Annotated in this window: 414 protein-coding genes, 8 tRNA genes and 2 pseudogenes (1 of these 424 only partly in view); 255 read left to right on the forward strand and 169 right to left on the reverse strand. The window is 70.5% G+C overall.

The features are described from left to right. Window positions 1–109: 109 nt before the first annotated feature. From dnaA to FCL41_RS00065, 14 genes are all read left to right on the forward strand, one after another. Window positions 110–1,678, forward strand: coding sequence for a chromosomal replication initiator protein DnaA (gene dnaA, locus FCL41_RS00005; protein ID WP_420846581.1), 1,569 nt, complete (start codon window positions 110–112; stop codon window positions 1,676–1,678). A 461-nt stretch (window positions 1,679–2,139) separates the two neighbouring features. After that, window positions 2,140–3,264: a DNA polymerase III subunit beta gene (gene dnaN / locus FCL41_RS00010; RefSeq protein ID WP_137064559.1), complete on the forward strand. Its 1,125-nt coding sequence runs from the start codon at window positions 2,140–2,142 to the stop codon at window positions 3,262–3,264. A 39-nt stretch (window positions 3,265–3,303) separates the two neighbouring features. After that, entirely contained in the window at window positions 3,304–4,299 is a 996-nt protein-coding gene (gnd, locus tag FCL41_RS00015; protein ID WP_137064558.1) for a phosphogluconate dehydrogenase (NAD(+)-dependent, decarboxylating), read from the forward strand. An 8-nt stretch (window positions 4,300–4,307) separates the two neighbouring features. Further along, complete coding sequence (gene recF, locus FCL41_RS00020; RefSeq protein ID WP_137064557.1) at window positions 4,308–5,462, forward strand: DNA replication/repair protein RecF; 1,155 nt, start codon at window positions 4,308–4,310, stop codon at window positions 5,460–5,462. Beyond that, on the forward strand, window positions 5,452–6,102 hold the full coding sequence (locus tag FCL41_RS00025) for a DciA family protein (RefSeq protein WP_137064556.1): 651 nt from the start codon (window positions 5,452–5,454) through the stop codon (window positions 6,100–6,102). The genes recF and FCL41_RS00025 overlap by 11 nt, the downstream gene beginning before the upstream one ends. A 391-nt stretch (window positions 6,103–6,493) precedes the next feature. Next, complete coding sequence (gene gyrB, locus FCL41_RS00030) at window positions 6,494–8,542, forward strand: DNA topoisomerase (ATP-hydrolyzing) subunit B (protein WP_137065332.1); 2,049 nt, start codon at window positions 6,494–6,496, stop codon at window positions 8,540–8,542. 53 nt (window positions 8,543–8,595) lie between these two features. Next, the gene (gene gyrA, locus FCL41_RS00035; RefSeq protein WP_212723047.1) at window positions 8,596–11,271 is read left to right on the forward strand and encodes a DNA gyrase subunit A; all 2,676 of its coding nucleotides are present in this window, start codon (window positions 8,596–8,598) and stop codon (window positions 11,269–11,271) included. After that, window positions 11,271–11,789, forward strand: coding sequence for a DUF3566 domain-containing protein (locus FCL41_RS00040; protein WP_137064555.1), 519 nt, complete (start codon window positions 11,271–11,273; stop codon window positions 11,787–11,789). The genes gyrA and FCL41_RS00040 overlap by 1 nt, the downstream gene beginning before the upstream one ends. A gap of 87 nt (window positions 11,790–11,876) precedes the next feature. Further along, window positions 11,877–11,953: transfer RNA gene (locus FCL41_RS00045), tRNA-Ile, on the forward strand. A 32-nt stretch (window positions 11,954–11,985) separates the two neighbouring features. Then, window positions 11,986–12,111, forward strand: a complete 126-nt coding sequence (locus FCL41_RS17200) for a DLW-39 family protein (RefSeq protein ID WP_212723046.1) — start codon at window positions 11,986–11,988, stop codon at window positions 12,109–12,111. Window positions 12,112–12,132: 21 nt separating this feature from the next. Then, window positions 12,133–12,205: transfer RNA gene (locus FCL41_RS00050), tRNA-Ala, on the forward strand. A gap of 706 nt (window positions 12,206–12,911) precedes the next feature. Further along, window positions 12,912–14,903 (forward strand): AAA family ATPase, encoded by a 1,992-nt coding sequence (locus FCL41_RS00055; protein WP_170970151.1) that lies wholly within the window; start codon window positions 12,912–12,914, stop codon window positions 14,901–14,903. Window positions 14,904–15,175: 272 nt separating this feature from the next. After that, the gene (locus FCL41_RS00060) at window positions 15,176–15,568 is read left to right on the forward strand and encodes a hypothetical protein (RefSeq protein ID WP_137064553.1); all 393 of its coding nucleotides are present in this window, start codon (window positions 15,176–15,178) and stop codon (window positions 15,566–15,568) included. Continuing rightward, on the forward strand, window positions 15,561–16,643 hold the full coding sequence (locus tag FCL41_RS00065; protein WP_137064552.1) for a hypothetical protein: 1,083 nt from the start codon (window positions 15,561–15,563) through the stop codon (window positions 16,641–16,643). The genes FCL41_RS00060 and FCL41_RS00065 overlap by 8 nt, the downstream gene beginning before the upstream one ends. On the opposite strand, the gene FCL41_RS00070 is transcribed toward FCL41_RS00065, so the two are convergent. The 3 genes from FCL41_RS00070 to FCL41_RS00080 all read right to left on the reverse strand — a co-directional run bounded on the left by FCL41_RS00070 (window position 16,600) and on the right by FCL41_RS00080 (window position 20,054). Beyond that, the gene (locus tag FCL41_RS00070) at window positions 16,600–17,859 is read right to left on the reverse strand and encodes a class I SAM-dependent methyltransferase (protein WP_137064551.1); all 1,260 of its coding nucleotides are present in this window, start codon (window positions 17,857–17,859) and stop codon (window positions 16,600–16,602) included. The two genes, FCL41_RS00065 and FCL41_RS00070, sit on opposite strands and share 44 nt — an antisense overlap. A gap of 171 nt (window positions 17,860–18,030) precedes the next feature. After that, on the reverse strand, window positions 18,031–18,249 hold the full coding sequence (locus FCL41_RS00075; protein WP_137064550.1) for a hypothetical protein: 219 nt from the start codon (window positions 18,247–18,249) through the stop codon (window positions 18,031–18,033). Between the two features lie 510 nt (window positions 18,250–18,759). Further along, a protein-coding gene (locus FCL41_RS00080) for an IS3 family transposase (protein WP_420846561.1) occupies window positions 18,760–20,054 on the reverse strand; the annotation gives its coding sequence in 2 pieces (ribosomal slippage) (window positions 18,760–19,775 and window positions 19,775–20,054; 1,296 coding nt in all). A 280-nt stretch (window positions 20,055–20,334) separates the two neighbouring features. Here FCL41_RS00080 and FCL41_RS00085 point away from each other — a divergent pair. The 4 genes from FCL41_RS00085 (at window position 20,335) to FCL41_RS00100 (ending at window position 22,991) form a co-directional block, all read left to right on the forward strand. Then, complete coding sequence (locus FCL41_RS00085) at window positions 20,335–20,886, forward strand: hypothetical protein (RefSeq protein WP_137064549.1); 552 nt, start codon at window positions 20,335–20,337, stop codon at window positions 20,884–20,886. 66 nt (window positions 20,887–20,952) lie between these two features. Then, window positions 20,953–21,735, forward strand: coding sequence for an SURF1 family protein (locus FCL41_RS00090; RefSeq protein ID WP_170970150.1), 783 nt, complete (start codon window positions 20,953–20,955; stop codon window positions 21,733–21,735). A gap of 9 nt (window positions 21,736–21,744) precedes the next feature. Further along, window positions 21,745–22,167, forward strand: coding sequence for a DUF3817 domain-containing protein (locus FCL41_RS00095; RefSeq protein ID WP_137064547.1), 423 nt, complete (start codon window positions 21,745–21,747; stop codon window positions 22,165–22,167). After that, complete coding sequence (locus FCL41_RS00100; protein WP_137064546.1) at window positions 22,164–22,991, forward strand: patatin-like phospholipase family protein; 828 nt, start codon at window positions 22,164–22,166, stop codon at window positions 22,989–22,991. The genes FCL41_RS00095 and FCL41_RS00100 overlap by 4 nt, the downstream gene beginning before the upstream one ends. Window positions 22,992–23,071: 80 nt before the next feature. Here FCL41_RS00100 and FCL41_RS00105 read toward each other — a convergent pair whose 3' ends face one another. After that, on the reverse strand, window positions 23,072–23,656 hold the full coding sequence (locus tag FCL41_RS00105) for a hypothetical protein (RefSeq protein WP_137064545.1): 585 nt from the start codon (window positions 23,654–23,656) through the stop codon (window positions 23,072–23,074). Window positions 23,657–23,795: 139 nt separating this feature from the next. On the opposite strand from FCL41_RS00105, the gene FCL41_RS00110 reads away from it, so the two are divergent. Both FCL41_RS00110 and FCL41_RS00115 read left to right on the forward strand, forming a co-directional pair. Then, window positions 23,796–24,308: a peptidylprolyl isomerase gene (locus tag FCL41_RS00110; RefSeq protein ID WP_137064544.1), complete on the forward strand. Its 513-nt coding sequence runs from the start codon at window positions 23,796–23,798 to the stop codon at window positions 24,306–24,308. A 39-nt stretch (window positions 24,309–24,347) separates the two neighbouring features. Next, complete coding sequence (locus tag FCL41_RS00115) at window positions 24,348–25,310, forward strand: rhomboid family intramembrane serine protease (RefSeq protein WP_239021697.1); 963 nt, start codon at window positions 24,348–24,350, stop codon at window positions 25,308–25,310. A gap of 348 nt (window positions 25,311–25,658) precedes the next feature. Here FCL41_RS00115 and FCL41_RS00120 read toward each other — a convergent pair whose 3' ends face one another. Next, entirely contained in the window at window positions 25,659–26,123 is a 465-nt protein-coding gene (locus FCL41_RS00120; RefSeq protein WP_137064543.1) for a cell division protein CrgA, read from the reverse strand. A gap of 62 nt (window positions 26,124–26,185) precedes the next feature. On the opposite strand from FCL41_RS00120, the gene FCL41_RS00125 reads away from it, so the two are divergent. Beyond that, window positions 26,186–26,941 carry a DUF881 domain-containing protein gene (locus FCL41_RS00125; protein ID WP_137064542.1) on the forward strand — a complete coding sequence of 252 codons (756 nt, stop codon included), beginning with the start codon at window positions 26,186–26,188 and terminating at the stop codon, window positions 26,939–26,941. Between the two features lie 4 nt (window positions 26,942–26,945). Here FCL41_RS00125 and pknB read toward each other — a convergent pair whose 3' ends face one another. The 7 genes from pknB to FCL41_RS00160 are packed head-to-tail and all read right to left on the reverse strand — an operon-like array spanning window position 26,946 to window position 35,690. Further along, window positions 26,946–28,724 (reverse strand): Stk1 family PASTA domain-containing Ser/Thr kinase, encoded by a 1,779-nt coding sequence (gene pknB, locus FCL41_RS00130; RefSeq protein WP_137064541.1) that lies wholly within the window; start codon window positions 28,722–28,724, stop codon window positions 26,946–26,948. Between the two features lie 10 nt (window positions 28,725–28,734). Next, complete coding sequence (locus FCL41_RS00135) at window positions 28,735–30,270, reverse strand: protein kinase domain-containing protein (protein ID WP_137064540.1); 1,536 nt, start codon at window positions 30,268–30,270, stop codon at window positions 28,735–28,737. Beyond that, on the reverse strand, window positions 30,267–31,733 hold the full coding sequence (locus FCL41_RS00140; protein WP_137064539.1) for a peptidoglycan D,D-transpeptidase FtsI family protein: 1,467 nt from the start codon (window positions 31,731–31,733) through the stop codon (window positions 30,267–30,269). The genes FCL41_RS00135 and FCL41_RS00140 overlap by 4 nt, the downstream gene beginning before the upstream one ends. Then, window positions 31,730–33,145: an FtsW/RodA/SpoVE family cell cycle protein gene (locus tag FCL41_RS00145; protein ID WP_137064538.1), complete on the reverse strand. Its 1,416-nt coding sequence runs from the start codon at window positions 33,143–33,145 to the stop codon at window positions 31,730–31,732. The genes FCL41_RS00140 and FCL41_RS00145 overlap by 4 nt, the downstream gene beginning before the upstream one ends. Before the next feature lies 1 nt (window position 33,146). Next, a complete protein-coding gene (locus FCL41_RS00150; protein ID WP_239021698.1) occupies window positions 33,147–34,460 on the reverse strand; it encodes a PP2C family protein-serine/threonine phosphatase in 1,314 nt (437 codons plus the stop codon). A gap of 9 nt (window positions 34,461–34,469) precedes the next feature. Then, window positions 34,470–34,955 (reverse strand): FHA domain-containing protein FhaB/FipA, encoded by a 486-nt coding sequence (locus tag FCL41_RS00155; RefSeq protein WP_137064537.1) that lies wholly within the window; start codon window positions 34,953–34,955, stop codon window positions 34,470–34,472. A gap of 3 nt (window positions 34,956–34,958) precedes the next feature. After that, complete coding sequence (locus FCL41_RS00160) at window positions 34,959–35,690, reverse strand: FhaA domain-containing protein (RefSeq protein WP_137064536.1); 732 nt, start codon at window positions 35,688–35,690, stop codon at window positions 34,959–34,961. A gap of 222 nt (window positions 35,691–35,912) precedes the next feature. Between FCL41_RS00160 and FCL41_RS00165 the strand changes: the two genes are divergently transcribed. Beyond that, window positions 35,913–35,996 (forward strand) — tRNA-Leu (locus tag FCL41_RS00165). A 62-nt stretch (window positions 35,997–36,058) separates the two neighbouring features. On the opposite strand, the gene FCL41_RS00170 is transcribed toward FCL41_RS00165, so the two are convergent. The 4 genes from FCL41_RS00170 to FCL41_RS00185 all read right to left on the reverse strand — a co-directional run bounded on the left by FCL41_RS00170 (window position 36,059) and on the right by FCL41_RS00185 (window position 42,072). Next, the gene (locus FCL41_RS00170) at window positions 36,059–37,342 is read right to left on the reverse strand and encodes a hypothetical protein (RefSeq protein WP_137064535.1); all 1,284 of its coding nucleotides are present in this window, start codon (window positions 37,340–37,342) and stop codon (window positions 36,059–36,061) included. A gap of 20 nt (window positions 37,343–37,362) precedes the next feature. Beyond that, window positions 37,363–37,854: a SigE family RNA polymerase sigma factor gene (locus tag FCL41_RS00175; RefSeq protein ID WP_137064534.1), complete on the reverse strand. Its 492-nt coding sequence runs from the start codon at window positions 37,852–37,854 to the stop codon at window positions 37,363–37,365. Between the two features lie 268 nt (window positions 37,855–38,122). Next, window positions 38,123–40,558, reverse strand: coding sequence for a hypothetical protein (locus FCL41_RS00180; protein ID WP_137064533.1), 2,436 nt, complete (start codon window positions 40,556–40,558; stop codon window positions 38,123–38,125). Between the two features lie 167 nt (window positions 40,559–40,725). Beyond that, the gene (locus FCL41_RS00185) at window positions 40,726–42,072 is read right to left on the reverse strand and encodes a PAS domain-containing protein (protein ID WP_137064532.1); all 1,347 of its coding nucleotides are present in this window, start codon (window positions 42,070–42,072) and stop codon (window positions 40,726–40,728) included. A 150-nt stretch (window positions 42,073–42,222) separates the two neighbouring features. Between FCL41_RS00185 and FCL41_RS00190 the strand changes: the two genes are divergently transcribed. After that, window positions 42,223–43,299, forward strand: a complete 1,077-nt coding sequence (locus FCL41_RS00190) for a lipoate-protein ligase small subunit (protein ID WP_338088651.1) — start codon at window positions 42,223–42,225, stop codon at window positions 43,297–43,299. Window positions 43,300–43,372: 73 nt separating this feature from the next. Here FCL41_RS00190 and FCL41_RS00195 read toward each other — a convergent pair whose 3' ends face one another. The 4 genes from FCL41_RS00195 to FCL41_RS00210 form a co-directional block, all read right to left on the reverse strand. Next, window positions 43,373–44,401, reverse strand: a complete 1,029-nt coding sequence (locus tag FCL41_RS00195) for a DNA polymerase IV (protein WP_239021699.1) — start codon at window positions 44,399–44,401, stop codon at window positions 43,373–43,375. Between the two features lie 68 nt (window positions 44,402–44,469). Beyond that, window positions 44,470–44,649, reverse strand: a complete 180-nt coding sequence (locus FCL41_RS00200) for a hypothetical protein (protein WP_137064531.1) — start codon at window positions 44,647–44,649, stop codon at window positions 44,470–44,472. Window positions 44,650–44,690: 41 nt separating this feature from the next. After that, a complete protein-coding gene (locus tag FCL41_RS00205) occupies window positions 44,691–46,310 on the reverse strand; it encodes an ABC-F family ATP-binding cassette domain-containing protein (RefSeq protein ID WP_137064530.1) in 1,620 nt (539 codons plus the stop codon). A gap of 48 nt (window positions 46,311–46,358) precedes the next feature. Next, on the reverse strand, window positions 46,359–48,134 hold the full coding sequence (locus FCL41_RS00210) for a GNAT family N-acetyltransferase (protein WP_137064529.1): 1,776 nt from the start codon (window positions 48,132–48,134) through the stop codon (window positions 46,359–46,361). 42 nt (window positions 48,135–48,176) lie between these two features. Here FCL41_RS00210 and FCL41_RS00215 point away from each other — a divergent pair, with 42 nt between their 5' ends. From FCL41_RS00215 to FCL41_RS00225, 3 genes are all read left to right on the forward strand, one after another. Then, complete coding sequence (locus FCL41_RS00215) at window positions 48,177–48,959, forward strand: alpha/beta fold hydrolase (RefSeq protein WP_137064528.1); 783 nt, start codon at window positions 48,177–48,179, stop codon at window positions 48,957–48,959. Window positions 48,960–48,991: 32 nt separating this feature from the next. Continuing rightward, entirely contained in the window at window positions 48,992–49,645 is a 654-nt protein-coding gene (locus FCL41_RS00220; RefSeq protein ID WP_137064527.1) for a maleylpyruvate isomerase family mycothiol-dependent enzyme, read from the forward strand. Window positions 49,646–49,706: 61 nt separating this feature from the next. Continuing rightward, the gene (locus tag FCL41_RS00225) at window positions 49,707–50,201 is read left to right on the forward strand and encodes a glutathione peroxidase (RefSeq protein ID WP_137064526.1); all 495 of its coding nucleotides are present in this window, start codon (window positions 49,707–49,709) and stop codon (window positions 50,199–50,201) included. Between the two features lie 79 nt (window positions 50,202–50,280). On the opposite strand, the gene FCL41_RS00230 is transcribed toward FCL41_RS00225, so the two are convergent. Both FCL41_RS00230 and FCL41_RS00235 read right to left on the reverse strand, forming a co-directional pair. Beyond that, window positions 50,281–50,601 (reverse strand): GNAT family N-acetyltransferase, encoded by a 321-nt coding sequence (locus FCL41_RS00230; protein ID WP_137064525.1) that lies wholly within the window; start codon window positions 50,599–50,601, stop codon window positions 50,281–50,283. Next, on the reverse strand, window positions 50,598–52,685 hold the full coding sequence (locus FCL41_RS00235) for an MMPL family transporter (RefSeq protein WP_137064524.1): 2,088 nt from the start codon (window positions 52,683–52,685) through the stop codon (window positions 50,598–50,600). Before FCL41_RS00235 ends, FCL41_RS00230 begins: the two co-directional genes overlap by 4 nt. Window positions 52,686–52,839: 154 nt before the next feature. On the opposite strand from FCL41_RS00235, the gene FCL41_RS00240 reads away from it, so the two are divergent. Beyond that, window positions 52,840–53,310 carry a MarR family transcriptional regulator gene (locus FCL41_RS00240; RefSeq protein WP_137064523.1) on the forward strand — a complete coding sequence of 157 codons (471 nt, stop codon included), beginning with the start codon at window positions 52,840–52,842 and terminating at the stop codon, window positions 53,308–53,310. Here FCL41_RS00240 and FCL41_RS00245 read toward each other — a convergent pair. From FCL41_RS00245 to FCL41_RS00270, 6 genes are all read right to left on the reverse strand, one after another. Beyond that, complete coding sequence (locus FCL41_RS00245) at window positions 53,307–54,539, reverse strand: M15 family metallopeptidase (protein WP_175422332.1); 1,233 nt, start codon at window positions 54,537–54,539, stop codon at window positions 53,307–53,309. The two genes, FCL41_RS00240 and FCL41_RS00245, sit on opposite strands and share 4 nt — an antisense overlap. Continuing rightward, window positions 54,536–55,351 (reverse strand): GNAT family N-acetyltransferase, encoded by an 816-nt coding sequence (locus FCL41_RS00250; RefSeq protein ID WP_212723045.1) that lies wholly within the window; start codon window positions 55,349–55,351, stop codon window positions 54,536–54,538. Before FCL41_RS00250 ends, FCL41_RS00245 begins: the two co-directional genes overlap by 4 nt. 126 nt (window positions 55,352–55,477) lie before the next feature. Further along, on the reverse strand, window positions 55,478–56,227 hold the full coding sequence (gene ppgK, locus FCL41_RS00255) for a polyphosphate--glucose phosphotransferase (RefSeq protein ID WP_137064520.1): 750 nt from the start codon (window positions 56,225–56,227) through the stop codon (window positions 55,478–55,480). 42 nt (window positions 56,228–56,269) lie between these two features. Continuing rightward, window positions 56,270–56,434, reverse strand: coding sequence for a methionine/alanine import family NSS transporter small subunit (locus FCL41_RS00260; protein ID WP_137064519.1), 165 nt, complete (start codon window positions 56,432–56,434; stop codon window positions 56,270–56,272). Beyond that, window positions 56,431–58,044 carry a sodium-dependent transporter gene (locus FCL41_RS00265; RefSeq protein ID WP_137064518.1) on the reverse strand — a complete coding sequence of 538 codons (1,614 nt, stop codon included), beginning with the start codon at window positions 58,042–58,044 and terminating at the stop codon, window positions 56,431–56,433. Before FCL41_RS00265 ends, FCL41_RS00260 begins: the two co-directional genes overlap by 4 nt. Before the next feature lie 62 nt (window positions 58,045–58,106). Then, a complete protein-coding gene (locus tag FCL41_RS00270; RefSeq protein WP_212723044.1) occupies window positions 58,107–59,420 on the reverse strand; it encodes an MFS transporter in 1,314 nt (437 codons plus the stop codon). Window positions 59,421–59,570: 150 nt separating this feature from the next. Between FCL41_RS00270 and FCL41_RS00275 the strand changes: the two genes are divergently transcribed. Then, entirely contained in the window at window positions 59,571–60,977 is a 1,407-nt protein-coding gene (locus tag FCL41_RS00275; protein ID WP_137064516.1) for a cytochrome P450, read from the forward strand. A gap of 73 nt (window positions 60,978–61,050) precedes the next feature. Next, window positions 61,051–62,025, forward strand: a complete 975-nt coding sequence (locus FCL41_RS00280) for an NADPH:quinone oxidoreductase family protein (protein ID WP_137064515.1) — start codon at window positions 61,051–61,053, stop codon at window positions 62,023–62,025. A gap of 64 nt (window positions 62,026–62,089) precedes the next feature. On the opposite strand, the gene FCL41_RS00285 is transcribed toward FCL41_RS00280, so the two are convergent. Further along, a complete protein-coding gene (locus tag FCL41_RS00285; RefSeq protein WP_137064514.1) occupies window positions 62,090–63,763 on the reverse strand; it encodes a CotH kinase family protein in 1,674 nt (557 codons plus the stop codon). 171 nt (window positions 63,764–63,934) lie between these two features. Between FCL41_RS00285 and FCL41_RS00290 the strand changes: the two genes are divergently transcribed. The 6 genes from FCL41_RS00290 (at window position 63,935) to FCL41_RS00315 (ending at window position 72,493) form a co-directional block, all read left to right on the forward strand. Beyond that, window positions 63,935–64,651 carry a response regulator transcription factor gene (locus tag FCL41_RS00290; protein WP_137064513.1) on the forward strand — a complete coding sequence of 239 codons (717 nt, stop codon included), beginning with the start codon at window positions 63,935–63,937 and terminating at the stop codon, window positions 64,649–64,651. Further along, the gene (locus tag FCL41_RS00295) at window positions 64,651–66,093 is read left to right on the forward strand and encodes a sensor histidine kinase (protein WP_137064512.1); all 1,443 of its coding nucleotides are present in this window, start codon (window positions 64,651–64,653) and stop codon (window positions 66,091–66,093) included. Before FCL41_RS00290 ends, FCL41_RS00295 begins: the two co-directional genes overlap by 1 nt. After that, window positions 66,090–68,039: a M13 family metallopeptidase gene (locus FCL41_RS00300; protein ID WP_137064511.1), complete on the forward strand. Its 1,950-nt coding sequence runs from the start codon at window positions 66,090–66,092 to the stop codon at window positions 68,037–68,039. Before FCL41_RS00295 ends, FCL41_RS00300 begins: the two co-directional genes overlap by 4 nt. Before the next feature lie 82 nt (window positions 68,040–68,121). After that, window positions 68,122–70,014, forward strand: a complete 1,893-nt coding sequence (locus tag FCL41_RS00305) for a vWA domain-containing protein (RefSeq protein WP_137064510.1) — start codon at window positions 68,122–68,124, stop codon at window positions 70,012–70,014. A 10-nt stretch (window positions 70,015–70,024) separates the two neighbouring features. After that, entirely contained in the window at window positions 70,025–70,333 is a 309-nt protein-coding gene (locus tag FCL41_RS00310) for a DUF2470 domain-containing protein (RefSeq protein WP_137064509.1), read from the forward strand. Between the two features lie 42 nt (window positions 70,334–70,375). After that, window positions 70,376–72,493, forward strand: coding sequence for a RecQ family ATP-dependent DNA helicase (locus tag FCL41_RS00315; RefSeq protein ID WP_137064508.1), 2,118 nt, complete (start codon window positions 70,376–70,378; stop codon window positions 72,491–72,493). Between the two features lie 10 nt (window positions 72,494–72,503). Here FCL41_RS00315 and FCL41_RS16860 read toward each other — a convergent pair whose 3' ends face one another. Next, entirely contained in the window at window positions 72,504–72,653 is a 150-nt protein-coding gene (locus FCL41_RS16860; RefSeq protein WP_170970149.1) for a hypothetical protein, read from the reverse strand. Window positions 72,654–72,702: 49 nt separating this feature from the next. On the opposite strand from FCL41_RS16860, the gene FCL41_RS00320 reads away from it, so the two are divergent. Further along, on the forward strand, window positions 72,703–73,152 hold the full coding sequence (locus FCL41_RS00320; protein ID WP_137064507.1) for an SRPBCC family protein: 450 nt from the start codon (window positions 72,703–72,705) through the stop codon (window positions 73,150–73,152). Window positions 73,153–73,243: 91 nt separating this feature from the next. On the opposite strand, the gene FCL41_RS00325 is transcribed toward FCL41_RS00320, so the two are convergent. The 3 genes from FCL41_RS00325 to FCL41_RS00335 form a co-directional block, all read right to left on the reverse strand. After that, window positions 73,244–74,830 (reverse strand): DHA2 family efflux MFS transporter permease subunit, encoded by a 1,587-nt coding sequence (locus FCL41_RS00325; RefSeq protein ID WP_239021700.1) that lies wholly within the window; start codon window positions 74,828–74,830, stop codon window positions 73,244–73,246. A gap of 143 nt (window positions 74,831–74,973) precedes the next feature. Next, window positions 74,974–75,528: a glycosyl-4,4'-diaponeurosporenoate acyltransferase CrtO family protein gene (locus FCL41_RS00330; RefSeq protein WP_137064506.1), complete on the reverse strand. Its 555-nt coding sequence runs from the start codon at window positions 75,526–75,528 to the stop codon at window positions 74,974–74,976. A 65-nt stretch (window positions 75,529–75,593) separates the two neighbouring features. Further along, window positions 75,594–76,082, reverse strand: a complete 489-nt coding sequence (locus FCL41_RS00335; RefSeq protein ID WP_137064505.1) for a glutathione peroxidase — start codon at window positions 76,080–76,082, stop codon at window positions 75,594–75,596. Between the two features lie 280 nt (window positions 76,083–76,362). Between FCL41_RS00335 and FCL41_RS00340 the strand changes: the two genes are divergently transcribed. From FCL41_RS00340 to FCL41_RS00355, 4 genes are all read left to right on the forward strand, one after another. Next, entirely contained in the window at window positions 76,363–77,580 is a 1,218-nt protein-coding gene (locus tag FCL41_RS00340; protein WP_239021701.1) for a hypothetical protein, read from the forward strand. A gap of 239 nt (window positions 77,581–77,819) precedes the next feature. Next, window positions 77,820–80,534, forward strand: a complete 2,715-nt coding sequence (locus FCL41_RS00345) for a DEAD/DEAH box helicase (RefSeq protein WP_137064503.1) — start codon at window positions 77,820–77,822, stop codon at window positions 80,532–80,534. 22 nt (window positions 80,535–80,556) lie between these two features. After that, complete coding sequence (locus FCL41_RS00350) at window positions 80,557–81,249, forward strand: SWIM zinc finger family protein (RefSeq protein WP_137064502.1); 693 nt, start codon at window positions 80,557–80,559, stop codon at window positions 81,247–81,249. 59 nt (window positions 81,250–81,308) lie between these two features. Further along, window positions 81,309–82,400 (forward strand): PDR/VanB family oxidoreductase, encoded by a 1,092-nt coding sequence (locus tag FCL41_RS00355; protein ID WP_137064501.1) that lies wholly within the window; start codon window positions 81,309–81,311, stop codon window positions 82,398–82,400. 58 nt (window positions 82,401–82,458) lie between these two features. Here FCL41_RS00355 and FCL41_RS00360 read toward each other — a convergent pair whose 3' ends face one another. Continuing rightward, window positions 82,459–83,058, reverse strand: a complete 600-nt coding sequence (locus tag FCL41_RS00360; protein ID WP_239021702.1) for a TetR/AcrR family transcriptional regulator — start codon at window positions 83,056–83,058, stop codon at window positions 82,459–82,461. Window positions 83,059–83,166: 108 nt separating this feature from the next. Here FCL41_RS00360 and FCL41_RS00365 point away from each other — a divergent pair, with 108 nt between their 5' ends. The 6 genes from FCL41_RS00365 to FCL41_RS00390 are packed head-to-tail and all read left to right on the forward strand — an operon-like array spanning window position 83,167 to window position 91,271. Next, window positions 83,167–84,774: a carboxyl transferase domain-containing protein gene (locus tag FCL41_RS00365; protein WP_239021703.1), complete on the forward strand. Its 1,608-nt coding sequence runs from the start codon at window positions 83,167–83,169 to the stop codon at window positions 84,772–84,774. A 5-nt stretch (window positions 84,775–84,779) separates the two neighbouring features. Next, window positions 84,780–86,762 carry an acetyl/propionyl/methylcrotonyl-CoA carboxylase subunit alpha gene (locus FCL41_RS00370; RefSeq protein WP_239021704.1) on the forward strand — a complete coding sequence of 661 codons (1,983 nt, stop codon included), beginning with the start codon at window positions 84,780–84,782 and terminating at the stop codon, window positions 86,760–86,762. Further along, complete coding sequence (locus tag FCL41_RS00375) at window positions 86,759–87,721, forward strand: hydroxymethylglutaryl-CoA lyase (protein ID WP_137064498.1); 963 nt, start codon at window positions 86,759–86,761, stop codon at window positions 87,719–87,721. The genes FCL41_RS00370 and FCL41_RS00375 overlap by 4 nt, the downstream gene beginning before the upstream one ends. A 48-nt stretch (window positions 87,722–87,769) precedes the next feature. Beyond that, the gene (locus FCL41_RS00380) at window positions 87,770–88,852 is read left to right on the forward strand and encodes a hypothetical protein (RefSeq protein WP_137064497.1); all 1,083 of its coding nucleotides are present in this window, start codon (window positions 87,770–87,772) and stop codon (window positions 88,850–88,852) included. 2 nt (window positions 88,853–88,854) lie between these two features. Next, window positions 88,855–89,982: a hypothetical protein gene (locus FCL41_RS00385; protein WP_137064496.1), complete on the forward strand. Its 1,128-nt coding sequence runs from the start codon at window positions 88,855–88,857 to the stop codon at window positions 89,980–89,982. Then, complete coding sequence (locus tag FCL41_RS00390) at window positions 89,979–91,271, forward strand: hypothetical protein (protein ID WP_239021705.1); 1,293 nt, start codon at window positions 89,979–89,981, stop codon at window positions 91,269–91,271. The genes FCL41_RS00385 and FCL41_RS00390 overlap by 4 nt, the downstream gene beginning before the upstream one ends. Here the strand turns inward: FCL41_RS00390 and FCL41_RS00395 are convergent. Then, on the reverse strand, window positions 91,229–91,924 hold the full coding sequence (locus FCL41_RS00395) for an EcsC family protein (RefSeq protein WP_239021706.1): 696 nt from the start codon (window positions 91,922–91,924) through the stop codon (window positions 91,229–91,231). The genes FCL41_RS00390 and FCL41_RS00395 overlap by 43 nt on opposite strands. Before the next feature lie 70 nt (window positions 91,925–91,994). On the opposite strand from FCL41_RS00395, the gene aat reads away from it, so the two are divergent. Together aat and FCL41_RS00405 are read left to right on the forward strand one after the other, a co-directional pair. Further along, on the forward strand, window positions 91,995–92,723 hold the full coding sequence (gene aat / locus FCL41_RS00400; RefSeq protein WP_239021707.1) for a leucyl/phenylalanyl-tRNA--protein transferase: 729 nt from the start codon (window positions 91,995–91,997) through the stop codon (window positions 92,721–92,723). 101 nt (window positions 92,724–92,824) lie between these two features. Continuing rightward, on the forward strand, window positions 92,825–93,232 hold the full coding sequence (locus FCL41_RS00405) for a hypothetical protein (RefSeq protein ID WP_137064495.1): 408 nt from the start codon (window positions 92,825–92,827) through the stop codon (window positions 93,230–93,232). A gap of 127 nt (window positions 93,233–93,359) precedes the next feature. On the opposite strand, the gene FCL41_RS00410 is transcribed toward FCL41_RS00405, so the two are convergent. From FCL41_RS00410 to FCL41_RS00435, 6 genes are all read right to left on the reverse strand, one after another. Continuing rightward, window positions 93,360–94,862, reverse strand: coding sequence for a SulP family inorganic anion transporter (locus FCL41_RS00410; protein ID WP_137064494.1), 1,503 nt, complete (start codon window positions 94,860–94,862; stop codon window positions 93,360–93,362). 81 nt (window positions 94,863–94,943) lie between these two features. Further along, window positions 94,944–95,792 carry an NAD(P)/FAD-dependent oxidoreductase gene (locus FCL41_RS00415; RefSeq protein ID WP_137064493.1) on the reverse strand — a complete coding sequence of 283 codons (849 nt, stop codon included), beginning with the start codon at window positions 95,790–95,792 and terminating at the stop codon, window positions 94,944–94,946. Window positions 95,793–95,909: 117 nt separating this feature from the next. Continuing rightward, entirely contained in the window at window positions 95,910–96,797 is an 888-nt protein-coding gene (locus tag FCL41_RS00420) for an Fpg/Nei family DNA glycosylase (protein ID WP_137064492.1), read from the reverse strand. A 30-nt stretch (window positions 96,798–96,827) separates the two neighbouring features. Beyond that, window positions 96,828–97,127 (reverse strand): hypothetical protein, encoded by a 300-nt coding sequence (locus FCL41_RS00425; protein ID WP_137064491.1) that lies wholly within the window; start codon window positions 97,125–97,127, stop codon window positions 96,828–96,830. Beyond that, entirely contained in the window at window positions 97,124–97,663 is a 540-nt protein-coding gene (locus FCL41_RS00430; protein ID WP_137064490.1) for a hypothetical protein, read from the reverse strand. Before FCL41_RS00430 ends, FCL41_RS00425 begins: the two co-directional genes overlap by 4 nt. A gap of 61 nt (window positions 97,664–97,724) precedes the next feature. Further along, window positions 97,725–99,548 (reverse strand): WXG100 family type VII secretion target, encoded by a 1,824-nt coding sequence (locus tag FCL41_RS00435; RefSeq protein ID WP_137064489.1) that lies wholly within the window; start codon window positions 99,546–99,548, stop codon window positions 97,725–97,727. A gap of 188 nt (window positions 99,549–99,736) precedes the next feature. Here FCL41_RS00435 and FCL41_RS00440 point away from each other — a divergent pair, with 188 nt between their 5' ends. Together FCL41_RS00440 and FCL41_RS00445 are read left to right on the forward strand one after the other, a co-directional pair. Then, window positions 99,737–100,951, forward strand: coding sequence for an ATP-binding protein (locus FCL41_RS00440; RefSeq protein ID WP_137064488.1), 1,215 nt, complete (start codon window positions 99,737–99,739; stop codon window positions 100,949–100,951). Window positions 100,952–101,103: 152 nt separating this feature from the next. Continuing rightward, entirely contained in the window at window positions 101,104–102,435 is a 1,332-nt protein-coding gene (locus FCL41_RS00445; RefSeq protein WP_137064487.1) for an alpha/beta fold hydrolase, read from the forward strand. Between the two features lie 37 nt (window positions 102,436–102,472). On the opposite strand, the gene FCL41_RS16865 is transcribed toward FCL41_RS00445, so the two are convergent. Further along, entirely contained in the window at window positions 102,473–103,252 is a 780-nt protein-coding gene (locus tag FCL41_RS16865; RefSeq protein ID WP_170970148.1) for a hypothetical protein, read from the reverse strand. 86 nt (window positions 103,253–103,338) lie between these two features. Between FCL41_RS16865 and FCL41_RS00460 the strand changes: the two genes are divergently transcribed. From FCL41_RS00460 to FCL41_RS00490, 6 genes are all read left to right on the forward strand, one after another. Beyond that, window positions 103,339–103,785, forward strand: coding sequence for a hypothetical protein (locus tag FCL41_RS00460; protein ID WP_137064484.1), 447 nt, complete (start codon window positions 103,339–103,341; stop codon window positions 103,783–103,785). Window positions 103,786–103,825: 40 nt separating this feature from the next. Then, window positions 103,826–104,224, forward strand: a complete 399-nt coding sequence (locus tag FCL41_RS00465; RefSeq protein WP_137064483.1) for an ArsR/SmtB family transcription factor — start codon at window positions 103,826–103,828, stop codon at window positions 104,222–104,224. Continuing rightward, window positions 104,221–104,742, forward strand: coding sequence for an SRPBCC domain-containing protein (locus FCL41_RS00470; RefSeq protein WP_212723043.1), 522 nt, complete (start codon window positions 104,221–104,223; stop codon window positions 104,740–104,742). The genes FCL41_RS00465 and FCL41_RS00470 overlap by 4 nt, the downstream gene beginning before the upstream one ends. A gap of 332 nt (window positions 104,743–105,074) precedes the next feature. Continuing rightward, on the forward strand, window positions 105,075–105,500 hold the full coding sequence (locus FCL41_RS00475) for a hypothetical protein (RefSeq protein ID WP_137064482.1): 426 nt from the start codon (window positions 105,075–105,077) through the stop codon (window positions 105,498–105,500). A gap of 72 nt (window positions 105,501–105,572) precedes the next feature. Beyond that, window positions 105,573–107,315, forward strand: a complete 1,743-nt coding sequence (locus FCL41_RS17850) for a DUF5926 family protein (protein WP_239021708.1) — start codon at window positions 105,573–105,575, stop codon at window positions 107,313–107,315. 161 nt (window positions 107,316–107,476) lie between these two features. Next, entirely contained in the window at window positions 107,477–108,121 is a 645-nt protein-coding gene (locus FCL41_RS00490; protein WP_137064479.1) for a DUF305 domain-containing protein, read from the forward strand. A gap of 27 nt (window positions 108,122–108,148) precedes the next feature. Here FCL41_RS00490 and FCL41_RS00495 read toward each other — a convergent pair whose 3' ends face one another. Then, window positions 108,149–108,760, reverse strand: coding sequence for a TMEM165/GDT1 family protein (locus FCL41_RS00495; RefSeq protein ID WP_137064478.1), 612 nt, complete (start codon window positions 108,758–108,760; stop codon window positions 108,149–108,151). Window positions 108,761–108,844: 84 nt separating this feature from the next. On the opposite strand from FCL41_RS00495, the gene FCL41_RS00500 reads away from it, so the two are divergent. Further along, window positions 108,845–109,246 carry a hypothetical protein gene (locus FCL41_RS00500; RefSeq protein WP_137064477.1) on the forward strand — a complete coding sequence of 134 codons (402 nt, stop codon included), beginning with the start codon at window positions 108,845–108,847 and terminating at the stop codon, window positions 109,244–109,246. Window positions 109,247–109,370: 124 nt separating this feature from the next. Further along, complete coding sequence (locus FCL41_RS00505; RefSeq protein WP_137064476.1) at window positions 109,371–109,793, forward strand: VOC family protein; 423 nt, start codon at window positions 109,371–109,373, stop codon at window positions 109,791–109,793. A gap of 177 nt (window positions 109,794–109,970) precedes the next feature. On the opposite strand, the gene FCL41_RS00510 is transcribed toward FCL41_RS00505, so the two are convergent. From FCL41_RS00510 to FCL41_RS00535, 6 genes are all read right to left on the reverse strand, one after another. Next, window positions 109,971–110,561: a DinB family protein gene (locus tag FCL41_RS00510; protein WP_137064475.1), complete on the reverse strand. Its 591-nt coding sequence runs from the start codon at window positions 110,559–110,561 to the stop codon at window positions 109,971–109,973. 74 nt (window positions 110,562–110,635) lie between these two features. Next, window positions 110,636–111,292: a DUF2238 domain-containing protein gene (locus FCL41_RS00515; RefSeq protein ID WP_137064474.1), complete on the reverse strand. Its 657-nt coding sequence runs from the start codon at window positions 111,290–111,292 to the stop codon at window positions 110,636–110,638. Between the two features lie 129 nt (window positions 111,293–111,421). Then, window positions 111,422–112,300, reverse strand: a complete 879-nt coding sequence (locus FCL41_RS00520; RefSeq protein WP_137064473.1) for an alpha/beta hydrolase family protein — start codon at window positions 112,298–112,300, stop codon at window positions 111,422–111,424. A 233-nt stretch (window positions 112,301–112,533) separates the two neighbouring features. After that, window positions 112,534–113,106 (reverse strand): helix-turn-helix transcriptional regulator, encoded by a 573-nt coding sequence (locus FCL41_RS17205; RefSeq protein WP_212723042.1) that lies wholly within the window; start codon window positions 113,104–113,106, stop codon window positions 112,534–112,536. A 144-nt stretch (window positions 113,107–113,250) separates the two neighbouring features. Beyond that, window positions 113,251–114,774 carry an SDR family NAD(P)-dependent oxidoreductase gene (locus FCL41_RS00530; RefSeq protein ID WP_212723041.1) on the reverse strand — a complete coding sequence of 508 codons (1,524 nt, stop codon included), beginning with the start codon at window positions 114,772–114,774 and terminating at the stop codon, window positions 113,251–113,253. A gap of 72 nt (window positions 114,775–114,846) precedes the next feature. Then, window positions 114,847–115,632, reverse strand: a complete 786-nt coding sequence (locus FCL41_RS00535; protein WP_170970146.1) for a hypothetical protein — start codon at window positions 115,630–115,632, stop codon at window positions 114,847–114,849. Window positions 115,633–115,645: 13 nt separating this feature from the next. On the opposite strand from FCL41_RS00535, the gene FCL41_RS00540 reads away from it, so the two are divergent. From FCL41_RS00540 to FCL41_RS00555, 4 genes are all read left to right on the forward strand, one after another. Beyond that, window positions 115,646–116,824, forward strand: a complete 1,179-nt coding sequence (locus FCL41_RS00540) for a sensor histidine kinase (protein ID WP_175422333.1) — start codon at window positions 115,646–115,648, stop codon at window positions 116,822–116,824. Then, window positions 116,821–117,522 (forward strand): response regulator, encoded by a 702-nt coding sequence (locus FCL41_RS00545; RefSeq protein ID WP_275403748.1) that lies wholly within the window; start codon window positions 116,821–116,823, stop codon window positions 117,520–117,522. The genes FCL41_RS00540 and FCL41_RS00545 overlap by 4 nt, the downstream gene beginning before the upstream one ends. A gap of 160 nt (window positions 117,523–117,682) precedes the next feature. Further along, window positions 117,683–118,459: an ABC transporter ATP-binding protein gene (locus FCL41_RS00550; protein WP_137064469.1), complete on the forward strand. Its 777-nt coding sequence runs from the start codon at window positions 117,683–117,685 to the stop codon at window positions 118,457–118,459. Further along, window positions 118,459–120,888: an ABC transporter permease gene (locus FCL41_RS00555; RefSeq protein ID WP_137064468.1), complete on the forward strand. Its 2,430-nt coding sequence runs from the start codon at window positions 118,459–118,461 to the stop codon at window positions 120,886–120,888. Before FCL41_RS00550 ends, FCL41_RS00555 begins: the two co-directional genes overlap by 1 nt. On the opposite strand, the gene FCL41_RS00560 is transcribed toward FCL41_RS00555, so the two are convergent. After that, on the reverse strand, window positions 120,857–122,899 hold the full coding sequence (locus FCL41_RS00560; protein WP_212723040.1) for an MFS transporter: 2,043 nt from the start codon (window positions 122,897–122,899) through the stop codon (window positions 120,857–120,859). The two genes, FCL41_RS00555 and FCL41_RS00560, sit on opposite strands and share 32 nt — an antisense overlap. Window positions 122,900–122,953: 54 nt before the next feature. After that, the gene (locus FCL41_RS00565; RefSeq protein ID WP_137064467.1) at window positions 122,954–124,126 is read right to left on the reverse strand and encodes an aminotransferase class V-fold PLP-dependent enzyme; all 1,173 of its coding nucleotides are present in this window, start codon (window positions 124,124–124,126) and stop codon (window positions 122,954–122,956) included. 250 nt (window positions 124,127–124,376) lie between these two features. Between FCL41_RS00565 and FCL41_RS00570 the strand changes: the two genes are divergently transcribed. From FCL41_RS00570 to FCL41_RS00580, 3 genes are all read left to right on the forward strand, one after another. Beyond that, entirely contained in the window at window positions 124,377–125,396 is a 1,020-nt protein-coding gene (locus FCL41_RS00570; protein ID WP_137064466.1) for a hypothetical protein, read from the forward strand. Window positions 125,397–125,578: 182 nt separating this feature from the next. Continuing rightward, complete coding sequence (locus FCL41_RS00575) at window positions 125,579–127,369, forward strand: DEAD/DEAH box helicase (RefSeq protein ID WP_137064465.1); 1,791 nt, start codon at window positions 125,579–125,581, stop codon at window positions 127,367–127,369. A gap of 214 nt (window positions 127,370–127,583) precedes the next feature. Further along, window positions 127,584–128,198, forward strand: a complete 615-nt coding sequence (locus tag FCL41_RS00580) for a hypothetical protein (RefSeq protein WP_137064464.1) — start codon at window positions 127,584–127,586, stop codon at window positions 128,196–128,198. Between the two features lie 175 nt (window positions 128,199–128,373). Here the strand turns inward: FCL41_RS00580 and FCL41_RS00585 are convergent, their stop codons facing one another. Continuing rightward, a complete protein-coding gene (locus FCL41_RS00585) occupies window positions 128,374–128,970 on the reverse strand; it encodes a YceI family protein (RefSeq protein ID WP_137064463.1) in 597 nt (198 codons plus the stop codon). Between the two features lie 229 nt (window positions 128,971–129,199). Continuing rightward, window positions 129,200–129,910, reverse strand: a complete 711-nt coding sequence (locus FCL41_RS00590; RefSeq protein WP_137064462.1) for a pirin family protein — start codon at window positions 129,908–129,910, stop codon at window positions 129,200–129,202. 17 nt (window positions 129,911–129,927) lie between these two features. On the opposite strand from FCL41_RS00590, the gene FCL41_RS00595 reads away from it, so the two are divergent. The 3 genes from FCL41_RS00595 to FCL41_RS00605 are packed head-to-tail and all read left to right on the forward strand — an operon-like array spanning window position 129,928 to window position 134,923. Further along, entirely contained in the window at window positions 129,928–131,295 is a 1,368-nt protein-coding gene (locus FCL41_RS00595) for a glycoside hydrolase family 1 protein (protein WP_239021709.1), read from the forward strand. Between the two features lie 35 nt (window positions 131,296–131,330). Next, entirely contained in the window at window positions 131,331–133,202 is a 1,872-nt protein-coding gene (locus FCL41_RS00600; protein ID WP_137064461.1) for a hypothetical protein, read from the forward strand. Beyond that, window positions 133,199–134,923 (forward strand): glycosyltransferase family A protein, encoded by a 1,725-nt coding sequence (locus tag FCL41_RS00605; protein ID WP_137064460.1) that lies wholly within the window; start codon window positions 133,199–133,201, stop codon window positions 134,921–134,923. Before FCL41_RS00600 ends, FCL41_RS00605 begins: the two co-directional genes overlap by 4 nt. Before the next feature lie 4 nt (window positions 134,924–134,927). Here the strand turns inward: FCL41_RS00605 and FCL41_RS00610 are convergent, their stop codons facing one another. Next, a complete protein-coding gene (locus FCL41_RS00610; protein ID WP_420846582.1) occupies window positions 134,928–136,079 on the reverse strand; it encodes a nucleotide sugar dehydrogenase in 1,152 nt (383 codons plus the stop codon). Between the two features lie 115 nt (window positions 136,080–136,194). On the opposite strand from FCL41_RS00610, the gene FCL41_RS00615 reads away from it, so the two are divergent. Next, window positions 136,195–136,959 (forward strand): GNAT family N-acetyltransferase, encoded by a 765-nt coding sequence (locus FCL41_RS00615; protein WP_170970143.1) that lies wholly within the window; start codon window positions 136,195–136,197, stop codon window positions 136,957–136,959. Between the two features lie 16 nt (window positions 136,960–136,975). Next, window positions 136,976–137,149, forward strand: a complete 174-nt coding sequence (locus FCL41_RS16870) for a hypothetical protein (RefSeq protein WP_170970109.1) — start codon at window positions 136,976–136,978, stop codon at window positions 137,147–137,149. Between the two features lie 54 nt (window positions 137,150–137,203). On the opposite strand, the gene FCL41_RS00620 is transcribed toward FCL41_RS16870, so the two are convergent. Further along, window positions 137,204–139,837: an FAD-dependent oxidoreductase gene (locus FCL41_RS00620; protein ID WP_138868042.1), complete on the reverse strand. Its 2,634-nt coding sequence runs from the start codon at window positions 139,835–139,837 to the stop codon at window positions 137,204–137,206. 113 nt (window positions 139,838–139,950) lie between these two features. Between FCL41_RS00620 and FCL41_RS00625 the strand changes: the two genes are divergently transcribed. From FCL41_RS00625 to FCL41_RS00645, 7 genes and pseudogenes are all read left to right on the forward strand, one after another. Further along, window positions 139,951–141,126, forward strand: a complete 1,176-nt coding sequence (locus FCL41_RS00625) for a CaiB/BaiF CoA transferase family protein (RefSeq protein WP_137064455.1) — start codon at window positions 139,951–139,953, stop codon at window positions 141,124–141,126. A 41-nt stretch (window positions 141,127–141,167) separates the two neighbouring features. Continuing rightward, window positions 141,168–141,701: a hypothetical protein gene (locus FCL41_RS17210; protein WP_137064454.1), complete on the forward strand. Its 534-nt coding sequence runs from the start codon at window positions 141,168–141,170 to the stop codon at window positions 141,699–141,701. Window positions 141,702–141,954: 253 nt separating this feature from the next. Then, window positions 141,955–142,239, forward strand: a pseudogene (locus FCL41_RS17315) (DEAD/DEAH box helicase); the annotation flags it as partial. A 46-nt stretch (window positions 142,240–142,285) separates the two neighbouring features. Then, window positions 142,286–142,429 carry a hypothetical protein gene (locus tag FCL41_RS17320; RefSeq protein ID WP_239021907.1) on the forward strand — a complete coding sequence of 48 codons (144 nt, stop codon included), beginning with the start codon at window positions 142,286–142,288 and terminating at the stop codon, window positions 142,427–142,429. 4 nt (window positions 142,430–142,433) lie between these two features. Continuing rightward, window positions 142,434–143,426 carry a helicase-related protein gene (locus tag FCL41_RS00635; RefSeq protein ID WP_239021710.1) on the forward strand — a complete coding sequence of 331 codons (993 nt, stop codon included), beginning with the start codon at window positions 142,434–142,436 and terminating at the stop codon, window positions 143,424–143,426. Window positions 143,427–143,551: 125 nt separating this feature from the next. Beyond that, the gene (locus FCL41_RS00640; RefSeq protein WP_137064452.1) at window positions 143,552–144,217 is read left to right on the forward strand and encodes a DUF5701 family protein; all 666 of its coding nucleotides are present in this window, start codon (window positions 143,552–143,554) and stop codon (window positions 144,215–144,217) included. Window positions 144,218–144,226: 9 nt separating this feature from the next. After that, window positions 144,227–144,919 carry a CPBP family glutamic-type intramembrane protease gene (locus tag FCL41_RS00645; protein ID WP_137064451.1) on the forward strand — a complete coding sequence of 231 codons (693 nt, stop codon included), beginning with the start codon at window positions 144,227–144,229 and terminating at the stop codon, window positions 144,917–144,919. An 87-nt stretch (window positions 144,920–145,006) separates the two neighbouring features. Here the strand turns inward: FCL41_RS00645 and FCL41_RS00650 are convergent, their stop codons facing one another. Beyond that, window positions 145,007–145,900 (reverse strand): NAD(P)H-binding protein, encoded by an 894-nt coding sequence (locus FCL41_RS00650; protein ID WP_137064450.1) that lies wholly within the window; start codon window positions 145,898–145,900, stop codon window positions 145,007–145,009. A 109-nt stretch (window positions 145,901–146,009) separates the two neighbouring features. Between FCL41_RS00650 and FCL41_RS00655 the strand changes: the two genes are divergently transcribed. After that, on the forward strand, window positions 146,010–146,429 hold the full coding sequence (locus tag FCL41_RS00655; protein WP_137064449.1) for a pyridoxamine 5'-phosphate oxidase family protein: 420 nt from the start codon (window positions 146,010–146,012) through the stop codon (window positions 146,427–146,429). Here FCL41_RS00655 and FCL41_RS00660 read toward each other — a convergent pair. After that, complete coding sequence (locus tag FCL41_RS00660) at window positions 146,419–147,066, reverse strand: hypothetical protein (RefSeq protein ID WP_137064448.1); 648 nt, start codon at window positions 147,064–147,066, stop codon at window positions 146,419–146,421. The two genes, FCL41_RS00655 and FCL41_RS00660, sit on opposite strands and share 11 nt — an antisense overlap. A gap of 238 nt (window positions 147,067–147,304) precedes the next feature. On the opposite strand from FCL41_RS00660, the gene FCL41_RS00665 reads away from it, so the two are divergent. Genes FCL41_RS00665 through FCL41_RS00675 form a run of 3 tightly spaced genes read left to right on the forward strand, consistent with a single transcriptional unit; the run spans window position 147,305 to window position 151,265 of the window. Continuing rightward, a complete protein-coding gene (locus FCL41_RS00665) occupies window positions 147,305–147,907 on the forward strand; it encodes a PadR family transcriptional regulator (protein ID WP_137064447.1) in 603 nt (200 codons plus the stop codon). Beyond that, the gene (locus FCL41_RS00670; protein ID WP_137064446.1) at window positions 147,904–148,617 is read left to right on the forward strand and encodes an ABC transporter ATP-binding protein; all 714 of its coding nucleotides are present in this window, start codon (window positions 147,904–147,906) and stop codon (window positions 148,615–148,617) included. Before FCL41_RS00665 ends, FCL41_RS00670 begins: the two co-directional genes overlap by 4 nt. Further along, window positions 148,617–151,265 (forward strand): ABC transporter permease, encoded by a 2,649-nt coding sequence (locus FCL41_RS00675; RefSeq protein WP_137064445.1) that lies wholly within the window; start codon window positions 148,617–148,619, stop codon window positions 151,263–151,265. The genes FCL41_RS00670 and FCL41_RS00675 overlap by 1 nt, the downstream gene beginning before the upstream one ends. Before the next feature lie 36 nt (window positions 151,266–151,301). Here the strand turns inward: FCL41_RS00675 and FCL41_RS00680 are convergent, their stop codons facing one another. Next, window positions 151,302–152,051, reverse strand: a complete 750-nt coding sequence (locus tag FCL41_RS00680) for a MerR family transcriptional regulator (protein ID WP_137064444.1) — start codon at window positions 152,049–152,051, stop codon at window positions 151,302–151,304. A gap of 205 nt (window positions 152,052–152,256) precedes the next feature. Between FCL41_RS00680 and FCL41_RS00685 the strand changes: the two genes are divergently transcribed. The 3 genes from FCL41_RS00685 to FCL41_RS00690 are packed head-to-tail and all read left to right on the forward strand — an operon-like array spanning window position 152,257 to window position 155,719. Next, window positions 152,257–153,468, forward strand: a complete 1,212-nt coding sequence (locus FCL41_RS00685; RefSeq protein WP_137064443.1) for an acetyl-CoA C-acetyltransferase — start codon at window positions 152,257–152,259, stop codon at window positions 153,466–153,468. 29 nt (window positions 153,469–153,497) lie between these two features. After that, window positions 153,498–153,737 (forward strand): hypothetical protein, encoded by a 240-nt coding sequence (locus FCL41_RS17695; protein ID WP_338088654.1) that lies wholly within the window; start codon window positions 153,498–153,500, stop codon window positions 153,735–153,737. Further along, entirely contained in the window at window positions 153,734–155,719 is a 1,986-nt protein-coding gene (locus FCL41_RS00690) for a 3-hydroxyacyl-CoA dehydrogenase NAD-binding domain-containing protein (RefSeq protein ID WP_338088656.1), read from the forward strand. The genes FCL41_RS17695 and FCL41_RS00690 overlap by 4 nt, the downstream gene beginning before the upstream one ends. A gap of 54 nt (window positions 155,720–155,773) precedes the next feature. Here the strand turns inward: FCL41_RS00690 and FCL41_RS00695 are convergent, their stop codons facing one another. The 3 genes from FCL41_RS00695 to FCL41_RS00705 all read right to left on the reverse strand — a co-directional run bounded on the left by FCL41_RS00695 (window position 155,774) and on the right by FCL41_RS00705 (window position 159,632). Then, window positions 155,774–156,835: an alpha/beta hydrolase family protein gene (locus FCL41_RS00695; protein ID WP_137064441.1), complete on the reverse strand. Its 1,062-nt coding sequence runs from the start codon at window positions 156,833–156,835 to the stop codon at window positions 155,774–155,776. A 68-nt stretch (window positions 156,836–156,903) separates the two neighbouring features. After that, complete coding sequence (locus FCL41_RS00700) at window positions 156,904–158,688, reverse strand: DUF429 domain-containing protein (protein WP_239021895.1); 1,785 nt, start codon at window positions 158,686–158,688, stop codon at window positions 156,904–156,906. Continuing rightward, a complete protein-coding gene (locus FCL41_RS00705) occupies window positions 158,574–159,632 on the reverse strand; it encodes an EamA family transporter (protein ID WP_137064439.1) in 1,059 nt (352 codons plus the stop codon). The genes FCL41_RS00700 and FCL41_RS00705 overlap by 115 nt, the downstream gene beginning before the upstream one ends. A 90-nt stretch (window positions 159,633–159,722) precedes the next feature. Between FCL41_RS00705 and FCL41_RS00710 the strand changes: the two genes are divergently transcribed. From FCL41_RS00710 to FCL41_RS00720, 3 genes are all read left to right on the forward strand, one after another. Next, complete coding sequence (locus tag FCL41_RS00710) at window positions 159,723–160,220, forward strand: MarR family winged helix-turn-helix transcriptional regulator (RefSeq protein WP_137064438.1); 498 nt, start codon at window positions 159,723–159,725, stop codon at window positions 160,218–160,220. 71 nt (window positions 160,221–160,291) lie between these two features. Next, window positions 160,292–161,032, forward strand: a complete 741-nt coding sequence (locus tag FCL41_RS00715) for an ABC transporter ATP-binding protein (protein WP_239021711.1) — start codon at window positions 160,292–160,294, stop codon at window positions 161,030–161,032. After that, window positions 161,007–162,659: a hypothetical protein gene (locus FCL41_RS00720; RefSeq protein ID WP_137064437.1), complete on the forward strand. Its 1,653-nt coding sequence runs from the start codon at window positions 161,007–161,009 to the stop codon at window positions 162,657–162,659. The genes FCL41_RS00715 and FCL41_RS00720 overlap by 26 nt, the downstream gene beginning before the upstream one ends. Before the next feature lie 35 nt (window positions 162,660–162,694). Here the strand turns inward: FCL41_RS00720 and FCL41_RS00725 are convergent, their stop codons facing one another. The 4 genes from FCL41_RS00725 to FCL41_RS00740 all read right to left on the reverse strand — a co-directional run bounded on the left by FCL41_RS00725 (window position 162,695) and on the right by FCL41_RS00740 (window position 166,096). Then, window positions 162,695–163,423, reverse strand: coding sequence for a hypothetical protein (locus FCL41_RS00725; protein ID WP_137064436.1), 729 nt, complete (start codon window positions 163,421–163,423; stop codon window positions 162,695–162,697). Window positions 163,424–163,548: 125 nt separating this feature from the next. Further along, the gene (locus FCL41_RS00730) at window positions 163,549–164,226 is read right to left on the reverse strand and encodes a hypothetical protein (protein ID WP_137064435.1); all 678 of its coding nucleotides are present in this window, start codon (window positions 164,224–164,226) and stop codon (window positions 163,549–163,551) included. 84 nt (window positions 164,227–164,310) lie between these two features. Continuing rightward, complete coding sequence (locus tag FCL41_RS00735) at window positions 164,311–165,075, reverse strand: SDR family oxidoreductase (RefSeq protein ID WP_137064434.1); 765 nt, start codon at window positions 165,073–165,075, stop codon at window positions 164,311–164,313. Window positions 165,076–165,181: 106 nt separating this feature from the next. Next, window positions 165,182–166,096 (reverse strand): hypothetical protein, encoded by a 915-nt coding sequence (locus FCL41_RS00740; protein ID WP_137064433.1) that lies wholly within the window; start codon window positions 166,094–166,096, stop codon window positions 165,182–165,184. A 161-nt stretch (window positions 166,097–166,257) separates the two neighbouring features. Between FCL41_RS00740 and FCL41_RS00745 the strand changes: the two genes are divergently transcribed. From FCL41_RS00745 to FCL41_RS16885, 9 genes are all read left to right on the forward strand, one after another. Next, entirely contained in the window at window positions 166,258–166,893 is a 636-nt protein-coding gene (locus FCL41_RS00745) for a TetR/AcrR family transcriptional regulator (protein WP_137064432.1), read from the forward strand. Between the two features lie 2 nt (window positions 166,894–166,895). Further along, window positions 166,896–167,696 (forward strand): TIGR03084 family metal-binding protein, encoded by an 801-nt coding sequence (locus FCL41_RS00750; protein WP_137064431.1) that lies wholly within the window; start codon window positions 166,896–166,898, stop codon window positions 167,694–167,696. Then, the gene (locus tag FCL41_RS00755) at window positions 167,693–169,486 is read left to right on the forward strand and encodes an acyclic terpene utilization AtuA family protein (protein WP_137064430.1); all 1,794 of its coding nucleotides are present in this window, start codon (window positions 167,693–167,695) and stop codon (window positions 169,484–169,486) included. Before FCL41_RS00750 ends, FCL41_RS00755 begins: the two co-directional genes overlap by 4 nt. Further along, window positions 169,483–170,655 (forward strand): acyl-CoA dehydrogenase family protein, encoded by a 1,173-nt coding sequence (locus tag FCL41_RS00760; RefSeq protein WP_137064429.1) that lies wholly within the window; start codon window positions 169,483–169,485, stop codon window positions 170,653–170,655. The genes FCL41_RS00755 and FCL41_RS00760 overlap by 4 nt, the downstream gene beginning before the upstream one ends. After that, window positions 170,652–172,295, forward strand: a complete 1,644-nt coding sequence (locus FCL41_RS00765; protein WP_137064428.1) for an acyl-CoA carboxylase subunit beta — start codon at window positions 170,652–170,654, stop codon at window positions 172,293–172,295. Before FCL41_RS00760 ends, FCL41_RS00765 begins: the two co-directional genes overlap by 4 nt. A 10-nt stretch (window positions 172,296–172,305) precedes the next feature. After that, a complete protein-coding gene (locus tag FCL41_RS00770; protein ID WP_239021712.1) occupies window positions 172,306–174,354 on the forward strand; it encodes an ATP-binding protein in 2,049 nt (682 codons plus the stop codon). After that, window positions 174,351–175,517, forward strand: a complete 1,167-nt coding sequence (locus FCL41_RS00775; RefSeq protein ID WP_137064427.1) for an acyl-CoA dehydrogenase family protein — start codon at window positions 174,351–174,353, stop codon at window positions 175,515–175,517. Before FCL41_RS00770 ends, FCL41_RS00775 begins: the two co-directional genes overlap by 4 nt. Before the next feature lie 181 nt (window positions 175,518–175,698). After that, a complete protein-coding gene (locus tag FCL41_RS00780) occupies window positions 175,699–176,451 on the forward strand; it encodes a hypothetical protein (RefSeq protein ID WP_137064426.1) in 753 nt (250 codons plus the stop codon). A 183-nt stretch (window positions 176,452–176,634) separates the two neighbouring features. Next, on the forward strand, window positions 176,635–176,787 hold the full coding sequence (locus FCL41_RS16885) for a hypothetical protein (RefSeq protein ID WP_170970142.1): 153 nt from the start codon (window positions 176,635–176,637) through the stop codon (window positions 176,785–176,787). Window positions 176,788–176,805: 18 nt separating this feature from the next. Here FCL41_RS16885 and FCL41_RS00785 read toward each other — a convergent pair whose 3' ends face one another. The 3 genes from FCL41_RS00785 to FCL41_RS00795 are packed head-to-tail and all read right to left on the reverse strand — an operon-like array spanning window position 176,806 to window position 178,820. After that, window positions 176,806–177,531: an anti-sigma factor gene (locus tag FCL41_RS00785; protein WP_137064425.1), complete on the reverse strand. Its 726-nt coding sequence runs from the start codon at window positions 177,529–177,531 to the stop codon at window positions 176,806–176,808. Beyond that, window positions 177,528–178,136 carry an ECF RNA polymerase sigma factor SigK gene (gene sigK / locus FCL41_RS00790; protein ID WP_137064424.1) on the reverse strand — a complete coding sequence of 203 codons (609 nt, stop codon included), beginning with the start codon at window positions 178,134–178,136 and terminating at the stop codon, window positions 177,528–177,530. Before sigK (FCL41_RS00790) ends, FCL41_RS00785 begins: the two co-directional genes overlap by 4 nt. Window positions 178,137–178,169: 33 nt before the next feature. Beyond that, entirely contained in the window at window positions 178,170–178,820 is a 651-nt protein-coding gene (locus FCL41_RS00795) for a fasciclin domain-containing protein (RefSeq protein WP_137064423.1), read from the reverse strand. A 178-nt stretch (window positions 178,821–178,998) separates the two neighbouring features. Between FCL41_RS00795 and FCL41_RS00800 the strand changes: the two genes are divergently transcribed. Together FCL41_RS00800 and FCL41_RS00805 are read left to right on the forward strand one after the other, a co-directional pair. Beyond that, window positions 178,999–180,636: an ABC-F family ATP-binding cassette domain-containing protein gene (locus tag FCL41_RS00800; RefSeq protein ID WP_137064422.1), complete on the forward strand. Its 1,638-nt coding sequence runs from the start codon at window positions 178,999–179,001 to the stop codon at window positions 180,634–180,636. A 69-nt stretch (window positions 180,637–180,705) separates the two neighbouring features. Beyond that, window positions 180,706–181,359 (forward strand): hypothetical protein, encoded by a 654-nt coding sequence (locus tag FCL41_RS00805; RefSeq protein ID WP_137064421.1) that lies wholly within the window; start codon window positions 180,706–180,708, stop codon window positions 181,357–181,359. Window positions 181,360–181,372: 13 nt separating this feature from the next. On the opposite strand, the gene FCL41_RS00810 is transcribed toward FCL41_RS00805, so the two are convergent. The 5 genes from FCL41_RS00810 to FCL41_RS00830 form a co-directional block, all read right to left on the reverse strand. Continuing rightward, window positions 181,373–182,080 carry an anti-sigma factor gene (locus tag FCL41_RS00810; RefSeq protein ID WP_137064420.1) on the reverse strand — a complete coding sequence of 236 codons (708 nt, stop codon included), beginning with the start codon at window positions 182,078–182,080 and terminating at the stop codon, window positions 181,373–181,375. Then, a complete protein-coding gene (gene sigK / locus FCL41_RS00815) occupies window positions 182,077–182,688 on the reverse strand; it encodes an ECF RNA polymerase sigma factor SigK (protein WP_137064419.1) in 612 nt (203 codons plus the stop codon). The genes FCL41_RS00810 and sigK (FCL41_RS00815) overlap by 4 nt, the downstream gene beginning before the upstream one ends. 27 nt (window positions 182,689–182,715) lie before the next feature. Beyond that, window positions 182,716–183,354, reverse strand: coding sequence for a fasciclin domain-containing protein (locus FCL41_RS00820; protein WP_137064418.1), 639 nt, complete (start codon window positions 183,352–183,354; stop codon window positions 182,716–182,718). 145 nt (window positions 183,355–183,499) lie between these two features. Then, entirely contained in the window at window positions 183,500–185,032 is a 1,533-nt protein-coding gene (locus tag FCL41_RS00825; RefSeq protein WP_239021713.1) for a molybdopterin-dependent oxidoreductase, read from the reverse strand. A gap of 70 nt (window positions 185,033–185,102) precedes the next feature. Continuing rightward, window positions 185,103–185,474 (reverse strand): DUF3054 domain-containing protein, encoded by a 372-nt coding sequence (locus FCL41_RS00830; protein WP_137064417.1) that lies wholly within the window; start codon window positions 185,472–185,474, stop codon window positions 185,103–185,105. A gap of 68 nt (window positions 185,475–185,542) precedes the next feature. On the opposite strand from FCL41_RS00830, the gene FCL41_RS00835 reads away from it, so the two are divergent. Then, the gene (locus FCL41_RS00835; RefSeq protein ID WP_137064416.1) at window positions 185,543–186,097 is read left to right on the forward strand and encodes a hypothetical protein; all 555 of its coding nucleotides are present in this window, start codon (window positions 185,543–185,545) and stop codon (window positions 186,095–186,097) included. 65 nt (window positions 186,098–186,162) lie between these two features. Further along, on the forward strand, window positions 186,163–186,618 hold the full coding sequence (locus tag FCL41_RS00840; protein ID WP_137064415.1) for a pyridoxamine 5'-phosphate oxidase family protein: 456 nt from the start codon (window positions 186,163–186,165) through the stop codon (window positions 186,616–186,618). 33 nt (window positions 186,619–186,651) lie between these two features. Here the strand turns inward: FCL41_RS00840 and FCL41_RS00845 are convergent, their stop codons facing one another. The 5 genes from FCL41_RS00845 to FCL41_RS00865 form a co-directional block, all read right to left on the reverse strand. After that, complete coding sequence (locus FCL41_RS00845) at window positions 186,652–186,873, reverse strand: putative signal transducing protein (protein WP_137064414.1); 222 nt, start codon at window positions 186,871–186,873, stop codon at window positions 186,652–186,654. Between the two features lie 44 nt (window positions 186,874–186,917). Further along, complete coding sequence (locus tag FCL41_RS00850; RefSeq protein WP_137064413.1) at window positions 186,918–187,331, reverse strand: hypothetical protein; 414 nt, start codon at window positions 187,329–187,331, stop codon at window positions 186,918–186,920. Between the two features lie 46 nt (window positions 187,332–187,377). Next, window positions 187,378–189,546, reverse strand: a complete 2,169-nt coding sequence (locus tag FCL41_RS00855) for a HelD family protein (RefSeq protein ID WP_137064412.1) — start codon at window positions 189,544–189,546, stop codon at window positions 187,378–187,380. Between the two features lie 115 nt (window positions 189,547–189,661). Then, complete coding sequence (locus FCL41_RS00860) at window positions 189,662–191,065, reverse strand: hypothetical protein (protein WP_137064411.1); 1,404 nt, start codon at window positions 191,063–191,065, stop codon at window positions 189,662–189,664. Next, window positions 191,062–191,616, reverse strand: a complete 555-nt coding sequence (locus tag FCL41_RS00865) for a SigE family RNA polymerase sigma factor (RefSeq protein ID WP_137064410.1) — start codon at window positions 191,614–191,616, stop codon at window positions 191,062–191,064. Before FCL41_RS00865 ends, FCL41_RS00860 begins: the two co-directional genes overlap by 4 nt. Before the next feature lie 321 nt (window positions 191,617–191,937). On the opposite strand from FCL41_RS00865, the gene FCL41_RS00870 reads away from it, so the two are divergent. Continuing rightward, complete coding sequence (locus FCL41_RS00870) at window positions 191,938–192,204, forward strand: hypothetical protein (protein ID WP_137064409.1); 267 nt, start codon at window positions 191,938–191,940, stop codon at window positions 192,202–192,204. 10 nt (window positions 192,205–192,214) lie between these two features. After that, complete coding sequence (locus tag FCL41_RS00875; RefSeq protein ID WP_137064408.1) at window positions 192,215–192,886, forward strand: hypothetical protein; 672 nt, start codon at window positions 192,215–192,217, stop codon at window positions 192,884–192,886. 55 nt (window positions 192,887–192,941) lie between these two features. Here FCL41_RS00875 and FCL41_RS00880 read toward each other — a convergent pair whose 3' ends face one another. Next, window positions 192,942–193,703, reverse strand: coding sequence for an enoyl-CoA hydratase-related protein (locus FCL41_RS00880; protein ID WP_137064407.1), 762 nt, complete (start codon window positions 193,701–193,703; stop codon window positions 192,942–192,944). A gap of 208 nt (window positions 193,704–193,911) precedes the next feature. Between FCL41_RS00880 and FCL41_RS00885 the strand changes: the two genes are divergently transcribed. The 5 genes from FCL41_RS00885 (at window position 193,912) to FCL41_RS00905 (ending at window position 200,528) form a co-directional block, all read left to right on the forward strand. After that, window positions 193,912–194,820, forward strand: coding sequence for a type IV toxin-antitoxin system AbiEi family antitoxin domain-containing protein (locus FCL41_RS00885; RefSeq protein WP_137064406.1), 909 nt, complete (start codon window positions 193,912–193,914; stop codon window positions 194,818–194,820). A gap of 132 nt (window positions 194,821–194,952) precedes the next feature. Beyond that, window positions 194,953–196,878, forward strand: coding sequence for an anthranilate synthase family protein (locus tag FCL41_RS00890; RefSeq protein WP_137064405.1), 1,926 nt, complete (start codon window positions 194,953–194,955; stop codon window positions 196,876–196,878). Further along, the gene (locus FCL41_RS00895) at window positions 196,878–198,620 is read left to right on the forward strand and encodes a sulfatase-like hydrolase/transferase (protein ID WP_137064404.1); all 1,743 of its coding nucleotides are present in this window, start codon (window positions 196,878–196,880) and stop codon (window positions 198,618–198,620) included. The genes FCL41_RS00890 and FCL41_RS00895 overlap by 1 nt, the downstream gene beginning before the upstream one ends. 46 nt (window positions 198,621–198,666) lie before the next feature. Further along, on the forward strand, window positions 198,667–199,284 hold the full coding sequence (locus tag FCL41_RS00900; protein WP_239021714.1) for an anthranilate synthase component II: 618 nt from the start codon (window positions 198,667–198,669) through the stop codon (window positions 199,282–199,284). Beyond that, window positions 199,281–200,528, forward strand: a complete 1,248-nt coding sequence (locus tag FCL41_RS00905; RefSeq protein WP_137064403.1) for an anthranilate synthase component I family protein — start codon at window positions 199,281–199,283, stop codon at window positions 200,526–200,528. The genes FCL41_RS00900 and FCL41_RS00905 overlap by 4 nt, the downstream gene beginning before the upstream one ends. Window positions 200,529–200,807: 279 nt before the next feature. Here FCL41_RS00905 and FCL41_RS00910 read toward each other — a convergent pair whose 3' ends face one another. From FCL41_RS00910 to FCL41_RS00930, 5 genes are all read right to left on the reverse strand, one after another. Further along, window positions 200,808–202,205: a sensor histidine kinase gene (locus FCL41_RS00910; protein WP_137064402.1), complete on the reverse strand. Its 1,398-nt coding sequence runs from the start codon at window positions 202,203–202,205 to the stop codon at window positions 200,808–200,810. Next, window positions 202,202–202,912: a response regulator transcription factor gene (locus tag FCL41_RS00915; protein WP_137064401.1), complete on the reverse strand. Its 711-nt coding sequence runs from the start codon at window positions 202,910–202,912 to the stop codon at window positions 202,202–202,204. Before FCL41_RS00915 ends, FCL41_RS00910 begins: the two co-directional genes overlap by 4 nt. Before the next feature lie 99 nt (window positions 202,913–203,011). Continuing rightward, window positions 203,012–203,881: a fructosamine kinase family protein gene (locus tag FCL41_RS00920; RefSeq protein WP_137064400.1), complete on the reverse strand. Its 870-nt coding sequence runs from the start codon at window positions 203,879–203,881 to the stop codon at window positions 203,012–203,014. Further along, window positions 203,878–204,396 (reverse strand): low molecular weight protein-tyrosine-phosphatase, encoded by a 519-nt coding sequence (locus FCL41_RS00925; RefSeq protein WP_137064399.1) that lies wholly within the window; start codon window positions 204,394–204,396, stop codon window positions 203,878–203,880. Before FCL41_RS00925 ends, FCL41_RS00920 begins: the two co-directional genes overlap by 4 nt. After that, window positions 204,396–204,791, reverse strand: a complete 396-nt coding sequence (locus tag FCL41_RS00930) for a phage holin family protein (RefSeq protein ID WP_137064398.1) — start codon at window positions 204,789–204,791, stop codon at window positions 204,396–204,398. Before FCL41_RS00930 ends, FCL41_RS00925 begins: the two co-directional genes overlap by 1 nt. Before the next feature lie 167 nt (window positions 204,792–204,958). On the opposite strand from FCL41_RS00930, the gene FCL41_RS00935 reads away from it, so the two are divergent. After that, a complete protein-coding gene (locus tag FCL41_RS00935) occupies window positions 204,959–205,738 on the forward strand; it encodes a hypothetical protein (protein ID WP_137064397.1) in 780 nt (259 codons plus the stop codon). A 7-nt stretch (window positions 205,739–205,745) separates the two neighbouring features. Here FCL41_RS00935 and FCL41_RS16890 read toward each other — a convergent pair whose 3' ends face one another. Continuing rightward, window positions 205,746–206,690 (reverse strand): EamA family transporter, encoded by a 945-nt coding sequence (locus FCL41_RS16890; RefSeq protein WP_170970141.1) that lies wholly within the window; start codon window positions 206,688–206,690, stop codon window positions 205,746–205,748. Between the two features lie 69 nt (window positions 206,691–206,759). Between FCL41_RS16890 and FCL41_RS16895 the strand changes: the two genes are divergently transcribed. From FCL41_RS16895 to FCL41_RS00955, 4 genes are read left to right on the forward strand one after another with little or no spacing between them, the layout of a single operon-like run. After that, window positions 206,760–207,329, forward strand: coding sequence for a VanZ family protein (locus FCL41_RS16895; protein ID WP_170970140.1), 570 nt, complete (start codon window positions 206,760–206,762; stop codon window positions 207,327–207,329). A 29-nt stretch (window positions 207,330–207,358) separates the two neighbouring features. After that, a complete protein-coding gene (locus tag FCL41_RS00945) occupies window positions 207,359–208,438 on the forward strand; it encodes a histidinol-phosphate transaminase (RefSeq protein ID WP_137064395.1) in 1,080 nt (359 codons plus the stop codon). A gap of 15 nt (window positions 208,439–208,453) precedes the next feature. Beyond that, window positions 208,454–209,458: a glutathione S-transferase family protein gene (locus tag FCL41_RS00950; protein ID WP_137064394.1), complete on the forward strand. Its 1,005-nt coding sequence runs from the start codon at window positions 208,454–208,456 to the stop codon at window positions 209,456–209,458. A 3-nt stretch (window positions 209,459–209,461) separates the two neighbouring features. Continuing rightward, window positions 209,462–210,307 carry a DUF72 domain-containing protein gene (locus FCL41_RS00955; RefSeq protein ID WP_212723038.1) on the forward strand — a complete coding sequence of 282 codons (846 nt, stop codon included), beginning with the start codon at window positions 209,462–209,464 and terminating at the stop codon, window positions 210,305–210,307. A 24-nt stretch (window positions 210,308–210,331) separates the two neighbouring features. On the opposite strand, the gene FCL41_RS17590 is transcribed toward FCL41_RS00955, so the two are convergent. Next, window positions 210,332–210,868, reverse strand: coding sequence for a TetR/AcrR family transcriptional regulator (locus FCL41_RS17590; RefSeq protein ID WP_137064393.1), 537 nt, complete (start codon window positions 210,866–210,868; stop codon window positions 210,332–210,334). Window positions 210,869–210,938: 70 nt separating this feature from the next. Between FCL41_RS17590 and FCL41_RS00965 the strand changes: the two genes are divergently transcribed. Next, window positions 210,939–212,471: an MFS transporter gene (locus FCL41_RS00965; protein WP_239021715.1), complete on the forward strand. Its 1,533-nt coding sequence runs from the start codon at window positions 210,939–210,941 to the stop codon at window positions 212,469–212,471. Between the two features lie 42 nt (window positions 212,472–212,513). On the opposite strand, the gene FCL41_RS00970 is transcribed toward FCL41_RS00965, so the two are convergent. Next, complete coding sequence (locus tag FCL41_RS00970; RefSeq protein WP_137064392.1) at window positions 212,514–213,437, reverse strand: cation diffusion facilitator family transporter; 924 nt, start codon at window positions 213,435–213,437, stop codon at window positions 212,514–212,516. A 120-nt stretch (window positions 213,438–213,557) separates the two neighbouring features. On the opposite strand from FCL41_RS00970, the gene pdhA reads away from it, so the two are divergent. From pdhA to FCL41_RS01005, 7 genes are all read left to right on the forward strand, one after another. Next, on the forward strand, window positions 213,558–214,775 hold the full coding sequence (gene pdhA, locus FCL41_RS00975; RefSeq protein WP_137064391.1) for a pyruvate dehydrogenase (acetyl-transferring) E1 component subunit alpha: 1,218 nt from the start codon (window positions 213,558–213,560) through the stop codon (window positions 214,773–214,775). After that, window positions 214,772–215,797: an alpha-ketoacid dehydrogenase subunit beta gene (locus FCL41_RS00980; RefSeq protein ID WP_137064390.1), complete on the forward strand. Its 1,026-nt coding sequence runs from the start codon at window positions 214,772–214,774 to the stop codon at window positions 215,795–215,797. Before pdhA ends, FCL41_RS00980 begins: the two co-directional genes overlap by 4 nt. Then, window positions 215,797–217,287 (forward strand): dihydrolipoamide acetyltransferase family protein, encoded by a 1,491-nt coding sequence (locus FCL41_RS00985; protein ID WP_137064389.1) that lies wholly within the window; start codon window positions 215,797–215,799, stop codon window positions 217,285–217,287. Before FCL41_RS00980 ends, FCL41_RS00985 begins: the two co-directional genes overlap by 1 nt. 280 nt (window positions 217,288–217,567) lie before the next feature. After that, window positions 217,568–220,519, forward strand: a complete 2,952-nt coding sequence (locus tag FCL41_RS00990; RefSeq protein ID WP_137064388.1) for a LamG-like jellyroll fold domain-containing protein — start codon at window positions 217,568–217,570, stop codon at window positions 220,517–220,519. Window positions 220,520–220,564: 45 nt separating this feature from the next. Then, on the forward strand, window positions 220,565–226,861 hold the full coding sequence (locus FCL41_RS00995; RefSeq protein WP_138868043.1) for an RHS repeat domain-containing protein: 6,297 nt from the start codon (window positions 220,565–220,567) through the stop codon (window positions 226,859–226,861). Further along, entirely contained in the window at window positions 226,858–227,103 is a 246-nt protein-coding gene (locus FCL41_RS01000) for a hypothetical protein (RefSeq protein ID WP_137064386.1), read from the forward strand. The genes FCL41_RS00995 and FCL41_RS01000 overlap by 4 nt, the downstream gene beginning before the upstream one ends. 281 nt (window positions 227,104–227,384) lie before the next feature. Next, window positions 227,385–228,365, forward strand: a complete 981-nt coding sequence (locus FCL41_RS01005; protein WP_137064385.1) for a DUF2804 domain-containing protein — start codon at window positions 227,385–227,387, stop codon at window positions 228,363–228,365. A 30-nt stretch (window positions 228,366–228,395) separates the two neighbouring features. On the opposite strand, the gene FCL41_RS01010 is transcribed toward FCL41_RS01005, so the two are convergent. Next, entirely contained in the window at window positions 228,396–229,208 is an 813-nt protein-coding gene (locus FCL41_RS01010; protein ID WP_137064384.1) for a helix-turn-helix domain-containing protein, read from the reverse strand. 53 nt (window positions 229,209–229,261) lie between these two features. On the opposite strand from FCL41_RS01010, the gene FCL41_RS01015 reads away from it, so the two are divergent. From FCL41_RS01015 to FCL41_RS01040, 6 genes are read left to right on the forward strand one after another with little or no spacing between them, the layout of a single operon-like run. Beyond that, on the forward strand, window positions 229,262–230,281 hold the full coding sequence (locus FCL41_RS01015; RefSeq protein WP_137064383.1) for an ABC transporter substrate-binding protein: 1,020 nt from the start codon (window positions 229,262–229,264) through the stop codon (window positions 230,279–230,281). Then, the gene (locus FCL41_RS01020) at window positions 230,278–231,096 is read left to right on the forward strand and encodes a siderophore-interacting protein (RefSeq protein WP_137064382.1); all 819 of its coding nucleotides are present in this window, start codon (window positions 230,278–230,280) and stop codon (window positions 231,094–231,096) included. Before FCL41_RS01015 ends, FCL41_RS01020 begins: the two co-directional genes overlap by 4 nt. A gap of 5 nt (window positions 231,097–231,101) precedes the next feature. Continuing rightward, window positions 231,102–232,115: a FecCD family ABC transporter permease gene (locus tag FCL41_RS01025; RefSeq protein WP_137064381.1), complete on the forward strand. Its 1,014-nt coding sequence runs from the start codon at window positions 231,102–231,104 to the stop codon at window positions 232,113–232,115. Then, entirely contained in the window at window positions 232,112–233,158 is a 1,047-nt protein-coding gene (locus tag FCL41_RS01030; RefSeq protein ID WP_212723037.1) for a FecCD family ABC transporter permease, read from the forward strand. The genes FCL41_RS01025 and FCL41_RS01030 overlap by 4 nt, the downstream gene beginning before the upstream one ends. Then, entirely contained in the window at window positions 233,155–233,955 is an 801-nt protein-coding gene (locus tag FCL41_RS01035) for an ABC transporter ATP-binding protein (protein WP_137064380.1), read from the forward strand. The genes FCL41_RS01030 and FCL41_RS01035 overlap by 4 nt, the downstream gene beginning before the upstream one ends. Window positions 233,956–233,985: 30 nt before the next feature. Further along, entirely contained in the window at window positions 233,986–235,302 is a 1,317-nt protein-coding gene (locus FCL41_RS01040) for an AI-2E family transporter (protein WP_137064379.1), read from the forward strand. Between the two features lie 5 nt (window positions 235,303–235,307). Here the strand turns inward: FCL41_RS01040 and FCL41_RS01045 are convergent, their stop codons facing one another. Continuing rightward, window positions 235,308–236,576 carry an MFS transporter gene (locus FCL41_RS01045; protein ID WP_137064378.1) on the reverse strand — a complete coding sequence of 423 codons (1,269 nt, stop codon included), beginning with the start codon at window positions 236,574–236,576 and terminating at the stop codon, window positions 235,308–235,310. Window positions 236,577–236,714: 138 nt separating this feature from the next. After that, on the reverse strand, window positions 236,715–238,235 hold the full coding sequence (locus tag FCL41_RS01050; protein ID WP_137064377.1) for a carboxyl transferase domain-containing protein: 1,521 nt from the start codon (window positions 238,233–238,235) through the stop codon (window positions 236,715–236,717). A gap of 211 nt (window positions 238,236–238,446) precedes the next feature. Between FCL41_RS01050 and FCL41_RS01055 the strand changes: the two genes are divergently transcribed. The 7 genes from FCL41_RS01055 to FCL41_RS01085 all read left to right on the forward strand — a co-directional run bounded on the left by FCL41_RS01055 (window position 238,447) and on the right by FCL41_RS01085 (window position 246,856). Then, on the forward strand, window positions 238,447–239,568 hold the full coding sequence (locus FCL41_RS01055) for an ABC transporter substrate-binding protein (RefSeq protein ID WP_170970138.1): 1,122 nt from the start codon (window positions 238,447–238,449) through the stop codon (window positions 239,566–239,568). A gap of 143 nt (window positions 239,569–239,711) precedes the next feature. Next, window positions 239,712–240,746: an ABC transporter substrate-binding protein gene (locus FCL41_RS01060; RefSeq protein ID WP_137064375.1), complete on the forward strand. Its 1,035-nt coding sequence runs from the start codon at window positions 239,712–239,714 to the stop codon at window positions 240,744–240,746. Between the two features lies 1 nt (window position 240,747). Then, on the forward strand, window positions 240,748–241,575 hold the full coding sequence (locus FCL41_RS01065) for an ABC transporter ATP-binding protein (RefSeq protein WP_137064374.1): 828 nt from the start codon (window positions 240,748–240,750) through the stop codon (window positions 241,573–241,575). Then, window positions 241,568–242,407, forward strand: coding sequence for an ABC transporter permease (locus FCL41_RS01070; RefSeq protein ID WP_137064373.1), 840 nt, complete (start codon window positions 241,568–241,570; stop codon window positions 242,405–242,407). The genes FCL41_RS01065 and FCL41_RS01070 overlap by 8 nt, the downstream gene beginning before the upstream one ends. 54 nt (window positions 242,408–242,461) lie before the next feature. Continuing rightward, window positions 242,462–243,844: an LLM class flavin-dependent oxidoreductase gene (locus FCL41_RS01075; RefSeq protein ID WP_137064372.1), complete on the forward strand. Its 1,383-nt coding sequence runs from the start codon at window positions 242,462–242,464 to the stop codon at window positions 243,842–243,844. A gap of 1 nt (window position 243,845) precedes the next feature. Continuing rightward, window positions 243,846–245,183: an LLM class flavin-dependent oxidoreductase gene (locus tag FCL41_RS01080; protein ID WP_137064371.1), complete on the forward strand. Its 1,338-nt coding sequence runs from the start codon at window positions 243,846–243,848 to the stop codon at window positions 245,181–245,183. 224 nt (window positions 245,184–245,407) lie between these two features. Further along, window positions 245,408–246,856, forward strand: a complete 1,449-nt coding sequence (locus tag FCL41_RS01085) for an amidohydrolase (protein WP_137064370.1) — start codon at window positions 245,408–245,410, stop codon at window positions 246,854–246,856. Window positions 246,857–246,944: 88 nt separating this feature from the next. Here the strand turns inward: FCL41_RS01085 and FCL41_RS01090 are convergent, their stop codons facing one another. Next, the gene (locus FCL41_RS01090) at window positions 246,945–248,141 is read right to left on the reverse strand and encodes a PucR family transcriptional regulator (protein ID WP_239021716.1); all 1,197 of its coding nucleotides are present in this window, start codon (window positions 248,139–248,141) and stop codon (window positions 246,945–246,947) included. 197 nt (window positions 248,142–248,338) lie between these two features. On the opposite strand from FCL41_RS01090, the gene FCL41_RS01095 reads away from it, so the two are divergent. The 4 genes from FCL41_RS01095 (at window position 248,339) to FCL41_RS01110 (ending at window position 252,883) form a co-directional block, all read left to right on the forward strand. Then, a complete protein-coding gene (locus tag FCL41_RS01095; protein WP_137064369.1) occupies window positions 248,339–249,454 on the forward strand; it encodes a ferredoxin reductase in 1,116 nt (371 codons plus the stop codon). A gap of 19 nt (window positions 249,455–249,473) precedes the next feature. Next, the gene (locus FCL41_RS01100; RefSeq protein WP_137064368.1) at window positions 249,474–250,736 is read left to right on the forward strand and encodes a fatty acid desaturase family protein; all 1,263 of its coding nucleotides are present in this window, start codon (window positions 249,474–249,476) and stop codon (window positions 250,734–250,736) included. A 240-nt stretch (window positions 250,737–250,976) separates the two neighbouring features. Next, entirely contained in the window at window positions 250,977–251,204 is a 228-nt protein-coding gene (locus FCL41_RS01105; protein ID WP_137064367.1) for a hypothetical protein, read from the forward strand. A 113-nt stretch (window positions 251,205–251,317) separates the two neighbouring features. Beyond that, a complete protein-coding gene (locus tag FCL41_RS01110; RefSeq protein ID WP_137064366.1) occupies window positions 251,318–252,883 on the forward strand; it encodes a PQQ-binding-like beta-propeller repeat protein in 1,566 nt (521 codons plus the stop codon). A 33-nt stretch (window positions 252,884–252,916) separates the two neighbouring features. Here the strand turns inward: FCL41_RS01110 and FCL41_RS01115 are convergent, their stop codons facing one another. The 3 genes from FCL41_RS01115 to FCL41_RS01125 all read right to left on the reverse strand — a co-directional run bounded on the left by FCL41_RS01115 (window position 252,917) and on the right by FCL41_RS01125 (window position 256,239). Beyond that, window positions 252,917–254,419 carry a hypothetical protein gene (locus tag FCL41_RS01115; protein WP_137064365.1) on the reverse strand — a complete coding sequence of 501 codons (1,503 nt, stop codon included), beginning with the start codon at window positions 254,417–254,419 and terminating at the stop codon, window positions 252,917–252,919. Window positions 254,420–254,497: 78 nt separating this feature from the next. Next, a complete protein-coding gene (locus tag FCL41_RS01120) occupies window positions 254,498–255,436 on the reverse strand; it encodes an SDR family NAD(P)-dependent oxidoreductase (protein ID WP_137064364.1) in 939 nt (312 codons plus the stop codon). Further along, a complete protein-coding gene (locus tag FCL41_RS01125; protein ID WP_137064363.1) occupies window positions 255,433–256,239 on the reverse strand; it encodes a maleylpyruvate isomerase family mycothiol-dependent enzyme in 807 nt (268 codons plus the stop codon). Before FCL41_RS01125 ends, FCL41_RS01120 begins: the two co-directional genes overlap by 4 nt. Before the next feature lie 124 nt (window positions 256,240–256,363). Between FCL41_RS01125 and FCL41_RS01130 the strand changes: the two genes are divergently transcribed. The 5 genes from FCL41_RS01130 to FCL41_RS01150 all read left to right on the forward strand — a co-directional run bounded on the left by FCL41_RS01130 (window position 256,364) and on the right by FCL41_RS01150 (window position 260,835). Continuing rightward, window positions 256,364–257,986, forward strand: a complete 1,623-nt coding sequence (locus FCL41_RS01130) for a hypothetical protein (RefSeq protein WP_137064362.1) — start codon at window positions 256,364–256,366, stop codon at window positions 257,984–257,986. A gap of 55 nt (window positions 257,987–258,041) precedes the next feature. Next, on the forward strand, window positions 258,042–259,799 hold the full coding sequence (locus FCL41_RS01135; RefSeq protein WP_137064361.1) for an NHL domain-containing thioredoxin family protein: 1,758 nt from the start codon (window positions 258,042–258,044) through the stop codon (window positions 259,797–259,799). A 113-nt stretch (window positions 259,800–259,912) separates the two neighbouring features. Then, complete coding sequence (locus tag FCL41_RS01140) at window positions 259,913–260,140, forward strand: DUF6458 family protein (protein WP_137064360.1); 228 nt, start codon at window positions 259,913–259,915, stop codon at window positions 260,138–260,140. 20 nt (window positions 260,141–260,160) lie between these two features. Then, entirely contained in the window at window positions 260,161–260,538 is a 378-nt protein-coding gene (locus tag FCL41_RS01145; RefSeq protein ID WP_137064359.1) for an iron chaperone, read from the forward strand. Window positions 260,539–260,628: 90 nt separating this feature from the next. Continuing rightward, window positions 260,629–260,835 (forward strand): hypothetical protein, encoded by a 207-nt coding sequence (locus tag FCL41_RS01150; protein ID WP_137064358.1) that lies wholly within the window; start codon window positions 260,629–260,631, stop codon window positions 260,833–260,835. 49 nt (window positions 260,836–260,884) lie between these two features. On the opposite strand, the gene FCL41_RS01155 is transcribed toward FCL41_RS01150, so the two are convergent. Next, complete coding sequence (locus FCL41_RS01155) at window positions 260,885–262,498, reverse strand: flavin monoamine oxidase family protein (protein ID WP_137064357.1); 1,614 nt, start codon at window positions 262,496–262,498, stop codon at window positions 260,885–260,887. 365 nt (window positions 262,499–262,863) lie between these two features. Here FCL41_RS01155 and FCL41_RS01160 point away from each other — a divergent pair, with 365 nt between their 5' ends. Then, entirely contained in the window at window positions 262,864–263,526 is a 663-nt protein-coding gene (locus tag FCL41_RS01160) for a Rid family hydrolase (RefSeq protein ID WP_137064356.1), read from the forward strand. Window positions 263,527–263,612: 86 nt separating this feature from the next. Here FCL41_RS01160 and FCL41_RS17335 read toward each other — a convergent pair whose 3' ends face one another. From FCL41_RS17335 to FCL41_RS01175, 3 genes are all read right to left on the reverse strand, one after another. Then, window positions 263,613–263,906, reverse strand: coding sequence for a sigma factor-like helix-turn-helix DNA-binding protein (locus FCL41_RS17335; RefSeq protein WP_137064355.1), 294 nt, complete (start codon window positions 263,904–263,906; stop codon window positions 263,613–263,615). Between the two features lie 531 nt (window positions 263,907–264,437). Continuing rightward, window positions 264,438–267,407 carry an RNA 2'-phosphotransferase gene (locus tag FCL41_RS01170; RefSeq protein ID WP_170970137.1) on the reverse strand — a complete coding sequence of 990 codons (2,970 nt, stop codon included), beginning with the start codon at window positions 267,405–267,407 and terminating at the stop codon, window positions 264,438–264,440. 235 nt (window positions 267,408–267,642) lie between these two features. After that, window positions 267,643–269,523 carry an acyl-CoA dehydrogenase gene (locus tag FCL41_RS01175; RefSeq protein WP_137064353.1) on the reverse strand — a complete coding sequence of 627 codons (1,881 nt, stop codon included), beginning with the start codon at window positions 269,521–269,523 and terminating at the stop codon, window positions 267,643–267,645. Window positions 269,524–269,797: 274 nt separating this feature from the next. Here FCL41_RS01175 and FCL41_RS01180 point away from each other — a divergent pair, with 274 nt between their 5' ends. After that, entirely contained in the window at window positions 269,798–270,721 is a 924-nt protein-coding gene (locus tag FCL41_RS01180; RefSeq protein WP_137064352.1) for a sulfite exporter TauE/SafE family protein, read from the forward strand. A gap of 17 nt (window positions 270,722–270,738) precedes the next feature. Continuing rightward, window positions 270,739–271,197 (forward strand): RrF2 family transcriptional regulator, encoded by a 459-nt coding sequence (locus FCL41_RS01185; protein WP_137064351.1) that lies wholly within the window; start codon window positions 270,739–270,741, stop codon window positions 271,195–271,197. Window positions 271,198–271,201: 4 nt separating this feature from the next. Here the strand turns inward: FCL41_RS01185 and FCL41_RS01190 are convergent, their stop codons facing one another. Then, on the reverse strand, window positions 271,202–271,837 hold the full coding sequence (locus FCL41_RS01190; RefSeq protein ID WP_137064350.1) for a DUF2461 domain-containing protein: 636 nt from the start codon (window positions 271,835–271,837) through the stop codon (window positions 271,202–271,204). Between the two features lie 80 nt (window positions 271,838–271,917). Here FCL41_RS01190 and FCL41_RS01195 point away from each other — a divergent pair, with 80 nt between their 5' ends. Next, window positions 271,918–272,463: a SigE family RNA polymerase sigma factor gene (locus FCL41_RS01195; RefSeq protein ID WP_137064349.1), complete on the forward strand. Its 546-nt coding sequence runs from the start codon at window positions 271,918–271,920 to the stop codon at window positions 272,461–272,463. After that, window positions 272,460–273,749 carry a sialidase/neuraminidase family protein gene (locus FCL41_RS01200; protein ID WP_137064348.1) on the forward strand — a complete coding sequence of 430 codons (1,290 nt, stop codon included), beginning with the start codon at window positions 272,460–272,462 and terminating at the stop codon, window positions 273,747–273,749. Before FCL41_RS01195 ends, FCL41_RS01200 begins: the two co-directional genes overlap by 4 nt. 65 nt (window positions 273,750–273,814) lie before the next feature. Here FCL41_RS01200 and FCL41_RS01205 read toward each other — a convergent pair. Further along, window positions 273,815–273,890, reverse strand: a tRNA-Gly gene (locus FCL41_RS01205). Between the two features lie 31 nt (window positions 273,891–273,921). Beyond that, complete coding sequence (locus tag FCL41_RS01210; protein ID WP_137064347.1) at window positions 273,922–274,683, reverse strand: SGNH/GDSL hydrolase family protein; 762 nt, start codon at window positions 274,681–274,683, stop codon at window positions 273,922–273,924. A 64-nt stretch (window positions 274,684–274,747) separates the two neighbouring features. On the opposite strand from FCL41_RS01210, the gene dcd reads away from it, so the two are divergent. Beyond that, window positions 274,748–275,326, forward strand: coding sequence for a dCTP deaminase (gene dcd, locus FCL41_RS01215; protein ID WP_137064346.1), 579 nt, complete (start codon window positions 274,748–274,750; stop codon window positions 275,324–275,326). 145 nt (window positions 275,327–275,471) lie between these two features. Beyond that, complete coding sequence (locus FCL41_RS01220) at window positions 275,472–276,464, forward strand: siderophore-interacting protein (RefSeq protein ID WP_239021717.1); 993 nt, start codon at window positions 275,472–275,474, stop codon at window positions 276,462–276,464. 38 nt (window positions 276,465–276,502) lie between these two features. On the opposite strand, the gene FCL41_RS01225 is transcribed toward FCL41_RS01220, so the two are convergent. The 3 genes from FCL41_RS01225 to FCL41_RS01235 form a co-directional block, all read right to left on the reverse strand. Further along, on the reverse strand, window positions 276,503–276,793 hold the full coding sequence (locus FCL41_RS01225; RefSeq protein WP_137064345.1) for a YiaA/YiaB family inner membrane protein: 291 nt from the start codon (window positions 276,791–276,793) through the stop codon (window positions 276,503–276,505). A gap of 247 nt (window positions 276,794–277,040) precedes the next feature. Then, entirely contained in the window at window positions 277,041–278,627 is a 1,587-nt protein-coding gene (locus FCL41_RS01230; RefSeq protein ID WP_137064344.1) for an AMP-binding protein, read from the reverse strand. 255 nt (window positions 278,628–278,882) lie between these two features. Then, window positions 278,883–280,370: an MFS transporter gene (locus tag FCL41_RS01235; RefSeq protein WP_137064343.1), complete on the reverse strand. Its 1,488-nt coding sequence runs from the start codon at window positions 280,368–280,370 to the stop codon at window positions 278,883–278,885. Between the two features lie 88 nt (window positions 280,371–280,458). On the opposite strand from FCL41_RS01235, the gene FCL41_RS01240 reads away from it, so the two are divergent. Further along, window positions 280,459–280,932, forward strand: coding sequence for a MarR family winged helix-turn-helix transcriptional regulator (locus FCL41_RS01240; protein WP_137064342.1), 474 nt, complete (start codon window positions 280,459–280,461; stop codon window positions 280,930–280,932). 69 nt (window positions 280,933–281,001) lie between these two features. On the opposite strand, the gene FCL41_RS01245 is transcribed toward FCL41_RS01240, so the two are convergent. After that, window positions 281,002–281,583 (reverse strand): hypothetical protein, encoded by a 582-nt coding sequence (locus tag FCL41_RS01245; RefSeq protein WP_137064341.1) that lies wholly within the window; start codon window positions 281,581–281,583, stop codon window positions 281,002–281,004. A 230-nt stretch (window positions 281,584–281,813) separates the two neighbouring features. Beyond that, window positions 281,814–285,437, reverse strand: a complete 3,624-nt coding sequence (locus tag FCL41_RS01250; RefSeq protein ID WP_137064340.1) for a heterodisulfide reductase-related iron-sulfur binding cluster — start codon at window positions 285,435–285,437, stop codon at window positions 281,814–281,816. A 128-nt stretch (window positions 285,438–285,565) separates the two neighbouring features. On the opposite strand from FCL41_RS01250, the gene FCL41_RS01255 reads away from it, so the two are divergent. After that, entirely contained in the window at window positions 285,566–285,919 is a 354-nt protein-coding gene (locus tag FCL41_RS01255) for a hypothetical protein (protein ID WP_137064339.1), read from the forward strand. Window positions 285,920–285,928: 9 nt separating this feature from the next. Here the strand turns inward: FCL41_RS01255 and FCL41_RS01260 are convergent, their stop codons facing one another. Then, the gene (locus FCL41_RS01260) at window positions 285,929–286,684 is read right to left on the reverse strand and encodes an IclR family transcriptional regulator (RefSeq protein WP_137064338.1); all 756 of its coding nucleotides are present in this window, start codon (window positions 286,682–286,684) and stop codon (window positions 285,929–285,931) included. Window positions 286,685–286,761: 77 nt separating this feature from the next. Here FCL41_RS01260 and hutH point away from each other — a divergent pair, with 77 nt between their 5' ends. Further along, the gene (gene hutH / locus FCL41_RS01265) at window positions 286,762–288,315 is read left to right on the forward strand and encodes a histidine ammonia-lyase (RefSeq protein WP_137064337.1); all 1,554 of its coding nucleotides are present in this window, start codon (window positions 286,762–286,764) and stop codon (window positions 288,313–288,315) included. Here the strand turns inward: hutH and FCL41_RS01270 are convergent. Both FCL41_RS01270 and FCL41_RS01275 read right to left on the reverse strand, forming a co-directional pair. Continuing rightward, entirely contained in the window at window positions 288,225–288,965 is a 741-nt protein-coding gene (locus FCL41_RS01270) for a winged helix-turn-helix transcriptional regulator (protein WP_137064336.1), read from the reverse strand. The genes hutH and FCL41_RS01270 overlap by 91 nt on opposite strands. Before the next feature lie 58 nt (window positions 288,966–289,023). After that, on the reverse strand, window positions 289,024–289,530 hold the full coding sequence (locus FCL41_RS01275) for a hypothetical protein (RefSeq protein ID WP_137064335.1): 507 nt from the start codon (window positions 289,528–289,530) through the stop codon (window positions 289,024–289,026). A 145-nt stretch (window positions 289,531–289,675) separates the two neighbouring features. Here FCL41_RS01275 and FCL41_RS01280 point away from each other — a divergent pair, with 145 nt between their 5' ends. The 4 genes from FCL41_RS01280 to FCL41_RS01295 all read left to right on the forward strand — a co-directional run bounded on the left by FCL41_RS01280 (window position 289,676) and on the right by FCL41_RS01295 (window position 293,404). Further along, complete coding sequence (locus tag FCL41_RS01280; protein ID WP_137064334.1) at window positions 289,676–290,503, forward strand: class I SAM-dependent methyltransferase; 828 nt, start codon at window positions 289,676–289,678, stop codon at window positions 290,501–290,503. A 359-nt stretch (window positions 290,504–290,862) separates the two neighbouring features. Further along, a complete protein-coding gene (locus tag FCL41_RS01285) occupies window positions 290,863–291,588 on the forward strand; it encodes an ABC transporter ATP-binding protein (protein ID WP_137064333.1) in 726 nt (241 codons plus the stop codon). Between the two features lie 77 nt (window positions 291,589–291,665). Further along, complete coding sequence (locus tag FCL41_RS01290) at window positions 291,666–292,802, forward strand: DUF7224 domain-containing protein (protein WP_137064332.1); 1,137 nt, start codon at window positions 291,666–291,668, stop codon at window positions 292,800–292,802. Continuing rightward, window positions 292,799–293,404, forward strand: a complete 606-nt coding sequence (locus tag FCL41_RS01295; RefSeq protein WP_137064331.1) for a hypothetical protein — start codon at window positions 292,799–292,801, stop codon at window positions 293,402–293,404. Before FCL41_RS01290 ends, FCL41_RS01295 begins: the two co-directional genes overlap by 4 nt. Before the next feature lie 16 nt (window positions 293,405–293,420). Here the strand turns inward: FCL41_RS01295 and FCL41_RS01300 are convergent, their stop codons facing one another. From FCL41_RS01300 to FCL41_RS01310, 3 genes are read right to left on the reverse strand one after another with little or no spacing between them, the layout of a single operon-like run. Next, entirely contained in the window at window positions 293,421–294,044 is a 624-nt protein-coding gene (locus tag FCL41_RS01300; RefSeq protein WP_170970136.1) for a TetR/AcrR family transcriptional regulator, read from the reverse strand. Next, window positions 294,041–295,354 carry a methyltransferase family protein gene (locus FCL41_RS01305; protein ID WP_137064329.1) on the reverse strand — a complete coding sequence of 438 codons (1,314 nt, stop codon included), beginning with the start codon at window positions 295,352–295,354 and terminating at the stop codon, window positions 294,041–294,043. The genes FCL41_RS01300 and FCL41_RS01305 overlap by 4 nt, the downstream gene beginning before the upstream one ends. A 2-nt stretch (window positions 295,355–295,356) precedes the next feature. Next, a complete protein-coding gene (locus tag FCL41_RS01310) occupies window positions 295,357–296,268 on the reverse strand; it encodes a hypothetical protein (RefSeq protein WP_137064328.1) in 912 nt (303 codons plus the stop codon). A gap of 145 nt (window positions 296,269–296,413) precedes the next feature. Here FCL41_RS01310 and hutU point away from each other — a divergent pair, with 145 nt between their 5' ends. Further along, complete coding sequence (gene hutU, locus FCL41_RS01315; protein WP_137064327.1) at window positions 296,414–298,093, forward strand: urocanate hydratase; 1,680 nt, start codon at window positions 296,414–296,416, stop codon at window positions 298,091–298,093. Between the two features lie 85 nt (window positions 298,094–298,178). Here the strand turns inward: hutU and FCL41_RS16900 are convergent, their stop codons facing one another. Then, window positions 298,179–298,322 carry a hypothetical protein gene (locus FCL41_RS16900; RefSeq protein ID WP_170970135.1) on the reverse strand — a complete coding sequence of 48 codons (144 nt, stop codon included), beginning with the start codon at window positions 298,320–298,322 and terminating at the stop codon, window positions 298,179–298,181. Window positions 298,323–298,535: 213 nt separating this feature from the next. On the opposite strand from FCL41_RS16900, the gene FCL41_RS01320 reads away from it, so the two are divergent. Further along, complete coding sequence (locus FCL41_RS01320; RefSeq protein WP_137064326.1) at window positions 298,536–299,981, forward strand: hypothetical protein; 1,446 nt, start codon at window positions 298,536–298,538, stop codon at window positions 299,979–299,981. A gap of 85 nt (window positions 299,982–300,066) precedes the next feature. Here FCL41_RS01320 and FCL41_RS01325 read toward each other — a convergent pair whose 3' ends face one another. From FCL41_RS01325 to FCL41_RS01345, 5 genes are all read right to left on the reverse strand, one after another. Further along, the gene (locus tag FCL41_RS01325) at window positions 300,067–300,930 is read right to left on the reverse strand and encodes an HpcH/HpaI aldolase/citrate lyase family protein (protein ID WP_137064325.1); all 864 of its coding nucleotides are present in this window, start codon (window positions 300,928–300,930) and stop codon (window positions 300,067–300,069) included. A gap of 28 nt (window positions 300,931–300,958) precedes the next feature. Then, window positions 300,959–302,035, reverse strand: coding sequence for an HpcH/HpaI aldolase/citrate lyase family protein (locus FCL41_RS01330; RefSeq protein WP_137064324.1), 1,077 nt, complete (start codon window positions 302,033–302,035; stop codon window positions 300,959–300,961). Between the two features lie 128 nt (window positions 302,036–302,163). Further along, window positions 302,164–304,872 carry a cation-translocating P-type ATPase gene (locus FCL41_RS01335; RefSeq protein WP_138868045.1) on the reverse strand — a complete coding sequence of 903 codons (2,709 nt, stop codon included), beginning with the start codon at window positions 304,870–304,872 and terminating at the stop codon, window positions 302,164–302,166. 63 nt (window positions 304,873–304,935) lie between these two features. Then, window positions 304,936–306,384 carry an MFS transporter gene (locus FCL41_RS01340; protein WP_137064323.1) on the reverse strand — a complete coding sequence of 483 codons (1,449 nt, stop codon included), beginning with the start codon at window positions 306,382–306,384 and terminating at the stop codon, window positions 304,936–304,938. A gap of 21 nt (window positions 306,385–306,405) precedes the next feature. Then, window positions 306,406–307,743 carry a M20/M25/M40 family metallo-hydrolase gene (locus FCL41_RS01345; RefSeq protein WP_137064322.1) on the reverse strand — a complete coding sequence of 446 codons (1,338 nt, stop codon included), beginning with the start codon at window positions 307,741–307,743 and terminating at the stop codon, window positions 306,406–306,408. Between the two features lie 117 nt (window positions 307,744–307,860). Here FCL41_RS01345 and FCL41_RS01350 point away from each other — a divergent pair, with 117 nt between their 5' ends. From FCL41_RS01350 to mnhG, 6 genes are read left to right on the forward strand one after another with little or no spacing between them, the layout of a single operon-like run. Then, window positions 307,861–310,737: a Na+/H+ antiporter subunit A gene (locus FCL41_RS01350; RefSeq protein ID WP_239021898.1), complete on the forward strand. Its 2,877-nt coding sequence runs from the start codon at window positions 307,861–307,863 to the stop codon at window positions 310,735–310,737. After that, window positions 310,734–311,330, forward strand: a complete 597-nt coding sequence (locus FCL41_RS01355; protein WP_137064320.1) for a Na(+)/H(+) antiporter subunit C — start codon at window positions 310,734–310,736, stop codon at window positions 311,328–311,330. Before FCL41_RS01350 ends, FCL41_RS01355 begins: the two co-directional genes overlap by 4 nt. Further along, complete coding sequence (locus FCL41_RS01360; protein ID WP_137064319.1) at window positions 311,327–313,015, forward strand: Na+/H+ antiporter subunit D; 1,689 nt, start codon at window positions 311,327–311,329, stop codon at window positions 313,013–313,015. The genes FCL41_RS01355 and FCL41_RS01360 overlap by 4 nt, the downstream gene beginning before the upstream one ends. Then, complete coding sequence (locus FCL41_RS01365; RefSeq protein ID WP_137064318.1) at window positions 313,012–313,587, forward strand: Na+/H+ antiporter subunit E; 576 nt, start codon at window positions 313,012–313,014, stop codon at window positions 313,585–313,587. The genes FCL41_RS01360 and FCL41_RS01365 overlap by 4 nt, the downstream gene beginning before the upstream one ends. Next, entirely contained in the window at window positions 313,584–313,901 is a 318-nt protein-coding gene (locus tag FCL41_RS01370; RefSeq protein WP_212723035.1) for an MrpF/PhaF family protein, read from the forward strand. Before FCL41_RS01365 ends, FCL41_RS01370 begins: the two co-directional genes overlap by 4 nt. Then, complete coding sequence (gene mnhG, locus FCL41_RS01375) at window positions 313,901–314,290, forward strand: monovalent cation/H(+) antiporter subunit G (protein ID WP_170970134.1); 390 nt, start codon at window positions 313,901–313,903, stop codon at window positions 314,288–314,290. The genes FCL41_RS01370 and mnhG overlap by 1 nt, the downstream gene beginning before the upstream one ends. Window position 314,291: 1 nt before the next feature. On the opposite strand, the gene FCL41_RS01380 is transcribed toward mnhG, so the two are convergent. Then, entirely contained in the window at window positions 314,292–314,897 is a 606-nt protein-coding gene (locus FCL41_RS01380; protein WP_137064317.1) for a nitroreductase family protein, read from the reverse strand. 87 nt (window positions 314,898–314,984) lie between these two features. On the opposite strand from FCL41_RS01380, the gene FCL41_RS01385 reads away from it, so the two are divergent. Genes FCL41_RS01385 through hutI form a run of 3 tightly spaced genes read left to right on the forward strand, consistent with a single transcriptional unit; the run spans window position 314,985 to window position 318,708 of the window. Next, window positions 314,985–316,196 carry an allantoate amidohydrolase gene (locus tag FCL41_RS01385; RefSeq protein ID WP_137064316.1) on the forward strand — a complete coding sequence of 404 codons (1,212 nt, stop codon included), beginning with the start codon at window positions 314,985–314,987 and terminating at the stop codon, window positions 316,194–316,196. After that, window positions 316,193–317,557, forward strand: coding sequence for a formimidoylglutamate deiminase (locus FCL41_RS01390; RefSeq protein WP_239021718.1), 1,365 nt, complete (start codon window positions 316,193–316,195; stop codon window positions 317,555–317,557). The genes FCL41_RS01385 and FCL41_RS01390 overlap by 4 nt, the downstream gene beginning before the upstream one ends. After that, window positions 317,554–318,708: an imidazolonepropionase gene (hutI, locus tag FCL41_RS01395; protein ID WP_137064315.1), complete on the forward strand. Its 1,155-nt coding sequence runs from the start codon at window positions 317,554–317,556 to the stop codon at window positions 318,706–318,708. Before FCL41_RS01390 ends, hutI begins: the two co-directional genes overlap by 4 nt. Window positions 318,709–318,722: 14 nt before the next feature. Here the strand turns inward: hutI and FCL41_RS01400 are convergent, their stop codons facing one another. Next, on the reverse strand, window positions 318,723–319,187 hold the full coding sequence (locus tag FCL41_RS01400) for a hypothetical protein (RefSeq protein WP_137064314.1): 465 nt from the start codon (window positions 319,185–319,187) through the stop codon (window positions 318,723–318,725). 103 nt (window positions 319,188–319,290) lie between these two features. Next, window positions 319,291–320,637, reverse strand: coding sequence for an HNH endonuclease signature motif containing protein (locus FCL41_RS01405; RefSeq protein ID WP_170970133.1), 1,347 nt, complete (start codon window positions 320,635–320,637; stop codon window positions 319,291–319,293). Window positions 320,638–320,733: 96 nt separating this feature from the next. Between FCL41_RS01405 and FCL41_RS01410 the strand changes: the two genes are divergently transcribed. The 6 genes from FCL41_RS01410 (at window position 320,734) to FCL41_RS01430 (ending at window position 327,379) form a co-directional block, all read left to right on the forward strand. Continuing rightward, complete coding sequence (locus FCL41_RS01410; protein WP_137064312.1) at window positions 320,734–321,219, forward strand: HIT family protein; 486 nt, start codon at window positions 320,734–320,736, stop codon at window positions 321,217–321,219. An 89-nt stretch (window positions 321,220–321,308) separates the two neighbouring features. Next, on the forward strand, window positions 321,309–321,458 hold the full coding sequence (locus FCL41_RS16905; RefSeq protein WP_170970132.1) for a hypothetical protein: 150 nt from the start codon (window positions 321,309–321,311) through the stop codon (window positions 321,456–321,458). Between the two features lie 27 nt (window positions 321,459–321,485). Continuing rightward, the gene (locus FCL41_RS01415; protein WP_170970131.1) at window positions 321,486–324,419 is read left to right on the forward strand and encodes a helix-turn-helix transcriptional regulator; all 2,934 of its coding nucleotides are present in this window, start codon (window positions 321,486–321,488) and stop codon (window positions 324,417–324,419) included. A 51-nt stretch (window positions 324,420–324,470) separates the two neighbouring features. After that, complete coding sequence (locus FCL41_RS01420; protein WP_137064310.1) at window positions 324,471–325,343, forward strand: sucrase ferredoxin; 873 nt, start codon at window positions 324,471–324,473, stop codon at window positions 325,341–325,343. A gap of 31 nt (window positions 325,344–325,374) precedes the next feature. After that, complete coding sequence (locus FCL41_RS01425) at window positions 325,375–326,664, forward strand: MFS transporter (protein ID WP_239021719.1); 1,290 nt, start codon at window positions 325,375–325,377, stop codon at window positions 326,662–326,664. 103 nt (window positions 326,665–326,767) lie between these two features. Beyond that, window positions 326,768–327,379, forward strand: a complete 612-nt coding sequence (locus tag FCL41_RS01430) for a hypothetical protein (protein ID WP_137064309.1) — start codon at window positions 326,768–326,770, stop codon at window positions 327,377–327,379. Here the strand turns inward: FCL41_RS01430 and FCL41_RS01435 are convergent. Beyond that, a complete protein-coding gene (locus FCL41_RS01435; protein ID WP_137064308.1) occupies window positions 327,366–328,583 on the reverse strand; it encodes an MFS transporter in 1,218 nt (405 codons plus the stop codon). The two genes, FCL41_RS01430 and FCL41_RS01435, sit on opposite strands and share 14 nt — an antisense overlap. A gap of 228 nt (window positions 328,584–328,811) precedes the next feature. Between FCL41_RS01435 and dnaK the strand changes: the two genes are divergently transcribed. The 4 genes from dnaK to FCL41_RS01455 all read left to right on the forward strand — a co-directional run bounded on the left by dnaK (window position 328,812) and on the right by FCL41_RS01455 (window position 333,029). Next, window positions 328,812–330,659 carry a molecular chaperone DnaK gene (gene dnaK / locus FCL41_RS01440; RefSeq protein ID WP_137064307.1) on the forward strand — a complete coding sequence of 616 codons (1,848 nt, stop codon included), beginning with the start codon at window positions 328,812–328,814 and terminating at the stop codon, window positions 330,657–330,659. Beyond that, a complete protein-coding gene (grpE, locus tag FCL41_RS01445) occupies window positions 330,656–331,291 on the forward strand; it encodes a nucleotide exchange factor GrpE (protein ID WP_239021720.1) in 636 nt (211 codons plus the stop codon). Before dnaK ends, grpE begins: the two co-directional genes overlap by 4 nt. A gap of 107 nt (window positions 331,292–331,398) precedes the next feature. Next, window positions 331,399–332,565, forward strand: a complete 1,167-nt coding sequence (gene dnaJ / locus FCL41_RS01450) for a molecular chaperone DnaJ (protein ID WP_137064306.1) — start codon at window positions 331,399–331,401, stop codon at window positions 332,563–332,565. Further along, window positions 332,565–333,029, forward strand: a complete 465-nt coding sequence (locus FCL41_RS01455; protein WP_137064305.1) for a heat shock protein transcriptional repressor HspR — start codon at window positions 332,565–332,567, stop codon at window positions 333,027–333,029. The genes dnaJ and FCL41_RS01455 overlap by 1 nt, the downstream gene beginning before the upstream one ends. Before the next feature lie 31 nt (window positions 333,030–333,060). Here the strand turns inward: FCL41_RS01455 and FCL41_RS01460 are convergent, their stop codons facing one another. The 4 genes from FCL41_RS01460 to FCL41_RS01475 all read right to left on the reverse strand — a co-directional run bounded on the left by FCL41_RS01460 (window position 333,061) and on the right by FCL41_RS01475 (window position 338,032). After that, complete coding sequence (locus FCL41_RS01460) at window positions 333,061–333,594, reverse strand: response regulator (protein WP_137064304.1); 534 nt, start codon at window positions 333,592–333,594, stop codon at window positions 333,061–333,063. 100 nt (window positions 333,595–333,694) lie between these two features. Then, complete coding sequence (locus FCL41_RS01465; RefSeq protein WP_137064303.1) at window positions 333,695–335,743, reverse strand: bifunctional copper resistance protein CopD/cytochrome c oxidase assembly protein; 2,049 nt, start codon at window positions 335,741–335,743, stop codon at window positions 333,695–333,697. Then, window positions 335,740–336,339 carry a copper resistance CopC family protein gene (locus tag FCL41_RS01470; RefSeq protein ID WP_137064302.1) on the reverse strand — a complete coding sequence of 200 codons (600 nt, stop codon included), beginning with the start codon at window positions 336,337–336,339 and terminating at the stop codon, window positions 335,740–335,742. Before FCL41_RS01470 ends, FCL41_RS01465 begins: the two co-directional genes overlap by 4 nt. A gap of 139 nt (window positions 336,340–336,478) precedes the next feature. Next, a complete protein-coding gene (locus FCL41_RS01475) occupies window positions 336,479–338,032 on the reverse strand; it encodes a LamG domain-containing protein (protein ID WP_137064301.1) in 1,554 nt (517 codons plus the stop codon). 249 nt (window positions 338,033–338,281) lie between these two features. Between FCL41_RS01475 and clpB the strand changes: the two genes are divergently transcribed. Both clpB and FCL41_RS01485 read left to right on the forward strand, forming a co-directional pair. Continuing rightward, entirely contained in the window at window positions 338,282–340,879 is a 2,598-nt protein-coding gene (gene clpB / locus FCL41_RS01480) for an ATP-dependent chaperone ClpB (protein ID WP_137064300.1), read from the forward strand. Window positions 340,880–340,960: 81 nt separating this feature from the next. Then, a complete protein-coding gene (locus FCL41_RS01485; RefSeq protein WP_137064299.1) occupies window positions 340,961–342,178 on the forward strand; it encodes a hypothetical protein in 1,218 nt (405 codons plus the stop codon). Between the two features lie 184 nt (window positions 342,179–342,362). Here FCL41_RS01485 and FCL41_RS01490 read toward each other — a convergent pair whose 3' ends face one another. Then, window positions 342,363–343,529: a pyridoxal phosphate-dependent aminotransferase gene (locus FCL41_RS01490; RefSeq protein WP_137064298.1), complete on the reverse strand. Its 1,167-nt coding sequence runs from the start codon at window positions 343,527–343,529 to the stop codon at window positions 342,363–342,365. Window positions 343,530–343,613: 84 nt separating this feature from the next. Here FCL41_RS01490 and pyrE point away from each other — a divergent pair, with 84 nt between their 5' ends. After that, window positions 343,614–344,195, forward strand: a complete 582-nt coding sequence (pyrE, locus tag FCL41_RS01495) for an orotate phosphoribosyltransferase (protein ID WP_137064297.1) — start codon at window positions 343,614–343,616, stop codon at window positions 344,193–344,195. 63 nt (window positions 344,196–344,258) lie between these two features. Here pyrE and FCL41_RS01500 read toward each other — a convergent pair whose 3' ends face one another. After that, the gene (locus tag FCL41_RS01500; protein ID WP_239021721.1) at window positions 344,259–345,035 is read right to left on the reverse strand and encodes a DedA family protein; all 777 of its coding nucleotides are present in this window, start codon (window positions 345,033–345,035) and stop codon (window positions 344,259–344,261) included. 37 nt (window positions 345,036–345,072) lie between these two features. Here FCL41_RS01500 and FCL41_RS01505 point away from each other — a divergent pair, with 37 nt between their 5' ends. From FCL41_RS01505 to FCL41_RS01515, 3 genes are all read left to right on the forward strand, one after another. Next, window positions 345,073–345,768: a TrmH family RNA methyltransferase gene (locus FCL41_RS01505; protein ID WP_137064296.1), complete on the forward strand. Its 696-nt coding sequence runs from the start codon at window positions 345,073–345,075 to the stop codon at window positions 345,766–345,768. A gap of 83 nt (window positions 345,769–345,851) precedes the next feature. Continuing rightward, window positions 345,852–346,832, forward strand: a complete 981-nt coding sequence (locus FCL41_RS01510; RefSeq protein ID WP_137064295.1) for an NAD-dependent epimerase/dehydratase family protein — start codon at window positions 345,852–345,854, stop codon at window positions 346,830–346,832. A 9-nt stretch (window positions 346,833–346,841) separates the two neighbouring features. Beyond that, window positions 346,842–347,504 carry a YdeI/OmpD-associated family protein gene (locus FCL41_RS01515; RefSeq protein ID WP_170970130.1) on the forward strand — a complete coding sequence of 221 codons (663 nt, stop codon included), beginning with the start codon at window positions 346,842–346,844 and terminating at the stop codon, window positions 347,502–347,504. A 14-nt stretch (window positions 347,505–347,518) separates the two neighbouring features. Here FCL41_RS01515 and FCL41_RS01520 read toward each other — a convergent pair whose 3' ends face one another. Continuing rightward, on the reverse strand, window positions 347,519–347,743 hold the full coding sequence (locus tag FCL41_RS01520) for a hypothetical protein (protein WP_137064294.1): 225 nt from the start codon (window positions 347,741–347,743) through the stop codon (window positions 347,519–347,521). Window positions 347,744–347,868: 125 nt separating this feature from the next. Between FCL41_RS01520 and fbaA the strand changes: the two genes are divergently transcribed. After that, a complete protein-coding gene (gene fbaA, locus FCL41_RS01525; protein WP_137064293.1) occupies window positions 347,869–348,903 on the forward strand; it encodes a class II fructose-bisphosphate aldolase in 1,035 nt (344 codons plus the stop codon). A gap of 134 nt (window positions 348,904–349,037) precedes the next feature. Here fbaA and FCL41_RS01530 read toward each other — a convergent pair whose 3' ends face one another. From FCL41_RS01530 to lysS, 3 genes are read right to left on the reverse strand one after another with little or no spacing between them, the layout of a single operon-like run. After that, the gene (locus FCL41_RS01530) at window positions 349,038–350,537 is read right to left on the reverse strand and encodes an MFS transporter (protein ID WP_239021722.1); all 1,500 of its coding nucleotides are present in this window, start codon (window positions 350,535–350,537) and stop codon (window positions 349,038–349,040) included. A 3-nt stretch (window positions 350,538–350,540) separates the two neighbouring features. Beyond that, on the reverse strand, window positions 350,541–350,954 hold the full coding sequence (locus tag FCL41_RS01535) for a DUF3151 domain-containing protein (protein ID WP_137064292.1): 414 nt from the start codon (window positions 350,952–350,954) through the stop codon (window positions 350,541–350,543). A gap of 60 nt (window positions 350,955–351,014) precedes the next feature. After that, window positions 351,015–352,811 carry a lysine--tRNA ligase gene (gene lysS, locus FCL41_RS01540; protein WP_137064291.1) on the reverse strand — a complete coding sequence of 599 codons (1,797 nt, stop codon included), beginning with the start codon at window positions 352,809–352,811 and terminating at the stop codon, window positions 351,015–351,017. Window positions 352,812–353,129: 318 nt separating this feature from the next. Between lysS and FCL41_RS01545 the strand changes: the two genes are divergently transcribed. Then, window positions 353,130–354,101 carry a helix-turn-helix domain-containing protein gene (locus FCL41_RS01545; RefSeq protein ID WP_137064290.1) on the forward strand — a complete coding sequence of 324 codons (972 nt, stop codon included), beginning with the start codon at window positions 353,130–353,132 and terminating at the stop codon, window positions 354,099–354,101. Between the two features lie 10 nt (window positions 354,102–354,111). Here the strand turns inward: FCL41_RS01545 and FCL41_RS01550 are convergent, their stop codons facing one another. Then, the gene (locus FCL41_RS01550; protein WP_137064289.1) at window positions 354,112–355,014 is read right to left on the reverse strand and encodes a diacylglycerol/lipid kinase family protein; all 903 of its coding nucleotides are present in this window, start codon (window positions 355,012–355,014) and stop codon (window positions 354,112–354,114) included. Between the two features lie 97 nt (window positions 355,015–355,111). Between FCL41_RS01550 and FCL41_RS01555 the strand changes: the two genes are divergently transcribed. Then, window positions 355,112–356,401 (forward strand): adenylosuccinate synthase, encoded by a 1,290-nt coding sequence (locus FCL41_RS01555; RefSeq protein ID WP_137064288.1) that lies wholly within the window; start codon window positions 355,112–355,114, stop codon window positions 356,399–356,401. Window positions 356,402–356,440: 39 nt separating this feature from the next. Here the strand turns inward: FCL41_RS01555 and FCL41_RS01560 are convergent, their stop codons facing one another. Continuing rightward, entirely contained in the window at window positions 356,441–357,061 is a 621-nt protein-coding gene (locus FCL41_RS01560; RefSeq protein ID WP_170970129.1) for a TetR/AcrR family transcriptional regulator, read from the reverse strand. A 131-nt stretch (window positions 357,062–357,192) separates the two neighbouring features. On the opposite strand from FCL41_RS01560, the gene FCL41_RS01565 reads away from it, so the two are divergent. The 3 genes from FCL41_RS01565 to purB all read left to right on the forward strand — a co-directional run bounded on the left by FCL41_RS01565 (window position 357,193) and on the right by purB (window position 360,828). Beyond that, window positions 357,193–358,029, forward strand: coding sequence for an SDR family oxidoreductase (locus FCL41_RS01565; protein ID WP_137064286.1), 837 nt, complete (start codon window positions 357,193–357,195; stop codon window positions 358,027–358,029). A 97-nt stretch (window positions 358,030–358,126) separates the two neighbouring features. Then, complete coding sequence (purD, locus tag FCL41_RS01570) at window positions 358,127–359,407, forward strand: phosphoribosylamine--glycine ligase (protein ID WP_137064285.1); 1,281 nt, start codon at window positions 358,127–358,129, stop codon at window positions 359,405–359,407. After that, the gene (gene purB, locus FCL41_RS01575; RefSeq protein WP_137064284.1) at window positions 359,407–360,828 is read left to right on the forward strand and encodes an adenylosuccinate lyase; all 1,422 of its coding nucleotides are present in this window, start codon (window positions 359,407–359,409) and stop codon (window positions 360,826–360,828) included. Before purD ends, purB begins: the two co-directional genes overlap by 1 nt. 27 nt (window positions 360,829–360,855) lie before the next feature. On the opposite strand, the gene FCL41_RS01580 is transcribed toward purB, so the two are convergent. Then, a complete protein-coding gene (locus FCL41_RS01580; protein ID WP_137064283.1) occupies window positions 360,856–361,437 on the reverse strand; it encodes a carboxymuconolactone decarboxylase family protein in 582 nt (193 codons plus the stop codon). A gap of 163 nt (window positions 361,438–361,600) precedes the next feature. On the opposite strand from FCL41_RS01580, the gene FCL41_RS01585 reads away from it, so the two are divergent. Further along, on the forward strand, window positions 361,601–363,469 hold the full coding sequence (locus FCL41_RS01585; RefSeq protein ID WP_137064282.1) for a BCCT family transporter: 1,869 nt from the start codon (window positions 361,601–361,603) through the stop codon (window positions 363,467–363,469). A gap of 79 nt (window positions 363,470–363,548) precedes the next feature. Here the strand turns inward: FCL41_RS01585 and FCL41_RS01590 are convergent, their stop codons facing one another. Continuing rightward, window positions 363,549–364,298: an Ig-like domain-containing protein gene (locus tag FCL41_RS01590; RefSeq protein ID WP_137064281.1), complete on the reverse strand. Its 750-nt coding sequence runs from the start codon at window positions 364,296–364,298 to the stop codon at window positions 363,549–363,551. 41 nt (window positions 364,299–364,339) lie between these two features. Next, complete coding sequence (locus FCL41_RS01595; RefSeq protein ID WP_137064280.1) at window positions 364,340–364,651, reverse strand: antibiotic biosynthesis monooxygenase family protein; 312 nt, start codon at window positions 364,649–364,651, stop codon at window positions 364,340–364,342. Window positions 364,652–364,753: 102 nt separating this feature from the next. Between FCL41_RS01595 and FCL41_RS01600 the strand changes: the two genes are divergently transcribed. The 9 genes from FCL41_RS01600 (at window position 364,754) to FCL41_RS01640 (ending at window position 371,327) form a co-directional block, all read left to right on the forward strand. Further along, complete coding sequence (locus tag FCL41_RS01600; RefSeq protein ID WP_137064279.1) at window positions 364,754–365,650, forward strand: phosphoribosylaminoimidazolesuccinocarboxamide synthase; 897 nt, start codon at window positions 364,754–364,756, stop codon at window positions 365,648–365,650. Window positions 365,651–365,798: 148 nt separating this feature from the next. Continuing rightward, a complete protein-coding gene (locus FCL41_RS01605; protein ID WP_137064278.1) occupies window positions 365,799–366,437 on the forward strand; it encodes a fasciclin domain-containing protein in 639 nt (212 codons plus the stop codon). A gap of 37 nt (window positions 366,438–366,474) precedes the next feature. Then, window positions 366,475–367,170, forward strand: a complete 696-nt coding sequence (locus tag FCL41_RS01610; RefSeq protein WP_239021723.1) for an RNA polymerase sigma factor — start codon at window positions 366,475–366,477, stop codon at window positions 367,168–367,170. Further along, the gene (locus FCL41_RS01615) at window positions 367,157–367,891 is read left to right on the forward strand and encodes an anti-sigma factor (RefSeq protein WP_137064277.1); all 735 of its coding nucleotides are present in this window, start codon (window positions 367,157–367,159) and stop codon (window positions 367,889–367,891) included. Before FCL41_RS01610 ends, FCL41_RS01615 begins: the two co-directional genes overlap by 14 nt. A 67-nt stretch (window positions 367,892–367,958) precedes the next feature. Further along, a complete protein-coding gene (locus FCL41_RS01620; RefSeq protein ID WP_137064276.1) occupies window positions 367,959–369,515 on the forward strand; it encodes a long-chain-fatty-acid--CoA ligase in 1,557 nt (518 codons plus the stop codon). 23 nt (window positions 369,516–369,538) lie between these two features. Continuing rightward, window positions 369,539–369,730, forward strand: a complete 192-nt coding sequence (locus FCL41_RS01625) for a hypothetical protein (protein WP_137064275.1) — start codon at window positions 369,539–369,541, stop codon at window positions 369,728–369,730. 92 nt (window positions 369,731–369,822) lie between these two features. Beyond that, window positions 369,823–370,074, forward strand: coding sequence for a phosphoribosylformylglycinamidine synthase subunit PurS (purS, locus tag FCL41_RS01630; protein WP_137064274.1), 252 nt, complete (start codon window positions 369,823–369,825; stop codon window positions 370,072–370,074). Beyond that, entirely contained in the window at window positions 370,074–370,742 is a 669-nt protein-coding gene (gene purQ, locus FCL41_RS01635) for a phosphoribosylformylglycinamidine synthase subunit PurQ (protein WP_137064273.1), read from the forward strand. Before purS ends, purQ begins: the two co-directional genes overlap by 1 nt. Before the next feature lie 129 nt (window positions 370,743–370,871). Next, window positions 370,872–371,327 carry a DUF3817 domain-containing protein gene (locus tag FCL41_RS01640; RefSeq protein WP_137064272.1) on the forward strand — a complete coding sequence of 152 codons (456 nt, stop codon included), beginning with the start codon at window positions 370,872–370,874 and terminating at the stop codon, window positions 371,325–371,327. A gap of 64 nt (window positions 371,328–371,391) precedes the next feature. Here FCL41_RS01640 and FCL41_RS01645 read toward each other — a convergent pair whose 3' ends face one another. After that, the gene (locus FCL41_RS01645) at window positions 371,392–372,522 is read right to left on the reverse strand and encodes a hypothetical protein (protein ID WP_137064271.1); all 1,131 of its coding nucleotides are present in this window, start codon (window positions 372,520–372,522) and stop codon (window positions 371,392–371,394) included. A 119-nt stretch (window positions 372,523–372,641) separates the two neighbouring features. Between FCL41_RS01645 and FCL41_RS01650 the strand changes: the two genes are divergently transcribed. Continuing rightward, entirely contained in the window at window positions 372,642–374,435 is a 1,794-nt protein-coding gene (locus FCL41_RS01650) for a DUF6020 family protein (RefSeq protein WP_137064270.1), read from the forward strand. Here the strand turns inward: FCL41_RS01650 and FCL41_RS01655 are convergent. The 4 genes from FCL41_RS01655 to FCL41_RS01670 form a co-directional block, all read right to left on the reverse strand. Continuing rightward, window positions 374,374–374,832: a GtrA family protein gene (locus FCL41_RS01655; RefSeq protein WP_137064269.1), complete on the reverse strand. Its 459-nt coding sequence runs from the start codon at window positions 374,830–374,832 to the stop codon at window positions 374,374–374,376. The two genes, FCL41_RS01650 and FCL41_RS01655, sit on opposite strands and share 62 nt — an antisense overlap. Then, window positions 374,829–375,767 (reverse strand): glycosyltransferase, encoded by a 939-nt coding sequence (locus FCL41_RS01660; RefSeq protein ID WP_137064268.1) that lies wholly within the window; start codon window positions 375,765–375,767, stop codon window positions 374,829–374,831. The genes FCL41_RS01655 and FCL41_RS01660 overlap by 4 nt, the downstream gene beginning before the upstream one ends. 84 nt (window positions 375,768–375,851) lie before the next feature. Continuing rightward, window positions 375,852–377,237: a glycoside hydrolase domain-containing protein gene (locus FCL41_RS01665; RefSeq protein ID WP_137064267.1), complete on the reverse strand. Its 1,386-nt coding sequence runs from the start codon at window positions 377,235–377,237 to the stop codon at window positions 375,852–375,854. A 101-nt stretch (window positions 377,238–377,338) separates the two neighbouring features. After that, on the reverse strand, window positions 377,339–378,451 hold the full coding sequence (locus FCL41_RS01670; RefSeq protein WP_137064266.1) for a hypothetical protein: 1,113 nt from the start codon (window positions 378,449–378,451) through the stop codon (window positions 377,339–377,341). A 368-nt stretch (window positions 378,452–378,819) separates the two neighbouring features. Here FCL41_RS01670 and FCL41_RS01675 point away from each other — a divergent pair, with 368 nt between their 5' ends. From FCL41_RS01675 to FCL41_RS01690, 4 genes are all read left to right on the forward strand, one after another. Continuing rightward, a complete protein-coding gene (locus FCL41_RS01675; RefSeq protein ID WP_170970128.1) occupies window positions 378,820–379,128 on the forward strand; it encodes a Dabb family protein in 309 nt (102 codons plus the stop codon). A gap of 21 nt (window positions 379,129–379,149) precedes the next feature. Continuing rightward, window positions 379,150–381,432: a phosphoribosylformylglycinamidine synthase subunit PurL gene (gene purL, locus FCL41_RS01680; RefSeq protein WP_239021724.1), complete on the forward strand. Its 2,283-nt coding sequence runs from the start codon at window positions 379,150–379,152 to the stop codon at window positions 381,430–381,432. Between the two features lie 11 nt (window positions 381,433–381,443). Then, entirely contained in the window at window positions 381,444–382,361 is a 918-nt protein-coding gene (locus tag FCL41_RS01685; protein WP_212723034.1) for a 2-hydroxyacid dehydrogenase, read from the forward strand. A 108-nt stretch (window positions 382,362–382,469) separates the two neighbouring features. Next, the gene (locus FCL41_RS01690; RefSeq protein ID WP_137064263.1) at window positions 382,470–383,213 is read left to right on the forward strand and encodes a hypothetical protein; all 744 of its coding nucleotides are present in this window, start codon (window positions 382,470–382,472) and stop codon (window positions 383,211–383,213) included. Window positions 383,214–383,237: 24 nt separating this feature from the next. Here the strand turns inward: FCL41_RS01690 and FCL41_RS01695 are convergent, their stop codons facing one another. Next, window positions 383,238–384,041, reverse strand: coding sequence for an ABC transporter permease (locus FCL41_RS01695; protein ID WP_137064262.1), 804 nt, complete (start codon window positions 384,039–384,041; stop codon window positions 383,238–383,240). Further along, window positions 384,038–385,069: an ATP-binding cassette domain-containing protein gene (locus tag FCL41_RS01700; protein WP_137064261.1), complete on the reverse strand. Its 1,032-nt coding sequence runs from the start codon at window positions 385,067–385,069 to the stop codon at window positions 384,038–384,040. The genes FCL41_RS01695 and FCL41_RS01700 overlap by 4 nt, the downstream gene beginning before the upstream one ends. 63 nt (window positions 385,070–385,132) lie before the next feature. Between FCL41_RS01700 and FCL41_RS01705 the strand changes: the two genes are divergently transcribed. From FCL41_RS01705 to FCL41_RS01720, 4 genes are read left to right on the forward strand one after another with little or no spacing between them, the layout of a single operon-like run. After that, complete coding sequence (locus FCL41_RS01705) at window positions 385,133–386,089, forward strand: helix-turn-helix transcriptional regulator (protein ID WP_212723033.1); 957 nt, start codon at window positions 385,133–385,135, stop codon at window positions 386,087–386,089. Between the two features lie 9 nt (window positions 386,090–386,098). Continuing rightward, window positions 386,099–386,443 carry a sterol carrier family protein gene (locus FCL41_RS01710; protein ID WP_137064260.1) on the forward strand — a complete coding sequence of 115 codons (345 nt, stop codon included), beginning with the start codon at window positions 386,099–386,101 and terminating at the stop codon, window positions 386,441–386,443. A gap of 20 nt (window positions 386,444–386,463) precedes the next feature. Next, the gene (locus FCL41_RS01715; protein ID WP_137064259.1) at window positions 386,464–387,258 is read left to right on the forward strand and encodes a GNAT family N-acetyltransferase; all 795 of its coding nucleotides are present in this window, start codon (window positions 386,464–386,466) and stop codon (window positions 387,256–387,258) included. Between the two features lie 48 nt (window positions 387,259–387,306). Then, on the forward strand, window positions 387,307–388,647 hold the full coding sequence (locus FCL41_RS01720; protein WP_137064258.1) for a dipeptidase: 1,341 nt from the start codon (window positions 387,307–387,309) through the stop codon (window positions 388,645–388,647). A 91-nt stretch (window positions 388,648–388,738) separates the two neighbouring features. Here FCL41_RS01720 and FCL41_RS01725 read toward each other — a convergent pair whose 3' ends face one another. The 3 genes from FCL41_RS01725 to FCL41_RS01735 form a co-directional block, all read right to left on the reverse strand. After that, complete coding sequence (locus FCL41_RS01725) at window positions 388,739–389,275, reverse strand: hypothetical protein (RefSeq protein ID WP_137064257.1); 537 nt, start codon at window positions 389,273–389,275, stop codon at window positions 388,739–388,741. A 163-nt stretch (window positions 389,276–389,438) separates the two neighbouring features. Then, window positions 389,439–390,098 (reverse strand): DUF6801 domain-containing protein, encoded by a 660-nt coding sequence (locus FCL41_RS01730; RefSeq protein WP_137064256.1) that lies wholly within the window; start codon window positions 390,096–390,098, stop codon window positions 389,439–389,441. 185 nt (window positions 390,099–390,283) lie between these two features. Then, entirely contained in the window at window positions 390,284–392,029 is a 1,746-nt protein-coding gene (locus FCL41_RS01735) for a sensor histidine kinase (protein WP_137064255.1), read from the reverse strand. Window positions 392,030–392,312: 283 nt separating this feature from the next. Between FCL41_RS01735 and purF the strand changes: the two genes are divergently transcribed. The 3 genes from purF (at window position 392,313) to FCL41_RS01750 (ending at window position 395,505) form a co-directional block, all read left to right on the forward strand. Then, a complete protein-coding gene (purF, locus tag FCL41_RS01740) occupies window positions 392,313–393,884 on the forward strand; it encodes an amidophosphoribosyltransferase (RefSeq protein ID WP_239021725.1) in 1,572 nt (523 codons plus the stop codon). Window positions 393,885–393,946: 62 nt separating this feature from the next. Continuing rightward, entirely contained in the window at window positions 393,947–395,020 is a 1,074-nt protein-coding gene (purM, locus tag FCL41_RS01745) for a phosphoribosylformylglycinamidine cyclo-ligase (RefSeq protein ID WP_137064254.1), read from the forward strand. A 299-nt stretch (window positions 395,021–395,319) separates the two neighbouring features. Beyond that, complete coding sequence (locus FCL41_RS01750; RefSeq protein ID WP_137064253.1) at window positions 395,320–395,505, forward strand: DUF3073 domain-containing protein; 186 nt, start codon at window positions 395,320–395,322, stop codon at window positions 395,503–395,505. 106 nt (window positions 395,506–395,611) lie between these two features. Here the strand turns inward: FCL41_RS01750 and FCL41_RS01755 are convergent, their stop codons facing one another. Both FCL41_RS01755 and FCL41_RS01760 read right to left on the reverse strand, forming a co-directional pair. Continuing rightward, window positions 395,612–396,700: a Glu/Leu/Phe/Val family dehydrogenase gene (locus FCL41_RS01755; RefSeq protein WP_137064252.1), complete on the reverse strand. Its 1,089-nt coding sequence runs from the start codon at window positions 396,698–396,700 to the stop codon at window positions 395,612–395,614. Between the two features lie 83 nt (window positions 396,701–396,783). Continuing rightward, the gene (locus FCL41_RS01760; RefSeq protein WP_137064251.1) at window positions 396,784–398,151 is read right to left on the reverse strand and encodes a hypothetical protein; all 1,368 of its coding nucleotides are present in this window, start codon (window positions 398,149–398,151) and stop codon (window positions 396,784–396,786) included. Between the two features lie 92 nt (window positions 398,152–398,243). Between FCL41_RS01760 and FCL41_RS01765 the strand changes: the two genes are divergently transcribed. Beyond that, on the forward strand, window positions 398,244–398,993 hold the full coding sequence (locus FCL41_RS01765; RefSeq protein ID WP_137064250.1) for a lytic transglycosylase domain-containing protein: 750 nt from the start codon (window positions 398,244–398,246) through the stop codon (window positions 398,991–398,993). A 131-nt stretch (window positions 398,994–399,124) separates the two neighbouring features. Here FCL41_RS01765 and FCL41_RS01770 read toward each other — a convergent pair. Then, window positions 399,125–399,198: transfer RNA gene (locus FCL41_RS01770), tRNA-Phe, on the reverse strand. A 101-nt stretch (window positions 399,199–399,299) separates the two neighbouring features. Here FCL41_RS01770 and FCL41_RS01775 point away from each other — a divergent pair. From FCL41_RS01775 to FCL41_RS01785, 3 genes are all read left to right on the forward strand, one after another. Next, window positions 399,300–399,372, forward strand: a tRNA-Glu gene (locus tag FCL41_RS01775). 97 nt (window positions 399,373–399,469) lie between these two features. Continuing rightward, window positions 399,470–399,546, forward strand: a tRNA-Asp gene (locus FCL41_RS01780). Between the two features lie 148 nt (window positions 399,547–399,694). Then, window positions 399,695–400,051, forward strand: coding sequence for a metallopeptidase family protein (locus tag FCL41_RS01785; RefSeq protein ID WP_137064249.1), 357 nt, complete (start codon window positions 399,695–399,697; stop codon window positions 400,049–400,051). Between the two features lie 35 nt (window positions 400,052–400,086). On the opposite strand, the gene FCL41_RS01790 is transcribed toward FCL41_RS01785, so the two are convergent. Continuing rightward, on the reverse strand, window positions 400,087–401,028 hold the full coding sequence (locus tag FCL41_RS01790) for an ATP-binding protein (RefSeq protein WP_170970127.1): 942 nt from the start codon (window positions 401,026–401,028) through the stop codon (window positions 400,087–400,089). A gap of 226 nt (window positions 401,029–401,254) precedes the next feature. Here FCL41_RS01790 and FCL41_RS01795 point away from each other — a divergent pair, with 226 nt between their 5' ends. Beyond that, on the forward strand, window positions 401,255–402,724 hold the full coding sequence (locus tag FCL41_RS01795; RefSeq protein WP_137064247.1) for an NAD(P)/FAD-dependent oxidoreductase: 1,470 nt from the start codon (window positions 401,255–401,257) through the stop codon (window positions 402,722–402,724). A 38-nt stretch (window positions 402,725–402,762) separates the two neighbouring features. Next, window positions 402,763–403,107: a cupin domain-containing protein gene (locus FCL41_RS01800; RefSeq protein WP_137064246.1), complete on the forward strand. Its 345-nt coding sequence runs from the start codon at window positions 402,763–402,765 to the stop codon at window positions 403,105–403,107. A gap of 50 nt (window positions 403,108–403,157) precedes the next feature. Here the strand turns inward: FCL41_RS01800 and FCL41_RS01805 are convergent, their stop codons facing one another. Next, window positions 403,158–403,802 (reverse strand): PaaI family thioesterase, encoded by a 645-nt coding sequence (locus tag FCL41_RS01805; RefSeq protein ID WP_137064245.1) that lies wholly within the window; start codon window positions 403,800–403,802, stop codon window positions 403,158–403,160. 152 nt (window positions 403,803–403,954) lie between these two features. Between FCL41_RS01805 and FCL41_RS01810 the strand changes: the two genes are divergently transcribed. The 10 genes from FCL41_RS01810 (at window position 403,955) to FCL41_RS01860 (ending at window position 413,863) form a co-directional block, all read left to right on the forward strand. Continuing rightward, the gene (locus FCL41_RS01810; RefSeq protein ID WP_137064244.1) at window positions 403,955–404,482 is read left to right on the forward strand and encodes a GNAT family N-acetyltransferase; all 528 of its coding nucleotides are present in this window, start codon (window positions 403,955–403,957) and stop codon (window positions 404,480–404,482) included. An 84-nt stretch (window positions 404,483–404,566) separates the two neighbouring features. Further along, entirely contained in the window at window positions 404,567–407,392 is a 2,826-nt protein-coding gene (locus FCL41_RS01815) for an FAD/NAD(P)-binding protein (RefSeq protein WP_212723032.1), read from the forward strand. A 144-nt stretch (window positions 407,393–407,536) separates the two neighbouring features. Further along, window positions 407,537–408,058 carry a hypothetical protein gene (locus FCL41_RS01820; protein ID WP_137064243.1) on the forward strand — a complete coding sequence of 174 codons (522 nt, stop codon included), beginning with the start codon at window positions 407,537–407,539 and terminating at the stop codon, window positions 408,056–408,058. Between the two features lie 6 nt (window positions 408,059–408,064). After that, the gene (gene ppnP / locus FCL41_RS01825; RefSeq protein ID WP_137064242.1) at window positions 408,065–408,376 is read left to right on the forward strand and encodes a pyrimidine/purine nucleoside phosphorylase; all 312 of its coding nucleotides are present in this window, start codon (window positions 408,065–408,067) and stop codon (window positions 408,374–408,376) included. An 81-nt stretch (window positions 408,377–408,457) separates the two neighbouring features. Next, window positions 408,458–408,823, forward strand: coding sequence for a hypothetical protein (locus FCL41_RS01830; RefSeq protein WP_137064241.1), 366 nt, complete (start codon window positions 408,458–408,460; stop codon window positions 408,821–408,823). Between the two features lie 1,051 nt (window positions 408,824–409,874). Continuing rightward, on the forward strand, window positions 409,875–410,573 hold the full coding sequence (locus FCL41_RS01840; RefSeq protein ID WP_137064239.1) for a hypothetical protein: 699 nt from the start codon (window positions 409,875–409,877) through the stop codon (window positions 410,571–410,573). A 412-nt stretch (window positions 410,574–410,985) separates the two neighbouring features. After that, a complete protein-coding gene (locus tag FCL41_RS01845) occupies window positions 410,986–411,585 on the forward strand; it encodes a hypothetical protein (protein WP_137064238.1) in 600 nt (199 codons plus the stop codon). Between the two features lie 391 nt (window positions 411,586–411,976). Beyond that, entirely contained in the window at window positions 411,977–412,324 is a 348-nt protein-coding gene (locus tag FCL41_RS01850) for a hypothetical protein (protein WP_137064237.1), read from the forward strand. A gap of 3 nt (window positions 412,325–412,327) precedes the next feature. Beyond that, window positions 412,328–413,536: a tyrosine-type recombinase/integrase gene (locus FCL41_RS01855; protein ID WP_137064236.1), complete on the forward strand. Its 1,209-nt coding sequence runs from the start codon at window positions 412,328–412,330 to the stop codon at window positions 413,534–413,536. 159 nt (window positions 413,537–413,695) lie between these two features. Further along, the gene (locus tag FCL41_RS01860; protein WP_137064235.1) at window positions 413,696–413,863 is read left to right on the forward strand and encodes a DUF1508 domain-containing protein; all 168 of its coding nucleotides are present in this window, start codon (window positions 413,696–413,698) and stop codon (window positions 413,861–413,863) included. 199 nt (window positions 413,864–414,062) lie between these two features. Here the strand turns inward: FCL41_RS01860 and FCL41_RS01865 are convergent. Continuing rightward, a tRNA-Lys gene (locus FCL41_RS01865) sits at window positions 414,063–414,135 on the reverse strand. A 477-nt stretch (window positions 414,136–414,612) separates the two neighbouring features. Between FCL41_RS01865 and FCL41_RS01870 the strand changes: the two genes are divergently transcribed. Further along, a complete protein-coding gene (locus FCL41_RS01870) occupies window positions 414,613–415,311 on the forward strand; it encodes a hypothetical protein (RefSeq protein WP_137064234.1) in 699 nt (232 codons plus the stop codon). A gap of 465 nt (window positions 415,312–415,776) precedes the next feature. On the opposite strand, the gene FCL41_RS01875 is transcribed toward FCL41_RS01870, so the two are convergent. Beyond that, complete coding sequence (locus FCL41_RS01875; RefSeq protein ID WP_137064233.1) at window positions 415,777–416,547, reverse strand: MerR family transcriptional regulator; 771 nt, start codon at window positions 416,545–416,547, stop codon at window positions 415,777–415,779. Continuing rightward, window positions 416,540–417,796 carry an MFS transporter gene (locus tag FCL41_RS01880; protein WP_137064232.1) on the reverse strand — a complete coding sequence of 419 codons (1,257 nt, stop codon included), beginning with the start codon at window positions 417,794–417,796 and terminating at the stop codon, window positions 416,540–416,542. Before FCL41_RS01880 ends, FCL41_RS01875 begins: the two co-directional genes overlap by 8 nt. Window positions 417,797–418,295: 499 nt before the next feature. On the opposite strand from FCL41_RS01880, the gene FCL41_RS17595 reads away from it, so the two are divergent. Next, a complete protein-coding gene (locus tag FCL41_RS17595) occupies window positions 418,296–418,421 on the forward strand; it encodes a hypothetical protein (RefSeq protein WP_275403751.1) in 126 nt (41 codons plus the stop codon). A gap of 70 nt (window positions 418,422–418,491) precedes the next feature. On the opposite strand, the pseudogene ggt reads toward FCL41_RS17595, so the two are convergent. From ggt to FCL41_RS01895, 3 genes and pseudogenes are all read right to left on the reverse strand, one after another. Next, window positions 418,492–420,206, reverse strand: a pseudogene (gene ggt, locus FCL41_RS17340) (gamma-glutamyltransferase). A gap of 257 nt (window positions 420,207–420,463) precedes the next feature. Beyond that, a complete protein-coding gene (locus FCL41_RS01890; RefSeq protein WP_137064230.1) occupies window positions 420,464–422,605 on the reverse strand; it encodes a WXG100 family type VII secretion target in 2,142 nt (713 codons plus the stop codon). 4 nt (window positions 422,606–422,609) lie between these two features. Further along, window positions 422,610–422,900: a hypothetical protein gene (locus tag FCL41_RS01895; RefSeq protein WP_137064229.1), complete on the reverse strand. Its 291-nt coding sequence runs from the start codon at window positions 422,898–422,900 to the stop codon at window positions 422,610–422,612. A 165-nt stretch (window positions 422,901–423,065) separates the two neighbouring features. On the opposite strand from FCL41_RS01895, the gene FCL41_RS01900 reads away from it, so the two are divergent. Next, entirely contained in the window at window positions 423,066–423,986 is a 921-nt protein-coding gene (locus tag FCL41_RS01900; protein ID WP_137064228.1) for an SPFH domain-containing protein, read from the forward strand. Between the two features lie 76 nt (window positions 423,987–424,062). Here FCL41_RS01900 and FCL41_RS01905 read toward each other — a convergent pair whose 3' ends face one another. Beyond that, window positions 424,063–426,141 (reverse strand): hypothetical protein, encoded by a 2,079-nt coding sequence (locus tag FCL41_RS01905; protein ID WP_137064227.1) that lies wholly within the window; start codon window positions 426,139–426,141, stop codon window positions 424,063–424,065. Between the two features lie 363 nt (window positions 426,142–426,504). On the opposite strand from FCL41_RS01905, the gene FCL41_RS01910 reads away from it, so the two are divergent. The 13 genes from FCL41_RS01910 to pstB all read left to right on the forward strand — a co-directional run bounded on the left by FCL41_RS01910 (window position 426,505) and on the right by pstB (window position 437,997). Continuing rightward, window positions 426,505–426,708: a cold-shock protein gene (locus FCL41_RS01910; protein WP_137064226.1), complete on the forward strand. Its 204-nt coding sequence runs from the start codon at window positions 426,505–426,507 to the stop codon at window positions 426,706–426,708. A 298-nt stretch (window positions 426,709–427,006) separates the two neighbouring features. Beyond that, window positions 427,007–427,168, forward strand: a complete 162-nt coding sequence (locus FCL41_RS16915) for a hypothetical protein (protein WP_170970126.1) — start codon at window positions 427,007–427,009, stop codon at window positions 427,166–427,168. A gap of 124 nt (window positions 427,169–427,292) precedes the next feature. After that, window positions 427,293–427,574, forward strand: coding sequence for a metal-sensitive transcriptional regulator (locus FCL41_RS01915; RefSeq protein ID WP_137064225.1), 282 nt, complete (start codon window positions 427,293–427,295; stop codon window positions 427,572–427,574). 53 nt (window positions 427,575–427,627) lie between these two features. Continuing rightward, entirely contained in the window at window positions 427,628–427,840 is a 213-nt protein-coding gene (locus FCL41_RS01920) for a heavy-metal-associated domain-containing protein (RefSeq protein WP_137064224.1), read from the forward strand. A gap of 14 nt (window positions 427,841–427,854) precedes the next feature. Continuing rightward, the gene (locus FCL41_RS01925; RefSeq protein WP_137064223.1) at window positions 427,855–428,052 is read left to right on the forward strand and encodes a hypothetical protein; all 198 of its coding nucleotides are present in this window, start codon (window positions 427,855–427,857) and stop codon (window positions 428,050–428,052) included. After that, on the forward strand, window positions 428,042–430,285 hold the full coding sequence (locus FCL41_RS01930; protein WP_137064222.1) for a heavy metal translocating P-type ATPase: 2,244 nt from the start codon (window positions 428,042–428,044) through the stop codon (window positions 430,283–430,285). The genes FCL41_RS01925 and FCL41_RS01930 overlap by 11 nt, the downstream gene beginning before the upstream one ends. Window positions 430,286–430,327: 42 nt before the next feature. Continuing rightward, window positions 430,328–431,218: an ABC transporter ATP-binding protein gene (locus FCL41_RS01935; protein ID WP_137064221.1), complete on the forward strand. Its 891-nt coding sequence runs from the start codon at window positions 430,328–430,330 to the stop codon at window positions 431,216–431,218. Continuing rightward, complete coding sequence (locus FCL41_RS01940) at window positions 431,215–432,822, forward strand: ABC transporter permease (protein WP_137064220.1); 1,608 nt, start codon at window positions 431,215–431,217, stop codon at window positions 432,820–432,822. Before FCL41_RS01935 ends, FCL41_RS01940 begins: the two co-directional genes overlap by 4 nt. A 13-nt stretch (window positions 432,823–432,835) precedes the next feature. Continuing rightward, window positions 432,836–433,786: an NUDIX hydrolase gene (locus FCL41_RS01945; RefSeq protein ID WP_137064219.1), complete on the forward strand. Its 951-nt coding sequence runs from the start codon at window positions 432,836–432,838 to the stop codon at window positions 433,784–433,786. A 117-nt stretch (window positions 433,787–433,903) separates the two neighbouring features. Continuing rightward, window positions 433,904–434,995: a phosphate ABC transporter substrate-binding protein PstS gene (pstS, locus tag FCL41_RS01950; protein ID WP_137064218.1), complete on the forward strand. Its 1,092-nt coding sequence runs from the start codon at window positions 433,904–433,906 to the stop codon at window positions 434,993–434,995. 95 nt (window positions 434,996–435,090) lie between these two features. Next, window positions 435,091–436,041, forward strand: a complete 951-nt coding sequence (pstC, locus tag FCL41_RS01955) for a phosphate ABC transporter permease subunit PstC (RefSeq protein ID WP_239021727.1) — start codon at window positions 435,091–435,093, stop codon at window positions 436,039–436,041. Between the two features lies 1 nt (window position 436,042). Beyond that, window positions 436,043–437,194, forward strand: coding sequence for a phosphate ABC transporter permease PstA (gene pstA, locus FCL41_RS01960; RefSeq protein ID WP_137064217.1), 1,152 nt, complete (start codon window positions 436,043–436,045; stop codon window positions 437,192–437,194). Window positions 437,195–437,217: 23 nt separating this feature from the next. Next, a complete protein-coding gene (gene pstB, locus FCL41_RS01965; RefSeq protein ID WP_137064216.1) occupies window positions 437,218–437,997 on the forward strand; it encodes a phosphate ABC transporter ATP-binding protein PstB in 780 nt (259 codons plus the stop codon). A 74-nt stretch (window positions 437,998–438,071) separates the two neighbouring features. On the opposite strand, the gene FCL41_RS01970 is transcribed toward pstB, so the two are convergent. From FCL41_RS01970 to dtd, 4 genes are all read right to left on the reverse strand, one after another. After that, window positions 438,072–439,067, reverse strand: a complete 996-nt coding sequence (locus FCL41_RS01970; protein ID WP_137064215.1) for an inorganic phosphate transporter — start codon at window positions 439,065–439,067, stop codon at window positions 438,072–438,074. A 4-nt stretch (window positions 439,068–439,071) separates the two neighbouring features. After that, window positions 439,072–439,689, reverse strand: coding sequence for a DUF47 domain-containing protein (locus FCL41_RS01975; protein ID WP_137064214.1), 618 nt, complete (start codon window positions 439,687–439,689; stop codon window positions 439,072–439,074). A gap of 77 nt (window positions 439,690–439,766) precedes the next feature. Further along, window positions 439,767–441,938 carry an RNA degradosome polyphosphate kinase gene (locus tag FCL41_RS01980; RefSeq protein WP_137064213.1) on the reverse strand — a complete coding sequence of 724 codons (2,172 nt, stop codon included), beginning with the start codon at window positions 441,936–441,938 and terminating at the stop codon, window positions 439,767–439,769. Between the two features lie 60 nt (window positions 441,939–441,998). Further along, window positions 441,999–442,424 carry a D-aminoacyl-tRNA deacylase gene (gene dtd, locus FCL41_RS01985; RefSeq protein WP_137064212.1) on the reverse strand — a complete coding sequence of 142 codons (426 nt, stop codon included), beginning with the start codon at window positions 442,422–442,424 and terminating at the stop codon, window positions 441,999–442,001. Window positions 442,425–442,502: 78 nt separating this feature from the next. Between dtd and FCL41_RS01990 the strand changes: the two genes are divergently transcribed. Then, window positions 442,503–443,330, forward strand: a complete 828-nt coding sequence (locus FCL41_RS01990; protein ID WP_137064211.1) for a beta-keto acid cleavage family enzyme — start codon at window positions 442,503–442,505, stop codon at window positions 443,328–443,330. A 144-nt stretch (window positions 443,331–443,474) separates the two neighbouring features. Next, window positions 443,475–444,281, forward strand: a complete 807-nt coding sequence (locus FCL41_RS01995; RefSeq protein ID WP_137064210.1) for a glycosyltransferase family 87 protein — start codon at window positions 443,475–443,477, stop codon at window positions 444,279–444,281. Here FCL41_RS01995 and FCL41_RS02000 read toward each other — a convergent pair. After that, the gene (locus FCL41_RS02000) at window positions 444,275–444,637 is read right to left on the reverse strand and encodes a DsrE family protein (protein ID WP_137064209.1); all 363 of its coding nucleotides are present in this window, start codon (window positions 444,635–444,637) and stop codon (window positions 444,275–444,277) included. The genes FCL41_RS01995 and FCL41_RS02000 overlap by 7 nt on opposite strands. A gap of 23 nt (window positions 444,638–444,660) precedes the next feature. On the opposite strand from FCL41_RS02000, the gene FCL41_RS02005 reads away from it, so the two are divergent. From FCL41_RS02005 to ygfZ, 3 genes are read left to right on the forward strand one after another with little or no spacing between them, the layout of a single operon-like run. Further along, window positions 444,661–445,155 carry a heme-binding beta-barrel domain-containing protein gene (locus FCL41_RS02005; protein WP_137064208.1) on the forward strand — a complete coding sequence of 165 codons (495 nt, stop codon included), beginning with the start codon at window positions 444,661–444,663 and terminating at the stop codon, window positions 445,153–445,155. Window positions 445,156–445,164: 9 nt separating this feature from the next. After that, window positions 445,165–445,656: a Fur family transcriptional regulator gene (locus FCL41_RS02010; RefSeq protein ID WP_137064207.1), complete on the forward strand. Its 492-nt coding sequence runs from the start codon at window positions 445,165–445,167 to the stop codon at window positions 445,654–445,656. A gap of 9 nt (window positions 445,657–445,665) precedes the next feature. After that, window positions 445,666–446,619 carry a CAF17-like 4Fe-4S cluster assembly/insertion protein YgfZ gene (gene ygfZ, locus FCL41_RS02015; protein ID WP_137064206.1) on the forward strand — a complete coding sequence of 318 codons (954 nt, stop codon included), beginning with the start codon at window positions 445,666–445,668 and terminating at the stop codon, window positions 446,617–446,619. Window positions 446,620–446,673: 54 nt separating this feature from the next. Here ygfZ and mshD read toward each other — a convergent pair whose 3' ends face one another. Both mshD and FCL41_RS02025 read right to left on the reverse strand, forming a co-directional pair. Further along, complete coding sequence (mshD, locus tag FCL41_RS02020; RefSeq protein ID WP_137064205.1) at window positions 446,674–447,504, reverse strand: mycothiol synthase; 831 nt, start codon at window positions 447,502–447,504, stop codon at window positions 446,674–446,676. Between the two features lie 89 nt (window positions 447,505–447,593). Next, on the reverse strand, window positions 447,594–448,373 hold the full coding sequence (locus FCL41_RS02025) for a response regulator transcription factor (protein ID WP_137064204.1): 780 nt from the start codon (window positions 448,371–448,373) through the stop codon (window positions 447,594–447,596). A gap of 87 nt (window positions 448,374–448,460) precedes the next feature. On the opposite strand from FCL41_RS02025, the gene FCL41_RS02030 reads away from it, so the two are divergent. From FCL41_RS02030 to FCL41_RS02050, 5 genes are all read left to right on the forward strand, one after another. Beyond that, window positions 448,461–448,730: a ubiquitin family protein gene (locus FCL41_RS02030; RefSeq protein WP_137064203.1), complete on the forward strand. Its 270-nt coding sequence runs from the start codon at window positions 448,461–448,463 to the stop codon at window positions 448,728–448,730. A 157-nt stretch (window positions 448,731–448,887) separates the two neighbouring features. Next, window positions 448,888–449,367, forward strand: coding sequence for a thioredoxin family protein (locus FCL41_RS02035; RefSeq protein ID WP_137064202.1), 480 nt, complete (start codon window positions 448,888–448,890; stop codon window positions 449,365–449,367). Window positions 449,368–449,669: 302 nt separating this feature from the next. Continuing rightward, a complete protein-coding gene (locus tag FCL41_RS02040) occupies window positions 449,670–450,152 on the forward strand; it encodes a DUF4395 domain-containing protein (protein ID WP_137064201.1) in 483 nt (160 codons plus the stop codon). Between the two features lie 71 nt (window positions 450,153–450,223). Continuing rightward, window positions 450,224–451,072 (forward strand): sulfurtransferase, encoded by an 849-nt coding sequence (locus FCL41_RS02045; protein WP_137064200.1) that lies wholly within the window; start codon window positions 450,224–450,226, stop codon window positions 451,070–451,072. Next, window positions 451,072–451,368, forward strand: coding sequence for a DUF1416 domain-containing protein (locus FCL41_RS02050; RefSeq protein ID WP_137064199.1), 297 nt, complete (start codon window positions 451,072–451,074; stop codon window positions 451,366–451,368). Before FCL41_RS02045 ends, FCL41_RS02050 begins: the two co-directional genes overlap by 1 nt. A 61-nt stretch (window positions 451,369–451,429) precedes the next feature. Here the strand turns inward: FCL41_RS02050 and FCL41_RS02055 are convergent, their stop codons facing one another. Together FCL41_RS02055 and FCL41_RS02060 are read right to left on the reverse strand one after the other, a co-directional pair. Then, window positions 451,430–452,584, reverse strand: a complete 1,155-nt coding sequence (locus FCL41_RS02055) for an acyltransferase family protein (protein WP_170970124.1) — start codon at window positions 452,582–452,584, stop codon at window positions 451,430–451,432. Between the two features lie 144 nt (window positions 452,585–452,728). Next, window positions 452,729–454,042, reverse strand: coding sequence for an HNH endonuclease signature motif containing protein (locus FCL41_RS02060; protein WP_137064197.1), 1,314 nt, complete (start codon window positions 454,040–454,042; stop codon window positions 452,729–452,731). A 421-nt stretch (window positions 454,043–454,463) separates the two neighbouring features. Between FCL41_RS02060 and FCL41_RS02065 the strand changes: the two genes are divergently transcribed. Continuing rightward, window positions 454,464–454,652, forward strand: a complete 189-nt coding sequence (locus tag FCL41_RS02065; RefSeq protein WP_137064196.1) for a hypothetical protein — start codon at window positions 454,464–454,466, stop codon at window positions 454,650–454,652. Window positions 454,653–454,711: 59 nt separating this feature from the next. Beyond that, on the forward strand, window positions 454,712–455,998 hold the full coding sequence (locus FCL41_RS02070; RefSeq protein ID WP_137064195.1) for an O-acetylhomoserine aminocarboxypropyltransferase/cysteine synthase family protein: 1,287 nt from the start codon (window positions 454,712–454,714) through the stop codon (window positions 455,996–455,998). Between the two features lie 98 nt (window positions 455,999–456,096). Here FCL41_RS02070 and FCL41_RS02075 read toward each other — a convergent pair whose 3' ends face one another. Next, window positions 456,097–457,020, reverse strand: partial view of a sensor histidine kinase gene (locus tag FCL41_RS02075; protein WP_137064194.1) — the 3' portion only. It continues 732 nt past the right edge of the window; 924 of the gene's 1,656 nt are visible here — the last part of the coding sequence; its start codon lies off the right edge, out of view; its stop codon occupies window positions 456,097–456,099.

Raw genomic sequence — 457,020 nt, forward strand, 5'->3', positions numbered from 1 at the left:
GTCATAGCAAGGCGAAAACACGCTCTGACCAGCACGAATCGTGTTTCCTGGGCCGGACGGTTCCCGCGGAGGGACCACCGTTCCCGCCCCGAGGGGCAACATGCACAACCTGTGGATAAAGTTGTGGAACCAGTCCGTGAATCGTGGCGTCCACGCTTCGGCACCAGCTCAGTGGGGGGAAGAAGAAGTGGAGAACGATCCGGTGGATCTGAACACCGTCTGGACGAGCGTCGTCGACGCCCTCCAGCCCAACCAGCGGGCCTGGCTCCGGGCCAGCGAACCGGTCACCCTGCACGAGAACACCGCGATCATCGCGGTGGCCAACGACTTCACCCGTGGACAGCTCGAGGGACGTCTGCGCGCCCAGCTCGAAGAGACGCTGACCGAGCGCTTCGGGCGTGAGATCCGCATCGCCGTGACGGTCAACCCGGCGCTCGAGAAGGAGTCGGCCCCCCTGCCGACCATCGAGGAGTCGACGCACTTCACCGACGCCGCCCCGGAGACGTTCGCCAGTCCCCGCGCTCCTGAGCCGTCGACCGGTGACCCGGTGTGGATGCCGTCGCACAACGTCGTCTCGCTGCCGCAGCCACCGGCGTACGAGGAGCGTGAGCGCTACGCGGCTCCCGGCATGAACTCCTCGCTGGAGACGCGACTCAACCCCAAGTACACGTTCGAGACCTTCGTCATCGGGTCCTCGAACCGCTTCCCCCACGCGGCAGCGGTGGCCGTCGCCGAGGCGCCGGGCAAGGCGTACAACCCCTTGCTCGTCTACGGCGAGTCCGGTCTGGGCAAGACGCACCTGCTCCACGCGATCGGGCACTACGTGCGGTCGCTCTACTCCGGCGCGAAGGTGCGGTACGTCTCCTCGGAGGAGTTCACGAACGAGTTCATCAACGCGATCCGTGATGACCGCCAGGACCGCTTCAAGCGGAAGTACCGCGACGTCGACGTGCTGCTGATCGACGACATCCAGTTCCTCGAGGGCAAGACCCAGACGCAGGAAGAGTTCTTCCACACCTTCAACACGCTCCACAACGCCAACAAGCAGATCGTGCTGACGTCCGACCGTCCGCCCAAGCTGCTCGAAGCGCTCGAGGACCGACTGCGCAACCGCTTCGAGTGGGGGCTCATCACCGACGTCCAGGCACCCGACCTCGAGACCCGCATCGCGATCCTGCGCAAGAAGGCAGCGATGGACCGACTCACCGCTCCGCCGGACGTGCTCGAGTTCATCGCCTCGAAGATCCAGACCAACATCCGTGAGCTCGAGGGTGCGCTGATCCGCGTCACGGCGTTCGCCAACCTCAACCGCCAGGAGGTCGACATGACCCTGGCCGAGATCGTGCTCAAGGACCTGATCCCCGAGGGCGGCGAGCCGGAGATCACCTCCCCGCTGATCATCGCCCAGACCGCTGCGTACTTCGGTGTCTCCATCGACGACCTCTGCGGTCCCAGCCGTGGCCGCCACCTGGTCATGGCCCGACAGATCTCGATGTACCTCTGCCGTGAGCTCACGTCGATGTCCCTGCCGCAGATCGGCAAGGAGTTCGGCCGGGACCACACGACGGTCATGTACGCCGACCGCAAGATCAACCAGCTGCTCGCCGAGCGCCGGGCTGTCTTCAACCAGGTCTCCGAGCTGACGAACCGCATCAAGATGCAGGCTCGGAGCAGCTGAGTCCTCGCCCGAGCCACCCCACAGCCCGCCCCCGTGTCGGTCCCACGTCGTCCTGCGACGTCGAACGACAAGGTCGGCGGGCTGTGAAATTCTTGTGACTTGTTCCGGCGATTCGTCCACAGACCTGTGCACGGACCAGGAGCCCCGACGGAAGAACTCGGCACCCTCCACACGAGCCCTTGTGACTCCCACGCTCTCTCCACACGTCGTGCACCGGTCGAAATCGGTGCTGACCTGCAAAGACGAGGGTTATGCACAGTTTGCACAGGACCTACGACAACAACTCATCTATCCATTGACTCGACCCAGTGAATAACCACTCGGCCCACGATCTGGGGACAACGCCCTGAAGTGGTCCGTAACTACATCGATGTCATTCTGACCGTTGGGACATCTGTCCCCGCCGCATGGCAGGATTCACGTCCAGCCACTGCGAACTACAAGATCCGGAGGAACTAAGAGTGAAGTTCCGCGTCGAACGCGACGTCTTCGCCGACGCCGTCGCGTGGGCTGCCCGCAGCCTGCCCGTGCGTCCCAGTGCTCCTGTGCTCGCAGGCCTTCTCGTGGAGGCGAGCGAAGCGGGCCTGGTCCTCTCCGCGTTCGACTACGAGACCTCTGCCCGCGCCGAGCTCCGTGCCGACGTCAGCGCCGAGGGGCGTGTCCTGGTCAGCGGTCGCCTGCTGGCTGACATCTGCCGCAGCCTTCCTGACAAGCCCATCGACTTCGAGCTCAACGGCCCCAAGCTGGAGCTCAAGTGCGGTGCCGGTCGCTTCAGCCTCCAGACGATGCCGGTCGAGGAGTACCCCTCGCTGCCGACCGTCCCGCCGGCCAGCGGCGTCGTCGCCGGTGACGAGTTCGCCAGTGCCGTCTCCCAGGCCGTCACGGCCGCCGGTCGCGACGACATGCTCCCGGTCCTCACCGGTGTGCGGATCGAGATCGAGGGCGACCGCATGTCGCTGCTCGCCACCGACCGCTTCCGCCTCTCGCACCGCGAGCTGACCTGGCGTCCCGCCACGACCGACGCCTCGCTGGCCGCGCTGGTGCCGGCCAAGGTGCTCAGCGACACCGCGAAGACGCTCAGCGGCGACGTGACGATCTCCATCTCGTCGAGCGGCGGCGAAGGCATCATCGGCTTCGAGGGCAGCACCCCCGACGGCGTGCGGCGCACCACCACCCGCCTGCTCGACGGTGACTTCCCCAAGGTCCGCAGCCTCTTCCCCTCCGAGCACCTCACGGTGGCGACCGTCGACAAGGCCGAGCTGATCGACACGGTCAAGCGCGTGGCCCTGGTCGCCGAGCGCAACACCGCCGTGCAGATGAAGTTCTCCGACGGCGAGATCGTCCTCGACTCGCAGTCGGGTGACGAGGCTCAGGCCACCGAGGCTGTCAGCGCCGAGATCAACGGCGACGAGATCGTCACGGGCTTCAACCCGACGTACCTGCTCGACGGGCTGAGCGCCATCAACGGTGAGAAGATCGACCTGTCGTTCACCCAGGCCACCAAGCCAGTCGTCATCTCGGCGACCGACGGCGGCGGAGCGAGCACCTTCCGCTACCTGCTGATGCCGAGGCGCCTGCTGTCCTGAGTCGAGCGCCCACCGCCACACCCCACGGAGGAACCAATCATGGATCTCGGACTCGTTGGACTCGGCAAGATGGGCGGCAACATGCGCGAGCGGTTGCGCCGGGGCGGGCACACCGTCGTCGGATTCGACCGCAATCGCGACGTCAGCGACGTCGCGAGCCTGGCCGAGCTGGTCGAGGCGCTCCCCTCGCCGAAGGTCGTGTGGGTGATGGTCCCGGCCGGTGAGCCGACCCGGGCGACCGTCAAGGAGCTCGCTGAGCTCCTCAGCCCCGGTGACGTGGTGGTCGACGGCGGCAACTCACGGTGGACCGATGACCAGCTGCACGCGGCCTTCCTGGCCGAGAAGCAGATCGGCTACGTCGACTGCGGTGTCTCCGGCGGCGTGTGGGGTCTCGAGAACGGCTACGCCTTGATGTACGGCGGCGAGGCCTCCGACGTCGAGAAGGTCCAGCCGATCTTCGACACCCTCAAGCCCGAGGGCGACCACGGTGCCGTCCACGCCGGCAAGGTGGGCGCCGGTCACTTCTCCAAGATGGTCCACAACGGCATCGAGTACGCGATCATGCAGTCGTACGCCGAGGGCTGGGAGCTGCTCGAGAAGGTCGACATGGTCGACAACGTCACCGAGGTCTTCCGCTCCTGGCGTGAGGGCACGGTGATCCGCTCGTGGCTGCTCGACCTGATGGTCAATGCGCTCGAGGACGACCCGGGCCTGGAGTCGATCCGCGGCTACGCCGAGGACTCCGGCGAGGGACGATGGACCGTCGAGGCGGCGATCGACAACGCCGTGCCGGTCCCGGCCATCACTGCCGCCCTGTTTGCCCGCTTCGTCTCCCGTCAGGACGACTCCCCCGCCATGAAGGCGATCGCGGCGATGCGCAACCAGTTCGGTGGTCACGCCGTGCGCACCGGAGCCCCGGCCGGCGGCGACGTCGAAGGCAAGACCGGCGCCACCCAGGCCCCCGGGGCCGCTGAGGCAGGGGCTGGCCAGGAGAACCCCACCTCCGGCGCAGGCCCTGCCACCGGAGAGAGTTAAGCGAGCGCGTGCACGTCCAGCATCTCCTGCTCCACAACTTCCGCTCCTACGCCGACATCGACGTCCGCCTCGAGCCGGGAGTGACCGCCTTCATCGGGCGCAACGGCCAGGGCAAGACCAACCTCGTCGAGGCGATCGACTACCTCTCCCGACTGGGCTCCCACCGGGTCGCCACCGACGCCCCCCTGATCAAGGCCGGCACCGAGCAGGCGCTGGTGCGTGCGGTCGTGGTCAAGGACGGACGCGCCGCCACCCTCGAGGTCGAGCTCAACCCGGGCAAGGCCAACCGGGCGCGGATCAACCGCTCCCCGCTCCCCCGGCCCCGTGAGCTGCTGGGCCTGGTGCGCACCGTCGTCTTCTCCCCCGAGGACCTGACGCTTGTCAAGGGTGACCCCAGCGACCGCAGACGCTTCCTCGACGACCTGCTGGTGCTGCGTACGCCGCGGCTCGCGGGCGTGCGCTCCGACTTCGACCGCGTGCTCAAGCAGCGCAACTCCCTGCTCAAGTCGGCGGGGCGCCGGGGCGGCTCGGCGGCGGAGTCGGCGCTGTCGACGCTCGCCGTCTGGGACTCCCACCTCGTCGAGCTCGGCACCGAGATCCTCGTGCAGCGCCTCGACCTGGTCGACGCGCTGGGACCCTACGTCGGCAAGGCGTACGAGGCGGTCGCGCGCGGAGCCTCGCGTGACGACGCGCAGATCGAGTACCGCTCCTCCTTCGAGCTGACCGGTGGCCCCGGGCAGCGACCCGACCGGGAGACGGTGAGCCAGGTCTTCGCCCTCGAGCTGGAGGCCCGTCGCCGCGACGAGCTGGACCGGGGCATCACCCTGGTCGGTCCCCACCGCGACGACCTCCTGCTCACCCTCGGCAACTCCGAGCTCCGGCTCCCCGTGAAGGGGTACGCCTCGCACGGTGAGTCCTGGTCGTTCGCGCTGGCGCTGAAGATCGCGGCGTACGACCTGTTGCGTTCGGAGGGCGACGACCCGATCCTGATCCTGGACGACGTGTTCGCCGAGCTCGACTCGGGACGACGCCTGCAGCTGGCCGAGCTGGTGGCCGGCGCCGAGCAGGTGCTGATCACCGCGGCCGTGGCCGAGGACGTGCCGGAGTCGTTGGCCGGCGAGCGGTTCAGCGTGGCGGAGGGAGAGGTGACCCGTGTCGAGTGAGCAGCCCGCCCAGCAGGCAGGGGACGAGCCCCTGGAGGGCACCCCCTCCCCGGCTGCGCCCCTCCCCGACTCCCCCACCGCCGGCGCCACCGGGGCTGACGGCACTGACGGTCCCGCCCCGGCTGAGGACCTGCCGTCCGCCGACGGCCTCGACCTGGCACGATCCGCCGCCCGCGCGGCCAGCCGCGCCCCGGGCGCACCGGCGAAGAAGCAGCGCCGCGGTGGCGACGGCACCTTCACCCGTCGTCGCGGCCGCAGCCGCTTCTCCGGTGCCCACCCCGACGACCGTGACCCCCAGCCACTGGGCTCCACGCTCGACCGGCTCGTCGCGAACCGGGGGTGGGACACCGACCTGAAGGTGCAGGGGGTCTTCGGCCAGTGGCCGAGCCTGGTCGGTCGGGAGGTCGCCGACCACTGCACCCCCGAGACGCTGACCGACGGCAAGCTCGTCGTCCGCACCGACTCGACCGCGTGGGCCACCCAGCTGCGGCTGCTCGCCCCCTCGATCGTGCGACGGCTCAACCAGGAGCTCGGCCACGGGACCGTCCTGCTGATCGAGGTGCTCGGTCCGCACGGACCGAGCTGGAAGAAGGGTCCGCGCTCGGCCGGCGGGCGTGGGCCGCGCGACACGTACGGCTGAACCCGAGGGGCCGCACGAGGGGCGCCCGCGAATCGCCTCTCTGCCGATCTGACAGCCCGTCGACCATGTGGGGAGTCATTCCACCCCCTGTTCGGCGCGCAGAACAGCGATTGCAGGGCGCCTGAGACGGCTTCTGGTGAAATCGTGGCGTCCGGCGGGGGTTCCACTGTGGTTTTGGCCCCGTGAACCGCTAAACTGGTGGTCGGGTCGCCCGCCTGCCCCGCGTACGCGTGTTGGGCACTAGTCGCAGGCGACCTCTGCACGTGTGTCGACTGGCACCCGGACGAGTGGAAAAGGACCTGCGTTGAGCGCTGAGACCCCGGCCGAAGAAGTTCGCACGACCGAGGAGAGCACCTCCGCCCCCGCGGCCCAGGGCAACCCGGAGTCGAAGGTGAGCGGCGACTACGACGCCTCCGCGATCCAGGTGCTCGAAGGGCTGGAGGCAGTCCGCAAGCGCCCCGGCATGTACATCGGCTCGACCGGTGTCCGCGGCCTGCACCACCTGATCTGGGAGATCGTCGACAACTCGGTCGACGAGGCGCTCGCCGGCCACTGCGACCGGATCGTGATGACGCTCAACGCGGACAACTCCATCACCGTCACCGACAACGGTCGAGGCATCCCCACCGGCACCGCGCCCGGTCAGGACCTGCCCGCCGTGACGCTGGCGCTGACCGTCCTCCACGCGGGCGGCAAGTTCGGCGGTGGCGGCTACAAGGTCTCCGGCGGTCTGCACGGCGTCGGTGTCTCCGTCGTCAACGCCCTCTCCAGCCACCTCGTGGTCGAGGTCAAGAACCGTGGGCACCTGTGGCGCCAGTCGTTCAGCATCGGCGTGCCCGACGGCGAGCTCGAGCAGGTCCGCCCGCTCGAGGAGGGCGAGGAGACCGGCACCTCGGTGACGTGGTGGGCCTCCAAGGACATCTTCGAGACCACCGAGTACGACCTCGAGACCATCACCACGCGCATCCGCGAGATGGCCTTCCTCAACCGCGGCCTGGAGATCGTCGTCCGCGACCAGCGTGAGAGCGCCGCCGAGCTCGCCGAGGTCATCGAGGACGGCACGGGCGAGCTGCCCACGGACGGCAAGGACGCGATCCGCCCCGCCGCGGACTACGGCGTGGAGCAGGTCTTCAAGTACGACCGCGGCCTGGTGGACTACGTCGAGTACCTCAACCGCCGCAAGGACAAGGCCAACCCGAGCGTCATCTCCTTCGAGGCCGACTCGTCCGAGTTCGGCGCCAAGGGCGACGACCGGCACATGAGCCTCGAGGTGGCGATGCAGTGGAACTCCACCTTCGCGGAGTCGGTCCACACCTTCGCCAACACGATCAACACCCACGAGGGCGGCACCCACGAAGAGGGCTTCCGCGCCGCGCTCACCACCCTGGTCAACACCTGGGGCGAGGAGTGGGGCCTGATCAAGAAGAAGGAGGACCGGGTCTCGGGTGACGACATCCGTGAGGGCCTGACCGCCATCATCTCGATCAAGCTCGGCGAGCCGCAGTTCGAGGGCCAGACCAAGACCAAGCTCGGCAACACCGAGGCCAAGGGCTTCACCCAGCGCGTGGTCAACGACCAGCTCGGCGCCTGGCTGGAGCAGAACCCGGCCGAGGGCAAGGAGATCATCCGCAAGGCCCAGGCCGCTGCGTCGGCGCGCATCGCGGCCCGCAAGGCCCGCGACCTCGCCCGCAACCGCAAGGGCCTGCTGGGTGGAGGCGGCCTGCCGGGCAAGCTGGCCGACTGCCAGTCGACCAACGCCGCCGAGTGCGAGGTCTTCATCGTCGAGGGTGACTCCGCAGGCGGCTCCGCCAAGTCCGGTCGCGACCCGCGCATCCAGGCGATCCTCCCGATTCGCGGCAAGATCCTCAACGTCGAGAAGGCGCGCATCGACAAGGTCCTGGGCAACCAGGAGGTGCAGGCCATCATCTCGGCGCTCGGCACCGGCATCCACGAGGAGTTCGACCTCGAGAAGCTGCGCTACCACAAGGTCGTGCTGATGGCTGACGCCGACGTCGACGGCCACCACATCAACACCCTGCTGCTGACGCTGCTCTTCCGCTTCATGAAGCCGCTGATCGAGCACGGCTACGTCTACATGGCGCAGCCCCCGCTCTACCGCCTGCGCTGGAACAAGCCGCACGACCACCAGTTCGTCTACTCCGACGCGGAGCGCGACGCGATGCGCGCCGAGGGTGAGTCGAAGGGCTGGAAGCTCCCCAAGGACAACCCCGTCCAGCGCTACAAGGGTCTCGGTGAGATGAACGCCGACGAGCTGTGGGAGACCACCATGAACCCCGACCAGCGCCTGATGCTGCGCGTCACCCTCGAGGACGCGGCCCGGGCCGACGAGATCTTCTCGATCCTCATGGGCGAGGACGTGGAGCAGCGCCGCTCGTTCATCCAGCGCAACGCCAAGGACGTTCGATTCTTGGACATCTGAGTCTCTCTAGCCCAGAACTTAGATATCCATAGACGAATTCAGAAAGAGCAATCGTGACTGAGACCCCGAACGGCCAGAACCCCAACGGCGAGGACGGCCTCGGCCTGGGCGACGCCCGGATCCGCGACATCGACCTCCAGGAGTCGATGAAGGCCTCCTACATCGACTACGCCATGGCCGTCATCGTCGGGCGCGCGCTGCCCGACGTACGCGACGGACTCAAGCCGGTGCACCGCCGCGTCCTCTACGCCATGTACGACGGCGGCTACCGCCCCGACCGCGGCTTCTCGAAGTGCTCGCGCGTCGTCGGTGACGTGATGGGTCAGTACCACCCGCACGGCGACTCCGCGATCTACGACACCTTGGTGCGCCTCGCGCAGCCGTGGGTGATGCGCGCGCCCCTGGTCAACGGCCAGGGCAACTTCGGCTCGCCGGGCAACGACCCCGCGGCCGCCATGCGTTACACCGAGTGCCGGATGGCCCCGCTGGCGCTGGAGATGGTCCGCGACATCGACAAGGACACCGTCGACTTCCAGCCCAACTACGACGGCCGCTCCTCCGAGCCCACCATCCTGCCGGCCCGGTTCCCCAACCTGCTGGTCAACGGCTCCGCCGGCATCGCGGTCGGCATGGCGACCAACATCCCGCCGCACAACCTCCGTGAGGTCGCCGCGGGCGCCGTCTGGGCGCTGGAGCACCCCGACGCCACCCGCGAGGAGCTCCAGGACGCGCTCGTCGAGCGGATCAAGGGCCCTGACTTCCCCAACGCGGCGATGATCGTCGGCCGCAACGGCATCGAGCAGACCTACCGCACCGGTCGCGGCTCGATCCAGCAGCGTGCAGTGGTCGAGATCAGCGAGGACGCCAAGGGGCGTACGCAGCTGGTCATCACCGAGCTGCCCTACATGGTCAACCCCGACAACCTGGCGCTGAAGATCGCCGAGCTCGCCGACTCCGGTCGCGTGCAGGGCATCGCCGACGTCAAGGACAACACCTCCTCGCGCACCGGCCAGCAGCTCGTGGTCGTGCTCAAGCGCGACGCGGTGGCTCGCGTGGTGCTCAACAACCTCTTCAAGCACACCGAGCTGCAGACCAACTTCAGCGCCAACATGCTGGCGCTGGTCGACGGCGTGCCGCGCACCCTGACGATCGACCAGTTCATCTCCAACTGGGTCGCCCACCAGATCGAGGTCATCGTCCGCCGGACGAAGTTCCTCCTCGCCGACGCCGAGCGCCGCGCCCACATCTACCGAGGCCTGGTCAAGGCGCTCGACATGCTGGACGAGGTCATCGCACTCATCCGTCGCTCCCCCGACGTCGACGACGCCCGCCGCGGCCTCATCGAGCTGCTCGACATCGACGAGGTCCAGGCCAACGCCATCCTCGAGATGCAGCTGCGTCGTCTGGCCGCCCTGGAGCGTCAGAAGATCATCGACGAGCTCGCCAAGATCGAGATCGAGATCGCCGACCTGCTCGACATCCTGGGTGACGAGGTCCGCCAGCGGCGGATCGTCATCGAGGAGCTCGGCGAGATCGTCGAGAAGTTCGGCCAGGACCGGCGTACGCAGATCATCGCGGCCGACGGGGACCTCTCCATGGAGGACCTCATCCCCGACGAGGAGCTGGTCGTCACCATCACCCGCGGCGGCTACGCGAAGCGCACGCGCGCCGACCAGTACCGGACCCAGAAGCGCGGTGGCAAGGGCGTACGCGGTGCCACGCTGCGCGGCGACGACGTGGTCGACCACTTCATCGCGACCACGAACCACCACTGGTTGCTCTTCTTCACCTCGGCGGGACGCGTCTACCGCACCAAGGCCTACAACCTGCCGGAGGCCGGTCGTGACGCCAAGGGCGGTCACGTCGCCGGACTGCTCTCCTTCCAGCCGGACGAGAAGATCGCCCAGGTGCTGGCCATCCGCGACTACGAGCAGGCGCCCTACCTGGTGCTCGCCACGCGTCAGGGCCTGGTCAAGAAGACGCGCCTGGGTGACTACAACAGCCCGCGCCAGGCCGGCGTCATCGCGATCAACTTCCGACACGACGACGACGAGCTGATCGGCGCCGAGCTGGTGCACCCCGACGACCACATCCTGCTGGTCTCCCGCAAGGGCCAGTCGGTGCGCTTCGAGGCCTCCGACGACCAGCTGCGGCCCATGGGTCGCGCGACCGGAGGCGTCACCGGCATGAAGTTCCGCGACGGTGACTCCCTGCTGTCGATGTCGGTGATCCGTGCCAACCAGGTGGCGGCCGAGGTCATCGACGGCGAGGTCGTCCCGGGTGGGACGACGCAGGCGGAGGCCGAGGGCGCCGAGGTCGAGGAGCTGCGCGAGCAGTTCGTCTTCACCATCACCGACGGTGGCTTCGCCAAGCGCACCCCGATCCCGGAGTACCGCGTGCAGTCGCGTGGCGGCATCGGCATCAAGGCGATGAAGCTGGCCGACGAGGCGCGCGGCGTCCTGGTGGGTGCCTTCATCGTCGAGGAGGGCGACGAGATCCTCTCGATCACCGAGGGTGGTCAGGTCGTACGCAGCCCCATCGACGAGAACTTCCGGCCCACCGGCCGCTCCACGATGGGCGTCAAGTTCGTCTCCCCGAAGAAGGGGGACTCGGTCGCGGTGGTTGCCCGCTCGGTCGAGGCTCGCGATGATGCTGCGGACGAGGATGTTCCCGACGAGGCGGATGCCGACGCCGTGACCACCACCGAGACGACTGAGGACGAGTCCTGATGGCCGAGAGCAACGGACCCACCACCGAGGAGACGTCGGTCAACCCCGGTTTCTCGACGCGGGTGAAGGACACGATCGCCAAGGCGGCGCGCGAGCACAGTGACACCGCTTCCATGGCGAAGACCACTCCCTCGGGCAAGGTGGCGCGTCGCGCGCGGCTACGCCTGACCCGCATCGACCCGATGTCGGTGATGAAGACGTCGTTCCTGCTCTCGGTCGCCTTCGGCGTGGTCACCTTCGTGGCCGTGCTGATCGTGTGGACCATCCTGGGCGCCGCGGGGCTGTGGGACGCGGTCAACGACACCGTCGCCACCGTGATCACCAGCGGTGACCAGGCGAGCACGTTCGACATCCGCGACTACGTGGGCATGGGCCGGGTGCTCGGCTTCACGCTCATCGTGGCGGTGATCGACGTGATCCTCCTGACCGCGATCGCGACGCTGGGTGCCTTCCTCTACAACATGGCTGCGGCCCTGCTCGGAGGCGTCGAGCTCACGCTGTCGGAGGACGCCAGGTAACCCGTTTTGTCGCGGGGGCGAGGCGTCAGGTAACGTTTCCCCTCGGTTGCCACTCCGGTGGCAGCCTCGCTCGGTCTGACCGAGGGAGGGCCTATAGCTCAGACGGTTAGAGCGCTTCCCTGATAAGGAAGAGGTCACAGGTTCAAGTCCTGTTAGGCCCACCAGTTCTTGCACACATCGCCGGACAGGGGACGAGATGAAGAAGATCCTTCTGCTGGTCCTCGCCGCCGTCGCGGCACTCTTCGCGAAGAAGAGGATCGACCAGGGCAAGGCCGAACAGGCGCTCTGGTCGGAGGCCACCGACACCGTGGGCAAGGCCTGACAGACTCTTCCGGGAGTCACCGGGGCCTTGGCGCAATTGGTAGCGCACCTGCTTTGCAAGCAGGGGGTTGGGGGTTCGAGTCCCCCAGGCTCCACTGAAAGACCTGGGGGCTCCACCCCGGGTCTTTCTTCATTTTGGGGCGTCTCTGGGCCTCAACCCCCTGCTAAGTCGGATCGGGCTGTGGGGGACTGGTGGGGGAGAGCACTGTCGGCATCGTCTCCAGTGCCATGGACCTCGATCAGCGGATTGAAGCCTCGGCGAGGCTCACGGGACCGTGGGCGTCGCGCGACGCGGGCACCACAGTCCGGTGGGCGGTCGTGGCTCAGTGTCTAGGCGCGCTAGTCCCGTCCTGGGGGACTCGAGCATGCGGCCGGAGTCGTCGCCGCGTCGGTGTTGTGGCCTTCGCGAGCGAGTTCGTCTCCGAAGTCTGTCTCCGCGACCCAGCTCCTGTACATGGTGGATGGCATCACCTGTGGGTGCGAAGCCGGCGGGTTCCTCCGAGCCAACAGCGAGCCGCCCGCTTGGGGGCGCGACTGGGCCGCGTCAACTCTGACCTCAGGGCGACGCGATACCGATCCCAGCTCCCATCGGGCGGTGCACCCTCAAGCTTGGGGTACCGCCCAACCAGGCGATGCGGTAAGAAGGACGTCGAGCGAGCCCATGTGAGAGAAAACCAGCGCACGGGCCCCGACATCCAATACGGTAGCGCCCACCTGCCGAACCCCCGTCCGCGAAGGTTGACCAGCAACGGTGTCGAACCTGTCCAGCATCTCCCGACCAAGCACTTGCGGGGGGCCTGCGTGATCCAGCTGCCGGTGTTCCAGCACATCAGCATCGACGACTACCAGCTCTACCCCGGAACAGACGCGCGTCCGGGTATAGACCTTGAAATCGGTTCCGGCCTAACCCTAGTCCTCGGAGCGAACGGCCTAGGTAAGACCACCTTCGTCACCATGCTCTATCGGGTCCTCAGCGGCACCCAGGACATTCCGAGCTTCGGCAACGCCGCAGCCCTCGGCGGACGAAGCCTCGACGTTCGCACGCGAAGCAGGGCGGAGCAGAGGACGTTCGCCGACCGGGTTTCAGATGGTGCCGAATCTGCAACGGCCACACTGACATTCCTCATGGGAACGGACGAGGTCACAGTTCGCCGAAACCTCGCCGATCTCAGCCTGGAAGCCTTCTCTATATCGGGCCAGCAATACGAAGAGACAGAGCAAGTTTTCCAAGAGGAGATTATCCGCAGAAGCGGACTTGCTTCTTTTGGTGACTGGATTCTCACTCTTCGACACTTAATCTTCTACTTTGAAGACCGGCAGGCGCTGATATGGGATGCAACAGCACAGAGGCAGCTCCTGCGCCTCCTGTTCCTCCCACCCGATGTATCGGCTGAATGGACTCGCCGCGAGAGAGAAGTACTTGAGCTCGACTCGCTAGTTCGTAATCTTCAATATGGACTAAATAAAGAGACAAAGCGACTCAGTAAGGCAACGGCAGCCTTGTCGAACGCCGATGAGGTTCGCCAGAGCCTGACGCTTCTGGCTGGCATGCAGTCGAAAGAGCAGGAACAACTCGACACATTGACAGACCAGCTTGCCGAGCTGTCATCTCGCCGGTCCGCCGCACGCCTTGCTGCACTGACAGTGGATCAAGATCGCCAGTCCGCGTTTAAAGCGATCGAACGACTGGAGTTGCAAGCGATTGCAGCGAATTTCCCGGATACCTCCGCGACTGCCCGGTATCTCCTGAGTCAGATCATGTCCGAGTCGCGCTGCTTGACCTGTGGCAATGACGTTCCATCTTTCCGCGATAAGTTGGAGGCGCGTCTGAGGGATGATCACTGCATCGTGTGCGATTCACACGTCAGACGCAGCGACAATGAGCATGCTCATCACCCTCGTCTCTTATCACGTGCTAGGGACTCCGCCAAAAAATTGGAAGTGCAATCGAAGCAAGCTAGCGAGGCCCTTCGAACGGCCGAGCTCGAGCACGCCGACGCGCTTCAGATTGTCTCGAAGTTGACCGCAACTACGAGCGAGCGAGCTGTCTCAATCGACGAGCTGATTCAGCAGCTTCCGCCGAATGAGCGCGACGTTCATCAGCAGCGCGATGCGATGGCAAGTATGCGCGCTAATGTCGAGATGCGACGGGAGGAGCTGAATGCGAAGCGCCACCAATTCTCCAACTTCGTAGCTAATGTAAATGAACGCATCGCTCAGCAACGCGATGCAATTAAGACCGCATTCGATGCCTACGCCAAGGGATTTCTCGTCGAAGACTGTGAACTGGCGTGGCAGCCACGAAAGAGCCGAGTCGGCGAAACCGGAGAACTGGTGGAGTTCGCGGCCTTTGAACTCGCAATGTCGGGGGCCGGCTTCGAGTCCTCAACAAGGCGGACCGGTCCCACTCAGGTCTCTGAGAGCCAACGAGAGTTCATCGATCTGTCGTTCAGGATGTCGCTGATGGAAGTCGCCGCCACGTCCGGCGGCAGTCTGGTTATCGACGCTCCAGAATCTTCGCTCGACGCCGTGTTTGTGTCACGCGCAGCGAAGGTGTTGACGAACTACGCATCGCATGGGGAGAACCGCCTTGTGGTGACTTCGAACCTCGTCGACGGGGACCTCATTCCGTCACTTCTGCGCCAATCAAAGATCCGCAGCAGCCGCGACAGGCGGGTGGTTGACCTTCTAAGCATTGCGGCGCCGACGGCGGCCACCCGGCAGCTTGATAGTGAGTACCGGAAAGTCCGACGGCTTCTATTTGCCCGAGCGCGAACAGACCGCCAGTCATGACGAAGCCCTGGGGCGAGGCGTCGGGGGAAGAGGCTTCTGGAGATTCACGCAGAAGCGTCCGACTTCTGCTGATCCTCCGCTGCGCGCACGAGACTGGCTTTCGGCCCGTGCCTGGAACTGCGATACACACCATCGCCTACCTAGCGGACGCTTTGTCGCCCGTCTGGGGCTTACCGATTCTAGATTCGCAGGTTCTAAAGCAGCGAACCCGACCCAACTTTCCCGCCCTTCAGAGAGACCTAGACGTTCTGGTTGGCCGAGGGGTGGTGCAAGTGGAGAAACTTTCCATTTCGCAAACCTCCAGTGACGAATCGCCGATAAGTGCTAGTTTCAGCCTGACGCCATTAGCGACGCCGGCATTGGATGGAATTCTGACGAATGAATACTTCAGGCGACAATTCGAATTTGTGCGTGAAGTGACGTACGCGGCGGCCGCGCTCGGACCAGATGGGCTGGCCAGCATCGGAACGGTTGATGCCTCCTACGCCGACCCCTTCGCTGATGTGGGCAGCGTCATCGAACTTGACCAAGCGTCGGCAAGTGGTCGAACCACGTCTGAGGTAGCGCAAAAGTTCCGTGCTCTGGCGCCCGACGCAGACCTGACGGACGCTCAACTAGTTCACCTTTACCTTCGCCACCTCTACTCAAGGCTTCGAATTGCCTAATTCGCCCGACTTTGACGACGCCGTCCTTCTTGGAACCCTGGACTCGTTCCCGTTCGCCGGAGTTGACTCTGATCTTTCCGACGAAGAGCGTTTCGCGCGTGGCGTCGCGCAGGTCCTTCGCGCGTGGCTCCGGGCTCACCAGGACGAAACTGGCTCTCACGCCGTGTTTTTACTCCAAGCTTCGCCTCCCGACGAACTTGCGGACCTCCCAAGAGAGACCTTCTTTGCGCTAGATGACGGAGAGACGGATGTAACGTCCGGCATGTGGTTTGTCGGTCCGCCTGTGATTCGCGGGACGCGGTTTGAAACGCAGGCAAGCTTCGACGAAATGTTCCCGGCGGTCGTTTCTGCTGGCGTCGGCGACGTAGCAGCAGTCACGTACAGGAAGACAGCTCGCGGTCCGATGCTTCGTTTCTATCCGCACGGTCTCAGCGACCCAGAGCGGGCAATGTCCATGAGGCTCGCTGAAAGCGCCGTGGACCTGTCAAAGGTGTTCGAGTTGGTCGACATAGTTCACCGTTCGACGTTGGTGACGCCGTCCGGCCACCAGGGCGGAGCAAAGCTCTGGAAGAACCGGGAAAAGCACTATCCGGTACGGCACGTTGAAGTTGAGATCCAGGCCTACCTTCGGACGGGCCTCTCAGTAGGACTTCCCCTCTGCCGCATCAACCCCGAGCAGAATCTAGTGGCCGGCCGCCTCGATTTGGAGATCGAGGAGCTTGATCCAACGACTCGTCAGGTCTCGCGTCCCGCGATTCTCGAACTGAAAGTAATTCGGTCCTTCGGATCAACAGGGGCGTCTACTTCGAACTCCCAGACGGAGAAGTGGCTCAGCGAGGGTGTCGACCAAGCCCACGCATATCGGGAAGAGCGAAGTGCTCGCGCAGGGGCACTTTGCTGCTTCGACATGCGCGTAAATCCGACCGACGAGGCCTGCTTTAAGAAGGTCGAAAGCAAAGCGAGCGGGCTAAAAGTTGCCGTCAAGAGCTGGCCCCTGTACCCCGATGTGAAGCTTTTTCGTGCCGCTGGTGCTACAACCGCACTTTCAGCAGGCTCTCCGCAAGCGACGACTTGAAGCCCTGCTGCGCCGAGGTCTTCATATGTCTGATTGGCTCTGCGCTATATACGTCGTAGCCACGCGCCGACAGCAACTCCTTGATGACGTCCGCAACCGGAACATGGGTCTGCCCGTACCTGCTGTCACCGACAACCATCCAGCATTCGCCGCCCGCTCGTAGGGAGCGAAGGACGGTCTCCGTCACCTCTAGGAGATCCTGGAAGTATCCGCCGACCATCGCTGGGAGATGCTTACTCCATAGACTGTCCTTCTCTGCATCCAGACCGTGAAGCGTCGCGCTTAGGATGGTCGACCCGTCAGGCGCCGGCTTATAGGTACGAGACACCTGCACGTGTGACGCTAGGGTGTTTCGTCGCAAAGTAATGTTGCTTGTGGTATCCGTCAAATAGCCCAACATCCAGAGTTGAACATTGTATACGTCGGTGTAGTCGAAAGAATTCGGATAGGGAGGCGAAAATACTGACAGATCGAACAGGTTGGTGAATGTTTGGGTCCGAGCGTCGCCGTGCACGACCTTTGAATGCACGTTTGGGCGGCCAGCGAAAGTAATGATATCTGCGATAGCACTTTCGACGCGCAGCGCGAAGAGCGAAAGCACTTCATTCGCGGTTACTGAACGCTCCTGCCAATTCCGTCGGTAACGTCGCCCTTTTCCGCTCACGAGGACGTTGCTGACCTCTGTCAGCATCCCGCCAACGACGACCCGGAAGAACCGACGGCTGTGCTCGTCGTCAGCGGCGGCTAAGTCGATGGCTTCCAAGAGTGCAACCAGCGCAGATGCGACTTCGGTCCCGAAAATCCATCGTCCCCCCACGCCTGGCTCGATGAACGTCGGCGGTAGCACAGCTCGCGCCAGGTCAAGGTCGGGGACAATCCGTCGACTTACCCGACGGACGTCACGCAATCGCGCTACTAGTAGGTCCGAGTTGTACGTGTGAAGCTTCGCTCTTATTACATCAGCCAGATAGGGATTGACCTCTACGGTCGTCGATTCGATCCCTAGCATCTGACAGGTGAGGGCCGTAGTCCCACTTCCGCCGAAGGGGTCAAGACACGCGTTGACATCACCACCAACACTGTTTACGGCCTGATAGATAAGTTCGGGGGCGAAAGCTTCCTTGAAGTTATGCCACTTCTGGAAGGCCAGGGGCGTCGCTCCGTCATTTGTGCCCAGCGAAGCGATGTCCCTGCCCCTCGTCCAGGTCGAGTACATCGAATCAGTATCAGCGACACTCATCGCGCGAGTTGCCGGACGCAGGAAACCATGACCGGTGAGTCTAGCTACGCGAGGGTGGTCAGGCAGCGCCGCCTCGCCGCAGCGATCGACCAAGTCCCAACCGATTCGTCGGCTCCTCGGGAGCAACCGCTAGCAAGCGCGGCGCGGTCAGCGGTCAACATGCTCGTTTCTGTCTGCCCACGCCCTCCCCGCGACGGGGACGTTCAGCTCAACGCCCACCGACACCAGGAACGCCGCCGCCCGTGCACTCAGGATCCCGAACTCAATCCGGTCGCTGAAGCGCGTCGCGCCGAGCGCGAACTTATCGATGCTGAACGCCGAGATGCCGCGGGTAATCCCCTCCAGCGACGGGCCGCCGATGCCCATTAGGCGGCATCGCGTCCACGAACGGCCGCGAAGGGTCGATCGGCCGACCGCTCGACTGCAGCATCCGCTCGACCAGCTCCCCCTTGACATCAGGTTGGTCAACTCGTGCCGACCGTAGCGGCCACGGACGCCCGCGTCGGCTCCCGGACGACCGTGGAACGACCGTTGTCGAGTTGCACCCGGGCGACGTACCGGCCCTTCACCACCTGCGCCAGCCGTACTTCCAGAGGGTCGAGCCGGTCGCCTAGCGGTAGAGGGGACGGGCTGCGCTTCAAGTTGCTTCGAGTCGAGCTCGGCTTGGTATACGAGCAGGTGCTGCTGCAGCATCGGGAGGAACGGCGGGGGACGTTGACGGTCCGGACGCCACTCCGGTCTTGGGTGAGCTGATCGGGCGACCGCACTCCGCGCAGGCCCCCGGGATCGACCGGTCGGCCTCCTTGTCCACTTTGCAAGCAGGGGGTTGGGGGTTCGAGTCCCCCATGAATCGCCCCGGGTTTCGTAGAGGCTCGTTCAGTTGGAACCAGCGGTTGCCGGTGCCGGTGTTTCAACGTAGTCACTGACCATCTCAGATGCCCAGTGATTGACCTCGAACTCGGCTGGTGGGACCTGCTTCAACTCGCCGTGCAGACGCCGGTGGTTGAACCAGTCGACGTACTCCGCGACCGCGAGTTCGACGTCGGCGACGGACTTCCAGCCGCCCTTCGGGCGCATCATCGGGTTACGGATGCATTCGGCCTTGAACAGCGAGTTCAACGCCTCAGCCATCGCGTTGTCGTAGGAATCTCCCTTGGAACCCACCGACGCGACGGCCTCGGCTTCGGCCAGTCGCTCGGTGTAGCGAATCGCGCGATATTGGACTCCGCGGTCGCTGTGATGCACCAAACCGGTCACGTCCTGGCCGGCCCGCTGCCGCTCCCACAGACCCATGTCGAGGGCGTCCAGGGCCAGGTCGGTGCGCAAGGACGTGGACACCTGCCAGCCCACGATCTTCCTGCTGAACACATCCAGGACGAACGCCACGTAGGTCCACCCCGCGTGGGTTCGGACGTAGGTCAGGTCTGCCACCCACAACTGGTTCGGTGCCGACGCCACGAACTTTCGCGACACGAGATCCTCGGGGCGCTCGGTCTCTGCGCCGTCACCGATGGTGGTCCTGCGGCCCTTCTCCCGCCGGATCCCGCGCAGACCCTCGGCGCGCATCAGCCGCTCGACGGTGCACCTGGCCACCGTGACGCCGTCGCGGTTCAACGCCGCGTGGATCTTCCGCGCACCGTAGACACCCAGGTTCGCCCGGTGGACCACGTGGATGTCCTCGACCAACGCCGCATCTCGCTGCGATCGCGCGGACGGCTCGCGGGTCTTCGATGCGTAGTAGCCGCTCGGGGCGACCTGCACGCCGGCGCTCTTCAGCACCGCGCAGATCGGCTCGACCCCGACCTCGCGCCCCTCGACGACGTCGTGTCGGTGGGCGTCGATGTAGGCCACTACCTGGTGGTGGGGCGGTCGAGCTCCGCCGCGAAGAAAGCCGAAGCCGTCTTCAAGATGTGGTTCGCCCGTCGTAGCTCGCGGTTCTCCTGCTCGAGCTGGGCGATCCGCTGCGCCTCAGCCGTCGTGGTGCCCGGTCGGACACCGCCGTCGATCTCGGCCTGCCGCACCCAGTTCCGCAGAGCCTCCGGATGCATCCCGAGCTGCTCAGCCACTCGGCTGATCGCGCCCTGCTTCGTCGCCGGGTCTGCCCGCAACTCCACCGCCATCCGGGTGGCACGCTCACGCAACTCGTCGGGGTACTTCCTCGGTGCTGCCATGACTCTCATCCTCCATGGATTGAGAGCCTCCACCAGACCCGGGGCGATTCACCCAGGCTCCACTGAAAGACCTGGGGGTCCACCCCGGGTCTTTCTTCATTTCGGGGCGTCTCTGGATGACGGCTGGCCGGCCCGGTGCCCATCAACGCGGCCCCTTTGGGTCACCAGGTAACCTCAAAGGGCCGCGCAGATGGGTCAGGGGCCCGACGCACGCAGCAACCGGCCGGGGGAACCGCCTGGCGAGCGGCGGCGTCCAACCGGCGACGCCCAGGAGGACTCCATGCCCGTACGACTGTCCGCCGCGCTCGCGGCCCTCGCCCTGATGCCCCTGCTCGTGCTCGTGCTCGCAGGCCTCGCGCCCGCCTCCGCCGACTGCGTCGCGGCGGAGTTCCCGCCCGCCGGTTCGCCGGTCATCTTCTCCGGCACGGCCGTGGAGGAGCGGGGCACCTACACGAAGTTCGAGGTCGAGCGCGTCTGGGAGGGCCCCGACCTCGCCGAGGAGGTCTGGGTGCAGGGCGGTCAGGAGCAGGAGTCGTGGCCGTTCAGCCTCTTGGGCCAGGTGATGAGCAGCTTGGACGCGGAGTTCGACCTGGGCGAGCACTACGTCGTCGGCGCCGCCGACGACTTCTCCACCACCATCTGCTCGGTCACGGACGCTGAGGCGCACGAGGTGCCGGCGGACGCGCGTACGCCTGTCGAGGGCGGCGCGCAGGGCGCCGACGTGCCCCTCAGTCCCTGGATCGCCACGCTGCTCGTGGCGGGTGCAGCCGCAGGCGTCCTCACGGCCGCGGTGGTCCTGGTGCGCCGCCGTCGCGCCATCGCCCCCGGCTGAGCGTGCGCCGCACCCTCAGCCAGCCGCCGGTCGGCTGCCGACCAGGCCCCACCTAGAATCGCCAACGTGCGTGTCCCCGTCCTGCTCCGCCCGGTGGCGCTGGGAGCACACCTCTTCGGCCTCTTCTGCGTCGGTCTGGCGATCATCCTCGGCTTCTGGCAGCTCGGCTCGTGGCAGGACCAGCGCGACGAGGGCGCGACCGACCGGTCCGAGCTCGAGGCCGTCCCGCTCGCCGAGGCGCTGGGACCGGACGACCCCTTCCCGCAGGACGCCGTCTCGCGCCCGGTCACCATGGTCGGCACGTGGCTGCCCGACTCGACGCTGTACGTCGAGGGTCGCGACAGCGGCGACCGCACCGGCTACTGGGTGATGACGCCCCTGGCGGTGGGCGAGGAGGCCGACGCAGCCGAGTCACCGGCCCTCCTGGTCGTCCGCGGCTGGGTCGCCTCCATCGATCCCCGCCCCGCGACGCCCCGTGGTCAGGCTGAGCTCACCGCGTGGCTGCAGCCGCCGGAAGGCACGGCCGGCGTCACCGACTCCGACCGCTCCGACGACGTGATCCCGCAGGTGCGCCTGGGCGACGCGATCCAGCACGTCGACCAGGACCTCTACGGCGGGTTCGCGGTGGTCGACGTGGACGCCGACAACATCAACGCCGGCACCGAGGGACTCGAGCCGGTGGGTGTCGACGAGGTGCCCGAGGTGGCGGCGACCACGGGCTGGCGCAACCTGCTCTACGGCCTGGAGTGGTGGATCTTCGCCGGCTTCGCGGCCTTCATCTGGCTGCGCTGGTGCCGCGACGAGCTCGTGGCTGCCCGCACCCCCGACGCGGTTGCCTCGGACGGGTAACCTCGCGGTGTGAAGAAGGCTCTGACCCGCTACCGCGTGATGGCCTACGTGGTCGGCGTGCTGTTGATCGTGCTCTGCCTCATCGGCGTCCCGTTGTCGAACTTCGACGGCTCCCCCATGTGGGTGGGTGACAAGATCCCCACCCCGAACTGGTTCGACGAGGGCAGCCGCGCCAACAACCTCGGCGAGTTCATCACCAGCATCCTCGGCACCGCCCACGGCTGGCTCTACATGATCTTCCTCGTCTTCGCGTTCTCGCTCGCGCGCAAGGCCAAGTGGTCGATGGGCTACACCCTCGGCATCCTGGCCGCCGGCACGATCCCGATCGTGTCGTTCTGGGCCGAGCACAAGGCGACCCAGCGCATCAAGCGCGACCACCCTGAGGAGTTCGCCGGACGGACCACTGACCAGGTGGGACAGTTGCAGTCGTGAAGACCGCGTTCGTGCTGGGAGGTGGCGGCATCCTCGGTGCCGTCGAGGTTGGCATGCTGCGTGCGCTCCTCGAGCGCGGCATCACCCCCGACCTGGTGATCGGCACGAGCATCGGCGCCCTCAACGGCGCGATCGTCGCTCACGAGCCCAGCCTCGCCGCGGTCGAGCGCATGACCACGCTGTGGCGCGGCACCGAGCTGGCGCGTGAGCTCTACGGCGACTCGCCGCTGCGTACCGTCAAGAGGGCGGTCTCCAGCGGCACCCACCTCGCTGACCCCGGACCGATCCGCCGGATCCTGCACTCGGAGCTGGGCGACGCCGAGTTCTCCGACCTCGCGGTGGAGTTCCAGGTCTGCGCCTCGAGCATCGAGCGGGCCGCGGAGCACTGGTTCATCGACGGTCCCGTGATCGACGCCGTGCTGGCCAGCGCCGCCGTCCCAGGTCTGCTGCCTCCCGCCCGCGTCGGCGACGAACACTTCCTCGACGGCGGCATCGTCAACTCGATCCCGCTGGGTCGTGCGGCTGCGATGGGCGCCACCCGCATCTTCGTGCTCCAGGTCGGGCGCATCGACCGCCCGCTGACCGTGCCGAGCAAGCCGTGGGAGGTGGCCCGTGTCTCCTTCGAGATCGCGCGTCGCCACCGCTTCGTACGCGAGCTGGCCGAGCTCCCGGACCACGTCGAGGCCCACGTGCTCCCGGCGGCCGGGACGTCGGCGCGCGACGACTCGTTGCTCGCCTACCGCGACTTCTCCAGCGTCGAGGACAAGATCGAGGCCACCTACCTGGCCTCCATGCTCCACCTGGAGCGTCTGGGCATCAGCTGACGCCTTCGTACGCACTCGAGGCGGCACCCGCCGGTCTCCCGGTGGGTGCCGCCTCGAGGTGAGTCAGCGTCGAGTGTGAGTCAGTCCCGCGAGGGCTTCTCGCCGGAGGAGTAACCCTCGGTCGGGGGGACGTCGACCACGTCGGCCGGGTTGTCGGGCGTGGTGACCGGGTGCGGAGCCTCGGTCGCGTCGGCCAGGGCCTCGGCCGGGTCGGCACCCGCCGGGTCGTCAGCGACGTGGGCCCCGGAGTTGGAGGCGGGCGGAGGCGTCGGGGTCGCCGGCGTCGAGGCCGGCTGCCACTTCGCGGACTCCTTCTTGGCGCTCAACTTCTTGGCGACGACGCCGAGCACGGCGGCGAGACCCCCGAAGAGCAGCACCTTGCGCAGCTTGCCGCCCTTGGACTTCGGCGGCGCGGGGTTGAGCTCCGCGGCCTTGGCATCGACGAAGTGCTGGGCACTCTCGGTGGCGCTGCTGGCGACGTCGACCGCCTGGGCCAGCCCGGCCACGGTCGCTGCCTTGCCCTGCTCGATGAGGGGTGCGGCCTGCTTGAGGCCCTCCTGCGCCAGCTCGGACGCCTGCGCCAGCACTGCCTCCACCTGGGGCTTTGCCTGCTCGGCCACGTCCTGTGCCTTCTCGATCAACGACTTCTGCTTGCGCAAACCCATCTCGATCCCTTCCTTCGGTTGGTGCGTCCATCTCACCACGCCACGCAAACGACCACCAGTGGCCACGCGCGGGGTGGGCCTTCACCGGTGCGTGGCAGGATCAGGGGGCAAGTTCCCACCACTGATCGAGAGGCGCCTCATGGCTGACCTGCAGGCCACCCTGAAGACCAACAAGGGTGACATCGTCATCAACCTGTTCCCCAACCACGCTCCCGAGACCGTGGACAACTTCGTCGGTCTGGCCGAGGGCACCAAGGAGTACAAGGACGACGCCGGCCGCTCCGGCGTCCCGTACTACGACGGCCTGGGCTTCCACCGCGTCATCGACAACTTCATGATCCAGGGCGGCTGCCCCCTCGGCACCGGCACCGGTGGCCCGGGCTACACCTTCAAGGACGAGCCGCACCCCGAGCTCGTCTTCGACAAGCCCTACCTGCTCGCCATGGCCAACGCCGGCCCGGGCACCAACGGCTCGCAGTTCTTCATCACCGTGGCGCCGGCCCCGTGGCTGAACTTCAAGCACACCATCTTCGGTGAGGTGGCCGACCAGGCCTCGCGCGACGTGGTCGACGCCATCGCCAAGGCTCCGACCGGCCGCAACGACCGTCCGGTCGACGCCGTGGTCATCGAGCACGTCGAGATCACCCGCTGATCCACCCCGGGTGACGACGAGAAGGCATCGAGGAGACCTGTGAACGACCAGTCGGCCCAGCCTCCCGTCGACCCCACCCACTCCGCGTCCGGGGTGCCGCAGTGCTACCGGCACCCCGGACGGGAGACGTACATCCGCTGCCAGCGCTGCGACCGGCCGATCTGCCCCGACTGCATGCGCGACGCCGCCGTGGGCTTCCAGTGCCCCGACTGCGTCAGCGAGGGCGCCAAGGAGACCCGTCAGGGCCTCACGCCCTTCGGCGGCAAGCGGTCGGCCAACCCGCAGGCCACCTCCATCGGCCTGATCGCCATCAACGTGGCGATCTGGGTGGCCGTGGTGGCCACCGGCGGCGCCGGATCCTGGCTGGCCGACCAGCTGATGCTCTCCCCCCTGGGGTCCTGCCTGGCCAACGACCCCGGGACGTGGTTCCCCAACGCCACCACCGCGGAGCTCTGCTCGCAGGTCCCCGGCGCCTCGTGGCACCCAGGACTCGCGGACGGCGCGTTCTGGCAGGTGCTGACGCACGGGTTCGTCCACGTCGGCATCTGGCACATCGCGCTCAACGCGATGGGGCTGTGGATCCTCGGGCCGCCGGTGGAGCGCGTCCTGGGCCGCGCCCGCTTCCTTGCCGTCTACCTGCTCTCCACCCTCGGCGCCGGCGCCACGGTCTTCGCCTTCGCCGACGTCCACTCCTCCACGCTGGGCGCGTCAGGCGGCGTGTTCGGGCTGATGGGCGCGCTGCTCCTGATCTCCTGGCGCGTGGGCGGCGACGTACGCGGCCTGCTCATGCTGCTGGCCCTCAACGCGTTCATCACCGTGACGATCCCGGGCATCTCCTGGCAGGGCCACCTCGGCGGCTTCGTCGCCGGCGCCGTGGCCACGGCCGTCCTGGTGCTCGCCCCCAAGGGCCCGCACCGGGCCAGGTGGCAGTGGGCCGGTCTCGCCCTGATCGGCCTGGTCATCGCGGCCGCCTTCGTCGCCCGCGGACTGGCCCTGGCCTGAGTCGCGTACGCCCGTGGCCCGCGTCCGGCCACACACACGGAACCCGCCCTTCGAGGCGGGTTCTTGTGTTTCGGAGCTCTGGCAGGGCCCTTCCTGTGGAGAGAGACTCTTGGGATGGGCCTGACAGTCGTCAGCCTGTGGAGAACTTGGTCATTCCCGGCGGGAGACCGGGGAAAATCCTCCACAGATGGGGATGAACCTGTGCATAACTACAGGGATGTAATTCGTCCACAGGCTTCTCCCCAGATGTGGATGAGCAACGTCCCGGCGAATGACAGCGAGGGCCGCACCCGATCAACGGGTACGGCCCTCGCGGAGACCTGGTGGAAGAAGCAGGTGGAGGGGTGCTCACTCCCAGCGCGTGGCGAAGGAGAAGCCCGCCGCCATGAAGCCGATGCCCACCAGCAGGTTGTAGTTCTGCAGGTCGTTGAAGACCCACATGTCGTAGATCTTGTCGCCGCTGAAGATGTAGAACGTGCAGATCCACAGCAGGCCGATCAGGAAGCAGCCCAGCATCCCGACCACGACGCCGCGGCCGCGGCCCAACGGGGTGGAGGGGTGGGCGGAGACCATGAGTCCGACGATGATCGCGCCGAAGCCGATCAGGTAGTTCCACTTGCCGAGGTCGGCGATGAACGCCGGACCACCCGGCTTCTCCGCCGGGAAGACGGTGGGGTCGGGGCGCACGCCCGCGTAGTAGTACGCGATCCATGCGATCCCCGCCACGACCAGCAGCACCGCGATCAGCAGTCGGACGGAGACGAGCTTCTCCCGGGGTTCGACCGACTCGTTCTTGGCCTTGGGCTTGGACACCGCCGTGCTCCTAGTGGTGTGTGGTGGGACTCGGGTTGGTGGGCGCAGTTAGCGTAGTCGCCATGACGCACGGATCCCACGCTTCCCCCCCTCGCCGGGCATGGCGCTGGGGTACGCCCGTGGTCTTCCTGCTCAGCGGAACGCTCTTCATGGTCAGTGCGCAGAACAGTGACGGCACCGACCTGCGTCCCACCCGCTACACCGATCTTGCCTCCATCGTCGAGGCCGAGTCCGAGGAGCTGGAGCGCCTCAACGCCCAGGCGGCCGAGCTCGACGCCGAGGTGAAGGCGCTCAGCGCCTCGGTCGGCGACCGCAAGGCGCAGCGTACGAACGCCAGGGTCAAGGTCATGGAGGACCCGACCGGCTTCACGCCTCGCTCGGGCACCGGGGTGACCGTGACGCTCGACGACGCGCCGGAGTCGCTGATCGCCGGAGCGACCAGCAGTGAACGGATCAACGAGATGGTGGTCCACCAGCAGGACATCCAGGCCGTCGTCAACGCGATGTGGCGTGGTGGGGCCGAGGCGGTCACGATCATGGGACAGCGGATCATCTCCACCACGGGCATCAAGTGCAGCGGCAACACCGTGCAGCTGCAGGGTCAGCCCTTCTCGCCGCCCTACGTCATCACCGCCGTGGGCGACCAGCTCGCGATCTACAACGAGGTCCAGACCGACCCGGCGGTCGGACTCTTCCGTCAGGCCGTCGCCGACCCCGAGATCTCGCTGGGGTGGGACGTCGAGTTCCACGACTGGATCACCGCTCCCGCGTACGACGCGCCGGTCAACTTCTCCTACGCCGTGCCGCTGGAGTCCTGAGTCGTCAGTCCCGGTCGTCGCGCAGCTGTCCCGGCGGGGTCGGCGTGGGGGTGGGAGTGGTCGTGGGCGTGTCCGACGGCGACGGCGTCTCCTCGGGGGCCGGCTCCTCGTAGGTCGAGACAACGATCGTGACGGTGTCGCCGCTCGACCCTTCCTTGCCGGCCCGGGGGCTCTGCCGGATGACCGTGCCCTTCGGCTCGGTGGTGTCACTCGTCGTGAGGACGTCCGGCTCGAAGCCAGCGTCGCGCAGGGCCTTCTCGGCGGCCTCCTGCGTCATGCCGACGACGTTGGGGATCTCTTCGGGACCGTCGGAGACGAAGAGCGTCACCACGGTGCCCTCCGGGACCTCCTTGTAGGCCGCCGGGTCGGTGCGGACGACCTGGTTGAGCGGCTCGTCGGACTCGGTCACCTGGATGCGGACCTCGAGGTTGCGGTCCACGAGCACCTGGCGCGCCGCCTTGCGGTCCTGACCCACCAGGAACGGCACCTCGACCATGGGGGCACCGGTGGAGACCACCAGGTTGACCGAGGAGCCGGGGTCGACGTAGATCGCGCTCGGGTCCTGGCTGATCACCTCGTCGGCGGGGGCGTCTTCGTTGGCCTCGTAGTCGACGCGCCCCACCTTGAGCTCGGCGTCACCGATCGCCTCACGGGCCTCCGCCTCGGTCATGCCGATCAGGTTGGGGACCCGCACCTGGTCGTCGGCCGCCTCGAAGATCCGCGGCAGCACGAAGACCGCTGCGCTGATGAGCACGGCCAGGAGGCCGAGGATGAGCAGGACCAGACCACTGCGCTCGCGACGGTTGTCCTTGCCGGCGCCCCGGTCCCCGTTGCGGTCGTCGGTGGGGGCAGCGGGGATGGCCGGGGTGGCGACGGCCGTCTGGGAGGTGGCCGGCGGCTGCGGGGTCGGGGTAGCGAAGACTGCCTGGCCGGCGAGGTAGCGGTCGATGTCCTGGCGCATGGCGGCGGCGGACTGGTAACGGTCCTCCACCCGCTTGGCGAGCGCCTTGAGCACGATGGCGTCGATCTCCGGCGGCAGGTCGGCGTCGATCTCCGACGGAGGCGTGACGGGTTCACGGACGTGCTGGTAGGCCACCGAGACCGGGGACTCACCGACGAAGGGGGGACGGCCGGTGAGCAGCTCGTACAGCAGGCAGCCGGTGGAGTAGACGTCTGATCGTGAGTCCACGGTCTCGCCGCGGGCCTGCTCGGGGGAGAGGTACTGGGCCGTTCCGACCACGGCGGCGGTCTGCGTCATCGTCGAGGACGCGTCGGAGACGGCTCGGGCGATGCCGAAGTCCATCACCTTCACGTCACCCGAGGGGGTCAGCATGACGTTGGCCGGCTTGATGTCGCGGTGGATGATGCCCGCGCGGTGGCTGTAGTCGAGCGCCGCCAGCACACCGCTGGTGATCTCCAAGGCGCGCTCGGGGAGGATCTTGCGTCCCTCACGCAGGACTTCGCGCAGGGTGCGCCCCGCGACGTACTCCATGACGATGTAGGGCTGCGCGACGCCGCCCTGGGCCTCGTCGCTCCACTCCTCGCCGGTGTCGTAGACGGAGACGATCGCGGGGTGGTTCAGCGAGGCCGACGACTGCGCCTCGCGCCGGAAACGGGCCTGGAAGGTGGCGTCGGAGGCCAGGTCGGTCCGTAGGCGCTTGACCGCGACGGTGCGCCCCAAGCGGGTGTCGACACCCTTGCGGACCTCGGCCATGCCGCCTCGACCCAGCAGCTCGCCGAGTTCGTAGCGGCCGCCGACTGTCATCGGCTCGGACTTGCTCATCTCAGGCCTTTCACGACTCGAGCCTGGGGGTCAGGCTCTCGTCGGCGGGGGTCGTCTCGTCGTCGGTGGGAGTCGGGGTCGGCGTCGGCGTGGGGGTCGGCGTCGGCGTCGGGGTCGGGGTCGGCGTGGGCCGAGGGGTGGGGCTGGGCGTCGGGGTGGGTGTCGGAGTGGGGGTGGGCTCCGGCTCGGAGGCCTCCTCGCCCCAGAACGACACGGTGATCCTGTCACCCTTCTCGAGCGTGCCGGACGGGTTCACCTCGAACACCTCACCGGCCCGTTCGCCCCCGGGGTTCGTGCTCTCGTCGCGGGCCACTCGCAGGCCGAGGCGCTCGAGCTCGGCGACGACCTCGCGGACGTCGCGACCCACGTAGTCGGCCGCGTCGACCTCGACGCGATCGGGGTCCTCGGTCTCCTCGGACGTGGGGGACTGCGACGGGGTCTCTGGCGTGGTCGGCGGCTCGGAGTCGTCGTTGGAGCGCCACCACAGGAAGCCACCGATGAGCAGTGCGAGGAGCAGGAGGACCACGATGACGATGACGGCGGTACGTCCCGACTTCTGGTCGTCGTCCCTCGGCGGCGTGGTCACCGGCGCCGCACCGGTGGGCGTCGGCGTCATCGCCGTGACCGGCACCGCCTCGGTCGGCGCCAGCACGGCGGTCGGCTCGGTGGGGGGAGTCGCGGCCACGACGGTCTGGTCGCCCAGCGGTCCGGCGTACGCCGCGGGGTCGCGCAGGGCGGCAGCGAACTCCGAGCCGTCGGCGAAACGGTCCTCGGGCTTCTTCGACAGGGCGCGGCGTACGACCTGGGCCAGGTCGGCCGGGACGTAGTCGGGGAGCTCGGGCACGGGGTCGCGCAGGTGCTTGAGGGCGGTGGCGACCGGGGAGTCCGCCTGGAAGGGGCGTCGCCCGGTCAGGCACTCGAAGGCCACCACACCGAGCGAGTAGACGTCGGAGGCGGCGGTGGCCCGCCCACCCTCGGCCTGCTCGGGGGAGAGGTACTGCGGGGTGCCCATCACCTGGCCGGTCTGGGTCAACGCCACGGCCTCGGCGGCGCGGGCGATGCCGAAGTCGGTGACCTTGACCTGGCGCTGCGGCGTGACCAGCAGGTTGGCGGGCTTCACGTCGCGGTGCACGATCCCGGCGCGGTGCGCCGCGCCCAGCGCGTCGCCGACCTGGGCGAGGAGGTCGCGCACGGCGTCCGGCGCCATCGGCGCGTCGGGCCTGATCAGGTTCGACAAGGGCTGGCCGTCGACCAGCTCCATGACCAGGAAGGGTCGCGGCGGTCCGCCGTCGGGGTTGTTGGCCTCGCCGACGTCGTAGACCGCAGCGATCCCGGGGTGGGAGAGCTGCGCGGCGTGCTGGGCCTCGGACTCGAAGCGGTGGCGGAACATCGCGTCGTCGGCGTACTCGGCCTTCAACAGCTTGACCGCGACCTCGCGGCCCAGGGCAGTGTCGGTGGCGCGCCAGACCTCGCCCATGCCACCAGTGGCGATGCGGGACTCGAGGACGTAACGCCCACCCGGTCCGACACTCGTGGGGCTGCTCATCGGGAGATCACCGCTTCCATCACTGCCTTTGCGATCGGGCCGCCGAGTCGCCCACCGGCGACCTCGCCGCGGGGGATGTCGGCACTCTGGATCATCACGGCGACTGCCACCTCCGGGTCGTCGGCGGGGGCGAACGAGACGAACCACGCGTAGGGCGGGACGTCGTCGATGCCCGACTGGGCGGTGCCGGTCTTGCCGGCCACCTTCACGCCGGGAATGGCGGCGGGGCTCGCGGTGCCGCTGTCGACCGTGCCGACCAGGAGGTCGGTGAGCTCACGGGCCGTACGCGCGGAGATGGCGCGGTGCAGCTCCTCGGGCTCGATGGTGTCGAGCACCTGGAGCTGGGGAGTGCGGTACTCGTCCACGAGGTAGGGCTTCATCACCTTGCCGCCGTGGGCGATGCCGCCGGCGACCATGGCCATCTGCAGCGGGGTCGCGGCGACCTCGAACTGGCCGAGTCCGCTCTGGCCGGTCTGCGCGGCATCCATGTCGCGGGGGAAGACCGAGACCGCCTGGGGCAGGTCGTCCAGGTACTCCTCGTTGAAGCCGAAGCGCTCGGCGCGCTCCTGCATCGCCTCAGCGCCCACCTCGACGGCGAGCGCGGCGAAGGTGGTGTTGCAGGAGTTCTGCATCGCCTGGCGGAAGCTGACCGTCTTGGCGCCGCAGGACCGGCCCTCGTTGTCGATGCGTCCGGACTCGCCGGAGGTCAGCGGCAACTGGTAGGAGGGACCGCCGGGCACCTGCGAGTCGGCGTTGTACTTGCCCGACTCGAGCGCGGCGGCGGCGGTGACCAACTTGAAGGTGGAGCCCGGCGGCAGGCGCATCCCGGCGGCACGGTTGATCAGCGGCTCGGCCGGGTCCTTCTGGAGCCGCTCCTGCTCCTTGATGATCTCCCCGAAACGGTGGCTGGCGAGCTTGTTGGGGTCGTAGGTCGGCAGCGACACCGACGCCAGGATCTTGCCGGTCGAGGGCTCGATGGCGACGACCGCGCCCTTCACGTTGCCGGGGAGGGACGAGAGTCCGTCGTACGCCGCCTGCTGCGCCGCAGCGTTGATCGTGAGCTGCACGTTGCCGCCCTTGGGGGAGCGGTTGCTCAGCATGTCGATGACCCGGTTGACGAAGAGCCGCGAGTCCTGGCCCGAGAGCACGGGATTCTGCGTGCGCTCGAGGGCGGTGGTGCCGAACCAGTTGAAGCGGCCGGTGAGGTGGGCGTACAGCAGGGGGCGCGGGTACTCGCGCTGGAACTTGTACTGGTCGTCGGTGGGCACCGACTTCGCCACGGGCTGGCGGCCCACCAAGATCGCCCCGCGCTCGCGGGAGAAGTTGTCGGCGATGACGCGCTGGTTGTGGCCGTCCTCGGCGAGGGTCTCGGCGCGGAAGACCTGGAGCCAGGTCACGTTGACCAGGAGCAGCAGGAAGAGGCCCAGGCAGAAGATGGAGATCATCCGGATCGGCTTGTTCATCGCAGTCTCACCACCTGGGTGGTCTCGTTCAGGTCCTCGTCGGTGTCGGGGGTCAGCTCCGGTGGTGGCTTGCGGGCGTGGTCGGAGACCCGCGCCACGAGGGCGATGATCACCCAGTTGGCGATCAGCGACGAGCCGCCGTAGGAGACGAACGGGGTGGTGAGACCCGTCAGCGGGATCAGCGCGGTGACGCCGCCAATGACCACGAACGTCTGGAGCGCGATGACCGAGCCGAGGCCGACGGCCAGCAGCTTGCCGAAGCCGTCACGGCAGATCAGGGCGGTGCGCAGCGACCGCTCGACGATCAGGCCGTAGCAGAGGATGACGGCCATGACGGCGGTCAGACCCAGCTCCTCGCCGATCGCCGCCAGGATGAAGTCGGACTCCACGACGGGGATGCGCCACGGCATGCCCTCGCCGAAGCCGCGTCCGATCAGGCCACCCCACGCCATGCCGAAGAGACCCTCGACGAGCTGGCCGGAGCCGGGCTTCGCGTCGATGTAGGCCATCGGGTCCTGCCAGATCCGCACGCGGTTGCGCACGTGGCCGAAGGCGAAGTAGGCCAGCGTCGCGCCGGCGGCGAAGAGCACGGAGCCGACGACGATCCACCCGGGCCTCTCGGTGGCGACGTAGAGCAGCACCAGGAAGAGGCCGAAGAAGAGCAGGGCCGAGCCGAGGTCGCGCTGCACCGCGAGGATGCCCAGGCTGATCAGCCACATCAGCAGGATCGGGCCCAGGTCGCGGCCGCGCGGAAGGTCGATGAAGAGGATGCGCCGTCCGGCCAGCGCCAGCGCGTCGCGGTGACGCACGAGGTAACCGGCGAACGCGATGACCAGCAGGACCTTGGCGATCTCGCCCGGCTGGAAGGTCATGCCGGCGACCTTGATCCAGATCTTGGCGCCGTAGTTGCTGAAGCCCAGGCCGGGCACCATCGGCAGCAGCAGCAGGATCACCGCCGCCAGCGCCGAGGTGTAGGTGAACCGCTGCAGCAGGCGGTGGTCACGCACCACGAAGAGCGTGGCGACGAAGAGGGCGACCCCGAGGGTCATCCAGATCAGCTGCTGCTGGGCCAGGCCGCCGATCTCCTTGCCGCGCGCCAGGTCGATGCGGTAGATCACCGCGAGCCCGAGCCCGTTGAGGGCGGCCACGACCGGCAGGAGCACGGGGTCGGCGTACGGCGCCAGGAAGCGCAGCGCCACGTGGGCGGCGAGCAGCAGGGCGGTCAGCCAGCCGCCGTAGCCCACGATGTTGACGGGGATCTCGCCGTTGACGCCGACGCCGACCGCGGCGTACGCCCCCAGGCCGACGGCGAGGGCGAGGATGAGGAGGAAGAGCTCGGCACCGCGGCGGCTGCGGTGCACGAAGCCCATGAGCGAGCTGGGCGCGGAGCCGGAATGGGTCAGCTGGGCCATCTCACTCCCCGAACTGCTGGGCAGCAAGGTTGTCGACGGTGGTGCGCGCCGCCTCGAGGTCGGCGGCGGCGATGCCGTCCTGGACCAGCTGGGCGTCGTAGTCGGAGAGCCCGTCGACGACGACGTCGGTGGTCTCGTAGGGGTGGAAGAGCTCGAACCCGCCCGGCAGGGTCGTGTCGACGCCGCGGTAGATCGTCACGACGCCGTCGTCCTCGCCCACGAAGAACTGGTGCTGGGTCCACCACCAGGCGCCCACGCCGACCACCCAGGTGACGCCGGCGAGCGTGAGCACCACCAGGAGGGCGCGCAGCCACGCGAAGCGGTGCGGCGCACGCGGGGCGTAGCGGACCGCCTCCACGTCGAGTGGGTCGGTGGCGATCGCACCGCTGGCCCCGTCGGGGAGTGCGGTGCTGGAACGCGGCGTACGCGCCTTCACGGTCGCCTCGCCGAGCGGGGCACCTGCCGTACGCGGGAGGTCGGCCGCCGCGCCCACGAGGAGCGGGTCGGCGTCGACGGGGGCGTCGGAGGCGGGGACGACGTCGGCGACCACGCAGGTCACGTTGTCGGTGCTGCCGGCCTCCAGGCTGGCACGGACGAGCTCGACGGTGGCGAAGTCGGGTGTGCCCTGGCCGAGGATGGCGCCCAGTCGCTCGTCGTCGAGGACGCCCGAGGCGCCGTCGGAGCAGAAGAGGAGGCGGTCACCGGGGCTCAGCGCCACCGTGAAGAGGTCGGGTGCCGGGTCGCGGACGCCGTCGAGCGCCTTGAGGATCAGGTTGCGGTGGGGGTGGACCCGCGCCTCGTCGTCGGTGATCCGGCCCTCGTCGACGAGCCCTTGGACGAACGTGTGGTCGTGGGTGAGCTGGCTCAGCTCGCCGTCGCGCAGCAGGTAGGCCCGCGAGTCGCCGACGTGGCCCAGGCCGAGCGACTGGCCGTCGAAGAGGCCCACGGTGGCGGTGGTGCTGGTGCCGTCGAGGCTCTGGTCCTCCTCGGCGAGCTCGGCGATCCGGTCGTGGGCGCGGTGCAGGGCACCGGCGAGGCGCTCCAGCAGGTCCTCGGAGGACGGTTCGTCGAGGCGTCGCAGGACCTGCACGGCCGTGGAGGAGGCGACGTCGCCGCGGGCAGCACCGCCGACGCCGTCGCAGACGAGCAGCAGCCACGGTCCGGCGTAGCCGGAGTCCTGGTTGTCCTTGCGGACGCGGCCGACGTCGGAGAGGGCTGACCAGTGCAACCGGAGCGCGCCGTTGCCGCCCTCGGGTCCGTCGGCGTCGGGGCGCACGGCCGGCCTGATGGCGGTGTCGGTGTCGAGCTCGGTCACGGCGGTGCCCTACTTCCGGAGCTCGAGGAGGGTCTTGCCGATCCGGACCTGCGTGCCGACGCTGACGGCGAGCGGCTCGGTGATGCGGGAGGAGCCGACGTAGGTGCCGTTGGTGGAGCCGAGGTCCTCGACGTACCACTGGTCGCCCGACAGCGCGATGCGCGCGTGGCGGGTTGAGACGTAGTCGTCGTCGAGGCGGATGGCGGCGTCGGAGCCGCGGCCGATCAGGACCGGTTCACCGTTGAGGTCGGCCCGCTCGCCGGCGTTCGCACCCTCGACGACGAGCACGTGGGTGGGCGAGCCGCGGCGGCGCGGCGCCTTGCTGGGCTTGCCGGCCTTCCCGGGCTTGGCGCGCGGGGCTCCGCGCGCCGCACGGGGCTCCGGCACGCGCGCACCGAACATGTCGGAACGCACCACCGAGATGGCGGCCAGCACGAAGATCCACAGGACCGCCAGGTAGGCGAAGCGGATCAGGAAGAGCGTCAGCTCGGACACGGTTCAGTTCCTTCCCGCGCTCGGCCCCGCGTGATCGTCGGTGAAGAGTACGCGGATGTCGGTGCTGCCGATGCGGACGGTCGAGCCGTTGCCCAGGCGTGCGCGGTCGACTCGCTGGCCGTCGACGAGCATGCCGTTGGTGGAACCGAGGTCGGCCACGGTGACGTAGGGGCCGTCACCGCGCTCGACGCAGTCGAACTCGACGTGGCGCCGGCTGACGCCCGGGTCGTTGATGCGTACGTCGGACTCGGTGCCGCGCCCGACGACGACGCCGGGGGGCAGGAGCGGGTGCTTGGTGCCGTTGATCTCGAGCACGGCGTGCGGCTTGCGGGCGCGCGAGCGGTGGTCGTCACCGCCCGTGACGCTGGCGCGGGCCGAGCTGCGTACGCGCATCTGCCCGGTGGGCAGGTCGGGCGCGTGCTCGAAGGTGATCTCGATCGGGCCGGGGAAGACGTAGCCCTGGGCCTCGGCGTGCTCCTCGAGCTGCTCGGCCAGGTCGCGCGCCATCGCGTTGTCGTAGGGAGCGAGGCGGTCGAGGTCGCCGTCGGCCAGCTCGACCTGGAACTGGTTGGGGACCAGGCGTCGGTCGCGGCTCAGGATCTGCGAGTTGTTGTCGACCTCGCGCTGGAGCGCGGCCGAGATCTCGACCGGCTGCACGGCGCTGCGGAAGGCGCGGGCGAAGGCACCGGAGATGAGGTTCTCCAGGCGCTGCTCGAATCGTTGCAGGGCGCCCACGCGACCTCCTTCTCATCCGGGGTGGTGGTCGGACAGGGCAGTGCGACCTGTGGCGATGCTATCGGGGCAGGGTGACGAACAACCGTTCCCACTGCGGGGACAAGGTGAAACCTGTGTGCAGGAGCGGTGTGGCGTACGCCGCTGTGCACGCGCCGCGGTTGCCGCGGTCGTGCCCCGGTTTGGGCTGGAGCGGCCGTGTGGGATATGTTCTCAACGCTTCAAGCGCGAGTGGCGGAATAGGCAGACGCGCACGGTTCAGGTCCGTGTGTCCGAAAGGACGTGGGGGTTCAACTCCCCCCTCGCGCACGTGAAGAAGGCCCCGATCTAACGATCGGGGCCTTCTGTCATTCTCGTCGTGGTGCTGGGCGTCAGTTCACCCAGACGTCCGAGGTCGCGATGGCGCTGAGCTGCTCGACGGAGAGCAGTGGGGCGTCACGAGTGGGGGTGGAGCCGGGAGTCTCGGGCCCCGCGGCGGTGGTCGACCTCACCGTCACCCCCACACCATCGGCCCGCTGGTAGGAGGCACGGTTGTAGGTGATGACCGAGCCATCCTTGTCGGAAGCGAGTTCCTGGGTGTCCAGGCGTCCGCCTTCGTCCTGCCTGCAGGAGCTGGCCGGGCACGCGGGCGGATTCTCGACCGTGAAGTTGTAGGGAGCCGACTCCAGCAGCACCTCCACGTAGGAGACGCCTCCGCCGTCGTCGACCAGGAGGCCCTTGCGCGTGTACGAGGTGAAGTAGACGTCGTGGGAATAGGCGGCGGCGAAGGTCGCCGCGTCCAGCTCGGTGATGGTCACTCCCGGCACTGCCTCCTCGATCATCGTGGCGAGCTCGGCGCCAGCGCCGGCGGCATCGAAGGCGAGGGTGCCCAGCGGGTACTCCTCGAGGAACGCCGCGGCGTCCCCCTGGGTGATCCAGGCGTCGGCGGTGACGAGGGCGGACAGCTGCTCCACGTCGAGCGGTGGCGTCGGCCGGGTGGCCCGCCGGTGGTTGTAGTTGTGCGAGTGAGCGATGACGACCAGGCCCTCGCGGGTGACCAGCATGGCTTCGGCCGTGGTCGCTGACCGCGGCAATTCGTGCGACCGGGTCCGAGTGGCCAGGGTGCCCTCGGCCACCTCCGTGCAGGTGTAGGTGACCATGCCCGGCAGGAGGTCGGAGCAGACGTTCGCGACGGTGCGCTCGTGCGATGCCGCCGGCTGGGCAGGTGAGATCCGGAGCGTCACGTAGCCCGATCCCTGGCTGTCCGAGGTTGTCAGAGTGCCCATGCGTACGCCCGGCACCGGGATCTCGTGGATCTCGCTGTCGTTCGACGGCGAGGTCTCCAGGTCGGGAGCGATCTCCTCGACCAGGCCGGCGAGGGTGGGGATGACCTCGCTGGCGGCCACCGCAGGAATCTGGTCGGTGCCCGCCGCGACCCGGTCGGCCGGCGTCGTGGCTGTGGGGGCATCGGTGCCCTGGTTGCTCAGCGCCAGCCAGCCCAGCGGGGCGACCACGGCCACGGCGGCGACGCTCCCCACGATGCGGACGGCGGCCGAGCGCCGGCGCAGGCGGCGCCCGCGCGCCGTTCCTGCGGCGACGACGTTCCCCGTCTCGAATCCGAGGTCGTCGGTGGCGGACCGGAAGAGGTCGTTGAGGTCGGTGTCGGTGGTGTTCATGTCATCTCCCTGGTGGTGATTCATGTCAAGGACGCTTCCGGCGTCTCGGTCATGCGCAGGCGCAGCTTCTGCAGGGCGCGCATGGTGCGCGACCGGACGAGGTCCTCGCTGATCCCGAGGATCTCGGCGGTCTCGCGGACCGACGTGTCCTCCAGGTGGCGCAGCACGAGGACCGCCCGGTCGAGCGGGGGCAGCTGTGCGAGCTGCGCGACGAGGTCGACCCGCAGGTCGGCGTCGGCGCCGGGAGCCTGGACGTCCGGCAGGAACTCCGTGGGTCGTTCGGTGCTGCTTCGCCGCCGGCGGCTGCTGATGAACGTCCGCGTGAGCGTCGTACGGGCGTAGGCGACCGGACTGTCGAGTTGCCGGCGCCCCCAGACGACGTACAGCTTCGCCAGCGTCTCCTGGACCAGGTCCTCGGCCTCGTGGTGGTTGCCGCAGAGCAGGTAGGCGGCCCGGAGCAGCGTCGGCGTGCGAGCCTCCGCGAACTCCAGGAACGAGTCTTCGCCCTTCAATGGTGCCTCCTCGGGGTTGGCGCGAGGACGCTTCCTCGTCAACCCACTGACGCGGTGGCTGAAGGGCTACGTGACGCGCGGCCGGAGTTTTGTTGCCGAATCTCGTCGAGGGGGCACGCTGCTGTCAGTCAATTGGGTGACTTGCCTTGTAGACAGCACGGAACGCATCGACAAAGCGGGAGGCCGCGGCTGGGTTGCCGTGGATCCCAACGGGCGCTCCGTCGTCCTGGCCGTCACCCGCGCGGAAACCCTGTCCGGGCTCACCACCTCACTGCGTCAGCGGCCGGAAGCACAGCGTGGCGTCCCCACGTCCCTTCGAGTACCAGAGCCTGCCGTCGGTGACCGTGACGGCGGAGGCGTTGCCCAGCTCGGCGACAGCCTTCGAGGAGAGCGTGTAGGTGGTCAGCGGGGGACGCCCGGCGGTGGCCTTCGCTGCTGCCAGGCGCTCACGCGCGACCGCCAGTCCCGCCTCGGCGGACCTGACCTTCTCTGCGGCCTCGTCCGCGCGCGCCCGGGCGGAGGCAGCTGCCTCGGTGGCGTCGCGGAGGGCGACCGCCGCCTGCTCGACGGCCGCGCTGGCCGCCGCGGCAGCGGACGTGCGCTCGACCAGGTCGGCCTCGGCCCGGGTGGCGGCAGCGGTGGAAGAGGACAGCTCCTTCTCGGCCGTCGAGAGTGCGGTGCCCGCGGCGGTGGCCACCGTGCGTACGGCGGTGGACCGGGCAACCGCGTCGTGCAGCACGCGCCTGCCCGCCGCCAATGCCACCTCGACGGCGTGCTCCTCGTCCTGAGCGACTCTGTGCGCAGCGGCCGCAGCGAGGGAGGCCTCTGTCGCCGCACGAGCTGCACCCTGGGCGGCCGTGAGGTCGGTGGTCGCCTCGGAGACCGCGCGCTGACGCTCCGACAGGTGGTGCACCGCCGCCTGCTCCTGGGAGCGGGCCTCGCGAGCGTCGGCCCGGGCGACCGTCAAGAACCTGGTCGTGGAGGCGCGAGCGGCGGTGGTGCGGGCGAGGTGCCTGCGCTGAGTGGCGACACGCTTCCGGAGGGACAGCCGGCGGGCCCGGCTCTTCGCCGTGGCGACGGACTTCCTGAGCCAGGAGATCCTCGCCCGCACCCGCTTCGCCTTCGCGGCCTGCGCGCTCGACTTCCGCTGCAGCGACGTGACCCTGTCCTGTGTGGCGGCCCTGGCAGCCCGAGCGTCCAGCAGCGCCACCGAGGCTGCTTCCCGCTGCGAGGTGGCGGAGCGAAGTCGCTCGGTGCGGTCGCCTTCGACCTCGTCGGCCTCCACGGCAGCAGCACTGGCAGCGACGAGCGCAGACAGCGCCGACTCCACCGTCGCCCGCGCCCCGGAGTGGGCCCGCTCGAGCACGGACACCTTCTCCTCGGCGCTCGACACGGCAGCCTCGGCCTCCACGGCGCGGGTGTCGGCAACGTCCAGCGCCGTGCGCGCCTCCGTCCGCGCGCCGCGCTGCGCAGCGAGTGCCTCGTGGGCTGCTTCGAGCGCGTCCCGCGCCTCGGCCAGCGCGCTGCTCGCCCGGACCTCCGCCTCGAGGCTGGACTCGTGGTGGTCTGCCGACGCCCCGAGCGCCAGACGCGCGGCCTCGTCGACCGCCTCGGCCGAGGCGATGGCACTCCCCGTCTCCTGGAGGAGCGTCTCAGCGGCGGCGGCCGCCTCCCGGAAGGGGACCGGGTCGATCTCCTGCGACACCGACGTGTGGGTCATGCGCCAGACCCGGGAAGCGGTGTCGAGGACGTAGAGGTGGCCGTCCGTCCCGACCGCGGCGTTGCGCGGCAGCGCCGTACGCGGCAGCGCGACGCGGCCGGTCGTCGTGCCGTCGTACCACCGCAGGCCCGACGACCCGGCGGTCCAGATGCGGCCCTTCCACGTGAGGACGTCGTGCCCGTCGTAGATCCAACGACCGAAGTCGGGCTCCGTCACCCCGGGAGCCGCCTCCCACCCGCCGGCAGCGGGATCGAAACGCATCATCGGCGAGCTGTTGTTCGTGTCTGCGCGGGCGTAGACCTTCCCGTCGAGGACGGCCAGCCAGTAGAAGCGTTCGAAGCCGTCGCGCATCGTGACGTCGGCGTGGGTGTCGACGAGGGACTCGGTGAACGTCCTGCCGCCGTCGGCGCTGCGCCACACGACGGCTCGGTACTGCTCCCGGGCATCCCCGCCTGCCACCGGCTGGTGGGCTCCGGCGACGAAGACCTCCTGGCCGACGCGGGCCACGTCGAAGACGTGGACGCTGTTGATGCCCTCCCCGATGTCGGCCCACTGTCCGTCGGCGTCGGTCGCGTAGCCGTTGGTGGCCCGGGCGCCGAGTGAGGGGTCGATGTTGGGCACGTAGAGCTTGCCGTCGCTCAACGTTCGGAAGGTGTTGACCTCCTCGGACTTGAAGTGCGGGAAGGCGACCGTGAACTCGTTCGTCCCGGGGTCGAAGTAGGAGACGTTCGTGCCCTGCGGGGTGGACGACGAGCCCGTGTTGGCGTCGTAGTCGCCGTATCCGTAGAACACCTTCCCGTCGTGGTGGTGGAGGGTCGAGAGGGTGCGCCCACGTGCGGTCCCGAGGGCCGACGCGTCTGGGGCCGCGAAGCACGAGCTCGCCGCGCCGGTAGCGGCGGCGGCAGCGTCGGCGTGGACCGTGGACACGGTGGAGACGACGGTCGCCAGGCACAGCAGGGAGGCGGCGTTCTTCAGGATGGACAAGGCGAGCTCCAGGGGGACGGCGGAAACCGTCCGGCGCAAGGCGCGGGCGTGCCGGGTCACCCACGGCAGGGGGACGGCGCCAAGGCGGACGGTTCAGTCGATCTCCCCATCGGCCGTGGCGGTGCCGTCCTTCGGGAACTGCCGAATCTGCTACCTGCGCGACACGCTCACTCCACCCGCATCGTGACCAAGTGCGATCGCAAGGCCGCCGGGTCGAACGCCACGATGGCGCCCGAGGCTCGCTGGGCCAGCTGCTGGAGCTGCTCGGCGTAGCGCCAGGACGCGCTGATCTGCTCGTCCACCGGACGCACCTGCTCGCCCAGCTCGACGCGGGCGTGGCGGAAGACCAGGTGGCGCCACTGACCGATGAAGCGACGGAAGTCCTCCAGCAGACCGGCTGCCTCGGTGACCACGCCGGCGACCTCCTCCAGGTCGGCGTTGACCTGCTGCACCTGCTGCGACATCTCCACCACGCACGCCTCGACGGCGTCGCAGAGCAACGGGACCGCTGACAGCGACTCGTGCGGGGCGACCCCGTCGTGCACCTCGGCGGCGAACGCGGCGGCCATCTCGTTGTAGAGCGTCGCGAGCGCGATCTGGAAGCGCATCCGGGCGATGTCGGTGTGCAGGTGGGCGAAGGCGGGGGAGAGCTTCTCGAGGTCGGCGATCGCCTCGTTCATCGGTTGGGCCATCACCCGCGCGACGTTGGCCAGCACCGGTGACTTGTCGGCGACCAGTGCCGAGGCCTCCTGCGCAGCGACCACGGATCCCTGGAGTCCGGCGGTCATCGCCAGCACGTGCAGGGACGTGTCGGTGAGCTCGTCGCCCAGCGCCTGGTAGTCGTCGAGGCGCCCGACCAGCTCGCCCAGCAGGGCGTCGACGGCGCGGGTGCCGGTGAGCACCTGCGCGATCTCGCCCGTGGCCGCGGGCCGCTGGTGGGCCTCCGCGGCCCGGCTGCGCGCAGAGATCTCCGCCGGCAGTGCGTCGTGCATGAACTCCTCGTACGAGTCGAACCCGTGCTCGCGCAGCGCCTGGAGCAACGCCTCCTCACCGACCTCGGCGACCTCGCGCCGGGTCGCGCCACGGTCCTCCGCCACCGCCTCGGCGGCGCGAGCGACGGCGTACACCTCGCGGACGGTCTCCAGGGTGCCCTCGCGCGGAGCCATCCGCACGGACAGGAAGCCGTCGGCGACGGGGCTGACGACCGCGTGGACCCAGTAGTGGTCACCGTCCTTGGTCCGGTTGCACACGTAGGTGCCGATCGGGCGGCCCGACGCCAGCCACGACCACATCAACCGGAATGCGCCGGCCGGCATCTCCGGGTGTCGGACGAGGTTGTGGGGGGCGCCGAGCAGCTCGTCGAGCGCGTAGCCGGAGATCCGTACGAAGACCGAGTTGGCCTGCTGGATCACGCCGCGGGAGTCGGTGGTGGAGAAGAAGAGCTCGTCGACGCCGAGCAGGCGCTCGGTGTCGGTGTCGGTGTCGGGCAGGGTCTGGGGGGCTTGCAGGGGCATGACGCATCCTTCTCCCGGGTCCCATGAGGGTGGGGGGACCTACGAACCCGGGACGACGAGGCTAAGTCGCGCCGTGGCCGTCGCAGGCCGCGGGGTCGGAGGCACCCGGGCGTGACGCCTGCCACCTCGTCGTCGGGCGGGAATGACCTCGTGACGGGGGACGCTTACGTCCACATGAAGGTCAGCGGTGCACGCAAGGTCCCCGGCGGCAAGCTCGTACGCGTCGACGCCCGGGTCGACGACGACCGACTGGTCGACGTCGTCGTCTCCGGAGACTTCTTCCTCGAGCCGGACGAAGCCCTCGACGACATCCGCGCCGCCCTCGAGGGCGTGTCGGTGGACGCCTCCTTCGAGGCCCTGACCGCTCGGGTCGAGGAGGCCCGTGGCGACGCGGTCATGCTCGGCTTCGCGCCCCGCGACGTGGCGCTGACCGTCATGCGCGCGCTGGGCCGCGCGACCACCTGGGAGGACCACGACTTCGAGCTGGTCGACGCCGGCCCGCTGGAGCCGCTCATGCAGATGGCGGTCGACGAGGTGCTCGCCCGCCAGGTCGCCGAAGGCCGCCGCCGGCCGGCGTTGCGCATCTGGGACTGGGCCTCGAGCGCGGTGATCATCGGCTCCTACCAGTCCGTGCGCAACGAGGTCGACCTCGACGCCGCGGCCGAGCACGACATCGCCGTCGTACGCCGTGTCTCCGGTGGCGGGGCCATGTTCGTCGAGCCCGGCAACACGATCACGTACTCGCTCTACGTCCCGGCCACGCTCGTCGCCGGGCAGAGCTTCGCCGAGTCCTACAAGTTCCTCGACGCCTGGGTGCTCCGCGCGCTGCGGGGTCTCGGGGTCGACGCGTCGTACGCCTCGCTCAACGACATCGCCTCACCGCAGGGCAAGATCGGCGGCGCCGCGCAGAAGCGGTTCGCCACCGGCGGCGTCCTGCACCACGTGACGATGGCCTACGACATCGACGCGCAGAAGATGACGCAGGTGCTGCGGATCGGGCGCGAGAAGCTCTCCGACAAGGGCACGAAGTCGGCCGCCAAGCGGGTCGACCCGATGCGCTCGCAGACCGGGCTGGAGCGCGAGCAGGTCATCGAGGCGCTGGTGGGCGAGTTCGCCGAGAGCTATGGCCTGACGCCGGTGGCGCTGGACGAGGAGACGCTGGCCGAGGCCGAGGCCCTGGTGGCGTCGAAGTTCGCCACCGACGAGTGGCTGCACCGCATCCCCTGAGGGTGAGTGTGCAGATGATGCCGCTGCGGTGGCCCCGCCCTGCATCATCTGCACACCCGGCAGGAGCGTCTGATCAGTAGCCGCCCTGGGGCGGCACCATCTCCGCCCGCACCCCGAGCAGGCGGATCGGACGCTCGTCCTCCAGGCGGCGCAGCAGGTCGAGCGCGGTGGCGGCGACGACGGCCGGCTCCCACGTCGGCTCGGCCAGCTTGCGGGAGCGGTGGACGGTGAAGAAGGGCGCGAACCGCACCTTCAGGTGCACCCGCTGGCACGGCCGGCCCTCGGCACGGATGTCGGCGACCACCTGTTCGGCGAGCGACTGCACGGCCGCCTCGACCTCGTCGGCGGTCACCAGGTCCTGCTGGTAGGTCGTCTCACGACCGTGCGCCCGCGGCACCCACGGGGTGTCGTCCACGGCCGCGCTGCCGGCGCCGCGCCCCAGCTCGCCCAGCCACGGCCCGGTGCGTGGCCCGAACGCCGCGGCCAGTTGGGTGTCGTCGCTCGTGGCCAGGTCGTGCACGGTGGCGATGCCGAGGTCGGCGAGGCGCTGGGAGATCCGGCTCCCGACGCCCCACAGGTCGCGGACGGGCCGCTCGCCCATCACCTCGAACCAGTTCTCCTCGGTGAGCCGGAAGGTGCCTCGCGGCTTGCCGAACTCGGTGGCGATCTTGGCCCGCACCCGGGTGTCGCCGATGCCGACGCTGCAGTGCAGGTCGGTGGCGGCGAGCACCCGCTCCTGGATCGTGCGGGCCACCGCCTCGGGGTCGTCGGTCTCGATCCCGACGAACGCCTCGTCCCACCCGAGCACCTCGACGACCGTGCCGGGCACCGCGCGCACGCCTGCCATCACGACGGCCGACGCCGCGTCGTACGCCGCCTTGTCGACCGGCAGCACGACCGCGTCGGGGCAGCGCTTCACCGCCGTACGCAGCGGCATCCCCGAGCGCACCCCGAAGGCGCGGGCCTCGTACGACGCCGTGGAGACGACGCCGCGCTCGGTCGGGTCACCGCGTCCGCCGACGATGACCGGCAGGCCAGCCAGCTCGGGGCGGCGCAGGACTTCCACCGCGGCGATGAACTGGTCCATGTCGACGTGCAGCACCCAGTGCGCCCTGCCGGACGTCGGGCCGGACGTCCTGTCGGACGGCTCCTTCGGTGGCGGCGCAGGCCTCACGCGTTGAGCGCTGCGAAGGCCTCGAAGACCATGTAGGCAGGCCAGAAGATGCCCTGGAAGACCGCGTATGCGTATTCAGCGAAGCGGTCGGCGTCCTGCCAGAAGTAGACCCACGCCCCGAAGACGCCGAGGCCGTAGATCGCTCCCCCTCCTGCGGCACTGGCAGTGTCTGCCATGGTGGCCACCTCCTTCGCCTCGACCCTACCCGAATCGAGGCTCAGCGAGGCCGCTCGACGCGGCCCTCGTCCCACACCGGGCCGTCGGTCTCACGCACGACACCGTCGGACCCGAAGACCAGGAACCGGTCGAAGGTCTTGGCGAACCAGCGGTCGTGGGTGACCGCCAGCACCGTGCCCTCGTAGGCCTCCAACGCGGACTGCAGCGCCTCGGCGCTCTCCAGGTCGAGGTTGTCCGTCGGCTCGTCGAGCAGCAGCGAGGTCGCCCCGCCCAGCTCCAGGCGCAGGATCTGCACGCGCGCCTTCTGGCCGCCCGAGAGCCGGTCGAAGGTGATCTCGGCCTGCTGCTCCAGCTCGTAGCGCCGCAGCGACGACATCGCCGGACCGCGCTGCAGCGAGTGCTCCGACCAGAGGATGTCGAGCAGCGTGCGGCCGTTGAGCTCGGGGTAGGCGTGGGTCTGGGCGAAGTGTCCGGGCACGACGCGGGCGCCGAGCTTCCAGGTGCCCGCGTGGTCGACCTCGCCGCCGGCGAGCAGTCGCAGGAAGTGGGACTTGCCGGAACCGTTGGAGCCGAGCACCGCGACCCGCTCACCCTGGAAAACCTCCAGGCTGAAGGGCTTCATCAGCCCGGTCAGCTCCAGGTCGGTGACGGTGATCGCGCGCACGCCCGTACGTCCGCCCTTGAGGCGCATGGTGATGTCCTGCTCGCGCGGCGGCTCCGGCGGCGGTCCGATCTCCTCGAACTTCTTCAGCCGGGTCTGGGCCGCGGCGTAGCGCGAGGCCATCGCGTGGCTGACCGAGGCGGCCTGCTGCAGGTTGACGACGAGCTTCTTGAGGCGAGCGTGCTGCTCGTCCCACCGCCGACGCAGCTCCTCGAAGCGGGCGAAGCGGTGCTGGCGGGCCTCGTGGAAGCTGGCGAACCCCTCGCCGTGCACCCACACGTCGGCGCCGGCGGGCGAGGGCTCGACCGCGACGATCTTCTCCGCGGCCTCGGAGAGCAGCTCGCGGTCGTGGGAGATCAGCAGCACCGTCTTGCGGGTCTGGCGCAGCTGCTCCTCCAGCCACCGCTTGCCGGGCACGTCGAGGTAGTTGTCGGGCTCGTCGAGCAGGAGCACCTCGGCGGGGCTGCGGAAGAGCGCCTCCAGCACCACGCGCTTCTGCTCACCGCCCGACAGGGTGCTGGCCTCGCGGTGCTGCGCGGCGTGGAACGGGATGCCCAGGGCGGCCATCGTGCACATGTCCCAGGTGTTCTCGTAGTCGTAGCCGTCGGCCTCCGCCCAGTCCGACAACGCCTGGGCGTAGGCCATCTGGGTGGCCTCGTCGTCGCTGTGCAGCAGCGCCTCCTCCGCCGCGTCCACCGCGCGAGCGGCCTCGCGGATGCGGTCGGGCGCCACGGCCACGAGCAGGTCGCGCACGGTCGAGCCGTCGCGGACGCTGCCCACGAACTGCGGCATCACGGCCAGGCCGCCGGAGACCGAGACCGTGCCGGAGTCAGGCGTCAGGACACCCTCGATCAGCTTCATCAGGGTCGTCTTGCCGGCGCCGTTGGGCCCGACCAGCGCCACCACCGACCCCTCGCCGACCCGGAAGGAGACGTCACCGAGCAGCAGCCTCCCATCGGGGAGGACGTATTCGAGGTGTGCGACGTCGACGTGACCCATGCGCTGAGCCTGTCATCCGGCGCGCTCGGGCGACGAATCGTTTTCGCCCTACAGCGCCCGCTTCAAGCCGGCGTGCGACTCCTCGTAGCCCAGCCGCGTGTAGAAGGCGCGCGCCTCGGTGCGGGCGAGGTCGGTGGTGAGCTGCGCCAACGTCGCGCCGTGGGCGGCGCCGTGGTCGTGGGCCCAGCCGAGCATGGCCGTGCCGAGCCCGCGGCCGCGGTGGGCGGCAGCCACGCGTACGCCCTCGACCTGGAGCCGCGTGGCGCCTCCGCGGGACAGCCCCGGGACGATCGTCAGCTGCATCGTGCCGGCGACCTCGTCATGGGCGTCGCGCACCACCGCCAAGTAGTGGGAGGAGTCGCGGGTGATGGCGTCGTACGCCGCCTCGTAGCGCGGCAGCTCGGCTCCCTCGCGCGTCGCTCCGATCGGGTCGTCGGCGAGCAGGGCGACCAGCGTCCCCACCTCCGTACGCCGGGCTCGCTGCACCCGGAACACCTCGCCGTCGACGACGAGGCGGCGACCCGCCGACTCGCGCGCGTGGGCGCCGACGTGCGCGACGAGCGCGTCGAGCCAGGCGCCGACGTTGCGGCGGGCCTCGTCGGTGTCGGGGTAGCGGCACCGCAGGTGCAGTCCGGCCTCGTCGAGGATGAACCAGAGCATCACGCCGTCGGTGAGGATCTCGGCGCCGACGTACTGGGCCTCCAGACCGGCCGCGTCGACCCGCACCGGGAGCCGCCGCAGGTCGAGCCAGGAGATGGCGAACATGCCCGGCGCCATCGGCATGCCACCCCAGGGCGCGAGCACGTCGGCCAGGGGCGATGAGCCCAGGTGCACGGCCTCCTTGACGGCGGCGGCGCAGGCGCGCGGCTCGGGGTCGTGGCTCTCCAGCACCGAGTTGGTGATGAACCACCCGACCGAGTCGTGCCAGGTGGGCTCGTAGCGGCTGTGCACCGGGAAGACGGCGCGCAACGGCTGCGCGGCCAGCTCCTGCGTCACCTCGGTCATCGAGGAGACGACCAACGCGAGCGTGGAGACGCCCCGGTCGCGGGCCTCGGCGCTGAAGGCGGCGCAGTCGTCGACGTCGAGCACGTCGCGCACCTCCACACGCTCGCGCTGCAGCGTCGTCACCTCACCCAGCGGCATCGGGAAGCACGGCATCACCCCGCCGCCGTCGGTGATGATCTCGGCCCAGCGACGACGGACCTCCTCGGGCGCCGCGGGCCGGTCGCGCAGTGACTGGGTGTGCTCGGCGAAGGTCGGGGTCGGCGGGAGCGCCGGCTTCGCGCCCGACTCCACGGCCGCCAGCGAGGTGAGCAGGTCACGGGCGATGACGAGCATCGACCACATGTCGGTGTGGGCGTGGTCGGCGCCGACCACGACGGTGGGGCCGGCGGCGGTCTCGAGCACGCAGATGCGGTGCGAGGGGCGGGCGTGCGGGGTGCACGCCGCGTCGAGCACGTCGCGCAGGGCCGCGTTGACCGCTTGGCCGGGCGCGATCGGGTGCTCCACCCAGGCGCCGGGACCCACCTCGACCTCGTGCAGCGCCGGGCCGTCCGCGCCGTCCTCGCCGGGGGAGAAGACGGTGCGCAGCGTCCCGTGCCGCGCGACGACGGCGAGCCAGGCGGTCGCCAGGTCATCGAGCGCGACCGCCTCGGGCAGCTTGAACGACAGCGCCATCCACGACCCGGGCCGGTCACCGGCACCCACGTGGAGCGCCTGGTCGAAGGAGACGGGCAGGGCGCGGCCGGGCTCGCTGACGGTGACGTCGTAGCCGAGGAGCCGACCGAACGGCAGGCGAAGGTGCGCAACGTTGGTCAGCCGCATGGCGTTAGCCTAGGCCCGCGGTCCACGGGGAGGAGCGAACCGATGACGACGTTCAGCGTGCCCGGTGCCGAGCTGGACACCGAGTTCAGCGACGAGCGTGGACACCCGGTCGTGCAGCTCCACGGCCTCACCTCCAGCCGCCGGCGCGACCGGCTGCTCGACCTCGACCTCGGCCGCGGTCTCAGCGGCACCCGTCTGCTCCGCTACGACGCCCGTGGCCACGGACGCTCCACCGGCCGTCGGGTCCCCGAGGACTACCGCTGGCCGGTCCTGGCGCGTGACCTCCTCGCCCTGCTGGAGCACTGGTTCCCCGGTGAGCGGGTGCATGGCGTCGGCCCGTCGATGGGCTGCGCGACGCTGCTCCACGCGGCGGTCGTCGACCCCGAGCGGTTCAGCAGCCTGACGCTCCTGGTCCCCCCGACCGCGTGGGAGTCGCGACGCGCCAAGTCGGCTGACTACCTGCGGGCGGCCGACGTCGTCGAGCAGCGCGGCCTCGACACCTTCCTCGCGGCGGGGCGGTTGGTCCCACGCCCGCCGGCGACCGTCGACGCCCCGGAGACCGTGCCGGACGTCTCGCCCGAGCTGCTGCCGACCCTCTTCCGTGGCGCTGCGCTGACCGACCTGCCCGATCCCGAGCAGGTCAGGCGGATCCGGGTACCGGTGACGATCCTGGCGTGGATCGACGACCCCGCCCACCCGGTCTCCACCGCCGAGCGCCTCGCCGAGCTGCTGCCGTGCGCGCGGCTCGAGGTGGCGCGTACGCCCGCCGACGTGGCGCGCTGGCCCCAGGTGCTGGCCGACGACGTCGCGCGTCACGGGGGCTGACGCAGCACCCGGTTCCTCCCTACGGTGGTGCCATGTCCTCCCATGCGCCTGACGAGGTGTACGAGATCGCCACGGCCAACCGCCTGCTGGCCGCGGACATGTTCGCCGACCTGTCGCCCGAGCAGTGGCGTACGCCGTCACTCTGCGCCGGCTGGACCGTGCGAGAGGTCGCTGCACACCTCGTGCCGCCGGAGGGTGGCTTCACCGTCGGGTTCCTGGTGAAGGCGCTGGTGAAGTACCGCTTCGACCTCGGCCGGATGGTCGACGAGACCGCCAAGCGGGACGCTGAGCAGCCGACCGAGGTGCTGGTCGAGCAGCTGCGGTCACGGGCGGACCGGCGCCTCGACCCGCCCGTGACCGGTGCGCTCGGACCGATGACCGACACCTGCATCCACCTGCGCGACGCCGCCCGGCCGTTGGGCCTGGACGTCAACCCGCCGCCGTCCTCGTGGCGCCCGGCCCTGGACTTCCTGGTGTCCGAGCCGGCGAGCAAGGGCTTCGTCCCTCGCGCGCGACTGTCAGGGCTGCGGTTCGAGACCACTGACCAGGAGTGGAGCCATGGCGAGGGGGCGGTCGTACGAGGCTCCAGCGAGGCGGTCGCCCTGGTGGTCGCCGGTCGCAGCGCGGCGCTGCGCGACGTCTCCGGTGACGGGGTCGACGTGCTCGCCGGGCGGCTGCGTCGGTGACACGGCCGCTCGGCGCGGGGATTGGCAGGCGCTCGCTGGTGTGGCCTGATTCACTTGCCGCATGACCTCCCTCTTCGACTTCTCTGCCACGGCGATCAACGGCACGCCGACCGAGTTCACGTCGTACGAGGGCCAGGTGCTCCTCGTCGTCAACACCGCCTCGCAGTGCGGGTTCACCCCGCAGTTCACGGGTCTCCAGGAGCTCCAGGACACCTACGCCGACCAGGGCTTCTCGGTGCTCGGCTTCCCGTGCGACCAGTTCCGCCACCAGGACCCGGGCACCGACGAGGAGATCGCCTCCTTCTGCACCGGTCACTTCGGCGTGACCTTCCCGATGTTCTCCAAGGTCGACGTCAACGGCGACAACACCCACCCGATCTACCAGTGGCTTCGCCAGCAGAAGTCGGGCCTGCTGGGCGACAAGATCAAGTGGAACTTCACCAAGTTCCTCGTCGGCCGCGACGGTCAGGTGATCAAGCGCTACGCGCCGACGACCAAGCCCGAGCAGATCGCCGACGACATCGAGGCGGCGCTGAAGGTCCCGCAGCCCAGCTGACGCAGTCCCACCGATCACAGCGCAAGCAGGGCTCCGGAGATGTCTCCGGGGCCCTGCTTGCGCTGTCGTGGGGAGGCGCTCAGGCCAGCCCGAACTCCGCACGCGACTCCTCGGGGACGAGGTCGACGTACTCGGGGTTCTTCTGGATGAAGCCGCGGTAGAACGCGCAGTGCGGCAGCGCACCCATGCCCTGCTGGCGTACGTGGTTGAGCGACGCGGTGGCGAGCTCCTTCGCCAGGCCACGGCCCTCGTACGCGTCGAAGACCTCGGTGTGGAGGAAGTCGATCACGCCGTCGAGCCGCCGGTAGTCGGCGAACCCGGCGAGCTCGCCCGCCACGTGGATCTCGTAGCGGTCGGCCTCGAGGGCGTCGTTGACGCTCACGGCGTTGTTGTCGGTCATCCAGCCACCGTAGTGGTGCCGGCCAGGGGGGTCGAGCCGTCCCGGTCGCCCTCACCGGCCGCCGGCGTCGGCAGCTTGCGCGGCCACCAGAACTTGTCGCCCAGGGAGATCGCCAGGGCCGGGACCAGGACCGTGCGCACCAGCAGGGTGTCGAGCAGGACGCCGAAGAAGATGATGATGCCGAGCTGTGCGAGCACCACCAGCGGGAGCACGCCGAGGACGGCGAAGACCGCCGCCAGCAGGATGCCTGCGCTGGTGATCACGCCTCCGGTGGCGGTGAGCGCGCGGAGCATGCCGACTCGGTTGCCGAACTTGAGCGCCTCCTCGCGGGCCCGGGTGATGAGGAAGATGTTGTAGTCGACACCCAGTGCGACGAGGAAGAGGAAGGCCATGAGTGGCACGCTCTGGTCGATCGCCGGGAAGCCGAAGACGAACGTGAAGACCCACCACGAGATGCCCATCGCGGCGGCGTAGGTCGCCACCACCGTGATGACCAGCAGGACCGGGGTGATCAGCGAGCGGAGCAGCAGGATCAACGCGCCGAGCACCAGCAGCACGATCACCGGCAGGATCAGCATCCGGTCACGGTTCGACGCGTCCGCCACGTCGATCAGCTCGGCGTCGCCACCGCCGACGTAGGTCTTGTCGAACCCGTCGACCGCGGAGCGGATCCGCTCGACGGTCGCCTTCGCCTCGTCGGTGCCGGGCGCGGCGGCCGTCACGGCGTCGATCATCGCGACGCCGTCACCCTCGTCGGAGATCATGGCCGAGGTGACGCCTTCGACCTTCTTGACCGCGGCGAGGACCTCGCCGGGGTTGGCCTCCGTCAGCACCTGGGCAGGGTCGCTGGTGCCGGCCGGGTAGGACTCGCCCAGGCGCTCGGCGGCGACCAGCGCCGGCGGGGTGTCGAGGAACTGCTCGGACTCCTCGAGCCCGACCTTGACCTGGGAGAAGCCGACCATCAGCACGGCCAGCAGGGCCAGCGTGCCGATCACGAAGGTGCGCGGACGGCTGTCGACGCGGCGGCCGACCTTGTGCCAGAAACCCTTGCCGTCGACCAGCTGGGTGTCGCCGACCTTCGGGGTCATCGGCCAGAAGAGCCAGCGGCCGAAGACCACGAGCGCGGCGGGGAGGACGACGACGGCGAAGGTGGCGGCGATCAGGACGCCGATGGCACAGGCCAGGCCGAGCCCGCGGGTGTTCGGGAAGACCGAGAGGAGCAGGGTGAGCACGCCGAGCACGACCGTGGACGCCGAGAAGGCGACCGACTCGAACGTACGCCGCAGCGCGCGCGCCATGGCGACGTGGCGCGACTCCTCGCGCTTGAGCTCGTCGCGGTAGCGGGAGATCAGCAGCAGGGCGTAGTCGGTGCCTGCTCCGAAGACGAGCACCGACAGGATGCCGACCGTCGACTGGTCCCAGGCGACGAAGTCGACGTTCTGCATGATCTGGGTCGCGCTGATCGCGGCGAGGCGGTCAGCCACCGCCACGACCACCAGCGGGACGATCCAGAGCACCGGGCTGCGGTAGGTGATGATCAGCAGGATGGCCACGATGCTCGCGGTGGCCAGGAGCAGGCGCACGTCGGCGCCGGCGAAGACCTCGCTGAAGTCGGACTGGATGGCGGCCGGTCCGGTGACGGAACCGCTCACGCCGTCGGGGGCGTCGGCCTTGACCTCGGCCCGCAGGTCCTTGACCTGCTCACGGATCTCGCTGGAGTCCTGCGCGTCCACCGGCACGACCGTGTAGACGGCCGAGCGGTCCTCGGCGACCACGAAGGGGCCCTTGCCGACGGCCTTGCGCAGCTCGCCCAGCTGCTGCTCGCTGAGCTCACCCGAGTCGGCGGTCCACAGCAGGATGGCAGCCGAGGACTCCTCGGTGGTGAGGCGCTCCTCGAGGTCGGTGGCCTGGGTGATGCCGTAGCCGTCGGGGAGGGAGAGGCTGGGGTCGGTGGGCGCCTCGGCTTCCCCCAGGCTGATGACCCAGCCCGCGAAGAGGAGCGGAAGCAGGGCGACGATCCATGCCGTACGTCGACCGGCGATGAAGCGAGTCACCCGGTTGGTTCCGGGGGCGGGGGTGGACATGGCGCGGGCTCCTGGGGGAGTGGTGAGGGTGGGTTATATTTTTGCTGGCTTGATTGCCAACAAACTTAGCAACCAAGTCTCTGGGCTCACTTGTTCCCGGTGTCAGCGAAATGACCGAGATTGTCCGGTGGTCCAGTCCTGATGAGGGGGAGAGATGCCCGCACGGTGGAAGGACAGCGGCGCGCTGAGGGCGCTCCGCGAGATCACCCGGATCGGCGCACGCCTGCACCACGTCCTGTCGCGTCGCACCGGGCTGGGCCCGACCGACCTCACGGCTCTTGAGCTGCTCTCGATCGAGATGATGGGGCCGGCCGAGCTGGCCCGCCACCTCGACATCACGACGGCAGCCGCCACCGGCGTCGTCGACCGTCTCGAGGCGCGGGGACACGTCGTACGCCGCCCGATCCCGGGTGACCGTCGTCGTACGGGCGTGCACATCACCGACGCCGGACGACGCGAGGCGTGGTTGCACCTGACGCCGATGTTCGCGGCTCTCCAGGCCAACGACGCGCAGTTCACCGAGGAGGAGCGAGCGGTCGTGGAGCGATACCTCACCGGTGCCGCGAACGCGATCAACACGGTGGTGGAGGGTGACCCGCGCGACCTAGTCGATGGGGCGGGCTAGCGAGCCGCCACGAGGCGATCCATCTCGAAGTGCATCGGATCGGTCCATGCCCAGCGGCCGCCCCAGGCGAAGCCCCACCTCTCGAAGATGCTCACCACCTGCCGGTCAATCGTGCCGACGGTGCCCCGCTGGTTGCCGGGCACGTTGAGGTCCAGCGCGATGCCGAAGGCGTGCAGCGAGAGGCTCTGAGCGTCGGCCATGAACCGCGGGTTGAAGCAGCCCCCGTACTGGGCCACGTTGATCTTGGCCGCCAGACCGGCCCGCCGGATCTCGGCGAGGGCAGCACGCAGCTGCGGCATCACCACGCGATGGCAGGTCACCTGTCCGAGGATCGGCACCTCATCGGTCACGATGCTCTCCGCCACCCACGCCGGGTCGGGAGAGATCCGGCCATCCTCGAGCACCCGGTAGGTGAAGGAGCCGAGGGCGACCGAGCCTCCGGTCAGGTAGGCGCTCTGGACGGCCGTGAGGTCCCGGTCCTGGCCGAGCACCTGCACCTGTACCGACGGCTTCTCGCCGAGCAGCCGCCGCAGCACGCGCTCCACCCGTGGGCGCACCACCCGCGGCTCGGTCGTGCTGGTGGAGATCAGCAGCGCGTTGTCGGCCGGCATGCCCAGCTCCTGGCCCCACGCCGGGTTGAGCACGGCGTCGACCTGGGGGACCTGGGAGACGGTGGCCCCGATGTGCACCCGGGGCGCTTGCCGGTCGTTGCCGAGGCGAAGGTGGTCGTCGGCCTCCCAGAGACGACGGGGCACGCTCGGGTCCACCGCCAGCTCGCCGCCGGCGACTCGATCCCACGCCGCCTGGTACCGGGCGGTCCGGCGCTGGGTGAAGCGCCGGTACTGACTGACGTCCACCGCAGCCAGCGTCAGCACCCGGTTCTGGACGCTGACCTGGGCCAGGGAGAGCGGGGTCACGTGGTCGATCCCGGCCACTCGCCTCACCCGAGCGATCTCGTCGGCGGTGAGGGTTCGCTCCACCTGGACGAGGAGGTCGGCGGGGAGCAGGCGCTCGGTCAGCCGCGGGGGAGGCTCCACGGCGGGGGCGGCGGGCGATCCGGTGGTCGCCGGGTCCTTTCCGCCCGGTCCGCCTGCTGCGGGTTCGCTGGTTCGGACCTCGCCAATTTCGGGGGTGATGGTCAGGTCCTGGCCGGCGCACCCGGCGAGCATCGCGCCGATCAGCACGATGCCTCCAAGCCGCACGGCCGGCGTGACCTCTCGGCGTCTCACCCGTCTCGCACGGTCCCGGCTCTGGTCCACACGTACGGCGTGGTCGTGGTGATCGGCCGCAGACCGGCCCGCTCCAGGATCGGCCGGGACATGTCGCTGCAGTCGCTGTGCAGATAGCGCGCCCCCGCGCGTGCGGCCGCCTTCGCCCGCCCGGACGCGAGCGCCCGGTAGAGCCCGCGTCCCCGCCAGGCGGGGTCGACCGCGCCGCCCCACAGGCTGGCGAACTCGGTCCCGGCGACCCGCTGGACCCGTCCGGCGCCGACCACGTCGGTGCCGACCCGAGCGACCCAGAACTCCTCGCCCTCGGCGCGGGCGTCCTGACCGGCCAGCGCCTCGTCCGGCTCGGGACCGCTGCCGAACACGGCGTGCTGCATGCGGGCTGCAGCCAGCACCCAGCGCTCCGCATCCGGCCTCTGGTCGACCCTCAGCACCTCGACCTCGTCGGGCAGGGAGTCGTGCGCCAGGGCGGCGACTCCCTCCGCCTCACCCACCATGACCGTCTCTCGCGGCTCGGGGACGAACCCGGCGGCGACCAGCACCTCCGGCAGGTCGCTGGGCAGGTCGTGACCGCGGGTCTTCCACTCACCTTGGCTCAGGCGCGGGTCATCGAGGAAGCCCTGGACGGTGCGTGCCACCAGCGACTCGAGCTCGTCGCCACTGAGGCCCTGCAGGTCGCGGTAGCTGACGTGCCCCCGGTCGCCGTACCGGCCGATCCACAGCGGTCCATCGCGGCGTACGGCGGTGGCCGTCGAGAACTCCGACGCCTCGCGCAGCTGGCTGTCGTACGCCCTGAGCAGCTCCTGATCTTCCACCCGGACCAGCCTAGTTGGCCGCGAGCAACGCCGCGCTCTCTAGCTTTCCGCGAGCAGTGCCGCGCTCTTCAGCTTTCCGCGAGCAGTGCCGCGCTCTCTAGTTTTCCGCGAGCAGTGCCGCGCTCTCTAGTTTTCCGCGAGCAGTGCCGCGCCGACGATCCCCGCACGGTTCTGCAGCGTCGCAGGCACGATCTCGGTGTCGATGTCGATGAGGTGCAGGAACTTGTGGTGCGAGGCGCTCACTCCGCCACCCACCACGAAGAGGTCGGGGGAGAAGAGCCGCTCCACGGTGCGGTAGTAGACGGTCAACCGCTTCGCCCAGGCCTCGTACGTCAGTCCCTCCGACTTGCGCACCTTGGTCGAGGCCCACTTCTCCGCCACCCGACCGTCGATCTCGAGGTGGCCAAGCTCGACGTTGGGCACGAGGACTCCGTCGTGCAGCAGGGCGGTTCCGATGCCCGTGCCGAGCGTCGTCACCAGGACCACGCCGCTGCGACCCTTCGCCGCACCGACGGCCGCCTCCGCCAACCCTGCGGCGTCGGCGTCGTTGACCACGTGGACGTCCCGGTCGAGCCCGCGGGTGAGGAACTCGTCCGCGTCCAGCCCCTGCCATGCGGGATGGATGTTGGGGGCGAGGCCCACGACGCCATGGCGCACGATGCCCGGAACAGTCACGCCGACCGGTCCGGTGATGTCGGGGTGGTCGGCGAGCATCGTACGGAAGATGTCGAGGACTGCCTCGGGCGTCGACTCCTCGGGGGTGTCCACCTTGACGCGCTCACTCGCGAAGTCGCCCGCGGTGAGGTCGACCGCCGCGCCCTTGATGCCCGTGCCGCCGAAGTCGATGCCGAAACGCAGCTGCGTCGTGTCGCTCATGGACCCCATCTCAGCACGCAGGTCCGGGTCGCTGCCCGAGGCTCACAGGTCACGCGTGAAGTGCTGCCCGCCGGGGCGTACGTCCGGCCCCGCGTCAGCCCTGCCGCGTCGGCCGTCGGCGCGCACCAGGAGCACGATCGCCAGCACCAGACCTCCCCAGAGGACCAGCATCGAGAAGATCATCATCACGATCGCGGTGGCACTCATCGCTCATCGGTTCCTTCCGCGGGTCGGACCGGGTCGTGGACGTGGACGTGGGGGAACGGGTCGGGGTCGACGTGCGGTGGCGCTTCCTCGCCCGGGTCGGCGAGCGAGGTGTCCTCGCGCCACGGGATCGGCGAGATGACGTAGCCGAGCACCATGACGGCGGCAGCGGCACCCCACCCGAAGAGCGCGATCATCCAGGTCGGGTAGCCGCCGTACGGCGTCTCGACCACGGCTTGGAAGGAGTCGAAGACCATGTAGGCCAGCGCGATCGGGACCACGCCGCCGACCAGGACGCGCCACCACAGCAGCAGCGGGATGGAGCCGTGCACGTTGAGGTGGTCGGCCAGCAGGGGAAGCGCCCGGAGCGACCAGGCGACCACGACCATCGACACCGTGGCGACCAGGAGGATGCCGAACTGGTTGATGAAGTGGTCGAGGATGTCGAGCACGTAGATGCCGCTCGCGGTGGAGAAGAAGACCAGGCTGATCACCGCGCAGGGCACGGCCACCACGGAGGCGGCCAGGCGGCGTGACAGGTCGAACTTGTCGCGGATCGCCGAGACCACGACCTCCAGCACCGAGACGAGCGAGGTCAGGCCGGCGATCACCAGGGAGCCGAAGAAGAGCACACCGATCAGGGCCCCCAAGGGTGCCTCGCTGATGATCGTCGGGAAGACGATGAACGCCAGCCCCACGCCGCCCTCCACGACATCACCGACCTCCGCGCCCTTGGCCTGCGCCAGGAAGCCCAGCGCCGCGAAGACGCCGATGCCGGCGAGCAGCTCGAAGCTCGAGTTGGCCAGTCCGACCACTGCTCCCGAGCCGGTCATGTCGGTGTCGCGGTCGACGTAGGAGGAGTAGGTGATCATGATGCCGAAGCCGATCGACAGCGAGAAGAAGATCTGGCCGAAGGCTGCCGCCCACACGCCGGCATGGGTCAGGGTCTCCCAGTTGGGCGTGAAGAAGGCCTCCAGGCCCTCGGCCGCTCCCGGCAGGAAGAGGGCCCGCACCACCAGCGCCAGGAAGGCGACGACGAGGACCGGGATGCCGACCACCGACGTGAGGCCGATGCCCTTCTCCACCCCGGCCACCATGATCACGATGACCGCGAGCCAGACCAGGACCATCGGCACCAGCACGCCCGCGACCACGGTCAGGTCGACGCCGACCTCGCCGGCCTTCAGGAACTCCCCGTAGAAGAAGTCCTCGGCGTTGTCGCCCCACGACTGGTTGAACGAGAAGAACGTGTAGCGCAGCGCCCATGCGAGCACGGCGGCGTAGTACACCGCGATCATGAAGCAGATGCCGACCTGCCACCAGCCCAGTCCCTCCGCGGGACGGCTCAGGCGGGCGAACGAGAGCGGCGCCGACCCGCGGAAGCGGTGGCCCAGTGCGTAGTCGAGGTAGAGGAACGGGATGCCCGCGCAGAAGAGCGCCACCAGGTAGGGGATCAGGAAGGCCCCGCCACCGTTCTCGTAGGCGACGTAGGGGAAGCGCCAGATGTTGCCGAGCCCGACGGCCGAACCGATGGCCGCGAAGATGAACACCTTGCGGGACGAGAACGCTCCCCGCTTGACCTTCTCGTCCGCTGCCGCGTCCTGTGTCGCCATGGATCCCTCCTGCGCCTCGGTGCCCTTGACCCTGCCACGTCAGGGCGCGCGGGAGAAGTGTCTCAGTCCAGGGGGTTCGAAACCTCGTCGGCCGGCATCCTCGCCCACAGCCACGCCACGACGCAGACCACGAGAGGGGCCAGCGCAGCGATCCAGAAGGTCGCGCGCACACCGATCAGTTCGGAGACCGGGCCGACCAGGGCCATCGACACGGGCATGAGCGAGATGGAGACGAAGAAGTCCAGCGAGGAGACGCGCCCCAGCAGGTCCGGCGGGACGCGTCGCTGCAGCAACGTGCCCCAGATGACCGTCGGTGCGGAGAAGGTGATGCCCACGACGAAGCACGCCAGGATGATCATCCAGAGAGCTGTGGCCTCGGCGATGAGGACGAAGGGCAGTGAGCCCAGCCCCCAGCAGGCCATCATGACCGTGAGGTAGCGCCGCGGCATCCGGATCGAGGCCATCGCCAGCGACCCCACCGCGCCACCGACTCCGAAGGCCGCCAGGACCCACGAGTGGTCGCTCGCGTCGCCCTCGAGGGTCGACTTGATGAAGACCGGGACGAGCACCTCCAGGGGCCCCATCATCGCCAGCACGCTCAGGCACGCGAAGAGCAGGGAGGCGAGGAGCCACGGCGTACGCACCATGTAGCGCACGCCCTCGCCCATGTCGGTGAAGGCCGAGCGGACGGGGTGGGTGGCGTGCCGCTCGTCCAACGTCCGACGCAGCGGCGTACGCGGGACCGTGGTCAGCGCGACGATCGCCAGCACCATCGCCGCGGCGGCGATCGCGAAGGCCGACGAGGGAGCTGCCACGCCGATCACCGCGCCAGCCGCCGCAGGGCCGATCGCCTGGCCGATGGTCGGTCGCACCATCCCCTCGAAGCCGTTGACCGCCATCAGGTCCTCGGCCGGGACGATCGAGGGCAGCAACGCCGAGTAGGCCGGGTAGTAGAACGCCATCGCCATGCCCGTCACGAAGGCGGTGCCGGCGAGCAGGCCCACGCTGCTGAAGCCTGCGTACGCCGCCGCGGCCGCGAACGCCATGCCGGTGAGCTCGACGCCGGCGACCGCGAGCAGGATCAGCTTCTGGGGCACCCGGTCGGCCACGACCCCGGCCAGCAGCGCCGGGATGATGACGCCGACCGCCGCCATGGTCGAGACGAAGGAGAGCTGGGGTGCGCTGCCGCCGAGGCGGAACACCTCCCAGACCAGCGCGACCAGCCAGACGCCACCGGCGAAGGACGAGAAGACCAGGGCGGCGGCGAGCTTGCGGTAGGCCGGGATCTTGAACGGGGTCAACGCGCGGGGGACGGCCCGCCCCACCGCCTGATCACCGACGGTGTCCAACACGTTGTCGATGATCGGATCACTCACGGCGGTCATTCTGCCGGGAGGGGGCGACAAGTTCGAACCGTCGACGTCGGTGCCTGCATCCGTCTCGGTGGACGTTGACGGTGCCTCGCCGCCTCCCTACGGTGGCGTGAGTGCCCGTCTCCGGTCCGGGTGCCTCGTCTGGAGGGGTCCATGGCAGTGACTGAGGTGAGCAGCCGCCTGCGATCGGGGTTGCGGACGGTCACCCTGCCGCCTCCGGTGCCGCGTGAGCTGAGGCGCCTGGTGACCGGCGTGCCCGGCGTGGTCCGCGAGACGGTGCACTGGGGCGTCATCCACGGACTGCCCGGCCTCGTGCTCCGCCGGGCCGCCAAGCAGGGCGACCTGCAGGCACGCATGGTGATGGCGGGAGGTGACGTCGCAGGTCCGATCGAGGAGATCCGCGCCGTCGGCCCGGTGGTGCGGGCGAAGTTCAGCAACGTCGTCACGAGCCATGCCGGCGTGCGCGAGGTGCTCACCCGCGACGACTTCGTGACCGGCTTCCCCGGCAAGGACGGGCCACTCAGCTCGATCGCCGAGGCGACCGCACCGCGCAGCATCCACCCGCTCGAGCCGCCGTCGCTGCTGGCGACCGACCCGCCCGACCACACGCGCTACCGCAGGCTGGTGACCGGGGTCTTCACCAAGCGGGCGGTCGAGCGGCTGCGCGGGCGCACCGAGGAGCTGGCCACCGAGCTCCTCGACGCCCTGGAGGAGAAGGCCCGTCGTGGCGAGACCGTCGACGTCGTGGCCGACTACTGCGCGCCGCTGCCGGTGGCCGTGATCGCCGAGATCCTCGGCGTGCCCGAGGACCAGCACGAACGCGTCCTGGGCTTCGGAGCCGCCGCGGCACCGAGCCTCGACCTGGGTCTGGGCCTGGGTCAGTACCGCCGCGTGCACCGCGCGCTGGCGCAGTTCGACGACTGGCTGGGTGACCACCTCGCCGAGCTGCGCCGCAACCCGGGTGACAACCTGCTCAGCCAGCTCGTGCACGCCGAGGTGGACGGGGCCGGCCTGGACGAGACCGAGCTGCGCGCCACCGCCGGGCTGGTCCTGGCGGCCGGCTTCGAGACGACCGTCAACCTGCTCTCCAACGGCATCGCCCTCCTGGCCGCCCACCCCGACCAGCTGGCGAAGCTGCGCGCCCAGGAGGCGTCCTGGCCCAACACGGTCGAGGAGGTGCTGCGTTACGACCCGCCCGTGCTCCTGACCGCGCGCCAGGCAACGGTCGACACCGACCTGCTCGGCCACCAGGTCAGGGCAGGAACGCTGGTGGCGGCCGTCCTGTGGGGGGCCAACCGCGACCCGGAGGTCTTCGCCGACCCCAACGCCTTCGACGTCACCCGCGCCAACGCCCGCGAGCACATCTCGTTCTCGTCAGGTCGCCACCACTGCCTCGGCGCGTCGTTGGCGCGGATGGAGGGAGAGGTCGGGCTGCGCGCCTTCTTCGAGCGCTTCGGTGACGTCGACCTGGTGGTCGGGGCACGACGGCGTACGACGCGCATCCTGCGCGGCTACGAGACGTTGCCGGTGGTCCTGGGCCCGCCCGCTGGCCTGCCGTGACCGAGGCGTCGAAGCGACACATTTGGGCTGTGTGCCCCTCGCGCAAGCGGGCGAGAGGTCCTAACGTGTCGCCATGCGCGCAGCCCAGGTGATCCAGACGACCGGCCCCGACGGCGTGGAGGTCCGCGACGTCCCCGACGTGTCCCCCGGTCCCCACGAGGTCCTCATCCGTGTCCACAGCGTCGGCGTCTCCTTTCCCGACCTGCTCCTCTCCCAGGGCCAGTACCAGCTGCGGCCCGAGCCGCCCTTCACCCTCGGCGTCGACGTGGCCGGCACGGTCGAGGCGCTCGGCTCCGGAGTCGAGCAGTTCCAGGTCGGCCAGCGAGTCGCCGCGGTCGCGCCCTACGGCGGCGCCGCACAGCTCGCCGCGATCTCCGAGGACGCCGTCTTCCCGCTCCCCGACGTGCTGTCGTACGACGAGGGCGCGGCGCTGCCGATGAACTTCCTGACCGCGCAGTTCGCCCTGGTCGAGCGGGCCGGGCTGCGTCCCGGTGAGATCGTGCTCGTCCACGGCGCGGCGGGGGGAGTCGGCACGGCCACGATCCAGGTCGCCAAGGGCCTCGGCGCCTCCGTCATCGCGGTGGTCTCGACGCCCGAGAAGGCCGAGGTCGCCCGCGCCGCCGGCGCTGACGAGACCGTCCTGGTCGACGGTTTCCGTGAGCGGGTCGGCGCGCTGACCGGCGGGCACGGCGTGGACGTGGTCGTCGACGTGGTCGGCGGCGACCTCTTCACCGACTCGCTGCGCGCGCTCGCGCCGCTGGGTCGGCTGCTCGTCGTCGGCTTCGCCGCGGGCCAGGGGATCCCCGAGGTCAAGGTCAACCGGCTGCTGCTCAACAACATCGACGTGCGCGGCGTGGGCTGGGGCGCCTTCGCCATGGTGCGTCCCGGCTACATGCACCAGCAGTGGCGCACGCTCGTCCCGATGATCGAGTCCGGGCTGGTCAAGCCGCCGATCGGCGGGACGTACAAGCTCGACGAGATGGCGCAGGCGCTGCGCGACCTCGACCAGCGCCGCGCCACGGGCAAGCTGGTCGTCCGGATCGCGTGACTGCAGCGCAGTGCGGCCTCCGCGAGTCAGTGGGTGACTCCCGAAGGCCGCACGGGGGGTGAGCTCAGGACTCCCGTGAGTCAGGGCTCCTCGCCGGGTCCCTGTCACGCGCCTGGTCACGCGAGTGGTCCCGCGAGTGGTCGCGTGACTTGTCCTCGCGCTGGTCCTTGCGCGCCTCCTCGCGCTGGTCCTTCGCGGAGCCCTGCTCAGGACCCGACTCGGGGCGTCGGTCCTGCTCGAGGCGCTGGCGCTGCCCCGGCCCCTTCTCCGACTCCCGCTCCGACCCCATCTGCGCGCCCGGGCCGAAGCCCTGAGCGTCGTGGTCGCCGGCGTCGTGGTCGCCCTTGATCGAGGAGCGGACCTCCTCGGCCTCGGCGCTCAGCGTCTCCTCGTCGACGAGGTCTCCCGCGTCCTCGGCCAGCAGGTCGACCCACCGCTGCAGGACGTCCTCGGCCAGGCCCGAGTCGAAGAGGTCGGTCTGGATCTGCTCACGCGCCTCGGTCAGCAGCTGCTGGAACTGGGGGACCTCCTTGAAGCGCTCGACGAGCGGGTTGTCGCCACCACCGGGCATGCCGGGTCCTGGCTGCGGGTCGGCATGCTCGGGGCCGCCGCCCGGAGGCATGACCTTCGGCGCGTCCTTGCCGTCGCCGTCCTGCGGGCCGTCCTGGCCGTCGTTCTTGGCGTCCTGCGGTCCGTCCTGCGGTCCGTCCTGCGGGCCCTGCGGGCCCTGCGGGGCGTCGTCCTTGTTGTCCTTGCCGTCCTGGCCGTCGCGGCCACCGTCACCCGGCTCGCGTCCAGGGCCCTCCGGCCGCGCCCCGAAGGCGAGGTCGTGGTCCCAGGCCACCACGGTGAACTGCTTCTTCGCCGCGTCCCAGCGCAGGAAGGCGTTGTTGCCGGGGCCATCGATGTCGTCGAAGTTGTCGATGGCCTCCTCGAAGGCGAGGTAGGTGGCGAAGGCCTTCACGTCGAGCCACTCGGGGAGCTTCTCGGCGAACTCTTCCTCGTCGGAGTTGTTGACGAAGTCGAGGAACTCGATCAGCGGGGTCATGTCGTCCTCGCCGGTCTCCTGGTCGAAGACGTCCTCGTAGTCGTCCGGGTCGTCGCCGCGGTAGGACCAGTCACCTTCGGACTCCGCCTTGTAGAGGGCTCCGTCGCCCTCGAAGTTCTCCTTCTCCCAGTTCTCGTCCAGGTTCTCGATCACCAGGCGCAACTCAGGGTCCTCGTCGTTCACGGAGAAGGACGTCGCCATCGAGCGCTCCGTGGCCAGCCCCGCTTCCTCGAGGAGATCGAGCGCGACCGCCTCGTTCAGGGAGGTGGCGGAGCGGTTCGGCCGCACGACGAACTCGGTGGTGCCTTCGTGCTCCTGGCCGTCGACGAACTCGTCGAGGCGCAGCAGCCAGGGCATCTCGCTCGGGCTGGTGTCCTCGGTGAGGTTGCGCAGCGACGAGTTGCCCTTGAGCCGCAGGCCGACGTCCTTGAACGCGTGGCCGTCGATCGTGACGTCGCCCTTGATCCACTCCTTCTCGTCGGACTCGAGGTAGGTGGAGACCATCTCCTGCAGCTCGTCGGGGTCGACGTCGACCTTGATGGAGTGCAGGGCCGACTCGTCGAAGGCGGCGGGCGAGTCGGAGTTGCTCGAGCCCGACTGGGCCTCGGTCGCGGAGCATCCGGAGAGGACCAGGGCAGTCGCCAGCGCGGGGGCGATGGCCATCATGGGCCAGCGGGCGTGGGGTTTCATCGTTCCTCCTTCGGGGCGTACGTTTCGACATCACCCACGGTGGAGGGCTTCGCTGGAACGACGCTGGGTCGTGCCTGTGACCCACCTGTGAACGCCCCCGCGGGTGCGGTTCACAGGTTCCTCACAGCCGCCTCCCAGCCACGGGGTGGTGACCAGGCGCATGATCGAGTCATGACCACGGCGCCACTGACCCGTCCCGACGGCTCGCCGTTGCGCGTGCTCGCCGTGGACGACGAGGTCAACCTGACCGAGCTGCTGGCCATGGCGATGCGCTACGAGGGGTGGGAGGTGAGCGTGGCCCACGCCGGTCGTGAGGCGGTCGAGACCGCGAAGAAGTTCCGCCCCGACGCGATCGTGCTCGACATGATGCTGCCCGACTTCGACGGGCTCGAGGTCATGCGGCGCGTGCGCCTGGACCAGCCTGAGGTGCCCGTCCTCTTCCTGACCGCCCGTGACGGGGTGCAGGACCGGATCACGGGTCTCACCGCGGGCGGCGACGACTACGTGACCAAGCCGTTCAGCCTGGAGGAGGTGGTCGCGCGTGTGCGCGCCTTGCTGAGGCGCTCCGGTGCGACCAGCCGTGAGCAGGGTTCGCTGCTCGTCGTGGGTGACCTCGAGCTCGACGAGGAGAGCCATGAGGTGCGTCGCGGCGGCGAGGAGATCCACCTGACGGCGACGGAGTTCGAGCTGTTGCGCTACCTGATGCGCAACCCTCGTCGGGTGCTGAGCAAGCCCCAGATCCTCGATCGGGTCTGGGACTACGACTTCGGCGGTCAGGCCAACATCGTCGAGCTCTACATCTCCTACCTGCGCAAGAAGGTGGATGCGGGCCGGGCCCCGATGATCCACACCATGCGGGGTGCCGGCTACGTCCTCAAGCCGGCCTGATGCGCTTCGTCGGGCGCTCGCTCACCGCACGGTTGACCGCTGCCGTGGTGGCACTCATCGCCCTCGTCTCCGTCGTCGTGGTCTCGTCGACGGCCTGGGTCGTGGGCGCCTACGTCACCGACCAGCTCGACGCCGACCTGACGGCCGCCGGCGCGCGTGCGCAGCGGGCCCTGCTCGTCGGGCCCCACACGTCCTCGCCCGACGGTGGTCCGCCCCCCGCGATCCGCGAGGCGCGAGGGCAGGGGACCGGGACGTTGACGGCCTACCTCGCAGGGGGCGAAGGGCGGGGACAGCGCATCGACTCCTCCGGCGTCCTGCGGACGCTCGACGACGACGTGCTCGATGCGCTCGCCGGGCTCCCCGTGGGTGGAGGGCCGGTCACCGTCGACCTGACGGGACTGGGCGAATACCGGGTGCAGGTCGAGGAGGTGGACGGCATCACAGTCGTCACTGGCCTGCCGACGGCACCCGTCGAGGAAGCCCGCAACACCGTGACGCTCTGGGGTCTGGGGCTCGGCACGGTCGCGACCCTGCTGGGCGGCACCCTGGCCGCGCTGGTCGTACGCCGTCAGCTGCGGCCCCTGCGTGAGGTCGCGGTCACTGCGCAGGACGTCGCGGCCACCGACCTGACCACGGGCGAGATCGGGGTGGCGCGCGTGCCGCAGCACCTGGAGGACCCCCGGACCGAGGTGGGCCGGATGGCCCTCGCGCTCAACGCGGCGCTCGACCACGTCGAGTCGGCCCTGGACCAGCGACGGCGCAGCGAGGCCCAGGCGCGACAGCTGCTTGCCGACGTCTCCCACGAGCTGCGTACTCCCCTGGCCACCGTCTCCGGCTACGCCGAGCTGGGCCTGCGTGGACAGGATCCCGACGGCGTCACCCATGCACTGGGCAAGGTGCAGGAGGAGGCCCGTCGGATGACGGCGATGGTGGAGGACCTTCTGCTGCTCGCCCGCCTCGACGCCGGTCGGGCGCTCGCGGTGGAGGAGGTCGACCTGACCCGGATGGTCGTGGAGTCCGTCGCGGACGCCCGGGTGACCGGTCCCGACCACCGTTGGCGGCTGGAGCTGCCCGAGGAGGTGGTCACCGTCCAGGGCGACGCACTCAGGCTGCACCAGGTGCTCAGCAACCTGCTCGCCAACGCCCGGCAACACACGCCACCCGGCACCACGGTGACGACCGGGCTGGTCGTCGAGGACGACCGGGTGCTGCTCGGAGTCACCGACGACGGTCCGGGCATCTCCCCGGAGTTCGTGGGGGAGGTCTTCACGCGGTTCGCGCGCGGTGACGCCGCCCGCTCGCGCTCGACGTCGGGCGCCGGTCTGGGGCTGCCGCTGGCACGCTCCATCGTGCGGGCGCACGGCGGCGACCTGACGGTGGCGTCGGAGCCCGGACGAACTCGGTTCGAAGTGTCGTTGCCGCGGGCTAGGGTGACGACGTGACGATTCTCGATGACGCCCGCGACGGCATGAACCTCGACATCCGCCCCCAGGACGACCTCTTCGGTCACGTCAACGGCACCTGGCTGGAGACCGCCGAGATTCCCAGCGACCGCAGCAGCTGGGGGCCGTTCGTGACGCTGGCCGACCAGGCCGAGCAGCACGTGCGCGAGATCATCACCGAGCTCTCCCAGGGCAACGCCGACGACGTCGCCAACCCCGAGGACGCGCGCAAGATCGCCGTCCTCTACTCGACGTTCATGGACACCGAGGCGATCAACGCCGCCGGTGCCGACCCGATCCGTCCGCTCCTGGCCGACGTCGACGCCCTCGAGACGCGTGAGCAGCTGTGGGCCTTCCTCGGGGCCTACGAGCGCCACGGTGGCGGGGGCCTCTTCGGGTCCTACGTCGACACCGACGCGAAGCAGTCCGACCGCTACGTGGTCAACCTGACCCAGGGCGGCCTGGGTCTGCCCGACGAGTCCTACTACGCGGGGGAGAAGTTCGCCGACGTGCGTGAGAAGTACGTCGCCTACCTCACCGAGCTCTTCCGTCTCGCCGGCATCGACGACGGCGCCGAGCAGGCGCAGGCCGTGCTCGCGTTCGAGACGCGTCTGGCCGAGGGCCACTGGGAGCGCGCCGAGACGCGTGACGTGCAGAAGACCTACAACCTCCTGACCCGCGAGGAGCTCGACAAGCTCGCCCCGTCGGTCGACTGGAGCGGCTACGTCGCGGCGCTGGGCGGCAGCGACGCCACCATCGCCGAGGTGTGCGTGCGCCAGCCCTCCTACTTCGAGCACCTCTCCGCGGTGCTGACCGCGGTGCCGGTGGAGGAGCTGAAGCCCTACCTGCGCGCGAAGGTGGTGCGCAACCTCGCGTCGTACCTGACTGATGACTTCGTCGAGACCAACTTCGACTTCTACGGACGCACCCTCTCGGGCACGCCCGAGCTGCGCGAGCGCTGGAAGCGTGGCGTCGCCTTCGTCGAGGGCGCGATCGGTGAGGCGGTGGGCCGCGAGTACGTCGCCCGTCACTTCCCGCCGCGGTCGAAGGAGATGATGGACGAGCTCGTCGACAACCTGCTCGAGGCCTATCGCCAGTCCATCGAGGCGCTCGACTGGATGGGCGAGGAGACCAAGCGGCAGGCCTACGTGAAGCTGGAGAAGTTCCGGCCGAAGATCGGCTACCCGACGAAGTTCCGCGACTACTCCGGGCTGGACGTCGTGGAGGGCGACCTGGTCGCGTGCGTGCGCGCAGCGTCCGCCTTCGAGACCGACCGCGAGCTCGGCAAGATCGGCAGCCCCGTCGACCGCGACGAGTGGTTCATGCTCCCGCAGACGGTCAACGCCTACTACAACCCCGGCACCAACGAGATCTGCTTCCCGGCCGGCATCCTGCAGAAGCCGTTCTTCAGCCCTGACGCCGACCCGGCCGAGAACTACGGCGGCATCGGCGCGGTCATCGGCCACGAGATCGGTCACGGCTTCGACGACCAGGGCGCCCAGTACGACGGCGAGGGCAACATGCAGGACTGGTGGACCGCCGACGACAAGACGGCCTTCGAGGCCAAGTCCAAGGCCCTCGTGGAGCAGTACGACGCCTTCGAGCCTCGGGCCCTGCCCGGCGAGCGCGTCAACGGCCAGCTCACCGTCGGTGAGAACATCGGCGACCTGGGTGGCCTGACGATCGGCTACAAGGCATTCCTGATCGCGGTGGGCGACTCCGCGACGGATGAGCAGAAGCGCAAGGTCTTCCTCAACTGGGCCTACTGCTGGCGCACGAAGCGCCGCAAGGAGCTCGACCTCCAGTACCTCACGATCGACCCGCACTCCCCGCCGGAGTTCCGCGCCAACATCGTCCGCAACCTCGACGAGTTCCACGAGGTCTTCGGTACGCAGCCCGGTGACGGTCTCTGGCTGGAGCCGGAGGACCGGGTCCGGATCTGGTGATCGCGGTGGGTCGCTGCCCAGCCGGCGGGGGTTGACCTCTACGGTGGGCCGCGACGTTCACCGATCTGATCCCGGGGGGGACATGAGGAAGACCGGTACGAGCTGGCGCACGCGCCTCGTGGCGCTGGCCGTCCTGCTCACTGCGACGGGGACCAGCCTGCACGGCTCGGCAGCAGCCCAGCCGCTGGCGATGGCCGACGGAGAGGGTCAGGGGCGCACCATGCTCGTCCTGGACGCCTCCGGTTCGATGGCGGATCCGGCCAAGGGCGGGAAGACCAAGATCGAGGCGGCCAGGTCGGCGCTGCGGACGGTGGTCGAAGGGCTGCCCGACGACGCCGAGGTCGGCCTACGGGTCTTCGGCGCCAAGGTCTTCTCGCGGACCGATCCCGGCAGCTGTGAGGACAGCCAGCTGGTCGTGCCGGCGGGCGTCGACAACCGCAGCGCGATGCTGGCCGAGATCAAGAAGTACAAGCCCTACGGCGAGACGCCGATCCCGTACGCCCTGCGTGAGGCCGCGAAGGACCTCGGCAGCGAGGGCGCGCGGTCGCTCATCCTGGTCTCCGACGGCGAGTCGACGTGCGACCCCGACCCCTGCAAGGTCGCCAAGGACCTGGCCAAGGACGGCATCGACCTGCGCATCGACGTGGTCGGGCTGTCGGTCTCGGGCAAGGCCCGCGAGCACCTCAGGTGCATCGCCGAGGCGGGCAACGGTGACTACTTCGACGCCGACGACGCAGCGGACATCGAGGCCACGTTGACCCGGGTGGCCAGCCGCGCGGCGCAGCCCTTCACCCTGTTCGGAGAACCGATCAGCGGCGGCACCGAGCAGGACCCGACACCGATCACCGTGGGCAGCTGGATCGACACCATCGGCACGGTCAAGGGCTATGACGCCAAGTACTACTCCTTCGAGCGGAAGGAGGCCGGCAGCACCCTGCGGGTCGCGGCGGTGACCCAGGGCGGCACGGGCTTCAACGACGTCACCCGGATGGAGATCACCAACCCCGAAGGCGACAGGTGCGACTACGCCTACACGGTGCGGTCCTCCATGCACGCCCTGTTGCTCAAGGGGGTCCAGGTGACGGCCGGGGCGGAGAGCAACTGCGACCTCCCCGGGACCTACAGGGTCATGGTCGAGCGCAGCCATGGCACCCCTGACGTCAAGATCGGGCTGCGGGTCACCGAGGAGCCGCCGGTCGAGGACGACGGCTTCGTCGCGCCGGAGGGTGACGTCCCGATCGAGAAGCCGGCCTTCGGTGGGACGGCCCAGGAGGTGGCCGGAGCGGCCTCGCTCGAGGAGGCGCCCGAGCTCACCAGCGGCCTCTGGTCCAGCGACATCGTGCCCGGTGAGGCCCTGATCTACCGGTTCCGCCTGGACTACGGCCAGTCCGCCAGGGTCGGCATGCGTTTCGCAGCCGGGACGACCGACCATCGCGAGGCGTTCGGACTGGCGCCGCCGATGGCCCAGATGTCCCTGCACAGTCCGCTCGGCGCCAACGTGGACTTTCCGAAGGGCGCGGAGTTCCTCGGCTACGTGGGCACGAGGGCGCCGGTCGAGTTCCGGACCGCGACGCCGCAGGTCAGTCGGACGGGTGCCTTCGACGGTGGAGGTTTCGGTGGTGGCGGCGACTTCACCGTGGCTGGCGACTACTACCTGATGGTCGCCGTCGGGCGCAACGACACCCTCGAGCTGCCCTTCGAGATCGACCTCCAGATCGACGGCGAGCCCGCCGACGGCCCGACGTACGTCGACGGTGCGAGCTGGACGATCACCGACGGGCTCGACATGGGCGAGGCAGCGACCTCCGACAACGACACCGACGCCGAGACCGAGACCGAGACCGACAGCCCGGCAGCGGCGGAGCAGAGCAGCAGCGTCTCCCTCCCGGTGGTCCTGGGCGGTGCTGCCGGGCTCCTCGTCGTCGGTGTCCTCGTGGGCGTGCTCCTGAGCCGTCGCCGTGCGCGACGTGTGTGAGGATCTGGGCATGAGTGCATCGCGATTCGACGACAGCATCGTCGCCGGCGTCCTGAACCACATGAACGGGGACCACCTCGACGACTCGCTCGACATCGTCCGTGCGTTCGGAGCGCTGGAGGCGACCGCGGCCGTGATGACCGACCTCGACACCGAGGCCGGTGTCTGGACGGCGACGGTCGACGGCGCCCCGATCGAGGTCCGGGTGCCGTGGCCCGGTGGCCCCCTCACCGAGCGTCCTCAGCTGCGGGTGGCGGTGGTCGAGCTCCACCAGCAGGCGCGCGAGCGTCTCGGTTTGCCTCCGGCCGCCCCGCACTGACGTACGTCTCCCATTGTCGGAGCCGCCTGTTAGACAGGGGCCATGACTTCCAGCCCCGCGACCTTCGACCGCACCGCCGCTCGCGAGTCCGCCGAGCGTCACCTGCGCGCCCTGGTCGGCCGCGACGACGCGACGCTGCGCGAGGACCAGTGGTCCGCGATCGAGGCGCTGGCGGTCGACCGGCGCCGTGCCCTCGTCGTGCAGCGCACCGGGTGGGGCAAGTCGGCCGTCTACTTCGTCGCCACCCTGCTGCTGCGCGAGATGGGCGCCGGGCCGACGGTGATCGTCTCGCCGTTGCTCGCGCTGATGCGCAACCAGATCGCCGCCGCCGAGCGGGCCGGCATTCGCGCCGTCACCATCAACTCGACCAACAACGACCAGTGGGAGCCGATCCACGCCGCGATCAACAACGGCGAGGTCGACGTGCTGCTGGTGAGCCCGGAGCGGCTCAACAACCCCGGCTTCCGCGACGAGGTGCTGCCACGTCTCGCGGCCACCTGCGGGCTGCTGGTGGTCGACGAGGCGCACTGCATCTCCGACTGGGGCCACGACTTCCGTCCCGACTACCGCCGCATCCGTACGCTCCTCGACGAGCTGCCGAGCGGCATCCCGGTCCTCGCGACCACGGCCACCGCCAACGCCCGCGTCACCGGTGACGTCGCCGAGCAGCTGAGCGGTTCTCGCCAGCTCGACGACGTGCTCGTGCTGCGCGGCACTCTCGACCGCGAGTCGCTGCGCCTCGGCGTGCTGAAGATGCGGACCACCGAGCAGCGGCTCGCCTGGCTCGCCGACTTCGTCGCGGCCCAGCCGGGCAACGGCATCATCTACTGCCTCACGGTCGCTGCGACCCAGGAGGTGTCCGCCTACCTGCGCGACCGTGGCCTGGAGGTGCGCGCCTACTCCGGCCAGACCGAGGCCGAGGAACGAGGGCGCCTGGAGGCTGACCTGGTCGAGGGCCGGGTCAAGGCGCTGGTCGCCACCTCGGCGCTCGGCATGGGCTTCGACGCGACGCTCTCGTTCGTGGTCAACCTCGGTGCTCCCAGCTCGCCGGTGGCCTACTACCAGCAGGTGGGCCGTGCCGGCCGTGGCACCGACGACGCCACCGTCGTGCTGCTGCCGCAGCTGGAGGACCGTGACATCTGGGCCTACTTCGCCTCACTCGCCTTCCCGCCCGAGCACCAGGTGCGCCAGACGCTCGCCGTGCTCTCGGAGCAGGGCACGCTGAGCACGGCGGCGCTGGAGACCTACGTCGACCTCAGCCGCAACCGGCTCGAGACCATGCTCAAGGTGCTCGACGTCGACGGTGCCGTCCGTCGCGTGCGCGGCGGCTGGGAGGCCACGGGGCAGGAGTGGGCGTACGACGCCGAGCGCTACGCCCGAGTGACGGCTGCGCGCGAGCGCGAGCAGGCGGCGATGCTCGCCTACCTCGACACCGACCGCTGCCGGATGCGCTACCTGCGTGAGCAGCTCGACGACCCGGAGGCCGTCGACTGCGGGCGGTGTGACAACTGCGGCGGGCTCACCCTCTCCACGGACGTGTCCGAGGCGGCGGTCGAGGCCGCCCACGAGCGCCTGAGCCGCCCGGGCGTGGCGGTCGAGCCGCGCAAGATGTGGCCCACTGCGCTCGCCACTCTCGGCATCGACCTCAAGGGCAAGATCAAGGGGCAGGCCGAGGAAGGTCGGGCCGTCGCCCGGATGACCGACCTCGGCTACGGCCAGCAGGTGCGCGAGCTCTTCCGCGACTCCACCCCGGACGGGCCTGTCCCGGTGCCGCTGGTGCAGGCAGTCGTCCAGGTGCTCAACGACTGGCGGCCGCGTGTTGACGCCATCGTGGTGGTCGAGTCGACCCGCCGCGGGGTGCTCACCCAGGACCTGGCCGACGGCCTGTCGCGCTACCTGCGAGTGCCGGTCATCGGCAGCTTCGCCCTCGTCGACGTGGACGTCCCGCCGGGTGCCGGCGCGACCAACTCCGCCCAGCGTGTCTCCGCCGTCGGCCGCCGCTCACGCCTCCTGCTGGACGACGACTCCGTGTCGGGTCGCCGGGTCCTGCTGGTCGACGACCAGGTCAACACCGGATGGACGCTGACCCTGGCTGCGCAGCAGCTGCGCGACGCTGGCGCCGAGGCGGTCCTGCCGCTCGTCCTGGCGGTCCAGGCCTGAGGGCGACCCCTCACCGCCCGTCGAGCAGGTCGTCGACGAGGGTCGTGAAGTCGTTGCGACTCCTCTCGTCCAGCGGCCACGGCCGTTCGGCGACCTCACGCTGCAGGTGGCGTGCCAGTGGCGCCGGATGGGCGCGAGCGCCCGAGTGGGCCACCATCATGGCCGCACGTCAGTGCGCGGGTCAGGCGCCGGGGACTACTCTTCGGCACATGGACGACCTCACCGCCTCTGCCAGCATCCTCGTCGACGCGCCGGCCTCGGTGATCTTCGACATCCTCGCCGACCCGCGCCAGCACACCCGGATCGACGGTTCCGGGTCCGTGCAGGAGATCGTGGACGGCCCCGAGCGGCTCAGCGAGGGGGCGCAGTTCACCGTGCAGATGAAGCGCGGCCTGGGCTACCGGACCAACAACACCGTGGTCGAGTACGAGCAGGACGCCCTGATCGCGTGGAAGCACCGCGGTGCCCACGTGTGGCGCTACGAGCTCACCCCCGAGGCCGGCAAGGTCCGGGTCACCGAGACGTGGGACGGCAGCGGCTACTCGGGCCTGCCGCGACTCATCTTCAAGATCACCGGCCTCAAGGGCACCCAGCGCTCGATCGAGGAGACGCTGGTGCGGCTGAAGGCCGTGGCCGAGGCAGACGCCGCGCGCGCCTGAGCAGGCCGACCGCGACTGCTCACGACGTACGGATGCGACGAAGGCCCCCGCAGGAGCGGGGGCCTTCGTCGCGTGCGTGCGTACGACGCGGTCAGTGACCGATCATGACGTCCTTCGGTGCGTGCACCTTCTCGCGCGGCAGGAAGAACGCCGGCACGAGGCAGAGACCCACCAGGGCGGTGGCCACCACGAAGACCGAGGCGAACGACGCCGCCTGGTCGCCCGGCACCTTGTCCACGAGTGACTGGAACGACTCCGGGGTGAGCCCCAGCCGGGCGAACAGCTCACCCACGGCGGCGTCGCCTCCCCGGGCTTCGGCCTCCGCCACCTCGCCGGCCACCTGGATCGACTTCTTCTCCTGCATGAAGTTGGTCAGCAGGGTCGCGAAGATCGCGGTGCCGATCGAGGCAGCGACCTGCTGCTGGATGTTCAGCAGGGTCGAACCGCGAGCGACCGTGTGGTCGGTGAGGGTCGCCAGGGCGGCGGTCATGATCGGCATCATCGCGCCGCCGAGGCCCAGGCCCATGATGAAGAGGGCGCTGAGCAGGTAGACGTACGAGGTGTCCGCGTCGATCTGCGTGAACATCCCGACCGACACGGTGATGACGGCCAGCGCCGTCATCACGATCTTGCCGGGGCCGATCTTGTCGGCGAGCAGGCCAGCCAGCGGCATCGTCAGGATGGCGCCGACACCCTGGGGGGCCAGCAGGAGGCCGGCGTGCAGGGCGTCCTCGCCGCGGACCATCTGGAAGTACAGCGGGAAGAGGAGCGAGGCGCCGAAGAAGGCGATCGCGAAGAACGACATCGTGATCAGCGCGACCGAGAGGTTCTTGTTCTTCAGCAGGCGCAGGTCCATCAGCGGGTGGATGTTGGACTTGCGCAGCGCCCACGGGATGAAGAGGCTGGTCAGGATCGCTCCGATCACCATGGTCGCGACGACCTCGGTGGTCCAGGCAGTGCCGGACTCCTCCTTGGCGCCGGGGATCGAGGAGACGCCGTACAGGAACGACGCGAGGCCAGGGGAGAGGAGCAGCATGCCGACGAAGTCGAAGGTCTCGGACGGCTGCACGTCGTCCTTCTCGAGGACCTTCGCCGCGTAGACGAGGCCGATGATGCCGATCGGCAGGTTGATCAGGAAGATCCAGTGCCACGAGGCGACGTCGATCAGCCAGCCGCCGAGGATGGGGCCGAAGATCGGCCCGAGCAGCATCGGGATGCCCATGACGGCCATGACTCGGCCCAGGCGCTCGGGGCCGGCGGCGCGGGTCAGGATCGTCATGCCGAGCGGCATGAGCATGCCGCCGCCGAGGCCCTGGACGACGCGGAAGATGATCAGCCACGTCAGGTCGGGCGCGATCGCGCAGAGCACCGAGCCGAGCGTGAAGAGGGCGACGGCGATGAGGTAGAGCCGCTTCGTGCCGAACCGGTCGGCGGCCCAGCCCGTCAGCGGGATGACGGTGGCCAGCGCCAGCGTGTAGGCGGTCATCGTCCACGCGACGTCAGCGGTGGTGGCGTCGAACTCGCGGGCGAAGGTCTCCAGCGCGACGGACACGACGGTGACGTCGAGGATGGACATGATGCCGCCGAGGACGACGACGCCGGCGATGAGGAGAAGCTTGCGGTCGAGCTTCTCGACCTGCTCCGGCTCCTGGCCGGGAAGAGTTTCTGTACTTGTCACTGGCCGAGACTAGTGGCCGAGGCAACAATCGGCGCTCCCATTGAACGTGCCGTCGGACACACCCCGTTCTCGCGGGGTTGCGTGGCGTCCCGCTTTCACAGTCGTTGCCGTCGGCAGAATTGCCAGTTCCGCCGCTGGGCTGGCTAGGTCCTCCTTGAGAGCCTGGCGAATATGGCTTGGAGGCGGGCACGCACGAGCCGCTGCAGTAGCGCTGGGTACAGATGGAAGAGGAGTCCGAGGGCCACCAGCCAAAGAGCGCCTTGCCATGCCTCTCCCGACACCACGCCGAAAGACAGGGCCGCAGTGACGACAAGGCAGATGCTGTGGCCGAGTTCGGAGCGCAGTGTGTGCTGGTCGAGTTCTTTCAGGCCCTCCCGCGTGCCGCCGAACCCACGTTCGTTTGCTATGACCCGGTTCCATCCGATGACGTGGAGCAACTTCCCGAACAACCGGACCCCCAGGACCGGGTAGAGCCGCGCTTCCCAGGGCCTGACCCGGAACCAACCGTGATTGGGAATCCGCGCCCGCGGACCCGCGATCCAAGACACCCACGCCATGAGAATGAAGTGAGTGACCCAGGCGAAGGAGAACCCCGTCGGGCCGATGAACACCCATGCCGCTGCAATGGCCCCGGCGGCGAGTGCCGTCGACAACGCCGCGACCACCATGACGCGTGCTGACTTGAGGGATTGAGGCACGCGCCGAGGTGAGAGGCTCGGCGCAGGTGACGGTGTAGCGGTCGGTTCGGGGGCCGGGCTGCCGCTCAACCCAGCAGCTTCTCGATGCCCTCGACGACGTGCGGGGCGTCGGGCTCCGTACGCGGCCCGAAGCGCGCGACCGGGGTGCCGTCGGCGGTGATGAGGAACTTCTCGAAGTTCCACTGGATGTCGCCGGTCTTGCCCTCCTCGTCGGAGAGCTCGGTGAGGGCGTCATAGATCTCGTGACGGCCCTCGCCGTTGACCTCGATCTTCTCGGTCAGCGGGAAGGTCACCCCGTAGGTTGCCGAGCAGAACTCCGCGATCTCGTCGGGCGAGCCGGGCTCCTGGCCCATGAACTGGTTGCACGGGAAGCCGACCACGGTGAAGCCGCGCTCGCCGTAGGTGGCCTGCAGCTCTTCGAGCTTGGAGTACTGCGGCGTGAGGCCGCACTTGCTGGCCACGTTGACCAGGAGGGCGGGCTTGCCGCCGGTGAGGTCGCGCAGGGTGCCGGTCGTGCCGTCGAGGCGGCCGATGGAGGAGTCGAGGATGCTCATGGCTCGAGGTTAGTGCGGTTCTCAACAATCCGTGGTGGTGATCCATCAGGGAACGTGCCGTGGCTCGTGCTCGTGCACGGTCCGAAGGAGCGGATTGCTCCTGCGCCTCCAAATCCCCCCCGTCGGGAGCCGATCTTCCCTACCCTGCTGGACAAGCGAAGGGGAGATTGTGGCTGAAGAGTCATGGCACGCAGCACGACTGATTCCGACCTCGGGGATTTCGGGTGCGGAGGAGCAGGAACGACGCGCGACTTCTGCGCTGCTGGCTGTTCTTTCATCCGTGAAGGAGTTCGGCCGAGCGCTTCTCGGGACGGTGGCTGCCCCGGCAGGAAACGTCGAGACCTACATCGAGGTTCCCTTCAAACTGGGAGGGAAGGACCTGCGTCCCGATGGGCTCATTCGAGTTCGTCGCGGTTCGAGGGAATGGACCGCCCTCGTCGAGGTGAAGACTGGGAAGAACGCTCTCGCCACGGAGCAGTTGGAGAACTACCTCGACATCTGCCGTGATCAAGGCTTCGACGCGCTGATCACGATCAGCAACGAGATTCCACCCAGTCCTGACGTCCACCCGACGCAGGTTGACCGCCGAAAACTGCGAAAGGTGGCACTCCACCACTGGTCGTGGGCAGATGTGCTCGCCTCCGCGGTTCTTCAGAAGGAACATCGCGGTGTCTCCGACCCCGATCAGGCATGGGTCTTGGGTGAACTCATCCGCTACCTCGAACACCCGAAGTCGGGGGCACTCGAGTTCGACGACATGGGCGCCGACTGGGTTCCGCTCCGAGAAGCGGTCACGAGCGGGACGTTGCGTGCGGGTGATCCCACCATCACCGACGTCGTGGCGCGCTTCGACGCACTCATCCGGTATGCCTCACTGCAATTGGGCCGGAGGCTGGGGGCGGACGTAGTTGTCCAGATGAGCCGCAAGGAGCGCAGTGACCCAACACTGCGCGCGCAGATTCTGCGGACTGGTCTTGTCGACCACGGTGTCCTTCGCGGCGCTCTACGCATTCCCGGAACGGTGGGCGACATCTCCGTGACGGCCAACTTGCGCACGAACACCGTTACGTGTCACGTCGACGTGGATGCGCCCAAGACCGGACGGGCCACCACTCGTGTGAACTGGTTGGTGCGTCAACTGAAGACCGCCCCTGACGGACTGCGTCTGGAGGCATTCGTGGTGAACCAGCGGGGTGCAGGTGCATCAGACCTCTTGGCCGTGGTGCGCGAGGACCCTGCGGTGTTGGTGCTGGACGCCACTCGGGAGCTCAAGGCCTTCCGGTTGGAGATGAGCGTTCCCATGGGCACGAAACGAGGTCGGGGCCGTGGGTCCTTCATCGACTCCGTGATGAACGCGGTGGACACCTTCTACGAGGACGTCGTCCAGCACCTCAAGGCATGGTCCGCTGCACCCCCCAAGATGCGGCCCGAGGTTGCGACTCCACCGGGCGAGCCAGCCGAACTCACGTCCACGGCGCTCTCGTCCCAGGACGACTGAGCCGCCTCGACGTCGGCTGGATGACGGCTCCACGGCATCGCATTAACGCCTGAGGGCCACGTACGCCCACGGTTCAGCAGGCAGTTCGGGTACGTGAGTGCCGGCGTCGCGCTCGTCGGGCCGCGCCAGCGCAGGAGTTTCCTTCCGGGGTGGTGGCCTCCCGCCAGCGCAGGAGTTTCCTTCCCAGCCGAGGCCCACTGCCCCCAGCGCTGTCGGACTCAGCGGCTACCGTCGTCGGCGTGAGTCTCGTCCCCACCTCCGGTCCTGCGACCCTGCGCTCGGCGGAGCCGCCGCGGGAGGCGACGATCGAGTTCACCGGTCCGGGTCAGCGCACGGTCACCCTGCCGGTCACCGCCGCGATGCCCGTCCTGGCTCGCGCCCAGCGCGGAGGCGGCGAGCTGCACCCCACCGTCGTCCTGCTCGCGGGAGCCGCCCACCTCGGGCTGCGCCTGGTCGCCGACGGCCGCTTCGGACCGCACCCTGAGCAGCCGTGGTGGGTGCCGGTGCTGCTGCCGGCCGACGACGACCGCATCGCGCAGCTCGCCGCCGCCCGGGCCGACGACGGGCTCGACCCGGCAGCGGCGGAGGGCGTCGTACGCCGCATGGTCGACGCCGTCGTCGACGCCAGCCCGCGCAAGGCACCGAGCCGCACGCAGGTGCGTCAGCCCGCCTCGCCGGTCGACTACTCCTCGCGCCTGCAGTCGCGCCTGCAGCGGATCCGCCGCACCCACGGCGTCGACGACCGCCCGCAGACCGTCACGCTCTCGCTGCGGGTCGAGGCCGCCGACGAGCAGCTGTACGCCGGTGAGCTGCGCCTGGTGCCGCAGGTGCACGCCGAGGAGAACCCGCTGCACCTCGCCGACGCCTCGGCGCTCTGGTTGGAGACCGGGCCCGACGCCTCGCACGGCTTCGGCGACCGGGCGCGTACGCACGCCAGCATCGCGATCCGTCGCGCTGCCGACGCCTGGGACGTGCTCGACCGGCTGCTCGACCAGCGGGTGCCCGACGAGCTCGTCCTCGACTCCGACGAGATCACCTCCCTGCTCGACCGCGGCCTCGACGCGCTGGCCGAGGTCGGGGTCGACGTGCTGTGGCCGCGCAGCATCGGCCGCGACCTGAGCAGCCGGGCCGTGGTGGAGTCGACCTCGTCGCGCGGCTTCGACGACGATCCCCTGCAGTCCTCCACCCTCTCGGCCGAGAACCTCTTCGCCTTCAAGTGGCAGGTCTCGTTGCGGGGCGAGGAGCTGTCCGAGGCCGAGATGGAACAGCTCGCCAAGGCGGCCACACCGGTCATCAAGCTCCGCGACAACTGGGTGGTCGTCGACCCGACCACGGCCCGTCGCGCCCGCAAGCGCCTGATCCGCAACGCCCGCCCAGCCGAGGCGGTCGCCGCCGCGCTCAGTGGCGTGGTGGAGGTCGACAAGACCGAGGTGCAGGTGCACCCCGGTGCCTCGATCGAGGTGGTGCGCAAGCGCCTGCTCGAGGCCCACCAGGCGACGGTCGAGGTGCCGAAGAAGTTGGCGGCCACCCTGCGCGACTACCAGCACCAGGGCCTCAGCTGGCTCGCCCACGTCACGGGCCTGGGGCTGGGTGCCGTGCTGGCCGACGACATGGGGCTGGGCAAGACGATCACGCTCATCGCGCTGCACCTGCACCGCCGCGAGGCCGGCTTCGACGGCCCGACCCTGGTGGTCTGCCCGGCCTCCCTGCTCGGCAACTGGCAGGCCGAGATCGAGCGGTTCGCGCCCGGCACGCCCGTACGCCGCTTCCACGGCGGAGGCCGCTCGCTCGAGGGGCTGGCCGGGGAGAGGCCGACGGGCGAGGGCGACGCCGGGTTCGTGCTGACGACGTACGGCACGATGCGCAACGACGCGGAGACCCTGGCGTCGGTGCGGTGGGACCTCGTCGTCGCCGACGAGGCGCAGCACGTGAAGAACGCCGCCTCCTCGACCGCCCGCGCCCTGCGCAGCATCGACTCCCGGGCGCGGGTCGCGCTGACCGGAACCCCGGTGGAGAACAACCTCACCGAGCTCTGGGCGATCCTCGACTGGGTGGTGCCGGGACTGCTCGGCAGCCGCCTGGCGTTCCGCCGGGTCTGGGCCTCGCCCATCGAGGCCGGGGTCGACAGCAAGGTCACGCAGCGCTTCGCCGACCTGATCGGGCCGTTCCTGCTGCGGCGGCGCAAGTCCGACCCGGGCATCGCGCCGGAGCTGCCGCCCAAGACCGAGACCGACCACCTCCTGGGGCTGACCACCGAGCAGGCGGTGCTCTACGAGTCGTTCGTGAAGGACCGGATGGAGCGCATCGAGCGCTCCGAGCCCGAGGAGCGCCGCGGCCTGGTGCTGGCGATGCTCACCGGCCTCAAGCAGATCTGCAACCACCCGGCCCAGTTCCTCAAGCAGGCCAACCCCAAGCTCAACGGGCGCTCGGAGAAGCTCGACCTGCTCGACGAACTGATCGGCACGGTGCTCGCCGAGGACGGCGCGGTCCTGGTCTTCACGCAGTACGTCGCCATGGGCAACCTGATCTCCACCCACCTGCGCCGCGCGGGGGTGCCGCACCAGTTCCTGCACGGCAGTGTCCCGGTGGCCGAGCGCGAGCAGATGGTGCGTCGTTTCCAGGCCGACGACGCCGACGACCGGGTGCCGGTCTTCCTGCTCTCCCTCAAGGCCGGCGGCACCGGCCTCAACCTGACCCGGGCCGACCACGTCGTGCACGTCGACCGCTGGTGGAACCCGGCCGTCGAGGAGCAGGCCACCGACCGCGCCTACCGGATCGGTCAGACCAAGCCCGTCCAGGTGCACCGGATGGTCACCCAGGGCACGGTGGAGGAGCGGATCGCGGCGCTGCTGGAACGCAAGCGCGGCCTCGCCGACGCGGTGCTGGGCCAGGGCGAGGCGGCGCTGACCGAGCTCAGCGACGACGAGCTGCGCGACCTGGTGGCGCTGCGATGACCGAGACGTCGGGAGCGGGGCGATGAGCCGCACGTTCCCGCGCATCGAGCCGCGCCGCTCGGCAGCCGTACGCACGTGGTGGGCGCGCGCGGTCGCCTCGGCGCTGGAGGAGGCGGCGTACGACCCGGACGACCTGAAGAAGGGCGCCGGCCTGGCCCGTCGCGGGGAGGTCGGCCAGATCGAGCTCGAGGCCGGGCGGGTGGTGGCCGCGGTGATGGAGCGCGGCGACGCCTTCACGGTCACGGTCACGGTGCCCGTCATGGACGCCGAGGAGGCGCAGGCCTTCGCCGAGGTGGTCGGCGCGGGCGCCGGCTGGGTCGGGTCGCTGCTGCGCGGTGACGTGCCGGCGAGCCTGGACGAGGCGCTGGAGGAGGCCGGGGTCGAGCTGCTGCCCTACGGGGGGCTGACTGCCACCTGCGGCTGCGACGCGTGGGTCGACCCCTGCCGCCACGCGCTGGCGGTGCTCACCCAGGTGGCCTGGCTGGTCGAGGCGGACCCACTGGTGCTCCTGCACCTGCGCGGACTCGAACGGGCCGACCTCGTCGCCCGGTTGGCCGGCCCGCCGGAGGAGTCAGCCAGTGACTCGGCAGACTGGGAGGGCGACCTCCCTGACGTGGAGGTCGCCGTCGAGGCGGCCGAGCAGGCCGCCGCGTTGCTGGTGGACATCGTCGAGCCCGTCGACGGAGCCACCGAGTCGCTGCACGGAGAGGAGTGAGGAAAAGTCGTCTGCGGGAAGTCCCCGTGTAAAGGTGTAGACGATATATCCTCTGCAACATGGCATTCCGGTTCTTGAAGAAGTCGAAGTCGGCCTGGCCCCAGACGGTGGCGACGCAGTCGGCGTACGACCCCACGGCAGACGCCCAGCGCAAGCTCGAGGCGGAGAAGCTGGCGGCCGGGACGCTCAAGATCGACCTCGAGGTCGACCGCGTCACCCAGGAGGCGGAGGGCGTCATCGCCATCACCTTCGTCGACCCGCACGGTGACGAGCTGCCCGCGTGGGAGCCCGGTGCGCACCTCGAGGTCCACACTCCCTCCGGGCTGATCCGTCAGTACTCGCTGTGCGGCGACCCGGCCAACCGCTTCGAGTACCGCGTCTCGGTGCTCCGCGAGGAGGACGGTCGCGGAGGCTCGAAGGAGCTCCACGACACCAAGCTGGTCGGCAAGCTGATCACCTCGACCTCGCCGCGCAACCACTTCGAGCTGAAGCCGAGCCCGAAGTACCTCTTCATCGCCGGCGGCATCGGCGTCACCCCGATCCGCGCGATGGTGGCCGCCGCCGCGCAGTCCGGCGCCGACTACCGCGTCCTCTACGGCGGTCGCAGCCGCGCGTCGATGGCCTTCGTCGACGAGCTCACCGAGATCGCCGGTGACCGCCTGACCGTCGTCCCCCAGGACACCGAGGGCCTGCTCGACCTCAAGACCGCCCTCGAGGCGATCGACGCCGACACGGCCGTCTACTGCTGCGGCCCGTCGCCGCTGATCACCGCGGTCGAGCAGTGCGTCGAGAAGTACGCCCCCGCCTCCGAGCTGCACTTCGAGCGCTTCACCGCCTCCGAGGAGGCGGCTGCCGAGCGCGCCGAGAAGGACAAGGGCAACGTCGCCTTCGAGCTGGAGCTGAGCCGTTCGGGCGTCACCGCCATCGTCGGCCCGGACGAGCGCGTCCTCGACGTGGTGCTCAAGAACGTGCCGAACTTCGACTACTCCTGCGAGGAGGGCCACTGCGGCTCCTGCCTGGCGAAGGTCATCTCCGGCGACGTCGACCACCGCGACGACGACCTGCTGACCGCCGAGGAGCGTGCGGCCAACACTGAGATGTACGTCTGCGTCTCGCGCTCCAAGGGCGGCAAGCTCGTCCTCGACGTCTGAGTCGGCCCGTCGGCTCCTGACCCCGGTCGGGTGCCGACAGCCGTTCAGGCGCGCACGTTCAGGCGGCGTCGAGCGCGCGCATCGCCATCTCGGCGAGCAGGTCCCGCATCTCCTCGTCGGGCACGCGCGCGCTGCGCGGCGTCGAGTTGATCAGCCCGAAGGTCGCGTGCACGGTCGCTCGCGCCCGGTCCAGCGTCAGCTCGGGCTGGAGCTCCTGGAGCGTGGTGGCCCACAGGTCGACGTAGTCGCGCTGGAGACCCCGCACCTTCTCGCGCGCCTCGTCCGGAAGTGAGCTCCAGTCGCGGTCCTGCACGATGATCAGCGCCTTGTGCGCGAGGGCGAAGTCGACGTGCCAGCCGACCAGGGCGGCGAGCGCGGAGCGTACGTCGCCGGTCTCGGCAGCGCTCGCCGCGCGGGCGCGCCCCACCGAGAGCAGCTCCTCGGAGATGGAGACCAGCATCTCGGCGAGGATCGCGTCCTTGCTCGGGAAGTGCTTGTAGAGCGCCGGCCCGGAGATGCCGGCGGCCGCACCGAGGTCGGTGACCGAGACGCCGTGGAACCCGCGGCGGGCGAACATCTCGGCCGCCAGGTCGAGCAGCTGCTGGCGCCTGCTGGTGGCGGGCCGGGGCGGGCGCGCGCTGCTGGTGGACTCGGTCACCGGCTCAGGTTAGCGGGCATTCACCTCGGCCCACCGCTCGAACGGCCCGTAGACGCAGGCGTCACGGAGTGGTGGCGCAACAGGTTAATGAGCGTTAACCTTGGCCGCATGAGTCTCCACGACCTCACCGCTGAACTGCGCGAGCGCCTCGCCCTGGTCCGCCAGGGCGGGTCGGAGGCGGCCCGCGCCAAGCACACCGGACGAGGCAAGCTGCTGGCCCGCGAGCGCGTCGACCGCCTGCTCGACCCCGGCAGCCCCTTCCTCGAGGTGGCGCCGCTGGCGGCGTGGGGCATGTACGGCAAGGACGAGACCGACGTCAACGCCGTGCCCTCGGCCTCCGTCGTCGCCGGCATCGGCCGGATCAACGGCCGCAACGTCATGGTCGTCGCCAACGACGCGACCGTGAAGGGCGGCACCTACTACCCGATCACGGTCAAGAAGCACCTGCGCGCCCAGACCATCGCCGCGGAGAACAACCTGCCCTGCGTCTACCTCGTCGACTCCGGTGGCGCCTTCCTGCCGATGCAGGACGAGGTCTTCCCCGACCGCGAGCACTTCGGTCGGATCTTCTACAACCAGGCCAACCTCTCGGCCCGCGGCCTGGCGCAGATCAGCGCGGTCATGGGCTCCTGCACCGCGGGTGGGGCGTACGTCCCGGCGATGAGCGACGAGACCGTCATCGTGCGCCACCAGGGCACGATCTTCCTCGGCGGCCCGCCGCTCGTGAAGGCCGCGACGGGTGAGGTCGTGACGGCCGAGGACCTGGGCGGCGGCGACGTGCACGCGCGTACGTCGGGCGTCGTCGACCACCTCGCCGAGGACGACGACCACGCGCTGCAGATCGTGCGCTCCATCGTCGACACCCTGCCGCCGGTCTCGGGCTTCGACGGCGACGGCCTCCGGGGCGCTGGCAGCGGCCGTGCGTCCTACGACAAGCGTGAGCCCGAGGAGCCGTTGGAGGACCCGCAGGGTCTCTACGACGTCGTCCCGACCGACACCCGCCAGCCCTATGACGTGCGCGAGGTCATCCGCCGCATCGTCGACGGCAGCCGCTTCCACGAGTTCAAGAAGCTCTACGGCGAGACCCTGGTGACCGGCTTCGCGCACATCTGGGGCCACCCGGTCGGCATCGTCGCCAACAACGGCATCCTCTTCAGCGAGTCATCGCTCAAGGGCGCCCACTTCATCGAGCTGTGCAACTCCCGCGGCATCCCGATCGTCTTCCTGCAGAACATCACCGGCTTCATGGTCGGGCGCGAGTACGAGAATCGCGGCATCGCCCGTGACGGCGCCAAGCTGGTCACCGCGGTCGCGACCAGCGTGGTTCCGAAGTTCACCGTCGTCATCGGCGGCTCGTTCGGCGCCGGCAACTACGGCATGGCGGGCCGGGCGTACGACCCCCGCTTCCTGTGGATGTGGCCCAACGCGCGCATCTCCGTGATGGGCGGAGAGCAGGCCGCGAGCGTGCTCTCCACCGTCAAGCGCGACGGGATCGAATCCAGGGGTGGCGAGTGGTCGGCCGAGGACGAGGAGTCGTTCAAGGCGCCGATCCGCGACCAGTACGAGACCCAGGGCTCGCCCTACTACTCCACCGCCCGGCTGTGGGACGACGGGATCATCGACCCCGTCGACACCCGCCGCGTCCTCGGCATGGGCCTCGACCTGGCCGCCCAGGCCCCGACCCCGGCGCCGTCCTACGGCGTCTTCCGGATGTGATGACTGTGGCTGACCAGAACCCCACCCAGATCAAGACCCTGCTCGTCGCCAACCGCGGCGAGATCGCCCTGCGCGTCTTCGAGACCTGCGAGAAGCTGCGCATCCGTCGCGTCGCCATCCACACGGCCGCCGACGCGGACGCTCCGCACGTACGCGACGCCGACCACGCCGTCGAGGTGCCCAGCTACCTCGACGTCGACGCGGTCGTCGCGGCCGCCGTCGAGGCCGGTGCCGACGCGGTCCACCCCGGCTACGGCTTCCTCTCCGAGCGCTCGGTCTTCGCCCGCGCCCTGGAGAAGGCCGGCATCACGCTGGTCGGTCCCTCGGCCGACGTCATGGACGCCATGGGCCGCAAGGACGCCGCCCGCGAGATCGCCGTGGCCGCAGGCGTCCCGGTGATCCCGGCGTACGACATCGAGAGCGACCCGGCGACCTTCGCCTACCCGGTGCTGGTCAAGGCCGCCGCCGGCGGTGGCGGCAAGGGCATGCGCGTCGTACGCAGCCCCGACGACTTCGCCGAGGCGCGCGCCGCCGCGGCCCGCGAGGGGCTCAGCTCCTTCGGCGACGACACCTTGCTGGTGGAGAAGTACGTCGAGTCCGGCCGCCACGTCGAGGTGCAGGTGATGGGCGACGCGCACGGCACCGTCCGCCACCTCTTCGAGCGCGACTGCTCCACGCAGCGCCGCCACCAGAAGGTGCTGGAGGAGGCTCCGGCGCCGACCATCAGCGACGAGGAGCGGGCCGCGATCACCGCCTCGGCCGTCGCTCTCGCCACCGAGGTGGGGTACACCAACGCCGGAACCGTCGAGTTCCTCCTCGACAACGCCACCGGCGAGTTCTACTTCCTCGAGATGAACACCCGCCTCCAGGTGGAGCACCCGGTCACCGAGGAGGTCGTCCGGATCCGCGGTGAGAAGCCCGACCTGGTCGCCCTGCAGCTCGCGGTCGCCTCCGGGCAGGCGCTCGACTTCGCCCAGGAGGACGTCACCCTGGAGGGCCACGCCATCGAGGCCCGGGTCTACGCCGAGGACTCGTTCAACGGGTTCCTGCCGCAGGCCGGCACCGCCAGCTTCGTGCAGTGGGGCATGTGGACCGACGTGCTGGGAGCCGACGTACGCGTCGACCACGCACTCGAGTCGGGCCAGGTCGTCTCCACCCACTTCGACCCGATGCTCGGCAAGGTCATTGCGTACGGGGAGGACCGCGAGGCCGCCCGCGCCGCGCTGCTCGACGCCCTCGACGACACCGTGGTGCTCGGCCTGACCACCAACACCGGTTTCCTGCGCACCCTCGCCGCCCGTGACGAGTTCCGCGACGCGACGATCGACACCGCGTGGCTCGACCGGAACGCGGTGCCCGCCCCCGACCCGGCGACGGCACGGGGCCTGGCGGCGGCGCTGACCGTACGGCACGACGAGGACAGCCCGTTCCGCACGGACGGCTGGCGCACCGGCGCCGAGCCCGCACCCGTACGCGTGCACCTCGACGAGTGGGTCGAGGTGCCGGCCGGCGTGACCACGCGCGAGCCCCTGCGCCCGCAGGTCAAGGGGCTGACCCGCGTCCAGCTCGGTGACGAACGGGCCCTCGCCGTCGCCCGGCGCCACGAGGTCGAGCTCGTCCACCGCGGCCAACGCTTCGTCTTCGCCTTCGCGGACCCGTTCGCCGACACCGCCGCGGCAGCGGGCGACGGCACCCTGACCGCGCCCATGCCCGGCACCGTCCTGGAGGTCACGGTCGCGGTCGGTGACCGCGTCGTGCCCGATCAGACGCTGGGCATGATGGAGGCCATGAAGATGGAGCTCTCGCTCAAGGCGCCCTTCGCCGGCACCGTCACCGAGGTCGGGGCAGCCGTGGGTGACCTCGTCACCCTGGGCGCGCGACTCTTCGTCGTCGAGCCCAGCGTTGTCGAGCCCAGCGTCGTCGAGCCCAGCGTCGTCGAGCCCAGCGTTGGCGAGCCCAGCGTCGTCGGGCCGGGGGAGCAGTCATGAGCCACCCGGACCTGCCGATGACGGTGCCCACGACGCCGATCACCACTCATGCGCTGCCCGAGGCGGTGACGATCTACGAGGTCGGCCCGCGCGACGGCCTCCAGAACGAGAAGGCGGTCGTCCCCGTCGAGGTGAAGGCCGAGATGGTCACCCGCCTGCTCGACGCCGGCCTCCCGATCATCGAGGCGACCAGCTTCGTCCACCCCAAGTGGGTGCCGCAGCTGGCCGACGCGGCCGAGCTGATGGGCCTGCTCATCGACCGGATCGGTGACGCGGCCCGTCGGATGCCCGTGCTGGTGCCCAACGAGAAGGGGCTCGACCGGGCCCTCGACCTCGGCCTGGAGCACATCGCCGTCTTCGGCTCCGCGACGGAGACCTTCGCGACCAAGAACCTCAACCGCTCCTACGACGAGCAGTTCGCGATGTTCGAGCCGACCTTCGCCCGCGCCAAGGCGGCTGGCATGACCGTGCGCGGCTACCTGTCGATGTGCTTCGGCGACCCCTGGGAGGGCGGCGTCGAGATCGACGCAGTCGTCCGCGCGGGCGTACGCCTGCTCGACCTGGGCGCCGACGAGCTCAGCCTCGGCGACACGATCGGTGTCGCCACCGCCGGCCACGTGCAGGCCATGGTCGCGGCGTTCGCCGACGCAGGCGTGGGGCCGGAGCGGCTGGCCATGCACTTCCACGACACCTACGGCCAGGCGCTCGCCAACACGCTCGCGGCGATGCAGGTGGGCATCACCACCTTCGACGCGTCCGCGGGCGGGTTGGGCGGCTGCCCCTACGCCAAGTCGGCGACCGGGAACCTCGCCACCGAGGACCTGCTGTGGATGCTGAAGGGTCTCGGAGTCGGCACCGGCGTCGACCTCGACAAGGTCGTCGAGACCTCGGTCTTCATGGCCGACGCGCTCGGCAAGACCCCTGCGTCGGCGGTCGCCCGCGCATTGGCCGGGCAGTGACGGCCCGGCGCTGACCGTGGTGCGCGAGACGCTGGCACAATCGGACCCATGAGCCGGGTCGTCTACCTCCACATCGGTGCGCCCAAGACGGGCACCACCTATCTCCAGGACCGCCTGGCACGCAACGCCGAGCTCCTGGCGAGCCACGGAGTCACCGTGCCGACCAAGGGCCGTGGGGTCCCCGCCGACCTCTTCCACTTCCGCGCCGCCCTCGACCTGCTCGGGGAGGACTGGGGCGGCCCGCCCGGTCACGCCGTCGGTGCGTGGGACGCGTTGGTGCACAAGATCAACCGGTCCTCGGGCACCGTGGTCGTCAGCCACGAGATCCTCGCCCCGGCCCGGCCGGAGAAGATCATCAAGGCCATGAACGACCTCTCCGGGTCCGAGGTGCACATCGTCTACTCGGCCCGCGACCTCGGCCGCCAGATCCCTGCCGCCTGGCAGGAGTCGATCAAGCAGGGGCGGCGCTGGACCTTCGCCAAGTTCCTCGAGAAGGTCGACGCCGGGGACAACTGGTTCCACCGGGCTCTCGACCTGCCCCACGTGCTCAACAACTGGAGCTCCAAGCTGCCGCCGGAGAACATCCACGTGGTGACGGTGCCCCACGAACGCGGCGGCGAGGTGCTCTGGCGGCGCTTCTGCACGGCCTTCGGCATCGACCCGGCGTGGGCTCCGCTGGAGAGCGAGCGCACCAACCGCTCCCTGGGCATCGCGGAGACCCAGCTGATCCGTGAGCTGAACCGGCGCCTCGAGATGGGCGTACGACGCCAGGCCACCTACGACAACCTCATCCGCGAGATGCTCGCCGAGGGCGAGCTGGTCAACCGCGAGAGCCTGCCGGTGACGCTGCCGCCGGAACGCTTCGACGGCATCGCCGAGCAGGCCCAGATCTGGATCGACTGGATCACCGGCAGTGGCGTCGACGTCGTCGGCGACGTCGAGGAGCTGCGGCCCCGCCCTCCGGCCCCGGAGACGGTCTGGCACGACCCCGACCTCCCGCGGCCCGACCAGCAGCTCGACGCCGCCATGGACGCACTGGCCGCGATGACTCGCGAGGCCGCCCACCGCACCGAGGCCCCTTCGGTCAGCCAGGCGCTGCGCAACCGCGCCCGTCAGCTGCGGGGGAAGTGAGCGTGGCCGAGCCCGCAGGTCACGAGCGGTCCGAGGGCGTGGCCCGGGCCTGGGGATGGGTGGCCCACCTCCGTGCCGGAGGCACCACCGAGTGGGCGCAGTGGAGCGGCACCGCCGACCCGTCCGGACGCGCCCTTCCCGGCGCCCAGCAGCTCGAGCTCCTGCGACGCGTCAACCTCGCTGCCGAGGGGCGCCTCCCCCACGGACTGGCCGACCGGGTGCTGGGAGCCACCGCTCCCGGCCGCGGCCGTCCCGAGCTCGAGCTCGTCGGGGCGGAGTACGACCCCCGCTTCGGCGCCCCGCCCGTCGATCCCACCGCCCTCGCCGCCGAAGAGGTCGTGCGCGCCGCCGCCCACCTCCTCGCCCAGGACCTGGTCAGCCTCGGTCCGGTGCCGCGTCCGAGCGTGCGCCAGCGGCCCTGGCGCGGCCGCGTGGTCCTGCAGGGCGACCCGTGGCTGCGCTCCGAGGTCACCCGCCAGCTGACCGACCGCGGCCACGCCCCTCGCCCCGGTGGCCGGGTCGTGGTGCTCGGCGCCGAGCTGCCGCGGATGCTGGCCGACGCCTGGACCAACGCCTGCTTCGACCGCCCCGTGGCCAGCTGGGACGAGTGGCTCACCCACTGGAGCCACCGCCGCGGCCTGCCGCCCGGCCTGCAGCTCGCCCAGCTGGTGGAGCACTGGCGCGAGGTCGTCGGTGACGACGCCGTCGAGCTCGTCCTCGACGAACGGCGCCTTCCCCGGGCGCTGGGCCGGTCCCGCGTGACGCGGGTGCGGCGCCCCGGGCGTACGGCGGCCGGGCTGGCCCGACGCGTGGCCTTCTCGCTGAGCCTGATGATCCCGGTCTCCGAGCGCCGGACCCTGCTGCGGGACGGCCTGATGCCCAGGCTCCCCGACGAGTTCTTCGACGTCGGGCTGCCGCAGCTGCCGAGCGAGCACGAGGGCTGGGTCGCCGAGCGTGGCGACCGCCTCGCCGAGCAGTTGCGGGAGGCTGGATACCCTGTCCGTGACCGCCAGTGGTCCGGTGGCGGAGACGGGGAGATCCCCGGAGCCCACCCGGCTGCGGGCGGTGATCGAGCCGCTCTCGACCTGGCCGTGAGGCTGTTGCTGGGCGGCTGGAAGGTGCAGCAGTGAGCCAGCAGGACACGCAGTCAGTCAGTCAGCAGGAGAAGGAGCGGGAGAGGTCGATGGACGTGACCGGGCGACGCCGGAAGGTGCTCGTGCACGTCGGCACCCCCAAGACGGGCACCTCTCACCTGCAGGACGTGCTGTTCCGCAACCAGGCGGTGCTCGCCGAGCAGGGCGTGAACTATCCCGCGGAGCGCTTCGACGCCCACTTCCTCGCCGCCCTCGACCTGATGCAGCTGCCGTGGGCCGGGCTCGAGCAGGAGGCGGTCGGCGCCTGGGACCGCCTCGCCGAGCAGGTCCGCGACTTCGACGGCACCTCGATCGTGAGCCACGAGATCCTCGCCAAGGCCTCGCGTACGCAGGTCGACCGCGCGCTGTCGTCGTTCGGCGACGCCGAGGTCCACGTGCTGCTCTCGGTGCGTGACCTCGTACGCCAGATCCCGGCGGAGTGGCAGGAGAACGTCAAGCACCGGGCCCAGCTCAGCTACGCCGACTTCCTCGCCACCATCCAGGACCCCGAGCGCAAGGGCCGCATCGGCTCCTGGTTCTGGAGCGTCCAGGAGATCCCCGACATCATCAACCGTTGGGGGGCGTCGCTGCCGCCCGAGCGGATCCACCTCATCACCGTGCCGCCGCCCGGTGCCCCCCGCGACGAGCTGTGGAACCGGTTCAGCCGGGCGTTCGGGCTCGACGGCCTGGAGGGGCTCGACCTGACGCCTGAGCGGGTGAACCCGTCGATGGGCGTCCCGGAGACGACCCTCGTACGCCGCATCAACCGCCAGGTGCACCGGGTGCTGCCGCCGGAGCACTACCGCCCGCTGGTGCGCGAGCTGCTGGCCCACCAGACCCTGTCGCAGAACAGCCGCTCGCCGCGCCTGTCACTGCCCCCGTCGCTGGAGCCGTGGACGATGGACCTCTCCCGCACCTGGGTGGAGGAGATCAAGGCCCGCGGCTACGACGTGGTCGGAGACGTCGACGACCTGCTGGGGGTGCCGAGCGGGCTCTCCCAGGAGGAGTGGGTCGACCCCGACCGTCCGGGAGCCGCCTCGGTCAACCGGGCCTCGCTCGACGCCATCGAGGCGTTGCTGCTCGAGGCGGCGCGGCTGCGTGACCTCAACGCCGACCTGGAGCGACAGCTCCACGACACGCGTGAGGCCCTCGACCGGTCCTACCTGCGTCCGAGCTACAAGGCCCGCGAGAAGGCGGTCAACAAGCTGCAGGGCTCCCGTCCGGGGCGCGCCAGCCTGGAGGTCTACCGGCGCTTGCGCGGCGGAGTGAACTCCTTGTCGGCGTAGCGTCCGGCGCGCCAGGTCGAGTAGCCGTCGGCGCTCGCCCCGACGACTCCGCCCACGACGGGGATCCGGCGCCCTGCGACGCTGACCAGCCGCTTGCCGGCAACCTTCGAGACCATGAAGGCGCCCACCTCGGTGGCCAGGAACGTCCGCAGGTCGGGGTCGTGGACCCGGGCGGTCGCCAGCGCGAGGGGGGAGCCGGGCAGCTTCTTCCTCTTGATGAGCTCGTCCACGCCCTCGTTGCCGAGGAGGGCGGCGAGCACGCCGTTGCGTACGCGCGGGTCGGAGAGGTCGTGGCCGCGCAGGTGCGCGATGCCCGCGATCATCCGGCACTGGATCACGGCGAGGCCGACCACGTTGGCCGGCATCGCGACGGCGGCGGTGGCGAGGCCGCCGAGGTTGGTCACGAAGCCCTGGCCGCCGGAGAGGGCGACGTTGTTCTCGATGACCTCGCGGATCGCCTTGACCACGTCGCCGCCCTGCTCCTCGAGCTGCTTCTCAGCGGCCACGGCAGCGGGCTTGAGGGGACCGACCCCGTCGATCGCCCGGTCGAGCGCCTCGAGCACGGCGCGTGAGGTCACACCGGGAGCGGCGTGCGCGAACTGCGGGGCGACCTTCGTCGCCATCCCTCCGACCATCTTCTTCCCTATGCCCATGGGCCCAGCCTAGGTGGCACGTCCAGATGCGGCCGGCCGTCTGGTCGGCCTGCGCAAGTAGGGTCGTTCCGTGCCTTTCGAGCCCCCGCCGTCGACCTGGAGCCTCACCGAGGTGACGCGTGACCTCGCGCGCCTCGACGCCGACGACGACCTCGTGGCGATGGGCGCCGACCTGACCCCGGGCACGCTCCTCCAGGCCTACCGCTGCGGCCTCTTCCCGATGCCGAGCGGCCGACCGGGTGATCCTCCGATGTGGTTCCTGCCGGTCCGGCGCGGGGTGCTGCCGCTCGACGGGCTCCGGGTCTCGCGGTCGTTGCGGCGCTCGGCCCGCACGATGGAGATCCGGGTCAACACCGCCTTCTCGGAGGTGATCGCCGCCTGCGGCGACCCGGAGCGACCGCACGCCTGGATCGACGACGACATCGTCGACGCCTACACCGAGCTGCACGAGATGGGGTGGGCCCACTCGGTCGAGGCGTGGCGTCACGGTGAGCTCGTCGGTGGGCTCTACGGCGTCGCGACCGGAGGCCTCTTCGCGGGCGAGTCGATGTTCCACCGGGTCACCGACGCCTCCAAGGTGGCGCTGCTGGGGCTGGTCGAGCTGATGCGCGACGACCACGCCGACAGTCGGCTGCTCGACGTGCAGTGGAGCACCGACCACCTCGCCTCCCTGGGCGTCGTCGAGGTCACCCGCGAGGAGTACGCGGTCCGCCTCGCCGCAGCCCTGCGGCTGCCGCTTCCGGCCGCGTTCGACGACGGTCGGAGTGACGGTCCGGTCCTCCGTCCGGTCGTCGGCTGAGCGGCCGCAAGGGTAGGGGTTGGGGGCAGGTTCGAGCCGATGTGTCCACGATCACTCACGGGAAGTTCACGCAACCGCGTGCCATGCGGCACCCTGTGCCCATGAGGTTCGTACGGCTGGCTGCCGCCCTGGTGATCGCGGGCGCTTTCGTCGTCGGCTGCGGCAACGACGACAAGGAGCCGGAGGCGTCGCCCGAGGAGAAGTTCTGCTCGGCCTTCCGTGACTACTACGAGCGCTCGGAGAAGAACGCCGGCGAGGCGGACTCCGTGATCGTCGCCTCCATGAAGTCGTTCGCCGACGAGGCCTCCGAGCTCACGTTGCCCGACTCGATGTCGGCCGACGCCAAGGCGGGCCTGAAGACGTGGATCGCACTGATCGCCGACGTGCCCGACGACGCCTCCCAGGCTGAGGTTGCTGCGCTCGGCCAGGACCTGTCGCGCAAGCAGGTCGACCAGCTGGACGAGTACTACCTCTACGCCAACGCCAAGTGCCTCAGCGCCACCCCGTAGTACTGCTCTAGTACTGCTCCGGCCCGACTGCCAGAGTGGGGCCCGCGGGCGTCTCGTCACGGCGTCCCAGGATCCCGGCACGGTGTCACAGGATCCCGGCACGGTGTCACAGGATCCCGGCACGGCGTCACAGGGTGCCGGTGAGGCGTCCGTGCCGTTCGGCGCTGGCCTCGTCGAGGCCGGTGATCAGCGTGTGCTTGCCGCGGCGGGCGTACTTCGTCTCGATCGAGTCCAGCGCTGCCACCGTCGAGGCGTCCCAGACGACGGCGTCCGAGAGGTCGATCACGACCCGCTCGGGGTCGTCGGCGTAGTCGAACTGCGTGTAGAGGTCGTTGCTGGAGGCGAAGAAGAGCTGGCCGGTCACGCGGTAGTGCGCGTAGTCGCCGGCCTCGTCGCGGCGCAGCTCGCGGTGGGTCTCGGTCAGGTGGGCGACCCGGCGTGCGAAGAGCACCATCGCCACCAGGGTGCCTCCGCCGACGCCGATGGCCAGGTTCTGGGTGCCCAGGGTCAGCGCCACGGTCGTCGCCATCACGAAGGTCTCCGACCTCGGCATGCGGCGCAGGGTCGCGGGCGTGATCGAGTGCCACTCGAAGGCGGTCACCGCCACGATCACCATCACGGCGACGAGGGCGGCCATCGGGATCGCCGCGACCACGTCGGTCAGGCCGAGCACGAGGAGCAGCAACCAGAGGCCGGTGAGGAAGGTCGAGACGCGCGTCCGGGCACCGGAGTTCTTGACGTTCATCATCGTCTGGCCCACCACGGCGCACCCGCCCTGGCCGCCGAAGAAGCCCGCGATCGCGTTGCTGACGCCCTGGCCCCAGGCCTCGCGGGTCTTGTTGGAGGGGGTGTCGGTGATGTCGTCGACCAGCTTGGCCGTGAGCAGTGACTCCAGCAGGCCCACGATCGCCATCGCGAAGGCGTAGGGGGCGATGGTGGCGAGCGTGTCCCAGGTCAGGGGCACGTCGGGGAGGAAGAGGGTCGGCAGCGACTTCGGCATCTCGCCCTGGTCACCCACCGTGGGCACGTCGAGGCCCAGGGCGACCGCCACCACCGTCACGACCACCACGCCCACCAGGGGCGCCGGGACGCTCGAGGTGAGCCGGGGGAAGCCCACGATCACCACGAGTCCGAGCAGCACCAGCGGATAGACCTGCCACGGCACGTCGACGACGTGCTCCACCTGGGAGAGCAGCACGAGCGTGGCCAGCGCGTTGAGGAAGCCGACCATCACCGAGCGGGGCACGAAGCGCATCAGCCTGGCGACGCCGGCGAGCGCCATCAGCACCTGGAAGAGGCCGCCGAGGATCACGGTGGCGACCAGGAAGTCGTAGCCGTGCTCCTTCATGACCGGCGCGACCACCACGGCCACGGCCGCCGTGGACGCCGAGATCATTGCCGGCCGCCCGCCCAGGAAGGCGATCGAGATCGCCATGATGACCGAGGTGAAGAGCCCCACCCGGGGATCGACGCCGGTGATGACGCTGAACGCGATCGCCTCGGGGATGAGGGCGAGCGCGACGACCAGGCCGGCCAGCGCCTCCGTACGCAGCCGGCGCGGCGACCGCAGCACCGCGCGGACGGTGTCAGGGGAGCGGGTCGCGCTGGAGGTGGGGGCCGGTGCTGTCACTGGTCCATTCTCGCGCCCCGGGGCGACGTCTGGTCAGCCGATGGCGCGGTGACGACGGCCACGCAGCGACCGGGAGTCCGGTCAGTCGGCGAGAAGGCTGCTCAGGCAGGCGCTCCCGGCGACCTGTCCGGCGGCTGCCGCGGCGAGCACGCTGCCCGATGGCATCGGGAGGTCGCGGTGGTGGGCGAGGTCGCCGGCGGCGAAGACCTGCGGGTCGCTGGTGCGCCCGAGCAGGTCGACCTCGACCGCCCCGCTCTCCAGCGTCGTCAGGCCCAGCTGTTCGGCGTGAGGGGCGGCCGGGTGGAGGTTCGTGGCGACGAAGAGTCCGTCGAGCTCCGTGGTCGAACCGTCGCCGAGGCGAACCTCCAGGCGTCCGTCGAGCTCCTTGACCCCCACGACGTCCTCGAGCACGACCACCTCGGAGGCGAACGGCCCGATGATCCCGGTCAGGTGGGCCGCGCTGGGGCTCGCGAGGAGGCCGACCCGGCCACCGGCCAGCTCGTGGCCGTGGCAGAAGGGGCAGTGGTGCACGAGCGTGCCCCACAGCTCCTCGAGGCCGTCGATCTCGGGCAGCTCGTCACGGACCCCGGTGGCGAGGACGACCCTGCGGGCACGCAGCTCCTGGCCACTCTCGGTGTGCGCCACGAAACCGTCACCGGTGCGCCGCACCTCGCGTACGGAGTCGTCGAGCAGCGTCACGGTGTCGTACGCCGCCAGGTCGCGGCGCCCGTGCTCGCGGAAGACCGACGGCGGGGTGCCGTCGTGGGTGATGAAGTTGTACATGCGGCTGGCGGCCGCGTTGCGGGGCCGGTTGTCGTCGACGAGGACGACGTGGCGGTGCACCCGCGCCAGGGTCAGCGCGGCCTGCAACCCAGCGGGCCCGCCGCCGATGACGAGAGCGTCCGACGTGGTCTCGTTGTGGTGGTCCATGCAGCCATCCTGTGTGTCGGTGCTGAGAGGTCAAGCGCTGCCGAGAACAATCTGCCGCACGACGGTCGATCGGAAACGTCGCCGCGACGATGGTGCGGGCCGAGGTGGGCTGGGCTCCTACTTCAGGAGCTTGCTCATCCGCCGGTCGGCCAACGGCTTGCCGCCGGTCTGGCAGGTCGGGCAGTACTGCAACGACGAGTCGGCGAAGGAGACCTCGCGCACGGTGTCGCCGCAGACCGGGCACTTCTGCCCGGTGCGCCCGTGCACCGCGAGGTGCGACTTCTTCTCGCCCTTGAGCTCGCTGGCGGCCAGGCCGGTGCTGCGGGTGACGGCGTCGTCGAGCGTCGTACGCAGGGCTGCGTACAGTGTCGCGACCTCACCCTCGTCGAGGCTGCTGGCCGGCTTGAAGGGCGACATCTTGGCGGCGTGCAGGATCTCGTCGGAGTAGGCGTTGCCGATGCCGGCGATCGTGCCCTGCTGGCGCAGCACGCCCTTGAGCTGGGCGCGGCCCGCGTCGGCGAGGATGCCGGCGAGCACCTCGACGGTGAACTCCTCGCTCATCGGGTCGGGGCCGAGCCGGGCGATGCCCGGAACCGTCGCCGGGTCGTGGGTGACGTGGATGGCCAGGCTCTTCTTGGTGCCCGCCTCGGTGATGTCCAGGCCGGGGGTGAAGCCGGAGCCGTCGGAGTCCTCGTCGAGCACGATCCGCGCGGCGAGCGGGCTCTTGCCGCCCGGCTTCGGGGGGAGCTTCGGGACGTCCTCGCGCCACCGGATCCAGCCGGCGCGGGCGAGGTGGATGACCAGGTGCACCCCGGAGGCGTTGATGTCGAGGAACTTGCCGTGCCGGGTGACGCCCTCGACCAGCGTGCCGTGCAGCGCGCTCAGCGGCGGGTCGAAGGTCTTGAGCGCCTGGAAGGAGGCCAGGTCGACGCGGGTGATCGCGCGGTCACGCAGACGCTGGTCGAGGTCGTGGGCCAGCGCGTGCACCTCGGGCAACTCGGGCATGCGTCGAGGGTAGCGCCGCTCGGGGAGCGCTCAGATGAACTTGGCGTCCATCTCGGAGAGGTCCAGGGTCAGCGAACCCATGTTGGTCGCGATGGTGTCGGCGGAGGTGCGGGCCACGTCGGTGACGATCATCCACGACGCTTCGTAGACCTGGGTGCCCTCGCGCACGACGTCGGCGAACTGGCCGGCGCCTTCGCGGAGGAGGGAGGCGTCCTTGGTGACGCCGGTCCGCACGGCGTCGAAGTCGTCGGCGGCGTCTGCACACTCCTTGCGAGCCCGGGCGACGACCTGGGGGTCGACCTGGATGACGGGTCCGCCCGGGCCGCTCACGAGGCCGCCCTCGGCTCGAAGGAGATGCGGTAGTTGATGAGGTTGTTCTGCTGGTCCTCGTTGACCGTCGGCTCGATCTCGAGGGTCTCCGGCGCCGCGATGCCGGTGGTCGGCAAGGTGGCGGTGACGATGCGCCCGAGGTCGGGCGCCGACTCGGCGGAGGAGAGAAAGCTGCGTACGTCGCCGGGGTCGACCCCGAAGTCGCCCACGGCGGTCTCGAGTCGCTGGGCGACGTCGTCGAGCGAGAGCTGGTGCACGCCGACGAGGAGACGGTCGACCTCTCCGGAGGCGGCGGTGCGCACGCCCAGGACGTTGACGTGGTCGGTCGAGAGCACGTGGCCGTCGGAGAAGGTCACGGTCACCCGGAAGGAGCTCAGGTCCTTGTTCTCGAGGTAGGCGTCGTCGGCGTCGCCGACCAGTCCGAGCTCCTCGCGGGTGGGCGGGTCGGCGAGGTCGATCTCGACGTGGCCGTCGGCCAGCACCTCCGCAATGGCGGTGTCCTTGGCGGCGCGGGCGTCGTCCTGGCGGGTGTTCACGGCACATCCTCCTGTGGTCAGCAGCATGACGGTGGCGGCGGTCGCGGCGGCGATCGCGCTCCTACTGTTCAATGCGATCGATCTCCCAGCCGTCGCGCAGGTGCTCGAGGATGTCGTCGAGCGTGTTCTTGAGACGGTACTGCTCCACGCGTTCGGGCACGTCGGCCGCGATCAGCGCCCGCGCCAGCTCGGGGTCCTCGCTCAACAGCTTCTGGTAGGCGGGCAGGGTGTCCTCCTTGATGAGTCGCCACCGGTCCTCGAAGAGCGCCACGTTGCCGTCGGCGAAGGGGGTGTCGACGTACACCGTGACCACGAGCGGGTTGTCCAGCGTGATCGGCGTGCCGGGGATCCTCACCTTGTTGAACGGCCCCGTGTCCACCGCCATCTGCACCGGGTAGAGCTCGGCGAACGACTTGGCGCCGGGGATGGACGGCTTGCCGATCTGGGTCATCACCCAGGTCATCGCCTCTCCGGTGAGCGGACGGTTGTACATCCGGAGGTAGTCCTCCTTGATGACGACCTCCTGCTCGCGCCGGAGGAACTCGACGTTGGCGTCGGAGACCCGCTGCGTGTCGCCCGAGTCCAGGCCGACCCAGGCGTCGTACACGTCCTTGGGGATCGCGCCCGCCTCGTACATCTCGAGGATCGCTGCGATCCCGCCCTCGTTGTAGGCCTGGTGGGTGCGGCCCTGGTCGAAGAAGATGTTCTTCTGCATGCCGAGCAGGGTGGTCTCGTAGAACGTCAGCTCCTCGTCGGTCATCCCGGCGAGCACGTCAATCGTGGCGCTCGGGGTGACCGGCCCGAAGGGGGAGGAGCCCATCGAGTCGACCTTCTGCGCCCAGGAGCGGACCATCCCGAGGTCGAGGAAGCCGCCGGCGAAGGAGGGGCCGATCATGTTGGCCATCCCGGCCCACTGGAGGTCGGAGTTCTCGAGGTAGAGGTCGCCGTAGTAGCGGTAGACCTTCATGATCGTCTCGCGGTTGAACTCCGCGCCCTTGCTGGGGTCCCACGTGCTCATGTCGATCCCGGCGTCAGCCGCGGCGTCGAGGAACCAGTACTGGTCGAGGGTCTCCTTGAACTGCCGCGGGTGCAGCCCCAGGCCGCGCGCCCGCTCGAGCATCTCGGTGACCTCGGCGAGGTCGTTCGACGGCTTCGTCAGCTCGAGAAGCAGGTCGTGCGCCGGGCCGCCGTACTCCTTCTCGGCCTGGTCGCGCAACCGGCGCAGGAGGTCGTCGCTGGGCAGCCTGCCCATCGGGTGCTGCGCCAGGCCCCGGGCGGTGAACGGACCCGCCTCGCCGGCCTTGATCGGTAGCGGCACGGACTCCTGCAGCCGCCGCGACATCGTCCGCGCAGCGCGGGTCAGGTCGTTGACGAGGTCGTCGTACTCGCCCTCGAGCTTCTCCTTCGCTGCCGAGTGCACCCCAGAGGCCACGCTGACGGCGGAGGAGCGGATCTCGTCGGTCTCGCGCCTCGCCTGCTGGCGCTCCTGGCCGGTGGTGCCCTCGGGCAGGTTGCCCATGGACCTCGCACGTTGCCGGTCGGCCGCCTTCACCGCGGCGTCGTGGACCCGGGCTGCCTCCTCCCACCGGCGGTTGAGGTCAGGGAGCTCGTGGTCGACCGCCTCGTCGAGCCGGTCGGCGAAGGCCTTGACCGCGCCCTCCGCGGCCTCGAGACGGCGTACGAAGCCGCGGGTGTCGCTCGCGAGCTCGCGGGCCTGACCTGCCATGAAGTCGGACGCGTCGCCGGTCCAGCCCTGCCTCCAGCGGTCAGGCGCGCGACGCAGGACCCGCTCACCGGCACCCAGGGCCTCGGCGTGCCGGACCATCTGCCGCTGCGCCCGTCGCAGCGCGCTGACGTCGACGTCGAGCCTGAAGTGCTCCCCCATGCGCCCCGACCCTAGTGGCGCCGGCGGGACGGCTCAACGGCCTTCACCGGGGGAACGTACGTGGATCCGGGTCGATCACCGAGTCTCGGGCCGTCTAGTGATGACGCGATACGCAGCGATAGATCCGATACAGGCGACACTCTCGCCAAATCTAGGGTCTGCGCTAGAACCGCCGATACCTTCTGATCGTGGACCCGATCAGGAACCCGTACGCCCCCGGTGCCGGCCAACGACCCCCCGAGCTCGCCGGCCGCGACGCCCAGCTGGCCGCCTTCGACGTGGTGCTGGAGCGCGTCGCCAAGGGGCGCCCGGAGCGCTCCATCGTGCTGACCGGGCTGCGCGGCGTCGGCAAGACCGTGCTGCTGAACGCGCTGCGCTCGGCCGCCGTGCGCAAGCGCTGGGGGACCGGCAAGCTGGAGGCCCGTCCCGACCAGGGCCTGCGCCGTCCCCTGTCGAGCGCACTGCACCAGGCCGTCCGCGAGCTCGGCCACCCGCAGGCGGAGGAGGCCGACCACGTGCTCGGCGTGATCCGCTCCTTCGCCCAGCGCGAGGCGGGGTCGGGTGCCAAGCTGCGCGACCAGTGGAGCCCGGGCATCGACGCCCCCGCCGTGCGCGGACGCGCCGACTCGGGCGACATCGAGATCGACCTCGTCGAGCTCTTCACCGACGTGGGCGGGCTCGCCCAGGACGTCGGCAAGGGCGTGGCGATCTTCATCGACGAGATGCAGGACCTCGGCCCCGACGACGTCTCCGCGCTCTGCGCGGCGTGCCACGAGATGAGCCAGTCCCGACTGCCGGTGATCGTGGTCGGCGCCGGCCTGCCCCACCTGCCAGCCGTGCTGTCGGCGTCGAAGTCCTACTCCGAGCGCCTCTTCTCCTACCAGCGGATCGACCGGCTCACCCGCGAGGGCACCGACGCCGCGCTCTCGCTGCCCGCCGAGGACGAGGACGCCTGCTACACCGTCGAGGCGCTCGACGCCCTGCACCTGGCGACCGGCGGCTACCCCTACTTCATCCAGGCGTACGGCAAGGCGGTCTGGGACCGCGCCCCGCGTTCGCCGATCACCCTGGACGACGTCACGGTCGCCTCGCCCGAGGCGGAGGCGGAGCTGGCGGTCGGCTTCTTCGGCTCCCGCTACGAGCGCGCGACGCCGGGGGAGCGCGACTACCTGCGCGCCATGTCGGACGCAGCGGTGGCGATGGCCGAGAGGGGCGAGGAGGAGGTCGACGACATCGGTTCGGTGCCGACGGCCGACGTGGCGGCGATCCTCGGCAAGAAGCCGCAGTCGCTCTCCCCGGCGCGCGACGCCCTGCTGAAGAAGGGGCTGATCTACTCGGGCGAGCGAGGCAAGATCGCCTTCACCGTGCCGCACTTCGGCAAGTACCTGCGTACGCAGGCGTGAGCGCGCCTGTCCGCAGGGTGCACATCTGACACATGGGTTGTCAGCACAACCCCACCTGTGCGCACAGCCCGACGCCCGAGACGTCCGTTGCCCCCCTGCGCGACCACGCATAGCGTCGTCGCGAACCCCTGCTCGGACCCCATGGAGCCCCCATGCTGCGAACGCTCGCCACCGCCCTCACCGCCGCTGTGCTGCTGCTCGCCGGCCTCACGGCGCCCGTCTCAGCCCACGACCACCCCGGGAAGGGGCCGAAGGCGCCCCGGCCCATCGTGTTCGTGCACGGGTCCTCGGGCTCCGGGTCGCAGTTCGAGAGCCAGGCCCAGCGGTACGCGTCGAACGGCTATCCGGTGGAGTGGATCGAGGCGCACGAGTACGACTCGACCTTCGCCACCAACTCGCTGGCCGACGTCCACGCCGCGCTCGACGCCCGGATCGACGCGCTGCGCGAGCGTACCGGCGCCGCGCAGGTCGACGTGCTGGCCCACTCGCTGGGGACCTACGTGGTGCAGCGGTACCTGGCCAGCTCACCCGAACGGGCCGCCGAGGTCGCGCACTACGTCAACCTCGACGGCGCCCCGGCTGCCGCGCCGCCGGGTGGCGTGGACACCTTGGCTGTCTGGGGGGAGAACAACGCCGCGGCGGAGGTGACCGGAGCCCGCAACGTGCACCTCGACGACCAGGGCCACACCGAGACCGTCACCTCGCCCGAGTCGTTCACGGAGGCCTACGCCTTCTTCACCGGCCGCGCGCCGAGGACGACGGAGGTGGTCCGCGCCCGCGGCCGCGTCGACGTCTCGGGCCGCGCGGTCCTGTTCCCCAGCAACGTCGGCGTCGACGGGGCGACGCTCGAGGTGCACCGGGTCAGAGCGCTCACTGGACGGCGGACCGGCCACCGCCCGGTGGCGACCTACAGCCTCTCCGGGGACGGCGCCTTCGGCCCGTTCAAGGCAGACCCGAAGGCCTCGTACGAGTTCGCGCTCCTCTGGCCGGACGGCCCGACCCACCACTTCTACCGCCAGCCGTTCCGGCGCTCCAACTCCCTCGTCCGCCTGCTGACCAGCGTCCCGGGCACGGGTCTCGACGCCGTCACCGAGAAGAGCGACGCCCACGTCAACCTGACGGTGAACCGCAACAAGGAGTGGTGGGGGGACCAGGGCGCGGCGGGGGACGCCCTGAGCATCGGCGGCCAGGACGTGCTGGCGCCCGCGGTCGCGCCCCGGAAGCGCCGGATCATCGGCGTCTTCGGCTACGACGCGGGCAGCGACGGGGTGAGCACCCTCGGCACGGTGCTGCCGGCCTTCGCCGCCCTCCCCTTCATCACCGGCACGGACGTCCACCTGGCGGCGTCGAAGCGCGGGACCGTGCGGCTGGTGGCGAAGGCCCGCGGGGAGCGCCGCCCCCAGGTGATCTCCGTCCCGGCCCTGCCGTCGAGCGAGCACCGCATCAGCGTCCAGTTCGACGACTACGTGCCGCGCCTTCCGTGAGCGGGGCGGCCGTCGGCTGGCCGGCCCGCTCGGCGTCCTACCGCTGGAGGCGGGACAGGAGCGGGATGAGCGCGGCGTTGTCCCGGTCCAAGGTGGTGACGGCGTCGCCGGCCGACTCCGCCGTCCAGGCGCCGTACTGATTGCTGCCGTAGAGGACGTTGTCGACGACCGCGAACTGGTACAGCACGCCGAACGGGTCCGAGGCGCCGCTCCAGGTGTAGGCGAAGGTGAACGTCCGGGTCCCGGCGCGGGCGTTCGCCTCGTCGATCGACTCGAAGACTTCCGCGGTGTAGTAGTCCTCGCCGCCGTACGGGTTGTCGTAGACGGGGCAGCTCGCGACCGCGTCACGCAGTGCTCGGAAGGTCGCCCGAGCGGCGTCGGCGCTCTCGTAGCCCGCGATCGCGCGATGGAGACTGACCTCGTCGGTGCTGACGCCGGCGGACAGCGTGTTCGTGTACCCGGACCTGAACAGCACCCCTTCACGGCAGTGGCCCTCCGGCATCTGGATGCCGGCGCCGCGGAGACTGGGGCCGTCGATGAAGGCCTGGCCGTAGGTCTTCGCCCACCCCCGGTCGAGCGGGAACAGCCCGAACGGGATCGGGTCAGCGGCCCCGGACGGCTCCGTCGAGGGCGGCTCCTCGACCGTCGAGGACGGCTCCGCGACCGGCGTGGGCTCACCAACGGGCTGCGTGGCCCGCGTGCTGGCGGCCGAGGTGGGGGCGGCGTCCTCCTCGTCCCACGCCTGCATCGCCAGCGGGATCGCGATCGCGGCGATCACACCCAGTGCGGCGAGGAGCAGGAGCAGCGTGCGCTTCATGGGGGTCTCATTCCCTCGGGGGCACGGTCGTTGCGCCACCATGTCATGCTCCGCGGGCGAACGGCGCGCGCGTAGAGTCGGGCAGCGTGTCTCCCGCTCTTCTCCACCGCGTCCAGGGCATCGCAGGTCTCCTGCTGCTGCCCACCCTCCTGCTGCCGTGGCTGCGCCGCACCGGAGGTGGCGAGACGGAATGGGTCCCCGGCTACGCCCTGGCCCGCGAGCCGCGGGTCGTCGGGGTCGACGCGGTGCCGACCTTCCTCGCGGTGATCGCGGTGCTCGCGCTGGTCGTGGTCGCCGTCAGCGCGGCGTGGGGCTGGTGGCGTCGTTCCCTGGGGGCCAGCATGCTGGCCGGGCTGGCCGCCCTCTTCGCCGTCTTCGACGTGGTCGCGGTCTCTGCCGGCCGCCACCGCCTCGACGTGGCTGACGCGGGGCAGTCGGCCGGCCCCGGACTCATGGTGACGGTCTTCCTGCTGGCCGTGGTCGTGCTGACGGTGCTTGCCCTCCTGGTGCGGTTGAAGCCCGCTCCGGAGTAGTCCCTAGACACGTGACCAAATGGTCACCTATGTTGGGTGCATGGACGACGACCTGGTGTTCAAGGCGATGGCGGACCCCGTCCGCCGGATGCTGCTGGACGCCCTCTTCGAGCGCGACGGACGCACGCTCGGAGAGCTCGAGACACTGGTCAATGCCCATGTCGAGATGACTCGTTTCGGAGTCGCCAAGCACCTGCGCCTGTTGGAGCAGGCCACCCTGGTCACGACGGTCAAGCAGGGTCGCGAGAAGCGCCACTTCCTCAACGTGGTGCCGATCCAGCGCATCCACGAGCGGTGGATCGGCAAGTACGCCGAACGCGCTGGGATCGCCTCGGTCCTGCTCGACCTCAAGAGTCGTCTCGAGTCCCCGTCCGGTCAGCACGACACCCCGCCCGACCGCGAGGGTGACCAACCGCGCACCACGGAGGAACCACCATGAGCAACGGCATGAGCAACGACAACCTGATCCAGGTCTACACCGTCTACATCAACGCACCGGCCTCCAAGGTCTGGGCCGCGATCACGACGTCCGAGGGCACCAACCAGTGGGGCTACGGCGGCGACATCGAGGTCGACCTGACCGAGGGTGGCGCCTATCGCAACCTCACCACCCCTGCGATGCGAGCGATCGGGATGGGCGACCTCGCCGTCTCCGGCGTCGTGGAGAAGGTCGATCCCGAGCGGCTGCTGGTGCTCTCCTGGCAGCCTGCCTGGCACCCCGAGTCTGCGCCGTCGCGCCTGACCTGGGAGCTCAGCGAGTTCGACGGTCCGTTGACCAAGGTCGTCCTGACCCATGACGCCACGGCGGCGCCGGAGTATGCCGACGAGCTCGCCGGTGGCGACGACCCGAACCAGGGTGGCGGCGGCTGGCCGTGGTCGCTGTCGGGGCTCAAGACGTACTGCGAGACCGGGGGGCGCCTCGTGGGCTCGGGCTCCGACGGCCACGACTTCGAGTGAGTGCTGACTGATCCTCGTCGGCCGTGGGCGGGTTGCCTCACGATGAACTGAAGTAATCTCATCCAGTTGCGTGACCACGCCACGTCCGCGGTACGACGCCCTCGCGGGCGTACGCCTGCCGCCTCGCCGCGTCGAGGAGCCCGGGAGGCACGCCCTCCCCCCGGCGCCCGTGATGACCAGTAATGACCAGGTGCGATGGTCAGGGTGACGGCACGGAGATGGGTCGCCTTGAACGGGCGCGGATGGCCCGGAAGGGCTATGTCAATCGGGCGATCGTCCACTCTGGAAGCAGTCCGGATCGTGCCCTGCCTTCGTCGCCTACCGTGGGAGGTATGAGCGACTCTCACCTCCTCGGGCGTCTCACCGGTGGTCCCTTCTGGCAGCTGGTGCGACCCGTGATGGGCCCGGACGAGGAGGCGGTCCACTTCGCGCAGCTGCGGTGCGCCCAGGGGACCGAGGAGATGTCCGGGGTGCTCTTCCTCACCACCACCCAGCTGATCTGGCGCACCATCGACCCCCGCAAGCCCGAGGGCGCGGCCTACGAGGTGGCGCTCGGCGACGTCCTGGGCGTGGAGCAACCGGCCAGGACGGCGGCCTTCCACGCCTTCAGGATCGTCACCGAGGACGACGGTCTCCCCGTCGACACCTACTTCTTCCCCCAGCACCGCACCGACGTCGACAAGCTGCTCTGCCGCGAGATGTACGACGCCGTCCACGGTGGCTGGACCGAGCACCGCACCATGCGTTTCAGCGCCTGACGCGACCCGCGCCGACCTGTCGAACCGGTAGGACCCTGGGACCTTGCTGCCCGCGTGCGTCACAATCGAGGCATGAGACCGCAGGTCGTCGCGCACCGCGGCGCCAGCCACGAGAAGGCCGAGCACACGCTCGGTGCCTATGTGACCGCCCTCGACATGGGAGCCGAGGCGCTCGAGTGCGACGTACGCCTGACCGCCGACGGACACCTCGTGTGCGTGCACGACCGCGACGTGCGGCGTACGACCGAGAGTCGCGGCCGGGTCTCGACCATGAAGCTCGATGAGCTGAGCCAGCTCGACTTCGCGTCGTGGAAGAACCCGTGGGGCGACCTCGACGACGAGGCGCCCGACCTCGCCGACGACCACCGCCGGGTGCTGACCCTGCGCCGACTCTTCGAGACCGTGCGCGACTACGACCGGCCGGTCGAGATCGCCGTCGAGACCAAGCACCCGGTGCGCTACGGAGGACTGGTCGAACGCCGTCTCGTGTCGCTGCTCCGCGACTTCGGCTGGGACACCAAGGGCACGCCGGTCCGGGTGATGTCGTTCTCGTGGACCGCCCTGCAGCGTGTGGAGCGGGCCGCCCCCGACGTGCCCCTGGTCCAGCTCATCGACAAGGCGCCGCTGTGGCCGATGCTGCGTCGCGTCATCGGCCCCGACTGGATCGTGGGACCGGGCATCGACGAGCTGCGTGCACACCCCGGCCTGGCCCGGCGTCTGGTCGAGCGGACGCGACATCCACGTGTGGACCGTCAACTCCCGGGCCGACCTCGAGTTCTGCCAGAGCCTGGGCGTCAAGGCCGTGATCTCCGACCGGCCGGGATACATGCTGGAGCTCCTCGACGGGTAGGTTCTGCGCCATGGCGAAAGAAGTCCCGCAAGAACCAGTCCGCCCCCGTCGAGGGCGAGGTCGGCCCTCGCCAGCCCTGCCCCTGTGGCTCGGGCAAGCGCTACAAGGCCTGCCACGGAGCGGCCGGTGGCGCGGCGACGCCGTTCGTCGCACGCCCCTTCGAGGGCCTGGCCGGCGAGTGCGACCTCATCGCCCTGCGTGAGCTCGTGCCCGCGGCGACCGCCCCGCTGACGCTGGCCGAGGGCGTGCCCGGCGCCGGCTCGCGCGTCGTACGCCTCAACACCCTGCTCCCGGTGGCCGCGCCCGCGATGGTGCGTGACTCCGGTGAGGTGTGGCTGGGGCTGCAGGTGCAGCACAACTACGGCGACCCCGCCCGTGACCTCGGTGCTGTGCTCCTGGCCGCGCTGGAGCAGGCGGAGCGAGGCGAGTCCGGCATCGTCGGGCTCACCTCCGACCCGGGCGAGGGCCCGCGGCTCCAGGACCTCGTCGCCAACACCGAGCTCGACGTGACGGTCCACGACACCTTCGAGTTCTGGGTCTCCGACGTGGCCGACGCGGGGGAGGACTTCGCCGCCGCGCTGTCCCAGGCCAACGACACGATCCGCCCCACCGCGCGCCTCGAGGGCGTGGAGGCGGCCTACTGGACCAACGTCGGCACCAAGGAGCACCTGCGCTGGGTGATGCCGCACGACGAGGACGCGCTGCTCACGGCCCTCGCGCGCCTGCACGCCGCCGGCAAGGACGTGCTGGTGGAAGGCGCGCGGTTCGTCGGGATGTTCCGTGCCCACGGCCTGCTGACGCCGGTCTGGGACCTCCCCGTCGGGACGGGTGCGGCAGCGCTCGAGGAGCCGGCGAAGAAGTTCGCCGCCGACCTCAAGACCGCTCTTGCCGACGACTCCGACCTCACCCAGGAGGAGCGCTCGGCACGGGCCGGGCTCGCCAACCGACAGGTCACGATCCGCTGACCGGAAACACGTCTCTCCAATTGGTGAGACTCGCGGCCAGAGGTTGTGCTCGGAACCTCCGGTGACGTAAGTTTCTTCAAGCCCGGTCGTTGTTGTATCCCCCGTCAACAACGGCCGGGTCTTCCATTTGTCCATGCTTCGGACGACGACTGGAGGATCCCGTGCCATTTCCTGTGGTTGCCGCTCGCCGAGTCGCGCGCCTCGTCTCAGGAGCCGGGATCGCCCTCCTGCTCGCCGTGTCGTCCGCGTGCAGCGAGGACGACGACCCCGCGACGACGCGGAGCGACACCCAGCACAACGCTGCCGACGTGGCCTTCGCCCAGACGATGATCCCGCACCACGCCCAGGCGATGACGATGGTCGACCTGCTCCAGGGCCGCCGCGTCGACCCCGCGGTGGAGACGCTCGGTGAGAAGATCCGCGACGCCCAGGGCCAGGAGATCGAGACCCTGTCGGACTGGCTCGTGGAGTGGGACGAGGAGGTCCCCGAGACGATGCGCGACCACTCCCACGCCGGTCACGACGGAGCCGACCCGTCCGAGGTGATGGAGCAGATGGGCGCCGACCACGACGACATGCCGGGGATGATGTCGGCACAGGACTTCAAGAGCCTGGAGGAGGCCGACGACGCGGCCTTCCAGGACAGGTGGCTCGCCCTGATGATCGAGCACCACGAGGGTGCTCTGGAGATGGCCGAGACCGAGAGGGAGGAGGGCCGTTTCACGCCGGCCGTCGAGCTCGCAGGTCAGGTCGTCGCGAGCCAGAACGAGGAGATCGAGACGATGCAGGAGCTGATCGACCCCTGACCCGCCGCCGACCAGTCGCTGGGCCAATCAGGCCAGGAAGACCTCGTACGCGGTGAAGAGCGCCAGGCCGAAGCAGACCGTCGCGCCGACGTAGTGCAGCACCGACAGCTTGACCTTGGCGAGCAGCACGCGGCCGACGATCACGGCGAGGCCGGAGACGGTGAGCAGGGCGGCCCAGGCGCCGAGGAAGACCGAGACCGGGTCGTCGTACTTGGCCACCAGCGAGAGGGTCAGGAGCTGCGACAGGTCGCCCCACTCGGCGGCGAAGAGCACCAGGAACGACGTCAGGATCACCTTGGCGCCGTGCACCTCACCCCGGGCGGCAGCCTTCTCGGCGAACTCGTCCTCGGTCTCCGTCTCCGCCGCGTCGGCACCACGCGCCTCGCGCAGCAGCAGCAGTGCGCCGATGAGGAACATCAGCGCGGCCGCACCCTGGACGAGGTCGGCGGGCAGGAACGCGGCCGCCTTGCCCAGCGCCACCGCGATGCCGGTCTGCACCGCGAAGGCGAGGCCCACGCCGATCCAGACCAAGAGCGGACGGAAGCGGGTGCTCAGGACGAGCGTCGCGATGAACGTCTTGTCGGGCAGCTCCACGACGAAGATCGCCGCGAAGGCGAGGGCGATGATGGCGATGTCCACCGCCCAACGCTCTCACGGCTGCGCTCGTGTGCCTCAGGTGCCTAGGCTGGGGGAATTCCCATTCGGCTCGAGTCAGGAGTACGCATGTCGTTCGCGGAGAACATCAAGGCGAAGATCAAGGACGTCGATGTCGAGAAGCAGCTCACCGAGCTCGTCGACGAGGGAGAGAAGCTGGTCGGTGACGCCGTCACCAAGGCCGGCGGGATCGCCCACGACAAGCGTGGCGACGTCGAGGGATGGCTCAACAAGGCCTCCGGGGCGATCAACGAGAAGACCGAGGCCAAGTACGCCGACAAGGTGAGCAAGGTCCGCGACACCCTGCTGGGCGGCCTCGACAAGCTGGCGTCCAAGCGGGTCATGAACCCGGTCGCCGAGATCGAGACGCCCGCCAAGCCCGGGACCACCGGCGCGAACGGAGCCACGGGGGCGGCGGGGCAGGCGGAGTCCGGTGCGGGCGACGGGCCCGAGGGCTCGCCGCTCTCCTGACCTACCCGGTTGAGGGACTCGTCACTGTCGGAGCCAGCGCGTAGCGTCGGTGGCGCCGGAGCGGAGGAGGGATCCGCCCGGTGTCACCGCGCATCGACAGCGCATCAACACAGGGAGGGACATCATGGCGAGCAAGCTCAACCCCTACATCAACGTCCTCGACGGCCGCGCGCGCCAGGCCGTGGAGTTCTACCAGTCCGTGCTCGGCGGCGAGCTGGAGCTGAGCACCTTCGGCGAGAGCGGCATGGAGGGGCCCTTCGCCGACCAGGTCATGCACTCCCGGCTGGAGACGCCGGCCGGATACACGTTGATGGTGGCCGACACCCCCGCGGAGATGATGAAGCTCGACGTCGGCAACAACATCTCCGTCTCCATCGCCGGCGACGCCACCCAGGCCGAGGAGCTCCGCGGCTACTTCACCGGCCTGGCCGAGGGCGGCACGGTCACCGAGCCGATGACCATCGCGCCGTGGGGAGACGAGTTCGGCATGCTGACCGACAAGTTCGGCATCAACTGGATGGTCAACATCGCCGGGGTCACGGGCTGAGGGAGGGGCCGCATCCTCCGACGCGACGATCCCCTGTCAGGAGGATGTACGCCCCGGTGCGGCGGACGTAGCGTGGAGGAAGGATCTCGGGTCGATCCTGCGCGCCCAGCGGTCACTCGGTCCCCCCGCCGGGTGGCCGCGCCACGTGGTGAAGTGCCGGTTTCACTGTGCCGGTGCTCACGAGCCGACCCTGCCGTCGAGGGCCTCTCGCAGAAGATCGACGTGGCCGCAGTGCCGGGCGTACTCGGTGATCATTCGCAGCATCAGCCAGCGCAGGTTGACGTCCTCGTCCGAGTCGAGGGGGCGGGCGACGTCGTCGAGGTCGTGCGCGGCGACGATCTGCCGCGAGACCGCGCACTCGGCGCGCCAGAGATCGAGGTCGGCGGCGAAGTCGGCGTCCGGGGGTGGGTTGAAGTCCGGCTCCCGATCCGTCTCGTCGGCGAACAGGAGGGGGACGTCGCGGCGCTCGAAGTTCTGCTGGAACCACCACCGCTCGACCTGGGCCAGGTGTCGCACCAGGCCGTGCAGTGACATGGTCGACGGCGGCACCGACCGGAGCCTGCTCTCCCCGTTTCCGATGCCTCGGCACTTCATCTCGACCGTGGCGCGGTAGTGCTCCAGGTAGGCGGTGAGCGCCTCACGCTCGCCCGCCATCCGCGGGATCCGGGGCCGGTCGTCGTCGGCCCAGATCGGCGCGAAGTCGTCGTCCGTCAGTCCTGACTCCGGCCGGACCGTGTCCTCGTCGCCCTCATCGCGGGGTGTGCTCATCCCTTTACTGTGGCCGAGCGTCGCCCACCTGTCGAGGGTCACCGCGGCCTGGGCACTGCGTCCTGCTGCGGTCGTCAGCCCGGTGGAGGTGTCGCGGCCTCCAAGGGCTGGGGCCCCGACTTCAGGAGGTGCTGGTGCTTCCACGCCAGGTGCACGAGCAGCCCGGCGGCCACCGACCCGATCCCCCCGAGCGCGATGTCGCCCAGCGTGTCGGCGTAGCGGTCGACGTTGCCGGAGGTGCTGAGGAAGGCGTAGTACTCGGCGACCTCCCAGAAGACTGCTGCGGTGACGCCGAAGGCGAGGGAGCGCTCGATCACCTGTCCACGGGTCGCCGTCGGGGGCAGGGTGAGGAGGATGAACGCCGCGGTCAGCACACCGGTGTTGACGAAGTGCATCACGTCGTCGAAGCGCCGGACGGTGTCGTAGAGGTCCATCCGGTTGCCGAGCGTGTCGGTGAAGCAGGTACTGGTCACCATCAGGTCCACGAGCCAGGGGAACGTCACCCGGTGGCGCCCGTACACCAACCACGCGGCCGGGATCGCGAAGGCCGTCAGCGGGTAGCCGACCGCCCGGGCGCCGGCGCCCTTGCCCTCGAGGTGGCCGAGCTCGGGGTAGTGGATCGCGGTGATCAGCAGGACCAGCAGCATCACCTTGGCCGCCACGTTGAGGGCGATCACGATGACGGTCCCCGGGGTGGGGGTCGGGACCGAGGCGGTGGTGATGTGGCTCACCCGACCCACGCTAGCGGGAAGCACGTAGGGCGTTCCTTCGCCTGGTCGCCGCGGAGCGCCCGACGACGACCGGGGCGCCGGATGCTCACGCACCCGACGCCCCGGTCGTACGGCCGGTCGATGCCGGAGTCAGCTGCTGCAGGTGTTGCGGTAGTCAGACACGTCGCCCAGCGTGGAGGGCGAGGGGCCGGGGCAGAGGAACTGCCGGTAGCGGGTGTCGTCGTCCACGTGGAGCTTGAGCCAGCTGATCGTGGACCAGGCGATCGTGGTGTTCGCGCTGTTGGGCGCGAAGTGGCTGGCGTTGTTGAGCTCCAGGTATGCCTTGCTCGTCGAGGCCGGGATCGACTGGTAGAACGGGATCGCGTGTGAGCCGGTCGGTGCCACGGAGTCGTTCTCCGCTCCGATGACGAGACTGGGCGTACGGATCTCGGGCCACGTCTTGTCGAGGTTCCACGGGGTCAGCCCGATGGTGGCCTTGAGCGACGGCCGGTCCTTGGCCGCCTCGAGCGTGCCGCCGCCACCCATCGAGTGGCCGATGACGGCGAGCCGGTTGGGATCGATCCGCGAGCGGATCGCCGTGGATGCCCGCTGGGTCAGGTAGTCCAGCGCCGCCAGGAGCTGGTCGCCGCGCGAGCCGGGCTGATCGAACCGCGACTGCGTGTTGAAGGTGATCACCACGAACCCCTGCGAGGCCAGGCGCGGGCCGAGCCAGGCGATCGTCGACTCCGAGGCGGTGTAACCGGGCGAGATCGCGACGGCGCCGTACGTGCCCTCACTGGTCGAGGTGGGGTAGGTGACGGTCGCCGAGCCGAAGCCGGGGGTCGAGAGGTCAGAGACCGACGTCGACGTCACGGCGAACGGGCCGCGGGTGGCCTCGATGCTCGAGCGTGTCGGGTCCGGGCCCCGTTCGTACGGGCTGTCGGCGGACGCGGCAGGTGCCAGCGTGAGCGCGAGGACGAGGCCCAGCGAGGAGGCCAGGGCGCTCAGGAGGTGGGACGGTCTTTTCATGGGCTTGTCTCCGAGAAGGACGTGGGCCTCGGGCGGCAAGGGCTCCCACCGCTGGCCCGTCAATGTGACGTGATTCACGCTAAGAGGGCCTCAGGTGTCACACCATGTGCGCAGTGCCCACATTCGCTGTGCGCTCCGCCTCCCGAGCGCAGGCACGCCAAAACTGGCGCGTTGATGGGGCGCCGTCGCGGGGTGTTGGCCCATCAACCCGACAGTTACGGGGGTCGCCGACCTCAGAGGCGGTAGGGCGCCCGGCGCAGGACGTCATCACCCAGCACAAGCCGACGTCCGGTGAACGTCTCGTCCGGCGGTCGGCGGGTGAGCGTGGTGTCGGTGACCCGGACCAGCAGCTGCTGACCCCGCTGTTCGACGAGGAAGAACCCGGCGAAGTCGGAGAGTTGCTCGTGGGCCCCGACGACGCCCGGCTGGACGAGCAGGTCGAGCCAGAACCGCCAGCCCCGCAGCCGCTTGCTGCGGACCAGCGGCTGCACCACGTCGGCGTCCGGGAACGCGGCGCGCACGGCCGCGTCGAAGCGGTGCCGTGCCGGCTTCTCGACCCGGTACGACCGGGCGTCGATCTCCTCGGTCACCGCGCCCGGTCCGCTGACCAGGTCGTCGCGCAGGAGGTCGTCGACGGTGATGCCGAACAATGCGGCGAGCGCCTGGAGGTTCACCACGTCGGGGATGCCGCGGTCGGCCTCCCACTTGGTCACCGCCTGGCGCGAGACACTCAACTTCTCCGCCATCTCCTGCTGCGTCAGACCGGCTGCGGTCCGTCCTGCCCGGATCTTCTGCCCGAGGGTCATGTCACTCCTGTCGTGGTGTCGGCAGGCCTTCCCCCGAGGCCGTTCCGACGCTAACCCGCGGTATCCCTCGATGTGGCCCACAGGCGCCGAACGGGCGCGCTACTCCTCGTAGCGCGCCTGTTTCCGCAGGTCAGCGGCCGTGTCTCACCAAGGACTGGGCTTGTAGTCCTTCACGAAGCAGCCGTAGATGTCCTCGCCCTGCTCGCCCATGACGATCGGGTCGTAGACGCGCGCGGCACCGTCGACCAGGTCGAGCGGCGCGTGCCAGCCCTCCGCGGCGATCCGCAGCTTCTCCTGGTGCGGACGCTCGTCGGTGATCCAGCCGGTGTCGACGGCGGTCATCAGGATGTTGTCGGTCTCGAACATCTCGCCCGAGCTGGTGCGCGTCATCATGTTGAGCGCGGCCTTCGCCATGTTGGTGTGCGGGTGGCCCGGCCCCTTGTAGCGACGGGAGAACTGGCCCTCCATCGCCGAGACGTTGACGACGTACGCCCGCTTCGACTTCGCCCGGCGCGCGGCCTCGGCGAGCGAGGGGCGCAGGCGGCTGACGAGCAGGAACGGGGCGATCGAGTTGCACAGCTGCACCTCGAGGAGCTCCAGCGGGTCGACCTCGCCGACGGTCTGGGTCCACGAGTTGTTGGTCTGCACGTCGGGCAGCAGGCCGCCGGCGTCGAGCGCGGTCCCGGCGACGTGCGCCTCCAGGGAGGCCGAGCCAGCCTTCAGTGCGAGCGCCGTCAGCGAGGCCGCGTTGTGCGCGGCCAGGGCGGACTCCGCCGACTCGCCGTCGTGGTGAGCCACCGCGACGTCGGCCAGGGCGCCGGCGATCGCCGCCGGGTGCGCCTCGGAGATCCGGTCGAAGGCGACCATCTCCGGCAGCTCGATGTTCGTGGGCAGCGGCGCGAGCTCGCCCTCCTGCAGCGGGGCGTACGAGCCGGGGGAGCGGCGTACGGTCTGGCAGGCGTTGTTGATCAGGATGTCGAGCGGGCCCGAGGCGGCGACGTCGTCGGCCAGCGAGATCACCTGCGTGGGGTCACGCAGGTCGATGCCGACGACCTTGAGCCGGTGGATCCAGTCGCCCGAGTCCTCCATCGCGGAGAAGCGGCGCACCGCGTCCTTCGGGAAGCGGGTGGTGATGGTGGTGTGGGCGCCGTCGCGCAGCAGCCGCAACGCGATGTACATGCCGATCTTGGCGCGGCCACCGGTGAGCAGCGCGCGCTTGCCGGTGAGGTCGGTGCCCTGGTCGCGCTTGGCGTGGCTCATGGCCGCGCACTTGGGGCAGAGCCAGTGGTAGAACGCGTCGACGAGGGTGAAGTCCTCCTTGCAGATGTAGCAGCCGCGCGCCGTGATCAGCTCACCCGCGAAGGCGCCCTTCGCCGTCGAGACCAGCGCGATGCCCGCGGTCTCGTCGTCGATCCGCATCGGCGAGCCGGTGGCGGTCTTCTCGATGATGTCCTGGTCGTGCTTGATGCGCTCCTGGCGGATCTCGGCGCGACGCGACTTCTTCACGAGCTTGTACATGTAGGACGCCTCGCGCTTCATGAGGCGTACGTCCGGGTGCTCGGGGCCCAGCGCCGGCAGCGCGCGGAGCACCTTGATCGCCGTGGCCAGCTCGTCGGGGTCGATGCCTTCGACGACGGTGGTCTGATCGGGGTCGTGCTGTTCACTCACGCGGGGATTCTCCCACCGGTCGGGGCGAGAACCGATTCCTCGACGGGATGGTGTAGCGCTCGGCCGCGAGTGTCAGGGCACGCGTACGTGCGCCCGCTCGATCCCGGCGCGCACCAGCTCCTCGACCAGGATCTCCTTGAACCTGGCCGCCATCGGATCCTCGATGGCGCCGTTGCAGTCGATGTAGAAGCCGGCGTCACCGCGCTCGTCGACCTTCACCTCGGAAAACCAGTCGGGGGTGTAGACGTCCTCCATCTCCGCGTCCACCACGTCCTCGTACACCCGCCCGTTGTCACCCACGAACGTCATCCGATAGGCGGCCTTCTCCAGGGCTGCGACCAGCACTTCACGCGGAGCGTCGGCCGTCACCACGATGCGCTCGTGGGAGCTCCACTCGGCGTCGCCGTAGACGTCGGCGTCGATGACGATCCCGGGGTGTGGGTTCGGCGCCGGCTCAGCAGGCGGGGCGCCTCCGCCCATCGTCACCTGGTCGACCACCAGGCCGGGGAGCGTCCGGCGGAACGCCTCCGCGACCAGGTCCCGGCGCTCGGGGTCCTCGAACGACCTGTCGGTGACCAGCACGTTGCGTCCGTCGAGGAGGGTCCTGACCACCGCCCCGAACCGCCGGCTCGCGAAGGGGTCGGGGTCGTCGTCGAGGGGGTCCTGGTGGAAGCGGTCGACGAGCTGGCCCGGGCCGGGCTCCCCTCCCTCGAAGATCCCCTCGACGAAGGCCCTGATCTGCTCCGGAGATCCGGCGACCGGACCCCACGCGATGACGAGAGTCCCAGCTGAGTCATGGCGGAATCCTGCCAGCGCCGATCTCCTCCCGCAGGAGGACGCGTCAGGTGCCCTCGGCACCTACGATCACCGCGTGGAACCCCTGCAGCCCTGGACCCTCGGCCCGCGCGGTCGGCGATGGTTCGACGCGTTGCTCGTGCTGTCGTTGTCGGGGCTGGCCCTGTTCCACTGGGCGGTGGGCGAGCCGCTCAACGCGGTCGTGTCGCTGAGCCAGATCCTGCCCTTGTGGTGGCGCCGCACGCACGCCTCCCTGGTCTTCGGCGTGGTCGCCACCCTGAGCGCCGCCCAGGTGCTCGTCCTCGGCCTCCACGACCCGATCATCGGGCAGGTCGCCTTCCCGATCGCGGCCTACTCGGTCGGCCGCTGGGGCGGCCGGTGGGCTCGGCCCGTCAGCCTCGTGGTCACCCTGTGTGCCTGCCTGGTCGCGGGATGGGCGTGGAGCAGCTGGGCCGTGCCCGACGAGCGGCTGTCGTCGATGGTCGCTCCCGCCCTCAGCTGCGCGGGCATGGCGGTCTCCGCCTGGGCCCTCGGTGTCGCGGGTGGCCAGCGGGACCGCTTCGTACGCAGCCTCGTCGACCGCGCCGAGCAGGCCCGGGCCATGGCCGAGCGCGATGTTGCCCTGGCCGCCCAGGACGAGCGGGCACGGATCGCGCGCGAGATGCACGACGTGGTCGCCCACGGACTCTCGGTCATCGTGGTCCAGGCCGACGGCGCCCGGTACGCCGCCGCGCAGGATCCCGCCGTCGCCGTCCGCACACTCGGCACCATCGCCGACACCGGCCGGGCGTCCCTGACCGAGATGCGACGCCTGCTCGGACTGCTGCGCACGGAGGAGTCGGGCGTACGCCCGCAGCCGCGCCTCGACGACGTGCCGCACCTCGTCGAGGAGGCAGAGGCCGCCGGCATGACGATCGAGGTGTCCCTTCCGCAGGAGTGGCCACTGGTGCCCGACGGCGTCGGGCTGGCGGCCTACCGGGTGGTGCAGGAGGCGCTCACCAACGTCCGCAAGCACGCCGGCCCGCAGGCCCGGGTGACGTTGGGCGTCACCGTCGACGACGCCGTGCGGATCCGGGTCACCGACGACGGCCGGGGAGCGGCCGGGGGAGGCCACGGCGCCCACGGATCCACCGGTGCCGGCACCGGCCACGGCCTGGTCGGGATGCGCGAGCGGGTCGCCGTGCACGACGGCTCCATGAGCGCGGGACCCGCCGTCGGTGGTGGCTGGACCGTGAGTGCGAGGATCCCGCTGTGAGTGAGCAGCACAGTGACCAGCACAGCGAGCAGATCAGGGTCTTCCTCGTCGACGACCAGCAGATGGTGCGCGCCGGCTTCCGGATGCTCGTCGACTCCCAGCCCGACATGGTCGTCGTCGGTGAGGCCGGCGACGGTGGCGAGGCCCTGGCCCAGCTCGCGGTGACCGGCACCGACGTGGTCCTGATGGACGTCCGCATGCCCCGGATGGACGGGGTGGAGGCGACCCGGCGGCTCCTCGCCGCCCCGGACGCTCCCCGCGTCATCGTGCTCACCACCTTCGACCTCGACGAGTACGCCTTCGCCGCGATCCGCGCGGGCGCCTCGGCGTTCCTGCTCAAGGACGCGACCCCGCCCGAGCTGCTCGGAGCCATCCGCTCGGTGCAGGCCGGCGATGCAGTGGTCGCGCCCAGCACCACGCGGCGCCTCCTGGACCACTTCGCCACCCTGCCCGAGGCGGGAGACGCCGCCGGGCCCGGCGCCGCGGACCACGAGCGGCTCGCCGACCTCACCGAGCGCGAGGTCGAGGTGCTCGGCCTGATCGCCCGCGGTCTCTCCAACCAGGAGATCGCCGCCCACCTGGTCGTGGCCGAGACCACGGTCAAGACCCACGTCGGTCGCCTGCTCGCCAAGACGGCCTCGCGCGACCGCGTCCAGCTGGTCGTGCTCGCCTACGAGACCGGGCTCGTCACTCCCTGAGCTCGCGCCGCCCTGGGCCGTGGCGGCGTGAGGAGTCGCGGCCTCCTCCCACGGGAGGACGAGCCGCCGCGCGTGAGCCGTGGCGTACGACCGTGGGAGGACCCGCAGATCGGCCCGCGGTCCGACGCGGTGGGGCACCCGTGGCGACGAGGCTGGTGCCATGAGCACAACCACCACTTCTTCCCCTTCCCTGCCCGCCTCGGGCGACGGCGTCCGCCTCGCGGCGCGCGCCACCGGCCTGACCAAGACCTACGGCCGGGGCGACAACGTCGTGCACGCCCTGCGCGGCGTCGACCTGGAGGTCCCGCGCGGACGCTTCACCGCGATCATGGGCCCGTCCGGCTCCGGCAAGTCGACGCTGATGCACTGCCTGGCCGGCCTCGACGCCGTCACCTCCGGTGACGTCGAGGTCGCGGGTCGTCGGCTCACCGGCCTCGACGACACCGCGCTGACGCTCTTCCGCCGCGAGCACATCGGCTTCGTCTTCCAGGCGTTCAACCTGTTGCCGATGCTCACTGCCGGGCAGAACATCCTGCTCCCGCTCGAGCTGGCCGGCCGTGCCGTCGACCGTGAGCGCTACGAGGCGGTCGTGGAGCTCCTCGGCCTCGGCGAGCGGATCGGTCACCGACCCAGCGAGCTCTCCGGCGGTCAGCAGCAGCGTGTGGCGATCGCCCGCGCCCTGGTGGCCGACCCGGCGATCGTCTTCGCCGACGAGCCCACGGGCAACCTCGACTCCGACGCCAGCGCCGAGGTGCTCGGCCACCTGCGTCGCAGCGTCCACGAGGGCGGGATGACGGTCGTGATGGTCACCCACGACCTCGAGGCGGCGGCCTACGCCGACGACGTCGTCGTGCTCCACGACGGGGCGATCTCGGCCCACCTGGTCGAGCCGGACGTCGACCAGCTCACCGCCGCGCTGCGCCGACGGGTCGCCTGATGCGCACCGTCCTGCTCGCCTCGCTGAGGCACAACAGTCGTCGCTACGTCGCCAGCGCGCTCGCCGTGATCATCGGCGTCGCCTTCATCGTCACCACCGAGGGGCTCGCCGGGGCGCTGCGCAGCGGCATGACTGCCGACCTCGGTCAGCCCTACGCTGCCACCGACCACGTCGTCCAGGTCAGCTCCACCGCGGAGGTGGAGGCGCTGCTCGCGGCTGCGGAGAAGGGCGGGTTCGCGGCCCGGCCGGACGCCATGAGCTGGGGAGAGGCGACCTACGGCGAGAGCCGTCGTGAGGCGAGCCTCGGCGTCGCCCCCACCGACCCGCAGCTGCAGTGGCAGCCGCTCGTCGACGGCACCTTCCCGACCCGCGCCGGCGAGGCCCTGGTCGACGAACGGGTCGCCGCAGCCACGGGCGTCTCCGTGGGCGACGACGTGGTCGTCCGCAGCGGCGGCGCCCCTGTCACCGTCTCGGTCATCGGCGTCGCCGAGGCGGCGGTCGGGGTCGGCAGCGACCTCTACCTGACGTGGGAGGACCTGCGCGCCTTCGACCCGTACGTCCCTGTCGTGCTGTGGGACGGCCCGGTCGCGGTGGCCGAGCGTACGGTCGACGACCCGTTCGTCCGCTCCTCCCAGGAGTACGTCGCCGAGCTCCAGTCCGACGTCACCAAGGGCGTCGACGTGATCGCCCTCCTGGTCGCCTTCTTCGCCGCCATCGCCCTGGGGGTGGCCGTGCTGGTCATCGCCAACACCTTTGCGATCCTCTTCGCCCAGCGCGCCCGCGACTTCGCGCTGCTGCGCTGCGTCGGGGTCACCCGGGCCCAGCTGCGACGCTCGATCCGGGTCGAGGCGCTCACCCTCGGCGTCGTCTCCTCCGCGCTCGGCCTGGCCATCGGCGTCGGCCTCTCCTTCGCCATCGCGGCCCTGGTGGGCAGCCGCTGGGCCGAGTTCGGCGCCCCCGGCTTCCGCTGGTGGTGGGTCGTCGGCGCGGCCGTCTTCGGCGTGCTGGTGAGCGTGGTGGCGGCCTGGCTGCCGACCCGGGCCGCGACCCGCGTCGCGCCGCTGGCCGCCCTGCGCCCCGCGGAGATGTGGGACGCCCGCAGCAACGCGGGCCGCGTACGCCTCGGCTCGGGGGCGCTGCTCATCGTCATCGGCAGCGTGCTCCTGGCCCGTGCCGTGCAGCTCAGCGAGGAGAGCGTCCAGCTCGTCCGGATGGTCGCCGGAGGCGGCGCCTTCTTCGTCGGCGTCCTGCTCCTCGGTCCGGTGGTCGTGCCGGCCCTGGTCCGCCTCGCGGGCTGGCTCACCGCCCGCGGCTCCGGCGCCCTGGTCGCCGGGCTGGCTGCCTCCAACGCGGCGCGCAACCCGCGGCGTACGGCCACGACCACCGCCTCGTTGATGGTGGGCGTGACACTGACCGTCGCCATGGTGACCGGTCTGGGGGTCATCTCGGAGGCGATGGATGTCGAGAACGACCTCGCCTACCCGATCGACGCGATCGCCGTGGTCGAGGGCGCCGCTCCCCTGGACGAGGCGGGCGTCGAGGCGGTGCGCGACCTCGACGAGGTCGACGCCGTGCTCGAGCTGCCCGGCGTCATGGGCTCGGTGGCCGGCATCGAGGTGCCGGTGGTCGGCCTCGGCACCGACCGGTCGGTGATGCGGAGCACCGAGCGTGACCCGCACGCCACCAACGAGGCAGTCGTCCCGTGGTCGGTGGCCCTGGAGCTGCCCGACGCCGAGAACGACCGGCTGAACTCCGAGGGAGTCGTCGACGTCCGCGTCGGCGGACGCACCCACCGGGTGAGCGCCACGGTGAGCAGCCAGTACGGCGACGCGATCCTGGTCAAGGAGTCGACGCTGCGCGACTGGGGCGTCGACGAGGACGCCGAGACCCGCGCCCTGTGGGTCCGCGCCACCGAGGGTGCCGACGCCGGCGACCTGGAGACGGGACTGGCCCGGGCCACGTCGGCCGTGCCGACCGCGATCGGTGTCGAGTACTCCGACCGGCAGTGGGTGGAGAAGCAGCTGGTCGTCATCACCGCAGCCGTGATCGGCCTGCTCTCGATCGGGATCGTCATCGCACTGATCGGCATCGTCAACACGCTGGGACTGTCGGTGCTGGAGCGCACCCGCGAGAACGCGCTGCTCCGGGCGATGGGTCTGACCCGGCGCCAGCTGCGGCGGGTGCTCGCCGTCGAGGGAGCGCTGCTCGCCGGGGTGGCGTCGTTGCTCGGGAGCGCGGTGGGGCTCTTCTTCGCCTGGGTGGGCGTGAAGGTGGTCGTGGCCGGGATGATCGACCACACCTTCTCGGTGGCGGTGCTGCCGGTCGTGGGGGTGCTCGTCGCGGCGCTCGCCTTCGGTGCGCTGGCCAGCGTGCTGCCGGCCCGCAAGGCGGCGCGGATCAGCCCTGCGGAGGGCCTGACCGCTCAGTGACCGGTGGCGGGGTGACCGGCTGAGCCGCCGCCTCGACCAGGACCGGGCCGGCCTCGCGCTCCAGCGCGAGGTCGGCCACCACCGACTCCGCCATGACCTGCACCTTCTCCGCGTGGGCGGCTCCGGTCTCCGGCAGTGCCGCGGCCACCAGGTAGAGGCCGGAGGGGGGCAGCGGGAAGGCGTAGCGCCCGTCCTCGTCGGTGGTGGTGTGGCCGGTGTGCTCACCCGAGCCGAGGAACATCGTCACCGTCGCGCCGGCCACCGGGTCACCGTCGCAGGTGACGACGCCGCCGACGGTCAACCGGTCGTCGAGCGGCACCCGCAGCGTGGCGCAGTCGGCCGTGAGGTCGGTGACCGCCACGCGGGGCGCCCACCCTCGGGCGGTGGCCACCAGCAGGTAGCGACCGTCGCGCGGGAAGGCCAGGGAGAAGTGGCCGTCGAAGTCGGGACGGGCCCAGTCGACCTGCTGGCCGTCGGGGCGCGTGAGCACGACCGTGCCGAGCACCTGCTCGGACTGTGCGGACCCGAGCACGACCTGGCCGCGTACGACCTTCTCGGCGCCGCTGCCGGGCTGCGGCACGGCGCCGCTGCGGGTGGGGATGAAGGCGGCCACCACGGCGCCCACCGCGGCGAAGACGCCACAGACCATGAAGCCGACGGTGAAGGCGGTCGAGGTCGGTGCCGTCACGGTGGTGCCGTCGACGGTCGTGGCGGTGGCCAGCGAGGCGAAGATGGCGGCCGTGCCGGCGCTCGCGGCGGCCATGCCGACCGCGCGCATGAGCGAGTTGATGCCGTTGGCGGAGGCCGTCTCGGTGATCGGCACCGCCGACATGATCAGGGCGGGCATCGCCGCGAACGCGATGGCGGCACCCAGGCCGCAGAGCGTGGAGACCACGACGATCGCGGTCAGGGACCCGTCCGCCGCCGGGCGCAGGAAGTAGGAGAGCGCCACCACGACGGCGCCCAGGATCAGGGTGCGCCGCCCGCCGACGCGGTTCAGCATGCATCCCGAGACCGGGGCGAAGGCGACCATCGCCAGGCCCGACGGTGCCATCAGCAGACCCGCGGTCATCACCGAGACGCCGAATCCGTGGCCGCTCGAGAGGGGCGCCTCGACCATCGGGATGGTGAGCAGGCCGTTGGCCATCATGCCGACGGTGACCAGCACCGACGCCACGTTGGTGAGCAGGACCGGACGGCTGGCCGCGGTGCGCAGGTCGACCATCGGTTCGCTGCGGCGCAGCTGCATCGGCACCCAGGCCGCGAAGGTCAGGGCGCTCAGCGCGAGCAGTCCCAGCGTGGTGCCCGAGAGCCAGCCCCAGACCGAGCCCTTGGAGATCACGAGCATCAGGGCGGTCAGTGCGGCCGAGAGCACCACGGCGCCGACCAGGTCGAAGCTGCCGGGGCTGCGCACCGGCGACTCGGGCACGACCAGGAAGATCCCGACCAGGATCGTGGCGGTGACGCCCGCCGAGACCCAGAAGATCGACGCCCACCCGCTCTGCTCGTAGAGGAAGCCCGACAACGGCAGGCCGAGCGCGCCGCCGATGCCGAGGGTGGCGCTCATCAGCGCGATGCCGAAGCCGACCCGCTCCGGTGGCAGCTCGTCGCGCAGCACCGAGATGCCGATCGGGATGACGGCGGCCGCCAGGCCCTGCAGGGCGCGACCCACCATCGCCGCGACCAGGCTCGTGGTGAGCGCCAGGAGCAAGGAGCCGACCACCATGATCGAGAGCGCCAGCACGATCATCCGGCGCTTGCCGTGCATGTCGGCGAGCTTGGTCACGATGGGAGTGGCCACCGCGCCGGTGAGCAGGGTGATGGTCAGCAGCCAGGAGGCCGTGTCGGCGGTGGTGCCGAAGATGAGCGGGAGGTCGGGGACCAGCGGCACCACGAGCGTCTGCTGGAGCGAGACCGCCATGCCGGCCGCGGCCAGCACGGCGATGACCAGGCCGCCTGAGGCGCGCTGCGGAGCAGTCGTGGGGGCGGTCGGGGGGATGGTCTGGCTCACTTCAGGGTTTGTACCAGACCTGACCGACCGTGGCCGAACGGTCGATGCGTCACCTCAGCGGGTGAGGGCGCGGTCCAACCCGGTGAGCAGCTGGTCGACCTCGCTCCACTCCATCGCCCAGGGCGAGAGCCGCAGGACGTCGCCGCGCAGGATCACGTGGAAGTGCTCCTGCCGCAGGCCGTCCACGATCGCCGGCAGCTCCTCGGGCCCGGGCCGCAGCGCGATGATCGGGCTGACCGGGTCGACGACCGTCGCCACGGGGTGCAGGTCGTGGCTGTCGAGCAACGACACGATCTCGGCACGGACGCCCAGGGCCGCGCGCTGCACCCGCTCGACACCCACCGCGCTCATCGCCCGGGCCGCGGCGCCCGTGCTGACCGCGCCGAGCAGTGGAGGCGTCCCGGCCTCCAGCAGGCCGACGTCGGAGCGCAGCGGCACCGACGGGTCGAACCAGACCGCGGCCTGGGCGGCGGCCGCGATGTCGATGCTGCTGGCGCCGTACGCGGGGGGCGTGAGGCTGCTGACGAGATCGGGGGTGAAGGTGGCGACCGCGACCCCGACCGGGCCGAGCAGCCACTTGTGGGCGCAGGCGTACGCCGCGTCGGCCAGCGCCACGGCCGGGGTGACGTCGGCGATGCCGAGGTGCTGGCTGAGGTCGACGAGCAGGAGCGCCCCGACCGCGTCGCAGGCCTCACGCAGGGCGTACAGGTCGGTGGCCGAACCGTCGAAGCTCTGGATCGACGAGACGGTGAGGACCTTGGTGCGTTCGTCGACCTGCTCCAGCAGCAGCCTCGTGTCCCACGGCTCGTCGAGGGGAGGCTGCACCCGCACCAGCTCGGCCCCCGTCTCCAGGGCGCGGACGTGCCAGGCGCGGATGGTCGAGCCGTGCTCCACGTCCCAGGTGAGCACCTGGTCGCCCGGCTCGAGCGTGATCGAGCGCGACAGGGTCGTGACGATGCTGGAGACGCTCGGCTGGAAGGAGAGCAGCGAGGGGATGGTGCCCATCAGCTCGGCGACCTGGGCGCGGGCCTCCGCATACATCTCGAGCAGCCGGTCGCGGCCGGAGTAGCCGCCGGCGTGGTGCGCCGCGAGCAGCTGGGTCATGGTCTCGTACGCCGCGGTGCCCAGCGGCCCGGCGCCCGCCACGTTGAGCTGGCGGGGGAGGTTGGTCGCGCCGATCAGGGCGCGGACGGTGCGCAGGTCGTTCGCGGGGGTGGAGAGCGTCACGGAGTTCCTCGAGGGGGCGGGGACGTGCCTGCGCGGGAACGCTAGTCACACGGTCGGCCGCGCGGCATCCCCGCTTTCGGTGACGTCGTGACGGTGCTCCCGTCCGGCCGGGGCGGAGGGGCCTCGCCTTCTCCGACGAGGCCCCCTAAGGTGACGAGGGCCGCAGTCAGGACGGGTGCTGCTGCGGACACGGGGGACGGCTCGGTCCCTCCCGCACGGTCGAACGGCGGGAGTGACGGAGGGGGGAGCGATGGACCACACCACCAGCGGCGCGCCTGCGCCCGACGGGCCTGCGCCCGACGCGCCGACAGCCGCGTGGCGGGCACGTGTCCCGGCTCGCCGTCAGGCCACCCCCGTCGCCGACGAGGGCCCGGACTTCGCCCGCGAGTTCCGCCTCGCCCTGGCTGAGCGCCGCTCCTCGCTGCGTGGCCTCTCGCTCTCGTTGCAGCACCGTGACGTCCACGTCAGTACGCCGGCGCTGGCGGCCTGGCGCGCGGGCAGGTCCGCGCCGGCCGGCCCCGAGGGCCTGCGCGCCGCACGGGCGCTGGAGGACGTGCTGGAGCTGCCCCGGGGCCAGCTGTCGCGGTGGGTCGACCCGAGCGGTGACGCCCGGCGTACGCCCGCGCCCCGCCCCGGGGTGACCGCCCGGACGCGGGGGACCAGCTCGTCAGCCCGGGGCGGCCAGACCCTGCTCACCGCCTCCGAGCAGCGAGCCCGCACGGCCCTGGGCTTCCAGCGCAGCTCGCTGCTCACCGAGCGCACCGTCGAGGTCGAGGTCGAGATCGACGGGCTCGGCCGCCAGCGCCACGTCACCCAGCGCACCGAGTGGGTGGCCAGGGAGGACGGCGTCGACGCCTTCCCCTCCGTGCTGGTCGTGCCCACGCCGGTGCGGGGCCGCAGCCGGGTGGAGCCGGTGAGCGGTTGTCGCCTCGGCCCGTCGTACGTCGACCTCGCCGAGGGCGTCTTCGCCACGGCCCTGGTGCTCGCCGCGCCGTTGCGGGTCGGCGAGACCGTCACGACCGTCCACCGCACCCACCTGCCGGAGGACGCCGCTCCTGACGGCGTCCACGAGCACCGCGTGCTGCACCCGGTCGAACGGGTCGCGGTCCGGGTGCGGTTCGACCCTGCCTGCGCGCCGTCGACGTGGCAGGGGCACAGCCGCACCGACGAGCAGGAGCGCGCTGGCGAGGTCGTACCGGTCGACGGGGTGGCCCAGGTCGCGCGTGACGACTTCGGCCCCGGTGCCGTGGGGCTGCGCTGGTCCTGGTGACGCCCGCGGAGCAGCCCGGCACTCTGTCGCTTCGCTGTCCACAACCCTGTGCAAACCCTGTGCAAAGCCCGGTGGAGACACCGTGCGAATCCGCCTGTGACGCCCCTCGGGAGACGGTCGTGATGGATGTCGCGTAGGCGAGAAATGTTGTGGTGGGAGCGTGGACGACTACCGTTGGCCCCATGAGTGACTCTGCGCCGGACCCTGCCCTCGACGACAAGGGAGGCGAGAAGGGCCTCACCTTCTCCGAGCTTGACCTGGACCCGAAGGTCCTGAAGGCCATCACGGAGGTGGGTTACGAGACCCCGTCGCCGATCCAGGCTGCGACGATTCCGTCGCTGCTCGCGGGACGTGACGTCGTCGGCCTCGCCCAGACCGGTACGGGCAAGACGGCGGCCTTCGCGCTGCCGATCCTGTCCAACCTCGACCTGTCGCAGAAGACCCCGCAGGCCCTCGTGCTCGCGCCCACCCGTGAGCTCGCGCTCCAGGTTGCCGAGGCGTTCGAGCGCTACTCCTCCAAGATGCCGGGCGTCCGCGTGCTCCCCGTCTACGGCGGGCAGGGCTACGGCGTCCAGCTCTCCGCGCTGCGTCGCGGCGTGCACGTCGTCGTCGGTACTCCCGGCCGCATCATGGACCACCTGGAGAAGGGCACGCTCGACCTGACCGAGCTCAAGTTCCTGGTGCTCGACGAGGCCGACGAGATGCTGAAGATGGGCTTCGCCGAGGACGTCGAGACGATCCTCGCCGACACCCCGGACAGCAAGCAGGTCGCGCTCTTCTCGGCCACGATGCCGAGCCAGATCCGCCGCATCTCGAAGAAGCACCTCAACGACCCGGTCGAGGTGACGGTCAAGAACAAGACCACGACCTCGGCCAACATCACCCAGCGCTACCTGATGGTGTCGTACCCGCAGAAGGTCGACGCCCTGACGCGCATCCTCGAGACTGAGAACTTCGAGGGCATGATCGTCTTCGTCCGCACGAAGCAGGTCACCGAGGCGCTCGCCGAGAAGCTGCGCGCGCGGGGCTTCTCCGCTGCCGCGATCAACGGTGACGTCGCCCAGAACCAGCGCGAGCGCACGATCAACCAGCTGCGCGACGCCAAGCTCGACATCCTCGTCGCCACCGACGTCGCCGCCCGAGGCCTCGACGTCGAGCGCATCAGCCACGTCGTCAACTTCGACATCCCGACCGACACCGAGTCCTACGTCCACCGCATCGGCCGCACCGGCCGCGCTGGCCGCAAGGGCGACTCGATCGCCTTCGTCACCCCGCGCGAGCGCCACCTGCTCCGCGCGATCGAGAAGGCCACCCGCCAGCCGCTCACCCAGATGCAGCTGCCGAGCGTCGACGACGTCAACAAGAAGCGCCTCTCGGCCTTCGACGACGCGATCACGGCCGCCCTGAGCGACGCCGAGAAGATCGAGTTCTTCCGCGACGTCGTCAAGCACTACGTCAACGAGTACGACGTGCCCGAGGTCGACGTGGCTGCCGCCATCGCCGCGGTGATGCACGGTGAGAACCCGCTGACGCTGCAGCCCGAGCAGGAGCTGCTGCACACGCCGCGCAACGACCGGGACGACCGCGGTCGCGACGACCGTGGCCGTGGCCGCAATGACCGCCCCGACCGCGAGCGCCGTGCGCCCCGCCGTGCCGGTGCGGACTCCCACCTCGCCACCTACCGGATCTCGGTGGGCAAGCGTCACAAGGTCGAGCCCCGCCAGATCGTCGGCGCGCTCGCCAACGAGGGCGGCCTGGGCCGTGACGACTTCGGCAAGATCGACATCCGGATGGACCACTCGCTGGTCGACCTCCCGGCCGACCTTCCCCCGGGCGCCTGGGACAAGCTGAAGGAGACCCGCATCTCCGGCAAGCTCATCGAGCTGGCCAAGGACAACGGTCCGCGTCGCTCCGCCTCCTCGAGCAAGTCCTACACCGACAAGCCGTTCAAGAAGGCGCGTCACAAGGACTGATCCCTGAGATGAGTGCCGGCGCTCGGGTGCCGGGACTCCGCCCTGTGGTTCTCTGGGCCCGGTCGCCGTCGCGGCGGCTGGGGAGGGGAACCACATGCGTAGGACGACGGGTCGAATCGTGAGGGCGGTCGCAGTCGCGACCGTGGGGGCGGGCTTGCTGGGCGCATGCGGCGAGGCCGCGCCGTCCGCCCGTACGTCCGGTGAACCCGCTTGCGTGAGTCCGGGGGCCCGGGAGTTCGTCCACGAACCGACCGTTGTGGCGCTGGAGTCCGACGGCCACGACGGTGCCCCGGGCGTGCTGGCGGAGCGGGTCGACCTCGACCTCCTGACCGACCACGCTCGCTCCGGCCCCTCACGTGAGGAGGGGGAGCAGTTCGCGCTGCTCTTCGCCCAGGCCGTGATCGACTCCCGCGAGGACGTCGATGAGCAGCGGCTGGTCGACGACCTGACGGCCGACGAGATGCCGGAGAAGGCGTGCCAGCACGTGCTGAGCCGGCTCCCGTGGATGCGTGAGCTCGGCTGGGGGCAGTACGTCGTCCCCGGCACGACCGCTTGGATCCGCAGCCGGGCCGATGGCGACGCCGCTGCGCCGAGCCGCGTGGAGGCACAGCTCGTCATGACCGCCGACTTTGAGAACGACCCCGAGCTCTTCTCGGTGGAGGGCGAGCCCATGGTCGTGTCGGTCCGGGTGGACGTGGTGCGTGCCGGCGACGTGTGGTTGGTGGCCGACTGGGGCGGCCCGGACGCCGCAGGGCTCGACCCCGGGGAACGGCCGACGAAGAAGTGGTACGGCGTCGGCTGGCGTTCCTGGGAGCCGGTCGTCGGCTGAGCGTCGACGACCTCGCCGGACGACGTGAACCCGGCCGCGTCGCGCGGGCCGGGTTCTGTCGTGTCGTGTCCGTCCTCCGCGAACCGTCGAGGTGACGAGGCCGGCACTGGCGTGTGGCCCCGTCACCTCGACGGCTGCGAGGGAGACAGGTGGGCGCTGGCGCGCCCGGTGAACGTCAGGCGTTCTTGATCGCCGAGATGTCGAAGTCGAGCTTGATCTTCTCGGAGACGAGGACGCCGCCGGTCTCGAGCGCGGCGTTCCAGGTGAGGCCCCAGTCCTTGCGGTTGATCGAGGTGGAGCCCTCGAAGCCGATGCGGGTGTTGCCGAACGGGTCCTGCGCGGAACCGGTCTCCTCGAAGGGGATGGTCACGGACTTGGTGACGCCCTTGATGGTGAGGTCACCAGTGATCTCCCAGTCGCTGCCCTCGCGCTTCACGTCGGTGGAGGTGAAGGTGATGGTCGGGTAGGTCTCGGAGTCGAAGAAGTCGGCCGAGCGGAGGTGACCGTCGCGGTCCTCGCTGCTGGTGTCGATGCTGGCCGTCTGGATGGTGATGGTGACCGAGGAGTTGGCCGGGGTGGTGGTGTCGACCACGGCGGTGCCCTCGTAGGCGCCGAACTGGCCGCGGACCGTGGTGACCATCGCGTGGCGGGCCGAGAAGCCGAGGTGCGAGTGCGACGCGTCGATCGTGTAGGTGCCGGAGAGGTCGTCGACCACGTGGGTCGGGGCGTCGAAGGTGGACTCGTCGGACTTGCTGCGCTTGAAGAAGTTCATGAAGTGCTCCTGGTCGTGGTGGGCGTACCTTTGTTCAAAGTTCAACTAGGTAACAACGCGACAGGCGCCGGAGATTCCCGAGGCATCTGTGAGGTGGGTCACATCCCCGCATGGAGGGCCCGCAAACGTGGTGCGGACATGAAGCAGGCCCTTGCTGCATGGGGTCAACAAGGGCCTGCGACGCAGACACGTGGAATGCGCCAACCCGCACGGCGGGTCACCGATCCGCTTACCCGCGGGGTCGGGGCCTAAACGTCCAGAGCAGGATTTCCGTGGTCTGGGTCACGTCCAGCGCCATCTCCACGTCATCGGCGTCGGTGATCCGCACGGCGTCGCCGGCCTCGAGCTCGACGTCGCCCTCAGGCGTACGCAGGACTGCCGCGCCCGAGGCGACGAAGAGGTGGTGCATGCCGCAGACCGGCACGTCGTGGTTGCCGGGTGTCAAAGTGCCCGCCCACAGCGTCGCGCCGCTGGTGCCGATCGGCACCTGGGCACCCTCGCCCGCCACCGGGACCAGGCGGTCCTGGCGCATGCCCGAGGCGACGAAGTGGGCCGGGGGGCCGTCGAACTCGTCGGGCACGAGCCAGGTCTGCACGAACCGGGTCGGTTCGGGCGAGGTGTCGGCCAGCTCCGAGTGGCGGATGCCGCTGCCGGCGGACTGCACCTGCACGGTACCGGCGGGCAGCTGCGAACGGTGGCCCAGTGAGTCGGTGTGCACGAGCTGGCCGTGCACGACCCAGGTCACGAGCTCGACGTCGGAGTGTGCGTGCTCGTCGAAGCCGGCGCCCCAGGAGAGTCGGTGGTCGTCGTGGGCACGCATCGGTCCGAACGCCAGATTGTCCGGGTCGTAGTGGTCCCCGAACGAGAACGAATGAAGGGTCACCCGTTCCGCTGAGGACGTCGTGTTCCTTTCGGAACCCCGGTACACGCTCATGTGCATGGGGCTATGGTCGCCGCGTGACGGAGGCAGGATCAACCCGGGGTGGCGGTGACTTCCCCCTGTTCCCGGCGGGCTTCCGTCTGGGCACGGGGCTGTCGGCCTACCCCTCCGAAGGATCTGCCGCCGCGGACGGGCGTGGCCCGAGCATCTGGGACACGTTCGTACGGGTCCCCGGAGCCACCGCAGACGGGTCCACCGGTGACGTCGCCGCCGACGCCTACCGCCGGATCGAGGGCGACGTCGAGCTGCTGCGTACGTTGGGCGTGCGCGCGCACCGCTTCTCGCTGTCGTGGTCGCGAGTCCTCCCGCAGGGCCGCGGCGAGGTCAACGTCGCCGGGCTCGACCACTACGACCGCCTCGTCGACCTCCTCCTGGACGCCGGCATCGAGCCGATGGTGACGCTGCACCACTTCGATCTCCCCCAGGCGCTCTCCGACGACGGCGGGTGGCTCAACCGGGCCACCGCCGACGCCTTCGGGGAGTACGCGGGCGTGGTCGCCGATCGGCTCGCCGACCGGGTCGCCCACTGGGTGCCGATCAACGACCCCAACGTGGCCACGGTGCTCGGCTACGGGCTCGGTGCGCACGCCCCCGGCCTGAGCCTCGGCCTCGACTGCATCTTCGCCGCCCACCACATGCTGCTGGCCCACGGGCTGGGGGCGACGGCCCTGCGCCGGGCGGGCGCCCGCAGCGTCGGGTGCGCGACCAACCACGCACCGATCTGGCCGGCCAGCGACGAGCCCGAGGACACCGGCGCCTCGAAGCTCTTCGACATGCTCTGGAACGCCTGCTTCACCGAGCCGATGCTGCTGGGGCGCTACCCGGTCGGGATCGACCAGGTGCTCGGCGACGTGCTGCGTGACGGCGACCTCTCCACCATCCGCCAGCCCCTCGACTTCTACGGCGTCAACTTCTACAACCCGATCCGGATCGGCATCGCGCCCGAGGACCGCGAGATGCCCTTCCAGGCCCGCGAGGTCGTCGGTTACCCCCAGACCGACGTGGGTTGGCCGATCGTGCCCGACTCCCTGCGAGAGTGGCTGATCACCTTCCGGGCCCGCTACCGCGCCGCGCTGCCGCCCCTGGTGGTGACCGAGTCGGGCATGGCCGACAACACGGGTCCCGACGAGCACGGCGTCGTCGACGACCAGCGTCGGATCGACTACCTCGCCTCCTACCTGCAGGCGCTCTCCCAGGCGGTCAACCGTGGGGTCGACGTGAAGGCCTACTACCACCAGTCGTTCCTCGACCAGTTCAACTGGGCCGACGGCTTCTCGCAGCGCTACGGGCTGGTCCACGTCGACCGCGAGACCCTTGAGCGCACCCCGAAGCGCTCGTTCGAGTGGTACTCGGGGGCGATCGCCTCGCAGCCCGACGACCGCTGACGCCCTGGGGCGGTGGGGACGGATATCGTTCCCCCATGGCTTGGACTCTGCGCCCCGGCGGTCGCGACCGGCAGCAAGGGACGCCCGGCTCCACCGCTGCCGCAGCGCCCGCCGCTGCTGCGCCGCGCCGCCCGGTCATCGACCTCTTCCGCGGGCTCTCCGGCACCACCCTGGTGCTCGTCACCGACCCCGACGTCCTGCCGTTGCTGCCCAAGGACACCGCGGCGCTCGACGCGCGGGTCGTCCACCTGTGGGAGCACGACCTTCCTGACGAGTGGGAGGCCGACGTCGTCCCGGAGTGGGAGTCGGTCCTGCTGGTGACGATGGACCGTTCCACGCTGCGGCGCGCCGCCGCCGAGCTGCCGGACACCGGTCCGGTCACCGAGGTCGGGGTCTGGCTGGTCGGTGCCCGCGACGTCGCCGTCGTGGTGCCCCGCCCGGAGTGGACGCCCGTACGCCGCCTCGAGGTCCAGCAGCTCGAGCGCCCCGGTCGCGGTGTCTCGATGGTCCTCGGCTTCGTCCGCACGGTCCGCTCGCGCCGGGTGCTGCAGGAGGTCGCGGTGCAGGCGGTGCAGAGCTCGCGCCGTGAACGCTCGGGCCTGGTGACCGCGTACGCCGGTCGTCGCCCCGCACCGGGCCTGGACCTCCGTGCGCCGGTGCTCACCGACCTGACCGACGCCGTCGACCCGGAGCGCGTCGTGCCGCCGGACGTGATCGTCGCCGACCCTGCCCTGATTGAGTCGAGGGCCGACGCCGCGCTCGCCGAGCACCACGTCCTGGGTCGCGCGCCCGTCGTGGTCACCGACCCGGGGCTGGACCCGGTGGACGAGCTCGTCTTCACGCCGCGCGGCTGGCGCCGCGAGCCGGCCCACCCGGTGGTCGACCTCTCCGAGCTGGCCGGACCCGGCGGGGTCACCGAGCAGACGGTGAAGCGCGCGCGGGGCCACCGCGGCGTACGCCTCGACCTCGCCACCACGCCCACCGCCGACCTGCTCAAGCTCACCATGGCCGGCATCCCGACCCTGGTCACCGGCAGCGACCCGCGGCTCGCACCGGAGCTCTCCGAGCTCCTGGCCACCGTTCCCGACCTCGACGACTCGCTGGTGCGCGACGCCTGGTCGGTGAAGCTGCGCCGCGCCACCTTCGACCACCACTCGACGCTGGCGTGGCGCGACGGGCTCGCCCGACGGGCGGGCGCCACCCGGCTGCTCACCGGTCCGGTCGGCCTGCCCGGCCTCAGCGTCCTGCTCGCCACCAAGCGCGCGCACGAGCTCGAGGGAGCCGTCGCCCGGGTGGCGGCCCAGGTCGGCGCCGAGATCGAGCTCGTCGTCGCGACCCACGGCTTCACCGCCGACAAGGCCCGCCTCACCGAGATCCTCGGGCGGGAGCCGGTGCTGCTCTCCTGCGGCGACGACGTGCTCTTCGGCGACGTGCTGACGCGGGCCGCGCAGGCGGCCTCCTTCGACGTCGTCATGAAGATGGACGACGACGACTGGTACTCCACGCACGCCGTGCACGACCTGCTGATGGCACGGCGCTTCTCGGGGGCCGACGTGGTCGGCTTCCCGGCCGAGTTCGTGCACCTGGCCGAGTTCGACGAGACCATCCGGCGCAACCACGCCTCGGAGTGCTGGACGACCTTCGTGGCGGGCGGCAGCCTCACGCTCTCGCGCGACCTGCTGCGAGAGGTGGGGTGGTTCCGCCCCGTACGCCGCTGGGTCGACGGACAGCTGCTGTCGATGGTCATCGCCTCGGGCGGCACGGTCTACCGCACGCACGGTCTCGACTACGTGCTGATGCGCAACACCCACGGACACACCTGGGACGGCGACCCCGACGGCTTCCGCGCCGAGGGCACCGTCGACCGCACGTGGCAGGGCTTCCGCCCGCCGGAGGAGGGCCTGTGACGGGCGCAGCCGACCGACCGATCACTCCGGGCAACGACTGGCGTCCGGTCGTCCCGCCCGCGCTGGGTGAGTGGACCCCGACCCGGTCGCTCTGCGTGGTCATGCCGGCGCACAACCCCAAGCACCTGGCCACGGTGCTGGCCTCCCTGGCCGCGCAGACCTATCCCGCCGAGCTCACCGAGGTCGTCGTCGTCGACGACGGGAGCGAGCCTGCGGTCGTGCTCCCCGACGTACGCCCCGAGCGCACCCGCGTCGTGCGGGTCACCGAGGGCTGGGGCCGCGCCAACGCGCTGGCGTGCGGTGCCGCGGCCAGCGACTCGGAGATCCTGATGTGGCTCGACGACGACATGCTCGTCCTGCGCCACCACCTCGAGGCCCACGCCCGCTGGCACCACCTGGTCGAGCACTTCGTCGTGCTCGGCGACAAGCGTTTCGTGGAGCCGGCCGAGGTCGGCATCCACCCGTGGGGCACGGCGCCGCAGAGGGCCGCCTCGCTCACCCCGGAGCAGGTGCGGGCAGCGGTCGCCAACAACGCCGCCGCTGACCTGTGGGACTGGGAGACTTCTGACCCGCACACCTGGGTCGAGGACATCTGGGCGGTCACCGACGACCTCGCCACCGCCGGCACGGGCGCGTTCGTCTCGTTGGTCGGGGCGACCGTCTCGATGACCCGCGCGCTCCACGACGCCGCCGGTGGCCCGGTGCGCGACCTGCGGCTGGGCGAGGACACGGTCTTCGGCCACCAGGTCGCCGAGGCCGGCGCGGTGCTGCTGCCCGACCACGAGGCCCGCTCGTGGCACCTGGGCCTCTCCCACGCGATGCGGCACGCCGAGCAGGTCAAGGCGCACAACCAGCCTCTGTTCGCCCACCTCGTCCCGAGCCTTCGCCCACGTCGCGTGCAGCACGGCCGCGCGTGGGCGGTGCCGTTCGTCGAGGTGGTGGTCCCCGCCGAGGGGTCGCACCTGCCGGTGCAGGCGTGCGTCGACTCGCTGCTCGACCAGGACATGGACGACCACGTCGTGGTGCTGGTCGGCGAGTGGTCACAGCTCGACGAGGGTCGCGTACGCCCGCTCGCCGACGAGCACTTCGAGCTGCGCTGGCTCCAGCGGATGTATCGCGACGAGCCGCGCGTGCAGCTCCTCGAGCCCGATGACCCGCGGGTCACCGGCTTCAGCCGCTCCCCCCTGCGGCTGCGCCTCTCGGGCACTGACCTGGCGCCCGCCCGGGCGACGCTGCGCCTGCTGGTCACCGACCTGGACCGCACGCAGCACGGCCTGAGGGTGCTCACCGACGACGACGGCGAGGTGGTGGCACGGCTCGAGCGGACCGCCGCCTTCGCCCGGACGCAGTGGTACGACGGCGTGTCCAGTGACGCCGAGCGCGACGCGATGGTCACCGCCTCGCACGGGAGCTCCACGCGCCCGGCCTCCGACGCCGGCTTCGTGCCGTCGGAGAGGCGGCTGCGCCCGCGCTTCGGGGTGTGGCGCGACCCCGCGATGGACGCCGACGCGTCGTGGCGCAAGCTGCAGCGCCAGATGGCGCGCAACGCTCCGGTGCTGACGCCGGAGGATGTCGAGGAGACCACCGCGCCTGCCGCCGACGACGCGCCGATCGTCGACGCGCCCGTCGACGCGCCACCGGCCCGACGGTCCGAGCCGGTGGAGGAGCCCGCGGTCGGGCGTGGCCGGTGGGGCCGCGTGGTCAGGCGCCTGCGCGACTGAGCCGTCAGTCGTTGCCGAAGAGGTCGCGCGTGTAGACCCGGTCGGCGACGTCCGTGAGGTCGTCGGTGAGCCGGTTGGCGACGATCAGGTCGGCGCTGGCCTTGAACTCGGCGAGGTCACGCACGACCCGGGATCCGTAGAAGGTGTCGTCGGTCAGCTCGGGCTCGTAGACGACGACCTCGACGCCGGTGGCCTTGACCCGCTTCATGATCCCCTGCACCGAGGAGGAACGGAAGTTGTCCGATCCGGCCTTCATGATCAGCCGGTGGATGCCGACCACCCGGGGGGAGCGGGCCAGGATCTCGGATGCGATGAAGTCCTTGCGGGTGCGGTTGGCCGCGACGATGGCGGAGATCAGGGTCTGCGGGACCTCGGAGTAGTTGGCGAGCAGCTGCTTGGTGTCCTTGGGCAGGCAGTAGCCGCCGTAGCCGAAGCTCGGGTTGTTGTAGTGGCTGCCGATGCGGGGGTCCAGGCCGACCCCGTCGATGATCGCGCGGGTGTCGAGGCCGTGGGTGACGGCGAAGGAGTCGAGCTCGTTGAAGTAGGCCACCCGCATGGCCAGGTAGGTGTTGGCGAAGAGCTTGATCGCCTCGGCCTCGGTGGGGTCGGTCAGCAGGACCGGGACGTCGTCGACCTCCGCGCCGGCGAGCAGCAGGTCGGCGAACCGCTGGGCCCGCTCGGACCGCTCGCCGACGATGATCCGCGAGGGACGCAGGTTGTCGAGCAGCGCCTTGCCCTCGCGCAGGAACTCGGGGGAGAAGACCAGGTTGTCGGTGCCGAGCCGGGCCCGGGTCTCGGCGACGTAGCCGACCGGGATGGTCGACTTGATCACCATGACCGCGTCGGGGTTCACCGCCATGACCTGGGCAATCACCGCCTCGACGCTGGAGGTGTTGAAGTAGTTGGTGGCCGGGTCGTAGTCGGTGGGGGTGGCGATCACGACGTAGTCGGCCTCGGCGTAGGCCGCCGCGCCGTCGAGGGTGAAGTCCAGGCGCAGGTCGCGGGTGGCAAGGAAGTCGGAGATCTCGACGTCGTGGATCGGTGAGCGTCCCGCGCGCAGGGTCTCGACCTTGGCGGGGTCGACCTCGACGCCGGTGACCCGGCAGTGCTGGGAGAGCAGCACGGCGATGGAGAGGCCGACGTACCCCAGGCCCACCACCACGATGCGGGGGGTGTCCTCGACGGGCTGCGGCGTGGTCGCGCTCGGCTCTTCGGTCACGTGCGGGAGTCTAGGGCGAGCAGGCAGGCACGAAGAGACGAGGATGGTGGGCATGAGCACGCAAGGCACGCCGGACGGCCGCGAGATCGCCCAGATCGTCACCCTGGCCGAGCGGCCCGATCTCATGGACGTCTTCTGGGACATGGAGAGCCCGTGGCCCGAGTTCATGAAGCACGACCCGATCGGCAACATGTACTACGACAGCCTCGAGCGGTTCACGGAGCACGTGCTGGTCTGCCTCGACGAGGACGGCACGATGGTCGCCAAGGCGCACTCGGTGCCGTTTCCCCTGGCCGGCGGCACGCTGCCGGACGACGGCTGGGACGGAGTGATCCGCCGGGCGATGCAGGCCGAGGCCACCGGCGAGCCGGCCACCCACGTCTCCGCGATCGAGATCTCCGTCCGGCCCGACCTGCAGGGCCGCGGGCTGTCGGGGCGCATCCTGCACGCGCTGCGCGACAACGCCGCCCGGCTCGGGTTCCGCGAGCTGCTGGCGCCGGTCCGCCCCAACGGCAAGGAGGACCCCGACGAGCCGATGGCACGGTACGCCTTCCGCACCCGCGACGACGGGCTGCCGGTCGACCCGTGGCTCCGGGTGCACGTGCGGGCCGGTGCTCGGATCGACCGCGTCGCACCGCGATCGATGGTCATCCCCGGGACGCTCGAGGAGTGGCGGGGGTGGACCGGTCTGCCGTTCGACCGCACCGGAACGGTCGCGGTGCCCGGAGCGCTGGCCCCCGTGCTCTGCGACGCCGAGCACGGAACCGCGGTCTACGTCGAGCCGAACGTCTGGGTGCGGCACCGGACCGGCGCATGAGATCCCCGGTCGGTGCATGGAACTGCCCCTGGGGTGGTACGAACCAGAGATGAAGAAGATCATGAGGAACATCGCCCTCGCCGGAGCCGCCAAGAAGGTCTACGACGAGGCGCGCAAGCCCCACAACCAGGCCAAGATCAAGTCAGTCATCGATCAGGTGAAGAACCGCCGGAACCAGAAGCGCCGCTGAGCGCCACCGGGCAGGGCGTCACAGCGCGGTCGGGTGTCACAGCGCAGCCGGGCATCACAGCGCGGCGGCGACCTCGGTGCCCTGCCTGATCGCCCGCTTGGCGTCGAGCTCGGCGGCCACGTCGGCCCCACCGACGAGGTGCAGCCAGCCCTCGGTCGTACGCGAGCCCTGCAGCTCCTCGTACAGGCCGCGCACCGACTCCTGTCCGGCACAGACCACCACGTGGTCGACCTCGACCACGCGCTGCTCGCCCGCCACGGTGAGGTGGAGGCCGGCGTCGTCGATCCGGTCGTACGTCGCCCCCGAGACCTGGGTGACGCCCGACTGCTTCAGCACGGCGCGGTGCGCCCAGCCCGAGGTCTTGCCCAGGCCGATGCCGATCGGGGTCTCCTTGCGCTGGACGAGGGTGACCTCGCGGGCCACCGCGCGCGGCTTGCGCTCGGTGAGTCCACCGCGGTGCAGCGCCGGGTCGCCGACGCCCCATTGCGCCTTCCAGCCGTCGAGGTCGGTCTCGACGTGGGTGAGGAAGTGGGAGACGTCGACGCCGATGCCACCGGCGCCGATGACGGCCACGCGCTTCCCGACGGTGACCGAGCCGTTGAGCACGTCGGCGTACGAGACCACGCTGGGGTGGTCGATGTCCTCGATCGCGGGCAGCCGCGGGGTCACGCCGGTGGCGACGACGACGTGGTCGAACTCCGCCAGGTCAGCAGGGGTCGCGCGGGTGCCCAGACGCACCTCGACGCCGAGGACCTCCATGCGGCGCGTGTAGTAGCGCAGGGTGTCGGCGAAGTCCTCCTTGCCGGGCACCTGCATGGCCAGGCGGAACTGGCCGCCGAGCTCGTGACCGGCCTCGAAGAGGGTGACGTGGTGGCCGCGCTCGGCCGCGCTGACCGCGGTGGCGAGCCCCGCCGGACCGGCTCCCACGACGGCGACGCGCGCAGCCGTCCGCACGGGGCCGAGCACCAGCTCGGTCTCGTGGCAGGCGCGCGGGTTGACCAGGCAGGAGGCCGTCCTGTTGACGAAGATGTGGTCGAGGCAGGCCTGGTTGCAGGCGATGCAGGTGTTGATCTCGTCGGCGCGACCCTCGGCGGTCTTCTTGGCGAACTCGGGGTCGGCGAGCAGCGGCCGGGCCATCGAGACCAGGTCGGCCTCGCCTCCTGCCAGGATCTCCTCGGCCAGGTCGGGGGTGTTGATCCGGTTGGAGGCGCAGACCGGCACCGACACCTCGGCCTTGAGGCGGGCGGTGACGTCGCGCCAGGCGCCGCGCGGCACCTGCGTGATGATCGTGGGGATGCGCGCCTCGTGCCAGCCGATCCCGGTGTTGAAGACCGTCACGCCGGCCTCCTCGAGCTGGTGGGCCAGCGCGACCGTCTCGTCCCAGGTCTGACCTTCCTCGACGAGGTCGAGCAGCGAGATGCGGTACATGATCGGGAAGTCGCCCACGAGCTCGCGGGCGCGGCGTACGACCTCGACGGGGAAGCGCATCCGCTTCTCGGCGGTGCCGCCCCAGGCGTCGGTGCGGTCGTTGGTGCGCGCCGCGAGGAACTGGTTGATCAGGTAGCCCTCCGAGCCCATGATCTCCACGGCGTCGTAGCCGGCCCGCTGGGCCAGGGCGACGGACTTCGCGAACGCCGTCGCGGTGCGGTCGACACCCTTGCTCGACAGCGCCGACGGCGTGAACGGGGTGATCGGGGACTTGCGCGTCGAGGCGCCGACCTGGAGCGGGTGGTAGCCGTAACGACCGGCGTGCAGGACCTGCAGCGCGATCGCGCCGCCCTCGGCGTGCACGGCGTCGGTGATCCGGCGGTGGCGGCGGGCCTGGACGCGGTTGGTCATCTCGGAGCCGAACGGCTTGAGCCAGCCGCGCTTGGTGGGGGCGTAGCCGCCGGTGACGATCAGTCCGGTGCCGCCGCGCGCCCGCTCCGCGAGGTAGGCCGTGAAGCGGTCGATGTGCCAGGGAGCATCCTCCAGCCCGGTGTGCATGGAGCCCATGACGATGCGGTTGCGCAGCGTGAGCGGACCCAGCGTGATCGGGCTGAGGAGGAGGTCGTGGGTCATCGGGGGTCTCCCCTGGTGGTGGGTGCCTGGGTGGCTGTCGGTGGGGGTGTCGGCCTGCGGGTCGGATGCCGCCGGGTCGGCGTCGTGGGCGGCGAGGTAGTCGCCGATCCAGCCGATCCAGAACTCCTCGAGCCGGATGCCGCCGCGCAGCACGAGGTACTGGTCGCGCACCGGGTCGGGAAGCGCGCCGCCGGTGGCTCGCTCGGCCTCGGCGAGGTCGTACTCCTCGGCGAGCTGGAGGTAGTGCTGCAGGCGGGTGTGGTGGTCGGCCAGGTTGGCGCGCAGGGCGGCGACCACCTCGTCGCGGTCGCCGTAGGAGGCGCCGCGCATCTTGACCGCGAGGTCGCTGCGCAGGGGCTCCATCGGCGTGGGGCTCGCCAGCCAGGCGGAGAGCGTGCGTCGGCCGGCCTCGGTGACGCGGTAGACCTTCTTGTCCGGGCGGCCGCTCTGCGCGACGACCTCCACGTCGAGGTCGCCGTCGTCGACCATGCGGGCCAGTACGCGGTAGATCTGCTGGTGGGTGGCGTGCCAGAAGAACCCGAAGGAGCGCTCGAAGCGCCGGGTCAGCTCCAGGCCGGATCCGGGCTTCTCGCTCAGGGCGACGAGGAGTGCATGTTCGAGGGCCACGCGCCGAGGATGGCACGGCTATGCAACAAGTTGCAAGAGTCCTGGCGCAATTCGTGACACCAGAATTGTCACGGTCCTTCCGTTGCCCCGCCGCCGCTGTCAGGATGACCGGCATGACGCAGACCCATGACGGCAGTGAGACCTCGTACGCCCTCGGTCGCGGCACCGGTCCGCTGCGCGGCGTCAAGGTCGTCGAGATCGCCGGCATCGGCCCCGGACCCCACGCGTGCATGATCCTGGCCGACCTCGGCGCCGACGTGATCCGCATCGAGCGAGCCGGCGGCGGCACCTTCAACTTCGGCGCGGCCGACCTCCTCACCCGTGGCCGGCCCAGCGTCGCGCTCGACCTGAAGAACCCGGCCGCCGTCGAGACCGTGCTGCGCCTCGTCGAGGAGGCCGACGTGCTCGTCGAGGGCATGCGTCCCGGCGTCACCGAGCGTCTCGGCCTCGGCCCCGACGACTGCCTGGCCCGTAACCCGCGCCTGGTCTACGGCCGGATGACCGGCTGGGGGCAGGACGGCCCGTGGGCCCGGGCGGCGGGCCACGACATGAACTACATCGCCCTGGCCGGCGCCCTCCACGGACTCGGCCAGGACCCGGCGCGCCCGCACTTCCCGGCCAACCTCGTCGGCGACTTCGGCGGTGGTTCGACCTACCTGGTCATCGGCGTGCTCGCGGCGCTGCTGGAGGCCCGCCTCTCCGGTGAGGGCCAGGTCGTCGACGCCGCGATCGTCGACGGCACGGCCCACCTGCAGACCATGACCGTGGCCTTCGCCGCGATGGGGATGGCCGGTGGTCGCGGCAGCGGCATGCTCGACGGTGGCCTGCCCTGGTACGACGTCTACGAGACCTCGGACGGGGGCCACGTGACCCTCGGCGCGCTCGAGCCGCAGTTCTGGGACGAGTTCGTGCGCCTCGTCGGGATCGACCTGCCCGACCGCAACGACGGCCGCCACATCCCGGCCATCCGCACTGCGCTCACGGCGCGGTTCGCGGAGCGTACGCGGGACGAGTGGGCGGCGGTCTTCGACGGCACGGACGCCTGCGTCGCGCCCGTGCTGACTGTCGCCGAGGCGGCCGCGCACCCCCACGTCGCCGCGCGAGGGACGTACGTCGAGCACGGCGGCGTGCTCCAGCCCGCGCCTGCGCCGCGCTTCTCGCGGACCGAGGCGACGCTGACCTCGACGCCCGCCGAGCTCGGGGCCGACACCCGCGCCGCGCTCAGGGCGTGGGGGATCGAGGACGTCGACGCGCTCATCGAGGGGGGCGCCGCGGTCCAACGGGACTGACTCGGGGCTGCCTGCTGGTCCAATCCGGTGGGCGGACGCGCATGACAGCCAGCCGCGGTGCGGGCTACCTTGCCGTCATCGCAGCCCCGGGAGGGTGGCTGGGGGCGCGAGGGGAGACGTACGTGCGCGGGATCCACACGATCGTGGGGGCGGTGGCCGTGGCGTTGCTGGCAACGGGACTGCTGACCGGTTGCGCCGACCAGGAGGCCGACGCCTCCACGACCCCACAGAGCGTGGCCGTCGGCGTGCTGCTCCACGACGACGAGCCGGCCGAGGGCATCGAGCTCGAGCTGCTGGTCCGGCCCTCGCCCCAGGCGGGCAGCGGGGGGCCGGACGCGGAAGCAGAGCTGCTGCGTGTCGCGACCGACACCACCGACGCTGAGGGCGCCTTCGACCTGAGAGTGCCGGCCGGCGACCTGAGCCCGCACGCGAGCGGCGACGGGATCGTGGGCCTGGAGATCCGTCGGGTCGGAGGAGAGCCCTGGAGCGTGACCACCACGGTGCGCCTGGTCCGTTCCCCCGAGACCGGGGTGACCCGCGTGGAGGCGGCCGATCGGATGCGCCTGAACCTGTGACCACCCCCGCGACTGAGGGCCCGTCCCGACGTCGGTGGGACTCGTGTGACGCAATCGGCCGGTGCGGCGATTGCCCGTCGTGGGCATCCGGCACGTAGGCTGGGGAAACAGACAGGTCGTCAAGTCTTGCCTCGACCGTCCCGCAGCCCCTCATCGAGAGGCTCGGCCTCGCTTCGCGAGGTACGCGGCAGTTCGCTGCCAACTCCGCCACCGGTGGAGGCGTTGGTGAGACGCCAACCAGAAACGATCACACATGAACTTCGCCGAACTTGGCGTTCCTTCCGTCCTGTCCGCCATCCTCGCGGAGCAGGGCATCACGTCCCCCACCCCGATCCAGGCGGCGACGCTGCCCGACTCCCTGGCCGGACGCGACGTCCTCGGCCGCGGTCGCACGGGCTCGGGCAAGACGTACGCCTTCCTTCTCCCGCTCGTGGCGCGGCTCGACGCCGCCAAGCTTCCGGCCATGCCGAACAAGCCGCGCGCGATCATCCTCGCTCCCACGCGTGAGCTCGTCACCCAGATCAAGGACGCGCTGGAGCCGATGGCCACGGCCACCGGCCTCCGGGTGCAGACGGTCTTCGGCGGTGTCGGGCCAGAACCCGCAGGTCAACGCGCTGCGCAAGGGTGTCGACGTCATCGTCGCCGCCCCGGGTCGCCTCGAGGACCTCATGGGTCAGGGCCACTGCGACCTCTCCGCCGTCGAGGGTCACGATCCTCGACGAGGCTGACCACATGGCCGACCTGGGCTTCCTGCCCGGCGTGAAGCGCATCCTCGACAAGACGCCCCAGTCGGGCCAGCGCCTGCTCTTCTCGGCCACGCTCGACGGCGCGATCAACGTGCTGGTCAAGCGCTACCTGAGCAACCCGGTCACCCACGAGGCCGACTCGGCGCAGTCGCCGGTCTCGAAGATGTCGCACCACGTGCTGCACATCGGCCGCGAGTCGCGCGTCCCCGTCCTGGTCGACCTGACCAGCGCCCCGGGCCGCACGGTCATCTTCACCCGCACCAAGTACGGAGCGAAGGCCCTCGCCCGCCAGCTCAACAAGAGCGGCGTCCCCGCGGTCGACCTGCACGGCAACCTGTCGCAGAACGCCCGCACCCGCAACATGGAGGCGTTCCACTCCGGCAAGGCGATGACCCTGGTCGCGACCGACGTCGCCGCCCGCGGCATCCACGTCGACGACGTCAACCTCGTCATCCACGCCGACCCGCCGGCCGAGCACAAGGCCTACCTGCACCGCTCGGGTCGTACGGCCCGCGCTGGCGCCGAGGGCACCGTCATCACGCTGATGACCGACGACCAGGTGCGCGACGTGCGTGACCTGACCCGTCAGGCCGGCATCAAGCCGACCACCACCAGGGTGGCCAGCGCCAGCGACCCGATCCTGGTGAAGCTCGCTCCCGGCGAGCGCGCGTTGGTCAAGGGTGGCTACGAGCCCCCGGCCCCGACGTCGACGCGTTCGTCGGACGGGGAGCCCAAGACCGGCGGCCGCAACCGTCAGCGCCGCAAGACCGGCACGAGCCCCAACACCCGCTCCGGCCAGCCGAAGCAGGGCGGCGGTCAGCGTTCGGGTGCTCCCAAGGCCGGCGGCCAGAGCTCCGGCGGCCAGCGCTCGGGTGCCCCCACGTCGGGTGGCCAGCGTTCCGGCGGACAGCGTTCCGGCGGAGCCCGCACGGGTGGCTCGTCCACCCACAGCGCTGCCTCCTTCAGCGGACGCCGCTGACGCACACCACGACTCCGGTCCACGACGCCGGCGCAACGATCTCGTTGCGCCGGCGTCGGCGTGTCCGGGAACGTGTGCCGGTGCCGGTGCGTTGGACATGTTCCGAGCATCCGGAGGAGCCCCCCATGGTCAACGATCTCCGCGCCACCGTCCATGCCCAGGTCGAACGCCTGGTCGAGCTGGGCTACCCCGCGCTGGCGGGCCTGGAGCCCGAGCAGTTCCGAGCGTTGCTGAGTCCGCTCGCCGAGATCGACGACGTCGACCTCGCGGAGTACGACGGCGGACCCGGAACGGTCCCGTGCGTGCTCGTGGTGCCCCCCGGGCTGGTGCCTGCGGACCTCACCGTCCCCCTGCTCCGGCTCGCCGGCAGCGACCGTCCGGGCTTCGTCGACCGTCACCACGGTGAGGACGGTCTGGCTCCCTTCCGCCCCGTCAACGGGCTCGCGGTGCCGCCCGATCCCTACCTGCTGCTGGGCTTCGACCGGGGCGAGGAGTTCCGCGACGTCGCGCCCCAGGACGCGCTGCCCGTGATCACCGGCCGGGGGCGTACGCCCGTGACCGTCGAGGAGGGGATCGCGGCCGCCACCCACGTGCCCGGCGTGCTGGAGAAGAACCGGTGCTTCATGCTCTCGGGGTCACGGCGCGTGGAGCGCACGGGTGACCGTCGGGTGCCGGCCCTGTGGATCAGCGAGCGTGCGCCCAAGCTGGGGTGGTGCTGGGACGGCAACCCGCACAGCTGGCTCGGGGTGGCCTCGGCCGCGCGCCGGATGGGGGCCCCGCCCGCTCCGTAGGGTGGAGCCGTGCAGCTCCAGCGATGGCTACGACGCGCCCTGTGGGACGTCGTACCGCGCAACCAGCGCGAGAGTGACGCCCAGCTGCGCCGACGCCAGTGGATCACCGCCCTGGTGGTCCTGGTGGGCGCGGCGGTGCTGGGCTGGTCGGTGAGGCTGGAGCCGGGCAACGCCCTCTTCTACGTCGGCACCCTGGGCCTGGCCGTGGTCTGGGCCGTCGGTGCCTTCGCGGCGGGGCCGTTGCACCTGGGCCGCATCGCGCTGCGCGACACGCTCGTACGCCCGGTGCTGACCCCGCTCGCGCTGGGGTTCTCGCTCGCCGCGGTCTTCATCGCCGGCGCACTGCTCGTACGCGAGGTCCCGGTGCTCGAGGACCAGGTCGTCAACGTGCTCGACTTCGCTGACCAGGGCTCGGTGCCGCTGCTCGTGGTGATCACGCTGGTGAGCGGGGTCGCCGAGGAGCTCTTCTTCCGTGGGGCTCTCTACGCCGCGGTGCCGCGCCATCCGGTGCTGTGGAGCACCGCCGCCTACGTCGTCGCGACTGCCGCCACGGGCAACGTGATGCTCTCCTTCGCGGCCGCGTTGCTCGGCACGCTGTGTGGCCTGCAGCGGCGCGCCTCCGGCGGCGTCCTCGGACCGATGCTCACGCACGTGAGCTGGTCGCTGACGATGCTGCTGGTGCTGCCTCTGGTGATCGGCTGACGCCGGCATCGCCCGGTCTCGGGACGTCATCGGGAGTGGGAGCCCCACGTCGCGTTCGTGATGAAGTCCCGGGGTCCTGGGTCCGCCTCAGCCCTCGCGGTCGGCGAGCGCGCGGCGTACGGCCTCGCGATAGTCGAGGGGATCGAGCGGCACGATGTCGCGGATCGAGTGGTCGGTGACGACCACCTCGGTGTCCATGGAGTCGATGAGGTTGCGCCCCGTGGTGACGTCGACGTCGGTGACGAACGCGAGCCAGTACGACGACAGTCGAGGCGTCATCACCGGGACCGGCACGATCGGCACGGCCACCCCGGACATCTCCTGGCTGGCGACGCGCATCATGTCGCGGTAGGTCATCACGTCGGGCCCGCCGATCTCGAAGACCCGGTCGAGGGCTCGCGGCTCGTCGATGACGCCGACCAGGTAGGAGACGACGTCGTCGAGGGCGACCGGCTGGGTGCGGGTGGCGGTCCACCTCGGCACCACCATCGCGGGCAGGTTCTTGACCAGCTGCCGGGTCAGCTCCCACGAGATGCCCCCGTGGCCGACCACGATCGCGGCCCGCAGCACCGTCACCGGCACGCCGGCCTCCCCGAGCACCGACTCGACCTCGCGCCTGCTGCGCAGGTGGGCCGACAGTGCGTCGTCGTTGCCCAGGCCGCCGAGGTAGACGATCTGGCGTACGCCGGCCCTCGCTGCCGCCTGCCCGAAGGCGCGGGCGGCGGCGCGGTCGCGTGACTCGAAGTCCCGGTGGTCCAGGGAGTGCACCAGGTAGACGGCGACCTCGACCTCGCGCAGCGCCTCGCCCAGGCTCTCGGGGTCGCTGACGTCGGCGCCGACCGCGGTCCCGGGGCCGTCGTACGACTCGGGTCGCCGCGTCATCGCGCGTACGTCGTGGCCGCGCTCGACGAGCTCGGGGACGAGCCGACGCCCGACGAAGCCGGTGGCGCCGGCCACCAGGACGTCGGCGGGCGGGGTCATGCTCCGAGCGTAGGGGCGTTGCGGTGAGCACGCGAGGGGTCGCGAGGGGCCGTGAGGACGCTCGCCGGACGGCATCCCACGAACCCATGGACGGGAGTACCGTGTCCCCATGACTGAGGCGACGCACGTTCTCGACGACGACCAGTGCTGGGAGCTCCTCCGCGGCGAGGAGTTCGGACGCCTCGCCTTCCACCTGGCCGAAGAGGTGCACATCGCCCCGGTCAACTACGCCGTCGACCACCAGAGCCTGCTCTTCCGCACGGCCGAGGGCAGCAAGCTGCTCGCCGTGGTGATGAACCCGGACGTCGCCTTCGAGATCGACACCTACGACGACGAGACCGCCCGCAGCGTGATCGTGCGGGGCACCGCCCGGCTGCTGGAGGAGGACGAGGCGCACCGCGCCGAGAACGTCCCGCTGCGGCCGTGGGTCGACGCCGACGTGAAGTACAACGTCGTGGAGATCATCCCGACGAAGATGACAGGTCGTCTGTTCGACCTCTCCAAGCCCTGGACCCACCTCAGGCCGTAGGCGCGGCCTCGCCCGACCACTGCTCACGCTTGCCCTCCAGCGCTTGGTCGGTCAGCAGCAGGGTGACCGCGAAGGCGACGGCGAGGAAGCGCGGGGCTCCGAAGAACAGGGCCATGGCGAACATGAAGCCCACGAAGACGAGCAGTCGCCAGTACTCGTGGTTCATCTGGACGGTCGGGTCCGCCGTCGCTCCGTGTCCGGCGCTGACCCAGGACGTGTGCCGGCGGTGCTCCGCGACCACCATCTGCGTGGCCAGGGCTGCCAGGACCAGGAGCTGGACGCCCGTGAAGAACGAGGGGTCGGCCATCACCCCGGCGAAGATCGCCATGGCGCCACCGCCGCCCAGCACGATGGCGTTGTTGTCGGCCAGCCAGTGCCGGTCCTCGGTGGACAAGGGCTCGCCCTGGACGGGCCGGAAGACCCGCTCCACCTCCTGACCGCCGACCTTGACGGTGTGGGCCTGCTCCTTGGCGTGGGGATTGGTCACCGGACCCCGTGACTCACGGGTGCGCAGGCGTGCGAACCACAGCGAGGCGAGGATCTCGACTCCCAGGAGCGCAGCCAGGTGGCCGAAGCTGACCCACCCCAGGATGGCGCTCGCAACGGTGGCGAGGCCACCGATGGTCCCCCACGTCATTCGTCCCCCCGGGTCTGGTGCTGTGGCTGTGCCGTGCCTCCCGCGCCGGCGCGCCAGCGCGTCCACTCTGGCAGCGCCCGTCATGGCTCGCCCTCGGATTGCCGGAGAACGGGCGCGGCTCGCCGAAAGAGACGGTGGATACCGAGTATGCATACCTGATATACATACCAAGTATCCACGCATCGCGTGAGCCTGGCGACCACGCCGGCGCCCGTGGGGAGACGGAGAGGGGACGCGCATGTCGGTCAAGCAGGCCATGCTGGCGCTGCTCCAGCAGGGGCCGATGTACGGCTACCAGCTGCGCCAGGAGTTCGAGGAACGCACGGGCTCGACCTGGCCGCTGAACATCGGGCAGGTCTACACGACCCTGACCCGGCTCGAGCGCGACGGCCTGGTGGAGATCGTCGAGCACGGGGGTGTCGACGACGAGGGTGAGCAGACCGACGGCGCGGGGGAGCGTCAGGTCAGCTACCGGCTCACCGAGTCGGGTCGCCGCGAGGCGGACGGCTGGTTCACCACCCCGGTCCCGCGCACCCAGCCACCCCGTGACGAGCTCGCCATCAAGCTGGCGTTGGCCGTGACGCTGCCAGGCGTCGACATCGGCCAGCTCATCCAGCAGCAACGGACGGCCACCATGGCCGCCCTGCAGGAGCACACCCGCGCCAAGCGGGCCCAGCAGACCGATCCGACCAGCGTCGAGGGCCTCGCCCTCGGGCTGGTGCTCGACTCACTCGTCTTCGACGCGGAGGCCGAGATCCGGTGGCTCGACCACTGCGAGTCCCGGCTTCGCCGTGCCGCCGCCGACCGCGCGGCCACCCCGACCCAGGAGGAAACCCGATGAACCAGTCCGTGCTCCACCTCGCCGACGTCACCCGCGTGCACGGCGAGGGTGCCGTCCAGGTCAACGCCCTGCGTGGCATCACCTTCTCCGTGGAACCCGGCGAGCTCGTCGCGGTCATGGGTCCGTCGGGGTCGGGCAAGTCGACCCTGCTCAACCTGGCCGGCGGTCTCGACACCCCCACCAGCGGCCGCGTCGTCGTCGAGGGCGTCGACCTCGGCGCCGCGACCGCGACCGAGCGCGCCAAGGTACGGCGTACGTCGGTGGGCTACGTCTTCCAGGACTACAACCTCATCCCGGCCCTCACCGCGGCGGAGAACGTCGCCCTCCCGCTCGAGCTCGACGGCGTCGCGCGAGGGAAGGCTCGCGAGCTGACCCTCGCGGCGCTGGAGAAGGTGGGCATCGCCGACCTCGCCGACCGCTTCCCCGACGAGATGTCGGGCGGGCAGCAGCAGCGCGTCGCGATCGCGCGTGCGGTGGTCGGCGAGCGTCGCCTGATCCTGGCCGACGAGCCCACCGGAGCCCTCGACACCGAGACCGGCGAGGAGGTGCTGCGCGTCCTGCGCGACTTCTGTGACGCCGGAGCAGCGGGCGTCCTGGTCACCCACGAGGCCCGCCACGCCGCCTGGGCCGACCGCGTCGTCTTCCTGCGCGACGGCCTGGTCGTCGACGAGTCCGGCGCCACCGTCGGCCTCGGCGCCGGGGTGCTGTGATGGGTGGCCGGGGGATGGGTGGCTGGGGGATGGCGCTGCGGATCGCGTGGCGCGACGCGGTGCGCCACAAGGTGCGCAGTGTGCTGGTCCTGGTGCTGGTCGCGCTGCCGGTCCTGGCGGTCTCGACGGGGGCGATCATCGGGTTCACCGCTGAGGTGCGGGGCGTGGAGGCCCTCGACCGGAGACTGGGTGCCGCGCAGGCGTCGTTGTCGGCCGGCGAGGGGGCGCAGCCCGTGGTGCAGATGCCCGACCCCGACGAGGGCTACTCCACCCAGGGCGAGTACGACGACGGCAAGGCCGCCGAGCAACCCGATGTCGCCGGGATCCTGGAGGTCCTGGGGGAGGAACCGGTCTCCGTCAGGACTGGATCGGGCGACCTGTGGCAGGAGAACGGGGACCGGGTCCACCTGGAGCTGCGTGAGGGCGACTTCGCCGACCCGCTGCTCGCGGAGTTCGTCGACCTGGTCGACGGCCGCCTGCCCGCCAGCTCCGACGAGGTCGTCGTGACTGAGGCCCTGCGTGCGCTGGGCCACGGGATCGGTGACGAGCTCCCGCTGACCGACCTGGGGGTGGCCCCCACCGTGGTCGGCGTGGTCGAGGACGCGGAACAGATCGACCTGGAGATCGCCTACGGGCCGGAGGGGTCGTTGTCGCTGACGTCCGAACCGTCGAGCGTGGAATGGTTCGTCGGAGGGGAGCCGGTCGACTGGGACGCCGTCCTCGCGCTCAACGAGCGTGGTTTCGTCGTCACCTCCCGAGCGGTGATCACCGATCCACCGCCCGACCACCTGGTCGAGTACGAGGCCCACGAGGCCACCTTCGAGGAGAACGCCGAGGCCCTCGCGGTCACGGCGATGATCGTCGCGATGGTGCTCATCGAGATCGTCCTGCTGGCCGGACCCGCCTTCGCGGTCACGGCGCGCAACCACACCCGTACGCTCGCCCTGGTCGCGGCCTCCGGTGGCACGCCCCGCCAGGCGCGCCGGGTGATCCTGGCAGGGGCGCTGGTGCTCGGCCTCACCGCCACCGCGGTGGGCACCCTGCTGAGCCTGCCGCTGGCGGCGGCGCTCCTGCCCTTCCTCCAGCGGTTCAGCTCGACGCGGTTCGGGCCGTTCGACGTGCCGTGGGAGTGGCTCGCGGTGGTGGCCGCCTTCGGCCTGCTCTCGGCCTTCCTGGCCGCCGTCGTACCTGCCTGGCTCACCTCGCGCCAGGACGTCGTGGCGGCGCTCGCCGGTCGTCGCTCCGACGGTGCGCCGCGGCTGCGTACGCCCCTGGCCGGGGTCGTGGTGCTGGGCATCGGCGTCGCCTGCACGACGTTCGGCGGCCTCTCCTACCACGACCTGGGCCCGTTGCTCATGTCCGGCGGCGCGGTGATCTCCATGCTCGGCATGATCCTCGTGGTGCCGGGGCTGGTCGCCGTGGTGGCCCGCACGGCCGGGCGGCTCCCGTTGCCCCTGCGGTACGCCGCCCGGGACGCGGCGCGGCACCGGACCCGCACCGTGCCGGCCGTCGCCGCGGTGGCAGCCACGGTGGCCGGTGTGGTGGCCCTGGGCATCGCGAACGCGAGCGACGAGAAGGAGAGCCGGGAGACCCACTACTACATGGCACCCGTCGGGACCGGCGTGGTGACCCTGGGCTACGACTCCTGGGCCGACGGCCGGCCTGACTGGGGCGAGGTCCGCGACGCGGCGCTGCGGGAAGCGCCGGAGGCCGACCTGGTGGAGGTTCGAGGGCTCCTCAGCGCCATGGACGGGACCATCGAGAGCTTCTGGGCGGTGGCGCCTCCTCGTGGTGAAGATGGTGAAGAGATGCCGCTGCTCTCCGAATCGGGCGGCCTCTATCCCAGCAACGTCCTGGTCGGCGACGAGCCCGCCCTCGACCTGACCGACTCCGAACGGATCGCGATGGAGGAGGTGCTCGCCGAGGGGAAGGTGGCGCTCTTCACCGACCAAGGCGTGCAGGTCGACTCCGTGGAGCTGGTGCGGCGCTCGTACGACGTCGAGGGCGTCGGCGAGGAGACGAGCAGCGACCCGATCACCCTGCCCGCCGCGACCGTGCCGATCGCCGACAGTGCCCAGGTCGCCGCGGTGGTGCCGGAGTCCCTGGCGGGCGAGCTCGGCGATGCGGTGGAGACGCTGGGCCTGGCCGTCACCAGCCCGGTGGACCGGGAGACACAGACAGCCATGGAACGGGCCGTCCGGGGCATCAACCCGGCGTTGACGGTCGAGATCGAGCGCGGCTACCAGCGCCACCCGTTCGCCGCGGTGGTGCTGTGGGTGCTGGGCGCGGTCGGGGGTCTGCTGATGCTGGCCGGGACGCTGACCGCGACGTTCCTGTCGCTGTCGGACGCGCGGCCCGACCTGGCCACCGTCTCGGCCGTCGGTGGGTCGCCGCGCACCCGGCGGGCGGTCGCGGCGTCGTACGCCCTCGTCATCGCCATGGTCGGGGCGGTCCTGGGAGCGGTGGTCGGCTTCGTCCCGGGCATCGCGGTGAGCCGTCCGCTGACGTCGGGCTACGGCCCTGGCCCCTTCCTCGAGATCCCGTGGGCACTCATCGGCGCGGTCGTGGTCCTGCTGCCGCTGCTGTCGGCAGCGATCGTCTGGCTGACCTCACGCTCGCGGCTGCCGATGGTGGCGCGGATCGACTGAGTCGCCGGTGCCGCTGGGCGCCTCCACCAGAGGCGCTCAGCGGTTGCGCTTCACCACGTCGGCGCGGGTGGCCTCGTCCATCGCGGCCTCGTAGGCAGCGACCAGGGAGATGATCGAGAGCGGCTTGATCCGCTCGACGACCTCGGTGAGGCGTTCGCGGGTCATGCCCGCTTCCTTGTACGTCGGCCACACCTGCGTACGGAAGACGGCCAGCAGCTCCTCGGCGAGCTGCTGCCCGTGCCGCTGGTAGAGCTCTCGGCCGGCCTTGGCCGCCTCCACCGGGTAGCCGATCTCGAGCAGCCCGAGGCCGACGGAGAACTGGGTGAGGGCGACCTCGAAGCGACCGTCGTCGGTGGGGTCGATGATCTGCATCTCGACGAGGGTCGTCACCTCGTCGTCGGTGAGCGGGCGGCCGGCGCGGGCGTCGAGGTCGCTGCGGCTGAGCTCGACGGGACGGTCCGACATCCACGGCGCGCTCATGGTGCGCTGGAGCGCGATCTGCTCGGCGGAGGCGTCGTCGGGGATCGTGGCGACGTACTTCTCGATCGCGGCGAGCGTGAAGCCGTGGGCCTGGAGCTCCTGGACGAGCTCGAGGCGGGCGACGTGCTCGGGGGTGTAGTAGCCGGAGCGGCCGCGGCGGATCGGCGGCGGTACGAGGCCCTTGGTCGTGTAGAAGCGCACGTTGCGCACGCTCATCCCGACCCGAGCGGTGAGCTCGTCGAGGGTCAGCAGGTCGCGCACGGCCTCGCGCGCCTCAGGGGTCGGGTCGATGTCCTGGTCGGTCATCGCACCTCCTCGTGGCGTCGGCCGAACCTGTCGGCGGGTGGGTGGAGCTGGGTGGGAAACAGCGTGGGCTGGAGACAGTCTGGTGGTCGAGCGGGAGTGCGCCGCATCACACCCCGACCCAGATGATTGTGCGCCGGGTACCTTGACGACTGTGACAGCAATAGTGTCACAATCGGTGGACACTCACGATCCAACAAGGACGGTCATGGCAGAAGCATTCGTGTACGACCACATCCGGACGCCGCGTGGGCGGGGCAAGGCCAACGGCACCCTCCACGAGGTCAAGCCGATCGACCTCGCAGTCACCCTCCTGGACGCGGTCAAGGACCGCAACCCCGGCTTCGACCCGGCGCGCGTCGACGACGTCGTGCTCGGCGTCGTCTCGCCCGTGGGCGAGCAGGGTGCCGACATCGCCAAGACCGCCGCGCTCGCGGCCGGCTACCCCGACACCGTCGCGGGCGTGCAGCTCAACCGCTTCTGCGCCTCCGGGCTCGAGGCCGTCAACCAGGCCGCCCAGCGCGTCCGCTCCGGCTTCGAGGACCTGATCCTCGCCGGCGGCGTCGAGTCGATGAGCCGCGTGCCCATGGGCTCCGACGGCGGCCCGTGGGCCCAGGACCCGGCCACCTCCTTCAAGTCGGCCTTCGTCCCGCAGGGCATCGGCGCCGACCTGATCGCGACCGTCGAGGGCTTCAGCCGCTCCGACGTCGACGCGTACGCCGCGCAGTCGCACGCGCGCGCCGCCCTCGCGTGGGAGAAGGAGTACTTCGCCAACGCGATCGTCCCGGTGACCGACGTCAACGGCATGGTCGTGCTCGACCGTGACGAGACGATCCGTCCCGGCACCACCGCCGAGAGCCTCGCGCGGCTCAAGCCCTCCTTCGCCCAGATGGGCCGCGACGCCGGCTTCGACGACGTCGCCCTGGAGAAGTACCACTGGCTCGAGAAGATCGACCACGTGCACCACGCCGGCAACTCGTCGGGCATCGTCGACGGTGCGGCCCTGATGGCGATCGGCACCGAGCAGGTCGGCAAGGACCTCGGCCTGACCCCGCGCGCCCGCATCATCTCCACCGCCGTCTCCGGCGCCGACCCGGTCATCATGCTCACCGGCCCCGCCCCGGCGGCGCGCAAGGCGCTCGACCGGGCCGGCCTGACCGTCGACGACATCGACCTCTTCGAGATCAACGAGGCGTTCGCCGCCGTCGCCATGCGCTTCATGCGCGACATGGGCATCGACGACTCCATCACCAACGTCAACGGCGGCGCCATCGCCATGGGCCACCCGCTCGGCGCCACCGGCGCCATGATCCTGGGCACCCTGATCGACGAGCTCGAGCGCCAGGGCAAGCGCCGCGGCCTCGCCACGCTCTGCGTCGGCGGCGGCATGGGCATCGCGACCATCGTCGAGCTGGTCTGAGACCGGGACCAGAGAGGAACTCCGCACACATGAGCACCCAGACCGAGTCCGCCGTCCGCTACGAGAAGGACGCCGACGGCATCGTCACCCTGACGATGGATGACCCCAACGCCAGCGCCAACACCATGAACGAGGCGTACGCCCGCGCCATGGAGGCCGCCGTCGACCGCCTCGCCGAGGAGGTCGGCGCCGAGGGCTCCGACGTCAAGGGCGTCGATCGCCAGCGCGAAGAAGACCTTCTTCGCCGGGTGGTGACCTCAAGGGCATGATGCAGGTGACCAAGGCCGACAGCGAGCGCATCTTCGCCGAGGTCGAGGGCATGAAGGCCACCCTCCGCAAGCTCGAGACCCTGCCCGTCCCGGTCGTCGCCGCGATCAACGGCGCCGCCCTGGGCGGTGGCCTCGAGATCGCGCTGGCCACCAACCACCGCATCGCCGTCGACGCCCCGAGCGTCCAGATCGGCCTGCCCGAGGCGTCCCTCGGCCTGCTGCCCGGCGGCGGTGGCGTCACCCGCACCGTCCGCATGTTCGGCCTGCAGACCGCGCTGATGGAGATCCTGCTCCAGGGCCCGCGCTTCAAGGCGTCGGCCGCCAAGGAGAAGGGCCTGGTCGACGAGCTGGTCGCCACCCAGGAGGAGCTGCTCCCCGCCGCCAAGGCGTGGATCCAGGCCAACGCCGACATCGAGGACGCCGCCAAGCAGCCGTGGGACCGCCCCGGCTACAAGATGCCCGGCGGCAAGCCCTCCTCGCCCGCCATGGCCGCCTTCCTGCCGGCCTTCCCGGCGCTGCTGCGCAAGCAGCTCAAGGGTGCCGACTACCCGGCCCAGAAGGCGATCCTCCAGGCCGCCGTCGAAGGTGCCTCGACCGACTTCGACACCGCCTCGCGCGTCGAGTCGCGCTACTTCGTCTCGCTGGTCACCGGCCAGAACGCCAAGAACATGATCCAGGCGTTCTTCCTCGACCTGTCGGCCATCAACTCCGGCTCGCTGCGGCCCGAGGGCGTCGAGAAGTACGTCGCCAAGAAGGTCGTCGTGCTCGGCGCCGGCATGATGGGCGCCGGCATCGCCTACGTCTGCGCCCGCGCCGGCATGGAGGTCGTGCTCAAGGACGTCACGATCGAGAACGCCGAGAAGGGCAAGAACTACTCGGCCAAGATCAACGAGAAGGCCATCTCGCGCGGCAAGCTCACGCAGGAGAAGTCCGACGAGCTCCTCGGCCGGATCACCCCGACCGCCGACCCGGCCGACGCCGCTGGCGCCGACATGGTCATCGAGGCCGTCTTCGAGGACCCGGCGCTGAAGGCCAAGGTCTTCGCCGAGGTCATGCCGCACCTGTCGCCCGACGCGCTGCTGTGCTCCAACACCTCGACCCTGCCGATCACCGAGCTGGCGACGGGCATCGAGGACGCGGACGCCCGCGACCGCTTCATCGGCCTGCACTTCTTCTCACCGGTCGACAAGATGCCGCTGGTCGAGATCATCCGCGGCAAGGAGACCTCCGACGAGGCGCTCGCCAAGGCGTACGACGTGGTGCTCGCGATCAAGAAGACCCCGATCGTCGTCAACGACAGCCGCGGCTTCTACACCTCGCGCGTCATCGGCGTGCAGATCAACGAGGGCCTGGCCATGCTGGGCGAGGGCGTCCACCCGGTCTCGCTGGAGCGTGCCGCGACCCAGGCCGGTTTCCCGGTCGGGCCGCTGCAGATCTCCGACGAGCTCAACCTCGAGCTCATGGTCAAGATCCGCAAGCAGACCCTGGCTGCCTACGAGGCCGCCGGCGTCGAGGCTCCGAAGGACGGCGCCTACCCGGTCGTCGACAAGATGATCGAGCTGGGTCGTTCCTCGCGCCTGGTCGGCAAGGGCTTCTACGACTACGACGAGTCGGGCAAGCGCGCCGGCATCTGGGAGGGCCTGACCGAGGTCTTCCCGCCGGCGGAGCAGCAGATCCCGTTCGTCGACATCCAGGAGCGGATGCTCTTCATCGAGGCGCTCGAGACCGCCAAGTGCTTCGAGGAGGGCGTGCTGACGTCGGCCGCCGCGGCCAACATCGGCTCGATCTTCGGCATCGGCTTCCCGGCCCGCCTCGGCGGTGCGGCGCAGTTCATCACCGGCTACGAGGCTGCTGACGGCTCGATCGGCATCGAGGCGTTCCTCAAGCGGGCCAACGAGCTGGCGGAGGCCTATGGCGACCGGTTCACGCCGAGCGCCTACCTGGAGGAGCTCGCCGCCAAGGGCGAGGGCTTCCCCGCCTGACCCACGCAGCAACCCGACGACGGGGAGGAGGCCGCCAGGTTTCCTCCCCGTTCGTCATGGTGCCGACTGCTCCAGGAAGCGCACGGTCCGCTCCATCGCCTCCACGAAGGCCGGCCCGAAGGCGTGGCCGTCGTCGTACCAGACCAGGTCGGAGTCGACACCCGCCCGCTGCATCGCCCGCTGGGTGGCGCGCGCCCAGCGCGGCGGGCAGGTGTCGTCGAAGCGCCCGTGCACCGCGAGCACCGGCACGGTGATCCGGTCGAGGTACGGGCGCGAGGAGGCGGCGCGCCAGAACTCCGGCGCCTGCTCGGGGAGCCCCCGCCGTTCCCGGATGGCAGTGGCCCGCGCGTCACCGTCGCCGCGGATGAAGTGGTTGAAGTTCTCCGCCTCCAGCGAGGAGACCGAGGCCCACGCGACGACCGCGTGGGCGGCGTCCGGGGCGATCTGGGCGACCTTCTGCACGACGCCGCCGCCCATCGACCGACCGAAGACGGCGATCCGGTCGTCGTCGACCGCCACCTCGGAGCGCCGCAGCGCGTCGATCGCCGCGATGACGTCGACGGCGTAGCCCAGGCGCAGGTCGGTGCCGTCCGAGGGGTCGGCGCCCGAGCCGGCGTGGCCGCGGTAGTCGACGTGCAGGGCCACGAAGCCGCGCTCGGCCAGGAAGCCGCGCTCGCGGGTCATGCCCTGTCCGCTCTCGTAGACCGCCGGGTCGATGTAGCCGTGCGCCAGGACCACCGCCGGGAACGGCCCGTCGCCGGAGGGCACGTTGAGCACGCCGCTGAGTTGCAGCGGCCGGGTGTCGGCGCCGGGCCCGCTGCTGCGCACGCGCCAGGTGACGTCGTACGACGTGAAGGCCGCCGTCCGCTCACGCACGTCTCCGAGCCGCAACCTGTCGCCGACGTGGGTCTGGGCGGCGACGCCGGGCACCGAGACGGGGTCGGCGGCCGGGGAGGAGTCCTGGGTCGGGTTCGGTGTAGCTGTCGGCGCGCTGGGCGAGCTGGTGCTGGGCGAGCCGGTGGACTCGGCCGCGGAGGGGTCCTCCGAGCCGGGGTCGCCGGTGCATCCGGACGCCAGGACGAGGAGCAGGAGCGCCGCCGCGGTTCGTCGAGCCATGCTCCAGTGTGCCTGCCGGAGGGTGGGGTGGGACAGGTGCTCAGCGGGCCGGACGGCCCACTCCCGCCTCAGGACTCCTGACGCATCTTCGCCAGACGGGTGCGCAGGGCCTCGACGCGGTGGGCGTTGGCGCTGAGCGCGACGTAGTCGTCACCGTGCGCCCACAGCAGTGCGTCGTCGAGACGACGTACGGCGGTGGGCGGGTGGCGGTAGCCCATGCGTTCCACGATCGTGTCGGAGTCGATCGAGCGCAGGAGCTCGCCGAGCTCGACCAGCGAGGTGATCCCGAGCTCGAGCAGCAGCCCGCCGATCCACTCGTAGTGGTCGGTGCGCGACCAGCCGGCGTCGGCGTACTGCCCGGCGAGGAAGGCGGCGAGCTCGCGAGCGGTGATCCGCGGGTCGGCGCTGGTGTCCAGCGAGGGCTCGGGCTCGGCCATCGACTCGGTCAGCCGCTCACGGATCGTCGAGAACTCGCGGTCGGCGAGCTCCAGCAGGCCGGCGGCCAGGGTGAAGCGACGGTCGAAGTCCGGCACGTGCTCGTCGGGGATGGTGCCCTTGTAGCGGATGTCGTGCTCGAACTCGGCCCAGGCGTGCTGCAGCACGGTGCGCACCTGCACCTGGGCCACCCGGCCCGCCAGGTGCGGGTGGGTCTGCTCGTCGTCGGTCTCGAGCTCCACGTGGAGGTGGCGGCTGGCGTAGCCGAAGCGGCCCTCGCTGGCGGTTTCCTCGCCCATGTCGCGGTCGTCGTGCACGACCAGCTGCTCGTTGAGCACGTCGACCACGGCCTGCACGTCGCTGTGCACGTAGGTGATGACCCGCAGGCCGATCTGGTCGAGGATCTCGCTCAGCGGATCGGTGTGCACCGGACGCCCGTCGACGGTGCGGGCAGCCTTCGCGGCGAAGGAGGTGAGTGTCTTCGCCCGACCGGTCACGGTCAGGTAGTTGATGCCGGCGTCGTCGAGCATCGACCGGACGATCTCGACGTAGTCGGCAGTCGCACGCCGCACCTCAGGCAGCTGCTCGGCGTAGCGGCGTACGGCGGTGCCGGGGTCCGCGGAGCGGAGGTCGAGCTCGGCATCGTCCGCCAGCTCCGGCTCGCTGCCCTGGCTGCGCCGGGTCGGTACCAGGTCGGCGGGCAGCGTCGGGGTGACGATGTAGCCCTGCTCGAAGGTGCCGTACGTCGTGGTCCGCTCGGGGTGACTGGTGGCGAAGAGGGCGATGTAGGCGCACAGGACGGCGTCGACCTGGTCCTCCGCGAGCCGCAGCTCGCTCTTGCGCTGGGCCACCTCGACGGCCGTACGCAGTCGGCGCCACGCCCCGTCGGACGCCTCGCTGTCGAGCTGCAGGCGCGGGTCGGCGCTCTGGAGCGACTCGATCAGGCCGAGCAGGACGAGGAGCTCGGCGCGCAGTTGCTCGAGGCTGCGCCCAGACTTGGACTTGTACTTCAGGGTCCGGCCGAGGCGGAAGAGCGCCACGGTGGCGGGGTGTGGGTAGACCTCGATGGCACGGCGGGCCCGGCCGGAGCGTGGGTTCATGTCGAGGCCGAGCTGACTCGCGATGCGGGCGCCGCGCGGACGACCGGTGAACTCGGCACGCGCCGTGTTGGTGGGGTGGGCCCCGGCGTCGAAGGGGGCGAAGTCCTTGTTGAGCGCCGCCTCGGCCGCGCGGTTGCCGGTGGCGTTGGTGACGACCAGGGGAGCGTCGATGGCGACCAGGCAGTCGCCCTCGGTGTAGGGCTTCAGGGCCTCGACGACCTCGTCGTCGGTGATGACGGTGGAGACGGCCAGCAGCCGGCCGTCACCGTCCAGGACGGCAAGGCCGGTGGGATTGCGTTCTCCCCAGGCGAGGTCGATTCCGACGAAGTACATCGCCCAGAGTCTCCCACGTGGGTGGCGGCGTGGGAGTACGCAGCGGGTGTGTGACGCGAGTCGGGTGCCGGCCGGAGCGTTCTCGGGGCGACCTGGCTGGCGACCACCGCGGTCAACGCCACGCCGAATCCGACCAGCTGGACGGTGCTGAGGGCCTGGCTCAGCAGGAGCGCTCCCAGCGCTGCCGCGACCAAGGGCGAGAGGAGTCCCAGGGCGGCAACCGACGCGACCGGGAGGCGGGCGATGCCGCTGAACCACAGTGTGTAGGTCGCGAGTCCGCCGATGAGGCCGAGCCAGAGACAGCCGGCCGCTCCTGCGGTGTCGATGGTCGTGGGCAGGCCCTCGTGCAGCAGCGTGACCGGGAGGACGAACAGCCCTCCAGCGGTGAGCTGCCACCCGGCCAGGGCCATCGCCGGGACCCCGGCGGGCCGCCCCCACTTCTTGGTGAAGGTGACGCCGAACCCCATCGACACCGCGCTCAGCAGCCCGGCGGCCACGCCCATCCCGTCAAGGGTCGCGGTGGAGCGCAGCACCACCAGGGCCACCCCGACGATCCCCACGATCCCCCAGGAGAGGCGCCACGTGGAGAGCGGCTCCCGCAGGACGATCACGACGAGGATCGCCACGACCAGCGGCTGTGCCGCCCCGAGGGTTGCAGCGACACCCCCGGGCAGGCGGTAGGCCGCGACGAACAGCAGTGGGAAGAAGACGCCGATGTTGAGCACTCCCAGCACCGCCGACCTCCACCACCAGGCCCCTGTCGGCAACGCACGCGTCAACGCGATGGCGAGCACGCCGGCAGGCAGTGCCCGCACCAGCGAGGCGAAGAGGGGGTGTCCGGGCGGCAGCAGCTCGGTCGTGACGACGTACGTCGTTCCCCACACCAGTGGCGCACTCGCGGTGACCAAGGTGGTCCGCAGCGGGTCCACGGCAACTCCTTAACGTTAAACTGTTCAACATTGAGGAGAGTACGGTGATACTTTGGCGTCCGTCAAACAGTTCAACGTCAAGAGGTCGTGGTGAAGGACAGCGTCGATGCCATCGTGGCCCAGTGGGCGCAGGTGCACCCGGGCATGGACGTCAGTCCGATGGCCGTCATCGGGAGGCTCTCCCGGCTCACGCGACACGTCGAGCGTGAGCTGCAGGCGGTCTTCGCCCAGCACGGCCTTCAGCCCGGAGAGTTCGACCTCCTCGCGACCCTGCGGCGAGCGGACACCGACGGGGCCGGCCTGACCGCGGGCCAGCTCGCCGAGAGCGCCATGGTCACGTCCGGGGCGATCACCAACCGGCTCGACCGGCTCCTGGCCAAGGACCTCATCACCCGCGACACCGACCCAAGCAGTCGCCGGACCATCCGCGTCGGCCTCACCCCGCGCGGACGGGAGGTCGTCGACGCGGCCCTGCGCGACCACGTCGACAACGAGCAACGGCTGCTCTCCGCGCTGACGACCGATCAACGCGACGAGCTCGAGGGACTGCTCCGGGTCCTCCTCCATGACCGCGAGGGCGCTGGCTGACGCCGGGACCGCGGCGTACGAGGTCTGCCAAACGCCTCACGTACCGCGGAAACTCCGACGACACTTGAGGGGTGACGCCCCCCACCCCTCCTGCTGACGTGATCGCCCCTCCTGCTGCCGTGCTCGCCGACGACCTCCACGTCCGTTTCGGCGACGTCCACGCCGTCGCCGGGGTGAGTCTGGTCGCGCCCGCCGGCTCGTCCACCGCCCTGCTGGGGCGCAACGGCGCAGGCAAGTCGACGACGATGCGGGTGCTCGCCGGCGTGGTGCCCCCGACCGAGGGCACCGTGCACGTCGCCGGCCTGGACGTCGCGCAGGACCCGCTCGGCGTGAAGCGCGCCGTCGGCTACTGCCCGGACGTCGGTGGCCTGGTGCCGCGCGCCACCCCGTGGGAGCACATCCAGCTCGCGGCGACGCTGCGCCGCATGACCGGCTGGGAGGACCGGGCCAACCACCTGCTGGAGCTCTTCGAGCTCGCGGGCGTGGCCCACCGACTCACCACCGGCTTCTCGCACGGCATGGGACGTCGACTGTCCGTGCTGCTGGCCGCCTTCCACGAGCCGGACGTCCTGCTCCTCGACGAGCCCTTCGACGGGGTCGACCCGACCGGTGTCGAGGCCACCTTCGAAGTCGTCCGGGAGGCATCGGAACGAGGCGCGGCGGTCCTCCTCTCCACCCACCTGCGCGAGCTCGCGGTCGAGGCCTGCACGACCGCACTCGTGCTCCGGGGCGGCGCTCGCGTGGCCGACATGGAGACGTACGACCTCAAGGGCGAGGAGGGCGCACGTGCCTACCGTGCCCTCCTCGACTGAGACCGCCCCGTCGGTGACCCCCCTCGCTGGCGCGTCGATCCCGTCGGTCCGTGCTCACGGTGGGCTGGCGACACCCGGCCCCTCGCGCTCGCCGTTCTCCGCGTACGAGCTGCGGCGCGCCCTCGACGACACCGGCCACCTGGTCAGGTTCTGGTCGGGCACGATCCGCCAGCGCAAGGCGCTGCGCGTCGCCCTCACCGTGGTCGCCCTCATCACCCTCGCTGCCGTCGTCGGGCCGCTGCTGGCGCCCGGGGCGGGCGACGAGACGTCGACCTTCGCGACCACGGTGCTGCCCGGCCTCTTCACCGGCTTCCTCGCTCTGTGCGTCACCACCGGCATCGGGTCCGGAGGTGGGCGTGAGCTCCTCTCCGGCGAGAGCGGCGCCGCGTTCCCGGTCTCGCCGACCACCGACCACTTCGGGGCCCTGCTGCTGGCGCCGCTCAGCACGGCCTGGATGCTGCCGGCCTGGTTCCTGCTCGGCGGCTCCGCCTTTGTCGGTGGGCTCTCGGGAGCCGCGACGATGCTGCTGCTGGCGGCCCTGTGGATCGTCGCGGCGACGGCCACCGGTCAGGCCGTGGCGTGGCTCGTCGAGCTCGTACGGCGTGGCCCCGCAGGCGTGTGGATCGTCCGCGGAGCCGGACTCCTCCTCGCCGCGGCGGTCGGCGCCGCGTACCTCACCGGTCGGACCGTCGACGTGCTGCGCGCCGTCTCGCTCGACGGCGTCGTACGCACCGGCCTCGACCCGCTGTCGTGGCAGTACCCGCTGCTCCTGCTCGCCCTGCTCGCGTGGACGGCACTCGCCGTCGTCGTCGGGGCGTGGGGATGCATCATCACCTCGGCGCGACCTCCGCGCACCGAGCTCGACATCGAGACCCGTCGCTACCGCGCGAAGTCGGCTCCCGGCGCCACCAGCGCAGGGGTGGGGGCGATGCTGCGTCGCATCGACCGTGCCTCGGTGTGGCGCTCGGCCGGGATGCGTCGCGGCATCCTGGTGCTGTCCGTCGGCCCCGGCCTGGTCGCCCTGGCCGGCGGCATGACGTGGGAGAACGTGGTCATCCTGCCCGGTCTGGTCGTCAGCGGCGGGGTGCTGCTCTTCGGTGTCAACGCCTTCGCGCTCGACGGACGGGGCGGTCTGTGGCGCGAGTCGCTGCCGGTCGACCCGGAACGGATCTTCGACTCCCGGGCCCGGGTGATGGCCGAGTGGCTGCTGATGGCCTGCGCGCTCACCCTGCTGCTCGCCTCGGTCCGGGCCGGCACGCCGACCCCCGGCGAGGTCGTCGCCCTCGTCTGCACGGTCGTGGTGGTCGTGCTCCAGGTCGTCGCGGTTGCCATGACGTGGTCGGTCCGCAAGCCGTTCGCGGTCAATCTGCGCTCCATCCGCGCCACCCCGGCACCGCCCGCGACGATGGTGTCGTACTCGGCGAAGCTGTCGCTCTCGACGACGATGACCGCCATGGTCTTCTCGATGGCCTCGTGGATCGTCCCTGGCCTCGGCGGGGGACTGTGGATCATCGCGGCGCTCGCCGTGCCGTTCGTGGTGTGGTCGTGCCTGCGACTGCGCCGTGCCCGCCGCGCCTGGGTCGATCCGGTGGTGCGGGCGACGGTCGTCACCACGGTCGCGGCCTGACGGCTGCGTGCAAGGGACAGGGGCGGCCTCAGCGGCTACTGCGGGACGCCGGCACCCGACGTCGTCGGAGCCTCCGACTGGTCGGGCTCGACGTCCGCCGTGGTCGTCGGGACCCCGGTCTGGGGGGTGACCGTGCCCATCGGGGTGGTCGGGTCCGTCGGACGCGCCTGGAGCTGGATGGTCATGGTCGAGGCCGACTCGGCGGCAGCGAGCTGTGCCCGGGTCGAGCCGTCCCCGCTGAACCTGAGCAGGTAGAGGGTGTCGGCCTCGACGGCGACGAAGAAGTTGGCCAGGCCGTCGGCGTAGTCGTGGCTGATGTGGAGCACGGGGCGGTCGCCGGGGGCGGTGAGCGGGTCGTTGAGCGTGAGGGCGTCACCCTGCTGCACCAGGTCGGTCTCACCGGCGACGATGGCTTCGGCCCACTGCTCGGCCGTGTTGCCCTCGGCGGGGAGCGCGCTGACCTGGAGGGAGCCCTGCACGTCGGCGTCAGCACCGGCGGTGGCGAGGGGCTGACCCTCGTACGCCGTCCACCCGAGCGGCAGGTGGAGGGTCACGTCACCGAGCACGGAGGGCTGGGGGTCCAGGTACTCGGACAGGGTCGGGGAGGCCGAGGGGGCGGAGGTCAGGATCGGGCCCGTGTTGTTGGTGCGCGCGTCACCGATCTCGACGTTGCCGTTGCTGCAGGCGGCCAGGAGGGCCACCAGCCCCAAGCTGGCAGCGGCGGCTCCGGTGCGGGCGACAGCGCTGCGGTTCGGGCTGGACATGCGTGGCCTCCTGGGCGAGCGAACGTGGCGGGACCAGTCTCCCCGGTGAGGACGGCCAGCCACGGTAGTTTCGCGCCTATGGTCTGACATTTCAAACGGGCGGTCCATGCACGCCCGGCGGGGGGTCAGGGCGTGGGGGTGGCGAGGGGAAGCGGGGTCGTCGCCGGAGCGTCGGTGGTGGTGCTGCTGCTGCCGGGGGTGGCCTCGTCGGCCACCGCGACGCCGATCGTCAGCGTCGCCGCCGACTCGACTGCGACGGTCTGGGCCTCGGTGGAGCCGTCGCCGCCGAAGCGGACCAGGTAGAGGGTGTCCCCTTCGACGGTGACGAAGAAGTTGGCACGACCGTCGGCGTAGTCGTGGCTGACGTGGACGAGTTCCCGTCCGCCGGTGGCCTCGACGGTGCCCTTGATCGTCAGGCCGGTGCTCGCGTCCACCAGGTCGGACTCGCCCGCGACGATCGCCTCGGCCCACTGGCTGGCCGTCTTCCCCTCGGAGAGGGCGGTGGTGAGCATGGTGGCGCCCCCGATGGGCGCGTCCGTGCCCGCGGCCGCGAACGGTTGGCCGGCGACGGCGACCCATCCCAGCGGCAGGTGCAGCGTGACGTCGCCGACCGTGGATGCCTCCGGGTTGAGGCGCTCAGTCAGCGTGGGCGTCGCGCTGGCGGTGGTCTCGGCGGGGGAGGCGCCGCTGGTGCGGGCGTCCCCGATCTCGACCTCACCGCACGCGGTCAGTGTCGCGGTCAGCAGCAGTCCTGCGGCGAGGGCCCCCGTGCGGAAGGTGGCGGTGCGGAACGGGCGGAGCATGGGGGACCTCCTGAAGACGGATTGCAGGAGGATTGTCGCAGGGGACGCCGTTCGGCGTTCCCGAATCGGGACGCTCGCGTCGCCTCAGACCATTTTCTTGACCACGCCGAGCGGAGCGACCTTCAGCACGGTCGAGAGCGGCGTCCACGGCCACCCCGGCACGGCTGCCTGCTTCTTCTCCTTCTCGACGGCGTCGACGATGGCGCGCACACCCTTCTCGGTCGAGGCCATCAGCAGGCCCGGCTTGCGCGAGGGGTCGCTCATCTCGGAGAGGATGAAGCCGGGGTAGATCACCGACACCTTGAACTGCGGTTTCCCGTGGAGCTCCGTACGCACGCCCTCGGCGAGGTGGGCGACGCCAGCCTTCGTGGCGGCGTACGCCGTCATCGCCTTCGGCATGCCGCGCTTCGCGGACACGCTGGAGATCATCACCAGGTGGCCACCGTCCTGGGCCCGGAAGAGCTCCATCGCGGCCTCCGTCTGGGCGAGGCCGGCGACGAAGTTGGTCATCGCCGTCTCCTTGTTGGCGTGGAACTTGCCCGTGCCGAGCGGAGCTCCCTTGCCGATGCCGGCGTTGACGACGACGCGGTCGATGCGGCGCCCGTCGGCGGCCGCCTCGTCGCGGAACGAGCGGAAGACCTCGAAGACCGCGTCGTGATCGTTGACGTCGAGGGCGCGGACGGCGACCCGGCACCCCGGGATCGCTGCGGTGATCTCGTCACGCAGCTCCTCCAGCCGCTCCGTACGCCGGGCGCACAGGGCCAGGTGGTGGCCGCGGGCGGCGAACTGGCGGGCCATCTCCGCGCCGAGTCCGCTGGAGGCGCCGGTGATGAGGATCGTCTGCGTCATGCCGGTGAGTGTGGCAAACGCGGGGACCGTACGGAAGGTCGTGGTCCAGAAGTGACGAACCCGCCCGGATGGCTCCGGGCGGGTTCGTCGCGTGAGGGGTGGCGGATCAGGGAGCGACCGGCTCACCCTGGAGCGTGCGGAACGTGTACGACTGCGCGACGGCGGCCACCGGGAAGGCGACCAGCAGGCCCACGCAGCAGGCGATGAAGCCGAGCAGGTAGACGCCGAAGCAGGCCAGGGCGAAGACGAACATCGTCCCGGCGTTCTTCGAGACGAAGCTGAAGCTCGACCCGATCGCCTCGAAGGCGTTCTGGTCCCTGTCGATGATGAAGAAGAGCGTGAAGAACGTGAAGAACATGACGGCGAGACCGGGCAGGAGGCAGAGCACGAGGCCGATCGTGGTGAGGACCGACAGCACGACGCTGGCGATGATCACGTGGAGCCAGTTGATGCCGCCGAAGAGGTCACCGATGGTGCCGGTGCGGGTGATCGAGAGGCCGGCCTTGATCAGCAGGGCCTGCATGACCATGCTGGCGATGGACGCGAGCATGGAGAAGAGCGTGCCCATCCCGGAGAAGCCGACGGCCGCCGTCACGTCGGCGGCGTCGTTCAGGTCGGTGTTCGCCCCGGAGAACGAGCTGCCGATGCTGCTCAGCACGCCGGTCAGCACCAGGCCGACGGCCGTGATGGCGATCAAGGCACCCGCATTGGCCTTGAACTTCGCCCAGGCGTAGGAGAACGCCGCGCCGACGCTGAACTCGCCACCGCCGGTGCCCCCGCTGTAGCCGTAGCCACCGGGCGGCACCTGGCCGTAGGCGGGCTCGCCGTAGGGGGAGCCGTACTGCTGCTGGCCGTACTGGGGCTCGCCGTACGAGGGCTGCCCGTACTGCGGCTCGCCGTAGGGCGACTGCCCCGGCTGCTGCGGCTGGTCGCCGTACGGCGGCTGGCCCGGCTGGTCACCGTAGGGCGGTTGGCCACCAGGGTTCTGCGGGTCGTTGGGTTCGTTGCCGTGGGTCGACACGGATTCCTCCTCGTTCGTCCGGGTCCAAGACCCGGTTCTCCTGCCGCACACCTTAGGGGAACGAGGACTCCGCCTCTGGTCCGCCAGCCCTCGGGGAGACACGAAGAAACAGATACAGACAGGCTTGACTGTTTGTAGCTTCCCGAGGCACGATTCTCGACATGAGCACGAATCCGACCCGCGTCCCGCAGGAGGAGCGCACCCGCGCCATGCGGGCGCGCCTCATGGAGGCCACCGTCGAGTGCCTGGTCGAGTACGGCTTCTCGGGCACCTCCACCACGCTGGTGAGCCAGCGCGCCGGGGTCTCGCGTGGAGCGCAGCTGCACCACTTCCCGACCAAGAACGACCTGGTCGTCGCCGCCGTCGAGCACATCTCCACCACGCGTGGCGCCGAGCTCGCAGCGGCGTTCGCGCACGCCCCCACGGGGGTGGGGCGTACGCGTGCGGTGCTGGAGCTGCTCGCCGAGCACTTCACCTCGCCGATCTTCTCCGCCGCCCTCGAGCTCTGGGTCGCGGCGCGTACCGACCCGGCCCTGGCTGAGGCCGTCGGACCGCTCGAGCAGCGCGTCGGGCGCGAGACCCACCAGCTGACCGCCGCTGCCCTCGGCGTCGACGGCAACGCCCGCGGTGCCCGCGAGCTGGTGCAGGCCACGCTCGACCTCGTACGCGGTCTGGGTCTGGCCAACACGATCTCCGACGACACCCGTCGTCGCGCTCGCATCCTCGACGCGTGGGCCGTCGCCCTCGACGCCCAACTTCTGAGCAGCCCTGACCAGAGCACCACCGAAGGAGCCTGAGCATGTCCGATCCCGTCCTCGACGGCATCCTGACCGACCTGGCCGCGGAGGGCGACGCCCTCGAGGCGCTCGTCGCGCCCCTCGACGAGGCTGGTTGGCGCACCCCCACCCCCGCCGAGGGCTGGGACGTCGCCACCACCATCGCCCACCTCGCCTGGACCGACGAGGTCGCCGTCAAGGCGGCCACCGACAAGGAGGCGTGGGACGCCGAGGTGATGGGCGCCATCATGAACCCCACCGGCTACGTCGACGAGTGCGCCGTCGCCGGAGCGGCCGTCGCGCCCGCCGAGCTGCTCGCTCGCTGGCAGGCCGCCCGCCCGGCCCTGGCCAAGACGCTGGCGGAGTTTCCTTCCGGGGAGAAGCTGATGTGGTTCGGGCCGCCGATGTCGCCCGCCTCCATGGCGAGCGCCCGCTTCATGGAGACCTGGGCCCACGCCCTCGACGTCGCCGACGCCCTCGGTGTCGCGCCGGAGCCGACCGACCGGATCCGCCACGTCGCCCACATCGGCGTGCGCACCCGCAACTACTCCTTCAAGAACAACGAGCTCGAGGCCCCGGCCGAGGAGTTCCGCGTCGAGCTCACCGCACCGTCGGGCGAGGTGTGGACGTACGGACCTGCCGACGCCGCGCAGACGGTCACCGGGTCGGCCCTCGACTTCTGCCGCTTGGTCACCCAGCGCGTGCACCGCGACGACACCGACCTGGTCGCCGTGGGCGACGACGCCGAGAAGTGGCTGACGATCGCCCAGGCCTTCGCCGGTCCGGCCGGTGGCGGCCGCCCTGCCCGGGGAGCCGTCGCATGAGTGACCACTCCGTGACCAGCCCTGTCCTGATCGGCAACTGCTCCGGCTTCTACGGCGACCGGCTCTCGGCCTTCCGCGAGATGCTCGAGGGCGGCCCGCTCGACTACCTCACCGGTGACTACCTGGCTGAGCTGACGATGCTCATCCTGGGTCGCGACACCTTCAAGGACCCCAACCTCGGCTACGCCCGCACCTTCGTACGCCAGTGCGAGGACGCCCTGGGCACCGCGCTCGAGAAGGGTGTCAAGGTCGTCACCAACGCCGGCGGCCTCAACCCCGCCGGCCTGGCCGAGAAGCTCCGCGAGGTCGCAGGCGGACTCGGGCTGGACGTGAAGATCGCCCACGTAGAGGGTGACGACCTGCGCGGTCGGGCCGCCGACCTGGGCTTCGCAGGTGCGCTCACGGCCAACGCCTACCTCGGCGGCTTCGGCATCACCGCCGCGCTCAAGGCAGGCGCCGACGTGGTGGTCACCGGCCGCGTCACCGACGCCTCCGTCATCGTCGGCCCCGCCGCGGCCCACCACGGTTGGACGCTGGAGGACCACGACGCCATCGCCGGCGCCATGGTCGCCGGCCACGTCATCGAGTGCGGCACCCACGCGACCGGCGGCAACTTCTCCGGCTTCCTGACCCTGCCGAAGGGGGCGCGCCAGCAGAAGATGGGTTTCCCGATCGCCGAGATCGCCGCCGACGGCTCCTCGGTCATCACCAAGCACGCCGGCACCGGCGGCGCGGTCACGGTCGACACCGTCACCGCCCAGCTGGTCTACGAGATCCAGTCCGGCCTCTACCTCGGCCCCGACGCCACCGCCGACCTCACCAGCATCGAGGTCACCCAGGCGGGCGACGACCGGGTCGCGATCGCGAAGGTCGCCGGCCAGGCGCCCCCGGAGACCCTGAAGGTCTGCGTCAACGAGCTCGGCGGCTTCCGCAACACCATGGAGTTCCTGATCACCGGACTCGACACCGACGAGAAGGTCGCCTGGATCAAGGAGCAGGTCACCGAGGCGTGGGGCGACAAGGCGCCCGCCACGGTCGTCTGGTCCGAGGGTCCGCCGCCGGTCGACGACCCGGCCACGATGGCCGAGGCCGCGACGATCCTGCGGGTCATGGCCCTGGACGCCGACGCCAAGGTCGCCGGCAAGGGCTTCACCGCTCCCGCCGTCGAGATCGCGCTGGCCTCCTACCCCGGCTGCACGCTCGTCGGTCCGCCGGCGCCCGCCTCGCCCTACGGCATCTACCGCCCGGAGTACGTCGCGCGCGACACGGTCGAGCACACCGTCGTGCACGCCGACGGCACCCGTGAGGTGATCGCCGACCCGACGACGTACGCACCCCTCGACGCCGCAGCCGTCGCGGACGCCGGGCGTACGACCGCCGCCGGTGTCGCCGTGACCGAGGGCGAGACCGTCCCGCTCGGCCGCCTGGTCCACGCCCGCTCGGGTGACAAGGGCGGCAACGCCAACCTGGGCCTGTGGGTCCCTCGCGACGGAGTCGCGCATGGGCAGGGCGACGAGTCCGTTGATCCCGAGGAGCAGGAGAAGTACGCCGCCCGCGTCGCCTGGCTGCTCGACTTCGTCACCCCTGAGAAGGTGCGCGAGCTCGTGCCCGAGGCCGCCGACCTCGACGTCGACGTCTACGCCCTGCCGAAGCTGGGCGCCGTCAACGTCGTCATCCACCGACTCCTCGGAGCCGGTGTCGCAGCATCCACCCGCGTCGACCCCCAGGCCAAGGCGCTGGGCGAGTGGGTCCGTTCCCGCCATGTCACTGTCGAAGGAGGCCTGCTGTGACGGCAGCAGCCGAAGGACTCTCCACGGCCGAGGACCGCGAAGCCCTCAAGGCCGCGGCCGCGGAGTTCACCCGGCGCGAGATCGCGCCGCACATCCAGGAGTGGGAGGACGCCGGTGCGCTCCCGCGCGAGCTGCACAAGAAGGCGGCTGCGGCCGGCCTGATGGGCATCTCGATCCCCGAGTCAGCAGGAGGCGCCGGCGGCGGCCTGCTCGACACGGTCGCCATGCAGGAGGGCATGTTCTCCGAAGGCGCCACGTCGGGCCTGATGTCCGCGCTCTTCACCCACGGCATCGCGTTGCCGCACATCATCGCCCACGGCTCCGACGAGCTGATCGACACGTACGTCCGCCCCACGGTGGCCGGCGACATGATCGGCTCGCTCGGCATCACCGAGCCCGGCGGCGGCTCCGACGTCGGCAACATCCGCACCACCGCCGTGCGCGACGGGGACGAGTGGGTGATCAACGGGTCGAAGACCTTCATCACCTCGGGCACCCGCGCCGACTTCGTGACCACTGCCGTCCGCACGGGTGGCCCCGGCGCCGGCGGGATCTCGCTGATCGTCGTGCCGACGAGCACGCCCGGCTTCGCCGTCGACCGCAAGCTCGCCAAGATGGGCTGGCACTCCTCCGACACCGCCGAGCTGAGCTACGTCGACGTGCGGGTGCCGGTGGGCAACCTCGTCGGCGACGAGAACGCCGGCTTCTGGTACATCGCCGAGCAGTTCGTGGTCGAGCGGATGGCGCTGGCCATCCACGGTTACGCGATTGCCGAGCGTTCGCTCGCGCTGACGGCTGACTACTGCCGCCAGCGCGACACCTTCGGCAAGCCGCTCATCACCCGCCAGGTGGTGCGCCACAAGCTCGTCGAGATGCGCCGCCAGGTCGAGGCCGCGAAGGCCTACACCCACCTGGTGGCCGAGCAGTACGTCGCCGCCGGAGGACCGAACGAGCAGATCATCGCGTCGGCCTGCCTCGCGAAGGAGACGGCGTGCAACGCCGCCACGTACGTCTGCGACCAGGCCGTGCAGCTGCACGGCGGGAGCGGATACATGCACGGCACCGAGGTGGAGCGGCACTACCGCGACGCCCGGCTCCTGCCCATCGGGGGAGGCGCCACCGAAGTGCTCACTGACCTTGCCGCCAAGTTGTTGGGATACGCCTCATGACCGAGACCACTGTTGACCCTGCCGCCGAGGCGGCCGACGAGCTTTCCACGGAGGAGCTGACCACCGAGGAGAAGCGCCGCGCGCACCTGCTCGGCAAGCTGGCCGACCTCGACGAGCAGCACGCCAAGGCCATCGCCGGCGGCGGCGAGAAGTACATCGACCGCCACCACAAGCGCGGCAAGCTGCTGCCGCGTGAGCGCATCGAGCTGCTCATCGACGAGGGCACCGCGTTCCTCGAGCTGAGCCCGCTGGCCGGCTGGGGCTCCGACTTCACCGTCGGCGCCTCCACCGTCTGCGGCATCGGCGTCGTCGAGGGCGTGGAGTGCATGATCTCCGCCAACGACCCCACCGTGAAGGGTGGCGCGTCGAACCCGTGGACGCTGAAGAAGACCTTCCGTGCCGCGCAGATCGCCGAGGAGAACAACCTCCCGCAGATCTCCCTGGTGGAGTCGGCCGGTGCCGACCTGCCGACGCAGAAGGAGATCTTCATTCCGGGCGGCAAGATCTTCCGTGACCTCGCCCGCGCCTCGGGCCGTCGCCAGCCGACCATCGCGCTGGTCTTCGGCAACTCGACCGCCGGTGGCGCCTACGTCCCCGGCCTGAGCGACTACACCGTCATGGTCAAGGAGCAGGCGAAGGTCTTCCTGGCCGGCCCGCCCCTGGTCAAGATGGCCACCGGTGAGGAGACCGACGACGAGGAGCTGGGCGGCGCCGAGATGCACGCCCGCATCTCTGGCCTGGCCGACTACCTGGCCGAGGACGAGCGTGACGCGATCCGCCTGGGCCGCCGCATCGTCGCGCGCCTCAACTGGAAGAAGGCGCGTCCCGAGGGCGAGCGGACCTACGCCGAGCCGGCGTACGACCCCGAGACCCTGCTCGACCTGATCCCGACCGACCTCAAGGAGCCCTTCGACCCGCGCGACGTCATCGTCCGCATCGTCGACGGAGTTTCCGCCGGAAACGAGGTGCCCTTCGACGAGTTCAAGCCGCTCTACGGCTCTTCGCTGGTCACCGGCTGGGCGCGCCTGCACGGCCGCGAGATCGGCATCCTGGCCAACGCCCAGGGCGTGCTCTTCTCCGAGGAGGCGCAGAAGGCGACCCAGTTCATCCAGCTGGCCAACTCGAAGAACACGCCGTTGCTCTTCCTGCACAACACCACCGGCTACATGGTCGGCAAGGAGTACGAGCAGGGCGGCATCATCAAGCACGGCGCCGCGATGATCAACGCGGTCTCCAACTCGACCGTCCCGCACATCTCCGTGCTGATCGGCTCCTCCTACGGCGCCGGCAACTACGGCATGAACGGACGGGCGTACGACCCGCGCTTCCTCTTCACCTGGCCCAACGCGAAGTCGGCGGTCATGGGCCCGGCCCAGCTCGCCGGCGTGCTCTCGATCGTCTCCCGCGCCGCGGCCGAGGCGAAGGGCAAGCCGTACGACGAGGAGGCCGACGCCGGCATGCGTGCCTTCGTCGAGCAGATGGTCGAGGAGCAGTCCCTGCCCTACGTCCTGAGCGGAATGCTCTACGACGACGGCGTCATCGACCCGCGCGACACCCGCACCGTGCTGGGCATCGCCTTCTCCGCCATCGACACCGTCCCCACCGAGGGCACCGACCGCTTCGGCGTCTTCAGGATGTGAGTGAAAACCAATGACTGACACCACCACCAGCAGCGTCACCGCACCGCGCGTGATCAGCCGGATCCTCGTCGCCAACCGCGGCGAGATCGCCCGCCGCGTCTTCACCACCGCGCGCCGCCTCGGCATCGAGACCGTCGCGGTCCACTCCGACGCCGACGCCGGCCTGCCCTTCGTGGCCGAGGCTGACCAGGCGGTCCGCCTGCCGGGCAACACCCCGGCCGAGACCTACCTGCGCGCCGACCTCGTCATCGAGGCCGCCCGCAAGACCGGCGCCGACGCCATCCACCCCGGCTACGGCTTCCTGTCGGAGAACGCCGACTTCGCCCGCCAGGTCATCGAGGCCGGCATCGCCTGGATCGGCCCCGCGCCCGAGTCGATCGTCTCGATGGGCTCCAAGATCGAGTCGAAGAAGCTCATGGAGGCCGCCGGCGTGCCGGTGCTCGCCGACCTGGGCACCACGGCCACCGAGGCTGACCTGCCGCTGCTGGTCAAGGCCAGCGCCGGCGGCGGTGGCCGAGGCATGCGCATCGTCCGCGACCTCTCCGCACTGTCCAAGGAGGTCGAGCTCGCCTCGGCCGAGGCTGCCTCGGCCTTCGGCGACGGCACCGTCTTCGTCGAGCCGTACGTCGAGCACGGCCGCCACGTCGAGGTGCAGGTCGTGGGTGACCACGACGGCACCGTCGCGGTCTTCGGTGAGCGCGACTGCTCCATCCAGCGCCGCCACCAGAAGGTCATCGAGGAGGCCCCGGCCCCCGGCCTGAGCGAGGAGACCCGCGCCGCGCTGCACGAGGCGGCCCGCAACGCCGCCGCCGCGATCGACTACGTCGGCGCCGGCACGGTCGAGTTCCTGGTCGACGCGTCCGACCCCACCCGCTTCTGGTTCCTGGAGATGAACACGCGCCTCCAGGTGGAGCACCCGGTCTCCGAGGCGATCTTCGGCGTCGACCTGGTCGAGGCGCAGATCGCCGTGGCCGAGGGCCGTCCGCTGGGCCACTTCGCCGAGGCCGCGTCGGCCCAGCCGCACGGCCACGCCGTCGAGGTCCGCCTCTACGCCGAGGACCCGGCCGCCGACTGGCAGCCGCAGTCCGGCACCCTGGGCGCCTTCGAGATCCCCGGTGTGATCGCCGAGTTCGCCAACCCGACCGGCGGTGCTGGCCTGGGCGGCCTGCGCCTCGACACCGGCTTCGTCTCCGGCTCCGAGGTCGGCACGCACTACGACGCCATGCTGGCCAAGGTGATCGTGCACGCCGCCACCCGCGAGCAGGCCCTGCGCCAGCTCGCCGGCGCGCTGGCCAAGGCCAAGCTCCACGGCCTGACCACCAACCGCGACCTGCTCGTCGAGGTGCTGCGTCACCCGGTCTTCATGGCCGGCGACGTCTCCACCGACTTCTTCGAGACCCAGGAACTCGTCACCCGCACGAGCCACGTCGACGAGACCCTCGTCGAGCGTTCGGCCTTCGCGGCCACCGTCGCGCTGATGGAGGCGGCCCGTGAGGTGCGCACCGTGCAGCGTGGCATCCCGGTCGGCTGGCGCAACATCGTCTCGGCGCCGCAGGTCACCGAGTTCACCCTCGACGGTTCCGAGGAGCCGGTGCGGGTGGAGTGGTACGGCGGTCGTGGCGGCTACACCGGTGACAGCGGCACGGTGCTCTCCGCCTCGTCGACGTCGGTGACGCTCGAGCACGACGGCGTCGCGGTGACGTACGCCGTCGCGATCGACGCCGCCGACCTCGCCGCCCCGGTCGTGCACGTGGACTCCCCGGCCGGCTACGTGGAGCTGACCAAGGTGCCCCGCTTCGTGGACCCCTCGGAGCAGGTGGCCACCGGCTCGCTGCTCGCCCCGATGCCCGGAAGCGTCATCTCCGTGGCCGTCGAGGAGGGCCAGCAGGTCACAGCCGGCCAGACCGTCCTGGTCATGGAGGCGATGAAGATGCAGCACACCATCGCGGCGCCCACCGACGGCGTGGTCGCGAGCATCAGCGTGAAGCCCGGCAGCCAGGTCGGCGCCGGCGACGTCCTCGCGGTCGTCGAAGGCGACGAAGAAGGAGCACAGGCATGACCCAGGTTGCGTTCACCGAGCCCGAGGAGCGCCTGGCGCTGCGCGAGGCCGTCGCCAAGCTGGCCGGCAAGTACGGTCGCGAGTACGTCGAGAAGCAGGCCGCCGAGGGCGGCAAGACCACCGAGCTGTGGCAGGAGATGGGCCGCAACGGCTTCCTGGGCGTCAACATCGATGAGGAGTACGGCGGCGGCGGGGGCGGCATGTCCGACCTGGCCGCGGTGCTCGAGGAGGCGGCCGGCCAGGGCGCCCCGCTGCTGATGATGGTCGTCAGCCAGGCCATCTGCGGCTCGATCATCGGTCGCTACGGCACGCCAGCGCAGAAGCAGGGGTGGCTGCCCGGCATCGCGGAGGGCTCCATCACGATGGCCTTCGGCATCACCGAGGCCGACGCCGGCTCCAACTCCCACCAGATCACCACCACTGCGCGCCGCGACGGCGACGAGTGGGTGCTCAAGGGTCAGAAGACGTTCATCTCGGGTGTCGACGAGGCGCAGCTGGTGCTCATCGTCGCGCGCACCGAGGACGCGAAGACCGGCAAGCTCAAGCCGGCGCTCTTCGTGGTGCCCACCGACGCCGAGGGCTTCTCCAAGCAGGTCATCCCGATGGCCTGGTCGGCGCCGGAGAAGCAGTTCACGCTCTTCCTCGACGACGTCCGGCTCCCCGCCGACGCGCTCGTCGGTGACGAGGACGCCGGTCTGGTGCAGCTGTTCGCCGGTCTCAACCCCGAGCGGATCATGGGTGCCGCGTTCTCCTGCGGCATGGCGAAGTTCGCCATCGACCGGGCGGTCGAGTACGCCAAGACCCGCACCGTGTGGAAGGCGCCGATCGGCTCCCACCAGGGCATCGCGCACCCGCTCGCCAAGGCCAAGATCGAGCTGGAGCAGGCCCGGCTGCTCTGGCAGAAGGCGGCCGCGCTCTACGACGCCGGCGACGACTTCGGTGCCGGTGAGTACGCCAACATGGCCAAGTACGCCGGTGGCGAGATCGCCTGCAACGCCACCGACGTCGCGGTGCACACCCACGGCGGCAACGGCCTCACCGTGGAGTACGGCCTGGCCAACATGATGGTCGCCGCGCGCTTGGGCCGGATCGCTCCGGTCAGCCGCGAGATGATCCTCAACTTCGTGGCGATGCACTCGCTGGGGCTGCCCAAGTCGTACTGATTGCGTCTCTGACTGCTCACGACGTCCACGATCTGCTCCGGCAGATCGTGGACGTCGTGTAACTTTCTCGCGCGGGCTGAATCCACCGGGGGATTACGAGCTGGCTTGCACCGGTCAAAGGGCTGGGCAACGTGGCGACCGGGGTCGTCGGGGCTGCGGCCCTCGGTGGATGGAGCATCTGATGACGCTGGACGATTCAATGAGCGAACTCGCTGGATCCGTTGCACCCGGCCGCCGCTCGCTGCTGCGGGCGGGCGCGTGGGGTGTGCCTGCAGTGGTGCTGGCGGGCGCGACCCCGGCCTATGCCGGGTCGCCGCCGGCTGGTCCGGACGTGGGCGTCTTCTCGGTGGCGCGGGGCGCGGCCGATGTGGCGAGGACGTCTTTTGTCGTGTCCACGACCACTGCCCAGGGGCTGCTGGTGACGATGGGCATTACGACCATCGACTATGAGGATGCGGGGATGGGTCCCCATCCCACGTACGGCACGGGAGCCAACCGTCACCTCGACCTTGAGGTGATCGGAATGGGCTCTGATGACGTCCCGGTGAACGGTGTGACGGTGCACCAATATGTGATCGGAGGAAACTCCAGGGGACGTTACGCCCTGACGTTCAGTCGCCCCGTCACGGATGTGACCTTCACCATGACTGGAATCTCTGGGCGCGGTGAGGATGCGGTGTCGTTCAGTGCGCCCGGGTACGTGGCGCTAGGGCCAGGGGTAAGCGGTTATGGCAACACGACCGGCGTCTTCATCTATGGTCGCGATGGCAACCCGGCGGACCCGGCGGACCCGAAGGGCAGGGCGATGGTGGTGATCTCTGGGCCCACCAGCAGCATTCCCTTTCAGTTCTACTTCGGCGGCCTGCCGCCGGTGGCGGAGCGGGACACCTCCCAATCGGTCTACATCGGCGACGTCTCCTTCACGCTCGCCTGATTCCTCTTCCTCAGCCTCGACGCCGTCCGTCCCTCTGGGGCGGGCGGCGTCGTGCGTCCGCCCGGTCTCGGAGGCGGCTGTCGGCATCCATCCGTCTGATGATTCTTCGCAGGGGCGTTTGAGGCGTCTGGTGTCCGGGCAGTCAGGAGGGGCCAACACCCCCGAGCGAAACGAGGCAACGACGTGCGACGCAGGTCCACGAGCGCCGCGACCACCCTGCTGCTGATGACGCTGGCCGCGAGCAGCGGCAGTGACGACGAAGGCTGGGCGACGACGCCCGCGGTCAGGGAAGGCGCCAGCGAGGACCCTTGGGAGGACCTCCCGGCGGCGTCCTGATCGTCCCTTCGGGCGCGGTCAGCCCTCGGCGAGGTCGAAGAGGGCGATCGGATCGGAGGTGGGGGCCTTCGAGCCGCCGATCGGCTCGACCGTGATGCCGACGCCGGTGGCGTCGGCGGCGGGGCCGTCGAGGAGCAGTGTCTGGTTGGGTACCGGTTCCATCACTCCGGCCGGGACCATGTCGTCGTCGGAGGTCTGGAACCAGACCTGGTAGACCTTGCCCTTCGGCGGGGCCACCATGTCCTCGGTCATCAGCACGGCACCCTCCTCGCTCACCGAGCGTACGACCGTGGCGCGCCCGGCCTCGCCGAGGTCGACGACCTCGCGTTCGGCGTCCTCGGCGGCGATCACCTGCTCGGCGGCGCTCAGCGACGGTGAGTTGGCCTCCCACGGGCTCCACACCCCGATCCCCGCGCCGGCTCCCACGATCACGAGGGCGGCCGCGGCGGCGATCAGGGGCAGGCGGCGCCGCCGCCGGCGGGTGGAGAGCTCGACGGGTGCGTCGTGCGGCACCTCGGGAGGTAGTGGGCGGACCTGGGCGACCAGGTCCAGGATGCCGGTGCGCAGCTCGGCCGGCGGGGCAACAGGTTCCAGCTCGCTGAGCATGGTGGCGGTCTCACGGAGCTCCGCGACCTCCTCGGCGCACTCGGGGCAGTCGACGACGTGGGCCTCGAACCGGGCGCGCTCGTCCGGGTCGAGGGCGTCGAGGGCGTACGCACCGGTGAGCAGGTGGATGTCGTTCATCGTGCCACCCCCAGGGCGTCGCGCAGGCGGATGAGCCCGTCTCGGATACGTGTCTTGGCGGTGCCGAGTGGGACCTCGAGCATGCTCGCGACCTCAGTGTGCGTGTAACCGCCGAAGTAGGCCAGCTCGACGGCCTGACGCTGCACCGGCGTCAGCTCGGCGACGGCGCGGCGTACGCGTCGTCCCTCGATGGAGGCCTGGGCGGTCTCGGCCGTCTGGTCGTGGTCGATGGTGCGGGAGCTCTGCTCCCAGGTGCGGTCGCGGCGGGTGGCGCTCTCGCTCGCCCGCACCCGGTCCACGGCCCTGCGGTGCACGATGGTCAGGAGCCAGGCGACCGCTGAACCACGTTTCGGGTCGAACCGGGCGCTGTGGCGCCAGATCAGGAGGTAGGCCTCCTGGGTCACTTCCTGGGCGTGGGCGGGGTTGCGCACCACCCGCAGGGCCAGGCCGTACGCCTGGGGGCTGGTGGCGTCGTAGAACTGGGTGAACGCCGTCTGGTCACCGCGAGCGGACTGTCGGAGCAGCCCGGCGAGGTCGACGGACGGATTCCCTTCCGAGGACCCCGGGGTGGGGTCCTCGGAAGGGATGGGCCGGAGCTGGTCCACGTCAGTCCTTAGGAGGTGGGGTCAGGACGAGGCTCAGGGCATGAGCACGGCGTCGATGACGTACACCTTGGCATTGGCGGTGTCGACGTTGCCACACAGCACCGCCGCGCCGTCGACCGTCCACTCCTCGCCGGAGCCCTCGACGGTCACGTCGTCACCGTTCAGGGTCTTGTGCTTGCCCGCGAGGTTGGCCACCTCGATCTCCTGGTCCACCACGTGGTGGGTCAGCACCTTGGTCAGGGCCTTCTTGTCGGCCAGGAGGGCGTCGAGGTCCTTCTTGGGGATCGCGGCGAAGGCCTCGTTGGTGGGCGCGAAGACGGTGAGCGACTCGGCGTTGTTGAGGGTGTCGACCAGCCCGGCCGCCTTGATGGCGCTGGCGAGGGTGGTCAGCAGGGGGTTCTCGGAGGCGGCCTTGACGACCGTCTGGTTGGCCATGGACTTGACCGATCCGGGGCCCTTGGAGGGCACGGCCGAGCAACCGGGGCCGAAGGGAGCGTCGGCGGCGGGGGCAGCCATGGACTCCTCCGTCGGCGACGGCGACGGCGTGGGGGTGGGGGTGGCCGAGGAGCTGGAGTCCGATGAGCTGTTGTCGGAGGAGGAGGAGTCGTCGCCGCAGGCCGCCAGGCCGAGCGAGACGGTGAGGGCGATCGCTGCCAGGCCGATGGAACGGTTCTTGAGCTTCATGGGGGTTGCCTTTCGTGGATTCACTTCAGGGCGGCGACGGCGTACGGCGCTGCCGTCACTGCTGGTTCGGAGCGGCGGGGGCATCCGGATTGGTCGCCCCACGTCTTTTTCCTGTGCCCACGCGGTGCCCGCACATGGCGTCTTCGATGCGCGCCGACCCTCCGCCTAGGCTGAGGCGGTGAGTGGAACCCTCGTCGCGAAGAACCTGGCCGGGGGCCACGGGCACCGCATCCTCTTCGAAGGCCTCGACCTGACGGTCGCCCCCGGTGACGTCGTCGGCGTGCTGGGAGCCAACGGCGCGGGCAAGTCGACCCTGCTGCGCCTCCTCGCGGGGCTCGACGAGCCGCTCGACGGCACCGTCTCCCTGGCGCCCGCGGACGCCTTCGTCGGCTGGCTGCCCCAGGAGCACGAGCGCATCGAGGGGGAGAGCGTCGCGGCGTACGTGGCCCGGCGCACCGGCGCCGCGGAGGCGACCGCCGAGATGGAGCGCACCGCAGCGCTCCTCGGCAGCGACACCCCCGGCATCGACGACGCCTACGCCGTCGCGTTCGACCGGTGGATGGCCTCGGGCGCCGCCGACCTCGACGACCGGCTCCCGGCGCAGCTCGCCGAGCTCGGGCTGGAGGTCGGACCCGACGCGATGATGACCGCGCTCTCCGGCGGGCAGGCGGCCCGCGTCGCCCTGGCGGCCCTGCTGCTCAGCCGCTTCGACGTGGTGCTGCTCGACGAGCCCACCAACGACCTTGACCTGGCCGGGCTCGAGGTGCTGGAGACCTTCGTACGCGGCCTGCGCGCCGGCGTCGTGCTGGTTTCGCACGACCGCGAGTTCCTCGCCCGCTGCGCCACCCGGATCGTCGAGCTTGACCTCGCCCAGCACGAGGTCACCGTGCACGACGGCGGCTACGAGTCCTTCCTCAGCGAGCGCGCGGTCGCCAAGCGGCACGCGCGCGAGGCCTACGAGGAGTTCGCCGACAAGAAGTCCGACCTCGTCTCCCGCGCGCGCACGCAGCGTGAGTGGAGCTCCCAGGGCGTGCGCAACGCGATGAAGAAGAGCCCGGACAACGACAAGATCCGTCGCCGGGCCCAGAGTGAGTCGAGCGAGAAGCAGGCCCAGAAGGTCCGCCAGATGGAGTCGCGGATCGCGCGCCTCGACGAGGTCGAGGAGCCCCGCAAGGAGTGGGTGCTCCAGTTCGAGATCGCCACCGCCCCCCGCGGCTCCACGGTGGCCGCGACGCTCGACGGCGCGGTGGTGACCCGGGGCGACTTCACCCTCGGTCCGGTCTCGCTGCAGGTCAACGCCGGCGACCGGATCGGCATCACCGGACCCAACGGTGCCGGCAAGACGACGCTGCTCTCGCTCCTGCTCGGGGAGGTCGAGCCCGACCAGGGCCGCTCGTCGTTGGGGGCGACGGTCGCCGTCGGCCGGATCGACCAGGCCCGGACCGGGCTCGACGACGCGCTGCCGCTGGGCGACGCCTTCGAGGCGGTGGTGCCGGAGATGCCGCCGGCCGACGTACGCACCCTGCTGGCGAAGTTCGGGCTCAAGGCCGACCAGGTCGCCAGCCCGGTGGGCCGTCTCTCCGGCGGTGAGCGCACCCGCGCGGCGATGGCGCTGCTCCAGGCACGCGGGGTCAACCTGCTGGTGCTCGACGAGCCGACCAACCACCTGGACCTGCCTGCCATCGAGCAGCTGGAGCAGGCGCTGGAGTCCTACACCGGCACCCTGCTGCTGGTCTCCCACGACCGTCGGCTCCTGGAGAACGTCAGCGTCGACCAGCGCTGGCACGTGGAGGCCGGGCAGGTCACCCGCCTCTGACGTCGGGCCCGCGCTACTCCTTATTGGGGATCCTTTTCTCAGGCGCCCTCGGGGCCAGGCGGTCGTGCCATGCTCGGCTCCACGTGGCACCGTCGCACCTTCCTGGCCTCGGTCCCGCTCGGGCAGGAGGTCGCCGTGCGCGGTCAGCAAGGACTCGTCGTACGCGGGTGGCGCGCAGGCGCTGCGGCAGCGCTGCTGCTCGCCGCCCTGTCGGCCTGCTCGTCGGGGGACGACGGGTCAGGCGCGGCCCGGACCGAGCGCGCGGAGCGGGGGGCACAGAAGGTGACGCCTTCCCCGGCAGACGTCGCTGAGTCGTCCGAGCCCACCGCGCTGACGCTCCCCGCCTGGTTGCCGACCACACTCCCCGTGCCGGAGAAGGCGTCGGTCGTCGCCGTCCGCGAGCAGGCGTGCAGCGTCACCTTCATGGACTGGGGCAGCGACGCGCAGCTCGAGGGGGCGACCTTGGGTGAGCGCGCTGAGGCGAACGGACTGCAGACTGACCTGGTCTCCTCCGTCTCCCAGGAGGACCCCGTTGTCCCGCCGGTGGAGGGCGACTTCCCGGAGGAGATCGAGGCTGCGCCGGTGGTCAGCCAGGTGGTGGTGCTCCGGATGCGTGGTGCCGCTGCCACTGGGCAGGACGCAGTCGACGCCACCCTGACCCTCACCAGCCGTGGTGACGGCGGCGTCACCGGCGAGTACGCGTTGGCGCCCGACGCCTGCTGACGCCTCCGCCGGGTCACGCCAGGTCGAAGAGGGCGATCGGCTCAGTCGTCGGGGAGGGTGACCCGCCCTCGGGCTCCAGGGTGATCCCGGCGCCCACCGCCTCGGCCGCGTCGCCGTCGAGCAGCACCGTCTGGTCGGGCACCGGCGCCATCACGGCGGCCGGGACCATGTCGTCGTCGGGGGTCTGGAGCCAGACCTGGAAGACCTTCCCCTCGGGAGGTGCGGCCATCCGCTCGGTCACGATGACCGCACGGTTCTCGCTGGCGGAGCGGACCACGGTGGCCCGGCCGGCCTCGCCGAGGTCGACCACCGCGCGGACGGCGTCGTCGGCCTGCAGGACCCGCTCGGCGGCGGTGGGCACCGCCGTGGGCGCCATGTCCTGCGAGCTCCACGGACGCCAGGCGAGGACGCCGGTCCCGACCACCAGCACCGCCGCGGCCACCAGGAGCGGCAGGAGTCGGGCCATGGCGCGACGCCGCAGCTGCGGCACCACCGGCGGGAGGGGACGTACCCGCGAGATCTCGTCCAGCACGGCACCGCGCAGCTCGGGAGGAGGTGTGGTGGCGAGGTCCTCGGCCAGGAGTGCAGCGGTCTCCCGCAACGACCGGACCTCCTCGGTGCACTCCGGGCACTGCACCAGGTGTCCCTCGAGGCGAGCCTCCTCGAGGTCGCCGAGCGCGCCCAGGGCGTACGCGCCCGAGAGCAGATGGATGTCGTTCATGATCCCACCCCCAGGGTGTCGCGCAGCCTGATCAGGCCGTCTCGGATTCGGGTCTTCGCCGTGCCCAGGGGCACGTCCAGCAGGGTGGCCACCTCCGCGTGGGTGTATCCACCGAAGTAGGCCAGCTCGATCGCCTGGCGCTGCACCGTCGTCAGCTCGGCGAGCGCTCCGCGGACGCGGTGCCCCTCGAGCGAGGCGTGCACGGTCTCGACCGTCGCGTCGTGGTCGACGGGCCGGGCCTCACGCTCCCAGGCGGACTCCCGCTGGGTGGAGCTCTCGACCGAGCGGACCCGGTCGACGGCCTTGCGGTGCACGATAGTCAGCAGCAGTGCCGGCACCGATCCCCGTGCCTCGTCGTAGCGGGCGCTGTGGCGCCAGACGTCGAGGTAGGCCTCCTGCGTGACCTCCTGCGCGTGGCTCGGGTTGCGCACCACGCGCAGGGCCAGGCCGTACGCCCGGGCGCAGGTGAGGTCGTACAGCCGGGCGAAGGCCGCCTCGTCGCCCCGCGCCGAGCGTCGGAGCAGGTCAGCGAGGTCGGTCTGGCCGCCCGCCCCGGGGGAGCCCGCGGGTGCGGGCTCCTCCGGGGGCACGGGCCTCAGGTGGTCCACGTCGGTCCTCGGCTGCTGGTCGATCGATCAGGGCATGAGGACCGTGTCGATGACGTAGACCTTGGCGTTGGCGGTGGAGACGTTGCCGCAGAGGACGGCCGCGCCGTCGACGGTCCACTCCTCGCCGGAGCCCTTGACGGTCACGTTGTCGCCGTTGAGCGTCTCGTGCTTGCCGCCGACCTTGTCGGGACCGACGGCCGCGCCGACCACGTGGTGGGTCAGGACCTTGGTGAGGGCGGCCTTGTCGGCGAGCAGGGCGTTGAGGTCCTTCTCGGGGATCTTGGCGAACGCCTCGTCGGTGGGGGCGAAGACGGTGAGCGACTCGGCGTTGTTGAGGGTGTCGACCAGGTCAGCCTGCTTGATCGCGGCGACCAGGGTCTTCAGGAGGGGGTTGCCCGCGGCTGCGGTGGCGACGGGCTGCTCGGCCATCGTGGTGACCGATCCGTCTCCCTCGGTGGGCAGGGAGGCGCAGGCGGGACCGAAGGCGGTGTCGGCCGAGGCGGACATGGAGTCGTCCTCGGAGGGCGAGGGGGTCGGCGTGGCCGACGACGAGGTCTCGGAGCTGTTGGCGTTGGTGTCGGAGTCGTCGTCGCCACAGGCGGCGAGGCCCAGCGACAGGGTGAGCGCGAGTGCGGCCAGTCCGGCGGTGCGGTTCTTGAGCTTCATGGTGGTGCCTTTCGAGATGAGGACGGAGTCCGTGGGCCGGACGCCGGTGCCCTGTCTTCGGGCCTGATACCTGCTCTTCGGAGCGGGGGAGGGCGCTGGATGGCTCGTTCGATGAAGTTTCTTCATCCGGCCGCCGGGGCGCGCTTCAGGTGACGGTGACGGCGATCTCCTGGATGCCGCTGGAACCGCTCGGGAAGGGCTCGCGTCGTACCGACTCCTGCACCGTGCCGTCCTTGGCGCGGGCCCGGCAGGCGAGGTAGTGCGTGCCCTCCTCCGCCCGCCACGGCAGGTACCACTGGCGCCAGTGGTCGTCGCCCACCTCGGGGCCGAGCGTGGCGCGGCGCCACGCCCGGCCGTCGATGCGCACCTCCACGCCCTCGATCCCCACGTGCTGGGCCCAGGCGATCCCGCCGATCACCAGGTCGCCCGCCTTCTCCCTGGAGAGCCCTCGGGGGGTGTCGATCCGGCTCGAGATGCGGATCGGGGCGTCGGTCGCCCAGTCACGTTCGGTCCAGTAGGCCTGCTGGTCGTCGTAGGTGGTCAGCGTCATCCGGGTGATCCACTTGCAGGCGGAGACGAAGCCGTAGAGCCCCGGCACCACCATCCGCGCCGGGAAGCCGTGCTCCAGGGGCAGGGCGGAACCGTTCATGCCGATGGCGATCATTGAGTCGCGCCCGTCCAGCGCCACCGGGAGCGGAGTGGAGATGGTCATCCCGTCGACGTCGGTGGAGAGGATCTGGTCAGCGCCGGTGCGCCGGGTCCCGGCGCGGTCCATCAGGTCGCGCAGCGGTACGCCGAGCCAGCGTGCGCTGCCGACGTAGGGGCCCCCGACCTCGTTGGAGACGCAGGTGAGAGTGATGTCGCGCTCCGTCAGTGGCATCGCGGCGAGCTCGTCGAAGGTGAAGGTGACCTTGCGCTCGACGTCGCCGTCGACCGTCAGTGACCAGCCGTCGACGCCGACGCGCGGCAGCATCAGGCGGGTGTCGATCCGGTAGAAGTCGCCGGTCGGGGTGCGCAGCGGCGTGACGCCCGGGACGGTCTCCTCCAGACCCCGTGGGAAGGGCCCGGCGGGGTCGGCCGCCGCCGGGAGCACGATGTTGCCGATCTGCCGGGCGCTGCGCATGAACCACTCGCCGCCGGCCGCGAGCCCGGCGGCGACGGCGGTGAGCCCGGCACCCGCCAGGAGGACCCCGCGGCGACTCGGGGCGTTGCCCGCTGGGTCTTCGGCGGCCGGTGCCGTACGCGCGTCCCTTCGCACCAGCCAGAGCAGGACGACGGCGCCACTCACCGCGGCCGCGACGCTCGGAAGGACGTCGGCTGGGCCGGCTCCCGGGCGGCCCACCGCGGCCCCGGCGGCCAGGCTGGCGAGGACGACCAGCGTGGCCACCCCCAGCGCCGGATCGCGGCGGGCCAGCACGCCAGCCAGCGCCGCGAGGAGCAGGACTGCCATGAGCACGGTGCCCAGCAGGACCGCCTTGTCGGCCGTCCCGAACTCACGGATCGCCCACTCCTTGAGCGGGGTGGGGGTCAGGTCGACCACCGTCGCGCCCACCGCGTAGACCGGGGAGGCGTCGGGGAGGGTCAGCGCCGCCACCAGGTGGGCCAGGGCCATGCCGACGCAGGTCGCGACGACTCCGTGGAAGGCATGGCGCGCGGTGGCTCTCGTGGGTCTCGGCACACCCGGTGTTCGTCGCCGAGGGGCCTCACGGATGGGTCGCCCGGATGAGCCGCCCTGGTCAGCTGGCCTGTCAGCTGGGCGTGCGGCGCCGGGTGACGAGCAGGGCCAGCAGGCGCCACCCGACCAGGGTGAGGAGGTTGAAGCCGGTGGCGACCAGCACGAAGGCGAGCGCGGTGCCGTCGCCCGTCGCGATCCTCAGCGCCATCCCGACCGCCACGGTGCTGATCCACACCACCACTCCGGAGACCGGGGTCCACGGCACCTGGCGCAGCGCGTGCGCCAGCCCGAGTCCCACCAGGAAGGGCCACGCCACGTCCGCGACCTCGGAGACGCCCACGGCGCCGTCGTGGTGCGTACGAGCGCCCAGGGTCGCGAAGACCACGACGAGGACGGCGTCGAGCGCCAGCGTGCCGAGGCGGCGTACGTAGGGGGAGTCGCTCATGCCTTGATCCTCCCAGTCCATGGCCCTCCTGTCGTGCGAGGGTGAAGGAGGAGACGGAGGAGGGACCCGTGCGACGAAGAGTGGTGGCCTGCGTGGCGGTCGTGGGCGTGGTCGTGGGCGGCGTGCTGCTCGGCGGCTGCGGAGCAGCCGACAAGGCCGAGAAGGCAGGCGAGGACGCGGTCGAGAAGTCGATCGCCGACGCGGCCAAGAAGCAGTCCGACGACGTCGAGGACGTGGAGGTCGACTCCGAGGCCGGCACGATCACCATCGAGGGCAAGGACGGCACGCTCGTCCTCGGCGAGGACCTGCCCCTGCCCGAGGGGTTCCCGACCACGCTCCCGTTGCCCGAGGGCGGTCACACCGTCAACGCGGTGGCGGGTGAGGACGGGGCCTTCGAGGTGAGCATGTTCGTCACCGACCCCGATCTCCGGGCCCACGAGCAACGGATCCGCGCCGGTCTCGACGCCGACGGCTACGCGGTCGGCGCCACCCGCGACGAGGTGCTCGACGGCGTCCCGCAACGGGTGGTCCCGGCGACCGGTCACCGCACGACCGTGGAGGTACGCCTGGGCGTCGCCGTCGGGCGCGCCACCGTGCACTACTCGGTCACGCCGCGCGGCTGACTCGGCCGCGTGGCCGAGCGGGAGCGTCGCGTCGTGCTGGCCCACCGGGGTGAGAAGGTGACGCCATGAGCATCTTCCGCCCGGGCTGGGACGCGTTCCCCAGCAAGCTGTGGGACTTCTACTCGGAGTACCACCTCAACACCCTCACCACGATCCGTCCCGACGGCCGCCCGCACGTCGTGCCGGTGGGCGTCACCCTCGACCCCCAGCAGCAGTGCGCCTGGATCATCACCCGCGCCGGGTCGCGCAAGGTGAAGAACGTGGAGGAGGCCTCCGCGACCCCCGAGGGCGCCCGTGTCGCGGTCTGTCAGGTCGACGGCCCCCAGTGGTCGACGATCGAGGGCGTGGCCACCGTGGTGACCGATCGCCCGTCGATCGATCGCGCGGTCGAGCTCTACACCCCTCGCTACCGTCGTCCTGCGGACACCGACTCGACGCGCGTGGCGATCCGCATCGAGGTCGACCGCATCGTCTTCGGCCCCATGCTGCTCGACAACCCGCCGGAGCGTCCCGGGCACTGACGCCAGGGTGCCCCAGGCCGGCCGACGCATCGGTCAGGGGCGCAGCCAGGTGCCGAGGTCGGCGTCGGTCAGCAGTTGACGCGCCTCCACCTCGCGCTCCTCGGGCACCATGACCCGCATCGGGATCGCCATCACCGAGCCCTCGATGGCGCTCATGTTGCGGTCGGTGACCTGGTGGGGGATGTCGGCGTCCTGCAGCAGGGCCTCGATCATCCCCACGAGTGCCACGTCGTTGCTCCGGACCAGCTCAACCATGTCGTCTCCTCACGGGCGGGTCGCTCAGCGTACGCCCCGGGGCCTCACTCGGCGATCGTCGCGGAGTCGGGCATCCGGTCGTCCGGACCCACCCGGACCGGGTCACGACGCCGCGCCAGCATCCGCCGCTTGACCTCGCGCTGGGCGGCGTCGGGGTAGGAGTCGTTGGCGTCCATGCCGACCACCCACAGCAGTCCCCGCTCGTCGCCGGGGAACCGGTGGGGTCGGTCCAGGACCAGCGCCACGGAGTAGACCAGCTCGTCGCCGGCCCGGCGCTGGGCCCAGTCGACGACCTGCAGCACGTCGGCGCCGGTGACGTCGTACGTCGCGGTCCACATCCCGGCCATCGAGTCGACGCTCGGCTGCTCGCCCGGGTACTGGAAGTAGACCCGGAAGCGGGGCTGCTCGTCCTCCCACGCCGAGTCCCGCTCGTCAACGCCCATGATCCTGATCGTCATGCGGGTCACCCTCGCACGCGACCGCCGGTCACGTCACCGGGTTTCGTCAGGCCTCGACGACCGTCAGCAGCTGCGTCGCGCGGGTGAGCACGACGTACAGCGTCGCTCGGCCGGTGCTCGACTCGGTCTCGATCTCGTCAGGTCGCACCACGACGATGCCGTCGAACTCGAGACCCTTGGTGTCGAGGCCGGTGAGCACGACCACCCGGTCGTCGCCGGACGGCGCGACCGAGTCGTCGATCGCGGCCCGGGCGCCCTTGGCGTCGGCGGAGAACTCCTCCCACGAGGCGAGCCAACTGTTGACCTGGGAGCGGCGTGCCATCGGCACCACGATGCCGACGGTGCCGGCCACGCGGCCGGCGATGTCGGTGACGGCCTTTCGCACGGCCGCCTCCGGGTCGCCACCGGCCTGCACGACGACCGGGTGCTCGCCGGTCGAGCGCACCGCCTCGGGCAGGTCGGCGTCGAGGCCGACGCGCTTGGCGTACGCCTCCGCGTGGGCGTAGATCTCGGAGGAGTTCCGGTAGTTCTTCGACAGGTGGAAGGAGTGGATCTCCTTGCCGCGCAGCGCCTCGTCGCGGGCCGCCTCGGCCTCCGCACGCACCGGCCAGGACGATTGGGCGGGGTCGCCGACGATGGTCCACGACGCGGCGCGCCCGCGGCGTCCGACCATGCGCCACTGCATGGGGGTGAGGTCCTGCGCCTCGTCGATGAGGACGTGGGCGAAGGGATCGTCGTCGATCCGGTAGGTCGGCGGGCGCCACGAGCGGCCGCCGGCGAAGTCGCGGTCGGAGACCGTGGTGAGCTCCTGCAGGTCGCCGCCCACGTGGTCGTCGAGGCTGTGGTCGTCGTCGGTGCGCTGCGGGACGTCACCGATGAGGTAGCGCAGCTCGTCGAGCAGCGGCACGTCCTCCACGCTCAACGACGGGTCGCCGGCCCACGACTCGAGCAGCAGCTTCTGCTCCGTGGCGTCGAGGACGCCGTCGGAGACGCGAGCGAGGAGCTCGGGGTCGCGCAGCCAGGTGAGGACGTCGGCGGCGTCGAGCGGCGGCCACCACTCGACGGCGAAGTCGAGGAAGCGGCGGTCGTCGAGCATGTCCTCGTTGAAGAGCTCGCGCCCCCGCTCGCGGCCACGGTCGCTGCGCACCTGGCGCCACATCGCGTCGAGCAGCGTCGAGGCGACGCGGGAGATCTGGCGGTTGCGCTCACCGTTGGACATCAGCTGGCGGCGCAGCTTGCTGAGCACCGGGGGGTCAAGGCGGATCTTGGTGTCACGCCAGAAGATCTCGAACTCGCGGGGGCTGCCGGGCGCCTGCTGGCGGGCGGTGCGACGCAGCAGCTCGGTCATCCGCGCGCTGCCCTTGACGTCGGCCACGGCCGGAGTGTCGTGGCGCGTCGCCCGCACCCCGTCGACGACCTCACCGAGGGAGCGCAGCGCCACGGCCGTCTCGCCCAAGGAGGGCAGCACGCGCTCGATGTAGCGCATGAAGACGCCGGAAGGTCCGACGACCAGCACGCCGCCCGACTCGTAGCGGCGACGGTCGGAGTAGAGGAGGTAGGCGGCGCGGTGCAGCGCCACGACCGTCTTGCCGGTGCCGGGGCCACCGGAGATGGAGACGACACCCTTGCCGGGCGCGCGGATCGCCTTGTCCTGCTCGGCCTGGATGGTGGCGACGATGGAGTGCATCGACCGGTCGCGGGCCCGGGAGAGCTGCGCCATCAGGGCGCCCTCACCGATGATCGGCAGGTCCGTCTCGACGGAGTCGTCGAGCAGCTCGTCCTCGACGCCGACGACCGTACGGTGGTCCGAGCGCAGCACGCGACGGCGTACGACGCCGGACGGCTCCGCGGCCGTGGCCTGGTAGAAGACGGCGGCCGCAGGGGCGCGCCAGTCGATCAGCAGCGAGTCGCGGTCGTCGTCGCGCAGGCCGATGCGACCGACGTAGCGGGGAGCGGCGTCGAGCTCGGGACGCAGGTCGAGGCGCCCGAAGACGAGCCCCTCGTGGGCAGCGTCGAGCTGGGCGATGCGCTTGGCGGCCTGGAAGACCATGGCATCGCGTTCGACGAGGCCGCCCTCGTGCCCGAGCTTGCCTCGGCCGTGGCCTTCCGCGGCGAGCTGCTGGGCGGCGGTGGCGGACTTCTCCAGCTGGACGTAGACCCGGTCGACGAACGCCTGCTCGGCGGCGACCTCACGCTCCACGATTTCCTCGGGCAACTCGACTCTCTCCACTTCCCCCGACACGTTCAGGCAAGTGGACAAGACTACCCCCGCCCGCTCGGCCGTGAGGACGGACGAGCGGACGGGGGACGGGTGGAACCGGTCACGTCGCTCAGTCGGCCAACCGGTAGAGGCCCAGGTACTGGCTCCCGACCGGGCCCCTTCCGGAGGTGGCCATCCTGACTTGGACCGTGGAGGCGCCACGGGGGAGGACGGCGGCGTTTCTCCCGCCGGTGTCGGCGCGGAGCTGCACGTTGGTGACGGGGCCCTGCGGTGTCCCGTCGACCAGCAGGGTCGTGCTGATCGGGTCGGTGTCGCGCGACGAAGTGACGGAGACGACTGCCAAGGCCGGGGTCTTCGCGGTCAAGGCGCCCAGCTGCTGGGCGGTGCCGTCGCTGGGGACGACGTCGTCGAGGCGCCACAGGTGGCCGGAGTCCCACAGGGTCCGGTCGAAGGTGAGGCTGGTTCCGGGCACCTGCTCGGTGTCCCCGGTGGGGACGTAGACCGCTCCTGCGAGGCGGGCCTCGGGGTGGTCGGCGGGATCAACGGGGGTCTCGTCCGACATCGAGCGAGAGACCCAGACCCGGGCCTCGCCGCTGGCGGGGGCTTCGTCCGGGGTGCTCCACCCCAGGTAGAGACCGAGGTCGGCGTTGGGGTCCAGTTCCATGAACTTCCTGTCGCTGCTGTCGCTGCTGTCGCTGCAGGCGTCGGCCGCCTCCGCCATGGTCTGACTGCCGGCCACCTCCGCGCGGATCACGGCGCCGTCAGGCAGGCCCTGACAGGAGTACGCCATCGCGATGGTGCGGTGCGTGCCGTCGAAGGGGATGCGCAGATCGACCTGACCCGCCTCCCCGACGGCGGTGTTGAGGCGCTCGCTGGTCGGGCCGGAGGCGCGGAAGTAGTCACCGCCAAATCCGTCGACCCGGTCCGGCAGGGCGGAGGGGTCGACCTCGTACAACGCGGCGCCGAGGCCGACGGCCCCCGTGTTGCTCGAGATCTCGATCGTGCCCTCGGCGAACGGGGGGATCTCCACCCAGTCGGTGAAGTCAGCGCGGGTCGAGTCCCACACCACCTGGTCGCCGCTGGTGTCCTCCCACACGGTGCCGTTGGGCACGCGGACCTGGACGTCCTGGTCGTCGGTGGCGGTGGCCCAGGTGAGGATCCGACGCGTGCCCAGCCCCTTCACCTTCACCCTCAGCACCCGCGACGAGGGGCCCTCGAAGCCCTCGACGAAGCGGTAGGAGTGGTCGGGGGCGTCCAGTGCGCTGGGCGCCTGGAGGCCGAGGATCATTCCCTCGGCGGGGCCGGGCTCCTTGCCCCCGAGCTGCGGGATGACGATCGCCGCGGCCACGGCTGCCACGGTGAGGGCTGCGAGGCCCCGCAGGCCGTTGCGACGCCTCGTCGAGCGGTCGATGCGGTCGTGCAGCTGGCGGTGGCGGTTGACGTCGTCGAGAGTGCCGCCGAGCGCGGCGCTGTGGCCCTCGAGGGCGCGGCGGATGACGTTGATGTCGTTCATCGCAGGTCTCCTTCGGCGGAGAGGGTCTCGTCGGCCAGGGCCGGGTCGATGCGGAGGTGGGCGAGGGCCTTGCTGAGCTGGCTCTTCACCGTGCCGGGGGTGACGTGGAGGGCGTCGGCGGTCTCCTGGACCGACAGGTCCTCGAAGAAGCGGAGCACCACGACGGCGCGCTGCTTGCGGGGCAGGCGGCCCAGGGCGATCCACACGTCGTGGGCGGCGTCGCTGTCGCCGTCACGGTGCGGCTCCGGTTCCGGCATCTCCCCGGTCGGGTGCTCGCCGTTCCACTTGCGTCGCCACCACGACGCGTACGTCGTCGCGAGGATGCGGCGCACGTAGGCCTCGTGGTGACCGTCGATCTTCTTCCACGAGAACCACGCCTTGGTCAGCGAGGTCTGGAGCAGGTCCTCGGCGAGCGCGTGGTCGCGGGTGAGCAGGTAGGCAGTGCGCAGGAGCGCCGTCGAGCGGGCGGCCACGAAGTCGTCGAAGTCGACGCTCGGCTCCCTGCTCCCTCCCGAGGAGCGTGCCGCCTTCGCGGCCAGTGTGGCTGTCATGTCTGTCGAGACCGCCTGGGGTCGACGATCGGTTGCCTCGTGGTTCGACAGTTCTTGCGCACGTGCTCTCCCCCGGCACTGAGTTTCGGTCGCTTCCCTAACGTGACGCCCCCCGCTTTCTGTGGACTGAACCAGTCGACGCCGGATAGGAGGTCGCGCGGACAGAATGCCCATCCGCCGCAATTTTGTCCGCAGGGCGACGGAAGGTCGGCCGTTACTGGGAACCGTTCCGCCACGGTAGGAGTCAGACCGGGGACGGTGGAGTGGAAAACGATGAGAGTGAAGAGAAGGCGGTGACTCCGGCCTGCAAGGGGTGGCTGCGTGTTACTCGACGAATTCTGGGGGCCGCTGCCACAGCAGGTCGTCAGGGTGAGCAACTTCTACTTCGATGCCCACGGCGACGTGGCTGACCGGTGGATCGTCTGCCACGAGGTGGGGCATGCCCTCGGTCTCGTCCACCGCACTGCCGCGGAGGGATGCATGTGGAACGGGAGCGGCATCAGGAGCTCGGTCGACTACACGCCGCACGATCGCGCCCACCTGGGTGCCAACTGGGACCAAGAAGCTCGCCACATCGGCGCAGGCTGAGGAGAATGACATGAAGATCTCACGTTGTTTTGCCGGCGGTGTCGCCCTCCTTGCGTTCCTCACGTTGACGGGATGCTCGGCATCGAACCCCGAAGCCGAAGGCGATCCCGCCTTCTTCTTCGACAGGGTGGCGCAGCTGCGCGCGTCCCATGTCGCGATCCAGGGCGAGCCTGACGACTTGGCGGAGGCGGTGGCGGACGACGTCTGGGCCGACCTCGTGCTGGAGGGGACGGTCGTCAGCGTGGAGCCGAAGCACGCCGTGCACTACCCGGACGCGGACCCGGGCCACCCGGGCGACGAGGAGGCCGGGGCGCAGGTCGTCGACTTCGACGATCCGCGTGCCCACGAGCGGGTGCTCGACGTGACGATCGATCCGGAGTGGTCGACCGGCGGCGGCCAGGACGTCACCCTCACGCTCGGTGCGTCCGGCGACGCCGACCCGGAGCAGTTCCTGGCCAGTCTGCGGGGACTCAACCACGTGGTGGCGGTGCTCGGGCAGCGGACGGGTGGCCGCTCGGCCGGGGAGTACTACCCGCTGCTCAACGGCGCCCTGCTCGGGCGCGTGGACTCACAGGGCCGCCTGCACTTCGACGGGCTCGGCGAGCAGGAGAAGGAGTTCGTCGACGGGGTCGACACCGTGGGGGAGCTCAAGGAGACGGTCGAGGCGTCGACCCAGCCGTAGGACGACGAAAGGTCCGCGGCGCCCTTCGGCGCCGCGGACCCGTGTCGTGGGTGCGTCAGCCCTTCGGGCGCGAGAGGAACGCCATCATCGCCTCGCGTGCCTCGTCGGAGGCGAAGAGGCGGGCGCTGAGCCCGGCCATGTCGTCGCCGTCGGCGTCGATGCGGGCCACGAGCTCGCGGTTGAGCACCTTCTTGGTCTCGCGGATGCCCTGCGCGGCGCCGGTGGCGACCTTGGCGACCAGGCCGTCGACGTACGCGTCGAGCTCGTCGGCCGGCACGGCCTTGGTGATCAGGCCGTACGCCGCGGCGTCCGCCCCGCTGAAGACCTCGCCGCCGAGCGCGGCCAGGGAGGCCGAGCGGGGGTCCATGCGGTGGAAGACCGAAAGGCTGATGATGGCCGGCGCCAGGCCGAGCTTGACCTCGGTGAGGGCGAACGTGGCCTCCGCGGCGCTGATGGCGATGTCGGCGGCGGCGACGATGCCGATGCCGCCGGCGCGCACGGCGCCGAGGTTCTTGGTGATCACGACCTTGTCCATGGTCGCCACCAGGCGCTGCAGGGCAATGATCTTGCGGGTGCCGTCCTCCATGCCTTCGGTGCTGGCCTCCGACAGGTCGGCGCCGGAGCAGAAGACCTTGCCGCTGCTCTGGATCAGCACGACCCGCACCGCCGGGTCGGCCTGGGCGGTCTCCAGGTGGCCGAAGAGCTCGGTGACCAGCTGGCGCGACAACGCGTTGCGGTTGTGCGGCGAGTCGAGGGTGATGGTCGCGACCGCGTCGTCGACCGCGTACTGCACGAGTGTGGTGGGCGTCTCAGACATGGCGACGAGTCTGCCGTGTCCGCAGGCGAAAGTGGTGAATGATCGTTAACTGATTCTGTGGTGCGGGTCACACTTTGCGGCCCCTGCCCCGTTTGCGCGGCCACTTTGAGTCACCAGGTGACCTCAACAGGCCGCGTACATGGGGCGGAGCCCACAGGTCCGGCCGCCGGCCCTTCGGCGACCGCCCGGCAGGCGGCACGCTCGCGCCATGCAGGAACTCCTCGCCAGGCAGTCGGGCGTGGTCGCCCGCCGTCAGCTGATCCACCTTGGTTGGGTGCACCACGACGTACGCCGTCTCGTGCGGCGCCGCGAGCTCGTCCCGCTGGCCCGTGGTGTCTACGTCACCCACACCGGGCGGCCGACCTGGGAGCAACGGGCATGGGCCGGCGTGCTGCGTTACTGGCCCGCGGCTCTCAGCCACGCATCCGCGCTCCACGCCGAGGATCCCTCGGGACATGCGCCAGACGTCGTCGACGTGGCCGTCGACCGCAACCGGTCCTTGACGCCCACCCGTGGCATCAGGTTGCGGCGCGTGGTCAGTCTGGACGGGCGCGTCAACTGGCAGGGACAGCCACCCCGCGTACGCCTTGAGGAAGCGCTGGTGGACGTCGCGACGTCAGCCCGGAGCGATTTGGACGCGGTCGGGGTGCTCGCGGACGCGGTGCGGGCGCGTCGTACGACCGCCCGCCGCCTCATCGCCACCGTGGAGGGGCGGCAACGGGCCGCGCGGCGGGAGTTCCTGGCCGCCGTACTCCTCGATATCGACCAGGGCACGGAGTCGGTGCTCGAGCATTCCTACCTGGACCGTGTGGAGCGACCCCACGGTTTGCCGGTGAGCAGGCGACAGGTGCGGGTGGGGAGTGCCTGCCACGACGTCCTGTACGAGGAGTTCGGCCAGGTCGTGGAGCTCGACGGGCGGGCCTTCCACGACGGAGCTGCTCGCCGGGAGCAGGACCTCGGTCGGGACCTCGCTGCCGCGGTGCGCGGATTGGCGACCGTACGTCTGGGGTGGGCCCAGGTGATGGAGCAGCCGTGCCACACGGCTCAGCAGGTCGGGGCACTGCTGAACGCACGAGGTTGGGATGGCTGGGTGAGGCCGTGTGATCGGTGTGGATGAGGGGGTTGGGAGCCCTCCGCGCCATCTACGCGGCCACTTTGAGTCACCAGGTGACCCAAAGTGGCCGCGCAAATGGTGTGCGGGGGGTGGACCGCGCCCCGCGCGCCCGCCCCCGCGAATTAGCCTTGCGCCATGACTACCCCCACGCAGACGACGCCCGAGGAGGTGCGAGCCGCGCTCGCCGAGCTCCAGGGACACGAGGCGTGGGCCGTGGTCCGACTGGCGCGCAAGGAGCCGGGCGACCCCGACGTGGTCACCTACATCGGTGGCCCGCGCAGCACGGTCGACTCCCTCCTGGACGTCCCGCTCACCGAGGGCGTCCCGCCGGAGGGCCGTCGCTTCGACCGCCTCGTCGCGGTCCCCTTCCACCAGGTCAGCGAGCGGGGATTCGAGGCCCACGACGACGGCACCCCGCTGGTCGTGGTCGACATCGAGACCGAGCAGCGCTTCGCGGTCGAGACCGTGCTCGAGGCCATCGCCGACGACGGCATCGACTTCGTCGACCGCGGCGGCTTCCAGACCTCCGACGACGACTACGCGAAGGTCGTCGAGGCGATCATCCGCGACGAGATCGGCCAGGGTGAGGGCGCCAACCTCGTGGTCGGGCGTCAGTACACCGCCGTCGTCGCCGACTGGAGCGCCGACAAGGCGCTGACCGTCTTCCGTCGCCTGCTGGAGCGCGAGCGCGGCGCCTACTGGACGTACTGCTTCTTCACAGGCGACCGCTTCCTGATCGGCGCCTCGCCCGAGCGCCACGTCTCGGTGCACGGCGGCGACGTGCGGATGAACCCGATCTCCGGCACCTTCCGTGTCGGTGGCCGCTCGGTGGCCGAGCTCAAGCCGGCGCTGCTCGACTTCCTCGCCGACGAGAAGGAGATCTACGAGCTCTTCATGGTCGTCGACGAAGAGCTCAAGATGATGTGCGACATCTGCGACCAGGGCGGCATGGTGCTCGGCCCGTTCCTCAAGCCGATGACCCACCTCATCCACACCGAGTACCTCCTCGCCGGCCGCTCCAGCCGCGACGTCCGCGAGATCCTGCGCGACACGATGTATGCCGCCACCGTCACCGGCAGCCCCGTGGAGAACGCCTGCAAGCTGATCAAGAAGTACGAGGACGGCGGCCGCGGCTACTACGCCGCCGCGCTCGCGCTGCTCGGCCGTGACGCCTCGGGCCAGCCGACCGCCGACTCGCCGATCGTGATCCGCACCGCGGACGTACGCCCCGACGGCGCGCTGACGGTGACCGCCGGTGCGACGCTGGTGCGCGACTCAGACCCGCACTACGAGGTCGCGGAGACCCACGCGAAGGCGGGCGGCATCCTGTCGGCCTTCGGGCTCGTGCCCTCCGCGGGCGCTCCCTCGGCCGGGCTCGCCGAGCTGGCGCGCGACGAGGACGTGCTGATCGCGCTCCAGTCGCGCAACCGCCGCCTGTCGACCTTCTGGCTGACCGACCAGGCCGGCGCCACGCCCGACCCGGCGCTGGCCGGCAAGCGGGTCGGGATCCTCGACGGCGAGGACGACTTCGTCAACATGATCCGCCACGTGCTCCGCGTCCTGGGCCTGACCAGCGAGGTCGTGCGCCACGAGGCGTGGACCGAGACGGCCCTCGACGACTACGACCTGGTCATCGTCGGCCCCGGCCCGGGCGACCCGCGCGACGGCACCGACGCCAAGATCGCGACCTTCCGCGCCGCCACCCAGCGCCTGCTGGAGCGGGAGCAGAAGTTCCTCTCCGTCTGCCTGGGTCACCAGACGCTCTGCCACGCCCTCGGCCTCGAGCTCGGCTTCAAGGACATCGTCTTCCAGGGCACGCAGGCCAGCGTCGAGATCGGTGACCGGGTGGAGCGCGTCGGCTTCTACAACACGTTCGTGGGTCGCGTCGGCGCCGCTGTCCTGCCCGACGGGGTGACGGTGGAGGCTGACGCCGAGAGCGGTGACATCCACCTCGTGGCCGGGCCGCACTACCGGGGCATCCAGTTCCACGCCGAGTCGATCCTCACCGAGCGTGGATTCGACCTGATCAACGACCTCGTCACCGACCTGCTCGTCGACTGATGGCCGCCGCACGCCGCCCGCTCGCCGCCCTCGTGGCGGCGCTGTGCGTCTCGGTCGTGGCGCTCGCGGGCTGCACCGGCGGGGAGCCGGAGGCCGAGCGTACGGTCGGACCCGCGCCGACCCCGACGGGCACCTTGACGCCCGAGCCGCCCCAGGAGGGAGCCAAAGGCGGACCGGTCCTGAAGGGCACCCGACCCAACGTCGTCATGGTGCTGATGGACGACGCCTCGATGGACCTGGTGCCCACGATGGCGACGGCGGCCGAGCTGGCGGAGCGCGGCGCCACCCTGGACCACTTCGCGGTCGACTCGCTCTGCTGCGTCTCGCGCGCGAGCCTGATGACGGGTCAGTTCCCGCACCAGACCGGCGTCCTCACCAACAGCGCCAAGTCGGCCTCGGGCGAAGGCCCGGCCGGCGGCTGGGCCGCCTACCGCGACTACGGCAACGACGCCCGCACGGTCAGCCTGCGGCTGCAGGAGTCGGGCTACACCACCGGATTCGTCGGCAAGTACCTCAACGAGTACGAGTACGACCCCGGCGACGAGCTGCCGCCGGTGCCGCCGGGCTGGGACCAGTTCAACGTGCTCTTCGGCTCGGCCTACGACGGCTGGGGCTTCGACAGCGTCGACATCGTCGACGGCCAGGTGGTCGTGCGCCACCACCCCACCCCGGCCGCCAGCGCCAGCGTCCGGGAGAAGGACGCCGTCTACGCGGGACAGGTGATCGAGGACTACGCGATCGACTTCATCGAGGACCACGCCGACGCTGACGACCCCTACTTCCTCCAGGTGAACCCCTACGCCCCGCACAACCGCACCAATCCCCAGGGGGCGTGGGCCGACGAGCCGCTCTTCCCGGCCGCCTTCCGCGACCGTCCCGGCGTCGCTGGTCGCGGTGGCAACTGCGGAGCCGTGAGCTGTGGCCAGCTGAGCGCCAAGGACCTCCCCGGCATCGACGACGACGCGGCCGACAACGTGCCGCTCAAGGCCGACGGCAGCCCCGCCCGGGGCTGGAACGACCGACCCCCGCTGCGCCGCAAGGTCGCCACCGAGCGCCTGCGCGAGCGGGCCCGCATGGTGCAGTCGGTCGACCGCACGCTGAAGCGGATCATGGAGACCGTCGACGACGACACCGTCGTGATCCTGACCTCCGACAACGGCTTCCACCTCGGCCAGAACGGCCTGCGGATGGGCAAGGGCACGGCGTACGACACCGACGTGCGCGTGCCGCTCATCGTCGCCGGCCCGGGCATCGCGCCCGGTCAGCGCGCCGACCTGACCTCCAACATCGACCTCGCTCCGACCCTCGAGGAGTGGGCGGGTCTGCGGCCCGCTCCCTACCGCGCCGGGACGTCGCTGCTCCCGACGCTGCGTGACCCCCAGCGGGACCGCCTTGACCTCGTCTTCTTCGACCACACCACCGACACCGTCGGCGACGACCCCGACCTGGCCTTCACCGGCGGCGAGCTCCAGCGCATCCCCACCTACTTGGCGGTGCGCAGCCGCACCGGCCTGCTCATCCGCGACGACCTCGACCCCCGCGCGCCGGGCCAGGAGATCGGCTGGGAGTTCTACTCCTACGCCGACGTGCCGTGGGAGCGCCGCAACGCCTATGCCGACCCCGAGCACGCAGCGGAGGTCGCCGACCTGACGGCGGCGCTGGAGGCGTTCGACGACTGTCGCCGGATCACCCGAGGCGAGCGTTGGCCGCAGGAGTGCCGCACGCTGCGGTCGACCCGGTGACCCACCCGTGAGCCCTCAGTGTTGAGCCCCCAGTGATGAGCCCCAGGTGAGCCCTCGAGTGCCCCCCAGCGTCGTCGTGGTCGACCACCACGACTCCTACACCTGGAACCTGGTCCACCTCGTCGGCGGCGTGACCGGTGAGCTGCCGCGGGTCGTGCAGCACGACGAGGTGTCGGTGGGCGAGGTGCTCTCCCACGACGTCGTGGTGCTCTCGCCCGGCCCCGGCCACCCCGACGAGCTGAGGGACTTCGCCGTCGGACGCGAGGTGCTGCGCGCGGCGACCCGTCCGGTGCTCGGCGTCTGCCTGGGCATGCAGGGCATCGTCACCGCCTTCGGCGGCCGGGTCGAGCGCAGCGCCCCGGCCCACGGCGAGGTGGCCCGGATCAGCCATGACGGGGCGGGGCTCTTCGCCGGGCTGCCGCAGGGCTTCGACGCCGTCCGCTACCACTCGCTGGCCGTCGTCACCCTGCCCGACGTGCTCGTCGCGAGCGCGCACAGCGAGGACGGCGTCGTCATGGGCGTACGCCACCGGTCGCTGCCGATCGAGGGCGTGCAGTTCCACCCCGAGTCGGTGCTCTCGGAGCACGGCGCAGCGATGGTCGCCAACTTCCTCGCCTCCCTCCCCTCGGTCGCCGTCCCCTCGACCGCCAGGGCGGCGCGGTGACCGGGCCCGAGGAGTGGTTCGAGTCGGTCGCTTCCGAGCACCCGCGCTGCTTCTGGCTCGACGGCGGAGGGGCCCGGGAGTGGTCGGGGCGGCGCTCCGTCATCGGCCACCTCGCCGACGACGACGTCTCGATCACCTTCCACGCCGCCGCCGGCGAGGTTCGCCGCCACGTCGGCGGGCGGTCGACGGTGGTGGGCGACGACGTCTTCGAGGTCCTCGCCCGGGAGCTGGCCGACGGGCCGAGCGATGCCCAGTGGTTCGGGCACCTCGGCTACGCCAGCCGCCGCGACCTGCCGGCCCGCCCGGATCCACGCCTGCCCGACGCTGTCTGGATGCGCCCGAGCGTCGTGCGCTCCTTCACCCACGACGTCGCGCCCGGACCCGACTCTTCGCCGCGCCCTGCCGAGGCCACCGCCACGCCTCCGCCCGTGCCTGACGACTACGCCGCTGCCTTCGCCCGCGTCCAGGCAGAGCTGCACGCCGGCAACACCTACGAGGTCAACCTGACCCACCGCGTCACCACGCGCTCACCGATCCGGCCCGCCCTGGCCTACCGCCGGCTCCGGGCGCTCAACCCCGCCCCGTACGCCGGTTTCCTCCAGCACGACGTCGACGAGGCGCGGGCGTGGCTCCTCAGCTCCTCGCCGGAGCGCTACGCCCTGGTCACGGCCGACCGGACCTGCGAGACCAAGCCGATCAAGGGCACGACCCCACGCGGTGCGACGCCGGAGGCAGACGAGGAGTCGCGCAGGCGGTTGGCGAGCGACCCGAAGTTCCGCGCCGAGAACCTGATGATCGTCGACCTCCTGCGCAACGACCTGGCGACGGTCTGCGCGCCGGGCAGCGTCGAGGTGCCCGCCCTCATGCAGGTCGAGTCGTACGCCTCGGTCCACCAGCTCGTCTCGACGGTCCGGGGCCGGCTGCGCGACGACGTCTCCACCCTCCAGGCGCTGCGGGCGCTCTTCCCCGCCGGGTCGATGACCGGGGCGCCCAAGCTGCGCACGATGCAGGTCATCGACGCCGTCGAGGCGACCCCGCGGGGGGCGTACGCCGGTGCCTTCGGGTGGTTGTCGGCCGACGGCCGGGCCGACCTCGGGGTGGTGATCCGGTCGCTGATGACCGCCGGTGACGGTGAGTGGACGCTCGGCACCGGTGGCGGCATCACCGTGCACTCCGACGTGACGGACGAGTGGGCCGAGGCGGCGTGGAAGGCCGAGCGGCTCCTGCGGGTCTTCGACGCCTGAGGTGGTCTGGACCGCTGGTCCCCACTTCTGGTGAGGCGTCGACGTATCCGCCTACCGGTGCGTAACTTTGGGGTGAACTGGTTCCCAGGGAGGGAACCGGGGGACAACCACACAGAGCGACACCACCCACGGGTGGTCGTCCGGAGCATGCACCGCTGGGGGGCGGATCTCGTGCTGGGGCCGGACACGTCGCGTGGTGAGCAGCGCGGGGCCAAGGGAGAAGGCCCCGCGCTGCTGTCGTTCTCGCAGAAGGCCAGGACGCTCGGTCTTCGGGTCGGCTCAGTCCTGGGAGGCCATGGCGCCCGCCACGCCCGGCACCCACATGACCAGCCGGGCCCCGCCGCCGGGCGCCCGGTCGGCGCGCACCGCACCGGCGTGCCGCTGGGCGGCCTGCTGCACGATCGCCAGCCCGAGTCCGGAGCCGGGCATCGAGCGGGAGTCGTCGGAGCGGTAGAACCGGTCGAAGACGTGGGGGCGGTCGGCCTCGTCGATCCCCGGCCCCTCGTCGTCGACGGTCAGCACGCCGTCGCGCAGCGTCACCGTGACGGTGCCGTCCTCGGGGCTCCACTTCACCGCGTTGTCGAGCAGGTTGGTGACGGCCCGCTCCAACGTGCTGGCCTCCCCGCGCACGGTCCAGGGCTCGAGCGAGACGTCGAAGGTCGCCGTCAGCGCCCGGCGTCGCACCCGGGCCAGCGCCCGCTCGACGACCTCGGCCAGGTCGACCTCGGTGATCACGTGGGTCAGCTGCTCGTCGCGGGCGAGCTCGACGAGGTCGCCGACGAGCGTCGAGAGCTCCTCGAGCTGGCCGCGTACGTCGTCGAGCAGCTCCGCGCGCGCCTCCGACGGGAGTCCGTCGCCGGCCTGGGTGAGCAGGTCGATGTTGGTGCGCAGGCTGGTCAGGGGCGTACGCAGCTCGTGCCCCGCGTCGGCGATGAGGCGTCGCTCGCGGTCGCGCGAGACCGACAGCGCGGTGAGCATCTGGTTGAAGGCCGTGGTGAGGCGGGCGATCTCGTCGGCTCCCTCGACCGGCATGGGCCGCAGGTCCTGGGTGCGGGCCACCTGCTCGACCGACTGGGTCAGGCGTCGGACGGGGCGCAGGCCGTTGCGGGCCACCGCCCAGCCACCGATCGCGGCGATCACGACACCCGCGCCGCTGAAGAGCAGCAGGACGACGCCGAGCTTGCGCAGCGTGCGGTCGGTGTCGGCCATCGGCTGCATCAGGACCAGGGCACCGTGGTTGCCCCACGGCACGGCCGCCACCCGGTAGCGCACCCCGCCATCGGCGGTGACGGTCCGGATGGACTGCTCGGAGCGCCCGTCGACGACGCGCCGCTCGGGAGCCCCGAGGTGTACGTCGGGGCCGGAGTCGGCGCTGAGCACGTTGCCGGAGGTGTCGATGAAGGCGACGCGGACGTCGGCCGCGCCGAGCATCCACCCGGGCACCTTCTGCGCGGTGATCTCCGCCAAAGCCGGGTAGGAGGCGGCCTTGGTGGCCCGGTTGAGCAGCGACTGGTCGAGCGACGACTGGATCTGCATCCGCATGACCACGAAGGCGGTGGCGGCGATGAACGCCACCGAGACCCCCAGCGTCAGGGTGGTCAGCAGCGCCACGCGACTGGCCAGGGAGCGGCGGTAGTGGAAGCCCTTCCGCTCCCACCAGCGCTGGAGGGGGCTCATGCGTCCTTCAGCACGTAGCCGACCCCGCGCACCGTGTGGATCAGCCGCGGCTCACCCTCGGCCTCGGTCTTGCGGCGCAGGTAGCCCACGTAGACCTCGAGCGAGTTGGCGGTGGTGCCGAAGTCGTAGCCCCAGACCTCGTCGAGGATGAACGAGCGCTCGAGCACGCGGCGCGGGCGGCGCAGGAACATCTCCAGCAGGGCGAACTCGGTGCGGGTCAGCTCGATCAGGCGCTCGCCGCGGTGCACCTCGCGGCTGGCGAGGTCCATGGAGAGGTCCTCGAAGACCAGCACCTCCCCGGCCTCGTCCTCGTCGCTGGGGGTGATGCGGCGCAGCAGCGCTCGCAGCCGGGCGAGCAGCTCCTCGAGGGCGAACGGCTTGGTCAGGTAGTCGTCCGCGCCGGCGTCCAGCCCCTCGACCCGGTCACCGACCGCGTCGCGGGCGGTGAGCACGAGGATCGGCACGTCGTTGCCGGCCTGCCGCAGCGCTCGCGTGGCCTCGAGGCCGTCGAGCCGCGGCATCATCACGTCCATCACCACGACGTCGGGCTGCACGCCGCCGATCGTGGCCAGGGCCTCCGCCCCGTCGCCCGCGAGCGCCACCTCGTAGCCGTTGAAGTCCAAGGAGCGACGCAGGGACTCGCGCACCGCCTTGTCATCGTCGACGACGAGGACCTTGGGGCGCGGGGTGGGGGCGGCGGAATTCACGGCTCCACTGTGCCATCGACCCCTGAGACATCGCTGAAAACCAGGAGTGAACGCCCCAACAGAAAGGCGGACGCCGTGACCCCCGCGACTGGGTGGCGGTCAGAAGCGGGCTGCGATGGCACCGGCGCGCGCGCCGTAGCTGCCGCCGAACATGCACGCGTGCACGAGCAGGGGGAAGAGCTGGTGGATGCCCTGGCGCTCCTCCCAGCCGTCGGCCAGCGGCGCGACCTCCGTGTAGCCCGCCACCGCTCGCGCCAGGTGGGGGAGGCCGAAGAGGGCGAGCATCGCCAGGTCGGTCTCGCGGTGACCGCCGTGGGCGGCGGGGTCGATGAGGTGGACCTGTCCGTCCATGCCCCACAGGCAGTTGCCGTTCCACAGGTCGCCGTGCAGGCGGGCCGGGCCCTCCTCGGGGACGAGGTCGGGCAGGCGTCCCACGAGCGACTCGATCGCGGTGGCGTCGTTCTCGAGGATCGCCCCGCGGTCGCGGGCCAGCTTGAGGTAGGGGAGCACCCGTCGGGTCGCGTAGAACTCCGCCCACGTGGCTGCCGTGCGGTTGGGCATCGGCAGGCGGCCGATGAAGCCGTCGACGTTCGTGTCGCCCACCGCGCCGTACGCGGTCGCCCCGGCTGCGTGCGTACGCGCGAGCCGGGCGCCGAAGTCGGCCGCCGCTTCCTGGGTGGCGCGTCCCGGCTCGATCCAGCGGACGATCAGGCAGTCGGTGTCGACCGCGAGGAGCTCGGCCACCGGTGCGCCGTCGACGACCTCACGCAGCCACGCCAGACCGCGCGCCTCCGCCTCGAAGAACCCCTCCGGAGGTCGCGGCAGGGTCTTCATGAGCGCCGTGGTGCCGTCGTTGAGGCGCAGCCGGTGGGCGGTGGCGATGTCGCCTCCGGCGACCGGGGCGGTGCTCACCACCGCACGGCCCAGCAGGCCTTCGGCACGCTTGGCGACGAGCGGGGCGCGGGTCATCGTCCGACGACGTCCGCCACGAGCTCGACCAGGTGTGCACTCGTCCGCTCCACCATGTCCAGCACCTCCGTGAATCCGTCGTCTCCACCGTAGTACGGGTCCGGGACCTCCTCACCGGGAAAGTCAGGATCGAAGTCGCGGAAGAGGCGTACGCGGCTCCGCTCGACCCCACCGGTCACGTCGGCCAGGTTGGCGCGGTCCATGACGAGGATCAGGTCGACCTCGTCGTGCCAGGAGTCCTGGAACTGCTGCGCGCGATGGCGGGTGGCGTCGTAGCCGGCGTCGGTCAGGGTCCTCGCGGAGCGCGGATCCATCCCCTTGCCGATGTGGTAGTCGGCGGTGCCCGCGGAGAAGACCTCCACCACGTCGTCGAGCCCGGCCTCGGCCATCCGCGCCGACAGCACCACCTCGGCCACCGGGGAGCGGCAGATGTTGCCGAGGCAGACCATGGCGATGCGGTAGCGACCCGGGTGCAGCGGTGCCGGGAGCTCGGTCGCCGCGCTCGTCAGTCGCATCAGTCGCGGTCCTCGACCAGGATCCCCGAGACGATGCGCTCGACGATGGTGATCACCAGCGAGCCGCCCACCGCGACCCAGAAGCCGCTGACGTGGAAGCCCAGCCCGAACTGGTCGGCGATCCATCCGGCCAGCATCAGCATGAGGGCGTTGACGACGAGGAGGAAGAGGCCGAGCGTCAGCACGATCAGGGGCAGGGAGAGGAGCTTCACGACCGGGGCGACCACCTGGTCGACGACCCAGATGATCAGGGCGACCAGGGCCACCGGGACGATCTTCTCGCGGAACTCCGTGCTCAACGGCGAGCTGGCGCCGTCGAACGAGATGCCGTCGAAGATCCACGCGGCGACGGCGACGGCGGCCATCGTGGCGATGAGGGAACCGAGGAAGCGCATGACCTCACCCTAGGCCTCCCGGGGTGAGCGCGGGGGAGGAGCGGACGCGGGCCAGCTCCGCGCACCCGTCCATTACCCTCGGACACTTCATCGCAGGTCTGACACGGGGGAACGTCGTCATGGGTGGGGTCAAGAGAGCTGTCAGCGTCTGGTGCGCGGTTGCGGCGATGCTGGTGCTCGCAGGGTGCGGCGGGTCGGAGGCGGAGCCGAAGGCCGAGAAGAAGGACGCCGAGCCAACGTCCGTCACGCTCGCCGACCTCACCGACGAACCGTCGGTGGAGATCGTCTATCCGACCATCAAGATCCCTGAGGGCGCGGACATCCAGCGCATGGACTGGTTGATCGAGCAGCTCCTTGAGCTCACCCGTCGCTCCCTCGACGTCGAACGGCTGTCGCGGGGCAGCGAGCGTGACGCGGTCACGTGGGCGACGGCGCCGATCGAGGGGATGGGCGACTTCGACATCGCCTCCGCCTTCAAGAAGGACGTCGGCACCGGCTACTCCTTCACCGTGGGCAACCGCTTCGCCCAGGACGCCCTCCCGACCGGGCCGGTGCACGTGCTGGGTCAGAAGTGGGAGTCCAGGGTGCGGGAAGGGCGGGTCATGGTCAGGCTGGTCGTCGAGGCGGCGATCCCCTTCGAGGACGGTGTGGCCGTGGTGCGACGGTGGATGGCGCTCAGCACGGGTCTGACGTCCGACATCGCGACCTCCCGGCCCGGGGTCCAGGCCTACTTCAGGCTGCTCGGGATCGACCACTGCGCCCTCAAGGAGGAGGGCGCGGCGCGACCCGGCGACTTGAGCGAGGTCTCCGACGCCTTGGAGATGCTCACTGAGCGCAAGGAGGAGGGCGGCCTCAGCGCCTGGGCGCTCGAAGATCTCTCCGATGACTCCTCGAGCGCTCCCGACGAGCCCGAAGAGCCCGAGGAGGAGTGCGGCGGCAAGGAGTGACCCCGCCTCAGGTCAGCGCCACCGGGTCCGCCGGATGCTCCGCGCGCGAGCTCTCGGCGAGCAGGATGCCGGCGACGACGGTCACGCACCCGATGATCGCGACCACGCCGAGGGCCTCCTGGTGCCAGGCCCATCCCAGGGCGGCGGCGCCGACCGGCTCCAGCATGGCGATCGCGGTCACCGTGGTCGGCGGGATGTAGCGCAGCGCCGCGAGCTCGAGGCCGAAGGGCAGCAGTGTGCCGAGCACGATCACCGAGGCGACCACGCACCACAGCGGCACGTGCAGGTGCGAGAGGTTGCCGAGCAGGGAGACCCGCTCGGTGAAGGGGGCGTCGACGAGCCAGAAGGGTTGGGCGACGTTGACCGCGACCGCCGCGACCAGGAACGACCAGAACATGGTGCCGACCGACGACATCGTCTGCTGCGCTGCCTCCCCGAGCAGGAAGTACGCAGCGAACGCGGCCGCCGCGAGCAGGGCGGCGAGGATGCCGATCGTGTCGAAGTCGGCGCCCTTCCACACCTCGGTGGCCGCCGCCAGGCCGATGATCGCCATCCCCAGGCCCCACCACAGGCGCGCGGTCACCAGGTTGCGCTGGACGAACTTGGCCCAGAGCGCCACCAGGAAGGGGGCCTGGAACTCCAGCAGGAGAGCCAGGCCGATGGTGAGCCGGTCGATCGCAACGAAGTAGAGGAACTGCAGCGCGGCGACACCGAAGAGGCCGAGCGCGACGACGAGCGCGATCTCCCGGCCCCGCGGCAGGCGCAGGTCGCTGCGTCGGAAGAGCAGCGCCACGACGAGCAGCACCGCACAGGAACCGGTGATCCTCAGCGAGGTGAGCTCGAGCGAGCTGATCCCTGATCGCAGGGCCACCCGGGAGACGCCCGAGTTCAGGATGAAGAGGAGGGCGCCGGTCACCACGAGGCCGACGCCGACACCGCGATGGGTCGACACGGCAGCATTGTGACCCACGCCGCGGTCGGATCCCGGCTGCGGTGGGGCCAGCCGGGTAGGTTTCCCGCCGTGGACGGACTGTGGACCGGCGGCATCTCCACGATGCTCGTCGAGATCGGGGGGGTCGCAGTGGCGAGCCTCCTGCTCGCCCTGGTCCTGCGGCGCTTCCTCCCGCCCTTCACGGCCTGGTCGTTGGCTGCCTTCGTGGCGGCCGTGGCCTGCATCGGCGTGCTGACGCTGACCCCGGCGTACGAGGTCCCGTCGGTGATCGCTGCGGAGGACCGTCCGACGAGCTGCTCGTTCGACTACGCCGGACCCTCGCCCGAGGGGTTCTGGATCGTTGGCGGTGACCAGCGCCTGCTCAACCTGGTCGTCTTCGTGCCGGCCGGGGCGTTGCTGGTGATGGGCCTCGCCCGGTGGCGGGCCGCCCGGGTGTTCGTCCCGCTGGGGCTGCTGGGCCTGGTCGCCTACTCCGTCGCGATCGAGTGGCTCCAGCTGGAGGTCGCCCGCATCGACCGCGCCTGCGACGTCACCGACATGGTCGACAACTCGCTCGGAGCCCTCGTCGGCGTCGGGCTGGGGCTGCTGGCGGTCGGCGTGGTCCGGCCCTGGCGACACACCCGCCCCAGCCGCTCCTGACCTCCGCCCGCCGGGCTTAGGGTGAGCCGATGGCCACCCGTCCCAGCCCTCGTCCCGACGTCGCGGCGATCCCGCGCTACGTCCCCGGACGCCGCCCGACACCTCGGCCAGGGGTGACGACGTACAAGCTCTCCTCCAACGAGAACCCGTTCCCGCCGCTGCCCGGCGTGGTCGAGGCGGTCGCCGAGGCGACCGTCCGCTCCGCGTCCTACCCGGACCCGACCTGCCCCGACCTCTACGAGGCCCTCGAGCACCGTCACCCGGGCCGCGACCTGCTCGCCGCGACCGGCAGCGTGGCGCTGATCTTCCACGCGCTCCTGGCCTACTGCCGCCCCGGCGACGAGGTCGTCTTCGCCTGGCGCAGCTTCGAGGCCTACCCGATCGCGGTCGCCGCCGCAGGGGCCACCGCTGTGCGGGTGCCGCTCACCGCCGACGGGCGCCACGACCTCGACGCGATGCTGGCCGCCGTGACCGACCGGACGCGCGTCGTCATGATCTGCACCCCCAACAACCCCACCGGCACGACGGTGTCGCACAGCGAGCTCACCGCCTTCCTGCGGGAGCTGCGCGACGACGTCCTGGTGCTCCTCGACGAGGCGTACGTCGAGTTCGTGCGTGACGACGACGCGGTCGACGCCGCGGCGGTGCTCGAGGAGTTCGAGCAGGTCGTGGTGCTGCGGACCTTCTCGAAGGCCTACGGACTGGCCGGTTTCCGGGTCGGTTACGCCGTCGGGGCCACCGAGGTGCTCGACCCGGTCCGCGCCGTGGCCCTGCCCTTCGGCGTCACCGAGGTCGCCCAGGCCGCAGCGGTCGCCGCGCTCGCTGCGGAGGACGTGGCCCGCGTGCGGATCGACGCCTTGGTCAGCGAGCGCGAACGGGTGCTGGCCGGCGTCCGGGCGGAGGGGTGGGAGCTGCCCGTGAGCCAGGGCAACTTCGTCTGGTTCCCCGGAGCGGGCACCGTCGAGGCGCTGGCCGCGGCTGCGGAGGATCTCGGGATCGTCGTGCGTGCCTACCCGCCCGACGGGGTACGGGTCAGCATCGGCGTCCCGGAGGCGAACGACCGGATCATCGGTCTGGCCCGCACGGTCCGCCAAGTTGTTGATCATTGAACTAAGGTGGCCAGCATGAGCGACGACCTGAAGCCGACGTACACCGAGAAGGGCAAGGCGTTCGAGCGGGACATGGACTACATCCCGGACCGAATCCTGGCCGGGGAGCACTCGGCGGACCCCGACGACGCGACGTACGGCGGCCGGGACCCCGAGCGCGACGGCATCCAGGTCTGGCCCGTGGAGCCCGGGCGCTACCGGCTCGTCGCTGCGCCGGCCTGCCCGTGGGCCAACCGCTCGCTGATCGTGCGCAAGCTGCTCGGCCTGGAGGACGTCATCAGCGTCGGCCTGCCCGGCCCCACCCACGACAAGCGCTCGTGGACCTTCGACCGCGACCCCGGCGGCGTCGACCCGGTGCTCGGCATCGAGCGGCTGCAGCAGGCCTACTTCAACCGCTTCCCCGACTATCCGAAGGGGATCACCGTGCCGGCGATGGTCGACGCCGAGTCGGTCGCCGTGGTCACCAACGACTTCCCGTGGATCACCCACGACTTCTTCTTCGAGTGGAAGGACCACCACCGCGAGGGTGCCCCGGACCTGTGGCCCGCCGCCCAGCGCGAGGAGATGGAAGAGGTGATGAAGCGGGTCTTCACCGAGGTCAACAACGGCGTCTACCGCTGCGGCTTCGCCGGCTCGCAGGAGGCGTACGAGGCCGCGTACGAGCGCCTGTGGACCGCGATGGACTGGCTCGAGGAGCGCCTGGCGACCCGTCGCTACCTGATGGGCGACGCGATCACCGAGGCCGACGTGCGGCTCTTCACCACGCTGGTGCGCTTCGACCCCGTCTACCACGGCCACTTCAAGTGCAACCGCAACAAGCTGACCGAGATGCCGAACCTCTGGGGCTACGCGCGCGACCTCTTCCAGACGCCAGGCTTCGGCGAGACGGTCGACTTCGAGCAGATCAAGGCGCACTACTACGTGGTGCACACCGACATCAATCCGACCGGGATCATCCCGGCCGGGCCCGACCCGGCCGTCTGGGAGACGCCGCACGGGCGCGAGTCGCTCCAGGGGTGACCCGTGCCCGGGGAGTTGGGGGCCGGGGAGCTGCGCATCGGCATCAGCGGCTGGCGCTACGCCGGGTGGCGCGGCGACTTCTACCCGAAGGGCCTGCCCCAGCGTCGTGAGCTGGAGCATGCGGCGTCGCAGCTCACCTCGATCGAGATCAACGGCTCCTTCTACTCGCTGCAGCGTCCCACGTCGTACGCAGCGTGGCGCGCCGCCGTGCCCGACGACTTCGTCTTCTCGGTCAAGGGTGGCCGTTTCATCACCCACCTGAAGCGGCTGCGCGACGTCGACACCGCCCTGGCGAACTTCTTCGCCTCGGGCGTGCTCGCGCTCGGCCCGACGCTGGGCCCGGTGCTGTGGCAGCTGCCGGCGACGCTGCGCTTCGAGGCCGAGGTGCTCGACGACTTCCTGGGCTGGCTGCCGCGCAGCACGGGGGCGGCCGCCGATCTTGCCCGGCGCCACGACGACAAGCTCGCGGACGACCGGGCGCTCACCACCACCGAGGTCGATCGGCCCCTGCGCCACGCGCTGGAGTTCCGCTCCGAGACCTTCGTCGACCCGGCGGCCTACGAGGTCCTGCGTCGCCACGGTGTCGCCTGCGTGCTCGCCGACACCGCGGGCCGCTGGCCGAAGGTCGAGCAGGACACCGCCGACTTCCGCTACGTACGCCTGCACGGCGACGCCGAGCTCTACGCGAGCGGCTACTCGGCGCAGGCGCTCGACGCGTGGGCCGAGAAGTGCGGTGGCTGGGCGGCAACCGGGCAGGACGTCTTCGTCTACTTCGACAACGACGCCAAGGGTTTTGCGCCGCACGACGCGATGGCGTTGATGGAGCGGCTGGGCGTCGCGTCCGGCTGAGTCCGCGCGGTCAGGTGGAGGGGGTCAGCGCCCGCACAGCCGGTCGACCTGCGCGAGCAGGTCGGGGAGCGCGGCCGCGAAGGTGTCGTGCGACCAGGTGCCGGGCATCGACGTCTGGTGGTAGAGCCCGTCGCCGATGAGCATGATCGTGCGGGCCACGCCGGGGTCGCCCACCTCGGCCTCGATCGCGGCGAGCCACTGCTGGTGCAGGTCGTCGATCGCCGCCAGCGCGCCGGCGTGGCCGGCCTGCGCCAGGCGCAGGGCCGCGCGGTAGATCGGGTCGAGCTCGTGGTCGACCTGCCACGAGGTGCGCACGAAGTGCTTGGCGGCGCCCTCCGGCGCGGAACGCATCGCGACGAGGTCGTCACCGGAGACCTGGGCGAAGAGCTCGAGGACGGCTTCGGCGAGCGCGTCCTTGCTCGGGAAGTGGTAGAGCAGGCCGCCCTTGGAGACGCCTGCCCGGGCGGCGACCGCGTCCATGGTGGCGCCGCGCTCGCCCTCGACGAGGAGACCGACGTACGCAGCGAGCACCTTGTCGCGTGCGTGCGGGGGACGAGGCATGCGTGGAGGGTAGCCGGACGGAGCACCGGGGATTCAATTACTGAACCGTCCAGACGGTACAGTTTGGCCAGTGAGTGTCTCCACCCCCGCTGCCCCGAGCCCGATCCCAGTCGTCGCCCAGCCCGTGCCGTCGGCCCGTCGTCGTTGGGCCGCCCTGGCGGTGCTGATGCTCCCCGTCCTGCTGGTCTCGGTCGACAACACCGCGCTCTCCTTCGCGGTGCCCTCGCTCGCCCGCGACCTGCGGCCGAGTGGCACCCAGCTGCTCTGGATCGTCGACGCCTACCCGTTGGTGCTGGCCGGGCTCCTCGTCGCCATGGGCTCCGTCGGTGACCGGATCGGCCGTCGTCGACTCCTGCTGATCGGTGCCGTCGGCTTCGCGGCGGTCTCGGGCGCTGCCGCCTTCGCGCCGTCGGCCGAGTGGCTCATCGCGGCCCGCGCGGCCCTCGGGTTCTTCGGCGCCATGCTCATGCCGGCCACCCTCTCGCTGCTGCGCAACATCTTCGTCGACGCCGACGAGCGTCGGAAGGCGATCGCCATCTGGGCCTCCGGCTTCTCCGGTGGCGCCGCGCTCGGCCCGATCGTCGGCGGCTGGCTGCTGGAGCACTACGAGTGGGGCTCCATCTTCCTGATGGCGGTGCCCGTGCTGGTGCCGTTGCTGGTGCTCGGCCCGCTGCTGCTGCCCGAGTCGAAGGACCCCGACCCGGGGCCCGTCGACCCCGTCGGGATCGCCCTGGCCGTGCTGGCCCTGGGAGGCTTGGTCTTCGCGGTGAAGGCGGCCGGCGCGGGCGACTCCGTCGGTGTCGTCGCGGTCGCAGCCCTGGTCGGCCTCGGCTCCGGCGTGGCGTTCGTGAAGCGCATGCTGGCCCGCCCGCAGCCCATGCTCGACGTCCGGCTCTTCTCCAACCGGGTCTTCTCCGGCGCGCTGGCGACCAACCTGGTCGCGGTCTTCGCGTTCGTCGGCTTCATCTACTTCCTCAGCCAGCACCTCCAGCTCGTCGCCGGCTACTCGCCGATGACCGCCGGCTGGCTGATGGTGCCCGGCCTGGTGGTCACGATCGTCTGCGGGTTGCTCGCCGTGCGTCTGGTCCGGCGACTGACCGCTGCCCAGGTGGTGGTGATCGGCCTGCTGCTCAACAGCGCCGGCTACGCCGTGGTCGCCCTGCTCGGCTCCGAGGGCTCCTTGGTGGCGCTGCTCGTCGGCTTCGTGATCCTCTCCGCGGGCGTGGGGCTGGCCGAGACCATCTCCAACGACCTCGCGCTCTCCGCCGTGCCGGTGGAGAAGGCCGGGGCGGCGTCGGCGGTCTCCGAGACCGCGTACGAGGTGGGGGCGGTGCTGGGCGTGGCCGTGCTCGGCTCGCTGCTCAACATGGCGTTCCGCACGGGCGTCGAGGTACCGGCGCAGCTGCCGGCCGACCAGGCAAGCCTGGCGGGGGAGACCCTGGCCGGGGCGGTCGAGGTCGCGGAGTCGTGGCCGGGCGCCGTCGGCGAGGCGCTGCTGCACTCCGCGTCGACCGCCTTCGACCACGGCGTCCTGCTGACGTCGGGCCTGGGAGTGCTGCTCACCGCCGCGATGGCGCTGGTGGCGCGGCGCGCGCTGCGCTGATCCGACGACTGGCCTGACGGCTGGCCCGTGGGGCCCGCCTGGTCACCAGTCGGTGGTGTGGCACTCGTGACTGGTGCTCTCCACCTGCAGGGTGGCGTGCTCCATCTGGAAGCGCTCGCGCAGCACCTGCGCGGCGGCGGACAGCACGGCGTCCGTCTCGCCGGGCGCGGCGACCAGGTGGGCGGTGGCGACGTTCATGCCCGAGGTCAGGCACCACACGTGCAGGTCGTGCACCTCGCTGACGCCGGGGACCTCCGCCAGCGCGGCCTCGACCTCGGCGGGCACGATCCCGGCCGGCGCGTGCTGGCCGAGCACCTGGACGACCTCGCGGCCCAGCAGCACCGCGCGGACGACGACGAAGGCGGCGATGGCCAGCGCGACGACGGTGTCCCAGACGGGGTTGCCGGTCCACATGACGAGGAGTCCGGCGGCGATGACGCCGACCGAGCCGAGGGTGTCGGCCAGCACCTCGAGGTAGGCGCCCTTGACGTTGATCGACTCGCCGGCGCCGCCGCGCAGCAGGAACAGCGCCACCAGGTTGGCGACCAGGCCGAGGGCGCCGACCGCCAGCATGGGCCCGCTCGCCACCTCGACGTCCTCGCCGATGCGCAGCCGCGCCTCGTTGAGGATGAAGACCGCCACGCTCACCATCAGCAGCACCGTCAGGCCGGCGGCGAAGACCTCGGCGCGGTAGGAGCCGAACGTCCGGCGGCCGGTGGAGTCGGGCCGCGTCGCGATCCGGGTGGCCGCCAGGGCGGCGCCGAGCGCGAGCACGTCGGCCGCCATGTGGCCCGCGTCGGAGAGCAGGGCCAGAGAGTCGGCGACCAGGCCCGCGACCAGCTCGACGACGAAGAAGGTGCCGATCACCCCGAGCGCGACCGCCAGCCGCCACCGGTGCCGCGCACCGGCGTGCGCGCCGATCCCGTGGCCGTGCCCTCCGCCCCCGTGGTCATGTGCACCTGCCATGCGAACAGGGTAGGTTCCATTCATCGTGTGTCGCGGCTCACACCCTCGATCCGGACGCACGAACGACCACGACAGTGGAGTGCGGCAACCCCGACTCCACGCCACGGCGAAGGGAGCCACATGTCCCAGCACGACCCCGTAGTCGGCGCAGACCGTACGACGGATCCGGACCCCGCAGGGGAGGGTCCGGAGCGCGTCGCCACGACGCAGGCGTTCGAGGAGGTCTTCGGGCCGGCCCGCGACAGCGAGCCCGAGCTGGTCCAGCTCCTCACGCCCGAGGGCGAGCGCCAGCACCACCCGCTCTTCGACCAGGACTTCGACGCCGACACCCTGCGCGGCTTCTACCGCGACATGGTGCTCGTACGACGCCTCGACACCGAGGCCACGGCCCTGCAGCGCCACGGTGAGCTCGGCCTGTGGGCCCAGCTGCTCGGCCAGGAGGCGGCGCAGATCGGCGCGGGACGCGCGCTGCGCGCCCAGGACCACGTCTTCCCGACCTACCGCGAGCACGGCGTCGCCTGGTGCAAGGGCGTCGACCCGCTGCGGCTGCTCGCGATCTTCCGTGGCGTCGACCAGGGCGCGTGGGACCCCGAGGCCCACCACTTCGGCCTCTACACGATCGTCATCGGCGCTCAGACGCTGCACGCGGTGGGCTACGGCATGGGCATGCAGCGCGACGGCGTCGTCGGCACCGGCGACCCCGACCGCGACGCGGCGGTGATCGCCCACTTCGGCGACGGCGCCTCCAGCCAGGGCGACGTCAACGAGGCCTTCATCTTCGCCGCCTCCTACAACGCCCCCGTGGTCTTCTTCTGCCAGAACAACCAGTGGGCGATCTCCGAGCCCATCGAGCGCCAGTCGCGGATCCCGCTCTACCAGCGCGCCAACGGCTTCGGCTTCCCCGGCGTCCGAGTCGACGGCAACGACGTGCTCGCGACGTACGCCGTCACCCGCGCCGCCCTGCAGCGGGCGCGCGAGGGGCAGGGCCCGACGTTCGTGGAGGCGTACACGTATCGGATGGGGGCCCACACCACCACCGACGACCCGACCCGCTACCGGCTCAACGACGACGTGGAGCGGTGGAAGCTGCGCGACCCGATCAAGCGTCTCGAGGTCTACCTGCGCCGCAACGGCCTCGTCGACGACGCCTGGCTGGCCGACCTCACCGCGGAGGCCGACGAGTTCGGCCGCACCCTGCGCGAGGGCTGCAAGTCGATGCCCGACCCGGCTCCCGCGTCGATGTTCGACCACGTCTACGCCGAGGAGACCGACGAGCTGCGCGCCGAGCGCGAGGGCTTCGCGGCCTACCACGCGTCCTTCGAGGCAGGTGTGTCATGAGCGCGCCCGCGATCGAGCCCGTGGCGCCGGCGGCGGAGCGTACGACCGAACGGGTCACGCTGGCGAAGGCGCTCAACGCCGGCCTGCGCCGCGCGATGGAGGACGACGACACGGTCCTGGTGATGGGGGAGGACGTCGGCAAGCTCGGTGGCGTCTTCCGGATCACCGACGGCCTGCAGAAGGACTTCGGTGAGGACCGGGTGATCGACTCGCCGCTCGCCGAGTCTGGCATCGTCGGCACCGCCGTCGGCCTGGCGCTGCGCGGCTACCGCCCGGTGGTGGAGATCCAGTTCGACGGGTTCGTCTACCCCGCCTACGACCAGATCGTCTGCCAGGTCGCCAAGATGCGCTACCGCTCGGGCGGCAACCTGCGGATGCCGATGGTCATCCGTATCCCCTACGGCGGGGGCATCGGCGCGGTCGAGCACCACTCGGAGTCGCCGGAGGCGCAGTTCGCCCACACCCCCGGTCTCAAGGTCGTCACCTGCTCCAACCCGGTCGACGGCTACTGGATGCTCCAGCAGGCGATCGCCAGCGACGACCCGGTGATCTTCCTCGAGCCGAAGCGGCAGTACCACGCCGACAAGGTCGACCTCGACGTCACTGCGACGCCCGACCAGCTCTTCGCCTCCCGCGTGGTGCGCGCCGGCACCGATGCCACGCTGGTGGCCTACGGGCCGCAGGTGAAGGTGGCGATGGCGGCCGCCGAGGCCGCGGCCAACGAGGGCCGCTCGCTGGAGGTCATCGACCTGCGTACGCTCTCGCCGCTCGACCTGGGGCCGGTCTTCGACTCCGTACGCCGCACCGGCCGCGCCGTCGTCACCCACGAGGCGCACGTCAACCTTGGTATGGGCGCGGAGGTCGCCGCCCGGATCTCCGAGGAGTGCTTCTACTCGCTGGAGGCGCCGGTGCTGCGCGTCGGCGGCTACGACACCCCCTACCCGGCCTCGCGGATCGAGGAGGAGTTCCTGCCCGACCTCGACCGGGTGCTGGACGCCGTCGACAGGAGTTGTGCTTTCTGATGCCTGAGTTCTTGCTGCCCGACGTGGGCGAGGGCCTCACCGAGGCCGAGATCGTGGAGTGGAAGGTCGCCGTCGGCGACGTCGTCGAGATCAACCAGCTCATCGTCGACATCGAGACCGCGAAGTCGATCGTGGAGCTGCCGTCGCCCTTCGAGGGCACGGTGCTGGCGCTGCTCGTCCAGGTGGGCGACACCGTGCCGGTGGGGGAGCCGATCATCTCGATCGGAGACCCGGCTGCGCTGGCGGAGGCGCCTGCGGGTGCGCCGGTGGAGTCCCCGCTGGCGAAGGAAACTCCTTCGGAGATGGAGATCGACCTCTCCAACCCCGCCGCGAGCGGTGGGTCGGAGGGCGAGTCGCTGGTCGGTCGCAACAAGGCCGAGCGTGGCCCCGTACGCCGCCCGCGCACCGGCTCTGCCTCCCCGTCGACGCTGGCCGGGGCTGCGACGCAGATGCAGGTGCAAGGTGCCTTCGCGCCGGGTGGCGCGCAGAGCCAGGAGGTGGTCAGCGCCGACGAGCCCGTCGTACCGGCGCCTCCGACCTCGGAGCCGCCGACTGCGGAGCCTTCGACCTCGCCTCGGAAGGAGTTTCCTGCCCGGCCGTCGGGCGCGCCCCGGAAGGAGTTTCCTTCCCGGCCGTTGGCAGCCCCCGCCACCCGCCACCTCGCCCGTGAGCACGGCGTCGACCTGGCCTCGGTGACGGCGACCGGTCGTGACGGCGTGGTGACCCGCGACGACGTCCTCGGTGCGGTGGGTGCGCCGTCGACGCCGAGCCGCGTCAGTACCGACCCGCGCGAGCGCCGTGAGCCGGTCAAGGGCGTGCGCAAGATGATGGCGCAGGCCATGAGCGCCTCCGCCTTCACGGCGCCCCACGTGACGGAGTGGATCACTGTCGACGTCACGCGGAGCCTGCGCTACGTCGATCGGCTGCGGCAGCGCCCGGAGTACGCGGACGTCAAGGTGACGCCGCTGCTGCTCCTGGCTCGGGCCTGCATGCTCGCGATGAAGCGGACGCCGGAGATCAACTCGACCTTCGACGACGCGGCCGGTGAGGTGGTCTTCAAGGACTACGTCCACCTCGGCGTCGCCGCCGCCACCCCGCGCGGACTGGTCGTGCCCAACGTCAAGGACGCCCACCAGATGCGGATGCTCGACCTGGCCCGCGCACTCAACCAGCTGACCGCGACGGCGAGGGACGGGCGTACGCAGCCTGCCGAGATGGCCGGGGGCACGTTCACCATCACCAACGTCGGCGTCTTCGGCGTCGACGCGGGCACGCCGATCATCAACCCCGGTGAGTCGGCGATCCTCTGCTTCGGCGCGATCAACAAGCGGCCGTGGGTCGACGAGGAGACCGAGGAGCTGGTGGTGCGCGACGTGACCACGTTGGCCTTGTCCTTCGACCACCGTCACGTCGACGGGGCAGCGGGATCGCAATTCCTGGCCGACGTGGCCTCGATCATGCGGGACCCGGCCAACGCGCTGCAGTTCTGACGAGGGCGCCGTGACTCCCGAACATGGGGTGCCCTGGAGTCTCTCGCGTCTCTGCTCACGTCGGACCTGACCAGACCAGCGCCGCTCCAACGGGCGGCTTTTCCGGGACAAGCGGGTGCTCGTTGGGGGTATATGCGGGGAAGCGGGAGCCGCATTTTCCAAAACTCGGGCCTCCCCGGGTTGTCAATGTGAGATTGATCACATTTGCTGGCGATGGCGCCTGGCCCTCATCAGTCGCGAGGCTCGGTCCACTAACGGTGACTACCGCAAGGGACGGGCATTGTCTTCCATCAAACGTGCGCTCACGCTCGCGATCGCAGCATCCATGGTCGGGACCGCCTCCTCGTGGGTTCTTGTCACCGGCGCCGAGGCGCTGGAGGTGGCGCCGGGCCTCCATCGAGCAGAACGCTCCGCAGTGGACAAGGCAGCGGCCGAGGCGCGCCTTTCCGGACGACCCGTCGAATTGACGTCGGAGCACACCGAGACGGACACAGTCCGCGTCAATCCCGACGGGACGTTGACCCGGTCGATGGCGGCGGAGCCTGTTCGGGCCCGCACGGTGGAAGGTTGGAAGGACATCGACCTCGACCTCGTGGTTCGCGACGGTCGTCTGGAGTCCAAGGTCAGCGCGGCGCCGGTGTCATTCTCGTCAGGCGGCCGCGGCGCCCTCGTGGAACTTGTCGCCGGAAGCAATGACGCTTTGGTGGTGGACTGGCCGGACGCTTTGCCCTCACCGGTTGTGGACGGGGCTACCGCGCGCTACATCGACGTTTTCGCGGGTGTCGACCTTCTCATGACGGCCACGCCGTCGGGCTACAGCCACGTGCTTGAGGTGAAGACGCCCGAGGCGGCTCGCCAGCGTGAGCTGAAGGAGATCCCGATGGGGGTTACTTCCGAGGGCTCCGGGAGCCTCAAGGTCCGCCAAGGTGGCTTCACCCTCAGCGACAAGTTCGGTCGCGAAGTTCTCAGCTCTCCGGACTCGCTGATGTGGGATTCCAGCGGCACTGATGAGTCCAGGGCCACGCCCGCGCTCCAGACGCAGGCAGTGGAGCAGCAGCCCGCTGAGGCAGCCAAACAGGCTCCTGTCGAGGTGAAGGCCACGGGTCCCGACGAGATCACACTGGTCCCTGACCAGGAGATGCTGCGCTCGCCGGACACCGAGTTTCCCGTCTACATCGACCCTCCAGTGTCGATGGCGTTCAACCAAGCCGGCAGGGCCATGACGTTCAGGCAGCACCCCTCGTTGACCTCTTGGAACTGGAGCAGCGAGACCAGTCAGGGTGGCCAGGGAGTCGGGTACCAGAACTTCGACGGCGTAAGCACCAAGCGCCTCTTCTGGCAGTTCAACCTCGGCACCAAGCTTGCCGGCGCGACGGTGTCATCTGCGACCTTCATGGCCAAGGAGGTCTGGGCGGCTTCGTGCGCCAAGAAGGAGATCAACCTCTACCGCACCCACGCGATCAGCTCGAAAACGAACTGGAACAACCAGCCCTCGGCGATCTCCCTGCAGGACTCCAAGACCGTGTCGTTTGGCCGTGAGGACTGCCCTGCGGACCAAGCAGGAGACCGCGTTCTCAACTTCAATGTCAAGACTGCCATGCAGACTGTGGCCGACAAGGGCACGACGACCGTGACCTTCCAGCTACGTGCCGACGAGAACGACCCGGTTGCGTGGAAGCGATTCGCCCCGAGGCCCAACGACGACGGCGAGGTGCTGAGCGTCTCGTATTCGTTCCCGCCCGGTCCCCCCGCCAACCTCAAGCTCCAGAACCCCACCAAGACCTGCAGCACCGGCGCCCAGCGCCCTGTGATCGGGAACGACGCGCCCGACCTGGTGGCCACCACATCCGACCGCGACGCGGGCCAGGGCCAGAAGGTGAAGATGTCCTTCGAGCTGCGCAAGGGCCTTGGTGGCGCGGGCGGGACTTTGCTCGGAAGCTTCACCACGACCTTGGTTGACCCGAGGAATGGCAAGACGTACATGTACCCGCAGGCAGACGTCGCGGCGAGGCTGCCCTACAGCGGCGGCAAGATTGTCTCGGGTACCTACAGCTGGCGTCCCAAGGCGATCGACGACACTGGGTTGGCGACCTTGGGGCCGTGGTGTGAGTTCACGGTCGACTCCACCCATCCCGGCACACCTGAGGTCAGCTGGTCCAGCGAAGCCACGTGGATCTATCAAGGAGCGGCTGTTCCCGTGACGTTTGGCCCGGGATCCTCCAACGACGTGGTGAAGTACGCCTACTCGTGGAACGCACCCGCCATGCCGACCAGCTCTGGGCAGCAGCTCGTCATCGCCAACGACCTCAAGTGCTCCACGACAACGAAGAAGTGCACGCTGCCTTTGGCCCTGCCCAAGGCCGGGTTCTCCGTGTTGCGGGTGTGGTCGGTGGACGCGGCGGGGAACCCGACGACGGCCCCAGCCACGATTCCGCTTGAGAGCGCGGGTCTGGTGGCCACAGCTGCGTACACCTTCAACGACGTCTCCGAACCAGCGGCAGCGGGTAACAACTCGGTCGTCGATGGTCAGGACCTGTACCTCTGGGGTCCGGTCCCCCGCTTCCGTGGTGTGTTCCAGCCGGAGCCCCAGGATGAGCAGGCGCAAGAACCCAGGCTCGAGTACGCCCTTGAATTCGCCCAAGGCGGAGTGGGCTGGACGGACAATCCGATGGTCGGGACGGCTGATAGCTTCACTGTGGCCGCCGAGGTGGATCCGGTCAACCCCGTGGGCGCTCCGGACGCCGAGCTCGTGTCTTCGTCGACGATGATCAGCCAAGTTGCTGGAGCCGGTTATTCCTACAGGCTCGGTGTCGACACAGGCTGTGTCCGGCCCGACGCCACGACCCATCCGTGCTACGTGTTCGCCGTCCGCAACACCGCGGGTCAGACGTTCACGGCGAGGTCCGTGCTCACCGCAACGGACGAGCCCGGCATGGTGCACCTGGCCGGCGTCTATCGCGCGGCTGACAATGACATCGCTCTGTTCGTGGACGGTGAGCTGGCCGCGGAGGTTGAGCTCTCCGGGACGCTGGTACAGCCCACAAGCACGAGCGATGACTTGACGCTCGTTGGGACCGTCGAGACTGGGGCCGGGATCTATCAGTACTTCGCGGGCTACCTCGACGAGGTTGAGGCCTGGACGGGTGCGGCAGGCGAGGCGCAGGCCTTCTTGATCGCTGGCCGTCTTCGGGACTTCCGCAGCTACTCGCGTCCGGAAGTCGCCACGCCGTGAGCACCGCCATGCCTACGTCCCCATCATCCACTGAGGAGCAGTTCGGTGCCTGAGAATGCACGGTTCGTCACCTTCCGCCGCGAGGCAGCCCGCACCGGACTGTCGTTCGTGAGCCTGGTAGCTCTCGTCACGACGTCCTTCCTGGTCGCAGTACCGGAGTCGGTGGCGGCTCCGGGCAGCGGCGGGAAAGTCCCCGAGGCCCGACCAGCCAAGTCCGTCAAGGTGACCCCGGTGACGCCGCGTCAGCGGACGCGCGCACCGTCCGTGAACGCGGGCGTGCTGGAGCACCCGAGGTGGCCCGAGGTGGCACGCGCCCGGGTGGGATCCGCGTCGAGCGCCACCCGTGTGGGGAGCACGCCGGTGTGGGTGGCGCCCACCCGGACGGGCCAGACCACGCGCCCCCTGGACGTCAGCGTGACTCCGCGCAAGGGCGTCTCGCCGGGACTCGACATCGCGATCACGACGCAGCCCGAGCCCAGCGGGCTGGAGTCCGCTCGGACCACGCAGGCACCGGTCCCAGTGGGGGGCCAGATGAAGGTCAGCGTCGACTACTCGGACTTCGCGGCGGCCTCCGGTGGTGATTGGGCGAGTCGCCTCCGGTTCGTGGACGTGACCGACGAGCGCAACACAGTGCTCGAGACGGACGTGTCGCTGGCGGATCGGACGGCGGAGGTGACGGTTCCGGCCAAGAGCCTGCAGACGGGCACCGTCCAGCTCGCTCTGGTCGCTGGAGCCTCTGGTTCCACCGGCGACTACTCAGCCACATCGTTGTCGGCGTCGGCCTCTTGGATGGTTGGTCGCCAGACCGGTGACTTCACATGGTCCTACCCGTTCGACCTGCCTTCAGCCGTCAACGGGCCGATGCCGCAATTCGGCCTCAACTACTCGTCAGGATCCGTGGACGGACGTACGGCGGCGTCGAACAACCAGACGTCGTACATCGGCGAAGGCTTCAGTGGCGAGGTCGGCTACGTCGAGCGCAAGTTCGTCTCTTGTGCTGATGACATGGGCGGCAGCAATGCGTCGCAGAAGACGTCCGACCAGTGCTGGCGCGACGACAATGCGAGCCTCGTCCTGGGGGGCCGTTCCACCGAGCTGGTCAAGGACTCCTCCGGCAACTGGCACCTCAAGGACGCCGACGGTTCGACGATCGAGCGGCGCACCACTGGCCACAACGCGGACAACAACAACGAGTACTGGGTGCTCACCACCCCGGACGGAACCCGCTATCACTTCGGGCGGGAGAAGTGGGCTGCCGGCGACGAGAAGGACACTGACTCCACGTTGGTGGCGCCTGTCTTCGGTAACCAGGCCGGCGAGCCGTGCCATGCCTCCGCCTTCACCGATTCGGACTGCACCCAGGCGTACCGGTGGAACGTCGACTTCGTCGTCGACGCGCACGACAACCTCTTGACGTACTTCTACGCTCGCGAAGGCAACCGGTACGGATCGCGCAAGGGTGCCGAGGCGCTCGACTACGACCGCGCCGGTCGTCTCGTGAGCATCGAGTACGGAGGACGCCTCAGCACACGAGCCGATAAGTCACCGTCGCGGGTCTTGCTCAGCTACGCGCAGCGGTGCCTGTCGACCTCGTCCTTCAACTGCGAGTCCGAGCCGCTCAACAGCGCCAACGCCCAGCACTGGCCGGACGTGCCGTTCGACCAGGTCTGCACGTCGGGCACCTGCGGTGACGGCAACCACGCGCCGTCGTTCTTCAGCCGTCTGCGCCTGTCGCGGATCACGAGTCAGGTCTTGAAAGGCACGACGCACACGGACGTCGACCGCTACGACCTGACCCACACCTTCCCGCCGGCGACCGATGGGACCGGTGCCAGCCTCACCCTGCAGAAGATCGTTCACACCGGGTTGGGTGAAAAGAACATCGTGCTGGATCCTGTGGTGCTGACGTATGCCTTGATGCCCAACCGCGTCTCGGGTTTCCCCGACAACCAGGACGCTCCGCCGCTGATGAAGTCGCGGCTCTCCTCCGTCGACTCTGAGTCAGGCAGTCGCATCTCCGTGGAGTACACGGCGGCGGAGTGCTCGGCGAGCAACGTGCCGACCCAAGCCAACCTCGACTCGAACGCGAAGCGTTGCTTTCCGGTCTGGTGGATGGAGCCCGGCTCGTTCGCACAGAACCTCCACTTCTTCCACAAGTACCTGGCCAAGACCGTCACGCAGTCGGACCTCGGCGGTGGCCAGCCAGACGTCGCCACGCGGTACGAGTACGTTGGCAACCCCGCCTGGCACTACGACGACGCCGAGTTGACGCGCGAGAAATACCGCACTTGGTCTGACTGGCGTGGCTATGCCCACGTGAGGGAGACGACCGGAGCAGGGGTGTCCACTCTGTTCAAGGAGTTCCGCTACATGCGGGGCATGCACGGCGACCGGACTTCGACTCCGGGCACGACGAAGTCGGTCAGTCTGACCGGACTGAGGGCCCCGGCACTGACGGACCACAACCGTTTCAACGGCGTGGTGCGGGAGGAGACGGTGCGTTTGGCCAGCGCTTCGGGAGCCGAGGTGACCACGACGGTCAACACGCCGTGGCTCGGGCCAGTCATCGCGACCGGTGGCGGTGACGTCGCACGACTGGTCAAGAACCAGAGCACGCAGGTCTTCACCCCCATCGCGGCCGGGGGGGTGCGTCAGACCAAGAGCGTCACGACCTACGACGCCGACGGTTTGCCCACGCGGCTCGACGACCTGGGCGACGTGGCCACGGCGACCGACGACCTCTGTACGAAGACTGAGTACGTCAAGGGCAATGGCATCCTCGACAAGCTGTCAAAGGTGACGGTGACGAGCAAGACCTGCTCGGCGGCCGTGACGGCTTCCGATCTGGTGAGTGAGACCACCCACGCCTACGACGGTCAGGCCATGGGCGTGGCCCCCACGAAGGGCGATGTGACTCGCACGGCGGTCCGGGCGGAGAACGGGGTCGTCACCAAGTCGGTCATGACGTACGACGCCCTGGGGCGCGTGCTGACGACGACGGACGCCGGCGGCAACGTGGAGAGCGTCGAGTATTCCCCTGCCACGGGTCATCCCGACGTCGTCACGACGTACGAGCCGGCACCCAACGGCAGCACCGCCCCAGCTGATCGCTGGAAGAGCATCCAGTACCTCAACCGTGAGCGAGGGCTGCCGGACGCCGAGGTTGATCTCAACGGCAAGCGCATCGACTATGCCTACAACGCGCTGGGTCAGGTCACGAGCGTCTGGTCGACGGCCGGCTCGAAGGCGTCGGACGCTCCGGCCTCGGTGAAGTTCGACTACCGGGTCAAGGCGGACGGCCGCAACGTGGTCACGACGCAGCAGTTGCGCAACGACAACACGTACCTGACCAGCTACATGTTCTACGACGGTCTACTGCGACCGCGCCAGTACCAGGCACCGGCAACCGGCACCCAGGGCGGACGCCTCATCACCGACACGGAGTACAACAGCGCTGGGCTCGAGACCGCCATCAAGGGACCGTACTTCAACTCGGCGGCTGCCTCGGCGACGCTGGTTTCGGCCCCCGGCGACAACACGATCCCGCGGGTCGAGGCCACGCAGTACGACGGAGCTGGCCGCGTCGTGCGCAACGACTTCAAGTCCTACAGCACCGTGCAGTGGTACACGAGCACCACCTACGGTGGCGACCGGATCACGGTGAACCCGCCCGGCAAGGAGCCTCTGACGGTCTCAGTGCTGGACGGGCGTGACCGGGTCAAGGAGAAGATCGAGTATCTCGTCGACTCTCCCACCGGCGCGGCAAGCGAGATCGGCGCCCGGACGCTCTACGACTACCACCCCGACGGCAAGGTGAAGCGAGTCCGCGACGGCGCGGATCTGACCTCCACGCCGAACATCGACGAGTCGAACGAGTGGGTCTACACCTACGACCTCCGGGGTCGTCTGATCGCCTCGAGTGACCCTGACTCGGGGGAGACCCGGAACACGTACGACGACCAGGACCGTTTGGTGAGCAGCACCCGCGCCGGACGCACCGTGAGCTCTGAGTACGACCGCGCCGGTCGCCGGACGAAGATGTCCGAGGGCAGCACCACTATGGCCACCTGGACCTACGACACCCTCGCCGGCGCCAAAGGTCAGCTCGCAAGTGCGACGCGGTACGCCAAGGATCCCAGTGGAACCATGGCGCCGTACACGACAGCGGTCACCGGCTACGACGCCGCCTACCGGCCGCTTGGCTCGAGCGTGATTATCCCTGCTGGCGAGACGGGTCTGGCCGGCACTTACACGACGTCGATGACCTACAACCGTGACGGCACGGTCGCCACGACCTCGCTCCCTCGCATCGGTCCTGCGACGTCGCCCGCGATGGCAGCCGAGACTCTCATCTACAAGTACGACGGCTTCGGGCAGCTCGACACGCTCGTCGGTCGTAGCCCGTACGTGGTGGACACCGAGTACTCGGAGTTCGGCGAGGTGTCCGTCCGAACCCTGGGTACAACTCTCAGCAAAGCGGTTTTCGACTGGCGCGTGTACGCCGCGGACACGGGTCGACTCTCCATGAACTGGGTGCAGCGCGAGGGAGCGAACAACGCCGATCGGCTCACCGGGTACACGTACGACCCGGCCGGCAACGTCACGAAGATCAGCGACGACGCCCTAGGGGAGTCGCAGTGCTTTGACTACGACCAGATGGGTCAGATGACGCGAGCGTGGACGCAGGCCTCGACGTCTGACGCGTGCGCTTGGAACGCTACGGCCGGTACGGGGCCCTCGCCTTACCGTGTGGCGTGGACGTACGACAACCCAACTGGCAACCGGCTGACGGAGACACGCTACGACGGGAATGTCATCTCAGCCACGGACGCCTACACCTACCCGGCGCCGGTGGAGAACACCGTACAGCCGCACACTCCGACCACCATCTCGACCGACAGCGCCTCAGGGGAGCACACCGAGCGCTACCTGGAGTACTCCGCAGGGTCGCGTGTCGTCGACTTCGACTGGTTCGGCGGCCGGATCCAGGGCAACGTGTGGACGGCCGACGGGCTCCTGGAGAGCTACGACGGGTGGGGCGAGATGGACGGGTCGTTCGTCTATGACGCTGCAGGTAACCGTCTCATCAAGCGGGAGTCCGGCAACAGCACCTTGGAACTCGGGCACACCGAGGTTCTTGTGCCTGCTGCGGGAGCTGCCTCCGCCACGCGCTTCTACAGCGCCGGCGGTGAGAACGTGGCGCTGCGCACGGCCAGCACGATCCGTTTCGTGGTGGCGGACCCGCAGGGAACGTCCCAGCTGCAGATCGAGCACTCCAACCAGACTGTGAGCACACGCCGCACCTTGCCGTTCGGTCAGACTCGGCCGGTCAACGCGACCGGCGGCAACTGGACGGGGAACCGTGGTTTCGTCGGCGGGACAATCGACTCCAGCACCACGCACCTCGGTGCGCGGGAGTACGACTCGCGCCTGGGAATGTTCATCTCCGACGACCCGCTGGTCGATCATGGCGACAGTCGGCAGATGCAGGGGTTCGCCTACGCCCGCAGCAACCCGCTGGCATTCAGTGACGCGAGTGGCCTGTTCCCCACGAAGCACGACGGGCCCGGCAACCATCCCACCAACCTGCCGATCCCGGACTCCCCCGGTGGTGGGACCAGGCAGTCGCCGAGCGAACCGAAGCCGCCCGTGCCTGCGCCGGTCCAGCAGGCTGCTCAGGAAGTCGTTGCCGCCCAGACTGCCGAGAAGGCGGTCAGGGCCAAGCTGATCGCGACAGCCAAAGAGCTTGGCAAGATCGTCCTCGACGAACTGGGTGTGACGGCCGGCCTCGACTGCATCCAGAACGGATCGGCGGGCTCGTGCGCCAGCACTGCCCTCAATGTGCTGACCACCGTGGGGGCCGGCTTCGCAGTCAAGATCATCGCCAAGTACGGGGCGCCCTGGAAGTGGAAGAAGGCGGCTGACCTAGCGGGCCGAGTCACGAACCTGGTCGGAGAGCTGATCTCCGGCGTGGGCGAGTGGCGCAAAGCCGGGAAGAGGGTGGAAGCTGTCACGGACAATCTCGGTGTTGGCGCAGGAACAATCGACGACGCTGGTCAGTTGGTGTACCGGATCCACGGTAACGATGCTAGAAAGTGGGGACACTCGTGGACGACCGAGAATCCGCTCAAGATGGCCAACCCGCGTTCGAGGCTCGGATTGCCAAAGGTCAACTCGGGAGAGCACGTCACGTGCGCGAGAGTGTGCGACATGGGTGGTGTCAAGAAGCGTGACGCGCTGCCGCTCGACGGAAATCCGGGTGGCGGACCCGAGTGGTTGTTCCCCAACCCGCAGCAGCAACTGAACGAGATTTGGACTCTACGCATGGACCCGCCGTTGTGACGGGCAACGAAATGGGCCCCTTGGTCCGCGAGGACATACGGGCAGTCCTTGCCAGTTTCGGCGTTTCCTCAGCGTTTCGCGCGATCGATGTCGACCCATCCGAAGAGGTGTTCCTTCTGGCGAGTCCCGATTTTGAGCGTCTCGATCCCGACAGGGTTGCGCTAGCCATCATGCGGGTGCTTCCGAACACGAAAGTCTGGGTGACCGAAGTCCATCCTGCTTGGGAAACGGAACCGCTGTGACGGCCTCAGGCAGTTCCCCTCCGTGCGAGTTGGCCAGATGATGAGGCCGCCTGAGATCTGCGGCGAAAGAATCGCACGCGCGTCGTCAGCGAAGGTGAGTAGTGGGATCGTGAACCCAGCGTCCTCTCAGGCGAGTTCGGTACGAGGTGGGGTACCGCCCCATCGGCCAGGGTGTCCGATGGGGCAAGGTCAATGGATGGGTCTCGTCGCGGGCCCGTCGACGAGCTGCCCGTCGACGGCTAATGGCCTTCGGGCGCGCGCCGGTCTGACAGGCTGCGCCCGTGACCGAACGCGAGATCACCAGCCCCGTCGACCTCTGCCTGCCCGACGGCAGGCTCAACCCCGCCGCAGTGGGGTGGACGCGTACGCCGTTGCACCGCGCCAACCTGCGCGGCTGGGGCCGGGCGAAGCGCTGGGAGTACTGGGGCGTCGTCACGCCGACCCACGTCATCGGGATCGTCGCCTCCACCCTCGACTACGCGGGTGTCCCGAGCCTGTACGTCCTCGAACGCGCCACCGGCCGCGAGTGGGCCGAGGACGGCATCGTCCCGCTCGCGCGCGGTGTCGTGATGCCTGAGGTCAGTGGCACCGGCGCCGTGCTGACCTCGGGTGGCGGCGTCGAGATCACCATCGACCAAGGTGCGACCGGCACCGCGATCAGCGCCTCCGCGGGCGCGATCACGGTGCACCTCGACGTGCCGCTCGATCCCGGCCACGAGTCGCTGGGCGTCGTGGTCCCGTGGAGCGCGAAACGCTTTCAGTACACCGTCAAGGACGTCGCGCGCCGGGTCTCGGGCACGCTCACGCTGGACGGGGAGACGTACGAGGTGGGCGAGGGCTCCTTCGCCGTGCTCGACCACGGGCGCGGCAAGTGGCCCTACTCGATGACCTGGAACTGGGCGGCGGCCTACGACCCCGCCCGCCGCGTCGGCATCCAGCTCGGCGGCAAGTGGACCGACGGCACCGGCTCCACCGAGAACGCGCTCTTCGTCGACGGCCGGCTGCACAAGATCTCGGACGACCTGCAGTGGAGCTACGACCGCAGCGACTGGTTGAAGCCGTGGCACGTGCTCGGACCGCGGATCGACGCCACCTTCGTGCCGTTCCACGAGCGGGTGGCGACGACCAACCTGTGGGTGCTGGCCGGTGAGACCCACCAGTGCTTCGGCCACTTCGCCGGCTGGGCGACGACTGACGAGGGCGAGAAGGTGTCACTCGACGGGCTGGTCGGGTGGGCCGAGGAGGCGCACAACCGCTGGTGACGCCACGCGGTCCGCGGCGTCACTGACTCCTCACGCAGCCTCGGCGCGCAGCGCGTTCCTCCGCACCCACGCGCCCGGCGTCAGGCCGTAGTGCCTGCGGAAGGCCTGGACGTACGCCGACGGGCTCGCCCATCCGACGCGGTGGGCGACGTCGGTGACGCCGTACTGCCCCAGCAGGGCGGTGGAGGCCTGCAGGCGCATCGTCGTACGCCACTGGGTCCACGACATGTCGTACTCGCGCAGGAAGTCGCGCTGAAGAGTCTTCAGGCTGGTGTGCAGCCGCACGGCCCACTCGGCGAGCTCGGTGGGGTCGGCGGGATCGCTCATCATCGCGGCGGCCACCCGCCGGGCCGGGCCGGTCCCGCGTCCGGCTGACTCGAGGAGCGAGGGAGCGGTGATCCCGGCGAACAGGGTCTCCTTGAGCTCCATGGCCTCGTCCTCGTCGACGCCCGGCAGGCACAGGCGCTCGAGCGCGGCGCGGCCCGTGGGGGTCAGGTCGACCGTGGCCGCCGGTAGGTCCCTCAGGTGGCCGGGGGCCTCGCGTACGCAGGCGACGTGCACGGCCTGGGAGCCGCAGGTCGTGACCTCCAGCGTGGTTCCACGCCGAGCCCAGAACGCCTGTGCGGGACCCAGGTGGGTGGTGGCGCCACCGTGGCGCACCGCGAGGGCGCCGGTCGGCGACCAGAAGACCTGGTGGCGGTGGTCGTCGCGGGTCTCGGGAAAGTGGGTCGGTCCCTCGCCCGCCGGGTAGCGCAGCACCAGGATCCCGGTCGGAGGCCCGAGCCGGTAGGCGTGCTCCTCCACCAGCACGTCCTGGTGCGTGAACTGTCCTGTGAGCGACACGAGGTGTCCTCCCTGCGATACGTGCGCGAAAAGGTAAGGCTTACCTTACTCACATGTCTCCTCGTCCGTCTTCCCGTCCGTCCCCGCGCCGCCGTCCGTTCCGCGCCCTCGCTGCCGTCGCCTGCGTGGCGAGCCTGGCCCTCACCGCCTGCGGCGCCGACGACTCGGGTTCGGACTCCGGCGACGAGAAGACACGCACCTTCGCCGCCGACAACGGCGACATCACGATCCCCGAGGACCCCGAGCGCGTCATCGCCACCGGCTACGCCGTGCCCGTGCTCATCGAGTCCGACGCCGACCTGGTCGGCGTCTCGGAGTGGTCGCGCGGGGTGCCGCTGATGACCGACGAGGACCGTGAGACCTACGAGGAGCTGCCCAAGGTCGCCGGTGAGACCGCCGCCTCCACCAACTACGAGGCCATCGCCGAGGCCGAGCCCGACCTGATCGTCATCGGCGTGCCCAAGCCCGCCCTGGTCGACCTCGACATCGAGAAGCTCGAGGGCATCGCGCCCGTCGTCGTCCTCGGCCCGAGCCTGCCCGACTCCTGGAAGACGATCAGCGAGAAGCAGGCCGACGCGGCCGGTGCCTCCGAGGGCTTCGAGAAGACCCGCGATGCCTACCTCGCTGAGGCCGAGGAGCTGAAGGAGAAGCACGCCGAGGTGCTCGACGGAGTCGACTTCGGCCACGTCGGCGCCTACGGCGACATCTCCGCCGGGACCTTCCAGCGTGAGTTCGCCGGCAGCTGGGGCACCAACATCGCCACCGACGTGGGCGTCACCTACGCCGGCGAGGTCAAGAAGAAGGGCGGCGGCGCTGCGGACGTCGCCGAGTACCCCGCCATCGAGGAGCTGCCGGCCAGCTTCGCCGACGTCGACGTCATCACCTACACCGTCGGCCCCGACGGCAAGCCGGAGGAGGCCGTCCAGTACGTCCTCGACTCCGGCCTCTGGAAGAACCTCCCCGCCGTCAAGGCCGGGAAGACCGTGGGGCTGCGCTACACCGAGGCCACCACCTACACCTCGGCGCTCCAGACCCTCAAGGCCCTCGACGAGGCGCTCGGCAGCCTCCAGTGACCGACGAGTTCACCCGCGCCGACCCGGGCCCCCGGGTGGCGCAGTTCCACGCCAGCGGCCGCGGGGTGAGGCGGATCGGCTACCCGATCCTGCTCACCCGCGGCGTGCTGGTGGCGCGCACCGAGGTCACTCCGTCCATGCTCCGGCTCACCGTGGGTGGGCCGGAGCTGGCCGGCTTCCACAGCTACCAGGCCGATGACCACGTCAAGGTCGTGCTGCCCTTCCCGGACGGCACCCGCAACGACCCGGTGCCCAACGACCACCAGACGCTCGACTGGCCGCGTCCTTCCTCGCCGGCCCGCAAGTACACCGTCCGCCGCTTCGACCGCGACGCCTGCGAGCTCGACCTCGACGTCGTCTTCCACGAGGGTGGCGTGGCCTCGGAATGGGCCAGCTCCGTCGCCGTCGGCGAGGAGGTCGTGCTGGCCGGCCCGCCCGGAGCCAAGGCCTTCCCGCGCACCTACGCCCACTACGTGCTGGTCGCCGACCCCACCGGCCTGCCGGCCGTGGCGCGGTGGCTGGAGGAGTCGCCGGGCGACGTCAGCGCGGACGTCGTGATCGACGTCGACCACGCGCACGAGTGCGACTACCCGCTGCGGGAGCTCGACGGCGTACGCGTGCAGTGGCTGGACCGCTCCCAGGGCTCCCGGGCCGCAGAGGTGGTCGCCGGGCTCGACCTGCCCGACGACACGTTCCTCTTCGCCGCGGGCGAGGCCGGCGACGTCAAGCCGCTGCGCGCGTGGAGCCGCGAGCACGGCATTGAGGCCCTGGTGACCGGTTACTGGAAGCGCGGGGTCGCCGACCTCGATGACTGAGCTCGATGACTGAAGCTGCTCGTCCCTCCTCCCCGGCGTCGCGACGACGAGTGCTGGGGCTGGTGGGCGCGACGACGGCGCTGGTCGTCGTCGCCGCCCTCAGCCTCGCCGTCGGCGCCCGCCAGGTGCCGCTGGCCGAGGTCGTGCGTGCCTTCACCGACTTCGTCCCGACCAGCGACGACCACGTCGTGGTGCGCGAGCTCCGGCTGCCGCGGCTCTGGCTGGCCTGCGCGGTCGGCGCCGCGCTGGCCGTCTCCGGCGCCCTGGTGCAGACGCTGACGCGCAACCCGCTCGCCGAGCCCGGCATCCTCGGCGTCACCGCCGGAGCCTCCTTCGCGATCGTCGTCGCCACCGCTGCCTGGGGCGTGGACTCCCAGGTCAGCCAGCTTCTGGCCGCGGGCATCGGCGCGGTCGTGGCCACGGTCGCGGTCTATGCCGTGGGCCGCGACAACCCCCTGCGGCTGCTGCTCGCCGGAGTGGCGCTGAGTGCCGTGCTCGCCGGCCTCGGGCTCGGGGTCCGGTTGATGATGCCGGACGTCTTCGACAACTACCGCTTCTGGTCGGTGGGCTCGCTGGCCGGGCGTGAGCAGGTGGCGCTCGGGCTGCCGCTCTCCGTGATCGTCGTGGCCCTGGTGGCGGTGGTCCTGCTGGTGCCCTCGCTCAGCGCGATGGCGCTCGGCGAGCACGTCGCCACCACGCTCGGAGCGCGGGTGCGCACCACGCGCGTGCTGACCGTCGTCGTCCTCACCGTGCTGGCGGCGGCCGCCACCGCCGTGGCCGGGCCGATCGGCTTCGTCGGCCTGATCGTGCCCCACCTCGTACGCCGCCTGGCCTCGGGCTCGATCGGCTGGCTGATGGTGCTCTGCGTGCTCGGGGGCCCGGTGCTGGTGCTCACCGCCGACGTGCTGGCTCGCGTGCTCCTGCCGACTGGCGAGGTGCCGGTCGCGGTGGTCACCGCCTTCCTCGGAGGGCCGGTGCTGATCTGGGTCGTGCGCCGCTACGGGACAGTGGGCCTGTGAGCACGATCGACCAGACCGCCGGGCGCCTGCCCGCCTCACCGGTCGCGCCCACCCGCGGCGTCGCGGCCCATCGACGTCGCTACGTGCTCGCCTGCGGCGCCATCTCCGTGGTCGCCCTGGCCGTCGCCTTCGCCGCGCTCTGCCACGGCACCACCTGGAGCTCGCCGGGGGAGACCTTCGCCGGGATCCTCGGACGGGGCGACAAGGCGTTCGTCATCTCCGAGTGGCGCGCGCCCCGGGTGCTGGCCGCCCTCGTCTTCGGCGCCGCGCTCGGCCTGGCCGGTGCGGTCTTCCAGAACCTCACCCGCAACCCGCTCGGCAGCCCGGACATCATCGGCCTCGACGCGGGTGCCTGGACCGGCGCGCTGCTGGTCATCACGCTGGCGTCGGCCACCCCCGCGCTGCTGGCGGTCGGGTCGGTGACCACAGGCGTGGCGACCGCGCTGGTCGTCTACGCGCTGTCGCGCCAGCAGGGCTTCAGCGGGCTGCGGCTCGTCGTCATCGGCATCGCCGTCAACGCGATGATCGTGGCGCTCAACCAGTGGATCATCCTGCGCTCCGACCTCGACGTGGCGATCGCCGCGACCGCGTGGAGCGCCGGTTCCCTCAACGGGCTCGACTGGAGCGAGGTCCTGCTGCCCTTCGGCGTCGTCGCGGTGCTCGCGGTGGGGCTGGCGCTCTGCTCGCGCACCATGCACCAGGCGGCGCTGGGCGACGAGGTCGCGGTGACCACGGGCGTACGCCTGGGCCGCCACCGCCTCGTGATGGTGCTGCTCGGCGTCGGCTGCACAGCCACCGTGACCGCGGTGGCCGGACCGATCGTCTTCGTGGCCCTGGCGGCGCCGCAGATCGGGCGCCGACTGACCCGCAGCGCGGGGGTCCCGCTGGCCGCCGCCGCCGTGACCGGGGCGCTGGTGCTGGTCGCGTCCGACCTGCTCGCCCAGACCCTGGCCAAGCCCATCGTGCTGCCGGTCGGCGTGATCACCACCGCCCTGGGTGGGCTCTACCTCATCTGGCTGCTCGTGAAGGAAGTGAAGCGATGACTGCCGCCCTGACCCCGACCCCGACCGCGGCCCGGCTCGCGGCCCGCGGCGTGACGCTGGCCTACGGCGAGCGGGTGATCTCCACCGACCTCACCGTCGAGGTGCCCGACGGCGCCTTCACCGCCGTCGTCGGGGCCAACGCCTGCGGCAAGTCGACGCTGCTGCGCTCGATGGTGCGACTGCTGGAGCCCCGCACCGGGGCGGTCGAGCTCGACGGGGTCGACGTACGCCGCCTGCGTCCCCGCGAGGTCGCGCGCCAGATCGGCTTCCTCCCGCAACGCCTCACCCCGCCCGAAGGCATCGCGGTGGAGCCACTCGTACGCCGTGGGCGTCACCCGCACCGCACCTTGCTGTCGACGTGGACTCCCGCCGACCAGGCGGCGGTCGACCTGGCGATGGCTGCCGCGGGCGTCACCGACCTCGCGGACCGTCGCGTGGAGGAGCTCTCCGGCGGTCAGGCGCAGCGGGCCTGGATCGCCATGGTGCTGGCGCAGGAGACGCCCTACCTGCTGCTCGACGAGCCGACGACGTTCCTCGACATCGCCCACCAGTACGAGCTGCTCCGGCTGCTGGCCCACCTGCGCGACGAGGGACGCACGGTCGTGGCGGTGCTGCACGACGTCAACCAGGCGTGCCGCTTCGCCGACCACCTCGTGGCGATGAAGGCCGGTGCCGTGGTCGCCGCCGGGCCACCGGCCGAGGTGATGACGCCGGGCCTGGTGCGCGAGGTCTTCGGGATGGAGTGCGACGTGGTGGCCGACCCGGTCGCCGGAACTCCCATGGTCGTGCCGCACTGATCTGACGTCGAGTTCTGACACACTGCCACCATGTCGGAGAGCACCCCCCGTGATGACGCCGGTGTCGAGCCCGGGACCCGCTCGGCCGAAGCCGCTGCTGCCGAGACGGTGAGCGAGCTTGGCGCAGGCCCCCGCAAGGAGGCCGTGATCGGCCGGGGCATTGCCTGGTCGGCCACGTGGAGCGCCCGCTGGATCCTGATCGCGATCGCCCTGGTGATCCTCGGCGAGATCGTCGGCAAGGCCTGGAGCATCTTGATGCCGGTCGCGCTGGCACTGCTGGTCACGGCCGTGCTCTCCCCGATCGCCGGCTTCTTCGAGCACCGCGCCAAGTTCCCGCCGGCGCTGGCGGCGGCCGCCACCCTGCTCGGTGGCGTGGGTCTGGTGACCTACGGGATCTACCTCATGGCCCCCTCGGTGGCCAACGGCAGCACCACGATCGCCGACGACGCGATCAAGGGCATCGACGAGCTGCAGAAGTGGGTCCGCGACTCCAACCTCTTCAACAAGGAGCAGATCGACGACTTCCTGGCGGCTGCCCAGGACAGGCTGGAGAAGTCGGCCTCGGTGATCGCCGGAGGCGTCCTGACCGGCGTCAGCGCGCTCACCTCCGCCGTGATCAACATGGTCGTCGTCGCCTTCCTGGTCTTCTTCTTCCTCAAGGACGGCCGCCACTTCCGCCCGTGGCTGCGCAAGGTCGCTGGCCCCGGCGTCGGCGCGCACCTCATGGAGGTCTCGAGCCGGGCCTGGGACACCTTGGGCGGCTTCATCCGGACCCAGGCGATGGTCAGTGGCATCGACGCCGTGCTGATCGGCAGCGGCCTGCTCATCATCGGAGTGCCGCTCGCCATCCCGCTGGCGGTGCTCACCTTCTTCGGCGGCTTCGTCCCGATCATCGGAGCCATCACCGCCGGCGCCATCGCCGTCCTGGTGGCCCTCGTCTCCAACGGGCTCACCGGAGCGCTGTGGGTGCTGCTGCTGATCGTGGTCGTGCAGCAGATCGAGGGCAACGTGCTCTCGCCGATGCTCCAGTCCAAGTCGATGAACCTGCACCCCGTCGTCGTGCTCCTCTCGGTCACGCTCGGCAGCTCGCTCTTCGGCATCGCCGGTGCGTTTCTGGCGGTGCCGACGACCGCGGTGGCCGCCGTCTTCTTCCGCTACCTGCTCGAACAGGTCGACCGCACGGTCGCGCTCGGAGGCATCGCACCACCACCGCGGCCGGACGAGGAGGACGAGGAGAAGCACGTCCCGCTGGCGGGCGTCGCGCACAAGGTCGGCTCGATGGTCACGGCCGTACGCTCCCGGCGGGCCGCCCGTCGCCACGGATCCGGCGGAGGCGACGGGGCCTGAGTCCGTCAGGCCGCGCTGGACGCGCCGACCGGGGCGGGTGCCGGGGCGGGGTCGAACTCGTACTCGCCCGTCGTCCGTGACCTCAGGGCGATCGGCAGCAGCAGGGCCGCAGCCACCAGCGAGAGCGCGCCCGAGACCACGACCATTCGCCAGTCGCTGAGCAGTGAGCCCACGAGCGGAGAGCCGGAGCGCGCCAGGCTGACGAGGACGGTCAGGACGGCCATGATCGAGGCGAACTGGAGCGCCCCGAAGCTGCTCGCCACCAGCGACGGCCGCGAGACCATCGTCAGCCCGAAGCCCAGGCCGACCCCGGTCAGGCAGAGCAACGTCAACGGTACGGACACCCCGGCCAGCGGCATGGCCAGCATCCCCACCCCCTGCAGGGCGCAGGCGACCATCGCCAGGACCGGCATCCCGACCCGGGGTGCGAGTGGCATCAGCACCAGGCGTGAGACGACCTGCAGCAGGCCCAGCGCCACCGGCAGGGTGGCGGCCACTCGCAGGCTGTGCCCGACGTCGTGGAAGTAGGCGACCATCAGCAGCGCGAAGGCGGAGTTGGAGCTCGCCTGGGCCAGGAAGGCGGCGGCCAGGATCCAGAAGGTGCCCGAGCGCAGGGCGGGCCCGAGCGTGAGGCCGCGCCGGGTGGTCTGGCGTTGCCGGTGCTCGACGCGCCCCGGCACGACCCACAGGTGGCCGGGCACGGCCACGACGGCGAGGACGCCTGCATACACCAGCAGCGTGGCCCGCCAGCCGAGCTCGACCTCGAGCCAGCCGGTGAGCGGGTAGTAGACGGCCGTGCCGAGGCCGGTGATGGTGCTGGAGACGAGGATCGCGGTGTCACGCTGGCGCGGGGTGGTCGCCATCACGAGCACCGCGGTGCCAGCCTCGGCGGCGGAGAAGGCCATGCAGAGGCCCAGCAGCACGAAGGCGGCGTAGAGCTGGGCCACCGACTGGGCGCTCGCCCACGTCGCGATGCCGATGACGCCGCAGGCCGCGCCCACGACCATCAGGAGCCTTCCGCCGTGACGATCCATGAAGCGGCCGACGGGCACGGCTGCCACCGCGGCGATGAGGGTGGCCAGGGTCAGCGCGCCGATCAACCGGGGTCGGCCGATCCCGAGCTCCGCGGTGACCGGTAGCACCAGGACCGAGAAGGCGGGGAAGGTGACGCCCATGGCGAGGGTCTGGCAGATCGCGCTGACCACCACCAGACGTCTCCAACCGGAGGTGGCGGGCGGTCCGGCGGGAGCGACGGCGGGCACGGAGGCTTCCATGCGCGGAGTCTAGTTAGTTTACCTAAATACTTATGTATAGGTCCGCAGGGTGGTCCGGCTCGGCCTGGGCGGGATCGACAGAGCTCCCGGGCCGCGCAGAGCTCCCGGGCCGCGCAGGTCTCCCGGGCCGCGCAGCGCTCAGCCGAGTCCGCCGTAGCGCGCGGCGCGTACGTCCGAGGCGCCCGGGCCGCGGGCGATGAGGGTCGCCAGCTCCTGCTCGAGCACCGCCCCGACGCGGCGGCAGAACGCCTCCGCCTCGTCGGCCGCGTCGGGTCGCTCGGCCACGATCCGGTCGACCGTGCCGCGGGCGTGCAGGTCCTGGGCGCGTACGTGCTGTGCCCTGGCCATCTCGGGCGCGTGCTCGGTGGTGCGGTGCACGATGGCGCTCGCGCCCTCGGGTGGCAACGGCGAGAGCCAGGCGTGCTCGGCAGCGACCACGCGGTCGGCCGGCAGCAGTGCCAGCGCCCCGCCGCCCGTGCCCTCGCCCAGCATCAGGCAGAGCGTGGGCGCGTCGAGGGTGACCAGCTCGGCCAGGCAGCGGGCGATCTCGCCGGCGAGGCCGCCGTTCTCCGCGTCGGCGCTGAGCGCGGCTCCCTGGGTGTCGATCGCGGTGACCAGTGGCAGCCCCAGCTCGGAGGCGAGCCGCATGCCGCGTCGGGCCTCGCGCAGCGCACCCGGACCCATCGGGTGGTCGGGGGTCTGGCCGCGACGGTCCTGGCCGAGGAAGACGCACGGGGAGTCGCCGAAGCGCACCAGGGCGATGAGCAGGCCGGGGTCGGACTCCCCCTGGCCGGTGCCGTTGAGCGGCACGACGTCGGTGGCGGCGTACTTCAGCAACCGACGTACGCCGGGGCGGTCGGGCCGTCGGGAACGGGTCACCGACTCCCAGGCGTCGATGTCGGCGGCCGGGTCGGCGTCGAGCTCGGGGCTCGTCGTCGGCCGGGTCGCGGGCGCGTCTCCGCCCGCGCCGTCGGTGCCGTCCGGGCCGCGCCGGTCGATGATCTCGAGGGCACGGTGGACGATGTCGCTGATCTGCTCGGGCGGGACCACGGCGTCGACGATGCCGCGGGCGAAGAGGTTCTCCGCGGTCTGCACGCCCTCGGGGAAGGGCTCGCCGTAGAGCGCCTCGTAGACGCGGGGGCCGAGGAAGCCCAGCAGGGCGCCGGGCTCGGCCACGGTGATGTGGCCCAACGAGCCCCACGAGGCCATCACGCCGCCGGTGGTGGGGTGGCGCAGGTAGACGAAGTAGGGGAGTCCGGCCGCCTTGTGGGCGGCGATCGCCTCCGCGATGCGCACCATCTGCACGAAGGCGACGGTGCCCTCCTGCATGCGGGTGCCGCCGGAGACCGGGGCGCCCAGGAGCGGCAGTCCAGCGGCGGTGGCGCGGCGGATCGAACGTACGAGCCGCTCCGACGACGCGGTGCCGAGCGAGCCGGCGAGGAAGGCGAACTCGCTGGCCAGCACGGCGACGCGACGCCCGCGCAGCGTGCCTTCGCCGGTGATCACGGACTCGTCGACGCCGGACTTCTCGGCTGCGGCGGCGAGCTGCTCGGCGTACGCCCCGGTCGCCGCGGAGTGGTCGGGGGCCTCGTCCCACGACTGCCAGGAGTCGTCGTCGAGGACCAGGTCGATCAGGTCGCGGGCCGAGAGGCGAGTCATGCGGTTCAGCGTAGGCGCGGGCGCCGGGGCAGGCCGGTCACGCGGGGCGGGTCGAGGCGAGATGGTGATCACCCTCTCGGGTCGCGGACCGGTGTCTCACCATGCGACCCGGGCTGGCGGAGGTCGCCCCTCACTGTCATTGTCGAGTAAGTCAAGCGACATTGAACAGAAAGCGAGTCCGCCCAGGTCTCGTCGTCCGGAAGGAAGTCCCATGCTCCTGCACTCGCTGCCTCCTCGCCACCCGTCCGTGCGTACGCGGCCCCGCCTCGCCGTCCGCCTCGCTGCGGCCATCGGCGCGCTCGCGCTGGGTGCCACCCTCGCGGCCTGCGGCTCCAGCGGCGCGGAGACCACGGAGGACGGGAAGACCGTGATTCGCTACCAGTCCTCGGCCGGGGCGGTGACGGTTCCCGAGATCGCGGCCGCGCTCGGCTACCTCGACGACATCGAGCTGAAGCTCGTCGGGGAGACCACGGGCGGGCCGGAGAGCCTGCGGGCCCTGGCCACCGACCAGATCGACATTGCCAGCGCCTTCCAGGGGGCCATCGCCAAGGTTGTCTCCACCGGGGCGCCGGTCAAGGCCGTGGCCGCCTCGTACGGCTCCGTCGGCGAGGTGCGGCAGTCCGTGGTCGTCCGCGACGACGGCAGTGTCAAGAAGGCCAAGGACCTCATTGGCAAGAAGGTCGCGCTCAACACCCTCGGGGCCAACTGGGAGGCCGTGCTCGACACTTACCTGGCCGACTCCGGGCTCACTCCGGCGGAGATCGACCGGGTGACCCTGGTGCCGCTGCCCGCCAACGTGCTCGAGGCGTCCCTGCGCGAGAAGCAGATCGACGCTGCCTTCGTGAGCGGCCCTGCGCTGGAGATCGCCCGGGAGCGCCCGGGGTTGAAGGTGCTGACGACCGACCTCGATGTCGTGGGCCCCTACACGGGTGGTTCCTTCGCGCTGCACGAGAAGTTCATCGCCGAGAACCCGGAGGCGGCCAAGGAGCTCGTCGCCGGGATCACCAGGGCGATCGAGTGGACGCAGACGCACACGGTCGAGGAGGTGCGTGAGTTCGTCATCGACTTCCTGACCGAGCAGGGCCGCGACGACGCGGTGCAGACGATCCAGTTCTGGCACGGCACCGGCATCCCGACGGCCGGCGGGTGGCTGCGCGACGAGGACTTCTCGATCTGGCTCGACTGGCTCGAGGCGTCAGGCGAGGTGGACAAGGGGTCCGTGAAGGTCGAGGACGTCTACACCAACGACCTCAACCCGTACGCCGACGATGCGGCGTTCATCGACGGCTACCGGTCGGACCCGGCCGAGGCAGAGGGCGCCGCCGACGAGTGAGGTCTGGGACGGGGGGACGACACGCTGTCTGGATGCTGAACTTAAGTCCAGTAATCCAATTAAGTTAAGTAACGTCATGCACTACAGGACCCGTGCCCCCGTCCTGGCCGCCCGTCGCGGTCTGCCCTGTCGAAAGGATCTCCATGCCTTCCCTCTCCCTGCACAGCCGCGTGGTTGCCGTCGCCACCTCCCTGCTCCTCGGCGCCGCCCTGAGCGCCTGCGGTGGAGCCGGCGGCGCCGCGACCAACGCTGACGGTGACACCGTCATCCGCTACCAGTCCTACGTCGGCATGCTCAACGTGATGGAGCTGGCCGACGCGCTCGGCTACCTCGACGAGGCCGACATCGAGCTCGATCGGGTCGGCGACGTGCAGGGCGGGCCAGAGGGCCTGCGGGCGCTGACCACCGACCAGGTGGACGTGGCCGGCGCGTTCCAGGGAGCCATCGCCAAGGTGGTCTCCACCGGCGCCCCGATCACCGCGGTGCTCGCCTACTACGGCTCCCACGATGACGTGAACTTCTCCTTCGTCGTCCGCCAGGGCGACGACATCGAGGGCCCGCGTGACCTCATCGGCAAGAAGGTCGCCGTCAACACCCTCGGTGCGAACGCCGAGGCCGTGCTCGACACCTACCTGGCCGAAGGAGGGCTCACCGAGAAGGAGATCGCCCAGGTGACCCTCGTCCCGCTGCCCGGCACCGTCTCGGAGGCCTCGCTGCGCAAGAAGCAGGTCGACGCGGCGTTCATGTCCGGCAGCGCGAGGGACTACGCCCTCCAGCGCCCGGGCCTGGACGTCCTCTTCAGCGACGTCGAGGTGGTCGGCCCCTACAACGGCGGTGGCCTCGCCCTGCACGACCGCTTCATCCAGGAGAACCCGGGGGCCGTCGGCGACCTGGTGGGCGCTCTCGCCAAGGCCGTGGTCTGGAGCCAGGACCACTCGGTCGAGGAGGTCCGCGACCTGATCGGCGACTACCTCGAGGAGGACGGTCGCGGCGACCAGAAGGAGGCCCTGGGCCTGTGGCGCGGCACCGGAGTCTCCACCGAGGGCGGCGTGCTGCGCGACGAGGACTTCTCGCTCTGGCTCGACTGGCTCGTCGCGGCGGGCGAGATCAAGAAGGGCTCCGTCGAGGTCGACGACATCTACACCAACGAGTTCAACCCCTACGCCAAGGAGAAGTGAGATGAGCAGCAGGATCGAGCTGTCCGGCGTCCGGCAGACCTTCCAGGTCCGCAGCGACACCGACAAGCAGCTGCACGAGTTCGTCGCCCTCGAGGACGTCGACCTGACCATCGAGGCGGGGGAGTTCATCACCCTCGTCGGGCCCTCGGGGTGCGGCAAGTCGACCGTGCTCGACCTGGTCGCGGGCCTCACCCGCCCGACTGCCGGACGGCTGACCGCGGACGGCGTGGAGATCACCAAGCCCGGCCTCGACCGCAGCGTGGTCTTCCAGCAGTACACGTTGCTGCCGTGGCGCACCGCCGTCGGCAACGTCGAGTTCGCGCTGGAGGCCAAGGGCGGGCTCTCGCGCTCCGAGCGTCGGGAGCGGGCCCTGGAGGTCCTCGACCTGGTCGGGCTCACCGACTTCGCCGACCGGCACCCGCACGAGCTCTCGGGCGGCATGAAGCAGCGTGTCGCCATCGCGCGCTCACTCTCGTACGACCCCCAGGTCCTGCTCATGGACGAGCCCTTCGGTGCGCTCGACGCCCAGACCCGCGAGCGCCTCCAGGAGGAGCTGATCGGCATCTGGAAGCGCCTCGGCACCACCATCGTCTTCATCACCCACGACATCGACGAGGCCGTCTTCCTCGGCCAGCGCGTCGCCGTGATGAGTGCGCGACCCGGCCGCATCAAGGCGCTGGTCGACATCCAGCTCGACCGCTCCGGCGGCGCCGACGTCGACATCCGCTCGACGCCGCAGTTCGCCCACTACCGCCACGAGATCTGGACGTTGCTGCGTCAGGCCAACCGTCGCAGCAGCACCCCCGAGGGAGTGACCCAAGTTGCCTAGCCTGCTCAAGGAACGCGCCGAGCCGAAGCTCAATCCGCGTCAGGAGGCCTCCGCGGGGGTCACGCACGTCTCGCGATATCGCCGCAACGCCGCCCGTGGGGGACGCGGTGTCGTCGGGGTGCTGCTGCTCGCCGTCGTGTGGGAGGTGGCGCCGCGTCTGGAGATCGTGCCGTCGTACGTCGTCTTCCCGCTCTCCGACGTCCTCGTGGCGTGGTGGGAGCTCTTCACGAGCGGCCGCATCTGGGGGCACCTCGAGGCGAGCCTCGTACGCTCGGTCATCGGCTTCGGCCTGGCGGTCGCCACCGCGATCCCGCTGGGCACGGCCATCGCCTGGTACCCGCCGGTCCGCGAGCTGCTCTCACCCGTGCTCGAGATCTTCCGCAACACCGCGGCGCTGGCGATCCTGCCGGTCTTCGTCCTGGTCTTCGGCATCGGTGAGACGTCGAAGGTCGCCATCGTGCTCTTCGCCTGCTTCTTCCCGATCCTGCTCTCCACGATCAGCGGTGTCGCCACCGTCGACCCGCAGCTGCTGCGCTCGGCCAGGGTGCTCGGCCTCTCCCCGGTCACGACCTTCCGCAAGGTGGTCTTCCCGGCAGCGGTGCCCCAGATCTTCACCGGCATCCGGATGGCCGGCGCCGCAGCGATCCTCGTGCTCATCGCCGCCGAGATGATCGGCGCCACCGCCGGGGTCGGCTTCCTCATCACCTACAGCCAGAACAACTTCCTCTACCCGCAGATGTACGCGGCGATCCTCACCACGACGGCGCTGGGCCTGATCGTCAACGGCTCGCTGGTGGCGCTGGAGAAGCGCCTCTCCCGCTGGCGCGTCTGAGCGTCGTCACGCCACCCCCGCCACCCCGCCCTGCCACCGCACAGGAGTTCCCGCATGCCACGACAGCTCGTCCTCAACGCCTTCATCCACGACGTCGGCCACCACGAGGTGGCCTGGCGCCTGCCCGAGACCCGCACCGACGTGCAGCGCGACGTCACCTACTTCCAGGACATCGCGCGGACCGCGGAGCGCGGCAAGCTCGACTCGGTCTTCTTCGCCGACAGCCCCTCGACCTTCGGCAGCACGGTCGCCCGCCGTCCGTCGGAGATCCTCGAGCCGGCCCTCCTGCTCAGCGCGATGGCCGTGGTCACCGAGCGCATCGGACTCATCGCGACCTCGTCGACGACCTACGAGGAGCCCTACAACCTGGCGCGCACCTTCGCCTCGCTCGACGCGATCAGCAAGGGCCGCGCGGGGTGGAACGTGGTCACCTCCGCCGACCTCACCGCCGGCGCCAACTTCGGCTACACCGAGCCGCTGGGTCACGCCGAGCGCTACGCCCGCGCCGAGGAGTTCCTCGAGGTGGTCCTGGGGCTGTGGGGCGGCTGGGAGGACGGCCACCGCATCGCCGACAAGGCCAACGGCGTCTTCCACGACCCCGCCAAGGTCCACGCGCTGGACCACGTGGGCGAGCACTTCCGGGTCAAGGGGCCGCTCAACGTCGGACGCAGCGAGCAGGGGCACCCGGTGGTCGTGCAGGCGGGCTCGTCGGTGCCCGGCATCGCCCTCGCGGCGAAGTACGCCGAGGCCGTCTTCACCGCGCAGCCGACGCTGGAGGAGGGGCAGGCCTTCTACGCCGAGCTCAAGGCGGCCACCCGCAAGGCGGGCCGCAACCCGGACCACGTCAAGATCCTGCCCGGCCTGGTACCGATCGTCGGCTCCACGGTCGAGGAGGCGCGTGCGATCGAGAAGAGCCTCGACGACCTGGTCGTGCTGGAGCGCCCCCTGGCCGCCCTCGCCGAGCAGATCGGGGTCCCCGCGGACCAGATCGACCTCGACGCGCCGCTCCCGACCGACATCCGACCGGCGTCGGAGATCGAGGGCAACCGCACCCGCTACGAGCTCATCGTGGCGCTGGCCCGTCGCGAGGACCTGACCGTGCGCCAGCTCCTGCTGCGCCTCGGCGGCGGTCGCGGCCACCGGACGTACGTCGGCACCCCCGAGCAGGTCGCCGACACGATCCAGGAGTGGTTCACCTCCGGCGCGGCCGACGGCTTCAACATCATGCCGGCGATCTACCCCTCGGGGTTGGAGACCTTCGTCGACCACGTGGTCCCGGTCCTGCAGGACCGCGGCCTCTTCCGCCGGGACTACGCCGGCACCACGCTGCGCGACCACTACGGCCTGCCCGTGCCCGCCCCGCTGGGGGCTGCGTCCGGGGCCGGGGTGGGCGCGTCGTCCGGCGGCGCTGCCGCCACCACCGAGAGGACCGCCTGACATGCCGAAGCCCACCCGCCACCTCGCCCTCAACGCGTTCCTGATGAGCGCCGGCCACCACGAGGCCGCGTGGCGCTCCAACGCCACCGAGCCCGACGACTACCTCTCCCTCGAGCACGTCGTCGAGCTCGCCCGGACCGCCGAGCGGGGCCTGCTCGACTCCATCTTCTTCGCCGACGTCCCGGTGCTCGGCCACCCCGACCGTCGCCCCTCGGAGTCGCTCGACCCGACGGTGAAGCTGGCCGCCATCGCGGCCGCGACGTCGCGCATCGGCCTGATCGGCACCGCCTCCACCACCGTCGAGGAGCCCTACAACCTGGCTCGTCGCTTCGCCTCGCTCGACCGGCTGAGCAAGGGCCGGGCGGGGTGGAACGTGGTCACCACCGCCACCGACGCGGTCGGCGCCAACTACGGCATCACCGAGTGGCCGGGCCACGAGGAGCGCTACCGCCGCGCCGACGAGTTCGTCGACGTCACCCTGAAGCTGTGGAACTCCTGGCGTCCCGACGCGGTCGTCGGCGACCGCGCCGAGGGAGTCTGGGCAGACCCGTCGCGGGTGCAGCCGATCCACCACCGCGGAGAGTTCTTCGACGTCGCCGGCCCGCTCACGGTCGGTCGGAGCCCGCAGGGCCACCCGGTGGTCGTGCAGGCCGGGTCCTCCGGCCCCGGCATTGCGCTCGCTGCGAAGTACGCCGAGGCCATCTTCACCGCGCAGCGCACGATCGAGGACGGCCGGTCCTTCTACGCCGAGCTCAAGGCCGCCACCCGCAGGGCCGGGCGCAACCCCGACCACATCAAGATCCTCCCGGGCATCGTGACCGTCCTGGGCGGCACCGAGGCGGAGGCGACGGCCAGGGCCGACGCGCTCGACGACCTGATCGTGCTGCGCCACCCGCACGAGCAGCTGGCCCACCAGACCGGGCTGGCGGTCGACCAGCTGCCGCTCGACGAGCCGCTGCCGGCAGCGGTGCGGGCGCCCGACGACAACACCGGCAGCCGCTACGCGCTCACCCTGGAGCTGGCGCGCCGGGAGGACCTCACCGTGCGCCAGCTGCTGCGCCGCCTCGGCGGCGGCCGCGGCCACCGGGTCTTCGCGGGCACGCCGGAGCAGGTCGCCGACACCATCGAGCTGTGGTTCACCACCGGTGCCTCCGACGGCTTCAACGTCATGCCGGCCACGCTGCCCGACACGCTGGAGGACTTCGTCGACCACGTCGTGCCGATCCTCCAGCAGCGCGGGCTCTTCCGCACCGCGTACGAGGGCTCCACGCTGCGCGAGCACTACGGACTCCCGGTGCCGGGGGAGGGCGCCCTGGCCGGCGTCTCCCGCGCGGGCTGAGCCCGCCTGACGTGGTCCGGGCGGGCCGTCCCACTCCCGTCGGTCGGCCCGACCGCGGCCCGGTCCGTTCCAGCGCGACCGGGCAGTCTCCGTGGCCGTGGTGCCGCCCCACCTGAGGCGGCACCACGGTTGGTGACAGCCCGGGGGCCGGTGGGGCCGGAATCACGCCCGGCATCGGGGCCGCGAAGGCGTGCCGTGCCGTCGGTGCGGACTAGCCTGAGCAGGTGCTGCTCCGCAACGTCCGCCCCGTCCCGCTCCTGCCGGGCAGGCAGCCGGTCGCCGACCCCGTCGACCTCGATCTTCCCGGCGTCGGGGAGCCCGCTCAGGTCCTCGACGCCGACGGCGCCTGGGCGGTGCCGGGCCTGTGGGACGCCCACGTCCACCTCGGTCAGTGGACTCTCGTGCAGTCGCGGCTCGACACCTCCGCCGCCGACTCCGTGGAGGACGTCCTGGCCGCCGTGCGCAGTCGGCTCACCCAGCGGCTCGGGCACCCCGTGATCGGCTTCGGCCACCGCCCGACTGCCTGGCCGACGGGGCCCACCACCGCCGCCCTCGACGCGGTCACCGACACCCCCGTGGTCCTGGTCGCGGGCGACGCCCACCACGGGTGGCTCAACTCCTCGGCCCAGCGCATCCTGGGCCTGCCGCTGCGCGACGAGGTGGTCTCCGAGGACGAGTGGTTCGCCGTCTACGCCCGCCTCGGTGACGTCTTCGGTTCCGAGCGAGTCGCGCCGGGTGACTACGCCGCCACGCTGGGCCGGGCCGCCGCGCTCGGTGTCACCGGCGTCGTCGACTTCGAGTTCGGCGAGGGCCCGGGTGCCTGGATCGATCGCTGGTCGGCGGGCGCCGACCTGCTGCGGGTGCGCACCGCGACCTACGCCAGTGGCCTCGCCGACGTGCTGGCCGAGGGGTGGAGGACGGGCGACGTGCTCGACCGCGGCGGCCGGCTCATGGTCGGGCCGCTGAAGATCATCAGCGACGGCTCCCTCAACACCGGCACCGCCTGGTGCTGCGAGCCCTACGCCGGCGCCCCCGCGCTCCCCTACGGCGAGCCCAACCTGGAGGCCGACGAGCTGCAGGACCTCCTGGCGAGGGCCCATGCCGGAGGGTTGGAGGCCGCGGTGCACGCGATCGGCGACCGGGCGGTCGAGGCCGCGCTGGACGCCTTCGCCGCCACCGGCGCGCGGGGCTCCGTCGAGCACGCCCAGCTGGTGCGCCGCGACGACGTACGACGCATGCGTGCCCTCGGCGTGCGCGCCAGCGTCCAGCCCGCGCACCTGCTCGACGACCGGGACCCGACCGAGCAGCAGTGGCCGGGTCGCGGCGGGCGCTGCTTCGCGCTGCGGTGGATGCGCGACGCCGGGGTGCAGCTGGCCTTCGGCTCCGACGCCCCGGTCTCCCCCCTCGACCCCTGGCTGGCGATGGCGGCTGCGGTGCACCGCAGCGCCGACGAGCGCGAGGGGTGGCACCCCGAGCAGTCGCTCACGGCGACCGAGGCGCTGGCGGCGAGCGTCGACGGCGTAGGCGACCTGGCGACCGCCCGCGACGTGGTCCTGCTGGGCGACGACCCGCTGCGCTTCGACACCGGCCCCGAGGCAGCGGCCCACCTGCGGTCGATGCGCGGCCAGGTGCTCGCGACGTACGTGGATGGTCGGGGCGTGTACGTGGCCTAGCGCCCTCGGCAGGAAATTCCTTCCGAGGCGAGGGCGGCCCACGCTCACCCCACTCGATCGGGCGGGGAGTTTCCTTCCGGGGCGCGGCTCAGCCCAGCGCGATCGTCGCGCGGCGTACGAAGTCGGGCTCGTCGAGCAGGTCGCCGTAGGCCTCGCGCAGCTGGCCCATCCGGTAGCGGACGGTCTGGGGGTGCACGAAGAGGGTCGCCGCCACCGCGTCGCGCCGGCCTTGGTGCAGCAGCCAGGCGCGCAGGGTCTCGACCAGCTTGTCGCGGGTCGACTCGCTCATCTCGGCGAGCGGGGCGAGCACCTGCTCGCGCAGGTCGCCCAACGCCTCGGGGTCGGCCGTGACCACGAGGTCGGCGAGGTGCGCCTCGGTGTCCAGCGTCGCCGAGCGCGACTCCCGCTCCAGCTCGAGCGCCCGCCGGGTTCTTTCGTAGGAGGAGCGCACCTCCAGCCACGGTCGGGTCGACCCCACCACGGCGGCATGACCCTGCACGGCGCGCAGCAGCACGCTCCGGTGGGCGTCGGGCACCAGGAGCACCGAGTGCACGGACCGGCCCGCCGGGTCGTCGACCAGCAGTGAGCTGGGGGCGATCAGGCCGAGCAGCACCGAGCCCTGCGCCTCGGGGACGAGCACGGCGGTCAGCGTCTCGGGGGGCTCCCACTGCGCGCGGGCGGCGAGCGCCTCCACCGCCTCGGGCGACCGGCCCTCGAGCAGGGCGCGGCCGAGCTGGTCGAGCAACCGCTGGCGCGCGCGGCCCGACTCGTTGGTCTCGTCGCGGTGGCCGGTCGCCGACTGGTCGGAGAGCTGGTCCATGTAGGCGAAGACGAGCTCGGCGTAGGCGGCCACCGTCGCCGAGTCGACGCCCGCCCTGACCAGGCCCACGGCCATCTGGCGCCACGACACCCGCGAGCCCACACGGTAGGCAGCCAGCAGCGCCTCCATCGAGCGTCCGGAGCGCGCCTCGCCGCGCCCCAGCTGGTAGGCGCCCTCCATCGAGGCCGCTGCTGGCCGGTCGCTGCGGCGGTCGCCGCGGGCACCCAGCTGGACGAAGCCGCCGAGGGCGAGCACGACCGCGTCGCGGATCACCTGGCCCATCGGCCCGCTGAGGGCGTTGGCGTAGGTGGGCACCTCGGCGATGATCGCCGCGACCGCCGCGTCGGCGACCTGGGGGAGCTGCGAGGTCAGCTGCTCGACCAACCCGGGCGGCAGCGACAGCCGGGGCTCCTCGGGGTAGCGAGCCATCGGGTCGGGGGTGCCCGCGGCGGACGTCTCGTTCACGGGCGCACCCTCGTGCGGGACGGGGCTCCGTGGAAGGCGATGAGCATCGTCGCGGCTCTCCTTGGTCGTCGGTGGCTCGTTCCACCGTGCTGCTGGGGCTGAATCTGGGCCATTTTGTTCGATAGGGACAATTATCGCCAGTAGGTTCACTAGTTGTGGTCAGGAATCTAGTCCCTTGGGCGGTGCAGCATAGGGGCATGACCTCGACGATGGATCGCCCCGGCCGCTTGCGCGACCGTGCCATCCGCCTGGTGGAGGCCGCGACCACGCCGTTGCTGCCTGCTGACTACCTGGACCTCTTCGCCCCCCTGCGCTCCGGCGCCGAGCTCCGCGGCCGCATCGTCGGCGTGGAGCCGGAGACCGCCGACGCCGCGACCATCCTGATCAAGCCCGGTGCCGACTGGGCCGGTCACCAGCCGGGCCAGTACACGCGCATCGGCATCGACGTCGACGGCGTACGCCAGTGGCGCGCCTACTCGCTGACCCACGGTCCGCGCAACGACGGCCTGATCTCGATCACCGTCAAGGCGGTGCCCGACGGCGTCGTGAGCCACCACCTGGTGCACCACTGCCCGGTCGGCAGCATCGTCCACCTCGAGCAGGCGGCCGGCGAGTTCGTGCTGCCCGACCCCAACGGCGGCAAGTTCTTGATGGTGACGGCCGGTTCCGGCGTCACCCCGGTGATCGGGATGCTGCGCAACCTCTTCCCGGTGGCCGACTCGGGTGCGGTGCACCTGGAGCGCAGCAAGGGCTTCGACATCGTGGTCGTGCACGTCGCGCCCAGCGAGCCCGACTCGATCTTCCTGCGCGACCTCAAGGCGCTCGACGCGGCTGGCCTGATCCAGCTCGTCGCCCGCTACGACGACGTGCACGGTGTGCTCGACGTCAACGCGCTCGGCGAGCTCGTCCCTGACCTGCACGCGCGTACGACGCTCGCCTGCGGCCCCGCCGGTCTGCTCGACGCGCTCACCGAGCACCACGAGCGCGCCGGCGTGCCCCTGGTGATCGAGCAGTTCCGCACCAGCCGCGTGGAGCCCGGTGAGGGCGGCACGCTCCACTTCGCGAAGAGCGAGAAGGAGCTCGTCGTCGACGGCGCCACGCCCATCCTCGACGCGGCCGAGGAGGCCGGGATGCTGATGCGTTCCGGCTGCCGCATGGGGCTGTGCATGGGCTGCCTCATCCCGATGACCGAGGGCACCGTGCGCGACCTGCGCAACGGCGAGCTCACCACTGCCATCCCCGGCGAGTCCGGGACCGTCAAGGTCCAGACCTGCATCAAGGCCGCCGCCGGGCCCTGCCACTTCGATCACTGATCGCCGAAGGAGAGACACGATGACCACCATCCAGAAGAAGGCCAACAACCCGATCGCGCACCTGAGCAAGGAGCAGATCGCGGAGCTGGGTCGTGAGCTCGACGCGATCCGTCAGGAGATCGTCGACTCCCGCGGCGCCGACGACGCGGCGTACATCCGCAAGGTCATCAAGACGCAGCGCTACCTCGAGATGGGGTCGCGCGGCGTGCTGCTCTTCTCCATCTTCCCGCCTGCCTGGGTGCTCGGCACCGTGGGCCTGAGCGTCTCCAAGATCCTCGAGAACATGGAGATCGGCCACAACATCCTCCACGGCCAGTGGGACTGGATGCGCGACCCGAAGATCCACTCCTCGACCTGGGAGTGGGACAACGTCACCCCGTCGGACGCGTGGAAGCACAGCCACAACGAGGTGCACCACACCTACACGAACATCGTGGGCAAGGACAACGACCTCGGCTACGGCATCATGCGCGTCGACGAGGACCAGAAGTGGTACCCGATGTACATCGCGCAGCCGGCGTGGAACTTCATCAACGCCTGCTTCTTCCAGTACGGCATCGCTGCCTACGACCTCGAGCTCGGCAAGAACCTCTCCCGCCCGAAGGAGAAGCGTCCCGCCGACTTCGACGACCAGGTGAAGAAGGTCCTGGTCAAGATCCGCAAGCACATGACGCGTGACTACGTGATCCACCCGGTGCTGTCGATCCCCACGGGTTCCTTCGTGCCGACGATCGCTGCCAACCTGGTCGCCAACTGGGCCCGCAACATGTGGAGCCACTCGGTCATCATGTGCGGCCACTTCCCCGAGGGCGTCGAGACCTTCGAGCGCGAGATGCTCGACGAGGACGAGACCCGGGGCGACTGGTACATCCGCCAGATGCTCGGCTCGGCCAACATCTCCGGCTCGAAGCTGATGCACATCATGACCGGCAACCTGTCGCACCAGATCGAGCACCACCTCTTCCCGGACCTGCCCTCCAACCGCTACGCCGAGGCTGCGGTCAAGGTGAAGGCGGTCTTCGACAAGTACGAGCTCAACTACCTCGAGCGCCCGCTGGTCCCGCAGATCTACTCGGCGTGGCACAAGGTCGTCCGCCTGAGCTTCCCCAACGGCTGGCTCGAGACCACCACCGTCAAGAACCTGCCCAAGCAGGTCGGCGTGCTGGCCAAGATGGTGACCGGTGGCCGCAAGACCCGCCGCGCCCTCCAGCGCCAGCTGGACGACCAGGCCCGCCGCAGGGCCGTCAAGGTCGAGAAGGCCGAGGTCGTCGAGGCGGCCTGACGCAGGCGCGTACGTACGCAGCACGGAAGGTTCGAGTCACCGGGTGGCTCGGACCTTCCGTCGTTCCTGGGTGCTGTTCTGGTCGTTGTGCCACCGTGGGGCGCCGGCCACGCGTCGTACTCGCACACCAGCGTGTGGTCGAAGAAGGTCGCACGCCGGTAGCCGACCCGGCGACGCGTCACTCCCGCGACCCCGTGAGTATGGTCTGCAGCACAGTCAGCACGAGGAGTGAGGAACGCGATGAGCGAGACCAACCAGCGGGACGCCGAGGGCACGGGGCGTACGCCGCGACGTGCGAGCCCGGTGGCCAGCATCGCGATGCTGCTGGTCGCTGGCATCGTCTGGTTCTTCCTGCACAACCTGACCGATCTGCACGTCGTCGTGGAGCTGCTCGTCGCGGCCGTCGCCGGTGGCATCGCGGGCTTCGTGGTGCAGGAGATCGCCGGCCGGCGTCGCGGCCAGGTCTGACGGGGTTGCCACACCTCGCTCGAGGACGACCTATCCTCGACGCATGCGTACAGCCCCCAGCTCCGTCCTTCTCCTCCACGTGACCATCGGGTCGCACGGCGGAGCGCACTGACGTGGGTTGGGTGCTCGTCGCCCTCGCGGCGCTGCTGTGGGGCGCGATCGGTCCGGTCACGATCGTGGTGGTGGCCGCGTTGCTGCTCATCCCCCGGGTGAGGAACCGCGTCCCGCGACCCCGCTTCTCCTGGCGTGGCGCCGGCATCGGTGTCCTCGTGGCCAGCGTCGCCACGGCCGTGCTGGTCGCGCTGCCCGACGGCCTGCTGCCGGTCCCGGGCAACGGCGGCCTGCTGGTGACCCCGGGGTACGACGGGCGACAGGTCTCCGCGAAGCCGCTCGACGTCGACGAGCCGTCGCAGCACCCGTGGTTGGCCGACTCGCAGACCGACCGTCCCGGCCCGCTCGGTGACGACCCCGAGACCGACACGGCCTGGTACGGCCTCGAGAGCTGCCGCAGCATGCAGTTCGCCTCCAACGGCCGACTCGTCGCGATCTGCCACGACCGCCGTGGTCCGCAGCTCCACGTGCTCGACGCCGACTCGATGCGGCCCCTCGCCACCAAGCGGCTGCCCGGCACGGCGGCGACCGACGACGCGGTGCGCGCGGACGCCTGCTCCGGTGCCCGCTTCTACCTCGACAACGGCGACCGCGCCGTGCTGGCGACCACCGACGGCCGCATCCAGGCGATCGGCACCGCCGATGCCGACGGCCAGCCCGACCTCACCGTCGACCAGACGTGGAACCTCGTCAAGCTCATCGGCAAGGACGACTGCCTGGTGCGAGCGATGGCCGACTGGTCGGGCCGCATCTGGTGGGTCAGCTACCAGGGCCGAGTCGGCATGCTCGACACGGTCGCCGGTGGCGCCAAGGTGCTCGACCTCGAGGAGCAGATCACCCAGCCCTTCAGCGTCGACGAGTCGGGCGTCTTCGTCACCACCGACCACGCCCTCTACCGCGTCGTCGTCGACGAGCGCGGCGAGGCCAAGGTGTCGTGGCGCACGGCGTACGACCGTGGCGTGGAGGTGAAGTCCGGCCAGATCACCCAGGGCACCGGCTCCGGGCCGGCGCTCGTCGACGACAACCTCGTCGCGATCGCCGACAACGCCGAACCCCGCATGCACGTCGCCTTCCACGACCGCTCCACCGGCGCGGAGGTGTGCAAGTCCGCGGTCTTCGACGGCGGTGAGAGCGCGACCGAGACCTCCTTGGTCTCCGTGGGCTCGGGCGTCATCGTGACCAACGACCACGACCGCCGCTCGGTCGCCTCGACCCTCATGGGCTTCACCCCGACCGGCGGTGTCGCCCGCGTCGACCACCAGGAGGCCAAGTGCCGCGTGGTGTGGAGCCACCCCGTGGCCGCGGTCAGCACCCGGCCGGTGGTCTCGTGGGCGACCGGCCTCGTCTACGCGATGACGAAGCGGCCCTCGGCCTGGGGCGTCTCGGCGTGGTACCTCACTGCGCTCGACGTGCGCGACGGCGAGCACGCCTTCTCCGTACGTACGGGCACCGGGGTGCTGCACACCCCTCGGCTCAGTTTCGTGGCCCTGGGGCCTGACGGTGCGGCGTACGTCGGACACCGGAGCGGCCTGGTACGGGTGCGCGACGCGGAGCGCGCCAAGACGTGACGCGCTCCGCCGCCGCAGCGTGGCCGGTGGTGCTCAGAACTTCTTCGTGTGGAGCGTCAGGGTCCGGCCCTTGTGCCGGGAGACCGAGAGCAGACTGACGCGCGACTTGCTGTCGCTGGCGAACTTGAAGGTGCCGTTGTTGTTGAGGCCGACGCGCACCCAGGTGCCGTTCTTCAGCCAGGCGACGCCGTTGCGACCGGCCCGGTAGGAGACCACAGGATTGCCGTTGGCCGTCATGTGCACGCTGGGGGTGAAGACCGAGAAGTAGTTGCCCGCCCTGGGGTGCACGCCGCGCACGTCCCAGGCAGCGCCGGGCTTCGCCTGGATGCCGGCGGTCACCGTGACCCACTCGGGCTTGGCCTCGGGGGAGTAGCCGAGCCCGATCATCGCGACCTTGCCGGAGTTGTTGCCGTCGATGTCCCAGGTGTTGCCCCTGCGGCTCTGCTTCGGCGTCACGGTGCGGGCACCCCACACCCCGTTGAGGCGACGCACCGTGTACCAGGTCTCGGACCACCCCGAGTCGTATCGCGAGTCCATGAACGAGACGGTGATGTTGCCGTTGTCCGTGGCGGTGTGCGACGAGTTCATGATCAAGTTGTTGGCGGTGGCGACGACCTTCTGCGTCCTCGCTCCCTTGCTGTTCATCGTCACGGCGCGCAGGCGACCGCCGAGAGTGGTGCCTCCCCGCTCCACCCACGTGGCGGTGACCAGGCCGCCGGTGCTCACGGAGGCGTCGCCACCCTCGTCGGGCGTCCACGCCGCGTCACGGGTGTAGGGCAGCCGGGTCCAGCCCTTGCGGCCCTTCCAGTTGACGAAGTGCACCGGATGTCCCCACGCGTTGGGGTCTGACCCGTTCCACCACACGACAGTGTGGCCGTTGGGGGAGGTGTGGAGCTCCACGTTCGACGGCGTGGGCGCGGTGGCGGTGATCCACCGCTTCGAGACCTTGCCGCGCGGCGTGACCTTGGCGACCATCACCCCGGTGCGCCACGTCTTCTTGACCCGCTTCGCCGCCGTCCACGCGATGACCGCCTGACCACTGCGATCCATCGAGACAGCGACCTGGCCGGAGACGCCTCCGCCGCCGACCTGCTTGCTCCAGCCGTGGAGGCGCACGGGCTTGCTCCACTTGCCGCGCGCGGTGACGCGGCGGAACCACGGTCGTACGCCCTTGCTCCCGATCTCGCTCCAGGCCACGACGCCGGCGCCCTTGCCGTTGCGGGCGATGTCGTAGGACTGGAAGCCGTTCTTGGCGCTCACCACGGCCTTGGGCCGTGACCAGCCCTTCACCTTGGGCAACGCGGTGGCGCGGGGGTCCTCGATCCGGACCGCGTCACGCTGCTCCTGGAGCTGGGCCACCGGAGGAACGGTGTCCTTCCAGCCGGGACGCGAGCTGCGGTCGAAGGAGTCGTCGGCGGAGGCGGGAGCCAGCGGCACCAGCAGCGCGAGCGCCACGGCGGCCACGCCGGTGGCGGCCCGAGGTCGCCGGTGGGCGATGGGACGTGGGTGGGCAGAGCCCGAGAGTGTGGTCGGCATGGCAGGCATTGTGTCGTACCGGAGGCATGAGCAAGGGCCGATCAGGACGGTTCATGCGCCATCTCGTCGTCCGACGGGTCAGTGTGGATACCGGAGCCCGACGGTGCGCTCGCTCAGCTCCCAGAGCTCGTGCTGCGCGGCCTCGTCGCGGGCGAGGTCGGAGGGGCGTACGACCGTGGGCAGCCCCCGGGTTTCGCCGCGGCCGCTGGGGCCGCAGTAGGTCGATCCGGGCAGGTCGGCGACGCAGGCCATCAGGAGGGGCCAGGCGCCGTGGGCGGCCGGCTGGGCCACCGCCTTGTGCACGGCGTCGACGATCGAGGCGGCCCCGCCGGAGGGTCGTCCGAATCGGCCGTTGGCGAAGAGCGGGGTCGCGGAGTAGCCCGGGTGGGCAGCCAGGGCCTTCACCGGCAGCCCCGCACTCCGGAGCCGCCGGTCGAGCTCGTAGGTGAAGAGCAGGTTGGCCAGCTTCGACTGCCCGTAGGCCTGGAGTCGGTTCCGTGGCGGCGGGGTCGTGCGGGGTTCCCCGAGCGGAGCGGTGCGGGCGGCGCGGTGGGCCTGGGAGCTCACGGTGACGACGCGGCCGTCCCCCGAGGCGACCAGCTGGGGAAGCAGGAGGCCGGTCAGCAGGAACGGCCCGAAGTGGTTGGTCGCCATCTGCAGGTCGAGACCTTCAACGGTGCGGTGGGGCTGCGACGCCATGACCCCGGCGTTGTTGACCAGCCCGTGCAGTGGCCCGAAGTGTTCGGCCTCGTGGGCGGCGCGGCGTACGGCCTCGAGCGAGGCCAGGTCGAGCAGCAGCTCGTCGAGGTCGGCGTCGGGCACCTCGGCGCGTACGAGGTCGACCGTGGCGGAGAGGCGTCGGGCGTTGCGGCCCGCCATGACGACCCGGGCGCCGGCCGCGGCGAGGTCGCGCACGACGTACTGCCCGATGCCGCCGGGGCTGGTGCCCGTGACCAGGTAGGTGCGACCTGTCAGGTCGGGGATCGCCGCCGGGTGCCAGGTCGTCGCACCGCTCACGGCGTCACGGCCATGGTGGCGAGGACGCGCTGCGCCACCTCCTCGTCGCCTCCCACGCCGACCGTCACCTGGTCGACGGGACGACGTCCACCGGCCAGTAGCGCGAACGACTCACGGCTGAAGGTCAGGGTCACGTCGGCGTCGTCGGGCACCTCGGTGAGCCCCTCGCCGCGCCCCGCGTCGGTGACCTGCCAGGCGCGCGGTGCGTGGCCGTCGATCTCGACGCGCAGCGTGGTGCCGGGCGTGGCCTGGGCGCGCTTGCCGAGGACGAGGCCGAGGGTGTCGGAGAGGTGGTCGACGGTGTGCTGGGCGCCCGGGGAGTCGAAGGTGCCCGGACGGCCGGTCGCGCGGCGGATGTCCTGCTCGTGCATCCACAGGTCGATGGGCCGGTTGGTCCACAACGTGCGGTTGGTCCAGCCGACCGCCCCGAACGGTCCGAGAGCCGGGGCGTCCGCGACCGGCGTGGTGTCGGCGAGGATCGCGGTGTGGGTCGCGGTCGCCGACTCGCGGATCTCGTTGACCAGGTCGTCGGTCGAGTGGCCCCGCCGGGAGACGATGCCCTGCTCGGTGAACTGCCCCATCGGGTTGCGGACGTGGGGGACCTCGCCCAGCTCGACGTGCTCGTGGCGACCGCCGGAGAGGACGTGCTCCAGGTGGGCGGTGTGTGCGGCGACGTCGCGCACGCTCCAGCCGGGAAGGTCGGTCGGGGCCGACCACTCCTCCTCGGTCAGCTCCTCCAACAGGTGGGTGAAGTCGTCGATCGAGCTCCACCACAGGTCGACGTACGGCGTCAGGTCGGTCATGCGGACACCCTAGGGGTGGGCGCCGACGCGGGACAGGTCCGCGGCCCGGAAGCGGCGACGGCCGTCGGTCAAACCCGTTAGCCTCGCCCCGTCGCGCTGGACGGCGTGGATCGAGGGGGAGTCGATGACCGTTCGTCATCTGTACGTCGCAGTGGTGCTGTCCGTGGTCGCGTTGCTGGCGCCGGTGGGCGCCGGTGCGGTCGTGGCTGCCGAGCCCGCGACCGCGAGCGTCGCCGGAAAGGTCGTGCTCCCGGAGGGCGTGGACGCCACGACGGTCACGATCTCCATCGCACGGCGCGACGAGGCGACGGGCATGCTGCTGCGCCACGCGCTGGCGTCCCTGACCGCCGAAGGGACCTACGCGTTCCCCGGGCTCACCGCAGGTGAGTACAGGCTCTTCGTGAGGCAGCCAGCCGGCACCATCGCCAACGGCGCCACACGTGTCGTCACGCTGGTCGATGGCGAGGAACGGACGGGCGTGGACTTCGACGTCCCCCTGGGAGCGGCGTTGTCGGGCACGGTGGCGGCCCCCGCGGGGATCGACCTCCGTCACCTCTCGGTGTCGATCCATGTCGTGGGTCCCGGTGGTGCGGTCGGTGACGCGAGAGCCACCGCGGACGTGACGTCCGACGGCACCTGGTCGCTGACGCAGCAGTTCCCCGGCACGTACCGCATCTCCGTCGCGCACCGTGACGATGCCACCTGGCCTGCCTTCCTCGGCGGCTCGGGGCTGGCCAACGCCCGCAACATGGTCGTGACCGCCGGCGGTGCGGTGGCCGGTCTGGACCTGACGGTGAAGCGCTCCGGTGCGCTGGTCGGTCGCGTCGACCTCTCCTCGATCCCTGAGGAGGAGTCGCGTCGCTGCGTCACCGTGACGGTGTACGCCCCGGGCGTGAAGGGGGGCTGGGTCAGGGCCAAGGAGGCCAAGGTCGCGGAGGACGGGTCCTACGCCGTGCGCGGTCTCCACACCGGCTCCTACCGCCTCGGCTTTGCGGACTCGTGCGTTGTCTTCGGTCCGCGCGTGACGGCTGCGACTCAGTTCTATCCCGACGCCCTGGCGGTTGACGTGGCGGCCAGCCTCAAGGTCTCCGACGGCGCCGATCGTGTGGTGCCCTCGTTCAAGCTGGCTCCAGCCGGTCATCTCGCGGGGAGCCTGTACGTCTCCGAGCTCGGTGCGAAGAGCCCTGCCTCGGGGCGCCTCGTCACCCTTTACCGCAAGGACAGCCAAGGGGCTCTGCATCTCGCCGAGACCCGCACCGACAAGACCGGCAGCTACCGCTTCGACTTCATCCCCGCTGGTGAGTACGTCGTCGGTTTCGCCCGAGGTGACAAGCGGCTTCGTGAGGTCTACCACCCGTCCGCGCTGACGTTGGCGAAGGCTCGCACCGTCACCGTGCCCGTCGGCCCGCGTTACGACCCGCTCTCGCTCGGGACCACCGTCACCTGGCGCCGCGACGCCAAGGTGGTCATGACCTACGCGCCATACGTCTACGGAAAGGCTCGCGTCGGTCGTGCCCTGCGGATCGACCACGCGAGCTACGCCCAGGGCGCCGAGGTCACCGTCCGTCACCAGTGGCAGCTGCGCCGCCACGGCAAGGTCCGCAACATCACCGGCGCCACCGCGAAGCGGCTCGCGTTGAAGCCTCGGCACGCCGGCGCGCGAGTACGGCTCCGCATCATCGCGACTGCGCGCGGGCACGAGCGTCACGTGCACCGGACGAAGTGGTCGGCGCCGGTGCGTCGCTGAGTCCCCTGAGTCACGTGGGGAGGCACGACCACCACCCGCACGGCAGAATCGTCGGGTGAAGGTACGCGCCCCCGAACTCACCGGCCGAGGCTGGCTCAACACCGACCGTGACCTGACGATCGGCGAACTGCGAGGTCGTTTCGTCCTGCTCGACTTCTGGACCTTCTGCTGCATCAACTGCCTGCACGTCATCGACGAGCTGCGCCCGGTCGAGGCGAGGTGGGCCGATGAGCTGGTGGTGATCGGCGTCCACTCACCCAAGTTCGTCCACGAGGCCGACCCGGACGCGCTCGCCGCCGCCGTCGAGCGCTACGGCGTGCACCACCCCGTGCTCGACGACCCCGAGCTCACCACCTGGTCGGCCTACACCGCGCGGGCCTGGCCCACGCTGGTGCTGATCGACCCGGAGGGCTACGTCGTCGCGCAGTACGCCGGTGAGGGGCACGCGCACGCCATCGACGCGCTGCTGGCCGACCTCGTCCCGCAGCACCGCGAGCGCGGCACGCTCCAGCCGGGCGACTCGCCCTACGTCGCCCCCGAGGTGCCCCCGAGCGACCTGCGCTTCCCCGCCTCGGTGGTGGAGCTCTTCGACGACCGGCTGGTGGTGGCCGACGCCGGTCACGACGAGGTGGTCGTGCTCGACGCCGCCACCCACGAGGTGCTGCAGCGCGTCGAGGGGTTCTCCGAGCCCAACGGCGTGGCGGTCGTCCCCGAGGAGCTGCGCGAGCGCCTGGGCTACGACCTGGTCGTCGCCGACACCGCCAACCACCGGATCGCCTCGGTCCACCTCGCCTCCGGAGAGGTGCTCACGCTGGCCGGCGACGGCGAGCAGTGGATGGCCGGCGACGGCACTGCCCGGCTCTCGAGCCCGTGGGACGTCGTCTTCTGGCGCGACAAGGTGTGGATCGCGATGGCCGGCATCCACACGGTGTGGACCTTCGACCCGCTGACCAGTGCGGTAGAGGCGGTCGCCGGCACCACCAACGAGGGCCTGCTCGACGGTCCGGTGGCGCAGGCGTGGTTCGCCCAGCCGTCACGGTTGGCGGTCGACGTCGAACGCGACCGGCTCTGGGTGGCCGACTCCGAGACCTCTGCCCTGCGCTGGATCGGCGAGGAGCAGGGCGCCCTCGTGGTGCGGACAGCGGTCGGCACCGGCCTCTTCGACTTCGGCTTCCGCGACGGCCCGGCCGACCAGGCGCTGCTCCAGCACCCCCTCGGTGTGGCCGTGCTGCCCGACGGCTCGGTCGCGGTGGCCGACACCTACAACGGCGCCGTACGCCGCTACTCGCCCACCACGGGCGAGGTCACGACCGTGGCCACCGGGCTGTCGGAGCCGAGCTCGCTGCTGCTCACCGACGACGGCCAGGCGCTCGACGTGGTCGAGTCGACCGCCCACCGGGTCACCCGCGTCCCGCTCGGCGGTGTCGTCGAGGTCGACGCGTTCGCGCACCGGACCCAGCGCCCGGTCACCGACGTCGGCGCCGAGGTCGAGCTCGTCGTCGACTTCACCCCGCCGCCCGGCCAGAAGGTGGACGACCGCTTCGGCCCGCCGTCGCAGCTCCTGGTCTCCTCGACGCCGGAGGCGCTGCTGCGCGAGGGCGGTGGCCGTGGCACCGACCTGACCCGCCGACTCGTCCTCGACCCGCAGGTGGGGGAGGGCGTGCTCCACGTCGCGGCGCGCGCCGCCTCGTGTGACGCAGACGGTGGCGAGGGGGCGGCCTGCCGGATGCACCAACAGGACTGGGGCGTGCCGGTGCAGGTGGTCGCGGGGGCCGACGGCGTACTGCGGCTGCCGTTGGGTGGCACGGCCTGAGACGTCGCGGTCCAGACCTGCCGTGAGGGCCAGTGTTTCGTGCTCCACGGCAGGGGGCACCACTCCCGGCAGAGCGCGCGGCACGGGCCGCGCCACACCCGGGAGGAAAACCAATGGGACTCGGACTCGGAATCGTGCTGATCGTCCTCGGACTGATCTTCGGCCTCGGGGTCGTGAACATCCCCGGACTCGACCAGTACGTCGCCACGGAGACGCTGGGCTGGATCCTCGTCGCGGCCGGTGTGCTGTCGATCGTCCTCGGCCTCGTCATGAACAAGCAGCGCGGCGAGACCCGCCACGTCGAGGAGCGCCACGTCGACAGCCGTCGCGACGTCGTCTGAGAAGTCGTACGCTCGAAGGCATGCCCTCACCGAAGCGCATCGACGTCGACGACTTCTACGCACAGCTCCCGGAGATCGCCCGTCCACACCTGGGCCAGCTCCGGGAGCTGTGTCGCGCTTCCCTGCCTGACGCCGAGGAGGTTCTGCACTGGAACCAGCCCGCGTTCGTGCAGGACGGCACCCGCCTGGTCGCGCTCCAGGCCTTCGGCAAGCACTGCTCGCTGCGCTTCCCGACGCGCTTGTTCGCCGAGCACCGCTCCCGCGTGGAGGGTGTGGGCTACGAGGCCGGGGAGGGCTTCGTGAAGCTGCCGTACGACCGTGGCCTCCCCGTCGACGTGCTGCGCTCGCTCGTGGAGGCGCGCCGGCAGGAGTACGCCGCCACCGGCGCCGGCTGGTGAGTCCCTCACGGCAGTGAGCAGGCGCTGCCCGGGCTCTATGCTCCTCGGGCTGAGTTCACGACGCTGAGCTCATGTCGACAGGAGAAGACGATGACGTACACGTCATGGGGCGAGCTGCAGGATGTCTACAACGAGACGCTGGACGCGCAGGGCGAGGTGTCGATCGGCTCCGTGACGTTCGCGCCGTCGGAGGTCCTGAAGCAGATGAACCCTCTGGCCTACCGGGTGGGGCTCCACGACTTCGCCGAGGCCCGGGGCATCGACACCGACGCCTTCGACGACTGGTTCATGTCGTGAACGAAGGGCCGCACCCGGTGGGTGCGGCCCTTCGTCGCGTTGCCTCAGGTCAGGCGCTCATCACCCGGGCGTGCAGCGCCTGGACCGCGTACCGCGCGGACCAGAACGCACCGTGCTGCCAGGCCGAGATCTCCGACATCCAGTCGCCGGCGAAGTAGACGTTGCCCTGACCTTCCTGCAGCTTCTTGAAGAGTGGGGACGTGGTCTTGGGATAGGCCCACGCGCCCTCGACGTAGGGCACCTTGTGCCACGCGATGGAGAAGGAGGAGTCCAGCTCGGTGCGGTACTTGGGTCCGAAGATCTTCTCTCCCTGCGCGACGGCGCGCGCCTCGCGCTGCCGCGGGGAGAGATCGGCGTACGTACGCGCGTTGGCCCCGGTGTTGTAGTAGCCGATCATGAGCCCCTTGCGCCCGCCGTAGCCGTACGACGGGTGCCACACGTGGGCAAGATCCATGTCGGTCTCGGTGATGCCGCCGTAGATGCGGTGGTCGTCCTCCCACCAGCGCGACTTGTACTGGAGCCCGATCTTGCCGGCGGGCGAACCCGTCGCGAACTCGCCCAGCGCCGCGTCGATCTCGGTGCCCCAGTTGGTGTCCCACGTGCGCATCAGGCCGGCGGGGGCCGAGACGACCGCGAAGTCTGCCTCGATCTGCCGCTCCGGGCCGCGCTTCGGCTTGTAGGTGACCTTGACGCCTCGCGAGGTGTTCTTCACCGCCGTGACCGGCGAGTTGAGCAGCACGTTCTGCTGTCCGATGGCCCTGACGAAGTAGCTGTACGTGGTGTCCATGCCCCCGACGGGCTGGAACATCAGCATGGCCTGTTCCCAGTTGTTCTCGAACGCGAAGTACTGCCCCACCTTGCTGGCGAGCACCTCCGACGCGGTGCCGGGGCCGGGCAGCGGCGTGCCGTGCTCGTTCCAGGCCGTCGGGTACTCCGAGAAGCCGCGGTTGTTGCCGCCCGCGTAGGTGCCGTCGGACTTCAGCGCGCCGAACGAGCGCAGGAAGGCGCGCAGGTTCTCCTTGTCCTCCGCGGTCAGCTTCGCGTCGAGGGCGCCCTGGTCGGTCGCGTAGTTCAGCAGCTCGGAGGTGTAGCCGAAGACGTCCGCCTTCGCCGTGCGGTAGCGGATGGGGTTGCCCGGGGTGGCGCCGCTCTTCTCGTTGTAGAGGTAGGCGTCGGCGTTGGCGTTGGTGAAGACCTCGTACGGCACCCCGAGCTCGCGCATGTAGTCCATCGTCACCATCCACTGGGCGATGCGTCCTGCGCCGGCGTTCATGTAGACGTCGCGGTCGAAGCGCGCCGTCTGCTTGATGCCGTCGATGTCGGTCTCGGAGTCCCCGTCGCGGATGGTCAGGGTGCGGCCACCCACGCGGTGGCGGGCCTCGAGGACCGTGACGCGGTAGCCGGCCTTCTTGAGCTCGTACGCCGTGGCGAGGCCCGCGGGGCCGCCACCGACGACGACCACCTTCTTGGACGACCGCCCCGACAGGGCGAAGTCGCTGCGTCCGGGGGGATTCCATGACTTGCTCGGGGGCTGGGCCGCGGCCGTGGGGGCGAGGCCCACCGCTCCCATCGCCGCGAACATGACTCCCGCGCTGGAGCCGGCACCGACCGCCTGGAGGAGGCTGCGCCGCGAGACGCCCGACAAGACTTCTTCTTCGACCATGGGAGGTCCTCTCGTCACACGGGCCCGACGCCGGCCGTGCTCCCGGAACCCGTACCGGAGGCCAGCGTCAGCGCCCGGCATGAACGTAGGGAGACGACGTCACGGCGGTGGGTCTCGCGGGTTTCCGACGGGTCACAAAAGTGCGGTGGGCCGACCGCAGGAGGGCGCGTTCTTCTCCTCTATATGCGTCAGAGGTCAGCCGCGTCCCAGAGCGCGTCAGGAGCTGAAACAAACGTTCGTTGCAGACGTCCAGATGACATCGCCGCGTTACGCGGGTGTGACCTGGCCTCCCTAGCGTCCACCCATGGCCGACCCCTCGGCCATGCCCTCGCGAGTCGAGGGCCGCACTGTTCTCGGAGGCATGGATGAAGACTGCAAGCAAGATGGCCACCGCCGTCGTCGCCACGGTGGCGCTGGCCGTGCCCAGCACCGTCTGGGCGCACGACCGGCTGTTCCGCCCAGACCCGAAGGAAGCCTTCTCGTTCATCACGGGTGACACCGCGAGCATCGCCGATGGAGTGGCCTTCGGGAAGGACGTGGCCTGGTACAAGTCCTCCGGGCTGGGGCCCTCGGCGATGAACACCGCGGGCGCCACGGCTGAGCAGCGCTACATCCCCACCGACGTCTTCCCCGGCGGCGTCCTGCCGCCCGGCGTGACGATCACCGAGGCGCAGGGCATCAACGTCCTCATGCGCATCGGCGAGAACCTGGCCAAGGCGGGACTCTCGTACGACGACGTGGTCTCGATGCGGGTCTTCCTGCAGAACCCCGAGGGCGAGGAGAAGATGGACTTCGCCGGCTGGAACCGTGCCTACCGCCAGTACTTCGCCAACACGAACCTCAAGACGGGCGACACGATGCAGGTGCCCCTGGGCAACGTGACGGGCCCTCCCCGCGTCGTGAACCCCGCGCGTCCCTCCCGGTTTGCCCTGGAGATCGAGAACCTGCCCGTCAACGGGTGGCTCGTCGAGGTCGAGGTCGACGCGGTCTACCCGGAGAAGTCGAAGCACAAGCCGAAGAAGAAGTAGCGCGACAGGGTCGATCCGCGCCGTTGGGTCTCTCGCGCAGCCCGGCACAAGAACGCGGTGACTTCAGGTCACCTGGTGACCTCAAGTCACCGCGTTCTTGTCCGCGCTCGCCACCGCCGACGCCCGCCCGCGGCTGTCAGGGCACGGCTACTGAGCTGAGCAACGCCTCCCGCAGCCGCTGCGGAGTAGCGACTGCGCGCCGTCGAGGCGTTGAGCCCCAGCAGCTCGGCCGCCTCGGTGACGGTGAAGCCGTCCCAGTGGATCAGCATCACGAGCTCGCGGTGGGCGGCGTGCAGCCGCAGCACGGCGTCGCGTACGGCGGTGGCCTCCGTGTGGTCCTCGACCGCCGGCGCGATGTGGGCCCGGAGACGATCACTCAGGGCGTTGGGCGTCCGGTGGGCACGCTGGCCGCGTCCACGCGGGCGCTGAGGTCGATCCCCACGATCTTGCCGAGGGCGCTGGTCTCGAGCTCGTCACCAGCCAGTCGCCGCTACTGCTCAACTGGAGGCATGGCCGGCCCTCCGTCCTCCGTCCCCCGGGAGTCGGCAATGGCTCGTCGGGTGCCGATCGCGGCGTAGCCGTAGGTTGCTCAGGAAGGCGGATCGCCACGTCGGGCGCCGGCTCCTGCTCGGCCATCAAGTTCGCACGCGACAGCGGCGCGCCGCTGGCCTGCTTCCCGTCTGCGAGTACCGGTGTCACCGAGAACTCCATCTCGCACGCGCTGCCAGGCTCTGCTGCCCACGGCACCCAGGACGGTGTCGGCAACAGTCCGCTGGGAGGGGATATGGGGAGCTCGACAGGGTGGAGAGGTGTCACGTGCTGGCCCTAGCGATCGCACGAAGACTGCGGCAAATCCTCTCCGCTCCCTGTCTGAGACTGGGCACTGCATGGAATCGCTCGACTGAAGTTGCTCATCGCCCCCGGTCGGACATGAAGAAGATCTCGGTCGGCGACACGATGCGAAGGGAGCCTGCAGGAACTGCCTTTGCCAGGTAGACGCTTCCACCTGCCTGAAACACGGGTTCGCAGAACGCCTCTGGCTCGAGAGCTAGAAGAATGACAGGTCCATGGCGCTGCGCAGTCCTAATCGCGAGGTGTGGGTCGCTTGAAAGGTGAACCCACTGACGTCCCATGCTCTTGAGTCCCGCCCCGCTAGTGAAAATGCTACTGAGGTTGCGGGACGAGGTTCCGTGGTACAACGTTGGTCTGCTACTGGCCTCTTGGTACGAGATCTCAACAGGGCGCGTGTGACCGTAACGAGCGCGGATCTTCTTTCCCCGCAATTCGAACCTGGGCTCGTCAATTGCCGCAGCAACGGTCCAAATCTCGCTGCTGTCGGTGCGTAGTCCGCTGGCATATAGGGAGTCTGAAACGGCGGCTATGTAGGCCCAGCCTCCACGATCAAGAGTCACGGATGAACCGTGTCTGAGTTCGTAAGCCATTGCCCGAGAAAGGTGCCTCCGCCGGGCATCGCTAATATTCTTTAGGCCGTCATCTTCGTTTATGGCGGTACCGCGGCGCACAGACCACGTATGTAAAAGGTGGGAAGCCATGTCTCGTATGGCTCGTTCTTTGGAATCCCGCGAAAGCCACTCGAGCAGTCCCTCGCCGTGCGAGCGTAATGCTTGGTCGCTACTTGGGGCAGTGAGCAGGCCTACTGCCCGTGAGAGGGTGGCAGCTTCCCACGCGCGCACAAGGCTTCCGTGGTCGACTGCTACTCCGCGTCTGCCCAATTCGTGCCTGTATTGATGAACGAGATGAAGGCGAGTCTTCCAGCCATGTTCATCAATTGGTAAGAGCGGTCTATCGTCAAGCAACTGCGCCAACTCTAGGCCGACGGGTCGCCAGCCACAGGCTTCAAAGTCTACGGCCACCACCGAGTTGTCGGCGCCGACGATCCAGTTGAGCGGATGAGCGTCTCGTCGCGGCAGCAATAGCGGGTCGGGTCCGAAGGTTTTCCACCATTCTTCAAAGACTTCCCCTGCATTGCCAACCTGCAAGCCATTCTTCAACCATCGACCAAAGTCCTTCTTCCATAAGTCTCGCCGCACTGAAACCGGATTAGATCTTTGCGAAAGTAGTTCTGAGGCGTGGATAATAGCAAGATATTGCACGACGGCGTTGAGGATGCTTGAGCGAGTTCCGAGAGGTTGATCCCGCATTGCTTCAACAAGGATCTCGCCTTTGTGGAACCGCCTAGCTACCAGAATCTCACAACCCTTCGCACGCAAGGAGTCGTCCGCCGGAAGCTGACTCTTCGCCAATGTGGTGGGGACTGAGAACCTTGATTCGAGACCGAGCTGTTTCAAATGCCGTTCGAGTCTTGAGACTCGTTCGGTCTCGCGGTCCGCCAGATCATTGAGTGTAGGTTTGAAGATGAACGTCTCTGAAATAATTCCAGACGGATCTTCGGCAAGATAAACTCCGCTGCGCCCACCCAGATGTTTGCGATCTACCTCTCTGCTTTCAAGGGCGCGCTGCGCCGCCAATTCATAGAGGCCGGCGAGGTTCCCCACTGAAGCGTGCCGCAAGGCTTCCGCAGCGCCGCTGTCCCAACCCTTCTTGCGAAGTTCATAAATAATGGGCTTTGGTAGATCTGAACCCAGCGCCTCAAGTTCGCGCGCGAGCACCAACAAAGGCGTTGGCCACGCTTGGTCGAAGTTTGCAAGTCTTAGAATATCTTCGATCGCGGCTAGAAGATGGGACCGGAGCGAGGTCGAGCGAAACAGTTGGAATCTGTCGACCGCGTTTTGGAGGCGACTCTCGGGATCGGTTAGCGGGCCCTGGTCACTCGTCCCTTCGCGAATCTGGACGGCATCTTTCAAGTGGCCTACCTTTTCGGAACTCCATGCACGCCCAACGAGCCGAGCTGCTATTTCGCTTTTCGTGGAAGCGGAAATACGACGAATTAGGGCCGAGGAACGCAAGCGTGGCGATAGAGAGTCCAACTGGTGGTCAATGGCCTCCAACAGCTCCTTGGTTGCCACGCGATCTTGACGCGCCCATTCCTGGGTTTGAGAGCCGACCCCAAACGGCGTCCGAAACCCACGCACCTTTAGGGCATTTGATGGCGGCAGGGACAAGAAGGCTCGGATTGTGGCGACACGGGCTGCAATCACGGGGTCAGAAACGGCTTTTAGGTTTTCGCACTGAGCTGCAGATCGCGCACGAAACTGTTGGCGTCCTGCCTCAGTTTGTGCCGCCTGTGACAACCGCAGCCATGCTTCCGCAATGTGGGAGGACAGCGCTGCAGTGTCGTGTGCGTCCGATCGGCTCTGCAAACCGACTAGTTCTCGCAACGAATCCGGGTCTCCAGATGCGTCATGAACTCTCAATAAGGCTTCAGCAAGATAGTTGTAGGCATCTGCGTTTTGATTTCCGCCGTCCAGTGAGGCCCGAATTCGTTCCACCATCTCGACGGCTTGAGCGGCAGAGAATGCGCCGTGCCGTGATTGCAGCACCAGTGCGACGCCCAAACGCCCTTGGAACTGGCGCAACTGGCGATGGCGAATCAGGTGTCGATTCTCAATTACTGAGCGCATGTATAGCTCGGACACTCGAAGCCCTCGGAGGAATGTCAAGGGCTCTTGCCAGTTCACGCTTTTTGCCCGGCTGTAGAGGGCAAGTGCGATGGCTTCGCGAAGGCGTAGAAGGCGTTTGTCTAAACCCTTGCGTCGGTCTAGCGTCTCAGCAATTTGTGAGGGGTGCGAACTAATCCAGTGTTCAAGGAGGAGGAGTTCTAGAATCTCCCAGTACGTACGCCGTGTTGCGCTATCCATCAGGCGAGGGAAGGCGCGGATTGCAAACCGGTCATCGGTTAGATAGGCCAACCATTCTGTCCCGTAACGGGTGGAGAAGGCCTCGAGATATGCAGAGTCCACAGGCTCGCCTAGCAGGCTTAAGAGGTGCGTCGCCTGTGGGCAAAGATGCTGAACGTGACGACCGGTGGCTGCGGCTACCGTCTGATGAGTCCCCATGGGCTCAGGCTATTGGACCGGCAGCGTTAAGGGTTCGAACACACGTAGACAGGATCCAAGGCGATGTCCTGTAGCCACCGCGTACGAACGCAGAAGGGCCGCACCCACCGGGTGCGGCCCTTCGTTGCGTTGCGTCAGATCAGAACGCAGCCTCGTCGATCTCCATGATCGAGTTGTCGGTCGCCTGGGCGATCGCGAGCTCGGAGGAGATCTTGGGGAGGTTCTGCGTGGCGAACCAGGACGCCGCGGCGACCTTGCCCTCGTAGAACGCCTTGTCCTTGGCGGAGACGTCGCCGCCCAGCTTGGCCAGCGCGACCTCGGCACCCTTGAGCAGGAGCCAGCCGCAGATGACGTCGCCGAGCACCATCAGCACGCGGGTGGTGTTGAGGCCGACCTTGTAGATGTTCTTGATGTCCTCCTGGGCGGACATCAGGTCGTTGATCATGTGACCGACCAGCGTGTTGGCGTCCTCGAGGGCCTTGGCCAGCAGGCCACGCTCGACCTTGAGGCGCTCGTCGGCGTCGGCGGCGCCGATGAAGGCCTCGATCTCCTTGGCCAGGTGGCCCAGGGCGGCGCCCTGGTTCTTCACGATCTTGCGGAAGAAGAAGTCCTGGCCCTGGATCGCGGTGGTGCCCTCGTACAGGGTGTCGATCTTGGCGTCGCGGACGTACTGCTCGAGCGGGTACTCCTGCAGGAAGCCGGAGCCGCCGAAGGTCTGCAGCGACTCGGTGCCGAGCAGGACCCACGAACGCTCGGAGCCGTAGCCCTTGACGATCGGGAGCAGCAGGTCGTTGACGGCGACGGCCATCCGGGCCTCGTCGGAGTCGGAGCGACCCTCGTGCTCGGCCAGGTAGACCTGGTCCTGCCAGCTGGCGGTGTAGAGCACCAGCGAACGCATGGCCTCGGCGAACGCCTTCTGGGTCATCAGCGAGCGACGCACGTCGGGGTGGTGCGTGATGGTGACGCGCGGGGCGGTCTTGTCGGCCGACTGGGTGAGGTCGGCGCCCTGGACGCGGGACTTGGCGTACTCGAGAGCGTTCAGGTAGCCGGTCGACAGCGTCGCGATGGCCTTGGTGCCGACCATCATGCGGGCGTTCTCGATGACGTCGAACATCTGCGCGATGCCGTTGTGCACCTCGCCGACGAGCCAGCCCTTGGCGGGCTCGCCGCCACCGACCTGCGGGTCGCCGAAGGTGACCTCGCACGTGTTGGAGACCTTGATGCCCATCTTGTGCTCGACGTTGGTCACGTAGATGCCGTTGCGCTCACCCGTGAGCTCGCCGGTCTCGTGGTCGAAGTGCCACTCGGGCATCCAGAAGAGCGAGAGGCCCTTGGTGCCGGGGCCGCCAGCGCCCTCGACGCCCTCGGGGCGGGCGAGGACCAGGTGCATGACGTTCTCGGTCATGTCGTTGGTGGCGGAGGTGATGAAGCGCTTCACGCCGGTGACGTTCCACGAGCCGTCCTCGTTGGGGGTGGCCTTCGTGCGGCCGGCGCCGACGTCGGAACCCGCGTCGGGCTCGGTGAGCACCATGGTGCAGCCCCACTGGCGCTCGACCATGATCTCGGCGATGCGCTTGTCGCGCTCGACGCCGTTGGCGTTGTTCCAGATGACACCGGCGAACGGGGCGCCGGCGGCGTACATCCACACGGGGGCGTTGGCGCCGAGCACCATCTCGCCCAGGGCCCACACGATGGACGGCGGGGCGGGGGTGCCGCCGAGCTCCTCACGGATCTGCAGGCGCCAGAACTCAGCGTCCATCCAGGCCTGGTAGGACTTCTTGAACGTGTCGCTGATGGGGGCAGCGTGGGTCTTCGGGTCGAAGACCGGCGGGTTGCGGTCGCTGTCCTCGTAGGAGGCGGCGAGGTCCTCGCGCGAGAGGCGCTCGACCTCCGCCAGCACCTCACGAGCGGTCTCGCCGTCGACCTCGGCGAAGGGTCCCTGGCCAAGGATCTCGTCGCGGCCGAGCACCTCGAAGAGGTTGAACTCGATGTCGCGCAGGTTGCTCTTGTAGTGGCTCACTGCCCCACCTGTTCCTATCCGTTCTCGAACCACGCCTCGGTTGGGGCGGGGTCTGTCGTCCACGTGAGATGAAGGATGCTCCCGCGGTGATCCCTGCGGTGCTACCAGTCAGTAACTTAGATTGTGCCCTGAGATCCGTGCTCGCGCAACACGCAACCCGGTGATCCGGACAACTCTGATCCCCGCCGTCCCGCCCGCTTGACGTGGCAAACCCTCCAATGTTTATTATTTCGGGTTAGTTAGGCAAGACGGATTTCGCGATACGGATGGGCTCATGCGGCAACTGATCGTCCTCGGACTGGTGGGCTTCCTCGCCCAGCTCATCGACGGGTCCCTGGGCATGGCCTACGGGGTCACCTCCTCGACGCTGCTGCTCGCAGCCGGAGTCGCCCCGGCGGCGGCGTCGGCCGCGGTCCACTTCTCCGAGATCGGCACCTCGCTGGTCTCCGGCTTCAGCCACCACAAGCTCGGCAACGTCGACTGGCGCACGGTCGGGATCCTGGCCGGCCCCGGCTTCGTCGGCGCCTTCCTCGGCGCCACCCTGCTGGTGAACCTCGACGGCGAGATGGCCAAGCCGATCGTGGCCTGCATCCTGCTTGCCCTGGGCTTCTACGTGGTGTGGCGCTTCCTGGTGCTGGGCGGACGCCGGCCCACCTTCAAGGGGCGCCCCTCCGCGGGCTTCCTCGCCCCGATGGGTCTCTTCGGTGGCGCGCTCGACTCGATCGGCGGCGGTGGCTGGGGTCCGGTCGGCACCACCACGCTGCTCTCCTCTGGGCGGCTCGAGCCGCGCAAGGTGATCGGCTCGATCGACACCTCCGAGTTCGTCGTCGCCGTCGGCGGGTCCCTGGGCTTCCTCGCGGGACTGGGGGCGGCCAACATCGAGTGGGGCTACGCCATCGCGCTCCTGGTGGGCGGCATCTTCGCCGCCCCGATCGCCGCGATGCTGGTGCGCCACCTCCCGGCCCGCATCCTGGGTGTGGCCGCGGGCGGGCTGATCATCGTCACCAACAGCCGGACGTTGGCGCTCTCGTTCGACGCCGCGTCCAGCACGGTGTGGACCCTGATGGCCGTCCTCTTCGTGGTCTGGATGGCCGCGCTGGCAGTCGCCATCCGCAACGAGCGCCTCTCGCGGCGCAACGCGGGCTCGTCGCCCGAGGAGGCGCCGGACGACGACGTACGCCTCCAGGCTGCAGGCTGATCTGACACACTGACCCCATGCGCGTCTCCGCCAAGTCTGACTACGCCCTCCGTGCCCTCATCGAGATGGCCGGGAGCACCGACGGTCGTCCCGTCAGTGCAGAAGAGCTCGGACGTCGCCAGGAGATCCCGCACGGCTTCCTCCAGGCGATCCTCGCCGACCTGCGCAAGGCGGGCGTCGTCGTCTCCCAGCGCGGCCAGTCCGGCGGCTGGCGGCTGGGCCGTGACGCCAGCGAGGTCTCGGTGGCCGACGTGATCCGCGCCGTCGACGGCCCGCTGGTCTCCGTCTACGGCCTGCGCCCCGAGTCCGTGCAGTACAACGACTCCGCCGAGGTCCTCCAGCACGTCTGGATCGCCGCGCGCCACTCACTGCGCGACGTCTTCGAGCAGGTCTCGATCGCCCAGCTCGCCTCCGCCAAGCTCCCGGAGGCGGTCACCTCGCGCACTGCCGACGAGGACGCCTGGCAGCCGCACTGATTCTTCAGTCAGCCTTCGGCCGGGTCGTGAGCCAGGTCAGCAGCGGGCGCAGGGTCTCCCAGTCCGTGCGTACGCGCTCGACCAGGTCTGGCCCGAGCGCGTCGGCCTCGAAGCCGTAGGGGCGACCGACGAAGAGCTGCTTGTGCCGCAGCAGCTCGATCCGCGGGTGGTCGACGGTATAGCCACGAGGCGCGGTCTTGACGCGGTCGCCGCCGATCTCCCAGCCCTCCTTCTCGTAGCGCTTCACCAGCCGCGTGAGTGCCTTGCCCGACTTCTCGTCATCGATCGCCGCGCGCACCGCCGCCAGTCGCGGGCCCGTGGCCTCGTAGAAGCCGGCGCCGACCCGCGTACCGCGCGGGGAGAGCTCGAAGTACCAGCCCGTGCGCGGCGCCACCGCCACGAACATGCCCTGGTGGGTCTTGTACGGCGTCTTGTCGGCGCGGAAGCGCACGTCGCGGTAGGGCCGGAAGATCTTCGCCGCGCCGAACTGGGGCTCCAGCGCGGCGGCGAGCGCCTCGAAGGGGCGGCGTACGGCGTCGAGGTAGACGTGCTTGTTGGCCTCCCAGAAGGCCTTCGAGTTGTCCATCTCGAGGTCGTCGTAGAAATCGAGCGCTGCGGTGGGGAAGCCGTTGAACTGCACGCGATCACCCTAGGCGGGCATGCAACCAAACGCGTGCCTCGTGAGTCGTATCCCTGACAGGCTGCTGGCAGGAGGGCGCAATGGGCGAGGCACCGGGCGCGACGGACGAGGTGGTGGCGCGCCTCTTCGAGGCTGCCTATCGACGCCTCGTCCTGCAGCTGCTCGGCGTCTGCGGTGACCTGACCGAGGCCGAGGAGGTCGTCCAGGAGGCGTTCGTACGGGCGGTGGCCCGCGGCCGACGCTTCCAGGAGCTCGACAACCCCGAGGCGTGGCTGCGCACGGTCGCCGTCAACCAGGCCCGCAGCCGACAAAGGCGTCGGAAGCTGGGCGAGGCGCTCCACCTGGCCCGGGGGCGCGAGTCCCGTCCTGTCAGCGACCTGTCGGACGCCAGCACTGACCGCGTGGTGCTGCTGGCGGCGATGCAGCAGCTACCCACCACCCAGCGCGAGGCGATCGCCCTGCACCACCTGGCGGACCTGCCGGTTGCCGAGGTCGCACAGACGCTCGGGGTGCCGGTCGGCACGGTCAAGGCGCGGCTCAGCCGCGGGCGTACGGCGCTGGCAACGCTTCTCGGGGACGACGCTCCGGCACCCGTTGGCTCCGAACTCCTGGGAGGTGAGGCATGAACCGTCTCGACGACCTGCTCCGTGGCGAGCGGGAGCGCGCCCACCGGCTCCGGTTGGAGCCGCCGGCGTTCGGGGAGATTCGAGCCCGGGGCGTACGCCGTCGTGCCCGCCGCCGCGCCGCAGCGGTCGGCAGCGTCGCGGCGTTGGCTGCCGTGGTCGTGCTCGGCGGTCAGGCGGTGCTGGACGGCCCGTCGGCACGCGAGCCGCTGCCCCCGGCGACCTCCCCGGCGCCTGACCCGACGGCGCCGTCGCGGCCCACCCCGGTGCCGCCTAGCGGGACGGAGCGGGACGCCCCGAGCCCCGACCCGACGCTGCTGACCTTGGCCGTCGCGCCCGAGGACGAGGACGTACGCGCCAGCCTCTGGTGGCGTTGCGCCAAGCGTTGCCAGGGCGGAAAGTTCGAGCTGCTGCTCACCCGCGACGGATTCGCGACGTCGGTCTCGGTCCCGGTGCCGGACGCCGAGGAATCGACGATCACGCCGCTGGGCGGCGACGCCTTCCACATGACCGCCGACGACGGCTCCTTCATCGCCCGCACGGACGGCACGACCACGGCGGTACGGCCAGACGGCGACCCCGGTCCGCTCGCGGAGGGCGAGGTGCTGGTGCGTTCCGCGACCTGGGGCGGCCGTCCCATCGGTCTCGACCCCGACACGGGTCGGGCCCACCTCCTCGCGACTCCCGACGTGGATGTCGACCTGCAGATCCAGCCGGACGGCACCATGGTCGGGTGGACGTGGTCCCGGGAGGGCAGGGCCTCGGTGGTCTGGTCGGTGGATTCTGGCCGGAGCTGGCAGGAGAAGACTCTCCCCACCATCGGTGGACGGGACCACGTCACGGTGCTGCCGTCAGCCAGGCCCGGAACGCTCGCCGTGGTGGAGTCCGCGGACATGGGTGAGGACCCTGCCGGCGCCCTCAAGCCGCGGCTGACTCGTGTGCACCGCTCGACGGACGGTGGCAGGACGTGGCAGACCATCGAGGTCGAGGGTGCGCCTCGAGCGCTCGTCCGCAAGGGCGGGATCACGGCTGACGGGCGACTCGTGGTCGACGTGGAGGAGTGGGCCGACGGCGCGGGGCCAGAGCGTGAGGCCGGCATCCACGCCACCACCGAGGTGGACTGGTCACGGTTCACCCTCATGCGGGCCAGGCCCACGGACGTCTCCCAGGACGTCCACGTCGAGGCGACGGCACGTGGCCTGGTGGTGACGGCGATCCATGACGGCGTGGGCGTCGTGGACGTGTCGCGTGACGCGGGCCAGACGTGGCGTCGCCTCACCGCGCGCTGACGTACGTACGTGAAAGAAGCGGGAGGGTTGGGGCCACCAGGTGACCCGAACCCTCCCGCTTCGGTTGGAGCGGACGACGAGACTCGAACTCGCGACATCGACCTTGGGAAGGTCGCGCTCTACCAACTGAGCTACGTCCGCAACACCGGGCTGGGCCCGGCTGCTCGGAATGTTAGCCGATGCGCTCCAAGGCGGGGTGCTTGGGCGAGACGGAGTCGCCCGAGGAGCGCCCGGTCAGTCGACGGTGGATCCACGGACCGAGGAACTCCCGGGTCCAGCGGGCGTTCTCGGCCAGGGCCTCCTTGCGAGTCAGCACGGGCGCCGGGGGGACGTCGTCGCGCACCAGGTCGTGGGGCAGGCCGAGGGCGTCGAGCACCTGGATCGCCATGTAGTGGTGGCCGTGGGAGTTGAGGTGCATCCGGTCGGGGTCCAGGTGGGTGACCAGGTCGACGTCGCGCATGCGCCACTGGTCGACCAGGGTCACGTCGCGGGCGTCGGCGATCTCGCGCACCCACTCGTTGAAGAGCGCCATCCGGCCGCGCATCGCGGAGTAGATGCCGTAGGACCCCGGGTCGAAGAGCGTGAACATGACGACCTTCGCGCCGCTGGCGGCCAGTCGCTCGATCGCGGCGTCGTAGCGCTGGGCCAGGTGGTCGATGTCGACCTTCGGGCGCAGCACGTCGTTGCCGCCACCGTGGATGGTGATCAGGTCAGGCCTCAGCGCGAGCGCCGGCTCGACCTGCTCGTCGATGATCTGCGGGAGCTTGCGACCGCGGATCGCGAGGTTCGCGTACCGGAACTCCGGGTCGGCTGCGGCGAGCGCCTCGGCCACGCGATCGGCCCAGCCGCGCAGGCCGTTGGGGCGGGTGGGGTCGTTGTCGCCGACGCCCTCGGTGAAGGAGTCGCCCAGGGCGACGTACCGCTTGAAGCTCATGGGCCCCATTCTCGGGTGTCGGTGCAAACCAGCGGCGGGCAGGTCGCGCGGGTAGGGTTCGACCGTGCTGCTCTCAGACCGCGACATCAAGGTGGAGCTCGACGCCCACCGCATCGGCATCTCCCCCTGGGACCCCGAGATGCTCCAGCCGTCGAGCATCGACATCCGCCTCGACCGGTTCTTCCGCGTCTTCGAGAACCACCGTTACCCGCACATCGACCCGGCCGCCGACCAGTCCGACCTCACCCGGATGGTCGAGCCGGAGGGCGACGAGCCGTTCATCCTGCACCCCGGCGAGTTCGTCCTGGGGTCGACGTACGAGGTGTGCTCGCTGCCCGACGACATCGCTGCGCGCGTCGAGGGCAAGTCGTCGCTGGGCCGTCTCGGCCTGCTGACCCACGCCACTGCGGGGTTCGTCGACCCCGGATTCTCGGGTCACGTCACGCTCGAGCTGGCCAACGTCGCCACGCTGCCGATCAAGCTCTACCCCGGCATGAAGATCGGTCAGCTCTGCTTCTTCCGGCTCTCCTCGCCGGCCGAGCACCCCTACGGCTCGCAGAAGTACGGCTCGCGCTACCAGGGCCAGCGCGGTCCGACGCCGTCGCGCTCGTACGCGAACTTCCACCGTACGCAGATCGGCTGAGCGCCTCCCGCTCACGCTTCCTCGCTGCAGATGCTCACCACTGCGCCCCGGCGCAGAGGCCTTGCCCTTCCCCCTGGTACTCAGGTTAGGCTCACCTAACCCGAGCGTGCGGCGGCGTCGACGCCTGCCGCGAGAGCGAGATGTGATGAGCGTGACGACCGAGGAGACGGGCAGCCGGGAGGCGCGGGCCCAGGAGGTCAACGCTGACAAGGCCGGTGCCGACCAGCTGCGCATGGTGCTGACCGAGGTGACCGTCAGCTCCGTCGAACGACTCTCGCCCAGCTTCATCCGCCTCGAGCTCGCCAGCGAGGGGCTCGCCGACATCGGCCAGCCCGTCGACGGCGACCCGTGGTGGGACCAGCGCTTCAAGCTCGTCGTGCCGCACGAGGACGGCGGACTCTCCGACGTCTCGCAGGCCGACGACAGCTGGGTGTCGACCTGGCTGGACCGTCCGGTGGAGGAGCGCGGCCACATGCGCACCTACACCGTGCGTGAGGTTCGCGGCCGTGGCGCCGCGACGACCGTCGTCGTGGACATCGTCGTGCACCCCGGAGTGGGCGGGCCCGGTGCCGACTTCGCCACCGGCGCCCGTGTGGGTGACCGTGCGGTGGCCCTGCTGCCGCGTCGCGGTGTCCCCTTCGGCGGTATCGAGTTCGTGCCGCCGGCCGGGGCCGAGCTGTTGCTCGTCGGCGACGAGACGGCCGTGCCCGCCATCTGCTCGATCCTGGAGAACCTCCCCGACGACGCGCGCGGCGCCGCCTTCCTCGAGGTGCCCTACGCCCGCGACGTGCTGCCCAGCCCGGCGCCCGCCGGCGTCGAGGTGCGGTGGCTGGCTCGCGAGGGGCGCCCGCACGGCGAGGCGCTCACCGAGGCCGTGACCGCGTACGTCGGTGGCTCCGGCACCCCTCTCGACGAGCCGTCGGAGGTGGACGAGGGGCTCTGGGAGACCCCGACCTGGTCGTCGTCGGGCGAGGAGGTCGAGCCGGTCGCCGAGGCTGTCCGGACCTACGCGTGGATCGCGGGGGAGGCCGGCACGGTGACCAGCCTGCGCCGCTACCTCGTCAAGGAGCAGGGCTGGGACCGCAGCCAGGTGGCCTTCATGGGCTACTGGCGTCGCGGTGTCGCCATGAAGTCCTGACGCCGGAGTCCCACCCCTGCGAGGGCAGGCAACGCCCGTCAGGCGATCTGCTTGAAGGGGTCGTGCTCGGCGAGCAGCCGGTCGATGCGGGCCTGGTCGAGGCGCTGGTGCACCGACTGACTCTCCTGGTTGTCGCGCACCACCTTGCCGAGGGTGAAGGTCGAGGAGACCAGGAAGAGCGACGTCATGCCGAGGAAGGCACGCGCCCAGGGGTCGAGGGGCAGGAAGAGCACGGCCCACGCGACGCCGACCAGGGCGACGCCGAAGGCGATGGCGGCCTGCACGAAGAAGGCCTGGGTGTTCTTGGCGGAGGGCGAGTTCTTGTCCATGCGTCCCAGACTGCTGGCCCGCCGCGGGCCGGGGATGTGTGCAGGTACTCATTCGCGGATGGGTAGCCGCACGCGTCGGGGAGGGTGGCCCTCGCGGGCGTCGACACAACTGGGGAGGGGATGCTGCGTCGATGGCCCGCGAGGGCCGTGGCGCGACGTCTCCGTGAACCGGCGGTGTGGGGTGTCCGCCGCGGTGACGCGCGCCGTCTGGGGGCTCCCGAGAAGGGATGCCGCATGGCCGGACCCGTCAGGCCTTGCGGAGCTCGTGCTTCATGACCTTACCCGTGGACGTACGGGGCAGGCCATCTGCGAACACGATGTCACGAGGGACCTTGTATCCGGCAATCCATTCGCGGGCGTGGGCCACCACGTCGTCGACGGTCAGGGTGGCGCCGGGCTCGGTGATGACGAACGCCCGCGGGCGCTCGCCCCACTTCTCGTCGGGCACGCCCACCACGGCGACGTCGACGATCTGCGGGTGGCGCAGCAGGGCCTGCTCGACCTCGACGGTGGAGATGTTCTCGCCGCCCGAGATCACGATGTCCTTCGCGCGGTCGCGCACCTGGACGTAGCCGTCCGGGTGCATGACGCCCAGGTCGCCGGTGTGGAACCAGCCGCCGTGGAAGGCCTCCTCGGTGGCGTCGGGGTTGCGGAAGTAGCCGAGCATGATGTTGTTGCCGCGCAGCACGATCTCGCCCAGGGTCTCGCCGTCGGCGGGCACGTCGTTCATGTCCAGGTCGACGACGCGGGCGCGCTCGGCCTGGACCATCCCGACGCCCTGGCGCGAGAGCAGGTTGGCGCGCTCGGCGGCCGGCAGCGTCGGCCAGCCCTCCTGGTGCTCGCAGATGGTGAAGGGGCCGTAGCTCTCGGTCAGTCCGTAGACGTGGACGACGTGGATGCCGATCTCCTCCAGCGCCGCGATCACGGTCGGGGCGGGCGGAGCGCCAGCGGTGGTGATGCGCAGGGGGCGGTCGAGCGGGTGGGCCTGCTCGGCGCCGGCGATGGTCGTGCAGACCGCGGGGGCGCCACAGATGTGGCTGGTGCCCAGGTCGTCGATCGCGTGCCAGACGGCCTCGGCGCGCACCTCGCGCAGGCAGATCTGGGTGCCGCCTGCGGCGGTCACGGCCCACGCCGTGCACCAGCCGTTGCAGTGGAACATCGGCAGCGTCCAGAGGTACTTCGACTCCGGCGTGAACTGGTTGTGCACCACCGAGCCCAGCGAGGCGAGGTAGGCGCCGCGGTGGGAGTACATGACGCCCTTGGGGGTGCCGGTGGTGCCGGAGGTGTAGTTGATCGAGATGACACCCTGCTCGTCGTCGACCGCCCACGGGAGCGGTTCGCTGACGCCCGCGGCGACGTACGACGCGTAGTCGCCGGTCACCTCGGCGCTCCCCGACGGCGCGTGGCGTGACTCGGAGTCGTTGACCTCGATGACCTTGGCGAGGCCCGGCACCAGCTCGCGGATGCCCTCGATGCGCTCGACCAGCTCGCTGTCGACCAGGAGGACCCGGGCCTGGCAGTGGTTGAGGATCTGGGCGATCTCGGGTCGGGTCAGGCGGGTGTTGAGGGCGACCAGCACCGTCTTCGCCAGCGGGGCGGCGAAGTGGGCGAAGATCGACTCAGGCACGTTGGGGGTCAGCACCGCGACCCGCTCCCCGGGAGCCACGTCGCGCGCCAGCGCCGCCGCGAGCGCCTGCGTCTCGTCGGCGAACTGCGCGTAGGTGTAGCTGCGCTCGCCGTGCAGGATCGCGGTCTTGTCGGGGAAGACCTCCGCCGAGCGCTCGAGGAAGCGCAGCGGCGTGAGGGCAGAGTGGTTCGCGGGCGTGGTCGACACAGTGGGGCTCCGTGAAGTCGCAGGGGGGATGGAACAGCTGGGGGAACGGCGGGGCTGGAACGTCTGGGCTGGAACGTCTGGGGAGGGAGGGGCAGGTCGGGGCAGGGCGGGGCTCGTCGTTGAGCGGGCGCACGTCAGCGACGAGCGTTGCGCTGAGCGTACGAACGCAGCCCCCGGACCTCCAGCATGTTGCGCTGAATCGTCCGAGGGCTGCGACGAGTGGTCGCCGGCGCGTGGATGTCCGCCGGCGACCACTCAGGCGGGTACGACTTCCGACTCCCGGGTCGGGGAGCCGACGGTCGTGCTCGACGAGGTGGGCCGCTGCTGGCGCGGGATGAGGAGCGCGACGAGCGCGCCGGCCAGGGCGGCGCCGGCGCCGATGAAGAAGCAGGTCTGGAAGGCGCTCTCCGACGGGATCGCGAAGCCGCCCATGTCCATGGTCCTGCTGGTGAGCACGGCGGCCATCGCGGCACCGGCGATGGTGGTGCCCATCGAGCGCATCAGGGAGTTGACGCCCACGCTCGATCCGGCCTCCTCGACGGGGACGTTGTCGAGGATCAGGGTCGGGAACGAGGCGTAGCCGATGCCGACGCCGGCCGAGGAGATGAGGACGCTGACCATCAGCTTCCACGGCTCGTCCATCATGAACGCCCCGAAGGTGTAGCCGACCGCGATCACGACCGCGCCGATCGACAGGGTCAGACGGGCACCGATCGTCGTCATCAGCCGGGCCGAGAGCGGGGCGAAGACGAGCATCATCAGGCCGCCGGGGAACATCCACAGCCCGGCCTCGAGGATCGTCTGACCCAGGCCGTAGCCGGTGCGCTCGTCCATCTGGAGCAGCTGCGGGACGACGATGGAGGAGGCCATCATGCCGAAGCCGATGAGCACGGCGGCGAGGTTGGTGAAGAGCACCGGGCGCCGTGCGGTCGTACGCAGGTCGACCAGCGGGTCGTGGTGGCGCAGCTCGAAGACGCCGAAGACCAGCAGCACGAGGAGTCCGCCGACGATGCAGCTCCAGGTGGTCGTGTCGGTCCAGCCCCAGGTGGAGCCCTTCGAGATGCCGACCAGCAGGGAGACGAGGCCGATCGCCATGAGCACCACGCCGACGAAGTCGATGCGGGCCGGGTGGGTGTCGTTGACCGTCGGGACGACGAGCGCGGTCAGCACGAGCACGACGACGGCGAGCCCGGTGGAGACGTAGAAGAGCGCGTGCCAGTCGAAGGTCTGGGCGATCCAGGCAGCCAGCGGCAGGCCGAGCGCGCCACCGACGCCGAGCGTGGCGGAGACGGTGGCCACGGCCGTGCCCTGCTTCTCCTTCGGTGCGAGCTCACGCACGGCGGAGATGGCGACGGGGATGTAGCCCATGGCGACGCCCTGGAGGGCGCGACCGACGAGGAACGGGATGAGGCCGGTGGCCACGGCGCAGAGCAGCGAGGCGACGACCAGGATGGCGGCGGAGGCGACCATCACGCGCTTCTTGCCGTACATGTCGGCCAGGCGTCCGGTCACGGGCATCGAGACGCCGGCGGCGAGCAGGGTGGCGGTGATGGCCCACGAGGCGTTGGCCGCCGACGTGTTGAGCAGGTCGGGCAGCTCGCTCTGGATCGGGATGACCAGCGACTGCATGAGCGCGCCCGCGAGGCTGCCGAAGCAGAGGGTGACGATGACCGCGGTGGCACGGGATCCGGTGACCGGCGTGACGCCGGAAGCGACTGACTCGGTGGGGGAGGGGTGGTTCACTCACGTCCTGACTGCAGATGTGTAACGTACATATTGGGCCAATGTGTAGCCTACATACGCCAGCCCGGTCGGCGCGAGGAGGAGCGGTATGAGACAGGTCACGGACGCGTTGGCGGCGACGCCGGTGTGGGACGTCCTCGTGGCCGTGTCACGCCTGGGTCGCGCGAGCCGACTCGCCGAGGCCCACGACGCGATGGGCACCGCGGAGCGACGGTTGCTGTGGCTGCTCTCGGACGACCAGCCGCGCACGATGCGTGAGGTCTCCGAGGAGCTGCTGCTCGAGCAGTCGACGGTCAACCGCCAGGTCAATGCTGCTCTCGCCGCCGGCCTGGTCGAACGTCGTGTCGAGCCGGGGGAGCAGGCCCGGCGGGTGGCGCTCACGGAGAAGGGTCTGCGCGAGTTCGCCGCTGACGTGGAGAAGGGCGCCCGGCGCTTCCGCGTCGCCCTGGAGGCGGTGCCGGCCGATCGGGTGGAGGAGTTCACCGAGATGCTGCTGGCCTTCGCCACGGCCTACAAGGACGACGTCGAGCACGAGCTTCAGGCCGACTCGCGAGGCCACTGAGCCCCCTTGGGTCGGCCGAGTGTGCACGAGATGTCGTCGAGGGCTTGTTGGGCGGCATCTTCTGCACACTCATTTCTGCAGCCGCGGCCAGAGCACGTCCCGACCGGCGCTGGTGAGTGCCGACGTACGCAGCAACTCGTGCCAGCTGCTGAGCCGCCGGCGGTCGCTGGCGCGGCCCAGGCTCCGGTCGACGTCGGCCAGCATCTCGTCGGAGCGGAGCAGGAGGTCGACGGTGACGAGCTCCTGGTGGAGCGCTGAGTCGACAGCCATGAGGGCGTCGAGGTCGGCCAGGTCGCGGCACAGGCACAGGAGGACGTCGGCTGTCGGGGCCACTCGGAGACCCTGCACCATGCGGTGCGCCTCGCTGGGGAGCGACCTCGACGCGCGCAGGCCGCGGCGGCGTACGGGGTGGGCGCCGGGTGGCAGGGCGGCCAGAGTGACCAGGTCGGCGGGTAGCGGGGGCAGCCAGAGGCCGAGCAACCGGGCGGCGGTGACGTGGGTGAAGCAGGCATCGCTCGGCAGGACGCTGGCCCATGCCCTGAGGGTGGCGAGCTCGGGCGCCCGGGCCCCGCGGTGCCGGTGGGCTCCGCGGGTCACAGGGACGTAGGCGGCCCCTGCTCGTTGTCCGCTGCGGGTCGTACGCGTGTCCATGGCAGCAGGCTGGCCCGCGTCGAGCTCTCCGGGCGGTGGCGAGGGGGTACGACTCGGGAGGGCTGGGGCCTGTGCGCGCCCGGTGGCGTCCGCGCCCCCATCGAGCGGCCCGAAGAGCGAGTGTGCCGAAGATGGCGGAAGCGGCCGTCCCGGGCGCACCATCTGCACACTCGAGAAGAACACAGAAGGCCGCCACCCGGTTCGGGTGGCGGCCTTCTGTGTCTGACGGATCAGAGGTCGAACAGTGACTTCGCTCCGTGGATGTCAACATCCGTACGCGGCGTGTGCGCCTCGCCGCTGGAGACCGGCGCCGGGGGTGCGGCCGGTGCGTCCTCCTTGGCGGGGGCCTCGGCGGCGGGTGCCTCCTCGACCGGAGCCTCCTTGGCCGGAGCCTCCTGGGCGGGAGCGGCCTCGACCGGAGCCACCTTGACCGGAGCCTCCTCAGCCGCTGCGGCAGGCGCCTCGGTCGCGGGAGCGACCGGAACGGCTGCGGCCGGAGCCACGGTGCCTGCCTCGACCTCGACGGCGCCGTCGGGTGCCTCGATCTCGAAGAGCGAGGAGACGGCGTGGATGTCGACGTCCGTACGCGGCTGGCTCGCCGCACCCGAACCGGCGACCGGTGCTGCCGCCGGGGTAGCAGCAGGAGCAGCGGCGGGGGCGGCCGGAGCAGCCTCGGCGGGAGCCTTGGCAGCCGGAGCCTCCTCCGCGGGAACCTCCTCGACCGGTGCAGCCTCGACCGGTGCAGCCTCAGCCGGAGCGGCAGGAGCCTCGGTCGCCGTCGCGGCCGGTGCGGCAGCGGCGGCCGGGGCCACGGTGCCTGCCTCGACCTCGACGGCGCCGTCGGGTGCCTCGATCTCGAAGAGCGAGGAGACGGCATTGATGTCGACGTCCGTACGCGGCTGGCTCGCCGCACCCGAGCTGGCCACCGGTGCGGCTGCCGGAGCAGCAGCAGGGGTGGCGGCTGGAGCCGGAGCAGCCTCGGCCGGAGCAGCCTCGACCGGAGTCTCAGCAGCCGGAGCCGGTGAAGCCGGGGTCTCAGCCGGAGCGGCGAGGTCGAAGAGCGACCCACCCGCGTTGAGGTCCTGTGCCGGAGCAGCCGGAGCAGCGGCCTTCGGCTCGGCCTTGGCCTCAGCCGGAGCGGCAGGGGCCTCGGCCGGAGCGGCGAGGTCGAAGAGCGACCCACCCGCGTTGAGGTCCTGTGCCGGGGCAGCCGGCTCGGCCTTGGCCTCGGCCGGCGTGGCCTCGGTCTTCTGCTCGGTCTTCTCCTCGGCGGCCGGGGCCACGTCGAAGAGCGAGCCGGAGCCCAGGTCGGAGGCGGGCTGGTCGGCGGCCTTGGCCTCAGTCTTCTCCTCGGTCTTCTCCTCCGCGAGGTCGAAGAGCGAACCGCCGGCAGCCGGGGCGGCCGGGGTCTCCTCGGGAGCGGGGGTGTCGAAGAGCGACGACGACGCCTTGGCGTTGGCGCCCACGTCGGCCGGGTCGGTGACGGTGTTCTCGGTCTGGGTGACGTCCCCGACCTCGGGCTCGTCCTTGACGGCCTCGTCGCCCTTGGCGGTCGACCCGGCGGTGGCGCCGGCAGCGGCGGCCTCCTGGGACGAACCGCGTACGGCCTTGGTCGCCTGCTCGCCCTTGACCGAGGCCAGCAGCATCTGCGCGACGTCGAGGACCTCGACGGCCTCGTCGGCACGACCGGCGGCCTGCTCGGCGGTGAGGCCATCAGCCAGCATCACGCGGCAGAACGGGCAGCCGACGGCGATCTGGTCGGCGCCGGTGGCGACGGCCTCCTGCGTACGGTTGACGTTGATCCGCTCGCCGATGGTCTCTTCCATCCACATGCGGGCACCGCCGGCGCCACAGCAGAAGGAACGCTCGTTGCTGCGCTCCATCTCGACGTACTCGGCGCCCGGCAGGATCTCGAGGAGCTCGCGCGGCGGCGTGTAGACCTGGTTGTGGCGACCGAGGAAGCACGGGTCGTGGTAGGTGATCGACCGCTTGGCGGCGCCCTTGCCGTCCTTCATCGGGGTGAGCTTGCCCTCGCGCACGAGGCGGTTGAGCAGCTGCGTGTGGTGGATGACCTCGAGCTCGATGCCGAAGTCCTTGTACTCGTTCTTGAGCGTGTTGAAGCAGTGGGCGCAGGTCGAGACGACCTTCTTGACCTTGAACTCCTTGAACGTCTCGACGTTCTGCATGGCCAGCGACTGGAAGAGCATCTCGTTGCCGGCGCGGCGGGCGGAGTCACCGGTGCAGGTCTCGCCGTTGCCCAGGACGCCGAAAGAGATTCCGCCGATGTTGAGCAGCTCGGCCACGGCGCGCGTGGTCTTCTTGGCGCGGTCCTCGTAGGCGCCGGCGCAGCCGACCCAGAAGAGCCAGTCGACCTCGTCGAGCGACTCGATGGTCTCGCCCACGACGGGCACGTCGAAGTCGAGGTCCTTGGCCCAGTCCATCCGGGCGTTGGGCGACATGTTCCACGGGTTGCCCTTGCTCTCCAGGCCCTTGAAGAGCTGGTTGAGCTCGGCCGGGAAGTTCGACTCCACCAGCATCTGGTAGCGACGCATGTCGTTGATGTGGTCGACGTGCTCGATGTCGACCGGGCACTGCTGGACGCAGGCGCCACAGTTCGTGCACGACCACAGGACGTCCTCGTCGATGACGAAGTCGCCACCCTCGGGGTTGTAGAACCAGTCGGTGACCTCGGTGGTCTGACCGGCGGCGGAGTCCTTGTCGGTCTTGCCGATGAGGGAGCGGTTGACGACGCCGGCCAGCGACGGGTCCTTCTCGAGCAGCGCGGTCGCGCCCTCGGAGCCCTCACCGCCAGCGTTGAGGTAGGGAGCCTTGGCGTAGGCGTGCTCGCGCAGGCCCATGACCAGCAGCTTCGGGGAGAGGGGCTTCTCGGTGTTCCACGCCGGGCACTGCGACTGGCAGCGGCCGCACTCGGTGCAGGTGGTGAAGTCGAGGATGCCCTTCCAGGAGAAGTCCTCGATCTTGCCGACGCCGAGGACGGACTCCTCGTCCATGTCGTCGAGGTCGTCGAGCGTGAACGGCTTGCCGTCGACGACCAGCGGCTTCATGGCGCCCAGGGCGACCTTGCCGTCGGCCTCGCGCTTGAAGTAGATGTTGAACCAGGCGGTGAAGCGGTGCCAGGCGACACCCATGGTGAGGTTGTTGGAGATCACCATCAGCCAGATCATCGCGGAGACGATCTTGATCATCGCGATGACGTAGATGACGTTCTCGAGGCCCTGCTCGCTGTCGGGCCAGAGGCCGGAGAAGAGCTGCGAGACCGGGAACTCCCAGCCGCTGATGCCCTTCTCGGTGTAGTTCTGGAAGAGCTTGTACTCCGCGCCGCGGATGAAGAGGATCGCCGACGACTCCAGCAGCACCATGAACTCGACGAAGTAGGCCTGCCACATCGTCGAGCCGAAGAACCGGCTGCGGCGGCCGTTGGCCGACGGGCGGTTCTTCACGCGGTAGATGATCAGCGGGACGATCGCCAGCGTGCCGAGGAGGCCGAGGAACTCGGCGATCCAGGTGTAGGGCGGGAAGTGCCCGAAGAGCGGCAGCGCGAAGTGCGGGTCGAAGAGCTGCCCGTACGCCCCCGCCACCGCCGTCGCCAGCACGATGAACGCGGCGAACGCGAACCAGTGCAGGATGCCGACCCACGTCCACTGGAGCATCCGCGTGTGGAGCACGGTCTCCTTGAGCATCGTGAGCAGACGGCCCTTGGGGTTGCCGTTGCGGTTCAGGGCCGGTTGACCGATCTTGATGACGCTCAGCATGTGCCGGACCGCCATCGCGGTCATGGCGACACCCACGACCGTGAAGGCCAGTGAGATGACGATCGCTGCGATCTGCAACATGGTGGGGGAGCTCCTCAGTCAGGCGTGACTCGCACCGCGCACTCTATGTCGGGGGTCCGACACGAAGATTGGGTGGCGCATGAGATGGATACTACCCAGCAGTAACCTGTCAGCGACATCATGTGGCCATGACCACGCCACCGGTACGCCCCCGCGCCCTCACCGCCCAGGCCACCGCACTCGCCGTGAGCCTCATGGACAGGGCCGGCGCCTCAGGGCGGCTGCCCGCCGCCGACGTCAAGGTCGGGACTCCCATGGAGGCGGTCGGGGACACCTCCGGGACCCACCTCTTCCCCTTCGGCGCGTCCGGCGAGGTCGACGTGACCCCCTACCTCCTGGTGCACAGCCTCCCGCTGACCTGCGAGGCCGTACGTGTGCCCGACGGCGAGGTCGGCGCCGGCGCCTGGCGGGTCGAGCTCGACCGGCCGATCGCCGACTACATCGCCTCCGGCGCTCTGCGGGAGTTCAGCGTCGTCGACTGAGGCGCCGGTTCACGCCCCGCGCAGCCGCCGGGTCAGCTGGGCGGACGTACGCACCACCGCCGCGGCGACCCGGGCCGTCTCGGCCTCTCCCACGGCGTCGGGGAACGTCACCGCCACGCCGGCCACGGGCAGCCCGTTGTGGTCCAGCACCGGCGCCGCGACGGAGGCCAGGGAAGGGGTGACCTCTCCCGACTCGGTCGCCCAACCCCGCTGGCGCGTCTCCTGGAGCAGCGAGCGCAGCGCGCTCAACGACTGCGGCCCGAGGCCGTACCGGTCGACGAACGCGTCGCGGTCGGGATACAGCGCCCGCACCTGCGCGGCGGGCAGCGCCGACAGGATGGCGCGCCCGCTCGCGGTGAGGTGGGCGGGCAGGCGCACGCCCACGTCGGTGACCAGCGGCGGCCTCCCCGGGGCGCGCTCCTCGATGACGTAGAGCACGTCGCGCCCGTGCGGCACGGCCAGGTGGGCGCCGTGCCCGACCTCGTCGACGAGCGCGGCCAACGGGCGGCGCGCCAGCCGTTGCAACGGCTCCTGCCGGGTGAAGCCCGACCCCACCTCGAAGGCGGCGACACCGAGGCCGTAGCGGTGCTCGTCGGGCAGGTGGACGACGAATCCTTCCTCGATCATCGCGCCCAGCAGGTGGTAGGCCGTCGACCGCGGCAGGTCGACCGCCCGCATGATCCGCTCCAGCGGGACCGGGTCGGCCTGGGTGGCGAGGAAGCGCAGGACGCGCAGCGTGCGGGTCGCGGCGGGCACCTGACTCATGGGGTGAGTCTCGGATCCGAGACGCTTCAGGTCAACAGTGGCCCGGGGATTCGCCGCCGCGGGCGCACGATGGAGCGATGCAGACCTCCCCCTTCCACGCCTCCCCCTTCCAGGTCCGCGTCGGCACCGGCCCGGTCTCCTTCGCCGACCTCGTCGCGGTCGCCCGCGACGGCGCCGGCGTGAGCCTCACCGACGACGCGGCGGCGGCCATCGAACGCGCCCGCACTGTCATCGACACGCTCGCTGCGGCCGAGACCCCGTCGTACGGCGTCAGCACCGGCTTCGGGGCGCTGGCCACCCGCCACATCCCCGTCGAGCTGCGCGCGCAGCTGCAGCGCTCGTTGGTCCGCTCGCACGCCGCGGGGTCGGGACCCGAGGTCGAGCGTGAGGTCGTCCGTGCGCTGATGCTGCTGCGGCTCTCGACGCTGGCCACCGGCCACACCGGCATCCGGCTCGCGACCGCCCAGCTGATGGCCGACCTGCTGACCCACGGCATCACCCCGGTCGTGCGTGAGTACGGCTCGCTCGGCTGCTCCGGCGACCTCGCGCCGCTGTCGCACTGCGCCCTCGTGCTCATGGGGGAGGGCGAGGTGCGTGACGCCAGCGGTGAGCTGATGCCGGCGGCGCAGGCACTCGCCGCTGCGGGTCTCACGCCTGTCGAGCTCGCGGCCAAGGAGGGCCTGGCGCTGATCAACGGCACCGACGGCATGCTCGGCATGCTGGTGCTCGCGCTCCACGACCTCGACGTGCTGCTGCGCACCGCCGACGTCGCGGCCGCGATGAGCGTCGAAGGGCTGCTGGGCACCGACCGGGTCTTCGCTCCCGACCTCCAGGCCGTACGCCCGCACCCCGGCCAGGCGGCCTCGGCGGCGCACCTGGTCGAGCTCCTCGCCGGGTCGGAGATCGTCGCCTCGCACCGTACGCCCGACTGCACGCGGGTGCAGGACGCCTACTCGCTGCGCTGCTCGCCGCAGGTGCACGGCGGGGCGCGCGACACCGTCGAGCACGCCCGCACCGTCGCGGAGCGAGAGCTCGCCTCGGCCGTCGACAACCCGGTGGTGCTCGGTGACCGGGTCGAGTCCAACGGCAACTTCCACGGTGCGCCGGTGGCGTACGTCCTCGACTTCCTCGCGATCGTCGCTGCCGACGTCGCCTCGATGTCGGAGCGCCGCACCGACCGCTTCCTCGACCCCGCGCGCAGCCACGGGCTGCCGCCCTTCCTGGCCGACGACCCCGGTGTCGACTCGGGGCACATGATCGCCCAGTACACCCAGGCCGCGATCGTCTCGGAGATGAAGCGGCTCGCGGTGCCGGCGTCGGTGGACTCGATCCCCTCGAGCGCGATGCAGGAGGACCACGTCTCGATGGGGTGGTCAGCGGCTCGCAAGCTGCGGCGCAGCGTCGACGGCCTGACCCGCGTGGTGGCCATCGAGGTCATGACGGCCGCCCGCGGCCTCCATCTGCGGGCGCCGCTGCGACCCGCCGCGGCGACGGGGCGGGTCGTCGACCTGCTCAGCGCCCACGGGGTCGGGGTGCCGGGTCAGGACCGCTGGCTCTCGCCGGAGATCGAGGCCGCGGTCGAGCTCGTACGCTCCGGCGCGGTGCTGCGGGCCTCGGGCACCGCAGGCTGATCCGGCGGCGCCAGCAGGGACTGCCCGATCCACTCCGGGACCTGCCGGGCCACCGCAGGGAGCGCCTCGATCTGGACCCGCCCGCTGCGCAGCGCCTGGGGCCAGCCCAGGTCGCCGCGCCAGACCAGGGTCAGGTCGCGCAGGGAGACGCGCAGGGTCGCGCTCACCTCGTGGCCGGGGTCGACGTCGCACGACTCGGCCACCTGGTCCTTCACCACCAGCCACCAGCGCCGACGCCGCGGAGGCAGGTCGATGAACTCGATCGACAGGCAGGTCGTGGCCGGTGGCCACCGAGAGGTCGGGACCGTGCGTTGCACGTCCCACATGAGGAGGTGGGGGTCGAGCTCGGCGTCGCCGACGTCCTTGATCCACTTCTGCCCCCACGTGCCGAGGTGGAGGACCGCTGTGTGCAGGTCACGCCCGCACTCGGTCAGCTCGTAGCCGGCGTCGGTGCGGACCACGATGCCGACCCGCTCGAGGGAGCGAAGGCGGGTGGCCAGGAGGGCCGGCGACATCCGGGGCACACCCCGGCGCAGGTCGTTGAAGTGGGTGCTCCCCAGCAGGAGCTCCCGAACGACGAGGACGGTCCACCGCTCGTCCAGGATCTCCATCGCCTTGGCGACGGGGCAGAACTGGCTGTAGGTGGCCATCCCTCATGGTGCCCCCACCTCGGCAAGGACGCCAGAGCCCCGACGACCTGCGTACGACTCAGGCTCGGTGCGAACCGCTGGTGCCCGTCGTCCCCGGGTCCACGTCCTCGACCTGCTGCGGGTGGGCCGGGTCGGGCTGCACGGGGCCAGGCTGCTCGTCAGTCTGCGCGGCGTCAGGCTGTGCGGGGTCAGTCTGAGTGGTGCTCGGGCGTCGCTGTCCCTGCGTCCCGTCGGGGTCGAGGGCGTCGGCCTGGCGCAGGTGGTCCTCGTGGCGCGCCGCCTGCTGGAGGTAGTCGGTCTCGGCGTGCTTCGCGCGCTCCTGGGCGTGCTCGGCCTCGCGCTGCAGCTTCTCCGCCTTGAGCTGCTCCTCCTTGGCACGCAGCTCCGCGTCGGGGAGCACCTGTGCCTGGCGCTCCGCGTTCTCACGCAGCTCAGCGGCCCGTTCGGCGCGTTCAGCCTGCTCGCGCTGCTTCTTCTTCTGGTTGGCCATCCACGCAATGACCGCGACGAGCGCGAGCACCACGACGACGGCGACGACGATCCACACGATCTCTGCAGTGTCCATGAGGTGCCGTTACCCCTCGTTCCAGCCCTTCAACCCCGGCCGGTACAGATCGTGAACTGGTCACCCCCGTCGCCGAGGAGAAACGTGGGTGCTCCACACCTGAGACATGACCGAGTCATGACGAACGAGACATGGGGGCAGGACGATGGACACCACACCTTTCACCGTCGACGAAGCGCTGATGGCGCGGCACCGCACGATGTGGGCGACCGGCGACTATCCACGGGTGGCGCGCGAGGTCGTCGCGCCGCTCGGCGAGGTGCTCGTCGACGCCCTGGACGTGTGCTCAGGCGAGCAGGTCCTCGACATCGCGGCCGGCACGGGCAACGCCGCCGCCGCAGCCGCGCGCCGCGGAGCCGACGTGACCGCCTCCGACCTCACGCCCGAGCTGCTGGCGGCGGGCCGCGCCGCGTTCGGGGACGTCTCCCTCACCTGGGACGAGGCCAACGCCGAGGACCTGCCGTACGACGACGACTCGTTCGACGTCACGATGAGCTGCATCGGCGTCATGTTCGCCCCGCACCACCAGCGCGCGGCCGACGAGATGCTGCGCGTGGCTCGCCCCGGAGGGAGGATCGGCGTGGTGTCGTGGACGCCTGATGGCACGATCGGCCAGCTCTTCGCGACGATGAAGCCCTACGTCGCCGCGCCACCCGCTGGGGCGTCACCGCCGCCGCTGTGGGGCGACGCGGCCCACGTCGCGACGTTGCTGGGTGACCGCGTCCACGACGTGACCGTCCGGCGCGGCACCCTGGTCGTCGACCACTTCGCCGACGCGGCCGCGTTCGCCGACTACTTCACGCGTCACTACGGTCCGACCATCGTGGCCCGGCGGGCCAACGCCGACGACCCGGAGCGCCTGGCTGCCCTCGACGCCGACCTGGTCGCGCTGGGCGAGCGGGAGGGTCGCCGCGGGCAGCGTGGCTTCACCATGGGATGGGACCACCTCGCGGTGACGGCGACCGTCAGCTGAGCGCCCCGAAGATCCTCCGCAACAGGACGCTTGCACCTTCGCGGGCGACGCGACTACCAGTGACTGCTCGAAGGAAGCGGGGCCAAAGCAAAGAAAACATCGGTAGGAACATGCCCTTAGGCCCGTTGGGAGGCAAAATCGATGATCCGTGTCTCAACGAACGCTTGACCGACCCCTCCACTCCCGCCAGTGTCTCCTCCGGCGCCGGGCCCGGCCCTGCACGCGCGACTTCGAGGCTCGAATCCGTCGCAACTTGCCCACTCTCGACAGCACGTGGGGGCAGAGTGGATCAACTGCACTGAATACACCGACTCGGTGTATTCAGACTCGGCACCTCCCTGACACTGATCGGAGGCACGATGCTCGAGGCACGCGACCTGCACTTCTCCTACGGGCGTGGCCGCGGCACCCTCGTGCTGGCCGGCGTCGACTGGCAGGTGGCTCCCGGGGCCACGACGTTGCTGCTCGGCCCGAACGGCGCCGGGAAGTCGACGCTGCTCAAGCTGCTCAGCGGCTTCGAACGGCCCCAGCGCGGGTCCGTCAGCGTGGCCGGCGACGCCTCCCGCGACACACTTCACCGGGAGGTCGCGTGGATGCCGCAGGACGTGCAGCCGGCGCGTGGCCTCACGGTCGCCGAGCAGGTCGAGTACGTGGCCTGGCTCGCCGGGCTGGATCGTGCCACCGCCCGGCGCCGCGCGGGCGACGCCATCGAGGCGGTTGACCTCGTGGCCAAGCGCGACGTGAGGACCGACCGCATCTCCGGCGGCCAACTGCGCCGCGTCGGTCTCGCGCAGGCGCTCGTACGCCGCGCTCCCGTGCTCCTCCTCGACGAGCCCACCGCTGGCCTCGACCCGGCCCAGACGCTCAACTTCCGCTCCATCCTGCGCGACGTGGAGGCGCCGGGCGGGGTCGTGGTCTCCACCCACCAGGTCAACGACCTCGAGCAGGACGTGGACCGGGTCACCGTCCTGGCTGAGGGCGAGCTGCGCTTCGACGGACCCGTCGAGGAGTTCAGGGGGCTCGGCGGCGGCGCCGACGACCTCGTCACGGTCTTCGCCGACATGGTCGGAGGAGGGTCCCATTGACGATCTGGACTGCGTGGCGTTGGACGCGTGCCCTGTGGCTCCTTCCTGTTCTCTTCGGGCTCGGAAGCCTGCATGCAGTGGACAGCCTCGTGGCGCGCAGCGGCTACCCGGTCTCCGACCTCGTGGACGCCAGCTACGTGATCTACCTCCTGTGCCCCGTCCTCGCGGGCTTCGCTGCCTACGGGATGCGCGGCTGGGTCACCTTCCACCGGTCCCTGCGGGCGCGGCGCAGCGAGCTCGCCGTGCTCGTCAACGCCTGGTGGCCGCTGCTGTGGGGTGGCCCCGTGCTCGTGGTGGTGACCGTGCTCGTTGCGAGCTGGACCTGGCCGCCCGACGCGGCGAGCTGGACGGTCCTGCTTCTCGACGCCCTGACGGCGATGCTCTGCATCGTGGCGGGGCTGGCCGTGGGCCGGGTGTTCCCCACGGCCGTGGCGGCACCGCTCGTCTCGGTGGGGGTCTTCGTCTGGATCGCCTACCTTCCCTCCACGAGCAGTCCAGTCCTGCACCACCTGACCCCTACGCTCACGGGCTGTTGTGCCCTCTCGGTCGAACCGTCCGACGTGGCGCTCCGGGCCCAGCTCACCCTCGTGGGGGGAGCGCTGGTGGGGCTCGCGGTGATGACGGCCGCGCGTCGACTCCTGGGCAGTTCACGTTCCCTCCACGCGCTGGTGATGGCGCTGGTGCTCGTCTCGGCCACCGGCGCGGCAAGTGTCGTGCTGGCGACGTCGGACGAACAGCTGACGCTCACCACCGTCCAGGCGCGGACGGCAGAACTGTCCTGTGCGGACGAGGCCGGGATCCGCGTCTGTCTGTGGCCCGAGAGCGCGTCGCGGACCGGGCAGGTGGGTGCGGCGGTGGCAGACCTCAACGAGGCACTCGTGCCCCGGGGCTTCCCTGCGGTGGACGCCACCTCCAGCGACGAGGGCGCCGACAACATGTATGTGGACGTCACGCCCCTGGCCGGCCCCGGCGAGGTCACTGCAGCGGTGGCGCGCGGCTACGTGAACCACGTGCTCGACTGCGGTCCCCGCGAGCGGGCCAAGGTCGACGCCCGCGTGGCGTTCCTGGCCGTGACGGCGGCCGGCGTCTCCCCGGAGGAGCTCCGGGGGGAGTACGCCCCCGAGGACATCGACGAAGCCATCCGGCAGGCTGGCGCCGCCGGGGCCGCCGCACGGACCTGGTTCTTCGATGCCGACTGCCGGGGTCGCTCGTGATCCTGTGGCTGCGCGTCAGGCGCGCGTGGTTGCTGCTCCTCGCGGCGGTGCTGGTCGCTGTGCTCTCGCGGTGGGCAGCCGGAGCCTCCTTCGCCATGCCCGCACTCGTCGGCTCGACGAGCTCGATCATGTGGACGACCCTCGTCCTCCTGCTGTGGGGGGTGGCGGTGGCGGACGCGTTCTCCACGAGCACCCTGGCGGTCGAGGCGCGCCCCTCGGTGCGAGTGGCACGCCACGACGCGGCACTCTTCGTGGTCGCCACCGGCGTCGCGGCCGGTGGGCTGGTCGTGACGGGAGGCGCCTCCGGTCCGGCCCTGGGTGCGGTCGCGCGCCTCGTGATCATCTCCGGCCTCGCCTGCGCCGTGACCCGTCGCTTCGGCCCGGGCGCCGCCACGTTGACGTGCGCGGTCCTGCTGGTCGGGAGCGCTCCCTACGGTCCGTCAGCCTGGGCGGGCGACTACGTCCGTGTGCTGCATCCTGACGGCAACCAGGCGACAGCCGTCGTGCTGGCGGTCGCGCTGGGCGGACTGGCGCTGTGGATGCTGCTGACCCGGCGGGTCGCCGTCCGTCTGGGGTCCTCCGTGCGACTCGCCGACGCGTAGCCGGACAGCGAACACCTCAGCTGATCGCGCCGAAGATCTTCCGCGCGAGCGGTGCCGGCACCAGCTTCATCGCCCGGTCGAGCAGCGGCGGGAGGCCACTGACGGCGACGATCGGGTCTCCCAGCGGCTGGCCCGGCACCGATCCCAGGGTCATCATCCCGATGGTGGAGGCGGTCAGCGACGCGGTGAGGCTCTCCACGTCGATCGCACCGTTGAGCTTGCGCAGGGTCAGGATCCGCTCGACGGCCGTCGAGACGGCCTCGTTCCAGCGCACCATGTTGTCGCCCAGCATCTGCGCCATCGCCTCGTTCGTGTGGGCAGCGGCGATGATCGCGCTCAGCATCGCCGCCGACCCGTCGCTGCGTGCCTTCTCGGCCATCGTGGCGCCGACCCGGTAGAGCTCCTCGAAGCTGCTCACCGACGTCAGGTCGGCGGTGTAGTCGCCGATCATGGTGAGGGTCGCCCGTTCGTAGGCCTGGTGGAGCAGGCCCTCGACGCCGCCGAAGTGGTAGTGCACCAGGGCGGCGTTGACCCCGGCCTCGGCGGCGATGCCGCGCGCGGTCAGTCCCTTGGTGCCGGTCGTCGCGGTCACTCGGACGGCGGCGTCCATCAGCGCCACCTTGGTCTCGTCGCTGCTCATCGGGCTTCCTGTCGTACGTCGTCGTGCGGCGGGTCCTGCCGGGGTCGTGCGGTCCGTGCCGAGCGGGCGAGGTCGCGCGGTCCGAGTCCCACGGCGTCCGCCACGAGTTGTAGCACCTGCGCCACACCCGGCAGTCGCATCCACCATCCCACCCACGCCCACACCAGTGTCGTCTGCTCGAGCGCGCGGGCGAAGGCCGTGATGCCGTGGTCAGTGCCGTGGGCGTCCTCCCAGGTCATCCGCCGCAGCGCCCGCGGCGCCGTCTCCGCGGCCCGTCGTTCCAGACCCGTCGGGTGCAGGGCGTCGAGCGCGGCCCCGGTCGCGTTGCACAGCTCGCAGGTCTCGCCCACCCACAGGGTCGTCGGCTCGGGGACGTACGGACGCCAGCGCGGCCACCAGTTGCGCACGTGCTGGCGGTAGGTCGCGTACGCCTCCCAGCGCGCCGTCATCGTGCGGTGCTCGTGCCGCTCGGCCAGGACCACGGAGAAGGAGACGGCGAACCCCACCGCGAGCCACAGCAGTTCCGAGCCCGAGGCGAGCGTGAGGAGGACCAGCAGCCCGGTCATGCCCAGCTGCATGGGGTTGGCGACGTAGGCGTAGGGACCGGTGGTGACGAGTCGACGCGGCGGGTCCCACGGATACGGCGTGCCGCCGGCGCGCGCGAGCTCGACCACGGCCGAGAGTGCCGGGAGGGCGAAGGCGACCGCGCCCAGGAGGAGCAGGGAGCGCACCGGGAACGAGTGGTCGACCACGTCGTGCCAGCCCAGTCCTTCGGCCTCCAGCACCAGGTGAGGGAGCAACCACAAGAAGGTGGCGCCGAAGAGCGTGACCTGGAGACCGACGCGCGCCCACAGCCATCGCCGGGTCAGGGTGAGGCGGCCGAGGGCGAGCGCGGGGACGGCCGTCACGACCAGCAGCAGGGCCTCGCCCGTCAGCCACCCCTCACCCAGGGTGAGTCCGTTGACCAGGCTCACCGCCATCAGGTCGACCCATGCGAAGCCGGCCAGCCAGGCCCACCACGGGCCTCCGGCCAGCACCGGCAACGCGCCCCAGGCCAGCGCCCAGCCCAGCGAGATCTCCATCGGCATCCCGCCCAGGCTCGTCGGGGTCGTCTCGAAGGACCACCACTGCTGGTGCTGCTCGACCAGGAGCAGGCTGACCCACGCGGTGAGGCTGGCCAGGAAGGCGGTCGGCACCCGGGTGGCCAGCTCGGCGCGGCGCACGGCGGCGGCGACGGCGACCAGGATCAGGGGCACCAGCAGCACGGCGTTGGTGAGGTAGGCGGCCACCGTCCAACCGAGGGCGTGCACGATCAGTCCAGCCCGGCCAGGAACGCCTTGGCGCCGGCGGTCATGAAGACGTCGCTGATCGGACCGAACCAGAAGGCTGGGTCGAGGTCGCGCTCGAAGGTGATGGCCACCTCGGCCCGACACCCCTCGTCGGTCTCACGCCAGTCGAGACGAGCCTCCTGCAACGTCACCCACCGCGTGGTGCGTGCGTCGTCGGCGGTGACGTCGAAGGTGATCGCCGAGGGCGTGCGGGAGCGGACGACGGTCTCGATGCCGCCCATCGGCATCGCGAACTGCCAGGTGTCACCCACGGCGAGACCGGAACCCTCGGCGCTCTGCGGCGTGGGGTACTGGGCGAGGCGGAGCAGCAGGCCGCGGTCGGCGGCATCGAAGTCGGGGCCGCGCTCGAGGGCCCGGACGAAGTCGGCGCAGTCGGCGGCGACCACGCGGTCGGCGGTGACCTCCTGGACCGGGTTGAGGCGGGTGCCGGGCAGTGCCCCTTCGAGGGCGACGAGGAGCAGCACGCCGCCGAGCGCCATGTGGTGGCCGATGCGACGAGCGGCCCTGACCAGCGTCCAGACGGCAAAGGCCAGGCCGTAGACCAGCGGGCTGACGATCAGCACGCACAGCGCGCCCTCGTGGAGGAAGGCGGAGACCAGCAGCAGGGTCACGGTGACGACCTGGAAGAGCTGGGCGCCGCTGTCGCCGGTCCGCATGGTGCCCACCACGACCGCCAGCAGCACCGGCACCCCGACGAAGAAGAGGGCGGTGTCGAGGCGCCCGATGGCGGCGGCCAGGGCCGTGGCCGCCAGTGCCACCGGCACGGCGGCGAACAGCATGAGCGTGAGCCGCGACCGCAAGGGCTGGGTGTCGGTGGGCGGCTCCTCGCCGGGCGGAGGGCCGGGGTACGGATCGGTGTCCAGGTCGCGCGTCATGAATTGACCATATGTTTAAATCATCTGTTTAAGCAAGCGAGTGTGGCCCACACAGGCGCCAGTCGCGGGTGTGCGTCTCGGATGCGAGACAGATCGGTGACCCAGGACACTTCCCGTCGCCCCGTGGCCGCTGTTGCATGAGGGGATGACCAGCAACCCGCGCCTGCCGATCCACGCCCCCACCGGCACCGAGACCAGCGCGCGGTCCTGGCAGACCGAGGCGGCGCTGCGGATGCTGATGAACAACCTCGACCCGGCCAACGCCGAACGGCCCGAGGACCTCGTCGTCTACGGCGGCACCGGACGAGCGGCGCGCAGCTGGGAGGCGTACGACGCCCTCGTCCGCACGCTGCGCACCCTCGGCGACGACGAGACGATGCTGGTCGCCTCCGGCAAGCCGGTCGGGGTGATGCGCACCCACGAGTGGGCGCCGCGCGTGCTCATCGCCAACTCCAACCTGGTGGGCGACTGGGCCAACTGGGAGGAGTTCCGCCGTCTCGAGGACCTGGGCCTGACCATGTATGGCCAGATGACCGCCGGCTCATGGATCTACATCGGCACCCAGGGCATCCTCCAGGGCACCTTCGAGACCTTTGCCGCGGTGGCCGACAAGCTCACCGCCTCCGGTCGAGGCGGTGACGGGACGCTCGCCGGGACGATCACCCTGACCGCCGGACTCGGTGGCATGGGTGGAGCCCAGCCGCTCGCGGTCACCATGAACGACGGCGTCGCGATCTGCATCGAGGCTGACCAGTCCCGCATCGAGCGGCGCATCGAGCACCGCTACCTCGACGCGCAGGCCGACTCGTTGGAGCACGCCGTGTCGCTGGCCGAGGCGGCCCGGGACGCGCGTACGCCGCTCTCGGTCGCGGTGCTCGGCAACGCCGCCGAGCTGGTGCCGCGGCTGCTCGAGATGGGGGCGCCGATCGACGTGGTCACCGACCAGACCTCGGCGCACGACCCGTTGTCCTACCTGCCGCTGGGGATCGACTTCGTCGACTGGCGCGACGAGGCGCGGCGCGACCCGGCCGGGTTCACCGAGCGGGCACGTGCCTCGATGGCGACCCACGTCGAGGCGATGGTCGGTTTCCTCGACGCCGGCGCCGAGGTCTTCGACTACGGCAACTCCATCCGCGACGAGGCGCGCAAGGGCGGCTACGACCGGGCCTTCGACTTCCCCGGCTTCGTGCCGGCCTACATCCGCCCGCTCTTCTGCGAGGGCCGGGGCCCCTTCCGCTGGGCCGCCCTCTCCGGCGACCCGGCCGACATCGCCGCCACCGACCGCGCGGTGCTCGAGCTCTTCCCCGACAACGCCCGTCTTCACCGGTGGATCACGCTGGCCCAGGAGCGGGTGGCCTTCCAGGGGCTGCCGGCGAGGATCTGCTGGCTCGGTCACGGGGAGCGCCACCTGGCCGGGCTGCGCTTCAACCAGATGGTGCGCAACGGGGAGGTGAAGGCGCCGATCGTGATCGGGCGCGACCACCTCGACTGCGGCTCGGTGGCCTCGCCCTACCGCGAGACCGAGGCGATGGCCGACGGCTCCGACGCCATCGCCGACTGGGCCGTGCTCAACGCGCTGGTCAACACCGCCTCCGGCGCCACGTGGGTCTCCTTCCACCACGGCGGCGGCGTCGGGATGGGCCGGTCGCTGCACGCCGGGCAGGTCTGCGTCGCCGACGGCACCGACCTGGCGGCGCAGAAGCTGGAACGGGTGCTGACCAACGACCCCGAGATGGGCGTGATCCGTCACGTCGACGCGGGCTATCCGCGCGCCGAGGAGGTGGCGCTGGGCCACGGCGTACGCGTGCCGATGCGTGAGGACTGAGCGCCGGCGCAGAAATGCCAGAAGGGCCGCACCTGAGGTGCGGCCCTTCTGGAAGGGGTGCTTGCTGACATCCCGTGTCCGGTGACTACCAGACCCTGCGGGAGCTTCCGCCGATCGGCACGAAGTTCAGGACCAGACCCACGACGATCAGGATGAGACCGATCGTGATGAGGACCGGCGGGCCCGTGATGAGCCCGAGGATCAGCAGAATGAGACCGAGTACGACCATGGTTCTCTCCTTGAGATTCAGGGCCACGAGACATCGTCGTCCGTGGCTGAAAGGAACCTCCCCTTCGCCAGAACGTTCAAACCTGCGATTCCTGAAAGACCTCGCTTACCGCATTTGGGTCAACTGTCGCGTTGTGTTCGCGCTCACGGGATGAGCGTGCAAGTTGACCGGGTGGGGAGTGGGTGTCAGCCTCGATCTCGGGAGGAATCACTCATGAGGGAACACGTACGCTCGCGCCACGCGCTCGCGGCGGTCGTCGCCGGCACGGTGGCGGTCGTCACTCTGCTGCTCGTCCCCGTCGCTGGATCAGCCGAGCCCGGTGCGGAGGTCGAGCTCAGCAAGGCCCGGGTCTACCTCGGAGAGCAGATCCGCGTCGTCGGCACCGGGTTCCAGTCCCGCGACACGGTGGCGATCAAGTTCTGCGGTGCCCCCGACGCGTCGGGCCGCCTGGCCTGCAACAAGGGTCTCCAGGGCGTCAGGGCCACGGCTGCCGGACGGGTGTCGGAGGACATCAAGGTCACCGAGCCGGCAGGGCCCTGTCCCTGCCGGGTGGTGATCGACTCCGAGGACAGCCCGCCGGTCGGCGCCAGCATCAACCTCGTCGGCTACCCCGTCGCCAAGAAGGTCAAGGTGCCCCAGATCGTCGTCGACGAGGCCACCGTCAGCAAGGCGCCGGGCATCGGCCACCTCTTCGGCATGGCCCCCGAGCCGACGCTGACGCTCAAGCTGCGCAACGCGGGGGCGTCGCCCGCCCAGCCGACCGTCGACCTGGCGTGGCGCGACGGTGACGACGAACCCGTCGCCATCACCGACTCGGGAGTCCCGGTGATCGAGCCCGGCGAGAGCGTCGAGTTCGTCCTCCCGCTCACGTTCGGCGTCCTCGCCCAGGGTGAGCACGTCGTGGAGGGCCAGATCGTCGTCGGCGACCTCGTCACCCCCGTCGAGGCCTCGACCACGGTCGGCCCCTGGGGGCTGTACGTGCTCGCGGCCCTCGCCCTGGTCGGCGGCGCGGTGCTCCTCGTACGTACGTCCGGGGCCGCGCCCGCGCGCTCCTCCCGGTCCGGTTCGCGCTCCTACCCGTCGAGGTCGGGCTCCTCGCGACCGTCGTCCTCGCGTACCGTCCCGGCGCCGCGCCGGGCGCCCAGCCGCAGCCACCGTGCCGAGCCCGAGTACGTCGGCCCTCCGCGCCTGGAGTCCACGCCGATCACGCCGCTGGTGCCGCCGTCGCCGCCGGCAGTCCCCACGTCGACCCCCGCGGCCACCCCCGCCCCGGCCGCTGTCCCTGTCGGCTCCGTCGAGCCGGAGAGCCCTCTGGGTCGTCTGAAGGCTGCGGTCCACCGGCCCTCGACGCTCGTCGACGAGGCGCCCGCCCCCGTCGTCCCGCGTCAGCAAGCAGCGAGCCCTGCGCCCGTGCCCACGCCTGCCCAGCAGTGGAGCGCCCCGGAGGCGACCCCCGAGGTGCCGACTCGCTCCAGCACGCCCGAGCAGGACAAGGCCCGGGTGGCCGAGGCGCTGGCGGCGATCAAGGAGCGCAACACGGACTCACCGGCGCGGTTGCCCGACAACGAGCCCGCGCCTCCGGTCGGGCGTCGGGCCGAACGGGGCGGCAAGCGTGCCGCCCGACCCGAGCGCGGCCACAAGTGGATCCCCCGCCGCTGAGCCTCTCTCGACCCAGCAGCAGACGACGAAGGCCCCCGGACTTCCGGGGGCCTTCGTCGTGTCGGGCGCGGCTGCGCGCGGTGCCTCAGCCCGCGAGGGCGGTGATCGCCTCGTGGATGGCCAGCGTGCGCTTGGCCGACTCGACGTGGAGGTTCTCGACCATCTTGTTCTTGTAGGTGACCACGCCACCGGTGCTCGACTCGAACGCCTCGATCAGGCCGCGGGCGTCCTCGACGGCCGCAGCGGAGGGGGCGAAGGCGTTGTTGGCGCCCTCGACCTGACCGGGGTGGATCAGCGTCTTGCCGTCGAAGCCCATCTGGCGACCCTGCTCGCACTCGGCGAGGAAGCCCTCGGTGTTCTTGACGTCGTTGTAGACGCCGTCGATCACCGCGATGCCTGCGGCGCGACCGGCCAGGAGGGCCGTGTGCAGGCTGGGGAGGATCGGGGCGCGACCGGGCACGTGCTCGGCGTACAGCTCCTTCACCAGGTCGTTGGTGCCGAGGACGAAGGCGCCCAGGCGCGGCGACGCCTGTGCGATGGCCAGGCAGTCGAGGATCGCGATCGGGGTCTCGACCATGGCCCAGAGCTTGGTGTGCTCCGGGGCTCCGGCGGCCTCCATGGCGGCGACGAGCTGCTGGACCTCGGCGGCGCTGTTGACCTTCGGCACCACGATCGCGGCCGGGCCGGCCTGCGAGGCGGCGACGATGTCGTCGTCGTGCCACTGCGTGCCGATGCCGTTGACACGGATGGTGACGGTGCGGCGACCGTACTCGCCGGACTTCACCGCGGCCACGGCCTTGTCCCGGGCCTCGACCTTGGCGTCAGGGGCAACGGCGTCCTCGAGGTCGAGGATCAGGCCGTCGCACGGAAGAGTCTTGGCCTTCTCCAGCGCCCGCTCGTTGGAGGAGGGCATGTAGAGGACGGACCTCAGGGGGGTGAACTCGGTCATCGGTTCTTCTCTCTCGTCGGTGAGGTCGTCAGTCGACGACGATCGCGTCGTACTTGGCCTTGAGCTCGGGGTCGTTCGCGGCGAGCTCCTCGGCGAGGTCGACCATGACCTTGCACTGCTTGACCGAGGCGTCGTCCTCCATCTTGCCGTCGAGCATGACCGCGCCGGTGCCGTCACCCATGGCGGCGATCACACGGCGGGCGTGCTTCACGTCCTCGACGGAGGGCGAGAAGACCTTGTTGGCGATCTTGATCTGCACCGGGTGCAGCGACCAGGCACCGACGCAGCCCATGAGGAAGGCGTTGCGGAACTGGTCCTCGCAGGCGACGGTGTCCTTGATGTCGCCGAACGGACCGTAGTAGGCGTAGATGCCGTGCATGGCGCAGGCGTCGACCATGCGAGCCATCGTGTAGTGCCAGAGGTCCTGCTGGAAGATCGCGCGCTGACCGGTGAAGTCGTAGCCGCCCTCGGCGAGCGCCGGGGCGTCCTGGCGGACCAGGTAGCCGGGGTGGCCGCCACCGACGCGGGTGGTCTTCATGCGGCGGTCGGCAGCCAGGTCGGCGGGGCCGAGCGAGATGCCCTGCATGCGCGGGGAGGCGCCGCAGATCTCCTCGACGTTGGCGACGCCGCGAGCGGTCTCCAGGATCGCGTGGATCAGGATCGGCTTGGTGATGCCGGCCTTGGCCTCGAGCTGCGCCAGCAGGCGGTCGACGTAGTGGATGTCCTCGGCGCCCTGCACCTTGGGCACCATGATGACGTCGAGCTTGTCACCGATGGCCGGTACGAGGGTGGTGAGGTCGTCGAGCACCCACGGGCTGTCGAGCGAGTTGATGCGGGTCCAGAACTGGGTGGGGCCGAAGTCGACGTCACGGCCGATCTTCACGAGCCCTTCGCGGGAGATTTCCTTGTTCTCGGCCTTGACCGCGTCCTCGAGGTTGCCCAGGAGGACGTCGACGGTGCCGACCATGTCCGGGACCTTGGCAGCCATCTTGGGGTTGCCCGGGTCGAAGAAGTGGATCGCGCGGCTCGGGCGCGCGGGGATCTCGCGGACCGGGGCCGGAGCGCCGACGGCGAGGGGGGCGAAGAAGTCCTTGGCAGTGCGCATGCGCCGGAACATAACAGCGCGGCCCTACCGGTCGGTACGACGGACCCCACGGTGGACGGAGCGGGCGGCGTGCGGGGCTCTCAGCCATCACCTCGACGGTACTGCGCCGGGGCGCACGCGGAGGAACGTCAGAGCCCCAGGCGGCGCCGCCCGAGCCACTTGTGCAGCTCGACCACCACCAGGAGCGTGGAGCCCAGCGCCAGGCAGGCCACCCACTCGAGCGGGGAGAGCGGGACCAGCCCCAGGAGGTTGGCCGTCACCGACACCTCGGCGCAGGCCACGAGGAGCAGCAGTGCCCCCACCGCGCTGACGAGCAGGAACCGGTTGCCGAGCGGGTTCATGGTGAACAGTGAGCGGTACTCGGCGCGGGCCGAGAGCACCAGCCAGAAGTTCAGCGTGACCAGCACGGTCAGGGCGAGCGTACGGGCGTGGTCCTCCGCGAGTCCCTCCGTGAGGCCCCAGCGGAAGGTGAGCAGGATGACCACGGCCATCCAGACGGCAGAGAGGACCGTGCGCACCCACAGGGTGCGCGAGAGCAGCCCTTCACCCCGAGGACGAGGCGGACGCCGGAGCTCGTCACCCTCCGGGGGCTCGAAGCTGAGGGCGATGTCCTGGACGCCGTTGGTGACGACGTTGATGAAGAGCAGCTGGATGGGGATGAAGAGCAGCGGCTGGTCGGTGACCAGGTTGGCTGCCACCGCCAGCAGGGCCGAGAGCCCCGAGGCGATCAGGAAGAACGTGCCCTTGCGGATCGCGTTGAAGGTGACCCGACCCTGCTCCACCGCGTCGACGACGGTGACGAAGTTGTCGTCGGTCAGGACGACGTCGGAGGCCTCGCGGGCGACCGCCGTGCCCGAGCGCCCCATCGCGACCCCGATGGAGGCGGCTCGCAGGGCCGGGGCGTCGTTGACGCCGTCGCCGGTGACGGCCACGACCTCGTCGTGGTCCTGCAGGGCCCGGACGATGCGCAGCTTGTCCTGGGGGCTGACCCGTGCCGCCACGCCGCTGGACCGCAACCGGTCCACCAGGGCGCTGTCGGTGAGCTCGGCCATCTCGGCGCCGGTGACGGGGGCGGCGCCCGTCCCCAGGCCCAGGTGTCGTCCGATCGACGCTGCCGTCGCGGGGTGGTCACCGGTGATCATCACGACGGTGATGCCCGCCTCCTGGCAGGCCGCGACGGCCTGGGCGGCGCCGGGACGCGGCGGGTCCTCCATGGCCTCCAGGCCGAGGAAGGTGAGGCCGGACGGCGGCGGCAGGGGACGGCTCGCGGGTTCTGCGTCGTCGAGGATGCGGGAGGCGGTCGCGAGCACCCGCATGCCGTCGTCGGCGAACCGGTGGTTGGCGGCGGAGACGGCGTCGGGGTCGAAGGGCACCGGCCCCGCCTCGGTCGCCATCGTCGTGCAGAGCGCGGCGAGTCGGTCGGGGGAGCCCTTGACGTGCAGGACGCGGCGACCCTGCTCCGTGCGTACGGTCTGGGAGAGGCCCAGCTCCGGTTCGTACGGCGCGTGCGCCACCCACCGGTCGTCGCGCTCGGCGTCGGTGACCACGCCGGTCCGCTCGGCCGCCCGCAGCATCGCGACGTCCACCGCGTCACCCAGGTAGTCGGCGGCCCCCTGGGCCACGGCCTCCGCGGAGGCGCGCGAGGCCTCGTTGGTGAGGGCTCCCGTCCGCAGGGCTGCCCGCAACGGGGCGGTGAGCGGCCCGCCCGGCTCCGCCTCGTCGCGCAGGTCGAGCTCACGGTCGGCCGTCCAGACGGCCTCGACGGTGAGCTCGTTGCGGGTCAGGGTGCCGGTCTTGTCCGAGCCGATGACGGTCGTGGAGCCGAGCGTCTCCACGGCGGTGAGGGACCGGACGATCGCGTGGTGGCGCGCCATCCGGGCCACGCCCAGGCTCATCGCGACGGTCAGGACGATGGGGAGCGACTCCGGTACCGAGGCCACGGCCAGCGCCACCGCCGTACGGAACATCTCCGAGACCCCGTGGCCGAGGGCCAGCCCCACCACGAAGACCAGGGCGGAGGAGGCCGCGACCACGGCCCCGATGCGCCGCTCCAGCTGGTGGGCCAGCACCTGCAGCGGGGTCTTGCCGCGGGGGCCCTGGACGAGCTCGTTGATCTGACCGAGCTCGGTGTCGATGCCAGTGGCCACCACGACGCCCAGGCCGCGGCCGGCGGTCACCAGGGTGCCGCTGAAGGCCAGGTTGGTCCGCTCGGCCGTCACGGTGTGCGGCGCGAGCCGGTGGACCTGCTTGGTGACCGGGAGGACCTCGCCGGTGAGCATGGACTCGTCGACCTGCAGTCCGTTGACCTCCAGGAGCCGCAGGTCGGCCGGGACGCGGTCACCCGACTCGAGCAGGACCACGTCGCCCGGCACCAGCTCCGTGGCCGGCACCGTGTGGTCCTGCCCGTCACGGCGCACCCGACAGGTCAGCACGGTCAGCTGTTGGAGGGCCCGCACCGCCGACTCGGCGCGACGTTCCTGCCAGAAGCCGATCCCTGCGTTGAGGACGAGGATCAGGGCGATCGCGCCGCGTCGGCCCAGTGCCGCTGGACGCTCGTGATGACGAGCGTGACGAGCAGGATGCCGATCAGCGGGCTGACGAACTGGCGACCCAGCAACCTTCCACGCGGGTGTGGCGTCGGCGGCGGGCAGCTCGTTGGGGCCGTGGCGGTGCAGGCGGTCCTCGGCCTCGGCGGCGGAGAGCCCGTCCGTGCGGGCCCCCAGCTCGGCGAGCACGTCGGTGCGTGAACGGATGTGCCACGACGTGGCCGTACGCCCACCCTCACGGGTGGGGGACTCGAGGGGGTCCTGGCGCTGGATCTCGGAACGCTGGTCCACCTCTCCATGGTCACATGCTGGCCCCGGCGGTGACGCGTGGGACTTCTCGGACTCAGACTCGGCTCAGACCACGGCCGGCACGGCGTCGTCGTCCGAGGCCGCACCCTCGAACACGTGCTTGGGCGCCAGCAACAGCAGCCCCGCCGCGGCGAATCCGGCGACGGCACAGATCGCCCAGACGGTCATGTAGCCCTCGAGCGAGGCGTGGCCGGCCTCCGCGTCCTCGATGGAGCCGGTCGAGGCCAGGGCGATGGCGAAGATCGACGAGGCGATCGCACCCCCGATGGTCTTGACGCCGTTGGTCATGCCGGTGGCGAAGCCGGTGCGCTCCTCCGGCGCGGCCGCGGCGGCCGCGGCGGGCAGGGCGGCGACGAGGAGGCCCGAGCCGATGCCGGCGATGGTCATGTTGAGCTGCGCCTGCAGCACGGTCTCGTGCAGCGGCAGCCACAGGGCGTACCCCGTCCCGACGAGCGCGGCCCCGAAGACCAGGGCGTTGCGCGCGCCGAACCAGCGTGACCACAGCGGCAGGGAGAAGGCCCCGGCGGCCATCGCGAGGACGTACACCGCGATCAGGATCGAGACGCGCTCGCTGTCCACCCCGAGGCCGTAGCCCAGCGACGTGGGCGTCTGGGCGAAGGTCGAGAGCGGGATCTGCGCGCCCAGCACGGAGAAGCCGAAGAGGAAGGCGGTGAGCTGGATCGGCCACTGCTGCGGCGAGGCGAGCAGGCGTACGTCGACCAGTGGGTCCTCCAGCCGGGCCGAGTGGCGCGCCAGGGGCACGAGCAGGAGCACGCCACCGGTCATCAGCAGCCACGGGATGACGGAGGCCGGGCCCTCGAGGCGCACCGCGATCAGCCCGGCCATCACCAGGCCCAGCGACGCGGTGACCAGCAGGAAGCCGGCGCCGTCGAGGCGACCGGTGCTGGTGGGAGGCAGGTCCTTGACGCCGAGGAGGATCATCAGCAGGCACAGCGTCACGACGACGGCGGGGATGCTCAGCAGCGTCGTCATGGAGACGTGGTCCACCAGCGCCCCGCTGGTCAGCGCGGCGACGATGACGCTGGTCTCCAGCACGCCGACGAGGATCGCCGCGGAGCGTCGGGTGAGCAGCCCCTGGCGCCCGGAGCCGGCCGTCATCCGGTAGATGATCGCCACCTCGATCGGCAGCCACACGACGTAGGCACCCTGCACCGCCCACCCGATGAGGAAGGTGGTGAAGGACGGCGCGAAGGCGACGATCCAGGAGCCGATCGCGGTCACCGCCGTCGCGAGCAGGAGCACCTGCTTGTGACCGACCAGGTCGGCCAGGCGCGACAGCACCGGCACGCAGAGGGCCGAGACGATCAGCTGGGCCGCCTCGAACCAGTTGAGGTCACCGTCGGTGATGGACAGGTGGTCGGCGATGTGGCTGTAGATCGGGGAGTAGAACCCCTGGAGCATGCCGCTGGCGACCTCGACCGCGGCCAGGAAGCCGACGACCGCCACCAGCCCCTGGACCGTCTGCTTCTTCATGGGCAAGTTCTATCGCAACGTTCAGCCGAGTGACTCCAGAAGTCGCTCGTACCACCGCACGCCGTCGGCGAAGTCGTCGACGCCGATGCGCTCGTCGTAGGAGTGGATCGACTCGCGCTGCGCCTTGCTCATCCGGAAGGGGGTGAAGCGGTAGACCCGGTCGCAGATCTCGGTGAAGGAGCGGCTGTCGGTCGCCCCCATCAGGACGTAGGGAGCCGCGACCGCGTCGGGGAAGACCTCTGCGACGACCCGCTCCACGAGCGCGAAGCCCTCGTCGTCCTCGTGGAGCGAGATCGGGCTCGGCTCGGCCGACTCGACCAGGTCGAGGTGCACGTGGTCGTCGCGGATCGCCTTCGCCAGGTGCTGCGTCACGCCGGCGACGGTGTCGCCCGGCATGATCCGGACGTTGACGCCGGCCTTGGCCGTCGAGGCGATCACGTTGAGCGCCGGTGAGCCCGACAGGGTGGTGACCGCGACGGTGGTGCGTGCCAGCGCGGCCGACTCCCCGCCCGCGGCGACCAGCGCACGGGTCAGGAGTGGCGCCAGGCGAGCCGCGTTGGCCATCAGGGGCCGCAACGGGCCGGGCGCGTGCGGGGCGAGCCGGGAGAAGAGCTCGACGGTGGGCGCCGGCAGGCGGGCGGGGAACGGGGAGCGCTCCAGGCGCATCACCGCACGGGCGATGCGCGCGGTCGGCCCCATCTTCGCCGGCATCGAGGCGTGCCCGCCGCGTCCCTCGGCGCGCAGCTCGAAGCACGTGCTGCCCTTCTCCGCCACCCCGATGACGGCCACCGGGCACGAGACCCCGGGGAACGCGTCGTGGGCGACCGCGCCGCCCTCGTCGATCACCAGCCACGGGGCGACACCACGCTCGCGCAGGAGGGCGACCGCGTCGAGGGCGTCGGTGCCGAAGACCTCCTCGTTGGCGCCGAAGGAGAGCCAGACGTCCTGCGCCGGGGTGAAGCCGCGGGCCAGCAGCGTCTCCACGGCTTCGCAGATGCCGGCCACGCACCCCTTGTCGTCGAGGGTGCCGCGACCCCACAGGAAGCCGTCGGCGATGACGCCGCCGAAGGCCGGGTGGGTCCAGGTGGCGTCCTCGTCGACCGGCACGACGTCGAGGTGGCCCATCAGCACGAGCGGTCGCTCGCTCGAGGCGCCCTGCCAGTGGAACAGCAGCCCGTGGCCTCCCACCCGGGTGAGATCGAGGTGCTGGTGGAGCAGCGGGTAGCTCGCGGCGAGCGCCGCGTGCAGCCGATCGAAGGCTGCGTGGTCGACGAGGTCGGGGTCGCGGTGCGAGACCGTGGGGATCTGGACGAGTCGCTGCAGCTTGGAGATCGCGCCGGAGTCAGTCACGCCGCCCATTGTGGGCCAGTCGGGGTCTCGGCGGTATGAGCGCCGTCAGACTTTGTCGACCCGACCGGTAGGATTGCCCGCGGAGACCCACCCGCCCACCTGACGAGAGGTCTGCCCTTGCTGTTCGTGATCGCCGCGCTCTTCCTGTTGGCGGCGGTCTGCCCCTGGCTGCTGCTGCGGGCGGGACGGCGAGCCTTCCTCCCCATCGCCCTCGTGCCCCTGGCCGGGACGGTGTGGCTGGCCACGTACGCCCCCTCGGTCGCCGCCGGCGAGGTGCACACCGAGGTCATGACGTGGGTCCCCGCGATCGGCCTCGAGCTCGCCTTCGCGATGGGCACCCTGCAGTGGGTGCTGGCGATGATCGTGCTCGGGATCGGCACCGTCGTGCTGGCCTACTGCCGGTGGTACTTCCACGACGACAGCGCCGGGGTGCCGCGCTTCGCCGGCGTCCTGGTCGCCTTCATCGCGGCGATGCTCGGGCTGGTCCTGGCCGACGACCTGCTCCTGCTGTACGTCTTCTGGGAGCTCACCACCGTCTTCTCGTTCCTGCTCGTGGGCCACGACCCCACGCGCCGCAGCGCCCGTCAGGCGGCGATGCAGGCCCTGGTCGTCACCACCTTCGGCGGCCTGGCGATGCTGGTCGGCGCGCTGGCCCTGGGCCACGCCGCGGGCACGATGCGGATCAGCGAGATCCTCGCCGACCCGCCCAGCGGCGCCCTGGTCACCACCGGAGTCCTGCTGCTCCTCGTCGGCGCGCTGACGAAGTCGGCGCTCTTCCCCTTCCACTTCTGGCTGCCCGCAGCGATGGCTGCGCCCACGCCGGTCAGCGCCTACCTGCACGCCGCCTCGATGGTGAAGGCCGGCGTCTACCTGGTCGCCCTGCTGGCGCCTGCCTTCGCCGACGTCCCGGGCTGGCGCGGCACGCTCGTCGGGCTGGGCCTGCTGACGATGATCCTGGGCGGCCTGCGGGCGCTCCGGCAGAACGACCTCAAGCTCCTGCTCGCCTTCGGCACCGTGAGCCAGCTCGGCTTCATGGTCCTCGTCCTCGGCCTGGGCACCCGATCGGCAATGCTCGCCGGTCTGGGCATCGTCGTCGCCCACGCCCTGTTCAAGGCGACCCTCTTCCTGGTCGTCGGCCTCATCGACCGCACCACCGGCACCCGCGACCTGCGCAAGCTCACCGGGCTGGGCCGCAGGATGCCGTGGGTGGCGGCCGCCGCGACCCTGGCCGCCGCCTCGATGGCCGGCATCCCGCCGCTGGTCGGCTACGTCGCGAAGGAGAGCGCCTTCGTGGCGCTCGTCGACGTGGCGGAGTACGGCGACGGCACGGGCATGCAGGGCATGGTCGGGTGGCTGGTGCTCGCGGGCGTCGTGCTCGGCTCGGTGCTGACCGTGGCCTACTCCGCCCGCTTCGTCTGGGGCGCGTTCGGCAACCGGACCGTGGCCGAGGAGCTGGACGTCACCGAGGTGCCCGTCGGCTTCGCCGCCGGCCCGGTGGTCCTCGCGGTGCTCTCCGTCGTCGCCGGTCTGAGCGGCGCATGGCTGACCCACGTCCTCGCTCCGCACGCCGACCTGCTCCCGGCAGGGGCCCACGAGGCTGAGCTGTCGTTGTGGCACGGGGTCGGGCTGCCGCTCCTCTCCACCCTCGTCGCGCTCGCGCTCGGTGCCTTCCTGTTCGTCAAGCGCGGCCCGGTGGCCACCTTCCAGGGCGCGCTGGCACTCAACATCTCCGTCGAGAACGGCTACCGCGCAGTGATGCGTGGCCTCGACCGCTTCTCCGTCGAGCTGACCGCCGTCGTCCAGCGGGGTTCCGCGGCGGCGTACCTCGGCATCACCCTGGTGGTGGTCGTGCTGGTGCCCGGCTCGACGCTGCTGACGACCTACGACATCATCGACGTGCGGCTGTGGGACACCCCCGCCCAGGCGGTCGTGGGCGGCGTCATGCTGCTGGCCGCGCTGATGGCGGTCCGGTCGCGCCGACGCCTGCGCGCAGTGCTGCTGGCCGGGGCGACCGGCTACGGCACCGCCGCGCTCTTCGTGCTCCAGGGCGCACCCGACCTGGCCCTCACCCAGGCGCTCGTCGAGACGCTGACCGTCGTGGTCTTCGTGCTCGCGCTGCGTCGGATGCCCGAGTACTTCACCGACCGTCCGCTGAGTGCACGACGCTACTGGCGCGTGGCGCTGGGCGCTTCCGTCGCGCTGGTCTCTGCCGGCTTCATGCTCGTCGGGGCGAGCGCCCGCGTCCACGAGCCCGTCTCCGCCGTCCTGCCGCGCCTCGCGGTGGAGTACGGCGGGGGGGCCAACATCGTCAACGTCATCCTGGTCGACACCCGTGCCTGGGACACCCTGGGCGAGATCGCGGTGCTGGTCGCCGCGGGCACCGGCGTGGCCAGCCTGATCTTCCTCGACGTGCGCGGCACCGGCATCCGCCGCGTGCACGAGATCCCCTTCCCCGAGGGGGTCCCGAAGCAGCCGACCGCGCCGGGTCGCCGGGTGTGGCTGCCCGCGCCGCGCACGATGGCGCCGGACAAGCGCTCGATCATCTTCGAGGTCATCACCCGGCTGCTGTTCCACACGATCATCGTCTTCAGCGTCTACCTGCTCTTCGCCGGCCACAACGCGCCCGGCGGCGGCTTCGCGGGCGGACTCACCGCGGGCCTGGCGCTCGTCCTGCGCTACCTGGCCGGCGGCCGGTACGAGCTCGACGAGGCCGCCCCGATCGACGCCGGCAAGGTGATCGGGGCGGGGCTCGCCTTCGCCGCGCTGGCCGCCGTCATCCCGCTCGCCTTCGGAGGAACCGTCCTGCAGTCCGCGATCCTCGACGTCACCGTGCCCGTGCTGGGCAAGGTCCACCTGGTCTCCTCCGCGCTCTTCGACGTCGGTGTCTACCTGGTCGTGCTCGGCCTGGTCCTCGACCTGTTGCGTGGCCTCGGCTCGCAGATCGACCGGCAGATCGTGAAGGTCCAGCGTGAGGCTGCTGTCGCCGAGGAGGTGGCCCGATGAACGTCGTGGCTGCTGGCCCCGGAGGCGGCACCGTCGCCTCGTCGGGAGACGTCAACCTCACCCTCGTCGTGGTCGCGGCCGGCCTGATCGGGTGCGGTGTCTACCTGCTGCTCGAGCGCAGCCTGTCGCGGGTGCTCGTCGGCCTGGTGATGATGGGCAACGGGATCAGCCTGGGCTTCCTCGTCGCCGGTGGTCCCGCAGGGGTCGCGCCGATCGTCGAGGGGGAGTCGGGGACCTACGTCGACCCGCTCCCTCAGGCGATGGTGCTCACCGCGATCGTGATCATGCTCGCCACCGTCTCGTTCGTGCTGGCGATGGCCTACCGCTCCTGGCAGCTCGCCGGCCACGACGACGTGCAGGACGACGTGGAGGACGCGCTCATCCGCCGGATGGCCGCCCAGGACATCGAGTCCGACTCCTTCCGGGCCGAGACCACGGAGGACGACGAGGAGACCGACCTGGCCTCCGACTTCACCGTGGCCGAGCTGGCCGAGGCCAAGGAGGCGGCCGAGCGGGTCGAGGCTGAACGGCGCAGGTCCGAGCAACCCCACAGCACGACCGACCGGCCCGGCGACGAGGAGGACACGAAGTGAACTGGCTCGTCCCCCTCCCCGTGGTCCTGCCCCTCTTCGGCGCGGGCCTCTCACTGGTGCTCTCCGGACGCCCCCGCCTCCAACGCTGGCTGAGCGTCTTCGTGCTCGTCTCCATGGCCCTGGTCGGTGCCGTGCTGATGTACCAGGCCGACACCTCGGGCCCGCAGACGCTGTGGATCGGCGCCTGGCCCGAGACCGTCGGCATCGTGCTGGTGGCCGACCGGCTCGCCGCGCTGATGCTGCTGGTCAGCGCCGTGGTGACGCTGGCGGTCCTCGGCTACTCCATCGGTCAGGGCATGGTGGAGGACGAGGAGTCCGCGCCGCTGGCCGTCTACCACCCGACCTTCCTGGTGCTGGTGGCCGGCGTCTCCAACGCCTTCCTCGCCGGCGACCTCTTCAACCTCTTCGTCTCCTTCGAGATGCTGCTCTTCGCGTCGTACGTGCTGCTCACCCTCGGCGGCACCGACGCGCGCATCCGGGCCGGCACCATCTACGTCCTCGTGGCGCTGCTCTCGTCGTCCCTCTTCCTGATCACCCTCGCGGTGACCTACGCGGCCACCGGCACGCTGACCCTGGCGCAGCTGGGCGTGCGCCTCGCCGAGATCGACCCCAACGTCTCGCTGATGATCCAGCTGCTCCTGCTGACGACGTTCGCGATCAAGGCGGCCGTCTTCCCGCTGTCGTTCTGGCTGCCCGACTCCTACCCGACGGCGCCGGCACCGGTCACCGCGGTCTTCGCAGGCCTGCTGACCAAGGTCGGTGTCTACGCGATCCTGCGCATGCAGATGGTGCTCTTCCCCAACTCGCCGCTGACCGACCTGCTGCTGTGGGTGGCGCTGCTGACGATGCTGATCGGCATCCTCGGCGCGATCGCGCAGAGCGACATCAAACGTATGCTGTCCTTCACCCTGGTCAGCCACATCGGCTACCTGATGCTCGGCATCGCCGTGAGCGGACAGCACGGCGTCGCGGGCACGATCTTCTACGTGGTGCACCACATCACCGTGCAGACCGCACTCTTCCTCGTGGTGGGTCTGGTCGAGCGGAGAGCGGGCTCGACCTCGCTGCTGCGCATCGGCGGGCTGGCCCGCATCGCGCCGCTGCTGGCGGTGCTCTTCTTCGTGCCGGCGATGAACCTGGCCGGCATCCCACCCTTCTCCGGCTTCATCGGCAAGGTGGGCCTGCTGCAGGCGACCATCGACCTCGGCACCCCGTTGGCGTGGACCCTGGTGGTCGGTGGCGTCCTGACCAGCCTGCTCACCCTGTACGCCGTGGCGAAGACCTGGGCGGTCGTCTTCTGGCGCACGCCCGAGGAGGCGCACGAGGCGCTGGTCGAGCTCAACGCGCTCGACGCCCAGCCGTCGCTGTCGCGGCGTACGCGCTCGACCGAGCACCGCGGCCACCTGCACACGCCCGAGGGGGTGGTGCCGGCCGCCAACATCGCGGAGGCTCAGCAGGTGACCGACGCCGACGTCGACGAGCTCGACTTCCACCAGCTCATCGCGACGGGGCGCGACACCCGGCACCTGCCCTTCAGCATGATGGGGCCTGCCGCCGCGCTCGTCGCGGTCACGGTCGCGCTGACCGTGGTGGCAGGGCCGCTCTACGCCTACAGCGAGCGGGCCGGATCCGACCTCATCGAGGGGCGTGCCTACCTCGAGGCCGTGCTGGGAGACGTGCGATGAGCCCGCAGATGCGTACGACGCGCAGCGGGCAGGTCAAGCCCGCCCGCTACCGCCCGATCCAGCCGTGGCCGATGCTGTGGCTGGTCGTCTTCTGGATCGGCCTGTGGGGCTCGTTCTCCCCGGGCATCGTGCTGCTGGGCGTGGTGGTCGCGGCGGCGGCGTCGTACGCCTTCCCGCTGCCTCCGGTCTCGATCGGCGCGCGGGTGCGGCTGCTGCCGCTGATCGCGCTGATCGTGCGCTTCCTCTACGACGTGGTGAAGGCCAGCATCCTGGTCTCGTTCGTCGTCCTGCGTCGCCGACCCGTCACGAACGCCATCGTCACCGTCGACCTCGAGTCGGACTCCGACTTCGTGCTGACCGCCGTCGGCGCGATGCTGACGCTGGTGCCCGGGTCGATCATCGTGGAGGCCCGGCGCTCCACCCACACGCTCTTCCTGCACGTGCTCGACGTCGACGACGTGGAGGCAGCCGAAGCGTTCCGTCAGCAGGCGCTCGCCGTCGAGAAGCGTTTCCTCAAGGCCTTCGAGCCGATCCCCGAGGTCGCGGCCGCGAGCCAGGAGGGGGCGCGATGACGGCGATGGGCGTGGTGCTGGCGATCTCGGCGGCGTTGCTCACCGCAGCCGCGGTGCTGCTGGTCGTGCGGATGACGGTGGGACCGACGATCCTCGACCGGTCAACAGCGCTCGACGTGCTGATGTCGGTGATGGTCTGCGCGGTGGCGCTCAAGTCGATCCAGCGTGCCGAGACGTGGTCGCTCCCGATGCTCTTGGTGCTGGCGATGGTCGGTTTCGTCGGGGCGGTCTCGATCGCCCGCTTCGCCAGCGACACCGAGGACGTGGACACCCGTGAGGACGACGACGAGGACATCGAGGGGGAGGAGCAGTGATGGCCGAGATCGACGTCGCCGACGTGATGGACGTCGCTGCTGCCGTGCTCCTGCTGGCGGGTTCGCTCTTCGCGCTGATCGCCGCGATCGGTGTGGTGCGCCTGCCCGACCTGTTGAGCCGGATGCACGCGGCCACCAAGCCGCAGGTCATCGGTCTGATGCTGGTCGTGTCGGGGCTCGCGCTGCGCCTGCGTGACCCGTCGGTGCTCGGGATGCTGCTCTTCGTGGTGATCCTGCAGATGGCCACCAGCGTGGTCTCGAGCCACATGGTCGCCCGCGCCTCCTACCGCTCCGCCCTGGTGCGCGAGGACCTGCTGGTGGTCGACGAGCTGAACGACGAGCTGAACGACGACGCCCACGACGGGCTGGACCACCGCGGAGCCCCGTAGCTCAGCCGCCCCAGTGGCCCCGGTGCACGACCTCGTCGACGCCGCGGCGCGTGCGGCGCGTCGGTGAGCCGCGCCGTGGGGACCCGTCGGGGTGGCCGATGGCCACGGCGCCGATCGGGGCGTACGCCGCGGGCACGCCGAACTCTGCCCGGAACGCCTCCACGCGCTCGACCGGGATGCCGAAGAAGCAGGCGCCCAGTCCTTCGTCCACGGCCGTGAGCAGCACCATCAGCGACGCCATCCCGGTGTCGACGAACCAGTAGGGGGCGACCCAGCGGGCCTCGTCGCGGTCGGTCCACCCCTTGTCGGGTTCGGCGTAGCGGTCGAGGTAGGCGTCCTTGTGCGCGAGCGGCACCACGAGGGCGGGCGCGGTGCGCATGCCGCGCAGCCAGGCGTTGTCAGCGTCAGGGTCGGGTGAGGTCGCGCGCCAGAAGCGCGTCACGTCCTCGGGGGTGTCGAGCCGCAGGAAGGCCCACCCCTGTGAGAAGCCGGCGCTGGGCGCCCGGGTCGCGTGGTCGAGCATCCGGTCGAGCGCGGCGGGGGGCACGGGTTCGTCGGTGAACGAACGGACCATGCGACGACGGCGTACGACCTCGCGGAACTCCATGGCGCCATCCTTGCCGATCTCGGATCCGAGACCCGGCGCGGCTCCGAGGTCGTTGACCGGGGGGAGGGCGCAGGGTTGGCTGTGCCCATGACGTTCGAGGGGATGTGGAAGGAGCTGGAGCCGCTCGGTCGCGCGGCGCACGGGGGCTACTTCCGTCAGCCCTTCACCAGTGTCGACGCCGAGCTGCGCGACTGGTTCCGCGGGGCTGCGCGGCAGCGGGAGATGACGGTCGAGGAGGACGCCTTCGGCAACCTCGTCGCCTGGTGGGGTGGAGTGGCGACCGCCGAGGTCCCCGGCCTGCTGACCGGCTCGCACCTCGACTCGGTGCTCGACGGTGGGGCGTACGACGGCCCGCTCGGCGTGGTCTCCGGCTTCGCCGCCGTCGACCTGCTCGCCGAGCGCGGTGTGACGCCGTCGCGGCCGGTGGGCGTGGCGGCCTTCGCCGAGGAGGAGGGGTCGCGCTTCGGCGTGGCCTGCCTGGGCTCGAGGCTCGCGACCGGCGCCTGGTCGTGGGAGGAGGCGCGCGAGCTGCGCGACCGCGACGGAGTCTGGCTCGGTGACGCCATGGCGACGGTGCTGAGCAGCCCCGGCCCGGGCAGGTCCGGGGCCCGGCGAGAGTCGTGGGTGGCGCGCGTCGCGACCTTCGTGGAGCTCCACGTGGAGCAGGGCCGCGACCTCGTCGAGCGTGGTGCATCGGTCGGGCTCGGCAGCGGGATCTGGCCGCACGGTCGTTACCGCTTCGACTTCACCGGCGAGGCCAACCACGCGGGCAGCACGCGGATGGAGGACCGTCACGACCCGATGCTGACCTACGCGATGACCGCGCTGGCCGCCAACAAGCAGGCCCGTCTCGGGGGCCACCGGGCCACCTTCGGACGTCTCGAGGTCTCACCCAACGGGACCAACGCGGTCCCCTCGCGGGTGACGGCGTGGTTGGACGCTCGCGCCGCGTCGAGCGCGGGGCTGGACGACCTCGTGGCGACGGTGAGAGCCCAGGCCGAGCAGCGCGCCGGGCGCGACGGGACCTCGCTGACGGTGACGGCGGAGTCGACCAGCGCGGCGGTTGCCTTCGACGCGGCGCTGGTCGACGTCCTGGGCGAGGGCCGCGGCTGGCCGGTGATCCCCACGGCCGCCGGCCACGACGCCGGGGTGCTGGCGCAGGCAGGGGTGCCGACCGCGATGCTCTTCGTGCGCAACCCGACGGGGGTCTCGCACTCGCCCGACGAGCACGCCGAGACCGAGGACTGCCTGGCCGGCGTCGAGGCGCTGGCCGACGTGCTGGCGCGGTTGCTGGCGTGAGCGGGAGCGACATGAGCGAGGCAGCGCAGACCTACCTCCTGGGCCGGGCCTGGGTCGACGGAGCAGTGCGCGACGACGTGCTGGTCGAGGTCGTGGCGGGTCGGTTCAGCCGGGTGGAGACGAGGGCTGGGGACCGGGCCGGTGCGGCGGCCAGGATCGACGGGCTGGTGCTCCCTGGGCTGGCCAACACCCACAGCCACGTCTTCCACCGGGCGCTGCGCGGGCGTACGCAGCGTGGTCGCGGAAGCTTCTGGACGTGGCGCGAGCAGATGTACTCCCTCGCTGTGCACCTGGACCCGGACCAGTTCCACGCGCTGGCGCGGGCGACGTACGCCGAGATGGTCGCCGCCGGCGTCAGCTGCGTGGGGGAGTTCCACTACCTGCACCACCGCCCGGACGGGGGCGCCTACGACGACCCCAACCTGCTCGGCCACGCGCTGGTCGACGCGGCGGCGGAGTTTGGCCTGCGGATCACGCTTCTCGACACCGTCTACCTCTCCGGGGGCTTCGGCGCCCCGGTCGAGGGGGTGCAGCGCCGCTTCAGCGACGGGGACCCCGATGCGTGGGCCGCGCGGCAGGCGGCGATGCAGGCCGCACTCGTGCCCCGCACCGACGCGCGCAGCGGGACCGCGATCCACTCCGTGCGGGCCGTGCCGCGTGGTCACCTCGCCGCGGTGGTCGCGGCCGGGGTGGGCCGCCCGCGCCACGTGCACCTCTCCGAGCAGGTCGCCGAGAACGAGGCGTCGATGGCGGCCTACGGGGCCACCCCGACCCAGGTGCTCGACGCGGCGGGGGTGTGGGGGCCACTGACCAGCGCCGTGCACGCGACCCATGTCAACGCCGCCGACATCGTGGTGCTGGGCGACTCGCGCGCCTTCGTCAGCGTCTGTCCGACCACGGAGCGCGACCTGGCCGACGGGACCGGTCCGGCGTCGGCGCTCCGGGCCGCGGGGGCGCGCCTCACGCTGGGGTCGGACAGCCACGCGGTGATCGACCTCTTCGAGGAGATGCGCGCGGTGGAGCTGGACGAGCGGTTGGCCACCCGGACGCGGGGCCACTTCGCCGCCGCGACGCTGCTCGAGGCGGCGACGACGACGGGTCACGGAAGCCTCGGCTGGGACGACGCGGGTGCGATCGCCGTCGGCCATCGTGCCGACCTGGTCGTGCTCGACACCGCGTCGCCGCGGACGGCGGGCACCGGCGCCGACCAGCACACGGCGGTCTTCGCGGCGACCTCCGCCGACGTACGCCGCGTGATGACGGACGGGGTGTGGCGCACCACCGGCGACCCCGACGAGGCGGCGGCGCTGGGGCGCGAGCTGGACCGGGTCATCGCCGCGGTGTGGGAGGGCGTGGGATGAGCACGCTGGTCACCGGGATCGCCGAGCTGGTCACCAACGACCCGACCCGCGAGGGCCTCCTCGGTCTCGTGCCGGGGGCCGCGCTCGTCGTCGAGGGCGACCGCGTCGCGTGGGCGGGCCCGGAGGCCGAGGCGCCCACCGCCGACCTGCGCCTCGACCTCGGTGGCCGGGCCGTGGTGCCGGGCTTCGTGGACTCGCACTCTCACCTCGTCTTCGCCGGTGACCGCGGCCCGGAGTTCGCTGCGCGGATGGCGGGAGAGCCCTACGCCGCCGGCGGCATCCGGAGCACGGTCGCCGCGACCCGGGCGGCGAGCGACGAGGCGCTGACGGCGCAGGTCGCGCGGCTGGTGGCTGAGATGCGCCGCGGTGGCACGACCACGGTGGAGATCAAGAGCGGCTACGGGCTCACGGCGCGTGACGAGGCCCGGAGCCTGGCGGTGGCGCGGCAGTTCACGGACGAGACGACCTTTCTCGGGGCGCACGTCGTGCCGAGTGGGGTGTCGCCCGAGGCGTACGTCGCCGAGGTGACCGGGCCGATGCTGGACGCGGCAGCGCCGTGGGCGCGGTGGATCGACGCCTTCTGCGAGGAGGGGGCATTCGACGTCGACCAGGCACGCGAGGTGCTGACCGCCGGGGCCGCCGTCGGGCTGCGCGGACGGCTGCACGCCAACCAGCTGACGTACGGCGGCGGGGTGCAGCTGGCCTGCGAGCTGGGGCTGGTCGCGGTCGACCACTGCACCTACCTGAGCGACGCCGACGTCGACGCATTGGCCGCTTCGGGCACGGTCGCCACCCTGCTGCCCGGGGTCGAGTTCTCGACCAGGCAGCCCTACCCGGACGCGCGCCGGTTGCTGGCCGCGGGCGTACGCGTGGCGCTGGCGACCGACTGCAACCCCGGCTCGAGCTTCACCTCGTCGATGCCGTTCTGCGTGGCGCTGGCGGTGCGGGAGATGGGCATGACACCCGAGGAGGCGCTGTACGCCGCCACGGCCGGTGGGGCGGCCGCGCTGGGGCGTGACGACGTCGGCTGGCTGGGGGTTGGATCACGTGCGGACTTCGCCGTGCTGGACGCACCGAGCCACCTGCACCTGGCCTACCGGCCGGGCGTGCCGCTGGTGAGCCAGACGTGGGTGGGCGGAAGGCCGGTCTGAGACGGGCCGGCGGCTCACTCCGCTGAGTCGAGGATGCGTTGGACGGTCGCCTTGTCGCCAGCTGTGACGTTGACGGCGAATTCGTCGGCGTCGGCGTACCCGGACCAGTCGGCACCTGCGACTGCCTCCTCGCTGTGGCGGGCGACGTCCGGTCCCATCACAGGGTCGAAGAGGGCAGAGCCGTAGAACGCGACGCCGGCCGCGTCCGGGGCGCACGGGTCAGTGCCGGGCGGCGCCCACCGTTCGACCGAGAACCCACAGTCGCCCATGTCGAGCCGCTCCCAGCTCGCGGGGACGTCGACCTCGACGCCCTCGTAGGCCAAGGTCTTCCACCCGCCCGGGTCGACGCCGTCGTCGACCACGCGCGCCTGGGGTGCGCGCACCTCCCACCAGACCAACGCGGTGACGACGAGCAGGGCCAGGACGACGCAACTCACCACGAGCACCATGGCCCGGCGGAGGGCACGGGAGTTCTCCATGCGAGTACGACGTCGCGCGCGGTCACGCGGTTCCCGGCGGTCGGGACATGCCGACGCCCCCGCCGGTGGCTAGGTCAGCCGGGTGGCAGGGTGCGGGGCGGGGTCAATGTCGCGCGGGTTCGGGCGTCAGGTCGGTGGTGCCGTCGCGGTCGCGTCGGAATCGTTGGCCGTGTGGGCTGGTCCATTCGAAGACGCCGTTGGCGGGGGACTCCAACCGCCAGCCGGTGTGGGTCTTCAACCGATGGTGGCTCCGGCACAGCGTCGCAAGATTGGCGGTGGTTGTCGGGCCCGGTTGTGGTCGGCCTTCGCCTGCAGCGTCGTGGTCGAAGGGGGTCACGTGGTCGACATCGCAGCGTCGGCTGGGTCGGGTGCACCACGGGAAGACGCAGGTGTCGTCGCGCAGTTGTACCTGGCGCCTCTGACGGTCGGTCGGCTCGTAGCGCTCGGTCGACAAGGACTCGTTGAGGTCGACGACCGGCAGCACTCGGACGTCGGTGTGGCTGGTGGCCACCCAGCGGCGGACCTGGTCGAGCAGGATCAGTCGCTGCCGGTTCTCCATGAGCCCGGTCGCGGAGAAGGAGATGGACTCGTCGGGTTCGACCGAAGCGGTGAAGTGCAGGTGGAGGTCCACGCGGCGGGCGGTGGTCCGCTCCACGGTGTCGTCCGCTGCGCCTTCACCTGCCCCTGTGCTGGCGAGGTCGAGGGCGGTCTGGTGCCGCGCCAGCTCGCCCAGGGCGAGGGAGCGGCGTACGTCAAGGGATTCCTCGGAACCCCCAGCCTTGAGTCCGGCGGCACCGGCAGCGACGGCCTGTTCGAGGTCCAACGCATCGGCGACGTCCAGCTCGGCCTCGACGCGCATGGTCCCGGCGAACGCGCCGGCCTCTGTGTCGATCCGCACGTGGTGGGTGTCGGGCTGCTCGGCGTCGTCGTCCTCGGTGGCGAGCCCGTAGAGCTTCATCGCCCGCTCAATGAGCCGGTCGACCTGGGCCCGGCCGGCCTTCTCGACGAACGGCGCGACCTGGGTATCGATCCACGCGACACCTTCGGTCGGCAACGCCGGGCAGGCGTGAATGGTGGCTTCGGCGACCAGCCGGGCTCGCCACACCGGCACCTCGCCAGCAGTCACTCGCGCCCACAACTTGGGCAGCCGGTGGGCCAGCTCCAGGGCGTGGCCAATCAGCTTCTTCGCTGCGTCAGTCGAGAGCCCGAGCGCACCACCGAGCTCCGCGACCGCGTACTCGTCGACCTCGGGAGTGCCGTCCCCAGAGATCGGCTCGGTCCCGAAAGGCGAATGGAAGACTGCGGCGTCGGATCCGTCAGGCAAGGCGGGGTGCGCAACGGCCCACTCGTACGCCACGAGCAGGATGTCCGCCTCGGCACGACGGACGGCCGCACTGCGCTCTCGCGCAAGTGCGACCAGGTCGCCGGGAGCCGCCACGTCTTCGAACATGTGTTCGAGTCTAGGGCGTCTGAGGACGGGCCGCCACCCCTCATTTCGGCCTGTGGACAGCGGTGGGGGCGCTTCGGTGACAGGTAGGTTCCCGGCATGACCGACGACTGGAGAAACGACCGGATCGGCGCTGCGCATGCAGGGCGCAACCCCACCGTGCTGGCGAAGCTGCCGGAGAGCTTCGCGGTGATCGGGGACGCCCAGTACCTCCCGGGTTACTGCGTACTCCTGGTGGACGATCCTGCGGTCAATCGCCTCACGGATCTGCCCAGGGGGCGACGCCTCCGGTTCCTGGAGTCGATGGACCGGTTGGGCGAAGCGGTCGAGCAGGCGTGCGCCGAGCTGGATCCGCAGTTCCGCCGCCTCAACTACGAGATCCTCGGCAACACGGACGCGTACCTCCACGCCCACCTCTTCCCGCGCTATGACTGGGAGCCGGCGGACAAGGTGCGTGGTCCCGTGTGGTGGTACGACCCGACCGTCTTCTACGGACCCGACACGGCCCTCGGCCCGCAGCACGACGAGCTCCGCGCGCGCATCGCGCACCACCTCACATCTGAGGTACCCACCACCCACATCTAAGGCATCGCTCCGATGTCCGCCCCTACCTCAGGCGCGCAGTCTCGAGTCATCGAGGCGCACAGGGCGTCGACAGCGAGAGAGGGAAGACGATGGAGATGAACGAGGTCACCTACCGGGTGGAGATCAACGACCGGGCCCGCCGCATCCGCGAGTCGTGGGGCACCCGTCGTCAGCAGCGCAAGGTCGCCGGCGCCCGTCGCTGGCAAGGACCGCTGCGTGGCGCGAATGAGATGCGCTGAGGCGCCAGCACCGTCAAGATGGAGGACGTGTCGAGTAGTCGTAGCGCCGCCCTGGTTGGTCGCGTGGCCGAGCTGGAGGACCTGGAGTCCCGGCTCGGCCTCGGCGCGTCCGCACCCACCCCCGGGACCCGGGCGCTCCTGCTGGCCGGTGATGCCGGTGTGGGCAAGACCCGCGTCCTCACCGAGCTGCGCGACCGCGCGGTCGACCGGGGCTGGCACGTCGTGGTCGGACACTGCGTCGACCTCTCCGACGCCGCCCTGCCCTACCTGCCCTTCAGCGAGGTCCTCGGACGCCTGAGCGCCTCCCATCCCGACGTCGTCGAGGCGACCGCCGACGACCACCCGCTGCTGCGCCGCCTCGAGCCGGGCCGCCGGGTGCGGTACGCCGACGGCGACGGCGCCGAGAGCCAGCTGGAGCGCGCGGACCTCTTCGAGGGCGTACGCGTGCTGCTCGCCCGGGCCGCCGAGACTGCGCCGCTCCTGCTGGTCGTGGAGGACGCCCACTGGGCCGACCAGTCGACGCGCGACCTGCTCTCCTACCTCTTCAGCCGTGAGGTCGGCGGCCCGCACGCCCTCGTCGTCTCCTACCGCACCGACGACCTCCACCGCCGTCACCCGTTGCGTCGTCAGGTGGCGGAGTGGTCGCGGCTGCGGGTCGACCGGGTGCAGCTCGACCCGCTGGCGCCCGCCGACGTGCGTGACCTCGTCCGGGCGCTTCCGTCGGCCGCGCTGTCGGAGACCCAGGTCGCCGACATCGTCGCCCGCGCCGAGGGCAACGCCTTCTTCGTCGAGGAGCTGGTGGGTGCCGCCGCGCGCTGCGACGGCCTGCCGGGCGAGCTCGCCGACGTGCTCATGGTCCGCCTCGACGGACTCGACGACGACACCCAGCAGCTGGTGCGTACGGCCGCCGTCGCCGGCCGCCGCGTCACCCATGGCCTGCTCGCCACCGTCTCCGGGCTGCCGGCCGAGCGGCTCGACCGCGCCCTGCGGGAAGCCGTCGAACGCCACCTCCTCGAGCCCGGTGGCGGCGACTCCTACTCCTTCCGCCACGCCCTGCTGGCCGAGGCCGTCTACGACGACCTGCTGCCCGGTGAGCGGATCCGCCTGCACGGTGCGTACGCCGGCAGCCTCGCCTCGGGCGCGGTCGTCGGCACCGCGGCCGAGCTCGCCCGGCACGCCCGGCTGGGCCAGGACCTGCCGACCGCCCTGGCTGCCTCGGTCGAGGCGGGCGACGAGGCCATGCGGGTGGGTGGTCCAGAGGAGGCCGCGCAGCACTACGAGCAGGCGCTCGAGCTCGCCGAGCATCCCTCGCTGCGCGCCGCCGACACCGGGGTCGACCGGGTCGACCTGACCATCAGGACCGCGCGGGCACTGACCGGTGCCGGGCACACCGAGCGGGGCAACGCCCTGCTGCGCGACGCCGTCGACGCCCTGGGGGTCGACGCCACGGACGTCGAGCGAGGGTTGCTGCTCTCCGAGCTCGCCATGGGCGTCTTCCTGGCCGACATCGGGGACGAGGACCTCGCGCTGGCGGAGGAGGCGGTGCGCCTGCTGGCGGCCGGCAACGAGGTCCAGCTCACCCGGGCCATGGCGACGTACGCCCGGATCCTCTCCGCCCACCGGCGCGAGGCCGAGGCGCGTGAGGTCGCCACCACCGCCCTGGCCATGGCGCAGCGACTCGACATGCCCCGACTCAGCACCGACCTGGTCACCACCATCGCCGGGCTGCGGGTGCACCAGCTGGGCGACGACGTGCGCGACGCCTTCACTGACGCCATCGCCCAGGCGCGCACCACTGGAGCGGTCAACGCCGAGCTGCGCGCGCTCTTCGGCCTCGCGCGGTTGCACCAGGACCGGGCCGAGCTCGACGACGCCCTCGCCGTCTTCGACACCGCCCGCGCCTGCGGCATCAAGGCGGGGACGCGGTGGGCGCCGTACGCCTTCGACGCCCTGGTGATGGCGGTCCAGGTGCTGCTCGCCCAAGGGCGCTGGGAGGAGGCGCTGCGACGCCTCGACGCCGAGGAAGCGGCCCCGTCGCCGTTGATCGACGGGGTCCTGCGCATGCTCCGCCTGCTCGTCGCCGCCGCCCGCGGTGAGGAGGGGGCGGCTTCCGAAGGGCGGGCGCTGCACCGCTTCTGGCCCGAGGAGGGCGTGGTCGCCATCTACGTGGCCGGCGCGGAGCTCGAGCTGGCTGAACAGCGGTCCGACGCCGCGGCGGCCCTCGAGGTCCACGACGAGGTCGTCGACGTGCTCGGCGACATCTGGCGCGAGCTCTTCCAGGCGCGCCTCCGCCTCGCGACGCTGACCCTGGGGGTGCTGGGCACGGCCGCGCGCCAGCAGAGCGCGGCCGAGCGCGCCGCGTACGCCGATCGCGCGCGACGGCTCCTCGACGACGGCCGGCGGGTGGTCGCCAACGACCGGGGCCAAGGGCTGGTGCTCGGACCGGAGTCGGTGGCGTGGGAGAAGCGGCTCGTCGCCGAGCACCTGCGCTGGCGCTGGATCGCCCAGGCCGAGCCGCCCGGTGCGGACGAGCTGCGGGGCGCGTGGGAGGAGACCGTGGAGGCCTTCGAGGCCTACGGCGCGGTGCACGAGCTGGCGCGGGCGCGCGCCCGCCTCGTGGAGGTGCTCCTCGCGCAGGGCGACACCGCGGCCGCGGGACCGCTGCGTGACCAGGTCGCCGCCACAGCCCGCGAGCTGCGTACGCCCGCACTCCTGGCCGAGGTCGGCGGCGCGCCCACCCGCGCGCCGCGGGCCACCCGGCCGGCCAGTGCCCTGACCGCGCGGGAGCGCGAGATCCTCGCACTCGTCGCGCAGGGCCGCAGCAACGGCGAGATCGCGGGCCAGCTCTTCATCGCCACCAAGACCGTCAGCGTCCACGTCTCCAACATCCTCGGCAAGCTCGGCGCCACCTCACGCACCGAGGCCGCGGCCGTGGCGCGGCGCGAGGGCCTCCTCGACTGACTCCGCCCGCGCCGTTCGGGCGCGTGAGGGTGGCTGCGGCACAATCGCTGGGTGGTCGACACCTTCCGCTGCACCGCAGCCGCCCGCCAGTCCGGGGAGCCGATGGTCGGCACCGCGCCGACCGACGCCGCCTACCTGCTCGTCGAGTACGCCGGCGCCTGGGGCCGCAAGGCCCTGGCCGAGTCACGCCTGCCTGATGCGGTGAAGGCCCACCTCGACTCCGACCCGGGGGTGCGGGTGCTGCTGGTGCGTCGCCACGGCGGCACCAGTGGTCCGGGCGTCCGCATCTTCGCCGTGCAGGTCACGCCGGCCGACGCGCGCATCGAGACCACCGTCCTCGACGACGCCGAGGCGCTGCTCGAGGTCGACGTCGCGCGCCTGGGTCGCGGCGAGCTGCCCGGCTGGGAGGCGTACGACGCCGCCCTTCACCTCGTCTGCACCAACGGTCGCCGCGACCTCTGCTGCGCCGAGCTGGGGCGTCCGGTGGCGGCGGCGCTGGCCGAGCGCTGGCCCGAGGAGACCTGGGAGGTCACGCACCTGGGCGGGCACCGCTTCGCCTCGACGCTGCTGAGCTTCCCGAGCGCGGTCTGCCTGGGTCGTCTGGACGAGGAGTCGGCGGTGCTGGCCGTCGAGGAGCTGGAGGCGGGGCGCCACCCGGTGGGCTTCACCCGGGGCCGCGTCGGTGCGCCTGAGGTCGCCCAGGTCGCCCAGGTGCACGTCGTCGAGCAGACCTGCCTCGACCGGCTGGGGGAGGTGCAGGTGGTGGGCGAGGACCGCGGCATCGTCCACGTCGACGCCGACGGTGAGGCCTGGCAGGTGGCGGTGCGCACGTCGAGGTCGGCGCCGCGGCGCCAGAGCTGCGGCGAGACCTTCGAGAAGCCGGCGACGGTGTTCGAGGTGCTGGCCGCCGGCCCGACTGGGTGACTCCCGCTCGGCAGTGGGACAGTAGGGAATCGTGAGCCTGTTCGACCACCTGCGCGCCCTGCGCATGGACACCACCCCCGTGCGCGAGCACAAGGACTTCCGGCTCCTGCTCGTCTCGGGCACGGTGTTCCTCTTCGGCGGGATGATCACCTACGTCGCGATCCCCTACCAGGTCTACGCGCTCACCGGCTCCAACCTGATGGTCGGCCTGATCGGCCTCGTCGAGCTCGTCCCCCTGGTCGTCTTCGGTCTCTGGGGCGGGGCGCTGGCCGACCACTTCGACCGGCGGCGCCTGCTGATCGTCGCCGGACTGGCGCAGGCGGTCTTCGTCGCGGTGCTCGCCGTCAACGCCTTCTCCGACGAGCCGCGGATGTGGCTGATCTTCCTGATCGGTGCACTGCTCACCTCCGCGAGCGCGCTGCAACGCCCCAGCCGCGAGGCGCTGATGCCCCGCACCGTGCGGCACGACCAGATCGCCGCGGCACAGGCCCTCACCTCCTTCGGCGCCCAGATGGCGATGCTGGCGGGGCCGCTGGTCGGCGGTCTCCTGATCGCGTCGGTGGGCATCGGCTGGTGCTTCGTCATCGACGTCGTCGGCATCACCGTCGCGGCGCTCATGTTCGTGGCGATGAAGCCCTACCCGCACACGGTCGAGACGACGCCGCCCAGCCTGCGCTCGATCGCGGAGGGCATCACCTACGGCGTACGGCGCCGCGACCTGCTCGGGACGTACGTCGTCGACCTCGCCGCGATGTTCCTCGCCATGCCCGTGGTGCTCTTCCCCGCGCTGGCCGAGGAGGTCTACCGCGACCCCGAGGTGCTCGGGCTCCTGTACGCCGCCGGCACCGTCGGCGCCATGCTGGCCACCGTCACGTCGGGCTGGATCTCGCGCGTGCACCTGCACGGTCGCGCGATCGTGGTCGCCGCGGCCGTCTACGGCGGCTTCATCGCGCTGGCCGGGCTGGCGCCGAACCTGTGGGTCGCCCTCGTCTTCTTCACGTTGGCCGGGGCCGCCGACATGGTGTCCGGGATCTTCCGCGGCACGGTGTGGAACCAGACCATCCCCGAGCACATGCGTGGGCGCCTGGCCGGGATCGAGATGCTCTCCTACTCCCTCGGCCCGCAGATGGGTCAGGTGCGGGCGGGCTTCGTCGCCGACGCGTGGAGTCCGCGCGCCGCGGTGGTCAGTGGCGGACTGGCCTGCGTCGCCGGCGTCACGGTCACCGCCGTGTGGCTGCACGACTTCTGGTCGTACGACGCCCGCACCGACCAGCACGCCGTGACGGAGCGCGAGTCGCGCGCCCGGGTGGCGCAGGGCTGAGGGTGGTGGACCTGACGTTGGTCGGGGTTGTGCCGCCGAGCCGCGGGAGTGGAACAATGGCCGCGACCCGACCGTCTCCAGGAGCACCCAGGGAGCACCAGCCGTGACCGACCGCCCCACCCCGCTCGGGGAACGCCCCGTCCTGGCCGGCCTGCTCGCCCTCACCGGCGTCGCGGTCGTCGTCGGGTTGCTGGCCGGTCTCACGCTCCTCACCGGCACCAAGATCCTCGGCATCGGTGGCGGCGACGGCAGTGCCGCCGCCGGCCAGGCATCCACCGGTGAGACGCTCTACCTGCCGGACCCCGTGGAGACCACGGGTCCTGACGGCCCCCTCATCACCCTCGACGTCGACCCCACGCCCACGCCTGCCGCCGGGGACGAGGACGACGAGGAGGCGAGTGAGGAGGAGAAGGAGGCCGAGCGCAAGAAGCGCGAGGCTGACCGGGAGAAGATCAAGCTCACGGCCGGCCAGACGGCCGTCGCCCCGATGCAGCGCATCGACCTCACCGGCACCTACCCGGCCGGCACCGGCGCGATCCTCCAGGTGCAGCGCTTCGAGAACGGCGCCTGGGCCAACTTCCCGGTGACCGTCTCGGTCACCGACGGCGCCTTCGGGACCTACGTGGTGACCGGGCAGGGCGGCGAGACCAGGTTCCGCGTCCTCGACACCGACTCGGGCAAGGCGTCCAACGCCGTCACCGTCACGATCGGTTGACCTCCGGGGTCGCTGCGCGTCGCCTCAGGTCGACCTGACGGGTCCACCAGCCCACCCAGCCGGTGGCGAGCGTCATCAGCACGCCGAGGCTCACGGCGACCACGCCCAGTGACGCCACGGCGGCGATCGCGCTGACCAACAACGGTCCTCCGCTGATCCCGATGTCGCCCATCAGGCGCCACCCGCCGAGGAACTGGGCCCGGCCCTCGGCAGGCGCGACGTCGGCGCCCAGGGTCATGTTGATCCCGGAGCTCAGGCCGTTGCCGGCGGCCATCAGGACCATCACGCACGTCATCGTGGTCGCCGACGTGGCGAGCGGCAGCAGGAGCAGCGACAGCGCACCGGCGACGACCACCGGCAGGGCCACGACCATCCGTCCGTAGGTGTCCATCAGCCAGCCGCCGGGGTAGACGAAGGCGATGTCGACGAAGGCGGCCGCCGCGAAGACCAGCGACGTGTGCGTGGCGCTCATCCCGATGTGGTCGGCCCACAACGGGAAGAGGCTGGTGCGGAAGGCGCGGCAGGCACCGATCAGCAGGACCACCGAGCCGAGCGTGAGGAGCGTACGCCGGTGGGTGCCGAGCACGCTGACGACCGAGAGGTGGCCGGTGCTCTGGGCGACCTCGCGGCCGTCCCTGCCCAGGTCGGGCATCAGGCGCGCCATCAGCGCGCTCGCGGCCGACATGACCGCGGCGAGCACGAAGACCGAGGCCAGCCCGAAGAAGTGCACCACGGCCGCGCCCAGCAGCGGCCCGACGAAGAGGCCGACCCGGTGGCTGCCGCCGAGGCCCGCCATGGCGCGGGCCATCAGCTCCTTCGGGACCGCATCGATCATGAAGCCCTGTCGGGCCAGGAGGAAGGCCGACCAGCTCAGGCCGCTGACCACGATCGCGACCGAGAGTCCCCACAGGGTCGGGGTGACGGCGGCGGCCAGCATGGCGAGGGCGTCGACGAAGCCGACGATCATCAGGGTCCGGCGTTCGCCGATGCGGGCGATCAACGCTCCGGCGGGCAGTGAGCCCAGCAGCATGCCCAGGCCCAGGAGGGCGACCACGGTGGCCGCGGTCGGCACGTCGGCGCCGAGGGCGCGGGCCTGCAGGGCGATCAGGGGCGCGACGGCGCCGTGGCCGATCGAGTTGACGACGGTGGGGCCGTAGGCGACCAGGGCGACGTCACGGATGCGGAAGTCGGTCGTCGTGGTCACCCGGCCATTCTTCCGGTCGTGGGCGCCGTTGGTGAGCGACCGTGAGCGCGATCACGCCCACCGATGCCGGAAGGAGGAACAACCGCGCCGTCGCTTTCGTTGCAACCCATGAACGAACTTGAGTCGATCACACTCAACTAGTTTGCTTCTCCGTCTGCGACCGACGCAGAATGAGAGCACCAAGGCTTACCCGGCTCCCTGCCGGGTCGTTACAACGGAGGTAGAGCAATGGCACGTGCTGTCGGAATTGACCTCGGTACGACGAACAGCGTCGTCGCCGTCCTCGAGGGTGGCGAGCCCACCGTCATCGCCAACGCCGAGGGCGCCCGCACCACCCCGTCGGTCGTCGCGTTCGCGAAGTCCGGCGAGGTCCTCGTCGGCGAGGTCGCCAAGCGCCAGGCGGTCACCAACATCGACCGCACCATCAAGTCGGTCAAGCGCCACATGGGCACCGACTGGAAGACCACGATCGACGACAAGTCGTTCACCCCGCAGCAGATCAGTGCCTTCGTCCTGCAGAAGCTGAAGCGCGACGCCGAGGCCTACCTCGGTGAGCCCGTCACCGACGCGGTCATCACCGTCCCGGCGTACTTCTCCGACGCCCAGCGCCAGGCCACCAAGGAGGCCGGCGAGATCGCTGGCCTCAACGTGGCGCGCATCGTCAACGAGCCCACCGCTGCCGCGCTGGCCTACGGCCTCGACAAGGGTGACGACCAGACCATCCTGGTCTTCGACCTCGGTGGCGGTACGTTCGACGTCTCGCTGCTGGAGATCGGTGAGGGCGTCGTCGAGGTCAAGGCGACCTCCGGTGACAACCACCTCGGTGGTGACGACTGGGACCACCGCGTCGTCCAGTGGATGGTCGAGAAGTTCAAGAACGCCAACGGCGTCGACCTGTCGGCCGACAAGATCGCCGCGCAGCGCCTCGAGGAGGCCGCGGAGAAGGCGAAGATCGAGCTCTCCTCCTCGTCGGAGACCCACATCCACCTGCCCTACATCACGCACGGTGAGTCCGGCCCCCTCCACTTCGAGGAGAAGCTGACCCGCGCCGAGTTCCAGAAGATCACCGCCGACCTGCTCGAGCGCACCAAGGCGCCGTTCAGGAACGTCCTCAAGGACGCGGGCGTCTCGGTCTCCGCGATCGACCACGTGGTCCTCGTCGGTGGCTCGACCCGCATGCCGGCGGTCACCGAGGTCGTCAAGGAGCTGCTCGGCGGCAAGGAGCCCAACAAGGGCGTCAACCCCGACGAGGTCGTGGCGCTCGGCGCCGCGCTCCAGGCCGGTGTCCTCAAGGGCGAGGTCAAGGACGTCCTGCTCCTCGACGTCACCCCGCTGAGCCTCGGCATCGAGACCAAGGGCGGCGTCATGACCACCCTCATCGAGCGCAACACCACCATCCCCACCAAGCGCTCCGAGGTCTTCACCACCGCTGACGACAACCAGCCGTCGGTGGAGATCAAGGTCGCCCAGGGTGAGCGCCAGATGTGGGCCCAGAACCAGCCCCTCGGCAACTTCGAGCTGACCGGCCTCCCGCCGGCCCCGCGCGGCGTGCCGAAGATCGAGGTCACCTTCGACATCGACGCCAACGGCATCGTGCACGTCACCGCCAAGGACCAGGCGTCGGGCAAGGAGCAGTCGATGACGATCTCCGGCGGTTCGGCCCTCAACAAGGACGACATCGACCGCATGGTCAAGGAGGCCGAGCAGTACGCCGAGGAGGACGCCAAGCGTCGCGCCACGGTGGACGCCCGCAACCAGGCCGACTCGCTGGTCTACACGACCGAGAAGTTCCTCGCCGACAACGGCGAGAAGCTCCCCGAGGACGTGAAGACCGAGGTCACCGCCGACGTCGAGGCGCTCAAGGCCACCCTCGCCAACGAGGAGGCTGACGCCGACACGATCAACGCCGGTGTCACCAAGCTCAACGAGTCGAGCCAGAAGATGGGCGCCGCGATGTACGCCGCTGCGGAGGCCGAGCAGGCCGCCGCCGGTGGCAACGACGAGTCCACCGGGGCCGAGGACGACGACGTCGTCGACGCCGAGATCGTGGACGACGCCGAGGGTGACTCCAAGTGAGTGACCCCCACGCGTCCGACGTGACCCCGGAGCAGGACACCCCGGACACCGACCCTGCCGCCACGGCGGCGGGGTCGGCCCCGGAGACGCCCGTCGCCCCGGACGCCGCGCAGGAGCCCGCGGGCGCCTCCACGGAGGCGGAGTCGGGTGCCGAGGCGTCCGAGGGCGAGGCTGCCGAGGAGCTGCCGGTCGACCCGGCAGCCGCCGTGCAGGCCGAGCTCGACGAGCGCACCGGTGACCTGAAGCGGCTCCAGGCCGAGTTCCTCAACTACAAGCGCCGCGTCGACCGTGACCGGGAGCTGCTGGCGGAGAACGCCGCCTACAAGGCGCTCCTGCCCGTGGTCGAGGTGCTCGACACGGTGGCCCGGGCCCGCGAGGCGGGCGAGGTCGAGGGCGGCTTCAAGGCGGTCGTCGACCAGCTCGAGAAGGCGGTCGTCAAGTCCGGTCTCGTCCGTTTCGCCGAGCCCGGCGACCCGTTCGACCCGACGCTGCACGAGGCGCTGAGCAACATGGGTCCCGACCCCGACGTCGACGTCACCACGGTGAAGCACGTGGCCCGCGCCGGCTACCGGATCGGCGATCGCGTCGTGCGGGCAGCCCAGGTGCTCGTGGTCGAGCCCGCCGAGGGCTGATCGGCTCCAGCACCACCCGCGACACTGCGGTCCTCCCTCGCCCGCCTCGGCGAGCGGGGGAGGACCGCCCCCGAACATCAACGCACTTCAGGAAGGAGGGCGAGCAGATGGCAGCCACTGACGGAATGCGCGCCGACTGGGCGCAGAAGGACTTCTACGCCGTCCTCGGAGTCAGCAAGAGTGCCGACGCTGCGGAGATCAAGAAGGCCTACCGTCAGCTCGCCCGTGAGAACCACCCCGACTCCAACCCGGGGGACGAGGCCAAGGCGGAGAAGTTCAAGGCCGTCGCCGAGGCGTACGACGTCATCGGCGACCCCGAGAAGCGCAAGAAGTACGACGAGATGCGCTCCCTCTACGCCTCCGGCGGCGCCGGCGGTGGCTTCGGTGCCGGCTCCCAGGGCGGGTTCGACCTCAACGACCTCTTCGGCGACCGAGCAGGACGCGGCGGCCCCGGCGGGTTCGGCGACGTCTTCACCGACCTCTTCGGGGGCGGCACCCGGCAGCGCGCCACCCAGCGCCCGCGCAAGGGCCAGGACGTCGAGACCAACGCCACCATCAGCTTCACCGACGCCATCGACGGCGTCACCGTCTCGATGCGGCTGACCTCCGACGCAGCCTGCGGCACCTGCCGCGGCACCGGCGGCAAGCCCGGGACCAAGCCCCACGTCTGCAACGTCTGCGACGGCGCCGGCACGATCAACACCTCGGCCGGCGCGTTCTCGATGAACGAACCCTGCCCCGCCTGCGGCGGCCGTCAGCTGCTCTACGACGAGCCGTGCCCCACCTGCGGCGGCTCCGGCCGCGGCACGTCGGCCCGGACGATCCAGGCCCGCATCCCCGCGGGCGTCAAGGACGGACAGAAGATCCGTCTCAAGGGCAAGGGCGGCGCCGGGGAGAACGGCGGCCCGGCCGGCGACCTCTTCGTCACGGTCAAGGTCGGCAAGCACCGGATCTTCGGCCGTACCGGCGACAACCTCACGATCGACGTGCCGGTGGCCTTCGACGAGGCAGCGCTCGGCGCCGAGGTCAAGATCCCGACCCTGGGCGGCGCCCCCGTCACGCTCAAGATCCCCGCCGGCACGCCCACCGGGCGCACCTTCCGCGTACGCGGCAAGGGCGTCACCCGCCGCGACGGCACCAAGGGCGACCTGCTCGCCACCGTGGTCGTGCAGGTGCCCGGAACACTCTCTCCGGCTGCGCGCGAGGCCGTCGAGGCCTATCGTGAGGCCACCGCTGACCGTCGGTTGAGGACGAACCTGTTCGAGGAGGGGTGATGAGCAGCTTCGGAGTGCCGTCGCCCGACGCGGCCGTCTACGTCATCTCCGTTGCCGCCGAGCTCACCGGGCTCCACCCGCAGACGCTGCGGACGTACGAACGGCTGGGCCTGATCACGCCCGTCCGTACCGGCGGCGGCGGTCGCCGCTACTCCATCCGCGACATCGAGCGGCTGCGGCAGATCGCCGACCTGACGGGTGCCGGCATCGGGCTCGAGGGCGTACGCCGGATCCTCGACCTCGATGCCCGGGCCACCGCCCTGGCGGAGGTCAACCGCGAGTTGCTGGAGGAGCTGCAGGCCACCCGTGAGGCACTGCGGCAGGCCCAGGCAGCGCTGACGGGCGAGCAGCCGACCGGTCAGCGGGCCGGCGGCCAGCCCAAGGGCGGCAGCAGCAACCGGCTCCCCGCCCTGCGCCAGAACGGCACGCAGTCGTCGCTCGTCGTCTGGCGTCGCCAGCGCTGAGCGGCCCAGCCTCCGCGGAGCGGGGCAGGAATCACAGGGTCTTGACGGACCCGAAGTCCCTCACGAGCGGGTAGGGCCGCACCGGTCGGACGGCGCCGCCCTCGGCGACCTGGATCAGGTGCTCGGCGATCGTACGGGCCGAGACGCCCTTCACGATGTAACCCCACGCGCCCTCCTGCAGGGCCGCCTCGGTCATGTAGGTGGCACTGATCGCGGAGCAGACGACGACCTTGGTGGTCGGGCAGTCCTCGTAGATCAGCGGGAGGATCTCCAGGCCACCGATCTCCGGCATGTGCAGGTCGAGCACGACGATGTCGGGCTGCAGCGTCTTGACCATCTCGATGGCGGTCTCGGCGTCGCCGGCGTCACCGGCGATCCGGAAGCCGGCGGACTCGAGGGCGACCCGCAGGACGAAGCGGACCTCCTCGTCGTCGTCGACCACGACCACGGACACCTGGTGGCCGCGGATGTCGCGCACGGTGGTCGGGCGGGCGTCGGCCTCGGGCTGGGCCTCGACGACCGGTGCAGGCGCGGGCGCCTGCTTGGCGCTGCGGAACAGTTTCATGGTGGGTTCTCCTCCCCCTGGAGCCCGGTCATCCTGTCACGCGCACGAGCCGATTGTGGGGGGAATGCGGCGGCGCTACCTGTTCTTGGGGAGGAGCCGTCTAGACGTCTCCGCGACCCCGCGTCGAGGGGTCGCGCTCGCCGCGCGAGGCGCGGTTCTCGGCGATGCGCTGGAGCATCTCGTTGTAGGCGACCAGCTCGGCGTCGTCGTCACGGTCCGCGCGCCGGTCGGCCTGCTTGGCGCGGCGGGTGTCGTCGCGGAACCACTGCGCGAGCAGCACGATCGCCACGAGCAGCAGCGGGATCTCGCCCATCGCCCAGGTGAGGCCGCCGCCGAGGGACTGGTCGGCCAGCAGGTCGGTGGCGTAGGGGCGCTGGATCGTCGAGTAGTACTCCGCGCCGATCAGCGCCGTCGTCGTCATCACGGAGATGGCGAAGAAGGCGTGGAAGGGGGCCACCGCGATCAGCAGTCCCAGCCGGCCCAGGTGCGGCAGCCGCTTCGGCAGCGGCGCCGAGCCGATCAGCACCTCGTAGTACAGGAAGCCGGCGAGCAGGAAGTGCAGCTCCATCAGGGTGTGGCCCAGGTGCACCGACATCAGCCAGTCGTAGATCCCGGTGAAGTAGATGGCGTAGAGGCTGCCGACGAACATCACCGTGGCGAAGGCGGGGTTGGTGACGATCCTCGACCACCGCGAGTTGAGGAAGGCCACCAGCAGCTGCCGTGGGCCGTCGCCGCCGGGTGAGTCCGGGCCGGGCAGCGCGCGCAGCGCGAGGGTGATCGGCGAGCCGAGCACCAGCAGCACCGGCGCCAGCATCGACAGCACCATGTGGCTGGTCATGTGCACGCTGAACATCACGTGCGACCAGACGCCCAGGCCGCCTATGGTGGCGAAGGCGACGGCAGCGAGGCCGAGGAACCAGGCCAGGGTGCGCGCCCACGGCCACGCGTCGCCGCGCCGGCGCAGCGTACGCAGCCCTAGCAGGTAGCCGACGGCGCCGAGGCCCACGACGGCCAGGCCGAGGCCCGAGAGCTGCCACGTGGTGAGCATCCCGACGAAGGACGGCTCGGGAGGCATCGGGCCGCCGAGCAACCGCTCCGCCTTGGAGGTGTACGGCGCGCCGACCGGCGGCGGGGTGCGGGAGAGCGCCACGCCGAGGCCGATCGCCACCGACATGGCGGCGACCTCGATGCCGCTCAGGGCGGTGAAGCCGCGCCACGACGGCGCGGAGGCCGAAAGGGCACGGCGCAGGCGGGAGGCCACGACGCCGACCGCGACCAGCACGAGCACCTTCACCAGGGCCGCACGTCCGTAGCCGCTCGTGACGAACTGGGTGAGCCCGTCGAGCCGCACGTAGGCGCTGAGGAGACCCGAGGCGGCGACCAGGCCGAAGCACCAGGCGGCGAGCGCCGAGAAGCGCCGGGCAGCGCGCAGGCGCAGCGCGTCGTCGGAGCGCAGGTGCCACCACAGTGCGAGCACGCCAGCCGTCCACAGGACCGCGGCGAGCACGTGGAAGCCGATGGCCACCACGGCCGTGGAGTGGCTGCCCGCGGAGGCCGAGTGGCCGGTGAGCAGCGTCGGTACGAGGGCGGCCAGGGCCAGCAGCAGCGCCAGCGCGGCGCGCCATGCGGTGGTGACGAGCAGGGTCAGCAGCGCGAGCAGGACGACCAGGCCGAGCTGCCAGGTCAGCGAGACGCCCTGGGAGAAGTCGGCGAGGAAGGTGGCGACGTCGTCCGGGCGTACGTCGGTGGCAGGCACCGCGAAGACGTCGGCCGTGGTCAGCCACATCTCGGCCAGGGTGAGCAGCACCCAGACCCCGGCCGCCCAGCGGGCGGTGCGGGCAGCGGTGCGCTGGACGCCGACGAGCGGGTCGCGCAGCTTGACCGCGGTGAGCAGGGGGACGACGAGTCCGGCCGCCACCAGCACGGCGACCGCGTCGCCCAGGAAGGAGACGGTCGGCAGCGCCCAGGCGGTGAGGGGGCCGGCGTCGGGCAGGCCGGGCAGCGGAGCGGCGACGCCGCCCGCCGCGGCGAGCACGATCGCCATGACGCCCAGGCCGAGGGCGGCGACGGCGACGAGCCCGGCCAGCGGCCGGGGCGTCGAGCGGGGCGTGGGAGGCGCGGTGGCGTCGGGGGGAGCGGAGGTGGTCATCGAGGCTCGCGCCGCCCCTTGGCCGTGCGTGCCACCAGCGCGGCGACGAGCAGGACGATCACCAGGAGCAGCAGCACGCCGCCGGCGACCAGCCACGAGACCGACCAGGTGTCGTCAGTGCTGCCGGCACTGCCGGTGCCCTCAGGGGCATTGGGGTCCGTGGCGCTCTGCGACGGCGTCGGGTTCGGCACGCCGGACTCCGAGCCCTCGAGCTCGAGCGTGAAGCGCACCTGTCCCGTGATCGGGTGGCCGTCGGAGGAGATGACCCGGTAGGCGATGGTGTACGCCCCACCGGCCTGACCGCGCTCGACCGCCTGGCGCACCTCGTCACCGTCGACCTCGGCCTCACCCGTCTGGAGGCCGCCGCCGTCGGGGCCGGTGACGACGACGGTCGCCGGGCCACTGACCTGCTCGCTGAAGGTCAGCACGACCTCGGCGGGAAGCTCGGTGAGGGTGGCGCCGTCCTCGGGGGTCGATCCGGTCAGCCCGGCGTGCGCCTGGGCGGGAGCGGCGCCCAGGGCCATCGCCACCGTGACGAGTCCAGCGGTGAGGGCCGCGGCGAGCGCGGGCGCGACAGGACGGCGGGTGCGGGTCATCGGTTCTCCCGGGGAGGGTGTGCTGGGCCTCCGGCCATGCTACGGAGGCGGGACCACCGCGTACGTCCTGCACGAGCGACCACCCGTCGAGTTGTGGCCACAGCCACATGCGACGGGCGGTCCCGGGAGGGGCGCGCGCTCAGCAGCCGCCGAAGGCTGCGCCCTTCTTCAGCCTGACCTTGGAGGTGGGGCGCTTGCCGTGCTTCAGGGAGTAGGAGCGGGCCCAGTCGACCTGCCCCTTGGCGCTGTCCATGGTCTTGTTGCCGGCGCCGACGAAGGTGAGGCGCAGCGTCATCGGGCCCTTGGGCAGGGCGGCCTTGGCGCGCACGGTCCCGACCGGCTTGCCGTTGAGGAACCAGGTGAGGTGCTTCCGCGTGACCTGGACGGCGACCGAGTTGGCGCCCGACGGCAGCGAGCGGAGCGTGCGGCCCCACTTCGTGCCCTTCGGGCCGCGTACGCCGAAGGTCAACGGCGATCCCGGGCCGCGGGACTCGCCGAGCACGATGCTGGAGGTGCCACAGGCGCGCGAGGCCTGCGCGACCGGGACGAGCTCGTAGCGCATCGCGTACTTGCGTCCGGTGCGGGAGTTCTGGGTGGTCACGCCGCGCACCTCCCAGCGGCCGAAGCGGTCGGCGGCACCCTTGAGGGTGGCCGACGTGGTGCCGTGGGCGCCGTTCGGGGCGCTGCCGTAGCCGTCGCTCGCGAAGAGCATGCCGCCGTTGCGCAGGGTCACGCGGCCGGTGCCGGTGCTCGACTCGGTCCAGGTGCCCTTCGACCTCGACCCCAGTGACGGGGGCGAGGAGAGCGACTGGCCGTACTCCCACTCGTACCGGAACCGCGGGTCTCGGCCCCAGCCGTAGGTGGACCACGCGTGCCGGCGACCGCCGTCGGAGGAGGCGGTGGCGGTGGGGACGCCCTGCACCAGCCCTGCCGCGACGGCGGAGGTGGCCACGGCGCCCTGGCGGTGCGGGAAGCTGCCGTCCTTGACCCGGCCTGCCTTCGCGGTGACCTGGTGGGGGAAGGAAGCGGTCCGGCCGAGGTCGTCGCCGTGGGCGGTCCAGCGCTCGAGGCGTACGCGGTAGACGTCGCCGGCGGCGCGGTGGCGGGTGGTGAAGGAGGCGAGGCCGTAGGTGTCGGAGGTGGTCGTCTCGACGTCCTCCCACACCGTGGGCGACACGCGGCGTTGCAGCGTCATCCTCCGACCGGTGAGCACCACCGACGGCAGGTCCCGGTAGCCGGTGTAGGCGCGACCCACGGTGTCGGCCAGGAAGGTGAGGTCACGCCCGACCACGCCGGGGGAGGTCTGGGTGAGGATGACGTCCTGGGTGCGGGCGTGGGTGAGCACCGCCGGGCTGGTGTGCTTGCCGGCCTTGACCCGGTAGCGCACCCCCCACATCGCGCCGGCACGAGTGGTGACCGAGAACGAACCGTCGGAGTTCGTGTGGCCCGCCGAGCCCGGCACGTCGACCCAGGCGTCGCCGGCGCGGCCCGCGTGGCGCTGCACGACGAGGGCGCGGCGCCCGGACGTGCCGACGTGGCCGTCCAGGACCAGGCGTGAACCGCCGACGAACTTGTCGTTGCCGGGGGTGAGGGTGAGCGACGGGTCTGCGGCATGGGCGGGGGTGGCCTGCAGCAGCGTCACCGAGAGGACGGAGGCGGCCAGGGCAGAGGTGAGGCGGACGACGGTGTTCACAGGGGGATCCGTTCCCTTGGGGGGTCGGCGTGATCGGGGGGTCGGCCCTTTCAGGTTAGGACCAAATCTGGGTATGCGCGCCCCTTGGGCAAAAGAAAGCCACGTCACACGAATCGGTGGAGTTGAGTGGAACAGACTCAATTTTCCTGACGTTGTGCAGAGTGAGCCGTCATCACGGCCACGGTCGACCCCACCTCCGGGTGGGGCGAGACTGGAACCAGATCCCGCCGGGACCCACAGGAGGACGCAGTGAGTCAGTTCGGAGCCGACAAGTTCACCACCCGCAGTCGTGAGGCCATCGAGGCTGCCCAGCTGGCCGCCACGACCGGGGGCAACAGCCAGACCGAGCCCATCCACCTGCTCGTCGCGCTGCTGCGTGAGGAGGACGGTGTCGCCCGCAGCCTGATCACCCGTTCGGGCGCGGACGTCGCCGTCGTCGCTGCTCGCGCCGAGGCCGCGCAGGCTGCCCTGCCCAAGGCCAGCGGCAGCACGGTGCAGCAGCCCGGCGCCTCCGCCTCCCTCACCCGGGTGCTCGCCTCCGCGCTCGACCTCGCCTCGTCGATGAAGGACGACTACGTCGCCACCGAGCACCTGCTCGTCGCTCTGGCGACCGTCGAGTCCAGCGCGGCGAAGGTGCTCACCGACTCCGGCCTGACCGCCGACGGACTGCGTGAGGCCGTGACGGCCGTGCGGGGCAACCGGCGCGTCACCAGCCAGGAGGCCGAGTCGACGTACGAGTCGCTCGAGAAGTTCTCCGTCGACCTGACCGCCGCCGCGGAGGAGGGTCGCCTCGACCCGGTCATCGGCCGCGACGCCGAGATCCGGCGCGTCATCCAGGTGCTCAGCCGCCGCACCAAGAACAACCCGGTGCTCATCGGTGAGCCCGGCGTCGGCAAGACCGCCGTCGTCGAGGGGCTCGCCCAGCGCGTCGTCGCCGGTGACGTGCCCGACTCGCTCAAGGGCCGCCGCGTCCTCAGCCTCGACCTGGCGGCGATGGTCGCCGGCGCGAAGTACCGCGGCGAGTTCGAGGAGCGGCTCAAGGCCGTGCTCGAGGAGATCAAGCAGGCCGGCGGCCAGATCATCACCTTCATCGACGAGCTGCACACCGTGGTCGGCGCCGGCGCGGGGGGCGACTCCTCCATGGACGCCGGCAACATGCTGAAGCCGATGCTCGCCCGCGGCGAGCTGCACATGATCGGTGCGACCACGCTCGACGAGTACCGCGAGCGCATCGAGAAGGACCCGGCCCTGGAGCGGCGCTTCCAGCAGGTCTTCGTCGGTGAGCCCAGCGTCGAGGACACCATCCAGATCCTGCGCGGCATCCAGGAGAAGTACGAGGCGCACCACGGCGTGCGCATCACCGACGCCGCGCTCGTGGCCGCCGCCACCCTGAGCGACCGCTACATCACCGGCCGTCAGCTGCCCGACAAGGCCATCGACCTGATCGACGAGGCCGCCAGCCGGCTGCGCATGGAGATCGAGTCCTCGCCGGAGGAGATCGACCAGCTGCGCCGCAGCGTCGACCGGCTCAAGATGGAGCAGTTCGCGCTGGAGAAGGAGACCGACCCCGCCTCCGTCGAGCGCCTCGAGCACCTGAAGGGCGAGCTCGCCGACCAGCAGGAGGAGCTGCGCGCCCTCGAGGCCCGCTGGGAGCGCGAGAAGGCTTCCCTCGAGGGTGAGGGCGAGCTGCGCAAGCAGCTCGACGCGCTGCGGATCGAGGCCGAGCGCCTGATGCGTGAAGGTGACCTGGCCAAGGCCAGCGAGATCCAGTACGGCCGCATCCCCGAGCTGGAGAAGCAGATCGAGGCCGCCACCGCGGCCGAGCCCGCCACCGAGACGGAGAAGCTCGTGGGCGACGAGGTCGCGCCCGAGCAGATCGCCGAGGTCGTGGAGGCCTGGACCGGCATCCCGACCGGCCGCATGCTCCAGGGCGAGACCGCCAAGCTCCTCGAGATGGAGCAGGTCATCGGTCAGCGCCTCATCGGTCAGGAGGAGGCCGTCGGCGCGGTGAGCGACGCCGTACGCCGCTCGCGTGCCGGGATCGCCGACCCCAACCGGCCCACCGGCTCCTTCCTCTTCCTCGGCCCCACCGGGACCGGAAAGACCGAGCTGGCCAAGTCGCTGGCCGACTTCCTCTTCGACGACGAGCGGGCGATCGTCCGCATCGACATGAGCGAGTACTCCGAGAAGCACTCGGTCTCGCGGCTCGTCGGTGCGCCTCCCGGCTACGTCGGCTACGACGAGGGTGGTCAGCTGACCGAGGCCGTGCGGCGTCGCCCCTACAGCGTGGTCCTGCTCGACGAGGTGGAGAAGGCCCACCCCGAGGTCTTCGACATCCTCCTGCAGGTGCTCGACGACGGCCGGCTCACCGACGGCCAGGGGCGTACGGTCGACTTCCGCAACACGATCCTGATCCTGACCTCCAACCTGGGCTCGCAGTTCCTGGTCGACCCGACCCTGGACCCCGAGACCAAGAAGGAGCAGGTGATGAGCCTGGTCAGGGCCTCCTTCAAGCCGGAGTTCCTCAACCGCCTCGACGAGATCGTCACGTTCTCGGCGCTCACCCGCGACGAGCTGGCCCACATCGTCGACCTGCAGCTGGCGCTGCTGGACAAGCGGCTGGCGGTCCGCCGGATCACGATCGAGGTCACCGACGAGGCACGCGAGTGGCTCGCGGACACGGGCTACGACCCCGCCTACGGCGCCCGCCCGCTGCGCCGCCTGATCCAGACCGCCATCGGCGACCCGCTCGCGAAGATGCTGATCGCGGGCGAGGTGACGGACGGCCAGCGCGTCGTCGTCAGGCGTGGCGAGGACGGCCTCGACCTGGTCACCTCCGCCCACTGACCGCGTACGTGTGCCGCACGGCCTCCTCCCGGAGGTCGTGCGGCACCGGCGCGAGTTGGTCTCCCATGATGGAATGACCGCGTGAGCAAGCCAGATGCACTGCCCCGTCCGCCCCAGGTGACCATGCTGGGCTGGATGATCATCATCGGGTCCGTCTTCGTGGTGGTGAACGTCTTCGAGACCCTCACCGGGCTCCGCTCCCTGGAGACCCGCGAGATGGTCGAGGACTACCTGGCCACGGCACCGGGGTCCGACCTCGGTTGGAGCGTCGAGACCGGGATCGGCGCGCTGCGGATCACCGCGATCGTCGCGGCCATGTCGTCGGCTGCCTCGGCGGTGCTCGGCTGGTTCGTGCTCCAGCGCAACGTCGCTGCCCGTGTGGTGCTGTCGGTGCTGGCCGTCCCGCTCTTCTTCGCGGGCGTCGTGACCGGCGGCTTCATGTCGTCGCTGGTGGCGGCCTCCGTCGCGCTGCTGTGGATGCAGCCGGCGCGCAACTGGTTCAACGGGATCGCGCCGCCCAAGCCGCAGCCCTTGGGCCGTGATGACTCCGGGGCTCGCAACCCGTTTGCCCGGCCGGAGGAAGGACCGCGTACGCCCGAGGTCACCGGCACGCCCGACCGTCCGACCGACGCGCGTCCGGTCGACGGCTTCGGCGACCGCCCCACCTGGGGCGCCCCGCTGGGTGGCCCCGAGCAGCCGCCCGTGCCCGTCGGGCAGCCTGAGGGTCCTCCGAGCCCCTACGGTCACCAGCCCGGGACGCCCTACGGCGCCCCGACCGTGGCGCCCCCGCAGCCCTACGCCCCGGCGCCCCAGGCCCAGCTGGGTCAGCAGCTCGGTCAGCAGCCCGTCGGCAAGCGGCCTCCCGCTGCAGTGTGGGCCGCGCTGATCACCTGGGCCTTCGCCGGCTTCGCGCTCCTCTCGTCGGCCTTCGCCGTGATCGCGCTGGCGGTCGACCCCCACCAGATGGACGCCCAGATCGACCATGTCCTCAAGGACGTCGAAGGTCAGCAGGGCGCCGAGGCCATCACGTCCGACATGCTCATCGGGACGATGATCACCTTCGGTGTCGGACTCGCGATCTTCAGCCTCGTCGCCTGCCTGGCCGCGGCGCTCCTCCTGGCGCGGCGCAAGCAGGGTGCGATCATCCTGATGATCACCGCTGCGTTCACCGCCGCCTTCTGCCTGCTCGGTGGCCTCGCCGCCGGACAGGTCCTCCTGCTGCCGCCCGGCCTGGCCGCCGTCGTCGTGCTCGTGCTGCTGCGACGCCGCGAGCTGCGGGCCTGGCTCGACGCCCGCTGAGGCTCGTCGGGCCCTCCGGAACGTCAACAATGGGGTAGAGGCGGCGTTGGCCGCCGGCCCTCGACCAGGTGCCCCTTTTTGGGTGATTCGCCGAGATGTGCGCACTGCCTAATCTCTCCGCAGTGGGTCCGGCGTTCGGGGGAAGCCGGACCCACCTACCCCAGCAGCCTCAGACCCAACAGGCTCAGGCGCGCAGGTCCGCGGCGCCGAGCCGCCGCAGCGCCTCGTCCAGCACGTCGGTCTGCTTGCAGAAGGCCCACCGCACCAGGTGACGCCCGGCGTCGGCGTCGTCGTGGAAGACCGAGGCCGGGATCGCCACCACGCCCGCGCGTTCGGGCAACGCCTCGCAGAAGGCCAGGGCGTCCGACCAGCCCAGGGAGGCCACGTCGGAGAGGGCGAAGTAGGTGCCCTGCGGGGTGTACGTCGTGATGCCCAGGTCGGTGAGGCCGGCGACGAGGTGGTCGCGGCGCTCGCGCAACGACGTACGCAGCATCCTCGGGAAGTCGTCTGCCTCACCGAGCGCGACGGCCACGGCGGGCTGGAGCGGGGCGCCGGAGGTGTAGGTCAGCCACTGCTTCGCCGTCGTCAGCGCCGCCACCAGGTCGCGCGGCCCGGTGGCCCAGCCGATCTTCCAGCCGGTCAGCGACCAGGACTTGCCGACGCTCGACAGGGTCAGGGTGCGCTCGGCCATCCCCGGCAGCGTGCAGAGCGGGACGTGCTCGCTGTCCGGGTCCAGCACGAGGTGCTCGTAGACCTCGTCGGTCACCACGGTGAGGTCGTGCTCGAGGGCGACCTCGGCGATCGCCGACAGCTCGGCCCGGGTGAGCACGCTGCCCGTGGGGTTGTGCGGGGTGTTGAGCAGGATCAACGTGGTGCGCGGCGTGACCGCGGCCCGCAGCTCGTCGACGTCGAGTCGGAAGTCGGGGGCGCGCAGGGTGACGGGGCGGCGTACGCCCGCGGCCATCTGGATCATCGCCACGTAGGAGTCGTAGTAGGGCTCGAGCACCACGACCTCGTCGCCCGGCTCGACCAGCGCCAGCAGGGCCGCCGCGATCCCCTCGGTCGCCCCGGTGGTCACCGCCACCTGGTCCGCCGGGTCGAGGGGGATCCCGTAGTGACGCCACTGGTGGGCCGCGATCGCCTCGCGCAGCGCCGGGATGCCGATCCCGGGGGCGTACTGGTTGTGCCCCTCGACGAGCGCCCGACCGGCGGCGCGGAGCACCGAGGCCGGGCCGTCGGTGTCGGGGAAGCCCTGCCCCAGGTTGACCGCCCCGGTGCGCGCGGCGAGGGCAGACATCTGGGCGAAGACCGTCTCGCTGATGCCGGCGATGCGGGAGGCGGTGGGGCGCATGGGCCGAGCGTAGCGCCGTGGAGTCAGCGCGCCAGGCGTCCAGCGCCTCGCCGGGGCGGGCGGTCGATCTGGGAGGATCGGGGCATGTCTGACGCCACCCGCCCCGTTGACGAGACCACCGCCGCACCGTCGGCCGACCCGACGCTCGCCGCGGACATCGACGCCTGCTGCCGCCTGAGCGGCGAGTTCACGCTGCGCTCCGGCCAGGTCTCCCACGAGTACTTCGACAAGTACCTCTTCGAGTCCGACCCCGCGCTCCTCGCCCGGGTCGCCGACCAGATGGTCGCGCTGGTGCCCGAGGGCACCGAGCTGCTCGGTGGCCTGGAGCTCGGCGGCGTGCCGATCGCGACCGCGCTGAGCGCCCGCACGCTGCACCCGACCCTCTTCGTCCGCAAGAAGGCGAAGGAGTACGGCACCTGCAAGCTCGCCGAGGGCCCTGACGTGGCCGGGCGCCGGATCACCCTGGTCGAGGACGTCATCACCACCGGTGGCGCCGTGCGCGACGCCGTGCGCGAGCTGCGGGCTGCCGGCGCCGTCGTCGAGGTGGTCATCTGCGCGATCGACCGCTCGCCCGAGGGGGAGAACCCGCTCGCCGACGTCGAGCTCGAGGTGCGCCCGGTGCTCACCAAGGCGCAGCTGGACGAGGCGCGGGCCGCAGCCAGCTGAGCCTCGCAGACTGACTCTGCCGACTGACTCCGGCCGAGCCTGGCGTCCCCTCACGGGCAGGCGTCAGGCGCGGTCGTTCCCGTCGCCCTCGACCTCCTGGCCGAGGATGTCGCGGTCGGGACCGCCGTCCTGCGGCCCGATCTCCGCGCCCGGCGCGTTGACGCGCTTGTGGCGCCACCACTCCCAGGCCATCGGGATGACCGAGAAGGCGACGATCGCGATGATTGCGTAGTCGATGTTCTCGCCCAGCGCCGGGAAGACGCTGCCGAGCAGCGCGCCGAGCAGGGTGATCGAGAGGACCCAGGCCACGGCGCCGATCAGGCTCCACTTGAAGAAGCGGCCACGGTCCATCTGGGTGACGCCCGCGACCACGGTGATGTAGGTGCGCACGAACGGCACGAAGCGGCCGATGACCAGCGCCTTGTTGCCGTGCTTGTCGAAGAACGCGGTGGTCTGGTCGAAGTACTTGCGCTTGAGGATGCGGCCGTCACGCTCGTAGAGCGGGGGTCCGATCTTGTGCCCGATCTCGTAGCCGGCGACGTTGCCGCCGAACGCTGCCACGATGAAGAGCCCCATGCCGATGACCAGCTCGAGCCAGATCGGACCGGGGAAGATGTCGATCCCGGTCTCGGGGTGGGCGAGGAAGATACCCATCGCGAAGAGGAGCGAGTCGCCCGGGAGGAACGGGAAGAAGAGCCCGCACTCGACGAAGATGATGAGCATGCTCAGCCAGAAGAGCTCGGCTCCGAACTGGGCGAGGAGCCACTCGGGATCCATCCATTTCATGCCGAACAGCATCGGTTCGAGCACGACGGCCTGCAGATCAACGAGGGGGCTCACGCGCGAAAGCGTACTGGCAGGCACCTAGGGTGACGGCATGGACGAGCGCATGGAGGAGCAGCGCGCTCCCTACGACCCGATGCCGCACGGGCGACCCGAGGTGGGTGTGGGGCCGTGGCCCGGGGGGCGGGAGGCATGGCCGACCGGCGAGCAGTACGACGTCGAGCTGCTGGAGCACGGCGACCGGCGCAACGTCGTCGACCGCTACCGCTACTGGACGATGGAGGCGATCGTCGCCGACCTCGACACCCGCCGCCACACGTTCCACGTTGCCATCGAGAACTGGCAGCACGACTTCAACATCGGCACGATCGTCCGCACCGCCAACGCCTTCCTCGCCGCCGAGGTGCACATCGTCGGCAACCGCCGGTGGAACAGGCGCGGGGCGATGGTGACCGACCGCTACCAGCACCTGCGCCACCACGAGGACGTGCCAGCCCTGGCGGAGTACCTCCACGGCCTCGAGCAGCCGGTGCGCCTCCTCGGGATCGACAACCTCCCCGGCAGCGCCCACCTGGAGACGATGGAGATGCCCGAGCGGGTCTGCTTCCTCTTCGGCCAGGAGGGCCCGGGGCTCTCGGAGCAGGCCCACGCGGTCGTCGACGGCACCTTCTCCATCGCCCAGTTCGGCTCGACGCGGTCGATCAACGCCTCCTCGGCGGCGGCGATCGCCATGCACTCCTGGATCAGGCAGTACGCGGACCTGTCCGGCGAGGACGCCTGGCGGGGCTGACTGCCTCTCTGGGCGCCCTGAGTGCCTCCGCTCTGGGCGAACGTCCCTTGCCGGGGTCCGCGCCCGGCCGCCAGCATCAGGCCATGGACGTACTCGTGCTCGGTGGGACCCGCTTCGTGGGACGGGCGCTGGTCGCCGACGCCCTGGCGCGTGGCTGGCAGGTGACGGCGCTGCACCGGGGAGTGACCGGACGGTTGCCCGAGGGCGTGGAGCCGCTGACGGCCGACCGCGCGGACCCCGCCGCGTTCGCGGCGGCCGTCGAGGGGCGTACGTGGGACGCCGTCGTCGACACCTGGGCGGGAGCGCCACGGACCGCCACCGCGAACGCCGAGGCGTTGCGCGGGCGGGTGGTGCGCTACGGCTACGTCTCCAGCCAGTCGGTCTACGCGTGGGGCGAGCACGTCGACGAGTCCTCGCCGCCGGTCGACGCCGACCCCGGCCTCGGTGACGAGGCGGACTACGCCGAGGCCAAGCGCGGCGCCGAGCTCGGCATCCTCGCCAGCTTCGACGACGCGGTGCTCGCCCGGGCCGGGCTCATCCTCGGGCCGCACGAGGACATCGGGCGACTCCCGTGGTGGCTGGACCGGATCGCCGCCGGGGGAGAGGTCGTGGCGCCGGGTCGCCCCGACCGCCCGTTGCAGTACGTCGACGCGCGCGACCTGGCGGCGTACCTCCTCGACGCGGTGAGCGGAGACCTCGCCGGACCCGTCGACGTCGCCAGCCGCTCGGGGCACGCCACCACGCGTACGTTGCTCGAGGCCTGCGTCGCCGCCACCGGCTCGGACGCCGTTCTGCGCTGGGTCGACGAGGAGCAGCTCGCGGCGGCCGGGGTCGAGCCCTGGGTCCAGCTGCCCGGCTGGGTGCCCGAGAGCGGCGAGTTCGAGGGCTTCCTGGAGTCCGACACCTCCCGCGCCGCGGCCACTGGACTGCACTGCCGCCCGGTCAGCGACACCGTTGCCGACACCTGGGCGTGGATGCAGGGCGCGCCGCGTCCGCCGCAGCGCCCGGACCGGCCCGTCCACGGGCTGCCTCAGGAGGTCGAGCAGCGGCTGCTGGATCGGTAGCGTGGAGGCGTGATCGGAACCCCCGGCGGCACCCCCGAGAAGCCGGCGCTCTTCTTCAGCGGCCCGGAGGAGTTCCGCGCGTGGTTGGAGCAGAACCACGAGACGGCGCCCGAGCTCTGGATGGGGCTGCGGCGCAAGCACGTCGCCGACCACGGACTCACGTGGGCCGAGGCAGTCCCCGAGGCGCTCTGCTTCGGGTGGATCGACTCCGTCGCCCAGGGCATCGACGCCGACACCCGGCGGCAGCGCTGGACTCCACGCCGCCGCGGCAGCAACTGGAGCAAGGTCAACGTCGCCCACGTCGAGCGGCTGCTGGCCGAGGGCCGGATGCATTCGGCGGGCATCGCGGCGTACGAGCAGCGACGCGAGGAGCGCACCGGCGTCTACGCCTTCGAGAGCGACCGCGACGACGAGCTGCCGGCACCGCTCCTCGCGCGGCTGGAGCAGGACCCGGTCGCGGCCGCCTTCTGGGGTGGCGCGGCGACGTCCTACCGCAAGGTGGTCGTGCACTGGGTGACCTCGGCCAAGCGGGAGGCGACGGTCGACTCGCGGATGGCCATGCTGGTCGAGGACTGCCGGCACGGGCGGCTGGTGAAGTCCCAGCGGTACGGCGACGAGCCGGCGTGGGTCCGGCGGATGCGGACCGAGCTGGGGATCGACGACCCCGAGTGAACTCGGGCCCTGCGTCAGCGGGTGGCGCTGCGGTGCCGCACGTGGAGCCAGATCCCGGCCGCCAGGATCGCGAGCGGGCCGAAGATCGGCACCAGGAAGGTCACCACGACGCCGAAGAAGACGTGGGGCACCCACGGGACGACCCGCAGGGCGCCGAGGACGACGACGTACACGGCGACGGCGCCCGCGACGTAGGTGTCGACCATCAGCACCGTCTCCATGTCCATGCCGATGTCCATGCCGACCAGCCTCCCAGACGGCTGTACGCGGCCCTCCGGCGGCCATCGCGGCCGCGGGGGGGAGTGGCCGAGCGCGACGACGACTAGAGTTGCCCTGAGCAGGTCCTGTCTACCGAGGAGATCCCATGCCCATCGCCAGCCCTGAGCGCTACGCCGAGATGCTGGACGCCGCGAAGTCCAAGTCCTTCGCGTACCCGGCCATCAATGTCACGTCGTCGCAGACCCTCAACGCGGCCCTCCAGGGCTTCACCGAGGCGGGTTCGGACGGCATCATCCAGATCTCCACCGGTGGCGCCGACTACCTCTCCGGCCACTCCGTCAAGAACATGGTGACCGGTTCGGCCGCCTTCGCCGCCTACGCCGCCGAGGTCGCGAAGAACTACCCCGTCAACATCGCGCTGCACACGGACCACTGCCCCAAGGACAAGCTGGACGGCTTCGTACGTCCGCTCATCGACCTCTCCGCCGAGCGCGTCAAGCGCGGCGAGGCCCCGCTCTTCCAGTCGCACATGTGGGACGGCTCCGCCGTGCCGATGGAGGAGAACCTGGTCATCGCCGAGGAGCTGCTGGCCAAGTGCGCCGCGGCCAACATCATCCTCGAGATCGAGATCGGTGTCGTCGGCGGCGAGGAGGACGGCATCGTCGGCGCGATCGACGAGAAGCTCTACACCACCCCCGAGGACGCCCTGGCCACCGCGCGTGCGCTCGGCGTCGGCGAGAAGGGCCGCTACATGACGGCCCTGACCTTCGGCAACGTGCACGGCGTCTACAAGCCCGGCAACGTCAAGCTGCGCCCCGAGATCCTCAAGTTCGCCCAGGAGGCCGTTGCCTCCGAGCTCGGTCTCCAGGACGGCGCGAAGCCCTTCGACCTGGTCTTCCACGGCGGTTCCGGCTCCACGGCCGAGGAGATCTCTGCCGCCGTCGACTACGGCGTCGTGAAGATGAACATCGACACCGACACCCAGTACGCGTTCACCCGCCCGGTGGCCGCGCACATGTTCCAGAACTACGACGGCGTGCTGAAGGTGGACGGCGAGGTCGGCAACAAGAAGCTCTACGACCCCCGCGCCTGGGGCAAGGCGGCCGAGTCGAGCATGGCCGCCCGCATCGTCGAGGCCTGCCTGAACCTGCGCTCGGCCGGCACCTCGCTGGGCGTGTGAGCTCTGCACCTTGAGCACTGCGCTCACCTGATCGGTCCGGACGGCCGGTTCCCCTCGGGGAGCCGGCCGTTCGGCATTCTTCCGCGCCGGACAGAACGAGCCCGACGAGTGGCCGGCGGGTCAGCGGACCGGCGTCATTCCCGCCGGGCGAGGTGACGCGGCAGCTCGAGGAAGAGGCAGGCGACCAGACCGATCGTGAGGGTGATCGGGATGACCCACAGCGTCTGGGCCAGCGCGGCCGAGTAGTCGGCGGCCAAGGACGGGTCGATGGGCTGGGCCGCGCGCAGGCCGGCCTCGCCGCCGCCGGAGGCAGTCAGGCCGTACGCGTGCAGCCGCCAGTCGATGACCACGGCCGCGACCGCCGCACCCAGCGTGGAGCCGATCTGACGGGTGGTGTTGTAGATGCCCGCACCCGCCCCGGCCTGGTGCATCGGCAGGTTGCGGTTGGCGGTCGCCGACAACGGACCCCACAGGAAGGCCGAGCCGATGCCCAGCAACGTCATGGCGGCCACGGCCAGCCAGATCGAGGTGTTGGCGTCGATCACGAGCGCCAGTGCCGAGACCGCGACGGCGGCGCTGCCGAAGCCGAAGACGGTCAGCACCCGTGGGTGCTGGCGGTCGGTCAGGTTGCCCACCGTGCGGGCGAGCACGATCGAGCCCAGCGCGAGGGGCGCCATCAGCAGGCCCGCCTGGAGGGGCGACCAGCCACGTACGGCCTGGGCGTAGAGCATGAGCGGGAAGCCCATCGTCATGAACGAGAAGGCGACCATCGTGATGGCGATGTTGGAGATCGTGAAGTTGCGGTCGCGGAAGAGTGCGAGCGGGAGCAGCGGCTCCGTGCGGTTGCGCGACTGCCAGTAGATGAAGAGCGCCAGCAGGCCGATGCCGCCGATGATGAGCCGCCAGACGGTCACGTAGCCCCAGATGCGCCCCCAGTCGTACTGCTGGCTCTCCTGGATGCCGAAGACCACGCAGAACATGCCCGTCCCGAAGAGCGCGACTCCCACCCAGTCGAAGCGGTGGGGGTGGGTGGCGAGGTCGGGGACCAGACGTACGGCGGCGACGAAGGCGACCACGCCCACCGGCACGTTGATGAAGAAGATCCACTCCCATCCCCAGGCGCCGACCAGGAAGCCACCCAGGATCGGGCCGATCAGGGTCGCCGCACCCGCGGTGGCGCCCCACAGCGCCATCGCCTGGCCGCGGCGGGCGGAGGGGAAGATTCGGGTGATCACGGCCATCGTCTGCGGCGTCATCATCGCCGCGCCGACACCCTGCACGGCGCGGGCCGCAACCAGGGTGCCGACGTCGTTCGACAAACCGCACCACAGCGACGAGGCGGTGAAGACGACCAGGCCGAGGAGGTAGATCCGCTTCGGCCCGTAGCGGTCACCGAGGCGACCGGTGATCAGCAGCGGCACCGCGTAGGCGAGCAGGTAGGCGCTCGTCACCCAGATGGCGGCGTTGACGTCGGCGCCGAGGTCGGTGAGCAGGGCAGGGGTCGCCACGGTGAGGATCGAGGTGTCGACCATGAGCATGAAGAAGCCCGCGACCAGCGCCCACAGCGCGGGCCAGGGGTTCTCCAGCGTCTCGTCGCGCCGCTCGGGGGTGGCGACTCCCTGCACCTGACTCACGGGTCAGCCCAGGAGGGCGTCGTACGCAGCAGGGCTGGAGTCGCGCAGGAACTCCGAGCAGCGCTCCCACTCGGCGTTCTCACCGATCGCGCGGGCCGAGAGGGCCAGCAGCGCCAGCGCACGCAGGAAGCCGCGGTTGGGCTCGTGCTCCCACGGCACCGGGCCATGGCCCTTCCAGCCGTTGCGGCGCAGCATGTCCAGCGAGCGGTGGTAGCCGACGCGGGAGTAGGCGTAGACGGTGACGTCGTCGGCGCCGGCGTCGCGGGCCTGCTCGGCCAGCGTCGCCCAGGCGATCGGGGACTCGGGGTGGCTGCGGACCACCGCGGCCGGCGAGGCGCCAGCCTCCAGCTCGGCGGCGGCAGGGTCTTCGGGGAGGTGGGTGGGCGGGGGTCCCGCCATGAGGTCGACGTGAGGCATGTCGCCAAGCCTGCCACGCGGCCCCGACACCCGCCTTCCCGCGCGTCAGCGACGCCCCGCTCAGCGACCGAGCAGCGTCCGCACCTTCTCCGCACCCAGCGCCACGACCAGCGTCGGCAGGCGCGGACCACGGTCCGCGTCGACCAGCAGGTTGTAGAGGAGCTTGAAGAAGGTCTTCTGGTCGGCCTTCACCTCGTCGGTCGGGGCGGCGTCGACGGCGAGCCCGTGGGCCAGCTTCGGTACGCCGTAGACCACCGTGGTGACCTCGTCCTGGGTGAGCTCGGCCGGCAGGTTGTCGACCAGCAGGTCGAGCCAGCGCTGCTCGTCGGCCGACAGCGACGCGAGTCGCTCGGTGTCGGGGGTCTCGCGCACGGTCGTACGCTCTTCCGCCGGCACGAACTCGGCTGTCCACTGCATCGCCTTGGCCAGACGCGGCTGGAGGTCGCCGACGGAGTCGTGCGGGAAGCCGACCGACGAGATGACCTGGCTGATCAGCTCGGCCGAACCGGCGGTCACGTCGGCGACCGACGACAGCGTGCGGAAGGGCACCTGCACCGCGCTGACGGGCAGCGGACCACTGGCGGTCGCGGCAGCGCGCTCGTGGGCCAGCACGGCGACGTCGCGCTTGGCGGGGTCGGCGGCCTTCTTGGTCAGGGCGTCCCACTCGTCGTAGAGCCGCACGACCTCGGGGCCGAAGTCGATGCTGAAGGTCTGCTTGGGCGCGCGGCGCACGTACAGCCAGCGCAGGATCGACGGCTCGAGGATCTTCAGCGCGTCGGCGGCGGTCGGCACGCCACCGGCGGACGACGACATCTTCTGCATGCCGGCGAAGCCGACGAAGCCGTAGGCGACGAACGACGGCGCCCGGCCGCCGAAGACCTTCACGACGTCCTTGCCGACGGTGTAGGACGACCCGGGAGTCGCGTGGTCGGCGCCACCGGGCTCGAAGTCGACGCCCTCGTAGGTCCAGCGCATCGGCCAGTCGACCTTCCAGACCAGCTTGCCCTCGTCCTGGGTGGCGACGTTGGTGACGCCCTCGTACGCGCAGGCAGTGCAGGCGTAGGACAGGTCGGTGGTCTCGTCGTCGTAGGAGAGGAGCGTCGTGGTGTCGCGGCCACAGCTGCGGCAGTAGGGCTTGTAGGGGAAGCGGCTCAGGTCCTCGGTGCCCACGGGGCCGGGGACGGCCTCGACCGCGTCCTGCTCCATCGTCGACTCTGTCGACTCAGCCGCCTCGACGCCCTCCTCGGACGCTGCCGGGGCAGCCTTGGTGCGATAGCGGGCGAGCACCGACTCGATGCCGTGCCGCTCGCGGATCGCCAGCAGGATCTGGTCGCGGTAGGCGCCCGAGCGGTACATCTCGGTCTGGGAGATCTCCTCCATCTCGACCCCGAGCTCGGCGAGCGCGGCGCGCAACGGCGCCTTGAAGTGCTCGGCCCACGAGGTGTGGCAGTCCCACGGGTCCGGCACGGCGCTCAGCGGGCGCCCGATGTGTTCGGCCCACGAGGGGTCGACCCCGGCCGGCACCTTGCGGAAGCGGTCGTAGTCGTCCCAGCTGTGCAGGTGACGCGTCTTCACCCCGCGACGACGCAGCTCGTCGGCGACGAAGTGCACGGTGAGGAACTCGCGCAGGTTGCCCAGGTGCACGGGGCCGGAGGGGGAGGCACCGGACGCGCAGGTGACCAGCTCGCGGCCGTCGGCGTGGCGCACCGCCTCGTCGGCGGCCCGGGTCACCCAGTCGGTCGGCGGCTGGTCGCCACGGCCCTTGCCGCGTCCACGGCCCTTGCCCTGCTTCTCACCCGCCTGCTCGGCCGGAGGCCGCGCGTCGGGGGTGGGCTGGGGCTGGACGTCGGAAGACACGGCCGTACTCCTGGGGTCAGAGGGTTGCTGCGCGTCGAACGCTACCCGCCGGGGGGCGCAACTGCCGCAGGAGATCTCAGTGATGCCGTTGCGAGCCGTGCCCGACGACCCGGTGGCGAGGGATGCATGCCCTGCATGGCCGAAGAGGACCGAAAGCCCGGAGAAAGAGATGTGGCCGCAGGAACATCCCCCCACGGTGTCCTGCGGCCAACATCGATGTGACGGCGGGACCCCCAGGTTCCATGCCGCTGGGCAGAATCATGCCACGTCTCGGCGACGCCGCCAGAGAGAAGTTGCCAGTGGCACTAACATGCCACCATGCCCCAGGACCTTTTCGGCACCTCCCTCGGCCTCACTCCCCACGTCGAGCGTTTCTACCGCGAGGTCATGGGGGCCGACGGTTCGCGCGTGGAGCAGGCGGCAGCCGCACTCCTGATGCCCGTCGAGCGCTTCCTGGAGGAGCTCCAGCCCTTGGTCGACCTGGGTGTGAGCAACGTCACCGACGGCGTCCTCACTGTTCTGCCGCCACGCCAGGCCGTCGGCGTCTACCTCGAGCGTCATGCGGAAGCCATGGTCGAGTCGGCCAAGGTCATCGCCCGTGCCTCGAGCGCGGTGCGCTACCTGGACCCTGCGCCTGCCCGGACGACCGTGGGGAGCGAGACCCTCAACGCCGAGGTGGTCCACGGTGCCGCGCCGGTGCAGCTCATGGAGACCTGGGTCGCCGAGAGTGCGGGTGAGGTGATGCTCCTGCGTCCCGACCAGTGGCGCCTGCCCAGCGAGTCGAGGATGGCCGCCGCATCAGGTCGCGCTTCCGCCCAGGGACGCCGGGTGCGGGCGATCTACCCGGTGCGCGCCCTGCACCAGGCGCGGTCGACCCTGATGGACCGTCACGCGTCGGGCGAGGAGGTCCGCCTCCTGCCGGAGGTGCCGAGTCGCATGGCGATCGTGGGCGACGACCGGGCACTCATCCCCGAGCACCCGGGGTTGACCAACGTACGTGCGGTCGTGCTGCGCGACGCCGGCATCGTCGCGCCCCTGCGGCTCTACTTCGAGGAGCTGTGGAAGCAGGCCGTGGCGTTGCCGGTCTTCGACGCCCACGACGTACGCCAGGACGCCCGACGCCTGCTGCTCTCCGAGATGGCCGACGGGGCCCGCGACGAGCAGATCGCCCGCACGCTCGGCATCGGGTTGCGGACCGTGCGGCGGCGCATCGCCACCCTGATGCTCGAGCTCGGCGCCGAGACCCGCTTCCAGGCCGGCGTCGAGGCCGTACGTCGCGGCTGGGTCTGAGGCGGCCGACTCAGGGCAGCAGCATCCGGAACGCGCCGCGCTCCACGCGCCAGGTCCGCTCGGTGTGCGGCCCGCTCAGCTCGCCGTCGGCGGAGGTCCAGAACTTCTCGCCGGTGATCCGCACGGTCGTGCCGTGGAGGGCGGTCACGTCGTCGCGGTCCTGGTGGTCGCCGCGCGCGATCGCCGCGGCGTACGCCCACCGGGCCAGCGGCCCGTTGGCCGTCGACACCATGACGTCGATGCGTCCGTCGCTCACGTCCGCGTCGGGGGTGAGCTCCGCGCCGCCGCCCACCGAGGCGCCGTTGCCGAGGGCCACCATGAGGACCTCCTCGTCGGCGACCTCCTCGCCGTCGACCTCGATGCGGACCCTCACGGGCTCGGAGGCGGCGGCCTGCAGGGCGCCGATCGGGTAGCCCAGCTTGCCGAGGTTGAGCTTGCCGACCCCGGCCGAGCCGAGCTTCTCCTTCCAGTCCGCGCCGAAGCGCGCGGCCTGTGCGCCAGCCCCGAGGTGGACGTGGTTGACGACGACGGTCCCGTCGTCGGCGACGACCAGGTCGACGGGGCGGACGGTGCCCTTCATGAGCGCGCGGGCGGCCTCGTCGGCGACCAGCGGCAGGCCGACGGTGCGGGCGAAGTCGTTGCCGGTGCCGAGGGGGAGCAGGGCAAGGGTGTTGTCGGCCAGCTCCCCGCGGGTGTGGAGCGTCTGCACGACGGCGTGCAGGCTGCCGTCGCCGCCGGCGACCACGACCGTACGACCGTCCGCACCGGCAAGGGCGTCGTCGAGGTCGTCGAGGGAGGCCGTGGCGACGACTTCGACCGCGTAGGCGCTGCGCAGCACCGAGAGCGGAGCCTCGAGGTTCTCCTCGTCAGCTGTCCCGGCGCCCGAGTTGGTGATGACCAGCAGTCGCTCCATGGCCAGACCGTAGCCCACCCGGCTTTGGTAGAGTCTGGGCGCAAGAGCTCCGGTCTTGTACCGGGGCTGTTTCTGTGTAACGACGAGAGGGGCTGCGATGCCCGCGATCATGGTTCTGGGTGCCCAGTGGGGCGACGAGGGCAAGGGCAAGGCGACCGACCTGCTCGCCTCCGAGACCGACAGCATTGACTACGTCGTACGCACGAGCGGGGGTCACAACGCCGGGCACACGATCGTGGTCAACGGCGAGAAGTTCGCCACGCACCTGCTCCCGAGCGGCATCCTGACCCCGGGCGCGACCTGCGTCATCGCCAACGGCGTCGTCGTCTCCCCCGAGGCGCTCTTCCGTGAGCTCGACCTGCTGCTCGACCGCGGCGTCGAGCTGGCGCCGCTGGTGGTGAGCGCCAACGCCCACGTCATCGCCTCCTACCACTCGACGATCGACAAGGTCACCGAGCGCTTCCTCGGCAAGAACCAGATCGGCACCACCGGGCGTGGCATCGGTCCCGCCTACGCCGACAAGATCAACCGGGTGGGCATCCGCGTCGCCGACCTCTTCGACGAGGGCATCCTGCGCGAGAAGGTCGAGGCTGCCCTCGACACCCGCAACCACCTGCTGACCAAGGTCTTCAACCGGCGCGCGATCGAGGTCGATGCCGTGGTCGAGGAGCTGCTCTCCTACACCGAGCGCCTGCGTCCGATGGTCGCCGACACCTCGTTGCTGCTCAACCGCGCGCTCGACGAGGGCAAGACGGTGCTCTTCGAGGGCGCCCAGGCCACGATGCTCGACGTCGACCACGGCACCTATCCCTTCGTCACCTCGTCCAACCCAGTCGCTGGCGGCGTCTGCGTGGGCGCGGGGATCGGCCCCACCCGGGTCGATCGGATCATCGGTGTCATCAAGGCCTACACGACCCGTGTCGGCTCGGGCCCCTTCCCGACCGAGCTCTTCGACTCCGACGGCGAGGCGCTGCAGCGCATCGGCGGCGAGATCGGGGTCTCGACCGGACGTACGCGGCGCTGCGGCTGGTACGACGCTGTCATCGCGCGCTACGCCACCCGCGTCAACGGCCTCACCGAGTTCTTCCTCACCAAGCTCGACGTGCTCACCGGCTGGGAGAAGATCCCGGTCTGCGTCGCGTACGAGATCGACGGGGTGCGCCACGACGAGATGCCGATGACGCAGACCGAGTTCCACCACGCGAAGCCGGTCTACGAGTACCTCGACGGCTGGACCGAGGACATCTCCGGCTGCCGCACGTTCGACGAGCTGCCCGCCACCGCGCAGGCCTACGTCAAGCGTCTCGAGGAGCTCTCGGGCAGCCCCATCTGGGCGGTCGGCGTGGGTCCTGGTCGCGAGCAGACGGTGGTCGTCCACCCGGAGTGACCCCGACAGGGCTGCGCCGGGTCGGGCCGGGAGCCTGGCTCAGGGGCGTTGCTGGACGGCGTGGATCAGGTCGCTGCCCAGCTCGACCAGCTCCTGGCGGCTCAAGGTCACCGCCCCGGTCAGCCAGGAGGCGAGCACCTCGGCGAAACCGGCGGCGAAGAGCAGTCCGTTGAGCCGGGTGCGCTGCGCGGGCCAGGCAGCACCGCCGAAGATGTGCTGCGCCTGGTCGCCCACCAGGTCTGCGAAGTCGGCGAGCGCCTGACGCCGGCGCGCCCGCAGGGCGGCGTTGCCCGTCGACTCCACGACCGCCACCCGCCCCTTCGTCGGGGCGTCACCGAAGAGATCCACCACCGCAGTGATGGCAGCCGTGACCTGCGCCCGGGGGTCCGGGGCGCTGGCGGCGATCGCGGCCAGGGCGACGTCGGTGATCTCGGAGGCGACCGCGTCGAGCGCGGCCACCATGGCCTCGTCACGGTGGGCGAAGGACTCGTAGAAGTAGCGTTCGGTGAGCCCTGCTTCGGCGCAGATCGCGGTCATCGTCGTGCCGGACTCACCCTCGCGGGCCAGCAGCTCGACCGTCGCGGCCACCAGCTGGGCGCGTCGCGTGGCGGCGCGCTCGGTCGCTGACCTGCCCCCGTAGCTGCGCTCGGCTCCGCTCACGTGCTCATCCTGCCGGACTTCGTGCGCCCCCAAACCCCTGGCGTCGTGGGCCGTGGACCGACGGTTGACAGTGATCCAGGTCACCCCGAAACTGACAGGATTCCCTGTCAGATGACCTCGAGGAGCCCCGCATGAGTCGTTCCACCACACCCGGACGGGGCACCCGCTTCCTCGAGGGGCGCGTCGTCGCGATCACCGGCGGAGCCCGCGGCATCGGCGCCGAGACCGCCCGCCTGGCCCGCGACGCGGGCGCCGACGTCGTCATCGGCGACCGCGACGTCGCCCACCTCGAGCAGGCGGCCCAGGAGCTCGGGGTGCGCTGGCACCCGCTCGACGTCACCTCCCCCGAGGACTGGACCGGCTTCGTGAGCGCCGCCGGGGAGGTCGACGTGCTGGTGAACAACGCCGGGATCATGCCGGTGGGGGAGTTCCTCGCCGAGGACCCGCGGGTGACCCGGCAGATCTTCGAGGTCAACACCTTCGGCGTCATCCACGGCACCCGTGCCGTGGCGCCGGGGATGGTCGCCCGGGGCCGTGGGCACGTCGTCAACATCGCCTCGGCCGTGGGCCGGGTGGCCCTGCCCAACGGGGCCTCGTACTCGGCCTCCAAGCACGCCGTCGTCGGCTTCACCGAGGCGATGCGCGCCGAGCTCGCGCCCGCCGGGGTGGAGGTCTCCATGGTCCTGCCCGTGATCGTCAACACCGCCCTGGGCGCGGGGGTGGCGCGCACGCGTGGGGTCCCGACGCTCGACCCGGAGCAGGTCGCCGACGTCGTCGTCGACGTGATGCGGCGTCCCGTCCCCGAGGCCTGGGCACCCCGGTGGGGCCAGCCGGTCACCAAGATCTCCCAGGCGCTGCCGCGACGGTTCCAGGACGTCGCTCGCCGGCTGATGGGAGCCGACGACGTGCTCACCCACGCCGACGCGGGCGTACGCGCGTCCTACGAGGCGGAGGCGCGTCAGGGTTGAGCGGCGTCTCGCCATGCACGGTCGCTGTCGCCGTCGACGTCCCACCCGGCTCGGGTGCGGGTGGGAGGGTCGGCGCGGACGCCTAGAATCACCCCACGTGAAGACCCTCGTGATCGGTACCGGTGGCCGTGAGCACGCCCTCGCCCTGGCTCTCTCCCGTGATCCGGGGGTCACGGAGGTGCACGCCGCGCCGGGCAACCCCGGCATCGGGGCCTTCGCCACGCTCCACCCCGTCGACCTCATGGACGGTGCCGCCGTCGCCGCGCTCGCGAAGGAGGTCGGCGCTGACCTGGTCGTCGTCGGCCCCGAGGCGCCGCTGGTCGCCGGGGTCGCCGACGCCGTCCGCGCCGCCGGGGTCGCGGTGTTCGGGCCGTCGGCCGCCGCCGCACAGCTCGAGGGGTCCAAGGCCTTCTCCAAGGAGGTCATGGCCGCCGCGGGCGTGCCGACCGCCGGCTCGCGCACCTGCACCACCGCCGCCGAGTACGCCGCCGCGCTCGACGCCTTCGGTGCCCCGTACGTCGTCAAGGACGACGCGCTCGCCGCCGGCAAGGGCGTCGTGGTCACCCTCGACCGTGCGGAGGCGCTCGCCCACGCCGAGGCCTGCGGCCGGGTGGTGATCGAGGAGTTCCTCGACGGCCCGGAGGTCTCCCTCTTCGCGGTCTGCGACGGCGCAGGGGCCTACGCGCTGCAGCCGGCGCAGGACTTCAAGCGGATCTTCGACGGCGGCCAGGGGCCGAACACCGGCGGGATGGGGTCGTACTCGCCGCTGCCGTGGGCGCCGGCCGACCTCGCCGAGGCCGTGCTCGCGACCGTCGTGCAGCCGACCCTGGACGAGATGATCCGCCGAGGCGCCCCCTTCGTCGGGTGCCTCTACGTCGGGCTGGCGCTCACCGAGAGTGGTCCCAGGGTCATCGAGTTCAACGTGCGCTTCGGTGACCCCGACATCCAGCCCGTGCTGGCGGTGCTCACCTCGCCGCTGGGCGAGCTGCTCGCCGCTGCGGCCACCGGGGAGCTCTCCCGGGTCGCGCCGCCCCAGTTCTCCGACGGCGCCTCCGTCACCGTGGTGCTGGCCTCGGCCGGCTACCCGGAGTCCTCGTCGAAGGGCGACGTGATCACCGGAGTCGAGGCGGCCGACGCGCTGCCCGACGTCGACGTGATCCACGCCGGCACCGCCACCGACGGCGAGGGCCGACTGGTCACCGCCGGTGGGCGCGTCCTCGCTGTCCGCGCCCTGGGCGCCGACGTCGCCGACGCCCGCGCCAGGGCCTACGCCGGCGCCGACCAGATCGCGTTCGACGGCCTCCAGCGCCGCTCGGACATCGCAGCCGAACCCCTGGGCGTCGTCGAAGGCGCCTCACTCAAGGAGTCTGACCACTGATGGCACTCGTTCCCAACGTCCTGGCGACCCGTTACGCCGCCGCCGACCTCGCTGCCATCTGGTCGCCGGAGCACAAGATCGTCCTGGAGCGCCAGCTCTGGGTCGCCGTGCTCAAGGCGCAGAAGGACCTCGGCATCGACGTGCCCGACGGCGTCATCGAGGCGTACGAGGCCGTCATCGACCAGGTGGACCTCGGCTCCATCGCCGAGCGCGAGCGCATCACGCGCCACGACGTGAAGGCGCGCATCGAGGAGTTCTCCGCGCTCGCCGGTCACGAGCACATCCACAAGGGCATGACCTCGCGCGACCTCACCGAGAACGTCGAGCAGCTCCAGCTCAAGCAGAGCCTCGAGCTGCTGCGCGACCGCGCCGTCGCCGCCCTCGCCCGTCTCGCCCGTCTTGCGACCGAGCACGAGACCACCGTGATGGCCGGCCGTTCGCACAACGTCGCTGCCCAGGCGACCACGCTGGGCAAGCGTTTCGCCACCGTGGCCGACGAGATGCTGATCGCCGTGCAGCGCATCGAGGAGCTGCTCGCGCGCTTCCCGCTGCGTGGCATCAAGGGCCCGATGGGCACTGCCCAGGACATGCTCGACCTGCTCGACGGTGACGCCGACAAGCTCGCCGAGCTCGAGCAGCGCGTCGCCGCCCACCTCGGGTTCGACCACGTGCTGACCTCGGTCGGCCAGGTCTACCCGCGCTCGCTCGACTTCGAGGCGCTCTCGGCGGTCGTCCAGCTCGTCGCCGGCCCCTCCAACCTCGCCACCACGATCCGCCTGATGGCCGGCATCGAGCTGGTGACCGAGGGGTTCAAGGAGGGCCAGGTCGGCTCCTCGGCGATGCCGCACAAGATGAACACCCGCTCCTGCGAGCGCGTCAACGGCCTGGCGGTCATCACCCGTGGCTACCTGTCGATGGTCGGCGAGCTGGCCGGCGACCAGTGGAACGAGGGTGACGTCTCGTGCTCCGTCGTACGCCGTGTCGCCCTGCCGGACGCCTTCTTCGCCGCCGACGGCCTCTTCCAGACCTTCCTCACGGTGCTCGACGAGTTCGGCGCCTTCCCGGCCGTGATCCAGCGTGAGCTCGACCGCTACCTCCCGTTCCTGGCCACCACCAAGGTGCTGATGAGTGCGGTGCGCAACGGCGTGGGCCGCGAGGTCGCCCACGAGGCGATCAAGGAGGCCGCCGTCGGCACCGCCCTGGCGATGCGCAAGGGCCAGGTCGAGAACGACGTCTTCGCCAAGCTGGCCGCCGACGAGCGCCTGGGCCTGACCCGCGAGCAGATCGAGGCGCTGGTCGCCGAACCGATCACCTTCACCGGCGCCGCGGTCGCGCAGACCCAGGCTGTCGTACGCAAGGTCGCGGCGCTCGCGGAGAAGTACCCGGACGCGGCGGCGTACACGCCCGGCGCGATCCTGTGAGGTTCGCACCGGCAGGTGGCGGCGTGGTCAGTCCTCGACGCCCCGCCCCCAGGTCACCGTCTCGGCGACCGCGGGCGGGGCGTCGTCGCGCAGCTGGGGGTCGGGAGTGGCGCCGAGGGAGGCATTGACGCTGGAGAAGGCCAAGCGGAGCGCGACGTAGGTGGTGAGGGCGAAGACCTGGCGGTCGTCGAAGCCCACCGTGCGCAGCGCGTCGACGTCTGTCGCCTGCGTGGCCGCGGGGTTCCGCACCACGGCGTCGGCCCACTGCGCCAGGGTCCGGACCCGTTGGGGCAGGTCGTCGAGCTCGCCGCGCAGCACCGCCAGCGCGGTCGCCTCGTCGGCGAGGCGGCTCAACCGCCCGCCCCAGGCCAGCGCACAGTAGCTGTCACCGAGCGCAGCGGCCGTCGCGCAGATCAGCACGCCACGGTCGGCCGGCGTGAGCCGGGCGACCTCCGCGGTGTGCACCAGCAGTGAGGTGAGGGCCTCGTTGGTGGGTGGGTCATGGGCCCACAGGTGGGTCAGGTTCATCACGTAGCCGTCGTCGGCGACGTCGGCGGCGTAGAGCGTCTGGACGGCGGGCCCGTCCACGGGTTCGCTGAGAAAGGTCATGACCCATTCCACGGCCACCGCCCGGTGAGGGGCAACGGCCGGCGTGACCTGATTCTCTCTCCTACCCAGTTTGGGAGATGGTGGCCGGCGGGAAAAGTGAATCCTTGACGATCCCCCCATGAATCCCCATGACAGGAGAGGCGCTGCGACGCGCCGAAGCCACATGCGTGACACCACAGACCGGCACGGACCCCAATTGACGCCGGAGCCGGAGTTCCCGGCCGACGACGCCGCGGAACGGCACCCGGCCCTCGACTACGCCCCTCTCGACGACCAGCAGCGTGGCGGCTTCGACAAGGTGGTCTTCGGCGTCACCGCCGCCATCGTCCTGGCCTTCCTGGCCTGGGGTGCCGCCGACACCGAGGGCCTCGCCACCTGGTCGAGCGGCGCCCTGGGGTGGATCATCGAGCACACCGGGTGGCTGTTCATCCTGGTCTCCAGCGGCTTCGTGGTCTTCGTGCTGTGGCTGGCGATCGGCAAGTACGGCAACATCCCGCTGGGGCGTGACGACGAGGCGCCCGAGTTCCGCACCACCTCGTGGGTGGCGATGATGTTCAGCGCCGGCATGGGCATCGGCCTGATGTTCTGGGGCGCCGCCGAGCCGCTGGAGTACGTCCGCAACGTCATCCCCGGCACCGACGCCGACCACGCGGTCGAGACCGCGATGGCGCAGACGCTCTTCCACTGGACGCTGCACCCCTGGGCGATCTACTGCGTCGTCGGCCTCGCGGTGGCGTACGGCCTGTACCGCAAGGGCCGCGTGCAGCTGATCAGCGCCGTCTTCCGCCCGCTGCTCGGCAAGGCCGTCGACGGGCCCGTGGGCAAGGTCATCGACATGCTCGCGATCTTCGCGACGCTCTTCGGCTCCGCCGCCTCGCTGGGGCTGGGCGCCCTGCAGATCGCCGAGGGCTACCGCATCGTCTCGGGCGGCAACCAGGTCACCAACACCTTCCTGGTGCTGCTGATCGTCGGGCTGACCATCGCCTTCATCGTCTCGGCCGTCTCCGGCGTCGCGCGTGGCATCCAGTGGCTGAGCAACATCAACATGGTGCTCGCCCTGCTGCTCGCCCTCTTCGTCTTCCTCGTGGGCCCCACGATCTTCGTGCTCAACATGGTGCCCACCGCGCTGGGGTCGTACGTCGACCAGATGGGCGTGATGGCGGGCCGCACGGGCGCCGAGGGCCCCGAGGTCGCTGGCTGGCTCGGCTCGTGGACCGTCTTCTACTGGGCGTGGTGGGTGAGCTGGACGCCGTTCGTCGGCATGTTCATCGCCCGCATCTCGCGCGGGCGCACCATCCGCCAGTTCGTCACCGGAGTGCTCCTGGTGCCCAGCGTGGTGAGCCTGCTGTGGTTCGCGATCTTCGGTGGCGCAGCCATCTTCGAGACGCAGAACGGCGTCGACCTCGGTGACAACTCCACGCAGGTCCTCTTCCGCCTGCTCGACCAGTACCCGGTCGCCGAGGTCACCAGCGTCCTGGTGATGGTCCTGGTCGGCATCTTCTTCGTCTCCGGCGCCGACGCCGCCTCCATCGTGATGGGGTCGCTCTCGGAGCGCGGAGCGGTCGAGCCCAAGCGCCTCAACGTGGTGTTCTGGGGCTCGCTCACCGGAGCGGTGGCCGCGGTGATGCTGGTGATCGGCAACAACTCCGGCCAAGGGGGCGACGCGGCGCTGCAAGGGCTGCAGAACGTCACGATCGTCGCAGCGCTGCCGTTCGTCGTGGTGATGATCGGCATCTGCGTGTCGCTGGTGCGCGACCTCAGCCGGGACCCGATGGTCGTACGCCGCGCGTACGCGATCTCCCGTGTCGAGGAGGCCGTCGTCCAAGGACTCACCGACCACGGCGACGAGTTCGCCCTGGCCGTGGTGCACGACGAGGCCGGCACCAACCCGGTCACCCTGCCCGACCTCACCGTGCCCGACCCGGACGAGGCCTCGGTCGTCGCCGACGGGCGGGTCGGGGAGCAGATCGAGGTGGCTGCCGGTGTCCCCGACTCCGACACCGACGCGGCCGAGGAGCTGCCCCGGGTCTGAGGTCGCTCCCGTACGCAGCAGGCAAGCACGAAGGTCCGGCCCCTGAGGGGACCGGACCTTCGTCGTGTGCGGTGCAGGATCAGCGCTCGCGGAGCGGGCGTGCTGGCGCGAGCCAGCCGGTGTACGCCGCCGACTCGCCCTTGAGGTGCGCGATCAGCGACGCCTGGGCGCGCGGACGCGGGCTCGGCGGGAGCGGCTTCTGCTTCTTCGGGAGCTTGATGCCCTTGACGTAGCCGTACTTCTGGGCGCCGTTGTTCCCGTTGGAGGCGACCCAGGTGACGGCCTTGCGGCGCACGCTGATGACCTTGGTCTTCTTCTTGCCGATGCGGACCTGCTTGTCCGGGCTTCCCTTCTCGGCGTGGCCCCAGGCGAAGTCGATGGCGTAGCCGTTCTTGTTGACGACCTTGAGCTTGCCGGGGCGGTTCTTGATCTTGGTGACCGAGAGGGTCATCTTCGGCGACGGCTTCACGACGACGGTGAGGGTGCCGGGCACCAGCGTCTCGAAGTCGCAGGCCCAGTACTTGAAGGTGTAGGTGCCGGCGGACTTCACGTCGGCGATGACGAGATGCATGCTGAACAGCTCGGCGAACATGACCTTGCCGTCGAGGACCTCCTCAATGCGGCAGACCTTGAGCTCGTCACCATCGGGGTCGGTGTCGTTGGCCAGGAGAACGGGGAGGGCGATCGTGTTCTCGTACATCGTCACGGTGTCGTTGACGACCACGGGCGGGGCGGCGTTGGCCGGCGCGGCCAGGGAGAGAGCTCCCAGGGTCGAGGCGACCATTCCGGTGGCGAAGAGGGTCGCCAGGCGTGCTGTCAGTCTGCGCATGCGAGGAAACTAGTGCGGCGCACCCTCACTGCGCAGGCGTTTCACCCCTTGTCGCCCCGGACGTCGAGCACGACCTCGAACTCCATGAGGTCAGCGCCGGTGGCCACCGGCTTGCCGTGCTGCCCGGCATGGGCGGCGCGTGAGTCGCCGTCACGCCAGGCGGCGAACGACTCCTCGTCGGCCCACTGGGTCACGACGAAGTAGCGCTCCTCGCCGGCGGTGGGACGCAGCAGCTGGAAGCCGAGGAACCCGGGAGAGTCCTGCACCGTGCTGGCACGTTCGGCGAAGCGACGCTCCAGCTCGGGGCCGGCCTGCGGTGGGAGGGAGATGGCGTTGATCTTCACGACGGACATGCCCCCACGGTAGTCCCGGCTCGGCGGCCCGCAAGGGGGCAGTACGGGTGCGTCCGGACGGGGACGAGCCGTCCCGGGCCACACGATGGTTAGGCTTGGCGGGTGGCCGACCTCAACATTCCCGCTGCTCCCGCCATCGCCGGGACCACCCATCTGCACAGCGGCAAGGTGCGCGACCTCTACCGCATCGACGAGGGTGAGCACGCCGGTCGTCTCCTGATGGTGGCCAGCGACCGGATCTCGGCCTACGACCACGTCCTCTCCTCGACCATCCCGGACAAGGGCGAGATCCTCACCCGGATGTCGTTGTGGTGGTTCGACCAGCTGGCCGACCTGGTGCCCAACCACGTCGTCTCGACCGACGTCCCTGCCTCCGTCGCCGGGCGCGCGGTGATCTGCGAGAGCCTCGACATGTATCCGGTCGAGTGCGTGGCTCGCGGCTACCTGACCGGCTCCGGCCTGGCCGACTACGAGGCCACCGGCGAGGTCTGCGGCATCGCCCTGCCCGACGGTCTCGAGGACGGCTCCCGGCTCCCCGCGCCGATCTTCACGCCCGCCGCGAAGGCTGCCGTCGGCGACCACGACGAGAACGTGTCCTACGCCGCCGTCGAGCGTGAGGTCGGCACCGAGCGCGCTGCCGAGCTGCGTGACCTGACGCTGGCCATCTACGCGCGGGCCGAGGAGGTCGCACGCGAGCGCGGCATCATCCTGGCCGACACGAAGTTCGAGTTCGGCGCGCGCCCCGACGGCACGACCGTGCTCGCCGACGAGGTGCTCACCCCCGACTCGTCACGCTTCTGGCCCGCCTCCGACTGGCAGCCGGGCCTCGTCCAGCCGTCCTACGACAAGCAGATCGTGCGCAACTGGCTGACCTCCGACGCCTCGGGGTGGGACCGCCACGGCGACACCCCGCCGCCGCCCCTGCCCATCGAGGTCGTCGAGCTGACCCGCTCGAAGTACGTCGAGGCGTACGAGCGCCTCACCGGCCTGGCCTTCTGAGACGCGGGGCCTTCTGAGGCGCGGGGCTGCGGAGCCCCCAGAAACTTTCTCGATTTCTTCTCGTCCGGTGCATCCACGAGCGGCACATCTGCGGAGAAGACGTCAACAGGGCGCCACCGTGGTGCCCGGACGTTCGAGAGGAAGTCCCATGAAGCGCCTCACCGGTTCCATCGCCGCCCTCGCCACGGCCGCCACCATCCTCGCCACCGTCGGCCCGGTCGGCACGGCCAACGCCGCCCCCAAGGAGCGCTCCCTCGTCAAGGTGCTCACCTCTGACGGCAACCACTTCGACAAGAACCGCAACGACTTCGACATCGTCACCGAGGCCGCGCTGGCCGTCGTGAAGGCGAAGCCCGACTCGCCCGTCGCCCTGCTCGCCGACGGAAGCGTCAAGCTGACCGCCTTCATCCCCAACGACGAGGCCTTCCGCCTCCTCGTCCACGACCTCACCGGCAAGCGTCTGCGCTCGGAGAAGCGCATCTTCAACACCCTGGTCCGGGTGGCCGGCGTCGACACGGTCGAGCAGGTGCTGCTCTACCACGTCGTGCCGGGCGCCAAGATCAACAGCAAGGCGGCCCTGAAGTCCAACAACGCCGTGCTGACCACCGCCCAGGGCGGCACGGTCAAGGTCAAGGTCCGCACGGGCAAGAAGCCGCAGATCAAGCTGCTCGACCGCGACCCCAACAACCGCAACCCGCGCGTGGTCCTGTCGAAGGTCGACATCAACAAGGGCAACAAGCAGATCGCCCACGGCATCGACCGCGTGCTGCGCCCGATCGACCTCTGAGCCCGACCGGTGCGCTGACGCTGGCCACGAGTCCGTCGTGTGGGTCGCCCCCGGGCCGCTCGGCCCGGACCCGGCCGCCGGCCGTCCCGAGACGTACGACGACGTCACGGGGCGGTCGGCCACGGGGCTGTACGGTGACGAGGTGAGCGCCTCGAGCTACGAGCTGACGGTCGCCGACCTGGCCGTAGGCCTGCGGGACGGTGACCGGGACTGCCTCGAAGAGGTCTTCCGACGGTGGTCGTCGCTGGTGCACACGGTCGCGGTCCGCGCCCTCGGTGCCCACCACGAGGCGGAGGACGTCACCCAGCAGGTCTTCATCTCGGCGTGGCGCAGTCGCCACACCTTGAACCCCAGCGACCACGCGCTGCCGGCGTGGCTGATCGGCATCGCGCGGCACCGGATCTCCGACCGGTTGGCCGAACGAGCCCGTGACGCCCAGAAGGTCGCCTCGGTCGTCGCCCGTGAGGCCAGCTCCGGTGTGCAGGAGCAAGGCGAGCCGGCGGCGTCCGACGCCATGGGCGGTGTCGTCGACCGGCTGGTGCTGGCGCAACAGGTCGACGAGCTCGGTGAGCCGCGGCGTACGATCCTGCGCCTGGCCTTCCACGAGGACCTCACCCACGAACAGATCTCCACCCGGACCGGACTTCCGCTCGGCACGGTCAAGAGCCACCTGCGACGCGGCCTGGTCCACCTACGACGGACGCTGGAGGAGGTGCGTCATGAGTTCAGCTGAGCACGACCACGTCGCCACCGAGCTCCTGGCTGCCCTCGCGATGGGGGAGTCGGCCGACGAGCTCGGCCTCGACCCGCAGCAGCGCGACCACCTGGCCGACTGTGCGAGCTGCACCGCCGAGGTCGCTGCGCTGCGTGAGACGCTGGAGCTCATCGCCGTCGGCGGCGGCACGACGCTCGCCCGCCCGCCCGCCTCGGTGTGGGAGGGCGTCCGGGCCGAGCTCGGCCGGCCGCCCGAGGTCACGCCGATCAGGCGTCGCCGAGCCGTGCCGACCTGGTTCGCTGCGACAGCTGCCGCGGTCGCCCTCGCCGCCGGCGTGGGGCTCGGCGCCTGGATCGTGGCGCCCGACCAGCAGGACGAGCCGGCCCCGCAGGCGCAGGTCGTGGGCGAGGCCCCCCTGGCCTCCCTCGACGGGGCGCCGGAGGACCGCGGTGCGGCGGTCGTACGCCGTGTCGGCGACCACCTCGTGCTGCACGTCGAGGCGAGCGACCTCGGTGGCCCGGCCGGGGAGTCGGACGGCACGCGCGAGGTGTGGCTGATCAACGTCGACGGCAAGCGGATGGTCTCGCTCGGGCTGCTGCCCGCGGGGGAGGCCGGCGACTTCGACTTCCCCGAACGGCTGCTCGACCGGGGTTACCGGATCGTCGACATCTCCTACGAGCCCGACGACGGTGACCCCGTGCACTCCGGCCAGAGCCTGGCCCGGGGCGAGATCGCCTGACCGACGGACCAGCCGCCCGTGGTTCGGCGGCTCCCCGAGTGTGGCGTGGACCACTACATTCGGCTCCATGACGAATCTCGCGTCCCTGCTCTCCGACACCGCTGCCCGTTTCGGTGACCGCACCGCGATCGTGATCGGCGACATGCGGCTCAGCTACGCCCGGCTCGACCAGTACTCGACGCTCTGCGCCAGCCTGCTCGCCTCGCGCGGCATCGGCCCCGGCGACAAGGTGGCGCTGACCTGCCCCAACCTGCCCTTCTTCACGATCGCCTACTACGGCATCCTCAAGGCCGGCGCGACCGTGGTGCCGCTCAACGTGCTGCTGAAGGGCCGTGAGGTGGCTTACCACCTGGCGGACTCGGAGGCGAAGGCCTACCTCTGCTTCGAGGGCACTCCCGAGATGCCGATGGGACGGGAGGGCCATGCCGCCTTCACCGCCACCGACTCCTGCGAGCACTTCTTCGTCATCACCGCCCAGATGGGCGCTCCGTCGCCGATCACGGGCACGGAGTCGATGGTCACGGCCATGGCGGGCGCCTCCGCCGACTTCACCGGCCCGGAGCTGTCCGGCGACGACGGTGCCGTCATCCTCTACACGTCGGGCACGACCGGCCAGCCCAAGGGCGCGGAGCTGACCCACTCCAACATGCTCTCCAACGCGCTGGCCTCCGACCAGCTCTTCGGGGCCGATGCGGAGCGCCCGGACACCTACCTCTGCGTCCTCCCGCTCTTCCACTCCTTCGGCCAGACGGTGATCCAGAACAGTGCGATCGCCTTCGGTGGCACCATCGTGATGCTGCCGCGCTTCGACGCCGAGGCCGCGCTCCAGCTCATGGCCGCGGAGAGGATCACCTTCTTCGCGGGCGTCCCGACGATGTACTGGGCCCTGCTCGGCGTCCTGGACGACTCCGGCGTCGACGTCAAGGGGATCGCCGAGCACCTGCGCGTCGCCGTCTCCGGCGGTGCCGCGCTGCCGGTCGAGGTGCACCGCGAGTTCGAGCGGCGCTTCGGCGTCACGATCATGGAGGGCTACGGGCTCTCGGAGACCTCGCCGGTCGCCAGCTTCTCGACGTTCGGCGAGCCGGTACGCCCCGGCTCCATCGGCCCGGCGATCCCCGGCGTCGAGATGAAGCTGATCAACCCCGTGCCCGGCCAGTGGGACGAGGCGCCTGCCGGTGAGGTCGGCGAGATCGCGATCAAGGGGCCCAACGTCATGAAGGGCTACTACAACCGGCCCGAGGCGACGGCTGAGGTCATCCAGGACGGCTGGTTCCGCACCGGCGACCTGGCCCGGGTCGACGAGGACGGGTGGTACTACATCGTCGACCGCACCAAGGACCTGATCATCCGAGGCGGCTACAACGTCTACCCGCGCGAGATCGAGGAGGTGCTGCTCACCCATCCGGACGTCTCGCTGGCTGCGGTGATCGGTGTCCCGCACGACAGTCACGGCGAGGAGATCAAGGCCGTGGTCATCCGCAAGCCGGGGGCGACGGTGACCGAGGACGAGCTGCTGGCGTGGGGCAAGGAGCAGATGGCGGCGTACAAGTATCCGCGCATCATCGAGTTCCGCGACTCCCTGCCGATGACGGCGACGGGCAAGATCCTCAAGCGCGAGCTGTGAGCGGGCCACCGTAGGCTGCCCGCATGGCCAAGTCCTTCGGCGTCGCGCTCGGTGTCCTCATGCTCGTCTCCGGAGCCGTGTGGACCTTCCAGGGGCTGGGGTGGATCGGCAGCTCCGCCATGAGCGGCGTGGAGATCTGGGCCACCATCGGCCCGATCGTCGCCGGCCTCGGCCTGGCGCTGCTGATCGTCGTGCTCAAGGGCCGGCCCCACTGACGTCTGCTCCCGATGCGGCCGCTGGTCAGGAGCCTGTGCGTGGGCGGATAGACTCCGCGAGGAGATTTCCCCGCGCGCACAGGAGCAGCCCCGTGGCCACAGTCGTCGTCGACGTCATGCCCAAGCCCGAGATCCTCGACCCCCAGGGAAAGGCCGTCCTCGGCGCACTCCCGCGGTTGGGCTTCGGTGGCGTCACCGACGTACGCCAGGGGAAGCGGTTCGAGCTCACCTTCGAGGGTGAGGTCACCGACGAGATCCTCGCCGAGGTGGCCCAGATGGCGGAGACACTGCTCTCCAACCCGGTGATCGAGGACTTCGAGGTCCGCGTCGAGGCTGACGCCTGATGAAGATCGGTGTCGTCACCTTTCCGGGCACGCTCGACGACGTCGACGCCCAGCGCGCGGTCCGCATCGGCGGCAACGAGGCGGTCGCGCTGTGGCACGGCGACCACGACCTCAAGGGAGTCGACGCGGTCGTCCTCCCGGGTGGCTTCTCCTACGGCGACTACCTGCGCTGCGGTGCGATCTCGCGCTTCTCACCGGTCATGACCGAGGTCGCCGAGGCGGCCGCCAAGGGCATGCCCGTGCTCGGCATCTGCAACGGCTTCCAGATCCTCTGCGAGTCGCACCTGCTGCCCGGCGCGCTGATCCGCAACGAGGCCCGCAAGTTCGTCTGCCGCGACCAGCTGCTGCGCATCGAGAACAACACCACCGCCTGGACCTCGGCCTACGCCAAGGACCAGGAGATCACCGTCGTGCTGAAGAACGGTGAGGGCAACTTCATCGCCGACACCGAGACCCTCGACATGCTCGAGGGTGAGGGGCGCGTGGTGGCCCGCTACCTCGGCCGCAACCCCAACGGGTCGGCGCGCGACATCGCCGGCATCACCAACGAGCGCGGCAACGTGGTCGGTCTCATGCCGCACCCCGAGCACGCTGTCGAGGCGATGACCGGCCCCGGCACCGACGGGCTCGGCTTCTTCACCTCGCTCGCCGAGCAGGTGTTCGCCTGATCCCAGGCGTTGCCCGGCACCCACCCCCCGCCAGGCTCGCCAGTGCGGCACGCACCACGAGCGCGTCCGTACGCCTGCACCACCGGCCCGACTCGTACCCCGAGTTCCCGAACCACCCGGAGCCCCACCATGAACCCGAAGACCCTCTACCGCCTCGTCGCGCGCCTCGAGGCGGCGACCTGGGCCCTGCTGATCATCGGCATGGTGCTCAAGTACGTCACCCACACGACTGACGTGGGCGTGAGCATCGCCGGGCCGATCCACGGTGCCGCCTTCCTCGCCTACTGCGTGGTGACCACCTTCGTGGCGGTCGACCAGAAGTGGGGCTTGGGTCGCTGGTTCCTCGGTGTGCTGACCTCGGTGCCGCCGTTCGTGACGCTCTGGTTCGAGTGGTACGCCGAGCGTCGCGGCTTGGTCGCCGACACCTGGCGGCTGGGTGCCGAGACGGCGGGCAACCCGCTGGAGAAACTCGCCACGTTCGTGATCCGCAAGCCGTTCCAGGGCGCGCTGGCCGGCGTCGTCGTGGTGGCCGTGCTCTTCGCGCTGGCGCTGGCGGCCGGTCCGCCGGGAGACGGCAGCCACTGAGGCTGGTCGGCCCGGGTCAGCCCCGGGTTGTGCGCCGTCGTGGCATGCCCTGGATGGGCGAGGCTCAGGAACGTTGCCGGAGCGGGTTCGCCTTGCGGACGGCGCGGGTCACGAAGAGGTCGCGCAGGTCGTGCCGTGCACGAGCGAGGGCGTCGGCGTCGGGGTCGACGTGCCCGGTCTCCGTCGGCGGGGTGAACCAGTCGTCCAGCCGGTGCCACTGGAGGAGGTGACGTCCGGGCGCCACCTCCTGGACCTGCCAGGCCGAGAGGTCGCCGACGCGCTCCATGTGCCGGTCGGTGAGGAGCAGCACGGGGGCAGCGTCCGGGACGTAGGAGTGCCACAGGTGACGGACGAGTCCGTACGCCGGGGTTTGGAGGTCGTGGAACTCGGTGGTGGCGGGTCGCGCTGCGCCGAGCACGGCGACGTCGAGGTGAGGCGCGAGCCGGATGATCAGCTGGACCAGCTCGTGGACCCCTTGGGCCGTGCTGATCTCCGGGTCGGCGTTGCTCCAGGCGGACTGGCCGAAGAGGTCGAGCGTGAGCGTACGGCGCATCAGCTCCCTGCCCTCCTCTCCGGGTGCGGGGAGGCCTGCGAGCTCGATCACGGGCACAGACTCCCTTGCATCCAGGAGGTGAGGCAGGACCTCTGCCGAGTCCTCCGCCGTCACAGGCACCATCAATGTGTGCCCTGCCCAGGTGTGCATGCCGGCGCGTGTCACCCAGGAGGTGGCCTCGGCGAGGAAAGCTGCCTGTGCCACGTCCGTCACGCCCCACCGGCGGACGGGTCGGTGGAGGGCGAACGGGCCGTCCTCGATCGGCGGGTCGAGGGTGAAGGCCAGGAAGGCCGTGGGGGCGAACGCCCGGGACATCAGTTGGACCGACGTGCTCACGGGGGCTGGGCTGATCTCACCGGTGAACCCGGCGGCTGTCAGGTTGGCGGCGAGCGTCTCGACGTCCTTGGTCCAGTTGTCACCGACCGGAAGCCACAGGTACGTGCCGCCACTCGTGGGCAGGACCTCGAGGTCGTCGTCGGCCCCGCCGGGAAGCGGCGTGACGGCGTCCAGCACGGCCGTACGCGCCTCATGCCTGTCCACTCCGTCCAGGTGGACCCACAGGTCGATGCCGGCGAAGCTCTGGCGGCGCGTGCGTTCCTGGTGACGTCGCCTGATGCTGTCGAGGTCAACGGTGATGGTCATGGTGGCCAGTGTGGAGCCGGTTCCTCGGTGTGTCTCCGAAATGCCTGGCAGAAGAAGCGGATACGTCGTCCGCGAGTCGCTCGCCCGCGCCCTGCTCCCGGATCCCTAGACTCCGCCCCGTGCCTCCTGGTCTGACGAAGTTCTGCGCGGCCGTGGCCGGGTGGGTGGCTGTGGTGGTCGTCGCCACCGCGACGGCCATCGGGTTCATCGCCCGCTTCCTGGCGCCGGACGACGCGCCGTACTTCCTGCTCACCGCGGTCGTGGCTGACCGACCGGTGGCCTCGCTGCTGGTCTGGGCGCTCTGCCTGGCCGCGTACGCCGTGCTCTTCCGGTGGACCTGCCGCTGGCTCGACCGATGGCGCCACGGCGTGACCTCCCGCCCTGCGCAGGGAGTGTGGACCCGCCGACTCGAGCGGGCGGTGACGTGGGTCTTCGCCCGCTGGTGGCACGGCGCCGTGGCGGTGGCCGTGCTGTGGTCGCCGTGGATCCTGCTGTCGTGGCCCGGCCAGCCCAACCCGGACTTCGCCCGGATGATCGGCGAGTTCCTGCTGGAGCGCTCCGACTTCACCGACGGCGTGATCGCGCCCTACGAGGCCTACCCGACCTCCCACTACCTGCTGCCCGACAGCGAACGCATCTGGTCGAACCACCACAACTTCTACCTGATGCTCTACTACGGCGCGGTCACCAAGGCCAGCATCGTGCTCTTCGACAGCGCGATGCCCGGGATCTTCCTGCTGAGCACGCTCTCGCTGATCTTCACGCTCGTCGCCTTCGGCCGGGCCTTCTCGATCCTGGGTCGTCTGGTGACGAGCTGGAAGGTCCGTGCCCTCGCCCTCGCCGTCGTCGCCGGCTCACCGCTGATCGCGGTGTGGAGCATGTCCCACACCAAGAACCACCTCTTCGCCGCCGCCTTCGTGTGGTGGCTGGCGCTGGTGGCGCAGTACGTCCACTCCCCGAAGCCCGTGGGCCGGCGCTGGTACGTCGAGACCACGGTCATCTCGCTGGCGGTCGCGGTCTCCGTGCTCTTCGGCTGGATCCTGCTGGTCGTCCAGGCGCTGGTGATGCTGGGCGTACGCCGGGGTCGGTTCGCGCCGCTGGCGGTGATGGCGGTGCCGGCCCTCCTGGTGCACGGCACGGTCTCCGCGGCGGTGGCCTTCGGCGTGCTGATCCCCGGGGACCCGATCGAGACCAAGGGCGTACAGCTGCAGCAGCTCGCCCTCATCCTGCGCGAGCACCCCGACGCGCTCTCCACCGAGGACCGCGAGGCGCTGTCGCGGATCTTCGACCTCGAGGCGATGGCCGCGGCCTACGACCCGGACATCTCGGACCCGGTGAAGTCGACGGGCCCGTATGCCAAGAAGACCGAGAGCTTCCGCTACCAGACCGTGCAACCGGAGGACTGGGACGACTTCACCGGCATCTGGCTGCGCGCAGGTGCCGAGCACCCCGACACCTTCGTCGACGCACTGGTCGCCAAGAGCTACCGCTACCTCGACCCGTTCGACCAGGGCACCCACTGGTACCCGCCTTGGAAGGGTGACTACGAGCGGGTGGTGGGGGACCACTCCATCGCTCCGGTCCCGGTCAACGACGCCGCGCGTCCGGCGCTGCGCGAGTGGGCGGGCGGTTGCTACAGCGCCGAGCTGTGCCGCCCGTTGCTCTCGCACTCGGTGCGGACGGTGGCCGTCGTGCTCCTCTGTGCGGCCGCCATCGTGGTGCGCCGCCGCTTCGCCTGGCTGTGGGCGATGCCCTTCGCCCTGCAGGTCGGCATCGTGGCCATGTCGCCGCTCGCAGCCGGAGGACGCTACGCCCTCGGGTTCACCTACGGCCTGGCGGTCGTGGTGCTGCTCATGGCGATGGACGATCGTCAGCCGGAGCAGACTCCGGCTGAGGTGCCTGCGTCGGGGTGAAGAGCCACCGGTAGCCCAGGAAGTTGACCACCATGCCCGTGCCCATCGCGAGGACCTTGGCCGCGGGGGTGACCAGCTCGTGGGCGGCCGACGGCGCCACGGCCTCGGCCAGGCCGAGGGCCGCGACGATCACCGCCGACTGCACGACGAGGCCGGTGAAGAGCGTGACCCCGGCGAAGCGCAGGTAGACCGCGACGCCGGAGGACTGCGAGCGGAAGACCCAGGCGCGGTTGATGAAGAAGCTGACGGTCATCACGCAGACCGTGGAGATCGTGTTGGCCAGCACCGCGGCCATGCCGATGCCCACGGCCAGCAGCGAGAAGAGCGCGAGGTCGAGCGCGGTGTTGAAGAGCCCGACCAGCAGGTAGCGGTCGACGCTGCGCGACCCGATCCTCATGGCTGGGGTGGGGCCGGCAGCTGCAGGTAGAACAGGCGCCGGGTCTCCTGGCGTCCGCGCAGCACTCCGTAGAGGATCATCCCGACGGCGAGGAGCAGGACCCCGATGACCACCAGCGACGAGGCCAGGATGGCGGTCGGGAAGCGGTCGACCCGGCCAGTCTCCAGGTAGTCGGCGACGACCGGCAGGCCCAGGGCGAGCCCCAGGAGGACGGACAGCGCGCTCGCCACGTTGAAGGCCAGGCGCGGGCGTTCGTGCACGAGCAGGTGCCCGAGCAGGCCCAGGATCTTGAAACCGTCGCGGAAGGTGCTGAGCTTCGACTCCGACCCGGCGGGGCGGTCCTGGAACCCCACCGGCACCTCGATCTGCGGCACCCGCAGGTTGGCCGCGTGGATGGTCAGCTCGGTCTCGATCTCGAACTCCTCGGAGTCCGCCGGGAACGACTTGATGTAGCGCCGGGAGAAGACGCGGTAGCCCGACAGCATGTCGGTGACCGGCTCGCCGAAGGCCAGCGAGGTGACCTGGTTGAACATCTTGTTGCCCCACGCGTGCCCGGGGCGATAGCTGCTGGTGTCCTGGGTGTCGACCCTGCACCCCAGGACGTGGTCGTAGGGGCCGGACAGCAGCGTCTTGACGAGCAGCGGCGCCGCGGATGCGTCGTACGTGTCGTCGCCGTCGATCATCAGGTAGACGTCAGCCTCGATGTCGGCGAAGGCGCGCCGGACCACGTTGCCCTTGCCCTTGCGGGACTCCGTGCGGACCACGGCCCCGGCCTCCTGGGCGACCTTGGCGGTCTGGTCCGTGGAGTTGTTGTCGTAGACGTAGACCGTCGCGGTGGGCAGCGCCGCGCGCAGGTCGCGGACCACCGTTCCGACGGTGAGCTCCTCGTTGTGGCACGGCACGATCGCGGCGATCGAGAGGTGGTCGAGCTGCATGGTCCCCCGGGGGTTCGTCTGGGCAGGCGGGTGCGCTGCCGACCTCGTCCAGGGACCGGCCCGCGGCGCCGCGACCCTACTCGATCAGCGCACCCCTGAGGCGAGGTATCGCCAGACGACCGGGTGGGCGTTGCCGTTCCGGGTCATCTTGCGCCGCTTCTGGTAGGCCTTCACGGCCTTCTTCGTCTTCTGGTCGTAGACGCCGGTCGCGACGTCCTTGCTCACGCCCGCCGCCACGAGGGCACGCTGGAGACGACGGACGGCGTTGCTGGCCGAGCCGACCTTCAGCACCGGCCGGGCGCCGTGGCTGTGCAGGCGCACCCAGTGGCTCTGGCTGAACGTCGTGGAGGTGCGCAGGCCGTGGGCGCGCTGCCACGCAGCGACCGCTTTCTGGGTGCGCTTGTTGTACTTGCCGTGCATCCGCCACGGGTAGTGGCCCTGCTCCTTGAGCGCGCACTGGAGCGCCTGGACCCGGCCCTTGTACGTCGTGCCCGGCTTGATCGCGGGGTACGACGTGAACGAGGTCCTGATGCCGTTGCAGCGCCGCTCGGTGCCGGGGTGGTTGCCCTTGCCGAGGTCGAGGAAGTTGGTGTCGATGTTGATGGTGACGTTGCCGTACCGCTCGTCGTGGCCGCCGAGGTACTGCTTCATGCGGCCACCGGGGCGCCACCCGTCGTTGCGGATGTAGTCGGTGGAGGTGTTGGCCTTGCCGTCCCAGCGGGCGATCCAGATGTTCTTCGGCAGCTTGAACTTGCCCGGACGCTCGACGCGGGCGTCGTCGACCATCTTGATGCCCGAGCTGGCGCCGGAGTACATGCCGGACACGTAGCCGAGCTGGTGGATCCGGTTGACCCAGGCGGAGACGAAGGCGAGCGCGGACTCGCGGCAGTGCTTGTTGGTCAGCGTGAAGCCCTCGAGGTCGTACCAGAGGGTGCTGCCGTGGCGCAGGCCGAGCGCCTCGGCGTCGGCGGCGTTCTTCTCGGCCTCACGGGCACCCTGCGTACGCGCCTTCGGGTAGCGGCCCCCCTTGCCCGGAGTCGGGTTGATGGTGAAGTCGTCCTTGTAGCGCGGGAAACGCTCCTGGCAGGACGCCTGCGGGCCGAGCGCGATCGGCAGCAGCCGCCATCCCTTGCTCAGCTGGGTCGAGACCCAGCGCGGGGTCAGGTTGGGCTGGCTGCGGCAGGCGCGGGAGTCGCCCGAGATGTAGATGCCGACGGCGAGGTAGGGCGAGTGGTTCAGCCAGGCGTCCATCTTCTGCTGCGTGGGCGCGAGGCACTGGTCGAAGCCGTAGCCCTTGAAGTTGCCGGGCGTGACGGGGTTCGTCGTCTTCTTCGCGACCGTGGCGACGGCCGGTGCGGACGAGGCAGCGGGCGCCGTGGTCGTGAGCAGGGCGGCGCTGAGCGCGAGCGTCCCGGCGGCCGCGGTGAGGCGGCGTACGAAGGCACGTGCGGCGGGCTGGTTCGAGGGCATGGCTGACTCCGGGTGCAACGGGGGAAGTTCGATGACCATAACCCCACGAGTCACACCAGTAACAGCGCTGCCGCGAACTACAGGAGTGTAGTTTTCGCAGGTCAGGCGGGGTGGATGGGATGCGCCAGCGCCGTCTCGAAGGTGAGGACCATCGCCCCGAAGTCCGCCGTCGCCTGCGCGACGAGCTCGGGGTCCGGCTCGGGGGTCAGCCAGGCCTCCCGGTCGGGATGGGTCACCAGCCAGCGCCCCGGTACCACCTCGTCCAGAAGCCACCCCGAGAGGTCGTGAGCCCGGTCGAGGTGGGCATTCGTGAGGAGCTGCACCCCGTGCGGCGCCGGCACGTACGACGCCCACAGGTGCCGACGGTCACCCCAGGGGACCGAGTCCAGGTACAGGCGTGCCGATGGAGTGGGTGCGCAGTACCCCACGAACCCGACGTCGAGGTGCGCGGCGAACCGTCGCAGCAAGCTCTCATGGGCGTACGACGCCTGCTGGTCGCCGAGGCCCGGGTCAGCGTTGCCCCACGTCACGGTGCCCAGGTGCCACATGCTCACCGCATGACGCACGATCTCGGGGCCTGACTTGGCGTCGGGAGCTTCGGAGTAGGTGGCGAAGTCGCACTCGGACCAGTGCTCCAGCTCCTGTTCGACCACGTCCCGGGTGTGCTCCGGGTGGGTCGGCACCAGAAGGACGTCGGCGGAGCCGAGGCGTGCTGCTGGGGCAGTGTCGGCGAGAGCGGTGAGGTGGGTGAGCAGCGCCTCGTGACCAGCTTGCGCCGCGGACCATCGCGGCTCGGGCACCCCGGCGTCGTTGAACGGTCCGGCCGACACCGGTGGGTCGACGGTGAACCCCATCCGGGCGACGGGACAGGGGCGGTCAAATGGGGGCCGGGGCGCCGGGAGGTCGGTGGCGTCGATCGACCCGTGGAGGCCGCGGGCGCTCAGGTGATCGGCGACCTCCTGGAGCATCGCCAAGGAGGCGACCGGTCGAGAGGCCAGGGACAGCAGCGCGAGCGTGCCACCGACGGTGGGGTAGGCAGTGCTGTCCTCGGAGAGGTGGGGCACGGCGGCGATGGCATCCTCGGTCGCGTGCCAGGAGGCGTGGCGGTCCAGCCCATCGAGGTGCACCCGGAGGTCGACGACGCCGATCCTCTCGCGGCGGCGGCGCAGGGCGACGCGGGCGGCGACGGACTTCTCGTCGATGGTGACCGGCATGGGAGTCCTGGGTGGTGGGTTCCGATGTGTGACAGGCGTCGCACATCGTGGCACGCCGAGGGCTCCGCCGCCCGCCGATCGACCCCAGGGATGACGGAAAGGCCCGCGAGTCCGGGAGGGGACTCGCGGGCCTCGTTCCGGTCCGACCGTCGCCGGACCAGAGGTCACCAACACACCACTGGTTCGTGTAAGAATATATTCGATGAAGCCCACCGTCCTGACGCCCAGCCACATTGCGACACGCGTACCTCACGTGGCTTCGACGGTCCTGCCCGCCACGGGCGGACACCCCTCGGTGCGATCGCGTCGGACGACCTGACATGGCCCTCATCGCCGCGCTCGTCAGCCCTCACCTCCCAGGAGAAGACATGTTCCAGCACATCGGCGTCCTCACCCTCGTCGAGACGGCCACCGACGAGCAGCGCGAGGCGCTCGCCCAGGCGCTGCGCGAGCTCGTCGGCGTCGTCCCGGGCCTGGAGAAGGCCAGCGTGGTCACCGACGCGAAGATCCGCGAGGGCAACGCCGACGTGCTCTTCGCGATGACCTTCGACACCCAGGAGTCGTGGGCCGCGTACGGCGCCCACCCCGCCCACGTCGCGGTCGTGGAGGAGCACGTCAAGCCGGTGCTCGCCTCCAAGGTGTTCATCCAGAGTGCAGGCCCGGTCTTCCTGTCCTGAGTGCCGGGTAGATTGCTCCTCGTGGCCGAGACTTCCCGCACCCCCAGCCAGCTGGACACGGTGGCCGTCGCCACCCACGACCCGGAGCGCGAGCAGCCGTGGGCCGACCTCGGCCTCAAGGCCGACGAGTACGCGCGCATCCGCGAGATCCTCGGGCGTCGCCCCACCAGCTCCGAGCTGGCGATGTACTCGGTGATGTGGAGCGAGCACTGCTCCTACAAGTCCACCAAGGTCCACCTGAAGCAGTTCGGCGAGATCCCGCAGGAGACCCCGGTCGGCAAGATGCTCGCCGGCATCGGTGAGAACGCCGGCGTCATCGACATCGGCCAGGGCTACGCGGTCACCTTCAAGGTCGAGTCGCACAACCACCCGTCGTTCGTCGAGCCCTACCAGGGCGCCGCGACCGGCATCGGTGGCATCGTGCGCGACATCCTGGCGATGGGTGCCCGCCCGGTCGCCGTGATGGACCCGCTGCGCTTCGGCCCGCTCGACGAGCCCGACACCCACCGCGTGCTGCCCGGCATCGTGGCCGGCGTCGGCGGCTACGGCAACTGCCTGGGCCTGCCCAACATCGGCGGCGAGGCCGTCTTCGACCAGACCTACCTCGGCAACCCGCTCGTCAACGCCGGCGCCATCGGCGTCCTGCGCCACGAGGACCTTCACCTCGCCAACGCGACCGGCCTGGGCAACAAGGTCATCCTGTACGGCGCCCGCACCGGCGGCGACGGCATCGGCGGCGTCTCGGTGCTCGCCTCCGAGACGTTCGACGAGGGCGGCCCCGCCAAGCGGCCCAGCGTGCAGGTCGGCGACCCGTTCATGGAGAAGCTGCTCATCGAGTGCACGCTCGAGCTCTTCGCCGCCGGCGTCGTCTCCGGCATCCAGGACCTCGGCGGCGCTGGCCTGTCCTGCGCCACCTCCGAGCTGGCCTCGGCCGGTGACGGCGGCATGCACGTCGAGCTCGACCTCGTACCGCTGCGCGACTCCACGCTCGCTCCCGAGGAGATCCTCATGAGCGAGTCGCAGGAGCGCATGATGGCCGTCGTCACGCCCGACAACGTCGACGCCTTCATGGAGATCTGCGCCAAGTGGGACGTCGAGGCCACGGTCGTCGGTGAGGTCACCGACACCGGCCGCCTCGAGATCGACTGGCACGGCGAGCGCGTCGTCGACGTGCCGCCCGGCTCGGTGGCCCACGACGGCCCCGTCTACGAGCGTCCTTACGCGCGCCCCGAGTGGCAGGACGCCCTCCAGGCCGACGCCGCCGAGGCGCTCGCGCGGCCCGGCAGCGGTGACGAGCTGAAGCAGACGCTGCTCACCCTGGTCGGCAGCCCCAACCTCTGCGACAAGTCCTGGATCACCGACCAGTACGACCGCTACGTGCGCGGCAACACCGTCTCGGCCCAGCCCGAGGACTCCGGCATGATCCGCGTCGACGACGAGACCGGTCTCGGCGTCTCGCTCTCCACCGACTGCAACGGTCGCTACGCCAAGCTCGACCCCTACACGGGTGCGCAGCTCGCGCTGGCCGAGTCCTACCGCAACGTCGCCACCGGCGGCGCCACGCCGCTGGCGATCTCCGACTGCCTCAACTTCGGCTCGCCGGAGGACACCGGCGTGATGTGGCAGTTCGCTGAGGCCTGCCGCGGCCTCAAGGACGCCTGCCTCGAGCTCGGCATCCCGGTCACGGGCGGCAACGTCTCGCTCTACAACCAGACCGGCGAGACCGCGATCCTGCCGACCCCGGTGGTCGCCGTCCTCGGCGTCATCCAGGACGTCGCGAAGCGCACGCCCAGCCACTTCCGCGCCGCCGGCGAGCAGGTCCTGCTGCTCGGTGAGACCCGCGAGGAGCTGTCGGGCTCGGAGTGGGCCCACGTCGTGCACGGGCACCTCGGCGGTCTCCCGCCGAAGGTCGACCTGGCAGCGGAGAAGGCGTTGGCCGACGTGCTGACCACGGCCGCCAGCGAAGGCCTCGTCTCCGCGGCCCACGATCTCTCCGACGGCGGCCTCGCGATCGCCCTGGCCGAGGCGGGCTTCCGCCACGGGATCGGCGCCACGGTCAACGTCTCGGGGGTCGCCGACGACGCCTTCGTCGCCCTCTTCTCCGAGTCGTCCGCGCGGGCCCTGGTCACGGTCACCGACGAGCAGGCCGACCGCTTCGCGGCGCTGGCCGGCGAGCACGGTGTCAAGGTCACCGCACTGGGCCGCACCGGCGGTGAGGACCTCGTCGTCGAGGGCGCCTTCTCGGTGCCCGTCGCCGAGGTGAAGGACGTCTGGTCCGCCACCCTCCCCGCCGCGCTGGGCTGAGGTCGTACGCCGTGGAGCCGCTGCAGGTGGTCCTCCCCGACGCCGCCCTCGCTGCGGCGGTCGGTGAGATCGACGGCGCCGAGGTGTCGGTGTGGAGCGGCGCCGACGAGCCGCCGCGGCACGTCGACCTGTGGGTGCCGCCGTACCTGACCTCCACGGTCGCGATCGACCGGGTCGGTGACCTCCCGGGGCTGCGCGTCGTCCAGCTGCAGATGGCCGGCTACGACGGCATGCCCGAGAAGATGCCGCCCGGCGTGACCATGTGCAACGCCAGCGGCGTGCACGACGACGCCACCGCCGAGCACGCGGTCGGGCTGATCCTGGCGTCGCTGCGCGGCACCGTCGAGGCTGTCCGCCACCAGGCCGAGGGCCGGTGGGTGCGGATGCCGGGGCGCCAGTCGCTCGCCGACGCCCGCGTCCTGATCCTCGGTTACGGCTCCATCGGGCGTGCGCTCGCCGAGCGGCTGCTCCCGATGAAGGCCATCGTCACCGGGGTCGCGAGTCGTCCGCGCTCGGACGACCTGCTCGACGAGGTGCACGGGTTCGGCGACCTGCCCGCCCTGCTGCCGGCCCAGGACGTCGTCGTGCTCCTGGTGCCCCACACCGACCGCACCGACAAGATGGTCAACGACGCCTTCCTGTCGAAGCTCTCCGACGACACCCTGGTCGTCAACGTCGCGCGCGGCGCGGTGGCCGACACCGACGCGATCCTGGCGCACGCCGGTCGGCTCCGCTTCGCCCTCGACGTCACCGACCCCGAGCCGCTGCCCGACGGCCACCCGCTCTGGTCGGCTCCCGGCGTACTGATCACCCCGCACGTGGCCGGTGGCACCACCGCGATGCTGCCGCGGATGGCCGCGCTGGTGCGCGCCCAGGCCGAGCGGCTGGTGGCCGGCGAGGAGCTGGCGCACGTCGTGCACCGCGGCTGAGCTGAGCCCGAGAGAGCTGAGTCCTGCGGCGACCCCGCGACCCAAGAACGCGGCCAGTTCGGGTCAGCATGTGACCCACACTGGCCGCGTTCTTGGCATTCTGGGGGCGTGCCCACCGCCGACGACTTCCGCGCCCTCGCCCGTTCCTCCCCGTGGCGCTGCTCGACGGCGCACTTCACCCGGCGCGGCGCCGGGGCGCCTGACGTCGAGGCGTGGCTGGAGCGGCCTGGCACGATGACGGTCCGCGACGAGCGCGGCACCCACCGCTGGGTCAACAACCGTCAGGCGGAGATCCCCGCCCAGGTCCTGCGGGCTGCCGGTCGGATGCCCGAGACCTACACCGACGAGGACGTCGTACGCGCCCACCTGGAGGCACCCGTCTCCTGGGCCCGCGACGTCACCCCGATCACGCGTGACGACGGCCTGGTCCTGGTGCGTCCGGACGACGACTCCTGGCCCGGTGCCCGCCACCCGTACCTCGAGGTCGACGACCCGATGTACGACAACTACCTCTGGGTCGCGATGCTCGACCCCCGCGAGCTCGCCCGGGGCGTCGAGGTGAGCGACGTGCGCGAGGTGCAGCACCACGGGCGTACGGCGTGGGCCGCGCGCTGCGTGCCCACGGAGAGCTACGACCCGCGGTGCGGCTGCTGCGAGCTGCTGTGGAGCGAGGTGAGCGAGCGGCTCGAGGCGGAGGCGGGCGGCCCCGAGCCGGACCCCGAGGCGGTCTACCCCGAGGCGTACGACGTGGTGCTCGACCACGCCACCGGCTTCGTCGTCCAGCTCACCCCGCTCGGGGAGAGCTCGCGCGCCGACCTGGCGTTCGACGTCGAGATCCCCTCGGCCACCTGAGCCGAGTGGATCCGCAGGCCGGGCTCAGTCCGCCCGGCGCATCGACCGCACGCCCACCCCGATCCCCAGCAGCGCGACCACCCCGGCCCCGGCGAACCCGGCGGCCACCGTGTCGAGCGGGAACTGCCCGGAGAAGAGCGCGCGGACGCCCTCGACGACGTACGTCAGGGGGTTGAGGTCGGAGGCGACCTGCATCCACCGCGGTGCTCCCTCGACCGGGAGCAGCACGCCCGCGAGCAGCAGCACCGGGAAGAGGAAGGTCTGCTGCACGGTCCAGAACATCCAGTCCTGGCCCTTCGCGGCGAGCGCGAGCGCGAAGGAGAGCGCGCCGACGCCGATGCTGAAGAGCGCCAGGATGAGCAGCGCCACCAGGACGCCGCCGACGTGCAGGTCGAAGCTGAACGGGGTGACCACGACCAGGATGATCGCGGTCTGCATCAGCATCGGCACGATCTCCTTCAGGGCCCGCCCGACCAGGAGTGCTGGACGCCCCAGCGGTGAGACCAGCTGGCGCTCGTGCGAGCCGGACTGCATCTCCTCCATCAGGTTGGCGCCGGTGAAGCTCGCGCCCATCAGGCAGGTCATCGCGATGATGCCCGGCACGAACCACTGCAGCGCCGATCCCTCGGCCAGCTCGGGGAGCAGGGGAGCGAAGAGCGCCAGGAAGACCAACGGCTGCACCATCGCGAAGAGCACCGACATCGGCTCGCGCCACACCGGCTTCAGCTCCCGTGCCATCACGTTGAGGGTGTCGCCGACGAAGCTGCCCCGCGGTGCGGTGCGGTCGAGACCCTGCTGGGTCGTCCTCGTGGATGTCATCGTGCTCATGCCGCCACCTCGTCCTCGTCCTGCTTCGTCTCGGTCGCGGCGCCCTCGTGGGCGTCGCGCAGGCTCCTGCCGGTGAGCTCGAGGAAGACGTCGTCGAGCGTGGGGCGGGCGACCTCGACGCTGCGGACCGCCAGGTCCTGACCCGCCAGGTCGACCAGCAGGTCGCTCACCTCGGCGTGTGCGCCACGCGAGCGCAGCCGCACCTCGGAGCCGGTCTGCTCGACGAGTGCCTCGGCCCCGACCCGCGCGATCCGGGTCGTGGCCGTGGCCGCCGCGGACTCGTCGTCGAAGCCGAGCACCACCAGGTCGCGCAGTCCGCGCTTCAAGGTGGTGGCGGAGGCGTCGGCGATCATCCGACCGCGGTCGATCACGATCACCCGCTCGGCGAGGGCATCGGCCTCCTCCAGGTAGTGGGTGGTCAGCACGACCGTGCTCCCGGTCTCGCGGTGGAGCCGTCGCACGAGCTCCTGCAGGTTGGCCCTGTTCTGCGGGTCGAGCCCGGTCGAGGGCTCGTCGAGGAAGAGCACGCGGGGCAGGTGGACCAGCCCCATCGCGATGTCGAGCCTGCGCCGCTGACCGCCCGACAGGGTGGAGACCTTGCGGCGGGCCACCGCGGTCAGGTCGAGGTCGTCGATCAGCTCGTCGGCCCGGGCGTGCGCGGCGCGGCGACCCAGGCCGTACGCCCGGCCCTGGCTGACCAGCTCGTCGCGCCCGAGCTGCTGGAGCCCGGCGCCGTTGCCCTGACCGACGTAGCCGATCGAGCGGCGGACGTCGCGCTGGGCGGTGACCACGTCGTGGCCGGCCACGTGGGCCGTGCCGGTGGTGGGGGCGACCAAGGTGGTGAGCATGCGCAGCGTCGTCGTCTTGCCGGCGCCGTTGGGCCCCAGGAAGGCGACCAGCTCGCCCTGGCCGATCTCGAGGTCGAGGTCGCGGACGGCCTCGACGGTCTGCTTGCCCGGCCCTCGGTAGTGGCGGGTCAGTCCGCGCGTCACGATCGCGGATCCCTCGGTGGTGGTTGTCGTCGTCATGGGTCCGACGCTAGGGATGATTCAGGTCACTTCTTGACCTCAATCAGGACTAGTTTCGTTTCCATGAGCACGAGTCAACGGATGCTGCGGCTCCTCTCCCTGCTGCAGACGCACCGCTACTGGCCGGGCGGCGAGCTCGCCGACCGCCTCGAGGTGAGCGCCAGGACGCTGCGCCGCGACGTGGAGCGGCTGCGCGACCTGGGCTACCAGGTCGACGCCGTACGCGGTGTCGCGGGCGGCTACCAGCTGCGGGCGGGCGGTGCGATGGCGCCGCTGCTGCTCACCGACGAGGAGGCCGTGGCGGTGGCCGTGGCCCTGCGGGGAGCGGCCGGGACGGCGGCCGGTGTCGGGGGAGGGCCGGACTGGGCGTTGCAGGCGCTCACCAAGGTGGTCGGCCTGATGCCGCCGCTGCTGCGCCGCCAGATGGACGCGGTGCGGTCGCAGACCGACACCCCGGCGCCCTGGTCGGGGGCGCCGGTGCTCGACGCGGCGGTGCTCAGCGCCCTGGCCCAGGCGTGCCGCGACACCGAGCCGCTGCGCTTCGACTACGCCGCGCGCGACGCCGAGCCGAGCCACCGCTGGGTCGAGCCCCACCGACTCGTCGCGCTCGGACGCCGGTGGTACCTGGTGGCGTACGACCGTGACCGCCAGGACTGGCGCACCTTCCGCGTCGACCGGGTCACCGCGCCGGAGCCGACCGGGCAACGGTTCCGGCCCCGCGACCTGCCCGGCGGTGACGCCGTCGAGTTCGTGAGGGCCGGCATCCGTCGCGCGCAGCCGCACCACGAGGTGCGGGTGACGATCGAGGCCCCGGTCGACGAGGTCGTCGCAGCCGTGGGGCGCTGGGGCCGGGTCACGCCTGAGGGTGTCGGCTGCCGCCTGGAGATGGAGGTGGACAGCCTGGGGTGGCCCTTGATGGTCCTCGGTGAGGTCGGCGCCGACTTCCACGTCGAGTCGCCGCCCGAGCTGGCCGACGCGGTGGCGGAGGTGGCCGCCCGCTTCGCCCGGGCGGCTGGTTAACCTCGAGACATGCCTGCCCATCTTCGTCTCGCCACCCCCGAGGACGTCGCGGCTGCGCTCGCCGGGCGTACGCGCGCCGACCTCAAGCTGCTCACCAAGCACTACATGGCGGTTCTCAACGAGCGGGCGCCCGGCCACTCGGTGGAGGTGCGGGTGCCGCCCTTCGCCGCCGTCCAGGTGATCCCGGGCGTACGCCACACGCGCGGCACCCCGCCAGCCGTGGTGGAGATGGACGCGGAGACCTGGATCGCGCTGGCGCGCGGCGACGTGTCGTGGTCCGAGGCGGAGGCCGCCGGGCGGGTCCGGGCGAGCGGCCAGCGGGCCGACCTGACGCCCTACCTCCCGCTCACGTGACGCTACGGCAGGATGTGCCCATGCAGATCACCTCGCTCGGCTTCCGCACTGACATCGCGATCCTGACTGCCTCCGGCAGCACGGTCACCGACTGCGGCACGCACCTGCTGGTGACCACCCCTGACAACCCCTCCTACCACTGGGGCAACTTCATGCTGCTGCGTGAGCTGCCGGCGCCCGGCGGCGCCCGGGAGGTGATGGGTGCCTTCGACACCTGGTTCGCGACCGCACGTCACCGCGCGATCGGCATCGACTCCCCGGTCGACGTCGACGTCAGCGAGTTCGAGGTCGACGGGATGGACAAGGACGTCTCCCACGTGATGACGGCCGAACGCCTGCTGGCCCCCGAGCGCCCGTTCGCCGGTGGCGGGATCCGCCCGCTCACCCCGGACGAGTGGGACAAGTGGGTCGACCTCGACCTGTCGGTCTACGCCGCCGAGGACCGGCGTTACCACCGGGCGTACGTCGAGGGCCGCGCCCGGCAGGAGCAGCGCCTGGTCGCCGCAGGGCTGGGGCACCGGTGGGGTGTCTTCGTCGACGGCCGCCTCGCCGCCAGCGCCGGTCTCTACGACACCGGTGACGGCGTCTTCCGCTTCCAGAGCATCGCCACCCACCCCCGTCGCCGCGGGCTGGGCATCGCCACGACCCTGGTCCACCGGATGGCCGAGCGCGCTGTCGAGGAGCAGGGAGCGCGTCAGCTGGTCATCGTCGCTGACCCCGAGGGCCCGGCGTACGGGATCTACCGCCGCCTCGGCTTCGAGACCGCGGAGGTCGCGGTCGAGCTGCACCAGTCGTTGCCGGGCGAGATCGCCTGACCACGTCCCGGGGATGGGGGCGCTGTCGTCGTCGCTAAGGTGGAGCGCATGACTGACGCGCTCCGAGCCCGCATCACCGAACTTCTTCCCGGCCTGCGCCGTGACCTGGAGGATCTTGTCCGGATCCAGTCCGTCTCGGCCGACCCCGCCCGCGCCGGTGAGGTGCAGCGCAGCGCCGAGGCCGTCCGCGACCTCTTCGCCGCCGAGGGCTTCAGCGCCCGCATCGTCTCGGGCAACGACGACGGCTCCGCGCCTGCCGTGATCGCCCGCAAGGAGGGGCCCGCGGGAGCGCCGACCGTCCTGCTGTACGCCCACCACGACGTGCAGCCCGAGAACGACCACGCCGACTGGGACTCGCCGCCGTGGGAGCCCACCGAGCGCGGCGACCGTCTGTACGGCCGCGGCACCGCCGACGACAAGGCGGGCGTCATCACCCACCTCGCCGCCGCCCGCGCCTTCGGCGACGAGCTCCCCGTCACCCTCGTCCTCTTCATCGAGGGCGAGGAGGAGGTGGGCTCGGAGTCGCTCCCGGCCCTGCTCGCCACCTACAAGGACGAGCTCGCCGCCGACGTCATCGTCATCGCCGACTCGGGCAACTGGGACATCGGTGTTCCTGCCCTCACCACCAGCCTGCGCGGCCTGGTCCGCCTCGACGTCGAGGTGCGTACGCTCACCCACGCCGTCCACTCCGGCATGTGGGGCGGCCTCGTCCCCGACGCGATCATGACGCTGAGCCGACTCATCGCCTCCTGCTTCGACGACGCCGGCAACCTGGTCATCGAGGGCCTCAAGGGCAGCGCCGCGGCCGACGTGGACTACCCCGAGGAGCGCCTGCGGGCCGAGTCCGGCGCCGCCCCCGGCGTCGAGTGGATCGGGTCCGGCCCGGTCGTCGAGCGTCTGTGGACCCAGCCTGCCCTGTCGATCACCGGCTTCGACGCCCCCAAGGTCGACGGCGCCTCCAACACGCTCGTCCCCGCAGCGCGGGCGCGCTTCAGCCTGCGTACGGCCCCGGCCGACACCTCCGCCAACGCCCTCGCCGCGCTGCAGGCCCACCTCGAGAAGCACGTGCCGTGGGGCGCGACGCTCGACATGGTGGTCGTCGACACCGGCGAGGCCACCCAGATCGAGGCGACCGGTCCGGCGTACGACGCGGCCCGCGCTGCCTTCACCGAGGCGTGGAGCGGAACCGCCCCCGTCGACATGGGCGTGGGTGGCTCGATCCCGTTCATCGCCGAGTTCCTCGACGCGTTCCCGCAGGCCAGTGTGCTGGTCACGGGTGTCGAGGACCCCGACACCCGGGCGCACGGCGCCAACGAGGGACTGCACCTCGCCGAGTGGGAGAAGGTCCTGCTCGCCGAGACGCTGTTGCTGCGCAACTTGGGTGAGTGACCTGGCCTGAGGCTCAGACGACGAGGGGTGTCTCCACCGCGTGGACGGAGACATCCCCTCGTCATGGCCGCGTGCGGCCGAGTCAGTGCGCTCAGGCGGGCACGTTGAAGGTGCTGGTGCTGCCGGGACCCGAGGGGATGTTGGCGGCGACTGTAGTCACGCTGATCGTGGTGGCCGCAGTGCTCGCGGTTTCGACGTTGATGCGCACGGTCGTGCTCATCGGGGTCGTCGGGGTGGCGTTCTTGCCGAAGAAGTTGGGCGGGAAGGTTGCCGTCGCGCTGTTGGTATCGAGACCGGTGACCGTGATCCCCGAGAAACCGTCGAGGTCAACAGTGGCGCCGAAGTAGGTGCCGGTGAGACCAGTGATGATGCCCGCTGAGTTGGAGAAGGTCATCACGATGCCCGCGGTGTCCGCCGTTCCGGTGTTGATCATGTCGAACGCGGCGAAGTGGAGGGTGCTTGCGGGTGTGCCTCGGGTCGGGGTGGACGCCACCGTGGTGGACATGTCAGGTGCGGCAACGGGCGGCGACGCCGCGAAGGCGGGCGCCGCGGCAGCGACGGTGACCGCCGGCACGGACCAGGCGGCTGTACGGATGACGGCTCGGCGGCTCGGGGTGACGTGGGTCATGTGGAGTCCTTCAAAGGGTGTCGGGAATCTCACATATATTCTCTAGACCACTGGCCGGGGTCAACCCCTATCCAGAACGAATTGTCCGGGAATCGAAGATGTAACGCTTCTGACACGCAGGAAGCCCCCGCCGGAGCGGGGGCTTCGCTGGTTGAGGCGTCGGTCAGACGATCGTGAAGGTGCCGAGGGTGTAGTCCTCGGTGGCGATCGGCGAGAGCTGCGACGCGTACGGCGTGGGGTTGGTCGGGTTGCCGGCCGCATTGCGGCCCTGGAGCTGCGACTGCGGGGGGTCGAGGGTCAGGGTGACTGCCCCGGTCGGGTTGCCCGCCGGGATGGTGAGCCCCTCGGCGCCGGAGCCGCTCGCGGTGAGACTCAGGGCCGACCCGTTGGTGAACGGGGTACGCGGGATGGTGAGGTTGGTGATCGACTCGCCGGAGTAGGCGCCGGACAGGGTCGTCGTGGAGACCGAGGTGCCTTCGACCGTGGCAGGGTTGCCCAGGATCAGGCCTCCCAGGATGCCGGCGAGACCTGCGGGGATGGTCACGGTGGACTCCGTCTGGACCGGAGCCGCCGTCGCGCCGCGCGGGACCTCGAGCGGGACCGTGGCGGTCACGTTGACGACCACGATGTTCGCGGGGTCCGTGTTGACGTTGCCGAGGATGACGGGGTTGAACCGGAACGTCTTGGTGAGCGTCTGGTAGGTGACCTCGCCGCCGGGCGGCGACGTGGCGAAGGCCGGAGCCGCGGCTGCGACCGTGACGGCCGGGACCGACCAGGCGGCGGTTCTGATGACAGTTCGCCGGGTAGGCGTGATTTCAGGCATGGTGGAATTCCCTCCCAATAGCTATGAAGTCACCGACCGGGTCAGCGCCGTGATGGCGCCGCTCCCTCCCAATCTGTGACCTAGTGCACTCCCAAGGACATTAGGGCAGCGCGTCTGTGAGGCTACTGATCCGTAGGTACGGTCTCACAGTGTGAGATTTGTCTACTTTCTTTACCCACGGGACGTCAGGCGCGGGGGAGGAACACGCTGAACGTGGCGCCGCGGCCGAGCGTCGACTCGCAGGTGATCCGGCCGCGGTGGCGCTCCACGATGCTCTTCACGATGGCCAGTCCGAGGCCGGTCCCGGGCAGGGCGACGGCCGCCGGGTTGGTGGAGCGGAAGAACTCGCTGAAGAGGTGTTCCTGGTCGCTCTGGGAGATGCCGATGCCCGTGTCGACCACGTCGAGTCGCACCTCGCGGGCAGTGGGGTGCAGGCGTACGGTGATCCGCCCGCCCTCGGGGGTGTACTTCGTCGCGTTGCTGACCAGGTTGGACACGACCCGCTCCACGCCTTCACTCTCCGCCATGACCCTGATGCCCTCGGCGGGTGCCTCGACGACGACCCCGAGCTTCTTGCGGTTGATCGTCACCCGCATCAGGTCGAGGGCGTCGAGCACCGCTGCGTGCAGGTCGACCGGTGCGGGGTTGAAGGCGCTGTGCGGGTCGCCCGCGCGCGCAAGGACGAGGAGGTCGTCGACCAGGCGTTGCATGCGTGCCGCCCCCCGCTCGACGGCGGAGATGGAGTTGCGTGCCGAGGGCGTCAGCTCTGGGCTCGCGTCGAGCATCTCCGCGTGGCCGAGGATCGCGGTGAGCGGGTTCTTCAGCTCGTGGGCCAGCGTCGCGATCAGCGTGGACTTGTAGGAGTCCAGCTGCCGCAGCTCGTCCACCAGTCGACGCTCGCGCTCGAACGAACGGGCGTTGAGCAGCGCGCGACCGAGGTCGTGGCCGATGTCGAGGGCGACGCGGCGCTCGACCTCCGACCACTCCGTACGCAGCTCGCCGTGGCGGGTCAGGACGAGGTTGCCCAGGCACTCCTTGCCGGCGCCCAGCGGGATGAAGAGCATCGACGTCACGTCGATCGTCTTCATGAAGGAGTAGATCTGCTCGCGCTGGTCGTCGGTGAGGATGTCGGGCGTGATCGACGACTGGCCGATCGCGGCGACGTCCTGCGAGGCCCACATCGCGCGCGCGGCCGGTCGGGCGATGCGTCGCAGGTCCTCCGACAGCCAGATCTCGGCGCCGTTGGAGGCGTGGATGGCTCCCTGTCCGTCGCCGCGCTCGTCGAAGGTCTGGATCCACATGCCGAAGGCGTCGAAGCACCGGGTGACCGCGCTCTGGATGACCTCGATGATCCGTTCGATGGAGAGCTCGGAGCTGGCCTGGCGCACGACCAGGCGGGCGGCGTCGGCCAGTCGCACCTGGGCGGCGAGCTCCGCGCGCTCGATGAGGTTGAGCACCGCCGGTCGGGTCTGGACGACGAAACCCTCGAGGTCGGTGCGCGTCTGGCCGGTCGGGCGCATGCGGTTCTGGGGGCTGTCGACGGAGATGAGTGCCCGCAGCCGCCCGTCGTCGTCGTACAGCGGGGCCACGAGGACGTCGAGCGGGTGCCAGCGCTCAGGGTCGTCGGTGGCCTCGACGTCAGGAGGGATCCAGGCGAAGCCGGCCGCGCCGATCGTGAGCCTGTCGTGCGGCAGGAAGCGCCACGGCCCCCACTCGTCCGCTGCGACGAGCTGGGTCTGCACCATGTCGATCTCGGTGCGATGCCCCTTGAGGGCAGCCTTCGCCTCGTCGCTGCCGGCGACCGCGACGGTCTCCAGCACCCCGTCGACGTGGGCGACGCTGATGGCGGCGATCTCGAACCCCATGAGGTCGGTGACGCCGGCGAGGATGCTGTCGAGGGTGTCGACGACTGCAGCGTCGATGCTGCGCACCGTCATCCCTGCCCCCCGACCGGTTGTGTGTGACGACGTCCCCGCCAAGGCGTCGTGCACTGCCACACTTGCCCGTCAGCGTAGCGGCGGACACCTGCATGAGATACCCAATTTGCGTGATCCCAGTCTCACTCTTTGCCTGATCTCGCTGCCGCCGCGAAGGAGTGGGCGCAGGGTCCTGACGTATCCGGGGGGGAGCCGACGGCTGCTGGGTGCCCCGCGTGGGCGTCCATCGCCGGCATTGGGGCCGTCCGGACGCGTGCTGCGCCGTACACTGGCGCACGTGGGTCAGGCCAGCAACCAGCGCAAGGGCGGCGACGGGCGACTGTCGGCAGCCATCGATCCCCAGGACCAGGGGCCGCAGGATGCCTGTGGCGTCTTCGGAGTGTGGGCCCCAGGTGAGGACGTCGCGAAGCTGACCTACTTCGGCATCTACGCCTTGCAGCACCGCGGCCAGGAGTCGGCCGGCATCGCGGTCAGCAACGGGCGACAGATCCTCGTCTACAAGGACATGGGCCTGGTCTCACAGGTCTTCGACGACGCGACGCTCGACTCGCTCAAGGGTCACCTGGCCATCGGCCACGCGCGCTACTCGACGACCGGTGCGAGCACGTGGCACAACGCCCAGCCCACCTTCCACCCCACGCCCCACGGGTCGCTGGCGCTGGCGCACAACGGCAACCTGACCAACACCGCCGACCTGGCGGCCATGCTGGCCGAGGTCGCCGACCCCGACCAGCGCATGCCGGTGTCGACCAACGACACCAGCGTCGTCACCGCCCTCCTGGCCGACCACCCGGACACGACGGTGGAGCAGCGCGCCCTCGAGCTGCTCCCGCAGGTGAAGGGCGCCTTCTCCTTCGTCTGGATGGACGAGCACACGCTGTACGCCGCCCGCGACCCCCAGGGCATCCGCCCGCTGGTGCTGGGACGCCTCGAGCGCGGCTGGGTCGTCGCCTCGGAGACGGCGGCGCTCGACATCGTCGGCGCCTCCTTCATCCGCGAGATCGAGCCCGGCGAGATGGTCGCGATCGACGAGTCGGGCCTGCGGACGAATCGCTTCGCCGACCCGGCGCCCAAGCACTGCCTCTTCGAGTTCGTCTACCTCGCCCGGCCCGACACCCTGATGAACGACCAGCGCGTGCACAGCGTGCGCGTCGAGATCGGCCGTCGCCTCGCCCGCGAGTTCCCGGCCGAGGCCGACCTGGTCATCCCGGTCCCGGAGTCCGGCACCCCCTCGGCCATCGGTTACGCGGAGGAGTCCGGCATCCCCTACGGCGTGGGCCTGGTCAAGAACTCCTACGTGGGGCGCACCTTCATCCAGCCGTCGCAGACGATCCGCCAGCTCGGCATCCGCCTCAAGCTCAACCCGCTGCGAGACGTCATCGAGGGCAAGCGCCTCGTGGTCGTCGACGACTCGATCGTGCGCGGCAACACCCAGCGCGCCCTGATCCGGATGCTGCGCGAGGCCGGTGCCCGCGAGGTCCACGTGCGCATCTCCTCGCCGCCGGTCAAGTGGCCCTGCTTCTACGGCATCGACTTCGCCACTCCCGCGGAGCTGATCGCCAACGGCCTCACCACCGACGAGATCCGCCGCTCGATCGACGCGGACTCGCTGGGCTACATCGACCTCGACGACCTGGTCGACGCCACCACCGTGCCCAAGCAGAACCTGTGCCGCGCCTGCTTCGACGGTGAGTACCCGATCCCGCTGCCCGACCCGACGCTGGGCGGCAAGAGCGTGCTCGAGCAGGCCCAGCTCTCGCTGGAGTTCAACGACACGGCCGGCGACGTCGACGGTCTGGCCACCTCGCTCACCGGCGGCGGTGCCGGTGACGCGCTCGAACGCCCCTGACGTATGCCCGTCCCCTCCTTTCTGTCCCCGCTGCCCCCGCCCGTGATCCCAGGAGCACCCTCGTGAACGACGCAACCAACGCCTACGCCGCTGCCGGCGTCGACATCGAGGCCGCCGACCGCGCCATCGACCTGATGAAGGAGTGGGTGGAGAAGGCCCGCCGCCCCGAGATGCTGGGCGGTCTCGGCGGGTTCGCCGGGCTCTTCGACGCCTCCGCGCTGACGAAGTACAAGCGTCCGCTGCTGGCGACCTCGACCGACGGCGTCGGCACCAAGGTCGCCATCGCCCAGAAGATGGACGTCCACGACACCATCGGCCACGACCTCGTCGGCATGGTCGTCGACGACCTCGTGGTCTGTGGCGCCGAGCCGCTCTTCATGACCGACTACATCGCGACCGGCAAGGTCGTCCCCGAGCGCATCGCCGCGATCGTGAAGGGCATCGCCGAGGCCTGCGCGCTCGCCGGCACCGCCCTCATCGGCGGCGAGACCGCCGAGCACCCGGGCCTGCTGGCCCCCGACGAGTACGACGTCGCGGGCGCCACCACGGGCGTCGTGGAGGCCGACGACCTGCTGGGCGCCGACCGGGTCCGCGCAGGTGACGTGGTCATCGCGATGGAGGCCTCGGGCCTGCACTCCAACGGCTACTCGCTGGTGCGCCACGTCATGCTCAACACTGCGAAGTGGGAGCTCGACCGCCACGTCGACGAGCTCGGCACCACGCTGGGCGAGGAGCTGCTGGTCCCGACGCGCATCTACGCCAAGGCCTGCCTCGACCTCGCGAAGCGCACCGAGACCCACGCCATGTCCCACGTGACCGGCGGTGGTCTGGCGGCCAACCTCGAGCGCGTCATGCCGCCGGCCCTGATGGCGGTCATCGACCGAGGCACGTGGACCCCGCAGCCCATCTTCGACCTCGTCCGCCAGGTCGGCTCCGTGCCGCAGGCCGACCTCGAGGCCACCCTCAACCAGGGCGTCGGCATGGTCTCGCTGACCGCTCCCCGTGACGTCGACGCGGCGATCGCCGGCCTCGCCGAGTTCGGCATCAGCGCCTGGGTGGCCGGCGAGGTCCGTGAGGCCGCCGGTGACGCCGAGGCGGGCAGCGTACGCCTGGAGGGCCAGCACCCGGGCTGGTGACCCCGCCGTCGCCACCACGGGGCGTGCTGGCGACCTCCGCCACCTCATGGGGGTGGCGAGGTGGCGGAGGCGACCCCGGACGATGGAGGCGTTCGTCACGCCCTCAGGCGTCGTGAGCGGGCCGTTCTGTGCGCTGTCAGCGAATTTCGTGCCGAAAGCGACGTAAAACCGGACCTGGGTGTACGGGAACAGCCAGCCAGCCGGTAACGTTGCCCCCACGAGAGTATCCAGACCAGAGACCGGGTGCCGCGGCGTTCGCGCCAAGAGCCCCGGCCAAGCGTGCGAGGGGGTCGGACCCTATGGGGCGCGGCCGAGCTAAGGCTAAGCAGACGAAGGTCGCTCGCGACCTGAAGTACCGCACTCACGAGACGGACTTCGGGGCGCTGGCCAAGGAACTGCACGGTGGTGACACCGGGAGCAGGGAATCAGAGCAGTCGGCGGACGATGCCGACGACTGGTCTGACTACGTAGACCCTCAGCGCTGACTGTGGGGGCGTGACCCACCGGGCGCAGCGTCGTTCGACGCCGTACCCGGTGGATCACGCCCCGCCCGTCACCATCTCCTGGTGCGAGGCTTCCTGAGGCGCGCCCTCAGGGCAGGTGGATGCTGCGGAGACGTCCCACCGCGTGGATGCGCTGCTCGGCGACCCGTTCGGCGGCCTCGGTCGTCGTCGTGCCGTCGCTCGCAGCGCGTTCCAGGATCTCCAGCGTGGTGTGGTGGATGCCGTGCGCCCGTTGGCGCGCGCGCTCGAAGTTGAACCCCTCGAGCTCGTCGGCGACCTGGATGACGCCACCGGAGTTGACGGCGAAGTCGGGGGCGTAGAGCACGCCTCGTTGGGCGAGCACCACGCCTGCCTCCGGCGTCGTCAGCTGGTTGTTGGCCGCACCGCACACGATGCGAGCCTCGAGGTGCTGGGCGACGCCGAGGGTGATCGCGCCGCCGAGCGCGCACGGTGCATAGATGTCCAGCGCGCCCGCGTCGCCGGCGAGCATCGACTCGGTGGACGCCGCCACCGACACCTCGGGGTACAGGTCGGCGACCCGCTCGAGGGCGGGTTCCCACACGTCGGTGATGACGACCTTCGCGCCCTCGTCGACGAGGTGGCCCACGAGGTGCCCGCCGACCTTGCCGACGCCGGCGATCCCGACGGTGCGTCCCTCGAGTGACGGTCCTCCCCACAGGTGCGCGGCCGAGGCCCGCATGCCCTGGTGGACGCCGTACGCGGTCAGCACCGACGAGTCGCCAGCGCCGCCGTGCTCGACCGTGCGGCCCGTGACGTAGGACGTCTCGCGGGCCACCACGTCCATGTCGACCGAGTAGGTGCCGACGTCGCAGGCGGTGTAGTACCGACCGCCCAGGCTCTCGACGAAGCGGCCGTACGCCCGCAGCAGCGCCTCGCTCTTGTCGGCGTGCGGGTCGCCGATGATCACGCCCTTGCCGCCACCGAGGTCGAGCCCGGCCAGGGCGTTCTTGTAGGTCATGCCGCGGGAGAGTGCGAGCACGTCGCGCACCGCGTCGTCGGTGCTCTCGTACGGGTGGAAGCGGGTGCCGCCCAGACCCGGACCGAGGGCGGTCGAGTGGATCGCGATGACGGCGCGCAGGCCGCTCTCGGGGTCGTGGGCGAAGACGACCTGCTCGTGGTCGGTCTCGGCGAAGAGGTCGACGGGGGCGTCGGGCATCAGGACTCCTGACGTTCGGGGCCACGTGGATGATGTGGCGCGGTGGGCGGGCCACGGGGGTGTGTGGTCCGCGTCACTCCACCCTAGTGGGCGCTCGCGCCGCCCGACGACCGCATCAGCACCACGTCGCCGTGGGTGCCGTAGCCCAGGATGTCGCCGCCCGCCGGGGTGCCGTCGAAGGTGGCCAGCAGCCACCCGTCGTCGGTGCGCGCCAGCGTCGGCCACGGCAGGTTGGTGGGGTAGGGAGCGTCCAGCGTGCCGAGCTCACGCAGCTGGTCGTCGAAGACCACGAACTGCTCGCGCGCACCCCGTGCGCCGTCCCTGCCGTCGCTCGCCAGGGCCCGCAGGTGCCCATCGACCTCGAGCCAGGTCGTGCCCTCGGTGGCGCGCCGCCCGGCGTCGTACGCCGTCACCTCGAGGGAGTCGAGCGACGGCCCGGCCGCGAGCACGGGGTGGAAGGCGAAGTACTTGCGGGCGCTCACGTAGCCGACCCGCCAGCCGGAGTCGTCGCGGCGCAGGTGCGGGTCCCAGACGCCGACCGAGCGGAAGCCGTCGGTGGGCAGCGGCAGGTCGCGCACGGCCAGCAGGTGCTCGCCGCTGAGCAGGTCGGCGTCGGTCTCCGCGAGCACGGCCCGGACCGGCCGCGACGCCTTGTCGAAGTCACCCCACGTGCTGGTCGCCACGAGCCACCGCTCGCCGTCACGGACGACGTGGGTGGCGTGGTCGCCGTAGGCACCGACGCGGCCGCTCGCCTCCGACCGGGCGAAGAAGAGGTCGGAGAGGTGCTCGAGGGCGAGCGTGGAGGGGTGGAGTCGCCACAGGCTGGTGTGCGCGGTGTCGAAGAAGCCCGGCCCTGCCGAGGTGGCGCTGAGCAGGAGGTGTTCCCCGCTCCGCACCGGGGCGCCGTCGGCCTCGGTCACCCAGCGCAGGTCGCGCAGGCCGAGCTGGCCGAACGCGCCGCCGACGACGTCGCGGAGCACTCCGTCGGCCTGCGGAGCCCCGGCGTGCAGCGCGGCCAGCCAGGAGAGGTCGCGGACGTCGCGGCGTCCGTGCAGGTCGTGGCGGGCGTGGGCGCGCCAGTCGCCGTCCCTCCCGCAGAAGAGGGTGAGGTGGGTGCCGGTCAACGTGAGCGCCAGCGCGTGCGGACGCTGCGGCAGGCGGCCCCAGCGGCGGCTGACGTGGCTGGTGGTGCGCGACCCCGTGGTCACCTCGAGCCCGACCGTGCCGGAGACCGGGTCCCACCACGCGGTGAAGCGGTCGCTCCCGCTCTCCAGGGCCAGCTCGACGCGGGCCCGTGCGGCGACGTCGGGCGAGACGGTGGCGCGCACGGCGGCGTACGGCGCAGGCCGGGGGAGCGGGCGCACCGCGCCGGGCGGGCAGGGGACGGCCGTGCGTGGCGACACGAGGTCGATCGGTCGCCGGCGCGCGACCTCGGTGAACTCACCGAGCACGGGCGCGGTCCGGGGAGGCGATGAGCACCTCGTCATTGTGTCAGCCCTGCGGTGGACTCCTCGGGTTCGGTGGAGGGTGGAAGACTGTCGGCATGAAGGTCCGCGTCACACTGGTCGCCGGGCTCGTGGCCCTGGGCGCCGCGGGCTTCGTCGCCCAGCAGTACCTGGCCGACCAGCCTCCGTTGACGACGGGGAGCCAGCAGGTCGACGCCGGAGCCGTTCCTCCGGTCACGCCCCAGGTCAGCCGGCCCGTCGCCGCCCCGCGCGGCGGGAAGAGCGGTGTGCCCCTGGTCGACGCCTCGTGGGTCGACCGCGCTGCCCGGGCCACCGGCATCCCGCACCCTGCCGTGACGGCGTACGCCCGGGCGACGCTCGGGGCCCCGAAGGGCTGCCAGCTGGGGTGGACCACCCTGGCGGGGATCGGCTTCGTCGAGTCCCAGCACGGCACGATCGACGGTCGTACGCTCGGTCGCGACGGCCGCTCCTCCTCGCCGATCCTCGGCCCGGCCCTGGACGGTGGCGAAGGGCTCGCCGCGATTCGTGCGAGCGCCGCGAGCGCCGCCCTGCACGGCAACCCCACGTGGGACCACGCGATGGGCCCGATGCAGTTCATCCCGTCGAGCTGGAGTCGCTGGAGCCGCGACGGTGACGGCGACGGCGTCGAGGACCCGCACGACATCGACGACGCGGCGGCGAGCGCGGCGGCGTACCTCTGCCACGACGGCCACGACCTGACCACCTCGCGGGGGTGGAACGCCGCGATCTTCTCCTACAACCACGACAACGGCTACGTGAACTCGGTGTACGCCGCGGCGAACCGCTACGGGCTCGCCGTGCAGTGAGCCCTCCGTGGGGGCGAGTGTGTGAGGGCGACCTGCGCCGTGGTGCGAGACAGGGCGACCCAGGGCGAGACAGAGCGACCCAGGGCTGAAATGCCGCAGGGCCCGACCGAAGTCGGGCCCTGCGGTGCTTGTGGGCAGGGGCGGGGTCGAACCGCCGACCTTTCGAGTTTCAGTCGAACGCTCGTACCAACTGAGCTACCTGCCCAAGCGGGTGAAACCTTACATGAGCGGTCTGACGTTGCGAAAACGAGGTCGACCCCGTTTGGGGAGTTCATCGCGCGACCCCTATGCTGTGACGCGTTGCTAGCCCCCATCGTCTAGCGGCCTAGGACGTCGCCCTTTCACGGCGGTAGCACGGGTTCGAATCCCGTTGGGGGTACGACCCGGAAGGCTCAGAGCCCCCCGATTGGGAGGTCCAGACCGGGATGGGTTAGAGTTCCACTCGCTTCGCAAGGAGCGCACAGCACGACAAGCAAGGCCCTGTAGCGCAGTTGGTTAGCGCGCCGCCCTGTCACGGCGGAGGTCGCGAGTTCGAGTCTCGTCAGGGTCGCCATCCTCAAGGCCCGCTCCACGGAGCGGGCCTTGAGTCATTTCTGCTTGAGTCATTTCTGACGGTGTGACGGTGCCCGGTCGTGGCTCGTCGTGAGCCACCGGGACGAGGACGCGGGATCGCCTTCCCGGCGTCTGACTAGGCTCGCTGCGTGGACCTCAGCGACGTCACCGACCAGGAGTTCGACGCCCTCGTCGAGGAGGCGCTCGACCAGGTGCCCGGCGAGCTGGCAGCGTTGGTGCGCAACGTCGTCGTGCTGGTCGAGGACGAGGCGCCTGACGACGACCCCGACCTTCTCGGCTACTACGACGGGTTGGCGCTGACCGAGCGGTCGGCCAACCACGCAGGAGGGCTGCCAGATCGGATCCTGCTCTTCCGGCGCCCGTTGGTCGAGATGTGCGAGGACCGTGACCACCTCGTCGAGGAGATCGGCATCACCGTCGTGCACGAGATCGCGCACCACTTCGGCATCGACGACCGACGACTCCACGAGCTGGGGTACGCCTGAGGGTCAGGCTCCCTCGGAAGGCGTCAGAGGGCGCGTCAGGACGCGTGGGCGTGGTCGTTCGCGCGGGCCGACCATGCGGTCGGCTCCTGCCCGTCCGCCTGGCGCAGGAACTCCGTGAGCAGCCAGCCCTGGAGCTCGACCTGCTCGGGCGTGCGCGCGAGCGAGAGCAGGCGCTGGTTGCGGCAGAACGAGTCGGCCAGCTCGAACATGTCGTACATCGTGCGGAAGACCTGGCTGGAGCGCGGGGAGGCCTGGAAGGACAGGTCGGTGCGGTCGCCGCTCTTCAGGAGCGCGGCGGAGACACTGTGCAGCGACGACGGCGGGAACTGGCGCTCGAACGTCGCGAACATCTGTGAGAGGTCGCCGGCCAGCGGGTAGTCGTGGTCGTGGGAGAGCGCCAGCAGGCGGAGCTCGCGGCGAAGGTTGCTGTACTGCGTGATGGTGCTCAGGAAGAGCGGCACGTCGACGTCGAGCAGCTTCACCGTCATCGAGTCGGGCAGCGGTGTCCAGTCCGAGTCCGGGTCCTCGACCCCGTCGATGATCCCGGGCGGGTAGCGGTCGTGGACGGCTCGAGCCGGCTCGAACCAGACGACCTTGCCGCGCAGCTCCACGGAGGCGCCCCACGCGGTCGACGACATCGCGACCAGCGCCAGGCCGCGTCCGTTCGTGGTCAGCAACGCGTCGTCGTCGTCGTGGTCGACGTGCTCGCGGAAGGGGTCCGACGGCAGGACGGGCGGACGCCGCGAGCCGTCGTACACCTCGATGCGGGGGTGGTGGACCGTGCCGCGCACGCGCACGCTGAGCGGCGCCTCGCCGTGCAGGATTGCGTTGGTGACCAGCTCGGAGACGCCGAGCTCTGCGCACTCGACGAGGTCGTCGCGCCCCAGCTCCTCGCACACGGTGACGACCCAACGGCGCGCCGCCGCCACGGACGACGGTGATGCGTCCAGCGGAAGAGCTTCTTTGTTGAGGGGCACCTGGGGTCCTCGCCGGTCGGGGATGTGACTGGGGCAGGCCGAACTGAGGCCCATTTACCCCTCCCGAGAGTGGAGCAAACATACGCCCCTCCTCCTTTGCAGCGGAAGGCCGCCGAACGTTCACGTGTGACAAGCGTGAAGTGCCCACGTAGTTTGGTGGCGAGTGCTCCGAAGGGGGAGACTGATTCCCATCGTGTGCTCGCCGACTCTCAGGAAAGGCACCATCGTGGCCACCCCGATCAGCAACCAGCCGGGCCGTCACCGCGTCGTCGTGATCGGCTCCGGCTTCGGGGGCCTCTTCGGGGCCAAGGGCCTCAAGGACGCCGACGCGGACGTCACCGTGATCGCCAAGACGACGCACCACCTCTTCCAGCCGCTGCTCTACCAGGTGGCGACCGGGATCCTGTCCGAAGGCTCGATCGCACCGCCGATGCGCGAGGTCCTCTCGCACCAGAAGAACGCGAAGACACTCCTGGGTGAGGTCGTCGACATCGACCTCGAGAAGCGGCTCGTCACCTCCGAGCTCCTCGGTCGCCGCACGGTCACTGAGTACGACACCCTCCTCGTCGCCGCGGGCGCGACCCAGTCCTACTTCGGCAACGACCACTTCGCCGAGCACGCGCCCGGCATGAAGAGCATCGACGACGCCCTGGAGCTGCGCGGCCGCATCTTCGGCGCCTTCGAGATGGCCGAGCTCGGGGCGAGCAAGGGCGACAACGTCGACCACCACCTGACCTTCGTGGTCGTGGGCGCCGGTCCGACCGGTGTGGAGATGGCCGGTCAGATCGCCGAGCTCGCGCACCGAACGCTCGCCAACGACTTCCGCTGGATCAACAGCCGTTCGGCCCGCGTGGTCCTCGTCGACGCGGCCCCGCAGGTGCTCCCGCCCTTCGGTGCCAAGCTGGGCGCGAAGACCCAGAAGGAGCTCGAGAAGCTCGGGGTCGAGGTCATCCTCGGTGCCATGGTCACCGACGTCGACGAGCGCGGCCTGACCATCGCCTTCAAGGACGGCCGCACCGAGCGCATCGACTCGGTGGCCAAGATCTGGGCTGCTGGCGTGCAGGCCTCCTCGCTGGGCAAGATCCTCTCGGCGCAGACCGGCGCCCCGCTCGACCGCGCCGGCCGCATTGCCGTGAACCCCGACCTGACCCTGCCCGGTCACCCCGAGGTCTTCGTCGTGGGCGACATGATCAGCCTCGACAACCTCCCCGGCGTGGCGCAGGTCGCCATGCAGGGCGGCAAGTACGCCGCCAAGGAGATCGAGGGACGGCTCAAGGGCCGGGAGCCCCAGGGCCCCTTCAAGTACTACGACAAGGGCTCGATGGCCATCATCAGCCGCTTCCGCGCGGTGGCGATGGTTGGCAAGCTGCGCCTGAGCGGCACCATCGCCTGGCTGATGTGGCTCTTCGTCCACCTCTTCTACATCACCGGTTTCAAGGGGCGCATCACCGCGCTGCTGCACTGGACGATCTCGTTCCTGGGCCGCGGTCGGTCGGAGCGCACCACCACGGTGCAGCAGATCTTCGCCCGTCAGGCGTTGCAGCGACTGCAGGGTGGGGCTGCCGACCTGGTCTCCGAGCCGGGGGAGTACGACGCCAACCGTCTCGCCACCGACCGGCGCGACGAGCTGGAGGCGCAGGCCGCCGAGGAGGCTCGGCTCACCGACGCCAACGAACGGGGCACCCACACGCGCTGACCCGCCCGTGGGTCCGTCAGGCTGACCGAGGAGGCTGCATGAACGCCCTGTCCCTGACCGCGCTCGCAGACGAGCTCATCGTCGACGCGAAGGCGGCGCACGCAGGACGCAGTGCCCGCACCCTCCACGGAGGGCGCGAGCACTCACTGCGACAGACGGTCATCGCGCTCGCCGCCGGTCACAGCCTGGGGGAGCACGAGAGCCCGGGCGAGGCGACGCTGCAGGTGCTGCGCGGCCGCGTCCGCCTGCACCACGGCGGGGAGACCTGGGAGGGCGCGCAGGGCGACTACCGGCCCATCCCCCTGCAGCGGCACGACCTCGAGGCCGTCGAGGACTCGGCCGTGCTGCTCACCGTCGCCGTGCAGGGGCACGGCGAGGAGTGAGCAACGGTCAGGGAGCCGACGGCCGTCCGGCCGCCGGCCCGCTGGCTGGCTCAGTCGTGCTGGTGCAGCTTTGCCGCCTCCTCGGGCGGAAGGTCACGCACCCAGCGCGGCAGGATGAAGAGGCCCTCGGCCTCGGCGCAGACGCCGTGCTCGGAGGTGATGTGGCCGGCCGTCCAGGTCTTCACGCCCTCGGTGCGGTCGTACCACGCCTCGATGCGCAGTGGCGTGTTGAGCTTGGTCGGGAGCTTGTAGTTGACGCTCAGGTTGGCCGTCAGTCCCGGGCGGCCGCTGCGGACCGCGATCTCGCCCAGCGCCTGGTCGAGGAGCATCGCGATGACGCCGCCGTGCATGTGCCCGGGCGGGCCCTCGTACAGCGCGCCGGGGGTGAAGTCGGCCCACAGGCGGTTGCCGTCGTCGGAGTAGCTGAAGTGCAACGGCATCGCGGCGGGGTTGCGCAGCCCGACGACGGTGTTGCCCCATCCGGCCACGCCCATGGGGCCCGTGCAGTGCTCGCCGTGGGTGCCGGGGATCTGGTCGGAGGCGAGACGGGCGGTGATGGCCTCGACCTGGGCCTGCGCGGCGGCGATCTCGGCCGCTCCGGCGTTGGTGCGGAGGGTGGCGTCGGCCAGGTCGCGGACGCTCTGCGTGAAGGACGCGTACTGCTCGGGGGAGACGCTCGGGGGGGAGTCAGGCATGGGCCCGAGTCTAGGTCTGGGAGCGCCTGCGCCCGGCGCCCGTGGGGCCACTGCGAGGGAGGTCACACTTCTACGTCGATCCCGTGCTGCAGTGTCACAGCGGGCCGGGAAACGAGTCGCCACGGGCGGTCGGTGAGTGGTCCCATGGGGGCATGGTTGCCCTTGAGCTGATCGATCCCGACCCCCGTCTGCATGCCTCCTGGGTGGAGGTGGTGGCCGAGTTCGGTGGCGTCGGCGCCCACATGCACGGGTCGGGGTGGCTCTTCGAGGAGTTCGCCGACCTCTCGCTCGCCCGGCTGGAGCGGCTGGTCGAGCAGCTGCGTCGCGACGGTGAGGGGTTGCCATGGACCGGGGGAGTCGTGAAGTGCGACTACCTGTGGATCGTCGAGGGCGATGAGATGGTCGGCTTCCTGGCGCTGCGGCACTCGCTGACCGATGCGCTGCGGCGCGACGGCGGGCACATCGGCTACGCCGTACGCCCGTCGCGACGCGGCGAGGGGATCGCGACGCGCGCGCTGGGTCTGGCGCTCGACCGGGCGGCTGCGCTGGGCCTCGACCGGGTGCTTCTCACCTGCGACGACGACAACCAGGCGTCCTGGCGCGCGATGCTGGCCCACGGCGCGGTGCTGGAGGACGTGATCGACGGCAAACGCCGCTACTGGATCCCGACGAGCCGGTGAGGGAGGTTGCGGTGCGGCGATTCTTCCTCTAGGAAGTCGAGTAATAAGATCGACTAAAGGTTTTCCGGCTGGAGGAGTATTTTCGTGGCAACTCATGACGTCGCGCACTGCAATCGCCCCAAGATCATCGTGGTCGGGGCTGGCGCGGCGGGCACGCTCGCGGCGATCCACCTGCTCCGCACGGCGGGGCGACGTTCGACGGGGCTCGACATCGTCCTCGTCGACCCGGCCGACAGGTGGGGACGCGGCACCGCCTTCGGGACGCCCGACACCGCACACCTCCTCAACGTCGTCGCGGCGGGCATGAGCGCCCTGCCCGAGGACCCGGGACACTTCGTCTCCCGGCTCGGCCGTGAGCTCGGTGGGTCGGTCGACCCCACCTCGTTCCAGCCGCGTCGCAACTTCGCGCTCTACCTCGACGACACCCTCGCCGACGCCCGTGCCGCCGCTCCGCTGGCGTCGTTGCACCACGTACGCGCCACTGCGACGGAGGTGCGTCGCACGGCCCAGGGTGTCGCCGTGCGGACCGACGACGGGCGCGAGATCGAGGGGGAAGCCCTCGTCGTCGGCACCGGACTGCCGACCGTCGGCCACACGTGGGCCCCGGACGCGCTCAAGGACAGCCCCTTCTTCGTGCCGGACCCGTGGGCGCCGGGCGCGCTCGACGTCGTACGCCGTGACCGTTCCGGCCCCTCCGACGTGCTCATCGTCGGCACCGGACTCACCATGGTGGACGTCGTCCTGAGCCTCACCGGCCCCGACGCCCGACCTGACCGCGCGCTGCACGCGATCTCGCGCAGTGGCCGCCTGCCCAAGGCCCACCTCCAGGTGCCCAAGCTGGCCACGATCCCCGACATCTCCGACTGGGGTTCCTCCCTGGCCGAGATTCGCGAGGCCGCGCTGCGCCACGTCGAGGGTGTCCAGGCCGCGACCGGCGACTGGCGCCCGGCCATCGACGGCCTGCGGTTCCAGGTCTCGGCCCTGTGGAGCCGGATGAGCGAGGAGGACCGCCTCGAGTTCGTCCGCTCCGACGCCGGCGCCTGGAACGTGGCCCGTCACAAGATGGCGCCCTCCAGCAGCGCCCGCCTGCACGAGCTGTGGCGCGACGAGAAGCTCGTGACCACCGCCGCCGAGGTCCTCGAGGTCGAGCCGCTCTCGCGGGGTGGCCTCGCGGTGACCCTCTCCGACGGTCCGCGTCGCGAGGTGGGCTGGGTCGTCAACTGCACCGGCCCGCAGAACGACATCCGCCTGCTGCGCAACCCGTTCCTCGACGACCTGCTGCGCCCGCGCGCCGGTGCCGCGTTGGCCACGATCGCGACCGCCGGCATGGGCGTACGCACCGACGAGGGGCGCCTGCTCGACGCCAACGGCTACTCCGACGCGCCGATCTGGACGCTGGGCGCGCTGCGCCGCGGCGAGCTGTGGGAGTCGACCGCGGTGCCCGAGATCCGGTCGCAGGCCCTGGCCGTCGCCACCCAGGTGATCGACGCGGTGGCGCCCCTGCCGCGCCGACTCGAGGACGGTCGCGTCGTGGGTGGTCACCACCCGGTCGCGCGCCCCCGCGACCCCCTCGGCCTGCCGCTGTCGACCACCGCGGAGGCCGCGGCGTCCTACAACGCGGGCCTCGAGCGGCTCATGCTGCTCCAGGACGGTGCCGAGGACCTGATCCGTGAGGCCACCGAGCTCGACCCGACCTTCGCCCTCGCCCACGCGGCGCTGGCGATGTTGGGGCACGAGTCCGGTGCCCACACCGACGTGGCTGCCTCGTTGTCCGCGGCGCAGGACGCGGTGCTCAAGCGCGGCGACGACCGTGAGGCGTCGCTGGTGGACGTGATCACCCGCCGCGTCTCCGACGTCCGCAACTCCGGGGCCAGGGCGTTGATGAGCCACGTCGCGAACTACCCGCGCGACGTGCTGGCCGTCTCCGCGGCGGTCCCGACGATCGCCTTCTCCGGCGTCGTCGACGTGCAGCGTGAGGCCTGGGACCTGGTCGAGGGCCTGGCCCCGGCCTACGGCGACCACTGGTGGTACATCTCGCTGCTCGCCTTCACCCGTCAGGACCAGGGCCGCTTCGACGAGGCCGGCCTGCTGGCGGAGTCGGCGCTGTCGTGCGAGCCGTCGTCGGGCCATGCCGTCCACGCACAGACGCACGTCATGTACGAGACCGGGCAGCACGAGGACGGTCGCGTCTGGCTCGACCACTGGGTGCGCGAGAGCGGTCGCTCGGCCTCGCACCGGGCCCACTTCGCCTGGCACTCCGCCCTCCACGACCTCGCCCTGGGCGACACCGAGGCACTGCGCGGGCGCTACTACTCGCAGCTCGCCCCGCCGGCCGTGACCGGCGTACGCTCCCTCATCGACTCCGCCTCCCTGCTGTGGCGCTGGCGCGTGGCCGTCTCCGACTGGGACACCGCCGCCTCGGGGCTGACCGTGCCGTCGGCCTTCGCCGGGGAGACTCCGCCGCCGCCGATCGCGCCGGTGCTCGACGTCGTCGACGAGGCGCTGCTGCAGGCGCCGCAGACGCCGTTCGTGGCCCTGCACGCCGCGTTCGCGATCGCCGCCACGGGTGACGGTGACCGACTGGAGGCCCTGCGGCGCCACTGCGTCGGCTCCGACGACGCGGTCATCGAGGGCATCGTGCTCGCGGTCGTCGAGGGCCTGCAGGCCTTCCTGCGCGAGGACTGGACGACGGCGGCCGCGCTCTTCGCCGACGTGCAGCCGATGCTGGTGCGCGCCGGAGGTTCGGCCGCGCAGCGCGAGATCGTCGAGGAGACGCTGCTCCACGCGCTCGTGCGGGCCGGGCGCCTGCAGCAGGCCTCAGACCTCCTGCACCAGCGCCTCGACCGTCGCCCCTCCCCGCTCGACCAGCGTCGCGCCGCCACTCTTGCTCCGGGTGCCCTGAGCATCTGAGCGCGGTCGCCCCGCGGGAGGACCCGGTCCTTCCGCGGGACGGGCGCGCCGGGCCGCAGGTTCGGCGGGTTAGGCTCCGTCGCGGCGACCCCGCCTCGAGACATCGTCGACAGACCAGCTCGCTGGTCGTGAAGGAAGTATCCCGTGCTGCTCGTCCTCTTCGGCCTCCTCGCCATCCTGGTGGCCGGCCTCCTCACCATGCCGCTGGCCAAGAGCGCTGGTCCCGGCCGCGTGGCTGCCTTCGCGATCCTCGCCATCGTCGCCGTGGGCGGTGTGCTCGTGCTCGAGCACGAGGGCCTGCTGCCCGGTGGCGACGAGGACTCGGCGGCGCTGGTCTCCGAGCACGGCGAGGAGACGCGCGACCGGATGACGGCCGAGCTCGAGGAGGCGGCTGGCGTCAAGGTGCTCGAGGCGCCGAGCGTCGACGCGCTCGCCGACGCGGACGCCCCGACGATCTGGCGCCTCGACCAGGGCCTGACCCTGCTGTGTGTCACGACCGACTTCCCGCGGATGGCCGAGATGGCCTGCTACGGCCCCGACGCGATGGTCGGCGAGGGTGTCAAGGTCGTCGGCGACGACGGCGAGCACTCCGACGAGGAGGACCACGCGGACGAGGACGGCGAGGAGCCTGTCACGCCCGAGACCGAACCCGGCACCGCCGGCTGATCCACCATGAGCGCCTACGAGAACGTCACCCTCGACCCGGCCGCCAACGTCTACTTCGACGGCGCCTGCGTCAGCCACACCTTCTTCCTCGCCGACGGCACCCGCAAGTCGGCCGGCGTCATCTTCCCCTCCACGCTGGAGTTCGGCACCGAGGCGCCCGAGGTGATGGAGCTGCACGGCGGCTCCTGCAAGGTGCAGCTGCCCGGCAGCGACGAGTGGACGACGTACGCCGCGGGCGAGTCCTTCGCCGTGCCCGGCAACTCGGCCTTCGGCATCGAGGTCGTCGAGACCCTGTCGTACGTCTGCCACTACGGCTGAACCGGGCGCCGGCGTCGGCGCCGAGCAAAGATCTACCCGAAGGGCGCTTTCCCGGGAGCTCTCTGCGCCACACTCCGAGGCATGGACCTCAAGCGTGTGCTGCCCACGGGCGTGGCAGTCGTGAGCACCATCGCGGCGGGCGTGTGCGCCTTCGGCTGGTACACGAGCGCCACCTGGGGCGAGGAGGAGGACTTCTCGTCCTGCAAGGACCTCGGTGGCCTCTTGGAACTCACGTACACCTACGGCTCGGGTGACGTGCTCAGGTTCACGCAGGACCCCCGTGGCAAGGATATGACCCTGTCCTACCAGGTCAAGCAGGCTGGGGGCGACCAGCCCGCGATCGCGTACATCGACCGGCTGCTCGTGACGGACCGGGGCGGCAAGGTCTACGACCCCGACGGCAAGATCATCGAGTGCGAACAGGTCGACCCTGAAGACCAGGACTGACCAGCTGTTCCAGGCGGCAGAACTCAGCTATTGCTGAGCCCGATGACTCAGCGACGCTTTTCTCGCGTCGCCAGATGCACCATTCAGTTCAGTAACTACGCCTTCAGTAGGCCCCGTGGGACTCGAACCCACAACCAACGGAGTCCTAGGTAGCCACATCCTTCCGCGACCTCTAGCCACCCGCCGAGCGGTGAATTCGGTTTCTCTGGCCCATCGGGCCACCCGGAACCACCTTCCAATTCCCAACTTATATTGGGAGTAAGTCGTGAATCAGGTCGGGGCGCCAGTGTTGGGGGCGGTGTTCGTGCCAGGCCCAGTCTGGGCGGGCGTGAGCGCTTGCGAGTGACCCTTCGCCGGGGACACCTGGACCTAGGAGAACCCGCTTCCAGCAGGGCCGAAGGCCTCAGTAGACCACCGTTGAGCAAGAGCGTTCCGTAGTCTCAAAAAACTGTCAGCAACTCCCCAATCCCAGGAGCTTCGACACGAACCCACACGACGACACTTCAGGAGGTCACCACCATTTCCAGGACGACAACCCCGCCCGCCCCGACCACGTCCCACCTGCGACCCGAGGCGCTAGCCGAACGGTGGGACATGACTCCCAAGACCTTGGCGAACTGGCGCAGTGCGGGCACAGGCCCCACTTTCGTGAAAATCGGGGGCATGGTCCGCTACCGGCTGGCCGATGTAGAGGCGTACGAAGCCGGTAGTCGTGTACAGGCGGTCACGGCATGACGGCGCGGGCCTTCGCTCGTTCGGACGCCCAAGGGCTCGCAGTACACGCCTCCACGGCTTCCTTGGCCGATGCTGACGACAAGGCGGATGCCTTGGTGGGGGCTGTGACTGGTCGGTGGACCGTAGTGGCCCGGTCAAAGCCTGGAGCGCGAGCGTTCTACGTCCTGCGCAACCGCGCCGGGGAGGTGCGACGTCTGCGGGGCTATGAGGTTGTCCGACTCGTTCGGGCTGCTCGCGCGAACGGTGAGACGGTGGTCATGCCGGGGGCGCAGTGGCGCGATGAGGGCAATGCCCGTCGGGCGACTGGGGGAAGCGTGTGACCGAGACCGAAGGCAGCCGCCTCAACCCGCTCAAACTCGTCATGGCGATCAATGGCGATACCCGGCTGACGCTGGGCGAGCGCGTGGTCCTCGTCCGGGCGGTCAAGCACACGGACAACACCACTCGCCAAGTCCACATGAGTCAGGCAGGCATCGCCGGCGCCGTGGAGGTCAGTCGCGACACTGTGAAGCGCGCCTACGTCAAGGCGCTGCGGCACGGCTACTTCAGCCACAAGCAGGAGCGCCGGAATCAACAGGGGCACAAAGTTGCCGACTATTGGTTCTCTGAGGAGATTCCCCAAGGGGCAGGAGAGGGCACGGCCAGCGGAGAAGGAGAAGGGGCCAAGGCGCAAAGCCTAGGTGCAGGAGAGGGCACCATCTACGACTCTTCTACTTCCTTACTTAATAGCAGGGCCATGCATCCTGATGCCCATAGGGCACCTTGCTTCCATGAGGACTGGGAATCCTGCCAGGACTGCAAGCCTGTCGAGGCCTGCGAGTTCCACCCCCAGTTTGCGACCCCGTGTCCCCACTGTGCCGGCAGGGAGCGCCTGGATACTCAAAGTGCCAAGCACTCGGCGGCGAAGCGCCGCGACTGGCATGAGCGTCAGAACGTGGCTGAAGGACTGAACGAGCTAGGCGAAGCTCCCGAACCAGTCGCCACTCCGCCTGGATACAAATCCCGGCGAAGCTGATCGCTCGCTAGCGGAAACCCCGTCTATCTAGATCCACCCTTCTCCTTCTCCGCTGGGTCGACACCTCTCCGGTGCCCATCGGTAACCCGCAATCACAGGGCTCCGCCCTGTCTACGGCGCACCCACATGCAAGGGTCCGCTCCCACTTATGACAAGGGGCTTTCCGGGCGGACGGGTCGAGGTTGGGCCTCTGGGCCATGATGCTATGACTGGGTCCATCGACCACTTGTAAACAGTGCGCGATTCACCGGGAACGGCACGCAACTCGTTCCCGCGAGACCTTGCCGGGTAAACGGGCGCTGCTCGGGCCGACAGGGCGGATGTGAGGCGACAGGATCGGACTCCGCCGCAGGGTTCGAACCTGTTCCTCATGTGGGACGCAAGTGTCGTCTCCGCCTACTAGGTTGCATGCATGACATGGGGTGACTTCTTTGACTTCCTGATCGGCGCCAAGGCTCCTTGGTGGTCAGCCCTGCTCGCTCTCTACTTGGGGTACCGGTTCTCTCGACGCACCGCGAAGGATCAGCGGACGGACGATGCCCACGATCGCGAGAAGGAGCGGGCTCACGCGTTGGTGCTCGTTGAGGCAGAACGCCAGGCCGCCGTGCAACGTCTCGCAGTTGAAGTGGAAGCCAAGGAACGGGCCGCCGAGGTCGAGGCGCGGCGCGCGCGAGTCAACGCTGAGGTGGAAGGGATGCGGGCACGACAACGCGATGCGATCGCCGCTGTAGCGGACCTGCGTGGCGAAATCGCTGCTTCGCAGGGCCAAAGGAAGGCCATGTCGCGCGATGTGATCCGATCCTTCTACGCCCAGGTGAGTGCCTACGAAGTCCCTTTCCCCCTCGACAGGAGAAGTGTTGCCGACGGGCTGGATGCAGTCTCGTCATTCTTGATCCAAGGCAGCGGCTACCCCGCTTCCGAGGCTCAGTTGCAGGCGATCGACACGCGACTGGCTGATCTGACAAAGACGCTGGAAGAGGCGTACCACCCCTACCCCGAAGGTGACGACTAGGAGCGAATCCCAACGGCCCTGAAACCTGCGCAGGATCTTTGCTGCTATCACCCTGCGGTCCCGCTCGCCTGCGTGTAGGGGTCATAGGGGAGGGGTGCAGACGGGTGGGCGCCGGCCGGCTCGTCCTTGGCGAATCTGGCCCTCTGTATAAGCGGCTCGCTGAGACAGTGGGACTTGATGGCACTCGGGGCCACGAACAGCACGTTCGCCTGGAGACGCCTTTGTGTTAAGTGGAATCTGACAAGAGTGCTTGTCTGCAACAGTCCAGCCCCACCCCCGCGCTGTGGATGGGCGCCTGGTTTCTCGTCTGGGACGGGCGCCGCCCTGAGCTCATCCGCATCGATCCGTCGAATCGGCTGACGATTCCCAACAAACCCAGGAGGATCGGCCCATGACAACTCTCACCACGTCGCCCGTTGGCGCTCTGCGCGTCGCTCACCTGGATCACATGACCGGGGTGGGGATGCTGGCATGCCCGCCCGTCAACTCCAACGTCTTTCTTGGGTCTGCCTCGGTCAACGGTGCCGACTGGGATTCCGCCCTGCGCGTTCTCGACGGTATGGGCTGGGAGGTACTCGGAGACGAGAACGGTTTGCCCGTGGTCGAGGGCGTTGGCCACAACGGTGGGGAAGTTGTGGCGCTCTACGGGCGTGCCCCCATCACTTCGCGTCCCGACATGAGCGAGATCGCCGAGGCTGGCGCTGCGCTGGCCTCTATCGCACTCGCTGAAAAGTTCTGAGTCGTGGGACGCCCCAAGGCCCTGCCGTGGACGCTCGGCACGATCAAGTTCGCGCCTCATCCCACACGCGACAAGGCGGTGCAGGCGCGTGGTTCCTATCGAAACGACAATGGGCAGCGCAAAGACGTAACGGCGAGCGGAGGGACTGAGGCCGCTGCGCGGCGAGCGTTGCAGACCAAGGTCAATGCTGCTCGGGACGAATTCCAGGGTGGAGACGACGTACTCCAGTCGAGCACCACGGTCGAGCGAGCGGCTGCGGTGTGGCTCGATTGGAAGAGCCGGGAGCATCTGCGAGCCAGCACGTTGGGCGAGTATGCCGGGTATGTGCGCAAGACCATCAAGGGCAGCGCGCTGGCTGGCCTGCCGCTCACTGAGGCGAACAACGTAGCGAGGATCGAAGCGTGGCTTGCTGCCGTGGCAGACGAGCGAGGCGGCACAGCGGCATCTCAGGCGCGCAAGGTGTTGGGAGGAGTTCTGCAACTCGCGGAGCGACGAGGAGCGATCCCGGCGAGCGTGATGCACCGAGTGAAGACCCCGAACCCCAAGCCGGGATCGGTTGGCGACCGGAAGTGTCGGGATGAGGACTGTGACCTTGACTGCGGAAAGCGGCACCTAGATACCGAGCGAGCGTTCACCGCTGCCGAGGCGATCAAGGTCCAGGCTGTTGCTGATGCCAGCCGGGCCGATCTCGGCGACCTTGCGGCGTTCCTGTTCGGCACGGGAGCGCGCATTTCCGAGGCGTTGCACTGCACCGCGTGGTCAGGCGTCGACCTAGGAGCTCAGACAGTCCGTGTGCGGGGGACGAAGACCGCCAATGCCGACCGCATGCTCTCCCTGTCGGACGATCTGGTCGAGCGACTGAGTGACCGCGCGGGGTTGCATGGAACCGAGGGGCTCGTGTTCGGTACGACCCGCTACGCGAGCAAGGCCGGTGAGCCCAGGAATACCAACAACGTCCTGAAGTCGCTGCGGACGGTGTTCGCCAACGCCGGTGTTCCGTGGGCTGGCTCCCACACGTTCCGCCGAACCGTCGCCACGTGGATGGATGAGGCCGGGGCACCGCTGGCGGAGATTGCCAACCAGTTGGGCCACGCAGACGTGAACGTAACCGCTGGCTACCTTGGCCGCACCGCTCAGCCGACCCGAGCGGCCAGCATCATGGTGCTACCCGCTATACCCGATTCTCGATCACTTGTCACGAGAATTGAGTAAAAACTCCGTGCACACCTGTGGTTCCGCTTGCCATCTATTGGGGAGCGATCGTAGCGTGATCCCAACATCTAGTAGTTACACCGATGTGTTTCGCCACTTCGGAACTAGATGTAGTGGTCGCCCGATCACGCCAAACCCGAGAAAGAAACGAGAACCACCATGACCGATGCCCAGATTCGACGTTCGGCGAACGGCCAGTACTTCGTTCGCGTGGTTGCTAGCAACGGAGCGATCCTCGCGCACAGCGAGAACTACCGCGCCAAGGCCGACGCCACCAACTGCGCACGCCTCTTGGCCAACGGAGGTGGGGCCAGTGACTGGACCTGAGGGGTCTAGGTAAGTGAGCGAGGCCCACGCAATCCAGGTGTTTCAAGGTCACCTGGAGGCGTGGGCCTTCGCATACCCTTTGTAGTGCCCGTCGAGGCTCGTTGCAAGCCTCCGGAGGCGTTTCTTGGGAATAAGTCGGGAATGCGGCACCGTTAAGATTGGCCCCCAACCTGTTTGCGCAGGTCAGGGGCCAATTCAGTAGGCCCCGTGGGACTCGAACCCACAACCAACGGATTAAAAGTCCGGAGCTCTGCCAATTGAGCTAGAGGCCCGGGGGTTCTACGGTTTAATCGACGGAACCTTCTACGGTTCCCTCTATTCAACGGTTGAACCACCGTGGCGACAGCGTACCGGCATGGGGTTTGCGCGGATGCGCGGCTGCCCGCGCTTCGTTGAGGCATGCGCGGGCCGCCGGGGTGTGCGCCCTCAGGCGGCGTTTCGGAAGTCAAAGTCGATGGGTGTCGAGTTGAGTGCTTGCCGTTGTGGCGCCACCGTGTCGAGGTAGGCGTAGAGGCGGTTGAGGTGACGCGCCTTGACCCTGGGGAGTCGAGGCTCCGAGAAGCAGGGACTCGTTGATCTTCTTGAGGTTCTGGGGCAGTACTCACCGACCGACGAGGCTGTTGCGCAGGCGATCCTCGGGCCCGACGGGCGCCACCACACTTCCGTCAGGCTCGACCCCATCGCCCACACCCCTGCGGAACCCTGCGGAACAGCCTTCAGCCGATGGCCAAGGCCGTAACACTGGGGCCATGGCAGCAGTGGACCCCGAAGACATCGAAGCCGGGGGCATCGAAACGGCGACATCGTCGGCGTCACCGTCGACCTTGCGGGCCGGGCGGCGCCTGGTGCTGGTAGCGCTGCACCTGCTCGTCGCCGTTGTGCTCGGCGTCTTCTCCGACGTTGGCACCGGCTGGGGCCAGCAGTGGGTGTACGTGGCCATGGCCGCCACCCCGTGGGTGGTACTGGTGTTCAGCGCTGGACGCACTAGCGGCCTTTCCTGGTCCCCCCTTGGGGGCGCTCTCACTCTCGTGGCCGGGCTCGCTGGGTACTACTTGTGGCTGCACTGGGGGCAAGGGGTCTCAGCCGAAACCCTCTTGGGCAACGGCTTCAACGGCGCGGTCTGGCTCGGGCTCGGTGCGGCCGTCGGGGCGTTGGCCGGTCTCGTAGGAGGGTGCACGCGACTCCCGCAGCCGTGGTCAGATTTCGCTTGGGCCGGAGTCGTCGCAACCCCGATCGTCGAAGCCCTTCTCCTTGCCTCCTACGGCACGGATCCGCCTGTGCTCAGCGCGGTGCTGATCTGGAGCCCAGTGGCGATCGCGCTCGTGGCGTGGGCACTCCGGAGCGGCGCGCGTGCTCGCGCTCTCGCCGTAATGGTTCCCATCGCCTGCCTTGTCCTGTGGCAGGTAGAGGTCACCATCATCCAAGAGGTGCTCGGCCGCCGGAACTAATCGGTGGTGGCCCAATCTTGGCACGATGTCATGGCTGGGTCATCGCCGTCGGCTGGGGTCAGCGGTTCTGGCGCCGGACCATTCCGGCGATGAGTTCACGCACCTGCGCGGCGGAGAGCGGGTGATTGGCGCCGACGTTGTCGTCCACCAGGACTCCAGGCATGGCGAGAACCCCGAAGGGCGAAGGACATCGCCACCGAGTGTTTGAGGAACGAGGTCGACATTGAGGTACAGGTCGACGTGCGCCGAGTACGGACGTTCCCGAAGTCTCTGCGGCGCGTTCTTGCGAGGGCGTATGACGTGCTGAGGGCAGCGCGCTGGCTGAAACACATGAAGGTGTTTCCGCACGTCCCAGTTAAACCGTAGAACCCCCAGAGGCCCGGGGTATGGAAACAACCCTCGGAAGGACGCAAGGTCGAACCACACGCCGTGGGGTCAGCGTAGCCAGAGCGGCCACGGAGGCGGTCAACCGGGCAAGGGATGCGGCCTGAATTCGTCGAGCCGACCTTCGAGTTGTTCGAGGGCTCGTCTCTGCTGTTCGTTGAAGATGGCGCTGGCGTACTCCGAGACGAGGTCGGCTGTTGCGGCGAGCTCGATCGGCGGTTCTGCCGCGGCGAAGTCTTCGATCACAGCGGTGAAGGTCGTCATGAAGTCCTCGATCAGATCGGAGACGTCTCGCTGGGTGCTGTCGGGTCCGAGTTGGGCAAAGCGTTCGGAGATGGCGGCCACCTTCGGGGCGAGTCCTGGCGCGCTGAGCCGCTGGTAGAAGCTGGCAAGATGCGGCAAGCCGTCCTCGCCGACAAGGTGGGCCAGCAGCACAGACTGATCGCGGTCGAGCTTCACCATTTCCGGCGACAGGCCCGAGGCGGCGAACAGGGCGAGGAATGGGGCCAGCTCGGGTGGAAGGTCTGGGGCTGCGTTGTGATCGCGGAGGCGCGCGATCAGGTCTCGTTGTGTGGTGAGGTGGTCGATCTGTCCAGCCAGTTCCGCGTCCAGCTCATTGAGCAGCCCCTGGGCGTCGTCGTCGGAGTCATCGAGAAGGTCAGGCATTCTCTCCAGCGGTATGCCGAGGGAGGCGAGGCGCTTGATCCGCAGGACACGGATCAAGTCTTGGACGTCGTACTCTCGGTAACCGTTGCTGCGACGCTCGGGCTCCGCGAGAACACCGACGTGATGGTAGTGACGCAGTGCGCGGACAGTCACTCCGGAGAGTCGCGCCAACTCGCTGCTACGCACGGCCCGCCTCCGCCTTCTCGCCTCTCACTGCCTCTTCGCACTGGGGTTCAAGATTACGCAAAGACCCTGCAGACACGCCGAGGACGAGGGCGACCAGCCACAGCGAGGTGAGCAGCACGGCTGCGACATTCACCCCGGCGAGCTCGGTCAGTACCGCGGCGGCGACGATCCCGACCGGTGGGGCTGCGGTGATGATCGCGTTCTGTGTCCCCATGATCCGTCCCCGCATCTGCTCGGGGACTCGCTCGATCATCAGCACTCCGACCAAGCTGCCGAACAGTCCACTGGACAGCCCGACAACGAACGCCCCGGCGAGCACCACCCACACTGAGGAAAGGGGGGCAATGAGGCCGAACCCAAGAGTGCTGCCGAACAACCCGGCCAGGAACCACATTCGCCGAGGACCCCTCGTCCCGGCCACTGCGTAGACCGTTCCGCCGACGAGCATCCCACCAGCCAGGGCGGTGAGAACGAACCCGAGCATTCCTGGCTGCGCGACCAGTGTGAAGAAGACCGGCAGGATCAGCCCTTGCAGGGAGGCCAGCACGATCACCGACACCACACTGAGTGTCGTCGTGACCAGCAGAAATGGGCTGCGGAACAGCACCCGCCACCCGTCACGCAGTTGTGACCACCCGCTCCCGGACATCGCCGCCGCTGAGCCGTCCGGGGTGACGATCGTTCCGACCCGGTGTGGGATGAGCAACGTGAGAAGCGCGGCGACCAGCGAGGTGGCCGCAGTGATCCACAGCACCTGGGACCCGTCGAAGAGCACCATGAGCGTGCCCGCGATCGCGGGGCCGAGGAGCAGCGCCACTGCGCCCAACGCCTCGCGGATGCCCATGAGCCGTTCCGCAGAGTTCCCGCTGTGACGCACGATCGCCGGTAACAGCGCATCCCTCGCTGTCAATCCAGGTACGTCACCCAGAGAACCGATGATGCCAAACAGAATGAACCACCCCACGCTCAGACCCGCAATCATGTCGATCAGCGGGAGAGCTGCGATCGCTGCCGCCGACACAAGATCGGTCACGACCGACGATGTACGGCGGTTGATGTTGTCGATCACCATCCCCATCAGCAGGCCAGCGAGCACCGCAGGGATCGCGGTCGCTGCGGCAACGGCACCCGCGCCCAGGACGCTGCCGGTTACCTGCAGCACGATCAGTGGCAGAGCAACCCCAGCGATCGAGTTGCCAAGCAGGGACAGCAGATAGGACGCCAGATACGCGGAGGGAATGAGCTTCATGCATCCAGTCAGAACCATGACGCAGGGGCGGGGTCAAGCGCCGAGCGGGCGAGCGCACCATCCAGGGCGAAGCAGCCTCGTCCGCCCTGGCCGACACCAGCACCCTGACCCGCTGAATCTCTCACTGAGAGTGTCCCTGGTGGTGTCCGGCCGCGGTCACGTGGCGGGCCTCACCTCTACCACCCTGCTGCTTCCCACAGGGCTGACCGGGCTTGAGCCGTTGCCGACAATGGATCACGACCCGCCACAGGACCGAGTCGTCGTGTGAGACCAGTATCCCCCCGAGAGAGACCCGTGTCCGACCTGTTCAGCGCCACCCCCACGACCCTCACGAAGGCCAAGAAGCAGGACAAGTGGGCCCCCTAGACCTACCGGAAAGGCCCGGTCGTCCTGAAGGGCAAGGACCGGCTCATCGCCTCCCGCTTCTCGTACGGCCTCACTCCGGCGTTGGCCAAGCAGGTCCGCAAGGCGGGCGGAGCACCTGCTGCACCCGTGGGCGATGGTCACAGGCCGCATTGCCGAGGCGGGCACGAGCGCCTTCTCCTCGACCCCGGCCCGTCTGCCCTACCGGGACCTGCGGGCGTACTCCGCGTCCATGCCTCCGCTGGTCACGCCCGCCCCCTGACCGCCCAAGCCCATGGCGGTACTTGATGAGGTTCGCGACGGCGAGCAGGCCCATCAACTCGACAGTTGCCTCAGCGTTGGCGCCACACCACCCCGGCGGCGCCGCCACCCCGGCGTACGGGCTCGGCGACGGCGGTCATCCGACCTCGTCGGTCGAACTCGATCGCGGTGGCAGCCCCGATCTCGGCAGCACTCGTGAAGCTGTCGCCGGACGGGACGAGCCGGTGGCCCAACGCGGTGAGCGGTGGGCCGTAGCGGTCGATGAAGGCGGGCTCGGCCGTCACGTTGGCGGTGTTGCGCTGCGTGGCGCGCGGCGCAGCGATCGCCTCGGGGATGCTCAGGCCCAGGTCGATCCGGTTCACGAGCATCTGGAGCACGGTCGTGATGATCGTGGACCCGCCGGGCGACCCGAGCGCCAGGAACGGCTTGCCCTGGCGCAGCACGATCGTGGGCGACATCGACGAGCGCGGACGCTTGCCGGGCTGGATCCGGTTGGGATCGTCGGCGTCGTACACGGTCGAGAAGTCGGTGAGCTCGTTGTTGAGCAGGAACCCGTGGCCGGGCACGACCTGGCCCGAGCCGCCGGTCTGCTCGATCGTCAACGTGTAGGCCACGACGTTGCCCCACCGGTCGGCCACGGTCAGGTGGGTGGTGGAGATGTTCTCGGTGTCCGCGTCGACCTCGCCGGCGCGGGCGCGGTCGTCGCACACCCCGTCGTACGAGGTCACGTCACCCGCAGCGAGCGGCTTGGTGCTGGCGGCCTCGGGGTCGATGCCGCAGGCGCGCTCCGCGGCGAACCGGTCGCTGAGCAGGTCGGCCACGGGGACGTCGACGAACCTGGGGTCGCCGACGTAGGCGCCGCGGTCGGCGAAGGAGAGCGCGCTGGCCTCCAGGTAGTGGTGCAGCGCCTGGGTCTCGTCCATGTCGCCGAGGTCGAAGCGCTCCAGGATGTTGAGCGCCTCGCCCACGGTCGTGCCGCCGGATGAGCTGGGGGCCATGCCGAAGACCTGGAAGCCGCGGTAGCCGACGCTGGTGGGGCGCTGCTCACGCACCCGGTAGCCCCGCAGGTCGGCGGTCGACAGGAAGCCGGGCGGCACCGGCAACGCCGTCGTCGAGCTCGTACGCGGCTTGCGCACCACGTCGACCATCAGCTCGGCCAGGGCGCCTCGGTAGAAGGAGTTCACGCCGCGGGTGCCCAGCATCTGGTAGGTGCGGGCCAGGTCCGGGTTGCGCAGGGTGCTCCCGACGCGCGGGGCGTCGCCGCGGGGGAGGAAGAGCCGGCTGGTCGCCGGGAACGCCTCGAAGCGCACCTTGTTGTCGAGGGTCTGCTGGCGGAAGGTCTCGTCGACCACGAACCCGCGCTGTGCCACCTTCACCGCTGGGGCGAGGGCGCGGCGGAGGTTGAAGGTGCCCCACTTGTCCAGGGCGCGCTGCCAGGTGGCCGGCGTGCCCGGCACCCCGACGGAGACGCCGCTGGTGACCAGCTCCGGGGTGAAGCGGTAGGGCGCTCCGGTGGCCGGGTCGATGAACGCGTCGTTCGGCATGGCCGCCGGCGCTGTCTCGCGGCCGTCGATCGTGGAGACCCGCTGGGTGCGGCGTCGTAGTGGACGAAGTAGCCGCCCCCGCCGAGGCCGGCGCTGTAGGGCTCGGTGACGCCGAGCGTGGCGGCCGCTGCGACCGCCGCGTCGGTCGCGTTGCCGCCGCTGCGGAGCACGCCCAGCGCGGCCTGGGTCGCCTCCGGGTCGACGGTGGAGACGGCTCCGCCGAAACCGGTCGCCGTCGCCACCTTGGGGGGTTGCTTGCCCGGTGGGTGGTGCGGGCCGTGGCGGCCGGTGTGGCCTCAGCGCCGGGCGTGAGGAACAGGCCGGTCAGGGCCAGGGCGCAGGTGGCGGCCAGTGCGGTGCTGCGGATGCGGACAGACGTCGTCATGCGATCTACCTCCCGAGAAAGTGGCTCGACCACCGTCCCGCGACAGGACCTCGGTGTCCACCCCCTCAGCACGACTCGACGCCGGCGCCGCCGCTTCCCCCACCGCCAGGAGGGTCAGTCGTCGTCCATGTTGCGGGCGTCGCGGATGTCGTTCATCAGCTCGTGGATCCGCTCCCACTCCGCCTTGTCCACCGGGTCGTTGGAGAGGCGCAGGCTGGCGAGGTACTGCTCGATGGCCGAGTTGGGTTCCGAGACGTTGACCCGGTGCGTGTTCTCGGCCATCCAGTCGGAGAAGCCCGGCGGCTCACCGTGCTCGCCCACGTAGATCGTCCAGGCGAGCATCTGGTGCTGGGACTCCAGGCTCCAGCCCTTGCCCCAGTTCTCGTAGTTCTCGTTGGCCGCCGCGCCGGCCTCCGCCAGCGCCTTCAGCACGCTGTAGACGTCGCCGGCACCCGGCACCTTCTCGATGGCCTTGCCGATGGCTGCGTCCATGACGGCGGTGAAGACGGGGCCGTAGTCGATCTCGGTGCCGTTGAGGTCCAGGATCCCGAGCAGGTAGCCGACCTCGTTGGCGATGGCGCGGTCGCTGGTCTCTCCGCGCGCGGCGATGAGTTCCTTGATGACGTCGTTGACGTCGACCCGGTCGCCGAGCTGGTCGACGATGCGGGCGACCTGCTCGTGGTCGACGGTCGAGTAGTTGCTCGCGAGCATCGAGATGAACTCGGGGTTGTTGAAGTGCGGGGCGAGCCGGTCGAGCAGCTCGTCGCGCAGGGGCGTGTTGAGTCCGTCGTGCACCGAGTGGATGAGCGCGGCGGCGGCGTACGGGTGCTTCTGCTCGACGGCGGAGGCGAAGATCTCCTGCCAGACCTGCTCCTTGATCCGCCAGGTGTCCTGGTGGAAGGGGCCGTCCTCGGGGTTGCTCCAGCCGTCGCTGATCAGGCCCTCGGCGATCCACTTCGCCGTGTCCTTGTCGATGGTGTTGAAGAAGGTCGCGAGCCGGTCGGCGTCGAGGTCGCTCGACCATGCCTTCGCCATGTCCTCGAAGCCGTCGTACTTGCTCTGAAGCAGGCGCTGGGCGGTGTCGGGGGTGGGGTTGTTGGCCTCGTACCTGCTGTTGTTCATGCGGTCGAGGAAGGCCAGGCCGATGAGCTGGAGCCGCGAGTCGGCGTAGTCGGAGCCGAGCATCATCCCGAAGCGGGGAGCGGAGCCGTCCGGGGGCGCCGAGAGCTCGGAGGCGAACTTGACCACCGTCGCGTCGTCGAACTGCGAGAGCCCTGCGGCCAGCGCGTCGTTGAACTTCTCCAGCGACTCCGCCCAGTCGGCCGGCACGCCCTGGCCGTCGAAGAGCGGGTTCATCGACTGGTCGATGCTGTTGTAGAGGTTGTTGAGTCCCTCGGGGCCCAGCGCCTTGACGAGCGCCTTGGTGTAGTGCGGGTCGCCGTGCTTGCCGCCCATGCGCTCCATCAGCGCGCGCAGCGCTGCCGGGTCCTCGATCGAGCCGTTCTCGCCGAGCAGCCGCTCCAGCTCGGCCAGGTCGGCGGCCGCCTCCTGACGGGCGAGCTCGGCGATCTCGGCCTCACGCTTCTGGGTCGCGAGCAGCAGGTCGTCCATGGCGCTGTGGTCGAGCGTACGAGGCATGGAACCGGTCGCGCGGTAGTGCGAGAGGACCTCGGGAGTCACCTTGACGATGAGGGCCTCGTCGATCGCCTTCCCGGTCTCGCGGGTGCGGTGGCTGAGCCACTGCTTGGTGAGGCCGAAGGAGCGGGTGAGGTTGGTCTGGTCGACCCGTCGGGTCTCGGCGGCCGAGTCGATCGCGTTGCGGCGGATCTGGTCGATCTCGTCGCGGAAGGCGCGGTTGACGGGGCCGCCGTCCTTGGGCTTCGCCGCCGCCAGGTTGCGCGTCCTTGCCTGGTCAGCGCCCTTGACCGCGTCGTCGTAGGCGGTCTGGGTGTCTTCCCACTTGCGGTTCATCGAGGCGACCTGGTCGATCGCATCCTCGTAGTCGCGAGCGAGGTCACGCAGCGCCTTGGCGGAGTCGCGGAACTTGGGCGCGAACCTCTGCAGGTGGCCGCCGAGCGCGGTCATCTCGCCCTTGATCGAGGTGGCGGCCTCGCCGGTCCACGACTGGCCGATCTCGTCCGGCGTGGAGGAGAGGGTCGTGCCCTTGTCACCGACGGTCTGGGCGGTGTTGTCCATCGTCCGAGCAGCCTCGCGGAGCTTCTCGGGGTGGACGTCGAGCTGGAAGTGGTCGGTCATGGGATCACCGGCTCGCTGCGTTGTCGGCGTCGATCCGCTCGAGGTCGACCTCGAGCTGGTTGGTGTTGCCGGCGATGATCTGCGCCGAGTCGATGCACTGGTCGAGGAAGGCGCGCCACGAGAGGCGGAACGCGTCCGCGCCGGCGTCGATGGCGCCGGAGAACTCGCCTGCCCCTGCGTTCATCTGGTGACTGAGGCCCGCGATGGACCCGCGCACGCCGGACAGCTCGTCCTCGGCCTTGTTGAAGCGTTTGACCACCTTTGCGGCCGCTTCCTTCGACATCGTGATCGCCACGGCATGCAACATACCGCGTGCCGAGGTGGCTGAAACCTCCTCGACGCCAGCGTTTGTGCGCGGGCGCGCCCCCGTGCGCCCCCGTGCGCGAGGAAGCGCCCCGATAGGGTCGTACGCCTGAGCGTCCCATCACGTCCGGTGGCGCGCGTTTCGAAGGGAAGTCGCTTGTTCACGTTCGTCCTCGCACTCTTGATGCTGCTCGCGGCAGTTGCCATGTTCGCCGTCGGGAAGTCGAAGGGGCGCGGTCGCGCGCTCGGCCTCGTCCCGCTCCTCGCCGGCGGCGTCCTCATGGCCATGGCCTGCACGACCATCATCCAGGCGAAGAACGTCGGCGTCCTGACCACGTTCGGCAAGCCGACCCGCTCGCTCAACGCGGGACTCCACGTCAAGGCGCCGTGGCAGAAGGTCACCGAGCTCGACGGCACCAAGATCACCAACAAGTACACCGGTGAGGAGCGCATCGAGGTGCGCATCGGCGATGGCACCACCGCCGCCGTGGAGACCGCCATCCGCTGGTCGATCGTGGGGGAGAAGGCCGACGAGATCTACGCCGACTACCGCAGCGACGACGTCAACATGAACGTCCGCGAGGCGCTCGTCGAGACGGTCTTCAAGAACGCGATCAACGCCGTTTTCGGCCAGTACAACCCGACGGCCGAGCTCGTCACCGTCGACCCGAACTCCGACAAGCGCCTCAACTTCGTGCCCGACTACGACGGGCTCGCCGCCGAGGTCACCGAGTCGATGAAGCAGCGCGTCGCCGACTCCGGCGGCTACGTGAAGATCGAGTTCGTCACCCTCTCGGGCATCAGCCTCTCGCCGGAGACGCAGAAGAAGATCAACGAGTTCCAGGCCGAGGTCGCGCGTACGCAGGTCGCCCTGCAGGCCGAGCGCACCAACCGGGCCCAGGCCGCGGCCAACAAGGCGCTGTCCACCTCGGTCAGCAACAACCCCAACGTCCTCGTCTCCCGCTGCCTCGACACGCTGCAGATGATGGTCGAGAACCAGCAGCCCGTGCCGGCTGGCTTCACCTGCTGGCCCGGCCAGAGCTCCAACCTCGTGCTGGGTGGCAACGGCAAGAACTGAGCCGCCCGCTCCCCGCAGACGACACCGCCCCCGGACCCATCGGTCCGGGGGCGGTGTCGTCTCGTGCGGTGGTGCCTCAGATCTCCGGCTTCTCCGGCAGCTCGCGCTTGCGGATCTCCTTGATCGCGTCGGTGGACGCCGTGCGCCACTCCTCGACCGCGGCGGTCACCGCCGCGGCCTGTGCTTCACGGGCGGCGACCAGAGCCGTCCAGGCCGGGGCCTGGGCGAGCGAGCAGCCCGCGGTGCAGGCGGCTGCGGCGTCGGCAGCGGCACGGACGGTGTCGGCGCTGCTGCCCAGGGCCGTGACGAGCGCCGAGATCTCGGTGGCGACCTCGGGCGGAGTGCCGAGGCCGAGCACCTGCGTACGCAGGGCATCGCGCGCGTCGGCGGCTGCCACGAGCGTGCTGTACGTCGCGCCGGCCGTGCCTGCGTCGTCCTGGGGACCGGAGGCGAGGAAGGACGCGAGGGAGGAGTCGAGCGCCGTGAACTCGGTCAGCACCTGGTCGATGCTCTCGCGGGCCGCCTTGACGGCAGCGACGTCGTCCTTCTTGGCGGTGCGGGCCGACTCGGTCTGGGTCTCCCAGTCGTTCCACGCCGTGGTGGCCGCTGTGACCATCGCGTCGGCCTTGGTCAGCGCGACCTTGAGGTCGGTGCCGCCGTCGGCCAGCTCGTCGGCCTTGCGCTCGACCTGGGTGCGGATCGCCTCCCACTGGTTGAGCGTGGCCGGGCGCAGGCGCGTCAACTTCGACAGGGCGTCCTGCACGGCTGCGTGCCGGGCGAGGCCGGCAGTGTCGACGCTGGTGCCGTCGAGGCTGTCGACCGCGCCGCTCAGCGAGGTCGCACCCGTGGCGGCCCGGTTGCCGATGCCGCGCAGGGCCTTGATCCGCTCCGCGGCCGCGAGGTCGACGGTGAGCTCCTTCGTACGCCGCTCGGCGCTCTGGACGGCGGCGGCGCCGACGACCTTGTCCGCCTCCGTGACGAGAGCGGGGCCGGGCAGGTCCTCGGTGCTTCCGCCCGCGGTCTTGATGTCGCCCTCCACGCCGGAGAGCGCCTCGAGGCCGGACTTCAGTTCGCCCCGGGCGGCACCCCAGGTGCCGAACTCCTCCTCGTCGAGCGTGGTGAGCTGCTCGGCGGCGCGGGAGACCTCGAGCTGTGCGCCGACGGCGCGGCGCACGGCGCTCGAGAAGTTGGTGCTCCGACCGTTGGCGGTGGAGCGGGTGTCCTCGAGCTTCTTGGTCACCTCGACGAAGTCCTCGGCGGCCGCCGAGATGTCGGTGGTCGACCTGGCGCCCACGAGCTTGGTGGAGGCGTTCATGAACGCGCCGTGCGACGTCTCGAACGCCTCGCGCACCGGCTCGTCCTGGGTGCCCTGCCACCAGAACCACCCGCCGCCGATGAGGGCGGCCACGAGCGCGACGGACAGGAGGATGGCGAGGCCCTTCCCGCGCTTGCGGGGGGCGTCGTCGGTGTCGTACGCCGTCGGCTCGTCCTGCGTCGGAACAGGAGGCACCACGGCGGTGGCGGAGGTGAGGGCGGACGCCGGGGCGGGGGCGAGGGCGAGCACGGTGGTCTCCCCGTCCGGGGTCCGCACGGCGGTCTGGTCCGGCGTCTGCTCCCGCGCCACCATCGGCCATGCCTGGGTGGCAGCCAGGTCGTACTGGGTCGCCTCGCCGTCGGCGAGAGCGGGACGCTCAGCGGTGTCATCGACGGTGGCGCTGTCCGCGGCCTCAGCGTCGGCCCCAGCGTCGGTGTCGGTGTCGGTGTCGGCGTCGAGCTCCGCGTCGGCGTCAGCGTCGGTCTCCGCGTCGGGCTCCGCGTCGGTCTCGACGTCCGTGGGGGCCTCGGCCTCGACGTCGGTCCCCAGGTCGGCCTCCGGGTCGCCATCGACGTCGGTGTCGGCACCGGTGGAGGAGGGGGTCACGAGGTCCTCGGGACGGGAGAGCAGCGACCCCTCGACGAGCGGTGTCTCGGACGTACCGGTCTCACCGCCGCGGTTCCAGGCGGGCTTGAAGAGGCCGGTGTCCCACAGGCCGGGCGGGATCGCGATGGTGGCCGTGTCGTCCGCGCGCGGGGCAGCGGGACACGAGTGCTCACCTGCTCCCGTCACTGCACCACAGTCCGGGCAGATCTCGGTGCGGCTGTCCTTGTTGTCCATGGGTCCTTCCCCGTCACTACGGCTAACAGGGTGAAATTACCTGCGACTGGTCGTTGGGGGAGGCAAGTGGTCGAGATCGTGCCTACTTGACTGCACGGCACGGGTCCTCGGGTGCCATGCAAAGCTCACGAAAGGCGTGGAAAATTCGAGCCTCAGGGGACTGTTGCTGAGCGCGGAAGTTGGTAGTCTGCGTCTCGCAACAGGTGCAAGTTCCAGCTGGTAGACGCCCGCGGAGTTTGTGATCCAACGGCGTTTCCTTCTTCGGGCCCGACGTGGTCTGCAAGTCGGAGCGACGTGTCACCGCATCTGATGCGGGTCCGTCGAGGTGGCGGACTCTCGCCCCGACTAAGGAGTACAAGAGCAATGGCTCAGGGCACCGTTAAGTGGTTCAACGCTGAGAAGGGCTTCGGCTTCATCGCGCAGGAGGACGGCGGCGACGACGTCTTCGTGCACTACTCGGCGATCCAGACCCAGGGCTACAAGTCCCTGGACGAGAACCAGAAGGTCGAGTTCGACGTCACGCAGGGTCCCAAGGGTCCCCAGGCGGAGAACGTTCGCGCTCTCTGATTCCGTAGGACGCACCTGTCCCGGATGACCAACCGAGGCCCCGCCGGAGACGGCGGGGCCTCGGATGCATTTCCAGGGGGCTGTCGGTGCGGCTGCCCACTTTGAGCGCCCTGTCAAGGCCCGCGACGGGTGGTTCTGAGTACCCTCACTTGGGGGAGATTTCGTGAATCCTCGTTTGCCCTTGGTTTCGCAGGGCACCCTTGTGCCTGGAAGACGCGGTGGTCGCCCGGCAGACTAGACTCGGTGGCTCGTCAGCACGCGTAAGGACATGGGGTCAGTGCAAGTAGGAGGTCCGAGGGTGATCGATCCCTTCGACGTCACGCTCGAGGACGGCGACCTGATGGGAGAGGTTGAACTGACCACCAATCTCATCGTCGCGGCCAGCGAGTCCGACGACCGGCTCAGTCGTGATGAGATCGACCGCTTGCTAGGAGTGGTCCCCATTCCGCGCCAACGCTGACGACCCACTCTCCAGACACGTCCAACCCTCGCCCGGTCACCCGGGCGGGGGTTGCGCTGATTCTGTGCAGGTTCGCACGGTCGCCGGGCTTGAAAGAGATACCCCCTGGGGGTATACAGGAGCGGTGAGCCACGGATACCTCAGTGACAAGAGTGCCCACCTCGCTCGCCTGAAGCGCATCGAGGGGCAGGTGCGCGGACTCCACCGCATGGTGGAGGAGGAGAAGTACTGCATCGACATCCTCACCCAGGTGGCCGCGGTCACGAAGGCGCTCGAGTCCGTCAGCCTCGCCCTGCTGACCGAGCACATGAACCACTGCGTCGTCCAGGCCGCCCGAGCGGGTGACGACGAGGCCGACGCCAAGATCGACGAGGTCATGGCCGCGATCAGCCGCCTCGTGAAGTGATCCCCGAACCCGAAGCTGAACTTCCGAAGCTTGAACCCAGCAAGGAGCGCACGATGACCACCCCCCACACCGCCGACTTCACCGTCACCGGCATGACCTGCGGCCACTGCGTCGCTTCCGTGAAGGAGGAGGTCAGCGAGGTCCCCGGCGTCACCGGCGTCGACGTGGTTCTCGAGACCGGCCAGCTGACGGTGACCTCCGATGAGCCCGTCGACGCCGCTGCGGTCTCCGCCGCCGTGACCGAGGCCGGCTACCAGCTCGCCTGAGCGAGGAGACGCCCATGACGACGAGCACACCACTGCGCCTCGCTGCCTTCGCCGCTGCGCTCGTCGTCGTCTTCGCCCTGGCCTTCGGGGCCGGACGGCTCGTGGACGGCGGGGAGAAGGCTCCCGACGACAGGCCCAGCCAGACACCCAGCCATGCACCCAGCCCCCACTCACCATCGCCCTCCGAGGAGAGCCACGACCATGTCGACTGAGACGCACGCCGACCCGCGCCTCGCGCCCGGTGAGGTGGAGCTCGACATCTCGGGCATGACCTGTGCCTCGTGCGCGAACCGCATCGAGCGCAAGCTCAACAAGCTCGACGGGGTCGAGGCGACGGTCAACTACGCGACCGAGAAGGCGCGCGTACGCCACCCCGCGGACCTCGACCTCGACGTCCTGCTGTCGACCGTCGAGGCCGCCGGCTACGGCGCTGCCCTCCCTGCCCCACCACAGGCCCAGCCCGGCGGGACCTCGGGCGAGGGCACCGTCGATCGGCGCGACCTGGAGCTGGAGCAGCTGCGTCAGCGCCTCGTCGTCTCGGCGCTGCTCAGCGTGCCGGTGATCCTCATGGCGATGCTCCCGCCGCTGCAGTTCACCCACTGGCAGTGGGCCTCCCTGACCCTCGCCGCACCGGTCGCGGTCTGGGGCGCCTGGCCCTTCCACCGTGCTGCGTGGGCCAACCTGCGCCACGGCGCCGCGACGATGGACACCCTCGTCTCGGTCGGCGTGCTGGCCGCCTTCGGCTGGTCGCTCTACGCCCTCTTCCTCGGCAGCGCCGGCGACCCGGGGATGCGGCACCCCTTCGAGCTCACCATCGCCCGCGGCGACGCCACGATGAACATCTACCTCGAGGTCGCCGCCGGCGTGACGACCTTCCTGCTCGCCGGGCGCTGGTTCGAGAAGCGCGCCAAGCGCCAGTCCGGAGCGGCCCTGCGTGCGCTGCTCGAGCTGGGGGCCAAGGACGCTGGGGTGCTGCGCGACGGCGTCGAGCACCGTGTGCCCGTGGAGGAGCTGCGGGTCGGCGACGAGTTCGTCGTACGCCCCGGCGAGAAGCTCGCCACCGACGGCGTGGTCGTCGACGGCACCTCGGCGATCGACACCTCCACCGTGACCGGGGAGTCGGTGCCGCGCGAGGTCGGCCCGGGCGACACCGTGATCGGGGCCTGCGTCAACGCGCACGGCCAGATCGTCGTGAGGGCGACCCGGGTCGGTGGCGACACCCAGCTGGCCCAGATGGCGCGCCTCGTCGAGGAAGCGCAGTCAGGCAAGGCCGAGGTCCAGCGCCTGGCCGACCGGGTCTCGGGCATCTTCGTGCCGGCGGTGCTGCTGCTGGCCGCCGGCACCCTGGGCTGGTGGCTGGGCACCGGAGCCAGCGCCACGGCCGCCTTCACCGCCGCAGTCGCGGTCCTGATCGTCGCCTGCCCCTGCGCGCTCGGGCTGGCCACGCCGACCGCGCTGCTGGTCGGCACCGGCCGGGGCGCCCAGATGGGCATCCTGATCAAGGGCCCCGAGACGTTGGAGTCGACGCGCCGCGTCGACACCGTGGTGCTCGACAAGACCGGCACCGTCACCACCGGCGTGATGGCGCTCGTCGACGTCGTCGCCGGCCCGGGGGAGGACGTCACGAGGCTCCAGAGCCGGGCCGCGGCCGTCGAGGCCGGGTCGGGCCACCCGATCGCGCGAGCGGTCGTCGAGGCCACCCCCGAACGACCCGTCGCGGCCGGTCTCACCGACCTGCCGGGCCTGGGCGCCCGGGGGCTGGTCGACGGTGTGGAGGTGACGGTGGGCAGAGCCTCCCTCTTCGAGACCGTGCCCGCCGAGCTCGACGTGGCGATCACCGCCGCGCAGGACCAGGGGCGTACGGCCGTCGTCGCCGGGTGGGACGGCGTGGCGCGCGGAGTGCTCGTCGTCTCCGACACGGTCAAGCCGGGCGCCGTCGAGGCCGTCCGCGCCCTGCGCGCCCTCGGCCTGCGTCCGCTGCTCGTCACCGGGGACAACGAAGGAGCCGCCCGCGCCGTCGCCGCCGAGGTCGGCATCGAGGAGGTCATCGCGGGCGTCCTGCCCGCCGGCAAGGTCGACGTGGTGCAGCAGCTGCGCGCCGAGGGCCGCGTGGTGGCCATGGTCGGCGACGGGGTGAACGACGCCCCGGCGCTGGCGGTCGCCGACCTGGGCCTGGCCATGGGTGCCGGCACCGACGTGGCGATCGAGGCCAGCGACCTGACCCTGGTGCGGGAGGACCTGATGGCCGCCGCCGACGCCGTGCGCCTGTCGCGCCGGACCCTGGCCACCATCAAGGGCAACCTCTTCTGGGCCTTCGCGTACAACGTCGCCGCGCTGCCACTGGCCGCCGCAGGGCTGCTCAACCCGATGTTGGCCGGGGCCGCGATGGCCTTCTCGTCGGTCTTCGTGGTCAGCAACTCGTTGCGGCTGCGTCGCTTTCGCTGACGCACCACACGGCGGGCGCCCGCGTAGTGCCAGAGTGGACCCATGGCGGCCATCGAGTTGCGGCAGATCGTCAAGACCTTCGGGCGCGTCAGGGCCCTCGACGGGTTCGACCTCCGTGTCGAGCAGGGGGAGGTCCACGGCTTCCTCGGCCCCAACGGGGCCGGCAAGTCCACCGCGATGAAGGTCCTGCTCGGGATGCTGCGCGTCGACTCCGGCACCGCACGACTGCTCGGTGGCGATCCCTGGAGCCGGGCACCTGAGCTGCACCGTCGTCTCGCGTACGTCCCGGGTGAGGTCGCCCTGTGGCCGAACCTCACCGGCGGAGAGGTCATCGACCTGCTGGGCCGCATGCGCGGTGGGATCGACGCCCACCGGCGTGACGAGCTCGTCGAGCAGTTCAGGCTCGATCCCACCCGCAGGGCGCGCGCCTACTCCAAGGGCAACCGGCAGAAGGTCGCTCTCGTCGCGGCTCTCGCCGCCCGGGCCGAGCTCTACCTCTTCGACGAGCCCACCTCCGGGCTCGACCCGCTGATGGAGGCGGAGTTCCAGCGTTGCGTGCACGACCTGCGTGGGGCGGGCGCCACCGTTCTGCTCTCCAGCCACGTCATGGCCGAGGTCGAGGCCCTGGCCGACCGGGTCACGATCATCCGCGAAGGTCGCGCCGTGCAGTCCGGCACCCTGGCCGACCTGCGCAGCCAGACGCGTACGACGGTGCTGGCCGAGACCGAGCGACCCGCAGATGAGCTCGCCGCACTGCCGGGCGTCCACCATCTGCGCCACCTCGACGGGCGCGTGGAGATGGAGGTCGACAGCGCCGAGATGTCGTCCGTCCTGCGCCGCCTCGGCGAGCTCGGCGTGCTGTCGCTCCAGGCGCACCCGCCCACCCTGGAGGAGCTCTTCCTGCGCGAGTACGGCGACGAGGACGCCCTGTGACCGCACCGCTGACCGGAGCCGTGGCTGGCACCCGGCCGCTCGTCCGGCTGGTGCTGCGCCGTGACCGCCTGCGCCTCCCGCTGTGGCTGGGAGGCATCACCGCCGTCACGTGGGCGTCGGCCAATGCGGTCGTCGGCTTCTACGGCACGCCGGAGAAGCAGGCAGGCTACGCCGCGACCGTGGAGGACAGTGCGGTCTCCCGGCTCATGGGCGGCGTCCCTCGCGACGTCGACACGATCGGGGGGATCATCTCGTTCGAGGTGACCTCGGTGGCCGCCGTGGCGGTGGCGTTGATGGTCACCTTCCTCGTGGTCCGCCACACCCGCGCCGAGGAGGAGAGCGGTCGGGCCGAGCTCGTACGCAGCACGGTGGTGGGCCGCCACGCAGCGCTGGTCGCGACCCTGGTGGTGTCGCTGGCCGCCTCGATCGTGCTCGGGGTCCTGCTCGCGGCCGTGCTCGTCACTGCCGACGTGACGCTGGGGGCTGCGGTGAGGTTCGGTGCGGGGATGGCTGGCGCGGGCGTGGTCTTCACCGGGATCGCGGGTGTGGCGGCGCAGGTCGCGGGCAGCGCGCGGCATGCCCTCGGGTGGGGTGTCACGGCCGTGCTGGCCCTCTTCCTGGTGCGCGGCTACGGAGCACTCGACGAGACCTGGTGGACGTGGGCCTCTCCCTTCGGCTGGCAGGACGAGCTGCGGCCCTTCGGCGACGATGCCCGGTGGTGGCCGCTGGGTCTCTCGGTCACCGCCGCCGCCGTGGCCCTGGCGCTCGCCTGCTGGCTGGCCTCCCACCGCGACTTCGGCCAGGGGTTGGTGGCCGAACGCCCCGGTCCCGAGCACGCCGGTGCCTGGCTCGGTACGCCGGCGGGCCTGGCGCTGCGCCAGCAACGTGGCCTGGTCGCGGGGTGGGGCGTAGGGCTGCTGGTGCTGGCGGTCGTCTTCGGGGCGGTCAGCCGTGAGGTGCGCACGATGATCGAGTCGAACCCTGAGGTCGCCCAGATGATCCTTGCCGGCATCGACGACGTGGTGGTCGGCTACCTGGCCTACGTCGTCAACTTCCTCGGGGTCACCGTCTCGGCCTACGCCGTCGTCTCCGCGCTCCGACTGCGTCACGAGGAGAGCAGCGGTCAGGCCGTCAACGTCCTGGCGACCGCGGTGTCGCGCACCCGCTGGGCACTCGGCGGCATCGCGGTCACGTGTGGTTCGACCCTGGGGGTGCTGGCGCTGACCGGGCTGGGGGTCGGGGTCACCCACCGGTGGGTGGGCGCGGAGGACTCGACCGTCTCGGGGGTGGGGGAGCTGCTCCTGGCCGCCGTGGCCACGGCCCCCGCCGTCCTCCTGCTCGCCTCGGTCGTCTTCCTCCTCCACGGCTGGGCACCCCGGTGGGTGCACCTGTCCTGGCTGCCCGTGGCCTGGGCGCTGGTGCAGGCCTACCTCGGTGACCTGCTCGACCTCCCGGGGTGGGCGCGGGGGCTCTCCCCCTTCCACCACCTGCCGGTGATGCCGGCCGAGGACTTCCGGTGGGCGCCGGCCGCCGCGCTGCTCACGCTCGCCGTCGTGCTCACCGCCCTGGGCGTGGTGGGACTGCGCCGACGCGACCTGGACTGACAGACTGCCTGCCATGGCCAGCCCGCCGCCCGGGAGCTCCGAGACCCTGCCCGACGTCATCGCCGCCGGCGCGGTGGTGCTGCGCAAGGGCCCGGTCGGCAAGGACGGGAAACGGGAGCGGCAGGTCCTCCTGGTGCACCGCCCGCGCTACGACGACTGGTCGTTCCCGAAGGGCAAGCTCGACCCCGGCGAGCACCTGACGGCCTGCGCAACGCGCGAGGTGCTGGAGGAGACCGGGATGCAGGTCCACCTCGGCGTCCCCCTCCCCGTCCAGCGCTACCGGGTGGCCGGCGACCGGATGAAGACGGTGCACTACTGGATGGGACGGGTCGTCGGCGACGACGACGTGTCGCGCTACGTCGCCAACCGTGAGATCGACGCCGTCGAGTGGGTCGACTGGTCGCAGGCCGAGCAGCGCATCTCCTACCGCCGCGACCGGGATATCCTGGCCGGCGCCTGGCAGCACCGGCACTCGACCACCCCGCTCGTCGTGCTGCGTCACGCGAAGGCGCTGCCTCGCAAGAAGTGGGAGGGCGACGACCGGCTGCGTCCGCTGCTCCCCGAGGGGCACCAGCAGGCGCTGCTCCTGGCGGGGGTGCTCGCGGCGTACGGCGTGAAGGACGTCGTGACCTCCTCCTCGACCCGCTGCCTCCAGAGCGTCCAGCCGTACGCCGACAGCAGCGGCCGCACGCTGCTGCCCCGTGACGTGCTGAGCGAGGAGGACGCGACGCCCGCCGGGGTCGCGGCCCTGCTCGACGAGGTCGTCCGGGCGGGACGGCCCGCGGTGGTCTGCAGCCACCGCCCGGTGCTGCCGCCCATCTTCCGGGCCCTGGGGGTCGAGCCGGTCGCACTGGACCCGAGCGGCTTCCTGGTGCTCCACCAGCGCCACGGTGAGACGCGCGCCACGGAGGTGCACCCCGCCGTCGATGCCGGCCTGCAGGTGGGCCCGCGCCCCGGGCGCTGAAGAGTTTCACCAAGCCGGGGCTGGCGTTCACTTCTCGTTCACCCAGCCCCCGGCGACACGTCACCTCGGTGTTCCACGATCGTCTCGACAACAGATGAGAGATCCAGGAGATCCGAAGTGAATCGCACTTCTCTTCGCCGGGGAATGGTCCCCGGCATCGCAGCCCTCGCCCTCGTCCTGACGGGCTGCTCCGCCGCCAACGAGAGCGGCTCCGCCTCCGACGGCGGGCTCGCCGGCACCCTCAACGGTGGCGGCGCCAGCTCTCAGGAAGCTGCCCAGAACGCCTGGCGCGCCGGCTACCAGGGGCTGCACAGTGACGTCACCGTCAACTACGACCCGACCGGCTCGGGAGGCGGACGTGAGAACTTCACCTCCGGCGGCTTCGCCTTCGCCGGGTCCGACTCCTACCTCACCGACGACGAGGGGGAGCTGAGCGCCGCCGAGCAGCGGTGCGCCGGCGACCCGATCGAGATCCCGAACTACGTGTCGCCGATCGCCGTGGTCTTCAATGTCGAGGGCGTCGACGAGCTCAACCTGACGCCGGACGCGATCGCCGGCATCTTCAACGGCACGATCACCCGCTGGAACGACCCGGCGATCGCCGCGAGCAACGAGGGCGTCACGCTCCCGGACGCCACGATCACCGCCGTCCACCGCTCCGACGAGTCGGGCACCACCGGCAACTTCACCCACTACCTCTCGGCCGTGGCGAAGAAGGCCTGGCCGCACGGCGAGGTCGAGAGCTGGCCGATCAAGGCCGGTGAGGGTGCCAACGGCACCTCGGGCGTCGTCTCCGCGGTGACCAACGGCAAGAACACCATCGGTTACGCCGACGCCTCCCAGGCCGGTGACCTCGGCACGGTCAACGTCCAGGTCGGTGACGACTTCGTCGGCCCGACCGCCGAGGCCGCCGCGAAGATCCTCGAGGTCTCCCCGCGGGTCGAGGGTCGTGCCGACTCGAGCCTCACCTTCGAGCTCGACTACACCACCGGCGAGGCGGGGACCTACCCGATCGTGCTCACCTCGTACCTGATGGCCTGCCCCACCTACGAGGACGGCACCACCGCCGACCTGGTCAAGGGCTACCTCACCTACGTCCTGAGTGACGAGGGCCAGAAGGCGGCCGCCGACACCGCAGGCTCCGCACCGCTCCCGGCCGGGCTGGCCGCGGAGGCCCAGGCGCTGGTCGACGGCATCAAGGCCCGCTGACCCGTGGCACATCCCGAACGGCCCGAGGGGATCTCGCACCGGCATCTTCCGGAGGCGGGGTCCCCTGTGGGCCGCTCGGAGCAGAAAGGACACCAGTGACCATCCTCGCCTCCTCCGGAGCGGCACGCCGTGCCGAGCACCCGGGCGCCCGGCGCAGGGGTGACGTCGTCTTCGCCTCCCTGGCGCGGGCCGCGGGCATCACGATCGTCGTCGCCCTCGCCGGCGTCGCGCTCTTCCTGACCCTGGAGGGCGTCCCCGCGGTCACGGCCCCGGCGGAGCGGATCGGCGCCGACAACATCGTCGTCTACGTCTGGCCGCTGCTCTTCGGCACGCTGCTGGCGGCGACGATCGCGATCGCGGTCGCCGCGCCGCTCAGCATCGCCCTGGCGCTGGTCATCTCCCACTACGCCCCGCGCCGCGTCGCCCGGCCGATCGGCTACCTGGTCGACCTGCTGGCCGCGGTGCCCTCGGTCGTCTACGGCCTGTGGGGCATCGAGTTCTTCGGGCCGCGGCTCGCGCCGGCGTACGAGTGGCTGGGCGAGCACCTCTCCTGGTTGCCGTTCTTCGCCGGGCCCGCGACCTCGACCGGCCGCACGATCCTGACCGCCGCGCTGGTGCTGGCGATCATGGCGTTGCCGATCATCACGGCGATCTGCCGCGAGATCTTCGCCCAGACCCCGACGCTGCACCAGGAGGCGGCGCTGGCCCTGGGCGCGACGAGGTGGGAGATGATCCGGATGACGGTCTTCCCCTACGGCCGCTCGGGCATCATCTCCGCGATCATGCTGGGCCTGGGTCGCGCGCTGGGCGAGACGATGGCAGTGGCCATGGTGCTCTCGGCCACCGGCGTCGTCACCTTCAACCTGATCTCGTCGGTCAACCCCTCCACCATCGCGGCCAACATCGCGCTCAGCTTCCCGGAGGCGTCGGGCCTGAAGGTCAACGTGCTGATCTTCTCCGGCCTGGTCCTCTTCCTGATCACCTTCGTCGTCAACTTCCTCGGCCGCTGGATCGCGGCGCGGGGCCGCGTGGAAGGAGGTCGCTGACATGTCGACCCCCACCCGCTCCACCAGCCGTTCGGCCCCGGACCTGTCCGCGGGTGCGACGCCTCCCGTCAGCGGTGACGGCGGGGTCGAGGCCACCCCCGGCGAGCCCGCTCGCGCCCTCAACACCCTCGTCCGGCCGCAGCTGCCCCGGTGGGCTCCGCTGCTGGTCGCCCTGGGCGCGGTGGCCCTCGGCACCCTGGTCGCCGTCGTCCTCGGTCGTGGCCCGGTGGCTGCGGCGCTGGTCGCGGCGGTGACCTTCCACGTCGTCATGCCCGTGTGGTCCAACGTGGTGGAGGGCGGGCGCAGGGCCAAGGACCGCGTCGCCACCCACGTCATGTGGACCGCGTTCGTGCTGGCGATGCTTCCGCTGGTCACGCTGCTGTGGCAGGTGATCAGCAACGGGCTCCCGGCACTGTCCGCGGAGTTCTTCACGTACTCGATGCGCAACGTCGTCGGCGAGGGTGGCGGCATCTACCACGCGATCATGGGCACGCTCATCGTCACGGCCTGGGCGACGCTCATCTCGGTGCCGATCGGTGTGCTGGCCGCGATCTACCTGGTCGAGTACGGACAGGGTTCGCGCCTGGCGCGGTGGATCACCTTCCTCGTCGACGTGATGACCGGCATCCCCTCCATCGTGGCCGGACTCTTCGCCTACGCCCTCTTCGTGCTCATCTTCGGCCCCGGCGTACGCATGGGCTTCGGCGGCGCCGTCGCCCTGGCCGTGCTGATGGTCCCGGTCGTGGTGCGCTCGACCGAGGAGATGCTCAAGCTCGTGCCCAACGAGCTGCGGGAGGCGTCGTACGCCCTCGGGGTGCCGAAGTGGCGCACGATCACGAAGGTCGTCCTGCCCACGGCCATGGCCGGCATCATCACCGGCGTGACGCTCGCGATCGCGCGGGTCGCCGGCGAGACCGCGCCGCTGCTCATCATCGCCGGCGACACCGACTCGCTGAACCTCAACGCCTTCTCCGAGCGGATGGCCACCCTGCCGGTGTTCATCTACTACAGCTACATGCAGCCGGGCGTGCCCGCCCACTTCGGCCAGGAGCGTGCCTGGGGCGCGGCCCTGGTGCTCATCGCGATCGTGATGGGCCTCAACCTCCTCGCCCGCGCCGTCGGCAAGTACTTCGCCCCCAAGACCGGTCGCTGACCGCAGAAAGAGACTGATCCACCATGGCTTCCAGCATCGACGTGAGTGACCTGAACATCTACTACGGTGACTTCCTCGCCGTCGAGGGCGTCAACATGTCCATCCGCTCCCGGTCGGTGACCGCCTTCATCGGCCCGTCCGGCTGCGGCAAGTCGACCATGCTCCGCACCCTCAACCGGATGCACGAGGTCCTGCCCGGCGCCCGCGTCGAGGGCAAGGTGGCCGTCGACGGCCAGGACCTCTATGACGTCTCGGTCGACCCGGTGCAGGTGCGCCGCCAGATCGGCATGGTCTTCCAGCGGCCCAACCCGTTTCCGACGATGTCGATCTACGAGAACGTGCTGGCCGGCAACCGCCTCAACTCCAAGCGGATGAAGAAGGCGGAGGCCGACGCGATCGTGGAGAAGTCGCTGCGCGGCGCCAACCTGTGGAAGGAGGTCAAGGACCGCCTCGACAAGCCCGGGATGGGGCTCTCCGGCGGCCAGCAGCAGCGCCTGTGCATCGCTCGCGCGATCGCCGTCGAGCCGCAGGTCCTGCTGATGGACGAGCCCTGCTCGGCCCTCGACCCGATCTCCACGGCGGCCATCGAGGACCTCATCCTCCAGCTCAAGGAGGACTACACGATCGTGATCGTCACCCACAACATGCAGCAGGCGGCCCGCGTCTCCGACGAGACCGGCTTCTTCAACCTCAAGGCGGCCGGCGAGCCCGGCCACCTGGTCGAGTTCAACTCGACGCAGCAGATGTTCGCCAACCCGGACGACCCGTCGACCGAGGCCTACATCTCGGGTCGCTTCGGCTGAGCCGGCCGCCGCGCCTCCCAGCAACGCAGAAGGCCCCCGGCGCGTGCCGGGGGCCTTCGTACGTCGCGTGCGGGTCAGGGCAGGAAGAAGTGCAGCACCCAGTAGGAGACGGCGGCGACGAGCGCAGACATCGGGAAGGTGAGGATCCAGGCCCAGACGATCGTCTTGGCGACGCCCCAGCGCACGGCGGAGAAGCGCTTGGTGGCGCCCACGCCCATGACGGCCGAGGTGATCGTGTGGGTGGTCGAGATCGGGGCCTCCCACACGTACGCGGTGGTGTAGAGCACCGAGGCCGCGACGGCCTCGGAGGCGAAGCCGCGGGCGGGGTCGAGGTGGATGATGCGACGACCCAGGGTCCGCATGATCCGCCAGCCACCGGCCCAGGTGCCGAGGGAGATCGCGGCGGCTGCCGCGAAGATGACCCACAGCGGAAGGTCGGCGTCCTCGGCGACGAAGCCGCCGGCGAGCAGCGCCAGGAAGATGACACCCATCGTCTTCTGGGCGTCCTGCAGGCCGTGACCGAGCGCCATGGCAGCGGCAGAGACGGTCTGCGCGATCTTGAAGTGGCGCTGCGCCTTGTGCTGGTTGGCACGTCGGAAGATCCACATGATCGCGAGCATCACCGCGAAGCCCAGCGAGAAGGCGACGATGGGCGAGACCAGCATCGGGATGACGACCTTGTTGAGCACCGTGGACCAGTTGACGAAGACGCTGGCGGCCAGGGCGGAGCCCACGAGGCCACCGATCAGGGCGTGCGACGACGACGACGGGAGGCCGAAGTACCAGGTGATCATGTTCCACGCGATGGCACCGATCAGGCCGCACATCACGATGGTCAGGGCATGCGCGCCCGACCCTGGGTCGATCGTGTCGCCGACTGTCTGGGCGACCTTCTGACCGAGGAACGCGCCGACGAAGTTCATGACCGCCGCCATGCCGAGGGCCACGCGCGGGGTGAGCGCGCGCGTCGACACGGAGGTGGCGATCGCGTTGGCGGCGTCGTGGAAGCCGTTGGTGTAGTCGAAGATCAGGGCGACGACGACGACCGCGATGACAATCGCGAGTTCCATCCGGTCAGGACTCCTTGACCGCGATCTGCTCCACCGTGTTGGCGATCTTCTCGAAGGCGTCGATCGCACCCTCGAGGGAGGTCACGATGTCCTTGAGCTTGAGCACGTCCATCGGCTGGTACTTGCCGGAGAACAGGCTGGCCAGGATGCGGCGGAAGCTCTTGTCGCCCTGGTTCTCGAGACGGTTGATCTCGATCCAGTACTCGGACAGGTCGGCCATGGACTTCAGCCGAGGCATGGCGTCGGCGGTCAGCTCGGCGCAGCGCTGGATGACCTCGACCTGGTTGGAGAGCTCGCTCGGCAGCACCGAGGGCTCGTACAGCAGGATCAGGTCGACCGCCTCGTCCATCATGTCCATGATGTCGTCGAGGCCCGAGGCGAGGTTGTAGATGTCCTCGCGGTCGAAGGGCGTCACGAAGGTCTGGTTGACCTGCTTGATGATCGCGTGCGTGGTCTCGTCCGCGGCGTGCTCCGCGTCCCGCATGCGGGAGGCGACGGCTTCACGGTCGGCGCCGTCGGCGAGCATCTCGGCCAAGAGGCCTGCTCCGACGACGATGTGACGGGCGGACTGTGCAAAGAGCTCGTAGAACGAGCTGTCAACGGGACGGAACTTCAAACCCACGGAAGGCTCCTGATGAGGAGGAAGAGAACGCTCAACATGCTACGGGCACGGATGGCGCGCGATGCAACTCAGGGCGCTCACCGTCGACGTCGTTGCCGCTCGATCAGCGTCGCCTGAAGGTCGATCGGGCCCGGGTGGCGGGTCCACGTGCCGTCGGGGCCGAGGTGCCAGGAGTCGGTGTTCGGGCCGAACGCCAGGTCGAGCAGCGCGTCGACACGTGCGACGTTGGCGCTGTCGGGCAGGCGTACGAGCACCTCGACGCGTCGGTCGAGGTTGCGGTGCATGACGTCGGCGGAACCGATCCACACCTGCGGTTCACCGCCGTTCTCGAAGGCGTAGACGCGGCTGTGCTCCAGGAAGCGGCCCAGGACCGAACGCACCTCGATGGTCTCCGAGAGCCGTTCGACCCCGGGGCGCAGCGCGCAGATGCCGCGTACGAGCAGCTGCACGCGTACGCCGGCCTGCGAGGCGAGGTAGAGCGCGTCGATGACGGCTTCGTCCACCACCGAGTTGGCCTTGATCCGGATGCCCGACGGGCGTCCGGCCCGGTGGTGCTCGATCTCGGCGTGGATCTGGTCGACCAGTCCGGAGCGGACCGTGCCCGGCGCCACCAGCAGCTCCTCGTACCTGGCGTTGCGGGAGATGCCGGAGAGGTTGTTGAAGAGGTGGGCCACGTCCTCACCGATGGCCTCGTCACTGGTCAGCAGGCCGAGGTCCTCGTAGAGCCGGGCGGTCTTGGGGTTGTAGTTGCCGGTGCCGATGTGGGTGTAGCGGTGGATGCCGTCGGGCTCCTCGCGCACCACCATCGAGAGCTTGCAGTGGGTCTTGAGGCCGACCACGCCGTAGACGACGTGGCAGCCGGACTGCTCGAGCTTGCGGGCCCAACGGATGTTGGCCTGCTCGTCGAAGCGGGCCTTGATCTCGACGATCACCAGCACCTGCTTGCCTGCCTCGGCGGCGTCGACGAGGGCGTCGATGATCGGTGAGTCGCCGGAGGTCCGGTAGAGCGTCTGCTTGATGGCGAGCACGTGGGGGTCGGCCGCTGCCTGCTCGATGAAGCGCTGCACCGAGGTCGCGAAGGAGTCGTAGGGGTGGTGCAGCAGGATGTTGCGGTGCTTGCGCACGGCGTCGAAGATGTCGACGGGTGACGCGGACTCGACCTCGGCCAGCTGTGGGTGGGTGCTGGGGACGAAGGTGGGGTACTGCAGGTCGTCGCGGGGCAGGTCGGCGATGGCGTGCAGGCCGCGCAGGTCGAGCGGCGCCGGCAGGCGGTAGACCTCCGACACCGAGACGCCCAGCTCGGAGGCGAGGAGGTCGAGCATCCGCGGGTCCATCGTCTCCTCGACCTCCAGGCGCACGGGTGGCCCGAAGCGCCGCCGCTTCAGGTCCTTCTCCAGCGCCTTGAGGAGGTTCTCGGCGTCGTCCTCCTCCACCTCGAGGTCTTCGTTGCGGGTGACCCGGAAGGTGTGGGTGGCGACGATCTCCATCCCGGGGAAGAGGCGCTTGAGGTGCTCGCCGATGACGTCCTCCAGCGGCACGAAGCGCTGGTTGCCCACGGAGACGAAGCGGGTGAAGGTCTGCGGCACCTTGACCCGCGCGAAGTGCTCGCTGTGGGTCTTGGGGTGGCGCACGATGACGGCCAGGTTGAGCGAGAGGCCGGAGATGTAGGGGAAGGGGTGCGCCGGGTCGACCGCCAGCGGCGTCAGCACCGGGAAGACGCGCTCCTTGAAGAACTTCTTGCAGTACTTCTGCTCCTCCTTGTCGAGCTGGTCCCAGCGGACCAGCTCGATGCCCTCGGCCCGAAGGTCCGGGATGAGGTCGGCGAAGACCTGGCACTGGCGGTCCATCAGCTGGCCCGCCTCGACCAGGATCGCGTCCAGCACCTCGCGCGGGCGCAGTCCGGAGGCGGCGCGCACGGCGACGCCGGCGGCGATCCGTCGCTTGAGGCCGGCGACCCGGACCATGAAGAACTCGTCCAGGTTGGAGGTGAAGATGGCCAGGAAGCGGGCCCGCTCCAGCAGCGGCAGGGACGGGTCCGCGGCGAGCTCGAGCACGCGCTGGTTGAAGCGCAACCAGCTCAGCTCACGGTCGGCGAACCGGTCCTCGAACGCCTCGACCGCGGCGAGCTCCTCGTGGTCGGGCACGTAGGGCGGCTCGACCTCGAAGGTGTCTGACGGAGGCCCGCTGGTCACTCCCTCGACCGGCCCGGCGTCGAGGGAGCCTTCAGGATGCGGGATCGAGATCGACATGCGCCCAGTGTGGCACCGAGTGATGAGGGAGGGCGATGAACACAGGGCAGAGAAGAGGTGTCAGCGCTCGAGCAGCAGGGTGACCGGCCCGTCGTTGACGCTCTCCACCCGCATGTCCGCTCCGAAGACGCCTCGCTCGACGTGGGCGCCGAGGCGCTCCAGCTCGGCACAGACGGCGTCGTACGCCGGCTCGCTGACAGGCCCCGGCGCGGCTGCGGTCCACGACGGCCGGCGTCCCTTGACGGCGTCGCCGTAGAGCGTGAACTGGCTGACCACCAGCACCGGTGCGTCGAGGTCGGAGGCCGAGCGCTCGTCGCGCATGATCCGCAGCGCCCAGATCTTGCGGGCGATCCACGCGATCTCGTCGGGGCCGTCGGTGTGGGTCACGCCGAGGTAGACCAACAGGCCCGGGCTGTCGATGGCGCCGACGGTCGTCCCGTCCACCGTGACTGATGCGGAAAGAACGCGCTGCACAACGGCTCGCACCTGAAGAATCTCCTGTTGTCGGCGCCTTTGACGGGTTGTTGCCCTTGGTTGAGCAGCCCCACTCTGCCACGATGAGGCATGACCGCACCGCTCCTCGTCACGGTGGCGCCCACCGGCGCCGAGACCCAGAAGTCCGACTGCCTCGCGTTGCCCACCACCCTGGAGGAGCTGGTCGCCACCGCCCGGGAGTGCGAGGCCGCGGGTGCGGCGATGGTCCACGTGCACGTACGCGACCACGACCACGCGCCGAGCCTGGAGCCCGCTCGACTCAAGGAGACCGTGGCCGCGCTGCGCGACGAGACCGACCTGGTCGTGCAGCTCTCGACCGGTGGCTCCGTGCATGACGCGCTGGAGGACCGGCTGCGGGTGCTCGACGCCGCTCCCGACTCCTGCAGCCTCACCATGGGCACCACGAACTTCGGCGACGACGTCTTCCTCAACCCCTGGCCCTTCGTCGTAGAGCTCTACACGGAGGTGCAGGAGCGCGGGATAGTCCCGGAGTTCGAGCTCTTCGACCTCGGGCAGGTCCACGCGCTGCGGCGCCTCCTCGACGCCCACGGACTGCCGGCCGGGGGCAAGGTCCACGTCGACCTGGTGATGGGGGTCCCCGGCGGCATGGCCGGCACCACCTCGTCCCTGGTCGCCGCGGTCCGCGACCTCCCGCCCGAGGTCACCTCGTGGTCTGCCACGGGCATCGGCCGCTCCACGCTGCCGGTGATGCTCGCCGCGCTGTCAGCCGGCGGTCACCTGCGCGTGGGGATGGAGGACGTGCTCACGATGAGCCCGGGCGTGCCGGTCTCCTCCAACGCCCAGCTCGTACGCCGCGCCGTCGCCGCGGGCGAGCTGGCGCAACGTACGCCGATGACCCCCGCCCAGGCGCGCGAGGCGTTGGGCGTGCGGGCGTGACGTCACCCTGAACGGAGCCGCAGCGGGCTCGTCGCGACACCTTGGTCGCGACACACCCTGGTCGCGCCGTCTTGGTGAGTTTTCTGACGGCGAGCGAGTCCGGCACCTAGGGTTCGGCATGTGACGGAGAGGCGCAGTTGGCTGGTGCCGCACGCCCTTTTGCTCACGTTGATGATGCTGGCTGCGCTCTACGCGGTGGCGCACTCGGTGGCCATGATCACCGAGTGGGGGTTGGGCTGGGACGCGCACGCCTACTACGTGATGTGGGACAACAACCTCTACGACGCCCCGCCCGGCTTCCTCGATGCCTACAACTACAGTCCCGTCTTCGCCCAACTGCTCTGGCCGCTCACGCACCTGCCGTGGCCGGTCTTCCTTGCACTGGTGATGGCCGGGTCGGTGGCGACCCAACTGTGGCTGCTCCGTCCTCTGTCGGTCGTCCACCAGGTGCTGATGCTGGCCATCTCGTCGGTGCAGGTGGTCTCGGGCAACATCGACTGGCTGATAGCCCTCGGCATCGTGTTCGGGCTGCGCCACGGCGCCCCGTGGGTCTTCGCGGCGGTCACCAAGGTCGTCCCGTGCCTGGGGCCGGTGTGGTTCCTCGCGAGGGGGGAGTGGCGTCGGCTCATGGTCTTCGCGCTCACCCTCGTGGCGGTCGTCGGCTTCTCGTACGCCTTGTCGCCGGGCCTGTGGCGCGACTGGTTCGTCTTCCTGCTTGACAACGCCGACCGCCGCCCCGGCATGGCGACCGACCTGCTCCCGCCGCTGTGGGCTCGGTTGGCGCTCGCGGTCGCGATCACGGTGCTCGCCGCTCGGCGCTCCTGGCCGTGGTTGCTGCCGGTGGCGATGGTGGTGGCCGCGCCCGTGCCGGGGACCGGGTCGTGGGCGCTGCTGGCGGCGATCCCGCGTCTGCGCCGGGCTGGCCTCGGCCCGTCCGGCGCGAATCAGTAGACGAGCGCCTGCACCTCGTCGGCCAGGACCTCCTCGGCGAAGGCTGCTGCCCCCGCGATGCGTACGCCCGCGAGCAGGTCGGCCTCGACGATCTCGCGTCGCGCCGCGCACTGCGAGCAGACGGTGAGCTGTCCGCCGGCGATCACGGCGTCACGCAGCCGGGCGAGCGACGTGGCCAGGTCGAGGGTGAACTCCTCGGCCTTGCCGGGGAGCCCCAGCCACGCGCCCTCCCCGGTGAGCCAGAGGGAGACGTCAGCTCCGGCGGCGACGGCGGCGGTGGCAACGGTGAAGGCCTGGTTGAGGCGCTCGGGCTCCTCGATGCCGCAGGTGACCTTGATGACGAGTGGGCGAACCATGGCCCCAGACTAGGATGGCGCCCATGGTGTTCCATCTCCCCGACAACCTTCACCCGAACTGCGGACCGATCGCGTGGCTCCTCGGCACGTGGCGGGGCAACGGGCACGGTGACTACCCGACGATCGACAAGTTCCAGTTCGGCCAGGAGCTGATCTTCACCCACGACGGTCGCCCGTTCTTCCACTACATGTCGCGCGCCTGGATCACCGACGCCGAGGGCAAGAAGGTGCGCGAGGGGGCGATCGAGACCGGCTTCATGCGCTGCCCCGAGCAGGGCAAGATCGAGTTCCTGCTCACCCACAACACGGGGATCTGCGAGATCTGGCACGGCGAGGCAGCCGACGGCAAGCTCGAGCTGACCACCGACGCGGTGATGCGCACCGAGACGGCCAAGGAGGTCGTCGCCGGCAAGCGCCTCTACGGCAACGTCAACACCGAGCTGATGTACGCCTACGACATGGCCGCCGTGGGGCAGCCCCTCCAGCCCCACCTGTGGGCCCGGCTGCAGCGCGCCTGAGGGGGACCGGTGGCTGACGAGCTCGCGAGCAGGCTGCGCACCAGCGGCTACCGCATGACTCCGCAGCGCCAACGCGTGCTGGCGGCCGTGGAGGAGCTGGGCCACGCCACGCCTGACGAGGTGCACGCGCACCTGGCCGGAGCGGTCAACCAGTCGACCGTCTACCGCAACCTCGAGGTGCTGGAGGAGCTCGGCCTGGTCCGCCACACCCACCTGTCCGACCGGGCCCCGACCTACCACTCGGCGCGCGCCGCCGAGCACTTCCACCTGATCTGCCGGAATTGTCAGGGCGTCACGTCGGTTCCACTGGAGCGGGCCGAGGCGTTCGCGCGGCAGCTGCGTGACGAGTTCGGCTTCGTGGCCGACGTCGGCCACGTGGCCGTCTTCGGCCAGTGCGCCGCGTGCTCCAGCGCTTCGGGCGGCGCGGCTGCTGGCCCGGCGACAGCTGGCCACGCCCTCGACAACCCCGCGTCCGACCACTCCCACAGCCACACGCACTGAAGGTGACCCATGACCAGCCGTAGCCCGTTCCTCGACCTTCCCGGTGCGGTCTCGGCCGACGGCATCGACGCCCCGGTCGCCGGACACTACGGCTCCTTCAACGTCGAGCAGCGGCGACTGGTCTCCGGTGACGGCTTCGTCGACCTCTCCCACCGCGACGTCCTGCGCATCACAGGGCCCGATCGCCTGACCTGGCTGCACTCCCTGACCACGCAGTTCTTCGAGGGCCTCGCCCCCAAGGTGTGGACCCAGGCGCTGGTGCTCAGCCCGCAGGGCCACGTCGAGCACCACTTCGTCGGGGTCGACGACGGCGAGTCCTTCACCGCCCACACCGAGCCCGGCCGCGGTGCCGAGCTCGTGCAGTGGCTCGACCGGATGCGCTTCATGACCCGCGTCGAGGTCACCCTCGTCGACGACCTCGCGGTCTGCTGGCGTCCCGGCGAGACCGAGGAGCACGCGGGCACGTACGACCTCGTGCCGCGCGACCGGCTCACCGCGTACGCCGAGGCAGCCGGGCCTGCGGCCGGGCTGATGGCGTACGACGCGCTCCGCATCGCCCGCGGTGAGCCGCGCCTCGGCGTCGACACCGACCACCGCACGATCCCCAACGAGGTCGGCTGGATCGGCTCGGCCGTCCACCTCGACAAGGGCTGCTACCGCGGCCAGGAGACGGTGGCGCGGGTCCACACGCTGGGCCGACCGCCGCGCCGCCTCACCATGCTCCACCTCGACGGCTCCGAGAACCGGCTGCCCGCCGTGGGCGGCGACGTGCTGCTGGGCGACAAGGTCGTCGGCTTCGTCGGCTCCTCGGCCCGCCACCACGAGCTGGGACCGATCGCCCTGGCGCTGCTCAAGCGCAACACCCCGATCGACGCCGAGCTGCGCGTCGACGCGATCGCTGCATCCCAGGAGGTCGTGGTCGATCCGGAGGTCGGGCTGCACGTCCGACCCAACCTGCGCTGAGAGTCAGGCTGGGCTGAACGTCAAGCTGGGCTGAACGTCAACCTGGGCTGAACGTCAGGCTGGGCCGCGTGTGTACATCACGTGGGTGTCGGCGTCGGCGTGGGTGAAGCCCAGCCGGGAGTACGTCCTGATCGCTGCGGCGTTGTCGCCCTCGACGTAGAGGATCACCTCGGTGGCCCCTGACTCCTCGAGGTGGTGCAGGCCGGCGAGGGTGACGAGGCGGCCGATGCCGCGTCCCTGTGCGTCGGGGTCCACGCCCACGACGTAGACCTCCCCGAGGGTGGGGGAGTGCTTCTTCGTCCAGTGGAAGCCGAGCGTCCCGCGCCCCTGGGTGGGGGTGGCGAGGATCAGTCCGGCGGGGTCGAACCACGGCTCGGCCATCCGGCGAGCCATGTCGACCAAGTCCATCGATCCCTGCTCGGGATGGCTGGCGAAGGCGCGTTGGTTGACCCGCAGCACCTCGTGGGAGTCGCCGCTGCGCTGGCCGAAGGCGTGCAGCTCGACGTCGTCCGGGACCTCCAGCTCGGGCAGCGGCTCCGCGCCTTCGCCGAGCGGACGACGCATCACCCACAGGTCGCGGGTGGCCTGCCAACCGGCGTGGGCGGCGAGCGCCCGCGCGCCGGGGTGGTTGCCGTGGCTCCATGCCCGGTCGACCTGGGGGTGCGTCTCCAGCGCGTCGGCCAGCAGCGACGAGCCGAGCCCCCGCCGCCGCGCCGGTGGGTCGACGACCAGGGTGAGCTCGGTCCCGCGGACGAGGTAGAACGCCGCGTCGCGCTTCACCGCGCGCAGCTGGTTGTCACGCAGGGCCATCGCCGTGGCCTCGTCCAGCGGGGAGGCGCCGTCGGCCGCGGCGGCGCGCTCGGCAATGGCCTCGATGCTTGGCATGCCCGGAGCCTATTGCCTGACGGGGCTCACCCGGTCAGGAGGCGACGGGAACGAGAACGAGTCCTTCACCCCGGACGGCGTGGTCGGGCTCAGGTGGTCTCGGACTCCACGTGGTTGTCCGCGGCGATGTCCGGCGTGGTGTCCGGCGCGGTGTCGGCGGGTGCGATCGACTCGGGCTCCTGGCCGCGGTCCTTCTGCAGGACGAACCGGTAGCCGACGTTGCGGACCGTGCCGATGAGGGTCTCGTGTTCGGGGCCGAGCTTCGCGCGCAGCCGCCGCACGTGGACGTCGACCGTCCGCGTACCCCCGAAATAGTCGTAACCCCAGACCTCCTGCAGCAGCTGTTGGCGGCTGAAGACACGTCCGGGGTGTTGGGCCAAGAACTTCAGGAGCTCGAACTCCTTGAAGGTGAGGTCAAGGGTTCGGCCTCCGAGTCGGGCGGTGTAGGTCGCGTCGTCCACGACCACCTCGCCGCTGCGGATCACGTGGGCGTCCGGGTCGGCGGCCTCCCGCTGGGCCGACAGGCGCCCGATCCCGAGACGGATCCGGGCCTCGAGCTCGGCCGGGCCGCAGGTGTGGAGCACGACGTCGTCCATGCCCCAGTCGTGGGCCACGACGGCGAGGCCGCCCTCGGTGACGACGAGCAGCACCGGTGCCTCGGAGCCGGTGGTGCGGATCAGGCGACAGAGGTCACGAGCGTGGGCGAGCTCTTGACGCCCGTCGACGAGGACGAGGTCGGAGTCCGGTGCCTCGAGCAGTGCGCTGCCCTCGGCCGGGAGGATCTTCACGTGGTGTCCCAGCAGCGCGAGACCGGGCAGCACGTCGGAGGACGGCTGGAGGGCGCTGGTGAGTAGCAGCAGAGTGCTCACGGCTGCCTCCCTCACTTGTGGACTGTGGGGAGAATAACCGGCATGGCGACCTTGCGTGACCACTCAAAGGCAGATGAGAGTGGCGACATGGGGCAGATCACACTCCGCTACTGGGCCGCCGCGCGGGCCGCCGCAGGCGTGGCGAGCGACGTCCTGACCGTGGAGGGGCAGCTCACCGTGGCGTCGGCCCGCGACCATGCCCTCGCTCTCCATGACCACGATGTGGACCTCGCTCGGGTCCTCGCGGTCTGCTCGGTGCTGGTGGACGACCGGCCGGTGGGGACGAACGATCCCGGGTCGGTCCCGGTCCCGGTGGGCAGCAGCGTGGAGTTCCTCCCGCCCTTCGCCGGCGGCTGAGGCCGGCGGGCAGCTGGTGAGCCCTATCGGGGTGCCCGCGTAGCCTCGGGTGCCCGTGGGCAGCGGGCGAGGCCATGGGTGCTTGGGTCGTCGACCGGGCGCGGTTCAAGGCTCTTCTTCCCGCCGGACAGGCGGGCTTGCACGAAGGATGAAGGAAATGACGCCAGGTCTGTGGGTTCTCGTGGCGAGCGTGGTCCTTGCCTGCGCCTTCGGGCTGTGGCGCGCAATGACCGACGGTCGGTTCCGCGGCACCCATCGGGTGCGGGGCGCTGGGCGAGAGGCCGCGACCTCCGACCCGGCTGGCACCGCGCACGAGCTGCCGCATGCTGACTCGGCGGTGAAGGACACGGCGTACGCCGACCAGCTCGGCGAGCGGGCGACGCTCCTGCAGTTCTCCAGCGCCTTCTGTGCTCCCTGCCGGGTGACGCGCCGGACGCTGGAGGAGGTGGCCGCGGTGGTCCCGGGTGTCGTCCACCTGGAGGTCGACGCGGAGTCGCACCTCGACCTCGTACGCCGCCTCGACGTCATGCGTACGCCCACGACGCTCGTGCTGGACGCCTCCGGCGTCGAGGTCACCCGGGCCGCCGGGGCACCCACCAAGCAGCAGGTGCTCACGGCGCTGGCGCAGGTCGACTGACGTCGCCGCCGCCTGAAAAGCACTCTCAGTCTCATCATGTGGTCTATGCGACCACAATGTGAGACGCGGATTCGCACCCCGTGAGGGAGTTCCCTACTCTCGACCCATGAGTTCGACCTGGTTGACGAAGCGACGCGCAGTGGATCACTGCCGCGTGCACTCGTCCCTCTGTCGAATGTCCTGAGGCTGACTCCAGTCCCTTTTGTCGATCGGATAACTCGACTAAGGTGCCGGGTGTCGGCCCCTCCTCCCGTGCGACGCGTCGTCGCATGCCGTTGGAACCCCTCACCAGGAATCAGGACATGAGCACTCTCGACACCCCTGCGCCCCAGGCGCCGACCGGCCACGCTGCGGACCAGGTCGACCCGCGCGGTCCCCAGTTCGGCGCCGTCCTCACCACGGTCGTCCTCGCTGTGGTCCTCGCGACCGCCCCGAGCGCGTTCGCCGTCGTCCTGCTCGCCGTCCAGGCGGTGCTCTTCGCCGCCGGAGCCCTGCTCGGCGTCAGCCGCACGCCGTACGCCTGGCTCTTCCGCACCCTCGTACGACCCCGCCTCGGCCCGCCCGCGGAGTGGGAGGACTCGGCGCCGCCGCGGTTCGCCCAGGCCGTGGGCCTCGCGTTCGCGGTCGTCGGCCTGGTCGGCTTCCTCGCCGGCCTCCAGATCGTGGGCCTCGTCGCCGTCGGCTTCGCGCTGGCCGCGGCCCTGCTCAACGCAGCCTTCGGCTTCTGCCTCGGCTGCGAGATGTACCTCCTGCTGCGCCGGGCCACGTCGCCCCGCACGGCCTGAGCGCACCCACCTGACACACCTGACACACCTGGTCACCTGCACCACCATCCCGAAAGAGAGAAGCACCAGACATGAGCCGTGAAGACTCCCTCGTTTCCGTCCAGTGGGTCGAGGACAACCTCGGCGCCGACGGCATCGTCCTGATCGAGGTCGACGAGGACACCGCCGCCTACGACAAGGGCCACATCCCGACCGCGATCAAGCTGGACTGGACGAAGGACCTGCAGGACCAGGTCCGCCGCGACTTCGTCAACAAGGAGGGCTTCGAGAAGCTGCTCTCCGAGCGCGGCGTCAGCAACGACGACACCGTCATCCTCTACGGCGGCAACAACAACTGGTTCGCCGCCTACGCGTACTGGTACTTCAAGCTCTACGGCCACAAGAACGTCAAGCTCATGGATGGTGGCCGCAAGAAGTGGGAGCTCGACGCCCGCGAGCTGACCAAGGACGTCCCGACCCGCCAGGCGACCAGCTACGTCGCCCAGGAGCAGGACCTCTCGATCCGCGCCTTCCGCGACGACGCGGTCAACGCCATCGGCGTGCAGAACCTCATCGACGTGCGCAGCCCCGACGAGTTCGCCGGTCGCCTGCTCGCCCCGGCCCACCTCCCGCAGGAGCAGGCCCAGCGCGCCGGCCACATCCCGACCTCGCTCAACGTGCCGTGGAGCAAGAACGCCAACGACGACGGCACCTTCAAGTCCGACGACGAGCTGCGCAAGCTCTACGACGAGGTCGGCATCGACGACTCCAAGGACACCATCGCGCTGTGCCGCATCGGTGAGCGCTCGTCGCTGACCTGGTTCGTGCTGCAGGAGCTGCTCGGCTACAAGAACGTCAAGAACTACGACGGCTCGTGGACCGAGTACGGCTCCCTCGTCGGCGTCCCGGTCGCGCTCGGCGACGAGCCCGGTGTCGCCTGATGTGCGGCGCGGTTGAGGGCGGTCTCTCGCTCGACGGCGTCAACGTCTCCAAGGAGGCCGTGATCCAGGGCCAGGTCCTGCGTGACGGTGAGCCCGTGGCCACCGGTTATGTGCGCCTGCTCGACAAGACCGGCGAGTTCACCGCCGAGGTCCCGCTGTCGGCCACCGGCCACTTCCGGTTCTTCGCCGGCGAGGGCGTCTGGACGCTGCGCGCCCTTGCCCCCAAGGCCGAGCCGGTGGACCGCAAGGTCCACGCCCAGGTCGGTTCCGTGGCCGAGGTCCAGATCGCGGTCTGACCTCGCACTGATCCACTCCCAGGACCCCGTCCCGCCTCGTGCGGGACGGGGTTCTGTGCGTTCAGCTCGGTGACTTCACGGCGAGGGCGTGACGGGAAGGTTCTTCTCCTCGCGCCGCCGTGGTGGTCCTCGGCGACGGAGGGTTCTGGAACCGTCCGGGCGAGAACCGACCCTTCGCTCGGAGCAGGGGCGACTCGAGGTAGCGGTAGCTGGCCCAAGCCATCACGAGCGTCACGGCCATGGTCATCGGGAACCAGTAGGTCGGGCTCACGAGGGCCACCATGGGGCGGAGTGCCAGGGGGTGGAGGAGGTACATGCCATAGCTCACGAGGCCGAGGTAGGCGAGCGGCTTCCAGGTCAAGAGTGGGCGAAGGAGGTGATCGTCTCGCATGCACGTGGTTGCCACCAGTGTCGCCATCGAGACAGCCAGCAGAGTCGGGTCCGGCTTCACGAAGAGGAGTGCGGCGACCGCCAGTGCCGCGCACAGGGGTGCGACGGGGTTGCACAGGAGCGGCGCGATGCGAACGAACACGGCTCGGGAGTGGAGCGCGATCGCCATGAGTGCACCTGCGCAGATGGCGGTGGCGAGACTGGTGAACACCGTGAGCGCGAAGGAATCGGCGCTGGTGGTGCTCGCGATCGCCACGTCGGCAATCGCAAGCGCGCCGATGATGATCCCCGCTGCCGTCAGGCCGAAGCGGCGAGGCAGCAGCAGCATGAGAAGTGGCGGCCACAGGAGGTAGAACTGCTCCTCGGTGGCCAGTGACCATGCGTGGTAGAAGACCGTCGGCTCGCCGGGGGTGAGCTCGACGAACCAGTTCGTCGTGTAGGTCGCAAAGGCCGGGAGGTTCGTGAAGAAGTTCTCGCTCACGCGAGTTCCCCGGAGTGGTCCCCAGCAGAGCACGAGGTAGAAGGCGAGAACGGCGTAGTAGAGCGGGAAGATGCGCAACGCCCGACGTACGAAGAAGGCGCGAAAGTCGATGCGGCCGCGTGCTTCGTGCTCACGCAGGAGCAACGTCGTGATGAGGAACCCCGAGATGGCGAAGAAGAGGTCGACGCCGCGGTATCCCAGGCTCAGGACGCCGTCGCTCGTCGCCGCCGAGTGATGCCACACGACGGCGATGATGCTGATCCCTCTGAGGCCGTCCAATGATGCGAAGTGCTTGCGTGACCGGTAGGACTCGTGGGCGCGCTCCCAGCGTGTCCTCGTGGTCATGCGAGTCATGGTCCCCCGAGAACGCGTGCCGCGCCGTGGATTTGCGGAAGCCGAGGATGGCCCTCCTGCCAGGGCAGGTGTGATGGTCGTCCTGCGCCGCGGTCAGACGACCGAGTGTCATCCAGCCTCGCCGCAAGCATCGGTCTACCTCCGTCGGTGGAACCGTAGGTCGCCGTTGGCCATCCGGCTGGTGTCGTAGCCGGGGTCGTGGGCTCGGTGGTGATGGTGGGAGCAAAGAAGGGCGGCGTTGTCGAGATCGGTGGTGCCGCCCTGCGACCAGGGGACGAGGTGGTGGGCTTCGGACCAGGTGCCGGGGATGTCGCATCCCTGGGCCCGGCAGGTGGTGTCGCGCAGCAGGAGTGTGCGGCGTTGAGCTTTGGTGAAGAGTCGTGAGGCCCGCCCGAGGTCGAGCACTTCGGAGTCGGTGCCCAGGACGGCTGGGATGATCTTGGCGTTGCAGGCGAGGCGTCGGGCTTGGGCGGCGGTGAGGGTGTCGAACCCGTCGCCGGGGACTCCGTTGTCCAGGGTCGCGGTGCCGATGCCGTCGCGCAGGGCGTCCAGGGAGATCGTGACGGTCACGTTCGTCGCGTCGCCGCCGTGGATCGGCAGGCGCTTCGGGTCGAGGGTCTCCAGGAGCTGACCGAAGGCTTCGGCGAGCCGCCGTGGGTGGTTGACGGCGGCCCGAAAGCGTCGCGCGCCCGCGCCGCGCTCGCCGTGCCCGTTGCCTCCAACGCCACCCGCGTTGCCCTCGGCGCCCGTGGACGCGCGTACGGCCCCGTCGGCCAGCCGCGGGTTGGTGAACGCGTGCAGGTAGGTGGCCAGGCGGGCTGCGACGGCGTCGGGGAGGACCCCGGAGATCCGGGTGAGTCCGTCTCCGGCCGCGCGCAGGCGCAGGCGTTGACGTTGGGCGGCGTACCGCTCGGCCTGCTCGAGGCGGCGGCGTTCGGCCTCCTCGAAGCGGTCGGGGTCGACCAGCTCAAGGATGCGGCGCCCCAGCACGGCCAGGTCCTTGGGGTCATGGTCGTCGGCCAGCCTCACCAGCTCGGCCTCCGCGCGGGCGAGGACGTCCTGGTCGACGTCGTCGGGCAGTTCCGCCATCGCGTGCGCGATCACCCGGGTCTGGGCCAGGTTGGTCCGTGCCTCGCGCAGTGCTGCGGCCAGGACCGGCAGGTCGCGGTCGAGCGCCTCGGCCAGCCGCAGGTCGGCGGCGGCGTCGCCGCGGCGTACGCGCCCGTGGTGGGCCAGCCAGGTCGCGATCGAGCGGAACCCTCCACCTTCGGCGACGTCACCGGCCGCAGCCATGACCCGCAGCCGCAGCTCGGCCACGCGCGACTCCGCGTCCGCCAAGGCGAGGAGTGCATCCGCCTTCTCCTCGGTCCGCATGAAGGTCGGGTTCACGTCGGCCACCGACTTCAGCGACGAGCTGATCGACGCAGCAACAGCGTTCACCGGATGCACGACCCCACCTCCTCCCACGACCACGACTCGGCACGCCGCGTCTGTGGCGTCTGCTGGTCGTTGCTCCTGGAGGCCCGGACCTGCCGGACGATCACGTCACCCTCGCAACTGGCCCCACCGTCTCCGGATGCCACCACCGAGGCGGTGACCCGGTGCCCTGAGTGAGAACCTGTGACCACTCTATTCGAACACCAGTTCGAAGAGCCATCCTCTAGATGGGTGATTCGAAATCCTCACGATCCCGGCAGTTGGCCCGTCATGATCGGCCTACGTCGCCGAAATCCATGCCCGGTTCCACGGCTCCCCGCTCCCGTGGGCGCTCGCGACCGATCCGCGCGATGGCTGCTCCCACCGCTCGGTCATCGACCTCCCGATCGGGCCCGGTGGCTGGGGCGTCTCCCTCCCGGAGAACATCGAGGAGGTGCTGGGGGAGCGGTGCGAAGACCTCGGGGACGCGCTCCTGGGTGTCGAGGGCGTCGTGGAGGGCTTCATGGAGGACCGCGACCGCGCGCTGCTCACCGCGGCGCCGGGGACGACGTCCGAGCAACTGCTGTCTCGTGTGACGGACGCGGTGCTCGCACTGCGAGACGTTGGCCTGAATGAAGTCTAGTCTCCTAGTTGTATTTCAGACGTGACGCTGTTCGTCACTTCGTCAGCCCAGGAGCCCTCATGAACTACCGTCCCGAGACTCTCGCCGTGCACGCCGGCCAGGAGGTCGCCGACCCGACCACCAACAGTCGCGCGGTCCCGATCTACCAGACCACCTCGTACGTCTTCAACGACACCGAGCACGCCGCGAACCTCTTCGCGCTGGCCGAGCCGGGCAACATCTACACGCGCATCATGAACCCGACCCAGTCGGTCTTCGAGGACCGCGTCAACCAGCTCGAGGGCGGCGTCGGCGCGCTGGCCGTCGCGTCGGGCTCCGCGGCCATCACCTACTCGGTCCTCAACCTGACCTACGCCGGCGACAACATCGTCGCGATGTCCACGCTCTACGGCGGCACGTACGCCCTCTTCGCCCACACGCTGCCGCAGTTCGGCATCGAGGTGCGCTTCGTCGACCCGACGAAGCCCGAGGACCTGGCCAAGTACGTCGACGAGAAGACCAAGCTGGTCTTCGGCGAGACCGTCGGCAACCCGAAGATCAACGTCGCCGACCTCGACGCCTGGTCGGAGGCCGCGCACGCGCAGGGCCTGCCGTTCATCGTCGACGCCACCGCCTCGACCCCCTACCTGGTGCGCCCGTTCGAGCACGGCGTCGACGTCGTGGTCCACTCCGCCACCAAGTACATCGGCGGCCACGGCACCTCCATCGGCGGCATCATCGTCGACTCGGGCAACTTCGACTGGGCCGCCCACGCCGAGCGCTTCCCGGGCCTCACCGGCCCGGACTCCGCCTACCACGGTGTCGTGTGGACCGAGGCCGTCGGCAACCTCGCCTTCATCATCCGCGCCCGCACGGTGCTGCTGCGCAACACCGGCGCCGCGATCACCCCGCACAACTCGTGGCTCTTCCTCCAGGGCCTGGAGACGCTGCACCTGCGCATGGAGCGCCACTCCTCCAACGCGTTGGCCGTCGCCCAGTGGCTCGAGGCGCACGACCTCGTCGCGTGGGTCTCCTACCCGGGTCTGGAGTCCAGCGCCGACCGCGAGGTCTACGACCGCATCTCCACCGGCAAGGGTTACGGCGGCCTCCTCTCCTTCGGCCTGAAGTCGGGCCGTGAGGGTGGCAAGAGGTTCATCGAGGCGCTCAACCTCTTCAGCCACCTGGTCAACATCGGCGACGCCAAGTCGCTCGCGGTGCACAACGCCACCACCACCCACTCGCAGCTCACGCCCGAGGAGCTCGAGGCGGCCGGTGTGCCGGAGGACCTGGTGCGTCTCTCCATCGGCATCGAGAACGTCGACGACCTGATCGCCGACCTCGAGCAGGCGCTCACCGCCAGCAAGTGACCTGACGCCCCGCGTCCCCACGGCCCCATCCGCTCCCGGCGGGTGGGGCCGTTCGCGTCGACGTACGGCCCGTACGCGCCCACCGCGCCGTCGCTGCGTCAGACCTCGGCCTGCGGAGGTCCGTCGAGGGGGAGCCGCACCTCGAAGCGGGTGCCCGCCCCCGGGTTGCTCTCCAGCTCGATCACGCCTCCGTGGGCCTCGACGATCGCCTTCACCACCGACAGTCCGACGCCGATGCCCTGCACGGCCTGCTCGGTGGCGCTGGCCGTGCGGTAGAACCGCTCGAAGACGTGGCTCTGCTCGCTCTCGCTGAGTCCCGGGCCGGTGTCGGCGACCTCCAGGACGAGGTCGTCGGCGTGCTGCCACAGGCGTACGTCGACCGCTCCCGGAGCGGGCGTGTACTTCACAGCGTTGTTGACGAGGTTGTCGATGACCTGGGCGAACCTGTCCGGGTCGAGCGTGGCCTTGAGTCCCGGTTGCACCTGCACGGTGAGGTCGATGCCGGCGGCGTCGGCCGCGTGATGGAGCTGCGTGAGGGTGGTGTCCGTCAGCTCGACCACGTCCACCGAGCGCAGCTTGAGCTCCATGCCCTCGCCCGTGCCCGACGCCTGGATGAGCTGGCTGACCCGGCTCAGCAGGACGTGGGCGTTGCGCTGGGCGATCCGGAGCATCGACAGCGCCGTGACGTCATCGGCGTCGAGCTCCTCCTCGATCAGCTCGTGGTAGCCGATGATCGAGGTGAGTGGCGTACGCAGCTCGTGAGAAACGGTGGTGAGGAACTCCTCGCGGGCGCGCACGGAGTCCAGGACGTCGGTGACCGGGATGCCCACGATGACGTAGCCGTAGCGGTCCTCGGGCGTGCGGTGGATCTGGCGTGCGTAGAGCAGGTAGGCGACCTGGTCGCCGGGCGGGCCGAACCAGGCGAGCTGCGCGTCGAACTCCTCCCCCCGGTGGGCCCGGGGGATCGCGTACTCCTCCGGTGGGACCGGCGTCACCCGGTCGGCCTCGTAGTAGTGCACCAC

The sequence above is a fragment of the Nocardioides jishulii genome, assembly GCF_006007965.1.
Taxonomy (GTDB): domain Bacteria; phylum Actinomycetota; class Actinomycetes; order Propionibacteriales; family Nocardioidaceae; genus Nocardioides; species Nocardioides jishulii.

What these genes read in the sequence shown, in the direction of transcription:
- FCL41_RS00240 (WP_137064523.1), top strand. Translation starts at nt 52,840, where the DNA reads ATGCCCGCACGGTGGAAGGACAGCGGCGCGCTGAGGGCGCTCCGCGAG.
- FCL41_RS00305 (WP_137064510.1), top strand. Translation starts at nt 68,122, where the DNA reads ATGAGGAAGACCGGTACGAGCTGGCGCACGCGCCTCGTGGCGCTGGCC.
- FCL41_RS02070 (WP_137064195.1), top strand. Translation starts at nt 454,712, where the DNA reads ATGAACTACCGTCCCGAGACTCTCGCCGTGCACGCCGGCCAGGAGGTC.
- FCL41_RS01665 (WP_137064267.1), bottom strand. Translation starts at nt 377,237, where the DNA reads ATGCCCTCGAACCAGCCCGCCGCACGTGCCTTCGTACGCCGCCTCACC.
- ppgK (WP_137064520.1), bottom strand. Translation starts at nt 56,227, where the DNA reads ATGAGCGACACGACGCAGCTGCGTTTCGGCATCGACTTCGGCGGCACG.
- FCL41_RS00850 (WP_137064413.1), bottom strand. Translation starts at nt 187,331, where the DNA reads ATGACGATCAGGATCATGGGCGTTGACGAGCGGGACTCGGCGTGGGAG.
- FCL41_RS01590 (WP_137064281.1), bottom strand. Translation starts at nt 364,298, where the DNA reads ATGCGCAGACTGACAGCACGCCTGGCGACCCTCTTCGCCACCGGAATG.
- FCL41_RS02030 (WP_137064203.1), top strand. Translation starts at nt 448,461, where the DNA reads ATGGGGCAGATCACACTCCGCTACTGGGCCGCCGCGCGGGCCGCCGCA.
- FCL41_RS00780 (WP_137064426.1), top strand. Translation starts at nt 175,699, where the DNA reads ATGACGCTGGACGATTCAATGAGCGAACTCGCTGGATCCGTTGCACCC.
- FCL41_RS00110 (WP_137064544.1), top strand. Translation starts at nt 23,796, where the DNA reads ATGGCTGACCTGCAGGCCACCCTGAAGACCAACAAGGGTGACATCGTC.
- FCL41_RS01140 (WP_137064360.1), top strand. Translation starts at nt 259,913, where the DNA reads ATGGGACTCGGACTCGGAATCGTGCTGATCGTCCTCGGACTGATCTTC.
- hutI (WP_137064315.1), top strand. Translation starts at nt 317,554, where the DNA reads ATGAGCACGCTGGTCACCGGGATCGCCGAGCTGGTCACCAACGACCCG.
- FCL41_RS01845 (WP_137064238.1), top strand. Translation starts at nt 410,986, where the DNA reads ATGACATGGGGTGACTTCTTTGACTTCCTGATCGGCGCCAAGGCTCCT.
- FCL41_RS01990 (WP_137064211.1), top strand. Translation starts at nt 442,503, where the DNA reads ATGACCGCACCGCTCCTCGTCACGGTGGCGCCCACCGGCGCCGAGACC.
- FCL41_RS00665 (WP_137064447.1), top strand. Translation starts at nt 147,305, where the DNA reads ATGTCGGTCAAGCAGGCCATGCTGGCGCTGCTCCAGCAGGGGCCGATG.
- FCL41_RS00280 (WP_137064515.1), top strand. Translation starts at nt 61,051, where the DNA reads ATGCGCGCAGCCCAGGTGATCCAGACGACCGGCCCCGACGGCGTGGAG.
- purB (WP_137064284.1), top strand. Translation starts at nt 359,407, where the DNA reads ATGGCACTCGTTCCCAACGTCCTGGCGACCCGTTACGCCGCCGCCGAC.
- FCL41_RS00950 (WP_137064394.1), top strand. Translation starts at nt 208,454, where the DNA reads ATGAGCGACGACCTGAAGCCGACGTACACCGAGAAGGGCAAGGCGTTC.
- FCL41_RS00420 (WP_137064492.1), bottom strand. Translation starts at nt 96,797, where the DNA reads ATGCCCGAGTTGCCCGAGGTGCACGCGCTGGCCCACGACCTCGACCAG.
- FCL41_RS00755 (WP_137064430.1), top strand. Translation starts at nt 167,693, where the DNA reads ATGAGTGACCACTCCGTGACCAGCCCTGTCCTGATCGGCAACTGCTCC.
- FCL41_RS00405 (WP_137064495.1), top strand. Translation starts at nt 92,825, where the DNA reads ATGAGGTTCGTACGGCTGGCTGCCGCCCTGGTGATCGCGGGCGCTTTC.
- FCL41_RS00295 (WP_137064512.1), top strand. Translation starts at nt 64,651, where the DNA reads ATGCGCTTCGTCGGGCGCTCGCTCACCGCACGGTTGACCGCTGCCGTG.
- FCL41_RS01805 (WP_137064245.1), bottom strand. Translation starts at nt 403,802, where the DNA reads ATGCCTGACTCCCCCCCGAGCGTCTCCCCCGAGCAGTACGCGTCCTTC.
- FCL41_RS00335 (WP_137064505.1), bottom strand. Translation starts at nt 76,082, where the DNA reads ATGAGCATCCTCGACTCCTCCATCGGCCGCCTCGACGGCACGACCGGC.
- FCL41_RS01860 (WP_137064235.1), top strand. Translation starts at nt 413,696, where the DNA reads ATGACCGATGCCCAGATTCGACGTTCGGCGAACGGCCAGTACTTCGTT.
- FCL41_RS01130 (WP_137064362.1), top strand. Translation starts at nt 256,364, where the DNA reads ATGACCGTTCGTCATCTGTACGTCGCAGTGGTGCTGTCCGTGGTCGCG.
- FCL41_RS01195 (WP_137064349.1), top strand. Translation starts at nt 271,918, where the DNA reads ATGGGCGAGGCACCGGGCGCGACGGACGAGGTGGTGGCGCGCCTCTTC.
- FCL41_RS01460 (WP_137064304.1), bottom strand. Translation starts at nt 333,594, where the DNA reads ATGAAACTGTTCCGCAGCGCCAAGCAGGCGCCCGCGCCTGCACCGGTC.
- FCL41_RS00285 (WP_137064514.1), bottom strand. Translation starts at nt 63,763, where the DNA reads ATGAAACCCCACGCCCGCTGGCCCATGATGGCCATCGCCCCCGCGCTG.
- FCL41_RS00570 (WP_137064466.1), top strand. Translation starts at nt 124,377, where the DNA reads ATGGACCACACCACCAGCGGCGCGCCTGCGCCCGACGGGCCTGCGCCC.
- FCL41_RS00680 (WP_137064444.1), bottom strand. Translation starts at nt 152,051, where the DNA reads ATGACCGACCAGGACATCGACCCGACCCCTGAGGCGCGCGAGGCCGTG.
- FCL41_RS00840 (WP_137064415.1), top strand. Translation starts at nt 186,163, where the DNA reads ATGAGCATCTTCCGCCCGGGCTGGGACGCGTTCCCCAGCAAGCTGTGG.
- FCL41_RS01270 (WP_137064336.1), bottom strand. Translation starts at nt 288,965, where the DNA reads ATGGCCACCTACAGCCAGTTCTGCCCCGTCGCCAAGGCGATGGAGATC.
- FCL41_RS01220 (WP_239021717.1), top strand. Translation starts at nt 275,472, where the DNA reads ATGAGCGTGACGACCGAGGAGACGGGCAGCCGGGAGGCGCGGGCCCAG.
- FCL41_RS00550 (WP_137064469.1), top strand. Translation starts at nt 117,683, where the DNA reads ATGAGCACAACCACCACTTCTTCCCCTTCCCTGCCCGCCTCGGGCGAC.
- FCL41_RS01080 (WP_137064371.1), top strand. Translation starts at nt 243,846, where the DNA reads ATGCCGAAGCCCACCCGCCACCTCGCCCTCAACGCGTTCCTGATGAGC.
- FCL41_RS01800 (WP_137064246.1), top strand. Translation starts at nt 402,763, where the DNA reads ATGAACGCCCTGTCCCTGACCGCGCTCGCAGACGAGCTCATCGTCGAC.
- FCL41_RS01585 (WP_137064282.1), top strand. Translation starts at nt 361,601, where the DNA reads ATGCGTGACACCACAGACCGGCACGGACCCCAATTGACGCCGGAGCCG.
- FCL41_RS01095 (WP_137064369.1), top strand. Translation starts at nt 248,339, where the DNA reads ATGACCTCGACGATGGATCGCCCCGGCCGCTTGCGCGACCGTGCCATC.
- FCL41_RS00885 (WP_137064406.1), top strand. Translation starts at nt 193,912, where the DNA reads ATGCAGGAACTCCTCGCCAGGCAGTCGGGCGTGGTCGCCCGCCGTCAG.
- FCL41_RS01765 (WP_137064250.1), top strand. Translation starts at nt 398,244, where the DNA reads ATGAAGGTCCGCGTCACACTGGTCGCCGGGCTCGTGGCCCTGGGCGCC.
- FCL41_RS01625 (WP_137064275.1), top strand. Translation starts at nt 369,539, where the DNA reads ATGGCCAAGTCCTTCGGCGTCGCGCTCGGTGTCCTCATGCTCGTCTCC.
- FCL41_RS01255 (WP_137064339.1), top strand. Translation starts at nt 285,566, where the DNA reads ATGACCACGCCACCGGTACGCCCCCGCGCCCTCACCGCCCAGGCCACC.
- pstA (WP_137064217.1), top strand. Translation starts at nt 436,043, where the DNA reads ATGTCGACCCCCACCCGCTCCACCAGCCGTTCGGCCCCGGACCTGTCC.
- FCL41_RS00675 (WP_137064445.1), top strand. Translation starts at nt 148,617, where the DNA reads ATGGGTGGCCGGGGGATGGGTGGCTGGGGGATGGCGCTGCGGATCGCG.
- FCL41_RS00265 (WP_137064518.1), bottom strand. Translation starts at nt 58,044, where the DNA reads ATGGCGACACAGGACGCGGCAGCGGACGAGAAGGTCAAGCGGGGAGCG.
- mshD (WP_137064205.1), bottom strand. Translation starts at nt 447,504, where the DNA reads ATGCCAAGCATCGAGGCCATTGCCGAGCGCGCCGCCGCGGCCGACGGC.
- FCL41_RS00070 (WP_137064551.1), bottom strand. Translation starts at nt 17,859, where the DNA reads ATGTACTCGACCTGGACGAGGGGCAGGGACATCGCTTCGCTGGGCACA.
- FCL41_RS01945 (WP_137064219.1), top strand. Translation starts at nt 432,836, where the DNA reads ATGGCCAGCCCGCCGCCCGGGAGCTCCGAGACCCTGCCCGACGTCATC.
- FCL41_RS00810 (WP_137064420.1), bottom strand. Translation starts at nt 182,080, where the DNA reads ATGAACGACATCCATCTGCTCTCGGGCGCGTACGCCCTGGGCGCGCTC.
- FCL41_RS00775 (WP_137064427.1), top strand. Translation starts at nt 174,351, where the DNA reads ATGACCCAGGTTGCGTTCACCGAGCCCGAGGAGCGCCTGGCGCTGCGC.
- FCL41_RS01655 (WP_137064269.1), bottom strand. Translation starts at nt 374,832, where the DNA reads ATGAGGATCGGGTCGCGCAGCGTCGACCGCTACCTGCTGGTCGGGCTC.
- FCL41_RS00260 (WP_137064519.1), bottom strand. Translation starts at nt 56,434, where the DNA reads ATGAGTGCCACCGCGATCGTGATGATGATCTTCTCGATGCTGGTCCTC.
- FCL41_RS17210 (WP_137064454.1), top strand. Translation starts at nt 141,168, where the DNA reads ATGACAGCCAGCCGCGGTGCGGGCTACCTTGCCGTCATCGCAGCCCCG.
- FCL41_RS00320 (WP_137064507.1), top strand. Translation starts at nt 72,703, where the DNA reads ATGGACGACCTCACCGCCTCTGCCAGCATCCTCGTCGACGCGCCGGCC.
- FCL41_RS01670 (WP_137064266.1), bottom strand. Translation starts at nt 378,451, where the DNA reads ATGCCGGTCACCATCGACGAGAAGTCCGTCGCCGCCCGCGTCGCCCTG.
- FCL41_RS01645 (WP_137064271.1), bottom strand. Translation starts at nt 372,522, where the DNA reads ATGACCATCACCGTTGACCTCGACAGCATCAGGCGACGTCACCAGGAA.
- FCL41_RS01380 (WP_137064317.1), bottom strand. Translation starts at nt 314,897, where the DNA reads ATGGAGTTCCGCGAGGTCGTACGCCGTCGTCGCATGGTCCGTTCGTTC.
- FCL41_RS01520 (WP_137064294.1), bottom strand. Translation starts at nt 347,743, where the DNA reads ATGGACATCGGCATGGACATGGAGACGGTGCTGATGGTCGACACCTAC.
- FCL41_RS00170 (WP_137064535.1), bottom strand. Translation starts at nt 37,342, where the DNA reads ATGAACACCACCGACACCGACCTCAACGACCTCTTCCGGTCCGCCACC.
- FCL41_RS01725 (WP_137064257.1), bottom strand. Translation starts at nt 389,275, where the DNA reads ATGACCCACGTCACCCCGAGCCGCCGAGCCGTCATCCGTACAGCCGCC.
- FCL41_RS00805 (WP_137064421.1), top strand. Translation starts at nt 180,706, where the DNA reads ATGCTCGGCTCCACGTGGCACCGTCGCACCTTCCTGGCCTCGGTCCCG.
- ygfZ (WP_137064206.1), top strand. Translation starts at nt 445,666, where the DNA reads ATGACCAGCCGTAGCCCGTTCCTCGACCTTCCCGGTGCGGTCTCGGCC.
- FCL41_RS01115 (WP_137064365.1), bottom strand. Translation starts at nt 254,419, where the DNA reads ATGCCGACCACACTCTCGGGCTCTGCCCACCCACGTCCCATCGCCCAC.
- FCL41_RS01870 (WP_137064234.1), top strand. Translation starts at nt 414,613, where the DNA reads ATGGCAGCAGTGGACCCCGAAGACATCGAAGCCGGGGGCATCGAAACG.
- FCL41_RS01155 (WP_137064357.1), bottom strand. Translation starts at nt 262,498, where the DNA reads ATGGTCGAAGAAGAAGTCTTGTCGGGCGTCTCGCGGCGCAGCCTCCTC.
- FCL41_RS00930 (WP_137064398.1), bottom strand. Translation starts at nt 204,791, where the DNA reads ATGCGCTTCCTCGGTTCCCTCATCGCCACGATGGCCGCCGTCGCCGTC.
- FCL41_RS01675 (WP_170970128.1), top strand. Translation starts at nt 378,820, where the DNA reads ATGTTCCAGCACATCGGCGTCCTCACCCTCGTCGAGACGGCCACCGAC.
- FCL41_RS00075 (WP_137064550.1), bottom strand. Translation starts at nt 18,249, where the DNA reads ATGGGCATCGGCGGCCCGTCGCTGGAGGGGATTACCCGCGGCATCTCG.
- FCL41_RS01595 (WP_137064280.1), bottom strand. Translation starts at nt 364,651, where the DNA reads ATGTCCGTCGTGAAGATCAACGCCATCTCCCTCCCACCGCAGGCCGGC.
- hutH (WP_137064337.1), top strand. Translation starts at nt 286,762, where the DNA reads ATGCAGACCTCCCCCTTCCACGCCTCCCCCTTCCAGGTCCGCGTCGGC.
- FCL41_RS01060 (WP_137064375.1), top strand. Translation starts at nt 239,712, where the DNA reads ATGCCTTCCCTCTCCCTGCACAGCCGCGTGGTTGCCGTCGCCACCTCC.
- FCL41_RS01035 (WP_137064380.1), top strand. Translation starts at nt 233,155, where the DNA reads ATGACTGCCGCCCTGACCCCGACCCCGACCGCGGCCCGGCTCGCGGCC.
- FCL41_RS01615 (WP_137064277.1), top strand. Translation starts at nt 367,157, where the DNA reads ATGAGTTCAGCTGAGCACGACCACGTCGCCACCGAGCTCCTGGCTGCC.
- gnd (WP_137064558.1), top strand. Translation starts at nt 3,304, where the DNA reads ATGGATCTCGGACTCGTTGGACTCGGCAAGATGGGCGGCAACATGCGC.
- FCL41_RS00690 (WP_338088656.1), top strand. Translation starts at nt 153,734, where the DNA reads ATGATGCAGGTGACCAAGGCCGACAGCGAGCGCATCTTCGCCGAGGTC.
- FCL41_RS00465 (WP_137064483.1), top strand. Translation starts at nt 103,826, where the DNA reads ATGGACGACGACCTGGTGTTCAAGGCGATGGCGGACCCCGTCCGCCGG.
- FCL41_RS00235 (WP_137064524.1), bottom strand. Translation starts at nt 52,685, where the DNA reads ATGTCCACCCCCGCCCCCGGAACCAACCGGGTGACTCGCTTCATCGCC.
- FCL41_RS00945 (WP_137064395.1), top strand. Translation starts at nt 207,359, where the DNA reads ATGGCCACCCGTCCCAGCCCTCGTCCCGACGTCGCGGCGATCCCGCGC.
- FCL41_RS01545 (WP_137064290.1), top strand. Translation starts at nt 353,130, where the DNA reads ATGCCCCAGGACCTTTTCGGCACCTCCCTCGGCCTCACTCCCCACGTC.
- FCL41_RS00105 (WP_137064545.1), bottom strand. Translation starts at nt 23,656, where the DNA reads ATGGGTTTGCGCAAGCAGAAGTCGTTGATCGAGAAGGCACAGGACGTG.
- FCL41_RS00670 (WP_137064446.1), top strand. Translation starts at nt 147,904, where the DNA reads ATGAACCAGTCCGTGCTCCACCTCGCCGACGTCACCCGCGTGCACGGC.
- FCL41_RS00145 (WP_137064538.1), bottom strand. Translation starts at nt 33,145, where the DNA reads ATGGCCCAGCTGACCCATTCCGGCTCCGCGCCCAGCTCGCTCATGGGC.
- pdhA (WP_137064391.1), top strand. Translation starts at nt 213,558, where the DNA reads ATGTCCCAGCACGACCCCGTAGTCGGCGCAGACCGTACGACGGATCCG.
- FCL41_RS00785 (WP_137064425.1), bottom strand. Translation starts at nt 177,531, where the DNA reads ATGAACGACATCCACCTGCTCACCGGTGCGTACGCCCTCGACGCCCTC.
- FCL41_RS01150 (WP_137064358.1), top strand. Translation starts at nt 260,629, where the DNA reads ATGACGTACACGTCATGGGGCGAGCTGCAGGATGTCTACAACGAGACG.
- FCL41_RS00275 (WP_137064516.1), top strand. Translation starts at nt 59,571, where the DNA reads ATGGCAGTGACTGAGGTGAGCAGCCGCCTGCGATCGGGGTTGCGGACG.
- FCL41_RS01555 (WP_137064288.1), top strand. Translation starts at nt 355,112, where the DNA reads ATGCCCGCGATCATGGTTCTGGGTGCCCAGTGGGGCGACGAGGGCAAG.
- FCL41_RS02040 (WP_137064201.1), top strand. Translation starts at nt 449,670, where the DNA reads ATGAGCACTCTCGACACCCCTGCGCCCCAGGCGCCGACCGGCCACGCT.
- FCL41_RS01850 (WP_137064237.1), top strand. Translation starts at nt 411,977, where the DNA reads ATGACAACTCTCACCACGTCGCCCGTTGGCGCTCTGCGCGTCGCTCAC.
- FCL41_RS00310 (WP_137064509.1), top strand. Translation starts at nt 70,025, where the DNA reads ATGAGTGCATCGCGATTCGACGACAGCATCGTCGCCGGCGTCCTGAAC.
- FCL41_RS01980 (WP_137064213.1), bottom strand. Translation starts at nt 441,938, where the DNA reads ATGTCGATCTCGATCCCGCATCCTGAAGGCTCCCTCGACGCCGGGCCG.
- FCL41_RS01200 (WP_137064348.1), top strand. Translation starts at nt 272,460, where the DNA reads ATGAACCGTCTCGACGACCTGCTCCGTGGCGAGCGGGAGCGCGCCCAC.
- FCL41_RS01065 (WP_137064374.1), top strand. Translation starts at nt 240,748, where the DNA reads ATGAGCAGCAGGATCGAGCTGTCCGGCGTCCGGCAGACCTTCCAGGTC.
- FCL41_RS00615 (WP_170970143.1), top strand. Translation starts at nt 136,195, where the DNA reads ATGAGCACGCAAGGCACGCCGGACGGCCGCGAGATCGCCCAGATCGTC.
- FCL41_RS17595 (WP_275403751.1), top strand. Translation starts at nt 418,296, where the DNA reads ATGGTCACAGGCCGCATTGCCGAGGCGGGCACGAGCGCCTTCTCCTCG.
- FCL41_RS00085 (WP_137064549.1), top strand. Translation starts at nt 20,335, where the DNA reads ATGCCCGTACGACTGTCCGCCGCGCTCGCGGCCCTCGCCCTGATGCCC.
- FCL41_RS01385 (WP_137064316.1), top strand. Translation starts at nt 314,985, where the DNA reads ATGACGTTCGAGGGGATGTGGAAGGAGCTGGAGCCGCTCGGTCGCGCG.
- FCL41_RS17850 (WP_239021708.1), top strand. Translation starts at nt 105,573, where the DNA reads ATGAGACCGCAGGTCGTCGCGCACCGCGGCGCCAGCCACGAGAAGGCC.
- FCL41_RS00205 (WP_137064530.1), bottom strand. Translation starts at nt 46,310, where the DNA reads ATGGGTCACGTCGACGTCGCACACCTCGAATACGTCCTCCCCGATGGG.
- FCL41_RS01260 (WP_137064338.1), bottom strand. Translation starts at nt 286,684, where the DNA reads ATGAGTCAGGTGCCCGCCGCGACCCGCACGCTGCGCGTCCTGCGCTTC.
- FCL41_RS00365 (WP_239021703.1), top strand. Translation starts at nt 83,167, where the DNA reads ATGAGTCTCCACGACCTCACCGCTGAACTGCGCGAGCGCCTCGCCCTG.
- ppnP (WP_137064242.1), top strand. Translation starts at nt 408,065, where the DNA reads ATGAGCGCCTACGAGAACGTCACCCTCGACCCGGCCGCCAACGTCTAC.
- FCL41_RS01930 (WP_137064222.1), top strand. Translation starts at nt 428,042, where the DNA reads ATGTCGACTGAGACGCACGCCGACCCGCGCCTCGCGCCCGGTGAGGTG.
- FCL41_RS00830 (WP_137064417.1), bottom strand. Translation starts at nt 185,474, where the DNA reads ATGAGCGACTCCCCCTACGTACGCCGCCTCGGCACGCTGGCGCTCGAC.
- FCL41_RS00880 (WP_137064407.1), bottom strand. Translation starts at nt 193,703, where the DNA reads ATGTCTGAGACGCCCACCACACTCGTGCAGTACGCGGTCGACGACGCG.
- FCL41_RS01660 (WP_137064268.1), bottom strand. Translation starts at nt 375,767, where the DNA reads ATGCAGCTCGACCACCTCTCGATCGCCGCGATCGTGCCGTGCCACAAC.
- FCL41_RS02035 (WP_137064202.1), top strand. Translation starts at nt 448,888, where the DNA reads ATGACGCCAGGTCTGTGGGTTCTCGTGGCGAGCGTGGTCCTTGCCTGC.
- FCL41_RS01640 (WP_137064272.1), top strand. Translation starts at nt 370,872, where the DNA reads ATGAACCCGAAGACCCTCTACCGCCTCGTCGCGCGCCTCGAGGCGGCG.
- FCL41_RS01700 (WP_137064261.1), bottom strand. Translation starts at nt 385,069, where the DNA reads ATGACGACGACAACCACCACCGAGGGATCCGCGATCGTGACGCGCGGA.
- FCL41_RS01970 (WP_137064215.1), bottom strand. Translation starts at nt 439,067, where the DNA reads ATGGAACTCGCGATTGTCATCGCGGTCGTCGTCGTCGCCCTGATCTTC.
- FCL41_RS01045 (WP_137064378.1), bottom strand. Translation starts at nt 236,576, where the DNA reads ATGGAAGCCTCCGTGCCCGCCGTCGCTCCCGCCGGACCGCCCGCCACC.
- FCL41_RS00575 (WP_137064465.1), top strand. Translation starts at nt 125,579, where the DNA reads ATGAGTGACTCTGCGCCGGACCCTGCCCTCGACGACAAGGGAGGCGAG.
- FCL41_RS17695 (WP_338088654.1), top strand. Translation starts at nt 153,498, where the DNA reads ATGAGCACCCAGACCGAGTCCGCCGTCCGCTACGAGAAGGACGCCGAC.
- FCL41_RS01125 (WP_137064363.1), bottom strand. Translation starts at nt 256,239, where the DNA reads ATGACCGACCTGACGCCGTACGTCGACCTGTGGTGGAGCTCGATCGAC.
- FCL41_RS01345 (WP_137064322.1), bottom strand. Translation starts at nt 307,743, where the DNA reads ATGGGCGGCGTGACTGACTCCGGCGCGATCTCCAAGCTGCAGCGACTC.
- FCL41_RS01705 (WP_212723033.1), top strand. Translation starts at nt 385,133, where the DNA reads ATGAGCACGAGTCAACGGATGCTGCGGCTCCTCTCCCTGCTGCAGACG.
- FCL41_RS01325 (WP_137064325.1), bottom strand. Translation starts at nt 300,930, where the DNA reads ATGACCGAGTTCACCCCCCTGAGGTCCGTCCTCTACATGCCCTCCTCC.
- FCL41_RS01890 (WP_137064230.1), bottom strand. Translation starts at nt 422,605, where the DNA reads ATGACCGACCACTTCCAGCTCGACGTCCACCCCGAGAAGCTCCGCGAG.
- FCL41_RS00445 (WP_137064487.1), top strand. Translation starts at nt 101,104, where the DNA reads ATGCTGCGAACGCTCGCCACCGCCCTCACCGCCGCTGTGCTGCTGCTC.
- FCL41_RS16905 (WP_170970132.1), top strand. Translation starts at nt 321,309, where the DNA reads ATGGAGATGAACGAGGTCACCTACCGGGTGGAGATCAACGACCGGGCC.
- FCL41_RS01715 (WP_137064259.1), top strand. Translation starts at nt 386,464, where the DNA reads ATGCAGATCACCTCGCTCGGCTTCCGCACTGACATCGCGATCCTGACT.
- FCL41_RS00730 (WP_137064435.1), bottom strand. Translation starts at nt 164,226, where the DNA reads ATGCTCCGCCCGTTCCGCACCGCCACCTTCCGCACGGGGGCCCTCGCC.
- FCL41_RS17200 (WP_212723046.1), top strand. Translation starts at nt 11,986, where the DNA reads ATGAAGAAGATCCTTCTGCTGGTCCTCGCCGCCGTCGCGGCACTCTTC.
- FCL41_RS00500 (WP_137064477.1), top strand. Translation starts at nt 108,845, where the DNA reads ATGTCGTTCGCGGAGAACATCAAGGCGAAGATCAAGGACGTCGATGTC.
- FCL41_RS00895 (WP_137064404.1), top strand. Translation starts at nt 196,878, where the DNA reads ATGGCCGCCGCACGCCGCCCGCTCGCCGCCCTCGTGGCGGCGCTGTGC.
- pyrE (WP_137064297.1), top strand. Translation starts at nt 343,614, where the DNA reads ATGTCTGACGCCACCCGCCCCGTTGACGAGACCACCGCCGCACCGTCG.
- FCL41_RS01470 (WP_137064302.1), bottom strand. Translation starts at nt 336,339, where the DNA reads ATGACCCGCACCCGCCGTCCTGTCGCGCCCGCGCTCGCCGCGGCCCTC.
- FCL41_RS01605 (WP_137064278.1), top strand. Translation starts at nt 365,799, where the DNA reads ATGAAGCGCCTCACCGGTTCCATCGCCGCCCTCGCCACGGCCGCCACC.
- pknB (WP_137064541.1), bottom strand. Translation starts at nt 28,724, where the DNA reads ATGAGCAAGTCCGAGCCGATGACAGTCGGCGGCCGCTACGAACTCGGC.
- FCL41_RS01550 (WP_137064289.1), bottom strand. Translation starts at nt 355,014, where the DNA reads ATGGAGCGACTGCTGGTCATCACCAACTCGGGCGCCGGGACAGCTGAC.
- FCL41_RS01830 (WP_137064241.1), top strand. Translation starts at nt 408,458, where the DNA reads ATGGACCTCAAGCGTGTGCTGCCCACGGGCGTGGCAGTCGTGAGCACC.
- FCL41_RS01405 (WP_170970133.1), bottom strand. Translation starts at nt 320,637, where the DNA reads ATGTTCGAAGACGTGGCGGCTCCCGGCGACCTGGTCGCACTTGCGCGA.
- FCL41_RS01920 (WP_137064224.1), top strand. Translation starts at nt 427,628, where the DNA reads ATGACCACCCCCCACACCGCCGACTTCACCGTCACCGGCATGACCTGC.
- purQ (WP_137064273.1), top strand. Translation starts at nt 370,074, where the DNA reads ATGAAGATCGGTGTCGTCACCTTTCCGGGCACGCTCGACGACGTCGAC.
- FCL41_RS01055 (WP_170970138.1), top strand. Translation starts at nt 238,447, where the DNA reads ATGCTCCTGCACTCGCTGCCTCCTCGCCACCCGTCCGTGCGTACGCGG.
- FCL41_RS01750 (WP_137064253.1), top strand. Translation starts at nt 395,320, where the DNA reads ATGGGGCGCGGCCGAGCTAAGGCTAAGCAGACGAAGGTCGCTCGCGAC.
- FCL41_RS00650 (WP_137064450.1), bottom strand. Translation starts at nt 145,900, where the DNA reads ATGACCCCGCCCGCCGACGTCCTGGTGGCCGGCGCCACCGGCTTCGTC.
- FCL41_RS00890 (WP_137064405.1), top strand. Translation starts at nt 194,953, where the DNA reads ATGACTACCCCCACGCAGACGACGCCCGAGGAGGTGCGAGCCGCGCTC.
- FCL41_RS00660 (WP_137064448.1), bottom strand. Translation starts at nt 147,066, where the DNA reads ATGACGTGGGGGACCATCGGTGGCCTCGCCACCGTTGCGAGCGCCATC.
- FCL41_RS02000 (WP_137064209.1), bottom strand. Translation starts at nt 444,637, where the DNA reads ATGGTTCGCCCACTCGTCATCAAGGTCACCTGCGGCATCGAGGAGCCC.
- FCL41_RS01240 (WP_137064342.1), top strand. Translation starts at nt 280,459, where the DNA reads ATGAGACAGGTCACGGACGCGTTGGCGGCGACGCCGGTGTGGGACGTC.
- FCL41_RS01245 (WP_137064341.1), bottom strand. Translation starts at nt 281,583, where the DNA reads ATGGACACGCGTACGACCCGCAGCGGACAACGAGCAGGGGCCGCCTAC.
- hutU (WP_137064327.1), top strand. Translation starts at nt 296,414, where the DNA reads ATGACCAGCAACCCGCGCCTGCCGATCCACGCCCCCACCGGCACCGAG.
- FCL41_RS16860 (WP_170970149.1), bottom strand. Translation starts at nt 72,653, where the DNA reads ATGATGGTGGCCCACTCGGGCGCTCGCGCCCATCCGGCGCCACTGGCA.
- FCL41_RS01160 (WP_137064356.1), top strand. Translation starts at nt 262,864, where the DNA reads ATGAAGACTGCAAGCAAGATGGCCACCGCCGTCGTCGCCACGGTGGCG.
- FCL41_RS01145 (WP_137064359.1), top strand. Translation starts at nt 260,161, where the DNA reads ATGCCCTCACCGAAGCGCATCGACGTCGACGACTTCTACGCACAGCTC.
- pstB (WP_137064216.1), top strand. Translation starts at nt 437,218, where the DNA reads ATGGCTTCCAGCATCGACGTGAGTGACCTGAACATCTACTACGGTGAC.
- FCL41_RS00135 (WP_137064540.1), bottom strand. Translation starts at nt 30,270, where the DNA reads ATGAGCAGCCCCACGAGTGTCGGACCGGGTGGGCGTTACGTCCTCGAG.
- FCL41_RS00910 (WP_137064402.1), bottom strand. Translation starts at nt 202,205, where the DNA reads ATGAGCCCCCTCCAGCGCTGGTGGGAGCGGAAGGGCTTCCACTACCGC.
- FCL41_RS01510 (WP_137064295.1), top strand. Translation starts at nt 345,852, where the DNA reads ATGGACGTACTCGTGCTCGGTGGGACCCGCTTCGTGGGACGGGCGCTG.
- FCL41_RS01330 (WP_137064324.1), bottom strand. Translation starts at nt 302,035, where the DNA reads ATGCGCACTGCCAAGGACTTCTTCGCCCCCCTCGCCGTCGGCGCTCCG.
- FCL41_RS01910 (WP_137064226.1), top strand. Translation starts at nt 426,505, where the DNA reads ATGGCTCAGGGCACCGTTAAGTGGTTCAACGCTGAGAAGGGCTTCGGC.
- FCL41_RS01105 (WP_137064367.1), top strand. Translation starts at nt 250,977, where the DNA reads ATGAGCGAGACCAACCAGCGGGACGCCGAGGGCACGGGGCGTACGCCG.
- FCL41_RS01075 (WP_137064372.1), top strand. Translation starts at nt 242,462, where the DNA reads ATGCCACGACAGCTCGTCCTCAACGCCTTCATCCACGACGTCGGCCAC.
- FCL41_RS00470 (WP_212723043.1), top strand. Translation starts at nt 104,221, where the DNA reads ATGAGCAACGGCATGAGCAACGACAACCTGATCCAGGTCTACACCGTC.
- FCL41_RS01925 (WP_137064223.1), top strand. Translation starts at nt 427,855, where the DNA reads ATGACGACGAGCACACCACTGCGCCTCGCTGCCTTCGCCGCTGCGCTC.
- FCL41_RS01015 (WP_137064383.1), top strand. Translation starts at nt 229,262, where the DNA reads ATGTCTCCTCGTCCGTCTTCCCGTCCGTCCCCGCGCCGCCGTCCGTTC.
- FCL41_RS00655 (WP_137064449.1), top strand. Translation starts at nt 146,010, where the DNA reads ATGACTGAGGCGACGCACGTTCTCGACGACGACCAGTGCTGGGAGCTC.
- FCL41_RS00925 (WP_137064399.1), bottom strand. Translation starts at nt 204,396, where the DNA reads ATGCGACTGACGAGCGCGGCGACCGAGCTCCCGGCACCGCTGCACCCG.
- FCL41_RS00505 (WP_137064476.1), top strand. Translation starts at nt 109,371, where the DNA reads ATGGCGAGCAAGCTCAACCCCTACATCAACGTCCTCGACGGCCGCGCG.
- FCL41_RS01180 (WP_137064352.1), top strand. Translation starts at nt 269,798, where the DNA reads ATGCGGCAACTGATCGTCCTCGGACTGGTGGGCTTCCTCGCCCAGCTC.
- FCL41_RS16870 (WP_170970109.1), top strand. Translation starts at nt 136,976, where the DNA reads ATGGAACTGCCCCTGGGGTGGTACGAACCAGAGATGAAGAAGATCATG.
- FCL41_RS01535 (WP_137064292.1), bottom strand. Translation starts at nt 350,954, where the DNA reads ATGCCTCACGTCGACCTCATGGCGGGACCCCCGCCCACCCACCTCCCC.
- FCL41_RS00985 (WP_137064389.1), top strand. Translation starts at nt 215,797, where the DNA reads ATGCCTGAGTTCTTGCTGCCCGACGTGGGCGAGGGCCTCACCGAGGCC.
- FCL41_RS02045 (WP_137064200.1), top strand. Translation starts at nt 450,224, where the DNA reads ATGAGCCGTGAAGACTCCCTCGTTTCCGTCCAGTGGGTCGAGGACAAC.
- fbaA (WP_137064293.1), top strand. Translation starts at nt 347,869, where the DNA reads ATGCCCATCGCCAGCCCTGAGCGCTACGCCGAGATGCTGGACGCCGCG.
- FCL41_RS00125 (WP_137064542.1), top strand. Translation starts at nt 26,186, where the DNA reads ATGACGCACGGATCCCACGCTTCCCCCCCTCGCCGGGCATGGCGCTGG.
- FCL41_RS01905 (WP_137064227.1), bottom strand. Translation starts at nt 426,141, where the DNA reads ATGGACAACAAGGACAGCCGCACCGAGATCTGCCCGGACTGTGGTGCA.
- FCL41_RS00725 (WP_137064436.1), bottom strand. Translation starts at nt 163,423, where the DNA reads ATGTCCAGCCCGAACCGCAGCGCTGTCGCCCGCACCGGAGCCGCCGCT.
- FCL41_RS00380 (WP_137064497.1), top strand. Translation starts at nt 87,770, where the DNA reads ATGAGCCGGGTCGTCTACCTCCACATCGGTGCGCCCAAGACGGGCACC.
- FCL41_RS00970 (WP_137064392.1), bottom strand. Translation starts at nt 213,437, where the DNA reads ATGGCAGGTGCACATGACCACGGGGGCGGAGGGCACGGCCACGGGATC.
- FCL41_RS01935 (WP_137064221.1), top strand. Translation starts at nt 430,328, where the DNA reads ATGGCGGCCATCGAGTTGCGGCAGATCGTCAAGACCTTCGGGCGCGTC.
- FCL41_RS16900 (WP_170970135.1), bottom strand. Translation starts at nt 298,322, where the DNA reads ATGGTCGTACTCGGTCTCATTCTGCTGATCCTCGGGCTCATCACGGGC.
- FCL41_RS00980 (WP_137064390.1), top strand. Translation starts at nt 214,772, where the DNA reads ATGAGCGCGCCCGCGATCGAGCCCGTGGCGCCGGCGGCGGAGCGTACG.
- FCL41_RS00765 (WP_137064428.1), top strand. Translation starts at nt 170,652, where the DNA reads ATGACCGAGACCACTGTTGACCCTGCCGCCGAGGCGGCCGACGAGCTT.
- FCL41_RS01810 (WP_137064244.1), top strand. Translation starts at nt 403,955, where the DNA reads ATGGTTGCCCTTGAGCTGATCGATCCCGACCCCCGTCTGCATGCCTCC.
- FCL41_RS01695 (WP_137064262.1), bottom strand. Translation starts at nt 384,041, where the DNA reads ATGAGCACGATGACATCCACGAGGACGACCCAGCAGGGTCTCGACCGC.
- FCL41_RS01025 (WP_137064381.1), top strand. Translation starts at nt 231,102, where the DNA reads ATGACTGAAGCTGCTCGTCCCTCCTCCCCGGCGTCGCGACGACGAGTG.
- FCL41_RS00210 (WP_137064529.1), bottom strand. Translation starts at nt 48,134, where the DNA reads ATGCGGCTGACCAACGTTGCGCACCTTCGCCTGCCGTTCGGTCGGCTC.
- FCL41_RS01710 (WP_137064260.1), top strand. Translation starts at nt 386,099, where the DNA reads ATGCCTGCCCATCTTCGTCTCGCCACCCCCGAGGACGTCGCGGCTGCG.
- FCL41_RS01040 (WP_137064379.1), top strand. Translation starts at nt 233,986, where the DNA reads ATGTCGGAGAGCACCCCCCGTGATGACGCCGGTGTCGAGCCCGGGACC.
- FCL41_RS02005 (WP_137064208.1), top strand. Translation starts at nt 444,661, where the DNA reads ATGGTGTTCCATCTCCCCGACAACCTTCACCCGAACTGCGGACCGATC.
- FCL41_RS00395 (WP_239021706.1), bottom strand. Translation starts at nt 91,924, where the DNA reads ATGGGCATAGGGAAGAAGATGGTCGGAGGGATGGCGACGAAGGTCGCC.
- FCL41_RS00920 (WP_137064400.1), bottom strand. Translation starts at nt 203,881, where the DNA reads ATGACCCGCGCCCCGCTCGTCGCCAAGCGTGCCGAAGGCCTGCTGGGC.
- FCL41_RS00475 (WP_137064482.1), top strand. Translation starts at nt 105,075, where the DNA reads ATGAGCGACTCTCACCTCCTCGGGCGTCTCACCGGTGGTCCCTTCTGG.
- FCL41_RS00585 (WP_137064463.1), bottom strand. Translation starts at nt 128,970, where the DNA reads ATGAACTTCTTCAAGCGCAGCAAGTCCGACGAGTCCACCTTCGACGCC.
- FCL41_RS00290 (WP_137064513.1), top strand. Translation starts at nt 63,935, where the DNA reads ATGACCACGGCGCCACTGACCCGTCCCGACGGCTCGCCGTTGCGCGTG.
- FCL41_RS01455 (WP_137064305.1), top strand. Translation starts at nt 332,565, where the DNA reads ATGAGCAGCTTCGGAGTGCCGTCGCCCGACGCGGCCGTCTACGTCATC.
- FCL41_RS00935 (WP_137064397.1), top strand. Translation starts at nt 204,959, where the DNA reads ATGCTGGTGCTCGCAGGGTGCGGCGGGTCGGAGGCGGAGCCGAAGGCC.
- FCL41_RS00225 (WP_137064526.1), top strand. Translation starts at nt 49,707, where the DNA reads ATGACCTCCCTCTTCGACTTCTCTGCCACGGCGATCAACGGCACGCCG.
- FCL41_RS01300 (WP_170970136.1), bottom strand. Translation starts at nt 294,044, where the DNA reads ATGAGCAGCGACGAGACCAAGGTGGCGCTGATGGACGCCGCCGTCCGA.
- FCL41_RS01370 (WP_212723035.1), top strand. Translation starts at nt 313,584, where the DNA reads ATGACGGCGATGGGCGTGGTGCTGGCGATCTCGGCGGCGTTGCTCACC.
- FCL41_RS00865 (WP_137064410.1), bottom strand. Translation starts at nt 191,616, where the DNA reads ATGACAGCCACACTGGCCGCGAAGGCGGCACGCTCCTCGGGAGGGAGC.
- FCL41_RS01355 (WP_137064320.1), top strand. Translation starts at nt 310,734, where the DNA reads ATGAACGTCGTGGCTGCTGGCCCCGGAGGCGGCACCGTCGCCTCGTCG.
- FCL41_RS00695 (WP_137064441.1), bottom strand. Translation starts at nt 156,835, where the DNA reads ATGGCTCGACGAACCGCGGCGGCGCTCCTGCTCCTCGTCCTGGCGTCC.
- FCL41_RS01365 (WP_137064318.1), top strand. Translation starts at nt 313,012, where the DNA reads ATGAGCCCGCAGATGCGTACGACGCGCAGCGGGCAGGTCAAGCCCGCC.
- FCL41_RS00820 (WP_137064418.1), bottom strand. Translation starts at nt 183,354, where the DNA reads ATGAAGCTCAAGAACCGCACCGCCGGACTGGCCGCACTCGCGCTCACC.
- FCL41_RS01505 (WP_137064296.1), top strand. Translation starts at nt 345,073, where the DNA reads ATGGACGAGCGCATGGAGGAGCAGCGCGCTCCCTACGACCCGATGCCG.
- FCL41_RS01310 (WP_137064328.1), bottom strand. Translation starts at nt 296,268, where the DNA reads ATGACGCGCGACCTGGACACCGATCCGTACCCCGGCCCTCCGCCCGGC.
- FCL41_RS16865 (WP_170970148.1), bottom strand. Translation starts at nt 103,252, where the DNA reads ATGAAGCGCACGCTGCTCCTGCTCCTCGCCGCACTGGGTGTGATCGCC.
- FCL41_RS00520 (WP_137064473.1), bottom strand. Translation starts at nt 112,300, where the DNA reads ATGAAAAGACCGTCCCACCTCCTGAGCGCCCTGGCCTCCTCGCTGGGC.
- FCL41_RS17590 (WP_137064393.1), bottom strand. Translation starts at nt 210,868, where the DNA reads ATGCCTCGTCCCCCGCACGCACGCGACAAGGTGCTCGCTGCGTACGTC.
- FCL41_RS01465 (WP_137064303.1), bottom strand. Translation starts at nt 335,743, where the DNA reads ATGACCACCTCCGCTCCCCCCGACGCCACCGCGCCTCCCACGCCCCGC.
- FCL41_RS00590 (WP_137064462.1), bottom strand. Translation starts at nt 129,910, where the DNA reads ATGCACATGAGCGTGTACCGGGGTTCCGAAAGGAACACGACGTCCTCA.
- FCL41_RS00355 (WP_137064501.1), top strand. Translation starts at nt 81,309, where the DNA reads ATGGCATTCCGGTTCTTGAAGAAGTCGAAGTCGGCCTGGCCCCAGACG.
- FCL41_RS01320 (WP_137064326.1), top strand. Translation starts at nt 298,536, where the DNA reads ATGAGGGAACACGTACGCTCGCGCCACGCGCTCGCGGCGGTCGTCGCC.
- FCL41_RS01210 (WP_137064347.1), bottom strand. Translation starts at nt 274,683, where the DNA reads ATGAGCTTCAAGCGGTACGTCGCCCTGGGCGACTCCTTCACCGAGGGC.
- FCL41_RS01755 (WP_137064252.1), bottom strand. Translation starts at nt 396,700, where the DNA reads ATGCCCGACGCCCCCGTCGACCTCTTCGCCGAGACCGACCACGAGCAG.
- FCL41_RS00200 (WP_137064531.1), bottom strand. Translation starts at nt 44,649, where the DNA reads ATGGCAGACACTGCCAGTGCCGCAGGAGGGGGAGCGATCTACGGCCTC.
- mnhG (WP_170970134.1), top strand. Translation starts at nt 313,901, where the DNA reads ATGGCCGAGATCGACGTCGCCGACGTGATGGACGTCGCTGCTGCCGTG.
- FCL41_RS00750 (WP_137064431.1), top strand. Translation starts at nt 166,896, where the DNA reads ATGTCCGATCCCGTCCTCGACGGCATCCTGACCGACCTGGCCGCGGAG.
- FCL41_RS00845 (WP_137064414.1), bottom strand. Translation starts at nt 186,873, where the DNA reads ATGGTTGAGCTGGTCCGGAGCAACGACGTGGCACTCGTGGGGATGATC.
- dnaK (WP_137064307.1), top strand. Translation starts at nt 328,812, where the DNA reads ATGGCACGTGCTGTCGGAATTGACCTCGGTACGACGAACAGCGTCGTC.
- FCL41_RS00875 (WP_137064408.1), top strand. Translation starts at nt 192,215, where the DNA reads ATGAAGATCTCACGTTGTTTTGCCGGCGGTGTCGCCCTCCTTGCGTTC.
- FCL41_RS00600 (WP_137064461.1), top strand. Translation starts at nt 131,331, where the DNA reads ATGGCTTGGACTCTGCGCCCCGGCGGTCGCGACCGGCAGCAAGGGACG.
- FCL41_RS01340 (WP_137064323.1), bottom strand. Translation starts at nt 306,384, where the DNA reads ATGAAGAAGCAGACGGTCCAGGGGCTGGTGGCGGTCGTCGGCTTCCTG.
- FCL41_RS00415 (WP_137064493.1), bottom strand. Translation starts at nt 95,792, where the DNA reads ATGGACCACCACAACGAGACCACGTCGGACGCTCTCGTCATCGGCGGC.
- FCL41_RS01620 (WP_137064276.1), top strand. Translation starts at nt 367,959, where the DNA reads ATGACGAATCTCGCGTCCCTGCTCTCCGACACCGCTGCCCGTTTCGGT.
- FCL41_RS00140 (WP_137064539.1), bottom strand. Translation starts at nt 31,733, where the DNA reads ATGAACAAGCCGATCCGGATGATCTCCATCTTCTGCCTGGGCCTCTTC.
- FCL41_RS17205 (WP_212723042.1), bottom strand. Translation starts at nt 113,106, where the DNA reads ATGACCCTCGGGCAGAAGATCCGGGCAGGACGGACCGCAGCCGGTCTG.
- FCL41_RS00795 (WP_137064423.1), bottom strand. Translation starts at nt 178,820, where the DNA reads ATGAAGCTCAAGAACCGTTCCATCGGCCTGGCAGCGATCGCCCTCACC.
- FCL41_RS00685 (WP_137064443.1), top strand. Translation starts at nt 152,257, where the DNA reads ATGGCAGAAGCATTCGTGTACGACCACATCCGGACGCCGCGTGGGCGG.
- FCL41_RS00185 (WP_137064532.1), bottom strand. Translation starts at nt 42,072, where the DNA reads ATGCCCCTGCAAGCCCCCCAGACCCTGCCCGACACCGACACCGACACC.
- FCL41_RS01880 (WP_137064232.1), bottom strand. Translation starts at nt 417,796, where the DNA reads ATGAAGCTCATTCCCTCCGCGTATCTGGCGTCCTATCTGCTGTCCCTG.
- FCL41_RS02055 (WP_170970124.1), bottom strand. Translation starts at nt 452,584, where the DNA reads ATGACCACGAGGACACGCTGGGAGCGCGCCCACGAGTCCTACCGGTCA.
- FCL41_RS02050 (WP_137064199.1), top strand. Translation starts at nt 451,072, where the DNA reads ATGTGCGGCGCGGTTGAGGGCGGTCTCTCGCTCGACGGCGTCAACGTC.
- FCL41_RS01250 (WP_137064340.1), bottom strand. Translation starts at nt 285,437, where the DNA reads ATGTTGCAGATCGCAGCGATCGTCATCTCACTGGCCTTCACGGTCGTG.
- FCL41_RS00635 (WP_239021710.1), top strand. Translation starts at nt 142,434, where the DNA reads ATGGCCGACCTGGGCTTCCTGCCCGGCGTGAAGCGCATCCTCGACAAG.
- FCL41_RS00625 (WP_137064455.1), top strand. Translation starts at nt 139,951, where the DNA reads ATGACGCAGACCCATGACGGCAGTGAGACCTCGTACGCCCTCGGTCGC.
- FCL41_RS00435 (WP_137064489.1), bottom strand. Translation starts at nt 99,548, where the DNA reads ATGGGGGAGCACTTCAGGCTCGACGTCGACGTCAGCGCGCTGCGACGG.
- FCL41_RS00510 (WP_137064475.1), bottom strand. Translation starts at nt 110,561, where the DNA reads ATGAGCACACCCCGCGATGAGGGCGACGAGGACACGGTCCGGCCGGAG.
- FCL41_RS01565 (WP_137064286.1), top strand. Translation starts at nt 357,193, where the DNA reads ATGAGTCGTTCCACCACACCCGGACGGGGCACCCGCTTCCTCGAGGGG.
- FCL41_RS01410 (WP_137064312.1), top strand. Translation starts at nt 320,734, where the DNA reads ATGACCGACGACTGGAGAAACGACCGGATCGGCGCTGCGCATGCAGGG.
- FCL41_RS00215 (WP_137064528.1), top strand. Translation starts at nt 48,177, where the DNA reads ATGACGACGTTCAGCGTGCCCGGTGCCGAGCTGGACACCGAGTTCAGC.
- FCL41_RS00555 (WP_137064468.1), top strand. Translation starts at nt 118,459, where the DNA reads ATGCGCACCGTCCTGCTCGCCTCGCTGAGGCACAACAGTCGTCGCTAC.
- FCL41_RS01720 (WP_137064258.1), top strand. Translation starts at nt 387,307, where the DNA reads ATGACTGACGCGCTCCGAGCCCGCATCACCGAACTTCTTCCCGGCCTG.
- FCL41_RS01050 (WP_137064377.1), bottom strand. Translation starts at nt 238,235, where the DNA reads ATGACTCGCCTCTCGGCCCGCGACCTGATCGACCTGGTCCTCGACGAC.
- FCL41_RS00640 (WP_137064452.1), top strand. Translation starts at nt 143,552, where the DNA reads ATGGTCAACGATCTCCGCGCCACCGTCCATGCCCAGGTCGAACGCCTG.
- FCL41_RS00230 (WP_137064525.1), bottom strand. Translation starts at nt 50,601, where the DNA reads ATGACCGACAACAACGCCGTGAGCGTCAACGACGCCCTCGAGGCCGAC.
- FCL41_RS00735 (WP_137064434.1), bottom strand. Translation starts at nt 165,075, where the DNA reads ATGACGCAGACGATCCTCATCACCGGCGCCTCCAGCGGACTCGGCGCG.
- FCL41_RS01185 (WP_137064351.1), top strand. Translation starts at nt 270,739, where the DNA reads ATGCGCGTCTCCGCCAAGTCTGACTACGCCCTCCGTGCCCTCATCGAG.
- FCL41_RS01225 (WP_137064345.1), bottom strand. Translation starts at nt 276,793, where the DNA reads ATGGACAAGAACTCGCCCTCCGCCAAGAACACCCAGGCCTTCTTCGTG.
- FCL41_RS00220 (WP_137064527.1), top strand. Translation starts at nt 48,992, where the DNA reads ATGTCCTCCCATGCGCCTGACGAGGTGTACGAGATCGCCACGGCCAAC.
- FCL41_RS00375 (WP_137064498.1), top strand. Translation starts at nt 86,759, where the DNA reads ATGAGCCACCCGGACCTGCCGATGACGGTGCCCACGACGCCGATCACC.
- FCL41_RS01100 (WP_137064368.1), top strand. Translation starts at nt 249,474, where the DNA reads ATGACCACCATCCAGAAGAAGGCCAACAACCCGATCGCGCACCTGAGC.
- dnaJ (WP_137064306.1), top strand. Translation starts at nt 331,399, where the DNA reads ATGGCAGCCACTGACGGAATGCGCGCCGACTGGGCGCAGAAGGACTTC.
- FCL41_RS00745 (WP_137064432.1), top strand. Translation starts at nt 166,258, where the DNA reads ATGAGCACGAATCCGACCCGCGTCCCGCAGGAGGAGCGCACCCGCGCC.
- FCL41_RS01400 (WP_137064314.1), bottom strand. Translation starts at nt 319,187, where the DNA reads ATGGAGAACTCCCGTGCCCTCCGCCGGGCCATGGTGCTCGTGGTGAGT.
- FCL41_RS01275 (WP_137064335.1), bottom strand. Translation starts at nt 289,530, where the DNA reads ATGGACACTGCAGAGATCGTGTGGATCGTCGTCGCCGTCGTCGTGGTG.
- FCL41_RS01730 (WP_137064256.1), bottom strand. Translation starts at nt 390,098, where the DNA reads ATGCCTGAAATCACGCCTACCCGGCGAACTGTCATCAGAACCGCCGCC.
- FCL41_RS01580 (WP_137064283.1), bottom strand. Translation starts at nt 361,437, where the DNA reads ATGACCTTTCTCAGCGAACCCGTGGACGGGCCCGCCGTCCAGACGCTC.
- FCL41_RS01285 (WP_137064333.1), top strand. Translation starts at nt 290,863, where the DNA reads ATGCTCGAGGCACGCGACCTGCACTTCTCCTACGGGCGTGGCCGCGGC.
- FCL41_RS00040 (WP_137064555.1), top strand. Translation starts at nt 11,271, where the DNA reads ATGGCCGAGAGCAACGGACCCACCACCGAGGAGACGTCGGTCAACCCC.
- FCL41_RS00860 (WP_137064411.1), bottom strand. Translation starts at nt 191,065, where the DNA reads ATGAACGACATCAACGTCATCCGCCGCGCCCTCGAGGGCCACAGCGCC.
- FCL41_RS00315 (WP_137064508.1), top strand. Translation starts at nt 70,376, where the DNA reads ATGACTTCCAGCCCCGCGACCTTCGACCGCACCGCCGCTCGCGAGTCC.
- FCL41_RS00770 (WP_239021712.1), top strand. Translation starts at nt 172,306, where the DNA reads ATGACTGACACCACCACCAGCAGCGTCACCGCACCGCGCGTGATCAGC.
- FCL41_RS01280 (WP_137064334.1), top strand. Translation starts at nt 289,676, where the DNA reads ATGGACACCACACCTTTCACCGTCGACGAAGCGCTGATGGCGCGGCAC.
- FCL41_RS01490 (WP_137064298.1), bottom strand. Translation starts at nt 343,529, where the DNA reads ATGCGCCCCACCGCCTCCCGCATCGCCGGCATCAGCGAGACGGTCTTC.
- FCL41_RS00350 (WP_137064502.1), top strand. Translation starts at nt 80,557, where the DNA reads ATGAGCCGCACGTTCCCGCGCATCGAGCCGCGCCGCTCGGCAGCCGTA.